At 71.2% G+C, this 461,373-nt stretch carries 375 protein-coding genes, 5 tRNA genes, 3 rRNA genes, 16 pseudogenes and 1 riboswitch (1 of these 400 cut by a window edge); of the genes and pseudogenes, 146 read left to right on the top strand and 253 right to left on the bottom strand.

The genetic code is table 11. From position 1 onward, the window contains the following. From ACWZEH_RS26865 to ACWZEH_RS26855, 3 genes are all read right to left on the bottom strand, one after another. A protein-coding gene (locus ACWZEH_RS26865) for a sugar O-acetyltransferase (RefSeq protein WP_456193656.1) crosses the window boundary here: on the bottom strand, window positions 1-316 show its 5' portion. It extends 266 nt beyond the left edge of the window; only the first 316 of its 582 coding nucleotides appear in the window; it begins with the start codon at window positions 314-316; its stop codon lies beyond the left edge, outside the window. Window positions 317-385: 69 nt separating this feature from the next. Further along, complete coding sequence (locus ACWZEH_RS26860; protein WP_456193655.1) at window positions 386-1,627, bottom strand: MFS transporter; 1,242 nt, start codon at window positions 1,625-1,627, stop codon at window positions 386-388. Between the two features lie 124 nt (window positions 1,628-1,751). After that, the gene (locus ACWZEH_RS26855; RefSeq protein WP_456193654.1) at window positions 1,752-3,308 is read right to left on the bottom strand and encodes a pectate lyase family protein; all 1,557 of its coding nucleotides are present in this window, start codon (window positions 3,306-3,308) and stop codon (window positions 1,752-1,754) included. 943 nt (window positions 3,309-4,251) lie between these two features. Here ACWZEH_RS26855 and modA point away from each other — a divergent pair. The 3 genes from modA to ACWZEH_RS26840 are packed head-to-tail and all read left to right on the top strand — an operon-like array spanning window position 4,252 to window position 7,066. Further along, a complete protein-coding gene (modA, locus tag ACWZEH_RS26850) occupies window positions 4,252-5,091 on the top strand; it encodes a molybdate ABC transporter substrate-binding protein (protein ID WP_456193653.1) in 840 nt (279 codons plus the stop codon). Next, window positions 5,091-5,963, top strand: a complete 873-nt coding sequence (modB, locus tag ACWZEH_RS26845) for a molybdate ABC transporter permease subunit (protein WP_456199844.1) — start codon at window positions 5,091-5,093, stop codon at window positions 5,961-5,963. The genes modA and modB overlap by 1 nt, the downstream gene beginning before the upstream one ends. Beyond that, window positions 5,960-7,066 carry an ABC transporter ATP-binding protein gene (locus tag ACWZEH_RS26840; RefSeq protein WP_456193652.1) on the top strand — a complete coding sequence of 369 codons (1,107 nt, stop codon included), beginning with the start codon at window positions 5,960-5,962 and terminating at the stop codon, window positions 7,064-7,066. The genes modB and ACWZEH_RS26840 overlap by 4 nt, the downstream gene beginning before the upstream one ends. Window positions 7,067-7,088: 22 nt before the next feature. On the opposite strand, the gene ACWZEH_RS26835 is transcribed toward ACWZEH_RS26840, so the two are convergent. Beyond that, on the bottom strand, window positions 7,089-8,090 hold the full coding sequence (locus ACWZEH_RS26835) for an AraC-like ligand-binding domain-containing protein (protein WP_456193651.1): 1,002 nt from the start codon (window positions 8,088-8,090) through the stop codon (window positions 7,089-7,091). Between the two features lie 375 nt (window positions 8,091-8,465). Between ACWZEH_RS26835 and ACWZEH_RS26830 the strand changes: the two genes are divergently transcribed. Beyond that, window positions 8,466-8,912: a peptidoglycan-binding domain-containing protein gene (locus ACWZEH_RS26830; protein ID WP_456193650.1), complete on the top strand. Its 447-nt coding sequence runs from the start codon at window positions 8,466-8,468 to the stop codon at window positions 8,910-8,912. A 152-nt stretch (window positions 8,913-9,064) separates the two neighbouring features. Here ACWZEH_RS26830 and ACWZEH_RS26825 read toward each other — a convergent pair whose 3' ends face one another. After that, entirely contained in the window at window positions 9,065-9,274 is a 210-nt protein-coding gene (locus ACWZEH_RS26825; RefSeq protein ID WP_456193649.1) for a DUF397 domain-containing protein, read from the bottom strand. After that, complete coding sequence (locus ACWZEH_RS26820) at window positions 9,256-10,098, bottom strand: helix-turn-helix domain-containing protein (RefSeq protein ID WP_456193648.1); 843 nt, start codon at window positions 10,096-10,098, stop codon at window positions 9,256-9,258. Before ACWZEH_RS26820 ends, ACWZEH_RS26825 begins: the two co-directional genes overlap by 19 nt. Window positions 10,099-10,360: 262 nt before the next feature. Here ACWZEH_RS26820 and ACWZEH_RS26815 point away from each other — a divergent pair, with 262 nt between their 5' ends. The 4 genes from ACWZEH_RS26815 to ACWZEH_RS26800 all read left to right on the top strand — a co-directional run bounded on the left by ACWZEH_RS26815 (window position 10,361) and on the right by ACWZEH_RS26800 (window position 12,432). Continuing rightward, window positions 10,361-10,609, top strand: a complete 249-nt coding sequence (locus tag ACWZEH_RS26815) for a hypothetical protein (protein WP_456193647.1) — start codon at window positions 10,361-10,363, stop codon at window positions 10,607-10,609. Continuing rightward, window positions 10,606-10,860: a hypothetical protein gene (locus ACWZEH_RS26810; RefSeq protein WP_456193646.1), complete on the top strand. Its 255-nt coding sequence runs from the start codon at window positions 10,606-10,608 to the stop codon at window positions 10,858-10,860. The genes ACWZEH_RS26815 and ACWZEH_RS26810 overlap by 4 nt, the downstream gene beginning before the upstream one ends. A 292-nt stretch (window positions 10,861-11,152) precedes the next feature. Then, window positions 11,153-11,827, top strand: a complete 675-nt coding sequence (locus ACWZEH_RS26805; protein WP_456193645.1) for a helix-turn-helix domain-containing protein — start codon at window positions 11,153-11,155, stop codon at window positions 11,825-11,827. A 143-nt stretch (window positions 11,828-11,970) separates the two neighbouring features. Beyond that, window positions 11,971-12,432: a hypothetical protein gene (locus tag ACWZEH_RS26800; protein ID WP_456193644.1), complete on the top strand. Its 462-nt coding sequence runs from the start codon at window positions 11,971-11,973 to the stop codon at window positions 12,430-12,432. 223 nt (window positions 12,433-12,655) lie between these two features. Here the strand turns inward: ACWZEH_RS26800 and ACWZEH_RS26795 are convergent. Beyond that, window positions 12,656-13,276: pseudogene (locus tag ACWZEH_RS26795) on the bottom strand (LacI family DNA-binding transcriptional regulator); the annotation flags it as partial. Between the two features lie 441 nt (window positions 13,277-13,717). Here ACWZEH_RS26795 and ACWZEH_RS26790 point away from each other — a divergent pair. The 4 genes from ACWZEH_RS26790 (at window position 13,718) to ACWZEH_RS26775 (ending at window position 17,635) form a co-directional block, all read left to right on the top strand. Next, window positions 13,718-14,584: an SDR family oxidoreductase gene (locus tag ACWZEH_RS26790; RefSeq protein WP_456193643.1), complete on the top strand. Its 867-nt coding sequence runs from the start codon at window positions 13,718-13,720 to the stop codon at window positions 14,582-14,584. 366 nt (window positions 14,585-14,950) lie between these two features. Then, window positions 14,951-16,600, top strand: a complete 1,650-nt coding sequence (locus tag ACWZEH_RS26785; RefSeq protein ID WP_456193642.1) for a phytoene desaturase family protein — start codon at window positions 14,951-14,953, stop codon at window positions 16,598-16,600. Between the two features lie 161 nt (window positions 16,601-16,761). Next, window positions 16,762-17,139, top strand: a complete 378-nt coding sequence (locus ACWZEH_RS26780) for a DUF1330 domain-containing protein (protein ID WP_456193641.1) — start codon at window positions 16,762-16,764, stop codon at window positions 17,137-17,139. Between the two features lie 331 nt (window positions 17,140-17,470). After that, window positions 17,471-17,635 carry a hypothetical protein gene (locus ACWZEH_RS26775; protein ID WP_456193640.1) on the top strand — a complete coding sequence of 55 codons (165 nt, stop codon included), beginning with the start codon at window positions 17,471-17,473 and terminating at the stop codon, window positions 17,633-17,635. Window positions 17,636-17,647: 12 nt separating this feature from the next. Here ACWZEH_RS26775 and ACWZEH_RS26770 read toward each other — a convergent pair whose 3' ends face one another. Both ACWZEH_RS26770 and ACWZEH_RS26765 read right to left on the bottom strand, forming a co-directional pair. Then, a complete protein-coding gene (locus ACWZEH_RS26770; protein ID WP_456193639.1) occupies window positions 17,648-18,823 on the bottom strand; it encodes a spore photoproduct lyase family protein in 1,176 nt (391 codons plus the stop codon). Between the two features lie 163 nt (window positions 18,824-18,986). After that, window positions 18,987-19,553 (bottom strand): TetR-like C-terminal domain-containing protein, encoded by a 567-nt coding sequence (locus ACWZEH_RS26765; RefSeq protein ID WP_456193638.1) that lies wholly within the window; start codon window positions 19,551-19,553, stop codon window positions 18,987-18,989. Here ACWZEH_RS26765 and ACWZEH_RS26760 point away from each other — a divergent pair. Further along, window positions 19,552-21,084 (top strand): FAD-dependent oxidoreductase, encoded by a 1,533-nt coding sequence (locus tag ACWZEH_RS26760; protein WP_456193637.1) that lies wholly within the window; start codon window positions 19,552-19,554, stop codon window positions 21,082-21,084. The two genes, ACWZEH_RS26765 and ACWZEH_RS26760, sit on opposite strands and share 2 nt — an antisense overlap. 398 nt (window positions 21,085-21,482) lie before the next feature. Here the strand turns inward: ACWZEH_RS26760 and ACWZEH_RS26755 are convergent, their stop codons facing one another. From ACWZEH_RS26755 to ACWZEH_RS26735, 5 genes are all read right to left on the bottom strand, one after another. Continuing rightward, window positions 21,483-23,765 (bottom strand): catalase, encoded by a 2,283-nt coding sequence (locus ACWZEH_RS26755; protein ID WP_456193636.1) that lies wholly within the window; start codon window positions 23,763-23,765, stop codon window positions 21,483-21,485. A gap of 645 nt (window positions 23,766-24,410) precedes the next feature. Further along, window positions 24,411-24,737, bottom strand: a complete 327-nt coding sequence (locus ACWZEH_RS26750) for an STAS domain-containing protein (RefSeq protein ID WP_456193635.1) — start codon at window positions 24,735-24,737, stop codon at window positions 24,411-24,413. Next, the gene (locus ACWZEH_RS26745; RefSeq protein WP_456193634.1) at window positions 24,734-25,831 is read right to left on the bottom strand and encodes a cobalamin B12-binding domain-containing protein; all 1,098 of its coding nucleotides are present in this window, start codon (window positions 25,829-25,831) and stop codon (window positions 24,734-24,736) included. The genes ACWZEH_RS26750 and ACWZEH_RS26745 overlap by 4 nt, the downstream gene beginning before the upstream one ends. Then, window positions 25,828-27,510 (bottom strand): SpoIIE family protein phosphatase, encoded by a 1,683-nt coding sequence (locus ACWZEH_RS26740; protein ID WP_456193633.1) that lies wholly within the window; start codon window positions 27,508-27,510, stop codon window positions 25,828-25,830. Before ACWZEH_RS26740 ends, ACWZEH_RS26745 begins: the two co-directional genes overlap by 4 nt. Window positions 27,511-27,827: 317 nt before the next feature. Then, window positions 27,828-29,036, bottom strand: a complete 1,209-nt coding sequence (locus ACWZEH_RS26735) for a PP2C family protein-serine/threonine phosphatase (RefSeq protein ID WP_456193632.1) — start codon at window positions 29,034-29,036, stop codon at window positions 27,828-27,830. 97 nt (window positions 29,037-29,133) lie between these two features. On the opposite strand from ACWZEH_RS26735, the gene ACWZEH_RS26730 reads away from it, so the two are divergent. After that, the gene (locus ACWZEH_RS26730; RefSeq protein ID WP_456193631.1) at window positions 29,134-29,622 is read left to right on the top strand and encodes a MarR family transcriptional regulator; all 489 of its coding nucleotides are present in this window, start codon (window positions 29,134-29,136) and stop codon (window positions 29,620-29,622) included. A gap of 300 nt (window positions 29,623-29,922) precedes the next feature. Here ACWZEH_RS26730 and ACWZEH_RS26725 read toward each other — a convergent pair whose 3' ends face one another. Next, the gene (locus ACWZEH_RS26725; RefSeq protein ID WP_456193630.1) at window positions 29,923-31,149 is read right to left on the bottom strand and encodes a phospholipase D-like domain-containing protein; all 1,227 of its coding nucleotides are present in this window, start codon (window positions 31,147-31,149) and stop codon (window positions 29,923-29,925) included. A 473-nt stretch (window positions 31,150-31,622) separates the two neighbouring features. Next, complete coding sequence (locus ACWZEH_RS26720) at window positions 31,623-32,171, bottom strand: cysteine hydrolase family protein (protein ID WP_456193629.1); 549 nt, start codon at window positions 32,169-32,171, stop codon at window positions 31,623-31,625. Between the two features lie 163 nt (window positions 32,172-32,334). On the opposite strand from ACWZEH_RS26720, the gene ACWZEH_RS26715 reads away from it, so the two are divergent. Further along, window positions 32,335-32,997 carry a TetR/AcrR family transcriptional regulator gene (locus ACWZEH_RS26715; protein ID WP_456193628.1) on the top strand — a complete coding sequence of 221 codons (663 nt, stop codon included), beginning with the start codon at window positions 32,335-32,337 and terminating at the stop codon, window positions 32,995-32,997. 497 nt (window positions 32,998-33,494) lie between these two features. Here the strand turns inward: ACWZEH_RS26715 and ACWZEH_RS26710 are convergent, their stop codons facing one another. Further along, window positions 33,495-34,907 carry an NAD(P)/FAD-dependent oxidoreductase gene (locus ACWZEH_RS26710; protein ID WP_456193627.1) on the bottom strand — a complete coding sequence of 471 codons (1,413 nt, stop codon included), beginning with the start codon at window positions 34,905-34,907 and terminating at the stop codon, window positions 33,495-33,497. A gap of 614 nt (window positions 34,908-35,521) precedes the next feature. On the opposite strand from ACWZEH_RS26710, the gene ACWZEH_RS26705 reads away from it, so the two are divergent. Next, complete coding sequence (locus ACWZEH_RS26705) at window positions 35,522-35,737, top strand: alpha/beta hydrolase (RefSeq protein ID WP_456193626.1); 216 nt, start codon at window positions 35,522-35,524, stop codon at window positions 35,735-35,737. Between the two features lie 92 nt (window positions 35,738-35,829). On the opposite strand, the gene ACWZEH_RS26700 is transcribed toward ACWZEH_RS26705, so the two are convergent. Further along, complete coding sequence (locus tag ACWZEH_RS26700) at window positions 35,830-37,293, bottom strand: caspase, EACC1-associated type (protein WP_456193625.1); 1,464 nt, start codon at window positions 37,291-37,293, stop codon at window positions 35,830-35,832. Between the two features lie 17 nt (window positions 37,294-37,310). Further along, the gene (locus ACWZEH_RS26695; RefSeq protein ID WP_456193624.1) at window positions 37,311-37,817 is read right to left on the bottom strand and encodes an effector-associated constant component EACC1; all 507 of its coding nucleotides are present in this window, start codon (window positions 37,815-37,817) and stop codon (window positions 37,311-37,313) included. 341 nt (window positions 37,818-38,158) lie between these two features. Between ACWZEH_RS26695 and ACWZEH_RS26690 the strand changes: the two genes are divergently transcribed. Beyond that, complete coding sequence (locus tag ACWZEH_RS26690) at window positions 38,159-39,001, top strand: MBL fold metallo-hydrolase (protein ID WP_456193623.1); 843 nt, start codon at window positions 38,159-38,161, stop codon at window positions 38,999-39,001. A 32-nt stretch (window positions 39,002-39,033) separates the two neighbouring features. Here ACWZEH_RS26690 and ACWZEH_RS26685 read toward each other — a convergent pair whose 3' ends face one another. The 6 genes from ACWZEH_RS26685 to ACWZEH_RS26660 all read right to left on the bottom strand — a co-directional run bounded on the left by ACWZEH_RS26685 (window position 39,034) and on the right by ACWZEH_RS26660 (window position 43,680). Beyond that, entirely contained in the window at window positions 39,034-39,534 is a 501-nt protein-coding gene (locus tag ACWZEH_RS26685) for a metallophosphoesterase family protein (RefSeq protein ID WP_456199842.1), read from the bottom strand. Between the two features lie 302 nt (window positions 39,535-39,836). Next, the gene (locus tag ACWZEH_RS26680) at window positions 39,837-40,190 is read right to left on the bottom strand and encodes an STAS domain-containing protein (protein WP_456193622.1); all 354 of its coding nucleotides are present in this window, start codon (window positions 40,188-40,190) and stop codon (window positions 39,837-39,839) included. Continuing rightward, complete coding sequence (locus ACWZEH_RS26675; protein WP_456193621.1) at window positions 40,187-41,467, bottom strand: SpoIIE family protein phosphatase; 1,281 nt, start codon at window positions 41,465-41,467, stop codon at window positions 40,187-40,189. Before ACWZEH_RS26675 ends, ACWZEH_RS26680 begins: the two co-directional genes overlap by 4 nt. Continuing rightward, window positions 41,464-42,267 (bottom strand): alpha/beta fold hydrolase, encoded by an 804-nt coding sequence (locus ACWZEH_RS26670; protein ID WP_456199840.1) that lies wholly within the window; start codon window positions 42,265-42,267, stop codon window positions 41,464-41,466. The genes ACWZEH_RS26675 and ACWZEH_RS26670 overlap by 4 nt, the downstream gene beginning before the upstream one ends. Window positions 42,268-42,598: 331 nt before the next feature. Next, the gene (locus tag ACWZEH_RS26665; protein WP_456193620.1) at window positions 42,599-42,802 is read right to left on the bottom strand and encodes a cold-shock protein; all 204 of its coding nucleotides are present in this window, start codon (window positions 42,800-42,802) and stop codon (window positions 42,599-42,601) included. Window positions 42,803-43,344: 542 nt separating this feature from the next. Further along, window positions 43,345-43,680, bottom strand: a complete 336-nt coding sequence (locus ACWZEH_RS26660) for a helix-turn-helix domain-containing protein (protein WP_456193619.1) — start codon at window positions 43,678-43,680, stop codon at window positions 43,345-43,347. Window positions 43,681-44,726: 1,046 nt separating this feature from the next. Between ACWZEH_RS26660 and ACWZEH_RS26655 the strand changes: the two genes are divergently transcribed. The 3 genes from ACWZEH_RS26655 (at window position 44,727) to ACWZEH_RS26645 (ending at window position 46,000) form a co-directional block, all read left to right on the top strand. Continuing rightward, window positions 44,727-44,936 carry a hypothetical protein gene (locus ACWZEH_RS26655; protein ID WP_456193618.1) on the top strand — a complete coding sequence of 70 codons (210 nt, stop codon included), beginning with the start codon at window positions 44,727-44,729 and terminating at the stop codon, window positions 44,934-44,936. 375 nt (window positions 44,937-45,311) lie between these two features. Beyond that, a complete protein-coding gene (locus ACWZEH_RS26650; protein ID WP_456193617.1) occupies window positions 45,312-45,704 on the top strand; it encodes a TraR/DksA family transcriptional regulator in 393 nt (130 codons plus the stop codon). A 140-nt stretch (window positions 45,705-45,844) separates the two neighbouring features. Continuing rightward, window positions 45,845-46,000 (top strand): hypothetical protein, encoded by a 156-nt coding sequence (locus ACWZEH_RS26645; protein ID WP_456193616.1) that lies wholly within the window; start codon window positions 45,845-45,847, stop codon window positions 45,998-46,000. Here ACWZEH_RS26645 and ACWZEH_RS26640 read toward each other — a convergent pair. Together ACWZEH_RS26640 and ACWZEH_RS26635 are read right to left on the bottom strand one after the other, a co-directional pair. Further along, on the bottom strand, window positions 45,988-46,164 hold the full coding sequence (locus tag ACWZEH_RS26640; RefSeq protein WP_456193615.1) for a hypothetical protein: 177 nt from the start codon (window positions 46,162-46,164) through the stop codon (window positions 45,988-45,990). The genes ACWZEH_RS26645 and ACWZEH_RS26640 overlap by 13 nt on opposite strands. A gap of 114 nt (window positions 46,165-46,278) precedes the next feature. Further along, a pseudogene (locus ACWZEH_RS26635) lies at window positions 46,279-47,229 on the bottom strand (alpha/beta hydrolase); the annotation flags it as partial. Between the two features lie 283 nt (window positions 47,230-47,512). On the opposite strand from ACWZEH_RS26635, the gene ACWZEH_RS26630 reads away from it, so the two are divergent. Together ACWZEH_RS26630 and ACWZEH_RS26625 are read left to right on the top strand one after the other, a co-directional pair. Next, on the top strand, window positions 47,513-48,136 hold the full coding sequence (locus ACWZEH_RS26630; protein WP_456193614.1) for a GyrI-like domain-containing protein: 624 nt from the start codon (window positions 47,513-47,515) through the stop codon (window positions 48,134-48,136). A gap of 440 nt (window positions 48,137-48,576) precedes the next feature. Next, the gene (locus ACWZEH_RS26625) at window positions 48,577-49,815 is read left to right on the top strand and encodes a PP2C family protein-serine/threonine phosphatase (RefSeq protein WP_456193613.1); all 1,239 of its coding nucleotides are present in this window, start codon (window positions 48,577-48,579) and stop codon (window positions 49,813-49,815) included. 604 nt (window positions 49,816-50,419) lie between these two features. On the opposite strand, the gene ACWZEH_RS26620 is transcribed toward ACWZEH_RS26625, so the two are convergent. Continuing rightward, on the bottom strand, window positions 50,420-50,710 hold the full coding sequence (locus tag ACWZEH_RS26620) for an Atu4866 domain-containing protein (protein ID WP_456193612.1): 291 nt from the start codon (window positions 50,708-50,710) through the stop codon (window positions 50,420-50,422). 339 nt (window positions 50,711-51,049) lie between these two features. On the opposite strand from ACWZEH_RS26620, the gene ACWZEH_RS26615 reads away from it, so the two are divergent. The 3 genes and pseudogenes from ACWZEH_RS26615 to ACWZEH_RS26605 all read left to right on the top strand — a co-directional run. Further along, entirely contained in the window at window positions 51,050-51,805 is a 756-nt protein-coding gene (locus ACWZEH_RS26615; RefSeq protein WP_456193611.1) for an Atu4866 domain-containing protein, read from the top strand. Window positions 51,806-51,990: 185 nt separating this feature from the next. Further along, complete coding sequence (locus ACWZEH_RS26610) at window positions 51,991-52,845, top strand: helix-turn-helix transcriptional regulator (protein WP_456193610.1); 855 nt, start codon at window positions 51,991-51,993, stop codon at window positions 52,843-52,845. A gap of 206 nt (window positions 52,846-53,051) precedes the next feature. Further along, window positions 53,052-53,333 (top strand): annotated as a pseudogene (locus ACWZEH_RS26605) (Atu4866 domain-containing protein); the annotation flags it as partial. A 242-nt stretch (window positions 53,334-53,575) separates the two neighbouring features. Here the strand turns inward: ACWZEH_RS26605 and ACWZEH_RS26600 are convergent. Continuing rightward, a complete protein-coding gene (locus ACWZEH_RS26600; protein WP_456193609.1) occupies window positions 53,576-53,854 on the bottom strand; it encodes a hypothetical protein in 279 nt (92 codons plus the stop codon). A 613-nt stretch (window positions 53,855-54,467) separates the two neighbouring features. On the opposite strand from ACWZEH_RS26600, the gene ACWZEH_RS26595 reads away from it, so the two are divergent. The 21 genes from ACWZEH_RS26595 (at window position 54,468) to ACWZEH_RS26495 (ending at window position 82,219) form a co-directional block, all read left to right on the top strand. Continuing rightward, the gene (locus tag ACWZEH_RS26595) at window positions 54,468-55,946 is read left to right on the top strand and encodes a sugar transferase (RefSeq protein ID WP_456193608.1); all 1,479 of its coding nucleotides are present in this window, start codon (window positions 54,468-54,470) and stop codon (window positions 55,944-55,946) included. A gap of 82 nt (window positions 55,947-56,028) precedes the next feature. Further along, a complete protein-coding gene (locus ACWZEH_RS26590) occupies window positions 56,029-57,345 on the top strand; it encodes a nucleotide sugar dehydrogenase (RefSeq protein ID WP_456193607.1) in 1,317 nt (438 codons plus the stop codon). Next, on the top strand, window positions 57,335-58,615 hold the full coding sequence (locus ACWZEH_RS26585) for a glycosyltransferase family 4 protein (RefSeq protein ID WP_456193606.1): 1,281 nt from the start codon (window positions 57,335-57,337) through the stop codon (window positions 58,613-58,615). The genes ACWZEH_RS26590 and ACWZEH_RS26585 overlap by 11 nt, the downstream gene beginning before the upstream one ends. Continuing rightward, window positions 58,612-59,979, top strand: coding sequence for a Wzz/FepE/Etk N-terminal domain-containing protein (locus tag ACWZEH_RS26580; RefSeq protein WP_456193605.1), 1,368 nt, complete (start codon window positions 58,612-58,614; stop codon window positions 59,977-59,979). Before ACWZEH_RS26585 ends, ACWZEH_RS26580 begins: the two co-directional genes overlap by 4 nt. Next, on the top strand, window positions 59,976-61,496 hold the full coding sequence (locus ACWZEH_RS26575; RefSeq protein WP_456193604.1) for a Wzz/FepE/Etk N-terminal domain-containing protein: 1,521 nt from the start codon (window positions 59,976-59,978) through the stop codon (window positions 61,494-61,496). Before ACWZEH_RS26580 ends, ACWZEH_RS26575 begins: the two co-directional genes overlap by 4 nt. A gap of 3 nt (window positions 61,497-61,499) precedes the next feature. Next, window positions 61,500-63,431, top strand: a complete 1,932-nt coding sequence (gene asnB / locus ACWZEH_RS26570; RefSeq protein WP_456193603.1) for an asparagine synthase (glutamine-hydrolyzing) — start codon at window positions 61,500-61,502, stop codon at window positions 63,429-63,431. An 18-nt stretch (window positions 63,432-63,449) separates the two neighbouring features. After that, window positions 63,450-65,633: a bi-domain-containing oxidoreductase gene (locus ACWZEH_RS26565; RefSeq protein WP_456193602.1), complete on the top strand. Its 2,184-nt coding sequence runs from the start codon at window positions 63,450-63,452 to the stop codon at window positions 65,631-65,633. Continuing rightward, window positions 65,630-67,798, top strand: coding sequence for a heparinase II/III family protein (locus ACWZEH_RS26560; RefSeq protein WP_456193601.1), 2,169 nt, complete (start codon window positions 65,630-65,632; stop codon window positions 67,796-67,798). The genes ACWZEH_RS26565 and ACWZEH_RS26560 overlap by 4 nt, the downstream gene beginning before the upstream one ends. Window positions 67,799-67,812: 14 nt before the next feature. Further along, on the top strand, window positions 67,813-69,333 hold the full coding sequence (locus tag ACWZEH_RS26555) for a right-handed parallel beta-helix repeat-containing protein (protein ID WP_456193600.1): 1,521 nt from the start codon (window positions 67,813-67,815) through the stop codon (window positions 69,331-69,333). Between the two features lies 1 nt (window position 69,334). After that, window positions 69,335-70,567, top strand: coding sequence for an O-antigen ligase domain-containing protein (locus ACWZEH_RS26550; RefSeq protein WP_456193599.1), 1,233 nt, complete (start codon window positions 69,335-69,337; stop codon window positions 70,565-70,567). 2 nt (window positions 70,568-70,569) lie between these two features. Then, window positions 70,570-71,841 (top strand): glycosyltransferase, encoded by a 1,272-nt coding sequence (locus tag ACWZEH_RS26545; RefSeq protein WP_456193598.1) that lies wholly within the window; start codon window positions 70,570-70,572, stop codon window positions 71,839-71,841. Beyond that, window positions 71,838-73,073: a class I SAM-dependent methyltransferase gene (locus ACWZEH_RS26540; protein WP_456193597.1), complete on the top strand. Its 1,236-nt coding sequence runs from the start codon at window positions 71,838-71,840 to the stop codon at window positions 73,071-73,073. Before ACWZEH_RS26545 ends, ACWZEH_RS26540 begins: the two co-directional genes overlap by 4 nt. Continuing rightward, window positions 73,070-73,870, top strand: a complete 801-nt coding sequence (locus ACWZEH_RS26535) for a sugar phosphate nucleotidyltransferase (protein WP_456193596.1) — start codon at window positions 73,070-73,072, stop codon at window positions 73,868-73,870. The genes ACWZEH_RS26540 and ACWZEH_RS26535 overlap by 4 nt, the downstream gene beginning before the upstream one ends. Continuing rightward, window positions 73,867-74,514, top strand: coding sequence for a PIG-L deacetylase family protein (locus ACWZEH_RS26530; protein WP_456193595.1), 648 nt, complete (start codon window positions 73,867-73,869; stop codon window positions 74,512-74,514). Before ACWZEH_RS26535 ends, ACWZEH_RS26530 begins: the two co-directional genes overlap by 4 nt. A gap of 3 nt (window positions 74,515-74,517) precedes the next feature. Beyond that, window positions 74,518-75,543, top strand: a complete 1,026-nt coding sequence (locus ACWZEH_RS26525) for an NAD-dependent epimerase/dehydratase family protein (protein WP_456193594.1) — start codon at window positions 74,518-74,520, stop codon at window positions 75,541-75,543. Further along, window positions 75,531-76,853, top strand: a complete 1,323-nt coding sequence (locus ACWZEH_RS26520; protein WP_456193593.1) for a DUF4910 domain-containing protein — start codon at window positions 75,531-75,533, stop codon at window positions 76,851-76,853. Before ACWZEH_RS26525 ends, ACWZEH_RS26520 begins: the two co-directional genes overlap by 13 nt. Window positions 76,854-76,858: 5 nt before the next feature. Then, the gene (locus ACWZEH_RS26515) at window positions 76,859-78,148 is read left to right on the top strand and encodes an MATE family efflux transporter (RefSeq protein WP_456199838.1); all 1,290 of its coding nucleotides are present in this window, start codon (window positions 76,859-76,861) and stop codon (window positions 78,146-78,148) included. Further along, window positions 78,145-79,092 (top strand): glycosyltransferase family 2 protein, encoded by a 948-nt coding sequence (locus ACWZEH_RS26510; protein ID WP_456193592.1) that lies wholly within the window; start codon window positions 78,145-78,147, stop codon window positions 79,090-79,092. The genes ACWZEH_RS26515 and ACWZEH_RS26510 overlap by 4 nt, the downstream gene beginning before the upstream one ends. Further along, complete coding sequence (locus tag ACWZEH_RS26505) at window positions 79,089-80,303, top strand: polysaccharide pyruvyl transferase family protein (RefSeq protein WP_456193591.1); 1,215 nt, start codon at window positions 79,089-79,091, stop codon at window positions 80,301-80,303. The genes ACWZEH_RS26510 and ACWZEH_RS26505 overlap by 4 nt, the downstream gene beginning before the upstream one ends. Further along, window positions 80,300-80,851, top strand: a complete 552-nt coding sequence (gene rfbC / locus ACWZEH_RS26500) for a dTDP-4-dehydrorhamnose 3,5-epimerase (protein WP_456193590.1) — start codon at window positions 80,300-80,302, stop codon at window positions 80,849-80,851. The genes ACWZEH_RS26505 and rfbC overlap by 4 nt, the downstream gene beginning before the upstream one ends. A gap of 3 nt (window positions 80,852-80,854) precedes the next feature. Beyond that, a complete protein-coding gene (locus ACWZEH_RS26495) occupies window positions 80,855-82,219 on the top strand; it encodes a glutamate-1-semialdehyde 2,1-aminomutase (RefSeq protein WP_456193589.1) in 1,365 nt (454 codons plus the stop codon). 14 nt (window positions 82,220-82,233) lie between these two features. Here the strand turns inward: ACWZEH_RS26495 and ACWZEH_RS26490 are convergent, their stop codons facing one another. Next, a complete protein-coding gene (locus tag ACWZEH_RS26490) occupies window positions 82,234-82,938 on the bottom strand; it encodes a phosphatase PAP2 family protein (RefSeq protein ID WP_456199837.1) in 705 nt (234 codons plus the stop codon). A 361-nt stretch (window positions 82,939-83,299) separates the two neighbouring features. Between ACWZEH_RS26490 and ACWZEH_RS26485 the strand changes: the two genes are divergently transcribed. Both ACWZEH_RS26485 and ACWZEH_RS26480 read left to right on the top strand, forming a co-directional pair. Beyond that, a complete protein-coding gene (locus ACWZEH_RS26485) occupies window positions 83,300-83,590 on the top strand; it encodes a Scr1 family TA system antitoxin-like transcriptional regulator (protein WP_456193588.1) in 291 nt (96 codons plus the stop codon). Further along, window positions 83,587-83,775, top strand: coding sequence for a DUF397 domain-containing protein (locus ACWZEH_RS26480; protein ID WP_456193587.1), 189 nt, complete (start codon window positions 83,587-83,589; stop codon window positions 83,773-83,775). Before ACWZEH_RS26485 ends, ACWZEH_RS26480 begins: the two co-directional genes overlap by 4 nt. A 290-nt stretch (window positions 83,776-84,065) precedes the next feature. Here the strand turns inward: ACWZEH_RS26480 and ACWZEH_RS26475 are convergent, their stop codons facing one another. From ACWZEH_RS26475 to ACWZEH_RS26465, 3 genes are all read right to left on the bottom strand, one after another. Next, window positions 84,066-85,490 carry a non-reducing end alpha-L-arabinofuranosidase family hydrolase gene (locus ACWZEH_RS26475; protein WP_456199835.1) on the bottom strand — a complete coding sequence of 475 codons (1,425 nt, stop codon included), beginning with the start codon at window positions 85,488-85,490 and terminating at the stop codon, window positions 84,066-84,068. Between the two features lie 2,240 nt (window positions 85,491-87,730). Beyond that, window positions 87,731-88,576, bottom strand: coding sequence for a triphosphoribosyl-dephospho-CoA synthase (locus tag ACWZEH_RS26470; protein WP_456193586.1), 846 nt, complete (start codon window positions 88,574-88,576; stop codon window positions 87,731-87,733). Window positions 88,577-88,584: 8 nt separating this feature from the next. Then, a complete protein-coding gene (locus ACWZEH_RS26465) occupies window positions 88,585-89,505 on the bottom strand; it encodes an intradiol ring-cleavage dioxygenase (RefSeq protein WP_456193585.1) in 921 nt (306 codons plus the stop codon). A 534-nt stretch (window positions 89,506-90,039) separates the two neighbouring features. Here ACWZEH_RS26465 and ACWZEH_RS26460 point away from each other — a divergent pair. Beyond that, window positions 90,040-90,465: pseudogene (locus ACWZEH_RS26460) on the top strand (DDE-type integrase/transposase/recombinase); the annotation flags it as partial. 193 nt (window positions 90,466-90,658) lie between these two features. On the opposite strand, the gene ACWZEH_RS26455 reads toward ACWZEH_RS26460, so the two are convergent. Continuing rightward, window positions 90,659-91,963, bottom strand: a complete 1,305-nt coding sequence (locus ACWZEH_RS26455; protein WP_456193584.1) for a YncE family protein — start codon at window positions 91,961-91,963, stop codon at window positions 90,659-90,661. Between the two features lie 515 nt (window positions 91,964-92,478). After that, window positions 92,479-92,713, bottom strand: a pseudogene (locus ACWZEH_RS26450) (ATP-binding protein); the annotation flags it as partial. Between the two features lie 30 nt (window positions 92,714-92,743). Between ACWZEH_RS26450 and ACWZEH_RS26445 the strand changes: the two are divergent. Beyond that, a complete protein-coding gene (locus tag ACWZEH_RS26445) occupies window positions 92,744-92,968 on the top strand; it encodes a hypothetical protein (protein ID WP_456200034.1) in 225 nt (74 codons plus the stop codon). On the opposite strand, the gene ACWZEH_RS26440 is transcribed toward ACWZEH_RS26445, so the two are convergent. From ACWZEH_RS26440 to ACWZEH_RS26430, 3 genes are all read right to left on the bottom strand, one after another. Next, entirely contained in the window at window positions 92,946-94,394 is a 1,449-nt protein-coding gene (locus ACWZEH_RS26440) for an amidase family protein (RefSeq protein WP_456193583.1), read from the bottom strand. The genes ACWZEH_RS26445 and ACWZEH_RS26440 overlap by 23 nt on opposite strands. After that, entirely contained in the window at window positions 94,391-94,909 is a 519-nt protein-coding gene (locus tag ACWZEH_RS26435; RefSeq protein WP_456193582.1) for a DUF6545 domain-containing protein, read from the bottom strand. Before ACWZEH_RS26435 ends, ACWZEH_RS26440 begins: the two co-directional genes overlap by 4 nt. Window positions 94,910-95,630: 721 nt before the next feature. Next, window positions 95,631-96,353 carry a glycoside hydrolase family 11 protein gene (locus ACWZEH_RS26430; RefSeq protein ID WP_456193581.1) on the bottom strand — a complete coding sequence of 241 codons (723 nt, stop codon included), beginning with the start codon at window positions 96,351-96,353 and terminating at the stop codon, window positions 95,631-95,633. 327 nt (window positions 96,354-96,680) lie between these two features. Between ACWZEH_RS26430 and ACWZEH_RS26425 the strand changes: the two genes are divergently transcribed. Beyond that, window positions 96,681-96,908: a hypothetical protein gene (locus ACWZEH_RS26425; RefSeq protein WP_456193580.1), complete on the top strand. Its 228-nt coding sequence runs from the start codon at window positions 96,681-96,683 to the stop codon at window positions 96,906-96,908. Window positions 96,909-99,082: 2,174 nt separating this feature from the next. Here ACWZEH_RS26425 and ACWZEH_RS26420 read toward each other — a convergent pair. From ACWZEH_RS26420 to ACWZEH_RS26410, 3 genes are all read right to left on the bottom strand, one after another. Beyond that, entirely contained in the window at window positions 99,083-101,566 is a 2,484-nt protein-coding gene (locus ACWZEH_RS26420; protein WP_456193579.1) for a heavy metal translocating P-type ATPase, read from the bottom strand. A gap of 242 nt (window positions 101,567-101,808) precedes the next feature. Continuing rightward, on the bottom strand, window positions 101,809-101,988 hold the full coding sequence (locus ACWZEH_RS26415) for a hypothetical protein (RefSeq protein WP_456193578.1): 180 nt from the start codon (window positions 101,986-101,988) through the stop codon (window positions 101,809-101,811). Between the two features lie 352 nt (window positions 101,989-102,340). Then, window positions 102,341-102,838: a YflT domain-containing protein gene (locus ACWZEH_RS26410; protein ID WP_456193577.1), complete on the bottom strand. Its 498-nt coding sequence runs from the start codon at window positions 102,836-102,838 to the stop codon at window positions 102,341-102,343. 450 nt (window positions 102,839-103,288) lie between these two features. Here ACWZEH_RS26410 and ACWZEH_RS26405 point away from each other — a divergent pair. Beyond that, window positions 103,289-103,399: pseudogene (locus tag ACWZEH_RS26405) on the top strand (PspA/IM30 family protein); the annotation flags it as partial. 121 nt (window positions 103,400-103,520) lie between these two features. Here ACWZEH_RS26405 and ACWZEH_RS26400 read toward each other — a convergent pair. The 3 genes and pseudogenes from ACWZEH_RS26400 to ACWZEH_RS26390 form a co-directional block, all read right to left on the bottom strand. Further along, window positions 103,521-103,859, bottom strand: a pseudogene (locus ACWZEH_RS26400) (AIPR family protein); the annotation flags it as partial. A gap of 20 nt (window positions 103,860-103,879) precedes the next feature. Continuing rightward, a pseudogene (locus tag ACWZEH_RS26395) lies at window positions 103,880-104,884 on the bottom strand (condensation domain-containing protein); the annotation flags it as partial. 269 nt (window positions 104,885-105,153) lie between these two features. Next, window positions 105,154-107,988 carry an AfsR/SARP family transcriptional regulator gene (locus tag ACWZEH_RS26390; protein ID WP_456193576.1) on the bottom strand — a complete coding sequence of 945 codons (2,835 nt, stop codon included), beginning with the start codon at window positions 107,986-107,988 and terminating at the stop codon, window positions 105,154-105,156. A 100-nt stretch (window positions 107,989-108,088) separates the two neighbouring features. On the opposite strand from ACWZEH_RS26390, the gene ACWZEH_RS26385 reads away from it, so the two are divergent. Then, on the top strand, window positions 108,089-109,645 hold the full coding sequence (locus ACWZEH_RS26385) for an MFS transporter (protein ID WP_456193575.1): 1,557 nt from the start codon (window positions 108,089-108,091) through the stop codon (window positions 109,643-109,645). Window positions 109,646-110,636: 991 nt separating this feature from the next. Here ACWZEH_RS26385 and ACWZEH_RS26380 read toward each other — a convergent pair. The 3 genes from ACWZEH_RS26380 to ACWZEH_RS26370 all read right to left on the bottom strand — a co-directional run bounded on the left by ACWZEH_RS26380 (window position 110,637) and on the right by ACWZEH_RS26370 (window position 112,992). Further along, the gene (locus tag ACWZEH_RS26380) at window positions 110,637-111,266 is read right to left on the bottom strand and encodes a TetR/AcrR family transcriptional regulator (RefSeq protein WP_456193574.1); all 630 of its coding nucleotides are present in this window, start codon (window positions 111,264-111,266) and stop codon (window positions 110,637-110,639) included. Between the two features lie 141 nt (window positions 111,267-111,407). Continuing rightward, on the bottom strand, window positions 111,408-112,799 hold the full coding sequence (locus ACWZEH_RS26375) for an amidase (RefSeq protein WP_456193573.1): 1,392 nt from the start codon (window positions 112,797-112,799) through the stop codon (window positions 111,408-111,410). Next, the gene (locus tag ACWZEH_RS26370) at window positions 112,786-112,992 is read right to left on the bottom strand and encodes a hypothetical protein (protein ID WP_249626581.1); all 207 of its coding nucleotides are present in this window, start codon (window positions 112,990-112,992) and stop codon (window positions 112,786-112,788) included. The genes ACWZEH_RS26375 and ACWZEH_RS26370 overlap by 14 nt, the downstream gene beginning before the upstream one ends. Window positions 112,993-113,140: 148 nt before the next feature. Here ACWZEH_RS26370 and ACWZEH_RS26365 point away from each other — a divergent pair, with 148 nt between their 5' ends. The 5 genes from ACWZEH_RS26365 to ACWZEH_RS26345 all read left to right on the top strand — a co-directional run bounded on the left by ACWZEH_RS26365 (window position 113,141) and on the right by ACWZEH_RS26345 (window position 118,846). Beyond that, a complete protein-coding gene (locus ACWZEH_RS26365) occupies window positions 113,141-114,466 on the top strand; it encodes an MFS transporter (RefSeq protein ID WP_456193572.1) in 1,326 nt (441 codons plus the stop codon). A gap of 11 nt (window positions 114,467-114,477) precedes the next feature. Next, on the top strand, window positions 114,478-115,413 hold the full coding sequence (locus tag ACWZEH_RS26360; RefSeq protein ID WP_456193571.1) for an MBL fold metallo-hydrolase: 936 nt from the start codon (window positions 114,478-114,480) through the stop codon (window positions 115,411-115,413). A 783-nt stretch (window positions 115,414-116,196) separates the two neighbouring features. After that, window positions 116,197-116,589 carry a hypothetical protein gene (locus ACWZEH_RS26355; protein ID WP_456193570.1) on the top strand — a complete coding sequence of 131 codons (393 nt, stop codon included), beginning with the start codon at window positions 116,197-116,199 and terminating at the stop codon, window positions 116,587-116,589. Between the two features lie 5 nt (window positions 116,590-116,594). Next, window positions 116,595-117,263, top strand: coding sequence for a nucleotidyl transferase AbiEii/AbiGii toxin family protein (locus ACWZEH_RS26350; protein ID WP_456193569.1), 669 nt, complete (start codon window positions 116,595-116,597; stop codon window positions 117,261-117,263). Between the two features lie 503 nt (window positions 117,264-117,766). Further along, window positions 117,767-118,846, top strand: a complete 1,080-nt coding sequence (locus ACWZEH_RS26345; protein ID WP_456193568.1) for a glycosyl hydrolase — start codon at window positions 117,767-117,769, stop codon at window positions 118,844-118,846. A 45-nt stretch (window positions 118,847-118,891) separates the two neighbouring features. Here the strand turns inward: ACWZEH_RS26345 and ACWZEH_RS26340 are convergent, their stop codons facing one another. The 6 genes from ACWZEH_RS26340 to ACWZEH_RS26315 all read right to left on the bottom strand — a co-directional run bounded on the left by ACWZEH_RS26340 (window position 118,892) and on the right by ACWZEH_RS26315 (window position 122,632). Further along, the gene (locus ACWZEH_RS26340; protein WP_456193567.1) at window positions 118,892-119,569 is read right to left on the bottom strand and encodes an alpha/beta fold hydrolase; all 678 of its coding nucleotides are present in this window, start codon (window positions 119,567-119,569) and stop codon (window positions 118,892-118,894) included. Further along, window positions 119,566-120,762 (bottom strand): mannose-6-phosphate isomerase, class I, encoded by a 1,197-nt coding sequence (gene manA / locus ACWZEH_RS26335; RefSeq protein ID WP_456193566.1) that lies wholly within the window; start codon window positions 120,760-120,762, stop codon window positions 119,566-119,568. Before manA ends, ACWZEH_RS26340 begins: the two co-directional genes overlap by 4 nt. 103 nt (window positions 120,763-120,865) lie before the next feature. Continuing rightward, window positions 120,866-121,303, bottom strand: a complete 438-nt coding sequence (locus ACWZEH_RS26330; protein ID WP_456199833.1) for a CIA30 family protein — start codon at window positions 121,301-121,303, stop codon at window positions 120,866-120,868. A gap of 38 nt (window positions 121,304-121,341) precedes the next feature. Next, entirely contained in the window at window positions 121,342-121,770 is a 429-nt protein-coding gene (locus ACWZEH_RS26325; RefSeq protein WP_456193565.1) for an Ig-like domain-containing domain, read from the bottom strand. A gap of 101 nt (window positions 121,771-121,871) precedes the next feature. Next, window positions 121,872-121,994: a PmrA gene (locus tag ACWZEH_RS26320; protein WP_456193564.1), complete on the bottom strand. Its 123-nt coding sequence runs from the start codon at window positions 121,992-121,994 to the stop codon at window positions 121,872-121,874. Window positions 121,995-122,023: 29 nt separating this feature from the next. Next, window positions 122,024-122,632, bottom strand: a complete 609-nt coding sequence (locus ACWZEH_RS26315; protein WP_456193563.1) for a CGNR zinc finger domain-containing protein — start codon at window positions 122,630-122,632, stop codon at window positions 122,024-122,026. A gap of 82 nt (window positions 122,633-122,714) precedes the next feature. Between ACWZEH_RS26315 and ACWZEH_RS26310 the strand changes: the two genes are divergently transcribed. Further along, the gene (locus tag ACWZEH_RS26310; RefSeq protein ID WP_456193562.1) at window positions 122,715-123,509 is read left to right on the top strand and encodes an MBL fold metallo-hydrolase; all 795 of its coding nucleotides are present in this window, start codon (window positions 122,715-122,717) and stop codon (window positions 123,507-123,509) included. 289 nt (window positions 123,510-123,798) lie between these two features. Beyond that, window positions 123,799-125,151, top strand: coding sequence for a flavin monoamine oxidase family protein (locus ACWZEH_RS26305; protein ID WP_456193561.1), 1,353 nt, complete (start codon window positions 123,799-123,801; stop codon window positions 125,149-125,151). A 332-nt stretch (window positions 125,152-125,483) separates the two neighbouring features. On the opposite strand, the pseudogene ACWZEH_RS26300 reads toward ACWZEH_RS26305, so the two are convergent. The 4 genes and pseudogenes from ACWZEH_RS26300 to ACWZEH_RS26285 all read right to left on the bottom strand — a co-directional run. After that, window positions 125,484-125,696: pseudogene (locus ACWZEH_RS26300) on the bottom strand (hypothetical protein); the annotation flags it as partial. 1 nt (window position 125,697) lies between these two features. Beyond that, window positions 125,698-126,606, bottom strand: a complete 909-nt coding sequence (locus tag ACWZEH_RS26295) for a helix-turn-helix domain-containing protein (RefSeq protein ID WP_384016950.1) — start codon at window positions 126,604-126,606, stop codon at window positions 125,698-125,700. 333 nt (window positions 126,607-126,939) lie between these two features. After that, window positions 126,940-127,545, bottom strand: a complete 606-nt coding sequence (locus ACWZEH_RS26290; RefSeq protein ID WP_456193560.1) for an MBL fold metallo-hydrolase — start codon at window positions 127,543-127,545, stop codon at window positions 126,940-126,942. Window positions 127,546-127,688: 143 nt separating this feature from the next. Further along, a complete protein-coding gene (locus ACWZEH_RS26285; protein WP_456193559.1) occupies window positions 127,689-128,306 on the bottom strand; it encodes an ABATE domain-containing protein in 618 nt (205 codons plus the stop codon). An 87-nt stretch (window positions 128,307-128,393) separates the two neighbouring features. Between ACWZEH_RS26285 and ACWZEH_RS26280 the strand changes: the two genes are divergently transcribed. The 5 genes from ACWZEH_RS26280 (at window position 128,394) to ACWZEH_RS26260 (ending at window position 133,185) form a co-directional block, all read left to right on the top strand. After that, a complete protein-coding gene (locus tag ACWZEH_RS26280) occupies window positions 128,394-129,170 on the top strand; it encodes an MBL fold metallo-hydrolase (RefSeq protein WP_456193558.1) in 777 nt (258 codons plus the stop codon). A 118-nt stretch (window positions 129,171-129,288) separates the two neighbouring features. Beyond that, the gene (locus ACWZEH_RS26275) at window positions 129,289-130,374 is read left to right on the top strand and encodes an LLM class flavin-dependent oxidoreductase (protein WP_456193557.1); all 1,086 of its coding nucleotides are present in this window, start codon (window positions 129,289-129,291) and stop codon (window positions 130,372-130,374) included. Between the two features lie 106 nt (window positions 130,375-130,480). Continuing rightward, window positions 130,481-131,029: an NADPH-dependent FMN reductase gene (gene ssuE, locus ACWZEH_RS26270; RefSeq protein ID WP_456193556.1), complete on the top strand. Its 549-nt coding sequence runs from the start codon at window positions 130,481-130,483 to the stop codon at window positions 131,027-131,029. Between the two features lie 80 nt (window positions 131,030-131,109). Further along, window positions 131,110-132,381: an MFS transporter gene (locus ACWZEH_RS26265; protein WP_456193555.1), complete on the top strand. Its 1,272-nt coding sequence runs from the start codon at window positions 131,110-131,112 to the stop codon at window positions 132,379-132,381. A gap of 363 nt (window positions 132,382-132,744) precedes the next feature. Then, window positions 132,745-133,185, top strand: coding sequence for an SPDY domain-containing protein (locus ACWZEH_RS26260; RefSeq protein WP_456193554.1), 441 nt, complete (start codon window positions 132,745-132,747; stop codon window positions 133,183-133,185). Between the two features lie 171 nt (window positions 133,186-133,356). Here the strand turns inward: ACWZEH_RS26260 and ACWZEH_RS26255 are convergent, their stop codons facing one another. Then, a complete protein-coding gene (locus ACWZEH_RS26255; protein ID WP_456193553.1) occupies window positions 133,357-134,247 on the bottom strand; it encodes a DUF5655 domain-containing protein in 891 nt (296 codons plus the stop codon). A gap of 700 nt (window positions 134,248-134,947) precedes the next feature. Between ACWZEH_RS26255 and ACWZEH_RS26250 the strand changes: the two genes are divergently transcribed. Further along, window positions 134,948-135,805 carry a tyrosine-type recombinase/integrase gene (locus ACWZEH_RS26250; protein WP_456193552.1) on the top strand — a complete coding sequence of 286 codons (858 nt, stop codon included), beginning with the start codon at window positions 134,948-134,950 and terminating at the stop codon, window positions 135,803-135,805. A 66-nt stretch (window positions 135,806-135,871) separates the two neighbouring features. On the opposite strand, the gene ACWZEH_RS26245 is transcribed toward ACWZEH_RS26250, so the two are convergent. After that, window positions 135,872-136,102: a GntR family transcriptional regulator gene (locus ACWZEH_RS26245; RefSeq protein ID WP_456193551.1), complete on the bottom strand. Its 231-nt coding sequence runs from the start codon at window positions 136,100-136,102 to the stop codon at window positions 135,872-135,874. A 146-nt stretch (window positions 136,103-136,248) separates the two neighbouring features. Between ACWZEH_RS26245 and ACWZEH_RS26240 the strand changes: the two genes are divergently transcribed. The 4 genes from ACWZEH_RS26240 to ACWZEH_RS26225 all read left to right on the top strand — a co-directional run bounded on the left by ACWZEH_RS26240 (window position 136,249) and on the right by ACWZEH_RS26225 (window position 138,962). After that, a complete protein-coding gene (locus tag ACWZEH_RS26240) occupies window positions 136,249-136,554 on the top strand; it encodes a hypothetical protein (RefSeq protein ID WP_456193550.1) in 306 nt (101 codons plus the stop codon). After that, complete coding sequence (locus tag ACWZEH_RS26235; protein WP_456193549.1) at window positions 136,551-136,904, top strand: hypothetical protein; 354 nt, start codon at window positions 136,551-136,553, stop codon at window positions 136,902-136,904. Before ACWZEH_RS26240 ends, ACWZEH_RS26235 begins: the two co-directional genes overlap by 4 nt. Window positions 136,905-137,096: 192 nt before the next feature. After that, window positions 137,097-137,330: a hypothetical protein gene (locus tag ACWZEH_RS26230; protein WP_456193548.1), complete on the top strand. Its 234-nt coding sequence runs from the start codon at window positions 137,097-137,099 to the stop codon at window positions 137,328-137,330. Between the two features lie 774 nt (window positions 137,331-138,104). After that, entirely contained in the window at window positions 138,105-138,962 is an 858-nt protein-coding gene (locus ACWZEH_RS26225) for a hypothetical protein (protein ID WP_456193547.1), read from the top strand. Window positions 138,963-139,764: 802 nt separating this feature from the next. Here ACWZEH_RS26225 and ACWZEH_RS26220 read toward each other — a convergent pair. The 3 genes from ACWZEH_RS26220 to ACWZEH_RS26210 all read right to left on the bottom strand — a co-directional run bounded on the left by ACWZEH_RS26220 (window position 139,765) and on the right by ACWZEH_RS26210 (window position 140,991). Beyond that, window positions 139,765-139,890 (bottom strand): hypothetical protein, encoded by a 126-nt coding sequence (locus ACWZEH_RS26220; protein ID WP_456193546.1) that lies wholly within the window; start codon window positions 139,888-139,890, stop codon window positions 139,765-139,767. 712 nt (window positions 139,891-140,602) lie between these two features. Continuing rightward, window positions 140,603-140,740, bottom strand: a complete 138-nt coding sequence (locus ACWZEH_RS26215) for a hypothetical protein (protein ID WP_456193545.1) — start codon at window positions 140,738-140,740, stop codon at window positions 140,603-140,605. Continuing rightward, on the bottom strand, window positions 140,740-140,991 hold the full coding sequence (locus ACWZEH_RS26210) for a hypothetical protein (protein WP_456193544.1): 252 nt from the start codon (window positions 140,989-140,991) through the stop codon (window positions 140,740-140,742). The genes ACWZEH_RS26215 and ACWZEH_RS26210 overlap by 1 nt, the downstream gene beginning before the upstream one ends. Window positions 140,992-141,409: 418 nt before the next feature. Here ACWZEH_RS26210 and ACWZEH_RS26205 point away from each other — a divergent pair, with 418 nt between their 5' ends. The 5 genes from ACWZEH_RS26205 (at window position 141,410) to ACWZEH_RS26185 (ending at window position 147,800) form a co-directional block, all read left to right on the top strand. Further along, window positions 141,410-141,823, top strand: a complete 414-nt coding sequence (locus ACWZEH_RS26205; RefSeq protein WP_456193543.1) for a hypothetical protein — start codon at window positions 141,410-141,412, stop codon at window positions 141,821-141,823. Between the two features lie 928 nt (window positions 141,824-142,751). Continuing rightward, window positions 142,752-144,704 carry a DUF3987 domain-containing protein gene (locus ACWZEH_RS26200; protein ID WP_456193542.1) on the top strand — a complete coding sequence of 651 codons (1,953 nt, stop codon included), beginning with the start codon at window positions 142,752-142,754 and terminating at the stop codon, window positions 144,702-144,704. Next, window positions 144,701-144,973: a hypothetical protein gene (locus ACWZEH_RS26195; protein WP_456193541.1), complete on the top strand. Its 273-nt coding sequence runs from the start codon at window positions 144,701-144,703 to the stop codon at window positions 144,971-144,973. Before ACWZEH_RS26200 ends, ACWZEH_RS26195 begins: the two co-directional genes overlap by 4 nt. A gap of 736 nt (window positions 144,974-145,709) precedes the next feature. Continuing rightward, the gene (locus tag ACWZEH_RS26190; RefSeq protein ID WP_456199831.1) at window positions 145,710-146,435 is read left to right on the top strand and encodes a DUF4145 domain-containing protein; all 726 of its coding nucleotides are present in this window, start codon (window positions 145,710-145,712) and stop codon (window positions 146,433-146,435) included. A 726-nt stretch (window positions 146,436-147,161) separates the two neighbouring features. After that, window positions 147,162-147,800 (top strand): hypothetical protein, encoded by a 639-nt coding sequence (locus ACWZEH_RS26185; RefSeq protein WP_456193540.1) that lies wholly within the window; start codon window positions 147,162-147,164, stop codon window positions 147,798-147,800. Window positions 147,801-147,809: 9 nt separating this feature from the next. Here the strand turns inward: ACWZEH_RS26185 and ACWZEH_RS26180 are convergent, their stop codons facing one another. Beyond that, complete coding sequence (locus ACWZEH_RS26180) at window positions 147,810-148,427, bottom strand: hypothetical protein (protein WP_456193539.1); 618 nt, start codon at window positions 148,425-148,427, stop codon at window positions 147,810-147,812. An 83-nt stretch (window positions 148,428-148,510) separates the two neighbouring features. On the opposite strand from ACWZEH_RS26180, the gene ACWZEH_RS26175 reads away from it, so the two are divergent. Further along, the gene (locus ACWZEH_RS26175) at window positions 148,511-149,641 is read left to right on the top strand and encodes a hypothetical protein (protein WP_456193538.1); all 1,131 of its coding nucleotides are present in this window, start codon (window positions 148,511-148,513) and stop codon (window positions 149,639-149,641) included. A 327-nt stretch (window positions 149,642-149,968) separates the two neighbouring features. Here the strand turns inward: ACWZEH_RS26175 and ACWZEH_RS26170 are convergent, their stop codons facing one another. Together ACWZEH_RS26170 and ACWZEH_RS26165 are read right to left on the bottom strand one after the other, a co-directional pair. Beyond that, on the bottom strand, window positions 149,969-151,297 hold the full coding sequence (locus tag ACWZEH_RS26170) for a class I SAM-dependent RNA methyltransferase (protein WP_456193537.1): 1,329 nt from the start codon (window positions 151,295-151,297) through the stop codon (window positions 149,969-149,971). Window positions 151,298-151,364: 67 nt separating this feature from the next. Continuing rightward, the gene (locus ACWZEH_RS26165) at window positions 151,365-153,410 is read right to left on the bottom strand and encodes an APC family permease (protein WP_456193536.1); all 2,046 of its coding nucleotides are present in this window, start codon (window positions 153,408-153,410) and stop codon (window positions 151,365-151,367) included. Between the two features lie 549 nt (window positions 153,411-153,959). Between ACWZEH_RS26165 and ACWZEH_RS26160 the strand changes: the two genes are divergently transcribed. Then, window positions 153,960-154,631, top strand: a complete 672-nt coding sequence (locus ACWZEH_RS26160) for a potassium channel family protein (RefSeq protein WP_456193535.1) — start codon at window positions 153,960-153,962, stop codon at window positions 154,629-154,631. Further along, the gene (locus tag ACWZEH_RS26155) at window positions 154,631-155,308 is read left to right on the top strand and encodes a potassium channel family protein (RefSeq protein ID WP_456193534.1); all 678 of its coding nucleotides are present in this window, start codon (window positions 154,631-154,633) and stop codon (window positions 155,306-155,308) included. The genes ACWZEH_RS26160 and ACWZEH_RS26155 overlap by 1 nt, the downstream gene beginning before the upstream one ends. Window positions 155,309-155,379: 71 nt before the next feature. Here the strand turns inward: ACWZEH_RS26155 and ACWZEH_RS26150 are convergent, their stop codons facing one another. The 7 genes from ACWZEH_RS26150 to ACWZEH_RS26120 form a co-directional block, all read right to left on the bottom strand. After that, the gene (locus ACWZEH_RS26150) at window positions 155,380-156,171 is read right to left on the bottom strand and encodes a DUF3159 domain-containing protein (protein WP_456193533.1); all 792 of its coding nucleotides are present in this window, start codon (window positions 156,169-156,171) and stop codon (window positions 155,380-155,382) included. Window positions 156,172-156,174: 3 nt separating this feature from the next. Next, entirely contained in the window at window positions 156,175-156,573 is a 399-nt protein-coding gene (locus ACWZEH_RS26145; RefSeq protein ID WP_266073760.1) for an OB-fold nucleic acid binding domain-containing protein, read from the bottom strand. A 108-nt stretch (window positions 156,574-156,681) separates the two neighbouring features. Then, window positions 156,682-157,371, bottom strand: a complete 690-nt coding sequence (locus ACWZEH_RS26140) for a response regulator (RefSeq protein WP_456193532.1) — start codon at window positions 157,369-157,371, stop codon at window positions 156,682-156,684. Continuing rightward, entirely contained in the window at window positions 157,368-160,013 is a 2,646-nt protein-coding gene (locus tag ACWZEH_RS26135; RefSeq protein ID WP_456193531.1) for a sensor histidine kinase, read from the bottom strand. Before ACWZEH_RS26135 ends, ACWZEH_RS26140 begins: the two co-directional genes overlap by 4 nt. Before the next feature lie 359 nt (window positions 160,014-160,372). Beyond that, window positions 160,373-161,134 carry a DUF3710 domain-containing protein gene (locus ACWZEH_RS26130; RefSeq protein WP_456193530.1) on the bottom strand — a complete coding sequence of 254 codons (762 nt, stop codon included), beginning with the start codon at window positions 161,132-161,134 and terminating at the stop codon, window positions 160,373-160,375. 1 nt (window position 161,135) lies between these two features. Further along, entirely contained in the window at window positions 161,136-161,696 is a 561-nt protein-coding gene (gene dut / locus ACWZEH_RS26125; RefSeq protein ID WP_456193529.1) for a dUTP diphosphatase, read from the bottom strand. Beyond that, entirely contained in the window at window positions 161,693-162,277 is a 585-nt protein-coding gene (locus ACWZEH_RS26120; protein ID WP_456193528.1) for a PaaI family thioesterase, read from the bottom strand. Before ACWZEH_RS26120 ends, dut begins: the two co-directional genes overlap by 4 nt. 112 nt (window positions 162,278-162,389) lie before the next feature. Here ACWZEH_RS26120 and ACWZEH_RS26115 point away from each other — a divergent pair, with 112 nt between their 5' ends. Beyond that, window positions 162,390-162,851: a DUF3093 domain-containing protein gene (locus ACWZEH_RS26115; RefSeq protein WP_456193527.1), complete on the top strand. Its 462-nt coding sequence runs from the start codon at window positions 162,390-162,392 to the stop codon at window positions 162,849-162,851. A 24-nt stretch (window positions 162,852-162,875) separates the two neighbouring features. Here the strand turns inward: ACWZEH_RS26115 and ACWZEH_RS26110 are convergent, their stop codons facing one another. The 4 genes from ACWZEH_RS26110 to ACWZEH_RS26095 all read right to left on the bottom strand — a co-directional run bounded on the left by ACWZEH_RS26110 (window position 162,876) and on the right by ACWZEH_RS26095 (window position 166,492). Continuing rightward, on the bottom strand, window positions 162,876-163,883 hold the full coding sequence (locus ACWZEH_RS26110) for a hypothetical protein (RefSeq protein WP_456193526.1): 1,008 nt from the start codon (window positions 163,881-163,883) through the stop codon (window positions 162,876-162,878). 13 nt (window positions 163,884-163,896) lie between these two features. Beyond that, window positions 163,897-164,193, bottom strand: a complete 297-nt coding sequence (locus ACWZEH_RS26105; RefSeq protein ID WP_003993510.1) for a DUF4193 domain-containing protein — start codon at window positions 164,191-164,193, stop codon at window positions 163,897-163,899. 393 nt (window positions 164,194-164,586) lie between these two features. Then, the gene (locus ACWZEH_RS26100; RefSeq protein WP_456193525.1) at window positions 164,587-165,834 is read right to left on the bottom strand and encodes a sensor histidine kinase; all 1,248 of its coding nucleotides are present in this window, start codon (window positions 165,832-165,834) and stop codon (window positions 164,587-164,589) included. Window positions 165,835-165,838: 4 nt separating this feature from the next. Further along, window positions 165,839-166,492, bottom strand: a complete 654-nt coding sequence (locus ACWZEH_RS26095; RefSeq protein WP_266726523.1) for a response regulator transcription factor — start codon at window positions 166,490-166,492, stop codon at window positions 165,839-165,841. A gap of 555 nt (window positions 166,493-167,047) precedes the next feature. On the opposite strand from ACWZEH_RS26095, the gene ACWZEH_RS26090 reads away from it, so the two are divergent. Then, complete coding sequence (locus tag ACWZEH_RS26090; RefSeq protein ID WP_257848142.1) at window positions 167,048-167,221, top strand: hypothetical protein; 174 nt, start codon at window positions 167,048-167,050, stop codon at window positions 167,219-167,221. Window positions 167,222-167,402: 181 nt separating this feature from the next. On the opposite strand, the gene ACWZEH_RS26085 is transcribed toward ACWZEH_RS26090, so the two are convergent. Then, complete coding sequence (locus ACWZEH_RS26085) at window positions 167,403-168,218, bottom strand: inositol monophosphatase family protein (protein WP_456199829.1); 816 nt, start codon at window positions 168,216-168,218, stop codon at window positions 167,403-167,405. A gap of 26 nt (window positions 168,219-168,244) precedes the next feature. After that, window positions 168,245-169,372: a ferrochelatase gene (locus ACWZEH_RS26080; RefSeq protein ID WP_456193524.1), complete on the bottom strand. Its 1,128-nt coding sequence runs from the start codon at window positions 169,370-169,372 to the stop codon at window positions 168,245-168,247. A gap of 145 nt (window positions 169,373-169,517) precedes the next feature. Here ACWZEH_RS26080 and ACWZEH_RS26075 point away from each other — a divergent pair, with 145 nt between their 5' ends. Together ACWZEH_RS26075 and ACWZEH_RS26070 are read left to right on the top strand one after the other, a co-directional pair. After that, the gene (locus ACWZEH_RS26075) at window positions 169,518-170,777 is read left to right on the top strand and encodes an MFS transporter (RefSeq protein ID WP_456193523.1); all 1,260 of its coding nucleotides are present in this window, start codon (window positions 169,518-169,520) and stop codon (window positions 170,775-170,777) included. After that, window positions 170,737-172,065 carry a D-arabinono-1,4-lactone oxidase gene (locus ACWZEH_RS26070; protein WP_456193522.1) on the top strand — a complete coding sequence of 443 codons (1,329 nt, stop codon included), beginning with the start codon at window positions 170,737-170,739 and terminating at the stop codon, window positions 172,063-172,065. Before ACWZEH_RS26075 ends, ACWZEH_RS26070 begins: the two co-directional genes overlap by 41 nt. Here ACWZEH_RS26070 and ACWZEH_RS26065 read toward each other — a convergent pair. Beyond that, on the bottom strand, window positions 171,989-172,861 hold the full coding sequence (locus tag ACWZEH_RS26065) for a hypothetical protein (protein WP_456193521.1): 873 nt from the start codon (window positions 172,859-172,861) through the stop codon (window positions 171,989-171,991). The genes ACWZEH_RS26070 and ACWZEH_RS26065 overlap by 77 nt on opposite strands. A 478-nt stretch (window positions 172,862-173,339) precedes the next feature. On the opposite strand from ACWZEH_RS26065, the gene sepH reads away from it, so the two are divergent. Further along, entirely contained in the window at window positions 173,340-174,392 is a 1,053-nt protein-coding gene (sepH, locus tag ACWZEH_RS26060; RefSeq protein ID WP_456193520.1) for a septation protein SepH, read from the top strand. A 94-nt stretch (window positions 174,393-174,486) separates the two neighbouring features. On the opposite strand, the gene ACWZEH_RS26055 is transcribed toward sepH, so the two are convergent. Next, the gene (locus ACWZEH_RS26055) at window positions 174,487-175,338 is read right to left on the bottom strand and encodes a sulfurtransferase (protein ID WP_456193519.1); all 852 of its coding nucleotides are present in this window, start codon (window positions 175,336-175,338) and stop codon (window positions 174,487-174,489) included. 330 nt (window positions 175,339-175,668) lie between these two features. Between ACWZEH_RS26055 and ACWZEH_RS26050 the strand changes: the two genes are divergently transcribed. Continuing rightward, on the top strand, window positions 175,669-176,475 hold the full coding sequence (locus ACWZEH_RS26050) for a VOC family protein (RefSeq protein WP_456193518.1): 807 nt from the start codon (window positions 175,669-175,671) through the stop codon (window positions 176,473-176,475). Window positions 176,476-176,666: 191 nt separating this feature from the next. Here ACWZEH_RS26050 and ACWZEH_RS26045 read toward each other — a convergent pair whose 3' ends face one another. The 3 genes from ACWZEH_RS26045 to ACWZEH_RS26035 all read right to left on the bottom strand — a co-directional run bounded on the left by ACWZEH_RS26045 (window position 176,667) and on the right by ACWZEH_RS26035 (window position 179,685). Continuing rightward, a complete protein-coding gene (locus ACWZEH_RS26045) occupies window positions 176,667-177,674 on the bottom strand; it encodes a recombinase family protein (RefSeq protein WP_456193517.1) in 1,008 nt (335 codons plus the stop codon). A gap of 179 nt (window positions 177,675-177,853) precedes the next feature. Then, window positions 177,854-178,756 carry a serine hydrolase gene (locus ACWZEH_RS26040; RefSeq protein ID WP_456193516.1) on the bottom strand — a complete coding sequence of 301 codons (903 nt, stop codon included), beginning with the start codon at window positions 178,754-178,756 and terminating at the stop codon, window positions 177,854-177,856. Next, on the bottom strand, window positions 178,753-179,685 hold the full coding sequence (locus tag ACWZEH_RS26035) for a LysR family transcriptional regulator (protein ID WP_456193515.1): 933 nt from the start codon (window positions 179,683-179,685) through the stop codon (window positions 178,753-178,755). The genes ACWZEH_RS26040 and ACWZEH_RS26035 overlap by 4 nt, the downstream gene beginning before the upstream one ends. Before the next feature lie 111 nt (window positions 179,686-179,796). Here ACWZEH_RS26035 and bla point away from each other — a divergent pair, with 111 nt between their 5' ends. Continuing rightward, window positions 179,797-180,723: a class A beta-lactamase gene (bla, locus tag ACWZEH_RS26030; protein WP_456193514.1), complete on the top strand. Its 927-nt coding sequence runs from the start codon at window positions 179,797-179,799 to the stop codon at window positions 180,721-180,723. A gap of 390 nt (window positions 180,724-181,113) precedes the next feature. On the opposite strand, the gene ACWZEH_RS26025 is transcribed toward bla, so the two are convergent. After that, window positions 181,114-181,326: an EF-hand domain-containing protein gene (locus ACWZEH_RS26025; protein ID WP_456193513.1), complete on the bottom strand. Its 213-nt coding sequence runs from the start codon at window positions 181,324-181,326 to the stop codon at window positions 181,114-181,116. A gap of 944 nt (window positions 181,327-182,270) precedes the next feature. On the opposite strand from ACWZEH_RS26025, the gene ACWZEH_RS26020 reads away from it, so the two are divergent. The 4 genes and pseudogenes from ACWZEH_RS26020 to ACWZEH_RS26005 all read left to right on the top strand — a co-directional run. Beyond that, window positions 182,271-183,110, top strand: a complete 840-nt coding sequence (locus ACWZEH_RS26020) for a CPBP family intramembrane glutamic endopeptidase (RefSeq protein WP_456193512.1) — start codon at window positions 182,271-182,273, stop codon at window positions 183,108-183,110. Next, a complete protein-coding gene (locus tag ACWZEH_RS26015; RefSeq protein WP_456193511.1) occupies window positions 183,107-184,285 on the top strand; it encodes a sensor histidine kinase in 1,179 nt (392 codons plus the stop codon). Before ACWZEH_RS26020 ends, ACWZEH_RS26015 begins: the two co-directional genes overlap by 4 nt. Further along, the gene (locus ACWZEH_RS26010) at window positions 184,282-184,941 is read left to right on the top strand and encodes a response regulator (RefSeq protein WP_456193510.1); all 660 of its coding nucleotides are present in this window, start codon (window positions 184,282-184,284) and stop codon (window positions 184,939-184,941) included. The genes ACWZEH_RS26015 and ACWZEH_RS26010 overlap by 4 nt, the downstream gene beginning before the upstream one ends. An 11-nt stretch (window positions 184,942-184,952) precedes the next feature. After that, window positions 184,953-185,176: pseudogene (locus tag ACWZEH_RS26005) on the top strand (hypothetical protein); the annotation flags it as partial. A gap of 102 nt (window positions 185,177-185,278) precedes the next feature. Here the strand turns inward: ACWZEH_RS26005 and ACWZEH_RS26000 are convergent. The 10 genes from ACWZEH_RS26000 to ACWZEH_RS25955 form a co-directional block, all read right to left on the bottom strand. Next, window positions 185,279-185,929 (bottom strand): thymidine kinase, encoded by a 651-nt coding sequence (locus ACWZEH_RS26000; protein WP_456193509.1) that lies wholly within the window; start codon window positions 185,927-185,929, stop codon window positions 185,279-185,281. A 55-nt stretch (window positions 185,930-185,984) separates the two neighbouring features. Next, a complete protein-coding gene (locus ACWZEH_RS25995) occupies window positions 185,985-187,196 on the bottom strand; it encodes an alkaline phosphatase family protein (protein WP_456193508.1) in 1,212 nt (403 codons plus the stop codon). After that, window positions 187,196-187,783, bottom strand: coding sequence for a DUF5998 family protein (locus ACWZEH_RS25990; RefSeq protein ID WP_456193507.1), 588 nt, complete (start codon window positions 187,781-187,783; stop codon window positions 187,196-187,198). The genes ACWZEH_RS25995 and ACWZEH_RS25990 overlap by 1 nt, the downstream gene beginning before the upstream one ends. A gap of 111 nt (window positions 187,784-187,894) precedes the next feature. Beyond that, entirely contained in the window at window positions 187,895-188,278 is a 384-nt protein-coding gene (mnhG, locus tag ACWZEH_RS25985) for a monovalent cation/H(+) antiporter subunit G (protein ID WP_384013670.1), read from the bottom strand. After that, complete coding sequence (locus tag ACWZEH_RS25980) at window positions 188,275-188,541, bottom strand: MrpF/PhaF family protein (RefSeq protein ID WP_384013667.1); 267 nt, start codon at window positions 188,539-188,541, stop codon at window positions 188,275-188,277. Before ACWZEH_RS25980 ends, mnhG begins: the two co-directional genes overlap by 4 nt. Continuing rightward, on the bottom strand, window positions 188,538-189,197 hold the full coding sequence (locus ACWZEH_RS25975; protein ID WP_384013663.1) for a Na+/H+ antiporter subunit E: 660 nt from the start codon (window positions 189,195-189,197) through the stop codon (window positions 188,538-188,540). The genes ACWZEH_RS25980 and ACWZEH_RS25975 overlap by 4 nt, the downstream gene beginning before the upstream one ends. Then, entirely contained in the window at window positions 189,194-190,753 is a 1,560-nt protein-coding gene (locus ACWZEH_RS25970; protein WP_384013660.1) for a Na+/H+ antiporter subunit D, read from the bottom strand. Before ACWZEH_RS25970 ends, ACWZEH_RS25975 begins: the two co-directional genes overlap by 4 nt. Continuing rightward, on the bottom strand, window positions 190,750-191,277 hold the full coding sequence (locus ACWZEH_RS25965) for a Na(+)/H(+) antiporter subunit C (RefSeq protein WP_384013657.1): 528 nt from the start codon (window positions 191,275-191,277) through the stop codon (window positions 190,750-190,752). Before ACWZEH_RS25965 ends, ACWZEH_RS25970 begins: the two co-directional genes overlap by 4 nt. Beyond that, the gene (locus ACWZEH_RS25960) at window positions 191,274-194,120 is read right to left on the bottom strand and encodes a Na+/H+ antiporter subunit A (RefSeq protein ID WP_456193506.1); all 2,847 of its coding nucleotides are present in this window, start codon (window positions 194,118-194,120) and stop codon (window positions 191,274-191,276) included. The genes ACWZEH_RS25965 and ACWZEH_RS25960 overlap by 4 nt, the downstream gene beginning before the upstream one ends. Before the next feature lie 392 nt (window positions 194,121-194,512). After that, on the bottom strand, window positions 194,513-197,554 hold the full coding sequence (locus ACWZEH_RS25955; protein ID WP_456193505.1) for a bifunctional acetate--CoA ligase family protein/GNAT family N-acetyltransferase: 3,042 nt from the start codon (window positions 197,552-197,554) through the stop codon (window positions 194,513-194,515). 176 nt (window positions 197,555-197,730) lie between these two features. Here ACWZEH_RS25955 and ACWZEH_RS25950 point away from each other — a divergent pair, with 176 nt between their 5' ends. Further along, on the top strand, window positions 197,731-198,012 hold the full coding sequence (locus ACWZEH_RS25950; RefSeq protein WP_456193504.1) for an HPr family phosphocarrier protein: 282 nt from the start codon (window positions 197,731-197,733) through the stop codon (window positions 198,010-198,012). 192 nt (window positions 198,013-198,204) lie between these two features. Here ACWZEH_RS25950 and ACWZEH_RS25945 read toward each other — a convergent pair whose 3' ends face one another. The 4 genes from ACWZEH_RS25945 to ACWZEH_RS25930 all read right to left on the bottom strand — a co-directional run bounded on the left by ACWZEH_RS25945 (window position 198,205) and on the right by ACWZEH_RS25930 (window position 203,130). Further along, window positions 198,205-198,909: a GntR family transcriptional regulator gene (locus tag ACWZEH_RS25945; RefSeq protein ID WP_456193503.1), complete on the bottom strand. Its 705-nt coding sequence runs from the start codon at window positions 198,907-198,909 to the stop codon at window positions 198,205-198,207. Window positions 198,910-199,165: 256 nt separating this feature from the next. Then, a complete protein-coding gene (locus ACWZEH_RS25940; protein WP_456193502.1) occupies window positions 199,166-199,939 on the bottom strand; it encodes a M23 family metallopeptidase in 774 nt (257 codons plus the stop codon). Between the two features lie 13 nt (window positions 199,940-199,952). Then, a riboswitch (cyclic di-AMP (ydaO/yuaA leader) is annotated at window positions 199,953-200,117 on the bottom strand. 233 nt (window positions 200,118-200,350) lie between these two features. Beyond that, window positions 200,351-201,739: a M16 family metallopeptidase gene (locus ACWZEH_RS25935; protein WP_456193501.1), complete on the bottom strand. Its 1,389-nt coding sequence runs from the start codon at window positions 201,737-201,739 to the stop codon at window positions 200,351-200,353. Beyond that, window positions 201,736-203,130 (bottom strand): M16 family metallopeptidase, encoded by a 1,395-nt coding sequence (locus ACWZEH_RS25930; RefSeq protein ID WP_456193500.1) that lies wholly within the window; start codon window positions 203,128-203,130, stop codon window positions 201,736-201,738. The genes ACWZEH_RS25935 and ACWZEH_RS25930 overlap by 4 nt, the downstream gene beginning before the upstream one ends. 393 nt (window positions 203,131-203,523) lie before the next feature. Here ACWZEH_RS25930 and ACWZEH_RS25925 point away from each other — a divergent pair, with 393 nt between their 5' ends. After that, window positions 203,524-205,980 carry a DNA gyrase/topoisomerase IV subunit A gene (locus tag ACWZEH_RS25925; protein WP_456193499.1) on the top strand — a complete coding sequence of 819 codons (2,457 nt, stop codon included), beginning with the start codon at window positions 203,524-203,526 and terminating at the stop codon, window positions 205,978-205,980. On the opposite strand, the gene ACWZEH_RS25920 is transcribed toward ACWZEH_RS25925, so the two are convergent. After that, window positions 205,977-207,101, bottom strand: coding sequence for a CobW family GTP-binding protein (locus tag ACWZEH_RS25920; RefSeq protein ID WP_456193498.1), 1,125 nt, complete (start codon window positions 207,099-207,101; stop codon window positions 205,977-205,979). The two genes, ACWZEH_RS25925 and ACWZEH_RS25920, sit on opposite strands and share 4 nt — an antisense overlap. 260 nt (window positions 207,102-207,361) lie before the next feature. Between ACWZEH_RS25920 and ACWZEH_RS25915 the strand changes: the two genes are divergently transcribed. The 3 genes from ACWZEH_RS25915 (at window position 207,362) to ACWZEH_RS25905 (ending at window position 210,828) form a co-directional block, all read left to right on the top strand. Beyond that, a complete protein-coding gene (locus tag ACWZEH_RS25915) occupies window positions 207,362-208,300 on the top strand; it encodes a sucrase ferredoxin (protein ID WP_456193497.1) in 939 nt (312 codons plus the stop codon). Between the two features lie 141 nt (window positions 208,301-208,441). Further along, complete coding sequence (locus ACWZEH_RS25910) at window positions 208,442-210,151, top strand: ATP-binding protein (RefSeq protein ID WP_456193496.1); 1,710 nt, start codon at window positions 208,442-208,444, stop codon at window positions 210,149-210,151. Then, complete coding sequence (locus ACWZEH_RS25905; RefSeq protein WP_456193495.1) at window positions 210,148-210,828, top strand: response regulator; 681 nt, start codon at window positions 210,148-210,150, stop codon at window positions 210,826-210,828. The genes ACWZEH_RS25910 and ACWZEH_RS25905 overlap by 4 nt, the downstream gene beginning before the upstream one ends. 51 nt (window positions 210,829-210,879) lie before the next feature. On the opposite strand, the gene ACWZEH_RS25900 is transcribed toward ACWZEH_RS25905, so the two are convergent. The 3 genes from ACWZEH_RS25900 to ACWZEH_RS25890 form a co-directional block, all read right to left on the bottom strand. Then, entirely contained in the window at window positions 210,880-212,472 is a 1,593-nt protein-coding gene (locus ACWZEH_RS25900; RefSeq protein ID WP_456193494.1) for a solute symporter family protein, read from the bottom strand. After that, window positions 212,469-213,101, bottom strand: coding sequence for a DUF485 domain-containing protein (locus tag ACWZEH_RS25895; protein WP_456193493.1), 633 nt, complete (start codon window positions 213,099-213,101; stop codon window positions 212,469-212,471). The genes ACWZEH_RS25900 and ACWZEH_RS25895 overlap by 4 nt, the downstream gene beginning before the upstream one ends. An 80-nt stretch (window positions 213,102-213,181) precedes the next feature. Then, window positions 213,182-215,305 carry a DNA gyrase/topoisomerase IV subunit B gene (locus ACWZEH_RS25890; protein WP_456193492.1) on the bottom strand — a complete coding sequence of 708 codons (2,124 nt, stop codon included), beginning with the start codon at window positions 215,303-215,305 and terminating at the stop codon, window positions 213,182-213,184. A gap of 443 nt (window positions 215,306-215,748) precedes the next feature. Between ACWZEH_RS25890 and ACWZEH_RS25885 the strand changes: the two genes are divergently transcribed. Then, complete coding sequence (locus ACWZEH_RS25885; RefSeq protein ID WP_257848114.1) at window positions 215,749-215,979, top strand: DUF7455 domain-containing protein; 231 nt, start codon at window positions 215,749-215,751, stop codon at window positions 215,977-215,979. 232 nt (window positions 215,980-216,211) lie between these two features. Here ACWZEH_RS25885 and ACWZEH_RS25880 read toward each other — a convergent pair whose 3' ends face one another. The 7 genes from ACWZEH_RS25880 to ACWZEH_RS25850 all read right to left on the bottom strand — a co-directional run bounded on the left by ACWZEH_RS25880 (window position 216,212) and on the right by ACWZEH_RS25850 (window position 227,421). Beyond that, window positions 216,212-217,084 carry a S1 family peptidase gene (locus tag ACWZEH_RS25880; protein WP_456193491.1) on the bottom strand — a complete coding sequence of 291 codons (873 nt, stop codon included), beginning with the start codon at window positions 217,082-217,084 and terminating at the stop codon, window positions 216,212-216,214. A 206-nt stretch (window positions 217,085-217,290) separates the two neighbouring features. After that, complete coding sequence (locus tag ACWZEH_RS25875) at window positions 217,291-218,820, bottom strand: RNA polymerase sigma factor (RefSeq protein WP_456193490.1); 1,530 nt, start codon at window positions 218,818-218,820, stop codon at window positions 217,291-217,293. 429 nt (window positions 218,821-219,249) lie between these two features. After that, a complete protein-coding gene (locus ACWZEH_RS25870; protein ID WP_456193489.1) occupies window positions 219,250-220,134 on the bottom strand; it encodes a FadR/GntR family transcriptional regulator in 885 nt (294 codons plus the stop codon). A 163-nt stretch (window positions 220,135-220,297) separates the two neighbouring features. Then, complete coding sequence (locus ACWZEH_RS25865) at window positions 220,298-222,187, bottom strand: ABC transporter ATP-binding protein (RefSeq protein WP_456193488.1); 1,890 nt, start codon at window positions 222,185-222,187, stop codon at window positions 220,298-220,300. Window positions 222,188-222,328: 141 nt separating this feature from the next. After that, complete coding sequence (locus ACWZEH_RS25860) at window positions 222,329-223,087, bottom strand: NUDIX hydrolase (protein WP_456193487.1); 759 nt, start codon at window positions 223,085-223,087, stop codon at window positions 222,329-222,331. Window positions 223,088-223,269: 182 nt separating this feature from the next. Further along, the gene (locus ACWZEH_RS25855; protein WP_456193486.1) at window positions 223,270-224,970 is read right to left on the bottom strand and encodes a DUF4192 domain-containing protein; all 1,701 of its coding nucleotides are present in this window, start codon (window positions 224,968-224,970) and stop codon (window positions 223,270-223,272) included. Between the two features lie 291 nt (window positions 224,971-225,261). Next, window positions 225,262-227,421, bottom strand: coding sequence for a RecQ family ATP-dependent DNA helicase (locus ACWZEH_RS25850; protein WP_456193485.1), 2,160 nt, complete (start codon window positions 227,419-227,421; stop codon window positions 225,262-225,264). Between the two features lie 359 nt (window positions 227,422-227,780). On the opposite strand from ACWZEH_RS25850, the gene ACWZEH_RS25845 reads away from it, so the two are divergent. Then, on the top strand, window positions 227,781-228,395 hold the full coding sequence (locus ACWZEH_RS25845; RefSeq protein ID WP_456193484.1) for a hypothetical protein: 615 nt from the start codon (window positions 227,781-227,783) through the stop codon (window positions 228,393-228,395). Window positions 228,396-228,499: 104 nt separating this feature from the next. Here ACWZEH_RS25845 and ACWZEH_RS25840 read toward each other — a convergent pair whose 3' ends face one another. The 3 genes from ACWZEH_RS25840 to ACWZEH_RS25830 all read right to left on the bottom strand — a co-directional run bounded on the left by ACWZEH_RS25840 (window position 228,500) and on the right by ACWZEH_RS25830 (window position 230,604). Continuing rightward, window positions 228,500-229,129 carry a hypothetical protein gene (locus tag ACWZEH_RS25840; RefSeq protein WP_456193483.1) on the bottom strand — a complete coding sequence of 210 codons (630 nt, stop codon included), beginning with the start codon at window positions 229,127-229,129 and terminating at the stop codon, window positions 228,500-228,502. Window positions 229,130-229,197: 68 nt separating this feature from the next. Next, the gene (locus tag ACWZEH_RS25835) at window positions 229,198-229,899 is read right to left on the bottom strand and encodes a ribonuclease HII (protein WP_456193482.1); all 702 of its coding nucleotides are present in this window, start codon (window positions 229,897-229,899) and stop codon (window positions 229,198-229,200) included. Between the two features lie 81 nt (window positions 229,900-229,980). Next, window positions 229,981-230,604, bottom strand: a complete 624-nt coding sequence (locus ACWZEH_RS25830; protein ID WP_456193481.1) for a TetR/AcrR family transcriptional regulator — start codon at window positions 230,602-230,604, stop codon at window positions 229,981-229,983. A gap of 187 nt (window positions 230,605-230,791) precedes the next feature. On the opposite strand from ACWZEH_RS25830, the gene ACWZEH_RS25825 reads away from it, so the two are divergent. Further along, window positions 230,792-232,339: an MFS transporter gene (locus tag ACWZEH_RS25825; RefSeq protein WP_456193480.1), complete on the top strand. Its 1,548-nt coding sequence runs from the start codon at window positions 230,792-230,794 to the stop codon at window positions 232,337-232,339. A 372-nt stretch (window positions 232,340-232,711) separates the two neighbouring features. Here the strand turns inward: ACWZEH_RS25825 and ACWZEH_RS25820 are convergent, their stop codons facing one another. From ACWZEH_RS25820 to ACWZEH_RS25810, 3 genes are all read right to left on the bottom strand, one after another. Beyond that, window positions 232,712-233,614 carry an ADP-ribosylglycohydrolase family protein gene (locus ACWZEH_RS25820; protein WP_456193479.1) on the bottom strand — a complete coding sequence of 301 codons (903 nt, stop codon included), beginning with the start codon at window positions 233,612-233,614 and terminating at the stop codon, window positions 232,712-232,714. A gap of 12 nt (window positions 233,615-233,626) precedes the next feature. Beyond that, window positions 233,627-234,286: a histidine phosphatase family protein gene (locus ACWZEH_RS25815; RefSeq protein WP_456193478.1), complete on the bottom strand. Its 660-nt coding sequence runs from the start codon at window positions 234,284-234,286 to the stop codon at window positions 233,627-233,629. Between the two features lie 106 nt (window positions 234,287-234,392). Then, window positions 234,393-234,998 (bottom strand): YdbC family protein, encoded by a 606-nt coding sequence (locus ACWZEH_RS25810; RefSeq protein ID WP_456193477.1) that lies wholly within the window; start codon window positions 234,996-234,998, stop codon window positions 234,393-234,395. A gap of 168 nt (window positions 234,999-235,166) precedes the next feature. Between ACWZEH_RS25810 and ACWZEH_RS25805 the strand changes: the two genes are divergently transcribed. Further along, window positions 235,167-235,700: a TerD family protein gene (locus ACWZEH_RS25805; RefSeq protein ID WP_456193476.1), complete on the top strand. Its 534-nt coding sequence runs from the start codon at window positions 235,167-235,169 to the stop codon at window positions 235,698-235,700. A gap of 152 nt (window positions 235,701-235,852) precedes the next feature. Here the strand turns inward: ACWZEH_RS25805 and ACWZEH_RS25800 are convergent, their stop codons facing one another. Both ACWZEH_RS25800 and nrdR read right to left on the bottom strand, forming a co-directional pair. Continuing rightward, window positions 235,853-238,753 (bottom strand): vitamin B12-dependent ribonucleotide reductase, encoded by a 2,901-nt coding sequence (locus ACWZEH_RS25800; protein WP_456193475.1) that lies wholly within the window; start codon window positions 238,751-238,753, stop codon window positions 235,853-235,855. A 154-nt stretch (window positions 238,754-238,907) separates the two neighbouring features. Then, window positions 238,908-239,465 (bottom strand): transcriptional regulator NrdR, encoded by a 558-nt coding sequence (nrdR, locus tag ACWZEH_RS25795; RefSeq protein ID WP_456193474.1) that lies wholly within the window; start codon window positions 239,463-239,465, stop codon window positions 238,908-238,910. A gap of 611 nt (window positions 239,466-240,076) precedes the next feature. On the opposite strand from nrdR, the gene lexA reads away from it, so the two are divergent. Then, entirely contained in the window at window positions 240,077-240,859 is a 783-nt protein-coding gene (gene lexA, locus ACWZEH_RS25790) for a transcriptional repressor LexA (protein ID WP_456193473.1), read from the top strand. Between the two features lie 265 nt (window positions 240,860-241,124). Here lexA and ACWZEH_RS25785 read toward each other — a convergent pair whose 3' ends face one another. Continuing rightward, complete coding sequence (locus tag ACWZEH_RS25785) at window positions 241,125-243,131, bottom strand: ATP-dependent DNA helicase (RefSeq protein WP_456193472.1); 2,007 nt, start codon at window positions 243,129-243,131, stop codon at window positions 241,125-241,127. A 363-nt stretch (window positions 243,132-243,494) separates the two neighbouring features. On the opposite strand from ACWZEH_RS25785, the gene ACWZEH_RS25780 reads away from it, so the two are divergent. Both ACWZEH_RS25780 and ACWZEH_RS25775 read left to right on the top strand, forming a co-directional pair. Next, a complete protein-coding gene (locus ACWZEH_RS25780) occupies window positions 243,495-244,715 on the top strand; it encodes a trypsin-like serine peptidase (RefSeq protein WP_456193471.1) in 1,221 nt (406 codons plus the stop codon). 67 nt (window positions 244,716-244,782) lie between these two features. Then, a complete protein-coding gene (locus ACWZEH_RS25775) occupies window positions 244,783-245,991 on the top strand; it encodes a trypsin-like serine peptidase (protein ID WP_456193470.1) in 1,209 nt (402 codons plus the stop codon). A gap of 121 nt (window positions 245,992-246,112) precedes the next feature. On the opposite strand, the gene hflX is transcribed toward ACWZEH_RS25775, so the two are convergent. The 6 genes from hflX to miaA all read right to left on the bottom strand — a co-directional run bounded on the left by hflX (window position 246,113) and on the right by miaA (window position 254,578). Further along, the gene (gene hflX, locus ACWZEH_RS25770; RefSeq protein WP_456193469.1) at window positions 246,113-247,609 is read right to left on the bottom strand and encodes a GTPase HflX; all 1,497 of its coding nucleotides are present in this window, start codon (window positions 247,607-247,609) and stop codon (window positions 246,113-246,115) included. A 146-nt stretch (window positions 247,610-247,755) separates the two neighbouring features. Then, window positions 247,756-249,405 (bottom strand): M1 family metallopeptidase, encoded by a 1,650-nt coding sequence (locus tag ACWZEH_RS25765; protein ID WP_456193468.1) that lies wholly within the window; start codon window positions 249,403-249,405, stop codon window positions 247,756-247,758. A gap of 141 nt (window positions 249,406-249,546) precedes the next feature. Continuing rightward, window positions 249,547-251,742: a RelA/SpoT family protein gene (locus ACWZEH_RS25760; RefSeq protein ID WP_456193467.1), complete on the bottom strand. Its 2,196-nt coding sequence runs from the start codon at window positions 251,740-251,742 to the stop codon at window positions 249,547-249,549. 298 nt (window positions 251,743-252,040) lie between these two features. Beyond that, the gene (gene dapF, locus ACWZEH_RS25755) at window positions 252,041-252,934 is read right to left on the bottom strand and encodes a diaminopimelate epimerase (RefSeq protein ID WP_456193466.1); all 894 of its coding nucleotides are present in this window, start codon (window positions 252,932-252,934) and stop codon (window positions 252,041-252,043) included. A 94-nt stretch (window positions 252,935-253,028) separates the two neighbouring features. After that, on the bottom strand, window positions 253,029-253,532 hold the full coding sequence (locus ACWZEH_RS25750; protein WP_456199828.1) for a hypothetical protein: 504 nt from the start codon (window positions 253,530-253,532) through the stop codon (window positions 253,029-253,031). Between the two features lie 107 nt (window positions 253,533-253,639). Beyond that, entirely contained in the window at window positions 253,640-254,578 is a 939-nt protein-coding gene (miaA, locus tag ACWZEH_RS25745) for a tRNA (adenosine(37)-N6)-dimethylallyltransferase MiaA (RefSeq protein WP_456193465.1), read from the bottom strand. A gap of 241 nt (window positions 254,579-254,819) precedes the next feature. Here miaA and ACWZEH_RS25740 point away from each other — a divergent pair, with 241 nt between their 5' ends. After that, entirely contained in the window at window positions 254,820-255,089 is a 270-nt protein-coding gene (locus ACWZEH_RS25740) for an antitoxin (RefSeq protein WP_456193464.1), read from the top strand. 121 nt (window positions 255,090-255,210) lie between these two features. Here ACWZEH_RS25740 and ACWZEH_RS25735 read toward each other — a convergent pair whose 3' ends face one another. From ACWZEH_RS25735 to ACWZEH_RS25725, 3 genes and pseudogenes are all read right to left on the bottom strand, one after another. Next, window positions 255,211-255,933 (bottom strand): class III extradiol dioxygenase subunit B-like domain-containing protein, encoded by a 723-nt coding sequence (locus ACWZEH_RS25735; protein ID WP_456193463.1) that lies wholly within the window; start codon window positions 255,931-255,933, stop codon window positions 255,211-255,213. A gap of 102 nt (window positions 255,934-256,035) precedes the next feature. Further along, window positions 256,036-257,553, bottom strand: coding sequence for a tRNA (N6-isopentenyl adenosine(37)-C2)-methylthiotransferase MiaB (miaB, locus tag ACWZEH_RS25730; protein WP_456193462.1), 1,518 nt, complete (start codon window positions 257,551-257,553; stop codon window positions 256,036-256,038). A gap of 101 nt (window positions 257,554-257,654) precedes the next feature. Then, window positions 257,655-258,072, bottom strand: a pseudogene (locus ACWZEH_RS25725) (pyrophosphohydrolase domain-containing protein). A gap of 85 nt (window positions 258,073-258,157) precedes the next feature. Here ACWZEH_RS25725 and ACWZEH_RS25720 point away from each other — a divergent pair. Continuing rightward, window positions 258,158-259,153 carry a TAXI family TRAP transporter solute-binding subunit gene (locus ACWZEH_RS25720; RefSeq protein WP_456193461.1) on the top strand — a complete coding sequence of 332 codons (996 nt, stop codon included), beginning with the start codon at window positions 258,158-258,160 and terminating at the stop codon, window positions 259,151-259,153. On the opposite strand, the gene ACWZEH_RS25715 is transcribed toward ACWZEH_RS25720, so the two are convergent. Both ACWZEH_RS25715 and ACWZEH_RS25710 read right to left on the bottom strand, forming a co-directional pair. Next, entirely contained in the window at window positions 259,132-260,565 is a 1,434-nt protein-coding gene (locus ACWZEH_RS25715; RefSeq protein ID WP_456193460.1) for a sensor histidine kinase, read from the bottom strand. The two genes, ACWZEH_RS25720 and ACWZEH_RS25715, sit on opposite strands and share 22 nt — an antisense overlap. A 15-nt stretch (window positions 260,566-260,580) precedes the next feature. Further along, the gene (locus tag ACWZEH_RS25710) at window positions 260,581-261,267 is read right to left on the bottom strand and encodes a response regulator transcription factor (RefSeq protein ID WP_456193459.1); all 687 of its coding nucleotides are present in this window, start codon (window positions 261,265-261,267) and stop codon (window positions 260,581-260,583) included. 285 nt (window positions 261,268-261,552) lie between these two features. Here ACWZEH_RS25710 and ACWZEH_RS25705 point away from each other — a divergent pair, with 285 nt between their 5' ends. From ACWZEH_RS25705 to ACWZEH_RS25680, 6 genes and pseudogenes are all read left to right on the top strand, one after another. Next, the gene (locus tag ACWZEH_RS25705; RefSeq protein WP_456193458.1) at window positions 261,553-262,329 is read left to right on the top strand and encodes an amino acid ABC transporter ATP-binding protein; all 777 of its coding nucleotides are present in this window, start codon (window positions 261,553-261,555) and stop codon (window positions 262,327-262,329) included. A gap of 108 nt (window positions 262,330-262,437) precedes the next feature. Further along, window positions 262,438-263,286, top strand: coding sequence for a glutamate ABC transporter substrate-binding protein (locus tag ACWZEH_RS25700; RefSeq protein ID WP_456193457.1), 849 nt, complete (start codon window positions 262,438-262,440; stop codon window positions 263,284-263,286). Window positions 263,287-263,405: 119 nt separating this feature from the next. Beyond that, window positions 263,406-264,083 (top strand): amino acid ABC transporter permease, encoded by a 678-nt coding sequence (locus tag ACWZEH_RS25695; RefSeq protein WP_456193456.1) that lies wholly within the window; start codon window positions 263,406-263,408, stop codon window positions 264,081-264,083. After that, entirely contained in the window at window positions 264,080-264,988 is a 909-nt protein-coding gene (locus ACWZEH_RS25690) for an amino acid ABC transporter permease (RefSeq protein WP_456193455.1), read from the top strand. The genes ACWZEH_RS25695 and ACWZEH_RS25690 overlap by 4 nt, the downstream gene beginning before the upstream one ends. 304 nt (window positions 264,989-265,292) lie before the next feature. Continuing rightward, window positions 265,293-266,975, top strand: a complete 1,683-nt coding sequence (locus ACWZEH_RS25685; protein ID WP_456193454.1) for an FAD-dependent monooxygenase — start codon at window positions 265,293-265,295, stop codon at window positions 266,973-266,975. Window positions 266,976-267,078: 103 nt separating this feature from the next. Continuing rightward, a pseudogene (locus ACWZEH_RS25680) lies at window positions 267,079-267,219 on the top strand (rhodanese-like domain-containing protein); the annotation flags it as partial. Window positions 267,220-267,238: 19 nt separating this feature from the next. Here ACWZEH_RS25680 and recX read toward each other — a convergent pair. From recX to ACWZEH_RS25645, 7 genes and pseudogenes are all read right to left on the bottom strand, one after another. Continuing rightward, complete coding sequence (gene recX / locus ACWZEH_RS25675; RefSeq protein ID WP_456193453.1) at window positions 267,239-268,096, bottom strand: recombination regulator RecX; 858 nt, start codon at window positions 268,094-268,096, stop codon at window positions 267,239-267,241. A 3-nt stretch (window positions 268,097-268,099) separates the two neighbouring features. Further along, window positions 268,100-269,233 carry a recombinase RecA gene (gene recA, locus ACWZEH_RS25670; protein ID WP_456193452.1) on the bottom strand — a complete coding sequence of 378 codons (1,134 nt, stop codon included), beginning with the start codon at window positions 269,231-269,233 and terminating at the stop codon, window positions 268,100-268,102. Window positions 269,234-269,524: 291 nt separating this feature from the next. After that, on the bottom strand, window positions 269,525-270,802 hold the full coding sequence (locus tag ACWZEH_RS25665; protein WP_456193451.1) for an AI-2E family transporter: 1,278 nt from the start codon (window positions 270,800-270,802) through the stop codon (window positions 269,525-269,527). Window positions 270,803-270,861: 59 nt separating this feature from the next. Further along, window positions 270,862-271,056: a DUF3046 domain-containing protein gene (locus tag ACWZEH_RS25660; RefSeq protein ID WP_456193450.1), complete on the bottom strand. Its 195-nt coding sequence runs from the start codon at window positions 271,054-271,056 to the stop codon at window positions 270,862-270,864. A 119-nt stretch (window positions 271,057-271,175) separates the two neighbouring features. Beyond that, window positions 271,176-271,484, bottom strand: coding sequence for an AzlD domain-containing protein (locus ACWZEH_RS25655; protein WP_456193449.1), 309 nt, complete (start codon window positions 271,482-271,484; stop codon window positions 271,176-271,178). Further along, a complete protein-coding gene (locus ACWZEH_RS25650) occupies window positions 271,481-272,275 on the bottom strand; it encodes an AzlC family ABC transporter permease (RefSeq protein WP_456193448.1) in 795 nt (264 codons plus the stop codon). Before ACWZEH_RS25650 ends, ACWZEH_RS25655 begins: the two co-directional genes overlap by 4 nt. A 113-nt stretch (window positions 272,276-272,388) precedes the next feature. Beyond that, window positions 272,389-273,141: pseudogene (locus tag ACWZEH_RS25645) on the bottom strand (AraC family transcriptional regulator); the annotation flags it as partial. A 119-nt stretch (window positions 273,142-273,260) separates the two neighbouring features. Between ACWZEH_RS25645 and ACWZEH_RS25640 the strand changes: the two are divergent. Together ACWZEH_RS25640 and ACWZEH_RS25635 are read left to right on the top strand one after the other, a co-directional pair. Beyond that, a complete protein-coding gene (locus ACWZEH_RS25640; protein ID WP_456193447.1) occupies window positions 273,261-278,219 on the top strand; it encodes an ATP-dependent helicase in 4,959 nt (1,652 codons plus the stop codon). A gap of 270 nt (window positions 278,220-278,489) precedes the next feature. Further along, the gene (locus ACWZEH_RS25635; RefSeq protein ID WP_456193446.1) at window positions 278,490-279,290 is read left to right on the top strand and encodes an Fpg/Nei family DNA glycosylase; all 801 of its coding nucleotides are present in this window, start codon (window positions 278,490-278,492) and stop codon (window positions 279,288-279,290) included. A 731-nt stretch (window positions 279,291-280,021) separates the two neighbouring features. On the opposite strand, the gene ACWZEH_RS25630 is transcribed toward ACWZEH_RS25635, so the two are convergent. The 9 genes from ACWZEH_RS25630 to ACWZEH_RS25590 form a co-directional block, all read right to left on the bottom strand. Beyond that, window positions 280,022-280,492 carry a Dps family protein gene (locus ACWZEH_RS25630; RefSeq protein WP_456193445.1) on the bottom strand — a complete coding sequence of 157 codons (471 nt, stop codon included), beginning with the start codon at window positions 280,490-280,492 and terminating at the stop codon, window positions 280,022-280,024. 200 nt (window positions 280,493-280,692) lie between these two features. Beyond that, window positions 280,693-281,073, bottom strand: coding sequence for a helix-turn-helix domain-containing protein (locus ACWZEH_RS25625; protein WP_042173101.1), 381 nt, complete (start codon window positions 281,071-281,073; stop codon window positions 280,693-280,695). Between the two features lie 109 nt (window positions 281,074-281,182). Continuing rightward, window positions 281,183-281,728: a CinA family protein gene (locus tag ACWZEH_RS25620; protein WP_456193444.1), complete on the bottom strand. Its 546-nt coding sequence runs from the start codon at window positions 281,726-281,728 to the stop codon at window positions 281,183-281,185. Continuing rightward, window positions 281,725-282,606, bottom strand: a complete 882-nt coding sequence (gene pgsA / locus ACWZEH_RS25615) for a CDP-diacylglycerol--glycerol-3-phosphate 3-phosphatidyltransferase (RefSeq protein WP_456193443.1) — start codon at window positions 282,604-282,606, stop codon at window positions 281,725-281,727. The genes ACWZEH_RS25620 and pgsA overlap by 4 nt, the downstream gene beginning before the upstream one ends. Next, the gene (rimO, locus tag ACWZEH_RS25610; RefSeq protein WP_456193442.1) at window positions 282,603-284,078 is read right to left on the bottom strand and encodes a 30S ribosomal protein S12 methylthiotransferase RimO; all 1,476 of its coding nucleotides are present in this window, start codon (window positions 284,076-284,078) and stop codon (window positions 282,603-282,605) included. The genes pgsA and rimO overlap by 4 nt, the downstream gene beginning before the upstream one ends. Before the next feature lie 99 nt (window positions 284,079-284,177). After that, window positions 284,178-285,032 (bottom strand): helix-turn-helix domain-containing protein, encoded by an 855-nt coding sequence (locus ACWZEH_RS25605; protein WP_456193441.1) that lies wholly within the window; start codon window positions 285,030-285,032, stop codon window positions 284,178-284,180. 252 nt (window positions 285,033-285,284) lie between these two features. Next, window positions 285,285-288,074, bottom strand: a complete 2,790-nt coding sequence (locus ACWZEH_RS25600) for a DNA translocase FtsK (RefSeq protein ID WP_456193440.1) — start codon at window positions 288,072-288,074, stop codon at window positions 285,285-285,287. A 307-nt stretch (window positions 288,075-288,381) separates the two neighbouring features. Next, window positions 288,382-289,059 carry a response regulator gene (locus ACWZEH_RS25595; RefSeq protein WP_456193439.1) on the bottom strand — a complete coding sequence of 226 codons (678 nt, stop codon included), beginning with the start codon at window positions 289,057-289,059 and terminating at the stop codon, window positions 288,382-288,384. A 334-nt stretch (window positions 289,060-289,393) separates the two neighbouring features. Next, window positions 289,394-294,880, bottom strand: coding sequence for a HAMP domain-containing protein (locus tag ACWZEH_RS25590; RefSeq protein WP_456193438.1), 5,487 nt, complete (start codon window positions 294,878-294,880; stop codon window positions 289,394-289,396). 420 nt (window positions 294,881-295,300) lie between these two features. Here ACWZEH_RS25590 and ACWZEH_RS25585 point away from each other — a divergent pair, with 420 nt between their 5' ends. After that, complete coding sequence (locus ACWZEH_RS25585) at window positions 295,301-298,051, top strand: SpoIIE family protein phosphatase (RefSeq protein WP_456193437.1); 2,751 nt, start codon at window positions 295,301-295,303, stop codon at window positions 298,049-298,051. A gap of 60 nt (window positions 298,052-298,111) precedes the next feature. On the opposite strand, the gene ACWZEH_RS25580 is transcribed toward ACWZEH_RS25585, so the two are convergent. From ACWZEH_RS25580 to ACWZEH_RS25540, 9 genes and pseudogenes are all read right to left on the bottom strand, one after another. Further along, window positions 298,112-298,184, bottom strand: a tRNA-Thr gene (locus ACWZEH_RS25580). 90 nt (window positions 298,185-298,274) lie between these two features. Beyond that, window positions 298,275-298,937 carry a DegT/DnrJ/EryC1/StrS family aminotransferase gene (locus tag ACWZEH_RS25575; protein WP_456199826.1) on the bottom strand — a complete coding sequence of 221 codons (663 nt, stop codon included), beginning with the start codon at window positions 298,935-298,937 and terminating at the stop codon, window positions 298,275-298,277. Between the two features lie 114 nt (window positions 298,938-299,051). Beyond that, window positions 299,052-299,168: ribosomal RNA gene (rrf, locus tag ACWZEH_RS25570) — 5S ribosomal RNA — on the bottom strand. Between the two features lie 99 nt (window positions 299,169-299,267). Continuing rightward, window positions 299,268-302,387, bottom strand: a 23S ribosomal RNA gene (locus ACWZEH_RS25565). Between the two features lie 318 nt (window positions 302,388-302,705). Continuing rightward, a 16S ribosomal RNA gene (locus tag ACWZEH_RS25560) occupies window positions 302,706-304,235 on the bottom strand. The 16S, 23S and 5S rRNA genes sit together here, the layout of an rRNA operon. A 529-nt stretch (window positions 304,236-304,764) precedes the next feature. Next, window positions 304,765-306,450 (bottom strand): ribonuclease J, encoded by a 1,686-nt coding sequence (locus ACWZEH_RS25555; RefSeq protein WP_456193436.1) that lies wholly within the window; start codon window positions 306,448-306,450, stop codon window positions 304,765-304,767. Between the two features lie 158 nt (window positions 306,451-306,608). Continuing rightward, window positions 306,609-307,508, bottom strand: a complete 900-nt coding sequence (dapA, locus tag ACWZEH_RS25550; protein ID WP_456193435.1) for a 4-hydroxy-tetrahydrodipicolinate synthase — start codon at window positions 307,506-307,508, stop codon at window positions 306,609-306,611. Window positions 307,509-307,726: 218 nt separating this feature from the next. Continuing rightward, window positions 307,727-308,830, bottom strand: coding sequence for an FAD-dependent thymidylate synthase (thyX, locus tag ACWZEH_RS25545; RefSeq protein WP_456199824.1), 1,104 nt, complete (start codon window positions 308,828-308,830; stop codon window positions 307,727-307,729). A 105-nt stretch (window positions 308,831-308,935) separates the two neighbouring features. Then, window positions 308,936-309,238, bottom strand: a pseudogene (locus ACWZEH_RS25540) (FAD-dependent thymidylate synthase); the annotation flags it as partial. A gap of 175 nt (window positions 309,239-309,413) precedes the next feature. Here ACWZEH_RS25540 and ACWZEH_RS25535 point away from each other — a divergent pair. Continuing rightward, window positions 309,414-309,653, top strand: a complete 240-nt coding sequence (locus ACWZEH_RS25535; protein WP_456193434.1) for a hypothetical protein — start codon at window positions 309,414-309,416, stop codon at window positions 309,651-309,653. A 136-nt stretch (window positions 309,654-309,789) separates the two neighbouring features. Continuing rightward, window positions 309,790-310,344, top strand: coding sequence for a hypothetical protein (locus ACWZEH_RS25530; protein ID WP_456193433.1), 555 nt, complete (start codon window positions 309,790-309,792; stop codon window positions 310,342-310,344). A gap of 98 nt (window positions 310,345-310,442) precedes the next feature. On the opposite strand, the gene ACWZEH_RS25525 is transcribed toward ACWZEH_RS25530, so the two are convergent. The 5 genes from ACWZEH_RS25525 to rpsO form a co-directional block, all read right to left on the bottom strand. Beyond that, entirely contained in the window at window positions 310,443-310,886 is a 444-nt protein-coding gene (locus tag ACWZEH_RS25525) for a tetratricopeptide repeat protein (protein WP_456193432.1), read from the bottom strand. A gap of 15 nt (window positions 310,887-310,901) precedes the next feature. Then, window positions 310,902-311,654, bottom strand: coding sequence for a 4-hydroxy-tetrahydrodipicolinate reductase (gene dapB, locus ACWZEH_RS25520; RefSeq protein ID WP_456193431.1), 753 nt, complete (start codon window positions 311,652-311,654; stop codon window positions 310,902-310,904). A 53-nt stretch (window positions 311,655-311,707) separates the two neighbouring features. Continuing rightward, a complete protein-coding gene (locus tag ACWZEH_RS25515; protein WP_456193430.1) occupies window positions 311,708-313,087 on the bottom strand; it encodes a M16 family metallopeptidase in 1,380 nt (459 codons plus the stop codon). Continuing rightward, a complete protein-coding gene (locus tag ACWZEH_RS25510) occupies window positions 313,084-315,297 on the bottom strand; it encodes a polyribonucleotide nucleotidyltransferase (protein ID WP_456193429.1) in 2,214 nt (737 codons plus the stop codon). Before ACWZEH_RS25510 ends, ACWZEH_RS25515 begins: the two co-directional genes overlap by 4 nt. A 366-nt stretch (window positions 315,298-315,663) precedes the next feature. Beyond that, window positions 315,664-315,951, bottom strand: a complete 288-nt coding sequence (gene rpsO / locus ACWZEH_RS25505; protein WP_042168273.1) for a 30S ribosomal protein S15 — start codon at window positions 315,949-315,951, stop codon at window positions 315,664-315,666. A gap of 277 nt (window positions 315,952-316,228) precedes the next feature. Between rpsO and ACWZEH_RS25500 the strand changes: the two genes are divergently transcribed. The 3 genes and pseudogenes from ACWZEH_RS25500 to ACWZEH_RS25490 all read left to right on the top strand — a co-directional run. After that, window positions 316,229-316,546 (top strand): DUF397 domain-containing protein, encoded by a 318-nt coding sequence (locus tag ACWZEH_RS25500; protein WP_456193428.1) that lies wholly within the window; start codon window positions 316,229-316,231, stop codon window positions 316,544-316,546. A 406-nt stretch (window positions 316,547-316,952) separates the two neighbouring features. Next, window positions 316,953-320,090 carry an SCO5717 family growth-regulating ATPase gene (locus ACWZEH_RS25495; RefSeq protein ID WP_456193427.1) on the top strand — a complete coding sequence of 1,046 codons (3,138 nt, stop codon included), beginning with the start codon at window positions 316,953-316,955 and terminating at the stop codon, window positions 320,088-320,090. 53 nt (window positions 320,091-320,143) lie between these two features. After that, window positions 320,144-320,497: pseudogene (locus ACWZEH_RS25490) on the top strand (IMP dehydrogenase); the annotation flags it as partial. Window positions 320,498-320,515: 18 nt separating this feature from the next. Here ACWZEH_RS25490 and ACWZEH_RS25485 read toward each other — a convergent pair. The 9 genes from ACWZEH_RS25485 to rimP all read right to left on the bottom strand — a co-directional run bounded on the left by ACWZEH_RS25485 (window position 320,516) and on the right by rimP (window position 332,536). Then, on the bottom strand, window positions 320,516-321,469 hold the full coding sequence (locus ACWZEH_RS25485) for a bifunctional riboflavin kinase/FAD synthetase (RefSeq protein ID WP_456193426.1): 954 nt from the start codon (window positions 321,467-321,469) through the stop codon (window positions 320,516-320,518). Window positions 321,470-321,610: 141 nt separating this feature from the next. Next, complete coding sequence (locus ACWZEH_RS25480) at window positions 321,611-325,183, bottom strand: serine protease (RefSeq protein ID WP_456193425.1); 3,573 nt, start codon at window positions 325,181-325,183, stop codon at window positions 321,611-321,613. A gap of 295 nt (window positions 325,184-325,478) precedes the next feature. Next, the gene (gene truB, locus ACWZEH_RS25475; protein ID WP_456193424.1) at window positions 325,479-326,384 is read right to left on the bottom strand and encodes a tRNA pseudouridine(55) synthase TruB; all 906 of its coding nucleotides are present in this window, start codon (window positions 326,382-326,384) and stop codon (window positions 325,479-325,481) included. Next, a complete protein-coding gene (gene rbfA / locus ACWZEH_RS25470) occupies window positions 326,381-326,848 on the bottom strand; it encodes a 30S ribosome-binding factor RbfA (protein WP_456193423.1) in 468 nt (155 codons plus the stop codon). The genes truB and rbfA overlap by 4 nt, the downstream gene beginning before the upstream one ends. Before the next feature lie 64 nt (window positions 326,849-326,912). Beyond that, window positions 326,913-327,206: a DUF503 domain-containing protein gene (locus ACWZEH_RS25465; RefSeq protein WP_456199822.1), complete on the bottom strand. Its 294-nt coding sequence runs from the start codon at window positions 327,204-327,206 to the stop codon at window positions 326,913-326,915. 192 nt (window positions 327,207-327,398) lie between these two features. After that, the gene (infB, locus tag ACWZEH_RS25460; protein ID WP_456193422.1) at window positions 327,399-330,464 is read right to left on the bottom strand and encodes a translation initiation factor IF-2; all 3,066 of its coding nucleotides are present in this window, start codon (window positions 330,462-330,464) and stop codon (window positions 327,399-327,401) included. Between the two features lie 150 nt (window positions 330,465-330,614). Beyond that, on the bottom strand, window positions 330,615-330,908 hold the full coding sequence (locus ACWZEH_RS25455; RefSeq protein ID WP_456193421.1) for a YlxR family protein: 294 nt from the start codon (window positions 330,906-330,908) through the stop codon (window positions 330,615-330,617). Window positions 330,909-331,010: 102 nt separating this feature from the next. Next, a complete protein-coding gene (gene nusA, locus ACWZEH_RS25450; protein ID WP_456193420.1) occupies window positions 331,011-331,997 on the bottom strand; it encodes a transcription termination factor NusA in 987 nt (328 codons plus the stop codon). A 2-nt stretch (window positions 331,998-331,999) separates the two neighbouring features. After that, window positions 332,000-332,536, bottom strand: coding sequence for a ribosome maturation factor RimP (rimP, locus tag ACWZEH_RS25445; protein WP_456193419.1), 537 nt, complete (start codon window positions 332,534-332,536; stop codon window positions 332,000-332,002). A 252-nt stretch (window positions 332,537-332,788) separates the two neighbouring features. Here rimP and ACWZEH_RS25440 point away from each other — a divergent pair, with 252 nt between their 5' ends. The 3 genes from ACWZEH_RS25440 to ACWZEH_RS25430 all read left to right on the top strand — a co-directional run bounded on the left by ACWZEH_RS25440 (window position 332,789) and on the right by ACWZEH_RS25430 (window position 334,804). After that, window positions 332,789-333,337 (top strand): hypothetical protein, encoded by a 549-nt coding sequence (locus ACWZEH_RS25440; protein ID WP_456193418.1) that lies wholly within the window; start codon window positions 332,789-332,791, stop codon window positions 333,335-333,337. A 3-nt stretch (window positions 333,338-333,340) separates the two neighbouring features. Beyond that, window positions 333,341-333,808, top strand: a complete 468-nt coding sequence (locus tag ACWZEH_RS25435) for a ferritin-like domain-containing protein (protein WP_456193417.1) — start codon at window positions 333,341-333,343, stop codon at window positions 333,806-333,808. 84 nt (window positions 333,809-333,892) lie between these two features. After that, the gene (locus tag ACWZEH_RS25430; protein ID WP_456193416.1) at window positions 333,893-334,804 is read left to right on the top strand and encodes an aminoglycoside phosphotransferase family protein; all 912 of its coding nucleotides are present in this window, start codon (window positions 333,893-333,895) and stop codon (window positions 334,802-334,804) included. A 346-nt stretch (window positions 334,805-335,150) separates the two neighbouring features. Here the strand turns inward: ACWZEH_RS25430 and ACWZEH_RS25425 are convergent, their stop codons facing one another. The 7 genes from ACWZEH_RS25425 to ACWZEH_RS25395 all read right to left on the bottom strand — a co-directional run bounded on the left by ACWZEH_RS25425 (window position 335,151) and on the right by ACWZEH_RS25395 (window position 344,529). After that, window positions 335,151-336,851: a proline--tRNA ligase gene (locus tag ACWZEH_RS25425; RefSeq protein WP_456193415.1), complete on the bottom strand. Its 1,701-nt coding sequence runs from the start codon at window positions 336,849-336,851 to the stop codon at window positions 335,151-335,153. Window positions 336,852-336,923: 72 nt separating this feature from the next. Next, the gene (locus ACWZEH_RS25420) at window positions 336,924-337,490 is read right to left on the bottom strand and encodes a GNAT family N-acetyltransferase (RefSeq protein ID WP_456193414.1); all 567 of its coding nucleotides are present in this window, start codon (window positions 337,488-337,490) and stop codon (window positions 336,924-336,926) included. Between the two features lie 42 nt (window positions 337,491-337,532). After that, window positions 337,533-338,381 carry a GNAT family N-acetyltransferase gene (locus ACWZEH_RS25415; RefSeq protein WP_456193413.1) on the bottom strand — a complete coding sequence of 283 codons (849 nt, stop codon included), beginning with the start codon at window positions 338,379-338,381 and terminating at the stop codon, window positions 337,533-337,535. Window positions 338,382-338,600: 219 nt separating this feature from the next. Next, a complete protein-coding gene (ispG, locus tag ACWZEH_RS25410) occupies window positions 338,601-339,758 on the bottom strand; it encodes a flavodoxin-dependent (E)-4-hydroxy-3-methylbut-2-enyl-diphosphate synthase (protein ID WP_456193412.1) in 1,158 nt (385 codons plus the stop codon). A 196-nt stretch (window positions 339,759-339,954) separates the two neighbouring features. Next, entirely contained in the window at window positions 339,955-341,247 is a 1,293-nt protein-coding gene (locus tag ACWZEH_RS25405) for a M50 family metallopeptidase (protein ID WP_456199821.1), read from the bottom strand. 8 nt (window positions 341,248-341,255) lie between these two features. Beyond that, window positions 341,256-342,518, bottom strand: a complete 1,263-nt coding sequence (dxr, locus tag ACWZEH_RS25400; protein ID WP_456193411.1) for a 1-deoxy-D-xylulose-5-phosphate reductoisomerase — start codon at window positions 342,516-342,518, stop codon at window positions 341,256-341,258. A 58-nt stretch (window positions 342,519-342,576) separates the two neighbouring features. Next, on the bottom strand, window positions 342,577-344,529 hold the full coding sequence (locus ACWZEH_RS25395; RefSeq protein ID WP_456193410.1) for an acyl-CoA dehydrogenase family protein: 1,953 nt from the start codon (window positions 344,527-344,529) through the stop codon (window positions 342,577-342,579). Between the two features lie 435 nt (window positions 344,530-344,964). Between ACWZEH_RS25395 and ACWZEH_RS25390 the strand changes: the two genes are divergently transcribed. Further along, on the top strand, window positions 344,965-346,023 hold the full coding sequence (locus ACWZEH_RS25390; protein ID WP_456193409.1) for a LacI family DNA-binding transcriptional regulator: 1,059 nt from the start codon (window positions 344,965-344,967) through the stop codon (window positions 346,021-346,023). A gap of 99 nt (window positions 346,024-346,122) precedes the next feature. On the opposite strand, the gene ACWZEH_RS25385 is transcribed toward ACWZEH_RS25390, so the two are convergent. The 6 genes from ACWZEH_RS25385 to ACWZEH_RS25360 all read right to left on the bottom strand — a co-directional run bounded on the left by ACWZEH_RS25385 (window position 346,123) and on the right by ACWZEH_RS25360 (window position 354,996). Then, entirely contained in the window at window positions 346,123-346,836 is a 714-nt protein-coding gene (locus ACWZEH_RS25385) for a glycoside hydrolase family 12 protein (protein WP_456193408.1), read from the bottom strand. Between the two features lie 37 nt (window positions 346,837-346,873). Beyond that, window positions 346,874-349,180, bottom strand: coding sequence for a glycosyl hydrolase family 95 catalytic domain-containing protein (locus ACWZEH_RS25380; protein ID WP_456193407.1), 2,307 nt, complete (start codon window positions 349,178-349,180; stop codon window positions 346,874-346,876). Window positions 349,181-349,188: 8 nt separating this feature from the next. Further along, complete coding sequence (locus tag ACWZEH_RS25375; protein WP_456193406.1) at window positions 349,189-351,156, bottom strand: beta-galactosidase; 1,968 nt, start codon at window positions 351,154-351,156, stop codon at window positions 349,189-349,191. 142 nt (window positions 351,157-351,298) lie between these two features. After that, window positions 351,299-352,237: a carbohydrate ABC transporter permease gene (locus ACWZEH_RS25370; protein WP_456193405.1), complete on the bottom strand. Its 939-nt coding sequence runs from the start codon at window positions 352,235-352,237 to the stop codon at window positions 351,299-351,301. Beyond that, on the bottom strand, window positions 352,234-353,277 hold the full coding sequence (locus tag ACWZEH_RS25365; RefSeq protein ID WP_456193404.1) for an ABC transporter permease: 1,044 nt from the start codon (window positions 353,275-353,277) through the stop codon (window positions 352,234-352,236). Before ACWZEH_RS25365 ends, ACWZEH_RS25370 begins: the two co-directional genes overlap by 4 nt. Window positions 353,278-353,304: 27 nt before the next feature. Then, on the bottom strand, window positions 353,305-354,996 hold the full coding sequence (locus ACWZEH_RS25360) for an extracellular solute-binding protein (RefSeq protein WP_456193403.1): 1,692 nt from the start codon (window positions 354,994-354,996) through the stop codon (window positions 353,305-353,307). 376 nt (window positions 354,997-355,372) lie between these two features. Here ACWZEH_RS25360 and ACWZEH_RS25355 point away from each other — a divergent pair, with 376 nt between their 5' ends. Beyond that, a complete protein-coding gene (locus ACWZEH_RS25355; protein WP_456193402.1) occupies window positions 355,373-358,357 on the top strand; it encodes a glycoside hydrolase family 3 C-terminal domain-containing protein in 2,985 nt (994 codons plus the stop codon). Window positions 358,358-358,460: 103 nt separating this feature from the next. On the opposite strand, the gene ACWZEH_RS25350 is transcribed toward ACWZEH_RS25355, so the two are convergent. The 3 genes from ACWZEH_RS25350 to ACWZEH_RS25340 all read right to left on the bottom strand — a co-directional run bounded on the left by ACWZEH_RS25350 (window position 358,461) and on the right by ACWZEH_RS25340 (window position 364,035). Then, window positions 358,461-359,906: an aldehyde dehydrogenase family protein gene (locus tag ACWZEH_RS25350; protein WP_456199819.1), complete on the bottom strand. Its 1,446-nt coding sequence runs from the start codon at window positions 359,904-359,906 to the stop codon at window positions 358,461-358,463. Between the two features lie 218 nt (window positions 359,907-360,124). Continuing rightward, complete coding sequence (locus tag ACWZEH_RS25345; protein ID WP_456193401.1) at window positions 360,125-361,738, bottom strand: PucR family transcriptional regulator; 1,614 nt, start codon at window positions 361,736-361,738, stop codon at window positions 360,125-360,127. A gap of 158 nt (window positions 361,739-361,896) precedes the next feature. Then, window positions 361,897-364,035 (bottom strand): ATP-binding protein, encoded by a 2,139-nt coding sequence (locus ACWZEH_RS25340; RefSeq protein ID WP_456193400.1) that lies wholly within the window; start codon window positions 364,033-364,035, stop codon window positions 361,897-361,899. A 391-nt stretch (window positions 364,036-364,426) separates the two neighbouring features. Here ACWZEH_RS25340 and gabT point away from each other — a divergent pair, with 391 nt between their 5' ends. Continuing rightward, window positions 364,427-365,761, top strand: coding sequence for a 4-aminobutyrate--2-oxoglutarate transaminase (gabT, locus tag ACWZEH_RS25335; RefSeq protein ID WP_456193399.1), 1,335 nt, complete (start codon window positions 364,427-364,429; stop codon window positions 365,759-365,761). 479 nt (window positions 365,762-366,240) lie between these two features. Further along, window positions 366,241-366,870, top strand: coding sequence for a phosphatase PAP2 family protein (locus ACWZEH_RS25330; RefSeq protein WP_456193398.1), 630 nt, complete (start codon window positions 366,241-366,243; stop codon window positions 366,868-366,870). Window positions 366,871-367,244: 374 nt separating this feature from the next. On the opposite strand, the gene ACWZEH_RS25325 is transcribed toward ACWZEH_RS25330, so the two are convergent. The 7 genes from ACWZEH_RS25325 to ACWZEH_RS25295 form a co-directional block, all read right to left on the bottom strand. Beyond that, window positions 367,245-367,700, bottom strand: coding sequence for a hypothetical protein (locus ACWZEH_RS25325; protein ID WP_456193397.1), 456 nt, complete (start codon window positions 367,698-367,700; stop codon window positions 367,245-367,247). A 216-nt stretch (window positions 367,701-367,916) separates the two neighbouring features. Continuing rightward, window positions 367,917-369,320 (bottom strand): NAD(P)/FAD-dependent oxidoreductase, encoded by a 1,404-nt coding sequence (locus tag ACWZEH_RS25320; protein ID WP_456193396.1) that lies wholly within the window; start codon window positions 369,318-369,320, stop codon window positions 367,917-367,919. 12 nt (window positions 369,321-369,332) lie between these two features. After that, entirely contained in the window at window positions 369,333-370,133 is an 801-nt protein-coding gene (locus ACWZEH_RS25315) for an ABC transporter permease (RefSeq protein ID WP_456193395.1), read from the bottom strand. Further along, on the bottom strand, window positions 370,134-371,075 hold the full coding sequence (locus tag ACWZEH_RS25310; RefSeq protein ID WP_456193394.1) for an ABC transporter permease: 942 nt from the start codon (window positions 371,073-371,075) through the stop codon (window positions 370,134-370,136). Continuing rightward, entirely contained in the window at window positions 371,075-372,259 is a 1,185-nt protein-coding gene (locus ACWZEH_RS25305) for an ABC transporter ATP-binding protein (RefSeq protein WP_456193393.1), read from the bottom strand. Before ACWZEH_RS25305 ends, ACWZEH_RS25310 begins: the two co-directional genes overlap by 1 nt. A gap of 4 nt (window positions 372,260-372,263) precedes the next feature. Further along, window positions 372,264-373,511 carry a polyamine ABC transporter substrate-binding protein gene (locus ACWZEH_RS25300; RefSeq protein ID WP_456193392.1) on the bottom strand — a complete coding sequence of 416 codons (1,248 nt, stop codon included), beginning with the start codon at window positions 373,509-373,511 and terminating at the stop codon, window positions 372,264-372,266. A gap of 48 nt (window positions 373,512-373,559) precedes the next feature. Further along, on the bottom strand, window positions 373,560-375,095 hold the full coding sequence (locus ACWZEH_RS25295) for a gamma-aminobutyraldehyde dehydrogenase (RefSeq protein ID WP_456193391.1): 1,536 nt from the start codon (window positions 375,093-375,095) through the stop codon (window positions 373,560-373,562). 203 nt (window positions 375,096-375,298) lie between these two features. Here ACWZEH_RS25295 and ACWZEH_RS25290 point away from each other — a divergent pair, with 203 nt between their 5' ends. Beyond that, complete coding sequence (locus tag ACWZEH_RS25290; protein ID WP_456199817.1) at window positions 375,299-375,925, top strand: NADAR family protein; 627 nt, start codon at window positions 375,299-375,301, stop codon at window positions 375,923-375,925. A 159-nt stretch (window positions 375,926-376,084) separates the two neighbouring features. On the opposite strand, the gene ACWZEH_RS25285 is transcribed toward ACWZEH_RS25290, so the two are convergent. Then, window positions 376,085-377,050 (bottom strand): DUF4190 domain-containing protein, encoded by a 966-nt coding sequence (locus ACWZEH_RS25285; protein WP_456200033.1) that lies wholly within the window; start codon window positions 377,048-377,050, stop codon window positions 376,085-376,087. A gap of 98 nt (window positions 377,051-377,148) precedes the next feature. Here ACWZEH_RS25285 and ACWZEH_RS25280 point away from each other — a divergent pair. Together ACWZEH_RS25280 and ACWZEH_RS25275 are read left to right on the top strand one after the other, a co-directional pair. After that, a pseudogene (locus tag ACWZEH_RS25280) lies at window positions 377,149-378,287 on the top strand (adenosine deaminase). A 59-nt stretch (window positions 378,288-378,346) separates the two neighbouring features. Further along, window positions 378,347-379,069, top strand: a complete 723-nt coding sequence (locus ACWZEH_RS25275) for a glycerophosphodiester phosphodiesterase (protein WP_456193390.1) — start codon at window positions 378,347-378,349, stop codon at window positions 379,067-379,069. Window positions 379,070-379,102: 33 nt separating this feature from the next. Here ACWZEH_RS25275 and ACWZEH_RS25270 read toward each other — a convergent pair whose 3' ends face one another. After that, window positions 379,103-379,591 (bottom strand): hypothetical protein, encoded by a 489-nt coding sequence (locus ACWZEH_RS25270; protein ID WP_456193389.1) that lies wholly within the window; start codon window positions 379,589-379,591, stop codon window positions 379,103-379,105. A gap of 621 nt (window positions 379,592-380,212) precedes the next feature. Further along, window positions 380,213-381,652, bottom strand: a complete 1,440-nt coding sequence (locus ACWZEH_RS25265; protein WP_456193388.1) for a gamma-aminobutyraldehyde dehydrogenase — start codon at window positions 381,650-381,652, stop codon at window positions 380,213-380,215. A 180-nt stretch (window positions 381,653-381,832) separates the two neighbouring features. Between ACWZEH_RS25265 and ACWZEH_RS25260 the strand changes: the two genes are divergently transcribed. From ACWZEH_RS25260 to ACWZEH_RS25235, 6 genes are all read left to right on the top strand, one after another. Further along, window positions 381,833-382,351 carry an Lrp/AsnC family transcriptional regulator gene (locus ACWZEH_RS25260; protein WP_456193387.1) on the top strand — a complete coding sequence of 173 codons (519 nt, stop codon included), beginning with the start codon at window positions 381,833-381,835 and terminating at the stop codon, window positions 382,349-382,351. Between the two features lie 2 nt (window positions 382,352-382,353). Beyond that, window positions 382,354-383,727 (top strand): aspartate aminotransferase family protein, encoded by a 1,374-nt coding sequence (locus tag ACWZEH_RS25255; protein ID WP_456193386.1) that lies wholly within the window; start codon window positions 382,354-382,356, stop codon window positions 383,725-383,727. Window positions 383,728-383,974: 247 nt separating this feature from the next. Beyond that, window positions 383,975-384,724 carry an ABC transporter ATP-binding protein gene (locus ACWZEH_RS25250; protein ID WP_456193385.1) on the top strand — a complete coding sequence of 250 codons (750 nt, stop codon included), beginning with the start codon at window positions 383,975-383,977 and terminating at the stop codon, window positions 384,722-384,724. Continuing rightward, entirely contained in the window at window positions 384,706-386,094 is a 1,389-nt protein-coding gene (locus ACWZEH_RS25245; protein ID WP_456193384.1) for a hypothetical protein, read from the top strand. The genes ACWZEH_RS25250 and ACWZEH_RS25245 overlap by 19 nt, the downstream gene beginning before the upstream one ends. A 147-nt stretch (window positions 386,095-386,241) precedes the next feature. Next, window positions 386,242-386,649 carry a VOC family protein gene (locus ACWZEH_RS25240; protein WP_456193383.1) on the top strand — a complete coding sequence of 136 codons (408 nt, stop codon included), beginning with the start codon at window positions 386,242-386,244 and terminating at the stop codon, window positions 386,647-386,649. 217 nt (window positions 386,650-386,866) lie between these two features. Continuing rightward, window positions 386,867-387,601 carry an LAETG motif-containing sortase-dependent surface protein gene (locus ACWZEH_RS25235; protein WP_456193382.1) on the top strand — a complete coding sequence of 245 codons (735 nt, stop codon included), beginning with the start codon at window positions 386,867-386,869 and terminating at the stop codon, window positions 387,599-387,601. Window positions 387,602-387,713: 112 nt separating this feature from the next. Here ACWZEH_RS25235 and ACWZEH_RS25230 read toward each other — a convergent pair whose 3' ends face one another. From ACWZEH_RS25230 to rpsB, 10 genes are all read right to left on the bottom strand, one after another. After that, window positions 387,714-388,514, bottom strand: coding sequence for a maleylpyruvate isomerase family mycothiol-dependent enzyme (locus ACWZEH_RS25230; protein ID WP_456193381.1), 801 nt, complete (start codon window positions 388,512-388,514; stop codon window positions 387,714-387,716). A gap of 24 nt (window positions 388,515-388,538) precedes the next feature. Next, window positions 388,539-389,558 carry an ABC transporter ATP-binding protein gene (locus tag ACWZEH_RS25225; RefSeq protein ID WP_456193380.1) on the bottom strand — a complete coding sequence of 340 codons (1,020 nt, stop codon included), beginning with the start codon at window positions 389,556-389,558 and terminating at the stop codon, window positions 388,539-388,541. Further along, complete coding sequence (locus tag ACWZEH_RS25220; protein WP_456193379.1) at window positions 389,559-391,262, bottom strand: ABC transporter permease; 1,704 nt, start codon at window positions 391,260-391,262, stop codon at window positions 389,559-389,561. Then, window positions 391,238-392,344 (bottom strand): thiamine ABC transporter substrate-binding protein, encoded by a 1,107-nt coding sequence (locus ACWZEH_RS25215; RefSeq protein ID WP_456193378.1) that lies wholly within the window; start codon window positions 392,342-392,344, stop codon window positions 391,238-391,240. Before ACWZEH_RS25215 ends, ACWZEH_RS25220 begins: the two co-directional genes overlap by 25 nt. A 236-nt stretch (window positions 392,345-392,580) precedes the next feature. Further along, window positions 392,581-393,711 (bottom strand): dual-specificity RNA methyltransferase RlmN, encoded by a 1,131-nt coding sequence (rlmN, locus tag ACWZEH_RS25210; RefSeq protein ID WP_456193377.1) that lies wholly within the window; start codon window positions 393,709-393,711, stop codon window positions 392,581-392,583. A gap of 278 nt (window positions 393,712-393,989) precedes the next feature. Continuing rightward, window positions 393,990-395,126 (bottom strand): phosphatidate cytidylyltransferase, encoded by a 1,137-nt coding sequence (locus tag ACWZEH_RS25205; RefSeq protein WP_456193376.1) that lies wholly within the window; start codon window positions 395,124-395,126, stop codon window positions 393,990-393,992. Then, window positions 395,126-395,683, bottom strand: a complete 558-nt coding sequence (gene frr, locus ACWZEH_RS25200; RefSeq protein WP_004924833.1) for a ribosome recycling factor — start codon at window positions 395,681-395,683, stop codon at window positions 395,126-395,128. Before frr ends, ACWZEH_RS25205 begins: the two co-directional genes overlap by 1 nt. A gap of 181 nt (window positions 395,684-395,864) precedes the next feature. Continuing rightward, entirely contained in the window at window positions 395,865-396,620 is a 756-nt protein-coding gene (gene pyrH, locus ACWZEH_RS25195) for a UMP kinase (protein ID WP_042168138.1), read from the bottom strand. A gap of 190 nt (window positions 396,621-396,810) precedes the next feature. After that, on the bottom strand, window positions 396,811-397,647 hold the full coding sequence (tsf, locus tag ACWZEH_RS25190; RefSeq protein WP_456193375.1) for a translation elongation factor Ts: 837 nt from the start codon (window positions 397,645-397,647) through the stop codon (window positions 396,811-396,813). A gap of 160 nt (window positions 397,648-397,807) precedes the next feature. Next, the gene (gene rpsB / locus ACWZEH_RS25185) at window positions 397,808-398,749 is read right to left on the bottom strand and encodes a 30S ribosomal protein S2 (RefSeq protein ID WP_456193374.1); all 942 of its coding nucleotides are present in this window, start codon (window positions 398,747-398,749) and stop codon (window positions 397,808-397,810) included. Between the two features lie 279 nt (window positions 398,750-399,028). Here rpsB and ACWZEH_RS25180 point away from each other — a divergent pair, with 279 nt between their 5' ends. Beyond that, window positions 399,029-399,697 (top strand): M23 family metallopeptidase, encoded by a 669-nt coding sequence (locus ACWZEH_RS25180; protein ID WP_456193373.1) that lies wholly within the window; start codon window positions 399,029-399,031, stop codon window positions 399,695-399,697. Window positions 399,698-399,888: 191 nt separating this feature from the next. Here the strand turns inward: ACWZEH_RS25180 and ACWZEH_RS25175 are convergent, their stop codons facing one another. From ACWZEH_RS25175 to ACWZEH_RS25095, 17 genes are all read right to left on the bottom strand, one after another. Then, window positions 399,889-400,446 (bottom strand): TetR/AcrR family transcriptional regulator, encoded by a 558-nt coding sequence (locus tag ACWZEH_RS25175; protein ID WP_456199815.1) that lies wholly within the window; start codon window positions 400,444-400,446, stop codon window positions 399,889-399,891. Window positions 400,447-400,564: 118 nt separating this feature from the next. Further along, the gene (whiG, locus tag ACWZEH_RS25170; protein ID WP_456193372.1) at window positions 400,565-401,407 is read right to left on the bottom strand and encodes an RNA polymerase sigma factor WhiG; all 843 of its coding nucleotides are present in this window, start codon (window positions 401,405-401,407) and stop codon (window positions 400,565-400,567) included. A gap of 335 nt (window positions 401,408-401,742) precedes the next feature. Next, window positions 401,743-402,906 carry a DNA-processing protein DprA gene (gene dprA / locus ACWZEH_RS25165; protein WP_456193371.1) on the bottom strand — a complete coding sequence of 388 codons (1,164 nt, stop codon included), beginning with the start codon at window positions 402,904-402,906 and terminating at the stop codon, window positions 401,743-401,745. Beyond that, complete coding sequence (locus ACWZEH_RS25160; RefSeq protein ID WP_456193370.1) at window positions 402,903-404,528, bottom strand: YifB family Mg chelatase-like AAA ATPase; 1,626 nt, start codon at window positions 404,526-404,528, stop codon at window positions 402,903-402,905. Before ACWZEH_RS25160 ends, dprA begins: the two co-directional genes overlap by 4 nt. Window position 404,529: 1 nt before the next feature. Next, window positions 404,530-404,934: a YraN family protein gene (locus ACWZEH_RS25155; RefSeq protein ID WP_456199813.1), complete on the bottom strand. Its 405-nt coding sequence runs from the start codon at window positions 404,932-404,934 to the stop codon at window positions 404,530-404,532. Between the two features lie 58 nt (window positions 404,935-404,992). Then, the gene (locus ACWZEH_RS25150; protein ID WP_003965949.1) at window positions 404,993-405,301 is read right to left on the bottom strand and encodes a DUF2469 domain-containing protein; all 309 of its coding nucleotides are present in this window, start codon (window positions 405,299-405,301) and stop codon (window positions 404,993-404,995) included. 117 nt (window positions 405,302-405,418) lie between these two features. Further along, a complete protein-coding gene (locus tag ACWZEH_RS25145) occupies window positions 405,419-405,967 on the bottom strand; it encodes an NUDIX hydrolase (protein ID WP_456193369.1) in 549 nt (182 codons plus the stop codon). Further along, a complete protein-coding gene (gene lepB, locus ACWZEH_RS25140; protein WP_456193368.1) occupies window positions 405,957-406,748 on the bottom strand; it encodes a signal peptidase I in 792 nt (263 codons plus the stop codon). Before lepB (ACWZEH_RS25140) ends, ACWZEH_RS25145 begins: the two co-directional genes overlap by 11 nt. Before the next feature lie 66 nt (window positions 406,749-406,814). Continuing rightward, window positions 406,815-407,807 carry a signal peptidase I gene (lepB, locus tag ACWZEH_RS25135; RefSeq protein ID WP_456193367.1) on the bottom strand — a complete coding sequence of 331 codons (993 nt, stop codon included), beginning with the start codon at window positions 407,805-407,807 and terminating at the stop codon, window positions 406,815-406,817. Then, a complete protein-coding gene (gene lepB / locus ACWZEH_RS25130; protein ID WP_456193366.1) occupies window positions 407,695-408,789 on the bottom strand; it encodes a signal peptidase I in 1,095 nt (364 codons plus the stop codon). The genes lepB (ACWZEH_RS25135) and lepB (ACWZEH_RS25130) overlap by 113 nt, the downstream gene beginning before the upstream one ends. Beyond that, entirely contained in the window at window positions 408,782-409,531 is a 750-nt protein-coding gene (gene lepB / locus ACWZEH_RS25125) for a signal peptidase I (protein WP_456193365.1), read from the bottom strand. The genes lepB (ACWZEH_RS25130) and lepB (ACWZEH_RS25125) overlap by 8 nt, the downstream gene beginning before the upstream one ends. A gap of 45 nt (window positions 409,532-409,576) precedes the next feature. Further along, window positions 409,577-409,927 carry a 50S ribosomal protein L19 gene (rplS, locus tag ACWZEH_RS25120; protein WP_042168098.1) on the bottom strand — a complete coding sequence of 117 codons (351 nt, stop codon included), beginning with the start codon at window positions 409,925-409,927 and terminating at the stop codon, window positions 409,577-409,579. Window positions 409,928-410,058: 131 nt separating this feature from the next. Beyond that, window positions 410,059-410,892 carry a tRNA (guanosine(37)-N1)-methyltransferase TrmD gene (gene trmD / locus ACWZEH_RS25115; RefSeq protein ID WP_456193364.1) on the bottom strand — a complete coding sequence of 278 codons (834 nt, stop codon included), beginning with the start codon at window positions 410,890-410,892 and terminating at the stop codon, window positions 410,059-410,061. Then, the gene (gene rimM / locus ACWZEH_RS25110) at window positions 410,892-411,449 is read right to left on the bottom strand and encodes a ribosome maturation factor RimM (protein WP_456193363.1); all 558 of its coding nucleotides are present in this window, start codon (window positions 411,447-411,449) and stop codon (window positions 410,892-410,894) included. The genes trmD and rimM overlap by 1 nt, the downstream gene beginning before the upstream one ends. Window positions 411,450-411,530: 81 nt before the next feature. Further along, window positions 411,531-411,770, bottom strand: coding sequence for an RNA-binding protein (locus tag ACWZEH_RS25105; RefSeq protein WP_042168092.1), 240 nt, complete (start codon window positions 411,768-411,770; stop codon window positions 411,531-411,533). Between the two features lie 2 nt (window positions 411,771-411,772). Next, the gene (rpsP, locus tag ACWZEH_RS25100) at window positions 411,773-412,201 is read right to left on the bottom strand and encodes a 30S ribosomal protein S16 (RefSeq protein ID WP_456193362.1); all 429 of its coding nucleotides are present in this window, start codon (window positions 412,199-412,201) and stop codon (window positions 411,773-411,775) included. Between the two features lie 298 nt (window positions 412,202-412,499). Then, window positions 412,500-413,102, bottom strand: a complete 603-nt coding sequence (locus tag ACWZEH_RS25095; RefSeq protein ID WP_456193361.1) for a hypothetical protein — start codon at window positions 413,100-413,102, stop codon at window positions 412,500-412,502. 606 nt (window positions 413,103-413,708) lie between these two features. Here ACWZEH_RS25095 and ACWZEH_RS25090 point away from each other — a divergent pair. Then, window positions 413,709-414,578 carry a methyltransferase gene (locus ACWZEH_RS25090; RefSeq protein ID WP_456193360.1) on the top strand — a complete coding sequence of 290 codons (870 nt, stop codon included), beginning with the start codon at window positions 413,709-413,711 and terminating at the stop codon, window positions 414,576-414,578. A gap of 106 nt (window positions 414,579-414,684) precedes the next feature. Here ACWZEH_RS25090 and ffh read toward each other — a convergent pair whose 3' ends face one another. From ffh to nsdA, 5 genes are all read right to left on the bottom strand, one after another. Next, window positions 414,685-416,235, bottom strand: coding sequence for a signal recognition particle protein (gene ffh / locus ACWZEH_RS25085; RefSeq protein ID WP_456193359.1), 1,551 nt, complete (start codon window positions 416,233-416,235; stop codon window positions 414,685-414,687). A gap of 220 nt (window positions 416,236-416,455) precedes the next feature. Continuing rightward, complete coding sequence (locus ACWZEH_RS25080) at window positions 416,456-418,927, bottom strand: [protein-PII] uridylyltransferase (RefSeq protein WP_456193358.1); 2,472 nt, start codon at window positions 418,925-418,927, stop codon at window positions 416,456-416,458. Window positions 418,928-418,955: 28 nt separating this feature from the next. Then, window positions 418,956-419,294: a P-II family nitrogen regulator gene (locus tag ACWZEH_RS25075; RefSeq protein WP_456193357.1), complete on the bottom strand. Its 339-nt coding sequence runs from the start codon at window positions 419,292-419,294 to the stop codon at window positions 418,956-418,958. Beyond that, complete coding sequence (locus ACWZEH_RS25070) at window positions 419,291-420,631, bottom strand: ammonium transporter (protein ID WP_456193356.1); 1,341 nt, start codon at window positions 420,629-420,631, stop codon at window positions 419,291-419,293. The genes ACWZEH_RS25075 and ACWZEH_RS25070 overlap by 4 nt, the downstream gene beginning before the upstream one ends. A 426-nt stretch (window positions 420,632-421,057) precedes the next feature. Further along, window positions 421,058-422,551: a transcriptional repressor NsdA gene (gene nsdA, locus ACWZEH_RS25065; protein ID WP_456193355.1), complete on the bottom strand. Its 1,494-nt coding sequence runs from the start codon at window positions 422,549-422,551 to the stop codon at window positions 421,058-421,060. Window positions 422,552-422,996: 445 nt separating this feature from the next. On the opposite strand from nsdA, the gene ACWZEH_RS25060 reads away from it, so the two are divergent. Next, a complete protein-coding gene (locus ACWZEH_RS25060) occupies window positions 422,997-423,680 on the top strand; it encodes a bifunctional DNA primase/polymerase (protein ID WP_456193354.1) in 684 nt (227 codons plus the stop codon). A gap of 79 nt (window positions 423,681-423,759) precedes the next feature. Here the strand turns inward: ACWZEH_RS25060 and ftsY are convergent, their stop codons facing one another. The 5 genes from ftsY to ACWZEH_RS25035 form a co-directional block, all read right to left on the bottom strand. Next, window positions 423,760-424,959 (bottom strand): signal recognition particle-docking protein FtsY, encoded by a 1,200-nt coding sequence (ftsY, locus tag ACWZEH_RS25055; RefSeq protein WP_456199812.1) that lies wholly within the window; start codon window positions 424,957-424,959, stop codon window positions 423,760-423,762. A 360-nt stretch (window positions 424,960-425,319) separates the two neighbouring features. Beyond that, window positions 425,320-426,738 carry a sugar porter family MFS transporter gene (locus ACWZEH_RS25050; protein WP_456193353.1) on the bottom strand — a complete coding sequence of 473 codons (1,419 nt, stop codon included), beginning with the start codon at window positions 426,736-426,738 and terminating at the stop codon, window positions 425,320-425,322. Window positions 426,739-426,964: 226 nt separating this feature from the next. Beyond that, window positions 426,965-430,639: a chromosome segregation protein SMC gene (gene smc / locus ACWZEH_RS25045; protein ID WP_456193352.1), complete on the bottom strand. Its 3,675-nt coding sequence runs from the start codon at window positions 430,637-430,639 to the stop codon at window positions 426,965-426,967. Window positions 430,640-430,892: 253 nt separating this feature from the next. Then, window positions 430,893-431,096, bottom strand: a complete 204-nt coding sequence (locus ACWZEH_RS25040) for a hypothetical protein (RefSeq protein ID WP_456193351.1) — start codon at window positions 431,094-431,096, stop codon at window positions 430,893-430,895. 379 nt (window positions 431,097-431,475) lie between these two features. Beyond that, window positions 431,476-431,757: an acylphosphatase gene (locus ACWZEH_RS25035; RefSeq protein WP_456193350.1), complete on the bottom strand. Its 282-nt coding sequence runs from the start codon at window positions 431,755-431,757 to the stop codon at window positions 431,476-431,478. Between the two features lie 165 nt (window positions 431,758-431,922). Here ACWZEH_RS25035 and ACWZEH_RS25030 point away from each other — a divergent pair, with 165 nt between their 5' ends. Further along, a complete protein-coding gene (locus tag ACWZEH_RS25030) occupies window positions 431,923-433,251 on the top strand; it encodes a CAP domain-containing protein (RefSeq protein ID WP_456193349.1) in 1,329 nt (442 codons plus the stop codon). A gap of 185 nt (window positions 433,252-433,436) precedes the next feature. Then, window positions 433,437-433,847, top strand: a complete 411-nt coding sequence (locus ACWZEH_RS25025) for a winged helix-turn-helix transcriptional regulator (protein WP_456193348.1) — start codon at window positions 433,437-433,439, stop codon at window positions 433,845-433,847. On the opposite strand, the gene mutM is transcribed toward ACWZEH_RS25025, so the two are convergent. The 8 genes from mutM to recG form a co-directional block, all read right to left on the bottom strand. After that, window positions 433,820-434,704 carry a bifunctional DNA-formamidopyrimidine glycosylase/DNA-(apurinic or apyrimidinic site) lyase gene (gene mutM, locus ACWZEH_RS25020; RefSeq protein ID WP_456193347.1) on the bottom strand — a complete coding sequence of 295 codons (885 nt, stop codon included), beginning with the start codon at window positions 434,702-434,704 and terminating at the stop codon, window positions 433,820-433,822. The genes ACWZEH_RS25025 and mutM overlap by 28 nt on opposite strands. A 168-nt stretch (window positions 434,705-434,872) precedes the next feature. Then, window positions 434,873-435,751, bottom strand: a complete 879-nt coding sequence (rnc, locus tag ACWZEH_RS25015) for a ribonuclease III (protein WP_456193346.1) — start codon at window positions 435,749-435,751, stop codon at window positions 434,873-434,875. Between the two features lie 7 nt (window positions 435,752-435,758). Next, on the bottom strand, window positions 435,759-435,932 hold the full coding sequence (gene rpmF, locus ACWZEH_RS25010; RefSeq protein ID WP_003951102.1) for a 50S ribosomal protein L32: 174 nt from the start codon (window positions 435,930-435,932) through the stop codon (window positions 435,759-435,761). Window positions 435,933-435,934: 2 nt separating this feature from the next. Continuing rightward, on the bottom strand, window positions 435,935-436,579 hold the full coding sequence (locus ACWZEH_RS25005) for a YceD family protein (protein WP_456193345.1): 645 nt from the start codon (window positions 436,577-436,579) through the stop codon (window positions 435,935-435,937). A gap of 203 nt (window positions 436,580-436,782) precedes the next feature. Next, entirely contained in the window at window positions 436,783-437,892 is a 1,110-nt protein-coding gene (locus ACWZEH_RS25000; protein WP_456193344.1) for a cell division initiation protein, read from the bottom strand. A gap of 177 nt (window positions 437,893-438,069) precedes the next feature. Then, window positions 438,070-438,549, bottom strand: coding sequence for a pantetheine-phosphate adenylyltransferase (gene coaD / locus ACWZEH_RS24995; RefSeq protein ID WP_456199810.1), 480 nt, complete (start codon window positions 438,547-438,549; stop codon window positions 438,070-438,072). 26 nt (window positions 438,550-438,575) lie between these two features. Then, window positions 438,576-439,163 (bottom strand): 16S rRNA (guanine(966)-N(2))-methyltransferase RsmD, encoded by a 588-nt coding sequence (rsmD, locus tag ACWZEH_RS24990; protein ID WP_456193343.1) that lies wholly within the window; start codon window positions 439,161-439,163, stop codon window positions 438,576-438,578. 90 nt (window positions 439,164-439,253) lie between these two features. Beyond that, window positions 439,254-441,503, bottom strand: coding sequence for an ATP-dependent DNA helicase RecG (recG, locus tag ACWZEH_RS24985; protein ID WP_456193342.1), 2,250 nt, complete (start codon window positions 441,501-441,503; stop codon window positions 439,254-439,256). Between the two features lie 191 nt (window positions 441,504-441,694). Here recG and ACWZEH_RS24980 point away from each other — a divergent pair, with 191 nt between their 5' ends. Together ACWZEH_RS24980 and ACWZEH_RS24975 are read left to right on the top strand one after the other, a co-directional pair. After that, entirely contained in the window at window positions 441,695-443,533 is a 1,839-nt protein-coding gene (locus ACWZEH_RS24980) for an HSP90 family protein (RefSeq protein WP_456199809.1), read from the top strand. Next, window positions 443,530-446,547, top strand: a complete 3,018-nt coding sequence (locus ACWZEH_RS24975; protein ID WP_456193340.1) for a tetratricopeptide repeat protein — start codon at window positions 443,530-443,532, stop codon at window positions 446,545-446,547. The genes ACWZEH_RS24980 and ACWZEH_RS24975 overlap by 4 nt, the downstream gene beginning before the upstream one ends. A gap of 494 nt (window positions 446,548-447,041) precedes the next feature. Here the strand turns inward: ACWZEH_RS24975 and ACWZEH_RS24970 are convergent, their stop codons facing one another. After that, entirely contained in the window at window positions 447,042-448,751 is a 1,710-nt protein-coding gene (locus ACWZEH_RS24970) for a DAK2 domain-containing protein (RefSeq protein WP_456199807.1), read from the bottom strand. 267 nt (window positions 448,752-449,018) lie between these two features. Between ACWZEH_RS24970 and rpmB the strand changes: the two genes are divergently transcribed. Then, window positions 449,019-449,204: a 50S ribosomal protein L28 gene (gene rpmB / locus ACWZEH_RS24965; protein ID WP_004924906.1), complete on the top strand. Its 186-nt coding sequence runs from the start codon at window positions 449,019-449,021 to the stop codon at window positions 449,202-449,204. 112 nt (window positions 449,205-449,316) lie between these two features. On the opposite strand, the gene thiD is transcribed toward rpmB, so the two are convergent. Next, a complete protein-coding gene (gene thiD, locus ACWZEH_RS24960; RefSeq protein WP_456193339.1) occupies window positions 449,317-450,198 on the bottom strand; it encodes a bifunctional hydroxymethylpyrimidine kinase/phosphomethylpyrimidine kinase in 882 nt (293 codons plus the stop codon). Further along, complete coding sequence (locus tag ACWZEH_RS24955) at window positions 450,195-451,160, bottom strand: thiamine-phosphate kinase (RefSeq protein WP_266074007.1); 966 nt, start codon at window positions 451,158-451,160, stop codon at window positions 450,195-450,197. The genes thiD and ACWZEH_RS24955 overlap by 4 nt, the downstream gene beginning before the upstream one ends. Window positions 451,161-451,378: 218 nt before the next feature. On the opposite strand from ACWZEH_RS24955, the gene ACWZEH_RS24950 reads away from it, so the two are divergent. After that, a complete protein-coding gene (locus ACWZEH_RS24950) occupies window positions 451,379-451,612 on the top strand; it encodes an Lrp/AsnC family transcriptional regulator (RefSeq protein ID WP_004983019.1) in 234 nt (77 codons plus the stop codon). 20 nt (window positions 451,613-451,632) lie between these two features. Continuing rightward, a complete protein-coding gene (locus tag ACWZEH_RS24945) occupies window positions 451,633-452,133 on the top strand; it encodes a DUF3515 domain-containing protein (protein WP_456193337.1) in 501 nt (166 codons plus the stop codon). A 211-nt stretch (window positions 452,134-452,344) separates the two neighbouring features. Here the strand turns inward: ACWZEH_RS24945 and ACWZEH_RS24940 are convergent, their stop codons facing one another. The 3 genes from ACWZEH_RS24940 to ACWZEH_RS24930 form a co-directional block, all read right to left on the bottom strand. Then, on the bottom strand, window positions 452,345-453,502 hold the full coding sequence (locus ACWZEH_RS24940; RefSeq protein WP_456193336.1) for a D-alanine--D-alanine ligase family protein: 1,158 nt from the start codon (window positions 453,500-453,502) through the stop codon (window positions 452,345-452,347). Window positions 453,503-453,629: 127 nt separating this feature from the next. Beyond that, window positions 453,630-454,640, bottom strand: coding sequence for an NAD(P)H-dependent glycerol-3-phosphate dehydrogenase (locus tag ACWZEH_RS24935; RefSeq protein WP_456193334.1), 1,011 nt, complete (start codon window positions 454,638-454,640; stop codon window positions 453,630-453,632). After that, window positions 454,637-455,500, bottom strand: a complete 864-nt coding sequence (locus ACWZEH_RS24930; protein ID WP_456193333.1) for a lysophospholipid acyltransferase family protein — start codon at window positions 455,498-455,500, stop codon at window positions 454,637-454,639. The genes ACWZEH_RS24935 and ACWZEH_RS24930 overlap by 4 nt, the downstream gene beginning before the upstream one ends. A gap of 159 nt (window positions 455,501-455,659) precedes the next feature. Between ACWZEH_RS24930 and cofC the strand changes: the two genes are divergently transcribed. Together cofC and ACWZEH_RS24920 are read left to right on the top strand one after the other, a co-directional pair. Next, on the top strand, window positions 455,660-456,298 hold the full coding sequence (gene cofC / locus ACWZEH_RS24925) for a 2-phospho-L-lactate guanylyltransferase (RefSeq protein WP_456193331.1): 639 nt from the start codon (window positions 455,660-455,662) through the stop codon (window positions 456,296-456,298). 9 nt (window positions 456,299-456,307) lie between these two features. Then, window positions 456,308-456,511, top strand: a complete 204-nt coding sequence (locus ACWZEH_RS24920; RefSeq protein WP_055572423.1) for a hypothetical protein — start codon at window positions 456,308-456,310, stop codon at window positions 456,509-456,511. Window positions 456,512-456,614: 103 nt separating this feature from the next. Here the strand turns inward: ACWZEH_RS24920 and ACWZEH_RS24915 are convergent, their stop codons facing one another. The 4 genes from ACWZEH_RS24915 to leuC form a co-directional block, all read right to left on the bottom strand. Beyond that, window positions 456,615-457,238 (bottom strand): HU family DNA-binding protein, encoded by a 624-nt coding sequence (locus ACWZEH_RS24915; protein ID WP_456193329.1) that lies wholly within the window; start codon window positions 457,236-457,238, stop codon window positions 456,615-456,617. Window positions 457,239-457,374: 136 nt separating this feature from the next. Beyond that, on the bottom strand, window positions 457,375-457,605 hold the full coding sequence (locus tag ACWZEH_RS24910; RefSeq protein WP_456193328.1) for an SCO5555 family protein: 231 nt from the start codon (window positions 457,603-457,605) through the stop codon (window positions 457,375-457,377). 275 nt (window positions 457,606-457,880) lie between these two features. Next, on the bottom strand, window positions 457,881-458,483 hold the full coding sequence (gene leuD, locus ACWZEH_RS24905) for a 3-isopropylmalate dehydratase small subunit (RefSeq protein WP_456193327.1): 603 nt from the start codon (window positions 458,481-458,483) through the stop codon (window positions 457,881-457,883). Window positions 458,484-458,485: 2 nt separating this feature from the next. Continuing rightward, window positions 458,486-459,916, bottom strand: coding sequence for a 3-isopropylmalate dehydratase large subunit (gene leuC / locus ACWZEH_RS24900; protein WP_456193326.1), 1,431 nt, complete (start codon window positions 459,914-459,916; stop codon window positions 458,486-458,488). Window positions 459,917-460,121: 205 nt separating this feature from the next. Here leuC and ndgR point away from each other — a divergent pair, with 205 nt between their 5' ends. Beyond that, window positions 460,122-460,835, top strand: a complete 714-nt coding sequence (ndgR, locus tag ACWZEH_RS24895; RefSeq protein ID WP_456193325.1) for an IclR family transcriptional regulator NdgR — start codon at window positions 460,122-460,124, stop codon at window positions 460,833-460,835. Window positions 460,836-460,962: 127 nt separating this feature from the next. Here the strand turns inward: ndgR and ACWZEH_RS24890 are convergent. The 4 genes from ACWZEH_RS24890 to ACWZEH_RS24875 all read right to left on the bottom strand — a co-directional run bounded on the left by ACWZEH_RS24890 (window position 460,963) and on the right by ACWZEH_RS24875 (window position 461,364). Further along, window positions 460,963-461,035 (bottom strand) — tRNA-Glu (locus ACWZEH_RS24890). Between the two features lie 28 nt (window positions 461,036-461,063). Continuing rightward, window positions 461,064-461,135, bottom strand: a tRNA-Gln gene (locus ACWZEH_RS24885). Window positions 461,136-461,157: 22 nt separating this feature from the next. Then, a tRNA-Glu gene (locus ACWZEH_RS24880) sits at window positions 461,158-461,230 on the bottom strand. A gap of 61 nt (window positions 461,231-461,291) precedes the next feature. Then, window positions 461,292-461,364: transfer RNA gene (locus tag ACWZEH_RS24875), tRNA-Glu, on the bottom strand. Window positions 461,365-461,373 lie beyond the last annotated feature (9 nt).

Raw genomic sequence — 461,373 nt, 5'->3', positions numbered from 1 at the left:
TGACGATGGCCGCGACGTCGAGCGCGGTCAGGTTGTAGTTGACGAAGGTGCGGGCCCCGATGGTGATGTTGCTGCCGTAGTCGACGTACAGGGGCGGGCGCACATGCACCTCCTCGCCGACGGCGCCGAGCAGTTCGGCGAGGACCGACTGCGCCGCGACGGCGTCCTCGACGAAGGCGGCCTGGAAGCGGGCGGCCAGGCGTACGGCCTCCTGCTGCCGGCGGGCGATCTCGGGGTCGTCGGCGATGTAGGGGTCGCCCGCCCGCATCCGTTCCAGGTTCGTACGGGGGTCCTGTGCGAAGTGGTCCGTCGCCATGGGGTGACGGTACACCTCGGAGCGTACGAACGTACACTCCGTGCACCCGGCCGATGCTGCGGCGCTCTTCTACCTTTCGCCGTCTGCCGGTCGGCGCTTCGGGGACCCCAGCACCCCGGCGAGGACGACCACGAGCGCGCCCGCGAGGGGCACCATCAGCAGGCCCAGGCGCAGGCCGGCCTCGTCGGCGACGAGGCCGACGACCGGCGGGGAGAGCAGGAAGCCGAGCCGCATCAGCCAGGAGACGATCGTCAGGCCCGATCCGGGCCTGAGGCCGGGCAGTTCGTCGGCCTCGTGCATCGCGGCGGGTACGAGGGTCGCCACGCCGAACCCGGCCGCGGCGAAGCCGAGGACGGTGCCGGGCACCGTGGGCACGGCCAGCGCCAGGCCCATGCCGGCCGCGGCGACGAAGCCTCCGGCGCGGGCGACGGCGCGCTGGCCGAACCGGTCGACGAGCCGGTCGCCGAGGACCCGGCCGATGAACTGGGCCCCGACCAGGGCGATGAAGCCGGACGCCGCCAGCGCCGCCGACGCGTTCAGCGAGTCCGAGAGGTAGAGAGCGGCCCAGGAGTTGCCCGCGTCCTCGACGAGGGTGCCGGCGGTGGCGATGAGGACGAGGGCGGCCAGTACGTACCGCGTGCGCGAGGCCGGGGCGGGGCGGCCTCCCCCGGTGCCCTCCTTCTCCCGGGAGTCTTCCCTCACCTCCGTCTCCTCGGCCGGCCCGGTGCCGGGCCCCGGCAGGCAGAACCGCAGGGCGACACAGGCGGCGACGCCGAGGACCAGGCCCGAGATCAGCAGGTGCGTCCCGAGCGGGAGACCGAGCGCGATGGCGCCGGCGGCCATGGCTCCGCCGGTGACGGCGCCGATGGACCAGACGGCGTGGAAGGAGTTGATGATGGAGCGCCCGTAGCGGCGCTGCACCCGCAGCCCGTGGGCGTTCTGCGCGACGTCGGTGAACGCGTCCATCGCGCCGGCCAGGAACAGCGCGATTGCGAACAGCACCACCGACTGCGCCAGTCCGGCGACGAGGATCCCGGCCGCGGTCAGCAGGGTGCTCGCCACCGCGGCCCGCGCCGAGCCCAGCCGGCGGACGACGACCCCCGCCCCCAGTCCGGCCACGACGGCCCCCGCCGGGAACGCGGCGACGGCCAGCCCGTAGGCGGCGTTGCCGATGCCGAGATCCGCCTTGATCTGCGGATAGCGCGGCAGCAGGTTCGCGAACAGGGCGCCGTTGGTGAAGAAGAGCACGGCAACGGCCGCACGGGCCTGCCGCTCGACCGGGCCCGGCCGGCGCAGTACGTCAGTGGTCATACGCCGGACCCTATCCGCAGAGCGTACGAACGTACACTCCTCTTTTCCGGCGGCACGGCCGACGCCCGGCTCCGGCCCCCCGGAAGGGAGCCGGAACCGGGCGCGTGAGGACTCCGGCGCGCTCCTAGCCGTTGTAGGTCTCGAACTCGGCGATCCGCGGGGTGCCGCTGGAGCCGGTGATCTCGAAGGTGACCTTGCGCAGCGAGGTCTGCGGGAAGGAGATGACACCCGCTCCGCTGCCGGAGGCCAGGACGGCTCCGGTGTCGTGGTTGAGGACCCTCCAGTTCCGGATGGCCCCCTCGGAGCCCGCCGCCTCCCGGATGTTGATCTTCGACACCGAGGTGGCGGACGACCACTTGACCGAGACGGAACCGGTCGAACCGCTCGGCGACCAGTAGCTGCCCGCGTTGCCGTCGATCACGTTGCCGTAGCTCGTCCCACTGGCCTTGCTGGAGCCGTCGGCACCGGCGCCGAGGCTGAGATTGGTCCCGGTGGGGGGATCGGTCGGGTCGGTGGGCGGGTCGGTGGGGTCGGTGGGCGGGTCGGTCGGGTCGGTCGGGCCCGGGTTCTGCGGGGTGCAGTTGCCGTTCGAGACCTGGTTGCCCTTGTTGGCGCCGGCCGTCCTGTTCACCACGTCCGGTACGCAGTTCGCGTTGTCGAGGCTGTGGGAGTAGGGGATGCCGACCGAGGTGTTGGACGTCGGGTTCGGACCGGCGGGCTGGTTGTCGCCGCTGCGGCTGGACCAGGTCACGTTGTCGAAGATGTTGCCGCTGACCTGCCAGTAGCCGGCCTCGCTGGTGTAGAAGGTGCCGAGGACGTCCTTGGAGTCCTCGAAGTAGTTGTTGTCCACCTTCGCGCGTGCTCCGGCCCGGGAGTTGATGCCGGACTCGTGCAGGTCGACGTAGTGGTTGTTGTAGATGTGCGAGATGCCGCCGCGCAGCAGCGGGGTACGGGAGTCGATGTTCTCGTACTTGTTGTGGTGGAAGGTGACGTAGCCGTTGGAGCGGTCGCTCTCGCTGGACCCGATGAGGCCCCCGCGGCCGGAGTTGCGCAGGATGCTGTACGAAAGGGTCACGTACTGGGTGTTGTTCTTCATGTCGAAGAGGCCGTCGTAGCCCTCCGACTCGCCGCCGGACGCCTCCAGCGTGGTGTGGTCGACCCAGACGTTGCGGACGCCGCTCTCCATGCCGATGGCGTCGCCGCCGTTGGAGGTGGGCGAGCCGGACTTCTTGACGTTCCGGACGGTCACGTTCTGGATGATGATGTTGCTGGACTCCCTGATGTGGATGCCCAGTTGGTCGAAGACGGCGCCGCTGCCGACACCGACGATCGAGACGTTGCTGATCTGCTTGAGCTCGATCACGCCGTCGGCGGTGTTGCAGCTGTTGCCCGACACCTTGCTGGTGTTGCCGTGGTTGATGGTCCCCTGGACCTCGATGATGATCGGGGTGCTGCTGCTGGCCCGGTTGCACAGGGCCGCGTGGATCGCGGTGCCCGTGGTGGCGCGCACCGTCTGCCCGCCGGCGCCGCCGGTGGTCCCGCCGTTCTGCGTGGCGTAGCCGGTGGCGCTGCCGGTCACGGCCGCCGACGCCGAGGACGTCGACACCACCAGCCCGGTCGCGGCCGCGAGGGCCGCCGTGGCCAGCGTCGCGCCGAGGCGCACTGCTGCTGATCTCTTCATCCGTGTCTCTCCCTGTTCGTCTGCACGTGCCGGGGGGCGGACTGCATGGATGGACCGGGGCGGCCGCGACGACCGGCTGTAATGGCATGGGCATGTCACATAGAGCACGGTCGGATCCGCCGGACACCTCTCCGGACGACTCCGGCCACACTCGGCCGTACTGTGATCACGCCCTGCCGGCGCCCTGGTCCTGCCCTGCTGCGGGTGCTGTTCTCCGAGGTGGTTCTTCGGCTCTTGCTCGGCTCTTGCTCGGCTTCGGTGCGACCGGACCGACCGCTGCCACGAGGGTCCGGCGGGCATGTCGGCCGGCGCCGGCCGCGGGATCACCGCGACCGTGCTCCCGCGCCGGACCTGTGGCGGCTCCTACGCGAAGTCACCGGCGAACGTGGCGACTTCACTCCACTGGTCCCGAACCGACAACCGGGGAAAGCGCTTTCTCACCGCGAGAATAGGGCGGTCCGGACCAGCCTGGCAAGGCTCTGGACGCCATGGGTGCGCTCTTTCGTATCTCATACACCAGACGCTGTTCATACTCATCCGAGGCCCGGGAGAACGGAGTTCGGAGGAAAACCCGTCCGGACCCCCATCCCGGGGCCCACCCCGGTTCCGAGCGGCGACGGTTCAGCACGCTGGAGTGACAGCACGCGCGGGCCGCCCTTCACGCAGCGCCGCAGCGGGCTCGATCAGGGCGAGGCCGACGACCGGACCGGCGATGCCGGCGGCGAGAGACCGACTCATGGACCACCACCTCCCGGATGAAGGCACCCAGGTAACAGACCAGGCAGATGCATATGCCAGCCTTCAGCTCCGTACGGATGGCCGGTGCAAGCCAGAAGAAGATTCTCGGCTCGCATCTGCGGCAGTATGATCGACGCACGCACGCACGGCCGCCCGATCGGTCCGCGAGAAGCAGTAGGCAGCAGTAGGCAGAGGGAGCAGCCCTGTGACGACCCGCCCCGCACACCGGACCCGTCCGTCCCGCTCGGGCCGCCGGACGCCGAGGACGCGGGCGGCCGGTGCCGTCGCGCTACTGGTTCTGGGGGCCTCGACCGCCTGTTCCCCGTCCTCCGACGACGGCTCCTCGTCGGGGCGCGGGGACACGCGCGTGTCGGGCACGGTGACCGTGTTCGCCGCCGCGTCCCTCACGGAGAGCTTCACGACGCTGGGCGAGCGGTTCGAGAAGGCGAACCCCGGTATCGAGGTCACGTTCAGCTTCGGCGGCAGCGACAGCCTCGCCGCCGGTATCACCGGCGGCGCCCCCGCCGACGTCTTCGCCTCCGCCAGCTCCGGGACGATGAAGATCGTCTCGGACGCGGGGGACGCCGCCGGCACCCCGGCCACCTTCGTCCGCAACCGGCTGGAGATCGCCACCCTGCCGGGCAACCCGGAGGGTGTTTCCTCGCTGAAGGACCTGACCGACGCGAAGCTGAAGGTCGTCCTGTGCGACAGGGAGGTGCCGTGCGGGGTCGCGGCGCGGACGGCACTGGACGCCGGCGGCCTGAAGCTCACCCCCGTGTCGTACGAGCAGGACGTCAAGAGCGCGTTGACGAAGGTCGCGCTGAAGGAGGCCGACGCCGCCCTCGTGTACAGGACCGACGTGCGCGCGGCGGGTGACAAGGTGGAGGGCGTGGACTTCCCCGAGGCCGCGGAGGCCGTCAACGACTACCCGATCACCCTGCTCGAGGACGCCCCGAACGCCGAGGCGGCCGAGGTGTTCGTCGCGTACGTGCGGTCCGACGAGGGTCAGCGGGTGCTGGCGGACGCCGGGTTCCTGACGTCGTGATCCCGGCGGACACCTCCGGCACGCGGGCCGGCACCCGTAAGGGCCTCCGGAAGAGCTCCGGTGGGCGGCGGCGCCGCGTGGGGGCGGTGGGCGGGCAGGGCGTACCACTGCCCCTGCTGCTGCCCGCGCTGCTCGCGCTGGCGTTCCTGCTCGTGCCGCTGCTCGCGCTGCTGGTCCGGGCCCCGTGGCAGAGCATGCCCGAGCAGCTGACCAGCCCCGCGGTGTGGCAGGCACTGCGGCTCTCCCTGGTGTGCGCCACCGCGGCGACGGCGGTGAGCCTGGTCCTCGGCGTACCGCTGGCCTGGCTGCTGGCCCGTACGGACTTCCCCGGCCGGGGCCTGGTCCGGGCGCTGGTGACGCTTCCGCTGGTGCTGCCGCCGGTGGTGGGCGGTGTCGCCCTGCTCATGGCGCTCGGCCGAGGCGGCATCGTCGGGCAGTGGCTGGACCAGTGGTTCGGCGTCAGCCTGCCGTTCACGACGGCCGGGGTGGTGGTCGCGGAGGCGTTCGTGGCGATGCCGTTCCTGGTCATCAGCGTCGAGGGCACGCTGCGGGCCGCCGACCGCCGGTACGAGGAGGCCGCGGCCACGCTGGGCGCGTCCCGCTTCACCGCGTTCCGGCGGGTCACGCTGCCGCTGATCGCGCCGGGCGTCGCGGCGGGCTCGGTGCTGGCCTGGGCGCGGGCGCTGGGCGAGTTCGGGGCGACGATCACCTTCGCCGGCAACTTTCCCGACCGGACCCAGACCATGCCCCTGGCCGTCTACCTCGCCCTGCAGAGCGACCCGGAGGCGGCCATCGCCCTCAGCCTGGTCCTGCTCGCCGTCTCGATCGCGGTGCTCGCCTGCCTGCGCGACCGCTGGCTGACCGCGTCATGACCGGCCCCGGGAAGCGCGAGCACCACGGCCCCGCCGGGGGCACCGCCGCACTCGGCAAGGGCCCCGACGGCCTCGACGCCCACCTCGTCGTCGACCACGGCGCCTTCCGCCTGGACATCGCGCTCACCGCCGCGCCGGGCGAGGTCGTCGCCCTGCTCGGCCCGAACGGCGCCGGCAAGAGCACGGCACTGCGCGCCCTGGCCGGCCTCACACCCCTCACCACCGGGCATCTCCGCCTGGACGGGAGGGAGCTGGACCGCCTGCCGCCCGAGTCCCGTCCCGTGGGCGTCGTCTTCCAGGACTACCTCCTCTTCCCCCACCTCACCGCCCTGGACAACGTGGCCTTCGGCCCCCGCTGCCAGGGCGCCACGAAGGCTCGGGCGCGGGCGACGGCCGCCGCCCTGCTGGACCGCATGGGCCTGGCGGACCACGCCGGCGACAGGCCCCGCCGCCTCTCCGGCGGCCAGGCCCAGCGCGTGGCCCTCGCCCGCGCCCTGGCCACCAGCCCCCGGCTGCTCCTCCTCGACGAGCCCCTCGCCGCCCTGGACGCCCGTACCCGCCTGGAGGTACGCGCCCAGCTCCGCCGCCATCTGGCCGCGTTCGAGGCCGTCGCCGTCCTGGTGACGCACGATCCGCTCGACGCGATGGTGCTGGCCGACCGCCTGGTGGTCGTGGAGCACGGCAGGGTCGTCCAGGAGGGGACGCCCCGGGACATCGCCCGTCACCCGCGCACCGACTACATCGCCCGGTTGGTCGGCCTGAACCTCTACACCGGCCGGGCCGAGGGCCACACCGTACGGCTGGACGGCGGCCCGGCGGTCACCACCACCGAGGACCTGACCGGCCAGGTCTTCGTCGCGTTCCCGCCCGGTGCCGTGACCCTCCACAGCGGCCGCCCCACCGGTTCCAGCGCGCGCAACCTGTGGCACTGCGAGGTGAGCGGAATGGAGACCCGCGGCGACCAGATCCGTGTGGACCTCACCGGCGAACTCCCCCTGGCCGCCGACCTCACCACGGTCGCCGCCGCCGAACTCGGCCTCCACCCGGGCGCGGACGTCTGGGCCACGGTCAAGGCGACCCAGACCCACGCCTACCCGGTCTGACCGGCGTCGGCGTCCGGGCCGGTCAGACCGAACGGCGGCGCCCTCTCTCGCCGGCTCGGTCAAAGGGGCGTGGGTGGTTCTGGTCGCGCCAGGTCCGGGGCGAGACGCCGTAGGCCTGTCTGAACACTTTGCTGAAGTGGGTCGCGTCCACGAAGCCCCAGCTCCGGCCCACTGCCGCGATGGTCCGCAGCCGGCCGTTCGGGCCGGCCAGCTCCCGTCTGCACTCGGCCAGGCGGTGCGAGCGGATCCAGTCGCCGAGGCTGATACCCGACCGGGCGAGCACCTTGTAGAGGTGACGGACCGAGACGCCGTGCACGGCGGCGATCCGCGCGGCCGAGAGGCCGGGATCGGCCAGGTGCGCCCGCATGTACTGGGTGATCCGCAGACTGAGCGTCGCCTCCAACGGCTCCCTGGCGAGGGTGGAGTCGCCGAGCTGGGAGGTCACGACGGCGCGGACGAGTTCGATGCTGGGCTCCACGACGGCGTCGGCGTGCGGGCCTCGGTGCATCTCCTCGTCGGCGGCCAGTCGGGAGAAGTACGTGAAGGCAAGACCGGCGAGGGGGTTGCCGGAGCCGAGGGGAACCGCGGCAACGTCTCGCAGCAACCGCTCGGGAAGCGAGAGGACCGCGCGGGGGAAACGGATGAAGTGGTGGCCGACTCCCTCCTCGAAAAGAAGCGTGTAGGGAGTGACTGTCTCGTAGAGAGCGAATTCTCCCGGTCTCAGCAGGCACTGACGGCCGTTCTGCACCACCAGGCTGGTGCCCGTCGTCTGAAGTCCGAGGAAGACCGCGGGTTCCTCGTCCCTCCGGGCCAGCCGCCGGGTTCGTTCGACGGTCACCGCGGTCGCCCGCGCCGAGCAGATCCTGATGGGCCCGACGGTGTTGAGCCCGATGCGAACCGAGAGGTCGTCGGCCGGAAGATGGTGATCGATGTCGACCGGCACGACGGATTCCCACACCGCGTTCCGGATTGTTTCCTCGCGTTCTTTCGGCGGCACGAACGCGGTGTCCAGGACCGGGCTCACAGGGCCGGCCTTCGTCCGCACCCGCCACGGAGCCGGACTGCCGACGCCTTCGTCCGTTTCCTCACAAGTCCCCCTCGGCAAGGACGGTTCCCGCGTCAGCATCGCAGCGTTCCGGCTCACCGCACAACGGTTTCGAGCGGCGTGGCGGAGGCCGTGCGGGGCCTCTGCCTGGCACAACACCGGTTCATGGGGGGGGCGCCACAGCGGGCTGCGAGCGCCGGACGCGGCCGTCGCCCGGCTCGGGTGCACCACTGACAAGGTTCCGTGCACGCATGGCAAAGTCCGAGCCCCACGAGCCTCCTAAGGTTTGCTGGCGGAAGCCGTCGCCCTGAGGGCGGCACCGAAATCACGAGAACCGACATCTGGAGTAGAAGAATGCTGAAGGTTCGAGGCAAGCGCTCCAAGTCCGCTGTCGCCACGGGTGTGTTCCTCGCCGGTCTCGTCAGCGGCGCCCTCGCCGGCGCTCCGTCCGCGACCGCAGCCGACTATCTCCCCTGCACCACCGGGAAATACCTGTACAACAAAGTGACGAACCCCACCTCCTACAAGTACGTCCCCTACGCCGGGACTTCCAACCACTGCTGGCTCAAGAGCGGAATGAGCAACACGGCAGTCCGTGCGCTTCAGAAGAACCTGAACAACTGCTACGGCAAGAACCTGGCGTTGGACGGCGTCTTCGGATCCCTCACCAAGTCGGCACTCGTCTCCGTCCAGAAGAAGGTGGGGGTGACCGCCGACGGCGAGTACGGCCCCAACACGCGGAACGCGATGGTGTGGGCGAACTACAGCATGGAAACCGGAGCGAAGATCAACTGCAACTGACCGGTGGATCAACAGCAAGCCGAGCGGTATCGCTTCAGCACCCCCCTCCACGGGGCGGCGAACGCGAGGCCCTGACGCCTTCCGCCGGAACCTGGACACGAACAGGCCGTGGCCTCCGCACGCACCACTCGCGGAGGCCACGGCCTGTCGGTTCAGCTGCCCAGTTGCCGCTCTCCGACGGCCGACACGAAGGAGGACCATCCACCGGCCCGGAACACCAGCACCGGGCCGTGCGGCACCTTGCTGTCCCGCACGGGGACGACGGCGGCGAAGTCGTCGGAAACCTCGACGCACTCGCCGCCATCGGAGTTGCTGTAAGAACTCTTACGCCAGCTCGCAATACTCAGGTCGACGCCTCGCACGGTACTTCCTCCAAGAAGGCCAGGACGAAACTCCGCGACTCGGCCGGGGCCAGCGCCAGGTCGCGCATCGCATCGTACGCACGCTGCAACCGCTCAACTGGCTCATCGGCTTCGATGAGTTCGCCACGGTGCGCGTTCTCCGTGTACGCAACGGTATGCCCACTCCGGAGCCGCAGGAACATCAGTGCGGTGCTGTCCAGGCCATGCATGCCGGCACTCAACGGCAGCACCTGCATCGTCACGTTCGGCCGCTCCGCCATGTCCGCCAGGTACTCCAACTGCTCTCGCCACTCGCCCACATCGCGCAACGGGGTGCGCAGCACCGCCTCCGACAGGATGGTCCGGAACGGAGGGGCCTTCTCGCCGTCCAGCAGTTCACGCCGTCCCATCCGGGCGTCGACCTGCTGGTCGAGTTCCCTGCCCCTGAGCCCACCCGCCGCCAGTACCTCCCGCGCGTAGCCCGGCGTCTGCAGCAGCCCCGGCAGCACGCTCACCGCGAAGTGCCACAGACTCACCGCCTCCGCCTCCAGGGCCATGTACCGGCGGTACCGCTCGCGGAACTGCGTGTGGTCCCCGGCTGCCAGTTCCCACAGGGCCAGGAGCAGGCCCGGGGTGCCGTAATGGGTGTCGAGGGCCTGGACGACCTCCGGGCTGCCGATCGTCTCGCCCTTCTCCATCTTGCCGAACAGGGACCAGTCCCAGCCCAGTCGTTCGCCGAGGGCCCGCAGGCTCGTCCCGCTCGCGGCCCTCAGCGTCCGCAGTTCCTCGGCGAAGCGCTGGCGGGGTTCCTGGCTGCGGCCGGTGATGGCGCGTCGTTGCGACATACCGCTCCCTCCGGGACGTGCTGGTGAACGATGTGGCCGTTCGGTCCGTGTGGACGGAGTGGAACCACCTCCGTGGACGGGGAACCACGGCCCCGTCCACGGTGTGGGCGCCCACACCTCGGCGCATCCTCGTAACGGCCGGACTACGCAGCGTAATCCATGCGGCGCAGTCGGGTCAGGAGATCGGCGAAACCTCACCGGTCACCGCACCGCAGGCACACGGCCCACCGCATACGGACCACCGCACACGGACGAGGAACCCATGCCCCGCACTTCCAAGACCCAGGAAGCCCTCGACGCCCGCGACACGCTCGCCGGCGCCCTCACACAGGCCGGAATCCAGCTCCCCGCGATGGACGTCCGTACCCCCTGGGCCGACGACCTCGCAGGCGGCGAGGCCCCGTACGCCCTGGTCCACCTCGGCGTGTGCTCGGCCCCGGTCGCCCTCGCACTCGCGGACGTGATCGCGAAGGGGGCTGCGGAGGGGATCACGAAGGGAGTCGCCGAGTGACGGAGAACGCCGACGTCGATGCCGATGTCACCCTCGACCGGCTCCCCGGCGCCGGCGCGGCCGTCCGCGACACCGCGCGTGGCCGCGTCGGACGGGTCATGGGACACGTCGGTCCGTACGTCCGGCTCCGCCCGCTCGCCGGGGGCCGCGAGTGGGACGCCGACCCCGCCCACCTCCACCGCCTCACCCCCTCCGAGTTGCTCAGCGCCCTGGTCGGCGAGGCGAACGCCCGCAGCAGGCGGCCCCGGTGACGGCGCTCCGCTCTCCCGCAGGACCCGTCGCAGACCGTCCTCGGCGGAGGCGCCCCGGGGCCGGGCCGCCGCGTACTCCTCGTCGCCCGGGGCCGCGCGCACCCGGCCTTCGGTGGTGACATGGGTGTCGTGGAAGGGGCGCAGGCCGGAGGTCTCCACATGTGTGCGGGACGACACGGCGGAATGGTTTCGCTCGGCACGGCGGTCCGGGGAACATGGCCGCGGACACCGAGGGCCGGGGCCGCGCCGTTGTCGGGGGACGCGACCGGGCCATGCCATCCGGGGGGATGCCATGAACACAGCCGTACACACACGAACGACGGGCAGGGGACGCGGGGTGCTGGAGGGGGCGTTCGCGCTGCTCGAAGCCCTGCGGCAGTACGGCGACGAGGCAGGAGTGACCGAACTGGCGGTCGCTTGCGGAGTGCCCAAGAGCACGGCCCACCGGCTGCTGGAGCAGTTGGTGGCCCTGGGGGCCGTGGAGCGCCGTGGCCTGCGCTACCGGCTGGGCGCGCAGCTCTACCGGCTCGGCCAGGCGTGGCAGCCGCACCCGGGGTTGCGCATGGCGGGGCGCCTGCCGCTGCACCGGCTGAGGGCCGCCACCGGAGGCAGTGTGGTGCTGGCGGTGATGCGCGAGGAACGGGCCCTGACGGTCTGTTCGGTGCCCGGCCGGGTGGAGCCACTCGTGCCGGTCCGTAACGGCGAGGCGTTCTCGCTGGACACGGCGTTGGGCAAGGCGCTGCGGGGCCCGGTGCGCAGCGGCGCCGTACTGGACCGGGAGGATGTGATGGCCGGGGTCTGCTGCGCCGCGCTGCCGGTGCGGGCCCCGGCGGGGGCCGTGGTGGGGGCGGTGGCCGCGATGGTCGAGGCCGGTCAGCGGCTGGAGATGGTGGCGGGCCGGGTCGCCGAAGCGGCCGCCGCCGTCACCCGTGCACTGGGCCGGTCCGGGATCGAGGTGCGTCCGTGAGGGCGTGTCCGGCCGCGTTCCGCTCAGCGGAACGCGCGTAGATACGAGGCGGTGGCGGCGGGCAGGGTGGACGCGTACCGGGGGACGGTACGGGCCTCGCAGGACGACGCGGGGCCACCCACTCATCCAAGGGGGAACCAACCATGCGTGGAATCGCTCGAGTGGCCACGGCCGCTCTGTTCTCACTGGGCAGCGTCGCCGGATTCGCCGGGACGGCCCAGGCCGAGCCGATCGACTACGTCCGCGTCGAACTGCTGGAGCTGACCTGTCACCAGCAGAGCGAGGGCGATCACGACGAGGCCTACCTGAAGATCACCGACGCCAACGGCAACGCCGTCAAGGTGTGGCCGGGAAGCCTCAAGTACCAGACGATGGGCCCGGGTTACGTCCGGTCGATGACCGACGGCAACGGCAAGGCGGCCCTCGTCCTCGGCAAGCAGCAGGCGCGCACCATGACGCTGTGGGACTACGACACGACGAGCGGCGACGACAAGCTGGGGTCGACGCTCGCGACGGGCAGTGAGGCGGGTGCCGAGATCCAGTACCGCTCGCTCGAGGGGTCCGGCGGCGTCTACACCATCGCCTACCGGGTCATCGACATCTGACGGTCTCGGCGCCCTCGCGTCGACGGCCCGCCGGGCGGGTGCTCCCCACCCGCCCGGCGACGAACCGAACGCCCCGTCGGCGCGATCACCGGATGGGGCGTGCCTCCGCCGGTCGGGGCACGGCACGCACGGAACGAAAAGGCTCGGCACCGCACATCCGGCTCCGTCGGCCGGATGTGCGGTGCCGAGCCCTACGGCGTAGCGCCGCCGCGGAGGAGCGCCCCTACGCCCGGGGCGGCGCCGTCGACCGGCGCGGCACCAGGGAGGGTGCCGCCACGGGCCGGAAGCGGACCTCACGGCCGGCGATCACGTCGAACAGCACCTGCGTGACCTCCGCCCCGAATCCGTGCACGTCGTGGCTCATCGCGGACAGGGTCGGATGCGTCAGACGGCACAACTGGGAGTCGTCCCAGGCCGGCAGCGACAGGTCGTCGGGCACCGGGACACCCATCTCCGCGGCCACGCCCGGCCCGGCGACGGCCGTGATGTCGTTGTGGTGGACGATCGCGGTGGGACGCTCGGGGGTCAGCAGCAGCGAACGGGGGGTCCGTGCGCCCTCCTCCCCCGAGAACCCCGTCTCGACGTGCCGGCCGCCGTCCAGGCCGAGTTCCGTGAGCGTCCGGTCGAACGCCTCCGCCCGGACGGCGCCGTGTCCGAGTCCGGCGGGCCCGCCCACCCGGGCGATGCGGCGGTGGCCGAGCGCGGCGAGACAGCGCACGGCCTCGGCCACGGCGGGGGCGTCGTCGGTCCTCACCGGCGGGAAGCCGCCGGTGAGGTCCGGGTGCCCGACGGCCACGGCGGGCGGACCGAGCTTCCGGAGCGGACCGATCCGCGGATCCCTGCGCCGGACCCGCCTGAAGGAACTGACGGCCCGCCGCGCCGCCCACACCCACGTCCTGGCCCACGCGGCCGGACCGGGCCGGGCCCCCTTCCACGCCTGGGCCTCCCTGTCCCCCGGCCGGACCCCGGTCACGGACACGACGGCGACGGACGCCGGTGTGGCCGCCTTCAGGCAACGCGGCACACGGGTGGTCCCGGCCGGTCCGGTGGAGGAGCACCCGCCCGGTGCCCGGCGCACATCCCCGGATCTGCCCTGGCCGGTTTCACCGGGCTCGAGGTTTCCCGAGATGCGGGGAGGGCCGGCGGCTGGCCTGATGGGTCTCATGAGAAGAGTCCGTGGACTGCCGCCGGCCGGCCGGGCGCACCGGACGGGCCTCGCGGGCACGCGTCCGTCGGCCGCGCCCCGGCTTTTCCTTCACGCGTCTCATCCACCGAGGAGAAACCCGTGACCGGCCGTCCGTACGTTCTCCGAGGCCGCGTCGCCGTGGTGACGGGCGCAGCACGGGGTATCGGCGCGGCGGTCGCCGGACGACTGGCCCGCAGAGGGGCGAAAGTCGCTCTGCTCGGCCTGGAAGCGGAGGGCCTCGCCCGGGTGGCCGGGTCCCTGCCGGCCGGCGCGCGTCACTGGGAGGTCGACGTCACCGACGACGACGCCATGGCGCGGGTCGCCGCAGAGGTCCGCGACCGGCTCGGCCCGCCGTCCGTCGTCGTCGCCAACGCGGGCCTCGCGGAAGGGGGCCCCTTCGTCGGGTCCGACCCCGCCACCTGGCGTCGTGTGGTCGAGGTCAACCTCGTCGGGAGTGCCGTCACGGCCCGCACCTTCCTGCCCGACCTGCTCGACAACCACGGGTACTACCTCCAGATCGCCTCCCTCGCGTCCATCGGCGCCGCTCCGATGATGAGCGCGTACTGCGCCTCCAAGGCGGGCGTGGAGTCCTTCGCGCACTCCCTGCGCGCCGAAGTGGCTCCCCGCAAAGTGGCCGTGGGCATCGCCTACCTGAACTGGATCGACACCGACATGATCCGCGACGCCGACGAGCATGCCGTCCTGCGCGAACTGCGGGCGCACATGCCCCGCCCGGCGCGCAAGGTCTACCCCGCCGCGGACGTGGCCGCTCTCCTGACCGCCTGCGTCGAGAGACGCTCGGCCACCGTGTACGTCCCCGCGTGGCTGCGCGGCGTCCAGGTGGTGCGGGCGGGACTGCCCGGTCTTGTCGGCCTCTGGTCCCGGCACACGGTGCTCGGCACCGAGTTCTCCGCCACCGGTCTCCTGGGGGCCGGCGGCCGGGCGAAGGGCGCCGGCGGTGCGTGACGCCCCCTCCGGCCCTCCGGCCTTCCGCCCCTCCCAGGGGGCGCCGAAGGCAGGCCGACGGGTTCCGGTCCTGCGCGCGCGCATCCGATGCCTTCCCCGCCGTGCCACAGCCTCCCACCCGGGTACCCGGTCCGACGGCAGGCGGCGGATCCCCCGGACGCCTGCCCGAGCGAAGGGCCAAAGGCGGACCTCGGCGGGCCGGCGCGCACGGCCGGACGTCGGGCCGAAGGGTCCGTGGCCGTACGGCACCGGCCGCCCGGACGCCCGCCGCGGGCGTTTGGGCGGTACTCGCCGACGGCCGGCCCCGGCCACAACCCCGCGGTACGTCCCACACCGGTGCGCCGCCGCGACGAACAGGAGGCAGCGATGCCGGACGCGGTGGTCATCGGAGCCGGGCCCAACGGTCTCGTCGCGGCGAATCTCCTCACCGACGCCGGATGGAACGTGGAGGTCCTGGAGGAGCAGCCGGAGCCCGGCGGCGCCGTCCGCAGCGACCGCGGCGTACACCCCGATTACGTCAGTGACGTGTTCAGCGCCTTCTATCCTCTCGCCGCCGCCTCCCCGGTTCTGGCGGACCTGCGGCTCCAGGAGGAGGGGCTGAGCTGGAGCAACGCCGCCCGTGTCCTGGCGCATCCCCTGCCGGACGGCCGGTGCGCGGTCCTGGAACGCCGGAGCGAGGAGACGGCCGCGGGTCTGGACGCGTTCGCCGCGGGCGACGGGGCGGCCTGGCTGGCCCTGTGCGAGACCTGGAACCGCATGGGCCCCGACCTTCTCGGCGCGCTCTTCACCCCCTTCCCGCCGGTCCGGTCCGCGGCGCGTCTCGCCGTGAGGCTCCGGGCCTCCGGTGGCCTGCGCCTGGCCAGGACCCTGCTGCTGCCCGCTCGGCGGCTGGGGGAGGAGGAGTTCCGCGGTGAGGCGGGCAGGCTGCTGATCGCGGGCAACGCGCTGCACGCGGACCTGGCACCCGAATCGGCGGTCAGCGGCGGCTTCGGCTGGCTGATGTCCATGCTCGGCCAGACCTACGGTTTCCCCGTCCCGGTCGGCGGGTCCAGTGCGCTCACGGCGTCCCTGGTCCGGCGGCTGGAGGGGCGCGGCGGCGTGGTCCGCTGCGGCGAGCGGGTGAGCGAGGTCGTGGTGCGGGGCGGCCGTGCCGTCGGCGTCCGCACGGCGGGGGGCGAGTCCGTACCGGCGTCCCGTGCCGTGCTCGCCGACGTCTCCGCGCCCGCGCTGTACGGCGGACTGGTCGACGCCCGGCACCTGCCCGGCCGGCTGCTGAGTGACCTCGTCCGGTTCCAGTGGGACTTCGCCACCTTCAAGGTCGACTGGGCACTCGGCGGGCCCGTGCCCTGGACCGCGCCGGAGGCCTCGACGGCGGGCACGGTCCATCTGGCCGACGGCGTCGACGGCCTCACCCGCTTCGCCGCGCAGATCGCGACCGGCCGCGTACCCGACCGTCCCTTCCTCCTCTTCGGGCAGATGACCACGGCCGACGGCACACGCTCCCCGGCCGGCACCGAATCGGCGTGGGCGTACACCCATGTGCCGCACCGGATCAGGGGCGACGCGGGCGAGGACGGCCTGACCGGTGCGTGGGACCGGCGGGAACAGGAGGCCATGGCCGACCGCGTGGAGAGCGAGGTCGAGCGCTGGGCGCCGGGATTCCGCTCCCGCATCAGGTCCCGCCGCCTTCTCCCGCCGCCCGCGCTCCAGGCCCTCGACGCGAACCTGCACGGCGGTGCGATCAACAACGGCACCACCGCGATGCACCAGCAGCTGGTGTTCCGCCCCACCCCCGGAACCGGCCGGCCGGAGACGCCGGTGAAAGGGCTCTACCTCGCCTCGGCGGCCGCTCACCCCGGCGGCGGCGTCCACGGGGCCCCCGGCGCCAACGCGGCCCGCGCCGCGCTGCGCGGCCGGACCCGGGCCGCCCTGCTCGGCCACGCACGCGGCGTCCTGGACCGACGGGGCAGGGAGGGCAGCCGCGGCGGGGGCGGCCCCGAACCCCGAAACCCCTGACACGCCGCCCTGCGCCCGTGTCACCGGCGAGGTCCACACGGAGCCCGGGAACTCATACCGACCAGGTGGTATGCATACCGGGTCATGACCCCTTAGCCTTCTGCTGTCCGTCCGGCACGCACCGGCCGCCCCTGCCCCTCCACGACGACGAGGAGACCTCCATGGCCGTCGATCCCTCCGGACCCGCGCTCGCGGAACTCCTCGCACAGGCCCCGGGCGAGCCCGTCGTGATGCTCAACCTGCTCCGGTTCGCCCCTGACGGCCGCGCACCGTACGAGGAGTACTCACGCCGGGCAGCCGAGTTCCTGAAGCGGTACGGGGGCGAACTGCTCTACGCCGGCGACGGTCGCACACCCCTGGTCGCCGAGCAGGGACAGGCGTGGGACGCCGTGCTGCTCGTCCGCTACCCCAGCAGGGAGGCGTTCAGCCGTATGGTCGCCGACCCCGAGTACCAGAAGATCACCGCCCTGCGGACCCGGGCCCTCACCGAGGCCGTACTGCAGCCGACCGTCCCGTGGACCGGCCGCCGCGGCGGCTGACCGCCCGATTCCACGATGTCGCCGTCCCGATGCCGCCGTCCGCGGCGGACGAAGCACACCGGTTCGGTGAGCACGGCGGCAGCGGACTTCGTGCGCGGGGCCGTTGAAGCAGGTTCCGGTGGTGCGGGAGAGGAACGCCATCGCATCGACGATTCGGTCTTCGAGTCGCCGCCGCCGCACTGTCGCTCGCTCCGCTCCTCGTCCGCCTGCACGTACCCGCGAAGGAAGTCCAAAGGCACCGGCTCGCCGATTGCATGGGCAGGGGCCATTTGGGGCCGGCCTTCCCGACGGGCCCGCGCTACGGCCCGCCCCGCAGGCCCTGCTCGACCGTGTGCGGTCGGCCGTCGACGCCCTCGCCACGTCGGGCGGGCGGGGGCCCCGGGGCGACGCCACCGCCGCACTCGGCCTCCGGCTGACGGAGGTCGCGGTCACCGACGGGGGGCTGCGGGCAGGTCCCACCGGCGGCAGGGCCGAGCCCACCCGTCCGGACCGCTGAACGGCCGCACGCTCAGAAGGCGTACCTGACGCGCAGCCACGGTGCGTGCGTGGCCAGCAGGTGCTGGATCCGGGTCAGTGCGTGCTGCTTGGTCTCCCGGGCGTAGCGGACGTTGAGGTCGCCGTTCTGCGAGCGCTTGGTCTCCTGGGCGGCCGGCTGCCACAGCACCTCCTCGGCGCGGGGGTGCCAGCCCAGGTTGACCTCGTGCAGCGACCGGTTGTGGGTGAGCAGGATGATCTCGGCCGCGGCCTGCTCCTTCACACGGGCGGGGAGGACGTCGTCGAGGTGGGTGAGCAGGTCGGCCCAGTCCCGCTGCCAGCCCGCGCGCAGGACGACGGGCGAGAGGTTGAAGTGGACCTCGTAGCCGGCGTCGAGGAAGTCGGCGGCTGCGGCGATCCGCTCGGCGATCGGGCTGGTACGGAGGTCCAGCAGCCGGGAGTCCTCGGCCGGCATGAGGGAGAAGCGCACCCGGGTACGCCCCCGGGGGTCGAGCGCGAGCAGGTCGGGATTGACGAACTTCGTCGCGAAGGAGGCCTTCGCCGTCGGCAGGCCGCGGAACGCGGCGATGAGATCTGCCGTGTTGTCGCAGATCAGGGCGTCGACGGAGCAGTCCCCGTTCTCGCCGATGTCGTAGACCCACGCCTGGGGGTCGCACTGGTTGGGTTCCGTCTTGGGGCCCTGGGCCCGTACGTGGCGCCGGACGTGCTCCACGATCGCCTCGATGTTGGTGAACAGGGTGATGGGGTTGGCGTAGCCCTTGCGGCGGGGGACGTAGCAGTAGGCGCAGGCCATCGCGCAGCCGTTGGAGGGCCCCGGGGCGATCCAGTCGGCCGACCTGCCGTTGGGCCGCGTCGCAAGTGTGTGCTTGACCCCGAGGACGAGCGTCTCGGTCTTGGTGCGGACCCACCGGGTGATGTTGCCGTCGTTGCCGTGGAGGGAGGGGATTCGCCAGTGGCCGGCGACCTCGGTCACCCGCACTCCCGGCAGCCGGGCCATGATCTGCTGGCCGCGCGGGGAGTCGAGGGCCGCCGGCTCGGCGTAGACCTCCCGTACGTCGAGCAGCCGACGTGCCTGCGGGCTGTCCCGGAACGCCTGGCGCGGGGCCTGCGCCGGCGTGGTGTCCGACCACCCGAAAAGCGCCTGCTGCTCCGGCTCTTCCGGGGCGGGTCCTGCCGCCGGCTGATCCACGTGCTGTTCCTTTCCGCGTGCGGTGACCACGGCCGGGCCGTGGCCGCCGCGGGGGCGCGTCGTCGCGGCGAGGAGTCCTGGGGCCTGTCCGTCCGACGCGGTGTGGTTCGGTGTGCGGCGCGACGCCGTCCTTCACGGATGGAAGCGCACGACCGTGTGGGCCTTATTCCGCACACGCCACGTTTGACGGCTTTTGCCGGGACCCTTCACCCCGCCGTGCCCGGGGACCGTCGCCCTGCCCGTCCGTGAAGTGCGCGAGCGTGGTGACGACCCGTTCGGCGATGTCCGGCGGCCACGGGAAGGAGGGGGCGACCGCTCGCTGGTGGGCCAGTCCGTGCAGGCCGAGCCACAGGGCGACCGCGTCGGCAAAGACGTCGGTGCTGGTCGCGCGGCCGGCGGCGACGCAGTCCTCGAGGGCTTCGGCGAACCGCCGCAGGCTCGCCCGGCCGGGCCCGACCATGTCCTCCTCGGTCACGGAACCTTCGTTCGGATCGGGCGTCCAGAGCCCTCCGAACATCGCGCGGTGGCGCCCGGCGCGGCCCGCGTGCACGCCGTGCGCCCAGCGCGTCGCTGCCGAGCCGGACGACGTTCCCTCCCGGCCGGCCGGGTGAACGACGCGGGCCGCGGGCGTGGAGGGTGACACCGGACCGGTGCTCGGTTCGGGGCCGCTCAGGGGAAGGATCGGCTCGCCACGCCTCCTTTCGGCCGCTGCGGGAACACGTTGGTCCATGACGACGCGATCTGAGCTACCCGGCATGGCCGAGTCGTACTGGATGGACACGGCGCCCGGCGCCCGGTGGCCGGCACTGGACACCGACGCGACCGCGGATGTCGCCGTGATCGGGGCGGGAATGGCAGGCCTGAGTACCGCCTGGGAACTGACCCGGGCCGGACGGAACGTGGTCGTGCTGGAGGCGGACCGCGTTGCCGCCGGGGTGACCGGCCATACGACGGCGAAGCTCACCGCGGCTCACTCGCTCGTGTACGAGCGGCTGCGCCGCACGCGCGGGCGGGAGGGCGCACGCCAGTACGCCCGCTCCCAGCAGGCAGCGGTGGAACGGGTCGCCTCGGTGGCGGCGGAACTGGGTGTCGACTGCGACCTCGAGCGGGCGTCGGCGCTGACCTTCACCACCGACCCGCGGGAACGTTCCTCGTTCGAGGCCGAGGCCGAGGCCGCCGCGGAAGCGGGGCTGGACGCCCGCCTCGTGACGGACACGGACCTGCCCTTCCCCGTGGCCGCAGCCGTGCGGGTGGCGGACCAGGCGCAGTTCCACCCGCGCAAGTACCTTCTGGCCCTCGCGGACGACATCACCGCACGAGGCGGTGTCATCCACGAGCGGACCCGGGTGACCGGCCTTTCCGAGGGCGGCCCGTGCAGGCTGACGACGGAGCGGGGCACGACCGTCACGGCCGAGGACGTCGTCGTCGCCACGCACTACCCGGTCTTCGACCGGGCGCTGCACTTCGCGCGCCTGTCACCGCACCGCGAACTGGTCGTCGCCGCACCCCTGTCCGCCTCCGAGGCGCCGAAGCACATGTACATCACGGACGACATGGGCAAGCGGTCCGTGCGTACCGCTCCGCTCGACGACGGCCGGCGGCTGCTCATCGTCACGGGCGAGAGTTTCACGCCCGGCACGGGGGACGGCCACGAGCGCTTCCTGCGGCTGGACGCCTGGATGCACGAGCACTTCGCGGTCGGCGACACGGCTTACCGGTGGGCCGCCCAGGACAACGACGTGAGCGACGGCGTGCCCCTGGTCGGCCCCTTCCATCCGGGCGCACGCCATGTGTACGTGGCGACCGGATTCGGCGGCTGGGGCATGAGCGGGGGCGCCATGGCCGGACAGCTGCTGGCGTCCACGCTCACCGGCGCGCAGCCCGAGTGGGCGGGGCTGTACGACCCGCGCCGTCTGTGGAGCACCGTCCGGGAGGGCGCGACCCTGCTGAAACAGCAGGCGGAGGTCGCCCGGCACTTCGTGGGTGACCGTCTGAAAACCACCCACGTCGACTCCGTCGCCGAGATCACCCCCGGTTCGGGTGCGATCGTCCGGGTCGCAGGGCGCCGCTGCGCCGTCTACCGCGACGAGGGCGGAGCCACCCACGCCGTGTCGGCGCGCTGCACACACCTCGGCTGCCTGGTCGCCTTCAACGAGGCGGAGACCTCCTGGGAGTGCCCCTGCCACGGTTCGCGGTTCGGCGTCGACGGCGAAGTGCTCCAGGGCCCGGCCGTGCGCCCACTGCCTCCACGCACGGTCTGAGCACGGTCCGAGCACGGTCACCGGCCCGGCGTCCGGGGTGCCGGTGACCGTCGCCCGGCGTGATGCGCGGGTGGGCCGGGCCCCGATCGCCCGCTCGGCGCCCGGCCGGTCGGCGTCCGCGTCCGCACCGACAGGCGGATGGTGCCGAGGGCGGCGCCGGCGGCATCGGGAACGGGCATCCCCGCGCCGGCACCGGTCCGCGGGTGGTCCACCACGGCCCGGTCGAGCGGTTCGCCGGGGAGGGCCGCGGGGATTCCCGCAGGCAGGGCGCGAGTATCCCGGCGCGGACCCGGCCGGGGCGGCGCGAGCCTCTCCAGAGCTCCCGCCACCCCTTCCACCGTGTTTCCAGGACGGGCTCAGCCGCGCGTGTCAGCGCCTGTCACCCACTGGCGCACCTGTCAGACGGCGGGGTTGAAGCGATCCCACGCACGGTGTCCCCCGAGAAGACCCGTCACGTCCTGAAGCACCGTGGACGCGTGCTCGCCGACCACCACGCCCGCCGAGCCCGCGGGCAGGCCGGCCGCCTCCAGAGCGCCGGCTCCTCCGCCCCAGGCCCCGAGAGCCTTGCCGTGGCGGTACGCCTCCGTGACCATCAGCAGCAGGCGGGGTTCCACGCCGGTGGCCGCCGCGGCGCCGTCGTCGGCCTTGGCGTCGCGGGCCCCGTAGGCGTCCGCGGCCGGAGCCGGTGCCCCGGCCAGCAGGATCGCGTCGAACTCGACGGACCGGGCGGTGGCGAACGTGCGCTGCACGGTGACCGGGTCGTCGCCCTCGGGGTCCAGCACGCCGCCCGCCGGTGCGACGACCAGGGGGACCATGCCGGCGTCGAGGACCTCACGGCGCACTTCGCGCACGCCGTCCAGGTCGCTCGCGCCGTCGGTGACGATGCCGACGACCCGGCCGTCGACCGGCCACTGCTCACCGATCTGGGACAGCGCGGGACTCGGCTCGACCGCCGCGGGCGGGACGGTCGCCTCGGGGGCCGGAAGGCCCAGCCCGGCGGCGACCTGCGCGCAGAGGTCCGCGTCGATGTTGGCGAGCACCTGCAGGGCCCGTTGCTTGACGGCCTTCTCCCAGCACTTGCCGAGCTCGAAGGTGTAGGCGGCCACGATGTGTTCGCGTTCCGTGGGGGACATGCTGACCCAGAACAGCCGGGCCTGGCTGAAGTGGTCGTCGAAGGAGGCCGGCGCGTCACGCACCTTGCGGGCGGCGGGGACCTCGGCGGGCACCTCGATGTAGGCCCCCGTGTCCGCGCCGGCGAGGAACGGGCAGCCGCCGTCGAGGGAGTTGGGCCGGTAGGGCGCCACGCCGCGGTGAACCGCGGTCTGGTGCATGCCGTCACGGAGCATGTCGTTGACGGGCGCGTGCGTACGGTTGATGGGCAGCTGCCCGAAGTTGGGCCCGCCCAGTCGGCTGATCTGGGTGTCGAGGTAGGAGAAGAGCCGCCCCTGCAGCAGCGGGTCGTCGGTGACGTCGATGCCGGGAACCAGGTGGCCGAGGTGGAAGGCGACCTGTTCGGTCTCGGCGAAGAAGTTCGACGGGTTGGCGTTGAGGGTCATCAGGCCGACCGGGCGGACCGGGGCGAGTTCCTCGGGCACGATCTTCGTCGGGTCCAGCAGGTCGATGCCGTGGAACATCTGGTCCCCGGTGTCCGGGAAGGTCTGCACACCCAGCTCCCACTCGGGGAAGGCGCCCGCCTCGATCGCGTCCGCCAGGTCACGGCGGTGGAAGTCCGGGTCCACGCCCGCGGTGATCTGTGCCTCCTCCCACACCAGCGAGTGCACACCCAGCTTCGGTTTCCAGTGGAACTTCACCAGCGTGGTGGCACCGTCTGCGTTGACCAGCCGGAAGGTGTGGACGCCGAAGCCCTCCATCATCCGGTAGGAACGCGGGATGCCGCGGTCCGACATGTTCCACAGCGTGTGGTGGGTCGCCTCCGTGTGGAGGGTGACGAAGTCCCAGAACGTGTCATGGGCGCTCTGCGCCTGCGGGATCTCCCGGTCCGGATGCGGCTTGCCGGCGTGGATCACGTCGGGGAACTTGATCGCGTCCTGGATGAAGAACACCGGGATGTTGTTTCCCACCAGGTCGAAGACGCCCTCGTCGGTGTAGAACTTCGTCGCGAAGCCGCGGGTGTCCCGCACCGTGTCGGCCGAGCCGCGGGAGCCCAGCACCGTGGAGAAGCGGACGAACACCGGCGTCTCGACGCCCTCGGCGAGGAAGGCGGCCTTGGTGATGCCCGCCGCGGCGCCATAGGCCCGGAACACACCGTGCGCGGCGGCTCCGCGGGCGTGCACCACCCGCTCGGGGATGCGTTCGTGGTCGAAGTGGGTGATCTTCTCCCGCAGGTGGTGGTCCTGGAGCAGCACCGGGCCACGGGGGCCGGCCTTGAGCGAGTGGTCGGTGTCGTGCAGACGTGCGCCCTGAGCGGTGGTGAGGTACGCGCCGCCCTGGGCGACCCGGCTCCGCGGGGCCCCGGTGGGCCGGCCGGTCGGACTGTAGGTGTCCGGCCCGCTCTGGTCGTGCTTGGGCGGGAGCGGTTCGCGCGCCTTTGTCGGCTCCTCGACCGGTGCGGCCTCAGGACCGGGGGCGCCGGGGACCCCGTGTTCCGGACGCACGGCCTCCTGGACCTTCGCCGCGACCTTCTTCGCGGTGGCGGACACCGGATTCTTCTTCTCGCTCACTGGGTTCCGATCCGTTGACGGGCAGTGCCGTGCGCAGGGCGATCAGCACTCGGGCAGAGGCGGACAACGACTGGCGAGGGGTACCCCTCGCCCCGGCGGCCGACACCTGTACTGCGCCATCCGGTACCGCGGTACGGCACTTCCACCGCGGGCTTCGGCTCTTCACCGCCGGAAACGTCCGCACGGCACCCACCGGGCCGCCGCGACGCACGCTCCGCACCCGGCGGCACCATCGCGCCAAGGGTGTGCGAGTCATCCGTGCCGGGGGTGACTTCGACGGGTGGCACCCGCGTCACGGGGAGATCGCCCGGGATGCTTCGGGCCGCGTCGGACCGGGCTGCGAGGAGGCGCGGGCGGAGTCGTCGCCGGCCCGCCCGGGTTCGGACACCGCTCGAGATCGTCAGCCGGCCCGGAACCGATGTCGTGCCTCGCGGACTCCGGCGGGTACGGACGGGGACGTGCCCTGCCCGCTTCTTCCCCCGATGTCCTTGCGGGACGGCCTTTTCGGATCCCTGTCCGGGGTCTTCGGGGCTCCCCGGTTCGGGCGGCTGTGTGATGGGGGCGGGCGGCGGGGTGTGGGGGCGGGGGGTGGGGTGATGCGGGACCGCCGGGGGACGCCTGCCCGGTCTGCCGGGGTGTGTGCGCCTATGGGAAGAGCTGCCGGACCCCGGTGGTGTCCAGGATGCGTTCCAGGAACGGGGGCGGGCCGTCCAGGTGCAGCCGTACGTCTCGCGCGGTGGTCCTGCGGTGGATCATCAGCAGGACGGAGATGCCCGTGGAGTCGCAGAACCGGAGTCCTGCGCAGTCGAGGTGCAGGTCCCGCAGGCCGGGGTGAGTGGTGAGGCACTGTTCGGCCTGCTCCACCAGGCCGTCGCTGGTGTCGTGGTCCAGGTCACCGGCGAGACGGAGGTGTGCGGTGCCCTGCCCGGCTTCGACGGTGAGGGTGAGGGGGCGGTGGGGCAGGGGGGTCATGCGGGAGCTCCGGGGTGGGTTCCGGCCGGTACGGGTGCGCCGTCCAAGGCGGAGCGCGCCCGGTCGAGCAGCCGGGTGGACCGGGGGAAGTCCCTGAGTTCGGTGGCCAGGATGTCCAGTGCGGGCTGCAGGGAGCGGGCGGGCACGTGGCGTGCGGCGAGGATGCCGGCGGTCCAGGTGATGAACGTGGTGAACACGTCGTCGTCATCGGTGTAGAGGGCCACGGTCAGGAACTCGACGATGTGCGCGACGTCCTCCGCGGTGCGCTCACGCTGTGCAGCGGTGTAGGCGGCCATCGCGGGAAAGCGGTCCTCCAGCCGCGTGAGGACTTCCTTGACCAGCTGTCCCTGCGAACGGGCGACCAACGTGTACTCCTGGTCGGCGAGGTGGGGCAGGTCGTCGATCCGCTGCCGCCCGGCGGCGAGACCGGAGGTGGGAATTTCGTCGGCGAGCTGCCGGGCCGCGGCGCGTGCGTCGGGGGCCCAGGCGTCGGCTCCGAGCAGACGGGCGAAGCGGCCGTCGGACCCGAAGGCCGCTCCGCCGACGAGGACGGGGACCCCGACGGCTTGGCAGGCGGTGATCGCCACGTGGGCGACGGGCAGCCGGGTGGGGATCGAGGAGGAGAGCGCGACCGCGTCCACGGCGTTGTTGTGGAGGTGGCCGACGAGATGGGGGGTGGGCACCTGGGCGCCCAGGAAGTCGACCTGCCAGCCACGCAGAGTGAGGACCTCGGCGAGGAGGCGGGCCGGCAGGACGTGCCATTCCTGGTCCACGCACGCCACGGTGACGCGGCCCAGAGCAGGCGGGGTGCGGGCGGCGGGGTGGTGGGCGAGGGCGGCGATGACGCGCTCGGTCATGGCGCTGGCGGCATGTTCCTGCGCGACGCTCAGACGGTTGGCCGCCCACTCGGTACCGACCTTCGCCTGCACCGGGGCGATGAGATCCAGCAGAACCGTCTCCGCGCCCACGCCGTCCTCCAGGGCGGCGAAGACGATCTCTGCGGCACGGTGTTCGTCGCGGCTGGTCACCGTCGTCCACAACCGGTCCCGAAGGGCCTGGAGGTCGTCGGTGCCGGAGGTGTCGCTCGCGTTCATGCGGTGTACCTGCCCCGGGTGCGGCCGTTCACCGCACTCAGGTGGGTCGTGTGCGGGGCGCTGATGACGATGACGGCCATGTCGTCGTGGCTGCCGTCACGCAGCCACTGCGAGGCGAGCATCTGGATCCGCTCGACGACGGCTTCCCCGGGCATGCCGGCGCACTCCGACAAGGCCTGTTTCAGGCGCTCTTCGCCGAACAGTTCGTCGCCGAGCGGTCCGCCGCGGGCCTCGGTGAACCCGTCGGTGTAGAGCAGACACGTCTCGCCCGGTTGCAGAACGGTCTCGACCGAGTGGGCCTCGATCGTCGGAAGGGCTCCGATCAGGGTGCCGCGAGTGGGAATCTCCTCGACGCTGCCGTCCGTACGGACCACCAGGGGGGCGGGGTGACCGGCCGAGGTGAGGCGCAGCCGTACCCGGTTCTCCGCACGCTGCACCGAGGCCATCACCAGGGTCGCGAAACGGGTGTGGTGAGAGGTCAGGAGTGCTCCGTTGAGAAGCCGCAGCATCCGCCCGTGGTCGTCCGCCATCGGCACCAGTGCCTGCAGGGTGTTGCGGATCTTGCCGGTCAGGACGGCCGCGTCCAGGCCCTTGCCGCACACGTCGCCCAGCACCACCAGCGACGCGTCGGCCTCGGTGCTGCCGGGGTGGACGTCGTAGAAGTCGCCGCCCACCCGCTCACTGGCCCCGGCGGGCCGGTAACCGCCGGCGATCTCCACCCCCTTGAGGCGCTGAAGCCGGGGAGGGAGCAGGTCACGCATCAGGGTCCGGGTTATGGCGCTCTGCTCGCTGTAGAGGCGGGAGGCGGACAGGGCGGCGCCGGCCCGGGCGGCGAACAGCCGGGCGAAGATCTCTTCGTCCTCGCTGAACCGCGCGTGGTCCGTGCTGCGCAGCAGGATCAAGGCGCCGGCGGACACGCCGTGACCGGGCAGGGGGGTCACGACGACCGACCGGATCGTCCCGTCGAAGCCTTGCGGGACAACCCAGTCGGGCAGTGCCGCGGGGTCGATCCAGCGTGAGGGGACGGGCGGGAAACCCTGCAGCGCCTCGCTGAGGCCCGGGAGCTGGGACGGATCAGCCGCGATTACGGTGCGGATGACTTCCCGGCCCGCGACGCCGTGTGCGACGGGCAGCCTGGTGCCGGACGACGGGGCGACGACGACCGCCGCGTCCGCGAGGAACTCGGCGGCCATCTGCGCGGTGGCGGCCATGCACCTGTCGGTGTTCAACGAGGCCAGCAGGACGTTGGACACCTCCGCGAGGAACCTGGCGCGTTCACGCTCGGTGGCGAGCGTCTCCTCGGCGAGCCGCCGGTCGGTGTCGTCGACCAGCCACCACACCACGTTCCCGTCCTGGCTCCAGGTGGGGTGCGCCTCGAAGCTGTGGGCCGCGATCCGCCCCGACACCGAGGACCGGTCCCCGGCCTCCTGGCGGTTTTGGGCAGGGTGTCGCCCGCGCACGACCGCTTCCAGGTGGGCCCGGGCGAGCCAGCCCGGGACCGCGTCGAGCATGCTCGCCCCGGGCACCACGCCTTCCAGGAGGAGGGTGGCCGCGGGGTTCGCCTCCACGACGGTGCCGACCTCGTCGGCGACGATCACGGGGTGGGGGGCCAGAGTCCACAGGCCGGACGCAGGGCTCTGCTGGGATCTCGAAACGGAGACTCCCTCGGTAGAGGCCATGAAGAGGGCCCGCCGGGGCGAACCACACCACCCTTCCCACTGGAGGAAAATACTTAGCCGACGGCAAGCATCACCCAGGCGCGTCCTGGATGGCAACCCACCCCCCGCGCGCATCACCTTCCGGGAAGGGGGTATCGCGCGCGCCTCTCACGGGACAGATCCGAAACCCCCCGCGGAAAGGTCACACGACCGTTGTCCGGGGCCGGCGGGGCCTGTCCGGCGCCCCGGGTCGGAGGCAGCCGCCGGCATCCTCCGCGCCGGGGCGGGGAAACCGGGGGCCGGCCCCCGTCTCTCCCGCACGACCCGCCGGGCAGGCTCTAGCGGTCCCGGTCCCGGTCCCGGTCCCGGTCCGTGGCGGGGCGGCCGTGCCAGTCCAGACACACCACCAGGGAGTCGTCCGCGGCCGGGCCGGAGCCGCGATGCCCGAACAGCTCCTGCAGCATCGCTCCGGGCACCTGCGAGGCGGGCAGCAGACGCGTGCTGGTGATGGATGCGGCCAGTGCGCGGAGGCTGTACTTCTCACCGCTCGGTGACAACGCGTCGTAGACGCCGTCGCTGATGAAGAGCAGGCGGTCCCCGGGCTCGACCTCGAAGTGCTGTGGAACGTAGGCGGTGTCCTCGAACATGCCCAAGGGCATCTGCGCCTCCAGTTCGATCGCCTCGACCGCCCCCTCGCGCACCCGCCACACACGCGGTGAACCGGCGTCGATGATCTCCACGTCCCCGGTCGGGAGGTGGAACCGCAGCAGCAGCGTCGACAGGTAGCGGCTTCCCTGGTACTGCCCGTAAACGGCCTGATCGGCCAGATATGCCTGATCGCTCAGGTCCAGGCCGGCACGGCGGGCATTGCGCAGGGCACTGATCGCCAGGCTGGTCAGCAGTGCGGCGTCGATCCCCTCGCCCATGCCGTTGCTGACGGTCACGTACAGGTCGTCGGCCGAGGCCGACCAGTCGAAGCTGTCGCCGAAGATGGCGTACGCGGGTTCCAGCTGGGCACCGAGGCTGTACTCGGGCCGGGTACAGGAGCCGCCGGGCAGCAGCTGCCACTGCATCTCGGCGGCCAGCGTCAGCCGTTCCGCCCGGCGCGCCTGCAGGAACAGATCGGTGTCCCGTCCCGCGACCACCATCTCGTGCGCCAGCGCGTCGGCGTACTCCTGGAGCTCCTCCGACACGTCCGCCGCCAGTCCGTCCTCGCCGGTCCGCAAAGTGACGCTCAGGACCCCCAGCCGGTCCCCCCGGACGCTGACCGGCAGGTGCACCGTCGCCATGGACGCCGCGTCGTCGTACACACAGTGCGGTTCCTGGGCACCGAACGCACGGCCCGCGGCACTCCCGTGCACCGACACCGGCGGGCGGGTGTGCGGCAGCACCCCGACGGGCTGCAGCCTGTTCATGGCATAGTCGGCCATCAGCAGCTCCACCGACCGGGCATGATGGCGGCGCCCGATCAGGGAGCGGATCACGTCGAAGATCTCGTGGGGCGCGGCCTCGCGCAGAGAGCGCTCGACCGCGCTGGGTCTGTCCACCGGTACCGGTCCTTCTTTCCTTCGCATATCTTCGTCTGTGCGACTGTCCACATCGACCAGCCGGCACGGCCGCGAACGGCCCACTCGGGAGTGTCACATGCGCGAGGCCCCCACATCCCTCCACCAGCACGACTCCCCCGCCGCGCCCGAAATCGGCCAGGTCCTGGAGCTCCTCGAAATCGCCTGGGAGCGTGGCCGCGGCATGCTCGGCACCGCGCCGCTCTCCGCCGCTCAGACCCGTGTGATGTTCATCATCGAACGCGAACCGGGTATCAATCCGAGCACGCTGGGCCGCCGCCTTTCCGCAGCCGCACCGTCCGTCACCCGCCTCTGCGACCGCCTCCAGGCCGCCGGGTTCCTCCGCCGGACCCCACGCCCCCAGGACCGTCGCGAATTGCAGCTGGAACTCACCGACACGGGCATCGCGCACCTGCACGGGATCAGGCAGCGCCGGGAACAAGCACTCCGTCAGGCCATGAGCCGCATGACTCCCGACGCCCAGCACGCCCTCGCCACCGGACTCGGCGCACTGTGCGACGCGGTCGGCGATCCCTTCCAGACCTTCGATCACCAGGAAACCGCCTGAGTCACACGCCTCATCCGTGGGGCCCGGGCCACCGGGCCATCAACTCGGCGGCCGTCGGACGCGTCCGTCACCGGGCGCGGTGAGCCGGGCGCGGTGAGCCGGGCGCGGGCAGGGGTTCACGGCGATGCGGCGGACCGCTTCCAGGGGCGGTGGTCCCGTATCCGGGCGGCGTGCGCGTCGAGGCCGCCCGGCCCGTCGGGCAGAGGGCTCCACCACCCGTGGCCCGCCGCGGACCACGGGCCTCTCCGGCCGCCGGAGGGCCGGGGCCGCCGGGGCGCCGGGTGAAGGGAATCGGTGTGCTCAGAGGTAGCGGCGGATCGGCACCACAGCCGCTTCCCGGGCCCGCTGGAGGAGGTCGCGGCGCTTCCACCGGCCGCGCTCGATCAGCACGCTCTTCTCCCGGTCCTCGTCGAAGTGCCCGTCCAGGGCAGCGGTGAACTCGGGGTCCATGACCGCGAGCATGACTTCCTCGTCGTGGGAGAGCGAGCGACGGTTGAAGTTGGTCGAGCCGACCAGCGAGGCGATCCGGTCGATGGTGACGACCTTGGCGTGCATCATCGTCGGCTGGTACTGGTAGATCTTCACTCCGCAGGCGGTGAGGTCCTCGTAGTAGCGCTGCCCGGCGAGCTGGCAGACCCGTTTGTCGGTGTGCGGGCCGGGCAGCAGGATCTCGACCTCCACCCCGCGCCGGGCGGCGGCGCAGAGCAGCTCGGTGAAGTAGGCGTCGGGGGCGAAGTAGGCGGTGGTGAGGCGGACGCGTTCCTCGGCGGATTCGAGGACGACGCGCATCAGGGTCTGCATGTCCTGCCAGCCGAAGGAGGCGGAGCCGCGCACGACCTGGACGACGGCGTCGCCCTGTGGGGCGCTGCCGACGAACCGGTCGCGGTCGTCGAAGAGATCGTCGTGGCACTCGGCCCAGTTCTGGGCGAAGGCGGCGGCGAGGCCGTCGACCGCGGGCCCGCGGACCTGCACGTGGGTGTCGCGCCACTCGTTCTCGTTGCGCGCGTCGCCGCACCACTCCTCGGCTATCCCGACGCCGCCGGTGAAGGCGGTCGCCTCGTCGACGACGAGGACCTTGCGGTGGCAGCGGTGGTTCTGCTTGAAGGGCGAGAGGTGGAGCGGCTGACGGAACCAGGCCACGTGGACCCCGGCCTCGTCCATGAGGTCCAGCTGGTCCTTCTCTATGGGCCGGCTGCCGAAGCCGTCGAGCATGAGCCGCACCCGCACTCCGGCGCGGGCGCGCTCGGCCAGCGCCTCGGCGAACTTGTGCGCGATGTCACCCCGCCAGTAGACGAAGGTCATCATGTCCACGGTGTGCTCGGCACCCCGGATGGCGTCGAGCATCGCGCCGAAGATCTCGTCGCCGTTGCGGAGCGGGACCAGCGCGTTGCCCTCGGTGGCCGCGATACCGATCAGCCGCTCCAGCCTGCGTCTCAACCGCAGTGAGCGTGCGTCGCGAGCTTCCGTGTCCAGATCCGCGCGGTCGTCCAGTTGCGTGTCTTCCGGTATTTCTGTGACGCCAGACATGTTCCACCTGTGTAGACAAAGGACGAGGGAGCGGCCGGGTTCGGTCGTTCCCATGCTCCGCAAGCCGGCGGCCGTGAAGTGGCCTGCCGCACTCCGGACCTGATCGGCCGCCGTCGGCCGCCGGACTCCGAGCAGGAAGCTTGTACCCCCGAAGCCCTCAGGGATTCCGCCACCCGGTTTCCCCGGTCCGGGACGGAGGCCGACGACCCACTGTGCCTGGTCTCCCCCGTTCGATCCACCTCCGGCGGCACGGATCGTGTCCGCGGTCCGGGAAGGCGGGGGGGCGGGCCTCCTCTCTGCCGCGCCGTCACGGGCCGAGGGCTCCCCCGGAGCCGTTCGGCCGCGAATGGCTCTGTTCACGAGAGACCGACAGTGTTTCCACGGGGATTCGGGAGGCACCGGGGCCCTGGGTGGGGTCCACGTGTTCATGGGCGCTCAGGACGCCCGGAACCGTCCGGTGTCCGCGGGAGTGATCAGGATTTTGCCCATCGGGCGACGGTCACGACGTCGGCCTGGTGCGGGAAGACCTTCTCCGTGAGAACGCGGTGCACCTCGGCATCGGAGTCCTGGCAGGCGTCGGACAGGACGGTGAGGCCGTAGTCCAGGTCGGCCGCCTGCCGCAGGGTCGACAACACCACTCCGCTGGTCGCGATGCCCGAAAGGACGAGGTGTTCGACACCGGCGGCCCGCAGCACCATGTCGAGATCACTGCCCGCGAAGGCGCTGACGCGCCGCTTGGTGACGATGACGTCCTGCGGGCGGGGCGCGACCGCCTCGTGGATCCGGTTGGCCTCCTGATCGGCGGGGCCTCCCGGACGGCCGGCGAGGCCGCCGAACATCTTGTTGCGCGGATGGACCTCGGGAGAGCCCGGACGGAAGCCGACCACGACATAGATCACCGGCATCCCCTTGGCCCGTGCGGCTTCGACGGCCTGCTGCAGACGGCCGATGCAGCCGGGGTCCGCGTAGCGCTCGACGATGACGTTCTGGACGTCCATGACCAGCAGGGCATGCTTGGGCACCGTGTTACTTCCTCTCCCGCACAATTAAGTCAACAGCCGATTACTTGGTACCGTACAGCTGCGGACAGCACTCATGTCAACAGTCGATTACATAGCGGGGCCGGCGTGACCGAACCCCTGGCAGCACCCCGGGAAGACCGGCCGCAGGGAAGGTGGAGGAGCGGTGCCGTCGTCCAAAGGCAGTGACAGGCTCTCCGGTGAGGCCGAAGGAGCGGCAACCCCGGAGGCACCGGTCGCCGGCAAGCGCCGACGGGACGCTTCGGCAACCCGGACGGCCCTGCTCGAGGCCGCCCGGAGCCGTTTCGGGCGCCTGGGCTACGAGCGCACCACACTGCGTGACATCGCAGCCGACGCCGGGGTCAACGGGGCACTCGTCAAGCGGTACTTCGGGTCGAAGGAAGGGTTGTTCAAGGCGGCGCTGGCTGCCTCCCCCCGGCTCCTCGACGAAGCCGGGGGCCTCCCCGGGGACCGCGCCGCGCTGCTCCGGGCACTCACCCTGCGGCTGACCGCTGAAGAGGGGGCCGCACCCGGCGACCACCCCGTGCTGTTGCTGCTGCGCTCCTCGGGCGAGGAGGAGATCGACGCTCTGCGCGCCGGGGCACTGGATGACATGGCCCGGCGCATCCTGCACGCGGCGGACGGTGAGCAGGCGGACGCGGAGGACCCACGGATCCTGTCGGCGCAACTCGTCGTCGCGCTCGGCATCGGCGTGGCGGTCCTTCGCTCCACGGTCGGACTCCAGCCGCTGAGCGACGCCACCCCGGACGCCCTGGGTCCTCCCCTGGGCAGGATTCTCGACGCTCTGCTTCCCCCCTCGGCACCATGAACGCGCCCCGGAACCAGACCCGTCAGGTGACGCTTCATGTCGGTGGCCGGATCCGGCGCTACGAGTTCGAGCCGGACGGTGACGTCACCCCGGTCCGCGAGAGCTGGGACCTGAGTGAAGAGCCGCTACGCGTACGCGTGGCACCGGGCCGTCGGGCGGCACGTGATGCGCGCATCGTATGCCGGACCGGATGACCGCCCTGGCCGAATCGACGTCCACGGGTCCCTGCACGGACGGCGTACCCATACCGTCTTGCCCGGGCCGATGCGGTCGCGTACACCCCACTCGACGGCGAACGCCTCGACGAGAACCAACCCACAGCTCCCGTCCTCGTCCGGGACTCGAAGGACGACGCCCAGAGGCGGCACCCGGCCGTCTCCTTCGACGCCTGATCGGCGTTCACGACGCCGGCAGCCGACTCGCGCGTCTGCATTCCCGGTGGGACAGAGTCCGTTGCTGTCCCACCGACGCGATCTGCCCGGTTCCCGCCATGACCGTCACCGCCGACCCGTGGAGCCCTGCAGAAGACCGATCTCCCGCGTGGTGAACGTCGGCTGCGGAAGTTGCGTCCGCAGAGGGCCGAAGACAGCCGCAGCAAGCATGCCGGGGCTCACCAGGGACGTGGGGGGCGCTTTCAGCGTGAGCACGTCCGTCATGGCCGTAGCCACGCGGAACGAACCGGTCGCGGTGTACGAGAGCCGGCTGACGTAACGCTGGAGGAGCCGGTCCCCCAGGCCGGCCTGCCTGCCTTGGGCGCCGGGGTAACGGATGTCCTGTCCGACTGCCAGGCTCCATGCCGGCTCCACGGGGCGTGCGATGGCCTTCTGCGCTCGGCGGGCAACACCACAGGTGAGGCCGCCGGATGCCAGTTGGGTGCGCAGTGCCAGAGCGCCCAGGGCCGCCACTGACATCCCATGCCCGTAGACGGGATTGAAGTGGGCCACGGAGTCTCCCAGAGCGACCAGCCCTTCCGGCCAGACGTCGAGGCGCTCGTAGTAGTGGCGGGTGTTCACCGTGCTGCGGGTGACGGTGACGTCGGTAAGAGGCTCGGCATGGCGCAGGAGATCCGCCACAACAGGGTGCCGCAGACCGCGCGCGTACGGGACGAAAGCATCGGCACTTCCTGTCGGGGCCGCTCCGCGCGGTCCGATCAGACTGACGTGCCAGCGGTCACCGTCGATGGGCAGGATGCCTCCGGTCCTGGCCGTTCGCAGGTCACGGGGGTCCGCTTGAATGCTGACGAATGGCCAGTCCTGTGTCGGGACAGGGGCGCGGTACATACGGCTGGCGTAGGTGAGCCCGGACTTGATGCGCTCCGTGGCGAGACCTTTGATCCTCAGGTCCTCGGCAAGCCACCGCGGTGTATTGGTTCCCTTTCCCGAAGCGTCGATGACCAGGTGTGCGGTCCGCTCCACCTCGCTGCCGTCGGCCTTGCGCACACGGACACCGGTGACCCCTTGCCGGTCGCCCAGGAGCGAGATGGCCTTGGCCTGCGGCAGAAGGGTGATACGCGGGTCGGCCAGGACGCGCCGACGAACTACCGAGTCGGTCAGATCACGGCTCGCTGCTATCAGGTAGTGCGTGTCGGACTTCCAGCGCCGGTACCAACCCTCGGGAGAGAGGAGGACCATGTTCGTCGTCATCGGAACGCGAACCGCCCCCTGGCCCATCAGTTCCCCGATCGTCCCGGGTAACAGCTCGTCGATCGCGTCGGCACCGCTGGTCAGGAGGACGTGAAAGTGCGCGGCCTGGGGCACGCCCACCCTCGGTTCCGGCCCCTCAGGGACTTCATGGGCTTCGAGGATTTCGACCTCGTCGACGCTGTCCCGGACGGCTGCCGCAGCGAGCATGCCGGCCAGACTGCCTCCGATGACGATGGCGCGGAGCTCCTGGGAGGGCGGTCGTCTCATGAATGGCTGCTTTCTTCGGATCTGCGGCGCTCGCGGAACTGCCGCACGGTGGATGAGGCCGGGGTTCGAGCTCGAGGTGCAAGATCATGGTGCCCCAAGCCAGGCGTGCGGTCATGACCTTCCGCGCATGCCTCGGTCCAGGAACCCGCCTGCAGAAGCCCTTGGGGGATCTCCGCGGTCGAATGCGCTGGGTCTGCCCCCTCACGTGCGCCGTCTGTTTTTTCCGGACCAAGAAGACGATCAGCGGTCGGCTCACGGCACTGCGCGGTCTGCGGGCTCGGCCGAGGCTGGGGGTGAGTCTCAAGACTCTCCACGGCTTGGCGGTGTGCCGGTTCCTGCAGTGGCGTCAGACCCGTCGGATCCACACCGCTCGGCCCCTGAGCGGGCCGCATCAGGTCCGGGGAAGACCCGGGGCCCGGGGGGGGCAACCCCACGATCCGTCGTGCAAGACCTCGGAAAGGACTTCATGCAACCGCTCTTCAGAGCGCTCACCGGAGTACTCGCCGGAGCCTCGGCACCGAGCGTGGAGGCGGTGGCCGGATGCATCGGTTGGCCGGACAAGGTGAACAGCCTGCGGGCACCGCCTGCGCCTCACCGAGGCACCCAAGATCCTCATGCTGCATTCGCTGCACGATCCGGCGAACAACTACGCGTGGGCGGCCAACGTGCACCGGCAGACGCGCAGAACGACCGTCCTGCTGCCGTACGAAGGCGCGGGACACAGCGTCTACGGACGCGGTGACTGCACACGCGACGCCGTGGACGACTACCTCACGGAGCGGAAACTCCCGAGCGCCGGGAGTCACTGTGCCCCCGCCGCGAAGAACTGATCGCAAAAGGACGGCACAGTCACTCCATGGGCCCACCCGGGTGAGGCCGGGCGGTAAAGCTGTGCCTGATGCTCCGCCCCGGCAGACTGGAATCAGTCGCAGGACGCGCGGTGGGTCAGGTGTGGGAACAACTGGTCCCACCGGTCCTCAGGGATGCTCGAGGGGTCGCTCAGGGCGTCGCCGTAGTAGTCGGCGCGCAGGGCCAGGACGAGACGCGGAGCGGGCGCCGGGTCCCCGGTGCCGCCCTCGTCCGTATCCGCTCCCGCACCCGCACCCGCGGTGAGGGCGGCGGCGAACCGCTCGCGTTCGGCCTCGTCCGAGCAGAGCGTGAAGTACTCCTCGAGCTGGTCGATGACGAGGAGACGCGGTGCCTGCCCTGCCCCGGCCCCCGTCGCCGCGGGCCGGCTGAAGCTCCCGCGTTCCAGATCCCGTACGACGTCGGAGGGGGCCCTGCCCACCGCTGCCGCCCACTCCTCGGCGAGCCTGCGGAAGGGCCGTTCACCCGGTGCGGACACCAGCCGTACGGGACCGAGCCCCGCCTGTTCCGCGGCCACGCCGAGCCCCGCCCGCAGGAGCGAGGACTTGCCGACCCCCGACGGCCCCACCAGGACCACCGGCTCACCGGGGCGTGCCTGTTCGACGCGGCGCAGCAGCTCCCGGGTCAGCTCCTCGCGGCCGAAGAAGAGACGGTGCTGCTCGGGGAGGAAGGGGAGGATTCCGGGGTAGGGGCAGGTGGCGTCCGGATCCGGGGCGTCGGCCGCCCGCTGTCCGGTGTGCGGGCCCGGCAGTGGCTCGTACCGCCGGTTGACGGTGAGGGTCAGCTCGCTCATGCGCGCGGTGCCCCCGCCGTACGGGCGGGCGGGGCTGCCCTGGAGACGCTGGTCGAGCAGCCGGTAGACGCCGCCCGGCGTCAGCCACTTCGGGCCGCCCGCGTCCCCCTCCCGCAGAAGGCTGAGCAGCCGGCCGCTGAAGAGCGTGTGTTCCGCGTCCGGCGGGGCGTACGCCAGGGCGTCGCGCATCGCCGATGCGAGCAGGTAGCTGCCGGTGGGCCGGGCACCGGCGAACGGGTCCGCGGCGGCCGGGCGGCCGGGCTCCCGCGCGTTCCCCGCGAAGCAGCAGTCGAGGATCACGACCGGGTCGGCGGCGGCGTCGCTCAGGTAGCGCTCGACCTCCGTGTAGGGAACGGAGTGCGCCAGGTCGGTCTGGGACTTGGTGCTCGCCGTCGCCAGGTAGAGCTGCCCGCCGGGTCCGCGCAGCCCGTGCCCGACGAAGTAGAGGAGGACGGTTCCGCGCTCGTACCGCTGCTCGGTGGGTTCGGCCCGGCCGATGGCCGCCGCCAGTGCCTCCAGGACGTCGCTCGGCGACGTCGGATCGGTGAGCAGCGTGACCCTCTCGCCCATGCCGCACACCGCGCTCAAGGTCTCGGCCACGTCCCGCGCCGACCGGAGGGCGGACGGCAGACCGGGCAGTTGCCGTCCCGGATGGGCGGCCGTCCCGACCACCAGCGCGTGGCAGCCGGCCGCTGCCAGATCAGCTCTCGCCGGTGGATCCTGCACGTCCCCCGCCGCCATGGTCAGCCCGCTTCTGCGGACGGGCCGACGCGACCGTCGTCCTCCGCGATGCCCCGTGCTCCCTGGGCGCTCTGTGCTCCCTGGGCTTCCTGCGTCTCCCCCGGCCTTTGCGTGCCCGGCGCCGCCTGTGGGTTCCGCTCCTGCTGAAGCGCTGCGGCGACCCGCTCGGCCAGCTCACCGGCGCCTTCGGCGGTCAGGCCGCGCACCTTCTCCGAGGACACCACGACCTGGGTACCGTCCGGCAGGCTGAGGGTGACGGTCTGATTGCCCCGGCGGCCCTGCAGCCACACCACGACGGCCGCCCCCAGGGCCGCCGTCGGACCGCCGGGAGCGAGCAGCAGGGAGATCAGCTCTCCCAGAGCGCCCATGGTTCCGCCCGGTGGCGCGGCGGGAACCTCCCGGCGGACGAGCACGCGCAGATCCGGGTCCTGGCGAAGCCACTGGTAGAGGTCCTCCGAAGCTCCGGCCGCGTCTCCGCCCCCGGCATCGACGGCCAGTGTCACTCTCATCTCTGCTGCCCTTCAGGTGCGACCTGGTGCGAGATTTCTCAACTGTCCGCTCAAACAAACTGGTTGGCAACGCGATAACGCGCCCCGGTGGTGACGGTCCCGAGCCGGACAGGGCAAAAGCCTCCCCCGCGAGCGTCCGCCGCGGATTTCCTTCCCCCCCCCGGCCCCCCCGCGCGGGCGGTTCGCAGGAGAGCCGCCCCGTGATGCGCGGGAACGTACGTACAGCGAACTGCCTGGCGGGGGTGCGCTCGGTGAAAGGGCGGATGCCGTACCCGCGGTTCACACTTGGCAGTAGGAAGAACCGCGGAGGTCAGCGCGGAACGGACACGGGAGGAGTCACGATGCTGTCGTCGGCCGACTCGGCGGTGCGCGTCCAGTTCATCGGCAACGCGACCCTGCTCGTACGGTACGCAACCCTGACCCTGCTCACCGACCCGAACTTCCTGCACCGCGGGCAGCACGCGCATCTGGGGTACGGACTGCTGACGAGGCGGCTGAAGGAGCCGGCCGTCGCCGTGGATCAGCTCCCCGCCGACCTCGACGCCGTCGTTCTCTCCCACCTGCACGGGGACCACTGGGACCGGGTGGCACGCAGGAACCTCGACCGGGCGCTGCCCGTCCTCACCACCCCGCACGCGGCGCGACTGCTCCGGACCCTTCAGGGTTTCCGCCACGCCAGGGGCCTGCGCGACTGGCAGCACCACACCCTTTCCAGGGAGGGCCACCAGGTCCGCCTGACCGCGATGCCCGGACGCCACGCCGTCGGACCGCTGCGCGGCCTCCTGCCGCCGGTCATGGGGAGCATGCTGGAATTCGGCCCGGTGGGCGGGCCGGTGCGCCTGCGCGTGTACGTGTCGGGAGACACGCTTCTCTTCGACGGAATGGAGGAGATCCACAGGCGCTACCCGGACACGGACCTCGCGGTTCTGCACCTGGGCGGCACTCGGCTGCCGGGGGGTTTCGTGGTCACCATGGACGGCGGGCAGGGAGCGGAACTCAGCCGGCGTCTCGGTCCGCGGTTCACACTTCCCGTGCACTATGACGACTACACGGTGATGAAGTCGCCGCTGAGCGCGTTCCTCGAGGAGATGGACCGCCGCGGCCTCGGTGAGCGGGTCGTCCACTGCGGCCGGGGCCGGGTGGCGACCATCACGCCGTACGGCCCGACGGTGAACGTCGCCTGACCGGCTGCGCCGCGCGGCGGGCGGATCGCCGGTCAGCGCCTCGGCAGTCGGTGCAGGGTGACCTCGCCCGGCACGCCGTCCGCCACGGCGAGCGTCATGTACGTGCAGTACGGCTGCCGCCTGCGGTCCGTCGGCGACCCCGGGTTCAGCAGGCGCGGGCCACCCGGCGCACTGGTGTCCCAGGGTATGTGGCTGTGGCCGAAGACCAGGACGTCCAGGTCGGGAAAGCGCTGGGCGCAACGGGCTTCCCGCCCCCGCGCCGGGCCCGTCTCGTGAACGACGCCGAACCGCAGGCCTCCCAGCTCCGCCCGGGCCACCTCGGGCAGCCGCTCGCGCAGTTCAGGGCCGTCGTTGTTGCCGAACACCCCGATCAGCCGCCGCGAGCGTGCCTCCAACAGGTCGAGTGTGGGGGTGTCGATCCAGTCCCCCGCGTGCATCACGACGTCGGCCCGCTCCGTCTCCTCCAACAGCTCGGGGGGCAGTCGCTCGGCGCGCGCCGGCACGTGCGTGTCGGAGACCAGCAGGAGCCGCACGGGTGACATCCTCGTCCTCCTCCGACGCGGCGCGGGAGCGCCTCCGGACCCAAGTGGCGGCTCGGTCGCCGTTTGCGCTCCCCGCCAGGGCGGCCCGCACCCTCATCGCTCGAGCGAGAGCGAGCGGCGAGCGCCCCCGCCGAGTACCCCGCACGACCGGGCGTGGAACCTCACCGGCCCGGTTCTGCTCCTGGCCTGCCTGGTGTCCGGTGCCCGGTGTCCGCGCCACCCTGCTCGACAGGCCGGATCGAGGGCTCGGGCATTACCGGGCACAGGCTCCGCAACCCCTCGGGTCCCGATGATCAGCAGGCCGTGGAGTTGCGGGTGGTGGCTGTCGATGCGTCGGGGTGGAGGGTGAAGACCCGGTCCAGGCCGGCGATGCGCAGGATCCGGGCGGTGTTGTCGGGGACTGCGGCCAAGGCCATGTCGCCGTTCTGTTCCGTAGCCAGGTTGCGTGCCACCAGCAGAGCGGTGATGCCGCTGGAGTCGCAGAACTCCAGACCGGCCAGATCCAGTACCAGCAGTTGCCCGGCAGCCAGGGTGAGGCGGTCCAGGACCTGACGGAGTTCGGGTGCCGTCATGTAGTCGAGGTCACCGGTGATCTCCAGTACGGGACCGGTGGCCGCGTCTCGGGCAGTGATCGTCAGCGGGCTCATGTCAGGTCTTCACTCGTGAGGGTGGGAGGCGGGGCGGGCACGCCGAGGGCGAGCAGCGCCGTGTCGTCGTCGAGTCCGTCGCCGAAGCCGTCGAGGAGCCCGGCCAGGGCGGTGATGAGGGCCTGGGGCCCCGTGGCGGGCTGTTCGGAGACGAAGGCGCGCAGGGCGTCCTCGCCGTAGAGCTCGTGCTTGGGCCCGGTGCGGGCTTCGGTCAGGCCGTCGGTGTAGAGCAGCAGGGTGTCTCCGGGGGACAGCCGGGTGCGGGCGGCTGTGAACTGTGCCTGGGGCAGGGCGCCGATGAGCATGCCGCCGGGGGTGGGGAGGCAGTGCGCGGTGCCGTCGGCACGCTGGATCAGTGCGGAGGGGTGGCCGCCGGAGGCCAGGTGCACGCCGACGTGGCCGCTGCCCGGGTCCAGGAGGCCGAAGACGGCGGTGCAGTACCGAGGGTCGCCGCTGGTGTACCGCTCGTGCAGCACGGTGTTCAGGGTGGTCAGTACGGTGACGGGGTCCGGGTCGTGCAGGGCGGCCGCCCGCAGTGTGTAGCGGACCAGCGAGGTGACCGCGGCCGCCTGGGGGCCTTTGCCGCACACGTCGCCGAGGAAGAACGCCCACCGGTCCGCACCGAGGGGGAACAGGTCGTAGAAATCCCCGCCGAGAAGGTCCGGAGAGGCGGTGTGGTAGTAGGAGCCGGCTTCCAGGCCCGGAACCGTGGGCAGCTCGGCGGGCAGCAGGCTCCGCTGCAGGACGGCGAGGGCTTCCTGAAGCCGTTCGCGGTCGACCTCGGCCTGTCGGCGCGCTTCTTCGGCCACCTGGCGTCCGCGCAGCAGCTCGATCTCGTAGGCACGGCGGTCGCGGGCGTCGAAGACGGTGGTGCGGACGAGCATCGGTCCGCCGTCGTCGCTGGTCTTCACCCTCGAGGTGACGAGCACCGGCATCCGTTGCCCGTCAGTGGTTTTGAGGTCCAGAGCGACGCCGCTGACCTCGCCGTTCATTTGCAGGAGCGGGGCGAAGTGCGTCTCGTGGTAGAGCTTGCCGCCCACGGTGAGCAGATCGCCGAACCGCATCCGGCCCACCACCTGCTGCCGCGAAAGACCCAGCCACTCCAGGAGGGTGGTGTTGATCTTCGCGATGGTGCCGTCCATCAGCGTTGACAGGTAGCCGCAGGGTGCCTGCTCGTACAGCTCCTCCGCGCTGTCCTCCAGCAGGACGGTGAAGGCCACGTTGGTGGCTTCCGTGTCGTGCTCCCCGTCCGGGCATTGACTGCCGCGGCCCATCATCCGGCCCCTTCCATGAATTCGGTGATCGCCGCCGCGGTGGCCTGTGGTGCGCTCAGTTGCGGACAGTGCCCCGTCGCCTCCAGCGTGACCAGGCGGCTGCCCGGGATCGCGTCGTTGACGTAGGCACCGACCTCGCGGGGTGCGATCGCGTCCTGCCTGCACTCCAGCACCAGCGTCGGCACCGTGACCGTCTTGAGGTCTTCGCGGCTGTCGGACAGGAACGTCGTGCGGGCGAAGACCCGGGCCATCTCCGGGTCGGTCGCGCAGAACGAGGTGGTCAGTTCCTGGCCGAGTTCGGGCCGGTCCGCGTTACCCATGATCACCGGGGCCATCGCCGCCGACCAGCCCAGATAGTTCGACTCCAGCGATTCCAACAGCTCGTCGATGTCGTCCGCGCTGAATCCGCCCCGGTACCCGTCCTCGTCGATGTAGCAGGGCGACGGAGCCACCATCACCAGGCGGGAGAACCGCTGGGGCGCCTTGGCCGCCGCGAGAACCCCGACCATGGCGCTGACCGAGTGCCCCACGAAGACCGCATCCCGCAGGTCCAGCTCCTCACAGACGTCCAGGACGTCCGAGGCGTAGCCCTCCAGCGAGTTGTAGCGCTGCTCGCTCCAGGCCGAAGGGTCCGAGCGGCCGGAGCCCACGTAGTCGAAGAGCACCAACCGGAAGTTCTCGGCCAGCATGGGAACCACCAGGCGCCACAAGTTCTGATCACAGCCGAAGCCGTGCGCCAGCAGGAGCACCGGTCCGTCCACCCGGCCGGTGACGGTGACGTTGTTCCTGCGGCGGATATCCATGCCCACCGGTTTCCCGTCACCGAAGGCGGGGTCGCCGGCCCGACTGCGGGAGGAGTGGTTGTCCGTGGATGCGGGGTTCATTCAGAACCTTCCCTGATACGGCCTGCATCAAGGAATTACCGCCGCACAAGAGAAGTGCGGGGATCACAAGAACGAGCCGAATGGAATGCGGAAACAAATCTGACGTGCAGTGGATCCGGTGCAGTGGATCCGGTACGGATACGGGCGGTGGCGGTCCCACGGGTGAGCCCGAGAGCCCGAGAGCGGGAAACGCCCGCAGCGGGGTGCCCGCACCCGGGAGGTGCGCCCCCGCTGCGAGTGCGCGTCGGCGTCAGGCGGGAACGATGTTCTCGGCCGTCGGGCCCTTCCGGCTCGGCGCGATGTCGAAGGTGACCTTCTGACCTTCGAGCAGTTCATAAAAGCCCTGGACGGTGATGTTCGAGAAGTGGGCGAACACGTCGGCGCCGCCACCGTCCTGCTCGATGAAACCGAAACCCTTTGCCGCGTTGAACCACTTCACGGTGCCAGACGTCATGTCATATCTCCTTTGGGGCAGTATGCGCACCGGGACCCGCAATATACGGATACCAGGCTGCCGCAATAACACCCCTCCCGGAATCACCGGAAATATAAAAGCGCTTCCAACGGCTGGAAATACCGTTCGAGGCGCTTGAATGGGGAACCAAGTCTGCAACTGATATCGACAGTAACACACCACGAAGGCCGGCGCGTATTACGTGATTCCATTCCGCCCACTGCGGTAAAAACACTCCCGGCACAGCGCCTTCAATCCTCACCTCGCGGTCGTAGCTATTGATCCACCCGGAGCGCAACGCTCCAAGAAGAGCGGCCACTGTGCACGAACACGTCAGCGGCGCCGCCGTCCTGCTCGATGAAACCCGAGCCCTGACTCCTGCGGCACAGCACAGTGAAGCGCGCCCACCGAAGGCGTGGGTGAAGGAGGACTTCCGACTCATGACTCATGACTCATGACTCATGACAGCTGACGCGGACACCGCCCGCGCGTCGTACCCCGACACGCGTGTGCAGGGTCCGCCGGAACCCGGACGCCCTGCCTCAGGACACGGGCGGATCGGACGGGGCGGCGGTCCGGCGGTGTTCGGCGTTGATGCGTTGGGCTTCTTCGAGCTGGTCTTCGAGGATGATGATGCGGCAGGCGGCCTCGATGGGGGTGCCCTGGTCTACGAGTTCCCGGGCGCGGGCGGCGATGCGCAGTTGGTAGCGGGAGTAGCGGCGGTGGCCTCCCGGAGAGCGGAGCGGGGTGATCAGGCGGGCCTCTCCGACGGCGCGGAGGAAGCCCTGGGTGGTGCCGAGTATTTCGGCGGCCCGGCCCATGGTGTAGGCGGGGTAGTCGTCGTCGTCGAGACGGCCGAACGAGTCGTTCGCTGTCATCGCACCTCTCTGTGGAACGCATGGAGGGGCCCTGGCGCCGTACTGGCACCAGGGCCCCGAAGGAACTGCTACACCATCTGCCGGCCCTGATACTGCACCGGCCCTCTGTTTCCGCAGACCCGGCCTGAACGCTGTCGGGGGTGCGGGGATCGCGGTTGCTCGACCGGAGACCACCTCACTATCGATGTCCTGCGGTACCCGGGCTCAAGCCATCTGCCCGGGCGATCCTGATGGCGCTGAAGTCCTCCGTTCTTCCCTCTGAACCGATCACTTGCCAAACGGGTACTGCGTACTGCTCGCACTGCTGATACTGCGAACCACTGGTGGCCCTGCACAGCGCCACCCTCCGGCAGCCAGCCCCGTCGCCCGTCCTGCGTCTGCTCTGGCTTGGAACCCCACTGCCGGACCTCCCGGTACGCGCGCCCGCGGCCGACGCCTTTACCGAGGAACCACTGACAACCGCACCGCTGGTACTGCGAACCGCACTTACGGAACTGCTACTGCGTGTACTGCGCTCCTGCTCACGGCGGCCCCTGATCACTGCGGGCCACCCGGTCCGGTCGTCAGTCCCGTCACCGTCCTGCGACAACCCTGGCTTCGGAACTCCACCACCGCACCGTCCTGCGAACTGCGTGTACCGCTACCCGGCGGTCCGTCTCTGCCGGGCCTTGCTCGATCTCGACTACGAGAGAAACCATAACCACATCACCACTCAATGTCTACTCCCGGCGCCACAGATTTTCGCGTGCCGGCCGGAGAGACAGTCGACCCCGACCACTGCCGGAGCGCGTGGCGGCCCCGCTGCCGAGTCGTAGGCCGCCTCCCAGCCGCGACGCCGGAAACGCGCAGGCGTCGGCGCCGGGCCTCGATGGTCTCGGGTTCGGTGGCGTCTCCGTCGTCCGGTGTCGCACGCCACCGGCCGCTACCGGGCGTCCGCGGATGGTTGACGCACGCTTTCCCGGGGGACCCGGGGGACTCGAAAGCCTGTGGCGGCGGCTTCCGGCTCCACGGCCACGGCCCACGAAAGCCGGAAAGAGGGTGATGTGATGAGCGAGACCACCCCCTCGCAGGCGGAGGGCGCTCCCGAGGAGGAAGAGCTCACCGAGCTGTACCGGACCACTCCCTCGCAGGCGGAGGGCGCTCCCGAGGAGGAAGAGCTCACGGAGCTGTACCGGACCACTCCTTCGCAGGCGGAGGGAGAACGAGACGAGGAGGACGAACAGACTTCGGCGGACGGCGGGGGCGAGCAGCCGTAGCGGGTACCGGCTGCCGAGGAGGCATCGGATGGACGACAACGCCGTCGGCACCACTTCCCGGCGGCCGGGCGATCCGCCTGCCGTCAGGTCACTGGACGGGTCTGCCGACGCCCCCTTCGGCCTGCACGGCGCCGACCACCTCACGGACGTTTCCCCGCCCGGTTCGTCCGCCAACGCCTTCGGCGTCGAACTTCGGGGCGTGATCGACCGGTCCGGTTGTGGGGCGTCCGCCGTCTGCACACCTCCTGCCAGGGCGACGTCCGGCCCATCAGCCGAGTCGACAGGAAGTACGTCATGCCGGAGGAACCTCGGCCCTCGGCCGAACCCGCCGAACCCGCCCCCCGAATGGATCAGGCACCCCGTGAAGAGCAGGTAATGTCCTCCGACCAGGCGCTGCGCGACCAGCAGAGACTGTACGACGGTCTCACCGCGAAGATCGAGACGCTCCGGCGGCGAAAAGACTCGGCCGAGAGGGAGATCGCGGCACTGTGGGCGGACTGCGATCTCGATGCGGTGGACCTCGGCTCGACCCGCGCGGCTGTCGCGGAAGCGCGTGTCCGCGCCGAGGAGACGCGCCGACAACTGGAGCGGGCCCTGGCCGCCCGGCACCGACTGGACGACGGCACCTTCGGCTTCTGCGTCTCCTGCGGCGCCTCCATCGACCGGGATCGGATGCTCGCCGTGCCCCACACCGAACTGTGCGTCTCGTGCCGACGTGACTACGAGGGTCACGGAGCCCCGGCACGGACGGCTCCACCCGAGAGGTGACCTCCGGCTCGGACGGCCCGGACACCGCTTCGGCCGCGCTCCGCCGGGACGCGTGGCGCCGTGCGGGCGTCGGCACGGGCTCCGCGGAGAACGGGGCCCGTGCCTGTCGGACGAACGACGAGACAAGAAAGGACAACGTCATGACCGTTCCCGAGGAGAACCGGCCGAAGACGGAGACGACCGACCAAGTGGTCGCCACTCCTGACGAGCCGAAGGACAAGCGCGACGACGAGAGCCGGAACATGAAAGAAGCCATGGAGGATGCCGGCATCACCCCCGAGGACTACGAGGAGTGAACCCGGTCCCGCCGGAGGAGCAGTTCGGCGGGCGGCCGGCCGGCTCGCACGGGCGGCGCCGTCGGCCGCCGCTCCTCCGGTGGCCGGCCGTCGCTCGCCCGTACGACCTCGGCCTCGCCGGACGGCGAAGAGATCAGCAGGCCGGCGAATACGTCGTAGATCATTTACGGGACAATGCCCGGGCGAAGTCCCGAGCCCGGCACGAGGGGCGGGGCCCTGCCAAGAGGTCCTCGCCCCATCCTCAGCGGGTCATGCGGCAATGAGCCGTGCGACCCGGCTCAGAAGCGGTCCGGGGCACGCTCCGGGAACGGAGACCCGGGGAGCGCGTCCCGCTTCTGGTTCTTCCGCGCCTCCGCGTTCGAGTCGGCCGTCGCCTCGCAGGTCACGTCCTTCGCCGGGAGCTTGCCGGTGAGCAGGTAGTCGGTGACCGTGCCGTCCGTGCACGCATTGCCGTTCGGGTAGACACCATGGCCCTCCCCACCGAGGACGGTGAGCATTCTCGAGCCCCTCAGGGCTGCGTGCGGGGCCCGGCCGCTGGGCAGCGGGGTCTGCGAGTCCCACTCGTTCTGGACGACCAGGGAGCCGACCTTGTTGTTCACCTCGGTTGCCGGTTCCACGGACCTGTCCCAGAACGCACAGGGCTTGATGCCGGACGTGAAGTCGCCGTGGAGCGGGTACCGGCCCCTGTCCTCGATGGCGTCCTGCCGGTAGCTCTCGGGGTCGCGGGACCACGCGGCCGAGTTGTCACCGCACACGACGGCCCCGAAGCTCGCCGTCCTGTTGTCGGACGGCACCTCGGCGGCGCCTGCTGTTTCGGTCCCCCCGAATCCGGCGAACGCCGCGAGCTTCCTCTCGGAGGCGGGCTCGCCGGCCGCGGCCTTCTTCAGCTCCACCATCCCCTCGGTGGCGTACTGCGGGCTGGAGACCGCCGCGCGCATACCGCTGCGGATGTCATCACCGGTGGCCGGCTGCCCCTCCACCTCGATGGGTTTCTCGTCGGCCTGCGCGACCAGGTTCCAGAAGGTCCGGTCGACCTCCTTCGGGGTGGCGCCCAGGCCGTACTTCTCCGAACGCGCGGCGGCCCACTCGGTCCACCGGTCGAACGCGGGCTCGGCGCCCTCCGCCCACCACTGGATCATCCCTCGCCAGGCACGCGCCGGATCGACCGCGCTGTCCAGCACGAACCGGTCGGCCCGGCCCGGGAAGAGCTGGGTGTAGACGGCGCCCAGGGGGTGTACGGGATGTGACGTCTCACCATGAGAACAAAAGCCGGTTCCGCAGACCGGTCTTCGGCGATGTGGTCGAATACCGACTCCGGGGAACGCGTGCGGACGCGCGGCTGGGATGCGGCCGTGGAGTCGCTCACCCCGCCCCTGCCGGCCGGGCGCGTCGCAAGCGTCGGCAGCGCGCGGCTTCCCCTACGACGGCGGCGTCGCGGCTGCCTCACGCCGGTGCCGTCGGCCGATCCCTCCGGACCCGGAACATGCCGAGCACGAAGGAGAGTACGTCCTCATGCAGAACTACGACGTCAAGAAGGAACGCCGGGAGATCTACTCGGCCAGGCGCGACCGGTTCGACATCGTCGATGTGCCGCGCATGAGCTTCCTGATGGCGGACGGCCATGGCAACCCCAACACCTCGGCCGACTACCGCGCGGTGGTCGAGGCTCTGTACACCACCGCCTACTCCGTGCGCGCGATCGCCAGGAAGACGCTGGACCGGACGCACACCGTCGGCCCGCTGGAAGGGCTGTGGTCCGCGGACGACCTCAGCGTCTTCAGGACCCGTGACCACGACGAGTGGGTCTGGACCCTCATGATCGTGCAACCGAGCTGGGTCACCTCCGCCATGGTCGACGCGGCGGTGGACGACGTCGGGCGGACGAAGGACCTCAGCGCCGGGCACCGCGTGCGGTTCGGCGACTACGCCGAGGGGCAGTGCGTACAGACCCTGCACGTGGGGCCGTACGACGAGGAGGCTCCGACCATCGCGCGGATGCACGACGAGTTCATGCCTGCCGAGAGGCTGGTCCCTCGCGGGCACCATCACGAGATCTACCTCTCCGACGCCCGCAGGACGGATCCGAGCCGGCTGCGGACCATCCTCCGCCAACCGGTCGGCCCGGCCCGCCCCTGACCGCGGGCACCCCCGCCGCCACCCTGCCGAGGGGGCACCGCGCGTGGACGGCGCCCGGCATGAGCCGTCCCGCATCACCCTGCGACGTCCGGGCGTCAGCGGGCACCCTGGAGCACGACACCGGCAGGCACCACGGTTCGCCTTCGGTGCCGCCGTGGCATGAACTCCGGTGGGGCCGGGTGACCGCGGGACCCGGGCGTCCCACACGGCGGCAGCGGCCCGTTCGGCGAGCGGCCGCCCGACAGACGCATCCGTTCAGGGGGGTCTGTGATGCAATGGCACCTGCCCGGCACCGGGCTTGGCTCCGGCCCTCGCGCACGGGGGACGGAGCCCTGGGCGCCAGCGAGGAGCGAGGAGTCGCCGTGACCGTACGCGGGCCTGACGGGGACAGTGAGCCGCCCACTGGTACTCCCGGGAACGGGGGTGGCCGGGCCGGGGCGATGACGTTGGCGGGGACGCTGGCGGCGGCGGAGACCGCGGCGCCCGTGGAGTCGCTCGACGTGGTCGCGCGCATGCTCAGGGAGCGCCTGGGGGCCGCGTCGGTGTCGTTTTTGATCGCCGACTTCACCGGCAGCTCGGTCGTACGGCTGGGGGCCGCGGGCAGTGTCGACACCGATGAGCCCGCCCGGCGCATCCCACTGCGGGGCACCCTGTACGACGACGTGATCCGCTCCCAGCGGCCGAGGGTGGCGGGCGGGGGTGCGGGTGCGCTGGTGCGGATCGTGGCCCCGGTGACCAACCGGGGGGACGCCATCGGGCTCCTCGAGCTGTTCCTTCCCGCGGTGCCGGACGCCGAGGTGATGCGGGAGATCGGCGAGACCGCGCACGCCCTGGCGTACATCGTCATCGCGAACCGGTCCTTCACCGACGTGTACCAGTGGGGCCGCCGCACCAGCCCGCTGAGCCTGGCCGCGGAGATCCAGCACCGGCTGCTCCCGGCGTCGCTGGCGTGCGAGGCCGCCCAGTTCGCGGTCGCCGGCGCGCTGGAGCCCGCCGACCACGTCGGGGGCGACACCTTCGACTACGTGATCGACCGGGACACCGTCCAGCTCTCCGTCACCGACGCCATGGGCCACGACGTCGACGCCGCGCTGCTGGCCACTCTTGCGGTGGGCGCCCTGCGCCGGGCCCGGCGGGCCGGGGGCGACCTCGCCGAACAGGCCCGCCAGGCCGACCAGGCCATGCGCGAGCACGGTAACAAGGGCTACGTCACCGGCCAGCTCCTGCGCATCAGCCTGCTCGACGGCACGACCGAGTTCGTCAACGCCGGGCACCCCTGGCCGCTGCGGATGCGCGACGGCCAGGTGCGGGAGATCACTCCGGAGATCGATATGCCGTTCGGCTTCGACGCCCCTCACACCTACCGGGTCCAGTCGCTGGACCTGCGGCCGGGCGACCGGCTGGTGATGCTGACCGACGGCATGCTGGAGCGCAACGCAGGCAGCCTCGACCTGTCCGACCTGATGGTGAGCACCCGCGATCTGCACCCCCGCGAGGCCGCCCGCACCCTCATCGCGGCCATCGTCGACGCCAACCAGGGCCACCTGCAGGACGACGCGACCGTCATGTGCCTGGACTGGCACGGCATCGACCACTCCCAGCGGGACGCCGACACCGGCGCCGACCTCGCCGACGCCTCCGCACCGTCACGGACGGGGCGGACCATCGCTGGCCACTGACTCGGGGGCTGCTCCGGCAGCCGGTTCCGGCTGCCCCCGAAGTGCGCCCGTGAGGATGACGGAGGGCACCGGCCTGGGGTGCCGGCGCGTAGCGGGCGGGGCCGAGGCGGCGGGCTCCTCAGTCGCACGTCCCGGCGTCGTATCGCGAGCAGCGCGATGGCCACCGCTGCGGTGGTCCACACGCCGTAGACGATCCACGCCTTGGCGATTGTCGGCGGGTACCTGCCAAGGTCGTGTGCCCGCTCCGGGTTCGTCACCAGTCGTTCCCGGGCACTGAGCGGCATGGCGTTGCCGGTTTCCCTGACCCAGCGGTAGCGCTCGCCCTGGAACAGCGCCGGAATCAGCAACAACAGGGCGATGACGGCGACGATGGAGCCTGCGGCGTGCCGGACGACCGCGCCCACCGCCACACCCACCAGCGCACACAGCGGTGCCGGCAGAGCGGCTGCGGCGACGGCGCGCGGTGCGCCGGGATCGCCGAGCGACAGGCCGCCGTACTCCCTCAGCAGCATTTGGGTGATGCCGAAGGAGGTGCCCGTCGTCGGGCGGCGGGCGTTCGCGAGCTCGGTGGTGGCGGCTCAGGTCACCTGCGGCTGGGGCCTGGTCATGGCCGGGCTCCCTTCCGGGCGCGCGGGTCCCCCTCGCGGTAGAGCACGAGGTGCTCGTGGAAGAGAACACCGTCGCGGACGTCGCCGGTGGCGGTGAAGCCGGTGTCGTCGACGTAGTCGAGGTGGTTTCCGGTGACGGTGTAGCGGCCGGTGTAGGCGCTCCGGCGGCTGCCCCGGGCCTCGTCGTAGCGGCCGTTCGGCAGCAGTTCCTGACGGATGAAGCCGTCCGCGGTCACCCACATCCCGACGTACGCGTGTGAATGGCGGGGCGAGTCGTTGCTGGTCATGGCTCTACCCTCGGCCCTGCCGCGGGAAGCGACCAGGCCGCCGTCCCCCCGGGTGAGGGCCTCCCGGGTGCCGCGCACCCACCGTCACGAGGGGGACGATCACCGTTCCGCCTCCTCATCGGGTCGTTCGGGCCGCTCCTCGCTCACCACCGTGCAGGGTGGCGCTCATCGTGGGTGCGGTGGACCTGGGGACATGGCGGCCTGGTCGTCATGACGGAACGCGCCGAAGCTGATGGCGCAGAAGCCGCCCGGCGCCATCCGGCGCCCGCTCGGCTCGTAGCAGCGCACTTCGCGCATCACCCACACCGAACAAACCCGAACCCACCCGAGGAACGAGCAATGAGCACCACCGACACGGACATCACGGGCTGGAACTCCAAGGCCCTCGACGAGATCCTCTCGAACGACGCGGGACGTCCCGTCCTGTTCACCAACGCCCGCATCCTGACGATGGACCCGCTGATCGGGACCATGACCGGTGCCGACATCCTGTTCGTCGGCTCCCTGATCGTGGCGGTCGGCCCGTCCCTGTTCACCGCGGCGGAGGACGACAACGCCATCGTCGTCGACGCCACGGGCACGACCATCGTCCCCGCCGTCGTGGACACCGTCGCGCTGGCCGGCGGCCGCGGCGAACGCTCGGAGCACGTCGCGACGCTGACCCCGGGCAACAGCAGCGACCTGCTGGTGGTGCCCGACGAGCTCGCCGCCGACGTGCCGGGCGCCCTGGCCACGCTCATCTCCCGGCCGGAGCAGGTCCGCGCACTGGTCGCGGCCGGCCGGCCCGTGCTGTGGGCCGGCAGCGACGCCCCCGGCCGGGCCACCGCCCCCGAAATGGGCATACCGGCCTCACCGGACCTGACCGGCAGCCCGCGGGTCGGCGTGTGGATCGACCAGGAGGACTTCCTGCACCAGGAGCTCACCGCCGACGGCCGCTACGACGAGACACGGGGCGGCCGCCCACACGCCTACCAGGGCCGGTACTGGATCGACGGCGACCGGATCGACTACCTGGACGACCTCGGTTTCTGGGCCGTGGGGTACTTCCGCGGTGACGAACTGCACCACGTCGGCTACATCATGCACCTGGGCTGATTCCCCGCGCCGCCCCGGAACCGTGTGCCGGGGCGCGTTCTGCACTCTCGCCGGCTCTCAGGGGTGTGAAGGCGGTGGGAGCACCGGCCATGTCCCCACCCTCGACGGGCGCGGGAGCGGACCGCGTCCGTCCTGGGGGCACTGGGACCAGGCTCCCAGCCGCCGGGAAGCCTAGCCTGACCGACATGACAACCTCGAGACTGGGCGACTACCTGCGGAGCCGGCGCGCGCAGGTCACGCCGCCCGACGTCGGTCTGCCCCAGGACGGGCGGCGACGCGTCCCCGGCCTGCGCCGTGAAGAAGTCGCGATGCTGGCCCGCATCAGCGTCGACTACTACCTGCGACTGGAGCAGGGCCGTGAGCGGCACCCGTCGACGCAGGTCCTGGACGCCCTGAGCGAGACGCTGCTGCTGGACGACGACGGCCGGCTGCACCTGTACCGGGTCGCGGGGATGACCCCGCTCCCGCGCCACGAGGGCAGCACCGAGCGTGCGGACCCCCAGCTGCTGACACTGGCCGAACTGTGGGACCGCACGCCGGGGTTGCTCCTGGGACGGGCCTACGACGTCCTGGCCGCGAACACGTTGGGGCGCGCGGTCTTCCCCCACCTGCGGCCCGGCGCGAACCTGCTGCTCGCGATGTTCCTCGACCCGTCGGTCCGCTCGTTCCACGCGGACTGGGACACGGCCGCGGCGAACGCGGTCGCGGGATTCCGCTTTCTGGAGGGCGCCCGGCCGAACGACCCGCGGATCCACGAGGTGCTGCGGACGGCCACGGAGAACAGCCGCGAGTTCGCCGACCTCTGGAAGAGGCGGGACGCACGGGGCAAGAGCGACGCCGCGAAGGTCCTGCTGCATCCCGACGTCGGCGAACTCACCCTGCGCATGCAGACCTTCGACGTACGCTCCGCCCCGGGGCAGCAGCTGATCGTCTACCACGCCCAGGAGGGCACCCGGACCGCGGAAGCGCTCCGCCTGCTCGGCTCGCTGGCGGCGACCCACCCCGAACCCCTGGACGACTCGCCGGGGCGGGTCACGTGAGAGCCCGCCTTCTCACCACCATGGCCGGCACCACATGCGTCGCCGTCCTCATCGGCGGAGGTCTTGCCGCGTGTGCCGCGGGACCGGACAGCGGGAGACTCCCGAGCCCTGACGACGCCGTACAGCGCAGCCAACAGCAGTCCCCGTCACCCGCGACGGCGACACCACCGCCCGCATCGGCACCGGCGACAAGCCCGGCCGGGGCCACGGACGCCTCGCCGCACCCGTACGTCGGGATGTGGGTGACGGCCGACGGGCACATCCGCCAGGAGCTGCTCGCAGACGGCCGCTACGACGAGGCCCGTGGAGACCGGGAGAGCGCCTACACGGGTTCCTACCGGGTCTCCGGGACCCGGATCGAGTACGTCGACGACACCGGGTTCAGCGCGGACGGGACTTTCGACGGAGACGTACTGCACCACGCGGGCCACGTCTTCCACCGCGAGGGCGGCAAGGCGCACCAACGGAACAGGGGGCAACGACAGTGACGGACAACGCCTCAGGGCAGAGGCGGCGCACATCCGTGTACCGCCCTCGCTCCAAAAGCACAGGTCGCAAAGCCCTTGACCGCACGACCTGTCGCGCATGGAGAAACAGGCCGGGAAACGACCCCGAAATGGAGAACAACAGGCCGGATTCCCTTTGCCTCGGGTTCCAAAATCGCCACGCACTCCACGTGCGAGGTCGTCGGGAAAATGCGCAACCGATCCCTGCGGGATAAACCCCGAGGTCAGGCCCTGCTTTCGGGTCTTCCGGCCAGGATCCACGAGTCGATGAGCGGCACATGGGCGTCGCACATTTCGATCGGGCTCCCCCCTCTTCCCTCCCCCAGCACTTCGAGCACCGGCTGTTCTCGGCCGCCATCCCCCATCAGCGCCTGGACCGACATCGCGGCATGCACCCGGACCCTGAGACGGTTGCGCTCGCCCTCGGACATGCCGCCGAACACCGACACGATCAGGTCGTGCACCTCGTTGTCCGGGCCGATCGTCCCGCCCGCCTCGGGCACCCACAGGGCACGCCGCGGTGCGCGAACAGCGGGAGGTCATCGCCGAACCGGGCACCGCAAAAGGCCCGCCGCAGCTCGCCGACCACTACCGCGCAGAACCCGCGCCTGGGGCCGGGCGGGCTGCCGGAGCACGCGGTGGCGTCAAAGCACCCGTAGGCGGTCGCCGATCGGTGGATCCGGCCCCAAGGCTTGAACACGAATCACACACGTCCCCTCTACATACTGGCCCCGATGGTCTAGATTGACCGTGCTTCAGCTGTTCGAACACGAGGCGACCAATAATGATCCATGGGTCAGGCGCTACGGAAAGCCAGCAGTCGCGCCCCCGGCGCCGGACGCGGGGGTGATCAGTTCCTGGAGCCCGGGAGGGGGCCTTGGGTGTGGGGAGCACCCGGGGTTTCGACGGTTTCCCGTGCACCTCGAGAGTCCGGCAGGACATGCGAGTCCGCTGCCGCCGGGGCGGGTTGTTCCCACAGCTCTGGAATAGCGGGGATGTCACGCGCGGGGGGCGGGGGCCTCCCGGGGGGAGGAACAGTACGGGGGGCGGGGGCCTCCCGGGGGGAGGAACAGTGTTGGGCGAACACGTCGAACCACTGGGGACCTGGGGGGTTCTGTGCGGCAAGGGGGATTAGTCAGCCCGTTTCCGTCGGCGCGCGGGCGTCTGGCGAACGGGACGATCAGCCGGCCCGCGATCGACTGGGAGCAGCGGTACCGCCGTACCGTGATCACCGCCGACACCGTGACCACCGCTTTCGTGGTGGCGGCGATCGGCAACTTCTTCGGGGTCAGGGACGCGGCCAACTGGCACGAGAAGTGGGGGATTCTCGCATTCGGCACCGAGCTGCTGGTGCTGGGGGCGCTCGCGGTGGGCCGGTCGTGGGCTCCGGCCGTGCTCGGCCAGGGCGCCGAGGAATTCCGCCGGCTCGGACGCTCACTGTTCGCGGCGACCGTCGTACTGGCGCTCGGCGGAATCGCCCTCACCTCGCGCAACATCAAGCTCTGGATCTTCGTCGCGATCCCCGCGATCGCGCTCATCACCATGACCGAGCGGTATCTGCTGCGCCTTCGGCTGCACAAACAGCGGAAGGAAGGACGGTGCCTGAGACCGGTGCTCGCCGCCGGGAGCCCGGCCACCGTGCGCGACCTGATCGCCCGGACCCGCAAGTTCCCGCACCTCGGCTGGCGGGTGGACGCGGTGTGCACGACGGACGGTCCCGGGCTCGTCGGTGACCAACTGGACGGAGTGCCGGTCGTCGGCCCACTGGCGGACGTCGCGGGCCACGTCCGCCGCGACGGCTACCGTGTCGTCGCCGTCACACCGGACCCGCACTGGTCACCGGACCGGCTGCAGCGGCTGGCCTGGAACCTCGAGGGCAGCGACGCCGAGATGGTCGTGGCCCCCGTACTGATGGAGGTGGCCGGCCCGCGGCTGCACATCGACGCGGTGCTCGGGATCCCGCTGCTGCGGGTCAGCATGCCGACCTTCACCGGGGGCCGCCGGGCGGTCAAAGGGGTCGTCGACCGGATGGGCGCGGCGATCCTGCTGATGCTGTTCGCGCCGCTGATGGTGTTCGTCGGGCTGCTCGTGGTGGTGGACAGCCGGGGCGGAGCGTTCTACCGCCAGCGCAGGGTCGGCAAGGACGGCCGGGAGTTCACCATTCTCAAGTTCCGCACCATGGTCGCCGGGGCCGACGGGGTACGTGCCGAGCTGGCCGACCGCAACGAGGGCGCCGGCCTGCTGTTCAAGCTCCGCCGGGACCCGCGGGTGACCCGGGTGGGAGCAGTGCTGCGCCGGTACTCGGTCGACGAGCTCCCGCAGCTTTTCAACGTGCTCACCGGATCGATGTCGCTCGTCGGTCCGCGGCCTCCGTTACCGGAGGAGTCCGCTGCGTACGGCCCGGACATCCGGCGGCGGCTGCTGGTCAAGCCCGGCCTCACCGGTCTGTGGCAGATCAGCGGACGCAGCGACCTTCCGTGGGAGGAGGCGGTCCGGCTGGACCTGCGGTACGTGGAGGACTGGTCGCTCGCCCTGGACACAGTGATCTTGTGGAAGACGCTGCGTGCGGTGCTCCACGGGCAGGGGGCCTACTGATGCGCGGGGGTCTGCAACTCAACGGTCCCGCCGACGTGCGGACCGCAGGCCCACAGGGCCTGCCTGGGGGGAGGAACGGGTCATGAGAGTCAGCGTTTTCGGGCTCGGCTACGTGGGCTGCGTGTCGGCCGCGTGCCTGGCCAGCATGGGTCACGAGGTCGTCGGGGTGGACGTGAACCAGGTGAAGGTCGACCTGGTCAACGACGGCAAGGCCCCGGTGGTCGAGGAGCGGATCGGCGAGCTCGTCGCCGAGGTCGTGCGGACCGGAGCGTTACGCGCCACCGGCGACGTCCGCGAGGCCGTCATGGGCAGCGAGGTGTCGCTGGTCTGCGTGGGCACGCCGTCGGAGCCCAACGGCAGTCTGTGCACCACGTACTTGGAACGGGTCACCGAGCAGATCGGCGCCGCCCTGGCCGAGCGGGGCGGGCGGCACACCGTCGTGTTCCGCAGCACCATGCTCCCGGGCACCTGCCTGAACCTGCTGGTACCGATCCTGGAGAAGTACGTCGGCGGCACGGCCGGGGTGGACATCGGGGTCGCGGTCAACCCGGAGTTCCTGCGCGAGGGCACGAGCGTGCGGGACTTCTTCGACCCGCCCAAGACCGTCATCGGCGAGCTCGACGCGGCAAGCGGCGACGCGGTGACGGCGCTGTACGACGGCTTGCCCGGCGAGGTGTTCCGGGTGCCGGTCCCGACGGCCGAGGCGATCAAGTACGCGGACAACGCGTTCCACGGCCTCAAGATCGGCTTCGCGAACGAGCTGGGCGCGGTGTGCCAGGCGCTCGGGGTGGACTCGCACCAGGTGATGGACGTGTTCCTGGCCGACCGCAAGCTGAACATCAGCCCCGCCTACCTGCGGCCCGGCTTCGCCTTCGGTGGCTCCTGCCTGCCCAAGGACCTGCGCAGCCTGGTCCACGCGGCGCGGCGGGCCGACGTCTCGGTGCCCATCCTCGCCCACGTGCTGCCCTCCAACTCCGACCATCTGCAGCGCGCGGTGGAGCTGGTCGAGCGCACCGGCAAGCGTCGGGTGGGCCTGTTCGGGCTGTCCTTCAAACCCGGCACCGACGACCTCCGCGAGAGCCCGCTCGTCGAGCTGGCGGAGAGGCTCTTCGGCAAGGGTTACGACCTGCGGATCCACGACGCCAACGTGAGCCTCTCCCGGCTGCTCGGCGCGAACCGCGAGTACATCGAGACCCGGCTGCCGCACCTCGCGCAACTGCTCGCGGATTCCGTCGACGAGGTGCTCGAGCACGCCGAGGTGTGTCTGGTCGGGACCAGGGATCCGGCCGTGCTGTCGGCGCTGCCCCATGGCGACGGCCCGGTGATCATCGACCTCATCCACCTTCCCGACGCCGAGGCGCGCCGGACCGAACCGGGGTACGTGGGCCTTGCTTGGTGACACATCGTTCGATGACACAGCCGGCGGCGACCGGCCGGACCGGCGCGCGCTGATCCTGGTGGAGAACCTGTCGGTGCCGTTCGACCGGCGGGTGTGGCAGGAGTGCACGACGCTGCGCGACGCGGGCTGGAAGGTGCACGTCATCTGTCCCCGGGGAAGCAAGCGGGACACGGAGCCGGAGGTGGAGATCGACGGGGTGCGGATCCACCGCTACCCGTTGCGCGCGGCCACCGGAGGGCCGGCCGGTTACCTGCGGGAGTACGGATCGGCGCTGTGGCACACGGTCCGGCTGGCCCGGAAGGTCGGCCCGGTCGACGTGGTCCACGCCTGCAACCCGCCCGACCTGCTGTTCCTGCCCGCACTGTGGCTGAAGCGGCGCGGAGCGCGGTTCGTCTTCGACCAGCACGACCTGGTGCCCGAGCTGTACCTCTCCCGGTTCGGCCGCGGCGAAGACCTGCTCTACCGCGCCGTGTGCGCGCTGGAACGGCTGACCTACCGGGCCGCGGACGTCGTGCTCGCCACGAACGAGAGCTACCGGGACGTCGCGGTGCGCCGTGGCGGCCGGCGGCCGGCGGACGTTTTCGTGGTGCGCAGCGCGCCCGACACCGACCGGTTCCACCCCGTACCGCCGGAGCCGGAGCTGAAGCGCGGCAAGCCTCATCTGCTGTGCTACCTCGGCGTCATGGGCCCGCAGGACGGCGTCGACTACGCCTTGCGGGCCCTCGCGAAGCTGCGCGACGAGTTCGGGCGGACCGACTGGCACGCGGTGTTCGTCGGCGACGGCGACACCTTCGACGCGATGGTGGAACTGTCCCGGGAGCTCGGGCTCTCGGAACAGGTGCAGTTCACCGGGCGCGTTCCGGACGCCGACCTGGTGCGCTACCTGTCCACCGCGGACGTGTGCCTCTCCCCCGACCCGCGCAATCCGCTCAACGACGTGTCGACCATGAACAAGGTCCTGGAGTACATGGTGATGGGCCGGCCGATCGTCTCGTTCGACCTCCGGGAGGCGCGGGTCTCCGCCGGTGACGCCGCCGTCTACGCACCCGCCGACGACGAGACCGAGTTCGCCGGGCTCGTCGCGCGGCTGCTGGACGAGCCGGAAACGCGGTCCCGGATGGGAAAGATCGGCCAGGAGCGGATCAACGGGCCGCTGTCCTGGCGCAATTCGCAGGCGTCGCTGCTCGCCGCCTACGCCGCCGCCTGCCGTGACCGCCCTTTGGTGCGGGCGGGCGGCCCTCACCGGGCAGGGAAGAGGCCGCGCCGTTGAGCGACGACACGATACGCCTGGTCACGATCGGGCGGCTGATCCGCCGGCGCCGGCGGCTGCTCACCGTCCTCACCGTGCTGGGCGCGCTCGTCGGCTACGGCACCTCCCTGGTGCTCCCCCCGCGCTACACGACGTCGGCGTCGGTCCTGCTTCCGGGGGCGTGGGAGGAGCGCGAACTGCTGACCCAGGTGGAGATCGCGGCCAGTTCGGCGGTGGTCGACCGCGCGGCCGCCGAGCTCGACTGGGAGGGGGTCGAAGGAAGCGACCTGCGGGACCGGGTGGCCGCCAGGGTCGCCGACGGGAACATCATCGAGGTCTCGGGCACCGCCGACACCCCCGAGCGCGCACAGCGGCTCGCGGACCGGATGGCCGAGCAGTTCGTCACCTTCGCCGCGCGGGTCGTCGGCGACACCACCGACCCCGAGGCGGCGGCACGGCCCGAGGAACTCCGGCAGCTCGTGCTGCGGACCAGCCGCCGCATCACCGAACTGGCCGACGCGGCCGACCCGGGGCAGACCGTGGAGAGCGTGCAGACCCGCACCGAGCTCGCGAAGCTGCGCACCGCACTGCAGGAGGCCGTCACCAAGCTGGACCAGGCCGACCCCGCCGCGGCCGGAGCCGGCATGGTCGTCATGGGGCCGGCGGCCCGGCCGGACGGCGAGGCACCGCCGACGAGGCCGCAACTCGTCGCCGCCGGGGCTCTGCTGTTCTTCCTCCTCGCGGTCGTCGGCCACCTCACCGCCGCCCGCACGAACCGCCGGCCGCGCACCGGACCGGAGATCGCCGCGGCGCTCCGCTCGACGCCGCTGGGGACCGTCGACGTACCCGGTGAACGGCCCGCGCACCGGCCCGGGGACCACGGCCCGCGGGCCCGGGTCAGCCGGCTGCTCGGCACCGGCACCCGGTGGGACGCACCCGTCCCGCGGGCGTCCGGCGACGAGGCCGGCCGGCAGCTCCGCTACCGGCGGGTGTGCGCCCGCCTCCGGGACCGGCTGCCCGCCCCCCGGCGGCTGCTGGTCGTGGTTCCCGACGGCGACGGGATCGCCCTCCGGGCCGCCGAGCGGCTCGCCGACGTGGCCGGAAACGATCCGCGGCTGCGGGTGGTGCAGGTACCGGTGCCCCGGCCGATGGTGCCGGAGCACGACGACGAGGCCGGCGCCCTCGTCGTGCTCGGCGCGGGTGACTGGACCTCGGAGGAGCTCGCCGGCCTCGCCGAGGCGTGCGCGGACGCGGGGCACGAGGTCGTCGGGGTCGTCCTCGCCGGCCCGGTGCCCGCCCCTCCGGCACGGACCGCCGGCCGTCCCCGGGACGCCGCGGTGCCGGCGCTCGCGGTGGGCGACAGCGCGACAGGGGGTTCGGCGTGACGACGCCTGCGACGCCGGGCTCACCGGCCTCCGCCCCGCTGCTGGACCTGCACGCGCTGGTGGTCGCGGTGCGCAGACGGCGCCGCCTCTGGTCCGCCCTGGCACTGCTGGGGCTGCTCGCCGGCGCGGCGGTGGCGGTCCTCCTGCCGCCGCCACCGACCGCGGTGACCAAGGTGCTGGTCGCCCACCAGCAGGACCAGCCGAACGACCCCGGGACGCTCATCCGCACCGACGCCGCCCTGCTGCACACCACGCGGATCGCCGGTGAGGCCCTGAAGTTCCTGGAGTCCCCGGAGAGACCGGAGGACTTCATGGAGGACTACGAGGGTCTCGGCCTGACCAACAACCTGCTGCAGATCACGGTGACCGGTGACAGCGACACGGAAGCGGTGGCCCGCGCCGGGGCACTGGCCGACGCGTTCGTCGCGGACCACGTGCGGCGGATACGGGAAACCGCGAACGCCGAGGCCAAGACCCTGCTCGAACAGCAGGACCGCATGCGGGAGGAACTCGACCGGGTCAACGAGGCGATCGGGGACGGACCGCCGCAGAGCGGGCCGCAGGATTCGGCGAACACGGAGTCGGTCTTCGCCCGCCGGGCCGAACTCACCTCCCGGATCACCGACTTCGGGCAGCGCGCCGCAGAGGCACGCGTCGGCACGCCCCGACTCGTCGCCGGCACCCAGATCGTGGACGCGCCGCGCGTGGTGCGGCACTCCCTGCCCGGGACGGCCGCCGCCAACGCCGCGATCGGGCTCGTCCTCGGGCTCGCCCTCGGGCTCGCGGTGGCCGCGGTCACCTCGGTGGTGGCGGACCGCCCCGTGCTTCGCCGGGACATCGCTGCGCACCTCGGCGCCTCGGTGATCGCCGAGCTGCCCCGCCGGACGGCCGCGCCGTGGCGGCGCCGCCGGACCCGGGCGGCACGCACACGGCTCACCACGTCCCTGACCCGCACCGTGCGCGGCTCCGCGGAACCGGTGTCACTGCTGGAACTGGGCTGTGCGCGCGGCGCGAGCGACATCGCCCTGGACCTCGCCCGCGCGCTGGCGGCGGAGGAGCCCGTGGTCGTCGTCGACGGTCTGCCGGGACCGCAGCTCTCGGGCCGCCGCCCGAAGCCCGGGGACCCGGCCGTGGTCGACGGCGAGCGGGCCACGGACGTGCCGCCCGGGGATCGCCGGCTCGGCGTCGGCTCGGTGGCGCCCGGCACGGCGTGGACCGACCTGCGGTATCTCGGCACCCGGACCGTGCTCGTCGTGCGGGCCGGGCACGGCAGCGCCGCGTGGCTGCACACCGTGGCGCGGCAGCTCGCTGAGCAGCGCGTCGCGGTGATCGGCGTGGTGCTGACCGACCCCGATCCGCGGGACCGGACCGACGGCACGCTGTGGGACGGACCGCACACCGCGCTGCGCGGCCGCAACGAGCGGCCGGCCCGGCACAACGGAGCGGACCGACCGCGGACGGAGCGGCTGCCGATGCCCGCCGCACGGGTTGCGGACAACGACCAGGAGGCACGGTAGGACATGTGTGGCATCGCAGGCACTTACCGATGGCCGGACGGGAAGGCCGTCACCGACCGGCTCACCGACACCCTCGCGCACCGCGGTCCGGACGGGGCCGGCCGGTACGGCCACTCCGTCGGTGACGGCGAAGTGCACCTCGGGCACCGGCGTCTTGCCGTCGTCGACCTGTCCGAGACCGGCGCCCAGCCGATGGTCTCGGGCGGCCTCGCCCTGACGTACAACGGCGAGCTGTACAACGCGCCCGAGCTGCGCGCCGAACTGGCGGCCGCCGGGGTGCGCTTCCGCGGCACCTCCGACACCGAGGTGGTGCTGGAGGCGTGGCGGCGCTGGGGCACGGACTGCCTTCCCCGGCTGCGCGGCATGTTCGCGTTCGGGATCTTCGACGAGCGGACCGGTGAGCTGGTGCTCGCCCGTGACCAGCTCGGCGTCAAGCCGCTGTTCCTGCTGCGGCGCGGCGAGGGTCTGGTGTTCGCCTCCGAACTCAAGGCGCTCGCCGCCGTGACCGGCGGCTCGCTGGAGGTGGACCACGCGGCGCTGGTGGCCTCGCTGCTGTACTACTGGGTGCCGGACTCGCGGTGCGCGTTCCGCGAGGCGGAGAAGCTGCCGCCGGGGAGCTGGCTGAGGTGCCGGCCCGACGGCCGGGTGGAGCGCGGCCGGTACTGGAACCTGAGGGACGTCGCCGCCGAAGCCCGGGAGCGGGCCCTGGCCGGTGAGCAGCCGGACATCGCCGCCGTCGTGGAGGAGTCGACCCGGCGTCACCTGCTCTCCGACGTCCCCGTGGCGACCTTCCTCTCCGGCGGTCTGGACTCCAGCTATCTGACCGCGCTCGCGGCCCGTGACCGGCCCGGGATCTCCGCGTACACGATCGGCTTCCGCGCCGAGGACGCCAGGTTCGAGGCGATGCCGGACGACCTGCGTTACGCCCGGCAGGTGGCCGAGCGGTTCGGTGTCGACCTGCGCGAGATCGAGATCGCCCCGGACGTACTCGACCTGCTGCCGCGGATGACGTACCACCTGGACGAGCCGATCGGCGATCCCGCCGCGATCAACACGTTCCTGATCTGCTCGGCCGCCCGGGAGGCCGGGGTGAAGGTGATGCTCTCGGGGATGGGCGCCGACGAGCTGTTCGCCGGGTACCGCAAGCACCTGGCCAACCTGCTCGCGCTGCGCTACCAGCGCGTCCCGCGGCCCCTGCGGCGCGGGGTGTCCGGCGCCGTGGACCGGCTGCCGGTGGCCACGGCGCGCCGGGGGTACCGGTCGGTGCGCTTCGCGAAGCGGTTCCTGTCCTTCGCCGACCTGCCGGAGGAGACCGCGTTCCGGCGCAGCTACACCCTGTACGACCGGCACGAGCTGCTCGCCCTGGTCGATCCGGACCTCGCCGGGACGGTCGACGACGTGCTGACCGAGCACGCGGACGTCTACGGGGACAACGGTCTCGACGATTTCGTCAACCGCATGTGCCTGGCCGACGCCCGCATGTTCCTGCCGGGCCTGAACCTCGCGTACACGGACCGCTCCAGCATGGCCGCCTCGACCGAGGTGCGGGTGCCGTACGTGGACGTCGAGGTGGTGAAGGCGGCGTTCGCCGTGCCCGGCCACCGCAAGATCGCCGGGCGGCAGGGGAAGGCCGTCCTCAAGGAGGCGGCCGCCTCCGTCCTGCCCCGGGAGATCGTCTACCGGCCCAAGGGCCTGTTCAGCGCCCCGCTGCGGGCCTGGATGAGCCGGGACCTGGCACCACTGGTGCGCGAGGTGGTCAACGACGGCGAGCTCGTCCGTTCCGGGTTGCTGCGCCGCGACGCGCTCCGGCGGCTCGTCGCCGAGGACGCCGCCGGACAGCAGGACTTCTCCAAGCATCTGTGGCACGTGCTGACCCTCGAGTACTGGTACCGCGGCGCGACCTCCGGGTCCGGCCAGAACCCTCCGACGGCGTAGAGAACAAGAGGACTTCGGGTGAAACAGGTCGTACAGAACTACAAGAGCGGCGAACTGGCCCTGCTCGACGTGCCGGTGCCGGGGTGCAAGCCGGGCGGGGTGCTGGTCCGCACCGCCTACTCGCTGATCTCCACCGGGACCGAGCTGATGAAGGTGTCCGAGGCCGGCATGTCGATGCTGGGCAAGGCCCGTTCCCGGCCGGACCAGGTGGCCAAGGTGGTGCAGAGCGTGGCCGTCAACGGGGTGCCCGCCACCTACCGCAAGGTGATGGGCAAGCTGGACTCCTGGACGCCGCTGGGCTATTCGCTGTGCGGGGTGGTGGAGCAGGTCGGCGCCGGGATCGACGACGTCAAGGTCGGCGACCTGGTGGCCTGCGCCGGGAACGAGCACGCGCTGCACGCCGAGCTGAACTGGGTGCCGAAGAACCTCTACGCACCGGTGCCGGACGGTCTCGCGCCGCAGCACGCGGCGTTCGGCACCGTCGGGTCGATCGCGCTGCAGGGAGTGCGCCGGGGCGAGTCGCAGCTCGGCGACGTGGCGCTGGTCATCGGCCTCGGGCTGATCGGCCAGTTGGTGGTGCAGCTGCTCGCCGCCTCGGGGGTCCGGGTCGTCGGGGCCGATCCCGACCCGGTGCGCTGCGAGCTCGCCGAGCGGCTGGGCGCGGCGGCCTGCGGCGACCCCGGCTCCCCGGCCGTGGAGCAGGCCGTCGCCGAACTCACCGGCGGCCTGGGCGTGGACCAGGTGTACCTGGCCGCCGGCGGCGACAGCAACCAGCCCGTCGAGCTGGCCGCCCGGCTCTCCCGGGACCGGGGCCGGGTGATCGACATCGGCAAGTGCCGCCTCGACCTGCCGTGGAACGCGTACTACGAGAAGGAGCTCGACGTCCGGTTCTCCCGCAGCTACGGCCCCGGGCGCTACGACCCGGAGTACGAACTGGAGGGCCGGGACTACCCGGTCGGCTACGTGCGCTGGACCGAGCGCCGCAACCTGGCGTGCTTCCTCGATCTCGCCGCCCGGGGCCGCGTCGACGTGGAGCCCCTGGTCTCCCACACGGCCGACTTCGACGACGCCGTCGAGACGTACCGGAGTCTGGAGGAAGGCGCTCTGAAGGCCGTGGCCGTGCTGTTCCGGTACCCCGGGCAGACGGTGGAGACGCGGGCCCCGGAGGTGACCGTGCCCTCGGTGCGACGTGGCGGCCCGGTGCCCGCCCCGGTCCGGGCCGCCGGGACGCCGGTGCGGCTGGCGTTCGTCGGCGCGGGCAACTACGCGACGTCGATGCTGCTGCCGCACCTGGCGGGGCGCGACGGTGTCGAGCTGTCCACGGTCGTCACTACGACGGCGCTGTCCGCGGCCAACGCGCAGCGGAAGTTCGGCTTCGCCGGGGCGAGCACCGATCTCGACGCCGTGCTCGGCGACCCGTCCGTCGACGCGGTGTTCGTGGTCACCCGGCACAGTTCGCACGCCGGCCTGGTCCAAAAGGCACTGCTGGCCGGCAAGGCGGTGTTCGTGGAGAAGCCGCTGGCGCTCACCGAGGACGAACTGGCGGGTGTGCTGGCGGCGGTGGAGGAGTCCGGCAACGACCGGCTCCAGGTGGGCTTCAACCGCCGGTTCGCGCCGCTGCTGCGGGAGGCCCAGGAACGCTTCGGTCCCCGCACCGGACCGGGGCACGTCCGCTGCCTGGTCAACGCGGGCCGCCTCGACCACGGCAGCTGGTACCTCCAGCAGGGCACAGAGGGCTCGCGGTTCGTGGGCGAGGGCGGACACTTCGTCGACACGGCGAGCCGGCTGCTCGGGGCCGACCCGGTCTCGGTGTACGCGCTCACCACGCCCGGCGGCGAGGACCTCCAGGTGGTGCTGCGCTACCCGGACGGGTCCACCGCCACCATCAGCTACGTCACCACCGGCCCGGCGGGCTTCCCCAAGGAGACCCTGGACCTGGTCGCGGACGGCCGTGCGCTGCGCCTCGACGACTTCGTCCGTGCCTCTGTCTACGACGGCCGCAAGCGGTGGGTCAGTTCGCGGCTGCCCAAGGCCCGGGACAAGGGCCAGTCCGCCCAACTGGCCGCGTTCGTCAAGGCGGTGCGGACCGGCGGGCCGATGCCGGTGCCGCTGGAGTCGCTGGTCGCCACCACGGCGGCGACCCTCGCCGTGCCGGCGGGCCTGGCCGCCGGCACGCCGGTGACGTTGGCGGGGGCGCGATGACGATGAGCGCGGGCTGGTACCTGCGGCGGCTGTCCCGGATGGGGCCGCGGGAGGTCGGCGGCCGGGTGGGCGACGCGGTGCGCAGGCGGCGGTGGCGGTCGGTGCGGCCGCCGGACTGCCCGGGCGTGACCGGCGCCCGGTTCACCGCCGTCCTGCCCGCCGGGACGATCGCCGCGGTGCCGCCGGACGCCGCGAAACGCCTCGTCGCCGGGGCGGACCGGCTGATGGCCGGGCACACGGAGTTCTTCGGGGTGGAGCGCGCCGACCTGGCCGACCCGGACTGGTGGTTCGACCCGAGGACCGGGCGCCGGGCTCCGGGGGGCTACGCCTTCGACGTGCCGTACCGGGACGAGGACGCGGTCGGCGACATCAAGCAGATCTGGGAGCCGTCCCGGCACCAGTACCTCACCGTGCTCGCCGCCGCCTACGCGGTCACCGGGGACGAGCGGTACGCCGAACGCGTCGCCGGGCACCTGCGGTCGTGGTGGGCGGCCAACCCGCCGCTGCGCGGGGTGCACTGGACCAGCGGCATCGAGCTGGGCATCCGGCTGCTGTCCTGGGTGTGGATCCGCCGGCTGCTCGACGGCTGGCCGGGCGCGGCCGGGCTGTTCGAGGACAACCCGGTGGCACGGAACCAGATCTGGCACCACCAGCGCTGGCTGGCCGCCTTTCCCAGCCGGGGGTCCTCGGCCAACAACCACGTCGTCGCCGAGGCGGCCGGGCAGTTCGCCGCGGCCTGCGCGTTCGGCTGGTTCCCCGACTCGGCGCGCCTGCGGGCCGACGCGCTGCGGTCGCTGGAGCGGAATCTGCGCGGCAACACCTTCGGCTCCGGCCTCAACCGCGAACTCGCCACCGAGTACCACGGACTGGTGCTGGAACTCGGCCTGGCCGCCGTCGCCGAGGCCGACGCCGCGGGCGTGCCGGTGCCCGCGACCGTACGACTGGTGCTGCTGCGGATGACGGACGCGCTCGCGGCCGTCGTGGACGACCGGCTGCGGCCTCCCCGCCAGGGGGACGCCGACGACGGGCACGGTCTGGTCGTGGACGGCGCGGGCACCGACCGCTGGGGCTCGCTGCTGGCCACCGGGGACGCCGTGTTCGGCCGGCTCCCGTGGTGGCCGGAGGTGACCGGCACGGATGTGCGCACCTCGCTGCTGGCCGCGTTCATCCGGCCCGGAGCCCGTCCGGTGCCTTCCGGCCGCGCTCCCGCGCCCGGCATCCACCCCGGCCGTACGACACTCGTGGACAGGTGGCTCCGCCCGGCGGCCCGCACCCGCCGAGCGGCCCCCCTGGACAGGTGGCTGCGCCGCGTGAGCGGCGACGCCGCCCGCCGGGGGCAGGCACCGGACCTCGCGGCGCCCACCCCTGGCGGGGGCGGCGGGAACCCTCCGGCAGGCTCCACCCCGGCCGCGCCCCGCCCGGCGAGCCGGCCGGACCACTTCGCCGACGCGGGGCTCACCGTCCTGCGCGGTCCGGAGGGGATCTGGTGCCGCTGCGACGGCGGCCCGCACGGGTTCCTCTCCATCGCCGCGCACGCCCACGCGGACGCGCTGTCCGTGGAGGTCCGGCACGAGGGGGTCGACGTGCTCGCCGACCCGGGGACCTACTGCTACCACGGGCAGCCCGAGTGGCGGCGGTACTTCCGGTCGACCCTCGGCCACAACACCCTGGAACTGGACGGCGCCGACCAGTCCGTCTCCGGCGGCCCGTTCCTGTGGACCCGGCACGCCCGCAGCCGCGTCCTGTCCGTGGACACCTCCGGCGAGGACGTGGCCCGCTGGTGCGCCGAACACGACGGGTACGGGACATCCGTGCACCGCCGCCGGGTGGAACTGACGTACGCCACGCGGGAGCTGAGGCTGGTCGACGAGGTGCGCGGCCCGCGCCGGGCCGTCCGGCTGGCGTTCCACCTCGGCCCCGCGATCACCGCGGACCTGGCGGGCGACCGGGCGGTGCTCACCTGGGCCCGGGACGGCGAGGACCGCTCCGCGGTGCTCGACCTGCCCGCGCGGCTGGACTGGCGGGCGCACCGCGGCGAGAGCGACCCGCCGCTGGGCTGGTACTCCCCCGGCTTCGGCCGCAGGGAACCCGCCACCACGCTGGTCGGCACCGGTCTCACCGACGGCACGGAGGGCTTCACCACCGTGCTCGGGTTCAAGGGCTGAGGGGAGGAGGGCAGTTGGGGAGCACGTGGCGACGCCGGGCGTTACCGGCGGCACCGCTGGCACTGGTCCTGCTGGCGGCGACCGGCTGTGACAGCACGCCGGACGCACGGCCGGAACCGACCGCCACGCCGTCCACCCCCGTGGCCCGGGTGTGCGCCGATCCCGAACCCGGGCCGGCCAAGGCGCCGGCGGGAGCGGTGACCGTCGACCCCGCGGTCACCGGTGACCTCGCCGCGAAGACCAGGAGCAGTCCCCCGAACACCACCTTCTGGCTCCGTCCGGGCACGCACCGGCTCGAGCCGGACCGCTACGCCCAGGTCGTCCCCAAGGAGGGCAACACCTACCTCGGCGCGCCGGGCGCGGTGCTCGACGGCCACAAGACCAACCAGTACGCGTTCGGCGGCACCGCCCGGGACGTCACCGTCCGCCACCTGACCGTGCAGGGCTTCGTCGCGCCGCACGACGAGGGCGTCGTCAACCACGACTCCGCCGACGGGTGGGTGATCGAGCACGCGACGATCCGGAACAACACCGGCGCCGGGCTGATGGCCGGCGCCCGCCAGCAAGTACGCGCCAACTGCCTGCGCGACAACGGCCAGTACGGCATGAACGCCTACCAGGCCGGCGACCGCATCACCGGCCTGGTGGTCGAGGGCAACGAGATCACCGGCAACAACACCGGCGACTGGGAGCGGAAGCGGCCGGGCTGCGGCTGCACCGGCGGCATCAAGTTCTGGGCCGTCGACGGCGCCGACGTGCGCGGCAACTGGGTGCACGACAACCGCGGAACCGGGCTGTGGGCGGACACCAACAACAACGACTTCCGCATCGAGGACAACGTGCTCGAGGCCAACGACGGTGCCGCGCTGATCTACGAGACCAGCTACAACGCTGTCATCCGGGGGAACACGATCCGGCGGAACAACTGGGTCGAGGGGCGCAGGTACGCCGACCGCGGCGACACCTTCCCGTTCGCGACCGTCTACGTGTCCGAGTCCGGCGGCGAACCACGGGTGCGGGCCCGCACGGACAGGATCGAGATCCACCGGAACGTACTGGAGGACAACTGGTCCGGGATCACCCTGTGGGAGAACGCCGACCGGTTCTGCAACAGCCCGGCCAACACCTCCTCGGGTGACTGCACGTTGCTGGTGAAGGACACCGCCCGCTGCGCGCAGCCGGCGATCGCCGCCGCACCCCTCCACTCCGACTGCCGGTGGAAGACCCAGCGGGTGGACATCCACGACAACCGCTTCCTGCTGGACAAGTCCGTCGTCGACTGCACGGACAAGTGCGACCGCATGGCGGTGCTGGCCAACTACGGCACCTACCCGGACTGGTCGCCGTACCAGGGCGAGCGGGTCGCCGAGGCGATCACCCACGGGCAGCACAACCGCTGGCACGACAACGTCTATGTCGGAGCGTGGAAGTTCGTCGCCCACGACCCGAGCCGGGTGCTGGACCGGGGGCAGTGGCAGGGCGCGCCGTACCGGCAGGACGCGGGCAGCACCTTCCGTACCCGGGACGGTGGTTGACATGGGTGCCGACCGCACGCCGAGGGCCGTCGGGACGGCCTGGGGGCTGCTGGTCCTCAACACGCTCGGCTCAGCCGGCGCGAAGACCGTCGTGCCGCTGCCCCGCTCCCTCATCCAGATGGTCACCATGGGCGCTCTGGTCGCCGCGTTCGCGCTGGCGCTCGCGGTCAATCTCCGGCTGCGCGTCCGGCCGAGCGCCTTCCTGTTCCTGCTCACCCTGCTGCTGGTGCCGAGCGTGCTCGCCAGCGCGAGCCTGGAGTCCGGGTTCGGCGCGCTGTTCCGCTGCGCCCGGCTGACTCTCTTCGTCGGCACGCTGTGGCTGCTCAGCCGCTGGTGGGACGGCGGCACGACCTTCGTGCGGTACCACATCCGGATGTACTTCCTGGTGCTGTGCTCGGTGGCCGCCGGGCTGGCCGTCTCTCCGGGGGCCGCCCTGCCCGACCTCTACGGCGGGCGGCTGGTCGGCGCGTTGTGGCCGCTCACCCCGCCGCAGATCGGACAGTACGCCGCGGTGATCACCGGGCTCACCGTGCTGCTCCTGCTGGGCCGCCGCACCGACCGGGGCAGCGCGGCCCTGGTCGTCGTGCCGGCCCTGGTCCTGCTCTCGCTGACCCACACCCGTACGGCCACGCTCGGACTGATCGCCGGGCTGGGAGTGGCCATCGGCTCGCTCGTCCTGACCAGCGCCGCCGCCCGCCGGTTCTTCACCTGGGCGGTGCTGTGCGCCGCCGTGGCCGCGGTGGGGTTCGGCTCCGCGCTGCAGGCGTGGTTCCTGCGCGGACAGAGCCAGGAGAACTTCACCAGCCTCACCGGCCGGGCCAAGGTGTGGGACGCCCTGCTGGCGGCACCCCGGACGACCTCGGAGTACCTGTTCGGCGCGGGTCTGGGCGACAAGTCGTTCGGCGGGCTGCCCATCGACAACAGCTGGCTGGCCGTCTACCACGAGCAGGGGATGACCGGGGTCACCCTGGTCGCGGCGATGATCGCCGTGCTGGGCGGTGTCGCGCTGCTGCGGCCGCCGTCGCTGTCGAGGGCCTGCGCGCTGTTCCTGATCAGCTACTGCGCCATCGCCTCGTACACCGAGGCCGGGCTGGGCGACGCCTCGCCTTATCTGCTGCATCTGACCGTGGCCGCCTCCCTGTTGGCGGCGCCCGCCGCGGCCCCTTCCCTCCCGGCGCCCGGGGCCCCCCGGCGGCGCGTTCCGCGGTGGGCCCAGAGATCGGAGGTGACCTGAGCATGCACGTCCTCGTGGTGCACAACCGCTACGCCTCGGCGCAGCCGAGCGGGGAGAACAAGGTCGTCGACCAGGAGACGGCGCTGCTGCGCGGGGCCGGCCACCGGGTCGGGCTGTTCGAGCGGCGCAGCGACGACATCGCCGGCCGGTCCCTGCCCGGCAAGGCCGCGCTGCCGCTGCTCGTGCCGTGGAACCCCGCGGTCCGCAGGGAACTCGCCGCGCGGCTGCGCCGCGAACGGCCGGACGTGGTGCACGTCCACAACGTCTTCCCGCTCCTGTCGCCGGCGGTGCTGGCCGCCTGCGCCGACGCCGGCGTGCCCGCCGTCGCCACGCTGCACAACTACACCCAGGTCTGCCCGCCCGGCACGCTGCAGCGGGACGGCCGGCCGTGCACCGAGTGCGTCGGAGCCTCGCCGCTGCCCGCCGTCCGGCACGGCTGCTACCGCGGCTCCCGGCTGGCCACGGTGCCGCTCGCGGTCAGCCTGTCGGTCAACCGGCGGCGGTGGTGGTCCGGCGTGGAGCGGTTCTTCTGCATCTCCGCGGCGCAGCGCGACGTCCTGGTGGAGGCCGGCATGCCGGCCGGACGGCTGGCGGTGAAGCACAACTTCGTGCCCGACCCGGAGGTCCGCCGGGCGGGTGACGGTGAGCATCTGCTCTTCCTCGGCCGCCTCGCGGAGGCCAAGGGCGTGCGGCTGCTGATGGCCGCGTGGGACGAGATCGCCACCGGCGGCGGCGCGGGCGTGCCGCTCGTGATCGCCGGGTCGGGGCCGCTGGAGCGGGAGGTGGCCGCCTGGGCGGCGGGCCGGGACGACGTGCGGTACGCCGGCCTGTACGACACGGCTCAGTGCCGCCAGGCCGTCGCGCGGTCGGTCGCCGTGGTGGCTCCCTCGACGTGGCTGGAGACCTTCGGCCTGGTGGTCGTGGAGGCGATGGCGGCAGGAGTACCGGCCGTCGCCGCCGGGCACGGCGCCTTCGCCGAACTCGTCGAGGACGGGAGGACGGGGCTGCTGCACCGGCCGGGCGACGCCGCCTCGCTCGCGTCCTGCCTGCGCCGCGTCACCGCGGAGACGGCCCGCAACCGGGAGATGGGGCAGGCGGCCCGGCGCCGTTACGAGCGGGACTTCAGCCCGGCCGTCGGGCTGGAGCGCCTGCTGGAGGGGTACCGCACCGCGGTCGCGGGGCGGTCGGGCGGCGGGGACGGCCCGCCGCCGGGGGACGGAAGCACTGGCTCGCGGCGGGGTCACCCGCGCGGGCGGGATGGGGGCAGTAGATGACACGATGCCGACTCTGCGGCTCGGGGGCGCTCGCGAGCGTCGTCGACCTGGGGGCGACTCCGCCGTGCGAGAGCTTTCTCGCCGCGGACCAACTGGACCGGCCGGAACCGGCGTACCCGCTGCATCTGCGGGTGTGCACGGACTGCTGGCTCGCGCAGATCCCTCCGCTGATCACTCCGGAGGAGACGTTCACGCAGTACGCGTACTTCTCCTCCTACTCGACCTCCTGGGTGGAGCACGCGCGCACGTTCGTCGCCGACGCGGCGGCCCGGCTGGGTCTCGGCGCGGACTCCTTCGTGGTCGAGGTCGCGAGCAACGACGGGTACCTGCTGAAGCACGTGGTGGACCGCCAGATCCGCTGCCTCGGCATCGAGCCGTCGGTGAACGTCGGCGCCACCGCGCGGGACGCGGGTGTGCCCACGCTCACGGCGTTCCTCGACCAGGCCACCGGCTCCGGCGTCCGCACCGAGCACGGCCCGGCGGACCTGGTCGTGGCCAACAACGTGTACGCGCACATACCCGACGTGGTCGGCTTCACCCGGGGGCTGCGCGCCCTGGTCGCCGACGACGGCTGGGTCTCCATCGAGGTGCAGCACCTGCTGACCCTGATCGAGGAGAACCAGTACGACACGATCTACCACGAGCACTTCCAGTACTACACGGTCGCGTCCGCGACCCGGGCGCTGGCGAGCGGCGGACTCACGCTGGTGGACGTGGAGTCGCTGCCGACGCACGGCGGTTCCGTCCGGCTGTGGGCGCGGCCGGACGGGGCGGCCGGGGAGCCGTCCCGGCGGGTGGCCGACATCCTGGACCGGGAGAAGGCCGCCGGGCTGCAGGAGCTCTCCGGGTACGCCGAGTTCGCCGCCCGGGTGGCCAAGGTGCGCCGGGACCTGCTGCGGTTCCTCATCGAGGCGGCCGAACGCGGCGAGACGGTCGCCGGCTACGGCGCGCCGGGCAAGGGCAACACCCTGCTCAACCACTGCGGCATCCGGCCCGACCTGCTGCCGTACACGGTCGACCGCAACCCCTACAAGCACGGCAGGTTCACCCCCGGCACCCGCATCCCGATCCTGCCGCCGGAGCGGATCGCCGCCGACCGGCCGGACTACGTCCTCGTGCTCCCGTGGAACCTGCGGGCCGAGCTGACCGAGCAGCTGTCCTTCGTGCACGAGTGGGGCGGACGGCTGGTCTTCCCCATACCGGAACTGAGCATTGTCGAGGTCGAGCGATGAAGGTCGTACTGTTCTGCGGCGGTTACGGGCTGCGGATGCGCAGCGGAACCTCCGACGACGTGCCCAAGCCGATGGCGATGGTCGGGCCGCGCCCGCTGATCTGGCACGTCATGCGCTACTACGCGTACTACGGGCACACGGAGTTCATCCTGTGCCTCGGCTACGGGGCGCACCACATCAAGGACTTCTTCCTCAACTACGAGGAGACGACGTCCAACGACTTCGTCCTGCGGGGCGGGCGGACCGAGTTGCTGTCCACCGACATCGCCGACTGGACGATCACGTTCGCGCAGACCGGCATCGAGTCGCCGATCGGGGAGCGGCTGCGCCGGGTGCGGCACCACCTGGACGGCGACGAGATGTTCCTCGCCAACTACGCCGACGTGCTCACCGACGCCCCGCTGCCGGAGATGATCGACCGGTTCGCGCGGCGCGACGCCGGCGCGTCGATGATGGTGGTGCCGCCGCAGTCCTCGTTCCACTGCGTGAACCTGGGCGAGGACGGCCTGGTGGGGGGCATCACCCCGGTGAGTGAACTGCCGCTGTGGGAGAACGGCGGCTACTTCGTCCTGCGCCGGGAGATCCTCGACCACATCCCCGAGGGCGGTGACCTGGTCGCCGACGGATGTGCGCAGCTGGCCAAGCAGGGGCGGCTGGTGGCCTACCGGCACCGCGGTTTCTGGAAGCCGACCGACACCGTGAAGGAGCGGGCCGCGCTCGACGAGGCCTACGCCCGGGGCGACCGCCCGTGGGCGGTGTGGGAACGGGACGGTGCGGGCGCCGGGGCGAGGGCGTGATCCGGCTCGGCGCCGGGCGCCTGGACCGGCTCGCCGCGGTGGGCGCGCACTGCGACGACATCGCCATCGGCGCCGGCGGCACGCTGCTGACGCTGTGCCTCGCCCGGCCCGGGATCCGCGTCGACGCGCTGGTGCTCTCCGGCGGCGGCGGCGAGCGGGAGCAGGAGGAGCGGGCCGCGCTCGCCGCCTTCTGCCCCGGTGCCGACCTGCGGCTGACCGTGCTCAAGCTGCCGGACGGCCGGATGCCGGCGCACTGGGAGGAGGCCAAGGCCGCGGTCGAGGAACTGCGCGCACGGACCGAACCGGATCTCGTGCTGGCCCCGCGCACCGAGGACGCGCACCAGGACCACCGCGGGCTGGCGCGGTTGATGACCACCGCGTTCCGGGACCACCTCGTGCTCGGCTACGAGATCGTCAAGTGGGACGGCGACCTCGGCCGGATGGCGGCGTACCAGCCGCTGTCGCCGAAGACCGCCGAGCGGAAGGTGCGGCTGCTGCAGGAGCACTACCCCTCGCAGCGGCACCGGCCCTGGTACGACCGGGAGGCCTTCCTGGGGCTGGCCCGGATCCGCGGCATCGAATGCCACGCCCGCTACGCCGAGGCGTTCGCCGTCACCAAACTCACTCTCGACCTGGGGGAATGAACCGTGCGTGTACTGCTGACCGGACACCAGGGCTACCTGGGCACCGTGATGGCCCCGGTCCTCACGGCCGCGGGCCACGAGGTCGTCGGTCTGGACGCCGGCCTGTTCGCCGACTGCGTCCTCGGCCCGGCGCCCACCGATCCGCCGGGGACACGGGTGGACCTGCGGGACATCACGGCCGAGCACGTGGCCGGGGTGGACGCCGTGATCCACCTGGCCGCGCTGTCCAACGACCCGCTGGGCTCGCTGGCACCGGAACTCACCTACGACATCAACCACCACGCGTCCGTGCGGCTCGCCGAACTGGCCCGCGACGCGGGGGTCCGGCGCTTCCTGTACGCGTCGACCTGCTCGGTCTACGGGGCCGCCGGCGGCGGCGACCTGGTGGGCGAGGACGCCCCGCTGCGCCCGGTGACACCGTACGCGGAGTCCAAGGTGCGGGTGGAGGACGACCTGCACGCGCTGGCCGACGGCGACTTCAGCCCGGTGTACATGCGCAACGCCACCGCGTTCGGGTACTCCCCCCGGCTGCGCGCCGACATCGTGCTGAACAACCTGGTGGGCCACGCGCTCCTGTCCGGGGAGGTGCTCGTGCTCTCCGACGGCACCCCCTGGCGCCCGCTGGTGCACGCCGCCGACATCGCACGGGCCTTCGCCGCCGCGCTGGTCGCGCCGCGGGAAGCGGTGCACGACCGGGCGTTCAACATCGGCAGCGAGGCCAACAACGTCACGGTCGCCGAGATCGCCGGGCAGGTCGCCGAGGCGGTGTCCGGCTCCAAGGTGGTGATCACCGGGGAGACCGGCGCCGATCCACGGTCGTACCGGGTGGACTTCTCCCGGTTCCGCGCCGCGGTGCCCGGCTTCGACTGCGAGTGGACGGTGAAGCGGGGCGCGCTCGAACTCGCCGACGCCTACCGGGAACACGGGCTGACCCGGGAGGACTTCGAGCGGCGCTTCACCCGCCTCGCCGTGCTGCGCGCGGCGTCCGACGCCGGCACCGTCGACGACACCCTGCGGTGGCGCCGATGACCGAGGCCGGCGAGGAGATGCACGCGCTGGTGGAGCGGTTGTACCCGCTGTGCCGGAGCATCACCGGCGACGGGGTGCGCGCCACCCTGGAGATCGTCGGCGAGTACGTTCCGCTCGAGGTGCACGAGGTGCCGACCGGGACGCAGGTGCTCGACTGGACGGTGCCGCAGGAGTGGAACATCCGGGACGCCTACATCGCCGACACCGCCGGCAACCGGGTCGTCGACTTCGCCGCGTCCAGCCTGCACGTGCTCGGCTACAGCGTGCCGGTGTCGGCGACCATGCCGCTGTCCGAGCTGCGCCCGCACCTGCACACCCTGCCGGACCACCCGTCCTGGGTGCCGTACCGCACCAGCTACTACGAGCCGACGTGGGGGTTCTGCCTGGCGCAGGAGACGCTGGACGCGCTGCCGGACGGCGAGTACGAGGTGCGGATCGACTCCACGCTCGCGGACGGCCACCTCACCTACGCCGAGCACGTGATCCCCGGACAGGTCCCCGACGAGGTGATCGTCTCCTGCCACGTCTGCCACCCGTCGCTGGCCAACGACAACCTGGCCGGCATCGCGGTGGCGGTCTTCCTGGCCCGGGCGCTGGCGGAGCAGAGTCCCTACTACACCTACCGGTTCGTCTTCGCCCCCGGCACCATCGGCGCGATCACCTGGCTGGCCCGCAACGCGGAGCGGGTGAATGGGGTATCCCCTGCTCGAGCGGAGCCGAGAGCTGGGGGAAGGGTCAGGCACGGGCTGGTGCTGGCCTGCGCCGGCGACCCGGGCGACCTGACGTACAAGCAGAGCAGGCGCGGCGACGCCGAGATCGACCGGGTGATGCGGCACGTGCTTCTCGCCTCCGACCGCCCGCACCAGGTCACCGAGTTCACTCCGTACGGCTACGACGAGCGGCAGTTCTGCTCGCCCGGGTTCGACCTCGGCGTGGGCTCGCTCAGCCGGACCCCGTACGCCGGCTACCCCGAGTACCACACCTCGGCGGACAACCCGGACTTCGTCTCCCCACAGGCGATGGCGGACACGCTCGCCGTCTGCCGCGAGGCGTTCGCCGTCCTTGACCGCAACCGGCGGTACGTCAACCTCAGCCCCTACGGCGAGCCGCAGCTGGGCCGGCGCGGGCTGTACGACTCGCTCGGGGGCCGCAGTGACGCGAAGCAGGCCCAGATGGCCATGCTCTGGGTGCTCAGCCTCTCCGACGGCGAGCACAGTCTGCTGGACGTCGCCGAGCGGTCCGGGCTGCCGTTCGACACCGTCGCGGTCGCGGCCGACGCCCTGCACGGTGCCGGGCTGCTCAAGGCATGACGCCGATGACCACCGAGGGGGAGAAGACCAGGCCGAGGGCGACGACCGCCAGGCGGGCCGTCGTCGGGCGGCTGTCCTGGGGACTGGCCGACCAGGCGGCCTCCAGCATGACCAACTTCGCGGTGGGCATCTACGTGGCCCGCTCGCTCGGGCTGACCGCGTTCGGCGTGTTCAGCCTCGCCTGGGTGACCTACGGCGTGGTGCTCAACGTCTCCCGCGGAGTGGCCACCGACCCGCTCATGGTGCGCTTCAGCGGCGTGTCGGACGCGTCCTGGCGCGGGGCGGCGGCCCGGTCGTCGGGTACCGCGCTCGGTGTCGGTGCCGCCCTCGGCGCGGCGTCCGTGGTGGCCGGTCTCGCTCTCGGCGGCCGTGTGGGGACCGCGTTCGCCTGCCTCGGCGTCGTACTGCCGGGGCTGCTGCTGCAGGACGCGTGGCGGTTCGCGTTCTTCGCCGCCGGCACCGGACGGAAGGCGTTCGTCAACGACGTCGTGTGGGGCGTCGCGCTCGCCCTGGCCATGGTGGCGGCGGCCCGCGTGGGCAGCGTGTCCGCCTTCGTGCTCGCCTGGGGCGGGTCCGCCGCGGTGGCCGCGGTGTACGGCTGCCTCCAGTCCGGCATCCGGCCCCGGCCGGCCAAAGCGCGCGAGTGGGTCCGCGAGCACCGCGACCTCGGCTACCGGTACCTGGTCGAGAACGTCGGCAACAGCGGCGCGAGCCAGCTGCGGGCGTACGGGCTCGGCGCGATCGTCGGGGTCGGCGCGGTGGGTGTGATCCGGGGGGCCGAGCTGCTGCTCGGCCCGTTCCTCGCGCTGCTGATGGGGCTTTCGCTGGTCACCGTCGCGGAGGCGGCGCGGGTGCTGCGGCGGGCCCCGCAGCAGCTCGGCAGGTTCTGCCTCCTGCTCGGCGGCGGGCAGGCCGTCGCCGCACTGCTCTGGGGCGGGGCCCTGCTGCTGGTGCCCGACCGGCTCGGCGAACTCGTGCTCGGCGGCGTCTGGAGTTCTGCCGCGGAGCTCATCGTGCCGGTCACGCTCGGCGTCGCGGGCGCGGGACTCGGCACCGGCGCGGCGGCCGGGCTGCGCGCGCTCGGCGCGGCCCGGCTCAGCCTGCGCAGCCAGCTGTTCGCCTCCGCCTGTTACGTCGTCGGCGGGCTCGGCGGGGCGGTCCTCGCCGGCACGGCCGGCTCCGCCTGGGGCGTCGCCGCCGCGACCGTCGGCGGCTCGGCCGTGTGGTGGCTGCACCTGCGGTCCGCCCTGCGCGAGCACCACCGAAACCCCATCCCCGAAGTGAGGACCTCATGACAGCCCAACCCAGGCTGAGCATCGGCCTGCCCGTCCACAACGGCGAGGAGTACCTCACCGAGGCGTTCGACGCGCTGCTCGGCCAGACCTACGAGGACTTCGAACTGGTCGTCTCCGACAACGCCTCGACGGACGGGACCCAGGACATCTGCCGCCGGTACGCGGCGAAGGACTCGCGCATCCGGTACATCCGGCTGCCCCGGAACATCGGCGCCGCGCCGAACCACAATCACGTGTTCACCGAGTGCCGGGGCGAGCTGTTCAAGTGGGCCTCGCACGACGACCTGTACGCCCGGGACCTGCTGCGGGCCTGCGTCGAGGCGCTGGACGAGCGGCCGGACGTGATCCTCGCGCACAGCGGCCAGGCGGTCATCGACAGCGAAGGCAAGGTGAAGGTCCCCTACGAGTACGGGCTCGCCACCGACTCGCCGCACGCGCCGGAACGCTTCCGCAGTCTGCTGTTCGAGCCCGGGGGCGACGACTTCTACGGCGTGATGCGGGCCGACGTGCTGCGCCGGGTGAAGCCGCACGACAGCTACCACCACGCGGACCGCACGTTCGTCGCCGAGATCACCCTGCACGGGCCCTTCCACCAGGTGCCGGAGCTGTTGTACTTCCGCCGCGACCACCCCACCCGGGCCGAGCGGGCGAACCCCTCCAAGCGGTCCCGGTGCGTCAACCTGGACCCGCGCCGCGCGGGCCCGCTGCACCCGACGCCCCGGCTGCTCGCCGAGTACGTGTGGGGCTTCGTCTCGGCGATCCGGCGGGCGCCGCTGTCCCCGGCCGACCGGCGCGCGTGCTACCGCCACCTGGCCGCGTGGATGACCTCCCGGGTCCGGCCGGGCTCCGGTGAGCGGGTGGAGGACCGCGCCCCGGTCGCCCCGGACCGGCTCACCGTCTCCGTCGACGCCCTCGTCGCCGGGCGGGAAGGGCGGCAGGCGTGAGGGCGGTGCGCGTCGGGCTGTTCGGCCTGCTCGGCTCCGGCAACCTCGGCAACGACGGGTCGCTGGAGGCCGTGCTCGGGTACCTGCGCGCCGCGCACCCGGAGGCGGTCGTGGACGCGCTGTGCGGCGGACCCGAGGTCGTGACGGCCCGGTACGGGATCCCCGCGACGCGGCTGCACTGGTACCGCGGGGAGTACCGGACCGCGTCGCGGGCGGGCGCGATCGCGGGGAAGGGGCTGGGCAAACTCGTCGACGCCGTCCGCACCGCCGCCTGGGTGCGCCGGCACGACGTGGTGATCGTGCCGGGCATGGGCGTCCTGGAGGCCACGCTGCCGCTGCGGCCGTGGGGTTTCCCGTACTCGCTGTTCCTGCTCTGCGCGAGCGGCAGGCTGCTCGGCACCAAGGTGGCGCTGGTCGGTGTCGGCGCCGCCCCGATCGCCAGCCGGCCGACCCGGGCCCTGGTGCGCCGGTCGGCGCGGCTTGCCGCCCACCGTTCGTACCGGGACACCCTGTCCCGTGACGCGATGCGGGCGATGGGCGTGGACACCACGCGCGACGAGGTCCATCCGGACCTCGCGTTCGCCCTGCCGGCACCACCGGCCGACGGGGGCCGGCAGCCGGGCCTGGTCTGCGTCGGCGTCATGGACTTCCACGGCGGCGACGACGACCGCGACCGGGCCGAGCAGATCCACCGGCGCTACCTCGACGGGACGACCCGGTTCGTGCGCACGCTGGCCGAGGAGGGCAGGCCGGTCCGGCTGCTCACCGGCGACGCGTGCGACGCGCCGGTGGTCGAGGCGATCCTCGGCGCGGTGGACTCACCGCTGGTCAGCGCCGCCGAGGCCACCTCGCTGGCGGACCTGATGAAGGAGACGGCGGCTGCCGACACCGTGGTGGCGACCCGGTACCACAACCTGGTCTGCGCGCTGAGGACCGGCACACCGACGCTGGCGCTCAGCTACGCCGCGAAGAGCGACGCGCTGATGGCCCGCATGGGCCTGGACGCGTACTGCCACCCGGCCCGCGAGATCGACGCCGACCGGCTGCTCGAACAGTTCCGGTCGCTGGAGAGACGGTCGGCGGAACTGCGGCGGACCCTGGCCGAGCAGAACCGGGCCGCCACCGAGCAACTCGACCGCCATCTCACCACGTTGACGGCGACCCTCTTCCCGGCGACCGACCACTCCCACGCCACGCAGGAGAGTTCATGAAAGCGACGGAAGTCCCGACGATCGCCGGCGCCCACCTGTTCGAGCCGACGCCGTACGCCGACGAACGCGGCTTCTTCTGCCGCACCTTCGACGCCGACGTGGTCCGCTCGGTGGGCCTCGACCCGGACGCCTTCGTCCAGGACAGCCTGTCCCGCTCGGTCCGGGGCGTCCTGCGCGGCCTGCACCTGCGCTCCGGCGCCGGCGAGGCGAAACTGGTGCGGTGCTCCTACGGGAGGATCTTCGACGTCGTCGTGGACCTGCGGCCGGACTCCCCCACCTACCTGGGCCGGGCCACCTTCGAGCTGTCCGGCGAGACGCAGGCGACCCTGTACGTACCGGCGGGGTGCGCGCACGGTTTCCAGGCGCTGACGGACACCGCCGACACCTCCTACCGGATCGACCGCCCGCACGATCCGGCCGAGGACGTGACGATCGCCTTCGACGACCCGGACCTCGCCATCGACTGGCCGCTGCCGGTCACCTCGATGTCCCGGCGGGACCGGGAGGCGCCGGGCCTCGCCGAGGTCCTGAAGCAGAGGGAGAGCTGAGGCGTGACCACCGAGGAATTCCGTCTGCCCCGCTCGCGGGAGGCGAACGAGCGGCTGCACGCCCTGATCCCCGGGGGCGCGCACACCTACGCCAAGGGTGACGACCAGTACCCCGAGGACCTGGCCCCGGTCATCAGCCACGGCCGCGGCGCCCACGTGTGGGACGTCGACGGCAACCGCTACGTCGAGTACGGCTCCGGTCTGCGGTCGGTCAGCCTCGGCCACGCCCACCCGCGCGTGCTCGAAGCGGTGCGACGCGAACTGGACCGCGGCGGCAACTTCGTCCGGCCCTCGCTCGTGGAGGCCGAGGCGGCGGAACGTTTCCTGGCCACCGTGCCGACCGCCGAGATGGTGAAGTTCGCGAAGAACGGTTCCGACGCCACCACCGCCGCGGTGCGCCTGGCCCGCGCCGCCACCGGCCGCCCGCGGGTGGCCGTCTGCGGCGACCATCCGTTCTTCTCCGTCGACGACTGGTTCATCGGCACCACGCCGATGTCCGCCGGTGTTCCGGCGGCGACGAACGAGCTCACCGTGGCGTTCCCCTACGGGGACCTGGCCGCCACGGAGAAGCTGCTCACCCGGTACCGGGACGAGGTCGCCTGCCTGATCCTCGAACCCGCCACCCACACCGGGCCTTCCCCAGGCTCTCAACTTCGTTCGAGCAGGGGAGACCCCACTCCCGGCTACCTCGCCGGCCTGCGCGCACTGGCCGACCGGCACGGCTGCGTCCTGGTCTTCGACGAGATGATCACCGGCTTCCGCTGGTCCGAGGCCGGCGCCCAGGGCCTGTACGGCGTCGTCCCCGACCTCTCCACGTTCGGCAAGGCGCTGGGCAACGGATTCGCCGTCTCCGCACTGGCCGGACGCCGCGAGCTGATGGAGCGGGGCGGGCTGCGCCACTCCGGCGACCGGGTGTTCCTGCTGTCCACCACGCACGGCGCGGAGACACACTCCCTGGCCGCCGCGATGGCCGTGCAGACCACCTACGTCGAGGAGGGCGTCACGGCTCGGCTGCACGCCCTCGGCGAGCGGCTGGCCGCCGGGGTCCGCGACGCCGCGGCATCCATGGGCGTCGGCGACCACGTCGTCGTCCGGGGCCGGGCCAGCAACCTGGTCTTCGCCACCCTCGACGAGAAGCGGCAGCCGTCGCAGGAGTACCGCACGCTGTTCCTGCGCCAACTCCTCGCGGGCGGGGTGCTGGCCCCGTCGTTCGTGGTGAGCAGCGCGCTGAGCGACGCCGACATCGATCACACCGTCGACGTGGTGGCCCAGGCGTGTGCGGTGTACCGGAAGGCGCTGGACGCCGGTGACCCGACCCCCTGGCTGGGCGGGCGCCCGGTGAAGCCGGTGTTCCGCCGCCTGGCGTGACGATGGACGTGACGTCAGCGAGGCTCCCGCCGACCGACGTCGGTCGTCCGGCCGGTCGTCCGGTCGACCGGACGGTCGGCGATCCGGTCGGCGATCCGGTCGACCAGCCACGCGGTCGCCGGTACCACCGCCAGCGCGGTGCACCAGCCGCCTAGGACGTCGGTCGGGTAGTGCGCGCCCAGGGCGACCTGCGCCCAGCCCATGGCGGCGCCGGCGACCAGCGCGGCGGCGAGCACGAGTGACGTGCCGGCCGTCCTGCCGAGGCCGGGCCGGCCGGCCGCGAGCAGCGCCACCACGAGGGCGAGCGCGGTGAGGAAGGCGGTGTGCCCGCTCGGGTAGGACAGGTGCCCGTCGTGGATGGTGCGTCCCACCAGGGGCTTGAGCAGCTTCGTCGTCCCCACGGCCAGGCCTGCGCCGGCCACGACGAGCACCGCCGCGCGGGGCCACCGAGCCAGCAGGCAGCCCGTCACGGTGACCCCGACCAGCGTCGCCGCTCCCACCGGCTCCCCCAGGAAGTCCGTGGCCAGAGCGACGTTCCGCAGCGACGGCCCCACACCCTTCACCACCGCCCAGATCCACGCGTCCACCGTGCCGGGCTCGCTGTCGTCGGCGTACAGGGCCCCGAGCACGCCGACCACCAGCGCGCCGAGGGCCGCCATCACCCCGAGCCACCCGCGCGGCGACGGGGGCAGCACCGCGGGCACCGGGCGACCGGTCATACGCCCGCCGCGGGTGAGCCGGGTCAGGTCTTCTTCCCACATCGGTCCATCATCGCCGCCGCGCCCGGCGGATGCCCCGCCCTGCGGACAACTCCCCCGCGACGGCCGCGTCAGCCGGGCAGAGCCGGTTCGGCGACGATTCCTGTCGGTTCACCCGAGGCGACCCGCGTACGCAGTGTCAGCGTACGCACACATTCCGTAGACGGTACGTGTCGCTACGCGTGCCGATGGACCCCGGTCAGAAGCGGTACGGCGTGGCAGGCGCGCGGGAGGTGGCCGACGCAACGGGAGCGCTGCGGAGGGCCGCGCCGCACCTGTCGCGGCAGGCGGGGCCGGCGAGCTGGTTTTGGCAGTGGGCGCGGTGGGAGACACAGGCGGTGACCCTCTGGAGCGGTCGTCGCAGTTCAACGTCGAGTTGCAGATCATGCCGCGCCATCAGCCGGACCACCCCGGGTTCGACGGGCCGTTGATGCTCCTGGAGTCCCCGGGCAGCAAGTGGTTCGGCTACGCGGAGGGACAGCGTGGCGGGATGCTGGTCGCGGACCCGAAGGAGGTCAGCATCATGCTCCAGCGGTATACGAAACTGCGTTCACAGGCTCTCACCTCCGAGGACTCCAGGAGCCTGCTGAAGCGACCGCGAGGAGCGCCATGAGCGGCATCGACGAACGGACTTGGTTCAAGAGCAGCTACAGCGGTTCCGACGGCGACGCCTGCGTCGAGGTGGCGCGGGGCACGCAGGCGATCCACGTCCGGGACTCCAAGGACCGGCGGAGCCCCGAACTCGCCCTCTCCCCCACCGCGTGGAACGACTTCGTCGGCTACGCCGCCCAGGGCTGACCTTCACGCCCCGCCCCGCCCCGCCCCGTACCGGATCCGTCCGGCGCGGGGCGCTGTCGTCCGCCTTCTCCAACCCGGCGAGCAAGGACACACTGATCGGGCAGGGCCCTCCACGTCCGCCTGTTGCACCCACCGGAAACAGGTCGCACCCGAGGAACCCCAGCCGCCGCACGGCTGGGGTTCCTCCAGGCGGTGAATGTCGGTCAGCAGGTGGAATCGCCCACGCCGTGAACCGCTCGCCCACACGCCTGCAGACCGCACCACATCACGGTCGGCGTGAATCGGGAAGGTCAGCGCCGCAGGGTGAGGACGCCCGGCCGCCACGGCAGTCGGTTGTAGTCGCCGCCCGCGTTGGGGTCCTTGCCCTGGTAGAGGAACTGCAGGTTGCAGGGGTCGATGGTCATGGTCTGGTCGGGGTTGTTGCGGACCAGGTCACCGTGGCTGATGTCGTTGGTCCAGGTGGCACCGCTGTTGGCCTTGCCCGCGAAGGGGTTGCTCTCACTGGCGGCCTGCGGGGTCCACGAGCCGTTCAGGCTGGAGGCCGTGAAGGAGCGGAAGTAGCGCCCGTTCGCGCCCATCGCCTCGACGATCATGAGGTACTGGTTCCGGCCCTGGACCTTGTAGACCTGTACGCCCTCGAACAGGTTGGCCTTCGTGTCGCTCATGATCGTCGTGTACGACGAGCCGAAGTTGCCCGGGAAGTTCCCGATCGGCATGCTCGCCCGGTAGATCCTGCCGTTGTCACCGGCGAAGAACAGGTACATGTTCTGGCCGTCGGCGATCAGGGTCTGGTCGATCGGGCCGGTGTCGGAGCCGGAGATGCTCCCGGTGAACAGCGGCTGCGGGGAGGACCAGCCGTTGGGGTTGGTGGGGTCGCTCGACGTGCGGTAGATGAAGGGCCACGCACCCCACTGGTACGCCAGCACCCAGATGTTCTTGGGCGCGAAGTAGAACAGCGTGGGCGCCACCGCGGCCTGGCTCATCCCGCTCTGGCCGGCCGACGCCATGTCCGACCAGTTCGTGAAGGGACTGAACATCATCGAGCCGTACGACGATCCCGAAAAGTTCGTCGCGTAGACCAGGTGCCTGCCGTTGTGCGTCACGGTGGTGAAGTCCTTCACCGCGGCCCACCCGTTCGCCGGCTGCGCCAGCACACCCGTCGACGACCACCGGTACGTCGACGGAAGAGAACACGTGCCGTCCGTCGGCGGCGTCCCGGGCAGGCCGGTCCACTTCTGGTTGCTGCCGCCGTTGCACGTCCACAGCTGCACCGCCGTGCCGTTGGCCGTACCGGCGCCCGTGGCCTCCAGGCACAGCCCGGACTGCACGCCGACGACCGTGCCGTCGGAGTTCACCCGCCACTGCTGGTTCGCACCGCCGGAACAGGCCCAGATCTGCACCCGGGTACCGGCCGTGGTGGCGTGGCCCGGAACATCCAGGCACTTGTTGCCGTACACGGTCAGCTGGTTGCCGTCCGTCAACGTCCACTGCTGGTTGGCCCCGTCCCAGCAGTCGTGGATCTGCAGGTACGTGCCGTCGGTCTGGCTGGCGCCCGGTACATCGAGACACCGGTTCGAGCCGACACCCCGCAAGGCGCCACTGGCAGCCGCCTGAGCCGGGGTGGCGACGAGCATCGCCGCCAGGGCGGCCAGGACCGCGACCGCGGCGGCGAACACCGCGGACGGATGCCTGCGGCTGAAACTTCCTCTGCGCATGGGGACTTCCCCAACCTTGAGTAAGCGGTTCCGGTTGGCCTCGTCAGAGGCCGTCCGGACTGTCGGTGTAGTGCGGTGTGCGGCGGCCCGTGAGCACCACGGCAGACCGCTTGTGACTTCCCGGTCCTTCGCGGCCTTCCGAAAGACCGGTGGCGCCCGGCGCCTTCGGGCCGCACGGGCGGCGCTCGGAGCAAGGGCTCGGACGGCGTCGGGCGAGCCCGTCGCGGTCCCGGGCGTCATCAGGACCGTCGCGGCCGGCGGGCCGAGGACCGGGGCTCGGCGACGTCCGAAGTGTTGGAGCGGGTTCATGCTTCTCCTCGTACGGCCGGGTGCGGTGGGAGGGGGGTGGCCGGGATCGGCCCGGTTCAGGGTGCGGACAGCTCGAACCGCGTGGCGCGGACCGAGCCGCCGAGCCCCCGGGTGGCGTGCGTGGTCGAAGGGGGCGAACCGGTATCCCGTGAAGAACCGCCAGTAGTCGCCCATGGAGAAGCCGGGTCCGAGTCGGGTGAACGTGACGCCGTCGGTGCTGCAGGAGAAAGTCCCCGGACGTGCCGCGCCGGGGCGGATGTCCGCGCTCGCGCGCTGCCGGACGCGGCTGCCCGGGACGGCCGCGCTCGCGAGCCCGTAGCCGGTGCCGGTGGTGTTCCGGTTGCTGTCCATGGTCAGCCCGCCGACCGTCACCACCCGTGTGGCGCCGCCCTCGCGCTCGACACCGATCCACGCGGAGGAGTCACGCGGCAGCGCGGGTCCGGCCCGGTCGCCGTCCCGCATCGCGGAGCGGTCGGGCCGGACCGTCGCGGTGCGCAGGGTCAGACCGTTGCCGGCCGACCACTTGGTGTTGTCCGGGTTGTGGTTCCACTCCCGTCTCGGGGCGAGGGTCGTGCCGTCGAAGGTGTCGACGCCGGTCATGGAGGTGGCCTGGCGGGGCGGCGGTGGCGCGGGCCCGCCCCCGGACGGGAGCGGCTGCGGCGCGGGAGGCTCCCGTCGGCGCCAGGACCGCGCCGGTGGCGAGGCCGGTGGCGGCCGCCGGCGCGCGACGACGGGAGAAGGATTGACGTGGCCATGACATACACATGTGCGGCACGCTCCTTGCGGCTCGGCGTTTCGGGTGGGCGTGACCCGGAGATGTCCTGCTGTGCGAGTGGAGCGACTCTGACGCGTTCGTGGTATCGAACAAAGGCCGAAGTGTCGAGCAATCTGAATGATAGGGAACCGATGAACGACGTCAATACCCCTCGCACGAGTCGCAAGCGACATCGAAACATTCGCAGGAATCCCTACACGAAACGGCGCAGGCCAAACCATCGAACGGCTGGACCGGACACCATCCGGCGCCGGACCGAGGTGACTTCGCGGACGGCATCGACACGGCCGGCCGCGTCTCCGGCATCCGTGACACTCCGATTTTCCGAACGGTGTCCGAAGTTTCGAGCCCTCTTCAGGTCATCCGGGCTGCTCCGCCTCCTCGCGAGCGCCCCGCTGACGGTCGCCTCGTCCGTGACCGCCTCCTCCCACTCCACCGCCACGGCCGCGCCGGGTAGCCCGGCGCTCGGCCCGCCGCCGGGGTGGAACAACCGGAACAGTTCATTCACGGCTCGCTGTCCGGCGCGGGGATGCCAAGAGCGTCCTCACCGTCTACACCGCCGAACCCGGTTCTCCCTCCGAAGAGGGCCTGCGCCTGCTCGCCTCGTGGGCCGCGACGCAGGAGACCTTCACTGGCCGCCCCCTGGACAGGCGACCTCACCCCCGCACCGTATCGGCGGTCCCGGAGGGACACGAAGCCCGGTTCAGGGGGCAAGGGGGGCGGAGGAGCGAGGAAGGCGGCACCGGCACCCGCCTGTTCCAGGTATTGCCCGAGGCGCCGGAGACAGGTGTCGAAGTCCTCGTCGGTCTTCCAGCTCTGTTGACGTGCTCCCTGGCCTGAAGTCCAGGGATTCCGGCCTGGGTCGGGTAAACGGTGCCGGAGGGCGTGAGCGCCAGGTTCAGCTGCAGGATCTCGGTCATGGCGTCGTCGCCGTCGCTCCGGGCCAGGATCCAGTTCTGCAGGTCGGTCCGCGGCTGGTCGCCGGATGCCTGGCCGGCCCGGGCGAGTGCCTCCATCAGCCCCGGAGCGGTTCACCCTGCGCCAAGGGGGAACCCCACTCGCCAGTCCGCTCAAGCCACACCGGCACCCCCTGGCGCTTGCCGACCGAACCCCTGGGCCACGGTCGTGGCGGGGGGGGGGCCGATACCCGACGGCCTCAGCCACGTGCGAAATGCCCGATGGCCTTGGGGCGCGATGCGAGAGAGTCCACGAACAGCGCCCCGGTCAGCAGCGCCGCGCTGCCGCGGGGGCTCAGGCCGAGTCGGGTCAGCTCGGTGTCCCAGGTGTCGAGCGCCGCGCGGCCGGCGGGCGTGGACGTGCCTCCCTCGTCCAGCACCCGGCGGGCACCGGCCTGTACCTCGCGCAGCCCCGAGGGGCCCGTGGTGTACAGCACCTCCGTGTCTTGCAGGGTGGTCATGATCGTCAGCAGGGCGTCGAGCCGCGCCTGAGGCTCCGCGGCCTCGCTCGCCCGCGCCGCGGTCAGCGCGGTGAGCGCCCGTCGCACGTGGGGGAACCCGGCCCGCGCCTCACCACGTGCGCCCGCCGCACCGTACGCCGCCGACACCGATGCGCCGTGTGACTGTCTCCGGGGCACGAACCGGTCGCGATGCGCGGCGATTTGTTGGGCGACGGCCGTCACCTCGGCCCCGCGTGCGTCCGGTCCGACGGCCGCACCGGCAACCAGCAGCCCGAGCACCCACATGGCACCCCGGTGCCCGCCGCCGGCCTGCTCGACACGATGCTCGGTCAAGCGCCCGATCGCCCCGAGTTCCGTACGGAGTTCGGGCGTCGCCGCCCCGATGCGGCGGGCGACAGCTGCCATGGCCGTGAGGCCGGGCGCGAGCGTCTTGGCGGACCAGCACAGCGCACGGTGGTCCCGGCCGGTGCTGTGCGCACGGCAGTCGCGTGGATCGGGCAGTCCGGGCTTGGGGGCAAGCTCCAGTTGCCGGATCAGTGCGGCCACTGCGGCCTGCGCCAACGCCTCGTCCTCACGGCTCTGCATGACGTGGCTCAGGAGGACGCGGACGGCGACGGCATGCCGCTCGGCGGGGTGCCGGTGGGTGCGCCGCTCGGCGGCGTGCCACCGCCTCCGCTGCCCGCGCCGGTGTTCTCCACATCGGGATCGATGCCGAGCGCAATGGTGCCCTTGTAGCCCTTCGCAGGGTCGCTCTTGTGCACCGCTTTGAGCGTCAGCAGGCCGCCGGCGGCGCCGCTTTGGTCGTACACCATGTCGTCGGCCAGGCGGGTGTAGGAGCCGGTGTGCTGGGAGTACGGATCCAGCGTGAAGATCTCCTCGGCGATGGCGTCATCGAAGAACAGCTGGCCGGTGTAGTTGACCTTTCCGCCCTCATAGGTCCCGTCCTGCTTCTGCCCGCCCGTGTGTACCTTCACATGAATGTGGCAGGTGCGCGGGGTGTACCAACCGGGGAAGACAGTCTCGAACTTGACGACTCCGTTGGCATTGGCGATCTGGTAACCCCGCAGATACGTCCTGTCGTTGGCGGTGGACCCGTCCTCGCTCTCGGCGGGGGCGGCGCCGCCGGGGTTGGCGGTGGTGTAACCGGAGTAGTAGCCCCAGGCGTCGCAGTGCCAGATCTCCACGGCCGCGCCGGCGACCGGATCGCAGGAGTCGGTGGTGTCCTGGACGGTGATGCGCAGCGTCAGCGGCACACCGTCCTTGCCCTCGGTGATGTCCTTGCGCACCAGGGCGCCGTCCAGGTAGTACGGCCCCTCCGTGACACTGGACATCAATACGCACTGCCCGCCCGAGGCGGAACTCGTCGCAGTGGAGCTCCTCGTGGCGGGCGCTTCCTCGTCGGCGAACGCCGCCTGGTAGCCGGCGACGGCGAGCCCGCCCGCGGCGACCGCGCCACCGGTCACCGCGAGCGCGCGACGCCGGGTCATCGAGGTGTCCTCGTGTTTACCAGTCATGGAAGGAAGCTAAGAGCCGTATCCGTCAGGGCTCTGTGCACGCACTGTGTACTGGATAAGAGGGGGACCCAACCGTGGTTCGTCCCGGACTCCACTCAGGCAGGGACGGGCGCGGCCGAAGCGGGTGCGGTCGACGGCCGGGCCCACCACCGGGTCGATGACCGCGTCCGCAGCGTGGAGGCCGGGCTTGGCGGGTGACCTCGTCCGCGGACATCCGGGCCATCCCCGGGCCAACGACCCCGACGGGCTCCACATGGCCACTATTCGCGCAGGTCAGCGACGTGTTGTCGCTGTACCACCAGCAGACGAAGAACCTGCTGAGTGCTCCGGAGGCGTAGATGACCGACATCACTCAGCGCCACGAACCGGCAACGTCCCACAGCACTCAGGGAGTCCGACCGGGCCACCTCGCCACCGCTAGGCGGCCCGGTCAGGCAGCCGGCTGTACGCGGCGGTGGCCGCGGATCTCGGTATCACCGCGGAATCGCTGCGGACGCGGGGCCGCAAGGGCGAAGCCCATGTCCTGCTTGCCCCGCCACGGTGATCGACGTCTACTGAAGGAAGGTCGTGGGCTGGTCGGTCACGGACCACACGCGCATCTCCCTGGTCACCGATGCGATCGAGACGGCCGTGGCCCGCCCGCGGCGACCGGGTTCCCAGCTTCGTATTCCACACCGACAGGGACGCAGTACAACGCGGCAGCCATCGCCGACGCCTGCCGCCGGCACAGCATGCGCCGCTGCACGGGCCCGCTCGGCTCGAGCTACGACAACGCCCTCGCCGAGTCGTTCTTCCTGGGCCTCAAGTGCTCACGGACGCCCCTGGCCCTGGGAGGCACAGACCCGGCTCGAGTTGTTCCGCCGGCTTTGGTACTGCAACCGACGCCGTCGCCACTCCGCGCTCGGCTCACACCAGCCGCGTTTCGAACAACAACTGATCACGACACGTACGCTGTCACTCCTCCGCACGAAACCCGGTGCCCACCCCCGGGAGCAACCTCAGCCCGCGGCGTGCTTCGCAGTCCGGGCTGGGAGTGAGGGGAGAAAGCGCACCCGCTCATACCGTTCATACCGTCGGATCCGGTGCGGCGGGGGTGAGACCGGATCCGACGGGTGCGGGCTGGAGCGGCGTGGGACTTGGGCTCCGAAGCGTCTCAGCCTGCGGTGGGGCCGGTCCAGTCCGTGGGGACGTGGCCGAGGCGGACCCGCTGGGGGTGGTCGCCGACGGGGATCGAGGTGACCTTCCTGCCGGTGGCGAAGTCGATCGCCGTCACCTGGTCGGTGCCGCTCTCGGACACCACGCAGTGCTTGCCGTCTCCGCTGACGGTGGCCCAGTACGGCTTGGAGGCGGTGACGAGCGGGCCCTCCTGAAGCGTCTCGCGGTTCACGACGGTGACGTAGTCGTCCATGGTCCCGGCGATGCAGAGCTTGTCGCCCCGGGGGCTCATGGACATGCCGTGGTGGCGGGAGTCGTTGACGTAGGTGGTGCGGTCGTCGCTGGTGTCCGGGTTCTTCGGCAGCGTCTTCACCCGGGTGATCTCGTCATGGTGCACGTCGTACTCGACGAAGCCGTTGAAGAAGGAGAGCTGGAAGTACATCTTCGACTCGTCGGGCGTGAAGGCTACGGGGCGCAGCGCGTCGGACAGGTCCTTGCGACCGAAGGCGTCGAGCCGCTCGCGCATGTCGATGATCTTCTTGACCTCGAAGGTCTTCGCGTCGGCGATGGTGATGCGGCGGTCGCCCTTGGTGAAGTCCTGCCAGGGCGCGTCCATGTCGGTGTTGACCTCGCCGATGGCCATGTTCCAGAGGTACTTGCCACCGTCGGTGTACACGTTCTCGTGCGGCTTGTCGCCCGTCTTGAAGCTGCCCGCCTCCTTGCCCGTCGCCATGTCCAGGACGTGCACGGTGTTGGAGGTGGAGGAGGAGACGGCGACCTGGGTGCCGTCGGGGGAGACCGCCATGTGGTCGGAGCGGAAACCGGACACCGGGAAGCGCCAGTTGATCTTTCCGCTCCCCACGTCGATGGAGACCACGTCGGCGAAACTCGGCCGGGAGGCGACGACGGACTTGCCGTCCTTCGTGGTGTACATGTCGTCGACGTACTGGTCGTGACCCTCGCCCGGGCCGAGCCGGATGCCGAGGAAGAAGGCGAGCTTGACGGGGTTGAGGTAGATCTCCCACAGGCGCTCCTTCTTGTCGGGGATCATGTTGATCCGGCCGATTTTGGCGTAGTCGCCACGGGAGTTGATGACGTCGGCGGTGCCCTCCCAGTTGTTGCCGACGAAGAACACCTCCTTGAGCTCCTCCGAGGCTGCTTCCCGTGCCTGCTTCGGGGGCTCGCTCGCACCGGCCGGGCCGGGGACGGTGGGCAGCGCGCCTGCGGTCAGTCCCGCGGCGACGAGGACGGCCGCGCCGAAGGGGCGCCGGCGGCGAGGACGACGGGTGGGGGAAAGCGTCATGGCGAACTCCAGAGGCAGGGATGGGCGGCGCGCCGTCAGACAGGCCCGCATCTGTTACTGGGGGTAACGTAGCCAGGAGAGGGGGACTTGAACAGAGTCCAATCGAGATTCCACGACGGGTGCGATCGGGCCTTCCCGACGGTTCACCACGGCGGGCTCGCCTGAGCCGCCCTGCGCACGATGGACGACCTCCGGTTGACGGTGCGGCATCCATCTCGTCCGCCCGCGCCGCAGCCGGCTCGGTCGGCGTCCCCCGGGGCGTCGGACCCGACGACAGGGCGGACGGTCGGCTTCGCGGCCCGGCCGGCGGACCCGGTCGGCACCGGTTCTCCAGCGGGGATCCCGCATGTCGTCAGCGGGATCAGGCAGTTCCGCGCGCAGGACCTCGCGTTCCTCGTCGCCGCCGCCGTCCTGGACCGGCCGCGCCTGACAACCCGCGGCGCGCCACTGCGGTGCGTGGGCACGCCCCTCCGCGCCGTTGAGTTCCCCGTTGTCAATCGCGACAGGGGTGGTGGCTACCCGACCCCGCAGAGAGTCGCCAGGTCGACCAGGAGCAGATCTTCACGGCCGGCCGCGGACTCGATCAGGTCCGGGTAGAACCCGTGCAGGGAGAACAGGGCCAGGGGCGATGACGTCGACCTCGTGCTTGGTGCGGGCCGCGGGGTCCGCCACTTCGGTGGTACCGACCGGACCGGGAAGGCCACCGGGAAGCAGGTTGTGGGCGTATCGGCGGGTGAAGATGCGGGTGAGCTTGTTCCGCTTTGACGGACACCGCCGGAGATGCTGCGCTTCGTCGGGCACCGTCACGCCGTACACATGGCCCCTGTCCTGGACGACGGTGTAGCGGTAGACACCCCGGAGGATCTGGCGCGCGCCGAGCGCCTCTTCAACCAGTACGGCGGAGCGGTCCTCACGCGTGGCACCGCAGGGCGGTCGCCTGCCGACGATGAAGGCGCCGTCACCTACAGCGGCGACGTAGAGGTCATCCGCACCGTGGTGCGATGACGCCCTCGGCCGTCCCTCCGAGCAGGGGTGCCAGGCGCTCGGCCAGCGCGAGCAGGGTCCGGTCCGCATAGGCCGGGCCTACGAGCTGCACACCGATCGGGAGGCCCTCGGCGCTGCGCGCAAAAGGCATGACCAGGCTGGGCAGACCGACGTGGCTGGTGAGGTTGGCCCAGCCGGTCTGGTCGAAGAAGCTCCGCTCGACGCCATCGACCATGAGGGAGCGGCTCCCGGCCGGGATCGCCGCGGTGGGAGCGGCGGGGGTGATGAGGACGTCGTACCGGCCGTCGGCGAAGAACAGGTGCCACGTCTGCCGGAGCCGGAGGCGCTCCTCGTTGGCGCGGAGCCAGACGCGGTGCGTCTGCGTTCGGTGGCGGAGGACGGCGGCCCGTGGGCTCGCGTCGTCCGTGTGCAGGTCACGGGCGGCGGCGAGTTCGGCCGCGCCGGCGTCGTCGTCGGTGGTGGCCGTCGTGGTGGCGTGGAGGAGCTGCTCGAAGAGGCGGAGGGAGTCGGCGAAGCCGACCGGCCCCGCGGTGCGGTGGACACTGGCGCCGGCGGATGCCAGTGTCCGTTCGAGGGCGGCGAGAGCGTCGGCGGTGTTGCGGTCGACGGGGCAGCTCGCGTCCTCGGCCCACACCGCGACGCGGAGCTGGCCGGTCGGGCGCTGCGCCGTGGGCAGCGTGACGCTCCAGGGGTTGTTCTCGTCGGGTGACGGTGTCGTCAGTGCGGCGAGGAGCAGGTCGAGGTCGCGGGGGTGGCGGGCCAGGGGGCCGGGGGTGACCATGTCGCTGCTGGTGATCCACCCCGGCGGTCGGGGGATGTGGCCGCGGGCCGGGACGAGTCCGTGCGTGGGGCGCAGGCCGTAGACGCCGCAGTAGTGGGCGGGGAGCCGCAGCGAGCCGGCGAGGTCGCTGCCGAGGTCGGCGGACGTCAGGTGGGCGGCGACTGCTGCGGCGGGGCCGCCGGAGGAGCCGCCGGTGGTGCGCTTGGGGTCGTGCGGGTTGAGCGTGGGGCCGAACAGGGCGTTGTCGGTGTGCAGGTCCTGGCAGCACGCAGGGGTGTTGGTCTTGCCCGTGATGACGGCACCTTGGTGGCGGAGCCGGGCGACCGCGTCGGCGTCGCGTGTTGGGACGTGGTCGGCGAGGTCTTCGGCGCCGCTGGTGGTGCGCAGGCCGGCCGTCTCGAAGCTGTCCTTGATCGTGAGGGGAAGGCCGTCGAGGATGCCGGTGCTCTCGCTGCGGGCGCGGCGTTCGTCGGCCGCGTGCGCGGCGGCTCGGGCCGCGCCGTCGTCTCGGGTGACGACGGCGTTGATCTGGCTGGCGTCTATCCGGGCGAGGTGCAGGTCGAGCAGTTCGCGGCTGGAGATCTCGCCGCGGTCCAGGGCCTGGAGCTGGACGTGGGCGGGCTGGTGGGTGAGGTCGTTCGTCATGCGGAGACTCGCTCAAGGTGGAGGGCTCGTGCGGGCTGGCGGGGCAGGTGGCGCGCGATGTCGAGGAGAGCGTCGATGTAGTCCATGGGCCTGGTGGTCCGGCGTTCGGAGTCGGCGAACTCGGTGAGCTGGCCGGGCGCCGGGCGGGCGCCGGCGGCCCGGGCGCCGATTCCGGCGAGGACCTGGTCGGCCGTGACGGCTGCGGACAGCTCCTGTCCGTGAAACCCTCGGGCCCGGTGACGGGCTTCGCCGGCCTCGCGGACGGAGGCGTCGAGGTACTGGCGGATCACGAACCGGCCGTCCCGGGTCTCGACGGCTCGGCGGTGGAACCGGATCGAGATGCGACGGAAGCGGCGCCGCTGGACCGGGTCGGCCCTGTCGATCGGCGGCTCGATCTCGGGCGCCTCGCCGTAGAAGGCCAGCCACAGGGGGCGCAGGCGGTTATTGGCGCCCCCGTGTGCCGCAGCCGTCAACTCGTCGTACGTCGCCTGGATGGCTTCCCTCAGAGCGATCACCGCGAGTGCCCCCGCCGTCAAGGATCAGAAGGGCAAACGCTAGACCACGTCGGCAGGTTGTTTTTGCTCGGACGCCGAAGGCCGGGGGAGCTTTGCCCTCCGCCCATGCCCTTACCCCTTCGCGAACCGTGGCGACTTGGATCGTGCGGGTGCCGTGCCGGGCCTGACCGCGCAGGGCGTCGCAGAGGCGGCCGAACCGCCTGCCGTGGACGTCGAGCGCGGAGTACCGGGACCGACGCCGGGACGGCCCTTGGAAGGTGCCGAGAGTGCCGTCTCCGTCAGCGTCACCACTGCTGCGGCCGTGGTGCATCCAGAGTTCCCGTGGAGGTGTCCCGGGCGACGAGGTCGGTGAATCCGTCACCGTCGATGTCCTCGGACGAGGCGATCCGCATCCGGGACCGGCTGCCGGTGCCAATGAGGTACTCGGACCGGAGCGTGTTGCCGAACCATCTGGGCAGGGACCTGAACCAGTCCGGGACCGGTGGAGGCCCTATGCGTCGACTCCGGCTGCCGGTTGAGGGCTGGTGTTGAGCGTAGTGGTCGGTCTCGTGCTCGTGGGGTGGGATGTCGCCGATCGCTGTGTGGAGGTGCTGGTTGTCGAACCGGTCGACCTCCCCCAGCCTTCGGCCAGGGGCGCCCCCCACCGCGGTGGCGAGTTCGCCACGGCTGCGGGATCCGCCACGGGGACGGAGCCCGCAGCCGGTTGTTCGCCGGACAGAGGTCAGCCGCTGACCGTGATGTTCGAGCTTCCGCTGCTCCGGTAGCCCTCGGTAGCCATGATCATGTAGTACCTGAACTGGCCCATGTTCATGCCCGCGCGTGCCCAGGCGTCGAAGTGGTTGCCGGTGGTGATGGTGCCGGAGCCGCTGGTGACCTTCGACTGCCGGACGCTCCAGTACTGGTCGAAGGTGCGGGTGCCCTCGACGGAGGGGGCGTTGTACCGCGTCGTCCTGTAGATGTCGTACGTGCCTCCGTCGCTGTGGACGGTGCCCCTGTACTCGCCGGTGGGCCGGTAGTTGCCCCAGTTGTCGACGATGTAGTACTCCACCAGCGGGTTCGACGTCCAGCCGTAGAGGCAGCCGTAGCCGTTGCCCGACGGGTTGAAGTAGCCGGTGTAGCGGACCGTCCTGCGCCCGCCGGTGTTCCAGCCCTTGCCGGCGACGAAGTTGCCGCAGTTGGTCCACCGGGTGCTGTAGCTGCCGCCGCCGTTGAGCGTCATGGAGACGGAGCCGCCGCCGTCGGTCCAGAACGAGTAGTACATGCCGTCGTAGCCGGTCTGGTTGGTGGTGATGGTGGCGGCGTGGGCGGTGCCGGGCAGCAGCAGTCCGGACGCGGTGGCGAGCGCGACGGTGCCGGCGCCGCCGAGGAAGCCTCGTCGGCTCAAGCCGCTGGAGGGAGCGGGGTTCTGCTGAATCTGGTCCTGCTGCGTGCCGTCCTGTCGCATGCGTCCTCCCGATGAAGGCTGGTGGGGGCAGGCGGCTTCTGCTGCCTGCGGCCTTGCATGGAACACGGCGGGGGTCACCCGTCGTCGTGCCGCAACGACCGACCGCCATCCCCGGCCACATGACGTGAGGGGAACGACGGTCTCCTGTCGTTCGGTGGCCACAGTTTTCGTAAAGCGCAATGACCCTGTCAACACTTTCGACGGTCTTTCGGAAACATTCCCTTAACCAGAAGAAGTCATGGCAAGTGCATCTTTGCTGTTCAGGCTACTTCTCACGTGAATCACCGTGCGGGATGGAATGAGACAGGGAAGGGATGCAACGCAAGGATGTGCGCAACGTTCGAAAGTTTCGAATGGGAGTGGGCACGACTGCGGCGGCCCCACCGGGAACGACTGAGCGCGAACGGCCCGACCCGGGTCACCGCATACGACGCGGCGAATTCCGCCACCGTCGTCTACGTCGAGGTGCGGTGCCGCGCGCGGACCCTCGAGTCCGTCAGCCTCGCCCTGACGGACGCCTCGGCTCTCTCGACCGCGGGGCTGCGACCGGGATGAGCGGGCACACCGCCCGTCGCCGGCTTCAGCGGATGGCAGGACGGTGCCATCACCTTCCGCTGCGACCTGGCCCACCCCCTCGCGGGGCTCTCGACGCGTGTTCCACCGCACGGTGGTCCCCCGCACCCATCTCGCGGCACGGGCAACGCGCCGGCCCGGAGGGAGGAGGTCCGCCCCGCCGTGTCCGTCAGCGGCTCCGACAACCTGCTCGTGGTGGTCCGGCTCCGCGGCCTGCACGCCGTCGACGCCTTCGAAGCACAGCTCGCGGAACGCTTCCCGCATCCGAAGGTCAGCGACGGCAGCGCCTTCGTCCACTCCCGCGAACGCTTGGACCGGCTTTCCGTCACCACCGGCCGCGTCACCGGACACGCCTCCCTTCTCCCTGTCGCAGGTCTGACCTCGTTTCACCGCGTCCGGGCAGCATCCCACCAGCCTTCGCCGCACCGCCGCCGGTCTCCGCGATGGTCGCTTCTGCGGAGGCCTGGTTGATGCCGGGGGCGATGTCGAGCACGTTGCGGCGCGGCAACGGCCACGGCAGGGCGGGCGGGCGGGCGAGGTTCCCCCGGGATGCGGGGAGTGGTGACATCACCAAGCCAGGATGCGGTCGACGGTGGAGGCCGGCGGTGGGTGGGACGGGTGATCAGGCGCCTCGTTTCGGCGAGGCCGAAGCGGACGAGCGGCGAGGCTTCTGTGCCGGAACGCCAGGACACCTGACGCCCCGGCAGAACGAGCGTCAGGTGGGCGTCAAGCCCACCCGCCCCGTCTTTGCGGACACCGGATACACAGCACGCGCCATTTCCCGCTCACTGATCGAAGGCACAGGTCAGCCCCGCGTTCCCGGCAAGCGGCACGCTTCATGTCTTTCGGATCGCGAAACAGGTCGAACACGCTCGGCCATCCTGGCCGATTCACAGGAAATAGCAGGTCAAAGGCCCTTTGTAATGGGCTCAAGAATCGCCACGCACTCCACATGATGCGTCATCGGAAACATGTCCGGATTCCCCAGATGGAGAAAGTCGCAGGTGAAAGGGCCTTTCCCCGGCACCGGAACGGCCTGCCCCGGGCCGGAGCGTCATATGAGCGTCACGGCCGCGTCCCTCTGACGCCGGCCTTCACCCCCGTCCCGGCCACTTCAGCCGCCCTCCGCGATCAACGTCCTCCCGAGCCGATCGCCGAGGCGGGTGGTCTGCCTACTGAACGCAACGCCGTCCCCATTTGATCACTTACGGTGAGAGCCCTTAGGGGTCCTCGCACTGTGAGCGCCCGATGAGGTCGCGTGGTCCGGTGCCGTGCGTCGCAAGGCGCCACAGAGCCCTCGTAGCGGAGCTACCAGGGCTTTTCGGCAACGCGGCGAGGTGCGGTGCCGGGCCGCGCGACCCGGGCGGGCATAGTGCAAGGACCCCTTACAGGGGTCGGCTCCTCTTCCATAGCCTGGCTCGACGTTCACTCCCCCCGTCGAGTGCAACCTGTGAATAGTCATCGTCCCGGATTGGGCCACCTCGTGGGGGGATGGCCATGTCCCACCGTTCCAAGGTGTCGGCCTGCGGAGTGTCGTCGAGTGCGAAGTCTGCCTGGGAGCTGTTCCACGAGCTCCCATCCGTCCTTCTGCATCTTCGAGATCACCAAACCGTCGGTGCCCCGAACCGTCTGCACGGCCTTGTACTCGTACTTGATCTCTTCGGCCATGCGGCTCCCCGCCCCCTGAAGCGAACTGGTCATACCAACTGGGCGCGAGCATGGATGACTCCGCGAGGAGCCCGACGGTACGAGCTGTCGGCTCATCACCGGCATTCGCAGCACGCTGAACGCGTGTAACGGGAGACCGGAGTCGACACGCACTACCGAGCGCACACCTCAGGCACCGAATTGATCACCGTTGATAACCTCACGAGCGGCGCAGGTGCTCGCCCAGCTCAATGGTCTGCTGATGCAGCTGGCGCGGCGTCGTACTCGGCCACGATCCGCAGCTTGTACTCGGGACTGAAGGTGCGGGGCGCCGGATCGGGCCCGGCGGGGTTGGTGCTGGTCATGAGGGGGTGGTTCTCCTGTCGTGCCCTCTCAGGCCCACCCGGCGAAGCGGGACGTCTCACCCAAGGCTGACAGAGAGGGTGCCGCCTCGGGGCCGTCCGAACGTCTTTATCCCATCGGGATGGTGGTGCTGGCGCCCCTGGAGGTCAGGCAGGACGGCGGCGGGCGTTCGGCCCGGCGCTCTCGCTGGTGGCGAGGGCGGCTGGGGCGCTGGGGGGTTGATCGGCGGGTGGCGGTTCGGCGCCGGGAAGGCGGAGGCGTTTGAGGGCGAGGGCGTTGACGGCGACGATGATGCTGGACCCGGACATGGAGATCGCGGCGATCTCCGGCCGCAGCACCAGGCCGATGGCGGGCTCGAAGACGCCGGCGGCAATCGGCAGGGCGACGGCGTTGTAGCCGATGGCCCAGCCGAGGTTCTGCCGCATCTTGCGCAGAGTGCCGCGGCCGATGCGCAGCGCCGAGGCAACATCCAGCGGGTCGGAGCGCATCAGGACGAGGTCGGCGGTCTCGATGGCCACGTCCGTGCCTGCCCCGATGGCGATGCCGAGGTCCGCCTGGGCGAGAGCCGGGGCGTCGTTCACGCCGTCGCCGACCATGGCCACCTTCCGGCCGTCCCGCTGCAGTTCGGCCACCTTGGCCGCCTTGTCACCGGGCAGGACCTCGGCGATGACGGTGTCGATGCCCAGACGGTCCGCGATCCGCTCGGCGGTCGCCTGGTTGTCGCCGGTGAGCATGACCACTTCGACGCCGAGGGCGTGCAGTTCGGCCACGGCGGCGGCCGAGGTCTCCCGGGGCGCGTCGGCGATGCCGATCAGGCCCGCTGCCTGTCCGTCAACGGTGGCGATGACGACGGTACGGCCGGTGGCGGCCAGCGCCTCGCGCTGGGCGGCCAGTCCGCCGAGGTCGACGCCTTCGCGCATCGCCAGTCTGCGGTTGCCGACCGCGACCCGGTGGCCGTCGACGACCGCGGTCGCACCGTGGCCGGGGACGTTCTCGAAGTGCCGCGCGCTCACTGCCGCCACGGCCCGGCTCTCGGCGTACCGGACGACGGCCTCGGCCAGCGGGTGCTCGGACTCGCGCTCCACTGCCGCGACCAGCCGCAGCAGTTCGCCCTGATCCGTACCGACGGCGGTGACCACATCGGTCACCTCCGGCTCGCCCTTGGTCAGGGTGCCGGTCTTGTCCATGACCACCGTCTGGATCCCGGCCGATGCCTCCAGGGCGATGGCGTTCTTGAAGAGCACACCGCGCCGGGCGCCCAGCCCGGTGCCGACCATGACGGCCGTGGGGGTGGCCAGGCCCAGGGCGTCCGGGCAGGTGATGACGACGACAGTGATGGCGAACAGCATCGCGGTGCCCAGCGAGCGGTCGGTGGCCAGCAGCCAGACCGCTAGCGTCGCGGCGCCGCCGATCAGGGCGACGAAGACCAGCCAGAACGCGGCCCGGTCGGCCAGCCGCTGGCCCGGGGCCTTGGAGTTCTGTGCTTCCTGGACGAGCTTGACGATCTGTGCCAGCGCGGTGTCGGAGCCGACCTTGGTGGCGCGCACGCGAAGCGTGCCGTTGGCATTGATGGTCGCGCCGACGACCTGCGAGCCGGGGGCTTTGTGGACCGGCAGGCTCTCCCCGGTGACCATCGACTCGTCGACCTCGCTCTCGCCCTCCTCCACGAGCCCGTCGACTGCGATCTTGGCTCCGGGCCGGACCAATAGCAGATCGCCGACCACGACCTCGGCGGTGGGTACCTCCACCGGCTCCCGGCCCCGCACGACCAGGGCCTTGGGCGGGGCCAGGTCAAGCAGGGTGCGGATGGCGTCGTTGGCGCCGCCGCGGGCGCGCATCTCGAACCAGTGGCCGAGCAGCACGAACGAGGCCAGCACCGTGGCCGCCTCGTAGAAGACGTCGCCGCCCCCGGTGAGCGTGATGATCAGCGAGTACAGCCAGCCGGAGCCGACGGCCACCGCGACCAGCACCATCATGTCCAGGGTGCGGGCACGCAAGGCCCGCACCGCGCCGCCGAAGAAGATCGAGCACGCGTAGAAGACCACCGGCAGGCTCAGCAGCAGCGCCCAGACATCCTGGCGCAGCCCGAAGGGCACCGGGGCGTCCAGACCGAAGACGTCCTCGCCGATCGGCGACCAGATGACGATGGGGATCGAGAACAGCAGCGCCACCAGGAAGCGGTTGCGCATGTCGGCCACCATCGCCGCCATCGACACGGCCCCGTGCCCACCATGCCCCATCAGCTCGTGCGGCGACGGCGTCCCCTCGGCCCCGGCGGGAGCCTCGACCGCCGCATGCTCGACGTGCTCGGCAGGCCCTGCGGGCGCGGTTGGAGCGGCCACCCGCGCGGCATCGCCCTCATGGGTCACATGACGGCCCTCTGCGGCTTCGACAGCAGGGTCCGGCTCGGCCATCGGATCACAAACATGGGACGGCACCGACTGGCCCGCGCAGTGGTAACCGCATTCCTCAACCCAGCGGCGCAGCTCGGCCAGCGACGTGCGCCGCGGATCGAAGATCACCGTCGCCGACTGCGCGACCGGGTTGACCTCGACCTGAAGTACGCCAGGCCGCCTGCCCAGCACAGCGGCGACGGTGCTCTGCTGGGACGCCCACGCCAGGCCGCGCACATCCAAAACCGCAGTACTGCGTTCCTTACCGGGACCCTCGCGGTGAGGCGCGTCATGATCGTGATGATCCGCATGATGAGGCACGGTCACCCCTCCTTCGACGGGTGAGACCGGGGCAGCCAGCGAGCGGTGCACCGGTTCTGAGAGCCTGCGGCCGATTGTCCCCCAGTCGCACGCCTGGGCAACAGCCGGAGCAGGGACGGAGCGGTAAGCGGGGCGAGGATCCAGGCCGCCTGGACGACCTACGCGGTCAGCACCAGGGAGCTTCCCAGAATGATGATTCCGGTGGCGGGCCCGGGATCCGACCGCAGCCCGTAGTACAGCCTGCCCGCGGCGAGGATCGCTGTGGCGGTGAGCGCCCAGAACCAGCGCCGTGCGCGCCGCACGGCAGTGGTGTACGCCACCAGGGTGAGGACCGCCAACGAGGAGGCGGGAAAGCCCCGACTCCGGTGAGCAACCGCATCCGGCATCAGGCCGCCGTCACGCCATCCTCTCTCCCGTCGACCCGCGCGTCGCCGACCTGGTCATGTTCGCCCGGTCCCCGGCCACCGACAACGCCGCCGCGCTGACCTGCTGCACCCGCATCCCGTCGGCCGGGGGTGACTGACCCGCGAGGACCTCCCAGGCCCACCACCCCCGCCCGGCCCTCGTCCCAGGCCGATCACTGACCCGTACCGGTTTGCGGTCGCTTCGGGGGCGTTGAAACCGGGCCTTCCTGGGTGCGCCTCGACCGGATCCCAAGATCATTGTCGGCGTTGATCGCCTGTGCGCTTCTCAATGCACCCCGTCTTCGCGGTCTTCGCGCCAGGCGAGTTTGATCAGCAGGTTCTTGGCATCCTCGGCGACTTCGGCGTCGGCGACCACGTCGTAGCGGGCGGCCACGATCTGGCTGCGGGAGGCGAAGTCGCGGTGGCCACCGCTGAGCGAGTGGCCGGCGAAGCCGAAGACCGCGCCGAACACGGCGCCATAGACCAGCCCGCTCAGCATAAGCACCAGGACGTGGTGGTTGCCTGCGGCGAACAGCGACAACAGCAGCCCGATCAGCAGACCGAACCAGGCGCCGCTGCCGGCGCCAGCCAGGGTGGCCCGGCCGCGGGTGAGGCGGCCGAGGACGGTCTCGACCATGCGCAGGTCGGTACCGATGATCGCGGTGTGTTCCACCGGGAATTTGTTGTCGGACAGAAAGTCGACCGCGCGCTGGGCACCGGTGTAGGTCGGGTACGAGCCGACGACCGGACGGTCGACCTCTGCGGTAGGCGGGTGCTGGGTCATCGAAGGACTCCCTTCGTCATAAGGCAGCCTGCGCCCGCGCCACGTCCAGTGCCAGCGGACACCGCAGTGGGTGAGCGCACGTGGGGCGGCCGAGCAGGGGCGAGGTCGAGGACGGCCGCGGAGCGCGGTCCCCACCAGCAGGCGGCTGGCCGCCGAGTGGGGGCCTCTGCTCAACAGTGCCGGTCGGCTTCGTCGGGCCTGTTCCTCGGGTGCGATCCGGCACAGGGTCCGACCGGCCCCAGGTGTGGGCTGCTGGTCCCTACCCCCGCCAGGTATCGCAGGGCGAGGATGGTACCCAGGCCGAGCGTGCGGTCCGAGCCTTCACCGGCCCGTGGGGAAGGGCTGGGTACGTCCGAGGTTGCAGCCCGGACCAGGCCGCCGGAGCCTAAAGGTGTCCGCCGGCATGGCGTGGCCTGGCTGATCGCTCACTCCCGTCGAGAGAAGGCCGCTATGAGCGGCATCGCTCACCGCATAGCCGCCCTGTTCCGGATCAAGGCGAACAAGGCCCTGGACAAGGCCGAGGACCCCCGCGAGGTCCTGGACTACTCCTATGCCCAGCAGCGAGCGCCACGGCCCCCTCCTCCATCGAGCAGCCCGCGGCAGGAGTGGGGACCAACTCGCCCCGCCTGAACACGTACTCCTTGTCGAGGCTGGCCCGAAAGTCGTCCCGGATACGTGCCTGCACCTCGTCGAGGGCGACGAAGTCCCGCGACCCGGTGTGGTGTTGGGTATTCGTTGCGGCACCGACGGACCGGGCGAAGCCCTCGGGTGCGTTCGCCAGGGAGATGAACCTCACCGGGACACTGGCCAGCACGACGTTCTCGGGATACTTCTGGTGCGCGTGGTAGACGGAGGCGATGGTCTGGGCGCCGTTGACGACCGTGGCACCTGTCAGCCGCAGTCGTACGGGAGCGCCTTCGACGGGGCGGGAGATGAATTCGGTCTCGATGGAGTCGCACAGCAGCGTGATGCCGTTGTTGAAGTACGAGAAGTTCTCCGGGGCGGTCCGCAGCGTCTCCATGATCCCGAGGTTGAGCGGAGTCATACCGAGGGGGTTCCGGATGTTCCGGTCGAACAGGCGGGCCCCGTGAGCCGGTCGATCTGTCGGCGGACCCGCTCGGCGAGTTCGACCAGCGGCAGGTCCTCCGCCACCGGGATGCGCACCGGCAGATTGTTGGCGAACTGGCCCACGATCGAGCGTTCGCCTTCGGTCCGGCGGTTGAGGAAGGGCACCCCGAACACGACCTCGCCGGCCTGGTGGATGCGCCCGAGGCACACCGCGAACGCGGAGAGCAGGTAGGGGAAGGGGGACGCGCCCGCGTCGAGGATGCGCCGCACCAGCTCCTCGCCGACCGGGAAGGAGTGCCGGCCGCGGCCGGGCCGGGCGGCGCCGGAACGTGTGAAGAGAGCGGGCTCCACGCCCGTCAGATATTCTCGGTAGAACGCGCGGTCATTCTCGCGGTCCGCGTCGCCGAAGACGGAGTCGCTTTTCCGGATGGAATCCCAGTATGAGGCGGATTCGGTCCGCCCTGCCGACTCGGCTGCTTTTTCACCGGCGGCCGGAACGTTTTTTCCGGACAGGCGCGAGCGGTAGTCGGAGAGAATCCGCAAGGTCAGCGCGTTCAGGGCCCAGGCGTCGGTCACGATGTGGTGCGAGGTCAGCACCAGGTGGACGGCCTCCGGCCCCTCGGTGACCACGGCGGCCCGGAACAGCGGGCCGCCCTCAAGGCCCAGCGGCCGGCCCAGCTCCTGCTCGCACCAGATCCGCACGGCCCCGGCGGGGTCCGGCCCGCCAGAGAGGTCGATGTGCTCGAAGGGCGGCGCCCCGGCGTCCGGCTCCTCCGTGATCCGCCGGACCCGGGGGACCCCTTCGTCGTCCTCGCCGAACCGCAGCCGGAAGGCGTCGTGCTCCCGCACCGCACGGGCCAGGCAGGCACCGAGCAGCTCCCGGTCCACGGCCCCCGCCAGCCGCTCGTGGACCAGTACGTTGAATTGGCGGTTTCCCGGTGTCCTTGCTTCGGCCGCCCAGATGTCGCGCTGGTAGCCGGTTAATCCGAGGTCCCCTGATTCAGCTGCTGTCCCCGCGGAAAGCCACTCCTTCGCCTGCCATTCGTACGCGAATAAATAACGGCTCGGATCAGGCTAGGGTGAAGGGGTTGGTGCGGCTACTGCGTAATCGAGTAGGGCGTATTCGAGTAGGGAGCACGAACGAATACGCCCGCGCTCCGGCGCACGCCGCCGGAGCGGGCCGGACCACCGGAGCGCGGGGCCCTCCCACCCGGAAGACGCGCCGGCCACGCCCCCGGCGGATTCGGTCACGCCCGGGCGACGAGGTCCAGTTCCGCCAGCGCGGCCGCGGCGTGCGTGGCGTGTTCCGAGGACTGGCTCTTGGCCAGGGCCCGGTTCAGATGGGACGTGGCGGCGTCCCGGTCGCCGCGGAGCCGTGCGGCGTGCCCGAGGCCGATCTCGGCACGGATCTCGCCCCGGTGGTAGGCGCGTTCGGCCGACACGGACAGCGCGCGCTCGTACAGCTCCGTCGCCCGCTCGGTGAAGCCGCTCGTCAGCGCGGCCCGGCCGAGGAAGGTCAGCGTCTCGACGACCTCGGTCCACAGGCCGAGCTCCTCGGCCATCAGGAGCCCCTCGCGGTGCAGCCGTTCGGTCCGTACGCGGTCGCCCTCGCGTTCGGCCGCGAGTGCCAGGGACCGGGTGGCCCGGAGCTGACCCCAGCGGTCGTCGACCTCGCGGAACAGCGCGGCGCCCAGCTCCGCCGACCCGTCCCGGTCCGGGGCGTGGCTCGCCAGCTCCACCAGCGCCGCGGCCTGGCCCCAGCGGTCCCGGGCGGCGCGGGCGCCGGCCAGGCTGGCCTCCACCAGCCGCCGCCCCTCGCGGTGGTGGCCGCGGCCGGTCAGCCCGGTGCCGACGAACCACTGGAGCCGGGCCTTCAGCACCGGGTCCTCGACCCCGGCGGTGGGGTCCTCGCCCGCCGGGCCGGGCACGGCGTCGGCCTGCGAGGTGCGCAGCTCGACACCGGCCAGCCAGACCCGTGCCGTCAGGCGCGCGGCCGGCTCGGCGCCGACGTCGGCCGTCAGCGCCGTCCGCAGCGACCTGCGGGCCTCGGGGAACCGTCCGCGCAGGAACCAGTACCAGGCAAGCGCGTTCACCAGCCGCACCGCGTACCCGGCGGGGTCCTGGGCGACCGCGAGGTCCAGTGCGCGGCGCAGATTGACGGTCTCCGCGTTGAGGCGCTCCAGGGAGCACCGCTGGTCCGGGCCGCGCAGCCGCTCGCTCTCCCGCTCGGCCGACTCGGTGCAGTACCGCACGAAGCGCGCGCGTACGGCGCTCTCCTCTTCCGCCTCCGCCAGCCGCTCGGCGCAGTAGGCGGCCACCGATTCGAGCAGCCGGAACCGGTCGCCCTCACGGACCACCAGCGAGCGGTCCACCAGCCGGGAGAGCAGGTCGGGGATCCGCTCGGCGGGCAGCTCCCCGTCGGCGCAGACCGCCTGGGCGGAGGGTATGACGCAGCCGTCGGCGTGCACGACCAGGCGGCGCAGCACGGTGCGCTCGTCCGGCGGCAGCAGCTGCCAGCTCCAGTCGAGCATGCCCCGCAGCGTCTGCTGGCGGTCCGGGAGCCCACGCACCCGTACGTCGGGCCGGGCGAACCGGTCGTCCAGCCGGGCGGCGAGCTCCTGCGGGCTCAGCGTCCGCAGCCGGGACGCGACGAGTTCGAGGGCGAGCGGAATCCCGTCGAGGCGGCGGCAGATGGTGGCGACGGCCTCCGCGTTGTCCGCGTCCAGGACGAAGCCGGGCGCCGCCGCGGCGGCTCGCTGCACGAACAGCTCGACGGCGCTGGACCGGGCGACCGCCCGCGGATCGGTGTGCTCCGGCAGGGCCAGCGGCGGCACCGGGTGCACCACCTCTCCGGGGAGGTCCAGGGCTTCCTGGCTGGTGAGCAGGAGATGGGCCGCCGGCACGGCCGACAGCAGGGACTTGGCGAGCACGGCCACCGGCTCGACGAGGTGCTCGCAGTTGTCCAGCAGGATCAGCAGCCGCTTGTCGGCCACCGCCTGGCACAGCCAGCCCACCAGGTCGTCCAGGTCCGGTTCGGTCGCAGCCGTGTCACACAGGCCCAGCGTCGTGATGACGCGTTCGGCGATGTCGTCCGGGTCGGACGCGGCGCCCAGGCCGGCCAGCTCGACCAGCCACACCCCGTCGGCGTACCGCCCGGCCGCGTCACCCGCCGCGGCGATCGCCAGCCGCGTCTTGCCCACCCCGCCGAGGCCGGTGAGGGTGACGAGACGGGTGCTCGCGCCGGGGTCCAGCCGGGACAGCACCTGTGCGGCCGCCTCGCGCCGGCCGATCAGCGGGGTCAGCGGAGCGGGCAGGTCGGTCCGGCACGACCGCGACCCGATCGCCGGTGTGGCCAGCTCCGGCTCCTGGCGCAGGATCGCCTCGTGCAGCGCGGCGGCATCCGGACCGGGCGAGGCGCCCAGCTCCTCGGCCAGCTCCCGGCGCAGTTCCTGGAAGCTCTGCAGCGCGTCGCCCTGCCGCCCGGAGCGGTACAGGGCGCGCATGTGGGCCATGCGCAGCCGCTCGCGCAGCGGGTACCGTGCCACCACTGCCCCCAGTTCCGCCGCGAGCGCCGTGTGCTCGCCCAGGGTCAGCCGGACCTCGGCGTGGTCCTCGACGACGGCCAGGCGCAGCTCCTCCAACCGTGCGATCTCACTGCGGGCGAACAGGGACTCGGCCACGTCCGCGTAGGCCGGGCCCCGCCACAGGGCGAGCGCGTCTGCGAACAGGTCCGCCTTCACCGCCGGCTCCCGGTGGGTGCGGGCGCGGTCGGCGAGCTCCTGGAACCTCAGTGCGTCGACCACGGCGTCCGCGAGCAGCAGCCGGTAGCCGGCGGGCTCACGGACCACCTGCTCCCGGCCCAGCACCCGCCGCAGCTGGGAGATCTTGGTCTGCAGGGTGTTGGCCGACCCGCCCGGCGGGTTGCTCGCCCACAGGTCCTCGATGAGGCGGTCCGCCGGCACCGGCCCGCCACCGTGGACGAGCAGGTTCGCCAGCAGGGCGCGCACCTTCGCTTCGGGGACCCTGACCAGCCGCCCCTCGGCGTCCCAGACGGCCAGCGGACCGAGCACCCCGTAACGCATGGCCGCAGTTTATCGCCGAACGACCCTCAGGAAACCGTGCGTGAGGGGCGGCACAGTGGCGATCGCATGTCGACGATCCGAGAAAAAGGCAGGGAGTGCCATGAGCACAACGACCACAGGCAGAGCGGGAGCCCGGGAGTGGGGAGGGCTGGCCGTCCTTTCGTTGCCCACCGTGCTGCTGGGCCTCGACGTCACCGTGCTGTACCTGACCCTTCCCTCACTGGCCGAGGATCTGCGCCCGTCCGGTACCCAAGAGCTGTGGATCATGGACGCCTACGGGTTCCTGATCGCCGGTTTCCTGCTCACCATGGGCACGCTGGGTGATCGGATCGGCCGCCGTCGGCTGCTGATGATCGGGGCGGCGGCCTTCGGGATCGTCTCGGTGCTGGCGGCCTACGCCACCAGCGCCGACATGCTCATCGCCGCGCGAGCGGCCCTCGGGGTCGCCGGTGCCACGCTGATGCCGTCCACGCTGGCGCTGATCAGCAATATGTTCACCAACCAGCGGCAGCGCTCCCTGGCGATCGGTGTCTGGGCCACAAGCTTCGCGCTCGGCATGGCGCTCGGCCCGGTGGTCGGCGGAGTGATGCTGAACCACTTCTGGTGGGGTTCGGTGTTCCTCCTGGCGGTGCCGGTCGCGATCGTGCTGCTGGTGGCCGCGCCGCTCCTGATCCCCGAGTACTCGGCGCCGCAGAGCGGTAGGTTCGACCTGATCAGCGTGGCGCTGTCGCTGTTGGCGATCCTGCCGGTGGTCTACGCGGTGAAGCGCTTCGCCAAGGACGGCTTCGATCTGCCGATGATCGCCGCCGCGGTGATCGGCGTGGTCTTCGCGGTGCTGTTCGTCCGCAGGCAGGGCAAGCTGGAGAGCCCGCTGCTGGATGTGCGCCTCTTCGCCAATCGGACCTTCAGCTCCGCGCTGAGCGTGCTGCTCATCGGTCTCGTCGGCGTCGGCGGCTCGATGCTGCTGATCACCCGGCAGCTCCAGTTCGTGGAGGGGCTGCCGCCGGTCGAGGCGGGGCTGTGGATGGGCCCGCCCGCCTTGCTGATGTTCCTGGCCGCGATCGGCTCGCCCCTGGTCGCGCGGCGGGTGCCGCCGGGCCTCGTGGTGGCGGCCACCCTGATGCTGTCCACGGTCGGATACGTCCTGCTCGCCCTGGTGGGTTCCTCGGGCGGCATCGCCCTGATGGTCGTCGGATTCGGCCTCGTCTACCTCGGGCTCGGGGCGATCGCGGCCCTGGGTACGGACCTGGTGGTCGGGGCGGCGCCGCCGGAGAAGGCGGGCTCGGCCTCGGCGATGTCGGAGACCGTGCAGGAACTGGGCCTCGCGCTGGGTGTGGCGATCCTGGGCAGCCTGGCGACCGCGATCTACCGCGGCCGGATTGACGACGAGATCCCCGCCGGCACGCCGGCGGACGTGGCCGACGCCGCGGGCGACAGCCTCGCCGGCGCCGTCTCCTCGGCCCAGCAGATGCCCGCCGGCTGGCTCGACCTCGCCAAGGAGGCCGCCACCTCCGGCATGAACACGGCGATGGTCGTGGCCGCGGCGTGCACGGTGGTCCTGTCGATCCTGTCCGCCGTCGTGCTGCGGCACATCGGAGCCATCAGCGACGAACCGGAGGCCGCGTCGGAGGCGGAGCCGGCGAAGTCGCGGGTCTGACCAGCCGCGGCCCGCCCCGTCGCCCCCGCTCGCGGGGGCGACGGGGCGGCGCGCGCACGGGCCTGCTCGGTTCCCTCCGCGACCACGTCCCGCGCCAACTGAATGTCGGGACAGTGCCGAGAACCTGCTCCCCGCCCTTACAAACGACGGCTGCACCCTGTCCGACCTGAGCCGCTTCGCCGTGGGCCCGCCGGAACCGTTCTCCCACGGCGCCTGGTTCCAGTCGCCGGCGGCGACGCTCTCCGGTGTCTGATCCGGCTGGGCCGTCGGGAGACGGGCGCTCCACAGCCGCAGGATGGCACGAACGTGGACAGCGCCCCAGGGCGCACGGGGCAGCGCGCCACACCGTCAGTGTCCGAGCAGGCGGCTGACCTTCCTGGGGTGCACTGAGGGTCATCCGGCGCCTCAGCTCCGGGGCCACAGTGTCGGGTGATTCCCGCTTGGGGTGCGTACGCAGTGCGGCAGGACCGACAAAGGCCGTCCGGGAGCGCTCCGGACGGGCCTGGACGACTGCATTTTCGGTGCGCTCATAGGCTCAACGGGTCATCAAAGCGGGCGTCACCTGAACGTCAAGAACGTTCGCAAGGCAGTCCCCGCGACAACCTTCGATACTGCTCTCGCTCCAAAAGCGCAGGTCACAGCGCCTCGGACCGACCGACCTGTTACACAGGGGAAACGGGTCGAGAAACGAACCTGATACATAAAGACGCAGGTCAGACGCCCTTCGCAACAGGCTCAAGAATGGCCACACACTCAACATGCGAAGTCATCGGAAAGATGTCCCGGCAGGATGGATCTCGCATAACACCAGGTCAGGGGACGTTTCCTGCTCCGCCGAAGGGCCCTTCGTGTGCACGGAGCGTCAAACGGGCGGCACGCCCAAGGGCCACGTCCTGGTCGGTCATTGCCGGGGATTTCAGGCCCCCTGCCAGTACAGCCAGCCGCCTGGCCTCCACGGCCCAGTGGCCGGACCGCCCGATGAGCGAAGTGGTCAGTTGTCGGGTTTCTTCTTCGAGTGCCAAGGGTCGGCGGCCTGGGTGGGGCGAGCGCCGGCCTCGATCTGCTGGGCGTACACGGCGTTCGTCACGAGCTCGCGCGCGTATGCGGCGTCCAGTCGGCCAGGGCGGAAGAGGATGCGGTACATGATCGGCGCCACGACACGGTCGATCAGCAGTTCCGTCTCGGGCACCGGCTCCCCCCGCTGCACCGCACGGGCCAACACGACGTCGATCTGCTCTGCGGCATACGCCGAACACCGACCGGCATTGGTTCCGTCGGGGTCGCCGAGCAGGGCGTCCCGGATGTAGGCGCGCCCGGGCGGCGAGGCCATCTCGTCGAGGAACTGTTCCGCCCACGCGTCGAGATCGGCCCGCAGGCTTCCGAGATCGGCCGGATCCGTTTCCGGGCGCAGTCGTTCGACGGCCACGTCGGACAGGAGTTCCTGCAGGTCGCCCCAACGACGGTAGATCGTGGAGGGGGTCACGCCCGCCCGAGTGGCCACCATCGGGACCGTGAGCGCGTCACGGCCCACCTCCCCTACGAGTTCACGTACCGCCGCATGGACGGACTCCTGTACGCGTGCGCTGCGCCCGCCGGGGCGGACCATGGGCTTGGGACTCATGCGATCCACCTTAATGCGATTTTGTTGCTCTAGGCGGTGGCCGGCGTCGGCGCCCCGCGGGGCTACGTGTCCGGGCGCCCGAGCACGGCGGACGCCCCTGCGGCGACGCGACCGCATGCCGGCTGGAACGTCCGCCTTCCCTCAGGCAGCGAGGGGAGCAAGCCGCCCCGCGCCGGCCACCGACTCCTCGTAGACCCGGCCCACACGGAGCACCGTCGCGTCGTGGAAGGGGCGCGCCATCAGCTGCATACCGATCGGCAGTCCGGCGCGGTCGTGACCGACCGGCAGGGTGAGGGCCGGGACGCCGGTGATGTTGGCTGGGGCACAGAGGCGGACGTAGCTGTCCGACACGGCCTCGGTCGTGCCATCGGCCCACTCGACGGCTTCCTGCCCCGCCTCGGCGGCGGTCATCGGCACCGTCGGCGCGGCGAGGACGTCGATTCCGTCGAACATGCGAGCCCAGGCGTCTCGCATCATGGTGCGGGCCCGCTGGGCGCGGAGGTAGTCGCCCGCAGAGGTGAGTTCGCCGGCCTCCAGCAGGATGCGAACGTCCGCCGCGTACAGGTCGGGGGTGGCCCGCAGCGACCGCTCGTGGTAGGCGGTGGCCTCGGGAACCATCAGCCCCCACTGAACGGCCCGGATGTAACGCGCCATCGGGATCTCGACGTCGACGAGCTCCGCCCCCAGCTCCACCAGCCGCTCGATCGCGCCGCGTACGGACTCCTCGACCTCGGGCGTGACCCGGTCGAAGTAGTGGTTCCGCGGTACGCCGACCTTCAGTCCTCGCAGGTCGCCTCCCGGGAAGCGGTCCAGCATCGGGCCGGACACGCTCGCCGGGTCGCGCGGGTCGTGGCCGGCGGTCGCCGACAGCACCAGCGCGACGTCCTGGACGGTGCGGGTGAGAGGGCCCACGTGGTCCAGGGACCAGGACAGCGAGGTCACGCCTGTGCGCGGGACCAGGCCGTAGGTCGGCTTGAGGCCCACCACGCCGTTCAGGGCCGCGGGGACCCGGATGGAACCGCCCGTGTCCGTGCCCATGGCGAACGTCGCCCCGCCGGCGGCGACAGCCACCGCCGAGCCGCCGCTCGACCCGCCCGCAACCCGGCTGTGGTCCCAGGCGTTGTTCGTCTGCGGAGTGGTCAGGCCGTAGGCGAACTCGTGCGTGTGCGTCTTGCCCAGGAGGACGGCCCCGGCGGCGCCGAGCCGTTCGGCCACCCGGCTGTCGCGTTCCGCCACGTGCCCTGCCCGGACGTGCGAGCTCGCCGTGGTGGGCATCCCCTCTGCGTCGATCAGATCCTTGAGCGCCATGGGGATCCCGTGCAGCGGCCCGCGCGGTCCGCTTCCGGAGATCTCCCGTTCGGCGCGGACCGCTGCGGCCAGGGCCTCGTCGGCGGCGACGGTGACGTAGGCGCCCAGCCGTCCTTCGACGGCGGCGATACGGGCGAGCACCGATTCGGTGAGTTCGACGGGGGACAGCTCCCGTGCGCGCACCGCACGGGAGGCTTCGGTCAGCGACAGCTCAAACGGTTGCATCGGCGTTCCCCTGTCCGGCTCGGTAGGAGGACGCGGGAGGGGTCTCGCCGAAATCGAGCTCGCGCAACGTGCTGATCACGGAGTGGATGTAGTTGGCCGTCATGGCCACTCCTTCGTGTCGGCCGTCCCCGAGGGGGAGCCCCGCCCGCAGCGCCCCTCGGGCTGCCTCTTGGGGGGTGAGTTCGCTGGTCATGGCTTCCTTCCGGATCTGTGCGGCGTGACGGGCCGGGGCTGGTACAGGACCTCCGACCACCACAAAAGCGAATCGTTTGCTTTAGTCGATCGTAGGACCTACGGTGGCTTAAAGCAAACCAATCGCTTTTAGTACGGGAAGGACCCTCATGCAGAGCGTCCCCGCGGGCCTCGCGCCTCCCCGCACCTCCCCATCCGGACGCCTGCCGTTCGCATTGCACGCCTCGATCCTGATCGCGCTGCTCGCCGCATCCAGCGCGCCGACCCCGCTGTACCCCCACTACCAGGCTCAGTGGCAGTTGTCGTCCCTCGACATCACCGTGGTCTTCAGCGCCTACGCCCTGGCGCTCCTGATCGCACTGCTGACGACCGGAACCCTTTCCGACCATGTCGGACGCCGCCCCGTGCTCCTGGGCGCGCTCGCGGTCCAGGTCGCCTCCATGGCACTGTTCGCGACGGCCGGCGGCCTGACCACCCTGATCGGCGCCCGCGTGCTGCAGGGCATCGCGACCGGCGCGGCGACCAGCGCAGCAGGTGCGGCTCTCCTCGACCTGGAAGACCCCGCCCGGCCGGGTCGCCCCGCTCTGGCCAACAGCATCGCGCCAATGACGGGCATGGCGGCCGGCGTCCTGGCAGCCACCCTCATGGTGCGCTTCGCCCCCGTTCCGACGATCACGGTGTACACGGCCCTGATCGCCGTGTTCGCCGCGCAGGCCATCGCCCTCGTCTCGACGCCCGAGACCGTCCGCCGCCGTCCCGGAGCACTGCGCTCGACGCGGCCCCACCTGGCGCTGCCGTCGGCGGCCGCCCACGCTCTCCTGCTCAACGGCGCCGGCGTCGTCGCCGTCTGGGCACTCGGCGGCTTCTACTCGTCCCTGGGACCGGGCTTCACACGGCTCATCTCCCCCGGCGGACCCGAATACGCCGGCGGCATGGTCTTCTTCACGCTGACGGCCGTCGCCGCCCCGACGGTGTACTTCACGCGCAGGATGCGTGCCGACGTCTCCGCTCTTCTCGGGAGCTGCGCGGTGATTCCGGCGGCCGTCCTGACCCTGGGTGCCCTCCATCTCGCCGGCCCCGTACTCCTCTTCGCCGGGGCGGCGCTGGCCGGGTTCGGCTTCGGAGCCGTCTCCCAGGGTGCGCTGCGCGCGGTCGTCGACTCGGTCCCGGCCCGGGAGAAGGGCGGCACGCTCGCCTCCTATTACGTACTCAGCTACCTGGCGATGAGTCTGCCCGCCATCGGCGCCGGCGCCCTCACCGCCGGCTTCGGGCTGCGTGCGGCAGCACTGGCCCATGCCGGCTGCGTGGCCGTACTGGCGACCGTCGCAGTCGCGACGCTGACCGCGCCGCTGCGCAGTCGGCGCCGGACACCGTCCCCGGACGCCCACTCCCGCCCGGCGACGAGCAACTACGCATCCGCCTCACCCGACACACCCGCTCCAGACATCTCCGTCCTCGCGACCCGTAACAGGTAAGGAAAGTCGCCGTGTTCACCTCATCGCAAACGACCAAGTCCATCACTCCCCCCGCCTCTTCCTGGACGGTGGGCAACCACACCGTACGACGCATCGACGAAGTGGTCCTGCCCGCCCGGACCGGTCCGTGGCTGCTGCCCGGGGCAACCACCGACCTCGTGAGCCGGACTCCCTGGCTGAGCCCCGAATTCGCCGACGAACAAGGCGTCCTGCGCCTGGCGAGTCACAGCTTCGCCGTCGAGGTGGACGGCATGCGGGTGCTGGTGGACACCGGCATCGGAAACGGGAAGCGGCGCGCCAACCCCGCCTGGCACAACCTGAACAGCGACTACGAAGCACGGCTACGGGCGGCGGGCTTCGCGCCGGAGAGCGTTGACGTCGTGGTCCTGACCCACCTCCACGCCGACCACGTGGGGTGGAACACGCGTGCCGAGGGCGACGCCTGGGTGCCCACCTTCCCGAACGCGCGCTATCTCACCTCACGCACCGAGTGGGACTACTGGGCGGGTGTCGACATGGAGGAGGCGCGTCGGCAGATGTTCCGGGACTCGGTCCATCCCGTCCGGGAAGCAGGTCTGTTCGACCTCATCGATGTCGCGGACGAGGGCACGGACGTCGCGCCGGGCATCCGTCTGCTGCCCACCCCCGGCCACACACCGGGGCAGGTAGCGGTGGAACTGAGCAGCCGTGGTGAGACCGCATTGGTCACCGGCGACAGCATCCACCACCCGGTCCAGATGGCGCATCCGGAGCTCTGCAGCTGTGTGGACGTCGCTCCCGAACTCGCGGCCAGGACCCGGAACCAGGTGCTCGGCTCACTGGCCGGTACGTCAACTCTCCTGCTTGGGAGCCACTTCCCGCCGCCGACCGCCGGACACGTGCTACGCGAGGACGGCGGGTTCCGACTGCTCCCGGCTCCCTCAGGGGTAACGCCCATCGGTGGCTGAAGCGGATCGGAGCACCCGGGACGTGCCGCGCACCGAGTCGCACCGAGTCCGTGCGGGTGACGTCCTGGGCGTCCGCGACCGGACGGCCCGGGAGCGGCTATGAGACTCCTCCGGCATGCGCTCCGTCGTCACCGATGGGGCCGGACGACGTCATGACCGATCACCGGCTTGCGCCCTTTGCGTAAGCCGGCTGTCGGCTGTCCCTCGTGGGCGACAGTCACGCCGACGCGTCGCGAACGAGGGCAACCTGCCGGCCCCACTCGCCCATCGCCGGCCGGGCAACGCGGCCCTGCTTCAGTCTCACGAATCGAGCGTCATTCGAGCGTCAACGATGATGAATGCACGTCGCCGAATCATTCGTACGACCCCCGCCACACCCTGCAACCGCAGGTCAGGCGAGTTTGAACAAGCAGTGAGTGCGCCCGACCCGCTGTACGGAGGAAAACAGGTCGAGCGACCCACCTGGGCCGCGCAACCGCAGGTCAGACGTCCTTTGCGGCCTTTTCAAGAATCACCACGCACTCCACGTGCGAGGTCATCGGGAAGATGTCGGCCTGAGTGAGTCCCGGAAAAGGCCAGGTCAGGCCCCATTTCTGGGCTCGCGGCCCCGCGTGCCGCCGCCCAGAGCGTCGAACGAGCGTCATGATCCACAGTCCATCCCTCCTCTTCAAGCGGAACGGGCTGCCACGACCAGCTCACCTGCACGGCCCGGCTCCCGCCAACTCCGGACGCAAGCTCGCACATCATGACCCGCACCGCTTCTCCGGCCGCCATAATGGATTCATGCCCTCCAGCTCACAGCACGCCGCACCCACGCCGAGCGACCCCTCGGGCGCGGTCGCCGAGGACCTCGCGCTGTACCGGGAGAAGTTCCGGCGGCGTCTGCCGGAGTCGCTGGACGAGTTGCACGGGCCGATGCACGGTGTCGTGGATCTGCCACTGCACATGGCTTGGTCGGGGATGACCTCGTACGACCTGGGCAAGCCTCGCCAGCGTATGGGCCTGTACCGGACCGTCCTGCACGAGGGCCTGCGCGACGACCTGCCCCACTACCTCAACCGGGACCTGCTCCTCCAGCTGTGGCCGGTGCTGCGCACTCTCGTCGGCCGCACCGTGCGTGCTGTATGGGAAGACGCCTTCCCCCAACTCGCCTCCCGCACCCGGGCAGCCGCGTGACGGACATGCCGGAGCTGCACACGCGGCTCCTGGCAGATGTGATCGCGCTCGGTTCCCCGTATCCACTGGTTCTCACGGGTGGATACGCCGTGCGGGCGCACCGCCTTGTGAACCGCCCCAGCCAGGACCTCGACGTCGCCACCGAGAACCCGGCGCCCATGGCCGACATCGCCGCCACGCTCCGCGCCGGCCTGGAAGCCCGCGGCTGGGAGGTGCAGGCGCTGGAGACTGCCCCGCTGTCCGCCCGCTTCACCGTGTTCGACCCGGCCACCGGGCAGGAATGCGAAGTCGGCATCCTCAAGGAGATCTTCTGGCGGCCTGTCGCCCAGAGCCTGTACGGGCCCGTCCTCGCGGAGGAGGACGTGATCGGGACCAAGGTCCGCGCCCTGGCCGACCGCGGAGCGCCCCGCGACCTGATCGACGTGTTCGCCGCCTCCCGCCGCTGGACCAACACCGAGCTCGAGGAGTTCGGCCGCCGACACGCCCGTGGCCGCTTCGAGCGCGAAGACCTGCAGTCGAACCTCACGGGCGCCGAGTGGACCGACGACGACGCCTTCACCGCCTATGGGCTCGACGACGCCACCATCACCGCTCTCCGCACCTGGGCCGTGGAATGGGCGGACGACCTCGCTGTTCGCCTCCTCGAAGAGGCCGATGATCCGGATATCGACTGAGCACGTCCGGATGCGATCACGATCGCGAGTAATCCGGGCAAGAGTCGAGAAACGTCGCGGTGGCGAACTTGGAGGGTCGCCGCTGCTACCGCGAGCACGGCAGTCGCCCTCGGGGAGGCGCGGACGGACCGCGAGCGGCTGTCGGTGACGCCGAGCAGGCCATCCTTGTGCCCGCCGACGCAGCGCAGATTCTCGTCGACGGGCGGTCTGCACCTCACGGTCCTCCGGAGGCAGGCCGTCCCCTGGGAGCGTTTCTCCGGTACGCCCCAGGCATCGAACAGAGGGTGAACCGCCGGAGCGCGCGCAACAGCGCCCGACACAAGGGCTCTGGCCGCGCGGAGATCGTCGGCGGCGGCCCGTCACGGCCGGACGTTCGAGAATGACCGACCGGCGAGCCGTGACATGAAACGCGCAAGGGGCATAAGGAGCCACCTTCTCGACGACGTTCAGGAAACGTTAAGTAAAACATCCCGCAGGATGGTTGCAGAAGGCGATCCACCCCATTGACGACTGCCTCCGCAGCGGCCACCTTGATGGCGAAGCGAATTCCGGTCGACCATGAAAGCTGGAACACCCATGAGAAGAACGAGGCACTGCGTCGCCTTCGTCACCACTGTCGCGGCTGTCGCCGCAGCAATCCTCGTCTGGCCTGCGACGGAATCCGCGCAGGCGTTTCCCCCACCCCCAAACAGACGGTGCTGAACTACCTTCGCTCCATTTCCGGGAACCATATCGTTTCCGGTCAGCACAACAAGGAGCCGGCTTCCGCGCCCGGGCAGTACACGCAGCAGGTCAAGGACGTGACCGGGCAGTACCCCGGCCTCTGGGGCGGTGACCTGATGTTCAACGCCACCGATGTGGCCAACCGCCAGCGGGTGGTCGACCAGGCGAAGACCGAGTGGGCGAACGGCTCGCTGGTCACCCTCACCTGGCACGTCTGCCCTCCGACCGGGGGCAGCTCCTGCGCGTTCGAAGGCGGTGTGAAGTCGAACATATCCAGCGCTCAGTTCTCGCAGATCATCACCGAGGGAAGCGCCCTGAACAACGCCTGGAAGCGGCGCCTCGACGAAGTCGTCCCCTACCTCCAGCAACTGAAGAACGCGGGTGTTCCGGTCCTCTTCCGGCCGCTGCACGAAATGAACGAATCGTGGAACTGGTGGGGAAACCGTCCCGGAGCGAACGGCAGCGCGCGCCTCTATCAGATCACCCGTGACTACCTCGCCGGGACGAAAGGGCTGGACAATCTGATCTGGGTGTGGAACGTGCAGGACAATCCGGCGGGCGGCTGGAGCAACTACTACCCGGGCAACCAGTACGTGGATGTCGTCTCGCTGGACGTCTGGTACAAGAATCACCCCAGTTCCGCCGACTACCAGCAGATGCGAAACATTGCGGGGACAAAGCCCATGGCCCTTGCGGAGATGGGCAAAGTGCCGAACGCCGCACTGCTCGACAGTCAGCCCGGGTGGGCGTGGTTCATGATGTGGTCGGAACAGCTGCGAGGGAACAACACGAACGCCGAGATCCAGGCGGCGTACTTCCACCCCCGTGTGCTGAACCAGGGTGAGGTCGTGCTGCCCTGACGCCCGGCGCGGGCGCCGCGCGGCTGAGTCTGCCGACGGTGCCGGTCAGAGCCAGCCGCGCAGCGCCCGGAGGAACCCGGCCGGATCGTCACGGTGGACGGTGTGCCCGGCACCGCCCACCGTGCGTACGTGCCAGCCGCGACGGCCCAGTGCCCTGGCTTGTGCCGGCGAGATCCGCTCGCTGGGACCGGCGAGCAGGATGAGCGAGGGGACAGCGGGGACGTCCGGCAGGCCGGGCAGGTACTGGAGCGCGGTGACGGACGCGGGGTCCCAGGTGGCGAGCGCCTGCCGCTCGGCGGTGATGTCATCGTCGTGCCAGCGGGGATGGGCGGCGCGCAGCTCCCGCCAGGTGGCGTGTTTGCCGGCGCGCAGGCCGTCCAGGTCCCGGCTCCGGGGCACCCAGGCGGGGTCGCAGTGGACGGCGCGGGCGCAGCGCAGTCGCGGTACGGCGAGCAGCAGCGCGGCCGAGCCCAGTGAGTGACCGATGGCGAGGTCGGGCGCCACGGGCAGGGTGTCGAGCAGGTCGGCGGCGAGTGCGGTGGGTGTGCAGACCGGGGCGGGCCCGCTGGCTCCGTGGCCGGGCAGGTCCACGGCGACGACCCGGTAACCGTGCTCGGCGATCGCCGGGGCGACGCGACTCCAGCCGCGCGAGTCCGACATGATGCCGTGCACCAGTACAGCCGTGCGAGGGCCGTCGCCCCAGACCCGGGTCGCGAGCCTCACGAGACACCGCCCAGGGGCACCCGAGCCCGGTAGAGCACCGCTCCCGCACCGGACACCGCACAGGGCCGGCCGGCCGGGACGAACGCGGCAGCACCCGCGGCAAGGGCCGGGCCCGCTTCCAGCAGCGCTTCGCCGGTGAGGCAGAGCAGCACCTGCGGTCCGGCGTCGGTCGGGCACACGGCCTCGGCGCCCACTTCGACGCGGGACAGAGCGAACTCCGTCACCAAAGAGGCATAGTGTGCCTCACCCCTCACCCCCGTCGGTGAGGCACGTATGACCGATGGTCGCGTCGCGGTCAGGTCGACGATCTCACTCAGGAGTCCGGTGTCGACGTGCTTGTCGGCCAGGCCGCAGCGGAGCACGTTGTCGGAGTTGGCCATGATCTCCACGCCTGTCCCCCGCAGATAGGCGTGCGGCACTCCCGCCGCCAGGTACAGGGCTTCCCCTGCGTCGAGAGTGACATGGTTGAGCAGCAGTGCCGCGAGCAGGCCGGGGTCGTCGGGGAAGTCGTCGGCCACGGTGGCGTACGCGGCGGCGGCCGAGCTCCACGGGCCGGGCGACGCGGCGAGCGCGGGCAGGGCGTCGGCGACGGCGCGCACCAGGCGTCGTGGCGCGGTCAGGGCCGCCTGGAGCGTGTACCCGAGGGAGTCCCGCTGCGGGCGGGAGCGCGGTGAAGCCGCCCACCGTTCGAGTCCGGGCGCGGAAAGGGCGTCGAGCAGATCGGCTGTACGGGCCGGCTCGCGGAAGCCGCAGAGTGCCTCGAAAGGTCCCAGCGCGCACAGCAGTTCCGGCTTGTGGTTGCGGTCCTTGAAGGTGCGGTGAGGGGCGTCGACCGGTATTCCGGCCGCGTCCTCGCGGCCGTGGCCGGCCCGTGCCTGCTCGCGCGTGGGATGTACCTGGACCGAGAGCGCCCGGGCGGCTGCCAGCAGTTTGAGCAGGAAGGGCAGGTGCGGCCCGTGGGCCGCGTGGCTCGCCTTCCCCAGTTCGCCGACGGGGCCGGCGGTGATCGCGGCCGCCAGATCCGGGGTTCCGGGCCTGCTTGTGAGCGGTGACGGGGCGGTGTGGTGCGCGCCGAACCACAACTCGGCCTGGGGTTCCCCGTTGGGCTGCTGTCCGAGCAGGGCGGGGATCGCGGTGCGTGACCCCCAGGAGTAGGCGCGTACGACGGGGGCCGGCTCGGCGATCGCGGTCATGGGTCTCCCCTTCAGGCGTGGAAAGGGCCGCCCTCGGCGACCGAGGGCGGCGGGCTCGTGCCGGGCAGGGCGCAGGGCAGCCGTGGCCGGCAGGACGGTGGGATCAGTCCGTGGCGGTGATCGAGTCGATCCAGGCCGTGCCGGCCTCGCCGTTGAAGTAGAAGGACATCTGTGTGACGTGGGTGAGGTCGAGCGGGCCCTTCGTCGCCCACGGCGGGTTGGTGAAGTCCGCGAGCGGGAGGGTGAGCATCGCGCCGTCGGTGTCGGTGAGCGGTACCGTCTTCTCCCAGTAGATGCCGGCGGCGACGAACTGGACCGTCAGGCTCTGGTCCTCGGTGCCGTCCGAGCGGGCCCACAGGCGCAGGTTCCGGGCGCCGCCCCGGTCCTGGGGGGTGGGCAGGGAACGGATGACCCCCGCGTAGCCGGGGGTGCCGGGGTCGTAGGCGGCGCGCAGGGCGCGGCCTACGCCGTCGGCGTGTTCGCCGTCGGGGGAGACGGTCACCGGGCCGCCGCCCGTGTTGCGGACGTAGGCCGCGGTCAGTGCCGCGCCGTCCGGGTAGTCCTCGAAGTCGTCGACGGTCAGGGCTCCGGTGGTGAAGCGGGTGGGGGCGCCGTCGGCGGTGCGGGTACCGGCGCCGTTCGCGGCGGTACCCGCAGGTGGTAGGTGGTGTTGGGCCGGAGGTTGAAGGGTGGAACGTAGCTGGTGCTCCGCAGCCCGGTGACGTCGATGACGGGGCCGGACAGGTCCGCTTTCGTCGAAAGGGTCACCGAGTAGTGCGCGGCGTTCTCGGAGGCCGTCCAGGTCAGCGGTGCGGTGACGGACACCCCGGTCGCGCCGTCCTCCGGGTTCTGCCGAAACGTACCGGGTGCCGTGGTCGCGGTGGACTCCGCCTCCTCGGCGAGGGTGACGCCGGTCAGCGGTGCCGGACGGGTCGAGGCGGCCCAGACCAGCCGAACGCCGACCGCCTCACGCGGGGGCTCGATGCGCAGCAGGGTCCTGGAGGCCATGGGGGACTGGGCCCTTGCGGTGCCGGATCCCGGGACCGACACCACCGCCTGACATAGGGGCCAACCGGAATACGCCGGAAGCGTGCCGTAGGCCGCCGTGATCAACCTCGACGGCGAGCGGCGGGGTCGCGCTGGGCCACGCCCAGGGCGGCCGCGTCGACGCCGGGGCGGGCGTACCGCCCCAGTGAGCGGACCGAGGCGTGGCAGGGGCTGGCCAGCAGCATCGGAGTACCCGGGTCTGCCGGGGCTCGCGTCAGGTCGTTCTGGGCTCGATGCGGCGGGCGTAGGCGCGGGCGGCGCGGGCGCGGTCGCCGCAGCGGGTGGAGCACCACTGGCGGCGGCCGTGCTTGAGCAGGAAGCGGTTGCAGGGCGGGGAGGCGCAGGCGGTCAGGCGGGTGGCGTCGGCGGAGGTGAGCAGGTCGGCGGCGTCGGCGGCGATGACGGCCAGGGCGTGCTCGACAATCGCGGTGGTGGGGTGGGGTGTGGCGCGGTAGGGGCCGGTCTTCCCGTCCCACAGCAGGAGGGATGCGGTGGGGACGCGGGTCATCGCGTCGTTGATCGCCGTGACGGCGGCGGGCAGGGCGGGCTGCCCGGCGACGCGGGAGGCCAGCAGCGACCTGACCTGTTCGCGCAACGAACGCAGCTGCGTCGCGCACACCTCCGCCAAGCCGGCGCCTTCCGGGGCGAGGTCGCGCCGCGCCAGCCACTGCTCGGCCTGCGCCGGGGTGCCCAGGAGGTCGGCCGTGTGCCCGCCGGGCAGTGCGACGGCGCTGTTGGCCAGGCCCAGGGCGGGGTGCTCCGCCTCACCGGGCGCCGACTGCAGGGCGGCTTCTTCCATCACGAACTCTTCCACACTCCTCATGGTACGGGTTGTATTCATCCGTGAGACATGCCTACAGTCGCATCACGGTTAACGCGCAATCTATCCGTGAGGAACTTTCTTCGTGTCTTCCCCGACCCTGCAGACCGCCCCGTTCCCCGTCCGCGTCTTCGGCGGACCAACTGCCCTCTTCGAGTACGGCGGCCTGCGTTTTCTCACCGACCCGACCTTCGACGGTCCGGGCGATCACCAGGCGCCGGGGGTCGTGCTGACCAAGACGGCGGCGGCGGACGGCAGCCCGGCCGATGTCGGCCGCGTCGACGTGGTCCTGCTCTCGCACGACGAGCACGCCGACAACCTCGACACCTCCGGCCGGGCCCTGCTCGCCGATGTTCCGCTGACGCTCACCACCCCCGGCGGCGGGGAGCGTCTCGGTCAGGCGGCCACCGGCCTCGCCGACTGGCAGTCCATCGAGCTCGAGCGCCACGACGGCGGACCCGGCACGGTCACCGTGACCGGCGTGCCCGCCATCCACGGCCCCGGCCCGCGCGAGGAGGTCGAACCGGTCGCCGGCCAGGTCGTCGGCTTCGTCCTGACCGGCCAGGGCCTGCCCACCATCTACCTCAGCGGCGACAACGCCTCCCTCGACGCGGTCAAGGAGATCGCCGAGCGCTTCGCCCCGGTGGACACCGCCCTCCTCTTCGCCGGCGCGCCCCGCTTCGCCGACGTGTTCGACGGCAGGCTGATCGTGCTGGACAGTGCCCAGGCCGCCCAGGCCGCGAAGATCCTCGACGCCGGCCGTGTGGTCCCCCTCCACTACGACGGCTGGGCCCACTTCACCGAGGGCCGCACAGAGCTGGCAGCCGCGTTCGCCTCCGCGGGCCTGGCCGACCGTCTCGACTGGAGCCGGCGCCCCTGAGCCGGGATGACAGAGACCTCCACGGCGCCCTGGCATGTTTCCCGCAGTCCGGCCTTCGGGAACAGTGAACAGCCATCAGTGCTCGGTGCGTGCTCGTGAACGCGCAGCGGGGTCCCGGCGTGACGCCGGGCCCGCTCGATCCCGCTGCCGGCAATCCGCTGTGCGGAAAGCCGGTCACTTTGTGCTGACTGGCGCAGCCCACCCGCACTGGTCCGCCGGGTGTCTGGTCCACCGCGCCTGCTGCGGACTGGTCCCCATTCACCGGACTGCCCCTTTGAAGGGATGCAAGATGCATGATGTCGACGTTGCCGTAGTGGGCGCTGGCCTGGCCGGCCTGAGCGCCGCGCGCGAACTGGTCGCCGCCGGCAAGTCCGTGACGGTACTGGAGGCGCGCGACCGGGTTGCCGGGCGCAACCTCGGTGGGGTCCTCAGCAACGGAGTGCCTGTGGAGATGGGAGGCCAGTGGGTAGGCCCGACACAGGACGTGCTGCTTGAGCTGATCGAGGAACTCGGCCTGCAGACCTTTCCCACCTTCGATGAGGGGGAGGCACTGACCGTCATCGACGGAGACATCGTCCGGTACGGAGACGAGAGCTTCTACGGCCTGCCCTCAGCATCGGCCACGGAGGTCGTCCGGCTGTGGGAACAGATGGAGACACTGGCGTCCAAGGTGACGACGGAGGCGCCGTGGGAGACCGAGGGCGCCGAGGATCCGGACCGGCAGACGCTGGACAGCTGGCTGGGCGCGAACACCCAGGACAGCATCGCGCAACGGTTCTTCCGGCACTTGGTACCGGCATTGTTCTCCGCGGAGTCCCCCGAACTCTCCTTGCTCCACTTCCTCTTCTACGTCAAGTCCGGCACCAGCCTGAAGACACTCGTGGCCATCGCCGGCGGCGCCCAGGAGAGCCGTGTGGTCGGCGGGACCCACCAGATCTCCGAGCGGATGGGCGCGGAGCTGGGCGACAGAGTGCGTCTTAACACCGTGGTCCGGACCATCCGCCAGGACCAGAACGGCGCGGTGGTCGAGTACGAGGGCGGTAGCGTCACATCCCAACAGGTAGTCGTCGCCGTCCCGCAGACCTTGGCCGGCCGGATCCGGTACATCCCCGGGTTGCCGGCACTGCGAGACGGGCTCACCCAGCAGATGCCCACAGGTTCGGTCATCAAGTTCCAGGTCGGGTACGACACGCCGTTCTGGCGCGAGGACGGACTGAGCGGATACGTGATGAGTCTCGACGACGAATTCAACCTCGTCATGGATAACAGCCCGGCCGACGCCTCCTGCGGAGTCCTCGTCGGTTTCCTCGAAGGAACCCACGCCCGCACCGCGAGCCTGCTGAGCTCCGAGGAACGCCGCGCCCTCGTAACCGGTGCACTCGTGAAGTACTTCGGCCCGAAGGCGGCTCACCCGTTCGATGTCCTCGAGCAGGACTGGAACGCCGAGGAGTTCACCCGCGGCTGCTACGGCGGTCGGCTGGGCGCCGGCGCCTGGACCCAGTACGGTGCCGCCCTCACCGCGCCGGTAGGCCGCATCCACTGGGCCGGGGCGGAAACCGCCACGATCTGGAACGGCTACATGGACGGCGCCGTCCGCTCCGGCCGCCGTGCCGCGGACGAGGTCCTCGCCGAGCTTTCCTGACCCCGACGTCCACCCCCGAGCCGCGCCGGGCGACACCACACTTCCCCCCAAGGACTGGACCCCGGCGCGAGCCGGGGTCCTCTGCCTGTCCGGATGCACCGACAACCGCGGTGCCGACGGCACCCAAGGCCGCTAATCCCCGTGGGTTCAGGAAAACCGGAGGTCCTTCAGCGCGAACCCACGGGCCCGCCGGTGTGCGTCAGGCCGATGCCTCCGTGGGTTCGGGTGAAACACGAGGATGCTGAGGAATCCGAAGGGTCTCGGCGGCGACGTCGGCCTGGATGTCGTCGGTAAGCACGACCGCCTGCTGAACTGCCGGCTGTGCACCCACGGTCGGCGTACCGGTCCGGGGTCGGGACAGCGCGTGCCGTGTCCGGGGTCGGGACGGCGCGTGCCGTGTCCGGGGCCCGCCTCCAGACCAACGCCGCCGTCCCCAGCCGGGTGGCGCCGTTGTCGAACAGCCGAGGCCCGTAGGCGATCAGCTCGTCCCGGTCGAGCGGCACCGCGAGGTCGGCGGCCTGCCCCGTGCCGAGGCCGAGCGCCAGATCAGTTCTGATCCGCGGTACGCAGGGCCCGCGCCAGCCACTCCAGCTCCTCGGTCGCGTCGGGCGACGAAGCCTGCCCGCGCACACGGGCGACGAGCCTGCGGTAACGCTCCGCTCCTGCCTCGATCCCGGCCTCCAGGCTGCGCAGCACGGCGGCCCGGTCAGCGTCACCGAACAGCTCGGACAGCACCTCGGCCGCTGCCACCTCCTCCGGAGCGACACCGCCTCTCCTGACCTCCGCGACGGTCTGCACGATCTGCCTGGCCCACCAGATGGAGGCCCCGGCGGGACGACTCTGTCCCGGTACGGGCGTGTTGAGCTCCATCCATGTGCGCAACCGGATGCGGAAACCGGGGTCACGCACCAGTTCGGCCAGTTCGATCCAGGCGTCGACCTGCTCAGGTGTGGGATCGTCCGGCAACTCGATGCTGTAGGTGCGCATGCGGTCGCGCAGGCGCGGGTCGTGGAGGCCGCCGAACACCTCATCCTTGAACTCGTCGACGATCTGCTTGCGTTCGGCGGCGGAAAGCCGCGCCAACCGGTTCATCAACGTTGTCTCCTCAACGGTCGAACCCCGTTTCGCCACGGTGGACAGGACGGCCCGGCTCACCTTGAGCGAGCGGATCTGCGCATCGAGCGCGGCCACATGCGCGTCGGCGACCTCGGCAACCGTGGTGCGGCCGCTCAGGACGCGGCACACGTCGTCGAGCCCGAGCCCCAGCTCCCGCAGCGTGCGGACCAGCTCGACGCGAGCCACGGACTCGGCGTCGTACAACCGGTAGCCGCCCGCCGAGCGGGCCACAGGCGGCACCGCCCCCTCGTCCGACCAGAAGCGCAGGGTCCGCACCGGAACTCCGGTGCGGCGCGCGAGCCGGCCGATGGTGAGCACGTCGGGGCGTTCGTCGTCCATGAACCAGATCCTCAACCCTCCGGCGGCTGGAGACTCAAGTGCCTCGGTGCGACATCCCGTGAGTTCTCCAGAGCTCTGCCGAGTTTTCTCACCGACGCCGGCGTCGGCAGCATGTGCCTCCTCGCCTTCGACCAGACTGCAGACTGATCAGATCGGACGAGAAAGCTTCGGGAATCCCGAAGTCACGTCACTGACCGGCAGATCATGCGAACGAGAAAGAAGCCCCAGGCCAGCGGCTCCGGGCCCTGGCAAGAACCACGGGAGCCCACGGGATGTCGCACAGTCCGATACCGAGTTGGGCTCTGTCGCGTCGGCGGGTTTTGGGTGCCGGGTTCAGATGGGGGTGTTCTCGTCGGGGACGAAGGGCTCGCCGTGGCCGGGGACGACCAGGGCGGGCTTGAGGGCGAGGATCTTGCGGCGGGAGGCGCGCAGGCCCTCGTGGTCGTCGGAGGTGGGGTCTTCGGCGGGGCCGTCAACGCTCCACCAGGCGTGGGTGAGGACGACGGTCCCTTCGGCGGTTTCCGCGACGGTGGAGATGTCCTGGGGGGTGTGGCCGGGCGTTTCGATCAGGCGGATCGAGGGGGAGAGCTGGTATCCGTCGGCGGGCCGGTCGTACCAGAGGTGGTTGTGGTAGGCGGCCCAGACGTCGTGGGCGCGCGCGTTGATGAAGAGAGCTGCGTTGAGGGTGTGGTCGGGGTGGTGGTGGCTGAAGACCACGTCAGTCACCTGCTCGGGGCTGATTCCGGCGTCGGCGAGCGGGTCGAGGATGAGTGTGCGGTCCTCGACCATGCCGGGGTCCACGACGACGATCATGTCGCCGTCGCGCAGGAGGCCGACGGTCGAGGCGACATGCCACGGCTTCTCGCGGCCGTCGCGGTCGGCATTGCGGGTGTCGAGGCTGTCGTAGCCGGTGGTCAGCAGGGTGAATGTGGCCGTCATGAGAGGTAATGGTCCTTCGTCGATCGTGGGGAATGGCCGGCATGGAGGGCGAGGTGTGCCGTCCGTGCCGGGGCTTGAGGGTGTGCGAAGCCGCGCCCCGGCGCGGGTTCGGTGAACCGGCGGCGGGGCGGGGGTGGCCGAACTCAGTCGGCGGTGGTCTGCGTGCGGCGGGCGTAGGCGCGCGCGGCGCGGGCTCGGTCGCCGCAACGGACCGAGCACCAGTGGCGACGCCCGGCACGCAATAGGTAGCGGTTGCAGGGGGTGGAGGGGCAGGCCGTCAGCCGTTCGGCGTCGGGCCCGGCGAGCAGGTCGGCGGCGTCGGCGGCGAGGATGCCCAGGGCCTGGTCGACGATCTGGTCGATGGGGTGCGGGGCGGTGCGGTGCATGCCGCGGATCGCATCCCAGCCGAGCGGGGAGGCGGTGGGGACCCGGGCGAGGGCGTCGTTGACGGCGGCCAGCGCGGTTGCAGGTGCGGGGTGGCCGCCGACCTGGGCGGCGAGCAGGGCTCGTACCTGTTCGCGCAGGGAGCGCAGGCGTGCCGCGCAGATCTCCTGCAGGCCCGCGTCCGCGGGGGCCAGGTCGTGGTCTACCAGCCACTGGTTGGCGCCGGAGGGCGTGCCCAACGAGTCGAGGAACTGGCCGCCCGGCAGGGCGATGGCGCTGTTGGCGAGGTCGAGCGCGGGGTAGTGCTCGGCGCCCGGTGACGGCGGCAATCCGGGGTCGGCAGTTTCGACAGTGGTGGGGGTATCGGTCTCACTCACCCGTCTCACGGTACAGCTTGCTTTCATCCGTGACAAACACCTATGGTCACGGATGTAAGCCAATCTATCCGTGAGGTGGTTCTCGTCATGACAGTAACCGGCGCGTCCAGCGAGCAGGTCCCCATCCGTGTCTTCGGCGGTCCGACCGCGCTCATCGAGTACGGCGGGCTGCGCTTCCTGACCGACCCGACCTTCGACGCCCCCGGCGCCTACCCGTCTGGGCTGGCCAAGACCGCGCCCGCCTCCGCCACACCCGCTGATCTGGGCCGGATCGACGTGGTGCTGCTGTCGCACGACGAGCACGACGACAACCTCGATGCCTCGGGCCGCACCCTGCTCGCCGGCATACCCCTGACCCTGACCACGCCCAGCGGCGCCGGCCGGCTGGGCGGCACCGCCCGGCCCCTGAAGGACTGGGAGTCCATCGACCTGGACCGCCCCGGCGGTGGCACGATCACCGTCACCGGCGTCCCGGCCCTGCACGGTCCCGGGGCACGCGAGGACCTCGAACCGGTCGTCGGCGAGGTCGTCGGATTTGTCCTGAGTGGTGATGGCCTGCCCACCGTCTACGTCAGCGGTGACAACGCCCAGCTCTCCCTCGTCCGTGAGATCGCCGAACGATTCGGCCCGGTGGACACCGCTGTGCTGTTCGCCGGCGCGGTCCGCACTCCCGTCCTGGACCGCGCGCTGCTCACACTCGACAGCGTTCAGGCCGCCGAGGCCGCCCGCATCCTGGGCGCCCGCCGCATCGTGCCCGTCCACTTCGACAGCTGGGCCCACTTCACCGAGGGCCGCGACGAGCTTGTCGCCGCCTTTGCCGCCGCCGCTCTCATCGACCGCGTCGACTTCGGCGTCCGCGGCTGAACCCACCTACGTCGCACGCGTACGCCGGACAGCCGGGCACCGGCCGACAGTATCTGCCACGACTGTCGGCCGGCGCCCCCGCGCGCCGCACACCTCGAAACCGAAGGACCGCACGACCATGACCGACCCCATCCGCGGCACCCGCCACGGCTCCGCCCCCGCCGCCCTGTCCGTACTGGACTCCGCCATGACCGGCACCGGCCAGAGCGCCGCAGAGTCACTGGCCGGCAGCATCGAACTCGCCCGGCTCGCCGACCGGCGCGGCTTCACCCGCTACTGGATGAACGAGCACCACGCCATGCCCGGCGTCTCCACCTCCAGCCCGCCCGTCCTGCTCTCCCGGCTCACCGCGGAGACCAGCAGACTGCGGCTCGGCGCGGGCGGAATCATGCTGCCCAACCATCCACCGCTGGTCGTCGCCGAACAGTTCGGCATGCTGAACGCCCTCGCCCCCGGCCGCATCGACCTGGGCCTGGGCCGTGCCCCAGGCACCGATCACACCACGGCCGCCGCCCTGCGCCGCGGCGCGAGCGACGCCGAGGACTTCCCCCAGCAGGTCGCCGAGCTGCTGCACTTCCTCGGCGACGACTTCCCCGCCGAGCACCCCTACGCGGAGCGCGTGTACGCCGTGCCGGGGCCCGCCCAGGACCGGCTCAACGGCGTCACCCCGACCACCGGCCGTCTGCCGGTGTGGCTGCTCGGCTCATCCGGCTACTCGGCGCAACTCGCCGCCCGGCTCGGCCTGCCCTTCGCCTTCGCCGCACACTTCAACCCGCGCGACGTCGTGACCGCCCTGCGCCTGTACCGCGAACGGTTCACTCCGTCCGGGACCCTGGCAGAGCCGTACGCGCTGGTCAGCTTCACCGTCGCGGCCTCCGACGACGAGCGTGAGGCCCGCCGCCAGGCCGGCACCCTCGCGCACGCCATGCTCCGCATGTTCCAGCGCAAGTCCTACCTGCTGCCATCCCCCGAGGAAGTGGACGCCTACCCCTACGACGCCTCAGAACGCCAGGCCGTCGACAGCTGGCTGACCCACGTCCCGCACGGCACCCCCGCACAGGTCACCGCCCACCTCAACCAGGTCCAGCGGGACTCCGGCGCCGACGAACTCATGATCGGCAGCGTCGGCCACTCCGTCCAGGCCCGGCTGCACTCCACCGAGCTGCTAGCCGACGCCTACGGCATGCCCGACAACCCGAACTGACGCGGGGGCGGGCGGCCATAACAACCCGGACCTGCGCGCCCATCGACACCGATCACCCTTCACCGCCAAGTCCCCCTGATTCTCCCGGAGATTTCGAGGAGTACCCGTGGCCACCGTCCTCGCCCTGTCCGGCAGCCCCTCCCGTGCATCCCGTACCGCCCTGCTGGCCGAGCACACCACTGCGGGCCTGCGGGCCAGCGGCCACCGGACCTACGTACTGGCCCTGCGCAACCTGCCAGCGGCACCGCTGCTCGCTGCGGACATCCATGACCCGTTCCTCGCCCGCGCCGTGAATCTGGTCGCCGAGGCCGACGCCCTCGTCGTGGCCACCCCCATCTACAAGGCCGCCTACTCCGGCCTGCTCAAAACCTTCCTCGACCTGCTGCCCCAGCACGCATTCGCCGGGAAACCGGTGCTGCCCCTGGCCACCGGCGGCAGCCCAGCCCACGTCCTGGCCCTCGACTACGCCCTGCGCCCGGTCCTCACCGCACTCGGCGCCCAGGTCTGTCAGGGCCGGTTCATCCTGGACCGGCACATCACGACCGCCCCGGACGGCGCGATGACCCTCGACCACGACGACGAGAGGCAACTGGCCCGCGTCGTCGACCAGTTCGACCTCGCTCTTCCGTCCCGCGCACACCTGACCGCCGCCTGACGACGACCGACAGCCCCGCCCGGTAGCCGCCACCCCGGTATTCCGGCGTCCCGGTATTTTCGAAAGAAAGTACGGACCACATGGCCCACCTGTCCCGCACTCCCATCCGCACTCCGCCCGCCGCCGCTCTCGCCCCCGCCATATCCGCGGTGCAGAAGCGCACCCTGACCGTGCTGCTCGTCTCCCAGGTCCTCAGTGGTCTCGGCCTCGCCGCAGGTGTCACCGTCGCCGGCCTGCTGGCCGGGCAGATGCTCCACAACACCTCACTGTCCGGACTGCCCATCGCTCTGCTCACCGCGGGCTCCGCCGGCGCCGCCGTCGTCATCGGACGCCTCTCCCAGCGCCTCGGCCGCCGCCCCGGACTGGCCGCCGGATACCTCACCGGCGCTCTCGGCGGTGCGGGAGTCGTCGTCGCGGCCGCGCTCGACAGCCCCGCGCTGCTGTTCGTCTCCCTGTTCCTGTACGGAGCCGGCACCACGTCCAACCTCCAGGCCCGGTACGCCGGAGCCGACCTCGCCGCACCCCACCAGCGCGCCCGCGCCACCTCCACCGTCATCGTCGCAACCACCGCCGGCGGCATCGCCGGACCACTGCTCGCCACCCCCGCCGGACACCTCGCGACCGCGCTCCACCTGCCCGAGCTGACCGGCCTGTTCCTCCTCTCCACGGTCGCGTTCACGCTGGCCGCACTCACCCTGCTCGTATGGCTGCGGCCCGACCCGCTGGTACTCGCCCGCACCCTGCCCGCGGCCTCGGACGAGGGCGCACCCGCAGACTCCTCGGCCCGGTCCGGCCCCGGTCTGCTCGTCGGCGTCGTGGTCCTCGTCCTCAGCCAGCTGGTCATGGTCGCCGTGATGACCATGACCCCCATCCACATGCACGCCCACGGCTTCACCACCGCCGCGTCCGGCCTGGTCATCGCCCTGCACACAGGTTCCATGTATCTGCCGTCGCCGCTGGCCGGCCGCCTCGTCGACCGATTCGGCGCCACTACGATGAGCGTGGTGACGGCCGGCACGCTGCTCACCGCGGGCGTAGTCGCCGCCCTCGCGCCCGGCCACTCCTTCACCCTGATCACCCTCGCCCTCGTCCTGCTCGGCATCGGCTGGAGCTTCGGCCTGGTCACCGGCACCGCGATCGTCACCAACAGCACGCCCCTGGCAACCCGGGCCAAGGTGCAGGGACTGGTCGACGTCGCCATCGCCATCGCGGGCGCCGTCGGCGGCCTGGCCTCCGGCATCGTCGTCGCCGCCACCAGCTACCCGATCCTCGCCGTCCTGTGCGGCGCCCTCGCCTTCGCGGCCGCACCTGCAGCCATCGTCGCAGCCCACAAGAGCTCCGCGCGCGCCTGACCGATGTAGTCGGGGCAAGACCAGAATCCGAGCGAAACGTGCCGCACACCAGCGGCCAGGTAAGCCACATGCACGAATCGGTGGCGAGGACCTCCGCGGACTCGAAGAGACGACGACACAATGGCGACCAGCGCCCCGTCTGCCGTGTGCCCTCGAGCACGGTCTACTTCAACACGCTGAACTTGACAGGGAACGCACCTGGTCGGATGACACGACCCACTCCATCCACGAATCCCAGACCCTGCGCATCGAGCACGTCCACGAAGCCCACCCCCGCGAGACCGCGTGGACCGTGGCCGCCTACGGGACCCCCGTCTCCGACCGCATGTGGGTCCTCACCGCGACCGGCGCCACCCCGCCCCGGTGCTGCAGGAACTGCTGGACCACCTCGCCGACGGCGACGGCTGGGACACGGCCATCGGCGCACCGGTGGACGAGAAAACCGTCACCACCGCCACGCAGCCCCTCTCCGACGCCGGCTGGAAGCACACCGTGGACGGGCGATGGATCCGGTGGACGTCCCCCACCGGGGACGCAGGCATCCAGTTCGACGCCTTCACCGCCCAGCACCCGAGCCAGAACCTCGCCACCTGGACCATCTGGGCCGGCCCAGCCCCCGACCATCCCGCCTGGACCCTCACCGCGTCCCCGAACACACCGAGTTCGCTGCTGGCCGACCTCTCCGAGACCCTCGCCCACAGCACCGGTACTCGCCACCCCCAGACCGCGAGCCACGAACGCAGGACGAACCTCGGCACCACCCCGCCCGCTACGCCGACGGTCGCGGCCGGCCGTTCACGCTGACCACCTGCACGGCAGAGCGGGGCAACATAGCGCGGGATCGCCGGTTAGCCAAACCGGCGATCCCACGCACCATTGATAGTCCACCGCCACGCCCTGCCCGCACGTCGAAAGGCACTACCCCGCGACCACAGACCAGCCGCGAAGCGCGCCCGTCAAGAGGCCGGCGAGCAATCACGCCGCCGCGTAGCTCGCCCGGAACAGATCCTGCGCCCGCTCCACGTCCCTCGGCGTACGCAGCTGCACCTCCAGATCACCCGTCCCGTGGTGACCGAGCCCGGCCACGTCCCGGGTGAAACCCGGAACGAGGTCGACGAGCTTCGGGGCGACCTTCAGATAGACCAGCAGCTTGCTCCGCTGCGGCGGACAGACACAGGCAAAGTTCCGCAGTCGCTGATATGCCCGGTACGTCTTGCGCTCAACGCGGTTCACACCGTCCCCGAGCCCGAGCAGCGCCTCGTCGACCGCGCTCGCCAGCTCCGCGACCGACGCGCCCCGGACGTCGGCTGCCGCCCGCACGACGGCCTGGCGGCGCGTCCGGCGTGCTACCTGCATGCCGCCGCTCACGGACGCCACGGTCTCAAGGCCGAACAGGTCGCTGCCGAAGAGTCGGTAGCGGACCAGGTCGATCGACCGCCGGTGCTCGCGTACGGCGTGCACGTCGTAGCGGGTGAAATCGCCGGCGATACAGATCAGGCGCGGGCCGCTCCACAGGACCTGGGACGCGGCCTTCGCCCCGAGCCGGTCGCGGACCAGGTGCTCGAACTCCGCCCGGTGGTCCATCAGCCACGAGAGGTAGAACAGGCCCTGGTTGATGACGCCGGCGTCGACGCCCCGCTTGTACTCGACGATGACCGGCGAACCGTTCTCATCCAGCCCCAGAGAGTCGGTGCGCCCGGCGTGGACCGGCCCGGTGCTGTACTCGCTCGCCAGGAACCGGACGCCCAGCAGCACCTCCATGTTCGCCTCGACCCGGCGCTGCACATCGGTCTCTACCTCAGCAAGACACGGCGCGACCTCGGTCACGCCGCTACTGGTCGTATGGAACAGCTTCAGGCCCGACACCTTCCCCTCCTCGGCTCACAGGGCACCAACGCCGAGAGAGGGAAGGATTGTTTCCACAACGGCCCTCAGCCGTGTGAAGATGGCGTGAGCGACGTCGCGTTCCCTCATGGGCCCACGCTGTCCCCCGGTCCGCCGGGCAGGGGCGGTTCCCCCATGTGTCCCCCAGCTGTGCTGAAGCACCGTCAGGTCGACGCGAAAGTCCAGCTCAGGGCGAGTGCGCACCACGATAGGCCGAGCGCCTTCTAAGCGCTTGGCCGCAGGTTCGAGTCCTGCCGGGGGCGCAAACGCTGTCTGAGCTGCGAAAACGTGGCTCAAGCGCCCCAGTCGGAGCGCTGTGACTCACCCGTCCGATAGTTGGGCAAGGTGAGTCGCCGACTCAACTTTGCCCAGCTCTCACGAGAGAGCCACAGGCATGACACGGAGCCCTCTGCGCACACAGCAGAGCACGAGCAAGAGCGCACGTCGTCTCACGTCCGTACGCAGCACACACGAGCGTGAGGACGCTGCCAGCACGCGCGCACACGTACTAAGCGACTACGCAACGCACCTGCGAGCCAGCAACAACAAGCGCGGTAGGCCCTACGCCGAGAAGACAGTCACTGCGTACACCAAGGCAGCGCGTACGCTCGACCGCTGGCTGAGCACATCTCCGCAGGTCAGCGCAGCACAGGCGGACACCAGCGCAACACAGAGGGCGGGTGTGGCACAGCCCGCTAGCTTCCTGGACTGCGACGCCCAGGCCCTGAACGTCTTCTTCCGCGCGCACTACGACGGCGGGAAGGGCGAACGACAGGGTGGGACTCACACCCTCCAGCGCAACTTGCGCCCCTTCTTTAAGTGGCTGGAAGCCGAGTACGACCACGCGAACCCGTACAACGACGCACGGCTCCAGCGCTACGCGCACCCGGAGGACGTACGTCCACAGACGCTCTCCGTCGAGTTCATCCGTGATCTGCTCCAGGTCACAGGCGGGGGCAATCCTCGGGTCCGCGCATTCGAGAAGGTGCGAGACCACGCCATCATCCGGGTACTGACGGAGGGTCTGAGGGCGGAAGAACTCCTGTCCCTGCGACTCGACCACTTGCACCTGGACCAAGGACTCATCGGCCCAGTGACCCCACTGAAGGAGGCGAGGGCCAGTGGTGAGGGCCGCATCATCCCGCTTCAACCTCGGACAGTCGTGGCGATCACGCGGTACCTGCGGGCGCGAGAGAGTCACCGCCGAGCCAACCCGAACTCACCCGACTACACCGAATGGCTCTGGCTCGGGACACGCAACCGAGACCGGCTCACGTACTCGGGCCTGTATCGGATGCTGAACCGTCGGGCCGCTGACGCTGGGTACGGCAACCCGGACAACCCTGAGTCCAAGAGCATCGTTCACCCGCACCAGTTCCGACACACGACCGTGGATGACCTGCTGTCCGCTGGCGTCTCCGAGGGCGACGTGATGACCATCGCAGGCTGGAAGGACCCGTCAATGCTCAGGCGGTACGCGGCGGACATGGCAGCGACCCGAGCAGTGAACGCCGTCAAGCGCATGGGAGACCGCTACTGACCAGCGGCTAAGCACAGGCCGGCGAGCACAGCAGAGGGCTGGTGTGGAACGTCCCACACCAGCCCGCTACTCGTCGGCCTTCACGAACGATCCTTGGCCAAGGATCGTGTAGAGCCGTCCCTCTTCTCGGAGGGCGACCACGGCTTTCTGCACCGTCGAGGGCGCCACGTCCAGCTCGGCCGCCAACTCGTTCACGGCAGGGAACCGCTCGCCCGGCTCGTACACCCCATTGTCGAGCCTGCTCCGTAGCTCAGTGGCTACCTGGGGCCAGACAGGTTTCCCACGGTCAAGATCCATGGTTCTCAGCGTCCGCGAATCTGCGAGATCACGCGACCGCGTATACCCGTATACGCGTATGCTCAGTGACGCAGAGCACAACGCAAGACCCCCGCGACCGTGCGACCGGTCCGGGGGCATGGCCCGCACTAGCAAGGAGTGCAGACGTGCGAACTCTACTGGCCCTGATCCTCTCGTGGCTCTTGCCGTCCAGCGGCAAGCGACGACGCCCCGCCGAGGGTTACACAGATCGTGTAACCCCTGACACGGCACCTACCCGGCGGCTGATCATCACGCGCGACGCGGTGGGTGTGGGACGTCCCGCCGCATTCATCGAGGTCGACGGGTTGCCGCTCGTACGGCCCTACCTCGTCGCCCACGAGCGAGAGCAGGAGCGACGACGACAGCGGGACAGGCGAACCGCGCTCACCCTCGCAACCCTCGGCATCGACTTCCACGGAGTGGCGGCATGACCCAGCCCGAGAGCACCCGGCCTCAGTCCCAGCCCGAGCCCGACAGCAGGCTCCTCCGCCTCTTGCCGTGGAGCGATGACGACGGCAAGACGGCTCTCCTGTCGACCGACGGTACCGAGACGTACCTGTCCCGTCTCGCCGACAGGGTCGAGGAGCAGCAGATCGAGACAGCCGCCATTGCCCTGAGTCTGACCAAGCCGATGGTTGAGGACGGCGCGAAGCTCACGGTGCCTGAACTCCGTTGGGCCGCACGGAGGCTCATCGAGAGCCTGTCCGAGCTCCTGGTCATCGCTGAGAGCAGGGGCCAGCGCATCCCGCCGTACGCCGAGCCCGACGACGCCGACAAGTAGGCGCCACCCCTAGACGAGAGCCCCGAACGCTCGCACTGCCCACGAGTGTTCGGGGCTCTCTTACGGCTCTGGCCACTCTGGCCAGCGCTTGATAACAGGTCGCCTAGGAATGCTGCCATTTCTCTCGGGACGGTTCCCGTACTCCGAAAGTGTCGACCTGTCAGAAACACGACGACCCAAGGGGAAACCGACATGACCGATGCTCCTACTCCTGTAACGCGCTTCGACCACTCCGGCTGTGAGCACGAGAAGACCAAGACCGCTCGGGCCAAGTGCAGGAAAGCCATGCGCGAGGCCGAGGGCACGCCGAAAGACCCGGCGAAGAAGACGACGGCAAAGCCCGCTGCTCCCGCCAAGAAGAGCCCGACCCGCGCGACGCCCGCGAAGAAGTCGCCGACCAAGCCGACGGGTGACGCGGCGGAGTAACGCACCACACCCAGCAGAGAGGGCCTTGACGCATTGTGCGTCAGGGCCCTTTCTCATGGACTCGCCGGCACGCACTGACCAGCCACGATTACTGTGCGCCGTACGCACAGAATCGATGTACGCGCGTCTGGCGAGACCGGTTGCTGAGCGCGTGTCTTCCTGTCGCTCGCTCTGTCGGGAGCCGAGAGGCGCTATACAGCGCTCCTAACGCTGAGATGCGCGCGAGAGTGTGAGTGCAGACGCGCGAGATGCCTAAGACCGTGTCCTACGTGGTGAGGCAGACGAGTCGCCTGCAGCAGCACAGGGCTGAGGAGCGGTCCAGGCGCCTCCGGGTACATCCGGGTCAGGCGTGCTGCCATCTGCATCAGGTTCGTGCCGAATGCGCTGGCGCCGTCGCCGGTTCATCGCGTTCCGAGCGTCGCTGTCGGTGGGATACGCGAGACTGTCGATGTGTTAATCGGTTACCTGATCGCGGTTGTCCCTTGGATGGCTGCTGTAGCGATCGTTCTACTCCACGTTCCTGGACCGGTTCAGCGCTGGTGGTCAGGGTGGTTGGACCGCTTCGAGCGACTACGCGCCGCCTCGGGGGTGCGTCGAGCTGCCCCGCTTCTGACGCAGCTACTGCTGCTGCCGCCTCGAATACAAGATCGTGTCGGCGGCCACGGATTGGCCCCTCAGTATGTCGTGCGGTGGTGGCACGCTCTGCCCCTGGCCACGCCAATTAAGACACTCCGGTTTGGCTTGCTGCTATTCGTCTTAGTGCACGTCGACGACATGGCCGACTGGGAGCATCTGCGGTTGAGCGCGGATCCGGGACCGCAGCCTGGCGTGGTGCAGGCACTGCTCAGCAGCATCGTGGCTGTGCCGATGTCGGTGCGCCTCTGGGACTTTTCCGCGATCAGCAGAGTCACGGAAGTTCTCTTCTGGGCCCTGATCTTGATCGCTGAAGTGCGGCTCCTCAAGCGCATGAACCTAACCAGCTATGGCAACGGAGCGACGCATGCCGTCTATGACCTGGAGGCCCTCGCCGGGTACCCGGACAAGAAAAGTGCGCGAATGGAGGACCGGCGCTGCTGGCCTGTCGTTGCACTGCTGACGGTCGCAGCCCAGTGCGCCACAGTTCTCCGTCGCTGGGAGGAAACCCAGCCGGACTGCCAGATCCCGAGAGTTTCCATGCAACCGGTTGAGCGCGCCATTTGGAGGGCCCATCGCACCCGCCGCGCCAGAGCCAGACGGCACAACGAGCGGCAGTTCAAGGCACATGCTGCACTGGTGGTGGGCGCGCTACGAAGGGCCGAAGCGCGGCAGGACTCCGAGCCAGGCCGTGCCCTTGAAGACCTCATCGTGATGCTGCTGAAAATCGCCGAACGCTACGCCGAGGGCCGTATCGACGACCTTCTCGACGCAGATCAACTCGCCGGCGTGACTCCGGCCGCACCGAGGGAGCGATTGCGGGTGGTCGTGGTGGGGGGCGTGGTCGTGCTGGTCATGGCTGGTGCGGCCGTCCTCGGATTGCCCGATGCTGCACTCGTCCCTTTGCTGCCGGTGGTGGTGCTACTCGTTGCGGTCGTCTTCAACCGCGGCCGGATCCCAACTGCGGGACAGCTCACCGATTTGATCATCCCTCGGTGAGGGCTGAGAGCCCATGTTGAAGCCCTACCCGCCTCACCGCATAGGACACCGTCTAAGCGGCGAGAGCCTCGCGGGCTGGTGTGGTACGTCTCCGTCTGTCGCACGCCCGGCAGCGTCTATAGCCCCGGTATATCCGCGTGTTCTCCTTGGTGTACTCATGACCCCAGACGCAGTGCGTTCGGCGGCTCCAGTAGCGCCCCTGGCGCCCAGCCTCGCGCATGTCCCGCATGTTGTCCTTCTGGTCCCCGACGTAGAGATGACGGGGATTGCAGCATGGCGGATTGTGGCAACGGTGCAGAACCAAGAGATCCCGCTCTAGCTCCTCGCCCAGGAGGAAACAGACGAGCCAGCGGTGAGCGCGGTAATGCTTGCGACCAATGGCGAGTTGTCCATACCCGCTCTCGAATAGAGCACCGTCCCACACCCAGCAGTGGTCGGGACCGGCCGACTTATCAAGGGACGCGAAGAACCAATGAAGGGTTTCCCAGTAGCCGTTCATAAAGCCACGCTATCCACGGTTCTGCGGCATTAGCCCGCGTCGGGCGCCCATATGCATTGTGACGCGGACACCAACATTCACTGGATGTCATGGAAAGAGCTCTCGGGATGAGGTGGTCTGAATATGAGGCCGTTGCAACGGAGTTCCGTGCGCGACTGGCCCGAGGCGAGTTCCCGGAGGCTGTCAGTGATTCGACAGTAACCGGCCCCCAACCTGTGCTTCCAGTCTCGGTGGGGGCCAGTGCCGTACTGAGGGGCCGCGTGCGGGCCGTCGGGTAGCGACCCGGCTGGCCCTAGAGGGCCATCAGCGTTGTGACAACCTCTCGTAGATCACCAGAAACGGGGCTACATAGCCGGACGCTTCGGTCGGCGACGCGTGGCCGCTCACGATCAGTGCTGCGCCTGCCAAAAGCGCGCTGACGTAGATCATGGCCGTTATCCACAAGGATGTTGTCTGAGGCTGGCTTTGAGGCTCTAACCCGTCCATACTGGGGGCTGCTCCTTCCCGTAGAGCGGTTGATGGAGTTGAGGGCCACCTGCCACCGGCTATGCGTAGGTGGCCACTCCTTCTTCACGGCAAGCAATGCGCGTTGCCGTTTCGGCAGAATGCCATGGCGCAGCGTGCGGGGTCAAGCTGATCTCCTTGAGTTCGAAGGCAAGTTAACCCATATTCCATTACGTTCGCCATGGGAATGGGATTCAGACCTTTGAATCGAAGGTGACTGTTGGCTAGCGGTCGTCGGCCCTGAGGGCGGAACGGGCTCCGGACCTTGTGACCGCAACTTCGTCGCCCCGGCCCCGAATCACTGCTAGGCCGCCGACTTCACCCACGTCACCACCTTCGCCGGCGCCGTCCACGTCGCCTTCGTCGTGGACACCTTCTCCCACCGCATCGTCGGCTGGTCCGCGGCCACCTAGAGCGAAACGCGGCTCGCCCTGGACGCCCTCGAGATGGCCCTCTGGCAGCGCAATCGGGGCCGCCATCAACATCGTCCCGAAGTAACCAACCGTCAGGAGCCCCGGAGAGTACGAGTCTCCGGGGTTCTTGGTGCATCGCTCAGACGCGCGTCTCGGTCGCTCTCTCGTCGACACGCACTCTCATGCACGACGCATGAGAGCCCGAGAGCAACGCTCAGAGCGTTCTAGGACGTGCTCTCGCTCTCGTCGCTCTGTGCGTCGTCGTTCACGACGCTCCGCAGGAGCTTTCGCCACCTTCGGCACTTGGAGCGCTCGGCCTTCGTCTTCTCGTGATCACAGTTCTCGTGGCTCTCGTGGGCCATCACTTCTCCCCCGCGCCGCCGTTGAGGATCTCGTGTTGCCGGTCCACCATCTCTTCCCACACTTCCAAGTGGACCGCGTAAGCGTCACAGGCCCGGATGTACCTCCTGACGTAGTCCTCCTCGATCTCTTCCCGCTCGTCCTGGCAGTCGGCGCACAGGCCCGTCATCTTCCACTCGACGATGTAGTTGGCCTCGTCGTCGGGGTCCGTGTGGTCGATGTCGCCCAGCATCTTGCCGTCCGCACCGAACACGGGCTTTCCACAACCACCAGGTGCAGACAGGCACCGGCCCTCGTTTAGGGCGTCCGCGATGAGTTCTTCCAAGCTGGCCATTTGACTCCCACCATTCCCGTTCGGTCGTGCATTTGCTGACGTCGAGAACGCTAGATCTCTGACACAACGCCTGAAAATGCCTGAGCGCGGGCGATGGCTTAGACATCACACTAAAGAGCTATCCAGCGGGTGAGCGTGGGATGAGCAACAAAGCCCGCCTATCGTGACCCACTTATGGGTCATTCTCGCGTGATTACTGGGCATAGCCGGACAAGATTGCATCCGGCGGTTACCCTCCGTGGCCCTGCGCACCATGGGTTCGATTCGTATGGCCTGTTCCACACCAGCCGAGACGGACTCGGCGGTTCGGGGCTTAGTCCCTGGTAGAGGAGGCGTGATGGCCAGGCTGATTGACACGGGATTCTGGGACCAACTCTGGACAGGCATAGAGACCTCTCCGGACGACTGGCCCACACTCGCCGAGAGCGACCAGTGGGACGAGTGGATGAAGGGCGGGACCTGGGTCGCAAAGAAAGGCGAGGACTTTACCGGCTCGGCGGAGGAGTTTGTCTATGGGACGCAGCGTCGGGCCATGGCTGCTGACCTGGGCTGGGATAATGTGTGGTGGCCTTCGGAGGTGATCTTCCGATTCCGCTATTTCCCGGCCGCGGAGAGGGACCTGACCTTCTCGAAGCCGCTTCCCGCTCATGATGAGGTGACTGGGGAATACCTGGGCTACTGGAGACTGCCGGACGGTACGCGGATTGAGTTGCCCGCCAATGTCTCACTCACGATGAACGACGCGACCTAAAGCTCTAGGCGCTCCTCCGTTCTCGCGTGTCGAGTTCATCGCGCGTGCTCTGCCGAGAGCCTAGAACATCGCTCACGCTCGTTTAGGAGCTATCGAGAGCGCACATGAGACGTACGCACGCACGTCGATTCACGAGAAAGCCCCGTACCGATTCACTGGTACGGGGCTTCTGTATGCGTGGCAGCGATTGCAAAGTCTAGGTAAAGAGCTTCTGCCGTATCGGCACATAGGAGCTTGCCGTAAAACGTCGCAGCGATCAGCATTGATCATGAAAGCCGAAATGATCGAAATGGGAGGCAACATGCCCGCCAAGATTTACCCCTGGGAAAAGTGGACGGATGGGCAAGTTCACACCATCTACCGGGGTACAGACTTCACTCAGGGCTGCCGCGAGATGACCAAGTCCATCAGGAAGCACGCCCACGACAACGGCATGAAGGCCAAGGCTATCGACCTAGGCGACTCCGTCCGCTTCCAGTTCTTCGAGGCCGCGAAGGCCGAGTAATCACCCGCCGCGAACCGAGGGAGGAAAGGAAACGATGAGCCATGAATACGCTTACGCGGCTCAAGGTATACCGCCGCCATCACTGCGAGCGGCGACACAGGACCTACGAGACATTCGCCCGGTGCGTGTGGAAGAACGCCATCTGGGTCCGGGCATTCGACCTGGGAACGCACCTGCCCTATGCGCTGGTGTCCGACTGTCGGAAGCCGTATCTGTACGGCGACCAGCGCACGGTAAGTCTCTGGGCCTCGCAGGAAAGCGCGGAGCGACAGAGGGAGTGGATCGACCGCACGGGATGCGGGGGAGGCTGCTACCGAGACCACGAGGTCATCAGGCTGGGAATGCAGCCATGAGAAAGGCCCGCTTTGTGGGGAAGCGGGCCAACTCAGATAACCGAACTGCCAGGAAAGAAAAGGTAACGGAATGAAGCATAACGACCTCTTTAAGGGATTGCAATTCCTGGTCATTTCCGGGAAGCGAAACTCTCAGGACAAGCTCCACATGCAGCCGCGAGGGATCATCGGCGCTTCGGCGCTGGCGACGCTCAAGCCCGAGAAGGAGCGGCCGGAGCTGCTGTTCGCTCCGTTCCCGATGACGGTCGACGATGCTATGCCGTCGATTGCCCGAGCTGGGGACGGCGGTTGTCTGGTCTGGACCGACGTGGACCACAGCCTCACCAGGGAACAGAAGGGGCTGGCCGAAGAGCTGGGCGCCTGGCTGCTGGCCTCGGGCACGCCGGGCCGCCGTCAGGTGTTCATCCGCCTGGACTCTGCCACACCAGCCCATCACGTCGAGGCGTTGAACCGTGCCCTGTGCGAGAAGCTGGACGGCGACACGTCGAAGATCTCCCGCGCGGCCATCATGCGCCTGGAGGGCGGCTTCAACACCAAGGGCGGTGAGCGCCGTCGTGCTCGCTTCGTGCACCAGTCAGAACGCGTCTGGAGCGCTCCTGAGCTAGCCCGGAAGCTCGGTACGGAGCTTCCCGACACAGACACGCGCGACACTGTCTCTGAGATGCCGACCGGGCCTCTCAAGCCCGAGGAGCCTGCCAAGCGCAACCGCCGCGCCGAGTGGGCACTGGACACAGCCAACAGTAAGTACGAGTCCGGCAACCAGACGAACCGTGACGGGGTGCTCTGGGGCCTCTACAAGGACCTGGCTCGCCCGGTGTCGCAGAAGGTCAAGGGCATCGCGGGAGCGGGCGTTACCGACGGGGGTCACCTCCTCTGGTACGCCCTCCGGTGCGAGGCGGCCAAGCACGATGCCAGCTGGGTTGCTGGGGACGTGAAGAGGTTCCTCCGGAGCAAGGAGTACGTGGTCTTCACGGAGGCGGCCGAAGCGGAGACGGCGGGTGTGGAAGAAGACGTACCACACCAGCCCGAGAGTGCCGGCGAGCCTGCGGCCGAGCCGGTGAAGGATGACGAGTTCTGGGAGTCGCGGCCGTACCTGACGCACATCCGCGACTTTGCCCGCTCGCGTCTGGTCTCGCCGTGGGCAGTGCTGGGCGTCGTGCTGGCTCGCGTGGCCACCTGGATCCCTCCGGCGGTGACGCTGCCGCCCATTGTCGGCACCAAGGCGAGCTTGAACCTGTTCATCGCCATCGCGGACGACTCGGGTCTCGGTAAGGGCACGTCCATCGGTACCGCGCGCGATTGCATCGAGAACCCGTACACCCTCCAGTCGATCAACCTCGGCTCGGGTGAGGGCATCGGCCATCAGTTCATGGAGCGGGTCGGCGGCGAACTCAACCAGCACACCGAGGCCGTGATGTTCATGGTCAACGAGATCGACAGCCTTACCGCCATGCAGGGGCGCAGCGCCAGCACGGTTACGCCGACACTGTGTTCCGCGTGGGTGGGTGAGCCGCTCGGGTTCGCGTACGTGGACAAGAACAAGCGTCTGCCGATGGCCGAGCACACGTACCGCCTCACGCTCGTGTGTGGTGTCCAGCCGAAGCGGGCGCGGTCGCTCATCGAGTCGGCGGGCTCGGGTCTGCCTCAGCGCTTCCTGTGGTTCCCTGCTCTGGATCTGGGTGCGCCGGAGCTCAGCGACGACGCGGTGGAACCTAAGCCGATGCGGTGGATGCTCCCTGGGGGTGACCTGGAGCGCGCTTTGGGTGCGGGCGGTTACTCGGTACCGGTCGCCGCCTCGATCCGCCGACAGATCCGCGAGGAGCGCAGCGACCGGATGCGCGGGCTCCTGCACGTGGATGAGCTGGACTCTCACCGGAACCTGTCGCGGTTGAAGGCGGCCACGGCTCTCGCGTTTCTCGACGTGCGCGCGGAGGTGAGCGAAGAGGACTGGGAGCTGTCGGGGGGCTCATGGCTGTCTCGGATGCGACCAGGGGCCATGTCGTTGACGCTCTCCACCGCTTGAAGGTCGATGAGGCGCGCGACCGGGGCAAGGTCAAGGGCGCCGAGCAGATCGCCGCGACGGAGGAAGTGCACAAGGTCAACGACGCGGAGGACTGGGCCTGGAGCAAGATCAAGGCTGAGGGCAACGTGCGGGAGGGCGAGTTGAAGCGGCGTTGTCCGTCGCGGTTCAAGGACTACTTGCCGGAAGCTCTGGCGAGGCTGGAGCGGGACAAGAAGGTCAAGCGCGAGCAGGGCAAGCGCAAGGACAGCGTGAGCTGGCTCAAGATCTAGCGCGTCCAGCAACTCGCAACGCAACACGCAACGTTCGTCAACACGCAACGTTGCGTGTTGCTGCGAGACGCAACGACGTAGGCGCAGGACCTATATATAAAAGGTGGTTTTTTAATTTATGTAGTTCTGGGCGTTTTCAGGTAGTTGCGATTTCGACTCGCAGCGTTGCGTGTTGCGTGTTGCGTGTTGAGCGAGGGAGCAACACGCAACGCGTGACGTGGCTGCACGAGCAGACAGACGAGAGGGGGGTGGTGTGGGAGATGTGACGTTGATCAGTGCCGAGACTGAGGCGGACGACGACAGAGCGTGCGTTCTCAGAGAAGCGCGTGGGGTAGATATCGGCACAAAGCGGTGGGTGATGGGTTGCGGACGTAACGAGGCTGCACAGGCGAGATCTGAGCCCCACCCGCCCTCAGCCCTGGCCAGCACCGCCCTCTTAGAAACCAACTGTTCGGTGACCGAACTGCCTGTCCACCACTCAGCCGAGTGGCCGGGAGTGCGCTGCTGCCTCTGTGTTCTGGCCGTTTGAGATCACGCCGGCGGCCCGCGGGTGAGTGTCTACGTAACGGGCAGGTCCACAAGCCTGCCCGATCCGCGGGCCAGCGTAAGAGGCCATGATCACTCGCGCCAAGGCAGCTCCAGCCCAAAGCCGCTACGCCGACCTGCGCTGGCCGTTACGCGCTCTCATAAAATCTGCCAACCTCTACGCCTGTTGGGCTACCGTCCTGGTGTGACGATGCAGATGGATAGCCTGAACGGCTTCAACCCGCTCGGTGCGTCGGTGTCGGCGAAGTGCCCGCACTGTGTTCACCAGACAACCCTTCAGGTGATGGCGCATGAAGACCTCATAGGCAGTGAGATCGAAACGTCTTCGGGTGAGCAGGCTGCTCGATTCTTGCTGAGGCTCGACTGTGACTGGTGCAAGAAGAGCAGTGCCTACATCCAGACCGCAAAGATCACGAAACCCATGTTCCCTGACGGCAGGGGGAGTGGCCGGAGCCTCCAGACACTTTCTGTCACGCAGATTTACCCAGAGCAAACGCCGCGACAGCTAGGCCCGGAGGCCCCCCTTGCTGTACGCGAGGTCTTCGCCGAGGCGACGCTTGCAGAAGCTGCAGGAGCCTTTCGGCTCGCGGGTATCGGCTACCGGGCCACTGTCGAGCAGATCGTCAAGGACAAGGCTGCCGCAGGGAAGAACCTTTACGAACGCATCACCAGCTTGACGGCGCTGGGGGTAACTCAGGACATCGTGGATGCCTTCCACGAGGCAAGATTCGTGGGCAACGACGCAGCGCACGATGCGTTGGCCTACTCGGCAGAAGAGATCGCAGACATCGCAGAGTTGGTTATCGAGGCCGTGGTCGTGCTGTACGTCCAGCCTGCTCAGCGAGCCAAGATGGCACAGCAGCGTGCTGCGCGCAGAGCAGCCGCGAAACAGGCCGCTACTCAAACTAATACGTGATTAGGTCTGAGCGATGGAGGTCGCTGAGAGCCGTTGCAGTACAGCAGCGAGGTGCAGCGACCTGACTGTCCTCACGGTCCCACCGACCAGCCCTGCGGGGACAGCGAGTGAGCGCGGGGACTCCATCACGTGTCGGGCCGTCTCCGGGCCGTGAAAGGGCGCGTTGCTGGACGAGGCCCTGGCCCGTGAACTGTTTCCCGCGGCGCGCGTCTCTCGTGGTCTGTGACTCTCCGGCCGGTTTGAGGGTGTCCGTACCGCCCCGTCAGAGCGCTAAGCACCTGTTCCAGGGTGTTTATGGTCAGGTGCTTACGCCTGTTTGGGTGAATTGACCCAGGCTGTGCCACCGCTCTAAGCTGCGCGTTTGTCACAGCACCTCGGGTCTGAAGTCGCAGCGCCTTCTAAGCGCTTGGCCGCAGGTTCGAGTCCTACAGGGTACCCAGAACATGGCTGGTCCCCTGTCAAGGCCATGAGCCCCGGCGGTCCATCGATAGGCGTCGCGAACGGGGAGTCTGCGCCTGATCGCCCCCCGTGCAGTCGGCGGCCCTTTCCGCGCCAACCCGTGACAGGTGCCGGGAAGTCGGTACGCGCTACCAGGCAGCACGCCGGGGTGGGAGGAACGACCATCATGGCCCGGTCGGAGCGGCCGGCGATTGACCGAGAGAGGGGAACTAGGCCCCGCCCGCCGCTCGACGCCGACTGCGCGGCACCGTAACGGACCTGCTGAGCGTGGCACCCGAGGCACCCGCCGACACGGCCGAACCCCTGCGCTGGCTGCTGGAGTCGGTCGGCGACGGAGTGACGCTGACCCAGGCCGGCTACCTGCCGCGCGCCCTGGTCATCGAGGCCGCCGAACGCTACGACTGGTATCTGCCCGGCATGGTGCCGCGCACCGAGTACGACGTCGTCCGCCTCGCCGAACTGCACGAACTCGCCCGTGCGGCGCGGCTGCTCGCCAAGCGGCACCGCAAGCTCGCCCTGACCGCCCGTGGCCGGCAGCACCTCGCCGACCCGGCCCTGTTGCAGGCCACCGCGGCCCACGCCTGGTTCGGCGACGGCGTCCGAGCCGAGCTCGCCGAAGCCGCCGCCGCAGCCCTGCTCGACGGGGAGCTCACGCTCGACGACCTCACCGCCGCCGTGCACACCCTGGCCGCCGAGGCGTTCACCCTCGCCGACGGCAGCGCCCCACGGCCCGACGACACCCGCCACTTCCTGTGGCAGTGGCTGCGCCCCGGCGAGGCCCTGGGCTTCCTGGCGTACCGCAACCGCCACCGCTCCACCCTCTTCCTCACCCCCACCGGCCGAGCCGCCGCCCTCACCGCGCTCCGAGCACGTGCCCACGCCCCGCGGACCGCGCCCCGGACGTGAACCCTCCGCTCAGGGGCGGGCGGGCAGGACGCAGCCGAGTTTCAGCAGCGCGGTGCGGAAGGCCGGGAGATCGTCGGGAGCCACCATGAGGTGCCTCGGACCGATCCGGGAGCACAACGCGCCCGCCCTGCGGCCCTTCGCGATCATCACGGCCTGTGCCTCGTCCACACACTCCAGCAGGTGGCACGTGCCCAGATCCCATACCTTTTCGGTGCGGGAGGCGGCGTCGGCCGGCAAAACCGTGACGGTCTGCGGCAGTTCCTCTCCCGCGCTGCTCCCCCCGGTCAGGAAGCGGTGCAGTTCCTTCAGGCCGCGGCCTGCGTGGAGGGCCTTCAGCAGGGAGGCGGTGGACAGCGTCCAGACATGGTCGGCGGACCGGGTCGCGAACGCGTCGAGCAGCAGCGCCTCGGCCGGGGCCAGGCCGTCGAGTGCCACGACGTCGAAGTTCTTCGGCAGGACCCCGACCGGGCTCTGCGCCCCGACAGCGGGTGCCGGACCTGGCCCGGTAAGCACCAGCGGCCAGGCGAAGGCCCTGACCGCCTCGCCTCCGTAGAAGTCACCACCGGTGAGGATCTCGCCCAGCGCTCGAATCGTGGCCGCGGAGGGGCGCTTCGTCTGTCGCTGCACCGCAGCCTGCCCGCGGCGGCCGGCTGCAGCACCGCTGCCGTTCCCCACCCGCACCCACCCGCGGCGGCGGTAGGGTCCGCCATGTGAGCGAGTACCAGTACTACGAGTTCCAGGCCCTCGACCGGCCGCTCAGCCGCGAGGAACAGGAACAGCTGCGGGCCATCTCCACCCGGGCCCGGATCACCGCGACCAGCTTCACCAACACCTACCACTGGGGTGACCTGAGCGGGAATCCGCGCCGTATGGTCGAGCGCTACTTCGACGCGCACCTGTACGTCACCAACTGGGGCACCCACCGTCTGATGCTCCGCCTGCCCAGGCAGACCCTGGCTCTGCCCACGGTGAAGCCGTACTGCCTCGACCACCACGTCGACGCCTGGACCACCCGCACCCACCTCCTGCTCGACCTCACCAGCGACGACGAAGGCGGCGACTGGGTCGAGGGCGCCGACGACTCCCTGGCCGCCCTCATCGGCGTCCGCGACGAACTCGCCACCGGCGACCTGCGCCCCCTCTACCTCGCCTGGCTCTCCGCGCTCGCCGCCTGGGAACTCGAGGACGACGACGAAGAGGAGTACCAGACCTGCCCGGAGCCGCCCGTCCCGACCGGGCTCGGCGAACTGACCGCCCCGCAGAGCGCGCTCGCAGACTTCCTGCGCGTGGACAACGACCTGCTGACAGTCGCGGCCCAGGCCAGTCCCGCCGCGCCCGAGAAACCGGCCAGGCCCACGAAGAAGGAACTCGCCCCGCTGATCGCCGCAATGTCCCAGAAGGAGAAGGACGCTCTGCTGCTGCGGCTCGCCCTCGGCCCGGAACCCGGGCTGCGCACCGAACTCCTGCACCGCCTGCACGGCGCCGACGCACCCACCACGGTCCCCGGGCGCTGCTCCGCCGCCCAACTCCTGGACGCCGCCCACACACGGCGCGCCGAACGCCAGAAGCGCGCCGAACACGAACGGACCACCGCCCGCGCCCAGCGCCTGACCGCCCTCGCGAGCGAGGCCGAATCAGCCTGGCAGAAGGTCGAGGCGCACATCGCCACCAAGAAGACCAGCGCCTACGACCAGGCCGTCACCCTCCTCGCGGAACTGCGCGACGCCTCCTCCCACACCGGGCACGACACGGACTTCCGCCAGCGGCTGACCCGCCTTCGCGAGGACAATCAACGCCGCCCCGGCCTCATCCACCGCCTCGACCGCCACGGCCTCCGATAGGCCCCCTCCCCCCTGGCACCGATCGGGCCGGGCTGCGCCCTCCTCACCTCAGGGAGACAGCGTGAGTGCCGGAACGCGCACGGCCCCATGGAGCGCCGGTCTCCACGGTCACCGCGTCGTGACTCCTCGCTGTCTCTTTCTGAGACAGTTGCCGCGTGGTTCGCAGCAGATTGTTCAGGCGCTTCTCCCCCTCACCCGAGCCCCTCACTCTGCAACCCAAAGCCACCTGACGCCCCATCAGAACGAGCGTCACGAGCGTCATTTCAGCGTCAAGATATCGCCCGTAACGCCCACACTGCACATAATGCGCACGCACAAAACCGCAGGTCAGGAGCCCTTCGCGACCGGCTCAAGGATCGCCACGCACTCCACATGGTGCGTCATCGGGAACAGGTCGAACGCCCGCAGCGTCCGTACCCGGTACCCCCCGTCCCTGAAGTACGCCAGGTCCCTCGCCAGGGCCGCCGGGTCGCAGGCGACGTACGCGATCCGTCGCGCGCCCAGGGACGACAGGTACTCCACCGTCTTGCGGCCGGCGCCCGCCCGCGGCGGGTCGAGGACGACGATGTCGGCCTCGGTGATGCCGGTGCGGGGCAGGAGGGAGTCGACCTTGCCCTGTTCGATGCGGACCCGGGGGAAGTCGGCGAGGTTGTGCCGGGCGTCCTCGACCGCGCGCTTGCCGGACTCGATGCCGAGGACCGCTCCCGCGTCGCCGACCCGGTCGGCGAGGGCGCCCGCGAACAGGCCGGCGCCGCAGTACAGGTCGAGGGCCATGTCGCCCTTGCGGGGCAGCAGGCCCTGCATGACCGCGGTGACCAGGGTGTCCGCCGACTTCGGGTGGACCTGCCAGAAGCCGCCGTTCGCGACCCGGTGGGTGCGGCCGTCGGCGCGTTCGCGGACGAAGGGGCGGCCGTGGACGCGGTGGACCTGGCCGTTGCGCTCGTCGATGCGCAGGACGGAGACCGGGCGGTCGAGTTCGACCAGCGGCAGGCGTGCGCCCGGCTTCGGGGTGAGGACGACCTGGCGGTCCTGGGAGCCCGTCGCGGCGATCGCCTCGACGGAGTCCATGCCGGTCCAGTCCCGCTTCTCGATGCCGAGTTCGCTGACGCCCTGAGCGGCGATCATGCAGTGGTCGATCGGCTCGACCTCGTGCGAGCGGTGCCGGCGCAGGCCCGCGCGGCCGTCGGCGGTCACCGCGTACTGCACGCGCGTGCGCCACTGCGGGACCTGGCCGGCGGGGAGCTTGTCGCCCTCGGCGGGCACGACCGTGCCGTCCCAGCCGGCCTCCTCGGGGGTGAGCCCGGCGAGCCGCTGGAGCTGCTCGGCGACGACCTCGCCCTTGAGCCGGCGCTGCGCTCCCGGCTTGGCGTGCTGCCAGTCGCAGCCGCCGCAGCGGCCGGGCCCGGCGTACGGGCAGGGGGCGTCGATGCGGTCCTTGGAGGCGTCCAGCACCGTGACCGCGTCCGCGCGCAGGAAGCGGGCACCCTCCTCGCCCTCGGTCACCCGGGCGACGACCCGCTCGCCGGGCAGCGTGTGCCGGACGAACAGCACCTGGCCCTCGGACGTACGGGCGATGCAGTGGCCGCCGTGGGCGACGGGGCCGACCTCGACCTCGTACTCCTCCCCCACCAGCGATTTCTTCGGTTCTGCCTGCATGGCGGGGTGACTCCACAACATCGGGGGCGTAGGTGCGGGCGGTGGCCCGCGACAACAGCCGTCCAGTCTACGTGTGCGGGGAGGAGTCCTTCGACCGCTCCGCCGGTCCGCGCCGCACCGATCCCGGTGCCGTCCAGTCCGCCCGCTTGCGGGCGCGCCGCTTGGCCACCTCGGAGGACTGCAGCTGGTACGGCACCGAGGTCACCATCACGCCCGGTGTGAACAGCAGCCGGCCCTTCAGCCGCAGCGCGCTCTGGTTGTGCAGGAGCTGCTCGTACCAGTGGCCGACCACGTACTCGGGGATGATCACGGACACCACGTCCCGCGGCGACTCCCTGCGCAGGTTCTTGACGTATTCGATGACCGGCCGTGTGACCTCGCGGTACGGGGAGTCCAGCACCTTCAGGGGCACCTCGATGCCGCGCCGCTCCCATTCCGCGTGCAGCGCCCGGGTCTCCGCCGCGTCGACGTTGACGCTGAGCGCCTCCAGAGTGTCCGAGCGCATCAGCTTGGCGTAGGCGAGGGCGCGCAGGGTGGGCCGGTGGATCCTGGAGATCAGGACGACCGAGTGGACGCGGGAGGGGCGCACCATGTCGGGGCTTGGGCCCTCGGGGGCGGCGATCTCGTCGGAGACGCGGTCGTAGTGCCCGCGGATGGCCGTCATCAGCGCGTAGAAGAAGCACATGCCGAGCAGGGCGACCCAGGCGCCGTGGGTGAACTTGGTGACGAGTACGACGACCAGCACCAGGCCGGTGAAGAAGGCGCCGAAGGCGTTGATGGCCCGGGAGCGGATCATGTGCCGGCGTGCGGCCCGCTGTTTCTCGGTGGTCAGCAGGCGGTTCCAGTGCCGGACCATGCCGATCTGGCTGACGGTGAAGGAGACGAAGACGCCGACGATGTAGAGCTGGATCAGGTGCGTGGTGCCGGCGCCGTAGACCCACACCAGCACGATGGCCGCGCCGGCGAGCAGCACGATCCCGTTGGAGAAGGCGAGCCGGTCGCCGCGGGTGTGCAGCTGGCGCGGGAGGTAGCGGTCCTGGGCCAGTATCGAGCCGAGCAGCGGGAAGCCGTTGTAGGCGGTGTTCGCGGCGAGGAAGAGCACCAGCGCGGTCGCGGCGGCCAGGGCGAGGAACAGCAGACTGCCCTCGCCGAACACGGCCTCGGCGACCTGCGAGATCACCGGGTGCTGCACGTAGTCGGGGCCGACCGGGACTCCGTCGTGGAACAGTTCCGTGGCCGGGTTCTCGGCCAGGCGGACGTCGGTGGCGGCGGCCAGCGCGATGATGCCGCAGAACATGGTGACGGCGAGCAGGCCCATCATCGCGAGCGTCGTCGCCGCGTTCCTGGACTTGGGCTTGCGGAAGGCCGGTACGCCGTTGGAGATCGCCTCGACGCCGGTGAGCGCGGCGCAGCCGGAGGAGAAGGCGCGCAGCAGGAGGAAGACCAGGGCGAAGCCGGCCAGGCCCTGGTGCTCGGGGTTGATCTCGTAGTCCGCCGTGGGTGCCCGCATGTCGTCGCCGAGCACCACCGAGCGGAACGTGCCCCACGCGATCATGGTGAAGACGCCGGCGACGAACACGTACGTCGGGATCGCGAAGAGGGTGCCCGACTCGCGTACGCCCCGCAGGTTCATCAGCGTCAGCAGCACGATCACGCCGATCGCGCAGGCCACCTTGTGCTCGACGACGAACGGGATCGCCGAGCCCAGGTTCTCGATGCCGGCGGAGATCGACACGGCCACGGTGAGGACGTAGTCGACGAGCAGGGCGCTCGCGACGGTCAGGCCCGCCCGGGGACCGAGGTTGGTCGTCGCCACCTCGTAGTCGCCGCCACCACTGGGGTAGGCGCGGACGTTCTGCCGGTAGGAGGCGACCACGGTGAACATCAGGACGACGACCGCGACCGCGATCCAGGGGCTGAAGTGGTACGCCGACAGACCCGCGACGGAGAGGACGAGCAGGACCTCCCCGGGCGCGTACGCCACGGACGACAGGGGGTCGGAGGCGAAGACGGGGAGTGCGACACGCTTGGGCAGAAGCGTCTCGCCCAGCCGGTCGCTGCGCAACGCGCGCCCGATGAGAATGCGTTTGGGCACGTCGGTCAGTTTGGACACAACAGTGGATCGTAGGCCGTGGCACAAGGAGCGACCCACCCACCACCCACTTCCATACGGCTTCCGTACGGCACTCCGTGCGGCACTCGGGTGCACCGTCGGGTTGCGGGGCCTGTGGCCTTCTGCTCTCCGGGTGAAAACGCGGGGTGGTGGCGTCGAGGGTTCCGCTGAGCGTATCGATTCCATGCCTATATGACTGGGCCCTTGTCCGTCGGCCCCGTCCGTCGCCGCTCCGTGGAGGTTCCCATGTACGCGCCCGCAGAACTGATCGGTGCCCTCGCCGCGCTGCTCGGCCTCGGGATCCTGGCCCTGGCGAGCGTGCGCAGCATCACCCGCCGCTGACCGGCTCCCGATACGGATACGTTGGTCCCGGGTACCCGGGACCGGGCCCCGGAGGGGGTCGGGAGCACGCCGTCCCGGCATGATGTTGCCCCGCGGTCCGCAATCGGGCCGCCGCGGGTTGCCCGGCGAGCCGAAAGAGAGACACGAGCACGATGGTCACGATGGTCATGAAGGTCGACGGGCCTGCAGGAAGCGCGGTGTGACGCGATGCATGTTGTGATCATGGGGTGCGGGCGGGTGGGTTCCGCCCTGGCCCAGACTCTGGAGGAGCAGGGGCACACGGTCGCCGTGATCGACCGGGACCCGACCTCCTTCCGCCGGCTGGGCTCCTCGTTCAGCGGCCGCCGGGTCACCGGGATCGGCTTCGACCAGGACACCCTGCGCGAGGCGGGCATCGAGGACGCGGGTGCCTTCGCCGCCGTCTCCAGCGGGGACAACTCCAACATCATCGCCGCGCGGGTGGCCCGCGAGATGTTCGGCATCGAGAACGTCGCCGCCCGTATCTACGACCCCCGCCGCGCGGAGGTCTACCAGCGCCTGGGCATCCCCACGGTGGCGACGGTCCGCTGGACGGCCGACCAGATGCTGCGCAGGCTGCTCCCCTCGGGCGCCGAGCCGCTGTGGCGCGATCCGACCGGCGGTGTGCAGCTCGCCGAGGTGCACACCTCACAGGCCTGGGTGGGGCACCGGATCAGCAGGCTGCAGGAGCAGACCGGCGTCCGCGTGGCCTTCGTCACCCGGCTCGGTGAGGCGATCCTGCCCAGCTCCCAGACGGTGTTGCAGGAAGGTGACCTGGTGCACGTGATGATGCGCACCGACGAGATCGACAAGGTCGAGGCGGTATTCGCCAAGGGTCCCGAAGACGAGGGCGGTCAGTGATGAGGGTCGCCATTGCCGGAGCCGGCGCGGTGGGCCGCTCGATCGCGGGCGAGCTGCTGGAGAACGGGCACGAGGTCCTGCTCATCGACAAGGCGCCGACCGCCATCTCGGTCGAGCGGGTTCCGCAGGCCGAGTGGCTGCTCGCCGACGCCTGCGAGATCACGTCCCTGGACGAGGCGGCGCTCCAGCGCTGCAACGTCGTCATCGCCGCGACCGGCGACGACAAGGTCAACCTGGTCGTCTCCCTGCTGGCCAAGACGGAGTACGGCGTTCCGCGCGTCGTCGCCCGGGTGAACAACCCCAAGAACGAGTGGTTGTTCAACGAGTCCTGGGGGGTGGACGTGGCAGTCTCCACCCCGCGCCTGATGTCGGCCCTGGTGGAGGAGGCGGTCAGCGTCGGTGACCTGGTCCGGCTGCTGCACTTCAGCCACGGGGACGCCAACCTGGTCGAGCTGACCCTGCCGGAGGAGTCGGCGCTGGCCGGCACGCAGGTCGGCGACGTCCAGTGGCCGCAGGACACCTCGCTGGTGACGATCATCCGCGGGACGCGCGTCCTCACTCCGACCCGGGAGGACTCGCTCGAGGCGGGCGACGAACTGCTCTTCGTGGCCGCCCAGGCCCGTGAGGAACAGTTGGAGGACCTGCTGTCGGTACGCAGGACCGACACCGCGCGCTAGGCACGCGGGAACGTGAGTGGGGGCGCCCGGAGATCTCCGGGCGCCCCCACTCACGTACGTGTCCACAGCGCTCAGGGGCGACGGTGCCGGCCCGTCGTCGTGTCGCCGTCCTCCGCGTGCTGCGCCTTCCCCTGTTCGCGCGCGGCCCTGCGCTCCTCCTCGGCGCGCTCCTCCTCGGCGCGCTCCTCCGCCTCCATCTCCGCGAACACGTCGATCGGCGGCGGCGCCTTCGCCAGGAACACCCAGGTCAGGTACACGGCGAGCAGGAACGGCGGGATCTTCAGCGCGACCAGGACCCAGCCCAACTGTGTCGTGTCCGCCCACCAGTACAGCGGGAACAGGATCGCGCTCTTGCCGAGCAGGATCAGACCCCAGGCCCAACTGGCCTTGGTGTAGGCCTTCTTGCGGCCCGGGTTGCGGGTGCGCCAGGAGAGGTTCTCCCGGAAGATCGGGCCCAGCATCAGACCGATCAGCGGGACACCGGCCATCGCGGTGATGATGTACGCCAGGGCCAGGCCGGTGGTGTAGAGCATGCCCGGCAGGTAGAAGTCCTTGGCGTTGCCGGTCATCATCGCGAAGACCACACCGAAACCGACGCCGAAGACGCCGCTGAAGGCGTGCTTGACGGTGTCCTTCCTCGCCAGCCGGACCACGACCATCGCCAGCGACACGGCGAGCGCCGCGATCGCCGCCATGTGCAGGTTCTTGTTGATCGTGTAGATGCTGACGAACAGGAGGCCGGGCAGCACCGTCTCGACCATGCCCCGCACCCCGCCGAACGCCTCGAACAGGGCGGCCTCGGTCACCGCCCTGGCGTCGTCGGCGGATGTGTCTTCGGTTGTCGGCTTGTCGAGTGACGTCACCGGCTACTCCCGTCCGAGGGGTCTCAGTTCGTATTTCGGGTTGAACAGCACCCTGTGGCCTCTGCTCAGGGAGATCCTGCCCGATGCGATCAGCCTGCGGCCCGGTTCGATCCCGACGATCGAGCGCCGGCCGAGCCACACCACGTCCAGCGCGGCGGAGCCGTCGAACAGTTCGGCCTCCAGGGCGGGGACTCCCGCACGCGGCCGCAGCGTGACCGTGCGCAAAGTACCAGTGACCGTCACTATCTGCCGGTCCTGGCAGTCACCTATTCGTGTACAGCCGGCGGTCTCGGCGTCCTCACGCAGCTCCTCGGACTCCAGGTCCTCCTGTGAGGAGGAGAGCCGGTCGAGCATGCGCCGGAACCGGCCCGTCGGTTTCTCCGAGCGAGGAACAGCACCCATACCTGAAGCGTACCGGGGTGCCCCCACGGTTACGTACCCGCTGCCCGCCCTGTCCGAACCGGCCCCGCCCGGGCCCGCGCACGCAGCGCGCACACCCCGGGCGGGCACTCACCGTTCGAAGCGGTAGCCCATGCCCGGCTCGGTGATGAAGTGCTTCGGGTGGGACGGGTCGGCCTCCAGCTTGCGGCGCAACTGGGCCATGTACACGCGCAGGTAGTTCGTCTCCGTCCCGTACGACGGCCCCCAGACCTCCCGGAGCAGCTGCTTCTGCGCCACCAGCCGGCCGCCGTTGCGTACGAGGACCTCCAGCAGGTGCCATTCGGTGGGGGTCAGCCGTACGTCCCTGCCGTCGCGGTGCACCTTCTTCGCGGCCAGGTCGACGGTGAACCCCTCGGTCTCCACCACCAGGCCGCCCTCGTCCTCGTTCTCGACGGAGGGCTCGGCGCGGCGCACGGCGGCCCGCAGCCTGGCCAGCAGCTCGTCCATGCCGAAGGGCTTGGTGACGTAGTCGTCGGCCCCCGCGTCGAGCGCCTGGACCTTCTCGTCGGAGGCGTGCCGGGCGGACAGCACCAGGATCGGCACCCGGGTCCAGCCGCGCAGTCCCCGGATCACCTCGACGCCGTCCATGTCGGGCAGTCCCAGGTCCAGGAGGACCACGTCGGGGTGGCGGGCGGCGGCCAGGCGCAGGGCTTCGGCGCCGTCGTGGGCGGAGTCGACCTCGTACGAACGGGCCTTGAGGTTGATCACGAGGGCGCGCACGATCGCCGGCTCGTCGTCGACCACCAGCACACGTGTCATGAGGAGTGCCTTTCCGGTTCTGCGGGGCCCACGGGCTCCGGTTCTGCTGGGCGGAGGGGCTCCGGGCTCGCGGGGGCCACGGGCTCCGCGCGTGTTGCCGTCGGGGCCCCCGTCGCGGCCGTTGCCGCCGTCTCCCCCGTCGCCGCGGGGGCCGCCGCGCGGAGGGTCAGTGTCATGGTGAGGCCGCCGCCGGGGGTGTCGTCGGCGTTCAGGGAGCCGCCCATGGCCTCGGTGAAGCCCCGTGCCACCGCCAGGCCCAGGCCCACTCCGGCCCCGCGCGGAGCGTCGCCGTAGCGCTGGAAGGGCTCGAAGATGCGGTCCTTCGCGTCGTCGGGGACGCCGGGACCCCGGTCGACCACCCGGACCTCGACCCGGCCGGCGAGCGCGCTGGCGGCCACCAGGACGGGGGTACCGGCGGGAGCGTACTTGACGGCGTTCTCGACCAGGTTGGCCATCGCCCGCTCCAGCAGCCCGGGGTCGACGGCGACCATGGGCAGGGTCTCCGGGACGTCCAGGGTGACGCTGCCCTCGGGCACCCCGCCGAGCGCCATGGGCGCCACCTCGTCCAGATCGACCTCGCGGATCAGCGGGGTGACCGTGCCGGTGTGCAGGCGGGACATGTCGAGCAGGTTGCCCACCAGGTGGTCCAGGCGGTCGGCGCCGCCCTCGATGCCCTCGAGCAGCTCGGCCCGGTCCTCGGGCGACCAGTCGACGTCCTCGGAGCGCAGCGAGGAGACCGCGGCCTTGATCCCGGCCAGCGGGGTACGCAGGTCGTGGCTGACGGCGGCCAGCAGGGCGGTGCGGATGCGGTTGCCCTCGGCGAGGGTGCGTGCCCGGTCGGCCTCGGCGCGCAGCCGGCGGCGGTCCAGGGCGACGGCGGCCTGGGCGGCGAAGGCGCCCAGTACCCGGCGGTCCTCGGCGGGCAGGACCCGGCCGGTCAGCGCGAGCGCCAGGTGGTCTCCGACCGGGACGTCCACGTCGGCGTCGTCGGGCCGTTCGACGGCCGGTCCGGTGCCGGCCCGTCCGGCACAGGTCCACGGTTCGACGTCGCCGGCACGTTCCAGCAGCGCCGCCGACTCCATGCCGAACGTCTCGCGGACCCGTTCCAGCAGTTCCTCGAGACCGGTCTCGCCGCGCAGCACGTTGCCGGCGAGGAACGACAGGATCTCCGACTCGGCGCGCAGCCGGGCCGCCTGATGGGTGCGGCGGGCGGCGAGGTCGACGACGGACGCCACCGCCGCGCCGACGGCGACGAAGATGGCGATGGCGATGATGTTCTTCGGGTCGGAGATCGTCCAGCGGTGCAGGGGCGGGGTGTAGAAGTAGTTCAGCAGCAGCGAGCCGGACGCCGCCGAGGCCAGGGCCGGCCGCAGCCCGCCGAGCAGCGCCGCGGCCACGGTCAGTGACAGGAACAGCAGCATGTCGTTGGCCAGGCCCGGGTCGAAGGCGTTGAGCAGCACGGCCAGCAGCGCGGGGCCCGCCACCCCGACCGCCCAGCCCCACACCACCCGCGGCCGTCCGAGCCGGGCGCCCCGGGCCACCGGCAGTCCACGCCCCTTGGCTATCGCCTCGTGGGTGACGATGTGCACGTCCAGGTCGGGACCGGAGTCCCGCGCGACGGTCGCGCCGACGCCGGGGCCGAAGACGTACTGCCACGTCTTGCGGCGCGAGGAGCCCAGCACGATCTGGGTGGCGTTCGCCGCGCGGGCGAAGGCGAGCAGGGCAGCCGGGACGTCGTCCCCCACCACATGGTGGAAGGTCCCGCCCAGGCTCTCCACGAGGGTCCGCTGCCCGGCCAGCTCGCCGGGCGAGGCGGCGGTGAGCCCGTCGCCTCGGGCGACGTAGACCGCGAGCACCTCGCCCCCGGCGCCCTTCTCGGCCAGCCGCGCGGCACGGCGGATCAGGGTGCGGCCCTCGGGGCCGCCGGTCAGGCCGACCATGATCCGTTCGCGTGAGCCCCAGATCGCCGAGACGTCGTGCTCGCTGCGGTACCGCTGGAGGTACTCGTCGACCCGGTCGGCCACCCACAGCAGCGCGAGTTCCCTGAGCGCGGTGAGGTTGCCGGGACGGAAGTAGTTCGAGAGGGCGGCGTCGACCTTGTCCGGCTGGTGGACGTTGCCGTGCGCCATGCGGCGGCGGAGCGCCTCGGGCGTCATGTCGACCAGCTCCGTCTGCTCGGCCCGCCGCACCACCTCGTCCGGTACGGTCTCCCGCTGCCGGACGCCGGTGATGGATTCCACCACGTCGCCGAGGGACTCCAGGTGCTGGATGTTGAGGGTCGACAGCACGTCGATCCCGGCGGCCAGCAGCTCCTCCACGTCCTGCCAGCGCTTCGCGTTGCGCGAGCCGGGCACGTTGGTGTGGGCGAGTTCGTCGACGAGAACCACCTGGGGGCGGCGGGCGAGGACGGCGTCGAGGTCCATCTCGGGGAGCACGGCGCCGCGGTGCTCCAGTTCCCGGCGCGGTATCTGTTCCAGGCCCTCCAGCAGCGCCCTGGTGCGCGGCCGGCCGTAGTGCTCGACGAAACCCACCACGCAGTCGGTGCCCCGCTCTACACGGCGCTGCGCCTCGGACAGCATCGCGTACGTCTTGCCGACGCCCGGTGCCGCGCCGAGGTGGATCCGAAGTCTGCCGCGTCCCATGCCCTCATTGTCTTCCGGTTTCCGGACAGCACGGCTGCCGCCGGTCGCCGGTCGCCGGTCGCCGGTTCACCGCTGTCCGCGCGGAGTCGACCCTACGTTCGTCCCGGGCGGCCGAAGGCGCCGGCCGGGGCGCGGAATCCGGCCTTGACGGAACTCTGACGGGACCGCGGCGGACTCCGGCCCGGATACCGGTCACGGCGCAGCCGGGACGGTGGTGCGGGGCGTTGCGGCCGGGCCCGCGCCGCAGCCGCTCACCGGCGTCGGTGCCGTACAGGGGTCGCCCCCGCCACGGCGACGGGGCCGCACCCCGTCGGGTGCGGCCCCGTCGCCGTGGCCGCGAAAGCGCTTGGAGGCCGGGCTCAGCGGACTTCGGTGATCTCCGGTCCGCGCGCCAGCTGTCCCATGCCGCCCGCGAAGCGGGAGCCCTCGGGCGCCTCCTCCTGCTGCACGCCCTCGGGGACCATCTGCGCGTCGTCCGGCAGCTTCAGGACGATCGGGTCGCGCGGTGCCATCGGGCCGTCCCCGCGTACGACGACCGTGTCCCGGAAGATCTGCTCCAGCAGCCCGGCGGCCTGCGGCTGCACCGCGCCCTGACCCGAGATGACCCCGCGCAGGAACCAGCGCGGGCCGTCCACGCCGACGAACCGGACGACCTGGAAACCGCCCGTGCCGTCCGGCAGCTGCACCGGCACCTGGGCCCGCAGTTCCCAGCCCAGCGGGCCCTCGACCTCGTCGATGATGCCGCCCTGCTGGGTGATGCCGGACGCGATCTCCTCGCGGACCTCGGTCCAGATGCCCTCACGCTTCGGGGCCGCGAAACCCTGCAGCTGGATGGCGCTGTCACGCAGGACGACGGTGGCCGCGACGATCGCGTCGCCCGCGACCTCGACCCGCAGTTCCATGCCGTCCACCCCGGGCACGAACAGACCGCCCAGGTCGACCCGGCCCTCGCCGGGCCGGCTCACCTCGGAGCTGTCCCAGGGCCCGTCGGGCCGGGGCGCCGGTTCGAGCCTCAGCCGCTCGCTCTCGCCGTCCGCCTCCGTGTCGACACCGTCGACGACCTGCTCGGCCTCGCCGGCCGCGTCCTCGGCGGCATCCCTCTTCTTGCGACGTCCGAACACGTCACTGTCCTTCCCGGTCGGATACGACCGAAGCGTATCGATTCCCACCCGCTGTGCCGCCGGCGGCGGCCTGAACGCTTGTGCCGCTCTTACCTTCCACCGTGGCATGGCCGCCGGTGGATCCGAAGCCCCCCTCGGCCCGTGCCGAGCGGGGCAGCTCCGCGACCGGCACGAAGCAAACCCGCTCGACCTGCTGGACGACCAGTTGGGCAATCCGGTCGAAGCGCTCGAACCGCACGGCCTCGCGCGGGTCGAGATTCACCACGATCACCTTGATCTCCCCACGGTACCCGGCATCAACCGTCCCCGGGGCATTCACCAGGGCGACGCCGCAGCGCGCGGCCAGTCCGGATCGCGGGTGCACGAATGCCGCGTACCCCTCGGGCAGGGCCACAGACACCCCGGTGGGCAGGACGGCCCGTTCCCCGGGCGCGAGCTCGCACGCCTCGGTGGTCCGCAGATCGGCACCCGCGTCACCGGGGTGCTCGTACGCCGGGAGCGGTACGTCCGGGTCGACGCGCCGGAGCAGTACCCGGAGTTCGGGGCGGCGGGCCCCGCTCACGGGTTGACCTCGAAGGCGCGGGCGCGACGGACCTGGTCCGGGTCGTCCATGGCCGCCTTGATCTCCTCCTCGCGGCCGTGGTCGACGAAGTGGTCGACCTTGACCTCGATGAACAGCGCGTCGGCCCGGACGGCGACCGGGCCGTCGGGGCCGCCGATGCGTCCGGTCGCGGTGCAGTAGATCTTCCGTCCGGCCACCGCGGTCACCTCCGCCCGGAGGTGGAGGACCGCGTCGACCGGCACGGGCCGGACGAAGTCGGTCTCGAGCCTGCCGGTCACGGCGATCGTGCGCAGCAGCCAGTTCAGCGAGCCGAGCGTCTCGTCCAGGGCGCTGGCGAGCACCCCGCCGTGCGCGAGGCCGGGGGCGCCCTGGTGGGCGGGGCGCACGGTGAAGGCGGCGGTGACGGACACGCCTTCGCCGGCCCGCGCCTCGATGTGCAGCCCGTGAGGCTGCTCGCCACCGCAGCCGAAGCACTGGCCGTAGTGCGCGCCGAGGATCTCACCGGGTGCGGGGGCGTCCGGGTGGCGCACCGGCGTCACAGCGTCGGCGGGGGGCTGAAGAGTTGAGGAAGTACCACTCACAGGCGCAGACCTTACCCGCCCGCCCGTCACCCACCACCGCCCTGCTCGACAGCGCTTCACGCCGACCGCCCTGACTGCGGCTCCGCCCCGGCACCGTGCCAAGCTTGGATCCATGCAGCTCTCCGTCCTCCCGTACGAAGAACGCCTGACAGCTCCTCGCTCCTGGTGGCTGGTCTCCTTGCTCGCGGGTGTCTCGATGGCGCTGATCGTGCTGCCGTTCGGCATCCTGCCGATGCTCGGCGGTCTGGCCGGCGGCACGGCGGCGGCCGCGGTCGTGGCCAGCGCGTACGGCTCGGTGCGGATCCGGGTCGTGGGCGGACTGCTGATCGCCGGTGAGGCGAAGATCCCGGTGACGGCCCTGGGCGACGTGGAGATCCTGGGCGCCGAGGAGGCTCTCGCCTGGCGTACCCACCGGGCCGACCCGCGCTGCTTCATGCTGCTGCGGGCCTACGTCCCGGGGGCGCTGCGGGTGAAGATCACCGATCCGGACGACCCGACGCCGTACGCCTTCCTGTCGACGCGTGAGCCGGAACGGCTGGCGGAGGCCCTGCTGGCGGCGAAGGCCGCCGCGTAGCGCGACGGAGAACACCCGGCGGGATCAGCCCCTCCCGGATCCGTCGCCGCCGTCCGGGTGGCCGTCGCCGCGGCCGGGCTCTCCGCGGAGGGCGCCCCCGCTCAGGCCGTCCATCTCCAGGGCGTCGGCCGGGGTTTCGAGGGCGGGGAGGGCGGGGAGCGCCTCCCAGGGGACCTGGATCCTGCGCAGGTCGGCCTGGATACGGGTGGCGAGCTTTCTGGTGTCCCGGCGGTTCATGGCCGCGCCGACGGCGGCTCCCACCAGGAAGGGCATCAGGTTCGGCAGGTTGCGGACCGTGCGCTTCATGATCCGCTGGCGCAGTTCGCGCTTCATGCGGCTGTTCATCGCCGCGCGTACGGTCGAGGGCCTGGCCGCCTCGATCCCGCGCTCCTGGGACCAGGAGTTCAGGTACACGGTGCTGCGCTGGGTGAGGTTGCCGGCCGGGCGTACGCCGTAGACCTCGTGCAGTTCGGCGATCAGCTTGAGCTCGATCGCCGCGACTCCGGTGACCTCGGCGGCCAGCTCCGCCGGCATCGCGGGCGGTACGGGCATCGCCGCAGCGGCGCCGACGCCGGCTCCCACCGTCGCCGTGGCCCTGGCCGCGCCCGCCACGAGTTTCTCCGCGAGCTCCTCGGGACCGAGCCCCGGGAACTGTCTGCGCAGCGCCTCCAGGTCCCGTACGGGCACCCGCGGGGCGAGTTCGATGATCCGGTCCGCGAGATACGTCAGGCCCGCACGCGTGCGTGCGCCGCCCTTCTGGGCGCCTTCCCTGGCCTTGTCACGGAAGGCGGCGGCGCGCCTGCGGGCCACCGGAGCGGTGGCGGTGGCCTCCACGGGTGCCGGGAGGTCACCGCGGTCGGCTGCGGGTTCGAGCGAGGCCGCCCCGGTATCGGCCTGACCTGGGTCGGTCGGGCCGGTATCGGTTGAGCCTCGCTCGTGGTCACGCGCGTCGCGCCGGGGGCCGTCCTGCGGCCCCGGGTCCGCTCCCCTCGAGAGGAAGCGGCGCTTCCGAGGAGGGGTCGAGCCAGTCACGGCCGACCCGCCCTCAGTCGCAGTCGCGGCAGATCGGCTGGCCGTTCTTCTCCCGGGCCAGCTGGCTGCGGTGGTGCACCAGGAAGCAGCTCATGCAGGTGAACTCGTCCTGCTGCTTCGGCAGGACCCGGACGGCCAGCTCCTCGTTCGAGAGGTCCGCGCCGGGCAGCTCGAGGCCTTCCGCGGCCTCGAACTCGTCGACATCCACGGCCGAGGCCGACTTGTCGTTGCGGCGGGCCTTCAGCTCTTCGAGACTGTCCGAGTCGACGTCGTCGTCGGTCTTGCGTGGAGTGTCGTAATCGGTTGCCATGGTCGCTCTCCCCCTCTGGGTGTATGCGGTCTCTTCAGCGCACGTAACGCGCGAGGGGCCGGACTTGTGCCCGACCCGAGGCGGAGATTTTGCCTCACATCAAGGTCTGTTACTCAATCGACACCCAACCGAACCCCTCACAGGTGATCGGCTTGGATGGCGATGGGGACCGTACACGGTCCGAACGCGGCACTTCAAAGCCGCCTCACCGTGTACTTCCCGTAATCGAAGCCCCTGAAAACCGGGACTTACCCGGCCTTTCGGAGGCCCCAAGATCACGGAGAGTCGATGGACCGAAAATCGCCCCTGTGATCGATCCCACACGGGGACGCCGGAGGGGTCCTCCGGAAATTCCGCCCAAAGCGAACACCTCGTCGTGTCGGCGACATGATGTCAGATCGGCAGGGTGACGCGCATCACGAGCCCGCCGCCCTCACGCGGCTGGGCATAGATGTGCCCGCCGTGCGCCCGCGCCACCGAGCGGACGATGGAGAGACCCAGGCCGACGCCCTTGTCGCTGCCCGTCCGCTCGGTGCGCAGCCGCCGGAAGGGCTCGAACAGGTTGTCGACCTCGTACGCGGGTACCACCGGGCCCGCGTTGGACACCACCAGGACCGCCTGTCCGTGCTCGACGTCGGTGGTGACCTCCACCCAGCCCTGCTCGGCCACGTTGTAGCGCACGGCGTTCTGGACCAGGTTCAGGGCGATCCGCTCCAGCAGGACGCCGTTGCCCCGGACGACCGCGGGTTTCCGGGCCCCGCGGATCTCCACGCCCTTGGCCTGCGCCTCGGCGTGCACCTGGTCGATGGCCTGGGAGGCCACCTCGGCGAGATCCACCGGCTTGCGCTCGACGATCTGGTTGTCGCTGCGGGCCAGGAGCAGCAGGCCCTCCACGAGCTGTTCGCTGCGCTCGTTGGTGGCCAGCAGCGTCTTGCCGAGCTGCTGGAGCTCCACCGGCGCGTTCGGGTCGGAGAGGTGCACCTCGAGCAGCGTGCGGTTGATCGCCAGCGGGGTGCGCAGTTCGTGCGAGGCGTTGCCCACGAAGCGCTGCTGGGCGGTGAAGGCCCGCTGCAGCCGCTCCAGCATGTCGTCGAAGGTGTCGGCCAGCTCCTTGAGCTCGTCGTCCGGGCCGTCCAGCTCGATCCGGCGGGACAGGTCGGAGCCCGCCACCGCGCGCGCGGTGCGGGTGATCCGGCCCAGCGGCGACAGGACGCGGCCGGCCATGGCGTACCCGAAGGCGAAGGCGATGACCGCGAGACCGAGCAGGGCGAGGAGCGAGCGGCTGAGCAGGTTGTCCAGGGCGTGCTGGCGCTGTTCGTTGAGGCAGGTGCTCAGCGCGCTGTTCAGCTCGTCGGCGGGCAGCTGCCCGCTGCGCAGCTGACAGGTGTCGCTGGACACCTGTCCTGACAGGATCCGGAAGGGCAGGTCGCTGCCCACGTTCAGCGCGTTCGCGGCGAGCAGGTAGATGATCGACAGCAGCAGGATCCCGGCGATCAGGAACATGCCGCCGTAGAGCAGGGTGAGCCGTATCCGGATGGTCGGGCGCAGCCAGGGGAACGGCGGTACGGGCCTGCGCGGGTCCCAGGTGGGCTTCGGGGGAGCCGGCGGGGTCGGTGGGGCGGGAGTGGGCGTGGTGGCCACGGAATCAGATCCGGTAGCCCGAGCCGGGCACGGTCACGATGACCGGCGGCTCGCCCAGTTTGCGGCGCAGCGTCATGACGGTCACCCGCACCACGTTGGTGAACGGGTCGGTGTTCTCGTCCCAGGCCTTCTCCAGGAGCTGCTCCGCGGAGACGACGGCGCCCTCGCTGCGCATGAGCACTTCCAGGACGGCGAACTCCTTGGGTGCGAGCTGGACCTCCTTGCCCTCGCGGAAGACCTCGCGGCGGTTGGGATCGAGTTTGATCCCGGCCCGCTCCAGCACCGGCGGCAGCGGCACGCTGGTACGCCGTCCCAGGGCGCGTACGCGCGCGATGAGCTCGCTGAACGCGAAGGGCTTGGGCAGATAGTCGTCGGCTCCGATCTCCAGACCCTCGACGCGGTCGCTGACGTCGCCGGAGGCCGTGAGCATCAGCACACGCGTGGGCATGCCGAGTTCGACGATCCTGCGGCACACGTCGTCGCCGTGCACGAGGGGGAGGTCGCGGTCGAGGACGACCACGTCGTAGTCGTTGACGCCGATGCGCTCGAGGGCGGCCGCGCCGTCGTACACGACGTCGACGGCCATGGCCTCCCGGCGCAGTCCGGTGGCCACCGCATCGGCGAGCAGTTGCTCGTCCTCGACGACGAGTACGCGCACGTCGCTTGTCCTTCCTACGTCCTGCCGGGCAGCGCTTCTCGGCGCACGCGCGCAGGGATCTGGTGGGTGTGTTGCCTCCATCCTGCCCTTTTCGGCCATAAGTCGGCTGTAAGCCGGGGGGGGCGGACGGGCGGCGGGAGGCACGGGGCCGGACAGCAGGCTACGGCGGGCGGACACCCGGGCAGGAAGCGGGCGGTGGCGTGCCGGCCGGCGCGGGCCGTCGGCGCGGACCCGGGTGACGGAGGGGGGCGCGGGGGTGGGAGACCGGGGAACGTCCCGGCGAACGGAACGGGAATACGAGATTTTCTCGTCCGGTTAGGTTTCCCCGGAAGGGAGCTTGGGGAGGACGGGTTTTACATCCCGCGATCACGCTCTGCTCGCACCGCGCCACCATGCGGTGTGCTTCAGTCCGTTTCCCGCAGAGCGGACTCGGATGTCCGAAGCCGTAGCCCCCCGGCCGAGCGGCAGCGGTCATCCATCGGAGGCGTGATCGTCCCTTCCCAACCGGCACACCCCCGTGCCATCGACCCACGACCCAGGACGAGGGGGCGCAGCATGGACGCTTTCACCGCAGGACTTCTGCAGCGCATAAGGACGACCGAGTCCGATCTGTCCCGGGCCCTCGACGAGGGCGACGACTTCCTCGTCGAGGTGGAGCAGGGCGAGCTCGACGACCTGCGCCGGCTCGCCGCCGAGCACGGTGTGGAGGTCGGCGTGTCCTGCGTCTGATCAGCCCGATGAGATGAACCGGCTCGACGCGAGCGGGCCCCGGCGAATCCAGCGCCGGGGCCCGCTTCGTCGTTCCCGGGGTTCCCGGGGTTCCCGGGCCCCTCGGAGTTCTCAGGACTCGCAGGAGTCGCAGGGGTCCAAGAGCCCTCGGGGATCTACCGGTTCGCCTCCCGGCCGTTCGTCAGTCGTGCCAGGCGCCGAAGTCCTCCAGCAGTCGCTGGAGGGGCTCGAAGACGCCCGGGGTGGCCGCGACCGCGAGATCCCACGAAGGGCGCTCACCCGGCCGTCCACCGGTCAGGGCGCCCGCCTCCCGGGCGATCAGGTCCCCCGCGGCCAGGTCCCAGGGGTGCAGTCCACGCTCGTAGTAGCCGTCGAGCCGCCCGCAGGCCAGGTCACAGAGGTCGACCGCGGCCGAGCCGCCGCGCCGGATGTCCCGCAGCAGCGGGATCAGCCGCTGCGCGACATCGGCCTGGTGGGCGCGGACCCCGGTGACGTAGTTGAAGCCGGTCGAGACCAGCGCCCGGTCCAGGGGCGGCGACGGGCGGCAGGTCAGCGTGCGCTCGCCCTCCCAGGCGCCGGTGGCCCGCGCCCCGCCGCCGCGGACCGCGTGGTACGTCTCACCCCGCACCGGGGCGGCGACCACCCCGACGACGGTCTCGCCGTCCTGCTCGGCGGCGATGGAGACGGCCCAGGTGGGCAGCCCGTACAGGTAGTTGACCGTGCCGTCGAGCGGGTCGATCACCCAGCGGACGCCGCTGGTCCCCTCGGTGGAGCCGCCCTCCTCGCCGAGGACGCCGTCGTCGGGCCGGTGCTCGGCGATCAGCCCGGTGATCAGCTTCTCCGCCGCGATGTCCATCTCGGTGACGACGTCGATCGGACTGGACTTGGTCGCGGCGACCTCGAGATCGGCCGGGCGGCCGTCCCGCAGCAGCTCACCCGCGCGGCGTGCCGCCTCGCGGGCCAGCTCCAGCAGTTCCGCGTGCAGGGGGTCGGTCACGGCAAGGGGGTCGGTCACGGTGCTCCTCAGGTGTAAGGGCTGTCGGCGCCCGCGGCGGCGGGGCGCGGGGCACGGGCCGGGCAGCAGCCCACCGGGCAGAGGTTGTGGCTCGCGCCGAGACCGCCCAGGGCGCAGGGGGTGACGTCCTGGCCGCGTTCGGTGGCGGCGCGCTCCGTGATCAGGTCGCGGATCGCGGCGGCGAACCGCGGGTCGGCGCCCACGGTCGCCGAGCGGCGCACCGGCAGTCCCAGCTCCCCGGCCTTGGCCGTGGCCTCCGTGTCGAGGTCGTAGATGACCTCCATGTGGTCGGAGACGAAGCCGATGGGGGCCATGACGACGGCCGGGACCCCGGCCGCGTGCCGCTCCTCGAGGTGGTCGCAGATGTCGGGCTCCAGCCAGGGGATGTGCGGGGCGCCGGAGCGGGACTGGTAGACGAGCTGCCAGGGGTGCTCCACGCCGGTGCGCTCCCGTACGGCGTCGCTGATCACCCGGGCGACGTCCAGGTGCTGGGCCACGTACGCGCCGCCGTCGCCGTGCTGCCCGACCGGTCCGGAGGTGTCGGCGGAGGCGATGGGGATCGAGTGGGTGCAGAAGGCGATGTGCGCGCCGTCGCGCACCTCCTCGGGCAGGTCGGCGAGCGAGCGGACGATCCCGTCGACCATGGGCTCCACGAAGCCGGGGTGGTTGAAGTAGTGCCGCAGCTTGTCGACCCGTGGCGGTTCGAGGCCCTCCGCCTCCAGCGTCGCCAGGGATTCGGCGAGGTTCTCGCGGTACTGGCGGCAGCCGGAGTAGGAGGCGTAGGCGCTGGTGGCGAAGACGAGGACGCGACGGCGGCCGTCCCGGACCATCTCGCGCAGGGTGTCGGTCAGGTACGGCGCCCAGTTGCGGTTGCCCCAGTACACCGGCAGACCGAGGCCGTGGTCGGCGAAGTCCTCGCGCAGGGCGTCCAGCAGGGCGCGGTTCTGTTCGTTGATGGGACTCACCCCGTCGAACAGGAAGTAGTGCTCCCCGACTTCCTTCAGGCGTTCCTTGGGGATGCCCCGCCCGCGCGTCACGTTCTCCAGGAACGGGACGACGTCGTCCGGGCCCTCGGGGCCGCCGAAGGAGAGCAGGAGCAGGGCGTCGTAGGGGGTGGGATCGAGCTCGTCAGGCATGCCTCGATCCTGCCATCCGCCACCGGCAGCCGGGCAACGGCGGGGGCCGACCGGGCCGCGCCCCTGCGGCAGGAGACATTAGGGTTACCTAACCCGTAAGCTGTATCGCCTGCGGTCGCGCCTTACTGAGACCTCCGGAGACCTCGTGCCCAGCCCCTATCTCGCCCTGTTCGCCGCCCCCGGCAGCAAGGCCTTCTCGGCCGCGGGGTTCATCGGCCGGATGCCGTTGTCCATGATGGGCATCGGCGTGGTCACGATGGTCTCCCAGCTGACCGGACGGTACGGGCTCGCCGGCGCCCTGTCGGCCACCATCGCCCTGGCCGCCGCGGTCGCGGGTCCCCAGGTCTCCCGCCTGGTGGACCAGTACGGGCAGCGGCGGGTCCTGCGCCCGGCGACGCTGCTCGCGCTGGCCGCGGCGGCGCTGCTGCTGTTCGCCGCGCACTACGGCTGGCCGGACTGGGTGCTCTTCGTCGCCTGCGCGGGCATCGGCTGTGTGCCGAGTCTCGGCGCGATGATCCGGGCCCGCTGGGCCGCCGTGTACCGCGGCACCCCGCACCTGCACACCGCGTACTCGTTCGAGTCCGTGGTGGACGAGATGTGCTTCATCTTCGGGCCGATCATCTCGATCGGGCTGTCCACGGCGTGGTTCCCCGAGGCCGGTCCGCTGCTCGCGGCCTGCTTCCTCGCGGTCGGCGTCTTCTGGCTGACGTCCCAGCACGCCACCGAGCCGGCCCCGCACCCGCGTGGGCGCCCGGGCGACGGCCGCAGGGGCGCGGGGGGCGGTACGGCGCTGGGTTCCCCGGGCCTGCGGGTCCTGGTGGCCACCTTCGCGGCGACGGGGGCGATCTTCGGCGGCGTGGACGTGGTCACCGTGGCGTTCGCGGAGGAACGCGGGCACAAGGCCGCCGCCAGTGTGGTGCTCGCGGTGTACGCGCTGGGCTCCTGCGTGGCGGGCCTCGCGTTCGGGCTGATGCGCTTCGCCGGGGCACCCGAGCGCCGCTGGCTGCTGGGCGTGTGTGCGATGGCCGTGAGTATGATCCCCCTCCTACTGGTCGGGAACCTGCCGTTTCTGGCCGTGGCGCTGTTCGTTGCGGGTCTGTCCATCGCTCCCACGATGATCACGACGATGTCCCTCATCGAAGAGCACGTACCACGCGCGCAGCTCACCGAAGGCATGACCTGGGTGAGCACCGGGCTCGCGGTCGGGGTCGCTCTGGGCTCCGCCGCGTCCGGCTGGGTGATCGACGCGGCAGGGGCGCGCGCCGGGTACGGGGTTCCGGCGGTGGCCGGAGCCGTCGCGGTCGCGGTCGGTTTCCTCGGGTACCGCCGGCTCAAGAGGCCGGCTCCGGGTCGGGGAGGCTCCGTTGGGCAGCACGGCGAGCACGAGGAACGGAACATGGCGTAACTGGGGAGGCACCGTCCTCGCCCACCCCGCGCGGGAGGTCGCGCCGGCCTCCGTCGACGAACTGGCGGCGGCCGTGCGCCGGGCCGCCGAGGACGGCCTCCCGGTGAAGGCGGTGGGCACCGGGCACTCCTTCACCTCCATCGCGGCGACCGACGGTGTGCAGATCCGCCCGCATCTGCTGACGGGCATCCGGGACATCGACCGCGCGGCCGGCACCGTCACGGTCGAGGCCGGCACCCCGCTCAGGCGGCTCAACGCGGCTCTCGCGCGGGAGGGGCTGTCGCTCACCAACATGGGGGACATCACGGAGCAGACCGTCTCCGGGGCCACCGGCACCGGCACCCACGGGACCGGCCGCGACTCGGCCTCCGTCGCCGCGCAGATCCGGGGCCTGGAGCTGGTCACCGCCGACGGCTCGGTACTCACCTGCTCCCAGGAGGGGACCGACGAGGAGCGTGCGGTCTTCGCCGCCGCCCGGATCGGTCTCGGCGCCCTCGGCATCGTCTCCGCGATCACCTTCGCCGTCGAGCCGATCTTCCTGCTCACGGCCCGCGAGGAGCCGATGCCCCTGGACCGCGTCCTCGCCGAATTCGACGAACTGCACGCCGAGAACGAGCACTTCGAGTTCTACTGGTTCCCGCACACCGGGAACACCAACACCAAACGGAACAACCGCAGCGCCGGACCGCGGCGGCCGGTGCATCCCGTCCGGGGCTGGTTCGACGACGAGTTCCTCTCCAACGGCGTCTTCCAGGCGGCGAACTGGGTCGGCCGCGCGGTGCCGGCGACCGTCCCCACCATCGCGCGGGTCTCCAGCAGGGCCCTGTCCGCGCGGACCTACACCGACATCCCGCACAAGGTGTTCACCTCCCCGCGCCGGGTGCGCTTCGTGGAGATGGAGTACGCGGTGCCGCGCGAGGCCCTGGTGGACACGCTGCGCGAACTGAAGACCATGGTCGACCGCTCCCCCCTGCGGGTCAGCTTCCCCGTCGAGGTCCGCACCGCCCCGGCCGACGACATCACCCTGTCCACGGCCTTTGGCCGCGACACCGCGTACGTCGCGGTCCACATGTTCCGGGGCACTCCCTTTCAGCGGTACTTCACGGCGGCGGAGCGCATCTTCACCGCCCATGAGGGACGGCCGCACTGGGGGAAGATCCACACCCGGGACGCCGGGTACTTCTCCCGGGTGTATCCGCGCTTCGCCGAGTTCACGGCACTGCGGGACCGTCTTGATCCGGAACGTCTGTTCCGAAACGACTATCTGCGGAGGGTCCTGGGGACGTAGCGGACGCGTCCGGCTCCGGGTTCGCGGTGTCGTCGGCGTCCCGGTCCCCGGTGTCGTCCGGGGCGCCCTCCGACGCGTCGCCGCCGTCCGGCGTGTCACCACCGGAGCCGGCGGCCGCTCCCCCGTCCTGCGGCGTCGCGGAGGGGGTGGGCGCCTGCCCGTCCCCTCCGGAGCCGCCGGACTCCCCGGACTCCCCGGACTCCTCCGAGGTGCCGGGGTCGTCCGCCGTCCCGGAGTCGCCGGAGGTGCCGGGGTCCTGCTCGCCCGAACCGCCGGAGCCGTCCGGGCCACCGGATCCTGACGTGTGCTCACCGGTGAACGCGTTGCCGACCGTGGTGTCCGGTGCGCCGCTGAGGCTCTGGCCCGAGGCGAGTTCGTAGGTGGTGATTCCGGCCATCGTGACGCCGAATACCAGCGCCGCCGCGACCACCGTCCATTTCCGGCCCCGCCGCACTCCCCCGGCCCGGACCCGGTACACGGTGCCCTCGGTGAACCCGCCGGGTGTCCGCGCGGGCCGCTCCCCGGCCGGCTGCCCCGGCGCCGCGGGCGCCACGCGCAACTGCTCGCCGGTGCGCGTGAAGAAGTGCTGGAAGACCGTTCCACCGCAGGTGGCGACGATGCTCATGACTCCGGCGCCGATGATCGTCCCGTAGACGCCGAACGACGAGGCGAGCTGGGCGCCGAGCACCGCGGCCACCGCGCTGCCCGCGACCTGCGGCACGCTCAGATCGATCCGGGCACGCCTCCCCTCCTCCGCGTCACCGTGCTCACCTACGACAATCGGCGTTTCACGCATTTCGGGACCTTGCCCTCCTTCCCCTGCATTCCCGCACACCAACGATCAACTGCACGACAAGTGGACGTCCGGACGAAACCATTAGTTCCGTTTCTGGTGATTGCGTGAAGTTCCCCACGCCAAGATCGGCACATCCGGGCAGTGACGGCCAAGTAGCACCCCTTGCGCGAAGTTGGACGGCGCGCCAATCCACGCACATGGCCCGAATGGAGTACTGTTGCGAGCCCTGGGTCCGGTCGCCCATCAGGGCGCTCGGGTCCCTTGCGGACCGCCGGGAGGGGGCCAGTTGCACAGGGTGACGCGGTTGGTCACTCAGCGTTGCGAATAGGTAACCGTGCCATAACGGCAGGTCCGGGCCCACGCCCGACACGCCGGGCAACTCGGCAAGGTTGTGGCAGGCTGCACCCGGGCAGGCCACACTCGACTAGCGGAAGCAGCGACGCACGTGACGTCGGCAGGCACCACCCGGGAGGTCCCCATGCCCGAACTGCGTGTCGTGGCCGTCTCGAATGACGGCACACGGCTGGTGCTGAAGGCTGCGGACAGCACGGAGTACACGCTTCCGATCGACGAACGCCTGCGCGCCGCGGTGCGCGGCGACCGTCCCCGCCTCGGCCAGATCGAGATCGAGGTGGAGAGCCATCTCCGCCCCCGCGACATCCAGGCGCGCATACGAGCCGGCGCGACCGCGGAAGAGGTCGCCCAGATGGCCGGCATCCCCGTGGACCGTGTCCGCCGTTTCGAAGGCCCCGTACTCGCCGAGCGCGCCTTCATGGCGGAGCGTGCCCGCAAGACCCCCGTCCGCCGGCCCGGTGAGAACTCCGGTCCGCCGCTGGGCGAGGCGGTGCAGGAGCGGCTGACGCTGCGCGGTGCGGAGAAGGACACCGTGCAGTGGGACTCCTGGCGCCGCGACGAGGGCACCTGGGAGGTGCTGCTGGTCTACCGGGTCGCGGGCGAACCGCACTCGGCGAGCTGGACGTACGACCCGCCCCGACGACTGGTCCAGGCCGTCGACGACGAGGCGCGCTCGCTGATCGGCGAGTCCGACGACCTCGCCGCTTCGCCCGAGCCCAGCTTCCCGTTCGTGCCGCGCATCGCCCGACTGCCCCGTGACCGCCCGCTGGACCGTCCGGGTGACCGTGAGCGGCAGAGCCTGCCGTCGGGTCAGGACTACGATTCTGAGGAGGAGTCGGCGCTCACCGCCGGCGGCGAGCGGGACTCGCTCACCAGCCTGCTGGAGGCGGTGCCGAGCTTCCGGGGTGACCTGGTGGTTCCCGAGCGGGCTCCCGAGCCCGCCGCGGAGGAGCCCGACGGCGAACCCGAGGCGGAGGAGCCGCCTGCTCCCGCGGCCTCGGCCGGTTCCGCCTACGCGGACGTCCTCATGCCCCGCGCCGTCACCAGTCACCGGGACCGTCTCGTCGGTTCCACGGACCGTCAGGCGGAGGCGGACGGAGTCCGTCCGGGCCGCCGCGCGGCGGTGCCGAGCTGGGACGAGATCGTGTTCGGGACCCGGCGCAAGAAACAGGAGTGACCCTGCGGGAGCGGCTGCCGAGGCAGACGTACCCGCCTGAGATGCCACGAAAGGGGCGCTCGTCATGCGCGAGCGCCCCTTTCACACTTCCGGTCTACCGAGGGTCAGGTCCCACCGCGACCGGCCGCTCCGGGTCCGACGACCACTCCGACCAGGAGCCGACGTACAGCTCCGCCGGGATGCCCGCCACCGCCAGCGCCAGTACCTCGTGCGCCCCCGAGACCCCCGAACCGCAGTACACGCCGACCCGCGTGTCCTTTGACGCGCCCAGCTCCCGGAACCGCGCGCCCAGTTCCCCGGCGGGCAGGAAGCGGCCGTCCGGGCCGACGTTCTCGGTGGTGGGCGCCGAGACCGCGCCCGGGATATGGCCGCCGACGGGGTCGATCGGCTCCACCTCGCCCCGGTAGCGTTCCCCCGCGCGGGCGTCGAGGAGCAGCCCGGACCGGGCCAGGGCCGCCGCGCCGTCGGCGTCGAGCAGCCCGGCCGGACCGGGTACGGGCACGAAGTCGCCCTCGGCCGGTGCGGGTTCCGTGGTCTCGAGCGGACCGTCCCAGGACGGCAACCCGCCGTCGAGGACCCGCACGTCCGGGTGACCCGTCCAGCGCAGCAGCCACCAGGCGCGGGCGGCGCCCCAGCCCATCCCGCCGTCGTACACGACCACCGGGGTGCCCGCCGACACGCCCGCCCGGCGCATCGCGGCGCCGAACTCCTCCGGATCGGGCAGCGGGTGGCGTCCCCGCCCGGCCGGCGGTGCGGCCAACTCCTTGTCCAGGTCGACGAATACGGCGCCGGGAAGGTGCCCGTCGCGGTATGCGGCCCGTCCGTCGAACGGCGGCTCACCGGCCGCCGCGGCCGTGCTCAACTGCCAGCGGACGTCGAGCAGTACCGGCGGGTCGCCGCCCGCCAGTCCGGCGGCGAGTTCGGATGCGGAGATGATGGCGTTCATGGCCACCATCCTGACGTACGGGGTGGCCGTCTCGTCCAGGTCCGGCTACTCTGCTCGGCCGGGCAGACCCGATCACGAGGCGTACGGGATCGGGCACATGCTGTACTACCGATCCACATCCGCCGGCAAGCGCGCCGAGAAGGACGGGGCCCCGTACATCGGGCATCCTCCGGAGACAGGAACCGCCGTACGGGGCGGTCCCAAAGCGCGCGACACCGTGGCCGATGCCTGTACCAGCACGGGGACGAATCCGCAGAGCGGACGCGGCACGACCCTCGCCGGGTCGAGAAGAGCACGGCCACCGCGAGGGTGGCCGAGAAGAGAGTGACGATGACCGACGCACGGGGGTCCGCCCGCCGAGACGGCGAAGCACCCGTTCGGCACGCACCCGGTACACCCTGCTGGGTAAGCCTCATGGTGCACGGGCCGGACAGGGCCCGGATGTTCTACGAAGCGCTGTTCGGCTGGGAGTTCCGGTCCGGTCCGCAGCAACTCGGCCCCTACGCGCGTGCGCTGCTCGACGGCTGCGAGGTGGCCGGCATCGGGCTGCTGCCGCCGGACGTGCGTCTGCCGGTGGCCTGGACGCCGTACTTCGCCTCGGTGGACGTGGACCGCACCGCCGAGGCGGTGCGGTGGCGCGGCGGCACCATCGGCGTCGGCCCGCTGGACGCCGGCGAGGACGGGCGGCTGGCGATCGGCTCCGACCCCTCGGGCGCCGTCTTCGGCATCTGGCAGGCGTCCGCGCGGCCGGGCGGCCGGGCGGTCACCGGGGTACCCGGCGCGCCCGCCTGGTACGAACTGACGACCCGGGAGACTGAGCGCGCGGCCAAGTTCTACGCGTCGGTGTTCGCCCACACCGCCCAGCCCGAGGTCTCCGCCGACATCGACCACATGACCCTGAGCGTGGACGGCCGGCCCGTGGCCGGGATCCACGGCGCGGGCAACGGCCCCCTGAGGGACCGGGGACCGCACTGGACGACGTACTTCACCGTGGCCGGCCTCGACGACGCGGTGGACCACGTCCTGCGCCTGGGCGGCCAGGTCCTCGAGCGGCCCCACGACGGCGCCCGGGGCCGCGTCGCGGCGGTGGCGGACCCGGAGGGGGCACGGTTCTCGCTGCTGCAGGGCCCACGGTGACCCACAGGCTTCCCATCAGCTCGAAGGCCGGCCTGCTCGTCACCGTCCCAGCGCGGTTCGGAGTCACACAGACGCGTGCCACGCTCAGTGTGCCGAGCTCGAGTGAACCGCAGGCCGGCCGGCCGGTTTTCGCACCAGTGGCGGGCCTGTTCTCCCGAAGCCTCGGCGAAGCGACAAGTAGCTCTCTGTAATCAGAGTGACGCTCCGTCAGGGATAGCGGGGCGGGGTCCGGGGACTTCGCCGACCTGGAGGGCGGCGAAGCCGGCGTGGGCCTGTTCGACGGCTTCGGGGTACGCCTCGCGCTTGGCGTGCTCGGCGAGCGCCCGGTAGATGTTCGCCACCGAGGGGTTCTGGCCCTTGCGTTTACCGGTGGGGATGATCAGGTCGGGCTGGATCTGCTCGACGGACTCGCCGCCCGCGCGGCGCCGCAGCACGGTGTGCAGCATGTCGTCGATGATGACCGGCGGCCGGCCGCCCTGCTTGCCCTTGTGGGCCGCGGTGTCGAGCCCTTCGGGCGTGGACTCGTGGATGTTCTCCCGCTCGGTCTCCGCCATCGCGGCGAAGAACGCGAACAGCAGCTTGCCCGGGCCGGTGGGGTCGTAGATGCCGGGCAGTGGGCCGGCGAGTATTTCCAGGACCAGGCCGCGGGCGGCGAGGTGGTCGGCGAGCGCGGTGAGTTCGGCGGCGTCGCGGCCGAGGCGCTTCGTCTCGTAGACGGTGAAGACGACGCGGCAGTGCGGGGCGTGCGCCTTGACCTCCCGCGCGGTCCGAAACGCCTCCTCGAACCGGGGGCGGACCCGTACGCGGGTGCTGATCTTCTCGCTGAAGATCTTGTCCCTCGGGATGCCGTGCTTGCTGGGCGCGTCGAGCTGGGAGTCGAGTTCCTGCCCGAGGACCGAGCAGCGGGCGTACCCGATGCGGATGTCCGCGCTCGGCAGGTCCGGGCCGATCGGCGCCGGCTGCGGGGTGCCCGGCCGCCACGGCCGGCCCGGACCGCGGCCGACCGGGGCCGGCACCCGCAACGCCTTCTTGGGCCGGGGCACCATGGTGAAGCGGCGGATGTGGTAGGCGGAGGTGACCGCGCCGCCGCGCGAGCGGCAAGGTGAGCCGGGCCGCGCGTCACACTTCGGACAGGCGTGCTGTCCGAAGCCGTCGGCGTCCGACCGGTCGGTTGGGGAAGGGGGCTGAGGGCCCGTCATGGGCCCGGATTTCCGCACAATGCAAGTCTCGGAAGGGGGTCTGCCCCGTTCTTGCGTGAGAGCGGGTTCTGCGAACGAATCCGGGACCGGCGGAGTCCGGCGGAGTCCGGCGGCCCGCTGCCGATCTTGCTCGCGCAAAGGAGCGTTTGTGGGAGCCGGCTTCGAGGTGGTGCTCGGGTTCAGAGTTGACGGAGGTGGTCGTGCAGCCTGCGGGCGGCTTGTGCCATGAGAATGTCGGCGCCTGGCTGGGTGCTGGCGGGAACAAGCGATTCCGTGAGCACGACGATGGCGAAGGCATGCCCGTCGGAGTGCTCGACGACTCCAATCTCATGGCGGAGGTTGAGGAGGGTGCCGGTCTTGGAGGACCAGCCGCTGGCGTCTGAGCTGAAGTCCGGAGCAAGCCTGTGGCGGAGCAGGTTGTGGGCCATGAGGTCCCGCACCCGTGCAGCGGCCTCGGGATGGATTGCCGATGGCGTCCACAGCGCTTGGAGCAGGGCGGCCCAGGCGCGTGCGCTGCCGGTGTTGGCGCGGGTGGTGTCGAGCTGGTGCACCTGGTGGCCGCGGCCGCTGGTGCCCGCTTCAATGGCGAGGGTGTGAGCAAGGTGCGCCTGGTCGGGAGTGAAGCGTTCCACCGGGGTCCGGGTGAGTTCGCGCATACCGTGCCGGATGGTGATGCCGTCCAGGCCCAGTTCATGCAGGATCTGGGCCACCTGGGCAGGTGGGGTGAGGTCGAAGAGTGCGTCGGCGGCGGTCCCGTCGCTCACGCTGGTGCTGAGGTAGAGCAGGTCGTCGATGGCGATCCGGGCAGGGTAGCGGAACCGGGTCAGACCGGTGGGGCCCGGCGTGGTGACGCGTCCGGGCTGGACGTCGATCGCCGTTGCTCCGTCGAGCTCTCCGCGTTGAATGCGCTCCGCCGTTGCCAGGGCGAGCGGAATCTTGACCAAGGAGGCGGAGGGCAGCTGGGCGTCGGGCTCGATGCCCAGCTCGGCTCCGCTGTGGAGGTCGCGGACCAGCAGGCGGCCGTGCAGGCCGCCTTCGAGAAGCTGTTGGCGGATGTCGTGCAGCAGCGCTTCGGTACTCATACTGCCGCCACTGCGTGAGGGGTGGTGGTCCGGGCGGCCGGGCCGAGGCAGCGGCTGATCGCGCTGCCCAGGCGTTCTCGGACATGTTGCGAATTGACGTCCATGGCGGCTGCGAGGCTGTATCCACGGCTGAGTGTGATCTCACCGATGGGCCTCCAGTCGAGGCCGAGCTCGTCGGCCTGCGCGGCGGAGCACAGCAGCAGGTCGGACGTGCGGAGCACTTCGGCTATGGCATTGGTCAGGTCGGCGGTGATGGCGAGCTGCACCGGCCGGAGCCCCAGTGCGTCGCGCAGCCGTGTGAGCGGATCGCGGATGTGCGGCACGTCGTCCTCGGGCTGGATCCAGACCTTGCGGACCGGATCCGGGCAGGCCCGCCCGGCCCGGAGAGTCGCCAGATAGACGCGACTGGCCCCGGCTGCCGCTGTGCCCGCGAGGCCGAGAGGAACGGACCACGTGGCTTCGTCCGCGGGCACCGTGATCAGGGCCGCGCGTACCTGCTGCGAGCGAAGAAGCTCCATGCGCTGCGCCGGCGTACCGGTATGAAGATCAAGGGTCACCGCCTGGTCCTGAGCGTCGGCGATCAGGCGGGCGAGAGAGCCTGTGGAGCAGGTGCCCGGGACGGCGAGCCGCCATGGCTTGCGCTTGGCTGTCTCTGCCTCGTGCAGCAGTGCGTCGGCTGCCTGCACGAGCCGCCTCGCCGCCGGGAGCATGTCCCGACCGAAGGAGCTGAGGGTAGCCCGGCGCGATGTCCGCTCAAACAGGCGCTCGCCGAAAAGCTCCTCCAAGGCGGCGATGCGCCGGCTCGCCACGGGCTGTGACATGCGTGCTGCGGCCGCTCCTGTGGTGAAGCTGCCACGCTCCATCACGCTGACAAACGCCCGACATGCTCCCACCAGGTCCATACCGATCACCCTATGCGGAAACAGCATGGGACTGGCTGTATGCGTATTGGACCGTATGGAACGCGGGGGAAGAACATGAGCCGGTACCCGAGCGGTGTCTTCTCAGCACCCTTTGACGGCTTATCCGGAGGTCTGACCATGCAGTCCACTCGTGCCCGGCGTGCCCTTCTCGGAGGGCTTGCTGTACTCGTCGCCCTTCCGCTTGCCGCATGCGGCAATGACAGCACTCAGGCGTCACCGGTCCCGGCTGCCGCCACAACGCAGGCGGATCCCGCTGCGAAGCAGGCCGTCGGCGATTTCAAGAAGCTGGAGCGCAAGTACGATGCGCGGCTTGGGGTCTATGCGGTCAACACGGGCGATGGGCGGGATGTGGCCTTCAACGCTGATGAGCGATTCGGGTACGCCTCCACCTTCAAGGCGTTCGCCGCCGCTGCCGTCCTGCGCAAGTACTCAATGAGCGGCATGGACAAGGTGATCAAGTACTCCCGGAGCGACCTGATCGACCACTCTCCGGTCACCGAGAAGCATGTCGACACCGGAATGACCCTACGCGACCTGTGTGACGCAGCCGTCCGCTACAGCGACAACACCGCAGCCAACCTCCTGTTCGACGCACTGGGCGGGCCGCAGGGCCTGGCCGCCGCTCTCGTGGAGGCAGGTGACACCACCACCAAAGTGGAACGCCGCGAGCCGGAACTGAACCAGTGGTCTCCCGGTGCCACACAGGACACCACCACGCCCCGCGCGTGGGCAGCAGACCTTCGGGCATTCGTTCTCGGGGACGCCCTGGGCAAGGACGAACGCGAACAGCTCACGCAGTGGCTGCGGACCAACACCACCGGAGACGAACTCATCAGGGCCGGAGTACCCAAGGGATGGGTTGTCGGGGACAAGACCGGCGGAGGCGGTGTCTACGCCGTCCGAAACGACATCGCCGTCGTGTGGCCCCCCAACGCCGCCCCCATCGTCATGGCGATCATGTCCAACCGAGGCGCCAAAGACGCCGACTACGACAACAAGCTGATTGCCGAAGCGGCATCCGTGGTCACCAGGACACTGTCGTAGCAGAACAACTGCACAGCACGCGGACAGTACACGGCAAACCCCCAACGACTCCGGCGTTCCCGCCAGGACTGCAAAACGTTCGGCCCTGTCTCACATTCAGTGTTAACGGTAAGTAGCTGTCATGGCTGGCAGTAACACTCCAAGGCCGTCGCCGGCCCCGTCGTCACGGTGACGCGGTGACGCGGTGACGCGGTGACGCGGTGACGCGGTGACGCGGTGACGCGGTGACGCGGTGACGCGGTGACGCGGTGACGCGGTGACGCGGTGACGCGTGGGCAGGGTTTGCCGGGTCGGACTTGTCGGAGCGGGGCGTCTGACGCTCACGTTCAGTGCCTGGTCAGGGACCCGGTCCGTCGCGGAGGTACACAAAGTCGGGCCCCCGCCCGGGGCTCACCTGTTCAGGTGCGCCCAGAACTCGTCGAAGGACAGGAGCTTGTCGCCGTCCAGGTCGCGGGACTTGATGACGGCCTCCGCCACCGGCTCGGTGACGTTCCAGTCCCCGCCCTGGGCCAGGGCGGTCTTGAACTCGGCAGCGGTGACGAACCCGTCCCCGTCCGCGTCGATCCGCTCGAACTGCCTGCGCGCTTCCTCGATCTCCGCCACCGGTCCGCCCCTTTGTTCCTCGTACTCCGTCGGACTCCCTGGGAGTCCTGATGACGCAGGTCAGACTATCCGCCCACGCGAGCCCTCGGTGCGGCGATCCCTCACACGGACTCCGCCTCGCGGGAGGCCGGGAACGCCGGTCAGGTGACCGGCAGGACGTCCGGGGCCGGGGCGGCCGCGTGGGCCGTCGCGCCGTCATGCGGCGGCGGTGGTGGCGGCGGCACAGGACCTCGTACCGACCTCGTCCGGGGGCTCGTGACATCACCGACGACCGCTTGCGCCTCCCACCACCATCACCCCGCCGGCCGTCCGGGCGTTGTGGTGGCGCGGGCGGCGCACCGGCACAGGGCCTCGACCGGCAGCCGGGGCCGTACGGCGAGGGCGCGCGACCGCCGTCCGCTGCCGCCGGCCTCCACCGGGCCGGGCCGGGTGCTCGCCCGCCCTGGCGTCCGGCCCGAGCCGTCCGGCGAGCGCCGTCCAAAAGGCGAGGGCGGTGTCGTCGGCGGCCGCGGCGTCGACGACGTCCAGGCCCGACCGCTCACATGTGCTTCGTTGAGCAGAGAGCAGATCCATGTACGGCACTACGCCCAGCCGGCGGAGAGGGATGCGCCGGCCCGGTGGCCCGGTGACCGTCGGCAGGGGACGACAGCACCTCGCGACACAGGACGCCGCCTCATGTCCTGTGCCCTTCCGGCCTACCGAGGGTCCGCCGGCAGGCGCTGGGCCGCCTGAGCACGAGTAGGCGGCCGGAAGGAGGCGAGGGCGTCGGCGAAGTCGACGGTCGGAGCAGGAGATCAGCGGGTCCGGCGGGGCGGCCCGGGGGCTTGTCCCCCGTGCGAGCTACAGCCAGGTGTCCACCGTGAGGTGACGATCTCCGGCCGCCGGATCCGTAGCGTTCGGTGCAGCCCGCGGCGCACAGGTCGCGGTCCGGCAGAGGGGTTCCCGTGAGGTTTGTCTGGCAGTTCTTGGCCGTCGTGGCGATGGCCGCCCTGGGCGGCACCGGCGTCAACGCGGTGCAGGAGAACGACTGGCTCACGCTCGTCCTCGGCATCACGGTCGCCGCACTGGCCGTGCTCGTGTACGGGTGGGTGGTGCGGCGAACCGAGCACCGGCCCGCCCTGGACGTGGCCCGGGAAGGCGCCGCGGCCCGGACCGGCTGGGGCGTCCTGATCGGCGGTGGGATGTTCGCGGCCGTCATCGTGAACCTCTTCGCCTCCGGGCACTACGACGTCCACGGCCTGGGCTCGGTGACCGGCGCGCTGGGGCTGCTCGGCTTCATGGCCGCCGCCGCGGCGACCGAGGAGGTGGTGTACCGCGGCGTGCTGTTCCGGATCGTCGAGGAGCACATCGGCACCTACACAGCCCTGGTGTCGACAGGACTCGTGTTCGGCCTCTCGCACCTGCTCAACGAACACGCGACCCTGTGGGGCGGCCTCGCCATCGCGATCGAGGCCGGCTTCATGCTCGCCGCCGTGTACGCCGCCACCCGCAGCCTCTGGCTGACGATCGGCGTGCACTTCGGCTGGAACTTCGCCGCGGCCGGCGTCTTCAGCACCGAGGTCTCCGGCAACGGCACCAACCAGGGGCTCCTGGACGCCTCGACGTCGGGCCCGGAGCTGCTCACCGGCGGTGACTTCGGGCCGGAGGGCAGTGTGTACTCGGTGGGCTTCGGGGCACTGCTGACCCTGGTGTTCCTGTGGCTGGCCCACCGGCGCGGGAACATCGTGCCCTTCGGTTCCCGGCGAGCCGCGGGCGTCGACTCCGCCGCTACACTGCCCCGGTGACCGATCGTCGGCGTGTCCCGCAGCTGTGGCACCGGCTCGATGTCACGGTCCGGGACCTCCCGCTCGGGATACTGCTCCTCGTGGCGTCGGCCGTTCCGGCGCTCCACGGCAACGGCACGGAGGTCGGCGGTCTGCCGGACCGTCCCGTCGACGTGCTGGCCGGTGTGGCGGCCGTCCTGCAGTGCCTTCCGCTCGCCGTGCGCCGGCGGTGGCCGCTCGTCTGCCTCACCCTGGTGTCGTGCGGTTTCGTCCTCGACCAGCTGTGCGGCTACCACCTCATGGCCGGCGCCGCGCTGCCCGTCGCGCTGCTGAGCGCCGGGTCGTATCTGGAGCGGTACCGGCGCGCCACCCCGGTCGCCTCCTCCGTGGCGTTCGCGGCCCTGTCGGTCGCGCTCCACCAGCGCGGGCCCGGCGCACCGGTGGCCGAGTTCGTGACGTTCTACCTGGCGCTGGCCCTCGCGTGGGGCGTCGGCGCGTGGATGCGCTCCGTCCGGGCCGCGGAGGCCGAACGCCGCAGCCGCGTGGCCGAGGACGCCCGTACCGCCGAGCGCACCCGGATCGCCCGCGAGCTCCACGACGTCGTGACCCACCATGTGACGGCGATGGTCGTGCAGTCCGAGGCGGCCCGGTACCTGACCGCCTCGCCCGACCGCCTCGACCAGGCCCTGGCCTCCGTCAGTGACACCGGCCGACGGGCCATCACCGACCTGCGGCACCTGCTCGACCTGCTCAACCCCGACCACGGCACCGGCCACGGCACCGGCCACGGCGGCGAGGACAGGACGCCACCCGTCGACCGGGTGCTCACGCTCGTCGAGCAGACGCGGCTGGCCGGGCAGCCGGTGGAGTTCGCCGAGGAGGGCACCCCGCCGGTCTCGACCGGCAGCGTCGACCTCGTGGCCTACCGGGTCGTGCAGGAGGCCCTGACGAACGCGCTCAAGTACGACCACGGCAGCCGGACCTCGGTCCTGGTGCGCCATGGTGAAAGGGAGATCACGGTGGAGGTCGGCACGGACGGCTCCGGTTCACGGGCCGGTTCCCCCGGCGGCAGCGGGCGGGGGCTGGAGGGCCTGCGCGAACGGGTCGACGTGCTGGGCGGCGAATTCAGCGCGGGCCACCGGGCCGGTGGCGGCTTCCTCGTCCGGGCGCGGATACCCGCGGGAAGCCCGGCATGAGCGCGCCCGTCCGGGTCCTGGTCTGCGACGACCAGATACTGATCCGCACCGGGCTGTCGACCATCATCGACGCGCAGCCCGACCTGGCGGTGGCGGGCGAGTGCGGGGACGGGCGGACCGCCGTGGAGCTGGCCGGCCGACTGCGCCCGGACGTCGTGGTGATGGACGTGCGCATGCCGGTCCTCGACGGCATCGAGGCCACCCGGCTGCTGGCCGGTGCCGGGGTCGAGCACCCCGTGAAGGTGCTCGTGGTGACCACGTTCAACCTGGACGAGTACGTCTACGAGGCGCTGCGGGCCGGAGCGAGCGGGTTCCTGCTCAAGGACGCGCCGCCGGACCGGCTGCTGCACGGAATCCGGACCGTGGCCACGGGCGCGGCGCTGCTGGACCCCGAGGTGACGCGTCGGCTCGTGGGCCGTTACGCCGCCCGTATCCGGCCCACCGGGGGCGGCGCGCAGGACATCCCGCTGACACCCCGCGAACTGGAGGTCCTCCGCCTCATCGCGGACGGACTGTCCAACGGCGAGATCGCCGCGGCGCTCTTCATCAGCCATGAGACCGTCAAGACCTTCGTGTCCCGCATCCTCACCAAGCTCGGCCTGCGCGACCGCGTCCAGGCCGTCGTCTACGCCTACCGGCACGGCCTGGTGACCTGACAGGTCGTCCCGTGCGGCCTGTCCGACAATCCGCCGACGCGGGAACTGTCGAGCGGCTGGTGCCGGGTGAGTCGGGGGAGTTGTTCCAGCGGGTGGTGCCGAAGGCGCCGGCCCGTCCGCCTCGTTCGGGCCGTCGGAAGCCACAGCCCACCGGCGGTTCACAAAGTGGCCGAGGGCCCGGGTGTGGGCCGGGCTCCACCGCCTGGTCCTCGACGGGCCCGGGCCGGTGGGCGACTCGTTCGACAACGCGCCGGCGGAGAACCCGTGGACGCCGGCCGAGACCGAGTGCATCCGCGGCCGGGTGTTCGCCACCAGGGCCGAGGCGAACCATGCCGCCTCAGTCGGAGGCCACCGGCAGGACGTCCGGCGAGAGCGCGCCGGCCCGGGCGGAACCGCTCGTCATACGGCGACGATGGTGCCGTCGGCACAGCACCTCGTAGCCGACCTCCGCGGCTGGGCGGTTCACGTCACCGACGACGACCTGCTCACCCTCCACCACCATCTCGCCACCCACGGTGCGGGCGTTGTGCGTGGCGCGAGCCCCGCACCAGCACATCGCCTCCACCTGGAGCGCCTCTATCCGGTCCGCCAGTTCGATCAGCCGCTGCGAGCCCGGGAAGAGCCTGGCCCGGAAGTCGGTCGTGATACCGAAGGCGAAAACGTCGAGGTCCAGGTCGTCCACGACCCGCGCCAACTGGTCGACCTGCTCCGACGCCAGGAACTGTGCCTCGTCCACGATCAGATAGTCGACCCTGTCGCCCTGCGACATACGACCCACGACATAGGCGTACAGATCCATCCCCGGCGCCGCCTCGACGGCATCCGTCACCAGACCGAGCCGCGAAGACAGCTTCCCCTCCCCCGCCCGGTCGTCGCGCGTGAAGATCACGCCCTGTAGACCCCTTGCCGACCGGTTGTAGATTCGCTGTAGGGCAAGTGTCGACTTCCCGCAGTCCATCGTTCCGGAGAAGAACACCAGCTCGGGCATGGGAGGTCGGGCACCTTTCGGCGGGGACGGGCGGTGAGGACGGGCCGGGTGGGCCTCAGGAGCGCACTTCGAGGAGGGGGACCAGTTGTTCGGCAGGGGTGAGGGAACCGTGGTTGCCGACCATCTCCGACTCCCTGGGTTCCCGCTCGGAGGCGATGATCAGGACGTCGTCCCGGGCGGCGGCGACCACGTCGCCGATCCGGTGGTACACGCGGTCCTCGATCCGGGGGCCGAACCAGCCCGCGTCGATCGCCTCGTCCCGCGAGGCCACCCAGAACTGCTCGCCGAGCACCTCGCGCCAGCAGGTCAGGACGTCCGTGGCCGCGCCCGGTACGGCGTAGACGTGGCGGGCGCGGCCCTCGCCGCCGAGCAGGGCGACTCCGGCGCTCAGCTCCCAGTCGTGGTCGAAGTCGATGCGGTGCTCCTCGTCGAAGGGCACGTCGACCATTCCGTGGTCGGCGGTGACGTAGAGCGCGCTGCGCGGCGGGAGTTGCTCGGCCAGCCGCTGGACCAGGCGGTCGACGTACATGAGCTGGCCGCGCCAGGTGTCGGAGTCGAGGCCGAAGCGGTGCCCGGCGCCGTCGACCTCGGCGTAGTACGTGTAGACCAGGGAGCGGTCGGCGGCGGCCAGTTGAACGGCCGCGAGGTCCATGCGCTCCTCGCCGGACAGCCGCCCGTGGAAGGTGCCGCCGCTGAGCGCGACCTTGGTCAGCGGGGTGTTCGCGAACGCGGGTGAGGACACCTGGGCGGTGTGCACCCCTGCCCGGTGGGCCAGTTGGAAGACGGTGGGGTGGGGCTGCCAGGTGTCGGGCCGGGTCCAGGGCTGCCAGCGCAGCTGGTTCATCAGCTCGCCGGTGTCCGGGTTGCGCACGGTGTAGCCCGGCAGGCCGTGCGCGCCGGGCGGCAGGCCGGTGCCGACGGAGGCCAGGGAGGTGGCGGTGGTCGCCGGGTAGCCCGTGGTGAGGGGACGCCCGGTGCCGCCGCGTGAGGCGGCCATCAGGGACGCCATGAACGGGGCTTCCTCCGGGTGCGCCTTCAGCTGCTCCCAGCCGAGACCGTCGATCAGGAACACGCAGTTCCGGTCGGCGGGGGTGAGCTCCGGGATCGCGGCGGTGGTGCCGGGGACGCCCATGCCCGCGGCGAGGGTGGGCAGCAGGTCGGCCAGCGAGCCGGTGCCGTACTCGGGCAGGGGGGCGGAGGCCGGGGCGAGGGGCTCCGGGTGGACGTCCCAGCCGGTGGTGTGCGGGGACGGGGGGGTGTGCGGCATCAGCGTGCGGAGTCCGCGGTCGCCTCGGAGAGGGCCTGCGCGAAGACGAGCGCCTGGCGCACCGTCTCCGGACCGTCCCCGGCCTCGCTGACCCGCAGGCTGAGGTCGTCGGCCGTCGAGCTGCCCGTGTAGCCGTGGTCGGCCTCGCAGTTGGGGTCGCCGCAGGCGGCCGGCTCCAGGTCGAGACGGGCTACCGCGCCCCAGCCGATGGTGAGCACGATCTCACGGGGCAGTGTGCCCGGCTTGTACGACTCCGGGTTGGCGACCACCCGGCTGACCACGATCGACGAGATCCGGCTGAGCTTGACCGACTCCGTGGACGTGGTGGCGTACGGGGTCGGGGAAGTGGTGTCGGCGGCCTGCTCGTCGGTGTGGCTGACGATGAAGCGGTTGTCTGTGAGGACGAGCACGGTCACATGGCGCCGTACCTCGTTCTGGTCGAACGTCGTCTCCTGGTGGACCAGGTACGACCGGACGGGCTCGCCGCCCACGGCGGCCTCCACCGCCTCGGCCACGAGGGCCGGGTAGTAGCCGCTGCGCTCGATCGCCGCCCGCAGCCCCTGGGTCGTCGTACTGGTCTTGGCCATGACGCCCATCCTACGGGGGAGCAGTGACTGCGAGGCACCGGTCGTGGCACTCCCCCGCGCGCGCCGGGCCGGGCCGGGCGGGAACGGTCCGGCCGGTGCGGCCGGCGGGACTCATTGGTCCGTGTCCTCGCGGGAGGGCTGTTCGCCCACCGGAGTGCCGTCCCGCGCGAGACGGTCGGCGAGTTCGTCCCGGAACAGCGCGCCGCGGTCGAGTGCCTGGACACGGTAGGCGGTGCGGCCGACGATCTGGCTGGTGATCGGCGCGGTGAACAGCTGGAACAGGACGACGAGCAGCAGCACCGGCGCGTAACGCAGGGGCATCTGCACGGCGGTTCCCACCAGGATGAGCATCAGGCCGAGCGTCTGGGCCTTGGCGGCCGCGTGCAGGCGGCTGACGACGTCCGGGAAGCGGATCAGGCCCACGGAGCCGAGCAGGCAGAAGGTCGCGCCGGCCAGGAGCAGGACGGCGGTGATCACGTCGGACACCGCGGTCATCGCAGGCCTGCCCGCTTCTCGATCAGGTGGGCGGCCGTCACCGATCCGGTGAAGGCCAGCAGGGTGAGGACGACGAGCACGGGCAGGGGCGTGGTGTCCTCGCGCAGGACCATGCCCACGGCGGCCCCGACGATGATCATCGTCAGGAGGGCGTCGAGCGCCACGATGCGGTTGAGCGCGCCCGGACCGCGCACGAGACGCAGCAGGGCGAGCAGGCCGGCCACTGACACCACGGCCAGGGTGGCGGTGTACACGACGGTCATGGGGTTCTGCCTCCTTGATCAGGGTGGTCGGGAGAGCCGGGGCGGTCGGACGGCCCTGGGCCGGCAGCCGGCCCGGGACCGTCGGCAGACCCGGGATCACCGGAAGGACCGGAGGTGTCGTCACCCGTCGCTCCGGTGCGTCGACCGTGGCCGACCGCCCGCGCCACTCTGTCCTCCACGTTCTGCACCGTCCTTCTGCGGCGGGCGAGGTCGCTCTCGTCGCGGACCGGGAGCGTGTGGACGTACAGCCGCCGCCGGCGCCGGTCGATCTCCACCACCAGGGTGCCGGGGGAGATCGTCGTGAGTTCGGCCACCGCGGTGATCAGGAGGTCGCTGTCGACGTGCAGCGGGACCTCGATGATCGCCGCGGACGTCTTCCCCCCGTGTCTCAGGATCTGCCAGGCGACGGTGACCCCGGACCCGACGAGATCCTTCAGCAGGTCGGCCAGCAGGCGCGCGATCGGCAGCGGCCGGGGCACGGCGTTCGGCAGGACCGGCGGCAGGGAGAAGGACCCGACGACGGTCACGGCGACGAGCAGACCTCCGAGGAGGACCAGCGGGCCGACGGAACCCCACAGCACGATCCACAGCAGCCACAGCCACCCGACCATGGGCAGGCGGCGCAGGACTCGGCGGGCGTACTTCCGGCGGGTCAACGGTCCTCCTCGGTCATGACGGCGGAGCGGTACTCCCGCGGGTCGAGCAGTTCGTGTGCGGCTCGTTCGCCGACGCGGGCGAGCGGGCCCGCGCAGACGGCGACCGCGACACTGGTGGCCACCATGACGACGGTGGCGGCGGTCATCAGCCCGGTCCCGCGCCGGACGGCGCGGCGCTCCGGGCGGAGGGCGGTGCCGGGGGCCGGCTTCCCCGGCGGTGGCGCGTCGCGGCGGTCCGGGTGCGGGTCCTGCCGCATGAAGGCCCTGGTCCAGACCCGGGTCATGGCGTAGAGCGTCAGCAGGCTGGTGAGCAGGGCGGTCGCGGCCAGGGCGTACGCCGCGGTGCCGCCCTGCCACGCACCGGCCCGCAGCAGGGTCAGCTTGGCCACGAACCCGGAGAACGGCGGGATCCCGGCCAGGCTCAGGGCGGGGAGGGCGAACAGCACGGCGACCAGCGGCCTCGGTGGCGGCCGCTGTGCCATGCGCCTCATGCCTGTTGTTCCCGCGTGGCGCACGGCGAGGGAGGCGGCGAGGAAGAGCGCCGCCTGGACGATGATGTGGTGCACGATGTAGAGGACCGTGCCGGTGAGTCCGAGCGTGTCGAACAGCGCGAGCCCGAACAGCATGAAGCCGATGTGGCTGACGAGGGTGAAGGACAGCAGCCGGTTGATGTCGTCCTGGGCCAGCGCGCCGAGGATGCCCACGATCATGGCGGCGATCGCCACACAGGCCAGCAGGGTCCACACGCTGGAGCGCGGGAAGAGCAGGGTCTGGGTACGCAGCAGGGCGTAGATGGCGACCTTGGTCAGCAGGGCGGCGAACACGGCGGTGATCGGCGCCGGTGCGGTGGGGTAGCTGTCGGGCAGCCAGAAGTGCAGGGGGACGATCGCCGCCTTGATGCCCAGGACAGCCAGGAGCAGCAGGGCGAGTGCGCCGCGCAGGCCGTCGGGGAGTTCGGCGAGCCGCGGGCCGAGCTGGGCCAGGGTGACCGTGCCGGCGGCCGCGTACACCAGGCCGACGAAGGTGAGGAACAGCAGGGAGGACGTCAGGCTGGTGATCATGTACGTCATACCGGCGCGGGTGCGGTTTCCGTCAGCGTCCAGGGTGATCAGGACGTAGGACGCGGCGAGCAGCACTTCGAAGGCCACGAAGAGGTTGAACAGGTCACCGGTGAGGAAGGCCAGACTCACTCCGGTGACGAGCATCAGGTAGGCGGGATGGAAGACCTCCGCCGAGCTCCGGCGTTTCTCCGCGGTGCCCTGGCCGATGGCGAAGAGCAGCACGGCCAGGGTCACCAGGAGCGACACGGCGAGCAGGAGCGCCGACAACCGGTCGGCGACGAGCGTGATGCCCAGCGGGGCCGGCCAGCCGCCGACGTGCACGGCCTGCGGCCCGCGGGTGTCGACGAGGACGAGCAGGGCGACGGCGTCCGCCAGTACGCAGGCCAGTACGAGGGTGCTCATGGGGCGGGTCACCCGGACGGGCAGTCCGAGCAGGGCCGTGGCGGCGCCCAGCGCCGGCAGCACCACGGGCAGGGCGAGCAGCAGTGCGGTCATCGGTGTTCCCCCGGAGCGGTGCCGTGGTCGCGGTGGTCCGACCAGCCGTCGTCGGCATCGTCGCCGTCGCCGGGGTCGTCGCCCTGCTCGTCGCCGTCGACAGGGTCGTCGGTGTCGGTTTCCTCGTCGGCGCCGGCGCGTCGCCGGGCGATGCGCCGGTCCTCCACGTCGTCACGCACCTCGTCGCTGCCGGACAGCCGCCATGAGCGGTAGGCGAGGACCATCAGGAACGCCGTGAGACCGAACGTGATCACGATCGACGTCAGCGCCATGGCCTGGGGCAGCGGATCGGCGGGCTCCGCCGGGTTCACCGGCTCCCCCTCCAGCACCGGGGGGCGGCCGGGGGTGCCGCCGGCGACCAGGAGCAGCAGGTTGGTGCCGTGGCCCAGGAGGATGAAGCCGAGAATGATCCGCATCAGGGACCGTTGCAGCATGAGGTGGAAGCCGATCGTGAACAGGCCGCCCACCACGAGGGCCATCGTCACGTCGAGCGTGTTCAGCGTGATGTCGCCCGCGCCGTTCATCGAGCGGATCCCTTCTCCTGCCGGTCCGCCGCCGCGCCGGCCACTTCGAGTGAGACACCCACCGCCGACAGGAGTTTGAGCACGACGCCGACCACGAGCAGATAGACGCCCACGTCGAGGAACACGCTGGTCGCCCACTTCACCTCGCCCAGCAGCGGCAGGTGCCACGTCACCAGGTCGCTGTCCAGCGGCGTACCGCCGAAGGCCAGCGGCACCAGCCCGACGACCGCCGCGGTCAACAGGCCCGTGCCCGCGACCGCGACCGGGCGCAGGCGTACGGCGGCGCCGAGGTCGGCCTGTCCGCCCACCAGGTACCGCAGAACGAACGCCAGTCCTGCCACCAGACCGCCGGCGAAACCTCCGCCGGGGCGGTAGTGCCCGGAGAACAGCAGGAACAGCGAAAGCACCAGGAGGGAGGGGAAGAGCAGCCGGGTGGCCACTTCCATCAGGACCGAGCGCTCGCCGCCGGGCCGTTCTCCCGCTCCCGGCAGCCAGGTCTGCCGGGGCTCGTCCCAGTGCGTCGTGGGGAACCGGGCCGGCGGCTCCTCGTCGGTCACCCGTACCGCGCCGCGGTCGCGGAACCGGACCAGACTGCCGACTCCGACCGCCGCCACCAGGAGGACCGAGATCTCGCCCAGCGTGTCCAGGGCCCGGAAGTCGACGATGATCGCGTTGACGACGTTGTAGGCACCCGTCTCCGACGCCCGGCGCAGGTACTCGGGTGAGATCGCCGGGGCCGTACGCGCGGCGGACGTCGCCAGCGCGAAGCAGGTGACGACGAGGCCGACCCCGACGGCCAGCGCGCCCCGCAGCACGCGCCCCGGGGCCGCCGTCCGGCCGGGATCGAACCGGGCCGGCATCCGGCGCAGCACCAGCACCACGACGACCAGCGTCAACGTCTCGACCAGGAACTGGGTGAGCGCCAGGTCCGGGGCGCCCCGCACCAGGAACAGGCCGGCCGCACCGTACCCGACGGCCCCGGTCAGCAGCAGGGCGGCGAGCCGGTGCCGGGCGGCCACCACCGCCGCGGCGGCCGTCAGTATCACCACGGCCAGGACGGGTTCGAGCGGATACCGCCACAGTGGCGGTGATCCCAGTGAGGGGCCCGCGGCCACGAGTGCCGTGCCGGGCACGGCGACGACCGTCGCGAGCAGTACGGTCAGGTAGACGGGCAGCGAGCCGACCTGGGTGTGCCGGGTCAGCGTCACGGACAGCCGGTCCACACCCTCGGTCGCACGGTCGTACGCGCGCTGCACGTCGGGCAGGCGCGGCAGGCGGCCCGCCGCGGCGCCGCGGCGTTGCACCGCGTGGATCAGCAGACCGGTGACGAGCGACAGCGCGGACAGACCGAGCACGGGCGTGAACCCGTGCCACAGGGACAGTTCGTACGGACCGTCGGCTCCCGGCGGATAGGCGTCGGCGTAGGCGGTGGCGAGGGCCCCCGTGCCGGTGTACGCCACACCCAGCACCAGGCCCGCCCCGGACAGGACGGCCACCGGTGCGACGAATCCGGGTTCTGGGCTCCGTACGGGGCGCGCCGCCCTCTCCGACGGCCGCCGCCCGCCGAAGGCGCCGTGCAGGAACCGTGCCGCGAACGCCACGGTCAACGCGGAGCCGCACACGAGCACCACCGTCAGCTGGTAGTGGTAGGCCAGTTCGGTGCCGTGCAGGAAGGCTTCCAGGGCGGCTTCCTTGCCCAGGAAACCGACGAGGGGCGGCAGACCCGCCATCGACGCGGTGGCCAGTGCCGTGACCCAGAACAGCACGGGCAGCCGGCGTCCCAGTCCCGACAGTTCCCGGATGTCGCGTGTGCCCGTGCTGTGGTCGACGACCCCGACGGACAGGAACAGCGCCGACTTGAACGCCGCGTGCGCCAGCAGCATCACCACCCCGGCCAGCGCCGCCGTCCGCGTTCCCGCGCCCAGCAGGGCGGTCAGCAGGCCGAGTTCACTGACGGTCCCGTAGGCGAGGAGCAGTTTCAGGTCGGTCTCGCGCAGTGCCCGCCACGCGGCCACCACCATCGTGGCGAGTCCCACGCCGAGCACCATCGGCCGCCACGGGGCCACGTCGGCCAGGGCGGGCGCCAGCCGGGCCACCAGGTAGACCCCGGCCTTGACCATCGCCGCCGCGTGCAGAAAGGCACTGACCGGTGTGGGGGCGGCCATCGCCGCGGGAAGCCAGCCGTGCAGCGGCATCTGCGCGGACTTGGCGAACGCGCCGACCAGGACGAGCACCACGGCGGCGGGGACCGCGCCGCCCCGCGGGGGGTCGGCGAGGATCGCGGAGACGCGGTACGTGCCGGCCGCCTGGCCCAGCACGATGAAACCGAGCAGCATCGCCAGGCCGCCGGCCGCGGTCACCAGCAGGGCCTGGCGGGCGGCGCGCCGCTGCTCCGCGCCCTCCCCGCGCCCCGCGATCAGCAGGAAGGAGGCGACCGTGGTCAGCTCCCAGAAGACGTACAGCACGAAGAGGTTGTCCGCCAGCACCAGTCCGGTCATCGCCCCGGCGAAGGCCAGCAGCAGGGCGGCCAGCCGGCCGGCGTCGCGCTCGACGTAGTACCGGCAGTACAGGAGCACCATGGCTCCGACACCGGCCACCACCCACAGCATCAGGAGCGACAGGGCGTCCAGGCGCAGGTCGATCGTCAGGCCGAGCGACGGGGCCCAGGACAGGGACTCCCGGTACGCGCCGCCGTCCAGCACGCGGCCCGCCCGCGTGCCCGCCCAGACCACGGCCGCCAGCGGCACCAGGGCGGCCACGATCCACATCGCACGGCCGAGCCGCCTCTCCCACCACGGCATCGACGCTGCGGCCACCGCATGGGCGGCCAGCAGGACCAGCACGTCAGCACCAACTCCTTCGCGGTGACGCGACCGCTGACACGCGGTCGGCCTCCACCCGATCCCCGGGGGCTATGCCCCGGTTCGTCAATAATTGGGCATTCAGTGCTCTGTGTAGCAGGGGTGAACCGTCCGGCGGGGCACCGCCGCGCCGCACCTCGCCGGCAAAGGGACGGGCGGAGACTTCGGCACCTCAGGACCGCTGCGGGCGATGTGCCGGGCGAGGGGGGAGCCGGTCCTGCCGGCGTCGATGGCCCCGAGATGCATGCCGTTCTCTCCGTCCTGTGCCCGCGGCAGGTGCCGCTGCCGGCCGGAAGCACGGGTAACCCGCCCGACGCGCCGTCAAACCCGCGGCGACCTGCCGAGTTGGGACGGTCGGAGGGCTCACGCCGCCCTCAGTACGCCGGGAGGGTCCGGGGGCCGAGGTCGTCGCGGGCGGGGGGCGGGGCCAGGCGTACGGAGGCACCGAGGACGCTCACCCCGCGGGTGGCGACGACGACCGGCTCGAGGCCGACCGCGACGACCTCGGGGTGGTCGTCGACCAGCCGCGACACCCTCAGCAGCAGTTCCTCGAGGGCGGGGGTGTCGACCGGGGTCGAGCCGCGCCAGCCGAACAGGAGGGGTGCGGTGCGGATCGACCTGACCAGGGAGGCCGCCTCCCGGTCGGTCACCGGGATCAGCCGGTGCGCCATGTCCCCGAGCAGCTGCGACGGGGGGCCGGCGAGCCCGAAGGAGAGCGCGGCTCCGGCGGCGGGGTCGATCACCGCGCGGACGATGGTGTCGACACCGCGCGGTGCCATCCGCTGCACGACGAGGCGCAGTTCCTCGGGCGTGCCGAGCTGCTGCGTCAGCTCGGCGTAGGCCCGGCGCAGTTGCTCCTCGTCCGCGATGTCCAGCCGTACGCCGCCCAGGTCGGCGCGGTGCCTGAGGTGCGGGGCGGTCACCTTGAGGGCGACGGGCCGGCCGAGGGCGCGGGCGGCCTCGACGGCGGCGTCGGCGGTGGGGGCGGGGAGGGCGCGGTGGACGTGGATGCCGTAGGCGCCGAGCAGGGCGCAGGTCTCCTCGGAGCCGAGGGTGAGGCTCTCCCCGCGCGTGAGCTGCGCGTCGATGAGGGCGGCGGCGCCCCGCTCGTCGATGTCCTCGTACGCGGGGACCTTGCCGGGGTCGGCGGCGTCCCGGCGCCACTGGGCGTAGGCGACGGAGTGGGCCAGGGCCCGGACCGCGCGTTCGGCGGCGGGGTAGGCGGGAATGAGGTGGGCGTCCTCGGGGAGGCTCCCGGGCGCGGGCACGGGCGTCGACGGGGTGGCCGGGCCGGGGCTCCCGGGGGCAGGCGGGCCGGCCGGGCTCTGTGGAGCGGCCGGCCCGGGTGCGGCAGCCGGCGTCGCGGGGGCGGCCGGTCCGGCGGCGGACGGTGCCCCGGGGGTGGCCGGGCGCTGATCGGCGGATGGTGCGGAGCCGGGGTCCTGCGCCCGGGGGCGGTCCTCGGTGGCCGGGGCGGGCCGCGGGGCCGTGCCGGCCGCCGCCGAGAGGGCCTCGGCCAGGCCGCCGAGTTCCACGTGGACCACCAGGACCGGCTTGGACGGGGTCGCGGCGGCGGCCGAGCGCAGCGCCCCGGCGAGTGCCGCGTCGTCGGTCGGCGGCTCCCCCAGTGCGGGGAGCGCGGTCACGACGACCGCGTCGCAGGTGTCGTCGGCGAGCGCCCGGGACAGCGCGGCGTGGAAGTCCGCCGCCGACGCCCCGGTGGTGAGGTCCAGCGGGGGGTGCGGGCGCAGCCCTTCGGCCAAGCAGGCGTCGTAGGTGAGCAGGCCCAGGGACTCGGAGTTGCCCAGGATCGCCACGCGGGGGCCGGAGGGCAGTGGCTGGCGGGCGAGCAGGAGGCCCGCGTCGACCAGTTCCGTGATGGTGTCCACCCGGATGACCCCGGCCTGCCGCAGCAGCGCGGAGACGGTCGCGTGGGGCAGTCGCGTCGCGCGCACGGCGTGCCCCCGGGGTCCGGAGCCGTGGCGGGCACCCTGGACCACGACCAGCGGCTTCGCGGCGGCGGTCCGGCGGGCGAGGCGGGTGAACTTGCGGGGGTTGCCGATGGATTCCAGGTACATCAGGACGACATCGGTGTCGGGGTCGTCGTACCAGTACTGCAGGACGTCGTTGCCGGAGACGTCGGCCCGGTTGCCGGAGGACACGAAGGTGGACACGCCCGTGACACCGGTGACGCCCCCGCCGCGCCGGTGCAGCCGCGACAGCAGGGCGATGCCGATGGCTCCGGACTGGGCGAACAGGCCGATGCGGCCGGGGCGCGGCATCTGCGGTGCGAGCGAGGCGTTCAGGCGTACGTCCGGGGAGGTGTTGATGACGCCGAACGCGTTCGGTCCGATGATCCGCATGCCGTACGAACGGGCCTGGCGGACGAGGGCGCGCTGGCGCTCGCGGCCGTCGGGGCCCGCGTCGGCGTACCCGGCGCTCACGACGACGAGCCCCTGCACCCCGTGTTCGCCGCATTCGGCGACGACCTCGGGGACGTGTTCGGCGGGCACCGCGACGACGGCGAGGTCGACCGGGCCGTCGATCTCCCGCACCGAGCGGTGGGCGGGCACCCCGGCGGCTCCGTCGAGTTCCTCCTGCTCCGGCGGCAGGGCCTTGTTCACGGCGTACAGGCGGCCGGTGTAGCCGGCGTCCCGGATGTTGCCGAGGAGGCCTCGGCCCACGCCGCCGGGCGTGCGGCCGGCGCCCACGACGGCGACCGAGCCCGGGGCAAGCAGCCGCTGCACCGAGCGGGCCTCGGCGCGCTGCTCGCGCGCCTGCTGCACGGCCAGGGAGCGGTCCGTGGGTTCGAGGCCGAACTCCAGGCGGACGACGCCGTCCTCGAAGCTGCGCTTCTGGGTGTACCCGGCGTCCGTGAACACCTTGATCATCTTGCTGTTGGCCGGCAGCACCTCGGCGGCGAACCGGCGGATGCCGCGCTCCCGCGCGACGGCGGCGATGTGCTCGAGCAGGGCGGAGGCGATGCCCCGGCCCTGGTGGGCGTCCTGCACGAGGAAGGCGACCTCGGCCTCGTCGGAGACAGCGGGGGCGGGTGCGGGGCGCCCTTCGGCAAGGGTGGTGGTGGGCGACGGGCGGGAGGAAGCGGGCGCCCCGTCGGGGCCGATCCGGTCGTAGCGTACGGTGGCGATGAACTCGCCGCCCACGGTGGCTGCGAGCCCCACCCGGTCCACGAAGTCGTGGTGCGTGAAGCGGTGCACGTCCTTGGCGGACAGGCGGGGGTAGGGCGCGAAGAAGCGGTAGTACTTCGACTCGTCCGACACCTGCTCGTAGAAGCTGACCAGGCGTTCGGCGTCGTCGACGGTGATGGGGCGGACCCGCGCGGTGCCGCCGTCGCGCAGCACCACGTCGGCCTCCCAGTGGGCGGGATACTCGTGCCGGTCCGACGAGGTCTGCATGGGCCCCAGAGTACGGCTCGCGTACGACAACGGCGCGAGGCAGTCTGTGGGGGCGCGCACCGGGCCGAGGCCGCGGTCCGGTGCCGCCGGGGAGCGGGAGCGAGTGCCCCTCCCCGGCTTGCTTCACGATATGGGAAACTGGTCTAGACAACCTGAACTTCGAAGGGCAGCAACACATGGCTGAGCGCCGCGTCAACGTCGGCTGGGCCGAGGGCCTCCATGCCCGCCCCGCCTCCATCTTCGTCCGATCCGCCACGGCCACAGGCGTCCCGGTGACGATCGCCAAGGCCGGCGGCAACCCCGTCAACGCGGCCTCCATGCTGGCCGTTCTGGGCCTGGGCGCCCAGGGGGGCGAGGAGATCGTCCTCGCCTCCGACGCCGAGGGGGCCGAAGCCGCCCTCGACCGGCTGGCGAAGCTGGTCTCCGAAGGGCTCGAGGAACTCCCCGAGACCGTGTGAGAAACCCGGCAGCGGACGGAGCCGCGTCACCCATTGCGGGCGACGCGGCTCCGCTGTTCTCCGGCGTCTCCGCTTTCCCTGCCCACCGGTTTTCCCGGGCGCCACTCCCCCGCGCACAATCCCGCGCTCACGAAAAACGGCAGGCGGATTTCACTTCCACCGAATTACCTTCTCTTGTATACGGTCTCCGTGTTAATGCCGGAGACTCGGCGTGTTTACGGGATGTTGCGAGTTCCTCACACGCTCGGGGCGGGCCGTCCGGCCGGCCCTCGCGGTGAAGCGCAGGCGGTGGGCGGCGGCGGCGCGCTCGGTGTGCAGCGTCGTGACCGCACGCGCACGCTCGCCGTCGCCGCGCACCACGGCGTCGACGATCGCGCCGTGCTCCGCCCAGCACTCCACCGGGTCCCTCGGCCCACGTACCTCGTACATCCAGCCGATCTTGTGCCGGAGCTGGATCAGCGTCGACGTCAGCGCCGGGCTGCCGGACGCCTGGGCGAGCGTCTCGTGGAACCAGCCGCCCAGTGAGCGCAGGTCGTCGCCGTTGCCCTGCCGGGCCCGCTCCTGGCCCAGCCGGACCAGGCCCCGCAGCACCTTCAGATGGGCCTCGGTGCGGCGCTGCGCGGCGCGCAGGGCACCGAGCGGCTCCAGCAGCAGCCGCATCTCCAGCAGGTCGGCGGCCTCCTGCTCGGTGGGTTCCGCGACGCACGCGCCCGCGTGCCGCCGGGTGACCACGAAGCCCTCGGCCTCCAGGGTGCGCAAAGCCTCCCGGACGGGGACGCGCGAGACACCGTAGCGGCGGGCGAGGAGTTCCTCGGTCAGCCGGCCGCCACGCTCGTAGACACCCGAGACGATGTCGTCCCGGATCGCCGTGCACACCGAGTGCGCCGGAATACGCATGACCGACCTCCGAATTAATCCCCGCATAACGTCAACGGGTGACACCTGTTCCGTGACTCTATTGCAACGCGCGGGAATTTCCGACGGTGGGCCGGGAATCATGTCTGTTTTTTGGACAACGGACAGCCGGAAACGCCGAAAGCCCCGACTCGGAGAGCCGAGCCGGGGCCGTACCGCAAAAAGCGGGCACCTGGGACGTCAGGGGATCACGCGGACGTCCCAGGTGCGCACGCCGGTCAGGGAGGCGTACCCCCGGTCAGACGTTCGCGCCGTGCGCGCGGAGGTACGCGACGGGGTCGATGTCGGAGCCGTACTCGATGGTGGTGCGGGCCTCGAAGTGCAGATGCGCGCCGGTGACGTTGCCGGTGGCGCCGGAGACACCGATCTGCTGGCCCGGGGTGACCTGCTGGCCCACCGAGACGCCGACGGACGACAGGTGGCCGTACTGGGTGTACGTGCCGTCGTGCATCTTGATCACGACCTGGTTGCCGTAGGCGCCGCCCCAGCCCGCCTCGACGACGGTGCCCATGCCGACCGAGAGCACGGGGGTGCCGCTCGCAGCGTGGAAGTCGACACCGGTGTGGGTGCCGGAGGACCAGACGGCGCCGCCGGACAGGTAGCCGGTCGAGACGTAGGAGCCCGCGATCGGGGACACGAAGGTGTTGAGGCGCTTGCGCTCGGCCTCACGCGCGGCGCGTTCCTCGGCCTCGCGGGCCTTGACGGCCTCCTCGGCCGCCTTCTCCCGGGCGGCCTCCTCGGCGGCTTCGCGTGCGGCGGCCTGGGCCGCCTCGCGTGCGGCCTCGTGCTGGGCGGAGGCCTGGGCGTCGACCCTGGCGGCGACCTCGTCGCCCATGGTGACCACGGGGGTCAGGCCGGTCTGCGCCGCGGCGGGTTCGGCGGCGAGCGCCGGAGCGGAGAGGGAGCCGATGACACCGGTGGTGGTGAGAGCCGCGACGCCCGCCGCCTTGGCGGTGCCGCGATGCACGCGGCTGGGACGACGGTGCTTCCCGGTGGCGCGGGTGAACGCCATGTACAGGGTGGTCCTTTCCTTCCTTCTCGCCTACCGGGTTAGCTGACGGGTTCGGAGCAGGAAGGTCTCCTACGGACCCCCTCGCGACACGCGCGGGCGTCCGATTCACCCCAGGGACTTCTGACGGGTCCCCGGCTCCCCTGGCTCGCGCCGTACGGGGACTCGGCGATGACTGTCCGGTGCCGCGGGTGCGGCGCACTGCCCGACGAACAGACCGCCTGACGCTAAACGGGACGTCTTCCCGTTCCCAAACGAATCCAGGATTTTGTAGCGCATCCCACAGGGCAGACAGGCACCTCCCGCACCAATTCGGACATAAAGGGGCCCTGGTGACGTTCTCGTCACCAGGGCCGCGCGCGTGTGCGTCCGGCGTGCGGCCGGACGGCCGCCGGCGGTGCGCCGACGGGTCGTCTACTCGGCGGAAACCACCGTGACTTCGCCGATGCCGAGCGCCTCGACGGGCTCCTTGATCTGCGCCGCGTCGCCGACCAGGACCGTCACGAGGCGGTCCACCGGGAAGGCGTTCACCACCGCCGCGGTCGCCTCCACGGTGCCGGTGGCGGCGAGCCGCCGGTACAGCTCGGCCTGGTAGTCGTCGGGCAGGTGCTGCTCCACCTGGTCGGCGAGAGTGCCGGCGACGGCCGCGGCGGTCTCGTACTTGAGCGGTGCCACGCCCACCAGGTTCTGCACGGCGACGTCGCGTTCGGCGTCGGTGAGGCCTTCCGCGGCGAGGGTGCGCAGCACCGTCCACAGGTCCCGCAGGGCGGGCCCGGTGTTCGGGGTGTCGACGGAACCGCTGATGGCGAGCAGCGACGCGCCGGTGCCGTCCGGGGCGGACCTGAGGACCTGGCCGAACGACCGCACACCGTAGGTGTAGCCCTTCTCCTCGCGCAGGACGCGGTCCAGGCGGGAGGTGAGGGTGCCGCCGAGGCAGTAGGTCCCGAGCACCTGCGCGGGCCACACGCGGTCGTGCCGGTCCGCGCCCACGCGGCCGATGAGCAGCTGCGTCTGTACGGCGCCGGGGCGGTCCACGATCACGACGCGGCCCGTGTCGTCGGCGGCGACCGGCGCGACGGGCCGCGGCTGGGCGGCCGATCCGGTCCAGGCTCCGAGGGTCTCGCCGAGCAGCTCGTCCAGGTCGGTGCCGGTGAGGTCGCCGACGACCACCGCGGTGGCGGTCGCGGGGCGGACGTGCGTGTCGTAGAAGGCGCGTACGGCCGCCGAGTCGATGCCGGCGACCGTCTCCTCGGTGCCCTGGCGCGGGCGGGACATGCGCGACGCCGCCGGGAACAGCTCCTTGGAGAGTTCCTTGGCGGCGCGGCGGGACGGGTTGGCCAGCTCGTGCGGGATCTCGTCGAGGCGGTTGCGGACGAGGCGCTCGATCTCGCTGTCGGCGAACGCGGGCGCCCTGAGGGCGTCGGCGAGCAGTCCGAGTCCCTTGGCGAGCCGGGAGGCCGGTACCTCGAGGCTCAGGCGGACACCGGGGTGGTCGGCGTAGGCGTCCAGGGTCGCGCCGCAGCGCTCCAGTTCGGCGGCGAACTCCTCGGCGGAGTGCTTGTCGGTGCCCTCGGAGAACGCCCGCGCGGTGATGGTGGCGACACCGTCGAGACCGGCGGGCTCGGCCTCCAGGGGCGCGTCGAGGAGCACCTCGACAGCGACGACCTGCTGGCCGGGGCGGTGGCAGCGCAGCACCGTCAGACCGTTGCCGAGGGTGGTGCGCTCGGGGGCCGGGAAGGCCCAGGGCCGGGCCTCGCCCGCCTGCGGCTGGGGGTGGAAGTCCATCGTGGCGAGCTCGGTCACTTCGCCGTCTCCTCGTTCTCGTCGGTGCCGGCGGCCGCGGCTTCTTCGGCTCCGGCGGCTGCGGCTTCTTCGGGCTCCCCGGCCTCGGGGGTGACGGGCTCGTAGACGAGCACCGCGCGGTTGTCGGGACGCAGGCGGGCCCCGGCGACCTCCCGCACGTCCTCGGCGGTCACGTCGAGGATGCGTCCGACGGCGGTGAGGGCGAGCTGCGGGTCGCCGAACAGGACGGCGTACCGGCACAGTTCGTCGGCCCGGCCGGCGACGGTGCTGAGCCGGTCGAGCCACTCACGCTCCAGCTGGGCCTGGGCGCGCTCCATCTCCTCGGCCGTGGGCCCCTGCTCGGCGAACCGGGCGAGCTCCTCGTCGATCGCGGCCTCGATGACGGGCACCTCCACGTCACCGGACGTCTTCACGTCCAGCCAGCCCAGGGAGGGCGCCCCGGCCAGCCTCAGCAGGCCGAACCCGGCCGCCACCGCCGTGCGGTCCCGTCGTACCAGCCGGTTGTAGAGCCTGGAGGACTCGCCGCCCCCGAGGATCGTGAGCGCCAGGTCCGCGGCGTCGCTCGCGCGGGTGCCGTCCTCGGGCAGCCGGTAGGCGGCCATCAGCGCACGCGCCGGGACCTCCTCCTCGACGAGCTCGCGCAGCTCCTCGCCGATGATCTCGGGCAGCGAGCCGTCGCGGGGCTCGGGCTTGCCGTCGTGGGAGGCGATGGAGCCGAAGTACTTCTCGATCCAGGCGAGCGTCTGCTCCGGGTCGATGTCACCGACGACGGAGAGCACGGCGTTGTTCGGCGCGTAATACGTGCGGAAGAAGGCGCGGGCGTCCTCCAGGGTGGCCGCGTCCAGGTCCGCCATCGAGCCGATGGGCGTGTGGTGGTACGGGTGGCCGGCCGGGTAGGAGAGAGCGGTCAGCTTCTCGAAGGCCGTGCCGTAGGGGACGTTGTCGTAGCGCTGGCGGCGCTCGTTCTTGACGACGTCCCGCTGGTTCTCCATGGACTCCTCGTCCAGGGCGGCCAGCAGGGAGCCCATGCGGTCGGCCTCGAGCCAGAGGGCGAGCTCCAGCTGGTGGGTCGGCATGGTCTCGAAGTAGTTGGTCCGCTCGAAGCTGGTGGTGCCGTTGAGCGAGCCTCCGGCACCCTGGACCAGCTCGAAGTGACCGTTGCCCTTCACCTGCCCCGAGCCCTGGAACATGAGGTGCTCGAAAAGGTGAGCCAGGCCGGTACGGCCCTTGACTTCGTGACGCGAACCGACGTCGTACCAGAGGCACACCGCCGCGACGGGGGTCAGGTGGTCCTCGGAGAGCACCACGCGCAGGCCGTTGGACAGCCGGTGCTCGGTCGCTGTCAGGCCGCCGGAGCCTGCCTGGGCGGTGGCCGTGTGACCCATGGGCATGTACGTCCCTTCGATCGCGGAGGCGGTCGTCGCATCCGCCGTTTGTGCCGGTCCTGCCACTGTATGCAAGCGTGCGGAGCACCGGTGAAGTTCCCGGACGGGACCGGATACGCCGAGAGCGAGAACCACGGGTACGGGTGGGACGACGCGGTACGCATGGGGGTCGTGGGGCGTACGGGATCGCAGGCGGCGCACGGGGCCGTGCGCCCGGCGCCGGTTCTCTCCCGCCACCCCGCTCGCGGCGCCGGAGGGAAGTGCGCGTACCCTGCCGGCACCCCGCCCCGGGCCCCCGACGGAGGCCGGCGGCGGGGGCATGGTCCCGGTTGTCGGTGCGGCGGTCCACAATGGTCCGCGTCAGATACCGTCCCACGCTTCAGCAAGGAGCCGGCAGCGATGGCCCGCCGCAGCACGAAGACCCCGCCGCCCGACGACTCGTACGAGGAGCGGATCCTCGACATCGACGTCGTCGACGAGATGCAGGGCTCCTTCCTCGAGTACGCGTACTCGGTCATCTACTCCCGCGCCCTGCCTGACGCGCGCGACGGCATGAAGCCGGTGCACCGCCGCATCGTCTACCAGATGAACGAGATGGGCCTGCGCCCCGACCGCGGCTACGTGAAGTGCGCGCGCGTGGTCGGCGAGGTGATGGGCAAGCTGCATCCCCATGGCGACGCGTCGATCTACGACGCCCTGGTGCGCATGGCACAGCCCTTCTCGATGCGGGTCCCCCTGGTCGACGGACACGGCAACTTCGGCTCCCTGGGCAATGACGACCCGCCGGCCGCCATGCGGTACACCGAGAGCCGGATGACCGAGGCCACGAGCCTGATGACCGAGTCCATCGACGAGGACACGGTCGACTTCGCGCCCAACTACGACGGCCAGGAGCAGGAGCCCACGACCCTGCCCGCCGCGTTCCCGAACCTCCTGGTGAACGGCGCGTCGGGCATCGCGGTCGGTATGGCCACCAACATGCCGCCGCACAACCTCCGCGAGGTGATCGCGGCCGCCCGCCACCTGATCCGGTATCCGAACGCGGACCTCGACGCCCTGATGAAGCACGTCCCCGGCCCCGACCTGCCCACCGGCGGCAGGATCGTCGGCCTCCCGGGCATCCGGGACGCGTACGAGAAGGGCCGCGGCACCTTCAAGATCCGCGCGACGGTCACCGTGGAGGAGGTGACGGCCCGCCGCAAGGGCCTGGTCATCACCGAGCTGCCGTTCACGGTGGGTCCGGAGAAGGTGATCGCCAAGATCAAGGACCTGGTCGGTTCGAAGAAGCTCCTGGGCATCGCCGACGTCAAGGACCTCACCGACCGCGCCCACGGTCTGCGTCTGGTCGTCGAGATCAAGAACGGCTTCGTGCCGGAGGCGGTCCTGGAGCAGCTGTACAAGCTGACGCCCATGGAGGAGTCCTTCGGCATCAACAACGTGGCCCTGGTGGACGGCCAGCCGCTCACCCTGGGCCTCAAGGAGCTGCTGGAGGTCTATCTCGACCACCGCTTCAACGTGGTCCGCCGCCGCTCGGAGTTCCGCCGCGGCAAGAGGCGCGACCGTCTGCACCTGGTCGAGGGCCTGCTCACGGCGCTGCTGGACATCGACGAGGTCATCCGCCTGATCCGCTCCAGCGACAACTCCGCGCAGGCGAAGCAGCGTCTGATGGAGCAGTTCTCGCTGAGCGGGATCCAGACCCAGTACATCCTGGACACCCCTCTGCGCCGCCTCACCCGGTTCGACCGCATCGAGCTGGAGGCGGAGCAGGAGCGGCTGAACGCGGAGATCGAGGAGCTGACCCGCATCCTGGAGTCGGACGCGGAGCTGCGCAAGCTGGTCTCGTCCGAACTGGCCGCGGTGGCGAAGAAGTTCGGCAACGACCGCCGCACGGTCCTGCTGGACGGGGCGGCCGCACCGGTCGCCGCCGTGCCGCTCCAGGTGGCGGACGACCCGTGCCGGGTGCTGCTGTCCGACACGGGCCTGCTCGCCCGTACGGCGGACGCGAAGCCGTTCCCGAAGGGTGCGCACGCCAAGCGGGTCAAGCACGACATGATCGTCTCGGCGGTGCCGGCCACCGCCCGTGGCGAGGTGGGCGTGGTCACCTCGACGGGGCGTCTGCTGCGGGTGAACGTCGTCGACCTCCCGCAGCTGCCGGAGTCGATGCCGACCCCGAACCTCTCGGGCGGGGCGCCGATCTCGGAGTTCGTCTCCCTGGAGGACGGCGAGCGGGTGATCTGCCTGACGACGCTCGACGAGTCGTCGCCGGGCCTCGCGCTCGGCACGGAACAGGGTGTCGTCAAGCGGGTGGTGCCCGACTACCCCTCCAACAAGGAGGAACTGGAGGTCATCACCCTCAAGGAGGGCGACCGGATCGTCGGTGCAGTCGAGCTGCGCACGGGCGAGGAGGACCTGGTCTTCGTCACCGACGACGCGCAACTCCTGCGCTACCAGGCCGCGCAGGTCCGTCCGCAAGGGCGCCCCGCCGGCGGCATGGCGGGCATCAAGCTCGCCGAGGGCGCGAAGGTCATCACCTTCACGGCGGTCGATCCGGGGGTGGACGCGGTGGTGTTCACGGTCGCCGGCTCGCGCGGCACGCTGGACGACTCCGTCCAGACGACGGCCAAGCTGACGCCGTTCGACCAGTTCCCGCGCAAGGGCCGGGCCACCGGCGGTGTGCGCTGCCAGCGGTTCCTCAGGGGCGAGGACTGCCTGTCCCTGGCCTGGGCCGGCCCCACCCCGGCCCGCGCCTCCCAGAAGAACGGGACACCGGTCGGCCTGCCGGAGCCCGACCCGCGCCGCGACGGTTCGGGAGAGTCCCTGCCGAAGACGGTGGCGGTGGTGGCGGGCCCGGTCTAACCCTGCGGGTCGTCCTGGTCCTGCGGGTCGTCCTGGTCCTGCGGGCCTTCCCGGCCCTGCGGGTCGTCGGGATCGCGTACGTACCGCAGCACGCCCCACATGCCCTGCTCGTCGGTGTGTGGGGCACCGGAGTCCCCGAGGGCGTCGCTGCCGCAGGCCTCCTCCAGCTCCTTGCGCAGGGCGGCGGTGTCGATGCCGGTCCCGATGAGCACCAGCTGCGTGAGCCGCTCCGTACCGGCCGGCCAGGGCTCCGGGTAGAACCGGAGGAACCGCCCGACGGCATGCACGGCGTACCGGTTCCCGGCGTCGTACGGCCCGAAGTCGACGTATCCCTTGATCCGGTAGAGCCCTTCCTGACGACTGTCGAGGAACCGGATCAGCCGCCGCGGATCGAGGGGCGTCGCGGAGGCGAAGGACAGGCTGTCGTACCGGGCGTGCAGATGCCCGGCGTGCTCGGCACCGGCGTCGTGCCGGTGCAGGTCGTCGAAGGAGAGTTGTCCGACACGCTCCTCACCGGGCCGGCGGTCGAAGAGGAACTCCGGATCGACGCGTCCGTGCGTGGCGGGAACGACGGCGGCGCGGTCGGCGAGCGACCGCACGGCGGCGAGCACGCCGTCCGCGTCCGCCGCCCGGTCGAGCTTGTTCACGACGATCAGATCGGCGAGGCCGAGGTGCCGGTCGATCTCGGGATGCCGTGCCCTCGTCTCCTCGAACTCGGCGGCGTCCACGACTTCGACGAGCCCGCCGTAGACGATCCGGGGGTGTTCGCTGGCGAGTACCATCCGCACGAGTTCCTGCGGCTCGGCGAGCCCGCTGGCCTCGATGACGATGACGTCGATCCCGGCGGACGGCCGCGCCAGCCTCTCGAGGTACACGTCGAGCTCGCTGCCGTCGACGGCACAGCACAGGCACCCGTTGCCGAGCGAGACGGTCGAGTCGCCGAGCGCTCCGGCCACGGCCATGGCGTCGATCTCGATGGCACCGAAGTCGTTGACGACGGCGCCGACACGGCTGCCGCCGCTGTGGTGGAGGAGGTGGTTGAGCAGGGTGGTCTTCCCGGATCCGAGAAATCCGGCCAGGACGACGACCGGAATCTGCCGACCACTGCTGCGTTCCACCACGCGACCCCTCTCACGCCTGCGCGTACCCCGGCCCGCGCCTCGGCGTGCGTCCGGGAATCGACTGGCCGGCCAGGATACGCGCGGCGGACCAACTCGTGGCGCCGGGCCGTGGCAGGCCCTTGAGCGACGACAGAACGGTCCGATCCGTCTCGTTTTCCGTCCCGCGGGAAGTCGAGGGAGGCCTCCTCGGCCGTTGCGGGAACGGGACGGCCCGTGCGCCGGAAAGCCGCCTCGGGGCAACTCAGGTTAGGCTCACCTCTGTGAGTACGTGCTCAACCGCCTCCCGCGAGCTCGACGAGCCCGTCGCGGGAACCGCGGCCACCGCGAGGACCTGGCTCCTGCTGGAACAGTCCGGGCCGTGGGGCCCCAAGGCGCTCACCTCGAGCCACCTCGACCCGGCCCTGGGCCGCGCCCTGGAGGCAGCCGCGTCGGGCACCGGGGTGCGTATCGCCCTGATCAGGCGCTCCGGACGGCACGCGGACCACAGGACGCCCACCACCCGCCAGGTGTACGTGGCCCACACCGTGCCCGGCAGCACCTGGCTGCACACTGCCACGACCACGGCCCCGGAGCGCCTGCTCGACCTCGACTTCGCCGCCCTCGGCAGGGGGCACAGCGGCACCTTCGCCACGGCGCTCGGCGGGCGGCCGCACGAGGGGACCCCGCTCGCCCTCGTCTGCACCAACGGCAGGCGCGACCGCTGCTGCGCACTCCTCGGCCGCCCCCTCGCTGCCGAGCTCGCCGCCTCCGGCGTCGAGGGCGTCTGGGAGGTCACCCACCTGGGCGGACACCGTTTCTCGCCCACGGTGCTCGTGCTGCCCCACGGCTACGCGTACGGCAGGGCCGAGGCGCATGCCGTCAAGGAGGTGCTGCACAGCGCGCAGGAGGGCCGGATCGTGGTGGAGGGGTGCCGCGGGAGCTCCGCCTGGGAGCGCCCCGGCCAGGCGGCCGAGCTGGCCGTACGTACCGAGGTGGGCGAGTACGCCGCCGGGACCCTGGCCGTCGTACGGACGGACGGCGCGGCCCCGCACTGGGAGGTGCTCGTCGCGCACGCCGACGGGCGCCGCTGGCGGGTGGAGGTGGCACAGGGATCGGCCCTGCCGCCCCGCGCGGAGAGCTGCGGTTCCGCACTGGGCTCGCCCGCGCGGATGGACGTGGTGGCGGTCCGCGAGGTGACCCTGGCGACGCTCGCGAGCTGACCCGCCGTGCGCGGTCCCTCGCGGAGACCGACCGGCACCTCCTCGCGCGTGCGGGCGCGCACGGGCTCCTCCCCGTGCGTGCGGGGCGATCCGCGCCACATGCCCGCGGCCCCCGGCGGCCGTCCACGTACCGTCATGGGTATGCGCACCACTCCCTTCGTCCGCCGCCTGCGCCTCGGTCTGCCTCGGCGGGTCTTCTCGCAGGTCCTGCTGATGCAGCTGGCGATCGCCGCGGGAGTCGCGGTGCTCGCGACCGGGCTGTTCCTCGCCCCGCTCGGCGAGCAGCTGGACGACCAGGCGATGCGCCGCGCGCTCGCCATCGCCCAGACCACCGCCCAGCAGCCACAGGTGGCACGCGACCTGCGCGGCACGTCCCCGGCACCGGACGGGCCGGTACAGCGGGAAGCGGAACGGATCCGGAAGGCCACCGGCGCCGAGTACGTGGTGGTGTTGGACCGGCGTGGCGTGCGCTGGTCGCACACCGACCCCCGCAGAATCGGCGACCCGGTCTCGACCGATCCCGGCGAGGCCCTGGCGGGGCACGAGGTCATGGAGATCGACGACGGCACCCTGGGACGCTCCGCACGCGGCAAGGTCCCGCTGCGCGACGCCGACGGCGGGATCATCGGTGCGGTCTCGGTCGGTATCGCCTACGACAGTGTCCGGGCCCGGCTGATCCACGCGATCCCGGGGCTCTTCGCGTACGCGGGCGGGGCGCTGGCCGTGGGCGCGCTCGCGGCCTGGCTGATCTCCCGGCGGGTGCAGCGGCAGACCCGGGACCTCGCCTTCTCCGACATCGCGGCGCTGCTCGCGGAGCGCGAGGCCATGCTGCACGGCATCCGGGAGGGCGTCGTCGCCCTCGACCGCAGCGGCCGCGTCCGCCTCCTGAACGACGAGGCCAGGCGTCTTCTGGACCTCGGTGACGAGGCTGTGGGCCGCTCCCCCGACGAGGCGCTCGGCGCGGGCCGGACGGCCGACGTGCTGGCCGGCCGGGTGACCGGCACCGACCTGCTCACCGTCCGCGGGCAGCGTGTCCTGCTCGCCAACCGCATGCCGACCGGCGACGGCGGAGCCGTGGCCACCCTCCGCGACCGTACGGAGGTGGACCGGCTGGGCCGGGAACTGGACTCCACGCGCGGGCTGATCGACGCGCTGCGCGCCCAGGACCACGAGCACGCCAACCGCATGCACACTCTTCTCGGGCTGCTGGAGCTCGAGATGTACGACGACGCCGTGGAGTTCGTCGGCGAGGTGGTCGGCGATCACCGGGCCACGGCGGAGCAGGTCACCGAGAAGATCCGGGACCCGCTGCTCGCCGCCCTGCTGGTGGGCAAGGCCACGGTCGCGGCCGAGCGGGGTGTCGCCCTGCGGATCTCGGACCGGACGCTGCTGCCGGACCGGCTGATCGACCCCGGAGGGCTCGTCACGGTCGTCGGGAACCTGGTGGACAACGCGCTCGACGCCGTCGCGGGCTCACCGCACGCGCGTGTGGAGGTCGAGCTGCGCGCCGAGGGACGGACGGCGGTGCTCGGCGTACGCGACACCGGACCTGGAATTCCTCCGGAGCACCGGGAGTCGGTCTTCACCGAGGGCTGGTCCACCAAGAGGCCGCCGGACCACCGCGAGCGGGGCATCGGGCTCTCCCTCGTCCGCAGACTCGCCGAACGCCAGGGCGGCACCGCGACCGTGGGCGAGGCGCGGGGCGGGGGTGCGGAGTTCACCGTCGTCCTGCCCGAGGCGCTGACCGGGCCGGGCCCGCAGCCCGCCCTCACCGGGGCCTTCGGCCCTGCGACCGGCCCCGCGAGGGTCTCCGCGTCCGTTCCGCAGATCACCGAGGAGGAGCCGTCATGATCGAGGTCCTGGTCGTGGACGACGACGTCCGGGTCGCGCGCGTCAACGCCGCCTACGTCGAGAAGGTGCCCGGCTTCCACGTCGCCGGCGAGGCACACAGCGCGGCCGAGGCGCTCGGCCTGCTGGAGACGCTGCCCAAGCTGGATCTGGTGCTCCTGGACCACTACCTGCCCGACCGGACGGGGCTCGCGGTCGTCCAGGAGATGCGTCGGCACGGACACCAGACCGACGTGATCATGGTGACGGCGGCGCGCGACGTGTCCACCGTGCAGGCTGCCATGCGGCAGGGCGCGCTGCAGTACCTGGTCAAGCCGTTCGCCTTCGCGGGCCTGCGCGCCAAGCTGGAGGCGTACGCCGGGCTGCGCCGCACTCTGGACGGCGGCGGCGAGGCGGAGCAGGCCGAGGTGGACCGTATCTTCGGCGCCCTGTCGGCGTCGGCGGAACCCAGCCTGCCCAAGGGGCACTCCCCCACCACCGCGGAACTGGTGCGCCAGTGCCTGATCAGTGCCGACGGCGCGCTGTCGGCCCAGGAGATCGCCGAACGCACGGGGGTGAGCCGTCAGACCGCCCAGCGCTATCTCAAGCTTCTGGAGCGGACCGGCCGGGCCGTGCTGACCCTCAAGTACGGCGACGCGGGCCGCCCGGAACACCGTTACGTGTGGGTGACCCGTACCTGAGCGTCGTCGCACGGCCCGGCACCACGCGGGTCCACGCCACACGTGCTCGCGTCACACCGCCCCCGCGCCCGTCAGCGACCGCACCTCGGCCTCCGCGTGCTTGGCCTCGTCCGGGGTCTCGGCCGAGGTCACCGTGCCGAGCCAACCGGAGAGGAAGCCGAGCGGGATGGAGACCAGGCCGGGGTTCTGGAGCGGGAAGAGGTGGAAGTCGACGCCGGGAAAAAGGGATTCCGGACTGCCGGAGACCACCGGGGACACCAGGACCAGTACCGTCGCCGGGATCAGCCCGCCGTAGACGGCCCACACGGCGCCCCTGGTGGTGAATCCGCGCCAGAACAGGGAGTAGAGCAGCACGGGCAGGTTGGCGGAGGCGGCCACGGCGAAGGCCAGCCCGACGAGGAAGGCGACGTTGAGATCTCGGGCCAGCAGGCCGAGCGCGATCGCCAGCACGCCGATGCCGAGCGCGGCCACCCGGGCCACGGTCACCTCGCTGCGCGGTTCCCTGTCGCGGCGCCGCAGGGACGCGTACAGGTCGTGGGCGACGGACGCCGACGAGGCGAGCGTGATCCCGGCGACGACGGCGAGGATCGTGGCGAAGGCTATCGCGGCGACGATCGCGAACAGCACCGTCCCGCCGGTGGAGCCGGCGCCGCCGCCGAGGTCGAGCGCCAGCAGCGGAACCGCCGTGTTCCCCGCCGCGTTGGACCCGCGTACGGCATCCGGTCCGACGATGGCCGCGGCACCGAAACCGAGCACGATCGTCATCAGGTAGAACCCGCCGATCAGCCCGATCGACCAGATGACCGAGCGTCGGGCCGCCCGCGCGGTCGGAACGGTGTAGAAGCGGGACAGGATGTGCGGCAGCCCGGCCGTGCCCAGCACCAGCGCGAGTCCCAGACTCATGAAGTCGAACCGGGAGGTCCAGTCCCCGCCGTAGGCGAGCCCGGGGGCCAGGAACGCCTCCCCGTGACCGCTGCGCTCGGCCGCCGTGAGCAGCAGCCGGTTGAAGTCGCCGTGGAACCGCAGCAGGACGAGGAAGGTCAGCGCGATGGTGCCGCCGAGCAGCAGGACCGCCTTGACGATCTGGATCCAGGTGGTGGCCCGCATCCCTCCCATCGACACGTAGATCACCATGAGCGCCCCGACGCCGACGACGGTCCAGGCCTGCGCCGCCTCGCTCCGGCCGCCGAGCAGCAGCGCGACCAGGCTGCCCGCGCCCACCATCTGCGCCACCAGGTACAGAACGGACACGGTGACCGACGACGTTCCCGCGGCGATGCGCACGGGCCGTTCCCTCATCCGGACCGCCACCACGTCGGCGAGGGTGAACCGGCCGCAGTTGCGCACCAGTTCCGCGACCAGGAGCAGCACCACGAGCCAGGCCACCAGGAAGCCCACCGAGTACAGCATCCCGTCGTAGCCGAAGAGGGCGATCAGCCCGGAGATGCCGAGGAAGGAAGCGGCGGACATGTAGTCGCCGGCGATGGCAAAACCATTCTCCATCGGTGAGAAGAGCCGTCCGCCGGCGTAGAACTCCTCGGCCGATCCCTGCCTCCTGCGGCTCGCCCAGGTGGTGATCCCCAGGGTGACCGCGACGAACGCGCTGAACAGCAGCAGCGCCAGGACCTGGTGATCGCCCGTCACGAGGAACCGCCTCGGCCGCGCGTCAACTCCTGCGTGTCCCAGCGCAGTTCCAGCGCGGCCCGGTCCCTGCGCAGCCGCGCGTGCCGCGCGTAGGCCCAGGTGAGCAGGAACGTGGTCAGGAACTGGCCCAGCCCGGCGAGCATCCCCACGTTCACGGCGCCGGCCACCGGTCGTGCCATCAGGTCCGGCGCGGTGGTGGCGGTCACGACGTACGCCACGTACCAGGCGCAGAAGGCGATGGCGGCCGGGACCACGAACCTCCGGTAGCGGCTGCGTACTTCCTGGAACGCGGCGCTGCGCTGGACCTGGAGGTACGCGTCGGCCGCCGCCACGGCGCCTTCCCGCCCGCGCGCGTCCGGCACGACCGCTGCCCGCGCCGACGCGGGCAGCGCCTGGACCGCCGTGGGTGCTCCGGTGCCGGCTCCCTCGCCCCAGCCCGAGGCGAGGGCGTCGTACCAGGGGTCGTCGTAACCCACGCCGCCGGACGGCCCGCCGTGGAGCGGGACATGACTGCCTTCGGACCGGCCGGCGGAGCGTCCCCCGGGAGGTACGGAGCGTCTTTCGGCACATCCGGCGGGACCCTCGGGACCGCCTCCGCCCGAGTGGGGGCGGTCATCTCTTCGGCGCATGCCCAAGGATGGACAGAACGGGAAGACCCCCGGCTCCTCTTCCCCTTCTGCTTCACCCCATCAGGTGACCGCCGGCCCCCCTACGCGTCGATGCGCGACCGGTCCAGTGTCGCCGCCGAGCTGGAGATGAACTCCTTGCGCGGGGCGACGTCGTTGCCCATGAGCAGATCGAAGACCTGCTCGGCGGCCTCCAGGTCGGTGAGGTTGATCCGGCGCAGGGTGCGGTGGCGCGGGTCCATGGTCGTCTCGGCCAGCTGGTCGGCGTCCATCTCACCGAGTCCCTTGTAGCGCTGGATCGATTCCTTGTAGCGGATGTTCCTGGCCTCGAAGTCCATCAGCTTGTCGCGCAGCTCACGGTCCGAGTACGTGTACACGTACCTGTCCTGGCCCCTCTTGGGCTGGACGAGCTCGACGCGGTGCAGCGGCGGCACCGCGGCGAACACCCGGCCGGACTCGACCATGGGCCGCATGTAACGGTGGAACAGCGTCAGGAGCAGGGTGCGGATGTGGGAACCGTCCACATCGGCGTCGGTCATCATGATGATCTTGCCGTAGCGCGCCGTGTCGATATCGAACGTCCGTCCGGATCCGGCTCCTATGACCTGGATGATCGCCCCGCACTCCGCGTTCTTCAGCATGTCCGTCACGGACGACTTCTGAACGTTGAGGATCTTGCCCCGGATCGGCAGCAGCGCCTGGAACTCGGAGTTCCGGGCGAGCTTCGCCGTGCCGAGGGCGGAGTCCCCCTCGACGATGAACAGCTCGCTGCGCTCGACGTCGTCGCTTCGGCAGTCGGCCAGCTTGGCCGGCAGCGTGGAGGACTCCAGGGCCGTCTTGCGGCGCTGGGCATCCTTGTGCTGACGGGCGGCGATGCGTGTACGGGCCGCGGCGACCGCCTTCTCCAGGACCACACGGGCCTGCTGGGCGTCGTCGCGCCTGGTGGAGGTCAGGAAGGCCTTGAGCTCCCGGGAGATCACGGTGTTCACGATGCGGCGGGCCGCCGAGGTACCGAGGACCTCCTTGGTCTGCCCCTCGAACTGCGGCTCGGCCAGGCGGACGGTGACGACCGCCGTGAGGCCCTCCAAGGTGTCGTCCTTGACGACGTCGTCCTCGGCCACGCGCAGCATCTTCTTCGTGCGCAGCACCTCGTTCACCGTCTTGGCGACGGCCTGCTCGAAGCCGGCGACATGGGTCCCCCCCTTGGGGGTGGCGATGATGTTGACGAACGACCGGAGGGTCGTGTCGTAGCCGGTCCCCCAGCGCATCGCGACGTCGACGCCGAGCTCCCGGGTCACCTCGGTGGGGGTCATCTGGCCGTGCTCGTCCAGGACCGGGACCGTCTCCTTGAAGGTGCCCTGCCCGGTGAAGCGGAGGGTGTCGCAGACGGCCTTGTCCGTGGCCAGGAACTCGCAGAACTCGCTGATGCCCCCGTCGAAGCGGAAGGACTCCTCGCCCTTGCTGCCGCCGTCGCCGAGCCCGAGCTCGTCGCGGACGACGATGGTCAGGCCCGGCACCAGGAACGCGGTCTGGCGGGCGCGCTGGTGCAGGGTCTCCAGGGCCAGCTTGGCGTCCTTGAGGAAGATCTGGCGGTCGGCCCAGTAGCGCACGCGCGTGCCGCTGCGGGTCTTCGGGATCTTCTTCGTCCTGCGCAGCCCGCTCCCGGCCTCGAACTTCGCGTCCGACCCCAGGGCGGCGAAGGCGCCGGGGACACCGCGGCGGAAGCTGATCGCGTGGGTGTGCCCGCCGCGGTCCACCTCGACGTCCAGCCGCGCGGAGAGCGCGTTGACCACGGACGCGCCGACGCCGTGCAGGCCGCCGGAGGCGGCGTACGAACCGCCGCCGAACTTGCCGCCGGCGTGCAGCTTGGTCATGACGACCTCGACACCCGAGAGGCCGGTCTTGGGCTCCACGTCGACCGGGATGCCCCGGCCGTTGTCCCGGACCTCCACCGATCCGTCGTCGTGGAGGATCACATCGATGTGGTCGCAGTGGCCCCCGAGGGCCTCGTCCACCGAGTTGTCGATGATCTCCCAGAGGCAGTGCATCAGACCGCGGCTGTCGGTGGACCCGATGTACATCCCGGGGCGCTTCCGCACGGCCTCGAGCCCCTCGAGGACGAGCAGGTGCCGCGCGGTGTAGTTGGACCCGTCCCGGTCTGCTCCTGCCAGCAACGCTGTGGACGGCACGGACGTCTCGGCGGTCACGCGGTTCGCTCCTCGCTGAATTTCAGATGGGGCCCTCATGGGTAAGGGCGCGTCACTTGTCACCGGTGAGAGGGTACCGAGGCCTGGTAGAGCCGTTGTCACGCCACCCTCGTCTGAAACCTAGACTAGTCGAGAGTCGTATACCTGTTCGATCCCTCGATGGAGTGAAGCACACATCACGTTCCCTTCCAGGCATGAACCATTTAGGCTCCGGGCACGTCCTCAACAACAACCGGCAACCCGGCCGGGAGGGCCGACCACCACCGATACCACGCGAATCCGTACGACACAGAGACACGCGATACGGCACATTCGCCGCCAACCGGCAGCACTCAGCCACTTCGGAAAGATTTTTTCGAAGAGAAGCCACGAGCGGGAACGTTTTGGGGCTGGTTGGATGTTGACCCTGGTACGACAGCTCGTCGAGCTAGAGAAGAGGCGACGTGACTACTGTTCTGACCCCCGCGAGCCCACTGACGGCCGCCGATCGCTGCGACCGCTGCGGCGCCCAGGCATACCTGCGCGTCGTCCTGCTGAGCGGCGGAGAACTGCTCTTCTGCGCCCATCACGGCCGCAAGTTCGAGCCGGAACTCAAGAAGATCGCCGCCGAGATACAGGACGAGAGCGAGCGGCTGACCTCCCCGTCGGCCCCTGCCATCGAGGAAGAGCGCTGACACGGTGACTCTCTGACACCTCGCGTACGACGACGAGCCAACCCGGCACAGGCCGGCGAGAGGGGCGGCTGCCTCCGCTGCGGAGACAGCCGCCCTTTTCTCGTGCGCCCGTTCCCGTGCTCCCGTTCTCGTTGCCCGGCGCGCTCCCGCTTCCACGAGGGCTCCAGGCCTAGAAAGCCGCGGAGGTGCCGGGGGAGACCCGGGAGGCCCTCTCAGGGCTCGTCAGGCACCTTCAGGCGCCGTCGGGCGCCTTTCCGGCCTGGCGGTCCCGAGATCCGTCGAGCGTCCGCATGACCTCGGACACACGCGTGTAGACCCCGGGAGAGTCCGCCCAGCCGCATCCGCTGCCCCAGGACACCAGACCGATCAGCCTCCCCTCGGCCACCAGCGGTCCGCCGCTGTCCCCCTGACAGGCGTCCGGTCCGCCGGCCTGCTCACCGGCGCACAGCATCGTCCCGGCGCGGTACGCGCCCTCCGCTCCGCCCGGGTACGCGGCCTCGCACACGGTGTCGCGCAGCACACGCACCCGTGCCGCGTGGAGGCTGCCGGCGTAGGTCCCGAAGCCCGTGGTGTCCCCCCAGCCGTAGACGGTCGCGGGGGTGTCGGCCCCGTATCCGGGATCGCCCGCACCGGCCATGCCGATCACCGAGCCGGAGGGCAGCGGTGCGGCCAGGGTGAGCACGGCGAAGTCGCCGGAGTTGCTGACCGGGTCGTAGCCCGGGTTCACCCAGGTCTCGTGTACCGCTATCTCCTCACCCTGTTCCGAGAGCAGGTCCGTACGGCCCGAGATCACCCTGAGGTCGGGCACCCGGTCCGGACGCGCCCCCAGGACCTCCTCGTCCATGCAGTGGGCCGCGGTGAGCACGGTGGTCCGGCCGACGGCCACACCCCCGCAGAACTGTCCCGCCCGGGTACCCCCGAACCGGTCACGGCTGGACAGTGCCACGGTCCACGGGCTCTGGGCCACGTCGACCGGGAAACCGCCGACGACGATGCGGTCCGCGACCGCCGGAGCCGCCGGAGCGGCCGCTGCCAGGGGTATCGCGGTCGCGGCGGCGGCGAGGACCAGGGGCCGGGTCAGGGTCCGGGCCAGGCGACGACACATGCGCTCTCCTCACACTGGGGCATCGGTTGGACACCCAGAGTGAGACACCCCGTCCCGCGCCGCACCCGCGGATCAGCACCCGGGTCCGTCCGGCGGACCACGCCGGACGGACCCAGGACCAAAGACCACGGGCCCGGCCCCGCGAACGGGACCGGGCCTGTGGTCGGCCTTGTGGGGCTGTCGTGCTCGCCGTAGTGCTCGCCGTCCTAGTCGAGGTAGTCGCGCAGGACCTGGGAGCGCGAGGGGTGGCGCAGCTTCGACATGGTCTTGGACTCGATCTGGCGGATCCGCTCGCGCGTGACGCCGTACACCTTGCCGATCTCGTCGAGGGTCTTCGGCTGACCGTCGGTGAGACCGAAGCGCATGGAGACGACGCCCGCCTCACGTTCGGACAGGGTGTCCAGGACGGAGTGCAGCTGCTCCTGCAGAAGCGTGAAGCTGACCGCGTCCGCCGGGACGACGGCCTCGGAGTCCTCGATGAGGTCACCGAACTCGCTGTCACCGTCCTCGCCCAGCGGGGTGTGCAGGGAGATGGGCTCGCGACCGTACTTCTGGACCTCGATGACCTTCTCCGGGGTCATGTCGAGTTCCTTGGCCAGCTCCTCCGGAGTGGGCTCGCGACCCAGGTCCTGGAGCATCTGGCGCTGCACCCGCGCGAGCTTGTTGATGACCTCGACCATGTGCACCGGGATGCGGATGGTGCGGGCCTGGTCGGCCATCGCGCGGGTGATCGCCTGACGGATCCACCAGGTGGCGTAGGTGGAGAACTTGTAGCCCTTGGTGTAGTCGAACTTCTCCACCGCGCGGATCAGACCGAGGTTGCCCTCCTGGATGAGGTCCAGGAAGAGCATGCCGCGGCCTGTGTAGCGCTTGGCCAGGGAGACCACCAGACGGAGGTTGGCCTCCAGGAGGTGGTTCTTGGCCCGGCGCCCGTCCTCGGCGATGATCTCCAGCTCGCGCTTGAGCTTCGGCGCCAGCTTGTCGGAGTTGGCCAGCTTGTCCTCGGCGAACAGGCCGGCTTCGATCCGCTTGGCGAGCTCGACCTCCTGCTCGGCGTTGAGCAGGGGCACCTTGCCGATCTGCTTGAGGTAGTCCTTGACCGGGTCGGCGGTGGCACCGGCGGCGGCGACCTGCTGGGCGGGCGCGTCGTCCTCGTCCTCGTCGGAGAGGACGAAGCCGGCGTTCTCCGTGCCCTCCGGCTCGTCCGTCGCCTTGACCTCCTCGACGGCCTCTTCGTCGGTCGCCTCGGCGTCGTCCTTCTTGGCCGCGGTCTTCTTGGCGGCCGTCTTCTTCACCGCCGTCTTCTTGGCGGTCGCCTTCTTCGCGGTGGTCTTCTTGGCAGCCGCCTTCTTGGCGGGCGCCTCCTCCTCGGCGATGGCGTCTGCGGCGGGCGCGGCCGACGTGGCGGTGGCACTGGCCTTCCGCGTGGTCGTCGCCTTCGCCGCGACCGTCTTGGTCGCCGTGCGCTTGGCGGGACTCTTCGCTGCGACGCTCTTTCGGGTGCGCTTGGGCTCCGCGGCACTGACCATCAGCGTCACACCCTCTTCCTCGAGGATCTGGTTGAGGCTGCGCAGTACGTTCTTCCACTGAGTGGCCGGAATCTGGTCAGCTTCGAAGGCCCGACGCACGTCATCGCCGGCGATCTGCCCCTCAGCCTTTCCCCGCTCGATGAGCGCCATGACAGAGACGGATTCGGCGATCTCCGGCGGGAGCGTACGGGATGTGCTGGCCGACACGAACAACCTCTCGGGACGTTGAAAAACGGCTTCCGGCCCCGTCCACGACGGACAGGAGCCGACCGCCGGCTTGGGGATGGGCCGACGATGCGGGCGGGGGCCGGGGAGATGCAACAGCGCCGTGAACGGCGTCCGTATTCCCTCCGCGACTGCCACCTCTTAGGTCATCGCGTTCTTTCCAGGAGCGTTACGCCCGATCCGCGTGGCCCGAGTCACACCCCATAAGTGTCCGAAATCGATCAGATCGGGACAAAAACGGTCACTCAGGGGTGACAGCGGCACCATGCCGAACCTTACGGCCCCTCCATCACTGTAGGACCCCGCGGGATCGAAGGTGATCGCACGGGGTCCCACAGCGGGCGGTTCACCGGCCGGACGGTGCCACAGGAGGGGGGTGGCAGGCCGGGCCGGGCCGCTCGCGGAAGGCGGTCAGCGCTCGCGCGGGGCGGGCACCACTCGCTCGACCTCGGGGTGGACCGTCAGCAACTGGCGCATGGCCGCCTCTGCCGCCGCGCCGTCACCGCCGGCGAGCGCGTCGACGATCCGACCGTGGTGCCCGAGCGACGCCTCGTTCGGCCGCTCACAGCCTGCGATCGGTCCGCCCGAGACCTGCAGCGCGGAGGACACGATCCCGGAGAGGTGCTCCAGCATGCGGTTGCCGGCGACCTGGATCAGCAGCGAATGGAACTCGGAGTCCGCGCGGGCGAAGGTCAGCGCGTCCCCCTGCCCCATGGCGTGGCCCATGATCTCCACCATGTCGGACAGGCGCTGCTGGACGTCCTCGCGCCCGTGCCCGGCGGCGAGCCGGGCGGCCAGCGGCTCGATCGTCCAGCGCAGCTCGCTGAGCTCACGGCGCTGGTCGTCGCGCTGCGGCCCGAAGGCCCGCCACTCGATGATGTCCTGGTCGAGAAGGTTCCAGTCGCTGACCGGGCGCACCCGCGTGCCGACATTGGGCCGGGCACTGACCAGGCCCTTGGCCTCCAGGACACGGAGCGACTCACGGACGACGGTGCGGGAGACCTCGAAGCGCTGGCCGATCTCCTCGGGAACCAGAGGGCGGTCGGCGCCCAGATCCCCCGAAACGATCATCTGACCGAGTTGCTGGACGAGTTGGCCGTGCAGCCCGCGGCCTCGGCTGCCCGCGCTGCGGCGCCCCGCACGGCCCAGCTCGGGATCGGTGTCCCAGACAGGGGCCCCGAGACGGCCACCGACGGGCGCGTCGGCGTAGGGGTAGCGGTCGAGTTCGCCCGGACCCGTGAGGCCGGAGTCTGCGGAGCGGGCGGTGGTCATCATGGTGTGCGCAAGGGTACTCACGCATCTTTTGTCGGCGTGGCTCCCAACTCCCTTGAGGAGTTTGGTGAAAAGCACACGAAAGGGTGATCGCTCACCCCGTCGCAATTGACGCCTTATCGGAAAGAAGCGGGCTCCCTCCGGGGAGTTGCAGGCATGCGGGGACGGATCGGGGCGCGCTCGGTCGTCATCGGACCCTGTTCCGCAAAAAGGCGAGCAGATACGCGCAGAGCAGCACCGTGAGGGACAACGCCAGTGCGCTGCCCACCGGTTGGGCGATCATCCGCAGCGCCCCCTCCAGATACCGCTCGCCCCCGAAGGGCCAGTGGAGCAGGGACACCTCACGCATCCGCAAAGGCACCCCGGCCTCGGTCCGTACCGACGGCCCCTCCACCAGCCTGTGTGTGAGGGGCACGATGAGGAGGGGTACGGCGAGGACCGCGGCGAGACCGGCGGCGGTGGACCGGAAGAGCCCCGCGGCCAGCACGCCCGCCCACGCGCACCCGATCACGAGTCCGAGCCAACTCGCTCCGAGCGACAGCCAGTCCGGCGGGACCTCGACGAGCTCCCGCCCGTAGACGAGGTAGAGCAGCTCGGCATCGCACCCGATCGTCAGGACGGCCAGCACGAGGGCGGAGGCCGAGGCGACGAGGAGTTTGGCGGTCAGCAGTCCCAGCCGCCGGGGCACGCCGCCCCGGTCCGCCGCCAGGGCGGGGTGGCGGAACTCGTCGCCGAAGGCCAGCGCCCCGAGCAGCCCCGCCCCGAGTGCAGCGGGCGGCAGGGGCAGCTCCCTCGGCCACGCGGCCAGCAGGCGCGGTTGCGGGGTGTGCCCGATCCGGGCCAGCAGTACGGCGGTGAGCGCGGACACCACGAGCACGGCCGCCCCGACGAGGAACCCGGTCCCGACGCCGGTGGCCCGGCGGATCTCGTAGCGCAACGGGCGGAGGGGACGGGGAGCGGGGCGGACGGAGATGGGAGGCGGCAGACCCGCCGTGGACCCGGACTCCAGCACCGGGGCCTCGCCTCCGGCGCGGAGGCCGGAGGGCCGAGGGCCGACGGGTGGAAAGTCGGCGGGCGCGGAGTCGGCGGAGCCACCGGGAGGTCCGGCGTCAGGAGCGGTGGCGGTGGACGACGACGCGGTGGACGACGTTTCAGCGTCCGGGGCGACCGGCTTCCCGACGTGGGACGAGGCACCCGCACCTGGCCCCATGTCCCCGATCTCGTCCGCGAGTTGGTGGACGACGATGCCGTGCCGGAAGGCGATTTCGCCGACGTCCGCGCAGGTACTGCCGTAGACGGAGATGCGGTTGCCGCCGTCCTCGGCCACCTCCACGGAACGCCGGGCGGTCCGGGCCTCCTTGGTGAGCAGCGCGGAGAGCCGGGCGGCGTACGGAGTGCGGACGGCGACGCGGGGACGCAGCCGGGTGCGCGAGAAGTCCGCGGCCGGCTGATCGGCCACGAGTCGGCCCTGATCGAGAGTGACCACCCGGTCCGCGGTGCGCGCCGCCTCCTTGGGGTCGGCCGTTGTGCTCAGAACGGTGCCTCCCTGGACCGCATAGGCCCGGAGCATGCCGTGCAGCCAACGGCTCTCACCGGCGGACAGTCCGCGCGCGGGTTCGTCGAGCACCAGGGTGTGCGGGTCCGCCAAGAGTGCGCAGGCGAGCCCGAGGCGCCGGTCCATGCCTCGCGAAAGGGCGCCGAGGCGTTCCTCCCGCAGGCTCACGAGCCCGACGGCTTCCAGGACTTCGTCCCCGCGACGCACCGGAACTCCCGCCGCGGCACACAGCATGCGGATGTGTCCGCGCACGGTGCGTGCGGGATGACCGGTCACCTCACCCAGCAGTACGCCGACTTCGCGGGCCGGATGGCCGATGCGGCGCAGTGGGCGGCCCCTGAAGTAGGTGATGCCACGGCCCGGTTGGAGTTCGAGCATGAGTCTGAGAGCCGTCGTCTTGCCCGCGCCCGGTGCCCCGAGCAGCATCGTGACGCGACCCGCGTGCGCGTCGAAGGACACGTCGTCGACAGCGGGCGGAAGCTCTTTGCGCGGATTGCTGGTCAGTCCGATGGCCTGGATCACTCGAAGCAAGATAGCGCGCCATATCGGGTTTTTCGGGCACCGCAAGGCCTGCAGACCACGGGGAATCCAGCCGCACGGGGCCCGTGTCCACGCCCCGTGCCCCGCCCGTTCCCGCCGCCCAGGCCGCTCGGTCCGGTGCGGTCACACCTCGGGGCGCAGCATCGGCGGATTGAGCAGGGTGGCTCCGCCGGCCCGGAAGAGCTGGGCGGGACGGCCGCCCTGCCGGGTGGTCGTGCCACCCGTCGGCACGAGGAAGCCCGGTGTGCCCGTCACCTTGCGGTGGAAGTTGCGCGGGTCCAAGGCCACACCCCACACGGCTTCGTAGACACGGCGCAGCTCGCCGACGGTGAACTCGGGCGGGCAGAAGGCCGTGGCCAGCGACGAGTACTCGATCTTGGAGCGGGCCCGCTCCACCCCGTCCGCCAGGATCTGCGCGTGGTCGAAGGCGAGCGGTGCCACCGGCTCGCCGTCCCTGCCGTAGCCCGCCTGTTGCAGCAGCTCCCCGACCTGGGCCCAGCGTGCGTTGCTGGCGTCGCCGCCCGCCCGGGGTGCGGGCAGGTCGGGGGCGAGGGCGAGGTGTGCGACGCTGACGACCCGCATCCGGGGGTCGCGCCCGGGATCGCCGTAGGTGGCGAGCTGTTCCAGATGCGCGCCGCCGGCCTGGGCGGGGACGGCGGGATCGTGCACGCACAGTCCGGTTTCCTCCGCCAGTTCACGTGCCGCCGCCTGCGCCAGGTCCTCGTCGGCCCGGACGAATCCGCCGGGAAGCGCCCAGCGTCCCTGGAACGGCGGCTCCCCCCTGCGTACCGACAGCGCGCACAGCGCGTGGCGGCGCACAGTCAGCACGACCAGGTCCACGGTGACGGCAAAGGGCGGAAAGGCTGACGGGTCGTAGGACATGCGGCGATCATAGTCGTCTGCCTGACGATAAACACTCCCTTCACCGACGGCGTCGACGGCCGATCGGCTCCGGTCCGGTCCGGTGCTGCTCCCGCCAAGGGCGGACGACGGTCGACTCACCTGCGGGACGGGATCCGGGGGAGCGCCCGCGCGCCGGCGCTCCCCCTTCGCCCAACCGGCGGTCACCTCCCCTCGCCCGGCCACTCCTCACCGGCACCGCCTTGGCTCCGGATCTGCATGCGTCCCCGCGAGGGTGCGGGGCGACGGCGTACAGCACCCGGCCCCTCGATGCCGGGACGTACACCGTCCGGACGCGCGCCACCCACCGCCGTACGGGGATACGGAATCCGTACATTCGGGCGACTGCCCTCCGTCCTCCCCCGACGCGGGGAACTGCCTCCGGCACCAGCACCGGAGACGCTCTCGCGGCGGCGCGAGCGCGCTCCCCGGCCCGGGGCGACCGCAGGCCCAAAGGATGTGGACTCCCCCGCCGCACCGGGCTTGCCGCCCCCTGGATCCTCACCGCCCGGGCCCTCGCCGTCCGCACCGGTGGGCGCCGGACCGTCGCCGTCCGCCCGCCCGTGGCCCTCGTGTTCCGAGCGCAGGCAGCGGCGGATCGATTCCGGGTCGAGGCCCTCGTTGCAGGCCTGGTGCAGAAGGCGGGCGAAGAGGTAGTCGGGATCGGCGCCCAGTGCCATGGCGAGCGCCTCCCTGGCCTCCAGTTCGTCGCCGATGGACCAGGCGACCCAGCCGGCGAGCGTCAGGGGGGCCGCAGCGTGTTCACCGTACGATCCGACGCAGCGGCGGGCCAGCGCCCGCCACAGGCGGAGGGCTGGACCTGCCTCCTCGCCCTCCATCCACTCCGCAGCCCGGTCCCGGGTCGTGCGGTCCTGCAGACCGAGGATCAGCGTGGCGGCCTCGTCGTGCCGGAGCGCTTCGTCGTCCCGCAGGTCCGCCGGAAGCGTGCCGGACACGGGCGGGGCGCAGGCCAGCCTGTCCATGACACGCTCGGCCAGTTCCAGCGTCTGCCGGGCGACCTCGTTCCGTCCCGCCGCGTCGAGGATCTTGGGGACCAGCGTCCGGTGGGCGGCGTCCAGGGCGGTTTCCTGTTCGAGGGCGGCGGCGTTCTCCCACGGGAGGAACCTCGCCCGCAGTTCGCGCAGCGTCCCCCGGACCTGAAGTCCGGCGTAGGCCGCGGCGGCGGCCAGCACCGAGGTGCCCGGCAGCCCCATGGGCGTCCCGGCCTCGGGACAGCACCCCTCGTCGTCACAGCAGTACGACCAGAAGCGGCCGCCCGAGAGGCACAGGGCCTCCACCACGGGGACGTCGAGGGCACCGCACTCCAGGCGCAGCGCGTGAGCGAGCGGACCCAGCCGCTCCTTGACCTGCTGTCCGGGCTCGCGGTCCCCCGGTTCCTGACAGAGGAAGACGACCATCTGCTCGGGCTTGGCACCCCGGCGCTCGCTGCCCGTGACCAGCCCTTGTGCCAGCTGACGGGCGGCGGCGGGCCAGTCGTCCCGGTTCGCGGGGATGCCGAGCCTGGCCCGGCCGCCGAACCTGCCCCGCCCGTCCTTGTCGTACAGGGCGACCAGGACGATGCTGTCCTCGGGGTGGTAGCCGAGCAGATAGGGCAGGGCGTCGGCGAGTTCGGCGGGGGTGCGCAGCGTGACCTGCTGTTCGCCGCCGTGGCTGCCGTAGGCGGTACAGGCGATGTCCGGCGCGCGCCCTGCGTGCGTACCCCCGTTCTCGTGGGTCTCCGCCCCCGGGGTCCCGGCGCCCTCGTCGTTGTCGTCGCGTCCCGGTGGGCCGGCGTGCTCGTCCCGCTCCCGACCGGTGATGCCACCGTTTTCGGGTGATCCGTTCTTTTCGTCGCTGTTCGTCATGGGAGGACGATCGCTCGGATCAGGAAATTCCGCTCGCCCTGTGGACAACTTCCTTCAGGGACACGTCACGCACCCCATGTGACCTGCACTTCCCATCTCGCCGTGGTCCGATTGCCACACCATCACGCGAGCGTCTCCGCCACAGAGGCGAGGGGTGACCGAACAGTTTCCCCGCACTCTCCGGATCGCCGCGGGCGCAAGGTACCGACGACGAACTCGAAGACGAACTCCTCGGCCGGCAGCCGCGCGAGAGTCCCGCGGGCCGGATTGGTCCGGCCCGGCGACAAACGCTCAGCCTGCCGCGGCGAGGACCAGAGGAAGGACTTGTGCGCCGCCCGCCCTGCGCAGCAGGCGGGCGGCGACCGCGAGGGTCCAGCCGGAGTCCGTGTAGTCGTCCACCAACAGGACAGGTCCCTGCGCGTGTGCCAGGACACCCGCCAGCTCCTCGGAGACGGCGAAGGCACCGGACAGCTTCTTCAGACGTTGGGCGGAGTTGCTGCGGCGTGCCGCGTGGGCGCCGTCCGGCGCGGTGTACGTCAGAGTGCCGAGGAGGGGCAGACGGCCGACGGTCGCGATGCCCCGGGCGAGGGAGCCGACCAGCTGCGGACGGGTGAGGGACGGCACGGCGACGACTCCCACCGGCCGGGCGGAGGCGTCCGGGCCGTCCGTCGCCCAGCCGCCCGGAGAACGTGCCCAGTCGGCGAGGACCTCCACCGCGGCCCGCAGGACGTCGTCGGGGACCGGCCCGTCGGGCGCGTTCTCGGCCAGCAGCGGGCGCAGCCGGTTGCCCCAGCCGATGTCCGAGAACCGGCCCAGGGCACGTCCGGTGGAGCACTGTTCTCCTGCCGGGATGCGTCCCTTGAGCTCGATGCCCAGGGCCGGCATCCCCGTCGGCCACATCCGGCGCGGTTCGACCTCCACCCCTGGACGGTCCAGCTCCTTCGCCGCCGCCGTCAGGGTCTCGGTCGAGACGGAGGGATCGGCCCAGGGCCCCACGCAGTTGTCGCACCGGCCGCACGGGACCGCTCCTTCGTCGTCCAGTTGCCGTCGCAGGAACTCCATCCGGCACCGGTCCGTGCTCACGTAGTCGCGCATGGCCTGCTGCTCTGCGGCCCGTTGCCGGGCGACCCAGGCGTACCGCTCGAAGTCGTAGACCCACGGTTCGCCGGTGGAGATCCAGCCGCCCTTGACCCGCTTGACCGCGCCGTCCACGTCGAGCACCTTGAGCATGGTCTCCAGGCGGGTGCGCCGGAGTTCGACCTGGGCCTCCAGGGCCGGCACAGACAGGGGGCGTCCGGCCTCGGCCAGGACCGAGAGGGTCTGCCGGACCTGCTCCTCGGGCGGGAAGGCGGTGTCGGCGAAGTAGCGCCAGATGGCCTCGTCCTCCTTGCCCGGCAGCAGCAGCACATCGGCATGGGCCACGCCCCGGCCCGCCCGGCCGACCTGCTGGTAGTAGGCGATCGGCGAGGACGGGGAGCCCAGGTGGAGCACGAAGCCCAGGTCCGGCTTGTCGAAGCCCATCCCCAGCGCCGAGGTCGCGACCAGCGCCTTGACCCGGTTGCCCAGCAGGTCGGCCTCGGCCTGCAGCCGGTCGGCGTTCTCCGTGCGCCCGGTGTACGAGGCCACCTGGAATCCACGCTGTCGCAGGTGGGCGGTGGCCTCCTCGGCCGCCGCGACGGTCAGCGTGTAGATGATCCCGGAGCCCGGCAGCTCGTCCAGGTGCTCGGCGAGCCAGGCCAGACGGTGCGCGGCGTCCGGCAGCCGGACCACGCCCAGCCGCAGGCTCTCCCGTTCCAGCGGGCCGCGCAGGACCAGGGCCTCGCCGGCGCCGGTTCCCAGTTGCTCGGCCACGTCCGCGGTGACGCGCGCGTTGGCGGTCGCGGTGGTGGCCAGCACCGGCACACCGGGGGCGAGGTCGGCGAGCATGGCCCGCAGCCGGCGGTAGTCGGGGCGGAAGTCATGTCCCCAGTCGGAGATGCAGTGCGCCTCGTCGACCACCAGCAGACCGGTCGTGGCCGCGAGCTTGGGCAGCACCTGGTCGCGGAAGTCCACGGAATTGAGGCGCTCCGGGCTGACAAGGAGAACGTCGGTCTCGCCGTGCTCGACCTCCTCGTAGATCGTGTCCCACTCCTCGGGGTTGGCCGAGTTGATGGTGCGCGCCCGGATGCCGGCCCGCGCCGCCGACTCGACCTGGTTGCGCATCAGTGCCAGCAGCGGCGAGACGATCACCGTGGGGCCGGAGCCACGCCGGCGCAGCAGAGCGGTGGCGACGAAGTAGACCGCCGACTTGCCCCAGCCGGTGCGCTGCACCACCAGGGCGCGCCGGCGTTCCTGCACCAGGGCCGCCACGGCCTGCCACTGGTCCTCCCGCAACCGCGCCGAGCCTTTGGGGTCGCCGACGAGCTCGGCGAGGATGGCGTCGGCTTCGGTGCGCAGCTCCAGGGTGTCCATGCCCCCATGCAACCCGATGGATACGACAGTCGGCCACTTCACCCCCGCGTCCGCCCCGTGGCGGCGCCCCGGCGTTCTCGAAACCGGCCGCTGGTCACCGGACCCGCACGTCACGTACGGACACGGCGGAACCGAGCGCCGCCTGTGTGCCCCGACGACACACAGGGCAAGGATATAAACTCCCAATCGTCTGATACCGGTCGGCTCGCACGATTGCTCGTTGCCGCATCCTGGTTCGACAGGAAGAATTGAGGTCCGCACCCGCACGGCTCGCCCGCCACCCAGGTTGGGCTCCGTTGCGTGCGCGCTCCCCTGAATCCGACCCCGCCCGTAGTCCGGGCGTAGCCGAAGGGAGGACCATGACCTTCGGATTCGCTCCGTCCTCGGCGGCATCGCTGTCCACACCCACCGCTTCCGCCACTCGTCTGCTCGAACCCGCGGAGTGGGCTGCCGCGGGAATCCCGCTGCTGCGCAACCCGCGTGAGGTCGTCAGCGGACTGCACGCCCGGCACCACCCGGGGCCGGCGACCGCGATCGTCGCCGTACTCGACCAGGACGAACGGGTGCGGGCGAGCGCTTCGTTCACCCGCCACCCCGCCCCGGCCGACGGCTGGATGTTCCGCAACGCGCTGCTGTCCCAACTGCGCCGGGTCATCCCGCACGACCTGCGGCGCCGTACACCGGTGCATACCGCTGTCCTGCTCTACTGCCGTGACGGCGACGCACGTTGGACGGAGGAGGACGGCGCGTGGATGTGGGGGCTGCGCGACGCCTGCACGCTGCACGGGCTGCGCTGCGGGGCGTACATCACACTGACCCGTGACGGCTGGCAGGTGCTCGGCGAGGACCGCGGCGGGCGTCGGCCCAGCACCGGCTCCGCGCCTGAACCGTTCGCCACGGCCGAGGCGCCGCCGCGCATACCGCGCACCGGCGGTGTCGCGTCCGACGTCCTGCGCCGCGCGGCAGCACGCTGAGGGCCCACCGGACGCCCGGGAGCCGGGGCTCCTTCGGCGCCGCTGCCCGCGCGGCGGAACGGCGGCCGCATGGCGCCCGTACGGACGGGCGCCATGACGTCACCTCAGACGCCGGCGCCCATCAACGAGTTGATCAGCTGCGGGTCACCGCAGACGATCAGCAGGGTGGTGGCCTTGGTGTGCGCCACGGCCAGGGCCGACGCGGTCACCGGCTCGGACCCCCCGTTGACGGCGACCACGACGACGGGGCGCGCTCCGGCACGGTCCGCGACAGCGGCGTCCGCGTAGAAGACGTCGTCGGCGGCAGCGTGCAGGGCCCAGTAGGAGGCCTCACCGAAGGACAGTTCGTGGGTGGCCCACGGGTGTGGCTCACCGGTGGTGATCACCAGCACGTCGCCCGGGGCGCGGCCCGAGTCCAGCAACAGGTCCACGGCTTCCTCGGCGGCGTCGAGCGCCCCCTGGACGGGTGCCGGGATCAACTGGATCTGGGCGCCGGCCGCAGCGGGAGCGGTCGGCTTCGAAGGGACGGGGTCGGCCGCCGCAGGGGCATCACGCGGCGTACGTTGCGCCGAAGGCGCGGGCCGGACCGGGCCGGGCCGACCGGAACGCGGCGGCGCCGCGGGGCGGGGACCGGGTACGGGGCGAGGGGTCGACGCGGTACGGCCGCTGGCCGGAGTGGCGCGGGGACCCTGGGCACTCTCGTGAATCTGAGGCTCCTCGGGAATGAGAGGCATGGGCTGATTTTTATCAAACATTGGTACGGCTCGCGCCATCGGGTGGCACATGAGTGCGAACGGAGTCGTCAGAGATCGAAGCCGAGCTGACCCTCGATCACCGGAACGCTTCCATCCGCCCAGCTGCGGACCTTCTTGAGATGCCGCCACTGGGGCAGCGCATCAAGATACGCCCACGACAGCCGGTGGTAGGGAGTGGGCCCCCGGACCTCCAGCGCGGCCCTGTGCACGGGTGACGGATACCCCGCGTTGTCCGCAAAACCGAAGTCTGCATGCTCGGCACCCAGTTCGGCCATCATTTTGTCGCGGTGCACCTTGGCGATCACCGAGGCCGCCGCGACCGCCACGCACGACTGGTCGCCCTTGATCACGGTGCGGACCCGCCAGGGCGCCCCGAGATAGTCGTGCTTGCCGTCGAGTATCACCGCGTCGGGACGCACCGGCAGCCCTTCGAGCGCGCGTACCGCCGCCAGCCGCAGCGCGGCCGTCATCCCCAGCCGGTCGATCTCCTCGTGGGACGCGTGGCCCAGCGCATACGACGTCACCCAGTCCCGCAACGTCCGGTCGAGTGTGTCCCGCCGCTTGACGGTGAGGAGCTTGGAGTCGGTGAGGCCCTCGGGAGGACGGCGCAGTCCGGTGACCGCCGCGCAGACGGTGACGGGGCCGGCCCAGGCGCCGCGCCCCACCTCGTCGACACCTGCGACGGTCTTCGCCCCGGTCGTGGCGCGGAGGGAGCGCTCGACAGTGTGAGTTGGTGGTTCGTACGGCATGGCGCCCTTAGCGTACGCCGCCCGGAACGGCCCGCGACACCCAGGTTCCCCGAGTGGTGGCGGGGTGCCGGCGACCTCGGGTCAGGGGCCTGCCGACCGCAGCAGCGGGACCATCAGCAGGTCGATCATCTCCTCCACGTCGACATCCGCCCATTCACTTCCGCACATTTTGGACCGGTACATCATCATCGCCGGGACGGCGTCGAAGACGTAGCCGTTCGCCGCATCGGCACGCACCTCTCCGCGCTCGATTCCTCGTTCGATCACCTCCCGGAGCATCGCGATGGTCGGCTCCACGACCCCTTCGAAGATCACGGCATGAAACCGCTCGACCTGCTTGGAATCGCATTCGTGAATGACCGAGCGCAGGGCGAGGCCCGGCCGGGAGAACATCGCGTCACGCGCTCGCAGGCACAGGGCCAGCAGGTCGTCGCGCACATTGCCCACGTCCGGCGCCGCGTCGAAGGGCGGCAGCCCGGCCCGCAGGGCATCCGCGACCAGGTCCTCCTTCGACGGCCAGCGGCGGTAGACGGCGGCCTTACCGGTCTGGGCACCCACGGCGACGCCCTCCATCGTCAGGCCGTTCCAGCCGACCGTACTGAGCTGCTCCAGAGCGGCATCGAGGATCGCACGTTCCAGCACGGCGCCGCGGCGACGGGAAGCGGCCGTCTGAGCCTGGGCGTCCGCCCAGCTCGAAGTAACCATCTGACTCTCTCCACACGAGGAGGGGAAGCGGGCATTTCGGGGACGGGGCGCGCGCCGCTCGGCACCTGCGGGGGACGTGCCGAGCGACCGCATATTCAATGAACGCTTGCGTTCACTGTCGAGGACTCCTAACGTGAGCACAACAGTGAACGCGAGCGTTCACTGACACACTCGTGGGGGATCCATAGTGACAACCTCTCCATCGGTCGAGGACCGGAAGCCAGGTGCGGCCCGCCGGGACGGGCACCCCGGCATCGCGCTCACCGTCATCGCGGCCTGCCAACTCATGGTGGTACTGGACGCGACGATTGTGAACATCGCGCTTCCGCACATTCAGAACGCTCTCAGTTTCAGCACCACCGACCTCACCTGGGTGGTCAGCGCCTACACCCTGACCTTCGGCGGCCTGCTGCTCCTCGGCGGCAGGGCCGGTGACATTCTCGGCCGCCGCCGCGTCTTCATGGCCGGCATCCTGCTGTTCACCCTCGCCTCGCTCCTGGGCGGGTTCGCCCAGGAGCCCTGGCAACTGCTCGCCGCGCGGGTGCTGCAGGGCGTGGGCGGTGCGATCGCCTCGCCCACCTCGCTGGCGCTGATCACCACCACCTTCCCCGAGGGCCCCGAGCGCAACCGGGCCTTCGGAGTCTTCGCCGCGGTCTCCGCGGGCGGTGGCGCCATCGGCCTGCTGGCGGGCGGCATGCTCACCGAGTGGCTCGACTGGCGGTGGGTGCTCTTCGTCAACGTGCCGATCGGCCTGCTGATCGCCGTGCTCGCACCGCTCTACATCAACGAGTCCGAGCGGCACACCGGCCGCTTCGACATACCGGGTGCGGTGACCTCGACGGCCGGCATGGCGTCCCTCGTCTACGGCTTCATACGGGCGGCGGAGGAGGGCTGGCGGGACAGCGTGACCATCGGTTCCTTCGTCGCCGCGGTCGTCCTGCTGGTGTCCTTCACCGTCATCGAGTCGCGGGCCAGGGAACCGATCACCCCGCTGCGGATGTTCGCCGACCGAAACCGCTCCGGCACGTACGTGATCATGCTCAGCCTGGCAGCCGCCATGTTCGGCATGTTCTTCTACATCGTTCTCTTCGTGCAGAACGTGCTCGGGTACACCCCGATCGAGGCCGGGCTCGCCTTCCTTCCGGTGACGGTCGTGATCGCGCTCGGGGCAGGGGTGTCCCAGCGGTTCCTGCCCGTGTTCGGCCCCAAGCCGTTCATGCTCGTCGGCTCGGCGCTCGCGGCGATCGGCCTGGCCTGGCAGGCACTGATCACCTCCGAGAGCTCCTATGTGGGCGGCATCCTCGGTCCCATGCTCGTCTTCGGCTTCGGGATGGGTCTGAACTTCGTGACACTGACCCTCACCGCGGTCTCCGGTGTGGCCCCGCACGAGGCCGGCGCGGCGTCCGGACTGCTCAACGCGACCCAGCAGGTGGGCGGATCGGTGGGACTGGCGCTCCTCACCACGGTGTTCGGCACGGCCGGCAGGAACGAGGCGGAGGAACAGCTTCCGTCGTTCCTCGCCGAAGCGACGCCGGAGCAGAAGGCGGAGTTCGCCCAGACCCACCAACTGCCCGAGCCCTGGGGGCACGAAGTACTCGCACAGGGCATCTCGACCGCCTTCATTCCGGCCGCCGCCATGGCCGTCCTCGCCCTGGTCACCGCCTGGTTGGTGATCCGGGTGCGCAAGAGCGACCTGGAGGCCCTCGCCGGCTCCGCCGGACCGGGCGTCGGCTGACGAGGGCCCGGCACGGGCGGGGCGGCCCGGCGCCCCGCCCGGGGCGGGCCCCAGCGGGCCCGGCCGGAGGGTGCCGAGCCGCCCCGCGGCTGCCAGGACGGTGATCACGGAACCGAGCAGTACGGTCAGCAGTGCGGTGAACTGCTCGTCCACGATCACCTCCGGCAGGACTCGGACCAGTACAGCCGTCGCCTCGTCCCGGGCCTCATGTCCCGCACGGCTGATGTCCCACACGGCTGATGTCCCGACAACGAGCGGCCGGTCACGGAGGGTTCCCATGACGTACGGAGAGTTCCGAAAGCTTGCGCGCCCGCGTCCGCGCCGCACACCTGACGGACCGGACCACTCCCCGCGCGGCCGGGCCCGCCGGAGCTACACCGGCATCCAGTTCGGGAGCGCCTCGACCCGCTCGGCCCACCCGGCGGGCGGCGTCCCGGCCTTTCCCGCCGCGATCACCCCGCCTACGATGGCGCAGGTCGTGTCGACGTCCCCGCCCACCTGGGCCGTGGTCCAGAAAGCCTCTTCGTAGTCGCCCAGGGCCCGGGCGGCCGACCACAGCGCGAAAGGCACGGTGTCGTGGGCCGTCGTCCGCCGTCCGGACCCCAGTACGGCCGCGACGGTGGCCGCGTCGCCGTAGTCGAACATGTCCCGGGCCCGGCGCAGTCCCGCACCGACCGCACTCTTCCCGGGCACCAGCGCGACGACCCCGTCGAGCAGTGCTTCGGGGCCGGGCGGCCCGTCGGGGGCCGCGGCGAGTGCGGCCGCCGCGGCGACGGCCATCGCACCGACCACGGCCTCGCGGTGCTGGTGGGTGGGGTAGGCCGAGATCTCCGCCTGGTGGACCGCCTGCTCCGGATCGTCCGCGTACCAGGCGCCCAGGGGCGCGATGCGCATCGCGGCGCCGTTGCCCCAGGAACCCCGGCCGTTGAAGAGGCCGGCGGCGAGCTCGCGCCAGTCACCGCCTTCGCGGACCAGCCGCAGCAGCCGGTTGACCGCGGGCCCGTAGCCACGGTCGAAGTCATGACGCCGGGCGAAGGACTGCGCGAGGGCGTCCTGGTCGATCCGCCGGTGGGCGGCGAGGACGGCCACGACCGAGCAGGCCATCTCCGTGTCGTCCGTCCACTGCCAGGAGCCCGGAGGCAGCTCACGGCGCATGAGCAGCGGATAGTTCACCGGGACGAAGAACTGCGAGCCCAGCGCGTCGCCCACGGACAGTCCGCGCAGGCTGGCAAGAGCGCGGTCGAGGCGCCCGGCGGTGGTGGAATCAGCGGTCATCGCCCTGCCACCCTATCCGGTGATCCCGTACGGTTCCGGCTGCCGCCACTGCTCGAAGGGCCGGTCGAGCGTGTACTTGCCGTCCTCCCCCAGGACGAGCACCCGCATCTCGGCGTTCCCGGGGTTGGACAGGGACTCGAACTCCGCCACGGTCCAGTGGAACCAGCGCATGCAGAACAGCCTCATGGCAAGACCGTGCGTCACGATGAGGACGTTCGGCGGGTGGTCGGGGGCCTCGAAACTGCGGAACAGGCTCTCCAGGAAGCCTCCGACCCGGTCGTAGACGTCAGCACCGGACTCGCCCTGGGCGAAGCGGTAGAAGAAGTGGCCGTAGGCGTCCCGGTACACCTTCTGCAGACGGACGTCCTTCTGGTCCTGCCAGTTGCCCCAGTCCTGCTCACGCAGTCTCGGCTCCTCACGCACACGTATGAGTTCCGGATCGAGGCCGAAGGCGCACAGCGTCTCGTGCGTGCGGCGGTAGGGGGACACGTACACGCTGACGTGTTCCCCGCCGAACAGGTCGTGCAGCCGTCTGCCGGTCTCCGCCGCCTGCCGTCGGCCCCGCTCGGTCAGGGCCAACGCGTGATCGGGTTCGCGTTCATAAACGGTGTCGTCAACATTGCCCGTTGATTCACCGTGCCGGACAAGGACGATGCGCCGTGGTCGTACCATACTGAAACCCTAGAACGGCTGACGGCGGACCGAGGACCCGTACGCGCCTCATACGGCACAGGTCACACACTTCCCTCGCTTCGGGACCGTTTTCCGCGCTGGGACGTCAGACCGTCCAGACCGGCTCCATGTCCACGATGTCCCCCGTGAGCGCCGCGATGTCGGCCTCCGTCTGCGCCCGCAGGGCGAGGCGTTCCACGCGCTCGGTGCGGTACTTGCCGTGCTCGGCCGCCGACCACCACATCGACAGCACCAGGAACTCATGGCCGGGGGCCTCGCCGAACAGTCCCCGGACCATGCCGGGCGAGCCTGCCATCGCCGGGTTCCAGACCTTCTCGTGCATCAGCGCGAAATGCTCCGCCCGCTCCTCGTGGACGCGGCACAGGGCCACTCTCAGCAGGTCGACGTCCGTGAAGCGCGGTTCGAAGCCGGTCTTCACGTCGAAGCGGTGGTCGAACAGCCTGACCCGGGCGTCCTTGAAGGTGCCCGACTGAGCCGAGGCGAGCCGGTCGTGGGACCGCGCCATGAAGGAGTCGTAGAAGGCGCGGCTCTCCCAGAAGGAGAAGATGTGCGCCACATCCTGTCGTCCCCGGCTCCAGCCCCCGCCCTGTCCACGAAATCCCGGCTCACCCAGAAGCCCCGCCCACTTCCGCTGCCCCCGTTCGAACCCGCGGCGGTCCACCACGGTGCAGCGAATCCACTTGACCAGCACCGCGCCATCGTAAGGCCGCGGGGCGCAGCCCCGGTCACCCTCGGCGGGACTGCTTCGCCGCACCCACCCGGTCCGGCATGACAGGATGGACAACCTGCCGGGTTTGTCCGGCAGTTGGACAGCAGCTCCTGAAGGGGCATGACGGCCCCAGGGGGAAGGGGAAGACTGGTGAACGGCGTCAACAAGGGCATCGGCAAGGTCGAGATCGCACTGAGGTGGGACCCGAGTCCCGCGGGACAGCCTGCCACCGACCTGGATCTCGTCGCCGCGCCCTACCCGGCAAGCGATCCGCACGGTGATCCCTCGTACGTGGTGCACTTCGACAGCCGCTCTCCCGACGGCACGATCACTCTCAGCCGGGACAGCCAGGACGGCAAGGGCTTCGGCTTCGACGAGGTCATGATGCTGGAGCTGGACCGGCTCGACGCGCGGTACGCGCGCGTGGTGGTCGGGGTCGTCATACAGCAGCATCAGGAGCAGCGCACCTTCGCCGGTGTGGGCCGCCCCGGTCTGCGCATCCGCGAGGGGTACACCGTCCTGGCCGAGGACGACTTCAGGGGTGTCCTGGGAGCCACGGCAGCCACGGTCGCCGAGTTCACCCGGGACAGCACCGGCGCCTGGGAGTTCCATTCCGGCGTCCAGGGCTTCCAGGGGGACCCCCTGGCCTTCACCCGCTCCATGGGAGCCACCCGCCGCCCGTGAACCAGGGCCCGGCCACCGCCGGGGCCCGGTTCGGCGGGAAACGGCAGCAGGAACGACGAGAGGGGCACCGGTCGAAGCCGGTGCCCCTCTCTCATTCCCTCAACCGGTCGCAGCGGGCGGGCACGCCCGGACGAACGGTGTCACGCCCTGTCTCAGCTGCAGCCGCTGGTCGAGCCGCAGCCCTCGCAGATGTAGCAGGAACCGGCGCGCTGCATCTTCGTCCCGCAGGAGAAGCAGAGCGGGGCGTCGGCCTGGATACCCAGCTGCATCTCGACCAGCTCGGCGCTGGTGTGGGCCTGCTGCGGGGCGGGCTTGGCCGCCTCGGCCTCGGCCTTCGGCGTGGAGACCGCCTTCAGCTCCTGGGCCGCCCGTGGCGCGGACTGGGCCAGGCCCTCGACGTCGACCTCGTCGTCGGTCGGCTCGTAGGAGCCGGTCTCGAGGTGACGCTGGCGCTCCTCGGCGGAGTGGATGCCGAGCGCGGAGCGCGTCTCGAAGGGCAGGAAGTCCAGCGCGAGGCGACGGAAGATGTAGTCGACGATGGACTGCGCCATCCGCACGTCCGGGTCGTCCGTCATACCGGCCGGCTCGAAGCGCATGTTGGTGAACTTCGAGACGTACGTCTCCAGCGGGACGCCGTACTGGAGGCCGACGGAGACCGCGATGGAGAAGGCGTCCATCATGCCCGCGAGGGTCGAGCCCTGCTTGGACATCTTCAGGAAGACCTCGCCGAGACCGTCGTCCGGGTAGGAGTTGGCGGTCATGTAGCCCTCGGCGCCGCCGACGGTGAAGGACGTGGTGATGCCGGGACGCCCCTTCGGCAGACGCTTGCGGACCGGACGGTACTCGACCACCTTCTCGACCGCGGCACGGATCGTGTCCTCGGTCCTCCCGGTGACCTCGGCCTTCTCCTTCTCCTTGGTCTTGGCGGAGAGGGGCTGGCCGACCTTGCAGTTGTCGCGGTAGATGGCGAGTGCCTTGACGCCCATCTTCCAGGCCTCGAAGTAGACCTCCTCGACGTCCTCCACGGTCGCCGACTCCGGCAGGTTGACCGTCTTGGAGAGGGCGCCCGAGATCCACGGCTGGATCGCGGCCATCATGCGGACGTGGCCCATCGCGGAGATGGAGCGCTCGCCCATGGCGCAGTCGAAGACCTCGTAGTGCTCGTGCTTGAGACCCGGGGCGTCGATCACATTGCCGTGCTCGGCGATGTGGGCGACGACCGCCTCGATCTGCTCCTCCTGGTAACCCAGGCGGCGCAGGGCCTGCGGAACGGTGCCGTTGACGATCTGCATCGAGCCGCCGCCGACCAGCTTCTTGAACTTGACCAGGGCGAGGTCGGGCTCGAGGCCGGTGGTGTCGCAGGACATCGCGAGACCGATGGTGCCGGTCGGGGCGATGACGGATGCCTGGGAGTTACGGAAACCGTTCTTCTCGCCGAGGCTCAGCACGTCCTGCCAGGCCTCGGTGGCGGCCGTCCAGATCGGCGTGTCCAGGTCGTCCACGCGGACGGCCTTGACGTTCTCGTCGGAGTGCTGCTTCATGACCCGCAGATGCGGCTGCGCGTTGCGGGCGTAGCCGTCGTACGGACCGACGATCGCGGCCAGTTCGGCGGAGCGCTTGTACGACGTGCCGGTCATCAGGGAGGTGATGGCGCCGGCCAGGGCGCGGCCGCCGTCGGAGTCGTAGGCGTGGCCGGTGGCCATCAGCAGGGCGCCGAGGTTGGCGTAGCCGATGCCGAGCTGCCGGAAGGCGCGGGTGTTCTCACCGATCTTCCGGGTCGGGAAGTCCGCGAAGCAGATGGAGATGTCCATCGCGGTGATGACCAGCTCGACGACCTTCGAGAAGCGCTCGACGTCGAAGGACTGGTGGCCCTTGCTGTCGTCCTCGAGGAACTTCATCAGGTTCAGCGACGCGAGGTTGCAGGACGTGTTGTCCAGGTGCATGTACTCGCTGCAGGGGTTCGAGCCGTTGATGCGGCCGGACTCCGGGCAGGTGTGCCAGTGGTTGATGGTGTCGTCGTACTGGATGCCCGGGTCGGCGCAGGCCCAGGCGGCCTCGGCCATCTTGCGGAAGAGCGCCCTGGCCTCGACCTCCTCGATGACCTCGCCGGTCATGCGGGACGTCAGACCGAACTTGCCGCCGTCCTGGACCGCCTTCATGAACGTGTCGTTTACGCGGACCGAGTTGTTGGCGTTCTGGTACTGGACGGACGTGATGTCGTCGCCGCCCAGGTCCATGTCGAAGCCCGCGTCGCGCAGGGCGCGGATCTTCTCCTCTTCCTTGACCTTGGTCTGGATGAAGTCCTCGATGTCGGGGTGGTCGACGTCGAGGATGACCATCTTGGCGGCCCGGCGGGTGGCACCGCCGGACTTGATGGTGCCGGCGGACGCGTCGGCGCCGCGCATGAAGGAGACCGGGCCGGAGGCGTTGCCGCCGGAGGACAGCAGCTCCTTGGAGGAGCGGATGCGGGAGAGGTTCAGACCTGCGCCGGAACCGCCCTTGAAGATCATGCCCTCTTCCTTGTACCAGTCGAGGATCGACTCCATGGAGTCGTCGACGGACAGGATGAAGCAGGCGGAGACCTGCTGCGGCTGGGGCGTGCCGACGTTGAACCAGACAGGGCTGTTGAAGCTGAAGATCTGGTGCAGGAGGGCGTAGGCCAGCTCGTGCTCGAAGATCTCGGCGTCGGCGGGGGAGGCGAAGTACTTGTGGTCCTCGCCGGCCTTCCGGTACGTCTTCACGATGCGGTCGATCAGCTGCTTGAGGCCGGTCTCGCGCTGCGGGGTGCCCACGGCACCGCGGAAGTACTTGCTGGTGACGATGTTGACCGCGTTCACCGACCAGAAGTCGGGGAACTCGACGCCGTACTGCTCGAAGTTGACCGAGCCGTCGCGCCAGTTGGTCATGACGACGTCACGACGCTCCCAGGCCACCTCGTCGTAGGGGTGGACTCCGGGAGAGGTGTGGATGCGTTCGACTCGCAGCCCCTTGCCGGCCTTGCTGCTGCCCTTGGCCCGGGAACTCCGTGTCGGACCGCTCGCCGTCTCTGTCATGCCGCCTCCCTGGTACGGGCGAAAACGCCCTGAAGTGCCCCGGTGTTCCCGTGGCACGGTATTTGTTCTGATGCTGCGGGCACCCACGCACGTCGCCCGCAACAGGTCTTCTCATCGCCTCGGCCCGGCCGCCCCCGGCCCCAGGGCCCGCCGGTCAGTCGGCGGACCGAGCGGGTCCCGGGACCTGGGCGGTCCCGCCGGTCCCGGCGCTGTCCTCCCGGCCCCCCGCGACAGCCCTCTCACGGTCTTCGCCGTCCGCGGTGGGGTGCTCCACCTGCCTGAGTTCCGTGATCGCGGCCTCGAAGTCCTCGAGCGACTCGAAGGCCCGGTAGACGGACGCGAACCGCAGATAGGCGACGAGGTCGAGTTCCTGCAACGGGCCGAGTATGGCCAGCCCCACGTCATGAGTGGTCAGCTCGGCGCTTCCGGTGGCCCGCACCGCTTCCTCGACGCGCTGGCCGAGCTGCGCGAGCGCGTCCTCGGTGACGGGACGCCCCTGGCACGCCTTTCGCACACCGTTGATGACCTTGGTGCGGCTGAACGGCTCGGTCACGCCCGACCGCTTGACCACCATGAGCGAGCACGTCTCCACGGTCGTGAAACGACGGGAGCAGTCGGGGCACTGGCGACGCCTGCGGATTGACGTGCCGTCATCGGTCGTACGACTGTCGACGACACGGCTGTCGGAGTGCCTGCAGAAGGGGCAGTGCATGAAATCCCAACCCTCCCTCGCAGCAGACTCCATGGCCCCACAGGGCCCGTTCGGCCCCGCGAAGCTGCTCCAGCATAAGCGATCTCCGAAGGCCTCAGAACCGCGGGACCACAACTTCTGGGTAGCTGTTGCAATCCAACCACTAGATGTGGTGATTGGCTCATTCATCCACCCCAGCACGCGTGTCGTTCGGCTCGGGGCGCGAGGCGCCCGGCAGACCCTCCTCACGGTGCGCTCACGCGGGGCCACGGTGCGGACTCGCCCGGCTCCGCGGGGCCCCGCGCGGAGCCCCGGAAAGGCCGCGTACGGGGAGATGTCGTGCCCGCCGGAGGGAGACCGTGTGCGACTCCCGAAGAGACCCGGGAAGAGCCGGGCCGCTCCCCGCATCACGCGGCACCCGATGACAGACTGAGCCCCGGCCGGAAGACCGCCGCCTCGGCGGCGAAGAGTACGACAATGAGGGCTTTTACCGGCGGAGGAATCGCAGCCAATACACCTCGGCGGGCGATCACAGAGGGCAATTCGCATTTTTTCACTCGAACGTGTGTTTGGCGCAACCTTTCGAAAGCTACTACCGTTGTCCTGCAGGGAGACCATCGAGAGGGGCCGACGTGACCACCACCGCAGACAGCGCCAGCATCACTGCCCAGGACCGCTCCCAGGGCCGGCTCGAGCCGGTGCATGCGATGAGCGAAGCCACGCAGCATCCTGAGGGACAGAAGCGCTCCTTGCCGGGCCGACCTCCCGGCATCCGGGCGGACAGCTCGGGACTCACCGACCGCCAGCGTCGGGTGATCGAAGTCATCAGGGACTCGGTGCAGCGCCGCGGGTACCCGCCGTCGATGCGCGAGATCGGCCAGGCGGTCGGCCTCTCCAGCACGTCCTCCGTGGCACACCAGCTGATGGCGCTGGAGCGCAAGGGATTCCTGCGTCGCGACCCGCACCGTCCCCGCGCGTACGAGGTGCGCGGCTCCGACCAGGCCACCTCCGCGCAGCCCACGGACACCGCGGGCAAGCCGGCCGCGTCGTACGTGCCGCTGGTCGGCCGTATCGCCGCCGGTGGTCCCATCCTCGCCGAGGAGTCGGTCGAGGACGTCTTCCCCCTCCCCCGTCAGCTCGTCGGTGACGGTGAGCTGTTCGTCCTGAAGGTCGTCGGCGACTCCATGATCGAGGCCGCGATCTGTGACGGCGACTGGGTCACGGTCCGGCGCCAGCCCGTCGCCGAGAACGGCGACATCGTCGCCGCGATGCTCGACGGTGAGGCCACGGTCAAGCGCTTCAGGCGCGAGGACGGCCATGTCTGGCTCCTCCCGCACAACGCGGCCTACGAGCCGATCCCCGGCGACGACGCGACCATTCTGGGCAAGGTGGTGGCTGTTCTGCGCCGCGTCTGAGTCCACCGCGGGGACCGGCCGGTCCGGCCCCGCCCCTGGTCCGGGCCCCGGAGCCCCTGCGCCGGCTCCGGGGCCCTGCGCTGTCCGGATGTGCCGGCCCTGTGCGGTCGGGGGCCTGCGGTGTCGGGGGCCTGCGGTGTCGGGGTCCTGCGGTGTCGGTTCACGGCCCGGCACGGCCCCCTCATGGCCCGTGCCGGGCCCCGCACCCCTTCCGTCCACGCCGGGGGCATGCCCCCGGCGGTCCCGGCCTCGGCCTGCTTGCCCTTCAGTCCGCCTGGCTCTCGGCCTGCCCGGCCGCCGCGTCGATCGCGGCCAGGGACTTCCTCACCTGGTTGCGGTCCGTGGTGAACCAGAAGTCGGGCAGCGAGGCCTTCAGATAGCTGCCGTAGCGCGCCGTCGCCAGTCGCTGGTCCAGGACCGCGACCACCCCTCGGTCACCCGTGGCCCGGACGAGACGACCGGCGCCCTGCGCCATGAGCAGCGCGGCGTGCGTGGCGGCGACCGCCATGAAGCCGTTCCCGCCCGCGTCCTCCACGGCCTTCTGGCGGGCGCTCATCAACGGGTCGTCCGGGCGCGGGAACGGGATCTTGTCCATGACGACCAGCTGGCAGCTGGGTCCGGGGACGTCGACGCCCTGCCAGAGCGACAGCGTGCCGAACAGGCAGGTCCTGGGGTCGGCGGCGAAGTTCTTGATCAGCTCGCCGAGGGTCTCCTCGCCCTGGAGGAGGATCGGGAACTCCGGAACGCGGGAACGCAGTTCCTCGGCTGCGAGCTGGGCGGCCCGCATCGAGGAGAACAGGCCCAGGGTGCGTCCGCCGGCGGCCTGGATCAGTTCGGTGAGCTCGTCGAGCATGTCCGCGCGGTCGCCGTCGCGGGCCGGGCGCGCCAGATGCTTGGCCACGTAGAGGATGCCCTGCCGGGGATAGTCGAACGGAGAGCCGACGTCGACGCCCTTCCACCGCGGAAGGTCGTCCCCCTCGGTGCCCTCGGGGCCCAGGCCCAGAGAGGCGCCCACGCCGTTGAAGTCGCCGCCGAGCTTCAGCGTCGCGGATGTCAGGACCACCGAGCGGTCGGAGAAGAGCTTCTCCCGCAGGAGGCCCGAGACCGACATGGGAGCGACACGCAGCGAGGCGCCGCTGTGTCGATACGAGCCTCCGGCGCGGGGCTCGTGGCGCTCGTACCAGACGACATCCCATTCGGAGCCGTTGGTGATGCGCTCCGCCACGTCGTGCACGCTCTCCACCGAGGCGAGCGCCTGCTTACGGACCGCGTCCTCGTCCTGGACGGACCTGTCACGGGTGCCCCCGATCGCGGAGATGACGGTCCGGCAGGCGTCACGCAACGCCATCAGCGCGTACCCGAGGTCCTCCGGAATCTCCTCCAGACGGCCCGGAAGGGCCAGCTCCATCAGACGTTCGAAGCCTTCGGCCGCGGTCTGCAGCTGGTCGGCCGACTTCTCGTCGGCCAGTTTCGCGGCACGGCGCACCGCACGGTTGACCTGGCCGGGGGTGAGCTCCCCGGTGGCGACTCCGGTGACCCGGGAGACCAGTTCGTGGGCCTCGTCGACGATCAGCACCTCGTGCTGCGGGAGGACCGGAGCACCCTCGATCGCGTCGATCGCCAGGAGGGCGTGGTTGGTGACGACGACGTCGGCGAGCTTGGCGCGCTCACGGGCCATCTCGGCGAAGCACTCGGCGCCGTAGGCACACTTCGTGGCGCCCAGGCACTCCCGCGACGACACCGACACCTGGGACCAGGCACGGTCGGAGACGCCCGGGGTGAGGTCGTCCCGGTCCCCGTTCTCCGTCTCGTCCGCCCAGTCGCGCAGGCGCAGCAGGTCCTGCCCCAGCTTGCTGGTGGGGGCGGCCGCCTCGAACTGGTCGAAGAGGCCCTCCTCCTCGTCCTGCGGTACGCCTTCGTGGAGCCGGTGCAGACACACGTAGTTGGAGCGGCCCTTGAGCATGGCGAACTCCGGGCGGCGGCGCAGCAGCGGATGCAGCGCCTCCACCGTGCGCGGAAGGTCGCGCTCGACGAGCTGGCGCTGCAGGGCCAGCGTGGCCGTCGCCACGACGACCCTTTCCCCCTGTGCGAGCGCGGGCACGAGATAGCCGAGCGACTTTCCGGTGCCGGTACCGGCCTGGACCAGCAGATGAGAGGCGTCGTCGACCGCCTCGGCGACGGCTTCGGCCATGGTCACCTGGCCGGGGCGCTCCGTGCCGCCGACGGCGGTGACGGCGGCGTGCAGGAGTTCGGGGAGTGAGGGCTTCGTCATAGCGCGACCACCCTACGGCCCTGCACCGACAATCGTGCGCCGACCGTGAGGGCGGTGGTCCGTGGACGCGCAGGTGAGCGCGGCACAAGGTGCGGACGAACGCGTTTCCGATCGGATGTGCGCCCTCGGGCGCAAGGCGCCGGCAGGGAGTCGGGAAGGCGTCGCATCGGCCGTTCTCCGGCGAATGTCCAGGCCGGAAGCTCGTAGCGAAACCGTTGCCGTTCCGGCGGTTGTCCACCACAGCGAACGCATAGTGTGTGGTGCCGTTCCCGGTGGTCGTGCGACGGGTCCGGACTCCGTTCGGGTCCGCGATGCGAGCACGGCCGAAGCACCAAGTTCGTCCACATCAGGGGGAGTCAGATCATGCGATCCATACGGCCGTCGTCCACCGGTCGCCGAGCGGGGAGGGCGCGCCGCGGAACCTCCCCCGTGCTGACCGCCGTCGCACTCGCCTCGGTGCTCGCGCTCACCGCGACCGCCTGCGGTTCGGGGGGCGACACGGCGGGCGGCGAGGCCTCCGCGACCGCCGCGGCCGGGGACGGCAAGATCCGGATCCCGAGCGACATCGCGGACCGGCTCAAGGAGCACGGGATCGATGTCGACAAGTGGCGGAACGGCGACTGGAAGAACTGGGACAAGGACGACTGGCTGCGCGAGGCCAACGACTACATCAACCCGATCATCGAGGACCTCTGGGACCCGGACCGCATGCGGGACGCCGAGCAGCCGGACCCGGAGGTCGACGAGAGCGACATCTCCGGTGACCAGGGCGTGACGGATCCGACGCCGGAGCCGGTGCAGGCGCAGGCCGTGCCGCCGTCGTACCACGACAACGCTCCCACGGCGGGCAAGGTGTTCTTCGACTCCCCCGAGGGCACGATGGTGTGCTCCGCGACCGTGGTGCAGGACCCCGCCAACCCGGGCAAGTCCAACATGGTGTGGACGGCCGGACACTGCGTGCACGCCGGCAAGAAGGGCGGCTGGTACCGCAACATCGCATTCGTTCCGTCGTACAACGACGCGGGCAGGCCGGCCGGCGAGCTCGAGGGCGCCGCCGAGGAGGAGGTCGCTCCGTACGGCGTCTGGTGGGGTGACTGGGCGCAGACCTCCGACCAGTGGATCGAGCAGGGCGGTGCGACCGGCGGTGACGGCGCCTCGTACGACTTCGCCGTCATTCATGTGACGCCGGAGAAGGGCGGTGACGGCAGGTCGTTGGAGGAGACGGTCGGTTCGGCGCTGCCGGTGGACTTCCGGGCTCCCGCCGCGCCCGACGTGAAGAGCGTGACCGCGACCGGTTACCCGGCCGGCGCGCCGTACGACGGCCAGACGCTGTTCAGCTGCGAGGACCAGCCGGGCCGGCTCTCGCTCAGTGCCTCCGACCCGACGATGTACCGCATCGGATGCAGTATGACCGCCGGTTCGTCCGGTGGCGGCTGGGTCGCGGAGGGCTCCGACGGCCGGCCGGCGCTGGTGTCCAACACCTCCATCGGCCCGGTGACTTCGGGCTGGCTGGCCGGCCCGCGGCTGGGCGACGAGGCCAAGGGCGTGTACGACGCGGTCAGCGACAAGTTCGCCGGCCGGTGACCCGGGGCCGCTCCGGCGACGGACAGCAGCAGGACGTTCGATCACAGCACCGGGGGGTCGCCGCACCATGCGTTCCACAGGTATGTCCGCTTCGCGCCGGCGCGGCCGTCGCAGAGCTCTCGCCGCCACCGGGCTCGTCGTCGCCCTGGCGCTCACCGCGACCGCGTGCGGTGGTTCCGACGACAGGGCCGACGCGAAGAAGTCCGGTTCCGGCACCTCGCAGGCCGCGGGCAGCGAGACCGACGGGGTCCGGGTCCCGGCCGACATCGCGGACCGGCTCGAGGAACACGGGATCGATGCCGACAGGTGGAGGGACGGCGGCTGGCGGGACTGGGACAAGGACGAGTGGCTCAGTGACGCCAAGGACTACGTCAACCCGGTGATCGAGGGTCTGTGGAAGCCGGAGCGGATGCGTTCCGCCGAGGAGGCCGACAAGACCCTCTCGGCCAAGGACGCGAGCGCGGCCCAGGGCGTCAGCGATCCGGAGCCGGCCCCGGTGGAGGCACAAGCCGAACAGACGCCCTACCACGAGAACGCGGCCCCGGTCGGCAAGGTCTTCTTCGACTCCCCCGAAGGCCCGAGCGTCTGCTCCGGCACGGTCGTCAAGGACGTGAACCACCCGGGCAGGTCCAACCTCGTCTGGACCGCCGGTCACTGCGTGCACGCCGGTGGCGACGGTGGCTGGTACCGCAACATCGTCTTCGTCCCCGCGTACAACGACCTCGGCAAGCCCGCGGTGGAGCTGGGCAACACGAATTCCTCGGAGATCGCCCCGTACGGCAACTGGTGGGCGGACTGGGCCTCGACCTCCACCGGCTGGATCGAGGGCGGAGCGCAGACCGGCGGCGCCGGGGCGCCGTACGACTACGCGCTCCTGCACGTGAAGCCGGAGCAGGGCGCCAAGTCCCTCGAGGAAACGGTCGGTACCGCCCTGGACGTGGACTTCTCGGCCCCGCCCGCGGCCGAGGCGGGCCGGACGGGTGCCTGGGGCTACCCGGCGGCGCCGCCCTACGACGGTCTGCAGATGTTCAAGTGCCTGGACACTCCGGGCCGGTTCTCCCTTGCCCCGGATCTGCCCACGATGCACCGCATCGGCTGCACCATGACCGGTGGTTCGTCCGGCGGCGGCTGGTTCCGGGTGGTGAACGGCGAGACCGTGCTGGTGTCGAACACGTCGATCGGCCCGACCGACAACACCTGGCTGGCGGGCCCGCATCTGGGCCGGGACGCCGAGGCGCTGTACCGGAACATGAGCAGGACCCATGGCGGCCAGTGATCATGACGGTATGTGATCGGAGCGGTCGGTGATCACGGCGGTCGGTGATCCGCACACGCCGACGGCCCGCCCCCTGTCACCAGCAGGGGGCGGGCCGTCGGCGTTGCCGTGGGCCGCGGACTCAGCCGGCGGCCGACGTGGGCAGGTACGGCGTGAACTCCGCCGCCAGTTCCTCGTGCACCCGCACCTTGAGCAGGGTGCCCTCCGCGGTGTGCTCCTCGGAGACCACCTCGCCCTCGTTGTGCGCGCGGGCCACCAGCTTGCCCTGGGTGTACGGCACGAGTGCCTCGATCTCCACGGCCGGCCGGGGCAGCTCGTTGTCGAGGAGGGCGAGCAGCTCGTCGATGCCCCGGCCGGTGCGGGCCGAGACCGCGATGGACCGCTTCTCCTCCCGCAGCAACCGCTGGAGCGTCAGCGGGTCGGCCGCGTCGGCCTTGTTGATCACGACGATCTCGGGTACGCCGGTGGCGCCGACGTCCCTGATCACCTCGCGCACGGCGGCCAGCTGCTCCTCCGGGACGGGATGCGAACCGTCCACCACGTGCAGGATCAGGTCGGCGTCGCCGACCTCCTCCATCGTGGAGCGGAACGCCTCGACCAGGTGGTGCGGCAGGTGCCGGACGAAGCCGACCGTGTCGGTCAGCGTGTAGAGCCGTCCGCCCGGTGTCTCGGCCCGGCGCACGGTCGGGTCGAGTGTCGCGAACAGGGCGTTCTCGACCAGCACGCCCGCGCCCGTCAGGCGGTTGAGCAGCGAGGACTTGCCGGCGTTGGTGTAGCCCGCGATGGCGACGGACGGCACCTTGTTGCGCCGGCGCTCCTGGCGCTTGATGTCGCGGCCGGTCTTCATCTCCGCGATCTCCCGGCGCATCTTCGCCATCTTTTCGCGGATCCGGCGCCGGTCGGTCTCGATCTTGGTCTCACCGGGACCACGGGTGGCGAGCCCGCCGCCCTTGCCGCCGCCCATCTGCCGGGACAGCGACTGACCCCAGCCGCGCAGCCTCGGCAGCATGTACTGCATCTGCGCGAGCGCGACCTGCGCCTTGCCCTCCCGGGACTTGGCGTGCTGGGCGAAGATGTCCAGGATCAGGGCCGTACGGTCGATGACCTTGACCTTGACGACGTCCTCGAGGTGGATCAGCTGGCCGGGGCTCAGTTCTCCGTCGCAGATGACCGTGTCGGCGCCCGTGTCGAGCACGATGTCACGCAGCTCCTCGGCCTTGCCGGAGCCGATGAAGGTCGCCGCGTCGGGCTTGTCGCGGCGCTGGGTCACGCCGTCGAGCACGAGGGCGCCCGCCGTCTCCGCCAGGGCGGCGAGCTCCGCGAGGGAGTTCTCCGCATCTTGCACGGTTCCCGACGTCCACACGCCGACGAGTACGACGCGCTCCAGGCGGAGCTGCCGGTACTCGACCTCGGTGACGTCCTCGAGCTCGGTGGAGAGGCCGGCGACGCGGCGCAGGGCCGCACGCTCGGAGCGGTCGAGCTGGTCGCCGTCCCGCTCTCCGTCGATCTCGAGGCTCCAGGCGACGTCCGCTTCCATCAGGGCATCGGCCCGGAGGCCCTCGGGGTAGGTCTGCGCGAGGCGCTTGGTGTCCTGGGAAGGGGAAGAAGAGGAGGTCATTGGGTCCTTACGTCGATACGTCGATGGGAATTCGCAGAGGATGACGGGTACGCCCGTCATCCTTCACAACGCACGGGCCCGTCGGGAGATTCCCGTGCCCCGCGCCGTGGCGTCCTGATGATGGTGGCACGGCACGGCACGTCTCGTCACCGTGTTTGTTCCCGGTTCACGCCTGTTCGACGCCCGGTCGGGGCGGAGCGTTCCGCGTGCTTGTGGGCCGCGGACTTCCAGTCCGGGTGGCCGGGCATCGGTGGGGTCTTCGCGTCGTGGAGCCAGGCGTCCAGGAATCCGGTCAGGTCCCGTCCCGCGGTGTCGGAGGCGAGCTTGACGAAGTCGGCGGTGGAGGCCGTGCCGTCCCGGTGCCGGGTCACCCAACGCCGTTCCAGGCGTTCGAACGCGGCGCGGCCGATCTCCTCGCGCAGGGCGTACAGCACGAGCGCGGCACCGTCGTAGACGATCGGCCGGAAGATGCTGGTCTTCCGGCCGGGCCGGGGGGCCTTGGGGGTGGCGGGCGGTCCGTCCTCCGCACGCCGGCGGTCGGAGGCCTCGTAGGCGGCCTTCATCCGGGTCTCGAGGGACCGGCCGGCCCGCTCCTGCGCGTACAGCGCCTCGTACCAGGTGGCGTGGCCCTCGTTGAGCCACAGGTCGGACCAGGTGCGGGGGCTGACGCTGTTGCCGAACCACTGGTGGGCCAGCTCGTGCACCATGATCGACTCGACGTACCACGCGGGGTGGGCCGGATCGGTGAAGAGGTCCCGCTCGAAGAGGGACAGCGTCTGTGTCTCGAGTGCGAAGCCGGTGGAGACGTCGGCCATGAGCAGACCGTACGTCTCGAAGGGGTAGCGGCCGACCCTGGCCTCCATCCAGGCGATCTGGGCGGGGGTCCTCGACAGCCACGGTTCGAGCTGTTCGCGGTGGGCCGTGGGGACGACGTCGCGCAGCGGCAGCCCGTGCGGGCCGGTGCGGCGCAGGACCGTGGAGCGGCCGATGGACACCTGGGCGAGTTCGGTGGCCATGGGGTGCCGGGTGCGGTATGTCCAGGTCGTCGTCGCCGCGCGGGTGCGGTCGACGTGGATCGGCAGACCGTTGGCGACGGCCGTGTGACCGTCGGGTGCGGTGATGCGGAAGGTGAAGAAGGCCTTGTCGGACGGGTGGTCGTTGCACGGGAAGACCAGGTGCGCGGCGTCGGCCTGGTTGGCCATGGCGAGGCCGTCCGCGGTGCGCACCCAGCCGCCGTCACGGCCCTCGGCGGCCACCGGATCGCTGGTGTGGCGCACGGCGATACGGGTCCGTTCGCCGGCGTCCAGTCCGCCGACGGGTGTGATCACGAGATCCTCACCGGCGGTGGTGAAGGTGGCGGGTGCTCCGTCGACCTCGACCGAGTGGACCGTGCCGTGGGCGAAGTCGAGGTTGATCCGTTCCAGGTCCGTGGTCGTCCGGGCGCGGACCGTGGTGGTGGCCTGGAGCGGTGTGTCGTTGGTGCCGGGGTAGCTGAGGGCGAGGTGGTACGACGTCACGTCGTACCCGGGGTTGCCCAGATACGGGAAGAGACGGTCGCCGATGCCCAGCGGCGTGGCGGGGGCGCTCGCGGCGAGGAGGCAGACGCAGACGGCCGACGCGAGCAGCGCCGCGGACGTCCGCCGGCGGCGGCCGCGGGGGACCGGCCTGCGGGCGGCCGGGACGGGGGCGGTCTGCCCCTCGACGGAAACGGCCTGACGGCCAAGGGCCGGGCCGTGCGGGGCGGGATGTTCAAAAGCGGGTTCCGGGGCAGCGGGACCGTGAGGGGTGAGGAGCATGGGCCCACGGCTATCAGCGCGCGCGTGCGTGGTTTCGGCGGCGCGCTCCCGGTCCACCCGATCGGGTGGACCGGTGGCCGAGCAGGCCGCCGACAGGGTGTCCGGCCGGGCGGCGCCCGCGGCGCCCGGCGCGGCCCGCGGTCAGGTGCCCTGGGTCTGCGGTTTGGCCCGGCTCACGTCGTACACGCCCGCCACCTTGCGCATCGCGCGCATGAGGGTGGGCAGGTGGGCGGCGTCCGGCAGCTGCACGGTGTAGGTGTGCCGCACCTGCTGGTGGGTCGGTGGCTCGACGGTCGCGGAGACGATCTCGGCGCCTTCCACCGCCATGGCCTCGGTGAGGTCGGCGAGCAGATGGGGGCGGACGAACGATTCGGCGACCAGGGTGACCCGGCACTCGGCGCCCTCCCCCCAGCGCACGCCGACCTCCGCGCGCCCCGCGCCCTTCATACCGGCCACGGCGGCGCACTCGACGCGGTGCACCGTGACCGCTCCCCCGCGCACGGCGAAGCCGGTCACCTCGTCGGGCGGCACGGGCGTACAGCAGCCGGCGAGCCGTACCGTCGCGCCGGGCCGGTCGGCCAGGACCTGGGCACTGCCGGGGGAACCGGGCGCCGCCTCGAGAGCGTGCCCCGCCGCGGGCTCGCCCGTGGCAGGGCGGAGAGCATGCTGTGCCGCCTCGGACCCGGCGCGGTCGTCCCCGGCCGGACCGGCGGGATCGGCGGGGTGAGCGGTCAGCCATCGCTGAATGGCGATCCGGGCGGCCGGGGTGTGGGCGTGCTCCAGCCATTCCCTGGAGGGCTCGGACGCGGGGTCCTGGCCCATCAGGAGCTGGACGGTGTCCCCGTCCCTCAGCACGGTGCTCAGCGTCGCCAGACGGCCGTTGACCCGGGCGCCGATGCACGCGTGCGCGTCCTCGCCGTACTGCGCGTACGCGGCGTCCACACAGGTCGCGCCCTCGGGCAGGCCGATCGTGCCGCCGTCGGGGCGGAACACGGTGATCTCGCGGTCCTGGGCGAGGTCCTCGCGCAGCGTGGACCAGAACGTGTCGGGGTCGGGCGCGCCGCGCTGCCACTCGAGGAGCCGGGAGAGCCAGCCGGGCCGGGTCGGGTCGACGCGTTCGCCGTCGCTCGTCGACTGTTCCTCGGCCGGGGCGGCGTAGGGGTTGCCGAGAGCGACGACACCGGCCTCGGCGACCTTGTGCATCTGGTGCGTGCGGATGAGGACTTCGACGACCTGGCCGTCGTCGCGCGCGACGGCGGTGTGCAGCGACTGGTACAGGTTGAACTTGGGTACGGCGATGAAGTCCTTGAACTCCGAGACGACGGGCGTCATGCAGGTGTGCAGCTCGCCCAGGACGCCGTAGCAGTCGGCGTCCTCGTTCACCAGCACCAGCACGCGGCCGAAGTCTGCACCGCGGAGCCGGCCGCGTTTGCGGGACACGCGGTGCACGGAGACGAAGTGACGGGGACGGATGAGGACCTCGGCGGCGAGGTCCGCCTCGCGCAGCACCTTGCGCACCTCGTCGGCGACCTCGGCGAGCGGGTCGTTCGCGCGGGAGGCGTTGCGGAGGATCAGCTCACGCGTGTGTTCGTTCTCCTCGGGACGCAGGATCGCGAAGACCAGGTCCTCGAGTTCCGTCTTGAGCGCCTGGACGCCGAGCCGTTCGGCGAGCGGGATGAGGACGTCCCGGGTCACCTTGGCGATGCGTTCCTGCTTCTCGGGGCGCATCACCCCGAGGGTGCGCATGTTGTGCAGCCGGTCGGCGAGTTTGATCGACATCACGCGGACGTCGTTTCCGGTGGCGACGAGCATCTTGCGGAAGGTCTCGGGCTCGGCCGCGGCACCGTAGTCGACCTTCTCCAGCTTGGTGACGCCGTCGACGAGGTAGCACACCTCCTCGCCGAACTGCTCGCGTACCTGCTCGAGCGTCACATCCGTGTCCTCGACGGTGTCGTGGAGCAGGGAGGCGGTCAAGGTGGTGGTCTCGGCACCGAGTTCGGCGAGGATGAGGGTCACGGCGAGCGGGTGGGTGATGTACGGCTCGCCGCTCTTGCGCATCTGTCCCCGGTGCGAGGACTCGGCCAGGAGGTAGGCGCGGCGCAGGGGATCCAGATCGGCGTCGGGATGGTGGGCGCGGTGGGCGTCGACGACATGGCCGATGGCGTCGGGAAGCCGGTCGCGGGAGGTGGGGCCGAGGAGGGCGGCGCGGCCCAGCCGGCGCAGGTCGAGCCGGGAGCGGGCCTTCCTGCGTGTCCCTGTGGGCGTGACATGACCTGAGGTCACGGACCCCGGTGTCACAGGACCTGGGGTCGCAGGTTTCGCGGCCTCCGCATTCAATGGGCACCTCCGGCTGCGTTGACCGGCGGACGTGTGCCCAGGGCGGACTCGGGCTGAGGAGACGGTGTTCGTCCCCCGTCCGGGCCGGTGCTTGATGCTACCGAGCCCAGCATGCGCGACCGACCGCCTCTCGCGGAGCGTGAAACGGATCACCCCATCGAGCGAAGACCGTCACAGCGGCGATTTCACGCCACGGGGTCGGCGGCGTGCCGTGCTCCCGAAGCCCGGCCGGGCCCCGCACCCCACCCATGCGGGCGGCCGGACCGCGCGGCTCTTGGATACCGAGCCGGTACAGGGTTCAGCGGGGCAGGTTCTCCAGCCACTCGCTCTCGATCACCCCCTCGGCGACGATCACCGCCGGCCCGGTCATCTCGATCTCCCCGTCGGGCCGTTCCGTGATCACCAGGGTGCCGCCGGGCACGTCCACCGTGTACGTCACCGGGGTTCCGGTGCTCCGCGGGTCGGCGCCGTCCCGGCGGGCCGCGGCCACGGCGGCCGCGCAGGCGCCCGTGCCGCACGAGCGGGTCTCGCCGGCGCCCCGCTCGTGGACGCGCAGCGCCACGTGTCGCGGGCCGCGGTCGACCACGAACTCGACGTTGACGCCGTCCGGATAGACCGAGGCCGGGCTGAACGGGGGCGCGGTGGACAGGTCGCCGGCGTGGTCGAGGTCGTCCACGAAGGCCACGGCGTGCGGGTTGCCCATGTTCACGTTCCGCGCGGGCCAGCCGCGCCCGCCGACGCTCACGGTGACACCGTCGTCGGGCAGCAGCGCCCGGCCCATGCCGACGGTGATGTCACCCGCGGCGGAGCCGCTGCCGGACGGGGTCTTGGCGATGTGCACCGCTTTCACGCCCCCGCGCGTGGCGACCGCGATGTCGCCCTCGGCCACATGTCCCGCACGCTGGAGGTAGCGCGCGAACACACGCACGCCGTTGCCGCACATCTCGGCGACCGAACCGTCGCCGTTGCGGTAGTCCATGAACCACTCGGCCTCGGCCGCCATGTGCCGCGCCTCGGGGTGTGCCGCGGACCGCACCACGTGCAGCAGTCCGTCACCACCGATGCCCGCGCGTCGGTCGCAGAGGGCCGCGACGGAGGCGGGGGGCAGGTCGACGGCGTTCTCGGGGTCCGGGACGATCACGAAGTCGTTCTCGGTGCCGTGTCCCTTGAGGAAGGCGATCCGCGTACTCATCTTTCGATCGTACGGGGTGACCGCGGCACCGCGTCCCGGCCACCGCTCTGCGCGGGGGTCCGCGTGAGAGGGGCCGGCGGAGGGGCGGCGGGCCTCAGCGGAGGCGGGCGACCCGCCAGACGGCCAGGGCCACCACCGCGGCGACCAGCACGGCGTAGGCGGCCACGACCCGCCAGTCGGGTCTGCGACCGGAGCTCCGGGCCGGCAGGCCGGGCCAGGTGTACCCCACCCTGCGGGCGGCCATCATGCCCCAGCCGGCCGCGCAGGAGCAGATCAGCAGGCCCAGCATGGCGATCACGGCGCCGCTGTCGCCGAAGTCGAAGGCGAGCGGGAACGCGAACATCAGGGAACCGACCGCGGCCAGGCCGACGATGGGCGCGAGCTGCCAGATGCGCAGCCGACGCTGCGGACGCAGCTCGACCTCGACCTCGTCGCCGCCCGCGAACATCTCGTCCGGCTCGGGACCGTCGTCGGTCACCTGACCCTGTGTCTCGTCCGGCCCGTCAGGGCTGAGACGGTCAGGGTCCTGCTCCGGTGCACCCCGCTCGGTGGTGAGGTGTTCGGTGCCGTGTGCGGTGTCGCGAGGGCCGGCCTCCATCGCCACGCGCCCTCCCAACTTGGACTTCACTGGTCGATCGAAGCTCGATGATGGCACGGCGCCGGAGGCCCGGATGACGGCCTGGGCGTCCCGATGCCATGACGTGATCAGGCTGTAACCGGTCGTTCGACCAGCGACAGCGCGAGCTGCGGAAGTTCCGTCAGGTCCGCCGCGGCCCCACTCAACCAATGCACGCGCGGGTCGCGCCTGAACCATGAATCCTGACGGCGCGCGAAGCGTTTGGTGGCACGGACGGTCTCGACCCGCGCGTCCTTTAGGGTGCACTCTCCGGTGAGCGCGGCGAGCACCTGCTGGTAGCCGAGCGCACGCGAGGCCGTACGCCCCTCGCGCAACCCCTGCGCCTCCAGTGCGCGCACTTCGTCCACGAGACCCGCGTCCCACATCCGGTCGACCCGGCCGGCGATCCTCTCGTCCAGCTCGGGGCGGGCCACGTCGACACCGATCTGGAGGGTGTCGTAAACCGAGTCGTGGCCGGGGAGGTTGGCCGTGAAGGGCAGGCCGGTGATCTCGATCACTTCGAGCGCCCGGACGATACGGCGGCCGTTGCTCGGCAGAATGGCCCGCGCGGCCTCGGGGTCGGCGGCGGCGAGGCGTGCGTGCAGCGCGCCGGATCCGCGCAGGGTGAGCTCGCCCTCCAGGCGTGACCGCACGTCGGGGTCGGTGCCCGGGAACTCGAGATGATCGACGGCTCCGCGGACGTAGAGGCCGGAGCCCCCGACCAGGACGGGCCAGCGTCCCGCGGCGAGCAGCGCGTCGATCCGCTCCCGGGCGAGGCGCTGGTACTCGGCGACGGACGCGGTGACGGTCACGTCCCAGATGTCCAGGAGGTGGTGGGGGACTCCCCCGCGCTCCTCGGGCGTCAGTTTGGCGGTGCCGATGTCCATTCCCCGGTAGAGCTGCATGGAGTCGGCGTTGACGACCTCACCACCGAGCTCTCGGGCCAGGAATACGCCCAGATCGGACTTTCCGGCTGCGGTGGGGCCGACGACGGCGATGACCCGGGGGGCGGGGGGTGCGCTGCTCACCGGTCCAGTCTCGCAAACCTCACGGCCGACCCTCCATCGAGTTGCGTGTCGCGCCGGACGGCGCCCCTCTCCCATGATCGGATTTCGGCCACCGGAGCACCACGCGGCAGGGCGGGACCGTATCCGCGCGGGTACCGTATGGAGTGGGTATGGGCGTTTTCGCATATGAGCTCACATGGATCCCGCACATACCCCGTATGGCACGAGTGCACATGAACCGCACCGCGAGGAAAGGTGGACCATGGGTCTCCTGGACAACATGAAGGCCAGGCTGGGGCCTGCCAAGGACAAGGTCTCGGACCTCGCGCAGCAGCACGAGGGCAGGATCCAGCACGGGCTGGACAAGGCCGCGAAGACCGCCGACGAGCGGACCAAGGGCAAGTACAGCGACAGGATCCAGAAGGGCACCGGCAAGGCCAAGGACGCCATGGACCGGCTCGCCCACAAGAACGACCCCGGCCCGGGCGCGGGTGACACCACTCCCCCGGCGGGGCCGCCGCCCGCTCACTGAGTGACGCACCGGCACACGGCCGGGAGCACCGACGGGCATCGGGCGTTCCCGGCCGACGGTCGTTCCGGACGGCCGTTCCAGGCCGCCCCGCGCAGGGTCCGGCATCCGGCGAAGCCGGCTGTCAGGACCAGGTGGCCACGATGTAGCCCACCCCGTACGGAGCGTCCTCGTACAGCAGTGTGCCCCGAAGGACGGGTTCCCCGGCTTCGGCCGCGCCCGCCAGGACCTGCCAGGGTGCCCGGCCGGACGCCTTGAGTACGTGTGCCAGGTCGCTGCCCAGCGCCCGTAGGGCCGCCGTGTCGGCCGCTCCCAGTGCCCGCGCGGCCTCCGCGTCGAAGGGCGCCGCCCGCTCGTCGAGGTAGCCCGGCGCCTTGAGCGTGCGGCAGGCGCTGCCGTCACCCATGACCAGCAGCGCGACCCGCTCCGCGCGGGTGGCGATGTCCCGTCCCTCGTCGAGGCACCGCTCGGCCGCGAGGGACTCCCCCACTCCGAGTCCTTCGACGGGTGCGCCCGCCCACCCTGTCCCCTCCAGCAACCAGGCGCCCACCGCGAGTGCGGCGGGCAGCTCACGGCCGGTCGCCGTGTCGCGGTCCGCTCCGAGCCGTACGCCGAGACCGGACCCGAAGCCGCGGAAGGACCCCGTGCTGCCCTCCGGGTAACGCTCGGCTTCCACGCCGTCCGGCGCCGGACCGACGACCACCAGGAGGTCGGGCCGGGCGGCGGCGAGCACACCGACCGCGTCCGAGCACGCGGCCCGCGCGGCGTCCAGCTCGGGGGCGGCGCCTGTGGCGACCTCGGGCACGAGCAGCGGCGGACAGGGACAGACTGCGGCGGCGACCATCATGATCGGCAGCGTAACCCTCGCGGGCCGCCCCGCCGCCACGTCCACCGCCGCAGCCTGCTCAGCCGGGACACCGCATGCCCGTGACTCGTCGGCAGGCCGGTCTCAGTCGCAGCCGCAGCCGCTCGCCACGGCGGGGAGCGGCTCGGGGGCGCCGATCTTCGGCAGGCCGAGCATCACGCCCGTGGGCTGCGCCGCCTTCTGCGCGTTGCGCCTCTCCCAGGCGTCGCCCGCGCGTGTGCGGCGCACGTCGGGGGCCGGGCCCTCGGCGAGGAGGTGGTGGGGCGCCGCGTACGTGATCTCGACGGTGACGACGTCGCCGGGACGGACGTCCTGCTCCGGCTTGGTGAAGTGCACCAGGCGGCTGTCCGGGGCACGGCCGGAGAGACGGTGGGTGGCGCCGTCCTTGCGACCCTCGCCCTCGGCGACCATCAGCTCCAGGGTGCGGCCGACCTGCTTCTTGTTCTCCTCCCAGGAGATCTCCTCCTGGAGGGCGACGAGCCGCTCGTAGCGCTCCTGGACGACCTTCTTGGGGATCTGGCCGTCCATGTCGGCGGCCGGGGTGCCCGGACGCTTGGAGTACTGGAAGGTGAAGGCCTGGGCGAAGCGGGCTTCGCGCACGACGTGCAGGGTCTGCTCGAAGTCCTCCTCGGTCTCGCCGGGGAAGCCCACGATGATGTCGGTGCTGATCGCCGCGTGCGGGATGGCGGCGCGGACCTTCTCGATGATGCCGAGGTAGCGCTCCTGCCGGTACGAGCGGCGCATCGCCTTGAGGACCGTGTCCGAGCCGGACTGGAGCGGCATGTGGAGCTGCGGCATCACGTTGGGCGTCTCGGCCATGGCGGCGATGACGTCGTCGGTGAAGTCGCGCGGGTGCGGGGAGGTGAAGCGGACGCGCTCCAGGCCCTCGACCTTCCCGCAGGCCCGCAGCAGCTTGCTGAACGCCTCCCGGTCACCGATGTCGGAGCCGTACGCGTTGACGTTCTGGCCGAGCAGGGTGATCTCCGAGACTCCCTCGGCGACCAGGGCCTCGATCTCGGCGAGGACGTCGCCGGGGCGCCGGTCCTTCTCCTTGCCGCGCAGCGCGGGGACGATGCAGAAGGTGCAGGTGTTGTTGCAGCCGACGGAGATGGACACCCAGGCCGCGTAGGCGCTCTCGCGGCGGGTCGGCAGCGTGGACGGGAAGGCCTCCAGGGACTCGGCGATCTCGACCTGCGCCTCCTCCCGGACGCGGGCGCGCTCCAGGAGGACAGGCAGCTTGCCGATGTTGTGCGTGCCGAAGACGACGTCCACCCAGGGGGCGCGCTTCACGATGGTGTCGCGGTCCTTCTGCGCGAGACAGCCGCCGACCGCGATCTGCATGCCGGGGCGCTGTGCCTTCCTGGGGGCGAGGTGGCCGAGGTTGCCGTAGAGCTTGTTGTCGGCGTTCTCGCGCACGGCGCAGGTGTTGAACACGACGACGTCGGCGTCGCCGTCGGCGTCCCCGGGGGCGCGGACGTAACCCGCGTCCTCCAGCAGCCCGGACAATCGCTCGGAGTCGTGGACGTTCATCTGGCACCCGTAGGTGCGTACTTCATAGGTGCGTGTACCGCCCACTGACTGGCTCCGGTCGATGCTGCTCATGCCCTACAGGGTAGGCGGTCGACACGACACCCCCGGGACTCCGCCCACGACCGGCCTCCGCCCGGGGCGCCGGCCAGGGGCTCCACTCGGCAGGGCTCCGCTCAGTCGGCCGCCCGGGACTCCGCACCCGCTCTCCACCCCTGCCGGCGCAGCACCCGGGACACGTCCGGTGCCTCGTGGTGCTCCCCTTGAGGACCCTGCCGTCGAAGCGGCGGGCGATCTCGCCGCCGGGGCCGCGCTTGCTCATGTCGGCGCGGTGGATCTCGGAGATCACCGCGTCGAGGTCGATGCCGTGAACGAGCGCCGTGCCGTAGGCGACGTGGGCGACGTCGGCGAGTTCGTGCACGAGCCGGTCGAGGGGCCGTGCACCGCCACCTCGGCGGCCTCGGCGGCCTCCTCGGCGAGCAGTTCACCGCGGTGGGCGGCGAGTTCCGGCGGGACCTCGGTCGGTGTCTCACGCTCGTCCAGCCCGAAGGCACGGTGGAACTCACGTACGAGGTCGGCGGGCGAAGCACTCATGACGGGACTCCAGAGCCTGCCGCGACCATCTCCGGCGCTCTCCCGGCCTGGTCAGAAGAGCGCACGGGCTGGCAGGATCGCACACATGTCCATCGCGCTGTCCCGTATCGGCAGGCGCCGGGTCCTGCGGGGCGCGGTCGCCGGCCTCGTGGCGCTCGGGCTGCTGCTGTGGTGGCTGACGCCCTGGAGCGAGGATCCGCCGCGCGGGTCGGTCACGCTGAGTACGGGAACGCACGCGGGGGTCTACCAGAAGTACGGGGAGCTTCTGCACACGTCGCTCGGCGCGCACATGCCCGACCTCGAGGTGCGGCTGAGGACGAGCGACGGTTCGCAGGAGAACGTGCGGCGGGTGGCGACCGGGCAGGCGGACTTCGCGATCGCCGCCGCCGACGCGGTGGAGACGTACAAGCTGGACGGCCGGCCGGGAGCCGGTGAACTGCGCGGGGTCGCCCGTCTCTACGACGACTACGTGCAGCTCGTGGTCCCGCCCGGCTCGGACGTCCGCTCCGTCGCCGACCTGCGGGGCAAGAGGGTCGCCATAGGGCCGCCCAAGTCGGGTGTGCGGCTCATCGCCAACCGGGTGCTCAGAGCGGCCGGCATCGACCCGGAGAAGGACATCAGACCCTCCGCGGACGGCATCGACTCGGGCCCCGGGCGGCTCGGGAAGGGACTCGACGCGTTCTTCTGGTCGGGCGGGCTGCCCACCGACGGCCTGCGTACGCTGTCCGAGGACGCAGGCCTCCGGTTCGTGCCGATCACGGCCGATCTGGTCGCCGAGCTGCACGAGCAGGGTGGCGCCACGCGCTACTACCGTGCCACCAACATGCCGGAGTCCGCCTACCCCGGCAGCCAGCACGGCTCGACCATCCCGACGATGGCCGTGTCCAATCTGCTGATCACACGGGCGGACATGGACCCACGGCTCACCGAGTGGCTGACCCGGATCGTGCTCAAGAGCCGGGACAACATCGGGGCACATGTGCACTCCGCCCAGCTCGTCGACGTACGCACCGCGATCTACACCGATCCGCTCCGGCTGCACGACGGCGCGCGCCGGTACTACCGGTCCGTCAAGCCCTGAACCGTCGTTCCACCCGTGGGGGCGCTCCTGGGCACCGTCACCGTCACTCTCAGCCCGTGCGGCTCGTTCCGGTCGTACGCGATCGAGCCGCCGCCCGCGGTGAGCAGGGCGCGGGAGATGGACAGTCCGAGGCCGGAGCCCTTGATGTTCTGGTGCCGGGAGCTGCGCCAGAAGCGGTCGCCGACGCGGGCCAGCTCCTCGTCGGTCAGACCGGGGCCCTGGTCGATGACGACGACGGTGGAGGTGCCCCCGTTGGAGGCGACGGCCACCTCGACGGTCCGGTCCTCGGGCGTGAACTTCACCGCGTTGTCGATGACCGCGTCCAGCGCGCTGGACAGGGCGACCGGGTCGGCCCATGCCGTGGTCGGCGGGCAGTCCCCGGTCAGCAGGACGCCCTTGGCCTCGGCGGTGGGCGACCACGCCGCCACGCGTTCGGCGGCCAGGGCGCCGATGTCGGTGATCTGGAGCTGGGCCTCGAGGTGCTCGGCCAGCGCCAGGTCGAGCAGGTCGTCCAGGACCTGTGCCAGACGCCTGCCCTCGGCCTGGACCGAGGCGATCTCCGCGTTGCCCTCGGGCAGCTCAAGGGCGAGGAGTTCGATGCGCAGCAGCAGCGCCGAGAGCGGGTTGCGCAGCTGGTGCGAGGCGTCGGCGACGAAGGCACGCTGCTGCTCCAGCACGCTTTCGACGTTGTCCGCCATCTCGTTGAACGACCGGGCGAGCCTCCTCAGCTCCGGCGGTCCGCCGGCCACCGCGACCCTGGACTTCAGCCGCCCGGTGGCGATGTCGTGGGTGGTGGCGTCCAGGACCCGTACGGGCTTGAGCACCCAGCCGGCCAGCCGCAGGGCCGCGCCGACGGCCAGCAGCATCGCGGCCGCCTCGCCCGCCGCGATGAACAGCCAGCCCCGCAGGATGCGGGACCGCATCTGCCCGGTGGGCGAGTCGGTGACGACGACGGCGACGACGTCGCCGTCCCGGATGACCGGCGAGGCCACCACGAGGCTGCGCCGCTCCCAGGGCCACACCTGCTCGGGATCGTGGCTGCGGCGGCTGAGCAGCGACTCCTGGAAGGCGTCGCGCACCTCCCCCGTGCCGGGCAGGTACCAGTCGTCCGGGGCGTGCGCCATCGGGACGTCGTTGCGGTGGAAGACGCCGGCCCGGATGCCGTACACCTCGTAGTAGCTGTGGAGCTCGCTGCTGAGGGCCTCCCGGCGCTCGTTGACGTCTCCGGTGGCGGGGGCGGCGGGTTCGGTGACGAACTGGGCGAGGGCCGCGAAGCGCGCGGTGTCGTCGATCCGGTCGACGATGACCTGCTGCTGCTGCGCGCCCGCCAGGCTGACCGCGAGCGGGACGCCGAGGGCGAGCAGGACGGCCGCCATCAGGACGATGAGCAGCGGCAGCAGACGTGTGTGCACCCGGTCAGGCCCGCCCTAGGCCGCGGGCTCGACGAGCCGGTAGCCGACCCCGCGCACGGTCTCGATCAGGGCCGGCATGCGCAGCTTGGAGCGCAGGGAGGCGACGTGCACCTCCAGAGTGCGCCCGGTTCCCTCCCAGCTGGTCCGCCACACCTCGCTGATGATCTGCTCGCGGCGGAAGACGACCCCGGGGCGCTGGGCGAGCAGGGCCAGCAGATCGAACTCCTTGCGGGTCAGCGGGACGACCGCACCGTTCACGCTGACCTGCCGGGTCGGCAGCTCGATGCGCACGGAGCCGATCCGCAGCTCCCCCTCGCCGCTGCCGGGGACGTCCTCCTGGACGGTGCGCCGGCTGACGGCGTGGATCCGGGCGAGCAGTTCGCCGGTGTCGTAGGGCTTGACCACGTAGTCGTCGGCGCCGAGGTTGAGGCCGTGGATGCGGGAGCGCACGTCGGCGCGGGCGGTGACCATGATCACCGGGGTGCCGGTGCGTTTGCGGATCTTGCCGCACACCTCGTAGCCGTCCTGGTCGGGCAGGCCCAGGTCGAGGAGGACGACACCGAAACGGTCGGGGTCGGGGACGAGCGCCTGGAGAGCCTCCTCGCCGTTGCGCGCATGGGTGACGTCGAAGCCGTGCCGCGCCAGGACGGCCGACAGGGCGGCGGCGACGTGGTTGTCGTCCTCGACGAGAAGCAGTCTCATCCGGTCCCCCTTCGGTTCATCGGCCGTACGATTCGAGTGTGTAGAAAAACGGGTGCACGCGCGTGCGCACCCTGCAGTGACGCCGATGAACGGGGGCGGCGTCAAGAGGGTTCCGGTTGCTCTTCGGTACCGTTACCCGGCCGGAATGAGCCCTGCTCACAAGTGCTACGACACGTGTCCTATTGCTACCGGATCGTGATGCTCAGATTCCCCTCAGATGTGATGACGCACGTCTGAAGGATTACTAATGTCCTCCCAAACCGAGGAGGACGGAGCCTGAGAGCGATGACCGAAGTATCGGTGGCCAAGGAAGATGTGGCCGCGACCGGCGATCTGGTCGTCCTGAAGAGCGTCAACAAGCATTTTGGCGCGTTGCACGTACTCCAGGACATCGACCTGACGATCGCCCGCGGCGAAGTCGTCGTCGTCATCGGGCCCTCCGGGTCCGGTAAGTCCACCCTGTGCCGCGCCATCAACCGGCTGGAGACGATCGACGACGGGTCGATCACGATCGACGACAAGCCCCTGCCGAACGAGGGCAAGGAGCTCGCCCGGTTGCGGGCCGACGTGGGGATGGTCTTCCAGTCCTTCAACCTCTTCGCGCACAAGACCGTGCTCGAGAACGTGACGCTGGGCCAGGTCAAGGTCCGCAAGAAGGACAAGAAGGCCGCCGAGGAGCGGGCCCGTGCCCTGCTCGACCGGGTCGGCGTGAGCTCGCAGGCCGACAAGTATCCCGCGCAGCTCTCCGGCGGCCAGCAGCAGCGCGTCGCCATCGCGCGGGCCCTGGCGATGGAGCCCAAGGTCATGCTCTTCGACGAGCCGACGTCGGCGCTCGACCCGGAGATGATCAACGAGGTCCTGGAGGTCATGCAGCAGCTCGCCCGCGACGGCATGACCATGATCGTCGTGACCCACGAGATGGGATTCGCCCGCTCGGCCGCCAACCGCGTGGTGTTCATGGCGGACGGCCGCATCGTCGAACAGGCGACGCCGGACCAGTTCTTCAGCAACCCGCGCAGCGACCGTGCCAAGGACTTCCTGTCGAAGATCCTGCACCACTGACGTCCTGCGCCCGGCGCTCGGACGACGTGCGTCACCGGATGGCCGGGGCCGCATCGCCCCACCCCTGAAACGGGCCGCATCACCTCACCAGTCAAAAGGATGTGCACCATGAAGCTCCGCAAGGTCACCGCCGCCTCGGCCGCCGTATTCGCCCTCGCCCTGACCGCCACCGCGTGCGGCGGCGAGGACAGCGGCGACAGCGGTTCGTCCTCCGCCTCCGGGGGCGGCGAAAAGATCAAGGTCGGCATCAAGTACGACCAGCCCGGTCTCGGCCTGAAGACGCCGGACGGCTCCTTCACCGGCTTCGACGTGGACGTGGCGACCTATGTCGCCAAGGAGCTCGGCTACGAGGCCGACCAGATCGAGTGGGTCGAGACCAAGAGCGCCGACCGCGAGAACGCCCTCGCGCGCGGGGACGTGAAGTTCATCGCGGCGACCTACTCCATCACAGACGAGCGCGAGGAGAAGGTCGACTTCGCCGGCCCGTACCTGCTGGCCCACCAGGACCTGCTGGTGAAGGCGGACTCGGACATCACCGACGCCACGGACCTGAACGACAAGAAGCTGTGTTCCGTGACCGGCTCGACCTCGGCACAGAACGTCAGCAAGGAGTTCGCCCCGAAGGCGCAGCTGAGGGAGTACGGCACCTACTCGGAGTGCATCGCCGGCCTGCAGAGCGGCGCCGTCGACGCGGTGACCACCGACGACTCGATCCTCGCCGGCTTCGCCTCGCAGGAGCAGTACAAGGGCCAGTTCAAGCTCGCCGGTCTGAACCTGAGCAACGAGAACTACGGCATCGGCGTCAAGAAGGGCGACACCGAGACCGTGAACAAGATCAACGACGCGCTGGAGAAGATGGTCGGCGACAAGGCCTGGGACGAGGCGGTCGAGGCGAACTTCGGTCCGGCCGAGTACAAGAACGAGCCGGCGCCGAAGATCGGCGACATCGTTCAGTAGGCCCCCTGGCCGTCCAGTAGTAACGCGGGGTTTCTGAGGCGCGCCGCCGTCCGTCGCGATCAGGACGGCGGCGCGCCGCGTCCGCCACGTACGCCACACACCCGGAAGCGCGGGAGATCGTGTTCGACTTCATTTCTGACTATGACGATCCAACCTTGTTGGGCGCCTTCTGGATGACGGTGCAGCTCACCGTGTTCTCGGGCGTCGGCGCCCTGGTCTGGGGCACCCTGCTCGCGGCGATGCGGGTCAGCCCCGTCCCGCTGATGCGAGGGTTCGGCACCGCCTACGTGAACATCGTCCGGAACATCCCCCTGACGGTCATCATCGTCTTCACCTCGCTCGGCCTCGCCGACATCTTCCGCATGACCATGGGCGCGCCCGAGGACTTCGACCTCCAGGCCTTCCGTCTCGCGGTGCTCGGTCTGGCCGCCTACACCGCGGCCTTCGTCTGTGAGGCACTGCGCTCCGGCATCAACACCGTGCCCGTCGGGCAGGCCGAGGCGGCCCGCGCCATCGGCCTGAACTTCTCGCAGGTCCTCGGCCTGATCGTGCTGCCGCAGGCGTTCCGCTCGGTCATCGGGCCGCTCGCGAACGTGCTGATCGCGCTGACCAAGAACACGACGGTGGCGGCCGCGATCGGTGTGGCGGAGGCCGCTCTGCTGATGAAGGAAATGATCGAGAACGAGGCGCAGACGCTGCTCATCGGCGCGGTCTTCGCCTTCGGATTCGTGGTACTGACCCTGCCCACCGGCCTGTTCCTCGGCTGGCTGAGCAAGCGACTGGCGGTGAAGCGGTGACCTCCGTTCTGTACGACGCCCCCGGCCCCCGGGCCAAGCGGCGCAATGTCATCTTCTCGGTCGTGTTCGTCGCCGTCCTGGCCCTCGTCCTGTGGTGGGTCTACCGGACGATGAACGACAAGGGCCAGCTGGAGTGGGCCCTGTGGAAGCCGTTCACCGAGTCCCCGGCCTGGACGACGTATCTGCTGCCCGGCCTGGGCAACACCCTCAAGGCCGCCGCGCTCGCCATGATCATCGCCCTTCCCCTGGGCGCGGTCCTCGGCATCGCCCGCCTCTCAGACCACCGCTGGGTACGGGTTCCCGCCGGCGTCGTGGTCGAGTTCTTCCGGGCCATCCCGGTGCTGCTGCTGATGCTGTTCGCCAACGAGGTCTACGTCCGCTCCACGGACATCTCCAGCGCCGACCGCCCGCTGTACGCGGTCGTCACCGGTCTGGTGCTCTACAACGCCTCGGTGCTCGCCGAGATCGTCCGGGCAGGCATCCTCTCTCTCCCCAAGGGTCAGTCCGAGGCGGGTTACGCCATCGGACTGCGCAAGGGCCAGACGATGAAGAACATCCTGCTGCCGCAGGCTGTCACCGCGATGCTGCCGGCCATCGTCAGCCAGCTCGTCGTCATCGTGAAGGACACCGCGCTGGGTGGCGTGCTGCTCGGCTTCACCGAGCTGCTGAACGCGCGCGGCACGCTCGCGGCCAACTACGCCAACGTCATCCCGAGCTTCATCGTCGTGGCGGTCATCTTCATCCTCCTGAACTTCCTCCTCACCTCCTTCGCCTCCTGGCTGGAGGCACGGCTGCGCCGCAGCAAGCGCGGCACGGGCGCGGTCCTCGGCGCCGACGACGTCGAGGACCTCAACGCGGCCGAGGTCGGGGGCACCCACAAGGCGGGCGGGGGCGGCATCGCCTGACGCACGCCCCGCCGTGCGCCTGCCGTACATCATGACTGTGGCCCGCCGTTGCCCGGCGGGCCACAGTCGTGTCGGGGGCCGGTCCGCGCCACCGGTGCGAACGAGCGGTACGGACCGGCCCCATGTGATGAGCAGTCAAGTGATGTGACGAGCCCCGCCCCACTTCATGATCGCCACCGGCCTTCGGTCACTTGACGCAAGCACCGGCAATAGGTTGCATACGTTCTGTGATCGTGCACCCTGCTCCATCTTCCTGTTCCTCCTCGTCCCTCCGGACGTCACTTCGAGCAGGGGGCGTCGCGCCGTGGACCCGGTGATCATCGTCGGAGCGGGGCCCGTGGGGCTCACGCTCGCCCTGGCGCTGGCGCGTCAGGAGGTGCCGTGCGTGGTCCTCGACGAGGGACCGGGCACGGACGAACCGCGTCCCGCGCGCTCCGTGGTGCTGCGCGAGGACACCACGGAACTCGTGGAACGACTGACCGGTGCGCCGCTCACCCACGCCGGTTCGCCCTGGGCCGGATGGCGGTCGATGCGGCGCAAGCAGGTGACACACGAGATCGCCTTCGACGACGCCGAGCCCGGACCTGTGCACATCGCCCAGCACGTCCTGACCGGCGCCCTGCGCGCGGCTCTCGCCGGCGAGCGGCTCGTCGAGGTCGTCGTGGACAGCCGTCTGGACTCCCTGGAACAGGAGCCCTCCGGCGTCACCGCGCACACCCGCGGCACCAGGGGCACCTGGTGGCGCGGCAGCTATCTGGTCGGCTGCGACGGCCCCCGCTCCACCGTGCGCAAGCTCCAGGACATCCGTTTCCCCGGCCGCACGGCGGTGGAACGTCACGCCGTGGCCGCGCTGCGTACGGAACTTCCCTGGCCCCAGGAAGCCTTGCTGCACCGGATGCCCTCGTGGCGCACCTCCGGTCCCTTCGCCGGGGAGATCAGCGCGCGCCCGCTGCCGGACGGCGTGTGGCGGCTGGACTGGCTGATGCCACCGGGCAAGGAACTGGTCACCCCCGAGCTGCTCCTCGCCCGGGTCCGCGAGACCCTGGCCGGCTGGGCCGAAGGCCCGACACCTCCGTACGAGCTGCTCGACACCGGGGTCCACACCGTCCACCACCGGCTCGCCCGGCGCTGGCGGTCCGGCCGTGTGTTCCTCGCCGGGGACGCCGCGCATCTGCTCGGCACCCTGGGCACGCACGGGCTCGACGAAGGGCTCCGCGACGCGGACAACCTCGCCTGGAAGCTGGCCCTGGCCTGGCACCACGGTCCGCACGAAGCGCTGCTGGACAGCTACCAGACGGAGCGGCGGGCGATCGTCGCCGCCCGGCTGCGCGCCGCCGACCAGGCGTTGCCGCTGGTACGGGGCGGCGGCGGCCTGCGTTCCTACATGCCCGGCGCCGCCCGCGGTCATGACACGCTCCTGGTGGAGGGGCATCTGGGGCAGGGGACGCTGGGCGCGCCGGGCGTGCACGCCGACTCGCCCCTGACGCCCCCGCTCCTCGAGGGCGAGGTCCCCGTGGACACGCCGGTCGGGGCGCCGGTCACCGATGTGCGGGTCACGGCGGAGGACGGCACCTTCGTCCGGCTGCGGGACCGGCTGGGGTGGGGGGCGCTGCTGGTGGTGCTGATCGCGCCGGGCACCGGGGTGTGGGAGCGCAGGCACTGGGTGTCCGCCGGGATCATGCCCCGGCTCGCGTCGGCGGTGGCGTCGCTCCCGCACCCGGCCGAGCTGCTGGTCGCGGAGAGCTATCCGGGGGCGGCGGCCCACACCGTGCTGCTGGTACGCCCCGACGGGCACCTGGTCACGGCGCTGGGCGGGGTCCGTCCCGAGTCCCTGTACACGGCGGCCGAGGCGGCGGTCGGCGGACCGGCTTCGGCGGAGGCGGGGACGGCGGCGGGAGCCACCGGGACGGACACCGGGTCAGAGGCGGAAGCAGGAGCCCGGACGGGAGCAGAGGCCAACGCCGGCACCGGCGCCGGGTCGCGCTGAGGTTTCGCCGCGCCGGGATCCGGCGCGGGGACCGAGTGGGAGTGCTGTCACGGATCGTGCGGCGCGGATGATCCGGCGTCGCATCGCGGCCCGCGTGTCCCGGCACGACCTGCGCGTCGTCGTGATCTGCGACGGGGGCTACGCCTCCAGCCTGGCCGCGGAGTTCCTGCACCGGCTGGGGCTCCACCGGGCCACCGACCTGATCGGCGGCTTCCATGCCTGGCGAGCGGCGGGGTTGCCGGTACGGACGTGGGCACGGGCTCTCAGTACCCGCCGTCCTCCAGGAATTCCGTGTCCTCGCCCTCCTCCTGCAACGCCTGCCGGACCACGCGCAGGGCGAGGCCCTCGGGGTAGCCCTTGCGGGCGAGCATGCCCGCGAGGCGGCGGATCCGCTTGTCGCGGTCGAGTCCGCGGGTGGAGCGCAGCTTGCGGGCGACGAGCTCGCGCGCGGTGGCCTCTTCCTGTTCGGAGTCGAGCTGGGAGACGGCCGAGTCGATCAGCGTGGAGTCGACGCCCTTGGTCCGCAGCTCCTGGGCGAGGGCGCGCCGTGCCAGGCCCCGGCCCCGGTGCCGGGACTCGACCCAGGCGTCCGCGAAAGCGCTGTCGTCGATCAGTCCGACCTCTTCGAACCGGGACAGCACCTCCTCTGCGGCCTCCTCCGGGATCTCCCGTTTACGCAGGGCGTCGGCGAGCTGTTTCCTGGTGCGCGGGGTTCCGGTGAGCAGGCGCAGACAGATCGCCCGCGCCCGCTCGACCGGGTCCCCCGCAGATTCATCCCGCTCGGCCCTCGGTGAGGAGGAGTCGTCCCCGTCCGCCGCGGCCGCCTCGCCGAAAGCCCGGCGGCGTCCGCGCCCACCGCGCGGCCCACCACGCGGCCCGCCGTCACGCGAGCCGCTCCCCCGTGAGCCCTCTGCGCGACGCGACCCGGCGCCGCCCCGGCGCCGGGTCCCACCCGCGTCCTCACCGGAGAGGTCGTCGAAGAAGCCGTCCTCCCCACCGCCGGCGTCCCCGTGTGCCTCGTCACCGCGCGCGGCCGGATCGTCGCCGCTCCCGGCGCCCGCCCCCCGTGGGGCGCCGGAAGCGGCGAACTCGTAGTCGGCCCAGTCGGTTCGTCTGGTCACGGGTCAGCTCTTGGCCGCGGCGGCCTTGGACTTGGTGGTCTTGGCCGCTGAAGCCGAGGCCAGAGCCGGAGTCGCGGCCGCCTCGGCCGGAGCGGCGGTGCCGGCGGCGTCCGCGCTCTTCTCCTCGGCCGGCTCCTCGGGCTGCACGCCGACGCCCAGCTTCTTCAGGATCTTCTTCTCGATCTCGTTGGCGAGGTCGGGGTTGTCCTTGAGGAAGTTGCGGGAGTTCTCCTTGCCCTGGCCGAGCTGGTCGCCCTCGTACGTGTACCAGGCGCCGGCCTTGCGGACGAAGCCGTGCTCCACTCCCATGTCGATCAGGCCGCCCTCGCGGCTGATGCCGTGGCCGTAGAGGATGTCGAACTCGGCCTGCTTGAAGGGCGGCGCCACCTTGTTCTTGACCACCTTGACACGGGTGCGGTTGCCGACCGCGTCCGTGCCGTCCTTCAGCGTCTCGATCCGGCGGATGTCCAGACGCACCGAGGCATAGAACTTCAGTGCCCGGCCACCGGTCGTGGTCTCCGGCGAACCGAACATCACGCCGATCTTCTCGCGGAGCTGGTTGATGAAGATCGCGGTGGTCTTGGACTGGTTGAGCGCGCTGGTGATCTTCCGCAGCGCCTGGCTCATCAGACGCGCCTGCAGACCCACGTGGCTGTCGCCCATCTCACCCTCGATCTCCGCGCGCGGCACGAGCGCCGCGACGGAGTCGATCACGATGAGGTCGAGGGCTCCGGAGCGGACCAGCATGTCCACGATCTCCAGCGCCTGCTCGCCGTTGTCCGGCTGGGACAGGATCAGGTTGTCGATGTCGACGCCGAGCTTCTGCGCGTACTCGGGGTCGAGAGCGTGCTCCGCGTCCACGAACGCGACCTGGCCGCCGGCCTTCTGCGCGTTCGCCACCGCGTGCAGGGTCAGGGTCGTCTTGCCCGAGGACTCGGGGCCGTAGACCTCGATGACGCGGCCGCGCGGCAGGCCGCCGACGCCGAGGGCCACGTCGAGCGCGGTCGACCCGGTCGGGATGACCTCGATGGGCTCCTTCGACCGGTCACCCATGCGCATGACCGCGCCCTTGCCGAATTGCCGTTCAATTTGTGCGAGTGCGGCGTCGAGCGCCTTCTCGCGGTCGGTTCCTGCCATGGGTTCCACCCGATTTGCTTGAGTCGATCGCTTCACGTCAATGACGCTAGCGCCTGCCACTGACAACGCGCCCCGACGCACCTCCAGCCTGTGGACAACCGGATCCCATTCCGGGCCCAACCGGATCAAATCGCCCACCTTCGGGCTTCACCGGCACACCCATAAGAATAGATGTTCGATTTTCGTGTCAAGCGCGCCACCCGGCACCCTCACGAGTCGTCAACTCTCCGGCAACGGCTCCGGCCGACGGTCCACACCGCCGGCCGGAGCCGCTCCCGGGGTCCGCGACGTTCAGGAGTCCTCGGCCCCCAGGCGCGCCGAGGCCGGTCGGCGGTCCCAGAGGTGCCGGGCGCGGACGAGGAGGGTCCGCCGCTCCGCGGAACCGCCCCCGCCGGGGGCCGCCCCGCGGTGGCCGTGCACGCGGGGGTCGTCGGTGACGTCGTAGCGCTTCACGTAGGCGCCCATGAACGCCTGGAGGGTGGCGACCGCGGGAATGGCGATCAGCGCGCCGACGGCGCCGAGCAGGGCCGTGCCCATGACGACCGAGCCGAAGGCGACCGCCGGGTGGATGTCGACGGTTTTCGAGGTCAGCTTGGGCTGCAGCACGTAGTTCTCGAACTGCTGGTAGATCACCACGAAGATCAGCAACCACAGCGCGTACCAGGGGTCGACCGCGAAGGCGATCAGCATGGGCAGGGCGCCCGCGAGGTACGTGCCGATGGTGGGGATGAACTGCGACACCAGGCCCACCCACACGGCGAGCACGGGCGCGTAGGGCACCTCGAGAATCTCCAGCAGCACGTAGTGGGCCGTACCGGAGACCAGTGCCATCAGCCCGCGCGAGTACAGGTAGCCGCCGGTCTTGTTCACGGCGATCTCCCACGCGCGCAGTACCTCGGCCTGCCGCGCGGGCGGCAGTACGGAGCAGATGGTGCGGCGCAGCCGCGGGCCGTCGGCGGCGAAGTAGAACGAGAACAGCCCGATGGTCAGCAGCTGGAAGAGGCCCCCGAGGACCTGCGTGGAGACGTCCAGGACACCGGTGGCGCTGTTCTGCACGTAGTTGCGCAGCCAGTCGGAGCGGAGCAGTCCCTCCTGGATGTCCACCCGCCGCAGCTCGGTGTGGAAGTGCGTGTTGATCCAGTTGATGACGGAGTCGAGGTACTCCGGGAAGTCCTCGACGATCTTTATGATCTGCCCCGCCAGCATGGATCCGAGCAGTGTGACGAAACCCGCCGCCGCGATCAGCACGCCCAGGAAGACCAGGAAGGTGCCCAGCCCCCGGCGCACCCCGCGCGCGGCCATCCAGCTCACCGCGGGTTCGACGGCGAGCGCCAGGAAGAACGCGATGAGAATGTTGATCAGCAGACCGGTGAGCTCGTGGAAGGCCCAGCTGCCCAGCTGGAACAGGGCGATCAGCGTGAGCGCGAGCACCATGGCGCGCGGCAGCCAGCGCGGCATGCGGGAGTCCGGCGTCAAAGCCGCGTCGCCCGCCGGAAGGCCGGGGGGCGGCGGCGTGCCTGGCGCGGAGGGGTGCTGGGCTGCCTGCCCGGTCTCTTCAGTGGGTGCCACGGGCCAAGTCTCGCCCACACCACCGGCAGCCGTCTGCTCTCCGGCGGTCTCTGTGACGATCAGCGCTTTTCCCGGGGGACCTCCATCACCGCGCAGACCACCTGCCAGACGTCCTTGGCTGCCCAGCCGGCCCCCAGCGCCTCGTGCACGGTGCGCCCGCCGAGTTCCGACATGACGTGATCGCTCGCGAAGGTGTCGGCGGAGCCCGTACCGAAGTGCTCCGCCATCCGCTCCCAGAAGACCGTCAACCGCATGCCCCCAGTATCCCGCCCTCGGGCCCGCCCGGTGACGGCCGTCGACGCGCTGCGCGCTCACCGCGTACGGCCGCGCGACCGTCCGCCGGCCCGGCACCGCCCGGCCATCCGGTGCCGTCTCACCCGCCGAGGGCCCGGACCCCCGCCGTCACCGCCACGGCCGCCCCGACGACGACCAGGAACGGAGCGCGCAGCACCAGCGCGACGGCGGCGGCCGCGAGCCCCACCGCCCGCGCATCCAGCACGGGCGTCCGGCCGTCGGCGAAGGTCTGCTGGGCGGTCAGGGCGGCGAGCAGGGCGACGGGCAGCAGCGCGGCGAGGCGCCGGACGAGCGGCCGTTCGAGGGCGCCGGCGGGCACCAGGAGTCCGGCCAGCTTGACGGCGTAGCAGCCGAGGGCGGTCACGCCGATCGCGATCCAGATGTTCAACGGTCCTCCTCCGGTACGTCACCGCGCGCCGGCGCGCCACCCTGCTCCGGTGCGTCACCGCGCGGTGTGCCGCTGCGGCGGCCCTGTGCCCACAGGACGGCCGGCGCCGCGAGCGCGGCCGCCAGGACCGGCACACCGGCGGGCAGGACCGGCAGCAGGCCGAGTCCCAGCAGGACGGCGAGCCCGGCGACCAGCCGCTCGGTGCCGCTCCGCAGCATCGGCGCGAGCAGGGCCAGGAAGACCGCGGGGCCGGCCGCGTCCAGGCCCCAGGCGTCGGTGTCCCCGATGGCCTCGGCGCCCAGCGCGCCGAGCAGGGTGGTGAGGTTCCACAGGACGTACAGGCTGAGCCCGGTGACCAGGAAGCCGATCCGGGCGCTGCGCCGGGTGGGCTGGGCGAGGGAGACCGCGGCCGTCTCGTCGATGACCCACTGGGCCGCGAACGGCCGCGCCGCGCGCGGGAGTGCCAGCAGCTGGGACAGGCGCAATCCGTAGAAGGCGTTCCGCACGCCCAGGAAGAACGCTCCGGCGGCGGCCGTGAACGGACTTCCCCCGGCCGCCAGCGCCCCCACCAGGGCGAACTGGGATGCGCCGGTGAACACCAGCAGGCTGAGCGCACAGGTCTGCAGCAGCGTGAGTCCGCTGCCGGCCGAGGTCACCCCGAAGGCGAATCCGGAGAGTCCGACGGCGATCCCGACCCCCAGGGCGTCCCGGACGACGGCGCCGTCCGGTTTCCCTCCCGGGGTGCCCCCGTCGCGTGCCTCCGCGAGTGCTGTCCGTTGTTCTGCTGCCACGCTCCGGACGGTACGTGGAGCGCGCTCCCCGCGTCTTGTACGTTCTTGCGCTCGCGCTGGTAGGCGCCCGGCGGAACCCCGACGATCCGGCCGAAGTGCCGGTTCAGGTGCGGCTGGTCGGTGAACCCGACGGCGACGGCGGCCTCCGACGGCGGCGTGCCCGCGTCGAGGAGCCGGCGCGCCCGCCGTACCCGTGCGTCGGTGAGCCAGGCGTGCGGCGGCATCCCATAGGTGTCGCGGAAGGCCCGCAGCAGTGCGAACGGGCTGGTGCCGAGCTCGTCGGCGAGTTGCTCCAGCGTCGGCGGCGCGGCCATCCGTTCCTCGAGCCGCACGCGCGCGCGTGCGGCGGTCCGGGCACCGGCCGTGCGCACCCGGCGCCGGGGCAGCGGGCCGCCGTTCAGCCGGAGCAGCCGGGTCACGGCCACCCTCAGCAGGGTGTCGGCGGCGAGCGCGTTGCCCTCGTCGGTGGCCCGCAGCACCTGGTGCACCAGGCGGACGGCGTACGGGTCGTCGAGCACCGGTGCCACGAACCCCGGGGTGCCGCGCAGGGTGGTGGTCTCGGCGGCGATGGCCGCGACCGCCTCGGGCGGCGGGTAGAGCGCGCCGTACCGCCATCCCTCGGGCACCCCCGCCCGTCCGGTGTGCGGGGTGTCCGGGTTCACCAGCGCGAGCGTTCCGGCGCCGGCGTACTGGTCGGCCCCGCCGTGGCGGAAGATCTCCACCCCGTCGGCGATGGCGGCGATGACGAAGTTCTCGTGGGTGTGCCGCACGAACGTCTTGCGGACGTAGCGGGCCCGGAGCAGGTCGACGCCGGGCAGCTCGGCGTACCGCCAGTGCCGCGCGCGCTCCGTGCCCGTCTCCGCCATGCGGCCATTGTCGCGCGCTCCGGACAGCGCTCCCTGCCGGATCCCGGGGCCACGCACGCCGGGGCCGGGCGTCCGCCCGGCTCAGCCCCGTTGTCAGTGCCCGGGTGCAGGATGGACGCATGGTCAGTACTCCGCACCCGGCTCTGGACGGCTTCTCCGCCGCGACCCGCGGCTGGTTCACGGGGGCGTTCTCCGCGCCCACCGCGGCCCAGGCGGGCGCGTGGCGTGCCCTCCGGGAGGGTTCGGACGTGCTGGTGGTCGCCCCCACCGGCTCCGGCAAGACGCTGGCCGCCTTCCTCGCGGCCCTGGACCAGCTGGCCGCCGCGCCTCCACCCGCGGACCACCACAAGCGCTGCCGCGTCCTGTACGTCTCCCCGCTCAAGGCCCTGGCCGTCGATGTCGAGCGCAATCTGCGCAGCCCGCTGACCGGCATCCGCCAGGAGTCCGTGCGCCTGGGGCTGCCCGAGCCCGAGGTGAAGGTCGGGATCCGCTCCGGCGACACCCCGCCCGCCGAGCGCCGGGCCCTGGCCACCCGCCCGCCGGACATCCTGATCACCACCCCCGAGTCCCTGTTCCTGATGCTGACGTCGGCCGCGCGCGACGCGCTGACGGGCATCGAGACGGTGATCCTGGACGAGGTGCACGCGGTCGCCGGTACCAAGCGCGGGGCACATCTGGGGCTGTCCCTGGAGCGGCTGGACGAACTGCTGCCCCGGCCGGCCCGCCGTATCGGCCTGTCGGCGACGGTCCGTCCGGTCGACGAGATCGCCCGTTTCCTGTCCCCGCGCGGCAAGGTGGAGATCGTCCAGCCGGATTCGGGCAAGGAGTTCGACCTGTCCGTCGTGGTCCCGGTCGAGGACCTGGGGGAGCTGGGCGGCTCTCCGGTCGCGGACGGCTCGGACGGGGCGGGGGGCGCGGAGCGCCCTTCGATCTGGCCGCACGTCGAGGAGCGGATCGCCGACCTGGTCCAGTCCCACCGTTCGACGATCGTGTTCGCGAACTCCCGCCGCCTCGCGGAGCGCCTGTGCAACCGGCTCAACGAGATCGCCCACGAGCGGGCCACCGGCGAGCCCCTGGACGAGCACCACTCCCCCGCCGAGCTGATGGGCGGCTCCGGAGCCGCCCGGGGCGCACCCGCCGTCATCGCCCGCGCGCACCACGGCTCGGTGTCCAAGGAGCAGCGCGCCCAGGTCGAGGAGGACCTCAAGGCGGGCCGGCTGCCCGCGGTGGTGGCCACCTCCAGCCTCGAGCTGGGTATCGACATGGGCGCGGTCGACCTGGTGATCCAGGTGGAGTCGCCGCCCTCCGTGGCCTCGGGGCTCCAGCGGGTCGGCCGCGCGGGGCATCAGGTGGGAGCGGTCTCCACGGGTGTGGTGTTCCCGAAGTACCGGGGCGACCTCGTGCAGGCCGCCGTGGTCACCGAGCGGATGCGGACGGGCTCCATCGAGTCGCTGCGCGTTCCCACGAACCCGCTGGACGTCCTGGCCCAGCAGATCGTCGCCATGACGGCCATGGACACCTGGCAGTTCGACGACCTGCTTGCGATGGTCCGCCGGGCCGCGCCCTTCGCCTCACTGCCCGAGTCGGCCTTCACGGCCGTACTGGACATGCTCGCCGGACGCTATCCCTCCGACGCGTTCGCGGAGCTGCGCCCGCGCGTGGTGTGGGACCGGGTCACGGGCGAGGTCACCGGCCGCCCGGGGGCACAACGGCTCGCCGTCACCTCCGGGGGCACCATCCCCGACCGGGGACTGTTCGGAGTGTTCCTCGCGGGCTCCGACCCCAAGAAGGGCGGCGGACGGGTCGGCGAGCTCGACGAGGAGATGGTCTACGAGTCCCGCGTCGGCGATGTGTTCACCCTCGGCACCAGTTCCTGGCGCATCGAGGACATCACACGCGACCGGGTGCTGGTTTCCCCGGCTCCGGGCGCGGCGGGCCGGCTCCCGTTCTGGAAGGGGGACCAGCTGGGCCGCCCGCTGGAACTGGGCCGCGCGGTGGGCGCCTTCCTGCGCGAGGTCGGCTCGCTGTCCCCGAAGGAGGCGCGTCCCCGGCTCCTCGCCGCCGGGCTCGACGCCTGGGCCGCGGACAATGTGCTGTCCTACCTCGACGAACAGCGCCAGGCCTGCGGCCACGTCCCGGACGACCGCACGATCGTCGTGGAGCGCTTCCGCGACGATCTCGGCGACTGGCGGGTCGTCGTGCACTCCCCGTTCGGCGCCCAGGTGCACGCCCCGTGGGCGCTCGCGCTCGGTGCGCGTCTCTCCGAGCGGTACGGCATGGACGCCCAGGTGATGCACGCCGACGACGGCATCGTGCTGCGCCTGCCGGACGCCGACCTGATGGGCCTGGACCTGCTCGACCAGGAACCGGTGCGCGCGGGCACCGAGTACGACACGGACCAGGCGCCCCTGGGAGCGGCGGACGTCCTCTTCGACAAGGGGGAGGTCGACCAGGTCGTCACCGACCAGGTGGGCGGCTCGGCGCTGTTCGCATCCCGCTTCCGCGAGTGCGCCGCCCGCGCGCTGCTACTGCCACGCCGCACCCCCGGCAAGCGCACCCCGCTGTGGCAGCAGCGTCAGCGCGCGTCCCAGCTGCTCCAGGTGGCGGGCGAGTTCGGCTCGTTCCCGATCGTCCTGGAGGCGGTCCGCGAATGTCTCCAGGACGTCTTCGACGTCCCCGGGCTCGTCGAGCTGATGGGCGACCTGGAGTCCCGCAAGGTGCGGGTCGTCGAGGTCACCACCCCCGAGCCGTCTCCTTTCGCCCGCTCGCTGCTGTTCGGGTACGTCGCCCAGTTCCTGTACGAGGGCGACTCCCCGCTCGCCGAGCGCCGCGCGGCGGCCCTGTCGCTGGACTCGCGGCTGCTGGCCGAACTGCTCGGCCGGGCGGAGCTGCGCGAGCTGCTCGACGCCGAGGTGCTGACCGAGCTGGAGCGTGAGCTGCAGTGGCTCACCGAGGACCGGCGGGTCAAGGACGCGGAGGGCGTGGCCGATCTGCTGCGCGTGCTCGGCCCGCTCACCGGGGCCGAGCTGGCGGAGCGGGGCGCCGAGTCGCGGTGGGCGGTGGACCTGGCCTCGGCACGCCGCGCGATCCGGGTCCGCGTCGCCGGAACCGAGCACTGGGCGGCGGTCGAGGACGCCGGGCGGCTGCGCGACGCGCTGGGCACGGCGCTGCCGGTCGGCGTGCCGGAAGCGTTCACCGAACCGGTCAAGGACCCGCTCGGCGACCTGCTCGCGCGGTATGCGCGCACCCACGGCCCGTTCACGTCGGCCACGGCCGCGGCCCGCTTCGGACTGGGCGTGGCGGTCACCGAGGGCGCCCTGCAGCGGCTCTCTGCGGCGGGCAGGATCGTCCAGGGCGAGTTCCACCCGGCCGGGATCGGCCAGGAGTGGTGCGACGCGGCCGTGCTGCGCCGGCTGCGCCGCCGTTCCCTGGCGGCCCTGCGGCACGAGCTGGAACCGGTGCCGCCGGCCGCGCTCGCCCAGTTCCTCCCCCAGTGGCAGCACATCGGCAAGGGGCACACGCTGCGCGGCGTCGACGGTCTGGTGCGGGCGATCGAGCAGTTGCAGGGTGCGGCCGTGCCCGCGTCCGCCCTGGAGAAGCTGGTCCTGCCCTCCCGGGTGACGCACTACGCCCCGGCGATGCTGGACGAGCTCACGGCCACCGGCGAGGTGATGTGGGCGGGTGCCGGTTCCCTCCCGGGCAAGGACGGCTGGGTCTCCCTCCACCTCGCGGACGCGGCCTCCCTGCTGCTGCCGCCACCGCACCCCCTGGAGACGACCGCCCTGCACCAGTCGGTCCTCGAGGCCCTCTCCGGCGGCTACGGGCTGTTCTTCCGCCAGATCGCCGACCAGGTCCGCGCCACCACCCACCCGGAGGCCACCGATCCCCAGCTGGCCGACGCCGTCTGGGACCTGGCCTGGTCCGGCCGGCTGACCAACGACACGCTCGCCCCCATGCGCTCGCTGCTGGGCTCGGGCCGCACCGCGGGCTCCACCGCCCACCGCGCGAAGCGCCCGGCCCCGCGCGGGCGGTACGGCTCGCTCGCGGCAGCCGCCCGCGGTGCCTCCCGTACCGGCCCTCCGACGGTGGCCGGTCGCTGGTCGCTGCTGCCGGACCGGGAGACCGATCCCACGGTCCGCGCCCACGCGCTGGCCCGCACCCTGCTCGACCGTCACGGCGTGGTCACCCGGGGCGCGGTCGCCGCGGAGGGCGTCGAAGGCGGTTTCTCCGCGGTCTACCGCGTGCTGTCGGCCTTCGAGGAGACCGGGCAGGCCCGTCGCGGCTATGTGGTGGAAGGGCTGGGGGCCGCCCAGTTCGCCATGGACGGCGCCGTGGACCGCCTCCGCGCGGCGGCCAATGCCCGCGAGCGGGGCGACACCCTGCCCGGGCCCGGCCCGGACGACCCGTTCGAGGGCGCCGCCCTCGGTGGTGGCACCGATCCCCTCGCTCTCCACGGTTTCGCTCCGCCCGTCGATTCCGCCGACGGCTCTTTCGGGTCCGTCCCCGGCCACGACGGCCCCCCGCACCTCCCGGACGGCGGCGACCGGGCGCCGTACCCGCGGTCGTCGCCGGGCGACTACGTCTCCCCGCGCGACCTCGCCGCGCAGGCTCCCGGGTCCTGGCAGCAAGGGGCACGCCGCCCGTCGTACGACCCGTTCGCGGGCCGGCGCACCGGCCCTGGACGCGCCCTGCGGGCCGTGGTCCTGGCCGCCGCCGACCCGGCGAACGCGTACGGCGCCGCCCTGGGCTGGCCCGAGCCCCCGACGGGCGCCGGACACAAGCCGGGGCGCAAGGCGGGCTCGCTGGTGGTCCTCGTGGACGGTGAGCTGACGCTCTACGTGGAGCGCGGCGGCAAGACGGTGCTCGCCTGGCCCGCCGACCCTGACGGCGAACCCGCCGACGACCCCCGTCTCCCTGCCGCGGCGGAGGCCCTGGCCGGAGCCGCCCGCGCAGGCTCCCTGGGCACGGTCACCGTGGAGCGGGTCAACGGCGACCCGGCCCTGACCTCCCCGCTCGGGGCGCTCCTGGAGGCCGCGGGCTTCGTCGCCACCCCCAGAGGTCTGCGCCTTCGCGCCTGACCCGGTCCTGCCGGCCGCCCACGGCCCCACTCCGGTCTGCTCGGTCTGTCCGGCGGATCATTCCGGGCGAACGGAGTGGGGCACGCACTCCCCGCGCTCGGGTCCACTCGAGCGGGAGGGGCCCGTGCCCGGACCGGGAGGGGTCTTCCTCGAGCCGGTCTCCTCCTCGCGGAGGAGGCCGAACCCGGCCCACCCCGGCCGGACAGCCCCTGCGGCCCACCCGGCCACGCGCTCCCCGGCCACCGCAGGACGACGTGCCACCCTTGACCCATGCCCGAAGGAGATACCGTCCTGCAGGCCGCGAAGCGGCTGCACAGCGCCCTCGCGGGCACGGTACTGACCCGCAGCGACCTCCGGGTGCCCCGGTTCGCCACGGCCGACCTCACCGGCCGCACCGTCCTGGACGTCACACCGCGAGGCAAGCACCTCCTCACCCGCGTCGAGGGCGGTCTGACCCTGCACTCGCACCTGCGGATGGACGGCTCCTGGCAGGTCTACGCGAACGGGCGGCGCTGGAGCGGCGGCCCCACCCATCAGATCCGCGCGATCCTGGGCAACGCCGACCGCACCGCCGTCGGCTACCGCCTGCCCGTCCTCGAACTCCTGCGCACCACGGACGAGGAGCGCGTGGTCGGCCACCTCGGCCCCGACCTCCTCGGCCCGGACTGGGACTCCGCCCTGGCACTGGCCAACCTGCTCCGCGACCCGGCCCGCCCGCTCGGCGAGGCCCTCCTCGACCAGCGCAACCTCGCCGGTATCGGCAACGTGTACAAGAGCGAGCTCTGCTTCCTGCTCGGCGTCACGCCCTGGCTCCCCCTCGGCGACCTGCCCGCCGAACGCACCGCGCAGCTGCCCAAACTCGCCAGGAAGCTGCTGGAGCACAACCGCGACCGCCCTGTCCGCAGTACCACGGGCCGCCGCGACCAGAACCTGTTCGTCTACGGCCGCGTGGCCCGCCCCTGCCTGCGCTGTCGCACCCTCATCCGCCGGGCCGACCAGGGCGACGGCTCCCGCGACCGCCCCACCTACTGGTGCCCCGTCTGCCAGCAGGGTCCGGCCCGCGGCTCCTGAACCGGCGACTCGACCCGGCAACCGACGCCCCATCAGGTTCCCTCGTGCGTTCCCCCCTGGCATCGGCGCCGTACAACCACCTCACCGCCCGCACCCCTTCCTCCCCGGTGCCACCGGCGCGGCGGCATCGGCCCCGACGCATCGGCCTTCACCACGGGCCGGATTCTCCGCCCGAAGGGAGGTGTGGCGCTGTCTTGGTGACATCCCCGGACGAAGTGGTTCCCGGCGAGGGGGCGGGCGGCGAGCCGTCTCCGGCCGCGATGCCCGCGGCCGAGGTGTCGTCTCCCGCTCTCCGGGTCCAGACCCGCCGCCAGCGCCCGTCCGCAAGGGCGCCTTCTGCCCGGCCCTTCGGCATGCAGTGCACCGGAAGCAGACTCAGTCCCCAGCCACCGGCCGCGAGTGCCGCCGTCGGCACTCCGGCGTCGGGCACGAGCAGCAGCCTCGTCACGGCCCACCACCACAGGGCCCCGAGCCCCAGCACAGCGCCTCGAGCACCCCAGCGAACCGCTCGCGCCCTCATCGCCTCCACCTCCGGCCGGAGGCTATGAGGCGGTTCATCCGGGCGACCAGGGCGCACCGACGGCACACGGACGCATCACGCCCCTCGTCGGTCGCCGCACCGGCGCTCCCACGCGTCCCTCGGACTCCGCGCGTTCCGCAAGCCTCGCGTGCCGCGCTCCCGCCCGGCCCGGCCCGGCCCACTGCCGCTCAGGGCAGCGCCCGGGGCCACGTCACCCGTTCTCGGCCTGGAACATCCAGTGCTGCTTCTCGAGATCCGCCGTCACCGCGATGAGGACGTCCTGGCTCACCGGGTCCGCCTCGCCGGTCGCGCCGACCCGTTCACGCATCCGCGCGATCACCGCGCCCAGCGCGTCCACCAGGGCACCCACCGCGGCCGTGTCGTCGACCCAGCCCTCGGGTGTCACCCCGATGCCGCTGCCGACGGCCACCGTCGCGGCGCGCCCGTCGGGTGAGACGCCCAGCGCCGCGGCGCGCTCCGCCACGGTGTCGGCGTGCGTCCGCGCGAGGGTCACCACCTCGTCGAGCTGCAGGTGCACGGAACGGAAGCGCTGCCCGACCACGTTCCAGTGAATCTGCTTCGACACCAGGCTGAGGTCCACCAGGTCGACAAGGGCTCCCTGGAGCGCCTCGGAAACGGTCTTCAGGTCCTCGTCGGACAATGGGCTCTTCACGACGTACATCCGCACCTCCGTGGCTGATCCCCCGCATGGTCCCTCGTTCCCTCAACCATGGCGGTCACGCCTCGGACCGGCAAACGCACACACGCGCGGAGAGCGGAAGAAGCTTGCCCCCGGAGCGCGGGCAAGCGAAAACCCCGGCGACGCCCCTCCGGATCTCCCGGAAGAGCCCCGACCGGGGCCTGTCACACTGTCACACCGCGTCAGGCGGCGACGACGTCCACCGCTTCGGCGGGCGCCTTGATGGTCACCCGTTCCGGTGGCACACCGGCCACCGAGACGGAACCCAGCATCGGGCGAACCGGCGTGGGTACGGGTTCGCTGGGGGTCGCTGCAGCCGACCGGGCCAGCTCGGCGAGGGCGAGTTCGTCGCTCACTTCCCGCATGAGCTCGGACATCCGTACGTCCAGCGCGTCGCAGATCGCGGAGAGCAGCTCGGAGGAAGCCTCCTTCTGCCCCCGCTCCACCTCGGAGAGATAGCCGAGTGAGACTCGGGCGGACGAGGAGACTTCGCGCAGAGTACGGCCCTGGCGCTGGCGCTGCCGACGCAGCACGTCACCCAGCAGGCGACGGAGCAGAATCATCGGTGGCTCCCTCCTCGGGCCGTGTATCGGGATCCTTCTCGCCCCACCGTACCGCCTTGCGCCGCGGCCGTGCGGGGAGCGATGTCGTGTTCACTCTGGGCTGTAAACATCAATACCCCCCGTTCCGTTCCGTATCCTGTGTCCGCTCATCCCCGGTCTGTTCGCCCGCAAGCTCCTCAAGAAGCAGTGCGAGTACGCTCCGTACACTCTCCATACGAATTTCCGCCCGGCCGCCGTTCAACCGCAGGCGCTCCACTTTTCCGCCACCGGCAGAACCCGAAGCCGGCTCCGACGGCCCGTCCACGGCCACGTAGACGGTCCCGACGGGCTGCCCGTCCTGGGGCTCAGGGCCGGCGACACCCGTGGTCGCGATTCCCCAGTCGGCACCCAGCGCCTTGCGGACACCGGCCGCCATCTCCGCCGCCACCTGCGGATCCACCGCTCCGCTCCGCGCCAGCAGGGTGGCGTCGACGCCGAGCAGTTCCCGCTTGAGTTCGGTGGCGTAGGCCGTGACCGAGCCCCGGAAGGCCCTGGACGCCCCGGGGACGGAGGTGATCTCCGCCGCCACCAGGCCGCCGGTCAGGGATTCCGCGACAGCAAGCGTCATGCCCTTCACCGTGAGTAGTCGCACCACTTCGGTGGCCGGAGACCTCACGACCGCGTCTCCTCCAACGCGGCCTTCCGCTCCATGATTCCCTGCCGACGCAGCACAATGGCCTGTCTCACGTAGTCGAGACCGGTCGCGACCGTGAGCACGACGGCCGCGGCCATCACCCAGAACCGCAGGGTCGCCAGCCATCCCGTCAGCGCCAGCACGTACATGCCGACGGCCACGCCCTGGGTGAGGGTCTTCAGCTTGCCGCCACGGCTCGCCGGGATCACGCCGTAGCGAATGACCAGAAAACGCAGGAGCGTGATGCCGAGTTCCCGGCCGAGGATGATTCCGGTGACCCACCAGGGGAGATCGCCCAGCACGGAGAGACAGATCAGCGCCGCTCCCATGATCGCCTTGTCGGCGATGGGGTCGGCGATCTTCCCGAAGTCGGTCACAAGGTTGTAGGTGCGCGCCAGATGACCGTCGAACAGATCGGTGATCATGGCGACGGCGAAGGCGGCCCAGGCGAACGAGCGCCAGGCGGGGTCGTATCCCCCGTCGGCCAGCATCAGTGCGACGAAGCCCGGGACGAGTACCAGCCGGAGCATGGTGAGCAGGTTGGCGATGTTCCAGACACTGGCCTGGTCGACGGCCGCCGCCGCGATCTTCCTGCCCCGCGCCGGGTGTCCGTCGTCGTCACGCCCGGCGCCGTCGTGCCCCGCGCCGCCCGGAACGTCGTGGGAATCACTGTTCGACGTGCCGCCCTTGACCGGGGCACTGTCCGCGGTACTGCCGGTGGCGCTTGCGGAGGCCGGGGTACGGGCCCAGGAGGCCTCACCGCCCGGAGTCCCGCCGGGCCTCGGACGACCGGCCGGACTCGCCGCCGCCCTCCTCGCGCCGGAGGAGCCTCCCGCCGCCGATGCCGGGACACCCGTCATCTGCCCGCCTCCTCGCTCAGCGCGGGCGAACCCTGGAACAGCGGCTCGGCCACCAGGTCGACACCTTCCGTGCCGACGACCTTCGCCTCGACCATACGACCCGGACGCAGACCCGTGCCGCTCGTGAGCAGCACCTGGCCGTCGGTCTCGGGGGCCTGGTGCGCCGCGCGGCCGTACACGCCCTCTTCCTCGCCGACGGATTCCACCAGCACGCGCACGGTCTCGCCGACCCGCTCCTCGGCGCGCTGCGAGACCAGCTCCTCTGCCATCCGGGAGACCCGGGCCAGCCGCTCGTCGACGACGTCCTGGTCCAGCTTGTGCTCGTATGTCGCCGCCTCGGTCCCCTCCTCGTCGGAGTAGCCGAAGACGCCGATGGCGTCCAGCCGCGCGTGGGTCAGGAACCGTTCGAGCTCGGCGAGGTCGGCCGCGGACTCGCCGGGGAAGCCGACGATGAAGTTGGAGCGCACGCCGGCCTCGGGCGCCTTGCTCCGGATGGTGTCGAGGAGCTCCAGGAAGCGGTCGGTGTCGCCGAAGCGGCGCATCGCGCGCAGCACGTCGGGCGCGGAGTGCTGGAAGGACAGGTCGAAGTACGGGACGACCCCGGGGGTGGAGGTCAGCACGTCGATCAGGCCGGGGCGCATCTCGGCGGGCTGGAGGTAGCTGACGCGGACCCGCTCGATGCCGTCGACCCCGGCGAGTTCGGGCAGCAGGGACTCCAGGAGACGGATGTCGCCGAGGTCCTTGCCGTAGGAGGTGTTGTTCTCGGAGACCAGCATGACCTCCTTCACGCCCTGCTCGGCCAGCCAGCGCGTCTCGCCCAGCACGTCGCTGGGACGGCGCGAGATGAAGGAACCGCGGAAGGAGGGGATGGCGCAGAAGGAGCAGCGCCGGTCACAGCCGGAGGCGAGCTTCACCGAGGCGACCGGGGTGCCCTCCAGCCGGCGCCGGAGGGGCGCGCGGGGTCCGGAGGCCGGGGCCAGGCCCTCGGGCAGGTCCACCGGGCCATGCCCCGGGAGCGCGACGGACGCGGCGGACTCCTGCCGCTCGGCGGGGCTGATCGGCAGCAGCTTGCGCCGGTCACGCGGGGTGTGGGAGGCGTGGATGCCGCCGTTCAGAATGGTCTGGAGGCGGTCCGAGATGTCGGTGTAGTCGTCGAAGCCGAGCACGCCGTCGGCCTCGGGAAGCGCCTCGGCGAGTTCCTTGCCGTACCGCTCGGCCATGCAGCCCACCGCCACCACGGCCTGCGTTCTCCCGTGGCCCTTGAGGTCGTTGGCCTCCAGGAGGGCGTCGACGGAGTCCTTCTTGGCGGCTTCGACGAAACCGCAGGTGTTCACGACGGCGACGTCCGCGTCCTCGGCATCCTCCACGAGCTGCCAGCCGTCCGCCTCCAAACGGCCTGCGAGCTCCTCCGAGTCCACCTCGTTACGGGCGCAGCCAAGGGTGACGAGTGCGACGGTGCGGCGATCAGGCATGGGCTCAAGACTACTTCGTTCCGTCGGCACCCCACGTCGACGGGGTTGGCCGGTCCCGGCCCGCCCCGTCGACGAAGCGCCCTTCCGGATACCGGACCGCTATCCGGCCTGCGGGTCGCCCTTGGTGTAGGTCAGACGCTCCACGGCGCCCGGCTGCCAGTCGTCCTCGATCTTCTTGCCGTTGACGAAGAGGTCGATCGCACCGGCGTCACCGAGCACCAGGTTGATCTTCGTGCCGTCCTCGAAGGTCTTGGAGTCGCCCTGCTTGAGCAGTCCGTCGAAGAGCAGCCGGCCGCTGTGGTCCTTGGCGGAGATCCAGCTGCGCCCGTCGGGGGCGCTCACCTTGACGACCACCTTGTCCTGCGGAGCGGCCGCGATGGCGCTGTCGGAGGGGTCCGGCTCGGGGGCGGCGGGCTTCTCGGACTTGGGGGTGGATGATTCGGACGCGCTCGCGGTGGCGGCACCGTCGGCGACGTTCTCCTCGTCGCCGTCGCCGCCGCCGTTGACCATCGTGAATCCGACGAAGCCGATGACGACGACGATCGCGGCGACCATGGCGGCGGTCCAGTTGGGACCGCGCCGCTCGGGACGGATGCGCTCCGCCTCGAAGAGAGGGGCGGCCGGGGTGGGCGCCGGACGGCCACCGTGCTCGGCGTCGTACCGGGCGATCAGCGGGGCGGGGTCGATGTGCACGGCCCGGGCCAGGGTCCGGATGTGGCCGCGAGCGTAGACGTCGCCGCCACAGGGCTCGAAGTCGTCCGCCTCGATGGCGTGCACGATGGCGATACGGACCCGGGTGGCGGTGGTGACGTCGTCGACGGTGAGGCCGGCGTCGATGCGCGCCTGCTTCAGCGCACGTCCGACGGAGGGACGGACTTCCTCGGAGACGTCGTCGGACACGTCGGGTACGTCGTCGAACGGACGCTCGTCTTCAGGAGAGTTGCCGATGGACACGGGGGCGCCTTTCGAGCGTGTAGCCACCTGTGCTGGAGGTTCAGTCTAGGGGGGTGACAGAAGGGTGGGGCAACCGGGCGACAGGACTCTGTACGCCATCGGAATGGCCCGGCACGCCGATGGCGGCACTGCTTTTCGTCGTTTCCCTCAACTTGACGTGCGACCGGGGGAAACGGTTGCGCGCTGATCCCTCACGGATGGGTCACGATCGGCCATCCGGGTGCACCGGAGCGACGGCCGTGTCCCGACTGCCTACCCCTCGGACTCCCCCCGGATCACGGCGAGCACGCCATCCAGCTCGTCAGCCTTCACAAGAACGTCGCGTGCCTTCGAACCCTCGCTCGGTCCGACGATGCTCCGGGACTCCATGAGGTCCATGAGCCGGCCCGCCTTCGCGAAGCCCACGCGCAGCTTGCGCTGGAGCATGGACGTCGACCCGAACTGGGTGGAGACGACCAGTTCGGCCGCCTGGCACAGCAGGTCGAGGTCGTCGCCGATGTCCTCGTCGATCTCCTTCTTCTGCTTGGTCCCGACGACGACGTCGTCCCGGAAGACGGGCGTCATCTGGTCCTTGCAGTGCTGGACGACGCCGGCGATCTCCTCCTCGGTCACGAACGCGCCCTGCATACGGGTCGGTTTGTTCGCCCCCATCGGCAGGAAGAGACCGTCCCCCTTGCCGATCAGCTTCTCGGCACCGGGCTGGTCGAGGATGACCCGGGAGTCCGCGAGGGACGAGGTGGCGAACGCGAGCCGGGACGGCACGTTCGCCTTGATCAGACCGGTGACGACGTCGACCGAGGGCCGCTGTGTGGCGAGCACCAGGTGGATGCCGGCCGCCCGCGCGAGCTGCGTGATCCGCACGATGGCGTCCTCGACGTCCCGCGGGGCGACCATCATCAGGTCGGCCAGCTCGTCGACGATGACCAACAGGTACGGGTACGGCTGGAGTTCGCGCTCACTGCCCTCGGGCGGCTTGGCCCTGCCCTCGCGCACCGCGCGGTTGAAGTCGTCGATGTGCCGGTAGCCGTAGGCGGCCAGGTCGTCGTAGCGGAGGTCCATCTCGCGGACGACCCACTGGAGGGCCTCGGCAGCCCGCTTGGGGTTGGTGATGATCGGCGTGATCAGGTGCGGGATGCCCTCGTACGCCGTCAGCTCCACGCGCTTGGGGTCGACCAGGATCATCCGGACGTCCTCCGGCGTCGCCCGCATCATGACCGACGTGATCAGGCAGTTGATGCAGGACGACTTGCCGGAGCCGGTGGCACCGGCGACCAGTATGTGCGGCATCTTCGCCAACGAGTGCATGACGTATCCGCCCTCGACGTCCTTGCCGAAGGCGACCAGCATCGGGTCGTCGTCCTCGGCGGACTCCGCGAGCCGCAGCACGTCTCCGAGATTGACCATCTCCCGGTCGGTGTTCGGGATCTCGATGCCGACGGCGGACTTGCCGGGGATGGGGCTGATGATGCGTACGTCGGGGCTGGCGACGGCGTACGCGATGTTCTTCGTCAGTGCGGTGATCCGCTCGACCTTCACGGCCGGACCCAGTTCCACCTCGTAGCGGGTGACCGTGGGCCCGCGCGTGAAGCCGGTGACGCGGGCGTCGACCTTGAACTCGGTGAAGACGGTGGTGAGCGAGGCGACGACGGCGTCGTTGGCGGCGCTGCGCGCCTTGCCGGGGCCACCGCGCGTGAGCAGGTCGAGGGCCGGCAGGGAGTAGGTGATGTCACCGGACAGCCGGAGCTGCTCCGCGCGCGAGGGGAGTTCGCGGGGCGCGGACGGGGTCTTGGTGAGGTCCGGGACACCGGACTCCGCCTGCTTCCGGTCCTGCTCGGCCGGTCCGCCCTGCTTCGGCGCGTTCTGCCTGACGCCCGGCCTCGGCCTCTCCTGCCGCGAGCTGTCCTGCTGGTCCTGCTGGGGGCGGGCGGCCGGCACCGGCGTCGGGGGGGTCGGCTCGCGGTCGCCCACGCGCACGCCCTGGGTCAGGTCGGCGACGACCGGTGAGGGCGGCATCCCGTGCAGGACGGCGCCGTCGAGCGAGGCGGCGGCCGCGGCGGCCACGTCCACGGCGTCCATCTGCCGGTTCGTGTCGGGCTGAGGCACCGCGGACCTGCGCGGCCGGCCACGGCGCCGGGACAGCCCCTCCCGCTCCGCGAGGTCGGGGTCGTACTCCTGGGGCTCCCGTCGGCGGCCCCGGCTGCTCGCGGGCAGCGCCTCGCGCCACTGCTCGTCGTAGCGCTCGTCGTCCTCGCCGAACTCCTCCGGCTCATGCTCGTGAACGAGTCCCAGCCTGGTACCGAGCAGCCGCAGTCGCTGCGGAACGGCGTTGACCGGAGTGGCCGTGACGACCAGCAGACCGAAGACGGTGAGCAGCACCAGCAGGGGCACGGCGAGCACATCGGTCATGGTGTACGACAGCGGCGTGGCCGCGCCCCAGCCGATGAGTCCTCCGGCGTCCCTTATGGCGTGCACGCCCTCGCTGCGGGCGGGCGAGCCGCAGGCGATGTGGATCTGGCCGAGCACACCGATGAGGAGCGCCGACAGACCGATCACGATGCGGCCGTTGGCCTCCGGTTTCTCCGGGTGCCGGATGAAGCGCATCGCGACGGCCGCGACCAGGATCGGCACCAGCAGGTCGAGCCGGCCGAACGCGCCGGTGACCAGGATCTCCACGAGGTCGCCGACGGGCCCCTCGAGATCGGCCCAGGTGCCCGCGGCGACGATGAATCCGATGCCGAGCAGGAGCAGCGCGAGACCGTCCTTGCGGTGGGCGGGGTCGAGGTTCCTGGCGCCCTGCCCCATGCCCCGGAAAACCGCCCCGACCGCGTGCGCCAGACCCAGCCACAGGGCGCGCACGAGCCGGTAGACGCCGCCGGTCGGGCTGGGAGCCGGTTTGGGCGCGGGCTTCCTCACCGCGGGCTTCCTGGCAGGAGCCTTCTTCGGGGGCGGCTTCTTGGCAGCGGCCCTCTTCGCCGGAGCCTTCGCGGAAGCAGCCGCCTTCTTCGCGGGTGGCTTCTTGGCTGCGGAGGAACGTGAGGCCATGGGGGTGAGGTTACCGGTGGAGACGCCAGTGGACACGCGTGCCGGCCGCTTCACCCGTTCGTGTCGCTTCCGCGGAGGCGCCGGACTGACACGGGAAGGGCCTGTCCGGCGGGTCGAGTCGGGGGTGACCGGCGGCATCCGTCCGGTTGGGCGGAGCGGGGGCGGGTGGTGACAACGCCGCTGGGGCAGCCCTGCTCGAGAAGCCTGAGAGGGCGGTGCCGGCCCTCACACCTTTGGCACGATCCACCGGACAGACCCCACGGTCCGGGACCGTGCCGGATGAGCCGTAAGGCCCGTACGCCGTCGGTCAGTTCTGCGACGGCATCGGCGACGCGCTGCCCGTGCCCGGTTCCAGCGCGTCCAGCGCCCGCCGCAACCCCGTGAGCTTGCGCTCCAGATGGGCCGCCGTGGCCACCGCGGCCGCGTCGGTGGATTCGTCGTTGAGCTGCTTGGACAGGGCCTCGGCCTGTTCCTCGACGGCCGCCAGCCGCGCGGAGAGTTCGGCGAGCAGGCCGGCGGACTCCTTCGGCTCCCCGGCGTCCTTCTCGTCGCCCTCCAACTGGAGCCGCAGCAAAGCCGCCTGTTCCCTCAGCTGACAGTTCTTCATGTACAGCTCGACGAAGACCGAGACCTTCGCGCGCAGCACCCACGGGTCGAACGGCTTGGAGATGTAGTCGACCGCACCCGCCGCGTACCCGCGGAACGTGTGGTGCGGGCCGTGGTTGATCGCGGTGAGAAAAATGATCGGGATGTCCCGCGTCCGTTCCCGCCGTTTGATGTGCGCCGCGGTCTCGAAGCCGTCCATCCCCGGCATCTGGACATCCAGCAGGATGACCGCGAAGTCGTCCGTGAGCAGCGCCTTGAGTGCTTCTTCCCCGGACGATGCCCGTACCAGCGTCTGATCGAGCGCCGAGAGGATCGCCTCCAGCGCCAGCAGATTCTCCGGCCGGTCATCGACCAGGAGGATCTTGGCCTTCTGCACCATGGCCCGCCCTCCTCGCCCCGGCTTGGGGCCTCCCCTGTCCGCAGGTCCTGGGTGGACACCGGCGGGTGCCGACCCAGGGGACGGCTCCCTTGCGCCGCCCGTCCTTGTGCCGGTCATCGTAGCCGCACCCCGCCCGTCGACACACCCTGTCACCGTGATGTCACTGTGCACGTAGCAGAAACGCGGAGTGAGACCAGAAGGTTCCCCGAATCCCGTACTTCTACACGACTTCGCGCACACCGGGTCAGCAACTCCGCATGAACGGCGAAGCTCCCCTCCACCATCGCACGGCCCGGGCCACCTTCCTCACGCCCCCTCCCTCGGGGCGCCACGGTCACACGCCCCGCATCCACTGCTGCATCACCGACAGCAGGTGATCGGGGTCGACCGGCTTCGTCACGTAGTCGGAGGCTCCCGACTCGATCGCCTTCTCCCGGTCCCCCTTCATCGCCTTCGCGGTGAGCGCGATGATCGGAAGCCCCGCGAACTGCGGCATCCGGCGGATCGCCGTCGTCGTCGCGTATCCGTCCATCTCGGGCATCATGATGTCCATCAGGACGACCGCCACGTCGTCGTGCTGCTCCAGCACCTCGATGCCCTCGCGGCCGTTCTCCGCGTACAGCACGGAAAGGCCGTGCTGTTCGAGGACGCTGGTCAGCGCGAACACATTGCGGATGTCGTCGTCGACGATGAGCACCTTCTGCCCGCCGAACCGGATACCTCGCTGCGACCGGGGCGCCTGATCCTGTTCCAGCTCCGTGCCCGGCGTCGTCGGCCACTGCTCCGGCTGCTGCCGCGCGGGCCGCTGCTCCAGTTCGGGCAGGGGCCTGCGGCGCCGCCGGAACAGCGCGGCAGGACCGTTCGGGGTCTCCCGGTAGGACGTCACCTCGGCCGGTGCCTCCACCCCCGCGCCGGAGGAACCGGCCGACGCGGCGGGGCCGCCCTCCAGGGCGGGCATGGACTGCTGGTAGCCGTGCGGCGGCAACTCGCTCGGTTGCAGCGGGAGATACAGCGTGAAGGTCGAGCCGCGGCCCGGCTCGCTCTGCGCGTGGATCTCACCGCCGAGCAGCTGGGCGATCTCCCGGGAGATGGACAGCCCGAGCCCCGTACCTCCGTACTTGCGGCTGGTCGTGCCGTCCGCCTGCTTGAACGCCTCGAAGATCACCCGCATCTTGCTGGCGGCGATCCCGATGCCCGTGTCGGACACCGAGAAAGCGATCAGGTCGGCGTCCGGGTCGGTCAGCGAACCGGCCTCCAGCAGTTGCTCCCTGATGGCCTGTGGGACGTCGTCACGAGCCGGTCGGATGACCAGCTCGACGGACCCGGAGTCGGTGAACTTCACCGCGTTGGACAGCAGGTTGCGCAGCACCTGCAGCAGTCGCTGCTCGTCGGTGTGCAGCGTGGCCTGAAGCTCCGGGGAGACCCGCACCGACAGGTCCAGGCCCTTCTCCGCGGTCAGTGGCCGGAAGGTGGCCTCCACATAGTCCACGAGCTGGACGAGCGCGATGCGCGTCGGGGAGACGTCCATCTTGCCCGCCTCGACCTTCGACAGGTCGAGGATGTCGTTGATCAGCTGCAGCAGGTCGGAGCCGGCGCCGTGGATGGTCTCGGCGAACTCGACCTGCTTCGGGGAGAGATTCCCGTCGGCGTTGTCGGCGAGGAGTTTGGCCAGGATCAGCAGCGAGTTGAGCGGGGTGCGCAGCTCGTGCGACATGTTGGCCAGGAACTCGCTCTTGTAGCGCATGGAGACCGCGAGCTGCTCGGCGCGCTCCTCCAGGACCTGCCGCGCCTCCTCGATCTCGGTGTTCTTCACCTCGATGTCGCGGTTCTGCTGGGCCAGCAGCTCGGCCTTTTCCTCCAGTTCGGCGTTGGACGCCTGGAGTGCCTTCTGCCGCTGCTCCAGCTCGGCCGAACGCTCCTGGAGTTGCTCGGTCAGCTCCTGTGACTGCGCCAGCAGCAGCTCCGTCTTGGTGTTCACCGAGATGGTGTTGACGCTCGTCGCGATCATCTCGGCGATCTGGTTGAGGAAGTCCTTCTGGATGTGCGTGAACGGAGTGAACGAGGCCAGCTCGATGACGCCCAGCACGGTCCCCTCGAACAGCACCGGAAGCACGATCACCTGTGCGGGCGGCGCCTCCCCGAGACCCGAGGAGATCTTCAGGTAGCCGCTGGGCGCGTTCTCCACCAGGATCGTGCGCTTCTCCATGGCGGCCGTCCCGATGAGCCCCTCACCGGGACGGAACGACGTCGGCATCGAGCCCAGCGAGTAGCCGTACGAACCGAGCATGCGCAGCTCGTACTGGTCGTCGTCGGCGACATTCACGTCCTCCCCGTCGGCCAGGGGCATCGAGAGGAAGAACGCGCCGTGCTGCGCGGAGACCACGGGCGTCAGCTCGCTCATGATCAGCGAGGCCACGTCCTCCAGGTCCCGACGGCCCTGCATCAGCGCGGAGATACGGGCCAGATTGCCCTTCAGCCAGTCCTGCTCCTTGTTGGCGATCGTGGTGTCGCGCAGGTTGGCGATCATCTTGTTGACGTAGTCCTGCAGTTCCTGGATCTCTCCGGACGCGTCCACGTCGATCTTCAGGTTCAGATCGCCGCGTGCCACCGCGGTCGCCACGCCCGCGATGGCACGCACCTGCCGGGTCAGGTTCCCCGCCATCTCGTTCACGGACTCGGTCAGGTCCCGCCAGGTGCCGTCGACGTCACGCACTCGGGCCTGTCCGCCGAGCTGGCCCTCCGTACCCACCTCGCGGGCCACGCGCGTGACCTCCTCGGCGAACGACGACAGCTGGTCGACCATCGTGTTGATGGTGGTCTTCAGCTCGAGGATCTCCCCGCGCGCGTCGATGTCGATCTTCTTCGTCAGGTCACCCTTGGCGATGGCCGTCGTCACCATGGCGATGTTGCGCACCTGACCGGTCAGGTTGGACGCCATCCGGTTCACGGACTCGGTGAGGTCCTTCCACGTACCGGCCACGCCCGGTACGTGCGCCTGACCGCCGAGGATGCCGTCCGTACCCACCTCACGGGCCACCTTGGTGACCTGCTCGGCGAACGAACTCAGTGTCTTCACCATGATGTTGATGGTGTCGGCGAGCTGCGCCAACTCGCCGCGCGCCTCGATGGTGACCTGCCGGGTGAGGTCGCCGCTGGCGACCGCGGCGGACACCTGGGAGATGTTGCGCACCTGCGTGGTCAGGTTCTTGGCCATCAGGTTGACGTTGTCACTCAGGTCCTTCCAGATGCCCGTGACCCCGGGCACGTGCGCCTGGCCGCCCAGGATGCCCTCGGTGCCCACCTCGCGGGCCACCCGGGTCACCTGCTCGGCGAACGACGACAGCTGGTCCACCATCGTGTTGACCGTGGTGACGAGTTCGAGGATCTCGCCCTTGGCGTCGACGGTGATCTTCTTCGACAGATCGCCCTTCGCGACCGCGGTGGTGACCTCGGCGATGTTGCGCACCTGGAGGGTCAGGTTGTTCGCCATGCCGTTCACCGACTGGGTGAGGTCCTTCCAGGTGCCGGAGACACCCTGCACCTCGGCCTGACCGCCGAGAATGCCCTCCGTGCCCACCTCGCGGGCCACCCGCGTGACCTCCTCGGCGAACGACGACAGCTGGTCCACCATCGTGTTCAGCGTGTTCTTCAGCTCGAGGATCTCCCCGCGCGCGTCCACGGTGATCTTCTGCGACAGGTCGCCCCGGGCCACCGCCGTCGCCACCTGGGCGATGTTGCGCACCTGCGCGGTGAGGTTGCCGGCCATCCCGTTGACCGAGTCGGTGAGGTCGCGCCACACACCGGCGACGCCGGGCACCTGCGCCTGGCCCCCGAGCCGGCCCTCCGTACCCACCTCACGGGCCACCCGCGTGACCTGGTCGGCGAAGCTCGACAGCTGGTCCACCATCGTGTTGATCGTGTTCTTCAGCTCGAGGATCTCCCCGCGCGCGTCCACGTCGATCTTCTGCGACAGGTCGCCCCGGGCGACCGCCGTCGTCACCTGGGCGATGTTCCTCACCTGACCGGTCAGGTTGGACGCCATCGAGTTGACGGAGTCGGTGAGCTCCTTCCAGGTGCCCGACACTCCGTCCACCCGGGCCTGACCGCCCAGCCGTCCCTCCGTGCCCACGTCCCGGGCCATGCGTGTGACCTGGTCGGCGAAGCTCGACAGCTGGTCCACCATCGTGTTGACGGTGTTCTTCAGCTGGAGCATCTCGCCGGACACGTCGACGGTGACCTTCTGCGACAGGTCGCCGTTGGCCACCGCCGTCGTCACCTGGGCGATGTTCCTCACCTGACCGGTGAGGTTGCGGAACGCGGTGTTGACGGAGTCGGTGAGGTCCTTCCACGTACCGGCGGCACCCGGCACCTGCGCCTGGCCGCCCAGCTCACCCTCGACCCCGATCTCGCGCGCTACGCGGGTGACCTCGGCGCCGAAGGCGGACAGCTGGTCGACCATCGTGTTGACGGTGTTCTTCAGCTCCAGCATCTCGCCGGCCACGTCCACGGTGACCTTCTGCGACAGGTCGCCGTTGGCCACCGCCGTCGTCACCGCGGCGATGTCCCGCACCTGCGTCGTCAGGTTCCGGAACACCGTGTTGACGGAGTCCGTCAGGTCCTTCCAGGTACCGGCGGCTCCCGGCACGTTCGCCTGACCGCCCAGTTGTCCCTCGGCCCCGACCTCGTTGGCGACCCGGGTGACCTCGTCCGCGAAGATCTTCAGTGTCTCGGTCATCTGGTTGATCGTCTCGGCGAGCTGAGCGACCTCGCCCCGCGCCGGAACGGTCACCTTCCGTGACAGGTCGCCGTTGGCGACCGCGGTCGTCACCTCCGCGATCCCGCGCACCTGGGCCGTCAGGTTCCCGGCCATGGTGTTGACGGAGTCGGTGAGCTCCTTCCACACGCCGTCCACACCGGACACCTGCGCCTGTCCGCCCAGCGCACCCTCGGTGCCCACCTCGCGTGCGACGCGGGTGACCTCGGAGGAGAACGCCGAGAGCTGGTCCACCATCGTGTTGACGGTGTTCTTCAGCTCCAGCATCTCGCCTTCGACATGCACGGTGACCTTGCGGGACAGATCGCCCCGGGCGACCGCCGTCGTCACCAGCGCGATGTCGCGCACCTGCGCCGTCAGCCGTTCCGCCATGGTGTTGACCGAGTCCGTGAGGTCCTTCCACGAACCGGACATGCCCCGTACCCTGGCCTGACCGCCCAGTTTGCCCTCGGTACCGACCTCGCTGGCCACCCGCGTGACCTCGTCGGTGAAGGTCGACAACTGGTCGACCAGATTGTTGACGGTGCGCCCGACCTTCAGGAACTCGCCGCGCAGCGGCTGTCCCTGGCCGTCGCCCCCGCCCAGCTGCGCCCGCAGCTCCATCCGCGGCGACAGATCGCCGTCGGCCACCGCCGACAGCACCCGGCTGACCTCGGAGACGGGCCGTACCAGATCGTCCACCAGCGCGTTCGAATTGTCGATCGCGGCGGACCAGGAGCCCTCACAGGCCCCCGCCTCCAGGCGCTCGGTGAGTTTCCCCTCGCGCCCCACCATGCGCCGCACCCGCGCCAGCTCGCCCGTCAGATGGAGATTGCGGTCGGCCACCTCGTTGAAGACCGCCGCGATCTCCGCCATCACGCCGTCGCCGGACACCGTGAGCCGTTTGCGGAAGTTGCCGTCCCGCATCGCCACCAGGGCGACCATGAGGCGGTTCAGGGCCGCGGTGTCCACCGCGGTGGTCCCGCCCCGGGACCTGCCCTGCCTACTAGGGGACTGTCCGCCTTTCGCGCGCGTGTTCGTGCCCCGCGTCGCTGCGCCAGACTCCACTGTGTCCCTCCCGCAGGGGTCGACCGTTACTGCTGTGCTCGGGTACCACCGCACGGGCGTACCTGTGACTGCTGACTGCTTGTGCTCGCTCTGCTTACTCGTGCATATGCGTGTACTACTGCGATACCTGCCCTGCCTACCAGGGCGCTACCCGGGCCGCCGCCCGTCCGTCCGGGCCTTCGCGACAGCCTGCCTGCCCAGTGTTTCACCCCACCGGACCGGGCCATAACAGTTCGGCAGCTTCGCACACCGTCCGCACAGCCACCGGCCGTCGGACACCTCCCGACGGAAACACAGCAGACCGGCATCCGCTCGGACCGCGAAGGTAAGTAACCTTGCATCCGGCTGTCCAGCCACACCGGTCCGTCCGGTCTGGGCGGTGGCACGGAGACGAGCGGGCATCGGAGGGCGGCCGCACACATGACCACCGGACTGATCCCGGGGGAACAGCCCCCGGACCCTCGGCCGACGAGCGGTCTGCCGCACCAGCGGCGCGAGCCGGTCGGCCATGGAACCATGCCCGTCGAGAACCGGTCGAGGAGTTCTGTGATCACCGCGCGTGCGGCCGCCAGCTTCGAGCCCGTCGGGCGCTCGGTCGCGAGTGCCCGCTCCTTCGTCCGCGACACCCTCCAGGGATGGGGGTTCGCCGACATCGTCGACGACGCCGTGGTCCTCACCAGTGAGCTCGTGACCAACGCCGTGATCCACACCAGCACCTGGGCCGACCTGCTGTGCCTGCGCTGCGACGACGGCGTACGAATCGAGGTGACCGACCGGTATCCGGAACGTGAGGTCCCGCTCCGGGGCCCGGCCGCCGACATGGGCGGCCCCGACCGCGAGGGCGGACGCGGCCTCCAGCTCTGCGCGGCCCTGGCCGGCCGATGGGGCGTCGAGTACACCCCTGCCCACAAGACCGTCTGGTTCCAACTCGACGTCCCCGACCGCCCGGTGGGCGCGCGCTCGGCCGGACCGGCGCTGCCGTCCGAACTCCTCCCGATCGCCGACACCCGGGTCCGCGTCGCCGTTGTGCAGATCGACCGCATCGGCGCGATCTCTTCCTGGAACGAGGACGCGGAGGAACTCTTCGGCTACACGGCCGACCAGGTCGTCGGCAAGCCCCTCACCGATCTCGCGGCCTGGCCGCACACCCCCGGCACCGGCACCGGCATCGCGGAGGCGCTCCAGCTCTCCCGCTGGGAAGGCAGCTACGGCATAAGGGACACCACCGGCCGGGTGATCCCCGTCTACGCCTCGCACCTGCGCGTCCGCGACACGGACGGCGATCCGTCAACCGTGTGCCTCCTCGTCAGGGACCACGAACGGGCGGTACTGCAGACCCCGTCGCGCGTCCCCTCCGACTCGGGCGCCTCCTCCGAGAGCCAGAACATCGACCCCTTCGAGGTGTTCATCGGCTCGCCCGCCCCGGACGACCTCGACGGCCTCCTCCAGCGCACGGTGGAACGCGCCCGCGACATGCTCGACGGCGACTCCGCCTTCCTGCTCCTCGCCACCGACGACGAGACGGAACTCGAGGTACGTGCTTCCACCGGCCTGCCCTCTGCCCGTCAGCGCTTCGCCCGCGTTCCGGTGGAAGCCGGCTCCGGCCGTTACGGCTCCGCCCGTATGCCGGCCGTCCACGAGGACCTCGCCGCCCTGCCCGGCGCGGTCCCGCTCCTCAACGGCACCGGCATGCGCTCGGTCGTCACCGTCCCACTGAAGGTCGAGGGCCGTCTGACGGGCTCCCTCGGCGTCGCCGCGGAGGGAGCGGGCCGGTACTCCAACGAGGAGGCGCTACGCCTCCAGTTCGCCGCCGACCGCATCGCCCTGGCCGTCGAGTCGGCCCGTCTGGGAGAGCTGGAGCGACTGCGCCGGGGTTCGCTGAGCTTCCTCGTCGAGGCGTCCGACCTGCTGGCCGGCACCCTGGACCGCGACCAGACCCTGGCCCTCATGGCCCAGATGACCGTTCCCACCCTGGCCACCTGGTGCGCCGTCTACACGATCGCCGACCAGGCCTCCGAGCCGTACCTCTCCTACGTGCTGCACGAGGACGAGGATCTCATCGACGGCATCAAGTCCCTGCTCTCGAAGATCGCCCCGCCCGATCCGGTCCCCACCCCCGGCGCCCGCGTCTGGTCGACGCCCGGCGAGGTGGCCCATCAGGCGGCCCTGCGCACGTCCATGCGCAGTCTGGGGCTGAGCGGCAGCCCGGACACCCGGGTCACTCCCGGCATCGGCCCCAACCTCACCACGGCCTCCGCGGTCGGCGGCGAGACGGTGGTCCTCCCGCTGGTCGCCCGTAACCGCGTCATCGGCATGCTGACGCTCGGCAAGCCGACCGACGAACACTTCCGCCAGGAGATCCTCGAACTCGCCGAGGACCTCTCCCGCAGGGCCGCCCTCGCCCTGGACAACGCCCGCCTCTACTCCGAGCGCACGGCCATCAGCCAGTCCCTCCAGCGCAGTCTCCTACCCCCCGAGCTGCCGACGATCGAGGGCGTCGAGGTGGAGGTCATCTACCGCGCGGCCGGCGAGGGCAACGAGGTCGGCGGCGACTTCTACGATCTCTTCCCGATCAGCGACGGCGCCTACGGCTTCGCCATCGGCGACGTCTGCGGTACGGGCCCGAACGCCGCGGCCGTCACCGGCCTCGCCCGGCACGCGCTCCGGCTGCTCGCCCGTGAGGGCCTCAGTGGCCCTGCGGTCCTCGAGCGCCTGAACTCCGCCATCCTCGACGAGGGCGCCCGCAGCCGCTTCCTCACCCTGCTCTACGGCGAACTGCGCCCTCAGGAGGACGGCAGCGCGGAGCTGAAGGTGGTGTGCGCCGGCCACCCGTTGCCACTGCGCCTGCGCCAGAACGGCACCGTCGAACCGGCCGCCGACCCGCAGCCCCTCCTGGGCGTCCTGGAAGACCTGGAACTGTACGAACAGACGGTCACGCTCGATCCGGGCGATGTCCTGCTGTGCGTCACCGATGGTGTCACCGAGCGCCGTGAAGGCCCGCGCATGCTGGGCGACGACGGACTCGCCGACGTTCTGACGACCTGCACGGGCCTGACCGCCGGCGCGGTCGCCGCCCGCATCATGCGCGCGGTGGAACGCTTCGCCTCCGACGCCCCTTCCGACGACATGGCGATCCTCACCATGCGCCTCCCGGAGCTCCACCAGAACTGAGCTGGATCGGATCAGGACATGAGAAAGGCCCCGCCCGGGAGGGCGGGGCCTTTCTGTCGGAGCCCCCAAACGGAATCGAACCGTTGACCTTCTCCTTACCATGGAGACGCTCTACCGACTGAGCTATAGGGGCCTGTTGCTTTTCGCGGTCTCCCGCCCGGCAACGGAATAGATCATACCCTGAGCAGCCCCGTGCTCCCAACCACCGGTCCGCGACCGCGGTTCAGACAGCCGGCTGCAGCAGTCCGCCCAGCGCATTGCACGCCGACGCCACGCGCTGCATGTCCCGCTTGGTCAACGAGGCGTCCACGGGCAGAGCGAGCGTCACGTCGGCGGCCCGTTCGGTCTCGGGCAGAGACACGCACCGCCGGAACCCCGGCAACCGGTGCACAGGCGTCTTCACCGGCACCCTGCACTCGACTCCCTTGGCCCGCACGGCTCGTGCGAAGGCGTCCCGGTCAGGTCGTCCATTGCCGGGCACCCGCACGACGTACTGCTGATAGGTGTGCCCGTCGCCTCCGTCGGGCGTCCCCACACCCCGCAGCTTCGCGTCGAGGTAGGCGGCCCGCTCCCTGCGCCGGGCGACCTCTTCGTACGGAGCTTCGGACTCCCCGTGCTCCAGCACCAGCAGACCGTGCCGTTGTCCGAGCGCGTGCAACCGCGCCATGTCGGCGTGCCTGCCGAAACGGTGCACGGCGACAACGGCCGCCGTGCGCGAGGTGATGGCCGCTTCCACAGCGGCCGGCGCGAGGCAGTAGGTCACCGGATCTATCTCGGCGAACACCGGCAACGCGCCCGCGAGAGTGACGGCCTCGGCAACTTCCACGTTCCCGAAGGCGGACACGACCACCTCGTCACCGATTCCGACACCAGCGGCCCTGAGCAGTGCAGCAGTACCCATGGGATGGATGCTCGTCGCGCAACGTGAACTTCAAGTGACGCAGAACGAAAAAGGGTTGGACCCCGAACCGAAGTTCGGGGTCCAACCCTGTCAAAGATTGTTCGGCGGCGTCCTACTCTCCCACAGGGTCCCCCCTGCAGTACCATCGGCGCGGTAAGGCTTAGCTTCCGGGTTCGGAATGTAACCGGGCGTTTCCCCTACGCTATGACCACCGAAACACTATGAAACAATCAATCCAACCGCACCACACACCGTCCGGGGACGGGTGCGGGGTTGTTCGTGGTTTCAGAACCAACACAGTGGACGCGAGCAACTGAGGACAAGCCCTCGGCCTATTAGTACCGGTCAACTCCACACGTTGCCGTGCTTCCATATCCGGCCTATCAACCCAGTCGTCTACTGGGAGCCTTACCCTCTTATAGAGGTGGGAGTCCTCATCTCGAAGCAGGCTTCCCGCTTAGATGCTTTCAGCGGTTATCCCTCCCGAACGTAGCCAACCAGCCATGCCCTTGGCAGGACAACTGGCACACCAGAGGTTCGTCCGTCCCGGTCCTCTCGTACTAGGGACAGCCCTTCTCAAGACTCCTACGCGCACAGCGGATAGGGACCGAACTGTCTCACGACGTTCTAAACCCAGCTCGCGTACCGCTTTAATGGGCGAACAGCCCAACCCTTGGGACCGACTCCAGCCCCAGGATGCGACGAGCCGACATCGAGGTGCCAAACCATCCCGTCGATATGGACTCTTGGGGAAGATCAGCCTGTTATCCCCGGGGTACCTTTTATCCGTTGAGCGACGGCGCTTCCACAAGCCACCGCCGGATCACTAGTCCCGACTTTCGTCCCTGCTCGACCCGTCGGTCTCACAGTCAAGCTCCCTTGTGCACTTACACTCAACACCTGATTACCAACCAGGCTGAGGGAACCTTTGGGCGCCTCCGTTACTCTTTAGGAGGCAACCGCCCCAGTTAAACTACCCATCAGACACTGTCCCTGATCCGGATCACGGACCCAGGTTAGACATCCAGCACGACCAGACTGGTATTTCAACGACGACTCCACCACCACTGGCGTGGCAGCTTCAAAGTCTCCCAGCTATCCTACACAAGCCGAACCGAACACCAATATCAAACTGTAGTAAAGGTCCCGGGGTCTTTCCGTCCTGCTGCGCGAAACGAGCATCTTTACTCGTAGTGCAATTTCACCGGGCCTATGGTTGAGACAGTCGAGAAGTCGTTACGCCATTCGTGCAGGTCGGAACTTACCCGACAAGGAATTTCGCTACCTTAGGATGGTTATAGTTACCACCGCCGTTTACTGGCGCTTAAGTTCTCAGCTTCGCCACCCCGAAGAGTGACTAACCGGTCCCCTTAACGTTCCAGCACCGGGCAGGCGTCAGTCCGTATACATCGCCTTACGGCTTCGCACGGACCTGTGTTTTTAGTAAACAGTCGCTTCTCGCTGGTCTCTGCGGCCACACCCAGCTCAGAGGGAAAACCCCATCACCGGACATGGCCCCCCTTCTCCCGAAGTTACGGGGGCATTTTGCCGAGTTCCTTAACCATAGTTCACCCGAACGCCTCGGTATTCTCTACCTGACCACCTGAGTCGGTTTAGGGTACGGGCCGCCATGAAACTCGCTAGAGGCTTTTCTCGACAGCATAGGATCATCCACTTCACCACAATCGGCTCGGCATCAGGTCTCACCCACATGCCATCCGGATTTACCTGGATGACGGGCTACACCCTTACCCCGGGACAACCACCGCCCGGGCTGGACTACCTTCCTGCGTCACCCCATCACTCACCTACTAACCGCTTGGGCCGGCGGCTCCACCACTTTCCATTCCCCGAAGGGTCCGGAACGGCTTCACGGCCTTAGCATCACGATGCTCGATGTTTGACGCTTCACAGCGGGTACCGGAATATCAACCGGTTATCCATCGACTACGCCTGTCGGCCTCGCCTTAGGTCCCGACTTACCCTGGGCAGATCAGCTTGACCCAGGAACCCTTAGTCAATCGGCGCACACGTTTCTCACGTGTGTATCGCTACTCATGCCTGCATTCTCACTCGTGAACCGTCCACAACTCGCTTCCGCGGCTGCTTCACCCGGCACACGACGCTCCCCTACCCATCCATACGGGCGTTGGCCCTGTTGTATGAATGACACGACTTCGGCGGTACGCTTGAGCCCCGCTACATTGTCGGCGCGGAATCACTAGACCAGTGAGCTATTACGCACTCTTTCAAGGGTGGCTGCTTCTAAGCCAACCTCCTGGTTGTCTGTGCGACTCCACATCCTTTCCCACTTAGCGTACGCTTGGGGGCCTTAGTCGATGCTCTGGGCTGTTTCCCTCTCGACCATGGAGCTTATCCCCCACAGTCTCACTGCCGCGCTCTCACTTACCGGCATTCGGAGTTTGGCTAAGGTCAGTAACCCGGTAGGGCCCATCGCCTATCCAGTGCTCTACCTCCGGCAAGAAACACACGACGCTGCACCTAAATGCATTTCGGGGAGAACCAGCTATCACGGAGTTTGATTGGCCTTTCACCCCTAACCACAGGTCATCCCCCAGGTTTTCAACCCTGGTGGGTTCGGTCCTCCACGAAGTCTTACCTCCGCTTCAACCTGCCCATGGCTAGATCACTCCGCTTCGGGTCTTGAGCATGCTACTGAAACGCCCTGTTCGGACTCGCTTTCGCTACGGCTTCCCCACTCGGGTTAACCTCGCAACACACCGCAAACTCGCAGGCTCATTCTTCAAAAGGCACGCAGTCACGACGCAAGGACAAGTCCTTGCGCGACGCTCCCACGGCTTGTAGGCACACGGTTTCAGGTACTATTTCACTCCGCTCCCGCGGTACTTTTCACCATTCCCTCACGGTACTATCCGCTATCGGTCACCAGGGAATATTTAGGCTTAGCGGGTGGTCCCGCCAGATTCACACGGGATTTCTCGGGCCCCGTGCTACTTGGGTGTCTCTCAAACGAGCCGCTGATGTTTCGACTACGGGGGTCTTACCCTCTACGCCGGACCTTTCGCATGTCCTTCGCCTACATCAACGGTTTCTGACTCGTCCCACGGCCGGCAGACCGTGAAAGAGAGATCCCACAACCCCGCATGCGCAACCCCTGCCGGGTCTCACACACATACGGTTTGGCCTCATCCGGTTTCGCTCGCCACTACTCCCGGAATCACGGTTGTTTTCTCTTCCTGCGGGTACTGAGATGTTTCACTTCCCCGCGTTCCCTCCACATACCCTATGTGTTCAGGTATGGGTGACAGCCCATGACGACTGCCGGGTTTCCCCATTCGGACACCCCCGGATCAAAGCCTGGTTGACGACTCCCCGGGGCCTATCGTGGCCTCCCACGTCCTTCATCGGTTCCTGGTGCCAAGGCATCCACCGTGCGCCCTTAAAAACTTGGCCACAGATGCTCGCGTCCACTGTGCAGTTCTCAAACAACGACCAACCACCCATCACCCCCGGCAACAACCGGAGTTCACTGGGGTCGGCATCCCGAAGACAGACCTTACGGCCGTGCCCTCAGACACCCAACAGCGTGCCCGGCACTCCCCGCCGCCTCCCCCGACGTTCCACACCCGTGCGGGCAGTACTGGAAGAAGAAGACGATCAAGAGTGCCGAATAATCAACGTTCCACCCATGAGCAACCAGCATCGGACATGCGCCGATGTACTGGCCCCTGGACCACCAGGCAAGCCTGGCAGCCTAGAAGTGCTCCTTAGAAAGGAGGTGATCCAGCCGCACCTTCCGGTACGGCTACCTTGTTACGACTTCGTCCCAATCGCCAGTCCCACCTTCGACAGCTCCCTCCCCACAAGGGGGTTGGGCCACCGGCTTCGGGTGTTACCGACTTTCGTGACGTGACGGGCGGTGTGTACAAGGCCCGGGAACGTATTCACCGCAGCAATGCTGATCTGCGATTACTAGCAACTCCGACTTCATGGGGTCGAGTTGCAGACCCCAATCCGAACTGAGACCGGCTTTTTGAGATTCGCTCCACCTCACGGTATCGCAGCTCATTGTACCGGCCATTGTAGCACGTGTGCAGCCCAAGACATAAGGGGCATGATGACTTGACGTCGTCCCCACCTTCCTCCGAGTTGACCCCGGCGGTCTCCCGTGAGTCCCCAACACCCCCGAAGGGGCTTGCTGGCAACACGGGACAAGGGTTGCGCTCGTTGCGGGACTTAACCCAACATCTCACGACACGAGCTGACGACAGCCATGCACCACCTGTACACCGACCACAAGGGGGGCACTATCTCTAATGCTTTCCGGTGTATGTCAAGCCTTGGTAAGGTTCTTCGCGTTGCGTCGAATTAAGCCACATGCTCCGCTGCTTGTGCGGGCCCCCGTCAATTCCTTTGAGTTTTAGCCTTGCGGCCGTACTCCCCAGGCGGGGAACTTAATGCGTTAGCTGCGGCACCGACGACGTGGAATGTCGCCAACACCTAGTTCCCACCGTTTACGGCGTGGACTACCAGGGTATCTAATCCTGTTCGCTCCCCACGCTTTCGCTCCTCAGCGTCAGTAATGGCCCAGAGATCCGCCTTCGCCACCGGTGTTCCTCCTGATATCTGCGCATTTCACCGCTACACCAGGAATTCCGATCTCCCCTACCACACTCTAGCCTGCCCGTATCGACTGCAGACCCGGGGTTAAGCCCCGGGCTTTCACAATCGACGCGACAAGCCGCCTACGAGCTCTTTACGCCCAATAATTCCGGACAACGCTCGCGCCCTACGTATTACCGCGGCTGCTGGCACGTAGTTAGCCGGCGCTTCTTCTGCAGGTACCGTCACTTTCGCTTCTTCCCTGCTGAAAGAGGTTTACAACCCGAAGGCCGTCATCCCTCACGCGGCGTCGCTGCATCAGGCTTTCGCCCATTGTGCAATATTCCCCACTGCTGCCTCCCGTAGGAGTCTGGGCCGTGTCTCAGTCCCAGTGTGGCCGGTCGCCCTCTCAGGCCGGCTACCCGTCGTCGCCTTGGTGAGCCATTACCTCACCAACAAGCTGATAGGCCGCGGGCTCATCCCTCACCGCCGGAGCTTTTAACCCCCACCCATGCGAGTGGAAGTGTTATCCGGTATTAGACCCCGTTTCCAGGGCTTGTCCCAGAGTGAAGGGCAGATTGCCCACGTGTTACTCACCCGTTCGCCACTAATCCCCACCGAAGTGGTTCATCGTTCGACTTGCATGTGTTAAGCACGCCGCCAGCGTTCGTCCTGAGCCAGGATCAAACTCTCCGTGAATGCTTTCCCGGCTGCGTCCGATTAAGGACTGCGGGTCGACACATCACGAGAGCGGAACGGTCGGGCGGAATAGGCCCGGCCGTTCACAGCGTCCTCGCTGTGTTTTCCTTCAAAGGAACCTCGTCCCGGCCGAACGGCCGGAGACGGGGTATCAACATATCTGGCGTTGATTTTTGGCACGCTGTTGAGTTCTCAAGGAACGGACGCTTCCTTTGTACTCACCCTCTCGGGCTTTCCTCCGGGCGCTTCCCTTCGGTATTTCGTGTCCCCGACTCTACCAGATCTTTCCGATCCGATTTCCTCGGGGTTTCGCCTTCCGGGTTCCCGCTTCCGCGTTTCCCTTTCCGGCGGCTCCGACTTTATCAGATATTCTGAGTCGGATTTCCCGCCCCTCCGGGGACTGGATCCGATGCTCGAAGCAGTCGGGTTCCCGGTCGGGGAGAGCTGTAAACGTACTGGAGCGGGGCGCCCCGATGCAAATCGAGGTGCCCCGCTCCCAGTTCTGCTGTACGGACTGCCCTACGGGTCGTCAGACCTCCACGACCACAGGCAGGATCATCGGCCGACGCCGGTAGGTGTCGGAGACCCATTTGCCCAGTGTGCGGCGAACGAGCTGCTGCATCTGGTGCGGTTCGACGACGCCGTCCTGGGCGGATCGCTCCAGGACCTCCGTGATCTTCGGCAGCACGGCGCTGAAGGCCGAGTCCTCGATCCCGGAGCCGCGCGCCTGGATGTGCGGGCCACCGGTGATCTTTCCGGTGGACGAGTCGAGCACCACGAAGACCGAGATGATGCCCTCGTCGCCGAGGATCCTGCGGTCCTTCAGGGCCGGCTCGCGGACATCACCGACGGAGAGGCCGTCGACGTAGACGTACCCGGCCTGGACCTTGCCGGCGATCTTCGCCCTGCCGTCGATCAGGTCGACGACGACTCCGTCCTCGGCGATGACGATGCGGTCGTGCGGGACACCGGTCAGCGCGCCCAGCTCGGCGTTGGCCCGGAGATGGCGCCATTCGCCGTGCACCGGCATCAGGTTCCGCGGGCGGCAGATGTTGTAGAAGTACAGCAGTTCACCGGCGGAGGCGTGGCCCGAGACGTGCACCTTGGCGTTGCCCTTGTGGACGACGTTGGCTCCCCAGCGGGTCAGGCCGTTGATGACGCGGTAGACCGCGTTCTCGTTGCCGGGGATGAGCGACGACGCCAGGATCACCGTGTCGCCCTGGACGATGCGGATCTGGTGGTCGCGGTTGGCCATCCGGGACAGGGCGGCCATGGGTTCGCCCTGTGAGCCCGTGCACACCAGGACCACTTCGCTGTCCGGCAGGTCGTCCAGTGTCTTCACGTCGACGACGAGGCCCGGCGGAACCTTGAGATAGCCGAGATCGCGGGCGATGCCCATGTTGCGGACCATGGAGCGGCCGACGAAGGCGACCCGGCGGCCGTACTCGTGCGCCGCGTCCAGGATCTGCTGGATGCGGTGGACGTGGCTGGCGAAGCTCGCCACGATGATCCGCTTGCGGGCGCCGGCGAAGACCTGGCGCAGGGCGTTGGAGATGTCGCGCTCGGGCGGGACGAAGCCCGGGACCTCGGCGTTCGTCGAGTCGGACAGGAGGAGGTCGATGCCTTCCTCGCTGAGCCGGGCGAACGCGTGGAGATCGGTGAGGCGGTTGTCCAGGGGGAGCTGGTCCATTTTGAAGTCGCCGGTGTGGACCGCCATGCCCGCGGGCGTGCGGATGGCCACGGCGAGAGCGTCGGGGATCGAGTGGTTGACCGCGACGAACTCGCAGTCGAACGGTCCGATGCGCTCGCGGTGCCCCTCCGCCACCTCCAGGGTGTACGGACGGATGCGGTGCTCCTGGAGCTTCGCCTCGATGAGGGCGAGGGTCAGCTTGGAGCCGATCAGCGGGATGTCCGGCTTCTCGCGGAGCAGGAAGGGGACGCCGCCGATGTGGTCCTCGTGGCCATGGGTGAGGACGATGCCCTCGATGTCGTCGAGGCGGTTCCGGATGGACGAGAAGTCCGGAAGGATCAGGTCGATCCCGGGCTGCTCCTCCTCGGGGAAGAGCACACCGCAGTCGACGACGAGCAGGCGGCCTCCGTGCTCGAAGACCGTCATGTTGCGGCCGATCTCGCCGAGACCGCCGAGTGGGGTGACGCGCAGGCCGTTCGCGGGGAGCGGCGGCGGCGGGCCGAGTTCAGGGTGCGGATGGCTCAAAAGACTCTCCTCACCACGCACGCCACGTCCCGGTGGGGCACGTGGCGAGCGTGACGTTCGTGCAGAAGCAGTTGTCGTGGTGGTGCGCGGGGACCGGTGGCCCGCCGCTTATTCAGTTGTGGAGTCAGGTTGCGCGAGCGGTCGCGCGAAGTCTGTTGTCAGAGCTGTACCCCGCCGGCGGCAAGGTCGATCTTGAGCTGCTCGATCTCTTCCGGCGTGCACGCGGCCATGGGGGCGCGCAGGGGGCCGGCGGGCAGGCCCTGCAGGGCGAGCGCCGCCTTGGCTGTCATCACGCCCTGGGTACGGAACATACCCGTGTAGACGGGAAGCAGCTTCTGGTGGATCTCGGTGGCCTTCTGGACGTCCCCCGAGGTGTACGCCTCGATCAGGGCACACAGCTCGGGCGTGACGAGGTGGCCGACGACCGAGACGAAGCCGACGGCGCCCACGGAGAGCAGCGGCAGGTTCAGCATGTCGTCACCGGAGTACCAGGCGAGGCGCGAGCGGGCGATGGCCCAGCTGGCGCGGCCGAGGTCGCCCTTGGCGTCCTTGTTGGCGACGATCCGCGGGTGCTCGGCCAGACGGACGAGCGTCTCCGTGTTGATCGGGACACCGCTGCGGCCGGGAATGTCGTAGAGCATGACCGGCAGCCCGGTGGTGTCGGCGATGGCCGTGAAGTGCTGGTACAGGCCTTCCTGCGGAGGCTTGTTGTAGTACGGGGTGACGATCAGCAGGCCGTGTGCGCCGGTGCGCTCCGCGGTGCGGGCCAGTTCGATGCTGTGACGGGTGTCGTTGGTGCCGACCCCGGCCACCACGTGCGCGCGGTCTCCGACCGCCTCCAGGACCGCCCGTACGAGGTCCGCTTTCTCCGCGTTGCTGGTGGTGGGGGACTCACCGGTGGTGCCGTTGATGATCAGGCCGTCGTTGCCTGCGTCCACCAGGTGGGTGGCGAGCCGCTGGGCGCCGTCGAGGTCGAGTGCGCCGTCCGCCGTGAAAGGCGTGACCATGGCGGTGAGGACCCTCCCGAAGGGGGTCTGCGGAGTGGAGGTCGGAGCCATGGGTTACACGCTACTCGCTGCTCGGGGCGGGGTCTGCCCTCGGGGGAGGCGACAAGTGGGGGCAAAAGGGGGGCCCGGCACTGCCTGCTCGGGGGTTCAGGCAGTGCCGGGCCCGTTTGATCAGGCTAGATGAACTAGTGGAAATATCGCAATCCGGACACCTCGGAGGGCCGACCGTACGTGTGTGCCCGGCCGGGGTTCAGGCCCCGTACCTGGGGCTACGGGGCCACGCGTCCGTTGGCGTTGAAGGCGGCGTGGGTGAGCGGCATGAGCCGGGCCCATTCGGCCTCCATCTTTTCGCCGACCATCTCGATCTCCCGCTGCGGGAAGGACGGGACCTTCGCCAGTTCGTGCTGGGTGCGCAGGCCGAGGAAGTGCATCAGCGAGCGGGCGTTGCACGTGGCGTACATCGAGGAGAAGAGGCCGACCGGGAGGGTGGCGCGGGCGACCTCGCGGGCGATGCCTGCCGCCAGCATCTCCTGGTACGCGGCGTACGACTGCCGGTAGGACTCCTCCATGGCGTCGGTGACAGCCTTGTACTGCTCGGGGGTGCCGTCGACGAACTCGTACTTGCCGGGGCGGCCCTGCTGGACCAGCTTGCGGTCCTCGCCGGGGACGTAGAAGACCGGCTGGAGCTCGCGATAGCGCCCGGACTCCTCGTTGTACGAATTGTGTACGACAAAGCCGTCCGCGATGAAGTTGTGGTGCGGCGGCGGCATGGAGATGTCGTAGGTCATCTCCTCCCCGTCAGCGTCGACGGAGACGACGCCCTCCCAGCGCACACCGTTCTGGAGGGCGCGGCGGCGCACTCCGATCGGCACGCCCTCGCCGCTGGTCTTCCGCTGGTGACACGACTTGCAGGCCGGTCGCAGGTTCGAGACGTCGAGCGACTTGGTCAGGTCGGCGTCCACGGGGACGACGTGGTCCAGCTCCAGGTCCTTCGCCTCAAACTTCTCCTCGCAGAGGTAGCAGAGGTCCATGGGCGCGATGAGATCGGCTCGCTGCTCGGTGGTCCAGATCTGGATCCCCTCGCGCAGGCGCTTCGGGATTCCGGCCCGCTCGCCGACCCCCACCCGGCCGAGCCGCCCGACCCGGTCGCCGACGCGCAGGTCGCCGGCGCGGACCCAGCCTTCCGGCGTCCATACACGGTGGTCCGCGGTGCAACGCAGAACCTTGCCGTGGGTTGTCGAGACCTTGATGATCGGCTTCACGCCGGACTCGAAGACGTCGACCATGCGCGCCTTCTCCGCCAGCCCGGTCTCCAGGTCGATGGTGTCGGCCAGGAGGTTCTGACAGGACTTCAGTCTGCGCGTGCGCCCCATCGAGTCGGGCACACCGATCTTCCAGTCCCGGTGGATGTCCGCGATGCGCTTGGTCTTGCCGTTCTTGCTGGTGCCGACGCGGATCCTGGCGTCGCCCGGCAGGCACCAGCCGACCCGGTGACGCATGAACTCGCGGAACACGAAGATCGGGGCACTGACGAGGAACGTCAGGGAGTTGTGCTCGAACGGGCTGCCGTGCCGGTCCCGCATCAGGTAGTTGATCAGTCCCTTGGACCGCTCCGGGTCCTTCTCCAGTTCCCCGATGGACTGCTCGCCCAGCGTCGAGACGCGGGCGGCGAACAGGACATCGGAGTCCGAGGCACTGGACTTCACCAGTTCGACGGTGACGTCACTCCGCAAGGTGACGTCATCGGGCGTTGACGGCTGGGGATCGTCGGCGGAGGTCAAGAGGGTCCTTCCGGTCACACGGCTGCAGTTCGACGACCACTCTACGGGGCACCCGTCACAGCGGGAGGAGGGCCGTGCGGGACGGATTTTCCCTGTCTGGGCACCTTCTGCCGATGTCGCTCGTTTGTGTCGGTGAGAGTGATTCGTTCGAGGTCCGAGGGGAGAAGCACCACTGATGTTCGGTCGACGGGAACCCGTGCCGTTCGCCTTCCTTGCCCATACCGAGAGGTTCCGCAGCAATGTCACGCCCCCGCCTCGCGAGCGGGCTTCCGCCGGTGAGCTGGCGGGGCGCTGGCTGCTGGGGGTCTGCGTCGTCGCCGGGCTGGTGGGTTCCCTCGTGATCGGGATGCCCGCCTTGTCCACGGACCAGTCGGCCACGGGGACCGGGCAGTCAGAGGCGTCCGACAAACACTGACCGGACACGGACGGGCGTCGAACCGCACGGAGGGCGCAGGGGCGGCTCCAACCGGACCCCCAGGGTGGTGAGGGTCACCACAGATCGGTAGCCTCACCGGGCACTGCCCACGCATGGATCGAGTGAGGACCCAGCCGTGCCCCTGCCCTTCCTGACGGCCGATCGCGCCTTCGAGACGGCTGACGATGTCGCGCTGCCGTACGACGACCGTGACCGCTGGCGGCGCCCGTACCGGCCGGGTCCGTGGCGGGTGGGGGCGGCGGCGATACTGCTGCTGCTCGCCTCGTTCGTACTGTTCTCGGCGGTGATCATCGCGGTCACGGCATCACTGTCGTCGGCCGGTGTGGTCTTCGGGATCGCACTGGTCGGCATCGTCGCCGCCCTGCGGTCGCTGCGCATGGGCACGTGGGTGAGTGCCCACGGGCTGCGGCAGGTGGGCCCGTTGACCACCCGTACGACGCCGTGGGACCAGGTCGTCGCGGTACGCACGGTGCAGCAGCCGGTGCGCTGGCTGGGGCTGCCGCGGACGGTGCAGGGGCAGGCGCTGCTGCTCGTCCGGCGGGGACGGTCGGCGGAGACCCTGCCGCCGCTGCTGACCTCGCACAACGCCGACTTCCTGGGGCGCGGAGCGGCCTTCGACCGGGCGGCCGACTCGGTGGAGGTCTGGTCCGACGAGTACCGGCGGGAGTGAGCGGGACCGAACCGCCGCACACACGGACGAGCCGGGGCCCGGCCCGCACACGCGGGCCGGGCCCCGGCTCGTTCTTGCCCTGCCGCGGTCGCCCCGCGTCAGGGGGCCGTCCTGCGCAGGGCGATCGCGCGTTGCATCGCCTTGCGTGCGCGCGGGGTGTCCCGGGCGTCGTGGTAGGCGACGGCGAGCCGGAACCAGCTGCGCCAGTCGTCGGGGGCGTCCTCCGTCTCGGCCTTGCGCCGGGCGAAGACCTCGTCGGCCGAGTCGCGGTCGACACGGCCGCTGGGCAGGCGTCTGAGCTCGTCCACGGGCAGTCCGCCCTGGGCGTCGAGCTCGGCGGCGAGCCGGTTGGCGTTGCGGACGAACTCGGTGTTCTTCCACAGGAACCACACGCCGATGACCGGCAGGATGAGCACCGCCACGCCGAAAACGACGGTGAGGGGCGTTCCGGCCTGGACGAGGAGCACACCGCGGCTGCCGACCAGGACGAAGTAGACGACAAGGACGGCTGCCGTGATGGCGTAGGAGATCTTCGCGCGCATGAGGTCGGCTCGGGCTCAGTTCAGGTCGAGGAAGTGTTCCAGGCCGAAGGTCAGGCCGGGAGTGGTCACCACGCGGCGGGCGCCGAGCAGGATGCCCGGCATGAAGCTGCTGTGGTGCAGGGAGTCGTGGCGGACGGTGAGGGTCTCGCCCTCGGCGCCGAGCAGGACCTCCTGGTGGGCCAGCAGGCCGCGCAACCGGACGGCGTGCACCGGGACGCCGTCCACGTCGGCGCCGCGGGCACCGTCCAGGGCGGTGACCGTGGCGTCCGGGGCGGGGGCGCTGCCGGCCTTGCGGCGGGCCTCGGCGATGAGCTGGGCGGTGCGGGTGGCGGTGCCGCTTGGGGCGTCCACCTTGTTGGGGTGGTGCAGTTCCACGACCTCGACGGACTCGAAGTACGGGGCGGCGATCTGCGCGAACTTCATGGTCAGCACGGCGCCGATGGAGAAGTTCGGTGCGATGAGCACACCCGTCTCCGGCGACTGGTCGAGCAGGCCCGTCAGCTGCGCGAGGCGGTCGTCGGTCCAGCCGGTGGTACCGACGACCGCGTGGATTCCGTGGCGTACGCAGAAGTCGAGGTTGCCCATGACCGAGGCGGGGGTGGTGAGCTCGACGGCGACCTGGGCGCCGGCCTCGGCGAGGGTCTCCAGCCGGTCGCCCCGGCCGAGCGCGGCCACCAGTTCCATGTCGTCGGCGGCCTCGACGGCCCGTACCGCCTCGGAGCCGATGCGGCCCTTTGCTCCGAGGACCGCCACACGCAGCTTGCTCATCTTCCTTGCTTCCTTACCGGAGAGGTCGAAACCGTGGGATCTGGGCCGGCCGGTCAGGCGACCGTGTCGTGCAGCCGGGCCGCCTGCTTGTCCTTGAGCGGGCCGATGACCGACAGCGAGGGCCGCTGTCCCAGGACGTCACGGGCGACCGCGCGGACATCGTCCATGGTGACCGAGGCTATCCGGGCCAGCATGTCGTCGACCGACATCTGCTCGCCCCAGCACAGTTCGCTCTTGCCGATACGGTTCATCAGCGCGCCGGTGTCCTCCAGGCCGAGGACGGTGGAGCCCTGGAGCTGGCCGATGGCGCGCCGTATCTCGTCCTCGGGCAGGCCGTGCTCGGCGACCTGGTCGAGTTCGTCGCGGCAGATCTTCAGTACGTCGTGCACCTGGGACGGCCTGCATCCGGCGTACACGCCGAAGAGGCCGCAGTCGGCGAAGCCGGAGGTGTACGAGTAGACGCTGTAGGCCAGGCCGCGCTTCTCCCGGACCTCCTGGAACAGACGGGAGGACATGCCACCGCCGAGGGCGGTGTTGAGCACGCCGAGGGCCCACCGGCGCTCGTCGGTGCGGGACAGGCCGGGCATCCCGAGGAGGATGTGCGCCTGCTCGGTCCTCCGGTCGACCACCTCGACGCGGCCCGCGGTGCGCAGGGTGCGCCGTCCGCCGCGCGGGGCGATCGGCTGGGCGTCCGGGTCCTTGAGGGCGCCGGCTGCCTCGAAGGCGGCCTGGACCTGGCGTACGACGACGTCGTGGTCGATGTTGCCGGCGCATGCGACCACGAGGTGGGTCGGGTCGTAGTGCTTCTTGTAGAAGCGGCGGATGCGGTCGGCGGTGAGGGCGTTGACCGTGTCGACCGTTCCGAGGACGGGACGGCCCAGCGGGTTGTCGCCGAACATGGTGTGCGCGAACAGGTCGTGGACACCGTCGCCCGGGTCGTCCTCGGTCATCGCGATCTCCTCGAGGATCGCGCCGCGCTCGACGTCGACGTCCTCCTCGAGGATGCGGGAGCCGGTCAGCATGTCGCAGACCACGTCGATGGCGAGCGGCAGGTCGGTGTCGAGCACCCGTGCGTAGTAGCACGTGTACTCCTTGGCCGTGAACGCGTTCATCTCGCCGCCGACGGCGTCGATGGCGGCGGAGATGTCCAGGGCTGACCTGCGGTGCGTGCCCTTGAAGAGCAGGTGCTCCAGATAGTGGGTGGCGCCGTTCAGCGCGGGCGTCTCGTCGCGGGAGCCGACGTGCGCCCAGATACCGAAGGTCGCCGAGCGGACCGAGGGCAGGGTCTCGGTGACGACGCGCAGGCCCCCGGGGAGGGTGGTCCTGCGGACGGCACCGATGCCGTTCTCGCCCTGGATGAGGCTTTGGGTACGGGCGACGGCCCGCGCCTTGGGAGAGGTGCGGGCCGTCGCCTTGGAGCCGTGGGACGTCACTGGTCGGTGTCGGCCTTCTTGTCGTCGTCCTCGCCCTCGATCACGGGGACGAGGGAGAGCTTGCCGCGGGAGTCGATCTCGGCGATCTCGACCTGGACCTTGGCGCCCACGCCGAGCACGTCCTCGACGTTCTCCACGCGCTTGCCACCGGCGAGCTTGCGGATCTGCGAGATGTGCAGCAGTCCGTCCTTGCCGGGCATCAGGGAGACGAACGCACCGAAGGTGGTCGTCTTCACGACGGTGCCCAGGTAGCGCTCGCCGACCTCCGGCATGGTCGGGTTGGCGATGCTGTTGATCGTGGCGCGGGCGGCCTCGGCCTGCGAGCCCTGGGCGGCACCGATGTAGATGGTGCCGTCGTCCTCGATCGTGATGTCGGCGCCGGTGTCCTCCTGGATCTGGTTGATCATCTTGCCCTTGGGGCCGATGACCTCACCGATCTTGTCGACGGGGATCTTCACGGTGATGATCCGCGGCGCGTTCGGGGACATCTCGTCCGGGGTGTCGATCGCTTCCATCATCACGTCGAGGATGTGGAGGCGGGCGTCACGGGCCTGCTTGAGGGCGGCGGCCAGGACGGAGGCGGGGATGCCGTCCAGCTTGGTGTCGAGCTGGAGGGCGGTCACGAACTCCTTGGTGCCGGCGACCTTGAAGTCCATGTCACCGAAGGCGTCCTCCGCACCGAGGATGTCGGTGAGGGCGACGTAGTGCGTCTCGCCGTTGATCTCCTGGGAGATCAGGCCCATGGCGATACCGGCGACGGGGGCCTTGAGCGGCACACCGGCGTTCAGCAGCGACATGGTGGAGGCGCAGACCGAGCCCATGGACGTCGAGCCGTTGGAGCCGAGGGCCTCGGACACCTGACGGATCGCGTAGGGGAACTCCTCGCGGGTCGGGAGCACCGGCACGATGGCGCGCTCGGCGAGGGCACCGTGGCCGATCTCGCGGCGCTTGGGGGAGCCCACGCGGCCGGTCTCGCCGACGGAGTACGGCGGGAAGTTGTAGTTGTGCATGTAGCGCTTGCGGGTCACCGGGGAGAGGGTGTCCAGCTGCTGCTCCATGCGGAGCATGTTGAGGGTGGTGACGCCCAGGATCTGGGTCTCGCCACGCTCGAACAGCGCGGAGCCGTGCACCCGCGGGATGGCCTCGACCTCGGCGGCCAGGGTGCGGATGTCGGTGACACCGCGGCCGTCGATGCGCTTCTTCTCCTTGATGACGCGCTCACGGACCAGGGACTTGGTCAGCGAGCGGTACGCGGCGGAGATCTCCTTCTCGCGGCCCTCGAACTCCGGCAGGAGCTTCTCGGCGGCGAGCTGCTTGACGCGGTCGAGCTCGGCCTCGCGCTCCTGCTTGCCCGCGATGGTGAGCGCCTGGGAGAGCTCGGGGCGGACGGCGCCGGTCAGCGCCTCCATGATGTCGTCCTGGTAGTCCAGGAAGACCGGGAACTCGCCGGTCGGCTTGGCGGCCTTCGCGGCGAGGTCGGCCTGGGCCTTGCAGAGGACCTTGATGAAGGGCTTCGCGGCCTCGAGACCGGCGGCGACGACCTCCTCCGTGGGGGCCTCGGCACCGCCCTCGACGAGCTTGACGGTCTGGTCGGTGGCCTCGGCCTCGACCATCATGATCGCGACGTCGCCGTCCTCCAGGACGCGGCCCGCGACGACCATGTCGAAGACGGCGTCCTCGAGCTCGGTGTGGGTCGGGAACGCGACCCACTGGCCGCTGATCAGCGCGACGCGGACGCCGCCGATCGGGCCGGAGAAGGGCAGACCGGCCAGCTGCGTGGACGCGGAGGCGGCGTTGATCGCCACGACGTCGTACAGGTGGTCGGGGTTGAGCGCCATGATCGTGGCGACGACCTGGATCTCGTTGCGCAGGCCCTTCTTGAAGGACGGGCGCAGCGGGCGGTCGATGAGGCGGCAGGTGAGGATCGCGTCCTCGGAGGGCCGGCCCTCCCGGCGGAAGAAGGAGCCGGGGATCTTGCCGGCCGCGTACATCCGCTCCTCGACGTCCACCGTGAGGGGGAAGAAGTCGAGCTGGTCCTTGGGGTTCTTCGAGGCCGAGGTGGCCGACAGCACCATGGTGTCGTCGTCCAGGTAGGCCACGGCGGAACCGGCGGCCTGCCGGGCGAGGCGGCCCGTCTCGAAGCGGATGGTGCGGGTACCGAAGGAGCCGTTGTCGATGACGGCTTCGGCGTAGTGGGTCTCGTTCTCCACCAGTGGGTTCTCCGTTACTTGTCGTCTTTTGTCCCGCCTCGCCCGTGTGGCGGGGGGACGGGGTGGAGAAGCGCGCCGTCTGGTGCGGGCCGGTCTTCGATCGAAGCTCCCGGGTTCATTCGCCCGGGGGCCACTACCGAGGACCGGCGGCGGCGAGGTGCGCTTCCCTCGTACGTCGGGACGTCCGGGGGACGTCGGGGTGGTGCCGGTGACGGCCGCGACCTGGTGCGGTACCGGTCGTCACAGCGAATCGGTGTTCTTGTTCCCGTGTTGTGCTACCACATTACAAAGACGTGGTGACACTCCGCACGTACAGCAAAGGGAGCGGCCCCCTTTCCTCAGGGGAACCGCTCCCGTCACGGCGTCTTACTTGGCGCCCGCCGCACCACGGCGGATGCCCAGGCGGTCGACCAGCGCACGGAAGCGCTGGATGTCCTTCTTGGCGAGGTACTGCAGCAGCCGGCGGCGCTGACCGACCAGGATGAGCAGACCACGACGGGAGTGGTGGTCGTGCTTGTGGGTCTTGAGGTGCTCCGTCAGGTCGGAGATCCGACGGGACAGGAGAGCGACCTGGACCTCGGGGGAGCCGGTGTCACCTTCCTTGGTCCGGAAGTCGGCGATGATCTGGTTCTTCGTAGCGGCGTCGAGCGACACGCGTACTCCTCATGGTCTGTGACTGGCCACCGAGCGCCCCCGGTCTTCTCCTCGGGGGATCTTCCATGACTCGGAAGGCGGGATCCGCAGGGCGCGGCCTTCGGAGCGGGACCCCGAGGGTGCGTACGCATACGGCCGTCGTCCAGGGTACCAGTCGGCGGCGGGCCCCTTTACCACGGTCCGTGGAACCGCCCAGGTGGGGCGCGGGGTGCCACTAATGTGAGCGCTCGTACCAGTCCATCGGACCAGTCATATGTCGGGAAGGGGTCGCTGCGACATGGCGGAGACGGCTGAGGAGATCAAGGCACGCAAGGAGCGGGAGAAGAACGAGCTCTACGCCCTCGACATCTCCGGCGTCGAGTGGCACAGCGCGCCGGGCACCGAGGAGCACGAGGAGCGGGTCGAGATCGCCTACCTGCCCGACGGCGCGGTGGCCATGCGGTCGTCCCTCGACCCGGACACGGTTCTGCGGTACACGGAGGCGGAGTGGCACGCGTTCGTGCTCGGCGCACGGGACGGCGAGTTCGACCTGGAACCGGCGCCGGGGGCCGGCGGAGCGGGCACCGGCGGGACGGTGGCCGAGGCCGCCGAGTAGTCCAAGGCGCCTGGCAGCCCGAGCGGTTCGGGCCCGGGCCGGTGCTCCGGGCCGGTGCTCCGGGCCGGTGCTCCGGGCCGGTCCGGATGAGGTGACCGCCCATGATTCTTCTTTCATGGGCGGTTTCTTTCGTTTGTGCAGCGAATGTGTACGCCCCTTGACAGCGACGGGTGTTGTGGGTGGCACTGACTGAGGGTGGGCAGGGCTGACCGGGCGGGGCTGCCGGTGATTAGGCTGGTACCCGACGCGACGCCAGAACCAGCGAACCGGGTACCGGCGTCCCAGGCCCGGGGGAGGCCGGTTCGGACGATGTCGTCCTCATACAGGGCCAGTTCGGACCACTGCAGGTGGTTGCCCCCAGCACGGCACGACGGCACAAGGGTGCTCGACCAGACCAGGAGGAACTGTGGGCAGCGATCGGGACGGGATCCGCGGGGGCTGGGCAACACCCGGCGATGACCAGCCCGATGCGGAGTCCGCCGTCGAGGCGACGGGCGAGTTCACCATCGACTACGCGCCGCCGGCCTGGTACACGCAGAACGCTTCGGGGAGTTCGGAGCCGGGGTCGAGGTCGGGACAGGCAGGGCCGGGGGCCGATGCCTCGTCCTCCTCTTCCCCGAGGCCCGTTCCGCCGTTGCCCGGGTTGACTCCGCCGCCGCACGCGGTCGGCGCTTCGGGGCCTTCGTCCCTTCCTCCGGCACCGGCACCGGGAGCGCCCTTCACCCCGCCCGCGCCCGCTCCCGCGCCGGGTGCTCCTTTTGCTCCGCCGGCTCCCGCGCCGGGAGCGCCTTTCACACCACCCGCTCCGCCGTCCGGGGGGCCGGGTGCCGTCCCGCGGCTTCCGGTGGACAGCGGGTTCGAGCCGACGCCGGGGCCGTCGTCGGCGCCCACGCCGGATCCGGGCCCGGTTTCGCCTGCGGCTCTGCCGGAACCTCCGGTCGGCGGGTCCGACCGGGACTCCGGCAGCGGTGACCTCGAGAGCGGTGCCACCATCCGCTTCTCCGCCGCCGCGCTGAAGCAGGAGATCCAGGACCGTGAGGCCGGAGCCGAAGCCGCCGTCGGGCCCGCCGGGTCCCAGGCGGACGCGGAGCCGGATACGTGGCAGGACCCCGCCGATGACCAGGAACCGACCAACAACGGCGGGCGCACCAAAGACACGGGCGAGCCAAAGGGCGACGTCGAGAACGACGGCACCGACATCGCCGAGCCGTCCGTGGAGTTCGCTGACGGCGAAGAGCGCGACGAGAGCGACGAGCACAAGTCGGGGGCGGAGGCGAAGTCCGAGAAGCCCGAGACGGAGACCACGGCCGAGGCGGACGCGCCCGCACTCGAGGACGCGGTGCCCCCGACGACCGTTCCGGCGGTTGCCGAACCCGAGGACGCGAAGCCGGTGGACGACGAACCGGTGGACGAACCGGCAGGTTCCGCGTCCGGCGCCCTCGGCGGGCCCGAGGACTCCGTGCCTGCCGCGTCCGGCACCTCGGCCTCGGAGGTCTGGACTCCCCCGGCACCGCCGGTCGTGCCTCCCCCGTCGTACCCCGCCGCGCCGGCGCCGGCGAGCCAGTGGCCGGCGCAGTCGCCGCAGGTTCCCGCAGCGCCCCCGGCACCGGTCGTCCCGGCGCCGGCGCAGCCGGCGGACGTGGACGCGGGCGTGTCCGCCCAGCAGCCGCAGCCTCCGTTCCAGCCGCAGCCGCCGCAGCCCGCGCCCGCCGCCTGGAACACACCGGGCGGACCGACACCGCCGCACCAGGCACCCGCCCCGTCCGCACAACAGCCGCACCAGGCACCCGCCCCGTCCGCACAACAGCCGCAGCAGCCTCCGTTCCAGCCGCAGCCGCCGGTGCAGCAAGCCGCTCCGCCTGCCGGATACGGCTTCCCCCAGCCGGGCGCTCCCCTCCCCGGCCCCCAGGCCGGTTACGGCTTCCCGCCCGCCGGCCCCGCTCCTGCCTCCCCGGCCCTCCCGGCCCAGCCGGGCGGTTACGGCTTTCCACAGCAGCCAGTGCCCCCGCAGGCCCAGCCCCAGCAACCCGGTGTGCCCCCGCAGGCCCAGCCCCAGCAACCCGGTGTGCCCCCGCAGGCCCAGCCCCAGCAACCGCAGGCCGCCCAGCAGGGGTTCCCCCTCCAGCAGCCCCATGCTCCGCAGCCCCAGCAGGCCGGCCGGCCGCCGCAGCCGCCCGTCGATCCGCGTGCCGGGGCCGCCTGGCCGCAGCCCATCCAGCACGACCAGCGGCAGCCGACCAACCCCGGTGCCGCACCGCTCGGTTACACCGCGGCCGTGGAACTCTCGTCGGACCGGCTGCTCAACAGCCGCAAGCAGAAGGCCAAGAGCAGCCGTTCCGCGGCGGGCGGGTCGCGGTTCAAGCTGGGCGGCAAGAAGGAGGAGGCCGAGCGGCAGCGGAAGCTGGAGCTGATCCGTACTCCGGTGCTGTCCTGCTACCGGATCGCCGTGATCAGTCTCAAGGGCGGCGTGGGCAAGACGACCACGACCACCGCGCTCGGGGCCACCCTCGCCAGTGAGCGGCAGGACAAGATCCTCGCGATCGACGCCAACCCCGACGCCGGTACGCTCGGCCGCCGGGTGCGGCGGGAGACCGGGGCCACCATCCGTGACCTGGTGCAGGCGATCCCGCACCTCCACTCGTACATGGACATCCGGCGGTTCACCTCGCAGGCGCCCTCCGGTCTGGAGATCATCGCCAACGACGTGGACCCCGCCGTCTCGACGACGTTCAACGACGAGGACTACCGGCGGGCGATCGACGTCCTGGGCAAGCAGTACCCGATCATCCTCACGGACTCCGGTACGGGTCTGCTCTACAGCGCCATGCGCGGGGTGCTGGATCTGGCCGATCAGCTCATCATCATCTCGACGCCGTCCGTGGACGGTGCGAGCAGCGCCAGTACGACGTTGGACTGGCTGTCGGCCCATGGATACGCGGATCTCGTGTCGCGGTCACTCACGGTCATCTCGGGTGTGCGCGAGACCGGCAAGATGATCAAGGTCGACGACATCGTCTCGCACTTCCAGACGCGGTGCCGCGGCGTGATCGTCGTACCGTTCGACGAGCATCTGGCCGCCGGTGCGGAGGTCGACCTGGACATGATGCGGCCGAAGGTGCGGGAGTCGTACTTCCACCTCGCGTCGATGGTTGCCGAGGACTTCGTCCGGCACCAGCAGTCGCACGGCCTGTGGACCTCCGACGGCAACCCGCCGCCGGTCGCCGCCCCGCCGCTGCCGGGCCAGTACGCCCCGGGTCAGCCCTACGCCGGCCAGCAGGCCCCGCACCCTCACCAGCCGCCGCACCACCCCCAGCAGCCGCAGCCCGGCCTGCCGTACGCCCCGCCCCCGGGACAGCCTTACCCGCAGCCGGGTCACGGTCAGCCTCCGGCACAGCCCGGCCAGGGATATCCGCAGGCCGCTCCGGGCCGGCCGTACCCCCAGCCGCCCGGTTACGGCTATCCGCAGCCGGACGGGACGGACCAGCACGCTCAGCCCGGCGGCGGGCAGACTCCGCCTGCGCAAGCACCGCCTCCGCAGCAGTAACTGCCCCGCATGCCGGCCGACCGGCCCCTTTCGAGGGGCCGGTCCTGTTGTCGGCCCGCTTCTACGGTGCGACCGGCATCGTCGAAGAGCGCGGCGACGCCGGTGTGGCGAAGACCAAGGAACTCACGGGCGGGCTCGGGGCGCACTCGGTGGTCGAGGCCGTCGGACCCACGGGTCCACGATGCAGGCGATCGGCGCCCGCCCGGCCGGGCGGGCGCCTGGGCTTCGCCGGCATCCGCGTGGAGGGCGGCCCCGCCCCGGTGCGCCGGTTCCTGCCCGAGCTGATCCAGCTCATCCGGGACCGCAGGATCAACCCCGGCAAGGTCTTCGACCTCACCCTCCCCCTGGGCCAGGCAGCAGAGGCTTACAAGGCCATGGACGAGCGGCGCACCACCAAGGTGCTCCTCACCCTCTGCCGCGCCTGTCTACGGCCTCTCGGCCGCTGCCACCAGTTCCTTGCAGCGCCTGACGTCCGCGGCCATCTGTTCCATCAGCGCCTCGAGCGAGTCGAACTTCGCCTGGCCGCGGACGAAGACGAGGAAGTCGACGGCCACGTGGAGACCGTAGAGTTCCAGGCCGACGCGGTCGATGGCGTACGCCTCGACCGTGCGCTCGGTGCCGTCGAACTGGGGGTTGGTGCCGACGGAGATCGCCGCCGGCATGGCCTCGCCCTGGGCGTGCAGCCAGCCCGCGTAGACGCCGTCGGCCGGGATCGCGGTGTGCGGGAGCGTCTCGACGTTGGCCGTGGGGAAGCCCAGTTCGCGACCGCGCCGGGCGCCGCTGACGACCACGCCCTCCACCCGGTGCGGACGGCCCAGGATCTCGGCGGCGCCCTCGACCTCGCCCTCGGCGATCAGGCGGCGGGTGAGCGTGGAGGAGAACGGCTCGCCGTCGCCCGCCTCACCGCTGACGTACAGATCCACCACCTCGACCTCGAAGTCGTAGACCTTGCCCTGTTCGGCGAGGAAGTCCACGGTGCCCGCGGCCCGGTGGCCGAAGCGGAAGTTGGGACCCTCGACGACCGCCCTGGCGTGCAGCTTGTCGACCAGGACCTTCCCCACGAACTCGGCCGGCGACAGCTTCGAGAACTCCGTGGTGAAGGGGAGGATCAGGACCGCGTCCACTCCCAGTTCGGCCATGAGTTCGGCGCGGCGGTGGTGCGGGGCGATCAGCGGCGGGTGGCTGCCGGGGCGGACCACCTCGCTGGGGTGCGGGTCGAAGGTGACGACGACCGCGGGGGCGTCCAGCTCGCGGGCGCGGTCCACGGCATGCCTGATGATCAGCTGGTGCCCACGGTGGACTCCATCGTAGGAACCGATGGTGACGACGCTGCGCCCCCAGTCCTGGGGGATGTCCTCCAAGCCACGCCAGCGCTGCACTGCCTGCTCCTTGTCGAAACCTCGTCGGGCCGAATCCGTGGACTTCTCCTGCGCAGGTCTAAGGGTGCCATGCCGACCGCAGTCGGCTCGCATCGGTATCGGCGCTCCGGCACTGTGACGCCGTGCACTCCCCGTCGCGGCTCAGGCGGGGACGCCCACTCCCGCCCGGGTCTCGATCACCCGCCGGGTGCCGGGGCCGACCACGCCCGCCCATTCCTGGGGCGCGTCCGCCAGCCAGTGGGCCAGGACGGCGGCGAAGCCCGGGACGTGCCGCCCCAGGTCGGCCAGGACGTGGTCGAAGCGGGCTGCGCCGTCGGGGGTGCGGACGAGGAGCAGGCCGGTGTGGTGGACGAGCTCGCGCGCGGGGTCGCCGGTGTGGCGGGGGCCGTCGGCATGGCGGGCGGCGGCGCCCAGCACCGCCGCCAGTACGCCGGGGTCGTCGTCGCGGGTGAGGAGCGGGTCCAGCAGTGCGCGGCGCAGGGGGCGCGAGGCGGGGGTGCCGGGCTCGGCGAGAGCACCGGCGAGAGCGGCCCGCAGCGGTTGCGGACCGGCGTCCAGCAGGCCGGTGAGCAGGGGCAGGAGTACGTCGCGGTCGGCCGGCTCCTGGTCCAGGCGCCGGTCCGCGTACGCGGCCAGCTGCCCCGCGAGGTCCGGCCGCCGCTCCACCGCCGCACCCACCAGTGCGGCGACACGGAGGGACAGGCCGGGCGTGTCGGCGTCGGCGTCGGCGTGCACATGGGCGGTCGCACAGGCATCCGCTTCGGTGGAAACGGGCGCATCGGCGGGAGTGTCCGGTGTTCCGCCCGCCTGCGTCCGGGCGAGCCTCGCGCGGAAGGCGTCGAGGACGGCCTCCGGATGGGTGGCGAGGGCGCCGGCCAGCGCGCTCGGCGGAACGTACGGGTCACCGGCCGCGAAGTGCTCAAGGGCCCGCGCGAGGTGACGGTTCCCGGTGCTCGGGTCCTGGACGAGCAGGGCGAGGGCGCCGCCGTCGAGCGTGCGGTCCCCGGTGCGTACGAGCAGGGCGAGGGCCGCGTACCGCAGCAGGGTGCGGTCGGCCTCGTCGCGGGCGTGCGGTGCGGCCAGCAGCCCGTACGTCACCGCTGCCTCGCGGCGGGCGGGGCGCTCGTCGCGGGCCCAGCGGTCGACGGCCCGGCACACCACCGAGGGGGTCTCCTCGGCGAGCGCACCGAGCAGTTGTCCGGCCCGCCGGTGCGGGCTGTCGGCGAGCGCCTCGGTCAGGGCGTCCGGGGCGCGGTGCCGATGGGTGTGCAGCAGTGCTTGTGCCGCCGTCGCGGCCGTCGCGTGCGGGGTGGCGGGCAGCGGCCGTTCGTCCCCGAACCACCGGACGAGGTGCGGGAGTACGGCGACGGGGTCGGCGCTGAACAGACGGGAGGCCGCGTCCAGGAAGCGGGGGCCGGTCTCGTGCGGGGGCCCGTCGGCGTGGACGAGACCGCGCAGCAGCTCGAAGCCGGTCTCCAGGGACAGGGGAAGAGCGGTCCAGAAGGCCGGGCCCAGCTCGCCGGGCACCGGCCGGCGCTGCTGCCGCCAGGCCACGATCCGGTCGGCCAGCAGCCGCAGCACCCCTGTGTAGGGAGTGGCGTCGGGCACGCGCGCGAGGGTCTCGGTCAGCAGCCGGACGGCCCACCAGGAGCCGGTGCCGGCGTCGAGGGCGTGCACCAGGCCGGCGAGCCGGGAGGCGAGGGGGCCGGTGCCGTGCTGCCGGGCGAGCAGCAGCATGGCCTGCACGACGGGGCCGACGCGGTGGTGCGGAACGGGCACGCTGTCGGGGTCGGGGGCGAGGCCGGGGTCACCGTGGACCAGGGCGCGCAGGGCTCCGTCCAGGTCCAGGTGGGTGCCCTGGAGCCAGTCGGCGAGTTCCTCATGGGCGAAGCGGTAGCCGGTCCCGGCCGGGACGAGGAGGCCCTCGGCGAGTACGGCGGAGGCCCAGCCGGTGCCGCCGCCCAGAGCGGCCGGGGCGGGCCCCCAGGGGAACACCGCCTCGAACGCCGCCCGGTCCAGTTCGCCCTGCCCGGGGCCGAGGCTGCGACGGGCGGCCGCGTGCACCTGCCCGGAGACCCTGGCGGCCAGCCGGCGTACTGCGGTGCCGCGCAGCCCGCTCCCGGCGGCGAGGCGTACGGCCACGCGCAGGCACATCAGGTCCAGGTGGGCGGAGAGGACGTCGTGGCGGTCCGCGCGGGCGTCCGGCGCGTCCGGGGCGTCGGCGAGGGCGGCCCTGACCTCGGCGAGCAGCCGGAGCGTCAGCGGGTGCCGGGTGTCGGCCGGGGAGCCCTCCGGGATGCCGTAGCGGGCCCGTGCCTCGATGGCCTCGTCGGCGGTCAGGTCGCCGAGCCGCACGCACGCGGGAAGACCCTCGGCGGTGGGCCCGCCCGGGGACTCGCCCCGGTGCCGGTGCAGCAGCTCCGCCGGGAGGAGCGCGCCCGCGCTCTCCCAGTACTCCGCGCGGCACCCCACCACCAGGCGCGCCCCGGTCCGCCCCAGCCACCGTGCCGTCCCGTCGGTCCACTGGGCGAGGCGGCCGGCCAGGACGGGCGGCATCTCCTCGGGGCCGTCGAGGAGGAGCAGCAGAGGACGGCCGGCGCCGCGGGCCAGGTCGGCGAGGCGCGCCGGGCCGGTGTCGCCGAGACTTTCGGGCCCGGCCGGGAACGGGGTGCGGGACGCGGCGACGATGCGGGCGGCCCGGTCGAGCGCCCGCCGGGCCGCGTCGGCGACGGAGAGGTCGTCCTCCCGCAGATCGGCGCCGCGCAGCCACAGCGTGGGGCCGCCGGCGCGGTGACGGCGTGCGGCGAGTGCCGCGAGCTCCGTCGTACGGCCGCTGCCGGGCGGTCCGACCAGGCCGAGGACCGCGGCCGGACCGTGCTCGAACGCGGTGAACTCGGCGGTGGTGGCCGTCCGTTCCACCGGAACGACGTCTCCGGGGCCGAGGGCGCCCGACGGGCCGTCCTGCCCGACCGAGGTGGCCGTGAGTTCCAGCACGCCGGCGAGGTTGAGGTCGGTGCCGTACGCCGGGACCGTCGCCGCGTTCTCGGCGAGCAGCGCGGCGAGGGGGCCCGGGGCGGGGCGGAGCGGCACGGCGAAGCCGCCGTCACGGCCGCCTGCGCGGAGCGCGGTGCCGAGGACGCCGAGTACGGCGCCGGTGGCGGCGTCGAGCACCGGGCCGCCGGCCGCTCCGCCACCGGTGCGCAGCGCGTCGCGGCCGGTGGTGCCGATGGCGAGCTCCAGCGCGTCGTCGAGGGTGTGGCGGCGCCCGGTGGCGGTGTACGTCACGGTGGTCGCGCCGAGTACGCGTGCCTCGCGCCAGCAACCGGCGGCGATCCGCACGTAGGTGCCGCTGTCGACGCGGTCCCGCGCGGTGACGGGCAGCGGGTCGACGCCGAGCCCTTCGGCATGCAGGAGCGCGAGGCCGAGCCCGGGCAGCGGGATGACGGCGTCGGCACCCACGACGCGGCGGCGGTCGCCGGGGGCGTGCAGGACGAGGCCGGAAAGGCCGTCGACTGCCTCGTGGCTGGTGATCAGCGTGCCGCGGTGGTCGGCGGGGAAGGCGAGACCGCGCGGGCGGCCGGCGAGGTCCTGAACACGGACGAGGACATCGGCGGGCGGCGGCTCCCGCCGCGCCGGAGGGGTCTCCCCCGGGCCCCGGCCGGCCGGGTCGTGGAGCGGGCCCCGCTCGTGACGGGACGGATCGCGCGACGTCATCGTCGAACCTTCATGCCGTGCCTTCGTGCCGTGCTGTCGACTGCCTCGGCCTCGACAGTAGGGCCGGATGATCAGCAGAACAGCGCCCTCGGCAAACGCGCCCCCTTCCACTCCCTCGTTCACTCCGAGCGCCTGCACTTACGGGTGAACGGGAAGCCCCAAGTGGACACTCTGGAGGTGGGGGAACCGAGGGGGGACCGTGGAGCGGCGGCATGCGATCCCCGTGACGCCGCTCCACGGGCGGACCCGGCGGCGCCGGACGGCCGGGCCGTCCGGCGCCCCTCGACCCCGCCCGTCAGCCGAAGACCGCCAGGCTCTTGGCCTTGCCCCGGTGTTCCTCGACGAGGGCGAGGAAGGTGCCCTCGGGGTCGAAGACGGCGACCGGGCCGGCGCCCGCGTACTCCTCGGGCATCTCCAGGCGCACGCCGTTGGTGAGCAGCCGGGCACGCCGGACGTCGACGTCCCAGCGGGGGAAGGCCGCCGTGGCGGCCTCGGCGATCGGCAGCACGGTCAGTTCCTGCTGGAGCTGGTCGAGGGTGCGGGCCGTGTCCAGTCCGTACGGGCCTACGCGGGTCCTGCGCAGCACCGTGAGGTGACCGCCGACGCCCAGGTCCGCGCCCAGGTCGCGGGCGAGGGCGCGGATGTACGTACCGGAGGAGCAGACGACGGAGACGACCAGGTCGAGCACCGGCGTACCGTCCTCCGCGACGGCCGGGCGGACGTCGTGGACGGTGAACGAGGAGACGGTGACCGGCCGGGCCGGGATGTCGAACTCCTCGCCCTCACGGGCCCGCTTGTAGGAACGCACGCCGTCGATCTTGATGGCGCTGACCTTGGACGGCACCTGCATGATGGCGCCGGTCAGCTTGGCCACTCCGGCGTCGACGTCCTCCCGGGTGACCTTGGAGGCGTCCGTGGACGAGGTGATCCCGCCCTCGGCATCGTCCGTGAGGGTGTCCTGCCCGAGCCGGATGGTGCCCAGGTACTCCTTCTCGGTCAGCGCGAGGTGACCGAGGAGCTTGGTGGCCCGCTCGATGCCGAGGACGAGGACGCCCGTCGCCATCGGGTCGAGGGTTCCGGCGTGGCCGACGCGGCGGGTCCGGGCGATGCCGCGCATCTTGGCGACCACGTCGTGCGAAGTGAAGCCCGACGGCTTGTCGACGATGACAAGGCCGTCGGGCGTGGTGTGCTTCTGGGTCATCCGGCGGTGTCGTCCGTCTCGTCGTCCTCGGGGTTCTCGGGGTCCTCGGGCTTGCGGTACGGGTCGGCCCCGCCCGCGTACGTGGCGCCCGCGGACGCCTCCCGTACCTTGGCGTCGGACTGGCGCGCCTTGTCGAGGAGGTCCTCGATGTTGCGCGCGGTGTCCGGGAGCGCGTCCATGACGAACTCCAGGGTCGGCGTGAACTTCACGCCCGCCGCCCGGCCCACCTCGGAGCGCAGGACGCCCTTGGCGCTCTCCAGGCCCGCCGCGGCGGCATCGCGCTCCTCGTCGTCCCCGTACACCGTGTAGAAGACGGTCGCCTCCCGCAGGTCACCCGTGACCCGGGTGTCCGTGATGGTGACGTGCGTGCCGAGCCGCGGGTCCTTGATCCCGCGCTGCAGCTTCTGGGCCACCACCTCCCGGATGAGGTCCGCCAGCCTTTTCGCCCGCGCGTTGTCGGCCACTGGTCCGTCTCCCGTTCTTTCCTGTCCGCGTTGTCAAAGCCCCGCGTTCCCGGGGCTGGATTCGTCAGTCGTCCTCGCCGTGGAAGCGCCGCCTGACGGACAGCAGCTCCACCTCGGGGCGCCCGGCGACCAGCCGCTCGCACCGGTCCAGTACGTCGGTCAGGTGCGCCGCGTCGCCGGACACCACCGCCAGGCCGATGACGGCCCTGCGGTGAAGATCCATGTGATCCACCTCGGCCGCGCTCACCGCGTACTTCCGCTGGAGCTCGGCGACGATCGGGCGGACGACGGAGCGCTTCTCCTTCAGCGACCTGACGTCGCCGAGGAGGAGGTCGAAGGACAGCGTCCCCACATACATGTACAACCGGTTCACCCGCCGGTACGGGATCGATGCCCCCGCCGTCCGTTGTGGGCGGGGACATCAGAACCGTACATCGAAGGGGCGTGCCGATCGACGGATATTACGCTCCGCCGACCGGTCCGCCGGCCCCGGACGCACGAGCCGGCCGGCGGGACAGGGGTCCCGCCGGCCGGCACACACCGTGGGGTGTTACGCCCGCGGCTTCTCGCGCATCTCGTAGGTCGCGATGACGTCGTCGACCTTGATGTCGTTGAAGTTTCCGAGGTTGATACCGCCCTCGAAGCCTTCCCGGATCTCGGTGACGTCGTCCTTGAAGCGGCGCAGACCGACGATGTTGAGGCTCTCCGCGATGACCTTGCCGTCGCGGAGGAGGCGCGCCTTGGTGTTGCGCTTGACCTCGCCGGAGCGGATGAGAACACCCGCGATGTTGCCCAGCTTGGACGAGCGGAAGACCTCGCGGATCTCCGCCGTGCCGAGCTCGACCTCTTCGTACTCCGGCTTGAGCATGCCCTTGAGGGCCGCCTCGATCTCCTCGATCGCCTGGTAGATGACCGAGTAGTACCGGACATCCACGCCTTCGCGCTCGGCCATCTGCTGTGCCCGCCCGGCGGCGCGCACGTTGAAGCCGATCACGATGGCGTCCGAGCCCATCGCCAGGTCGATGTCGGACTCCGTGACCGCACCGACGCCGCGGTGCAGGACGCGGATGTCGACCTCTTCGCCGACGTCCAGCTGGAGCAGCGAGGACTCGAGGGCCTCGACCGATCCGGACGCGTCACCCTTGATGATCAGGTTCAGCTGCTGGATCTCGCCGGCCTTGAGCACCTTGTCCAGGTCCTCCAGCGACACGCGGCGCGTGCGCTTGGCGAACGCGGCGTTGCGCTCACGGGCGGCACGCTTCTCGGCGATCTGACGGGCCGTACGGTCCTCGTCGACGACGATGAAGTTGTCGCCCGCACCCGGGACGTTGGTCAGGCCCAGGACCTGGACCGGCGTCGACGGGCCGGCCTCGGCGACGTTGTTGCCGTTGTCGTCGAGCATGGCGCGCACGCGGCCGTAGGCGTCGCCCACCACCATCGTGTCGCCGACCCGCAGGGTGCCTCGCTGCACGAGGACGGTCGCCACGGCACCGCGGCCGCGGTCGAGCCGGGACTCGATCGAGATGCCCTGCGCGTCCTGCGTCGGGTTGGCCCGCAGGTCGAGCGAGGCGTCGGCGGTGAGGACGACGGCCTCCAGGAGGCTGTCGATGTGCAGACCCTGCTTGGCGGAGATGTCGACGAACATGGTGTCGCCGCCGTACTCCTCGGCCACCAGACCGAATTCGGTCAGCTGACCGCGCACCTTGGTCGGGTCGGCACCCTCGACGTCGATCTTGTTGACCGCGACGACGATCGGGACCTCGGCCGCCTTGGCGTGGTTGAGCGCCTCGATGGTCTGCGGCATGACGCCGTCGTTGGCCGCGACGACCAGGATCGCGATGTCGGTCGACCGCGCACCACGGGCACGCATGGCGGTGAACGCCTCGTGACCCGGGGTGTCGATGAAGGTGATCCTGCGCTCTTCCTCGTTGACCTCGGTCGCGACCTGGTAGGCACCGATGTGCTGGGTGATGCCGCCGGCCTCGCCCGCGATGACGTTCGTCTTGCGGATGGCGTCGAGGAGGCGGGTCTTGCCGTGGTCGACGTGACCCATGACGGTGACGACCGGCGGACGGACCACCAGGTCCTCCTCGCCGCCCTCGTCCTCGCCGAACTCCAGGTCGAAGGACTCGAGCAGCTCACGGTCCTCCTCCTCCGGGCTGACGATCTGAACCGTGTAGTTCATCTCGCCGGCAAGGAGGTGGAGCGTCTCGTCGGAGACGGACTGGGTCGCGGTGACCATCTCGCCGAGGTTCATCATGACCGCGACGAGCGACGCCGGGTTGGCGTTGATCTTCTCCGCGAAGTCGGTGAGCGAGGCACCGCGCGACAGGCGAATGCTCTCGCCGTTGCCGCGAGGCAGCATCACGCCGCCGACCGACGGGGCCTGCATGGCCTCGTACTCCTGGCGCCTCTGCCGCTTCGACTTGCGGCCACGACGGGCCGGGCCGCCGGGACGGCCGAAGGCGCCCTGCGTGCCACCACGGCCACCGGGACCGCCGGGACGGCCACCGAAACCGGGACGGCCACCGCCGCCACCGAAGCCGCCGCCACCGGGACGACCGGCGAAACCGCCGCCGCCACCGGGACGACCGCCGCCACCCGGGCCGGCCGGGCGACCGGCGAAGCCGCCGCCACCGGGACGACCGCCGCCGGGACGACCGGCACCGGCCGGACCACGGCCACCGCCGGGACCGCCACCGGGACGGGGACCGGCAGCCGGACGCTGCGGCATCATACCGGGGTTGGGACGCGGACCGCCGGGGCCGCCGCCACCGGGACGGGGACCGCCACCCTGCGGACGGGGCATCGAGCCCGGGGAGGGACGCTGCCCGCCCGGAGCCTGCGGACGCGGACCGCCGCCGCTCTGGCCGCCGGGGGCCTGGGGACGGGGGCCGCCGCCGGGGGCACCGGGACCGCCGGGACGCGCGCCCTGCGGGCGGGGCGACTGCGGGCGGGCCATACCGGTGGAACCACCGGAGGTGAAGGGATTGTTACCCGGACGCGGGCCGGCCGGGCGTCCACCCGGACGCTGACCGCCGCCACCGGGACGCTGGCCCTGACCGGCCGGACGGCCGCCCTGACCACCCTGGCCGCCCTGGCTGCCCTGACCACCCTGGCCGGCGGGACGACCGCCGGGCTTGGGGGCACCGGGACGCGCGCCGGGCTTCGGTCCGGCCGGAGCCGGAGACGGGGCCTGAGCGGCGGCCGGCGGGGCCTGGAACTCCGGGGCCGCCGGAGCCGGACGCGGCGCGGGGCGCGGGCCCGGGGTCGGGCGCGAGCCGGCGGGGGTCACCGGAGCGGGCTCCGACGGGGCCGCGGGCTGCTGGGCCGCGGCGGGCTTGGGTGCGGCCGGCGGCCGCGGTGCTGCCGGACGTGCCTGCGCCGGGGACGGCGCGGGCCTGGGCGCGGCCTTCCTGGGCGCGCCGGGCTTGGCACCGGACTTGCCGTTGCCCCCGCCCTGCTGGAACGCGTCGGTCAGCTTGCGTACTACGGGCGCTTCGATCGTCGAAGACGCCGAACGGACGAATTCACCGAGCTCCTGGAGCTTGGCCATGACGACCTTGCTCTCGACACCGAACTCCTTGGCGAGTTCGTAGACCCGGACCTTAGCCACTTCGCTCCTCTGAGGTCCGGGTTGCGTCCGGACCGTCGCTAGTTCATGGGCGTACTCATCGCGTACTCATCGAGTGCTCATCGCAATCTCGACCTGCTTTCGACTCGCGAGGTACCAGACCGCACGGGGGGTTCCGCACGGCATGTCTTCCTACGGGTTGCTGTCGCAACCCTGTGCCTGCTCGACGTAGTGGCGCAACGCCTTTACGTCGAGCGGTCCCGGGACGCGGAGCGCCCGCGGAAACGCCTTTCGGCGTACCGCCTGGTCGAGACAGACCGGGGCGGGGTGTACGTACGCGCCCCGACCGGGCAGCGTACCGCGTGGATCGGGGACACACACATCCTCGATCGCCACGATCCGCAGCAGTTCGTTCTTGACCGCTCGCTCCCGGCAGCCCACGCAGGTGCGCTCTGGGCGCGCGCGGGTAGGTGTCCGGCCAGACACTCCTAAGTCTACCTCCCCGGACCGACCTCACCCCCATGGGGCAAGCATCGAACACGTGCCGCGCGTGAGACTGTCGTGATCTCAGCCAACGGCGGCTTGGATCTATTCCCCGGACTGCTCCGTGTCCGGCCGGATGTCGATCCGCCAGCCGGTCAGGCGGGCGGCCAGGCGGGCGTTCTGCCCCTCCTTGCCGATCGCCAGGGACAACTGGTAGTCCGGCACGGTCACCCGGGCGGACCGGGCCGCCAGGTCCACGACCTCCACCTTGGTGACGCGGGCCGGGGAGAGCGCGTTGGCCACCATCTCGGCCGGGTCGTCCGACCAGTCGACGATGTCGATCTTCTCGCCGTTCAGCTCGCCCATCACGTTGCGTACGCGGCCGCCCATGGGGCCGATGCACGCGCCCTTGGCGTTCAGCCCGGACCGGGTGGAGTGGACGGCGATCTTCGTACGGTGGCCGGCCTCGCGGGCGATGGCGGCGATCTCCACCGAGCCGTCGGCGATCTCCGGCACCTCCAGGGCGAAGAGTTTCTTCACCAGATTGGGATGTGTGCGCGAGAGGGTGACGGACGGGCCACGCACGCCCTTCGCCACCCGGACGACGTAGCTGCGCAGCCGCAGCCCGTGCGTGTAGGTCTCACCGGGCACCTGCTCCTGCACCGGCAGGATGGCCTCCAGCTTGCCGATGTCGACCAGGACGTTCTTCGGGTCGCGGCCCTGCTGGACCACACCGGTGACGATGTCGCCCTCACGGCCGGCGTACTCGCCCAGCGTCGCGTCGTCCTCGGCGTCGCGCAGGCGCTGCAGGATGACCTGCTTGGCCGTGGTGGCGGCGATGCGGCCGAAGTCGGACGGGGTGTCGTCGAACTCCCGGGCCTCCTGGCCCTCGTCGAGGTCCTGGGGGTCCTCCTTCGCCCACACCGTCACATGTCCGGTCTCCCGGTCGAGTTTCACACGCGCGTGGCGGCGGCTTCCCTCGGTGCGGTGGTAGGCGATGAGGAGGGCCGATTCGATTGCCTCGACCAGCAGGTCGAAGGAGATCTCCTTCTCCCGTACCAAGAGCCGAAGGGCACTCATGTCGATGTCCACGGTTACGCCTCCTCTTCCGTCTCGTCGTTGGTGTCGTGCGCGTCGTGCGCGGCGGGCTTGTCGTCCTTGCGGTTGAACTCGACCTGGACGCGCGCCCTGCCGATCTCCTCGAAGGCGAGCCGGCGCGCGGTGGGCTTGCGGCCCTTGACGCCGGGCACCTCGAGGTCGAGGCCTTCGTCGTCGGTCCGCAGGATCCGGGCGGTCAGTTCGTCGCCCGTCGTCAGCCGGAAGCCCACCAGGCGGCCCGTGGCACGCACGTAGTGCCGGTGCTCGGTGAGGGGACGCTCGGCGCCCGGGGTGCCGACCTCGAGGGTGTACTCTCCGCTGCCCATCGCGTCGGTCTCGTCGAGCTTCGCCGAGAGCGCGCGGCTCACATCGGCGATCCGGTCCAGATCCGCGCCGGTGTCCGAGTCCACGACCACGCGCAGCACCCTCTTGCGGCCGACCGCGTCCACGGCGATCTCCTCGAGATCGAGGCCCTGCGAGCTGACGAGCGGTTCCAGAAGTTCTCGGAGCCTCTCGCTCTGGGTGCTGCTCATCCGGGTGACTCCTCGGCCGCGTGTGCTGTTGTGGTGTGGGGCGCGTGTCTGGTCAAAGGGTATCCGGTCGCGGGGGGTGATGCCGTCCACCCGGTCACGGAGGGTGCCGCTGAGCGCCGTCGGGGAGATGCACGGGTACCGTGATCACGGGACCGGTCCCTGCCGTCGCCCGGCAGACGGGAGTACGGCGGCAGCGCCTGTGGGTCCCACTTCCGTCGCCACGTTCCGTACGAGCCCCCGAGGACGTCTGCCGTGCCGTTCCCCCACGCTCCGCGCGCCCGTACGGGACCGCGCAGAAGGAGCCTGCTCGCCGTCGCCCCGGCGGCCCTGTTCGCGGCGGGCTGTTCCGCCGCCGAGGATCCCGGCCCCACCGCCGGTAGCCGTCCCCCGGCCGGCGAGCGGGCACGCGTGCGTGCGGCGCGCGACAGCAGGGAGCTGGCCGAGCGGTACGACGCCGTGATCGCGGCGCACGCCGGGCTCGCCCGGCGGCTGGGGCCGCTGCGCGAGGACGCCGTGCGGCACGCGAAGGCCTTCGAGAGTTTCGAGACCGCGGCGGGTACGGCGTCGGCCCCGCCCGAGTCGTCGGTGCCCACGGGGGCGGGGCCGTCCGCCTCGTCACCGGTACCGGCGCCGGTACCCGCGAAGGAGAAGGACGCCCTCGCCGGGCTCGCCGCCGCCGAGCGGGAGATCGCCGACCGGCGCCTGGAGGCGTTGCTGGACGCGCCGGCCGAGCTGGCCAGGCTGCTGGCGTCGGTGGCGGCGGCCGGGGCCGCGCACGTGTTCCTGCTGACGGAGGGCTGACGGGTGAGCGAGGCCGAGGACCGGGAACTGCGGGCGCTGCAGGGCGCCCTGGCTGCGGAGCACGCGGCGGTGTACGGCTACGGGGTCGTCGGCGGGCTGATCGCCGACGATCGGCGTACGGACGCGCGCGCGGCGTACGACGCGCACCGCGCGCGCCGGGACGCGCTGGTCCGCGAGGTGAAGGACACCGGCGCCGACCCCGTGGCGGCGGCCGCGGGGTACGCGCTGCCGTTCCAGGTGCCGGACTCGCCCGCGGCCGTGCGGCTCGCGACGGAGCTGGAGAACCGGGTGGCAGGGGTGTACGCGGACCTGGTGCGCGCGAGCGGGGGCGAGCGGCGCCGTGCGGCGGCCGAGGCGCTGCGGGAGACCGCGGTGCGGGCGGTGCGCTGGGGCGGGGAGAGCGTAGCCTTCCCTGGGCTCGCCGAGCGGGCCGACCCGTCCTCGGGGGCTCCCTCGGCTCCGGCGGTGTGACATGACCGCACGCGAGGGCGTGCGGGAGCGGACGGCGGCAGGTGCCGCGCGCAGCACGAAGGGTACGAAGGGAACGACTCGCGCATGGTCTTCGAACCGCCGCAGCGTCTGGTGAGGGCACTGGGTGAGACGGCTCCCGACGGCGGTGGGGACTGGCTGGAGAAGCTGCCCGGGGCGGCGCGCGAGGCCGTCGCACTGCGCGGGCTGACCGTGGAACGGGTGCAGGTGCCGGGGGGACGCAGCAGTCTGGTGGTGCTGGTGCGGACCACCGACGACCTGCCCGCCGTGCTGAAGCTGGCCCCGGCGCGGGCCCGGCCGAAGAGCGAGCGGGCCGCGCTGGCCCATTGGAACGGCCTGGGTGCCGTCCGGTTGCTGGAGCCCTTCGCCGCGGACGGGGCGCTGCTGCTGGAGCGGCTGCATCCGGATGTCTCGGTGCGGTCCCTGCCGGAGGCGAAGGCGCTGCTCGAGGCCGCCGGGACGCTGCGGCGGCTGTGGGTGGAGCCGCCCGCCGGGGACACCGCTCACGTCTTCGAGACGGTGGCCGAGCGGACCGGCCGGCAGGCCGGGGCCATGCGGGCGGGCGCCACCGGCGACCCGGAGGTGGCGCCGCTGGTCTCGGCGGCGCTGACGGCCCGCGAGGAACTGCTGGCCGGGCCGCCCGAGCACCGGTTGCTGCACGGCACCTTCCGGCAGAGCAAGGTGCTCTCCGCCGAGCGGATGCCGTGGCTGGCGGTGGGCCCGGACCCGGTGGTCGGGGAGCGCGCCTTCGACCTGGCCCGGCTGGTCCGCGACCGGGTGGAGGACCTGGTCGCCCAGCCGTCCGGCGCGGCGACGACCCGCCGCCGGGTGAAGCGCCTGGCGGAGTCCCTGGAGATCGACCAGGAGCGTCTGCGCGGCTGGACCCTGTTCCGCGCGGTGGAGTCCGGTGTACGCGCCCGGCGCGTCGGCCGCGACCGGGACGCGGAGCTGCTCCTGGAGTTCGCGAGCTGGCTCTGACAGCGCGCGGGGCCGCCGGGAGCCCGCTCGGGGAACGTCTCGTACGGGCTCCGGTCCCGTTCACGGTGCTGGTGTTCCTCCCGTCCGCCGGGACGGGACCACGCGGTGAGCCACGGCGTACGGTCCGGCCCCCGGCGGCACTCACGACGCGGAATCCTCCCGGAGTACGCAGACCGGCTCCGGCCCCGTTCACGGTGAGGGCGTGGCCACGGAACGAGCCGGGGCCTCGCCCACGATGAGTGCCTCGCGTTCGCCGGTGCGACGGCGGCCGGGCCGCGGGTGCCGACCGGGATCGCCGGAGCCCGCGCGAAGGACGGTTCCGCGCGGGCTCCTGGTGGTGGGGTGGTCAGGCCGTGAGGCGGGTGATCGCCTCGGCCACCGTGAGTTCCTCGCGTTCGCCGGTGCGGCGGTCCTTCAGTTCGAGGATGCCCTCGGCGGAGCGGCGGCCGGCGACCAGGATCTGCGGGACGCCGATCAGCTCGGAGTCGGTGAACTTCACGCCCGGTGAGACACCCGCGCGGTCGTCGACCAGGACGCGGACGCCGGCGGCGGCGAGCCGGCCGGAGACGTCGAGGGCGAGCTCGGTCTGCAGGGCCTTGCCGGCGGCGACCACGTGGACGTCGGCCGGGGCGACCTCCTTGGACCAGCACAGGCCCTTGTCGTCGGCGGTCTGTTCGGCCAGGGCCGCCACCGCGCGGGAGACGCCGATGCCGTAGGAGCCCATGGTGACGCGGACGGGCTTGCCCTGCGGGCCGAGGACGTCGAGCTTGAGGGCGTCGGCGTACTTGCGGCCCAGCTGGAAGATGTGGCCGATCTCGATGGCGCGGTCGAGCCGGAGCCCGGTGCCGCACCGGGGGCAGGGGTCGCCCTCGTCGACCACCACGACGTCCACGTACGCGTCGACCTCGAAGTCACGGCCGGCGACCACGTTCTTGGCGTGGGTGTCGGCCTTGTTGGCCCCGGTGATCCAGGCGGTGCCGGGTGCCACCCGCGGGTCGGCGATGTAGCGGACCTTCTCCAGGCCCTGCGGACCGACGTAGCCACGCACCAGGTCGGGGCGGCCGACGAAGTCCTCGGCGGTGACCAGTTCGACGGCGGCCGGCGCGAAGTGCGCCTCGACCTTGCCCAGGTCGACCTCCCGGTCGCCGGGGACGCCCACGGCGACGATCTCGCCGTCGACCTTGACCAGCAGGTTCTTCAGCGTGGCCGAGGCGGGGACGCCGAGCGAGGCGGCGAGGGTCTCGATGGTGGGGGTGCCGGGCGTCGGGATCTCCTCGGCGGCCGGTACGGCGGAACCGTCGACGGGCTTCAGCTCGTAGGAGATCGCCTCGGTGTTCGCGGCGAAGTCGCAGTTCGGGCAGTCCGCGAAGGTGTCCTCGCCGGCCTCGGCGGGGGCGAGGAACTCCTCGGACTTGGAGCCGCCCATGGCGCCGGCGGTGGCGGCGCAGATGCGGTAGTCGAGGCCGAGGCGCTCGAAGATCCGCTGATACGCCTGGCGGTGCAGACCGTACGACTGCCCCAGGCCCTCGTCGTCGAGGTCGAAGGAGTAGGAGTCCTTCATCAGGAACTCGCGGCCGCGCAGGATGCCCGCGCGGGGGCGGGCCTCGTCACGGTACTTGCTCTGGATCTGGTAGAGGGTCACCGGCAGGTCCTTGTAGGAGGACGCCTGGTCCTTCACCAGGAGGGTGAAGATCTCCTCGTGGGTGGGGCCGAGGAGGTAGTCGCCGCCCCTGCGGTCCTGGAGGCGGAACAGCTCGGGGCCGTACTCCTCCCAGCGGCCGGTCTCCTCGTAGGGCTCACGCGGCAGGATGGCGGGGAGCAGCACTTCCTGGGCTCCGATGGCGTCCATCTCCTCGCGGACGACGCGTTCGACGTTGGCGAGGACCTTCTTGCCGAGGGGCAGCCAGCTCCAGATGCCGGCGGCGGTCCGGCGTACGTAGCCGGCTCGGACGAGCAGCTTGTGGCTGAGGACCTCGGCGTCCGCCGGGTCGTCGCGCAGCGTCTTCGCCATCAACTGGGACATGCGCTGGACCGGTGCGTTCGCCATGATTCTCGTACTCCTGCTGCGTCTGGGTGATGACAGGAGGTTAGCCGGGCGGGACCGGGCGGCGGAAATCCGTTATCGGCGAAGGAGTGGCAAGGGGGCGCCCATCACGGCGTACGGCTTGGGCGCGCTGGGGAAGTGGACTCGGCGGGCGAGGTCGTCGTAGCCGAGGGAGCGGTACAGGCGGCGGGCGGGGCTCTCGATGTCGATGGCGGAGAGGATCGAACGGGGTTCCTCGGCGCCGTCGGTGATCGTGGTGATCAGGGAGCGGCCGATGCCGTGCTTCTGGTAACGCGGGTGGACGTGGAGTTCGGTGATGACGAAGGAGCCGTCGAGCCAGTCGTCGTGGTCCCGGGCGCGCAGATGGGGCTCGACGACCGTGGACCACCAGTGGGCGCGGTCGTTGGGCATGCCGTAGACGAAGCCGACGAGACGACCGTTGACGGTGGCTCCGAAGGCTCTGGCGCCCGGCAGGGTCATGTGGCGCAGCACGATCTGCCGGCGGACGGCCACCTCGTCGGGGCCGAGGCCGAACGCCTTCGCCTGGACCGCCAGTGCCTCGTCGACGTGGGCGGTGAGGTCGAGGGGGCCGATCACGACGTCGTCGGGGTGGGGGTGCCCGTGACCGGGAAAGCGCAGCATGCCGGGGAGACTACAGGGGGCGGTGGGAGACTGTGGGGTCGGTCAGAACAGGATGCTCATGAACTCGCCGACCTCCCGGAACCCCACCCGCCGGTAGGTCCGGCGCGCGGCGGTGTTGAAGTCGTTGACGTAGAGGCTCGCCACGGGGGCGACGTCCGCGAGGGCGTAGCGGAGTACGGCCGCCATGCCGGGGGCGGCGACCCCCTTGCCCCGGTGTCCGGGTGCCACCCATACGCCCTGGATCTGGCAGGTGCGGTCGGTGGCGGCACCGATCTCGGCCTTGAAGACGACCCTGCCGTCGGCGTCGAAGCGGGCGAAGGAGCGTCCGGCACCGACGAGTTCGGCGACCCGGGCCTGGTAGAGCAGGCCGCCGTCACCGGCCAGCGGGGAGATCCCGACCTCCTCGGTGAACATCGCCACGCAGGCCGGCATGATTTTTTCCATCTCGTCCTTGCGGACGCGGCGGACGTAGGGGTCCGGGGCGATGTCGTCGGGCAGGCGGTCGGTGACCATCAGGGGCTGGTGGGCGCGGACCTCGCGGGCGGGGCCCCACTGGGGTTCGAGGAGCCGCCACAGTGCGGCGGTGGGCGTCGCGGGGCCGACGACGGAGGAGCAGCGGCGGCCGGCCCGGCGGGCGCGGTCGGCGAAGGCTCGGACGGCCCGGGGGGTGGCGCAGATGGGGACCAGGTTGGCGCCCGCGTAGCACAGGGAGGTGAGCATGCCACCCTCGTACCAGCCCCACATCTCGCCACCGAGGCGCCACGGGTCCAGGCCGGCGACCTGCACCCGGGATGCCACGAAGGCGTTCGTCACGGGCTCGCGGTCGAGGATGGCGAGGGCGGCGTCCAGGTCGCTCGGTTCGAGGACCCGGGAGGTGGTCTGCGTCAACACGTGCGGGGGCCTCACACACTTGGGTCTGCTGGTTTCCGCACTGTACCCGCCGCATTTGTGTGCTGCCGACTCGCGGGAGAGAAACGGTCCTGCCCGGGGTTTCCCGGGCAGGAAGCGCCAAGGGGCCGGTCGGCCCGGGCGGGCGGACCGGCCTGGCGGGCCTGGGGCGAGGCGGCCCGACGGGTGGCGGGCCGACGGGTGGCGGGCTGACGGACTTCGTCAGCCGGCGACCGAGATCCGGGGTTCGCCGGAGGTCACGCCGTCGGCCTCCATCTGTTCGGCGATCTTCATGGCTTCCTCGATGAGGGTCTCCACGATCTTCGACTCCGGGACGGTCTTGATGACCTCGCCCTTCACGAAGATCTGCCCCTTGCCGTTGCCCGAGGCCACACCCAGGTCGGCCTCGCGGGCCTCCCCCGGACCGTTGACCACACAGCCCATCACCGCCACCCGCAGCGGAACCTCCATGCCCTCCAGACCGGCCGTGACCTCGTCCGCGAGCTTGTACACGTCGACCTGGGCACGCCCGCAGGACGGACACGAGACGATCTCCAGGCCGCGCTGCTTCAGGTTCAGCGACTCCAGGATCTGCAGGCCCACCTTGACCTCCTCCGCCGGCGGCGCCGACAGCGAGACCCTGATCGTGTCCCCGATGCCCTGGGACAGCAGCGCCCCGAAGGCCACCGCCGACTTGATCGTGCCCTGGAAGGCCGGGCCCGCCTCGGTGACCCCCAGGTGCAGCGGGTAGTCGCACTGCGCGGCGAGCTGCCGGTAGGCCTCCACCATCACGACCGGGTCGTTGTGCTTGACCGAGATCTTGATGTCCCTGAAACCGTGCTCCTCGAACAGCGAGGCCTCCCACAGCGCCGACTCCGCCAGCGCCTCCGGCGTCGCCCTGCCGTACTTCTGCAGCAGCCGCCGGTCCAGCGATCCCGCGTTCACCCCGATCCGGATCGGCGTGCCGTGGTCCTTGGCCGCCTTCGCGATCTCCCTGACCTTGTCGTCGAACTGCTTGATGTTGCCCGGGTTGACCCGCACCGCCGCACAGCCCGCCTCGATCGCCGCGAACACGTACTTCGGCTGGAAGTGGATGTCGGCGATCACCGGGATCTGCGACTTGCGCGCGATCGTCGCCAGCGCGTCCGCGTCGTCCTGCGTCGGACACGCCACCCGCACGATCTGGCACCCCGACGCCGTCAGCTCCGCGATCTGCTGCAACGTCGCCCCGATGTCCGACGTGCGCGTCGTCGTCATCGACTGCACCGACACCGGCGCGTCCCCGCCCACCGCCACCGACCCGACCTGGATCTGCCGGCTCTTGCGTCGCGGGGCGAGCGTGGTCGGAACGGACGGCATGCCGAGAGAAATCGCAGTCATCTGCTGTGCAACCCCAAGTCGTGGATCAAGGTCCGGCTCCCGGTGAGCAGCGGGCTCCGGGCTCCGAGATTACGGCACCGCCATCGGCCCCGGCACATCCCGGCCGTAAACCCACCCAAAGGACGATGGCCCGGAACGAAACGGTTCCAGGCCATCGTGAACGGCAGGTGTCCGGCGGATGCGTTCCGGACGGGCCCTACGAGATCCGTATCGGGTTCACCACGTCCGCGACGAGGACGAGGAGGGTGAAGCAGACGAAGATCCCGGCCACCACGTAGGCCACCGGCATCAGTTTCGCCACGTCGAACGGGCCCGGGTCGGGACGGCGCAGCACCCTGGCGAGGTTGCGGCGCAGCGACTCCCACAGGGCGCCCGCGATGTGCCCGCCGTCGAGGGGCAGCAGCGGGAGCATGTTGAACAGGAACAGGGAGAGGTTGAAGCCCGCGAGCAGCATCACGAACATGGCCATCTGCTGCGAGGCCGGGATGTCGAGCGTGGCGATCTCGCCGCCGACCCGGGCCGCTCCGACGACGCCCATCGGGGAGTCCTGCTCGCGCGGGCCGTCGCCGAAGGCGGCGTCCCACAGGGCGGGCACCTTGGACGGCAGGGCGACGAGGGAGTCGACCGCGTCACCGACCCGGTCGGTCATCCAGACCACGGAGTCGCCGAAGTCCTGCTTGACGACACCGGTGGCCGCGCTGAAGCCGAGGAAGCCGGCCTTGACGTACTCGCCCTCGACGTAGAGCCCGTTGGAGTCCTTCTTGGCGACCAGGTTGGTGGCGATCTCCGCCTGGAGGGTGACCTCCTGGCCGTCGCGGTCGACGACGATCGGCACGGCCCTGCCGGCGCTGTCGCGGATGAGGTCGGAGAGCGTGCCCCAGTCCTCGGTCCTGACGCCGTCGAACGCGACGATCCTGTCGCCCGCCTCCATGCCGGCCGCGGCGGCCGGGGACCGGGGGTCGGACTTCTCGCACTCGTCGCGGTTCTCGCTCTGCGAGATGACGCAGGGGGAGACCGAGCTGACGGTGGTGGTCTGCTGCTGGATGCCGAAGCCCATCAGCACGGTGAGGAACAGCACGACCGCGAGGATCAGGTTCATGAAGGGGCCCGCGAACATCACGACGACCCGTTTCCAGGGCTTGCGTGTGTAGAACAGGCGCTTCTCGTCGCCGGGCCGCAGTTCCTCGAAGGCGGCGGAGCGCGCGTCCTCGATCATGCCGCGCCACGGCGAGGTGGAGCGGGCCTCCAGGCGTCCGTCCGCGCCGGGCGGGAACATGCCGATCATGCGGATGTAGCCGCCGAACGGGATCGCCTTGACGCCGTACTCGGTCTCGCCCCTGTGCCGGGACCAGAGGGTCGGGCCGAAGCCGACCATGTACTGGGGCACCCGGATGCCGAACATCTTGGCCGTGGACAGGTGTCCCAGCTCGTGCCAGGCGATCGAGAACAGCAGGCCGACCGCGAAGACCACTATGCCGAGGATGAACATCAGGGTCGTCATGCACGCGCCTCCGCGCTCGCCGTACGGGCTGTCAGTTCCCGGGCCCTCGCTCGCGCCCAGGTCTCCGCTTCGAGGACGTCCGGCACCGTCAAAGAGGTTCCCGGTCGGGGGGTTCCGTGCTCCTCGACCACCCGGGTGACCGTGTCCATGATCCCGTTGAACGGCAGCACGCCGGCGCGGAACGCCTCCACGCACTCCTCGTTCGCCGCATTGAACACCGCCGGGGCGGTTCCCGCGAGCCCGCCGACGTGCCGGGCGAGGTTCACCGAGGGGAAGGCCTCGTTGTCGAGGGGGTGGAACTCCCAGGTGGACGCCTTGCTCCAGTCGAAGACCGGGGCGGCGTCGGGGACCCTCTCGGGCCAGCCGAGGCCGATGGCGATGGGCCCGCGCATGTCGGGGGGCGTCGCCTGGGCCAGTGTCGATCCGTCCGTGAACTCAACCATCGAGTGGACATACGACTGCGGGTGGACGACGACCTCAATGCGGTCGAAGGGAATGTCGTACAGCAGGTGCGCCTCGATGACTTCGAGGCCCTTGTTGACGAGGGTCGCGGAGTTGATGGTGATCACCGGGCCCATGGCCCAGGTGGGGTGGGCGAGGGCGTCCTCGACGGTGACGTCCGCCAGTTCGTCCCTGGTACGGCCGCGGAAGGGGCCGCCGGAGGCGGTGACGACGAGCTTTCGGACATCCGCGCGGGTTCCGGCGGCCAGCGCCTGGAACAGCGCGGCGTGCTCGGAGTCGACCGGGATGATCTGGCCGGGCTCGGCCAGCGCCTTGACCAGCGGGCCGCCGACGATCAGCGACTCCTTGTTGGCGAGCGCGAGGGTGCGGCCCGCCTCCAGGGCGGCGAGGGTGGGGGCCAGCCCGATGGAGCCGGTGATGCCGTTGAGGACGGTGTGGCAGTCGGAGGCGGCGAGCCGCGTGGCCGCGTCCGCTCCGGCCAGGATCTCGGGCAGCGGCTCCCCCGCGCCGTACCACGCGCTCAGGGCTTCGCGCAGCGCGCCGACAACGTCCTCGCGGGCGACGGCGACCGTGCGCACCCGCAGCCGGTGGGCCTGCTCGGCGAGGAGCGCGACGCGGCCGCCGTTGGCGGACAGGCCGGTGACGCGGAAGCGGTCGGGGTTGCGCAGTACGAGATCGATGGCCTGGGTGCCGATCGACCCGGTGGAGCCGAGGATCACCACGTCCTTGGGGCCGTCCCCCGCCACGGGGTCGTACACCAGGTGCGGGTCGGCGAGCGGAGCTGGAGCGTCGGTCATGGGCACCATTGTGTCCGGTCGTGGGCGCTGCCGGGGCCCCGCCCCGGCAGCCCGCGCGTCAGCGGATCGGCCGGTGCCTGTTCTCGTGGGTGCTCGGGCCGGGCGCGGCGTCCGCGATCCAGGGGCCGTCGCCCGAGGGATCGACGACGCCCTGCTCCAGCCACATGTAGGTGCCGGAGAGCACACCCTTGACGACCTTGCGGTCGATGTCGTCGGTGTTGGTCCACAGCCGGTCGAAGAACTCCTCGACGCGGATGCGGGACTGGCGGCAGAAGGCGTCGGCGAGCTGGTAGGCCTCGCGGCCGTTCTCGCCGCGGGTGCGCAGGAGTTCGGCGCGGACGCAGGCGGCGCTCATCGCGAACAGTTCGGCGCCGATGTCGACGATCCGGCCCAGGAAGCCCTGCTTGGTCTCCATCCGGCCCTGCCAGCGGGACATGGCGTAGAAGGTGGAGCGGGCGAGTCTGCGGGAGGTGCGCTCGACGTACCGCAGGTGCGGGGAGAGGTCGACCCCGTGCTTGAACTCTCCGTAGGTGCCGGGGAGCTGTCCGGGACCCGCGACGAGCCTGGGCAGCCACTTCGCGTAGAAGACACCCGCGTTCGCCCCCGCCCTCGCCTTGTCGCCCAGGGTCTTCTCGGGGTCGATGAGGTCGCCGGCGACGGACAGGTGGGCGTCGACGGCCTCCCGCGCGATCAGCAGGTGCATGATCTCGGTGGAGCCCTCGAAGATGCGGTTGATGCGCAGGTCGCGCAGGATCTGCTCGGCGGGGACCGCCCGCTCGCCGCGCTCCCGGAGGGAGTCGGCCGTCTCGAAGCCGCGTCCGCCGCGGATCTGGACCAGTTCGTCGGCCATCAGCCAGGCCATCTCCGAGCCGTACAGCTTGGCGAGGGCGGCCTCGATGCGGATGTCGTTGCGGTTCTCGTCGGCCATCTGGGAGGACAGGTCGAGTACGGCCTCCAGGGCGAAGGTGGTCGCCGCGATGAACGCGATCTTCGAACCGACCGCCTCGTGCAGGGCCACCGGTTTGCCCCACTGTTCGCGGGCCGCCGACCATTCGCGGGCGATCTTCAGGCACCACTTTCCGGCGCCGACGCACATCGCGGGCAGGGACAGCCGTCCGGTGTTCAGTGTGGTGAGCGCGATCTTCAGGCCCTGCCCCTCCTCGCCGATGCGGTGGGCGGCGGGGACCCGGACGCGGTGGAAGCGGGTGACGCCGTTCTCCAGGCCGCGCAGGCCCATGAAGGCGTTGCGGTTCTCGACGGTGACGCCCTCGGAGTCCGCTTCCACGACGAACGCGGTGATGCCGCCCCGGTGGCCCTCGGACTTCGGCACACGGGCCATGACGACGAGGAGGTCGGCGACCACACCGTTGGTCGTCCACAGCTTCACGCCGTCGAGGACGTAGGACCCCCCCTCGTCCGGGACGGCGGTGGTCGCGAGCCGTGCCGGGTCGGAGCCGACGTCGGGCTCGGTGAGCAGGAAGGCCGAGATGTCGGTGCGGGCGCAGCGCGGCAGGAAGGTGTCCTTCTGTTCCTGGCTGCCGAACATCTTCAGCGGCTGCGGGACGCCGATCGACTGGTGGGCGGAGAGCAGGGCGCCGATCGCGGGGCTGGCGGAGCCGACGAGGGCCAGGGCCTTGTTGTAGTAGACCTGCGTCAGGCCGAGGCCGCCGTACTTGGTGTCGATCTTCATGCCGAAGGCGCCGAGCTCCTTGAGGCCGGTGACCACCTCGTCGGGGATGCGCGCCTCGCGGTCGATCAGGGCGCCGTCGATCCGGGTCTCACAGAAGTCGCGGAGTTTGGCGAGGAACTCCTCGCCGCGTTCGGCGTCCTCGTGGGCCGGGAGGGGGTGGGGGTGGACGAGGTCGAGCCGGAAGCGGCCGAGGAACAGTTCCCTGGCGAAGCTGGGCTTGCGCCAGTCCTGTTCCCGGGCGGCCTCGGCGACCTGGCGGGCCTCGCGTTCGGTGACGGTGGGTCGGGACGGAGGCCGGGGTGTCCCGGGTGTTGCGGACATGAGGCTCACCTCGCCGCGTATCGGAAGGTCGGAGGGTGTGCGGACTGCGTGACGGCTCGGCACCGGCCCCCGGTATCGTTTTGCGCGATCTCGGGGATTACGTCACCGACTGCCGTTACCCGTACGTATCTACCCGATTCGCAGCCGCCCCGCCACCCTTCGTGCACCCGTTCGGCCGACCCGCCGTGACCTTCCGGCCGGGCCCTCCCGGGGTCACGGCGGCGCGCTCGTGGCAACCTGGGGACACGGAGCCCGGTTCGCATCCGGTCCGCGAAGTCCCGGACACGGGACCGCAGTCCAGCCGTCGAAGCGCTTCGACAGTCGTATGGACACGCACCCGTGCTGGTATTAGGGTCGAGTAACCGATCGGGCCACCTCGCCCGTCTCATCGTCCTGGCGCACTGTCGAAGCGCTTCACAACAATTGGAGAGCTGGATGGTCACCCTCGCCGAGGTCGCCCAGCACGCCGGAGTCTCGGCGAGCACGGTGAGTTATGTCCTCAGCGGCAAGCGGTCCATCTCCGCGAACACCCGGCAGCGGGTCGAGGAGAGCATCCAGAAGCTCGGGTACCACCCGAACGCGGGGGCCCGCGCCCTGGCCAGCAGCAGGTCCAACGTCATCGCGCTGATGGTCCCGCTGCGGACGGACATGTACGTACCCGTGATGATGGAGATCGCCATCGCCGTGGCCACCACGGCCCGCACCCACGGGTACGACGTCCTGCTGCTCACCGGCGAGGAGGGTCCCGATGCGGTGCGCCGCGTCGCGGGCAGCGGACTCGCCGACGGGATGATCCTGATGGACGTCGAACTCGAGGACGAGCGGCTGCCGCTTCTGCGCGGCGGGGACACCCCGGGCACCCCCGGTGGAGCACGGCCCGCCGTACGGGCGGACCAGCCGGCGGTGCTGATCGGACTGCCCGCCGACGCCTCCGGACTGACCTGCGTCGATCTCGACTTCCGGGCCACCGGCGCGCTCTGTGTGGAGCATCTGGCGAAGCTGGGGCACCGCGACATCGCCGTCATCGGCGAGGCCCCCGCGGTGTACGAACGGCACACCGGCTTCGCCGAGCGCACCCTGGACGGACTGCGCTCCGAGGCAAGGGAGCTGGGTGTACGCCTGCTGCACCGGCCGTGTGAGGGCGGGTACGACGCGATGGCCGTGACGCTCGCCCGGATCCTCGACGAGCGTCCGGGCACCACCGGGTTCGTCGTGCAGAACGAGTCGGCGGTGGAACCGCTGCTCGCCCTGCTGCGGCAGCAGGGGCGGGCCGTGCCGGAGGACGTCTCGGTGGTCGCGGTCTGCCCCGAACAGGTCGCCGTCCAGGCGTCGGTGCGACTGACGTCGGTCGCCATCCCCGCGCAGGAGATGGGCCGGTACGCCGTGGAGCACCTGGTCGCCAAGCTCGACGGCCGGGGTGAGGACGAGGTCGTGCTGATCGCGCCCGAGCTGACGGTCCGGGCGAGCTCGGGCCCGGCACCCGCCCGCGCGTGACCCGCGCGCCTCCGCCGCCGGGCAGGGGCACTCCCACCGCCTCGTTCCCGCTCCTCCGCCCGGTGGCCGGCCCGGCCGCCCGCCGGGCGGAGGCAGGGGTCAACTGCTGCTGACGGTGAGGTTGTCGGTGCGGAAGTCCAGACCACCGGACGACGAGGTGATCTCGTAGCCGAACTGCACGTCGCCGATGGTCTCGTTGCCCATCCAGCCCTTGGTGTCCTTGATCCAGTCGAGGATCGGCAGGATGTCGACGGTCCCGGAGTTCGAGTCGGACGTACGCAGGAACGAGAAGACCTGGTTGGCGCCGTTGTCGCCCTTGTGGACGTTCCAGGTGTGGCCGCCGAGGCTCACCGTGCCCTGCGGGCTGCCGAGCGGGCCGACGGCACCGTGGTGGTTGACCCAGAGCATGATCTCGTAGTCGTGGTCCGTGTCCCAGATGTCGTACGACGTGTTGTACGCGCCCGCGGACGGGACGGTCACGTTGTAGCTGCTGGTGAGCGAACCGAGCGAGTCGATGGACTTGTTGACCACCTTCTTGGCGTTCGGATACGACTTGATGCCGCCGGTGTTCGGGTGGTTGGCCCACGCGCCCCAGTTGGTGCCGGAGTTGGCCCAGACGCACTGGCTGCCGGCGCCGGAGCCCCAGATGTTGTTGTAGAGGATGTAGCCGTTCAGGGTGGTGTTGCCCCACTGGTCGCAGGAGCTCCAGATCGCGGCGTGGGCGGGGGCGGAGGCCGTGCCCACGGTGATGCCGAGCGCGAGGGCGGGCGCCGCCAGGACCCTGCCGATCCTGCTCGTGATGCCTGGTGCCATGAAATGTCCTTCCATGGGTGGGGGGATTGCGCCGGTGTCACCGCGCCTTCAGGGTGAGGACGCGGTCTTCGTGGGCGACGAGGTCGAGCGGCTCGACGCCTTCGGAAGTCCTCAGTTCGATGCGGACGGTGCGGGTGGGGCGCAGGACCGCGGTGGCGCCGTCCGGGGCCCAGGTGAGGTCGAGAGCGGCGCCGAAGCGGGTCCGTACGCCGTGCAGCGCCCCGCGCGGGTACTCGGCGGGCGGGGCGGGCAGCAGGACCAGCCGGCCGGGGGTGGACTGCACGAGCGCCTCGATCAGCACGGCCGGGAGGGTGTGGGCGGCATCGGCGTTGTAGACGTCGCGGTGGGGGTAGTGCGCGCTCATCAGGGAGGCGTGGAAGAAGTCGCCGTCGAGGACCCGGCCGAGGGCGCCCGCGACCCGTTCGGCGTCGCGGAGGCGGGCGGCGATCAGGGCGTGGTGCAGATGACCGTGCGCGGAGTCGTTCTCGGGGCCGCGCAGTTCGAGGGCGCGGTGGGCGGCGGCCGCCAGGTCCGGGGTGTCGTACGGGGTGATCTCGTGCAGCGGCCAGACGGCGTAGAGGTGGCTGAGGTGGCGGTGGTCGTAGGAGTCCTCGAGGCCGGGCCGGGCCCATTCGGCGAGGGCGCCGTCGGCGTTGACCCGGTGCGGCGGGAGCCGGTCGGCGAGGGCCCGCCAGCGGTCGGCGTGCTCGGGGTGGCGGTCGGCGGCGGTGCTCAGCGCGTGCCGGGCGGCGGAGAGGTCCATGGCCGCGTTCACGGTGCCCCAGCCGGCGTTCGCGGGGCGGTTCTCCGGCGAGTAGGAGGGGACGACGACAAGGCGGCCCTCCTCGTCGGTGCGAGTGAGGAAGTCCTCGTAGAACAGGGCGACCTCGGCGAGGGCGGCGGTGGTGCGGGAATCGTGCTCGCCGCGGGTGTCGTCGTGGTCGACGAGCGGCCCGAGGAGCCAGTCGGCGCCCGCTGTCCACAGGTGCAGCGGGTACTCGCGGTTGAAGTGGTAGCTGTGCCCGGACTCGCCGTCGGAGTGGGCGGGCGCGACCACCCCCCGGGCGCCGAAGACCTCGCGGGCGTTGTCCCGCCAGTCGGGGAGCTGGCGCTGGACGAGTGACGCCAGCGCCTCGGTGACCTCGGGGAGGGCCGCCGCCGCGGCGGAGGCGGTCTGGAGGTTGAGGTTGGCGTCGTTGGTGAAGGCGCCGGACCAGGCGGTGTCCCAGTCGCCGGTCCACAGGCCGGTGAGGCGGGGCGGGAAGAGACCGCCGGAGGACAGCAGGTGGTAGCGGCCGGCCGCGAAGAGGCGCTCGAGCAGGGCCGCGCTGCGCGGCCGGACCAGCAGTTCCGATCCCGGCAGGGCGCGTTCGGCCGGGTCGGCGGCCAGGTCGAGGGTGACGCGGTCGTAGGCGGTGCGGTGGAGGGACAGATGGCGGGCGAGGAGGGCGTCGTACGCCTCGGCGGGGGAGCCGGGCCCTGCCGGCACGCCATCGCTCTCGCGGCCGCCCTCGTCGCCGCCGCGGCCGTCCGTGAGCAGGGCACGGAGTGCGCGGCCCTCGCCGGCCACGTCCGTCTCCCCGGTGTGCCGGCGTACCCGGGTGAGCAGGAGTACGGACCGCGCGCCCGTGACCCGCACGCCCGGCAGGGCGAGTGTCGTCGTGCCGCCGGTGACGGCGACCAGGGTGACGCCGGTGTACGCGAGGTCGCTGCCCGGGTAGCGGGCGCGCAGGCTCAGCAGGGCGCCCTCGGCGGTGAGGACGGCGCCGTGTCCGACACCGAGCGTGGCCGGGGCGCCGGCGAGCCGGTGGTCCAGACGGATGTCGAGGGTGAGGTCCTGCCCGGTGACGTACTGGACGATCACGTCGTCGGCGCGGGAGACGAAGACGCGGCCGGTCCGGTCGGCGCGGGTGGCCTCCGCCACGCCGGTACGGAAGTCGACGGCGCGGCGGTGGAACTGCGGGGCGCCGGTCTCGTCCCGGGCGCCGTCGGGCCGGCGCAGGCGTATCCGGAAGGCCGGGTGGAAGGGCCGGACCCACTGGAGCGGGCGGCCGTCGGTGAAGGTCTCGGCGGCGTCCGTGTTCCCGGCGAGCAACCGGTCCTGGAGGGCGGGCAGCTCCCCGGCCAGCCGGGGCGGCAGCCGGTCCTCGTCGGCGCCGACCGGACGGACCAGGGTGTGGTGGGTGACGACGACCCGTTCGTCGTCCGGGTCACCGGACGCAAGGGTGCCGTGATGGCCGTTGCCGCTCAGGAACGCGTCCTCCCAGCGGGCGGCGGGCCTCGGTTCCCAGGTCCCGTGAACGGGTTCGGTGTGGTTCGCGGGCTCGTTCACAGGCGCGTTCATGGGCACGTTCATGGGCGGAGCACCGCCGCGCCGTGGCGGCCGAGGGCGACCCGGTCGGTGACGTCGGTGCCGGTGAGCAGGTCGTGGTGGGCGCCCGGCAGGTCGACGGCGACCGGTCCGCGGCCGTGGTTGAGCAGGAACAGCAGGTCCCCCCGGCGTACCGCCTCCACCTGGTCGGGGAGCCCGTCGAGCACCGGCCGTACGCCCGCGCCGGCGGCGATCCGGGTGAGCAGGTCGCGCAGCGCCCCGGGTTCCGGGAGCGTCGAGACGTACCAGGCGCGGCCCTTGCGCAGGACGGCGGGCAGGCCGTCGAGTTCGCCGCCCTTGTAGGGGGTCGTCGCGTCGGCGGTGCCGTCGGCCTCCAGCTCCTCGGACCACAGGGTGCCGTGGAAGCCCTCGCAGGCGACGGTCTCCCCCGCGTCCAGCGGCCACCACTCGTGCAGGGTGCGGATGCCGAAGAGGTCCCGCAGCCGGGCGTCCATGCCGCCGGGCCGCACCCGGTCGTCCTCGTCGGCGACGCCGGTCAGGAAGCCGCAGACCAGGGTGCCGCCACCGCGTACGTAGGCGAGGAGGTTGTCGACGGCCGCGTCCGTGAGCAGGTAGAGCTGCGGGACGACGACCAGCGGGTAGGCGGACAGGTCGTGTTCGGGGTGGGCGAAGTCGGTGGTGAGATGGGCCTGCCACAGGGCGCGGTGCCAGGCGCGCAGCATGCCGGGGTGGTCGACCTCGTGGGACGGCCGGGCGTCCTGGTCGCCGGCCCACCAGGAGTGCCAGTCGTGCAGTACGGCGACGCGGGCGGTGCTGTGCGCGCCGGTGACGTACGGGGCGATCCGCGCCAGGTCGCCGCCGAGCTGCCTGACCTCCTGGTACGTACGGCCCTGCTCGCCGGCGTGGCTCACCATCCCGGAGTGGAACTTCTCCGCGCCCTGCCGGGACTGGCGCCACTGGAAGTAGCAGACGGCGTCCGCGCCGCGTGCCACGGCCTGCAGGGACCACAGGCGGTTGAGGCCGCGGGGCTTGGGGTGGTTCACGCCGCGCCAGTTGACCGGTCCGGCCGCCTGCTCCATGAGCATCCAGGGGCCGCGCGCCTGGGAGCGCGTCATGTCCTGGATCAGGGCGCCCTCCTGGGCACCGAAGGGGTCGCGCGGGTCGGGGTAGAGGTCGACGGAGACGACGTCCTCCTCCTCCGCCCAGCGCCAGGCGTCCTGCCCCGCCCACAGCGGCATGAAGTTGGTGGTGACCGGGAGGTGCGGGGTGTGCCGGCGGACGATGTCGCGTTCGGCGGTGTAGCACTCCAGGAGCATGTCGGAGGTGAACCGTTTGAAGTCCAGCACCTGGGTGGGGTTCTTCAGGTAGTGCGGGTGGCGGGGTGGCATGACCTCGGCCCAGTCGCCGTAGCCCTGGCTCCAGAAGGCGGTGCCCCAGGCGGTGTTGAGGGCGTCGAGGGTGCCGTGGCGGTCGCGCAGCCAGTCGCGGAAGCGGGCGGCTGCCTCGTCCCCCCAGTCGTAGGTGCAGTACTCGTTGTTGATGTGCCACATGGTGAGGGCCGGATGGCCGGCGTAGCGGGCGGCCAGGTCCTCGGTGACGGCGGCGGCGTAACGGCGGTAGGTGGCGCTGGAGTGGGAGAAGTGCTGCCTGCCGCCCCACCACTCGGTGCGGCCCTCCTCGTCGCGGGGCAGGGTGTCCGGGTGCAGGTGCCCCATCCAGGGCGGCGGCGAGGCGGTCGGGGTGGCGAGGACGACGCCGATGCCGGCCTCGTGCATCAGGTCCATGATCCGGTCCAGCCAGCCGAAGTCCCGCTCCCCCGGGCGGGGTTCGAGCTTCGCCCATGAGAAGACGCCCAGCGTCACGGAGTTGACGCCGGCCTGCCGCATCAGGCGGACGTCCTCGTGCCAGGTCTCCTCGGGCCACTGCTCGGGGTTGTAGTCACCGCCGTAGAGGATGCGCCCGCGGGTGACGTCGCTCAGTCCGGGCATCAGGCACGCCCCCGGCGGGTGGGGAACGTACGGGATGTGCGGGACGCGTGCATGACCTGGCCTACCTCGTTCGGCGGATGGTGGGAAGTGGGGTGGGAGGACCGGCGGGGGGCCGCGGCGGATCGCCGGGGCTCCTCTCCCGTCAGCCCTTCACGGCGCCCGTGAGCATGCCCTTCTTGAAGTGCTTCTGGACGAAGGGGGACAGCACGGCGACGGGGAGCAGAGCCATGACCATGACGGCCATCTGGACGGCCAGCCCCGACAGTTCACCGGTCTTGATGGCCTGGCCGAGGCCGACGGGGGCCTCCTGTTTCTGGACGAGCTGGATCATGACGTTCTGCAGGGGCAGCATGTTCTGGTCGTTGAGGTACAGCGAGGCGTTGAACCAGGCGCTCCAGTAGCCGACGGCGTAGAAGAGCGTGATGACCGCGATCACCGCACGGGACAGCGGCATCACGATCTGCCACAGGATGCGGAAGTCGCCCGCCCCGTCGATGCGGGCGCTGTCGGTGAGTTCCTGCGAGATGTTCATGAAGAAGCCGCGCAGGACCAGGATGTTGAAGACGCTGATGGCGCTGGGGAGGATCAGCGCGAGGTAGCTGTCGGTCAGGCCGAGGGTCTGCACCAGCAGGTACGTCGGGATGAGGCCGGCGCTGAAGAACATGGTCGCCAGCAGCGTCATCAGGACCCAGCGGTGCCCCAGCGAGTCGGTACGCGACAGACCGTAGGCGCAGAGCACGGACACGGTCATCGAGAACACGGTGCCGACCAGCGTGACGCCGATGCTGACCAGGGCGGCCCTGGTGACCTGGCCGCCGCTGAGCAGTTCCTGGTAGGCGATGAAGGTGATGTCCTTGGGCACCATCACCAGGCCGCCGGCCTCGTCGATGGCCCTGCGGGTGGACAGGCTGGTGACGATCACGATCCACAGCGGGAAGACGACCGCCAGGCAGGCGAGGGCCAGGACGATGCCCTTGCCCGCGAGCCCGGCCCTGGTGGGCGCCTCCTCCCACACCGGGCGGGGCGGGGCGGCCCAGCCCCGGACCTTGTGCGTCGTGGGTTCGTCGGTCACGGCGGTCACTTCTTGTACACCCCCTGCTCGCCCATGAGATGGGCCACCTTGTTCGCGGCGAGGACCAGTCCGAGACTGACCACGCCCTTGATGAGGCCGGCGGCGGCCGCGTAGCCGAAGTCCTGGTTGCGCACGCCGTTCCACCACACGAAGGTGTCGAGGACCTCAGACGCCCCCGGTCCGACGGCGTCGCGTTGCAGCAGGATCTGTTCGAAGCCGACGGTGAGCGCGTCGCCCACCCGCAGGACGAGCAGCAGCGCGATCACGGGCCGCAGCGCGGGCAGGGTGACGTGCCACATCCGGCGCCAGCGTCCGGCGCCGTCCATGGCGGCGGCCTCGTACAGGTCGGGGCTGACCGAGGCCAGGGCGGCGAGGAAGACGATGATCCCCCACCCGGCGTCCTTCCACACGCTCTGCGCGGTGAGCAGGAACATGAAGGTGTCGGGGTTGGTCATGACCCCCAGGCCGTCGTGGCCGTTCTCGCGCAGGAGCTGCGAGAAGATTCCCGCACCGCCGAACATCTGCTGGAAGACGGCGACGACCAGCACCCAGGAGAAGAAGTGCGGCAGGTACAGGATGGCCTGCGCGACCGCCCGCACCCGGGGCCTGACCACGCTGTTGATGAGCAGCGCGAGCAGGATCGGGATCGGGAAGAACAGCACGAGCTGGAGGAAGAAGAGCACCAGGGTGTTCTTCAGGGCGTTCCAGAACGCCGAGTCCTCGAGGATCCGCTGGAAGTTCTCCAGCCCCACCATCGGACTGTTCAGCATCGAGACGACGCCGTTGTCGCTGATGTAGGGGTCGTAGTCCTGGAAGGCGACGACGTTGCCGAGGATCGGCAGGTAGTTGAAGACCAGGACCAGTGCCACGGCGGGCAGGGTCATCAGCAGCAGGACGCGGTCGCGTCGGTATCTGAGCCGCAGGCTCAGTTTGCCGCGCTTTGTCCGGCGCGGTGCGTCCGGGGGGCCGGCGGCGCCGGGGGACGCCGCCGGCTTCTCGACCGGCTTCGTGGCCTCGGCCTTGCTCCGAGGCACCGTGCTGTGCGACACGGCGGTTCTCCTTGCCTCGGTCCCGGGTCAGCCGGCCGCCGAACCGTTCTCGTCGAGGATCTTCTGGTACCAGTCGCGCAGTTCGTTCCCGCCCTTGCTCTTCCAGTCGGAGACGGCCTGCTGTACGTCACCGATCTTCTTGCGGCCCCGGATGACGTCGTCCTCCAGCTGCTCGAAGTCGTTGGAGAGGTTGGTGTAGCGGGTGGGCTCGGTGATCTGCATGCCGTAGAAGGCCGACTTCCTGGTGAACGCGCCCATCCGCTGCTGCCATTCGACCTGGCCCTTGGCGACCTCGGGGAAGTCGGGGTGGGCGATGGTCGCGGCGGGGCTGGCGACCATCACGTAGGCGTTCATCACATCGATGTTGCCCTGGTCGTTCTTGGTGGGCACACCGTCCTTGACGGTGTAGTGGGTGCCCTCCACGCCGTAGTTGGTGAGCATGTACTCCTTGGTGCCGTACGGCGCGGCGGTGACGTTGGCGACGGCCAGCACGTCACGGATCACGGCCTGGGACGCCTTCTTGTTGACGAAGGCGAAGATGCCGGCCGGGTTCTTGGCCCACAGGGTGGGGTCGCCGCCGTCGTGACCGAAGATGTCCATGCCCCAGATCTTGAAATCCGGGTTCTGGGTGGCCTGTTCGGCGGTGCGGCTCCACCACTGCGAGGAGTCCTGGTTGTAGATCAGGAACTCGCCGGCGGCGAACTTGGGCCCGGGGTCGCTGGCGTTGCTCTTGCCCAGCTCGGCGTCGGGGTGCACGACACCGGCGGCGAACAGCTTGCGCGTCCACTCCAGGGCCTCGAGGTACTCGTCGGTCTCGATGCGGTAGAGCAGCTTGCCGTCGACCTGGTTCCAGCCGAGCGACTTCTCCTCGCCGGAGAGCACGCCGAAGGCGTTGAAGGCGGTCCACTTCATGTCCAGGCAGGCCCAGCGCTTGGCCTTGGCGTTGGTGGCGTCCTTGGCCAGTGCCATGAAGTCGTCGCAGGAGCGGGGGACCTCGTACCCCTCCTCCTCGAAGATGTCCTGGCGGTAGAGCGGCACGATGCCGGTGACGTACGAGGAGGGCATGGGCAGGCCGCGCAGCTTGCCGCCGAAGATGGACCGCTGCCAGGCGTCGGTGGGGATCGCCGCGAGGTTCGGGTAGTCCTTCACCGCGTCGCCGGAGAGGTACGGGCCGAGGTCGGCGAACTTGCCGATGATGGCGCTGGGGATCTTGCCCGTCATGTTCCAGCCGGGCACGACGACCACGTCGGGCACGTCGCTGGAGGCGAGGACCGCGCCGAGCTTCTGGTCGTAGGTGTTGCCGTCCTGGTTCTGCCAGACCACGTCGACGCCGATGAGGTCGTTCATCGCCGTGTAGTAGGCGTTGCCGCCCTTGGGCGGGGAGCCCCAGAACGGCGACATGACGGTGATCTTGCTGCCCTTGCCGAGCTTCTCGGGCACCGACGTCTTCAGGCCCGCGAGGTCGAGCTTGCTGGTGAAGCCGACCGCCGAACCGTTCTTGCTGGGGATGTCGGGGGTGACCACGTTGCTGGCCACGTACGTCGGCAGCAGCTTCTTGGCGTCCTTGCCCGAGGTGGTGCCCTCCCGCGAACCTCCGTCGGACCCGCCGCACGCGGCGAGCAACGGCATTCCCCCCGCCACCGCTGCGGTGGCGACCGCCGTGGAGGCGAGGAAGCTTCTCCGGCTGGGACCGGAGGAGGTGGAGGCGTTCGGCGTCATTGCGTCAACCCTTCATGGCACACCAGGACACCCGGCGGTGGCCGTCGGCTGCGGTGTCTTCACTGGTACTGGCTGAGCCGAAGCGGTCGTTCTCAGGGAACGTGCCGGGGAGGCGGCCCCGCAGTCGAAGCGCTTCGATGTTGCTGCGAGGTTAAGTGAACACCCAGGGGCGCACAAGAGTTGCTTACAAGATTCCTCCGAGGTGTGCCGAGGAACTGTGCGATCACCATGCGCGCGCACTCCTCACGGAATGTCCGTGAGATTGCCCGCGGTGTCCGATCCGTCGCACTCATGTCCTTGACACCCACCCCTGCTCGGAATGAGCATCGAAGCGCTTCGAAAGCGCCTCGCCGCTCCACCGCAAGGGGATGTCCACGTGACCGCACCAACGCCGCCCACGCCGCCTTTCCGCGATCCGCACCTGCCGTTCGCGAAGCGCATCGACGACCTTCTGTCGCGGCTCACCCTCGAGGAGAAGATCGGAGCTCTGCACCAGTTCACGCCCGCTGTCGAACGGCTCGGCATCGCCGCCTTCCGCACCGGCCAGGAGGCGCTGCACGGCGTGGCCTGGATGGGTCCGGCGACGGTGTTCCCTCAGGCCGTCGGGCTGGGGGCGACCTGGAACCCCGAGCTGGTGCGCCGGGTCGGCGAGGCGGTGTCCCGGGAGACCCGTTCGATGCGCGCCCGGGACGAGCGGGTCGGCCTCAACGTGTGGGCGCCGACCGTCAATCTGCTGCGCCATCCCCTGTGGGGCCGCAACGAGGAGGGCTACTCGGAGGACCCCCGGCTCACCTCGGCGATCGCCACCGCCTACACCCGCGGTCTGCGCGGTGATCATCCGGTGTACTGGCGCACGGCCCCGGTGCTCAAGCACTGGCTCGCGCACAACAACGAGACGGCCCGGGACACCGCCTCCAGCTCGGTCCGCCCGCGCGTGCTGCACGAGTACGATCTGCGCGCCTTCCGCGACGCCGTCGAGGCGGGCGCGGTGGCCGGGGTGATGCCCGCGTACAACCTGGTCAACGGCCGCCCGAACCATGTCTCGCCGTATCTGCGCGAGCAGTTGCGCACCTGGACGGAGGAGGAGCTGCTGGTCTGCTCGGACGCCGGCGCACCGTCCAACCTGGTCGATTCCGAGCACTACTTCGACACCCACGAGGAGGCCGTCGCGGCCTCGCTGCGGGCCGGGGTGGACAGTTTCACGGACCACGGCACGGACAGCTCGGTCATCGTGGGGCGCCTCGAAGCGGCCCTGCGGCAGGGTCTGCTGACGGAGGCCGAGATCGACGGCGCCGTCCGCCGGCAGCTCTCGGTGCGCTTTTGGCTCGGCGAGTTCGACCCGGGTGAGGACCCGTACGGGAACAGCGGGAACGGCGGGAACGACGGTGTCCCGCGGGCAGAGGGGAGCGCCGACGAGCACGCCTTCGACACCCCGGAGCACCGGGCGCTGGCGCAGGAGGCCGCCGAGCAGGCGGTCGTCCTGCTGAAGAACGACGGTCTGCTGCCCCTGGCCCCGGCCCCCGCCCGTGTCGCCGTGGTCGGCCTGCTCGCCGACGAGTGCAAACTCGACTGGTACAGCGGCACCCTCATCCACCGCTCCACTCCCCTGGAGGGGCTCTACGAGCGGTTCGGTGCCGAGCGGGTGGAGTTCACGGAGGGCGTGGACCGCGTCCTGCTGAGGACCTCCGCCGGCGCCTTCCTGCACGTCCCGCCCGCGCCCGACAGCCCCGACGAGGTGCGTGGCGCCGAGGGCGCGCTGGACCCGGCGCTGCTCGCGGGCCGGACCGACCTGGCCCCGCTCACCGCCGGGCCGAAGGGCACCGAATTCGCCCTGGTCGACTGGGGTGGGGGCGTGCTGACCCTGCGTGCCCCGGACGGCCGGTATCTGTCGGTCGCCGAGGACGGCTACCTCCGCGCCTCCGCCGACCAGCCGGGTGGCTGGGTCGTGCAGGAGACGTTCCGGCTGGAACCGCACGGCGGCGGTCACCTCCTCAGGCACGTGGGAACAGGACGCCATGTGCAGGTCGCCGCCGACGGTGTGAAGGTTGCCGCGGAGCACACCGAGCACGCCGAGAACGCCGAGAACCCGGAAGAGGTCACCACCGGGGAGAGCCCCGCCGCCGCGTCGGCCCCCGAGGTCTTCGAGCTGATCGTCACCGAGAACGGCGAGGAGGCGGTGGCGCGGGCCGCGGCGCAGGCCGACGTGGTCGTGGTGGTGGCCGGCAACGACCCGCACATCAACGGCCGGGAGACCGAGGACCGGACGACGCTCCGGCTGCCCGCCCAGCAGGAGCTGCTGCTGCGCGCGGCCCGCGCCGCCAACCCGAACACCGTGCTGGCGCTGGTCTCCGCCTACCCGTACGCGGTCGATCCGACGGACCTGCCGGCGGTGCTCTGGACCGCGCACGGCGGGCAGGCCGCGGGCACCGCACTGGCCCGGGTGCTCGCCGGTGACGTCTCCCCCGCCGGCCGGCTTCCGCAGACCTGGTACGCCGACGACGCCGATCTGCCCGGCCTGCTGGACTACGACGTGATCGGCTCCCGTCAGACCTACCTGTACTTCGGGGGCACTCCGCTGTTCCCCTTCGGGCACGGTCTGTCGTACGCGGCTTTCGCCTACGGCGAGTTGACGGCTCGCGTCGAGGAGCGGACGGTGCGGGTGTCGTTCACGGTCACCAACACCGGTGCCGTCCCGGCCGACGAGGTGGCCCAGCTCTACACGCGGGCCGTGGACCCGTCGGTGCCGCGTCCGCTGCGCGAGCTGGTGGCTCACCGGCGGCTGACCCTCACGCCCGGCGAGACGGCCGAGGTCGTCTTCGAACTCCCCCTGTCCGCCTTCGCGTTCTGGGACGTGGCGGTGGGCCGGTGGCGGGTGGAGCCGGGCCGGTACGAGCTGCTGGCCGGCGCGTCCAGCATGGACGTCCGGCAGTGGACCACCGTCACCCTCGACGGCGAGCCCTCCGTCCCCCGCGCGGTTCTCGAACACGGCCTGGACGCGGCCGGCTTCGACGAGCAGAGCGGTACCGAGATCGTCGACCGGACCAGGGAGTCGGGCGACGCGGTGACGCCGGCGGCCGGGCAGGAGGGTGAACTCGTCTTTTGGCGCTGCGACTTCGGAGAGGGGGCTACGGAGGTGACCGTCGAGGTGTCCGGCGGGGGCAGCGTCGAGGTCTCCCTCGACGACGGCCCCGTGCTCGCCACGCTGTCCCCGTCGGCCCCGTCGCCGGGCCCGTACGACTACGTCACCCTCGAGGCGCCCCTCGCTCGCGCCGAGGCCCCCGGGGCCACCGCCGGCGTGCACGAGGTGCGCCTGAGGCTGCGCGGCGCGCTGCGGCTCGCCCGGGTCGGCTTCTTTGGCTGAGAGGCACGAAGAGGTGGCCGCCGGCGCCGAAAGGAAGGGGCCCGGCACCGGAAGGCATCGGTGCCGGGCCCCTTCCGGCGGCGTCAGGAACCCGCCGTCCGCCTCAGAGGGCGAGGCCGGTCAGGACCATCACCCGCTCGTAGGTGTAGTCGTCCATCGCGAACCTCACGCCCTCGCGGCCCACACCGGACTGCTTGGCACCGCCGTACGGCATCTGGTCGGCGCGGTAGGAGGGCACGTCGCCGATGACGACCCCGCCGACCTCCAGGGCTCGGTGGGCCCGGAAGGCGGCCTGGAGGTCGTGGGTGAACACCCCTGCCTGGAGGCCGTACTTGGAGTCGTTGACTGCGGTGAAGGCCGCTTCCTCGCCGTCCACCTTCGTCACCGTCAGGACGGGACCGAAGACCTCCTCGCGGGCGATCGTCACCCCGGCCGGTACGTCGGCGAGCACGGTCGGCGCGTAGGAGGCGCCGTCGCGCTTGCCCCCGGTGAGGACGGCGGCGCCGGCCTCGACGGCCTCCTGGACCCATGCCTCGACCCGCTCGGCGGCGTCCCGGCTGACCAGCGGGCCGACGTCGGTCGCGTCGTCGGCCGGGTCGCCGGTGACCTGGGTCTCCACGGCGGCGACGATGCGCGGCAGCAGCCTGTCGTACACGGAGGCGTCCGCGATGACCCGCTGCACGGAGATGCAGGACTGGCCGCCCTGGTAGTTGGAGAAGGTGGCGATGCGCTGCGCGGCGCGGTCCAGGTCCTCGTCACTCGCCCAGTCGGCGAGGACGACGGCCGCGCCGTTGCCGCCGAGCTCCAGGGTGCAGTGCTTGCGCGGCACCGAGTCCATGATCGCGTAGCCGACCTTCTCGGAGCCGGTGAAGGAGATCACCGGCAGCCGCTCGTCCTGCACCAGGGCGGGCATGCGGTCGTTCGGGACCGGGAGGATGCTCCAGGAGCCGGCCGGCAGCTCGGTCTCGGCGAGCAGTTCGCCGATGAGCAGCCCGGACAGCGGGGTCGCCGGAGCGGGCTTGAGGACGATGGGGACGCCGGCGGCGATGGCCGGGGCGATCTTGTGGGCGCACAGGTTCAGCGGGAAGTTGAACGGCGCGATGCCCAGGACGACGCCCTTGGGGAACCGCCGCGTGAGGGCGAGCCGTCCCTGGCCGCCGGGGTCGGTGTCGAGCCGCTGGCCCTCGCCGCCGTTGAACCGGCGTGCCTCCTCGGCGGCGAACCGGAACACGGACACGGCCCGGCCGACCTCGCCGCGCGCCCACTTGACCGGCTTGCCGTTCTCGGCGGAGATCAGCCGGGCGATGTCCTCGGCGCGCTCGGCGAGCCGTCGGCCGACGTGGTCGAGAGCGGCCGCGCGGACATGGGCGGGGGTGGCCGCGAACTCGTCCCGTACGGCGTACGCGGCGGCCACGGCCTCCTCGACCTGGGCGTCGGTGGGCTCGCTCACCGTGCCGACGACCCGACCGTCCCACGGAGAGGTGACGTCGAAGGCGGCCTCGCCGGTGGCCTGTCGGCCCGCGAGCCAGAAGGGGTGGGTGGCCGCCATGTCTTTCTGGGGCATGAGTGATCCGGCCCTTCCGCGTTGGGGGTGTACGTGGCCTGTTGCGTCCACCGTAGGGGCGCGCCGGCGACGTGACGCTTGTCCGAGTCGTAGCAGTCGCTTCCCGGTGCGCGCCGCTTTGGCAGATCGGCCGGCGGTCGGCGGTCGGCGGTCGGCAGGAAAGCAGGAAGGCAGGAAGGCAGTCCGTCGCGCCGTCGCGGCCGTCAGTCGGACGACGTCGCCTTCAGCGCCAGCCACAGCTCCATGCGGACGTCCGGGTCGTCCAGGGAGCGGCCGAGGATCTCCTCGACGCGGCGCATGCGGTAGCGGAGGGTGTGGCGGTGCACACCTAGGTCGGCGGCCGCGGCGTCCCACTGCCCGTGCCGGGAGAGCCAGGCGCGCAGGGAGGCGACGAGGTCACCGCGCCCGGTCGCGTCGTGTTCGTTCAGGGGCCGCAGCAGTCCGTCGGCGAAGGCGCGGACCGCGTCGTCCGCGAGCAGCGGCACCACGGACCCGGCGGCCATCTGCTCGTGCTCCACCAGCACCCGCCCCCGCCTCCTGGCCACCGACAGCGCCTGTCCGGCCTGCTTGTAGGCGGCGGAGGCGGCGATGGGACCGACCGGTGCGGACAGGCCCACGACCAGTTCGTCCTCGCCGACGCCCGCGAAGGGCTCGTGGGCGCCCCCGGCACCGCGCGCGGCCTCCAGGGCGGCCGCGTGGTCGCGGCACGCAGCCACGGCCGCGCCGCCGTCGGCGGCCAGCACCACCAGTCGCTCTCCCTCCGGCACGACCAGGACCGCCTCGCCGGAGCGGGCGGCGGCGGACTCCACGGCTTCCGCGAGCGCGCCGAGGGCGTCGCCGTTCGGGTCGCCCTGGGCGCGGGCGGCGGGCGCCGTGCCCGTCTCGGCCACGACGACCCTGAAGGGCGCGTCCAGGAGACCGCCGTACAGGTGTCCGGCCACCGCGCGGGCGTGGTCCGGCTCCCCGGCGAGCAGCATGCGCAGGACGGCGGCCCCGATCCGCTGCTCGGCGGCGTGCAGGGAGCGGGAGCGCTCCGTGGTCAGGGTGAGCAGCGCGATGGCGGAGTGGACGGCGTACCGCTCGGCGGTGCCGAGCGTGGCGGCCGTCCCGACGGCGAGCGCGGCACGGGGGCGCCGGCCGGTGCCGAGGGAGTGCAGTTCGACCCGGTCGTCGTCCTCCGGTCCGGCGACGACCGACGAGGCGGGCGCCGACCGCTCCCGCAGCCGCCGTACGTCGGCTATGAGCCGTGCGGCGCGCCGGCCCGCCCAGTCCGGTGCCGTGGCGACGACGGCGCCCGAGGCGTCGTACAGCGCGGCCCATCCGTCGATCTGGGTGGCGAGCGCGGCCAGCAGGCCCTCGGGGCCGCCGGTCAGCCCTTGCCGGGTCAGCTCCCGCTGGGCCGCGAACCCCGCGGTCACCGCGCGGTACTGGTCGGCTGCGACGGCGGCGGAGACTGCCTTGCTGATCGCGAGGAAGGGAGTACGGCGCGGCACCTCGAGGAGCGGCAGACCCTCCTGCCGCGCGGCGTCGACCAGTGCCTCGGGGATGTCCTCGTAGTGGACGCCGACGGCGAACCCGAGGCCGACGACCCCCGCGTCCACCAGCCGCTTCACATAGCGGCGCATCGCCTCCGCGTCCTGCGCGTCCAGCTTGAGCGCGGTGATGAGCAGCAGCTCACCGCCCTCCATGTACGGCACGGGGTCGGCCAGCTCACTGGCGTGCGCCCAGCGGACCGGTACGTCGAGGCCGTCCTCGCCCGCGCGCACGGTCAGCTTGAGCGCGGAGTGGTGGGCGAGCGAAGCGAGCGTCAGGGGCATGGCGCCTTCAGATCGGCTACGGGAACGGTCGGTCGGGTATCCGGGTCGGTGAGCGGTCTGACGTTTTGGCCGTCGCGTATGAACGACCCTTGTCAATTCTGCCTCAACGTATGCACACCGCGTCACCACATGTGCCCCGCTCGCTCCCGGTGGGCTTCTCAGCCCCGCAGGTCGACCAGCAGCGGCGGCGCGTGCTCGCCCCGGACGTCGGTCAGGGACAGCACCGCGTGCCCGGCCGGCATCGCGTGCGCGAGTTCGGACGCGGACCACCGCTCCCGCTCGACCTGCCGTACGGTGACCGCCCGCGCGGTGGGCGCCTTGCCGGTGATGGCCCGCCGCACGGCGTGCCAGGCCTTGCCCGCCGGGCTCTCCGCGATGATCTGCCGGTCGGTGACGTCCCGTGCCTCGGTCCACTCCTTGCCCCAGACCTCGGCGAAGTCCTGCCCGTCCCACGGGGTGAGCCCGGCCAGCGCCATCCTGCATCCGACGGTTCCGAGCAGGGGACCGCGCAGCGGCCGCGCCACGTCGTCCAGGGTGCGCAGGGTGAGCACGGCTCCGGCGTTCGCCGACCGCAGCCGCTGGATGCCGCGTACGGCCTCGGGGGTGATGACACCGGTCGCGTCGTCCAGCACCAGGCAGGCGAACAGGGACCGGTCCTCGCGCTCCGTCACGCTCGCCGTGAACTGGGCGAGGACGAGCCGCGCCAGTACCCGCGAGGCGTCGGCGTGGCCCCGCGCGGGCAGGTCGACGCGGACCCGTACGGGATGGTCCAGCGCCTTGAGGGTGAACGGCCGGGACTGCCCGGAGGTGTCGAAGCCCCTGCTTTTGAAGAACGTCGCGAAGGCCGGCCGGTCGAGCAGCGCCACCCGGTCGGCGAGCACCCCGCCGACGTCGCCGGGGTGCGCCATCTGCCTTTCCCGCGCGTCGAGTTCGCGCAGCAGCGACTGCTGCCCCGTCTCCGTCAGGCCCCGGCGCAGCTCGGCCAGCGGGCCGGGCGAGCCGTCGAGCAGGCCGCGCAGCTCGGGGACGGAGGGGAAACGGCCGTGCACCGCGTGGAAGGGGCCGAGCAGTTGGGCGAGGACGGTGGTGGCGCGCCGGCTGTCGTTGCCGGGGTGCGGGTCGGCCAGGTCGCCGACCAGCGCCTCGGCGAGGACCGCGGCGGCCTCGTCGGGGTCGGTGGTCCCGCCGTACAGGTCGAGGTCGTACACGGAGTCGGGGTTGCCGATCCGCACCACGACGTCGTACGCGTCGGCCGGACCGGCTGCCACGCCGGCGGCACCGACGACGACCACGGCGGCGCGTCCGGCGAGCGCGTGCAGGCACAGCGACTCGGCGATCGGCCGGACGACGGCACTGGTCTTGCCGGAGCCGGCCGGTCCGACCGCGACCAGGGAGGTACCGAGCAGCTCGGGGCCGAGGGCGAGGCCGGTGCCCCGGTAGGCGTACGGGTTGCGGGCGTCGTCGGCGGTGGTGCCGAGCCGTACCTGACCGGTGACCAGGTCGTGCCGGGCCTGCCGGGCGGGCAGGTCGCGGGCGCCGGAGGGGTGAGGGCAGGCGGCGGCACCGTGGCCGAGCACGGCGCCGGTGAAGGCGGCGAGGGGGTTCCGGCCGCTGCGTACCCCCTGCCAGGCACGGCTGATCCGGGCGTGGTCGACGTCCCGCATCAGCCCGGCGCGCGCGTCGGCGGCGAGCCGGTCCGCCGCGTCGGCGGCGCCGGCGGCACGCAGCGCGGGCCAGGTGGCGGGGTCGTCCTCGGGGGTCGACTGCGGCTCCTTCGGCTCGGGGCGTCGCAGTCGGGGTGCCCCGAAACGGCGCCAGACCTCTCCCCAGCGGCCCAGCCTCCCCACCCCGATCATGATCGCGAACACGACGAGCAGGGTGTAGCCGTCCCAGACGATGAGGTTGACGATCTGGTCGTCGCTGGTGCGCCACGAATCCGGAGTGAACAGCTCCAGGGGAAGAAGCCACCAGCCGCCCAGGTAGCCGTTCGCCAGCAGTGACCAGATCAACCACCCCACGAGCAGGGCGATGAGTGCTCCGCTGAGCAGTTCCCGGGTCGCGATCTGTACCGGTTCCTCCATCGGCCGGGGCCGGTGTCCGAACCGCCATACGCCGGGCAGCGCCTCGGGGCGGGGGGTGCGCAGCCAGGTCAGGAACGCCGACCCGTCCGGCAGGGGCGGCATGTCCGGTGCCCTGACCGGCCTCGGGGGCGCCGAGGGCACCTCCGGTGGCCCGGCAGGGCGCGGCACCGGGTTCGCGTGCGTACCCCGCGTGTCCTGCGTCCCGTCGCTGTCCATCGCCCTTGCCCCCTGAGCTGCCGCGCCGTTCACCATCAGCGAGCCAATCTAACGCCCCCGCAGGGCGAGTTCACCGTTCACCCGGCCGGTCCGGGCCACGAGGGCGCTTCGTACGGTGCCGAGCGTGCCCCGGATCCCGCGCGGTTCCCGTCCGGCTCCGCGCGGCGCATGCCCGCCGGGTCCCGGGCCGCCGTCACCTCCACCGCCCCCTCCGCCTCCCTCTCTCCCGCCCTCCGTCGCCCTCTCTCCACCCTCCGTCCCCCCGCTATGTCCACACCGGACAACCCGGCCCCCCGGACAACGCCCACATGGAGCATGCCCAGCCTCTCTTCCCCGCCCTAGCCTGCGAGAAAGGAAGACACGTGTCCGTTTCACCCCCCAGGAGCCCCTCATGACCGCACTTCCGCAGGAGCGCCGCGTCGTCACCGCCATCCCGGGCCCGAAGTCGCGGGAACTGCAGGCCCGCCGTACCGCCGCGGTCGCACAGGGCGTGGGCTCCGTGCTGCCCGTGTTCGCCGCGCGTGCGGACGGCGGGATCATCGAGGACGTCGACGGCAACCGGCTGATCGACTTCGGCTCGGGCATCGCGGTGACCTCGGTCGGCGCCTCCGCCGAGGCCGTCGTACGCCGTGCCACCGCCCAGCTCGCCGACTTCACGCACACCTGTTTCATGGTCACGCCGTACGAGGGGTACGTGGCCGTGGCCGAGGCGCTCGCCGAACTGACCCCGGGCGACCACGCCAAGAAGTCGGCCCTCTTCAACAGCGGCGCCGAGGCCGTCGAGAACGCCGTCAAGATCGCGCGGGCCCACACCAAGCGGCAGGCGGTCGTGGTGTTCGACCACGGCTACCACGGCCGCACCAACCTCACCATGGCACTCACCGCGAAGAACATGCCCTACAAGCACGGCTTCGGCCCGTTCGCGCCCGAGGTGTACCGCGTCCCCGTCGCCTACGGCTACCGCTGGCCGACCGGCGCCGACAACGCCGGCCCCGAGGCCGCCGCCCAGGCCATCGACCAGATCTCCAAGCAGGTCGGCGCCGGGAACGTGGCCGCGATCGTCATCGAACCGGTGCTCGGCGAGGGCGGCTTCATCGAGCCGGCGAAGGGCTTCCTGCCCGCGATCGGCAAGTTCGCCTCGGACAACGGCATCGTGTTCGTCGCCGACGAGATCCAGTCCGGATTCTGCCGCACCGGCCAGTGGTTCGCCTGCGAGGACGAGGGCATCGTCCCGGACCTGATCACCACCGCCAAGGGAATCGCCGGCGGGCTCCCGCTCTCCGCCGTGACCGGACGCGCCGAGATCATGGACGCGGCCCACTCCGGCGGTCTCGGCGGCACCTACGGCGGCAACCCGGTGGCCTGCGCGGGCGCGCTCGGCGCCATCGAGACGATGAAGGAGCTGGACCTCAACGGGAAGGCCAAGGCGATCGAGGCGGTCATGAGGACCCGGCTGACCGCGATGGCCGAGAAGTTCGACGTCATCGGCGACATCCGCGGCCGCGGCGCCATGATGGCCATCGAGCTCGTCAAGGACCGCACGACCAAGGAGCCGAACGCGGAGACGACGGCCGCGCTGGCCAAGGCCTGCCAGCAGGAGGGTCTGCTGGTCCTGACCTGTGGCACCTACGGCAACGTGCTGCGCTTCCTGCCGCCGCTGGTCATCGGCGAGGACCTGCTGCACGAGGGCCTGGACATCCTCGAGCAGGCGTTCGCACGCGTCTGAACAGGCATTCGTGCACATCTGAGCCGCCGACGAAGCGGGTGAGCCGCTCCGGCATCCACCACCGGGGCGTGAGTGGCGGAGCGTGTGAAGAACGTGTGCGGGGTGGATGACAGGATCCGGTTGGCCCTGTCGCGGGTCCACCCCCTGCCGTAGGTTCTACCGGGACAAGAGAGACACCCGCCCACAGGTGACTGTGAGCGGTACGGGCCGAGGCCTTCCCCAGCTTCGACCTGGTCGTGCCCTCGCGCACACAACCGGAGCCCCCAGGTTCCGGGTCTCCTCACGATCGGACGGCCGCTCGCCCCAAACCCCCCGGGGCGCGCGGTGTTCCGGTCCGGACGGCTGTCCACGCGTCACGCGCGGCAGGCCGTTCCCCGAAGGGCCAGTGCTCACCCCCCCTTGCACTGGCCCTTCGGCATGCCCCGCACCGCACTCCCGCTGCGAACGGCCGTGAGCCCGCACATGCGACGCTGTGCACCATGCTGCTGTTCGGACCTCCCGTTCTCCTCTTCGCCCTGATCACCTGGCAGGTCGTCACCGACGGCCCCCTGGTGGACCTGGACGAACGGCTGAGCAGGGCGCTCGTCGAGCCGGACACGGCCTCCGAAGTGCTCGCCGACCTCGGCAACACCGAGGTGGCCGTGCCCCTCCTCGCGGCCGCCCTGGTGTACGTCGCGTGGCGGGGGCGTGTCGTGGGCCGGGACCGCTGGTGGCTGCCGCCCGCCGCCGGAGCGGTGGCGATGTCTCTGGTGCCGGTGCTCGTCGTGCCCCTGAAGGAGTGGACCGACCGACCCGGCACCCCGGCCGTGCCCCCGGCCGTCGGCTACTACCCGTCCGGCCACACCGCCACCGCCGTCGTGGCGTACGGTGCGGCGGTCCTGCTCCTCCTCCCGCTGCTGCGCTCGCCGGCGGTCCGCCGCGCGTTCCTGCTGCTCTGTGCCGCTCTGGTCGCCGGTGCCTCCTACGGGCTGGTGCGCCGGGGCTACCACTGGCCGCTGGACGTGGCGGCCGGTTGGTGTCTGGGGGCGGTCCTGCTGATCTGCCTGTGGCTGTCGGCCGGAGCAGCCGTCCGGGCCGCTGACCGGCAGCCGGCCGCTCGGCCGGAGTAGCGGTCGAAGGGCCGCTGGACCTCTCCTTCGGCCTGTCGGGTCCGGGCCGCCGTACGTCGCACGGGCCGCGCCACAGGTTCTGCCTGCGGGCGTCCTCGCGGGCTCTCGCCCTTTTGACGAGGTCCGCGTTGACGAGGTCCGCGTTGACGAGGTCCGCGTCGGCCGCACGGGCGGCCGACGAGATACCGGACGCGGCGAGAGCCACGTCGACGAGCACGGCGAGAAACCCGCACGGCCCGAACGGTCTGCGGCGATCCACGACCGCTCCCGGCTGGGGGGGAACAGCGGGGGGCGGGCGAGGGCCGGAGCGCCTTCAGCCGGTCCAGGCCGAACAGGTGGTCGGGACCTCCGCCACCGATCCGTCCTGTCGTCCGCTACGCCTTCCCCCGCTCGGCGAGCCCCGCCGCAGCCTCGTGCATGGCCAGTTCGAGCAGGACCGGATCGGTGAGCGTGCCCGACCCGTCCGGTGGGAACAGCCAGCGCGTCCCGCCGGCCGACGAGCGGCCCGGATGCGGCACCACGATCCAGGTGCCGTTCCCCGACGTACGGACACCGGTGCCGACCCAGCGGGCCGCGGTGCCCGGCGGCACGAGGAATCCCATCCGCGCGTCACCGAAGTCGACCAGCACCGGACCGGGCCGGTCGAGGACGCGGGCGAGCACGTCGAGCGTGGGGTGGCCGAGCGCGCACGGCAGGATCAGCACGTCCCACGCCTTGCCGGCCGGCAGCAGCACCACCCCGTGCGGGTCGCGCTCCCACTCCCGGCGGCACGTCTCGGGATCGGGCGCGACGGAGGAGAGCCACTCGACCGCCGACTTCGTCCCTGTCATCACAAACGCCTGCCTCTCTGTCGTGGACGCGGGAAGAAAGCGTCACGAGGGGGAGAGGAGGCTTTCCGCCGGGCATTACGCGGGTTCCGGCACCTCTCTGGAGTGAAACGGATCACACCCGGCGGAATTCGGTCCCCACTGCCGAGAACCGGCCGCGGTCGCCGGGACCCGGATTCCGGTTGCCGGTTGCCGGTTGCCGGTTGCCGGGGATCGTTCTCAGCTGTCGAAGCCCAGTCCCATCCTGTCCATCGTCCGCAGCCACAGGTTCCGGTGTCCGTCGTGCGTGTCGGCGTGCGCCAGCGACCACTTGGTGAGCGCGATGCCGGTCCAGGCGAAGGGCTCGGGCGGGAACGGCAGCGGCTTCCTGCGCACCATCTCCAGTTCCGTGCGCTCGGTGCGCTCCCCCGACAGCAGGTCCAGCATCACCTCGGCGCCGAAGCGGGTGGCGCCGACGCCGAGCCCCGTGAAGCCGGCCGCGTAGGCGGCCCTGCCCCGGTGGGCGGTGCCGTAGAACGCCGAGAAGCGGGAGCAGGTGTCGATCGCGCCGCCCCATGCGTGGGTGAAGCGGACGCCCTCCAGCTGCGGGAAGCAGGTGAAGAAGTGCTCGGCGAGCCTCGCGTAGGTCTCCGGCCGGTCGTCGTACTCGGCGCGCACCCGCCCGCCGTACGGGTAGACCGCGTCGTAACCGCCCCACAGGATGCGGTGGTCGGCGGTCAGCCGGAAGTAGTGGAACCGGTTGGCGCTGTCGCCGAGTCCCTGCCGGTTGCGCCAGCCGACGGACGCCAGCCGGGCGGCGGTGAGCGGCTCGGTCATCAGGGCGTAGTCGTAGACCGGAACGGTGTAGGCGCGGGCCCGTTTGACCAGGCTGGGGAAGACGTTGGTGCCGAGGGCGGCGGTGCGGGCGCGGATCTGCCCGTAGGGGGTGCGCACGGCCAGTCCGGCGCCGTGGGAGCGCAGGGTGAGGGCGGGGGTGTGCTCGTACACGCGGACGCCGAGGCCGAGGCAGGCCCGCTTGAGCCCCCAGGCGAGTTTCGCCGGGTGGAGCATGGCCACGCCCCTGCGGTCCCAGAGGCCGGCCAGGAAGGTGGGCGAGTCGACCTGGGCGCGGACCTCGTCCGTGTCCAGGAACTCCACCCCCTCCGCGAGGCCCCGGCGGTCGATTTCCCGGTACCGGTCGCGCAGTTCGCGTGCCTGGTGGGGCGCGGTGGCGACGTCGAGCTCGCCGGTGCGTTCGAAGTCGCAGTCGATGGCGTGGCGGGCGACCGTCTCCTCGATGGCGTCGAGATTGCGGGCGCCCAGCCGCTCCAGTTCGTGGATCTCGTCCGGCCAGCGGGTCAGGCCGTTGGACAGACCGTGGGTGAGGGAGGCGGCACAGAATCCGCCGTTGCGGCCCGAGGCCGCCCAGCCCACCTCGCGTCCCTCCACCAGGACGACGTCCCGCCCCGGGTCGCGTTCCTTGGCGATCAGCGCCGTCCACAGTCCGCTGTATCCGCCGCCCACCACCAGCAGGTCGCAGCTCTCGGCGCCGGTGAGGGCGGGCCGGGGTTCCGGCCGGCCGGGGTCGTCCAGCCAGTACGCGGACGGACGGGCGTCGGCGAGGGATTTCGTCCAACGGCTCATGGTCCCGGCCCCCTACGCCTTCTGCCGCTTGCGGCGGTTGCCGACGGCCATGGAGACCAGCACCAGCAGCACGGCGAGGACGAACATGGCCGTACCGACGACGTTGATCTGTACCGGGGTTCCGCGCTGCGCGGAACCCCAGACGAACATCGGGAAGGTGACGGTGGACCCCGAGTTGAAGTTGGTGATGATGAAGTCGTCGAAGGACAGGGCGAAGGCGAGGAGCGCGCCCGCCGCGATGCCGGGGGCGGCGATCGGCAGGGTGACCCGCAGGAACGTCTGGACCGGGCCGGCGTACAGGTCCTGGGCGGCCTGCTCGAGGCGCGGGTCCATCGACATCACGCGCGCCTTGACGGCGACCACGACGAAGCTGAGGCAGAACATGACGTGGGCGATGAGGATCGTCCAGAAGCCGAGCTGGACACCCATGTTGAGGAACAGGGTCAGCAGCGACGCCGCCATGACCACCTCGGGCATCGCCATCGGCAGGAAGACCAGCGAGTTCACGGTGGAACGGGCACGGAAGCGGTAGCGGACGAGCGCGAAGGCGATCATGGCGCCGAGCACGGTGGCGCCGAGGGTCGCCCACAGGGCGATCCGGAGGCTGAGCGACAGCGAGCCGCACAGGCCGGAGACCCCGCACGGGTCCTTCCAGGCGTCGGTGGAGAACTCCTGCCACTCGTAGTTGAAGCGACCCTTGGGCTTGTTGAGGGAGAACACGGCCACCACCACGACCGGCAGCAGCAGATACGCGAGCGTCAGCAGTCCCGCGATGACGACGAGACGGCGCCTGAGCCAGTTGACGAAGGCCATTTACACCAGATCCTCCGTGCCGGACTTGCGGATGTAGAACGTGACGGCGAAGAGGATCGCGGCCATCAGGATGAAGGAGAGCGCCGCGGCCGTCGGGTAGTCCAGGATGCGCAGGAACTGCGTCTGGATCACGTTGCCGATCATGCGGGTGTCGGTGGAGCCGAGCAGGTCCGCGTTGATGTAGTCGCCGGTGGCCGGGATGAAGGTCAGCAGCGTGCCGGAGACGACGCCGGGCATCGACAGCGGGAGCGTGACCCTGCGGAAGGTGGTCGAGGGCTTGGCGTACAGGTCGTTCGCCGCCTCGTGCAGCCGGGGGTCGATGCGCTCGAGGGAGGTGTAGAGCGGCAGGACCATGAACGGCAGGAAGTTGTACGTCAGACCGCAGACGACGGCGAGCGGTGTGGCCAGCACCCGGTCGCCGGCGGTCCAGCCGAGCCAGGAGGTGACGTCCAGGACGTGCAGCGTGTTCAGGATCTCGACCACGGGGCCGCTGTCGGCGAGGATCGTCTTCCAGGCGAGGGTACGGATCAGGAAGCTCGCGAAGAACGGCGCGATCACCAGGACCATGATCAGGTTCCGCCAGCGTCCCGCCCGAAAGGCGATCAGATACGCCAGCGGGTAGCCGAGCACCAGGCACAGCACGGTCGCGGAGGCCGCGTAGAGCACCGAGCGGACGAACTGCGGCCAGTACTCGGACAGCGCGTCCCAGTAGGTGGCGAAGTGCCAGGTGACCTCGTAGCCCTCCTCCAGGGAGCCCGTCTGGACGGAGGTGGAGGCCTGGTAGACCACCGGCAGCGCGAAGAAGACGAACAGCCACAGCAGACCGGGCAGCAGAAGCAGGTACGGCGTCCGGCGGCCCCGCTTGCGCGGCGGTCTCGCCTGCGGGGCCGGCACCAGGGGCGGCGATGACCGGGGCGGCGGTGACTGGGCGACGGTGGCCATCAGGCGGCCTCCTCCTCGACGGTCCGAGCACCGGCGGAGCCCGCTGTCCCCGCGAGCAGGGACTGGGCGGCGTCGAGACCGAAGGTGTGCGCCGGGTTCCAGTGCAGGACGACCTCGGCGCCGGGCACCAGCCGGTCGTCGCGGTCGATGTTCTGGACGTAGACCTCGAACGCGGTGCAGACCGGGCTGTCGACGACGAACTGGGTGGAGACGCCGAGGTAGCTGGAGTCGGAGATCCGGCCGGTGATCCGGTTGCGGCCCCCGGGTATGCGTCCGGCGTCGTCGGCGTGGACGAGGGAGATCTTCTCAGGGCGCACCCCGAGCAGCACCTTGCCGCCGGCCGCCGTGGGGCCGCTGTTGCGTGCCGCGGGGAGGACGAGCTTGCCGTCGCCCGCCTTCAGCACGATGTCGTCGCCCGACCTGGTGTCGACGTCGGCCTCGATGAAGTTGGACGTGCCGAGGAAGTCGGCGACGAACGTGGTGCGCGGGTTCTCGTACAGCTCGGTGGGCGTGCCGAGCTGCTCGACGCGGCCGGCGTTCATCACGGCGACCGTGTCGGCCATGGTCATGGCCTCCTCCTGGTCGTGCGTGACATGCACGAAGGTGATGCCGACCTCGGTCTGGATGCGTTTGAGCTCCAGCTGCATCCTGCGGCGCAGTTTCAGGTCGAGGGCGCCGAGCGGCTCGTCGAGCAGCAGCACCTTCGGATGGTTGATCAGGGCGCGGGCCACGGCGACGCGCTGCTGCTGGCCGCCGGAGAGCTGGTGCGGCTTCCTGCGGGCCTGCTCGCCGAGCTGGACGAGCTCCAGCATCTCCCCGACCTGCTTCTTCACGCTCTTGATGCCGCGCCGGCGCAGACCGAAGGCGACGTTCTCGAAGATGTCGAGGTGCGGGAAGAGGGCGTAGGACTGGAAGACGGTGTTCACCGGCCGCTTGTACGGCGGGAGCGCGGTGACGTCCTGGTCGCCGAGGTGGACGGCACCGGCGGTGGGTTCCTCCAGGCCGGCGATCATTCTGAGGGTGGTGGTCTTGCCGCAGCCGGACGCGCCGAGCAGGGCGAAGAAGGAGCCCTCGGGCACGGTCAGGTCGAGGGGGTGGACGGCGGTGAACGCGCCGTAGGTCTTGCTCAGGCCGGTGAGGCGGACGTCCCCGCCGTGGGCGGCCGTGTCGTTGGTCGTCTTCATCTCGTCACGCCCCCGTGAGCTTCGCGAACTTCGTTTCGAATGCCGTCTCTTCCTCGGTGCTCAGGGAGCGGAAGGCACGGGACTTGGCCTGCATGGCCTGGTCGGGGAGGATCAGCGGGTTGTTCGCCGCGTCCTCGTCGATCTTCGCGAGCTCGTCCCGCACGCCTTCGACCGGACAGACGAAGTTGATGTAGGCGGCGAGTTCGGCGGCCGGCCGCGGCTCGAAGTAGTAGTCGATGAGCCGCTCGGCGTTGGTCTTGTGCCGGGCCCTGTTCGGGATCATCAGGTTGTCGCTGGACGTCATGTAGCCGCTGTCCGGGACCAGGAAGTCGATGTCCGGGTTGTCCGCCTTCAGCTGGACGACGTCCCCGGCCCAGGCCACGCAGGCCGCGAAGTCGCCCTTGTTGAGGTCGGAGGTGTAGTCGTTGCCGGTGAAGCGGCGGACCTGCCCCTTGTCGACGGCCTTCTGGAGCCGGGCGATCCCCGCGTCGTAGTCGTCGGCGGTGAACTTCCCCGGGTCCTTGTCCATGTCGAGCAGGGTCAGCCCCATGGTGTCGCGCATCTCGGTGAGGAGGCCGACGCGCCCCTTGAGCCTCGGGTTGTCCAGCAGGTCGGAGAGGGTCTTCACCTCGACGCCGTCGAGCGCCTTCTTGTTGTAGGCGATGACGGCGGCGATGCCCTGCCAGGGGTAGGAGTAGGCGCGGCCCGGGTCCCAGTCGGGGCTGCGGAACTGCGGCGACAGGTTGGCGTAGGCGTGCGGCAGGTTGGACGGGTCCAGTTTCTGCACCCAGCCCAGGCGTATCAGGCGGGCGGCCAGCCAGTCGGTGAGGACGATGATGTCGCGGCCCGTGTCCTGGCCGGCGGCGAGCTGCGGCTTGATCTTGCCGAAGAACTCGGTGTTGTCGTTGATGTCCTCGGTGTACGCGACCTCGATGCCGGTCCGTTCGGTGAACGCGTCCAGCGTGGGGTGCCGGCGCCCGCCGTCGTCGACGTCCATGTACTCGGTCCAGTTGGAGAAGGCGACACGTTTCTCCTTCTTCGAGTGGTCCTCGGCCGGTACGCCGCCCCGGGTGTTGCCCGCCGGAGGGATGCCGCAGGCACTCAGCGCCCCTATTCCGCCGGCCGCGAGCGCACCGCCCGCGGAGGCGCGCAGCAGGGACCTGCGCGACAGGGCCGCCCCGCCGCCTCGGAAGCCGCGCCGCACGGCGGCCACCCGGGCCGGGGAGAGGCGGTCGGGCTCGTACTGCTCCATACGCGTGGTGCCTTTCGGGAGAGGGGCCGCGGGTCGGACGGCCGGCTGCTATCGGTCCCCGAAGATCGTGCGGTGCCAGTCCTTGCGGACCACCGCGGTGTTGTCGAACATGACGTGCTTGAGCTGGGTGTACTCCTCGAACGAGTACGCGGACATGTCCTTGCCGAAGCCGGACGCCCGGTAGCCGCCGTGCGGCATCTCGCTGATGATCGGGATGTGGTCGTTGATCCACACGCATCCGGCCCTGATCTCGCGCGTGGCACGGCCGGTGCGGTACACGTCCCGGCTCCAGGCCGAGGCGGCGAGTCCGTACGGCGTGTCGTTGGCGAGCGCGATGCCCTCGTCGTCGGTGTCGAAGGGCAGGACCACCAGCACCGGTCCGAAGATCTCGGCCTGCACCGCCTCGCTGTCCTGCGGGGCGTCCGCGATCAGCGTGGGCCGGTAGTAGGCGCCGGCTGCGAGTTCCCCGCCCGGGGCCTCGCCGCCGGTCACGACGCGCGCGTAGGCGCGCGCCCGGTCGACGAAGCCGGCCACCCTCTCGCGCTGCGCGTGCGAGACCAGCGGGCCGAGGTCGGTCCCGGCGGCGAAGGGGTCGCCGAGCCGCACGGTCTCCATCAGTGCGGCGGTGCGTTCCACGAACTCCTCGTAGAGGGACCGCTGCACATACGCGCGTGTGGCGGCCGTGCAGTCCTGGCCGGTGTTGATGAGCGCGCCCGCGACCGCGCCGTTGACGGCGGCGCCGAGGTCGGCGTCGTCGAAGACCACGAAGGGCGCCTTGCCGCCGAGTTCGAGGTGGACGCGCTTGACGGTGGCGGTGGCGACGGCGGCGACCCGCTTGCCCACGGCGGTGGAGCCGGTGAAGGAGGTCATGGCCACGTCGGGATGGCCGACGAGGTGCTCGCCCGCCTCCTGACCGGTGCCGGTGACGATGTTGATCACGCCGTCCGGGATGCCTGCGTCGGTGGCCGCCCGGGCGAAGAGGAGCGAGGTCAGTGGGGTGATCTCGGCGGGCTTGAGGACGATCGTGTTGCCCGCGGCGATCGCCGGGAGGATCTTCCACGCGGCCATCTGGAGGGGGTAGTTCCAGGGCGCGACGGAGCCGACCACCCCGATGGGCTCGCGGCGCACGTAGGAGGTGTGGTCGCCGGAGTACTCACCGGCCGACTGACCCGTCAGGTGCCGGGCGGCGCCTGCGAAGAAGGCGATGTTGTCGATGCTCCCGGGGACGTCGAACTCCCGGCTCAGTTTCAGGGGCTTGCCGCACTGCAGGGACTCGGCGCGGGCGAAGTCCTCGGCACGCTCGGCGACCACGGCGGCGAACCGGTGCATCGCGTCGGACCGCTCGCCCGGGGTGGCACCGGCCCACGCCCCGAACGCCTCCCGCGCGGCGGCGACGGCCGCGTCCACGTCGTCGGTGCCGGCGAGGTCGTAGGTGCACACGTCCTCGCCGGTGGCCGGGTCGACGACCGTGTGCGTACGGCCCGAGGTGCCCCTCGCCAGGCGGCCCGCGACGAACTGCGCCCCGTCGGCGAACCGTTCCCGGGCCGGGAACCGTTCCGGGGTGGCCTTGCCCGGGTGCTGCATGTCGCTCTCCTCCGTTTTCACCGAGGGGGTGGCGTGGCGCCGGCTCGATTTGAGTGCCGATCCTGGCAGAGGTATGCGATGCCAACAAGTGATTCCGTTGTTTCCATTTGGTTAAGCAACGAAATCTGTCGACAGGGCTTCTGGGCACCACGGAAAAGGCAGGCTGGTTGTCGGTGCCGCCTGCGAAACTCGCGCGCATGGGGATGAACACGGAGACGGGAACGGCGGGGGACGGGGCTGTGCCCGGGACTGCGGTGGGAGCGGGGGCGACCGGTTCCCGTGAGGCCCTGATCGAGGCACTGGCGGCCGGGAAGCGGGTCAAGTACCTGCACTTCTGGGGGCACCGGCCGCTGCCCGACGGCCGGATCGGGGCGGGCTGCCTGAGCCAGTGGTGGCCGTCGCCGTTCACGGTGGACGGCGTGACCTACGCGACCGCCGAGCACTGGATGATGGCGGCCAAGGCCCGGATATTCGCCGACCCGGAGGCGGAACGGAGGATCCTGGCCGCGCAGCACCCCGCCGACGCGAAGAAGGAGGGCCGGCTCGTCCGGGACTTCGACGAGGCGACCTGGCGGCGCGAGCGGTTCCGCGTCGTCGTCGAGGGCAGCACGCACAAGTTCGCGGCCCACGCGGACCTGCGCGCCTTCCTGCTGAACACGGGCGCCCGCGTCCTGGTCGAGGCGAGCCCCAGGGACCGCGTCTGGGGCATCGGCCTCCCGGCCGGCGACGAGAGGGCCTCGGATCCCGCCCGGTGGCGCGGCCCGAACCTCCTGGGCTTCGCCCTCATGCGGGCCCGCGCGCATCTCCGGGAGAACAACGGGGCAGGGTGACCCGTGCCGCGGCACGGGTCACCCTGGTGCTCCCTGGTGCACTCCGGTTCGGTCGGTGCCGTCCGGACGGCCCGGTGGCCACCACCCCGTCCGGGCCAGGGCCCGAACGGCGCGTCAGGGCACCGTGGGGCGAGGTTCCCCGACGCGGGGCCGGAGCGCTCAGAGCAGGGCGACGAGGAGGCCGAAGCCGCCGCCCAGCACGATGCCGGCCCCGCCGCAGATGAGGCCTGCCAGGGCGTGGCCCGGGTTCGTGGCCTCGCCGCGGGCCGCCTTGCCCCGGCCGAGGGCACTGAAGATCACGGCCAGGACGCCGAGCGCGACGGCCAGCGGCCAGAGGCAGAAGACGCAGGCCGAGATGATCCCGAGCACGAGTCCTGTGACGCCCATGCCGTTGGCCGGCTGCAAAGGCATGCCGGTCCAGCCGTGGTGACCCTGGTCGGGCATGCCGCCGTAGGCGGGAGCACCGGCGTGGCCGGGCGGCTGTGCGGCCGGGTGGGCGTATCCGCCCTGGTGCCCGCTCCCGTGGCCGCCCGGGTAGCCGTACGGCACCTGGCCGGGACCGCCGGGGGCGATGGGCGGCGGCGGGACCGGCTCGGCGGCCGGGGGCGCGAAGGGGTTGGAGGCCGTGGCTCCAAAACCGGCGGGCGCGGGCGGCGCGGGAGCGGACGGGGTGGAAGGGCCCGAGGGACCGGCGGGGCCCGCCCAGGGCTGGGCGGGCGGCGTGGCCGAAGGTGCGGCCGGGGCACTCGCCGCGGGGAAGGACGTGACCGTCCGCTGGTTGTGCACGGAAGGCGTCGAGGGAGCGGACGGGGTGCCGGAGGCCGGGGGCGCGCCGGCCGCGCCGGGTGTCCCCGGGGCAAAAGCCGGAGGGTCGAACTCCGGGAGCGCGAACGGGTCGGTGGCTTCGGCGGAGCCCGACGGACCGGACGCGCCGCGGCCGCCGAGGTCCAGCCGGGTCAGCTCGGGCGGCGACACTTCCCGTGGCGGACTCTGGGGCGGCTGGGCCTGCGCGGCCCCGCTGTCGGCGGGTGCCGCCCAGACGTCGTCATGAGCGTGCGGGTCCCGGGGCGGAGTGCCGCCCGCCGGGTTCCCCCGCGCTTCCGGCGCCTGCGCGTCGTCGGACATGCGCTGGACCCCCTCCGTCGAACGTCCCGTCATGGTACGGCCCGACGCCGCCCCGTGCGCGCCCGGCCTACGATGACTCCCGATCCACCGATCAGCCGATCACCCGCGTCCCGCCACAGCCGCACCCCGGCCGGGGACGCCGTTTTTGGGAGGGACCATGACCGAACGCCTCGCCGCGTCCGCCGAGGCGGCGGGCAGCGGCCCGCACGACTTCATCGCCGGACTGCCCAAGGCCGAACTGCACGTGCACCACATCGGTTCCGCCTCCCCCCGCATCGTCTCGGAGCTGGCCGCCCGCCATCCCGACTCCAGGGTCCCCGTCGATCCCGAGGCGCTCGCGGACTACTTCACCTTCACGGACTTCGCCCACTTCATCGACGTGTACCTGTCCGTCGTCGACCTGGTCCGCACGCCGGAGGACGTCCGGCTGCTCACCTACGAGGTGGCGCGTGAGCTGGCCCGGCAGCAGGTGCGGTACGCCGAGCTGACGATCACCCCGTTCTCGTCGACCCGTCGCGGGATCGACGCGCGGGCGTTCATGGAGGCGATAGAGGACGCCCGCAAGGCGGCCGAGTCGGAGTTCGGGACCGTGCTGCGCTGGTGCTTCGACATCCCCGGCGAGGCCGGCCTGGAGTCCGCCGAGGAGACCACGCGGCTCGCCACCGACGACCGGCTGCGCCCGGAGGGCCTGGTCTCCTTCGGTCTGGGCGGACCCGAGATCGGGGTGCCCCGGCCGCAGTTCAAGCCGTACTTCGACCGGGCCATCGCCGCGGGCCTGCGCTCGGTACCGCACGCCGGTGAGACCACCGGCCCCGGGACGGTGTGGGACGCCCTGGTCGACCTGCGCGCGGAGCGGATCGGGCACGGCACCAGCGCCGTACAGGACCCCGAACTGCTCGCGCATCTCGCCGAGCGGCGCATCGCGCTGGAGGTGTGCCCCACCTCCAACATCGCCACCCGCGCGGTCGCCAGCCTCGACGAGCACCCGATCGGGGAGTTCGTCCGCGCCGGTGTGCTGGTCACCGTCAACTCCGACGACCCGCCGATGTTCGGCACCGACCTGAACACCGAGTACGCGATCGCCGCACGGCTGCTGGGCCTCGACGAACGGGGCCTGGCGGCACTGGCGAAGAACGCGGTGGAGGCCTCGTTCCTGGACGAGCCGGGCAAGACACGGCTGGCCGCCGAGATCGACGCGTACACCACGTCCTGGCTCGCCTCCCGACCGCTGCGGTGAAACCGTTCTCCGCCGCCGTGGACCAGCCGCCCCATGAGCCGAGCCCGCGAAGGACCGCCATGCACCACGTGACCGCCGTGGCCCACCGCGGCGACCCGTACCACGTCCGCGAGAACACGCTCGCCTCGCTGCGTTCCGCGCTCCACAAGGGGGCGGACGCGGTCGAGTTCGACGTACGCCTCACCCGGGACGGCGTACCGGTCCTGCTGCACGACGAGACGCTGAAGCGGCTCTGGGAGCACGACCGCCCGCTGCGGTCGCTGTCCTGGGAAGAGGTGCGCGGCCTGACCGGCGGCGGTGTGCCCACGCTGCCGGACGCGCTGTCGGCGACCGAGGGCGCCAGGGTCATGCTGGACCTGCCGGGCGATCCCGGCCCCCGGGTGGTGCGCCGGATCGTGGACGCCGTACGGGAGCACGGCGCCCGGGAGCGCGTCTGCTACTGCGCGGGCGCCGCCCCGATGCTCGCCGTGCGCGCGGCGGACCCGTCGGCCGAGATCGCCCTCACCGTCACGTCGTCGGCACCGCCGCGCGCCGGCGTCCTGGAGGCGGTCCGGCCGCGTTGGCTGAACTACCGCTTCGGCCTGGTCGACCGGGCCCTCGCCGACCGGGTCCACGCGGACGGCTGCCTGCTCTCCGTGTGGACCCCGGACACCCGCCGCTCCATGCGCCGCCTGCTGGCGCTGGGCGCCGACTCGATCACCACCAACCGCATCGACGTCCTGTGCGCGCTGCGCGGGCCCGCGCAGGGCGCGAGCGCCGGGTCCCCGTCACCGCGGCGGTAGCCGACCGGCGAGGGGGCCCGGTCCCGGTACGGCTCAGATGCCCATGGAGGCCATCTCGATCGCCGAGCGGTAATTGGCCGCAGTCGTCACCACACAGGCGCGGTAGGTGCGGTTGTCCTTCACGGCCAGGAAGTAGTCGCGCAGGTTCTTCCAGTAATTGACGAGGTAGCCGAGCCCCGGGACGAAGCCCGGCGGGCGCGGCACGAGGGAGAACGCCTCACTGCATCGGAGGATCTCCCCGGTGGCCGTGGACAGCACGTCGGCCACCTCGGCGTTCATGTTCCATCCGGCGGCCAGCTGAGGGGTCCAGATCGCGCCGGCCACTTCCCTGAGCTGCTGCTGCTCCTCGGGAGTCGGATCGCTCAGCGCGCTCGCCGCCACCGGGGCCGGCGCGGTGGCCGACGGTCCCCCGGCCGCGATCGCCACCGGCCCCGCGACCGTCACAGCGACCAGTGCCGCCGTCACCACGCCGCAGGCCCTCAGCCCTCGCCGTCTCGCCCTGCTGTGACCCACTGCCGTCATCGGTCGTCCCCTCCCGTCGTCCTGCCCCGGCCGGTCCCGCCGGGGACGGCCCGACCGTGTCATGAGCGGGACAACCCGGTCAACGGCGACAACGCGCCACCTTCCGCGGCCCGTGGCCGGTGGACTCCGGCCGCACCAAAGGGCCGGTACCGCCCGATGGAACGGCCCCCCACCGTCCCTCGGGCACCAGACACTCCACCGTCGCGACCACGCCCGTCGGCCCGGTGACCACGCCGGCCGGGACGGCCACCGCCATCACCCCCATCGCAGTGCCGAATTCACGGTGGTCGACGGTCCCGGCCTGCTGCCGCGTCCCCTCCGGCCCTTCCGGAACCGCTCGCGCGCCTCGGGCACATTGCGCCGCGGCCGGTCCGGCCGGATCTCCGGCGCCTTTGGGTCGCGCACCGCCCGGACCGCGAACAGCCCGTGCGTGACGGGCCCGTCCACGGGCCCGCCCCTCGGCGAGTCGCCCTTCCCGCCGCACCACCCCTCACGAGAAGGTTCCCCGCACCCTCAAGGGGCGCGGGGAACTGCGGGACCGGCTGCGGACGGCCCGCGGCCTCCGGAGGACCGGGCCCCTCGTCGCGCTCAGGACCTCGTCCGGCCGGCCCGGCAAAGCGGTTACGCGTCCAGCGACGTCATCACGTGCTTGATGCGCGTGTAGTCGTCGAACCCGTAGGCGGACAGGTCCTTGCCGTAACCGGACTTCTTGAAGCCGCCGTGCGGCATCTCCGCGACCAGCGGGATGTGGGTGTTGATCCACACGCAGCCGAAGTCGAGCTTCTTGGACATGCGCATCGCGCGGGAGTGGTCCCTGGTCCACACCGAGGAGGCCAGCGCGTACTCGACGCCGTTGGCGTACGCGACGGCCTGGTCCTCGTCGGTGAAGGTCTGGACGGTGATGACCGGGCCGAAGACCTCCTTCTGGACGATCTCGTCGTCCTGCTTCAGGCCCGAGACGACGGTCGGCGCGAAGAAGTAGCCCTTGTCGCCGACGCGCTGCCCGCCGGCCTCCACGCGCGCGTGCGCGGGCAGCCGGTCGAGGAAGCCCTGGACCTGGGCCAGCTGACCGGCGCTGTTGAGCGGGCCGAAGAGGACGTCCTCGTCGTCGGGGGCGCCCGTCTTCGTGTCGGCGGCGGCCTTGGCGAGCGCGGTGACGAACTCGTCGTGGATCGACTCGTGGACGAGGACGCGTGTGGCCGCCGTGCAGTCCTGGCCCGCGTTGAAGAAGCCGGCGACGGAGATGTCCTCGACGGCCTTGGCGATGTCGGTGTCCTCGAAGACGACGACCGGCGCCTTGCCGCCCAGCTCCAGGTGGACGCGCTTGAGGTCCTTGGACGCGGACTCGGCGACCTGCATGCCGGCCCGCACCGAACCGGTGATGGACGCCATCGCCGGGGTCTCGTGCTCGACCATCGTGCGGCCGGTGTCCCGGTCGCCGCAGACGACGTTGAAGACGCCCGTGGGCAGGACCGAGCCGAGGATCTCGGCGAGCAGGACGGTGGAGGCCGGGGTGGTGTCCGAGGGCTTGAGGACGACCGTGTTGCCCGCCGCGATCGCCGGGGCGAACTTCCACACGGCCATCATCATCGGGTAGTTCCAGGGGGCGACCTGGGCGCAGACGCCGACCGGCTCACGGCGCACGATGGAGGTCAGGCCCTCCATGTACTCACCGGCCGAGCGGCCCTCCAGCATCCGCGCCGCGCCCGCGAAGAAGCGGATCTGGTCGACCATCGGCGGGATCTCCTCGGTGCGGGTCAGCCCGATGGGCTTGCCCGTGTTCTCCACCTCGGCCGCGACGAGTTCCTCGGCGCGCTCCTCGATGGCGTCCGCCACCTTCAGCAGGGCCTTCTGCCGCTCGGCCGGCGTGGTGTCGCGCCAGCCGGGGAAGGCCTCGGCGGCGGCCGCCATCGCGGCGTCCACATCCGCCTGTCCGGACAGCGGCGCGGTCGCGTACGCCTCGCCGGTCACGGGGTTGACCACCTCGGTGGTCCGTCCGTCGGCGGCGTCACGGAACGCACCGCCGATGTAGTTGCGCAGACGTCGCAGCTCGGTGCTCACTGCAGGTCCTCCCGGTGTTCCTCGTGGGTGTCGGAGGTGTCCAACCTCTGAGACACCACCCTAGACGGACCTCTGACGCATTCAACACCCCCACCCGCCCCGAGTCTGCGAAATCCGCAGACATTAACCCTTGCGACAACGGATTTCATCGAATGCGCCTTGCGAAACAACCGAGACGTCGTGCACAGTGACCATGTGGCCAGTCGAAGCGCAGAACCCAGGGACTCCCGCGAGTCCAGGAACGGCGGCGGTCCCCACCTGGACGCCGTCTCCCTCGCCATCATCGAGCAGCTCCAGGAGGACGGCCGCAGGCCCTACGCCGCCATCGGCAAGGCCGTCGGCCTCTCGGAGGCGGCCGTGCGCCAGCGCGTCCAGAAGCTGCTCGACCAGGGCGTGATGCAGATCGTCGCCGTCACGGACCCGCTCACGGTGGGCTTCCGCCGGCAGGCGATGGTCGGCGTCGGCGTCGAGGGGGACGTGGAGTCCGTGGCGGACGCGCTGAGCGCCATGGACGAGTGCGAGTACGTGGTGATGACCGCGGGCTCCTTCGACCTCATGGTCGAGATCGTCTGCGAGGACGACGACCACCTTCTCGAGGTCATCAACAAGCGCATCCGGGCCGTGCCCGGTGTGCGCGCCACCGAGAGTTTCGTCTACCTCAAGCTCAAGAAGCAGACCTACATGTGGGGAACCCGATAATCGTGAGCACCGACAGCCCCAAGGACCTCAGCCGGACCGCGTACGACCACCTGTGGATGCACTTCACCCGCATGTCCTCGTACGAGAACTCCCCCGTGCCCACCATCGTCCGCGGCGAGGGCACCCACATCTACGACGACAGGGGCAAGCGGTACCTCGACGGTCTCGCCGGGCTGTTCGTCGTCCAGGCGGGGCACGGCAGGGTCGAGCTCGCCGAGGCCGCCTTCAAGCAGGCGCAGGAGCTGTCGTTCTTCCCGGTGTGGTCCTACGCCCACCCCAGGGCCGTCGAGCTGGCGGAGCGGCTCGCCCACGAGGCGCCGGGCGACCTGAACAAGGTCTTCTTCACGACCGGCGGCGGCGAGGCGGTGGAGACCGCCTGGAAGCTCGCCAAGCAGTACTTCAAGCTGACCGGCAAGCCGACCAAGTACAAGGTCATCTCCCGTGCGGTGGCCTATCACGGCACCCCGCAGGGTGCCCTGTCGATCACCGGCCTGCCGGCCCTGAAGGCCCCGTTCGAGCCCTTGGTGCCGGGTGCCCACAAGGTGCCGAACACCAACATCTACCGCGCCCCGATCCACGGCGACGACCCGGAGGCGTTCGGCCGCTGGGCCGCCGACCAGATCGAGCAGCAGATCCTCTTCGAGGGCCCGGACACGGTCGCCGCGGTCTTCCTGGAGCCGGTGCAGAACGCGGGCGGCTGCTTCCCGCCGCCGCCCGGCTACTTCCAGCGGGTCCGCGAGATCTGCGACCAGTACGACGTGCTGCTCGTCTCCGACGAGGTCATCTGCGCCTTCGGCCGCCTGGGCACGACGTTCGCGTGCGACAAGTTCGGCTACGTCCCGGACATGATCACCTGTGCCAAGGGCATGACGTCCGGCTACTCCCCCATCGGCGCGTGCATCGTCTCCGACCGCCTCGCCGAGCCGTTCTACAAGGGCGACAACACCTTCCTGCACGGCTACACCTTCGGCGGCCACCCCGTCTCGGCCGCGGTGGGCGTCGCCAACCTCGACCTCTTCGAGCGCGAGGGGCTCAACCAGCACGTGCTGGACCACGAGGGGGCCTTCCGCGCGACGCTCGAGAAGCTGCACGACCTGCCGATCGTCGGCGACGTCCGCGGCAACGGCTTCTTCTACGGCATCGAACTGGTCAAGGACAAGCACACCAAGGAGTCCTTCGACGACGACGAGACCGAGCGGGTCCTGTACGGCTTCCTGTCCAAGAAGCTGTACGAGAACGGCCTGTACTGCCGTGCCGACGACCGCGGCGACCCGGTGGTCCAGCTCGCCCCGCCGCTGATCTCCGACCAGGAGACCTTCGACGAGATCGAGCAGATCCTGCGCGCCACCCTCTCGGAGGCATGGACGAAGCTGTGACCCGGCACCGCGGTCCTCACGGTCCTCAGCCGTGATCTCCCGCTGTGATCTTCGGTTGGGATGATCGCATACGGCCCCGGCGCCGCCCGTTCGAGTGAGAAACGGCGGTCCGGGGCCGCGTGCTGTCCGGCGTCCCGCCGTGCGCTGCCTAGCGTGCCCAGTGACCGATCGGCTCTGCTTTCGTTCCCCCGCATGGGGGATTCACGAATCTCGCACGGCATTTCTGATCCGAACCGAGGTGTACGCCATGGTGGCCCCACCGGACAACGACGTGCTCTGGGCACGCGCCCTGCACTTCCGGCACGACGACGGCTCGCCCGGGCTGAGCGGGGTCTCGCTCGGCGTCGGGGAGGGCGAGATCCTCGCCGTCGGCGGCCCGCGCGGCAGCGGCAAGACGACCCTGCTGCGATGCCTGTCCGGACTGGCCTCCGTGGCGGACGGCGAGGTCTGGTACAACAGCGTGCCCGTGCACACCATGCGCCCGGCCGCCCGTGAGCGGCTGCGCCGGGAGCGCTTCGGCTGGATCGACCCGGCGCCGGTCCTCGTCCCCGAACTGAACGTCTGGGAGAACACCGCTCTTCCCCTGATGCTGCGCGGCACCGCTCGCCGCCGGGCCAGGGCGACGGCCCTGGAGTGGCTGGAGCGCCTCGACATCGGTGACAAGGCCCGCAAGCGGCCGGCGGAGCTGGTGCACGCGGAGCGGCAGCGGGTCTGCATCGCCCGCGCCCTCGCCCCGGCTCCCTCGGTGCTGTTCGCCGACGAGCCGACCGCCCCGCTGCACCGCGCCGACCGGCGGCACGTCCTGCGCACACTGACCACGGCGGCCCGTTCACACGGCATCACGGTGCTCCTCGCCACCGCCGACGCGGAGACCGCGGCCCTCGCCGACCGCACGGTCTCACTGCTCGACGGGCGCCGGGTGCGCACCGTACATCTGCCTCCGGTCTCCGGGACCGCCGAGACGGAGGGCCGGGCGGCGTGCTCGCTCTCCGTCTGACCCGAGGTGCCCGTCCGGCCGTCCAGCTGCGCCGTCTCCTGGTCGCGGCGGCCTCGGCGGGTACGGGCTTTCTGCTGCTGTGCGCCCTCGGTCACGCGATCGGCCACCCCGGCGCGCCGTCCGTCTCGCTGCTCCGGCTGGCCTGGTGCGCGGCCCCGCTGGCGGCCACGGTGTACTTCGCGGTCGCGGTGGCCCGCACCGACCCGGGGACCCGGCCCCGGTCCGGACTCTCGGCGCTCGGCCTCGGTCCCGCACGGCTGATGGCGATCTCCGCGACGACCACGGCCCTGGCCTGCACGCTGGGGTCGATGACCGCCCTGTTCGTCTTCCTCCACCTGCGCGGCGACCTCACCGGCATGCCCTTCGACGGCGCCGGCACCGACTTCCTGGCCGCCGGTCGGCCGCTGCCGCTTCCGGCGGCCCTGACGCTGCTGGCGCTGGTGCCGGTGAGTGCCTCGGTGGCGGTGGCGACGGCGCTGCGTCCGCGCGAGCGGGCGGCGGGCCCGTCCCGTACGGAGCGGACGGTGTACGGCCGCTTCGGCGCGTACCGTGCCACCACGGCGCGGGAGACGTTCGGCGCGTACGGACGCTTCGGCGCACACCTGGAGCCGGCGGCCCACGGCCGCAGACCGGCCACCTCCCAGCAGGCGGCGCCGGAGCAGGCACAGGCACAGGCACAGCAGGATCGGGTGCGGGTGGATCTTCCGGGGAAGGATTCCGGGCGGTCGCAGGGCGCGTACGGCGGCCCCGCGTCGGCCGCCGCGGCCCCGTCGCCCGGCGCCGGCACGGCACCGTCCGGTCTGCCCTGGGGCATCGCGGTGCTGGCCGTGGGGCTGGCCGTGGAGGCCTACGCGAGCCGCACCGGCACCGGCACCGCGCCCGGCGACCGGCCCGGCGCACTGGCCGGTCTGGTACTGGCCGCCGTCGGCCTCGCGCTGGCCGGTCCCGGTCTCACCCATCTGTGCGGCCGGCTGCTGCAGTCGGTCCGCCCGGGTGCCCTGCGGCTGCTGGCCGGACGGGTCCTCATGACGGAGGCCACCAGGATCGGCCGCCCGCTGGGTGTGGTCTGCGCCGTGCTGTCGGGCGCGTACGCCATGGGCTCGCTGTACTACGACGACGGCCTGTCGCCCGGCCCGCTCACCCTGCTCGGGGTACTGCTGGTGACCGGCTGCACCGTGGCGACACTGCTGACGGCGGCCGTCGAGGCCAAGCAGGCGCACGCCGGTACCACGGCCGCGCTGCTGCGCCTGGGGGCTCCCACCTCGACACCACGTCGGGCCGCGGCTCTCAGGGCCGGCGCGCTCCTCGCCCTGTTCGGACCGCTGACCGTGATCGTGGCCGAGCTGTCGACCCTGCCCCTGGCCCTCTGAGACCGCGCACCACACGCCACCAGAGCCCTGAGGAAAACCTCCGCGGGGCGATGAGTTCCGTACCCGCCCCCGGTCTACCCCTCGAACGGCACGGCACCGCTCGGGACCGGGACGGGGCCGGCGGACCCCCACGGGAGAGGCAGCATCATGACGCAGCAGATGATCTTCGTGAACCTGGCCACCAACGACCTCGAGGCCTCGAAGAAGTTCTTCACGGCGCTCGGCTACGAGATCAACGAACAGTTCAGCGACGAGAACACCGTCTCCGTCGTGATCGGCGAGACCATCGTCGCGATGCTGCACACCAAGCAGCGCTACGCGGAGTTCACGAAGAAGGAGATCGCCGACCCCACGAAGACCAGCGAGGTGCTGCTGGCCCTGAGTTCCGAGAGCCGCGCGAAGGTCGACGAGCTGGTCGAGAGGGCCCTCGCGGCAGGCGGGTCGGTCAGCCGCGAGACCCAGGACGAGGGCTTCATGTACGGCCGCGCCTTCGACGACCTGGACGGCCACACCTGGGAGGTCGTGTGGATGGACCCGTCCGCGCTGGAGGGCTGAGAGAAGACCTGCGGCCGGGGCGGGGGCCCACCGGGAAGGCTCCCAAGGTGTTGAAACGCCTTGGGAGTTAACGAATCAGTAAAACGATGGCCTGCTATCGGCATATGCGTTGACACTACTTATGCGGCGCTTATAGACCTGGGAGCCTCATGGGAGTACTGATACTTCATCAGCACTCCTCCCACCCCCCGCATTTGCGTATCCCGTAAGGACAAACGTGACAGTTCTGTCCGTATCACGCCGTACGGCCTCGCGCCGTAACGTCGCGCGCACCGTACGCGCCCTCGGTGTCGTCTCCGCGTCGGCCGCACTGACCATCGGCCTCGCCGGCAGCGCGGCCGCGTGCAACATCAACGAGTTCTCGGCCGAGGCGAAGTGTGTCGGTGACAAGGGCGTCATCACCGTCACCGACGTCGACCCGGCGGGCGTTCCCGCGACCGTCACCGTGTTCCTGGAGAACAACGGTGCCGACGAGAAGAAGATCGGCGAGCAGGTCGTCAAGGGTTCCCGCGAGGGTGTGACCATCACCTTCGAGGAGGACTGGCAGCCAGGCGCCGAGTACCGCATCCACGTCAAGGCCGAGCCCTACGTGGACGAGGACATCAAGCCGAACCTGACCACCCCGGCCACGGCCTGCAAGGAGGAGGAGGAGGAGGAGCCCCCGGCTCCGTCGGAGCCCGCTCCGGCGCCGTCGGACTCCGCCTCGACCCCGCCCGAGGACGAGGACGAGCCAGGTACCCCGGCTCCGTCGGAGTCGGAGCCCGAGACCACCGCCCCGGCGGACACCTCGGACAACGCTCCGTCGCCCGCCGTCGGTGAGTCGAACCTCGCCGAAACCGGCGCCGACTCCAACACCGGCCTGATCGCCGGTATCGCGGCGGCCCTGGTCGCCGTCGGTGGCGGTGCGGTCTTCTTCGGCATGCGCCGTCGCGGGGCGAACAGCGACAGCTGACGCCCCGAAGACATGACGTGACGGCCCGTCCCCGGTGGGGGCGGGCCGTCACTGTGCGCGGGGCCCTCGTCTCTCCCGGTGGTTCACCTCGCCCGAACCTCGCCCGCTTCCGTCACCCGAACGTCGCCCGTGCCAGCCAGAACTCCAGCAGCTCCCGGTCGCCGAGCACCTCCACCTCCGGTGCGTCGAGCGGCAGCCGGCGGTAGAAGGCGAGGAGCACGGAGGTGAGCGGGCCGCGGAGGGCGACGGTGGCCTTCTCGTGGCCGCGGTGCCAGGAGACACCGTCCTCGGTGAGCTCGATGCACCATTCGGCGTTCGTCTCCGGGCCGGTGTCGGTGGCGTGCAGATGGATGCTCCTTTGGTGCGGACCGCGCAGTTCGCGCGCCGGGTCCTCCGGCAGCGTCCGCTGCGCCCACCGCACGATCTCCAGCCACTCGTCGATCGCGTCGGCGGCGGCATCGGGCGCGACCTCGTAGGGCAGCCCGGCGGCCAGGGTGGCGTCCGCACGGTGGACGGTCATCTCGTGCGTCATGCGGCGGGCCCAGAACCCGGCGTTGCAGATCTCCGCCCAGCTCCACACCTCGGCGTCCGGCCCGGCCTCCCGCAGCGCCTCGACGAGCAGGTCTCCGGACTCGGCCAGCCACCCGTCCAGCGCGGCGGGTTCGCCCCGCACACCGGGCCCGTCGAATCCCGGCACCCGCTCCTCGGGAATCTCCTCCCCGGCCCGGGTGCGCACCATCAGCGCCGCCCAGCGCAGGGAGCCGCCGGTATGCCGGACAAGCTGTTCCAGCGACCACTCCGGGGTGGTGGGCACCCTGCTGTCCAGATCGGCCCCCGAGGTCACCACGGACCGCAACCGGCCTACCTGGTCGGCGATTTCGTCACAGTAGCGATCATGCGTGAGTGGTGTCATGCTCCTCACCCTAGGCAGGACCCCTTACCCGAGCACCACGATTTCGTCCGCGTCGAACTCCACCCCGACCTCGTCCCCGACCTCCGGTGCCGTCCTCAGCGCACAGGCCGCCTCGAGAACGGGCGCGTCCTTCGGCTGGAGGCGGACGGCGACATGGGTGCCGCGGAAGGTGCGCGCGGCCACGGTGCAGCGCAGACCCGCCCCGTCCGGGACCAGACGGACGCCGGCGGGCCGGACCAGCAGGGTGCGGGTGCCCTGCGGGGCGTCTGCCTGCACCGGGACCTTGCCCCAGGGCGTCACCGCGACGTCCGCGGCGATCGTCGCCTCTGCCACGTTCTCGAAGCCGAGGAAGCGGGCCACGAACGCGTCGGCCGGGCGCTGCCACACCTCGAGTGGTGTACCGGACTGGGCGATCCGCCCGTCCCGCATCACCACGACCCGGTCGGCCAGGGCGAACGCCTCGCCCTGGTCGTGCGTCACGGCGAGCACGGTGGTGCCCAGCCGGCCGAACAGCTCCCGGAGTTCGACGACGAGGCGTTCCCTCAGCGACCGGTCGAGCTGGCCGAGCGGCTCGTCGAGCATCAGCAGCCGCGGGCTGGGCGCCAGCGCGCGGGCGAGGGCCACGCGCTGCTGCTCGCCGCCGGACAGGGCCGCCACCGCCCGCCCGGCCGCCCCGGGCAGTCCGACGAGGTCCAGCAACTCCTTTACTCCGTCGGCCTGTTCGCTGCGGGACGCACCGCGCATCCGCAGCCCGAAGGCCACGTTGCCGCCCACGTCCCGCTGCGGGAACAGCTGGTGGTCCTGGAACATCAGTCCGACCTCGCGCCGGTGTGCGGGCACGCCCGCCTGATCGCGCCCGGCGAGCGAGATCCGCCCCGCGTCGAGGGGCTGCAGCCCGGCCACCGCCCGCAGCAGCGTGGACTTGCCGCTGCCGCTCGGCCCGAGCACGCAGACGATCTCGTGCTCGGCGACCTGGAGATCCACGGCGTCCAGCACCGCCCGCCCGCCGAAGCGGACGGTGACATCCTCGAGACCCAACAGCATCTAGAACTCCCCGGACCGGTCGGTCCGCAGCCGCTCGAGGAGCAGCAGCGCCACCGCGCACACGATCATCAGAATCGTCGACAGAGCCATCGCCTGCCCGTAGTTGAGTTCCCCCGGCCGGCCCAGCAGTCGTGCCACGGCCACCGGAAGCGTCGGGTTGTCCGGCCGCGCGATGAACACCGTCGCCCCGAACTCCCCCAGCGACACCGCGAAGGCGAACCCGGCCGCGACGAGTACGGCCCGCCGCACCATCGGCAGGTCCACCTCCCGCCACACCCGCCACGGTGACGCCCCGAGCACCGCCGCCGCCTCCCGCAGCCGCACGTCCACGGCCCGCAGCACGGGCAGCATGGTCCGCACGACGAAGGGGACACCGACCAGCGCCTGTGCGAGCGGCACCAGGATCCAGGAGGAACGCAGGTCCAGCGGCGGCTCGTCGAGGGCGATCAGGAACCCGAAGCCGACGGTCACCGCGGACACTCCGAGCGGCAGCATCAGCAGGGCGTCGAAGCCCCGCACCAGGCGTCCCGCGTCCCGCCGGGTGAGCGCGACGGACGCCAGGGTGCCGACCGCGACGGCGATGACGGTGGCCAGGGCCGCGTACCGCAGGGAGTTGCCGACCGCCGCGATCGGCGCGACCAGGAACACACCCCCGTCGTCGCGGGTCAGCGCCCGGTAGTGGCCGAGGCCGGCGTCGCCGAAGGACCGTTCCACCAGCACGGCGAGCGGCAGGAGCAGCAGCACGGCGACGGTGGCGACGACCCCTGCGAGCAGCGCCCACTGCCCGGCGCCGTGCGGCCGGCGCGCGGTCCGGGAGGCGTCCACCAGCCGCAGCGCGGCCTCCCGCCGCCGTACGGTCCAGGCGTGCAGGGCGAGGATCGCGCCCACCGCGGCGAACTGGATCATGGTCAGAACGGCGGCGGTGGACAGGTCGAAGATCTCCGACGTCTGCCGGTAGATCTCCACCTCGAGGGTGGCGAAGGTGGGTCCGCCGAGGATCTGCACCACACCGAACGAGGTGAAGGTGAACAGGAAGACCATCAGCGCGGCGGCGGCCACGGCCGGGGCCAGCGCGGGCAGCGTGACGGTCCGCCAGGCCGTGAGCCGGGAGGCGCCGAGCATCCGCGCGGCCTCCTCCTGCCGCGGGTCGAGCTGCCCCCACAGCCCGCCGACGGTCCGTACGACGACGGCGTAGTTGAAGAAGACGTGCGCGAGCAGGATCGCCCACACGGTGGTGTCCAGCCGCAGACCCCACAGCTCGTCGAGAAGCCCTCCGCGCCCCACGAGCGCCATGAACGCCGTACCGACGACGACCGTCGGCAGCACGAACGGGACGGTGGCCACGGCCCGCAGCAGCTGCTTGCCGGGGAAGTCGAAGCGGGCGAAGACGTACGCGCCGGGCAGGGCGATCAGGAGGGTGAGAGCGGTGGAGACCAGCGCCTGCCAGGTGGTGAACCACAGCACCTGCCGGACGTCGGACTGCGCCAGCACCTCCCCGATCCGCCCGAGCTGCCAGATCCCGTCGGCCTTCAGGCCGCGCGCGACGATCGCGGCGACGGGGTAGGCGAAGAAGACGGCGAAGAACGCGACGGGCACTGCCATCAGGCCGAGCCGCGCCGCGGTCCCGCGCCGCCCCGCCGCGGACCGGCTCGCTTCGGCCCTGCCCACTTCGGCCCTGCTCACTTCAGTACGAGCGAGGTCCACGACTTGATCCACTGGTCGCGGTGGTCGGCGATCTTCGCCGGGTCCATGGTCTCGGGGTTCTCGGCCTGCGGTCCGAACTTCGCGAACTCCTCGGGCACCTGGGCGGCCTCCCGCACCGGGTAGACGAACATGTTGAGCGGCATGTCGTCCTGGAACGGCTTGCTGACCAGGAAGTCGAGCAACGCCTTGCCGCCCTCGGGGTTTCGCGCGTTGCTCAGCAGCCCCGCGTACTCCACCTGGCGGAAGCAGGTGCCGTCGGCGACACCGGTGGGCGCGGTCTTCGGCCTCGGGTCGGCGTAGATCACCTCGGCGGGCGGCGAGGAGGCGTAGGACACCACCAGCGGCCGGTCTCCCCCCGCCTGCTTGCCTCCGGCCGAGCCGGAGAACTCCTCGTTGTAGGCCTGCTCCCAGCCGTCGACCACCTTCACGCCGTTGTCCTTGAGCTTCTTCCAGTAGTCCTGCCAGTTCTCGTCGCCGTACCTGGCGGCGGTGCCGAGGACGAAGCCGAGGCCGGGCGAGGAGGTGGAGGCGTTCGACGTGACGAGCAGGTCCTTGTACTCGGGCTCGGTCAGGTCGTCGAAGCTCCGCGGCGGGTCCAGGTCGCGCTTTTCGAACCACGCCTTGTCGTAGTTGACACAGACGTCACCGGTGTCGACGGGTGTGACCCGGTGCTCGTCCTCGTCGGCCCGGTACTCGGGAAGGACGGCGTCGGAGTCCCTCACCTCGTACGGCTGGAACAGTTCGTTGTCGAGGGCTCGGGACAGCAGGGTGTTGTCGACGCCGAAGAAGACGTCGCCCTGGGGGTTGTCCTTGGTCAGGATCGCCTTGTTGACGGCCTGTCCGGCGTCGCCGTCCTTCAGCACCCTCAGCCGGTAGCCGGTCTCCTTCTCGAAGGCGGCGACGACCTCCTCGGACGCGGCCCACGAGTCGTGGCTGACGAGCGTGACGGTCTTCGAACCGCCGCCGCCGCTTTGGCCGTCGCCGCCGGAGCCGTCCGACCCGTCGGACGAAGAACCGCAGGCGGACAGCGTGACCAGACCCAGCCCGACGGCCAGGCTCGTGACCTTCTTGGTGATGTTCACCGGTATTTCCTCCTGGGGGTGACCAGGAAGAGACGCGGCCCTGCCCGGGACCCCCGCAGGTGTCCCGGGCAGGGCGCAACAGCTCGAGTGATGACCGATCTCCCTACCCAGAATGACCTGGGCGAGGTTCGGAGGGTCTGCGGCCGGTGCCGCACTCTCAGCGCTGTGGCGCTCCCCTGTCGGAATATGAACGTGTGATGGCCCGGTATGCAGTTGTCGTTCCTGTGCCGGTCAGGTTACCGCTCGCTCGCGGCGAGCTGACCGCAGGCCCCGTCGATCTCCTGTCCACGGGTGTCCCGGATCGTCACCGGCACACCGTGCGAGGCGATCGCGTCCATGAACGCCTTCTCGTCCTCGGGCCGCGAGGCGGTCCATTTGGAGCCGGGCGTCGGGTTGAGCGGGATGAGGTTGACGTGCACGGGCCTGCCCTTCAGCAGCCGCCCGAGCCGGTCACCGCGCCACGCCTGGTCGTTGATGTCCCGGATCAGCGCGTACTCGATGGACAGCCGCCGCCCGGACCTGGCCGCGTACTCGAACCCGGAGTCCAGGACCTCGCGCACGTTCCACCGCGTGTTCACGGGGACGAGGGTGTCGCGCAGTTCGTCGTCGGGCGCGTGCAGGGAGATGGCGAGGCGGCACTTGAAGCCCTCGTCGGAGAACCGGTTGATCGCCGGCACGAGTCCGACCGTCGACACGGTGATCCCGCGCTGGGACAGCCCGAGACCGTCCGGCTCGGGGTCGGTCAGGCGGCGAATGGCGCCGACGACCCGGTTGTAGTTGGCGAGCGGCTCGCCCATCCCCATGAAGACGATGTTGCTCAGCCGCGCCGGCCCACCGGGGACCTCCCCGTCCCGCAGCGACCGCATCCCGTCCACGATCTGGTGCACGATCTCCGCGGTGGACAGGTTCCGGTCGAGACCGGCCTGCCCGGTCGCGCAGAACGGGCAGTTCATGCCGCAGCCCGCCTGCGAGCTGATGCACATCGTCACCCTGTCCGGGTAGCGCATGAGCACCGACTCGACGAGCGTCCCGTCGAACAGCTTCCACAGCGTCTTGCGGGTGGTGCCCTGGTCGGTGGACAGGTGCCGGACCACCGACATCAGCTCCGGAAGCAGCACCTCCTGCAGCTTGGACCGGGAACCGGCGGGAATGTCGGTCCACTGCTCAGGATCGTGCGCGTACCGCGCGAAGTAGTGCTGCGAGAGCTGCTTCGCCCGGAACGGCTTCTCACCGGCCGCTGCGACCGCCTCCTTGCGCTCGGCGGGCGTGAGGTCGGCAAGGTGCCGCGGCGGCTTCTTCGCTCCGCGGGGGGCGACGAAGGCGAGCTCACCGGGAGCAGGACGGGCCACGGTCGGGCAACTCCTCATGACGACGGGTCCTACGGCACCCGCATCGGCGGGGAGGGCTCAGGTCTCCTGGCTCCGGCATGGCCGTACCGTCGGGACATCCCCGCAACGGCGGGGATGTGCGAAAAGGGCCCGCAGCCAGTGCCGCAGGCCCTTCCAGCGTACCTGATGGCTGTCAACCCGAGCCGACGAAGATCACCAACAGCAACCACACCACCGGCGCCGTGGGCAACAGCGAGTCCAGCCGGTCCATACCGTACCCATCTGCGGCTACCGCCGCGCGGCACCGTGCCCCTCCCTCACCCCGACCCGACGAACACCACCAACAGCAACCACACCACCGGCGCCGTGGGCAACAGCGAGTCCAGCCGGTCCATGATGCCGCCGTGACCCGGCAGCAGTGTGCCCATGTCCTTGATGCCGAGGTCCCGCTTGATCATGGATTCACCCAGGTCACCGAGGGTGGCGCTGACCGAGACAGCCAGGCCGAGCAGCAGCCCCTGCCACCAGGTGCCGTCGTCGATCAGGAACTGCATGCACAGTGCGCCCGCCGCCATGGCGAACCCGACCGCGCCCAGCAGGCCCTCGCGGGTCTTGCCGGGGCTGATGCGCGGGGCGAGCTTGTGCGTGCCGAAACGCCAGCCGACGGCGTACGCACCGGTGTCGGCGACGACCGTGATCACTATGAACGTCAGCACCCGCCAGGGTCCGTCGTCCGCGGCCAGCATCATCGACACGAAGGTCGCCAGGAACGGCACGTAGAACGCGGCGAAGACCCCCGCCGTGACATCCCTGAGGTAGTTCTCGGGCGGCTGGGCCATCCGCCAGACCAGCACCGCCAGCGCGGTGAGCGCCACGGCCATCCAGGCGCCGTCGCTGCCCCAGACGTACCCGGAGACGATCATGGCCGCCCCGCCGACAGCGAGCGGCACGAACGGTGCCTCGATGCCCTTGCGCTCCTCGAGCCGCTTCGTCAGCTCCCGCAGTCCCACCACTATGGCCACGGCGACAACGCCGACGAAGACGGCCTTCACGATGAACAGCGAGACGGCGACCAGCGCACAGAGCCCGACGCCGACGCCTATCGCGGCACCCAGATCACGCCCCGCGGTCTTCTTCCGCGGTGGGGGCACCGGCTGCGGGGCGTCGGACATGGACTCCGGATTCTGCGGATGGTGCGGCATCTCCCCGGGGTGGGGACGCGCCCGCGTCGTCTCGTCTCGGAACAGGGGGCCGCTCAGCCGAGCAGCCCCCTGTTCCACGTCCTGGTCACCGCCGTGTTCAGGTGCGCCGGGCACGATGGGCATGGGGCGAGTCTGCTGCGCGTAGTGCGCATCGTACGGGGGGCCCGCCGGGACGGCTTCCTGGACGGGCCCCCGGTCGGGCGGCCCCCAGTACCCGGCCTGTGGCGGCGCCTCCCAGGAGGAGTCGTTCATCAGACCTCGAGGAGTTCCGCTTCCTTGTGCTTCAGGAGCTCGTCCACCTGGGCGACGTACTTCGCGGTGGTGTCGTCGAGCTCCTTCTCCGCACGGCGTCCCTCGTCCTCGCCGACCTCGCCATCCTTGATCATCTTGTCGATGGCGTCCTTGGCCTTGCGGCGCACGGAACGGATGGAGACCTTGGCGTCCTCGGCCTTGGCCTTGGCCACCTTGATGTAGTCGCGGCGGCGCTCCTCGGTCAGTTCGGGGAACACCACGCGGATGATGTTGCCGTCGTTGCTCGGGTTGACTCCCAGGTCGGAGTCCCGGATGGCCTGCTCGATGTTGCGCAGCGCGCTCTTGTCGAACGGCGTCACCACGGCCATGCGCGGCTCGGGCACGGAGAACGAGGCCAGCTGGTTGATCGGCGTCGGCGCACCGTAGTAGTCGGCCACGATCTTGTTGAACATCGCCGGGTGCGCACGGCCGGTGCGGATCGCGGCGAAGTCCTCCTTGGCGACCACGACGGCCTTCTCCATCTTCTCCTCGGCTTCGAGGAGGGTCTCTTCGATCACCACTTGCTCCTGCGTGTCTTGAGTAGGCCCGGCCGCGGTTCCCTGTCGGGGCAACGACCGGCTGCGTCGCGTCTTGTTCCTGCACGGTTCCCGACCGGTGGGACATTGTCCATCCCCCGGCCCGGTCCGCCCCGTCCGTCCCCCGGGGGTGTCGCCCCTCGGACGGGTGCTTGTGGTCCGGTCACTTCCGGTCCATCGGGTCACCCACCAACGTGCCGATCTTCTCACCCTTGACGGCGCGCGCGATATTGCCCTCCGCCAGCAGTTCGAAGACGACGATGGGGAGCTTGTTGTCGCGGCACAGGGTGACGGCCGTGGCGTCGGCGACCTTCAGATCACGCGTGATGACCTCGCCGTATCCGAGGTGGTCGAACTTCACCGCGTCGGGGTTGGTCTTCGGGTCGGAGTCGTAGACCCCGTCCACACCGTTCTTGCCCATCAGCAGTGCCTCGGCGTCGATCTCCAGGGCGCGCTGGGCGGCGGTGGTGTCGGTGGAGAAGTACGGCATGCCCATGCCGGCGCCGAAGATGACCACGCGGCCCTTCTCCAGGTGCCGCACGGCCCGCAGAGGAATGTAGGGCTCGGCGACCTGGCCCATGGTGATGGCGGTCTGGACCCTGCAGTCCACGCCCACCTTCTCCAGGAAGTCCTGGAGCGCGAGGCAGTTCATCACGGTGCCGAGCATGCCCATGTAGTCCGAACGGGCCCGGTCCATGCCGCGCTGCTGGAGTTCCGCGCCTCGGAAGAAGTTGCCGCCGCCGATGACGATGGCGATCTGCGCGCCGTCACGGACGACCGCCGCGATCTCGCGTGCGATGGCGTGCACCACGTCGGGGTCGACGCCCAGGCCCCCACCGCCGGAGAAGGCCTCTCCGGACAGCTTCAGCAGAAACCGTCCGTGCACGGTGCCGTCGTCGCTCTTCTCAGCCTTGGTCATCGCGGATCCCGCCTCTTTCACCTGTTGCACATACGAAGGAGGCCACTGCCGGTGGGGTGTACGACGCATCCCATGCGGCAATGGCCTCCTCGTCAGATCTGCTGTCGTCCGGCACGCGCGCGTGCGTGACGGCGTGTCCGAACGACTGCTGACGACCCTATAGGGGTCGCGCGCCCGTCGCGGTACGGACTCAGATGCCGACCTTGATGCGCGTGAAGCGCTTCAGGGTGACACCGGCCTCGTCGAGAACCTTCTGAACGGACTTCTTGTTGTCCAGCGCGTAGGGCTGGCCCAGCAGCGTGGCGTCCTTGAAGAAGCCGTTGAGGCGGCCCTCGACGATCTTCGGCAGGGCGGCCTCGGGCTTGCCCTCCGCGCGGGTGGTCTCCTCGGCGACGCGGCGCTCGGTCTCGACGACCTCGGCCGGCACGTCCTCCTTGGAGAGGTACTTCGGCGCGAAGGCGGCGATGTGCTGGGCGACGCCCTTGGCGACCTCGGCGTTGGGCTTGTCGAGTTCGACGAGAACACCGATCTGCGGGGGCAGGTCGGGCATCGTGCGGTGCATGTACGCCGTCACGTAGCCGTCGGTGAACTGGGCGAAGCGGTCCAGGACGATCTTCTCGCCCAGGTTGGCGTTGGCCTCGTCGACGTACGCCTGGACGGTCTTGCCGGCCTCGATCTCGGAGGCGAGGAGCGCCTCGATGTCGGCCGGGGAGGACTTGGTGACGTGCTCGGCGATGGCGGTGGCCACGGCCTGGAACTTCTCGCCCTTGGCGACGAAGTCCGTCTCGCACTTCAGCTCGACGAGGACGCCGGAGGAGTTGTCGTCGGCGATGATCGAGACCACGGCGCCGTTCTCGGCGGAGCGGCCCTCGCGCTTGGCGACGCCCTTCTGGCCCTTGATACGGAGCGCCTCGACGGCCTTCTCGACGTTGCCCTCGGCCTCGTCCAGCGCCTTCTTGCAGTCCATCATGCCGGCGCCGGTGAGCTCCCGGAGCTTCTTGACGTCGGCGGCGGTGTAGTTCGCCATGAGTCTGTGAGTCTTCCTCGAAGTCTGGAGAATCGGAGATCTGCGGGGTCTTCGGTCCTCAGTGAGCTGGAGGACCGTGACACACCGCGCACCTACGGGTGAACGGCGGGAGCGGACTTCATGTCACCCGCTCCCGCCGTCATCAGCCCGGACGGGCAGGTCAGGCCTGGTCGGCCTCGGGGGCCGGAGCGGCGTCGGCCTCGGGGGCCTCCTCCGCCGGCTTCTCGGCCTCGGCGGCCGGGGCCTCGGCCGCGGGGGCCTCCGCCTCGGGGGCCTCGGCGGGCTTCTCGGCCTCGGCCTCGGCGGCGGCCGGGGCCTCGTCGGCCTTCTTCTCACCCTCGAGCAGGTCGCGCTCCCACTCGGCGAGGGGCTCGCTCGCGGCCTTCTCGCCCTTGCCCTCGGTGGCGACACCGGAGCGGGAGATGAGGCCCTCGGCGACCGCGTCGGCGATCACGCGGGTGAGCAGGGTGACGGAGCGGATCGCGTCGTCGTTGCCCGGGATCTTGTAGTCGACCTCGTCGGGGTCGCAGTTGGTGTCGAGGATGGCGACGACCGGGATGTTGAGCTTCCGGGCCTCACCGACCGCGATGTGCTCCTTCTTGGTGTCCACGATCCAGACGGCGCTGGGCACCTTCTGCATCTCGCGGATACCGCCGAGGGTCTTCTCCAGCTTGGCCTTCTCGCGGGAGAGGACCAGCAGCTCCTTCTTGGTGAGGCCGGAGGCGGCCACGTCCTCGAAGTCGATCTGCTCGAGCTCCTTGAGGCGCTGCAGACGCTTGTAGACGGTCGAGAAGTTGGTGAGCATGCCGCCCAGCCAGCGCTGGTTGACGTACGGCATGCCGACGCGGGTGGCCTGCTCCGCGATGGCCTCCTGCGCCTGCTTCTTCGTACCGACGAACATGACCGTGCCGCCGTGGGCGACGGTCTCCTTGACGAACTCGTAGGCGCGGTCGATGTACGACAGCGACTGGAGCAGGTCGATGATGTAGATGCCGTTGCGCTCCGTGAAGATGAAGCGCTTCATCTTCGGGTTCCAACGACGGGTCTGGTGACCGAAGTGGACGCCGCTCTCCAGCAGCTCCCGCATCGTGACGACGGCCATGGCCGTATCTCCTTGATTTTCTCGGTTGTGCCGCGGAAGCCGGCGGCTCCCGCGCCTGACGCCCACGACGCGCCGTTGCCACGAAGGACCGAGGGGCGCTGACACCGGGAGCGGTCGTGACCGGTCCTGATGTCGGGGCGTGCGAAGTCGACCCGGTGACCCGGGACGCCACCAGAATTGTACGGGACCCGCGGGGCACCGGGTGACGCCGTTGTCCACAACCTGGTGACGGTCCACAGGTCCGGGCCGTGATCACGGATTCCGTGGAGGCTTTCCCGCATGCGAGTGAGCCGATTCGTGAGCCAGTCCGTGCGGCGGTCCGTGTGCCGGTCCGTGTGCCGGTTTCCGAGGGCGTGGGCGCGTCTGGCCGTCCTGCTGGTCCTGACGCCGGCGGTCCTGTCGTCCCCGCCGCCGTCATCGCTGCCGCCGAAGCTCGCGGCTTCGGCCCGGGAGACCGCTCGGGCCGATGCCGGGGTGCCGGCCGTCGGACGGGTGTGGCCCGTGGGGGTACGGCCCCGGGTGCTGCGGGGCTGGGAACCGCCGGAGACTCCATACGGGCGCGGGCACCGGGGAGTGGACCTGGCGGCGGCGCCGGGCGCGCCGGTGCGGGCGGTCGCAGCGGGCCGGGTCTCCTTCGCCGGCCGGGTGGCCGGACGGGGTGTCGTCTCGGTGGAGCTGTCGGGTACGGGGACACCGCCACTGCGTACGACCTACGAGCCGGTCCGCCCGTCGGTGGAGAAGGGGGCCGAGGTGGCACCGGGCGAGGTGGTCGGGGCGGTGGCGGCGACGGACCCGGCGAGGAGCCCGCACTGCACGGCTCCCTGCCTGCACTGGGGCCTGCTCAGAGCGGACGTCTACCTCGACCCGCTCGCCCTGCTCCCGCCCTGGCTCCTGCGCACCGGCCCGCCGAGACTCCTCCCGGTCCTCGGCCTGCCGGTGCCGGAGTGAGCGGCAGGGCGCGGGAGGGCGGGGCAGGCTGGGCCGGGCTGGGCGACGGGGGTTCACGCCACCCCGTGAATGCGCCGGGAACAGCCGGGAACAGCCGGGACCTGCGCGGCGGGACGGCAGCCGTCACGCGCCGGAGCACCGGACGTCCGGCGTCGAAGTGTCCGGGCTCCGGGGGCCGGGGCTCCGGGTCGTCAGGGCTGGATGCCGCGCAGGGTCATGGCGACCGCGGCTTCCGTGATCGTCTCCGGGTGTTCGGCGGCGCCGAGTTCGATGCGGCGCACCGCCGCGTCGACCACGCCCTGGAGCAGCATCGCGGCGAGCCGGGGCTGGTCGTGGCCCAGTTCGCCCAGGGCCTCGACGATCATCGCGATGAGGCCGCCGTGGGCCGCGCGGATCTTCTCCCGGGCGCCCGCGTCGAGTTCGCTCGCGGAGATCGCCACCACGGCCCGGTGACGCCGGTCCCCGACCAGTTCCAGCTGCTTGCGGACGTACGCCTCGATCCTGGCCTCGGCGCCGTCGGCCGCGGCCATGGCCGTCTCCACCTCGGTCGCCCAGACCGGGAAGTCGACCTCGCACAGCTCCTCGACGACGGCCGCCCGGGACCGGAAGTACTCGTACACGGAGGAGCGCGCCAGGCCCGTGCGCTCGGCGAGGGCGGGGAAGGTCAGCGCCTCCGTACCTCCCTCGGACAGCAGGGAGCGTGCCGCGTCCAGCAGGGCGGCGCGTTGCATCGACCGGTGCTCGGCCACGGAGGCCGCTCGAATCCTTGGCACGCCACCACTTTACGGACGCACCGCGCGGGGCGGGAGTCCCTCGGCCGAAACCGCAGGCCGGACGGGCCTACCCGGCGGAGGGCCGGCGGCCGGCTCAGCCCCGGAAGCCCGCCAGCTTCGCCCTGAGCTGGAGAACGGACTTGGTGTGGATCTGGCTGACCCTGCTCTCGGTGACCCCCAGCACATGGCCGATCTCGGCCAGGGTGAGCCCTTCGTAGTAGTAGAGCGTGACCACGGTCTTCTCCCGCTCCGGGAGTGTGTTGATCGCCCGGGCCAGGAACCGTCGCAGCTCCCGGTCCTCGGCCACTTCCACCGGGTTGTCGGCGGTGGTGTCCTCCAGCGTGTCCATCAGGCTGAGCCGGTCGCCGCCGTCCCCCCCGGCATGCAGCAGCTCCTCCAGGGCGACGACGTTGGCGAGCGACAGCTGGCTGAAAACCGCGTGCAGTTCGTCCACGGCGATGCCCATCTCGCCGGCGACCTCGCTCTCCGTCGGCGTACGCCTGAGCCGCGCCTCCAGCGTCGCGTACGCCCGCTCGACATTGCGCGCCTTCTGCCGCACCGAGCGCGGAATCCAGTCCAGGGCCCGCAGTTCGTCGATCATCGCGCCCCTGATGCGGGTGATCGCGTAGGTCTCGAACTTGATCTCCCGGTCGACGTCGAACTTCTCGATCGCGTCGATCAGCCCGAACACTCCGGAGGAGACGAAGTCCGCCTGGTCGACATTGGGCGGCAGCCCCACGCTGACCCGGCCGGCGACATACTTCACCAGCGGCGAGTAGTGCAGGATCAGCTGCTCCCGCAGCCGCTCGTCGCCCGTCGCCTTGTACGACCGCCACAGCTCGTCGAGTGTCGAGGGAGCGGGCGGCCGCACGCTGCCACCGTCACGGGCGGCTGGGGGGATCGCCGCCCGGTCGGACCCGGAGGTGTGCTGGGGCATTCGTCGCCTTGTGCCGTTCTGCAGTGGACTGGTGCTGCCTGGGTGAGCTGTCTGTCTGATGCCGAGCCGCCTGCCTGTGCTGCCTGCCCGTATCGCCTGCGGTCGTCGTCCGCGGGGCTTCCCTCCATGCCGTCGTTCCGTGCGGGGACGCTTGTGAGCGTAGCGTGACTGCGGGGTCGCGGTGTGCGAAGAAGTGAGGTCGGGGCGGGTGCGAGCGTGTCCCGCACGCCACCCCGCCGGGTGATTCCCGTAGCTCTGAGTGATCACCCGGGTGCCCCAACTGGCTTGTTTTCCAAGGGGTGTAGCCGTTCCCCCGGACGGCCGAACACCCTCCGTCAGAGAACGCCGGAACCGTTGTCGAGCGGAATCACCGCCTGGCGTGTCAACTTCCAGCCGTCACCGTGCCGTTCGACGTACCCGAGTGCGCGCAGTTCGTACAGTCTCGCGATCGCGTCGTCCCGGGTGGTCCGTGCGTCGCGCGCGATCCCGTCGGCGAGGGCCGACCCGTGCGCGGGCAGCGCGTCGAGGACCTGGTGGGCGGCGGGTTCCAGCAGGTCCCGGGGCAGTACCGGCCCGCGCCGTTCGGGGGCCAGTTCGCCCATGTCCCCGACCAGTTCGACGATCTCCGCGGCATCGGTGACCAGTACCGCGCCCTGCCGCAGCAGTTCGTGCACCCCGGCCGAGCGCCCACTGGTGGCCGGCCCCGGTACTCCCATGGTGTGACGTCCGAGGCGCCCGGCCGCCCTGGCGGTCACCAGGGAGCCGCTGCGGTGCGCGGCCTCGACGACCACGGTGCCCCGGGTGAGCGCGGCGATGACCCGGTTGCGCAGGATGAACCTGCTCGGAGTCGGGTGATCGCCGGGCGGCAGCTCTCCGATGACCAGTCCTTGTTCCGCGATCCTGGTGATCAGCCCGGTGTGTCCGCGCGGGTAGGGCCGGTCGACGCCGCAGGCGAGTACGGCGACGGTGGCGCCGGCCGAGCCGAGCGCGCCGCGGTGTGCGGCGCCGTCGACCCCGTAGGCACCGCCGGAGACCACGACCCAGCCGCGCTCGGCGAGCTCGGCGGCGAGGGTGGCGGCCATGTGGGCGCCGTACTCGGTGCAGGCGCGGGCGCCGACGACGGCGACCGAGCGCAGCGCCCACATCCGCAGGTCGGCGGGGCCGCGTACCCACAGCCCGAGAGGCCGGCCGTCCCCCAGGTCGTCGAGCTGCCGGGGCCATTCGGCCGTCCCGGGGTACACGAACCGCACCCCGGCGTTCCGCGCGACGGCGAGGTCCCGGCCCGGGTCGGTCTGCTCGGCCCGCGCCAGCAGTCCTGCCCAGCGACGGCCACTCGCCCCCGTCAACGGCTCGGCCCTCGCCCGCAGCCGCGTCACCACCTCCCGCGCACCCAGCTCCCGCACCCACCGCCCGCCGGTCTCGTCGCCGGGTTCGAGGACCCGCGTGAGAAAGACCCGGGCGAGGAGTTCGCGGTCCGCGGGCCCGGCGGCGCCGCTCATGCCAGCGCCCCGATCGTCATGGGCACCCCGCGCGGGACGCCGGTACGCAGGTGCAGCGCGAGGGCGACGTCCCTGGCGTCGGGCCGGTCGCGGCCGACCAGGTCGGCTACCGTCCACGCGACCCGCAGCACCCGGTCGAGTCCGCGCGCGCTGAGCACACCGCGCTCCAGGCACCGCTCGGCGTCCTCCATCGCGCCGGGGGCCGCGTGCCAACGGTTGCGCAGGTCCCGTCCGGGGATGTCGCTGTTGGTGCGCCACGGGGTGCCCGCGAACCGCCTCGCGGCGCGTTCCCGGGCCGCGCGCACCCGGTCGGCGACCGTGGCGGTGGACTCGCCGCGGGCTCCGTCGGCGGTCAGTTCGGCGCGGGTGACCCGCTCGGCCTCGACCCGCAGGTCGACCCGGTCCAGCAGCGGGCCGGACAGCCGGGCCTGGTAGCGGCGGATCGACGAGGGCGGGCACTCGCACAGGCTGTCCTTCGGTGAGAAGCGGCCGCAGGGACAGGGGTTGGCGGCGAGCACCATGAGGAACCTCGCCGGGAAGCGCACGACGCCCGAGCTGCGCGCGATGACGACGTGCCCGGCCTCCAGCGGCTGGCGCAGGGCATCCAGGGCATGGCTTCCGAATTCCGGCGTTTCATCCAGGAAAAGTACGCCTCGGTGTGCGAGCGACACGGCTCCGGGACGGGCGATGCCGGGGCCGCCGCCGACGAGCGCCTGCATGGTGGCCGAGTGGTGCGGGGCGCAATAGGGGGCGGTGTCGATCAGGGGCTTGTCCGGGGGCAGCAGGCCGGCCACCGAGTGCACGGCGGTGACCTCCAGGGACGCCTGCCGGTCGAGCGGCGGCAGGAGCGAGGGCAGCCGTTCCGCAAGCATGGTCTTGCCCGCGCCGGGCGGTCCCTCGAGGAACAGGTGGTGGCCGCCGGCCGCCGCCACCTCCACCCCGGTCCGGGCCGGGAGCTGGCCGACGACGTCCGCGAGGTCGTGGCCGGTGTCGCAGTGGGCCGCGCCGGCGCTGTGCATACCGGTGGCCGCGCCGGTACCGGGTACCCGCAGTCCGGCCAGGAGCGGGTCGGGCCGCCCCCGGCCGCCTGGTTCCTCCTCGGGCACCGGCTCGTCGGTGAGCAGGGCGATCAGCTGGCGCAGGCTGCGGACACCCAGGACGGAGACGCCCGGCACCAGCGCGGCCTCGGCGGCGGCACACTCGGGCACCACGACCTGTTCGTATCCGGCGTCGGCCGCCGCGACGACCGCGGGCAGCGTGCCCCGGACGGGCCGCACCCTGCCGTCCAGGCCCAGCTCGCCGATCATCACGAGATCGGCGAGCACCCGCGGGTCGATCCGCTCGGCGGCGCCCAGGACGGCGCTGGCGACGGCCAGGTCGAAGCCGCTGCCGGCCTTCGGCACCGATGCCGGGCTGAGCCCCACGGTGAGTTTCCTCTGGGGCCATTCCTCCCCGGAGTTGACGACCGCGGCCCTGACCCGGTCGCGGCTCTCCGTCAGGCTCTTGTCCGGCAGCCCCACCAGCGTGAACGCCGACACTCCCGGTTCGAGGTCGGCCTGGACCTCCACGACCACGCCCTCGACGCCGACCAGCGCCACCGAGCACGTACGGGCGAACCCCACCTCAGGCCACCCCCCGGACATGCTCGACCCGGGGCGCGCCACGCTCCGGCAGCAGGACGCCGACCAGGTCGATGCGGACGCCGCCGGGCGGTGCTCCCCCGTGCTCCTGGAGCCAGCGTTGCGCCAGGCCCCGCAGACGGGCCGCCTTGGCGGGGGTGACCGCCTCCATGGGGTGCTGGAAGGACCCGGCCCTGCGGGTCTTGACCTCGCAGACGACGAGGGCGTCGCCGTCCCTGGCCACGATGTCGATCTCGCCGGTCCTGCCGCAACGCCAGTTGCGCTCCAGGACCGTCATTCCGGCCTGCGCCAGCCGCCGTGCGGCCAGCGCCTCGCCGTACCTGCCGAGTGCGCTGCGTGCCTGCTGTCGTGGGTTCATGTCGGCACCACCTCCGGCGCCCACCGTCACCCGGCCGGCCATCCGAAGTGGATCTTGGTGGACAACCCGGCGGTTGTGGAGACCTCCGTCACCCGCCCGGGAGCTCCAGGTCGCTCTTGTTGAGCTCCTCGATGTTCACGTCCTTGAATGTCAGGACACGTACCTGCTTCACGAACCTGGCCGGCCGGTACATGTCCCAGACCCAGGCATCCGCCATGGACACCTCGAAGAACACCTCGCCCTGAACCGAGTGCACCTGCATCTCGTAGTCGTTGGTCAGATAGAAGCGGCGCTCGGTCTCGATCACGTATTTGAACAGACCGACGACGTCGCGGTACTCCCGGTAGAGCTTCAGCTCCATCTCGGTCTCGTACTTCTCGAGGTCCTCGGCGCTCATGGCATGTTCCCCTTTACCTGTGCGATCCCACCATTGTGCGCCAGTCCCGGGGGCCCCCGTCCCCGAACCGGCCCGACCCGCCGGACGGGCCCCCGGGGCCCGCACCCAGGTCCTGTCCTAGACGGTCTCGGTGGCCAGGGTGAGGGGCCCGGCCGGGGGACCCTCGTCGAGCAGGGTGCGCAGCAGCTCGGCGAGTCTCGTCGGGTACACCGTCTCACGGGCCCGAGCCAGTTCCGGACACGTCCACCAGCGTGCTCCGGTGACGCTGCGCCGCTCGAGCTCGGTCAGCGCCCTGGCCCCGGTGACCCTTCCGGTGGTGCGAGCGAGGTAGTACCACTCGTCCTGGTCCCAGCGGCGGCCCGCGAACGGGAAGGAGCACGTCCGCCGCCACAGCACGGGCCCGAGCTCCACCTCCGTGATGCCGGTCTCCTCGGCGAGCTCCCGCAGCGCCGCCTGTTCACGGCTCTCGTCGCCCTCCACCCCGCCGCCCGGCGTGAACCACCAGTCGTCGGCGGGGTCGTCCGGCTCATGCCCGTGCAGCAGCAGGATGCGGTCCCTCGGGTCGAGCAGGACGACACGGGCGACCCTGCGCAGCCCGCCCCCGTCTTCGACCTCGCCCTCGCCCTCGTAGGAGCCCCCGGCGGCGTGGGCCGTCTCAGCGGACACCGTTCGCCTCCGTTCCCGCGTCCGCACGAGGGGCCCGGGAGGCGCCGGCCAGCGCGGCGAGCGGGCCGTACGCGGCCCCGCCGAGAATGAGCACGGCACCGCCGACGACCAGGGCGAGGGCCGTCGGCAGCGGCCCCGGTGAGGAGAGTTCGCCGAGCTTCTCGAAGCCGGTCGGAGCCTGCAGCATGCCGTCCATCGGCCAGACCACCGCGTCGACCCGGGCCTCGACCGCCTCGCGGGAGACGGTGCCGTTCGCGGTGTCGGTGAGATGGGAGGTCGAGTCCAGGGAACCGCTGCGCTCGTCACCGAGCAGGAACAGGCGGCCCTTCGGCACGGTCACCTCCGGGAAGGCGTTGAGTCCGGCCGCCTCGTCCGCGGAGAGGTACGGCTCGTCGATCTCCGTGCCGTTGACCCTCAGCCTGCCGTCCTGCCCGGTGGAGACGGTGTCCCCGCCGACGGCGACCACCCGTTTGACGACCGGTACGTCCGCCCAGCTCTCGTCCTTGAAGACCACGACGTCGCCGCGGCGGACGTCACCGCCGTCGACGCGCTGGGCCAGTACCCGGTCCCCGGCACCGATCGTCGGCGCCATCGAGGGGGTGGGCACGGTGTACGGCAGGTACACCAGCGCTCCCCAGACGAACCCGCCGAGGAACAGCACCAGACCCAGCGCCACGGCCAGTGAGGACAGTCGCTCCCCGGTCCGGCTTCCCGCCGGGCTCCGGCCCGCACCGCCGCTGCCGCCGCGAGAAGCCGTACGTGTCGCGCTCTGCCCAGTCATGGGCGGCACCCTACCCGGCAGTACCGGAGCGGGTCAGCCCCTCCTTCGGGCGGCCGCCCGCAGCGCTCAGGCCTTGGGCCCGTTCTCGCGGCGGCGGTCCCACCCGCGCCGCCACAGCACCAGCGGCACCGCGCCCACGAGCGCGAGCCCCTGGGGCGCCACCGTCAGCGCCGCGGATGCCGATGCCTGCGTGTCCAGCGCCGGCTGGTCGAAGGTGTCCGGGACCTCGAGCATGTCCCAGCGGCCGACCGGCCAGGCGATGACGACGGCACGGCCGACGACCTCACTCACCGGAACCATGCCGTCGTTCTTGTCGGCCCGGTTGTAGCGCGAGTCCCGGGAGTTCTGCCGGTGGTCGCCCATGACCCAGATCCTGCCGTCGGGAACCTCGACCTTGAACTGGCCGCCCTGGTCGTCCTGGCTGCACGGGGTGTTGCCCGGGTAGACGTAGTCCGCCTCGTTCAGGGCGACGCCGTTGACCGTCAGCGGGCCGGTTCCCTTGCACTCGACGACGTCGCCGCCGACCCCGACGACCCGCTTGATCAGGTCCTTCTCCTCAGCGGACGGCATCAGGCCGATCCAGCTGAGGAACGTCTGCAACACGTTGGGTTCGGGCGTGGGCTCGCCCGCCAGCCAGTTGTCCGGGTCGTGGAAGACCACGACCTCGCCGCGCTCGGGCTCGGAGCCGAACCAGGGGGTGAGCTTGTCGACCAGGACGCGGTCCCCCTGTTGAAGGGTGTTCTGCATCGAGTCCGACGGAATGGAGAACGCCTGCAGCAGGAACGTCTTGATCAGCAGCGCCAGAACCAGGGCGATACCGACCAGGATGGGCAGCTCCTTCCAGAAGGAGCGTGGCTTCTTCTGTTCGCGGGGCGGCTCGTCCGGCCCCCGGCCACCGCGCTCCGACCGGTCTTCCGCCACTCTTTCCTCTCCTGCCGCCGGGGAGTCACTCCCGGAGGTCGCGGCGCCGCTCCCGACCGGGACGTAGGGTCCCGCGGGGCGCCCGCGGTGCTCCTCGCCGTCGGCTCCGGACCGTGCGCCAACCGCCACATCCCCCACGCCAGCTCCTCACTCTGTGCCGCCGCCTGCCCCATACGCGGCGCAGGCCCACCACTCCCATAACGAGCGGGAGTTCCGCAGGGCTCGGGAGCTGGATCATTCCGTTCGAATCATCCGGGGCAACCCTATGCGACAGCTGGGCGGCAGCGGTCGACCCGGGCGTCGAGTCCGACACGGAGGCGTAGGTCGTCGGTTCGTCCAGCGTGTTCCAGTGACCGAACGGCCAGGCGATGACCACGGCCCGTCCCACCACCTGTTCCTCGGAGACGGTGCCGCCGTAGTCGGTGTCCTGGTGAGCCCGGGAGTCGGCGGAGTTGGACCGGTGGTCGCCCATCACCCACAGCCGCCCCTGGGGCACGGTGACGTCGAACGGCGTGGTGGACGGGGCGTTCCCGGGGAAGAGGTAGTCACTCTCCTCCAGAGGCACGCCGTTGACGGTGACCCGCCCCTGTGTGTCACAGCACTGGACCTGGTCACCGCCGACCCCCACGACCCGCTTGATGAGGTCCTTCTCGTTCTCCGAGGGCAGCAGGCCGATGAAGGTGAGTCCGGTCTTGACCTGCTTGATGCCGACCGGGTCCTCCTCCTGGGGGGTGGGCTGCTCGTCCTGCAGCCAGCCGCCGGGGTCCTTGAAGACGACGACGTCCCCGCGCTGCGGCTTGGAGCCGAACCACGGGGTCAGCTTGTCCACCAGGACACGGTCGCCGACCTGGATGGTCTGCTCCATGGAGCCGGACGGGATGACGAAGGCCTGGACGAGGAACGTCTTCAGCACCAGCGCTATCAGGAGGGCGACTCCGATGAGCAGCGGTACCTCCTTGACCGCGCCCTGCCGGCGGCGCCGTTTGACCTTCCGCTGGAGCTTGCGCCGGTCGGCCCGGCTGCGGCCGCTCGCCGCGCTCACCGCGCGGCGGGCGCCGGTGGGCAGCAGGTTGTCCGCGGCGCTCGCCGGGACGCCGCGGGGTTTGCCGCGGTTACCCATGGGCCCCCTCCCCCGGGTGCTCCGCGTCCGCCTGCGCCGTCGGCTCCGGGGCCGGCACGCGCGCGTAGGCATCGGGGCGGTGCAACCGGGTGGCGCGGCCGAAGGGCTGGACGATCCAGTCGGCGCGGCCGATCACCCTGCTCACCGGGATCATGCCGCCACCGGGCGAACCGAGACGGTCACGGGAGTCGCTGGAGGCCCCGCGGTGGTCCCCGAGGACGAACAGGCGTCCCTCGGGAACGACGAGGTCGAAGGGCACCGTGGAGGCGCTCTCGCCGGGGAACAGGAATCCCGACTCGTCGACCGACCGGCCGTTCACCCGGATCCTCCCCTCCTTGTCGCAGCAGACCACGTGGTCCCCACCCACCCCGGCAACGCGCTTGATGTAGTCGGCGTCCCCGAAATACCCGGTGCCGTCGAACACAACCACGTCGCCGCGCCGCGGTCCGGCACCGAAACGGTATGCCAACTTGAGTACGAGAACGCGGTCTCCGGCCCTCAACGAGGGTTCCATCGATCCGCTGGGGATCTGGAACGGCCGGGCCACGAAGGTGCCCAGCGCCGGCAGGAGCAGCACGAGGAGCAGGGCCGCGGTGATCCGCCCCCCGGGAAGCCGTCCCAGGAGGTGCCCTGCCAACGAGGAACGCGACCGCCCCTCCGGGCCCGGGGCCCCCGAGGTGTCCTCGGGTCCGGCCGGGTGGGAGGAGCGGTCGCGCTCCGTCGGCTGTGCTTCGGTGTCCATCGAGGCCAGATGTTATCCGGCCCCGCGCTCACCTCGGAAAAGCGCTCAGTTCTCGCGCTTCTCCTTGATCTTCGCGGCCTTGCCGCGCAGCTCACGCAGGTAGTACAGCTTGGCGCGGCGGACGTCGCCCCTGGTGACGAGCTCGATCTTCTCGACGATCGGGGTGTGCACCGGGAAGGTGCGCTCGACGCCGACGGAGAAGGAGACCTTGCGGACCGTGAAGGTCTCGCGCACGCCGGCACCCTGGCGGCGGATCACGACGCCCTTGAACTGCTGCACACGGGAGCGGCTGCCCTCGATGACGCGCACGTGGACGTTGACGGTGTCGCCGGGGCGGAAGCCCGGGACGTCGTCGCGCAGCGACGCGGAGTCGACGGAGTCGAGCAGGTGAGACATTTCGTCTGCTTTCTTCGCTGATGCCGCAGGTCATCAGCGGCGATAGAAGTTCGGATCGGGGTGTGCGGTTCGAAGCGGGCGTCATGTCCCCCTGCGGCAGGGGCGCACGCCGGACGACGCACAACAGCGGCCTATTGTTCCACGCCGCCGGTCCTGCGCCAAAATCTGCCGTACGGCTCCCCTGCCGGGTCCGGCTCCCAGCCCAGGATGGAGAGCATCTCCCGGTCCTTCTTGTCGAAGGCCTCGGGCCCGCAGCGCTCGATGAGGTCGGGCCGGTTGGCCGTGGTGCGCCTCAGGGCCTCGTCGCGCCGCCAGCGGGCGATCTTCCCGTGGTGGCCGCTGAGCAGCACCTCGGGGACTCCCCGGCCGCGCCAGACCGGTGGCTTGGTGAGGACGGGGCCTTCCAGGAGGCCTGCCATGGCGCCCGGGGCGAAGGAGTCGTCCCGGTGGGACTCGGCGTTGCCCAGGACACCGGGCAGCAGCCGGGCCACTGCCTCGGTGACGACGAGGACGGCCGCCTCGCCGCCGGCCAGGACGTAGTCGCCGATGGAGACCTCGTACACCGGCATGCGGGTCGCGTACTCGTCGACGACGCGCCGGTCGATTCCCTCGTAGCGGGCCGGTGTGAAGATCAGCCAGGGGCGCTCGGAGAGGCGGACGGCGAGTTCCTGGGTGAAGGGGCGGCCGCTGGGGGTGGGGACGATCAGGGCGGGCGCGTGCGCGCCGGTCTCGTAACCGTCCGCCAGGATCTCGTCGAGAGCCCCGCCCCACGGCTCGGTCTTCATGACCATGCCGGGGCCGCCGCCGTACGGGGTGTCGTCGACGGTGTTGTGCCGGTCACGGGTCCAGGAACGGAGGTCGTGCACCTGGACGTCCAGCTGTCCACGCGCGCGCGCCTTGCCGACGAGGGAGACGTTCAGCGGTTCGAGGTACTCGGGGAAGATGGTGACGACGTCGAGCCGCATCACGCCTCGTCCCGCGAGGAGGCGCTGTGTCCGTCAGCGACTTCGTCCCGGTCGTCGATGAGACCCGGCGGCGGGTCGATGACCGCGCGCTGTTCCTCGAGGTCGATCCCGGTGACGATCTGCTCCACGAACGGCACGAGCACCTCGCTGCCGTCGGGCCGCTCCACCACGAAGAGGTCCTGCGTCGGCAGATGGGAGATCTCGGTGATCCGGCCCACCGGCTGCCCGTCCCGGGTGACGACGTCGAGGTCGATCAGCTGGTGGTCGTAGTACTCGTCCTCGTCCTCGGGCCGCTCGTCCGGATCGACCTCGGCGATGAGGAGGGTGTTGCGCAGCGCTTCGGCGCCGGTGCGGTCACGGACGCCCTCGAAGCGCAGCAGGAGCCGGCCGCTGTGCACCCGGCCGGTCTCGATGGTGAGCGGTCCGGCGGAGGCCGGATCGGTGGCCAGGACTGCACCGGGTCCGAGCCTCAGTTCCGGCTCGTCGGTGCGGACCTCCACGGTGACCTCGCCCTTGACGCCGTGGGCACGGCCGATGCGAGCGACTACCAACTGCACTGTGCTTGTTCTCCTGTCGTACGACGACGGGCCGGGGACGGCCCTGAGGCCCTCCCCGGCCCGAGCCGGTTGCGCTGAGCGTCAGCGGACGTGGTCCACGTCGACGAGGTCGACCCGGACACCGCGGCCGCCGATGGCGCCCACGACGGTGCGCAGAGCGCGTGCGGTGCGGCCGTTGCGGCCGATCACCTTGCCGAGGTCGTCCGGGTGGACCCGGACCTCGAGCACACGCCCGCGGCGCAGGTCGCGCGAGGCGACCTGCACATCGTCAGGATGGTCGACGATGCCCTTCACGAGGTGCTCGAGAGCGTCCTCGAGCATGCTCAGGCCTCGGTCGACGCAGACGAAGAGGACTCGGCCGGGGCCTCGTCCTTCTTCTCAGCCTTCTTCTTCTGAGTGATGGCCTCACCCTTGCCCTCGTCCTCGCCGCCGAGCGCCTCGAACGACGGGCGGGCGGACTGCTCGGCCTGCTGCAGCAGCGGAGCCGGGGCGGGCTCGCCCTTGAACTTCTGCCAGTCGCCGGTCTTCTTCAGAATGGCGAGCACGGGCTCGGTCGGCTGGGCGCCGACACCGAGCCAGTACGCCACACGCTCAGCGTCGACCTCCATCACCGACGGGTTGTACGTCGGGTGGTACTTGCCGATCTCCTCGATGGCCCGGCCGTCACGGCGGGTACGGGAGTCGGCGACGACGATGCGGTAGTGAGGCGAACGGATCTTGCCCAGACGCTTCAGCTTGATCTTGACTGCCACGGGAGTGGGTTCTCCTGGATTTTGACGTGGTTGGGCACGGCGAGACGGCCGCGTGGGGTTGCGGTACCCGAGTGCCCGATGGACGCGTCAGCCGGAGGAGAGAGGGTTCCTGTGCGACTGTCGAGTACAGCTAGCCATTGTGCCACACCCCGCGGGGCACCCGGGACCGTGGGGGCACCGCGGGCCGTCGCACCGGGGCACACCTCGCCGGCACCCGGCGCGACTGCCGTGCATGCGCGCGTGGACGACATCCACGCGTCTGACGTGCGTCCGACACCCACGAGATGCCGGGTCACCGTCAGCTCGCGGCCGCTGCCACCCCCTCGGGGATCCGGAACGGCTTGCCGCAGCCGCCGCAGACGATGGGGGCCTGCGCCAGGACCGACGGGACGACGCGCACATTGCGGCCGCAGTCGCAGACGGCTTTGACGCGCACACCACCGCCGGACGAGCCGTGCCGTGCCGCCGGACCACGGAAGCTGCGGGCGGTGTCGCCCGCGGTCGCGGCGGAGTGCGCCTTCAGGGCTCGCTGGAGGCGCTCGGTCGTCGGACGGTAGCGGCGCTTCGCCTCCGGCGTGAGGGAGACCAGCGAGAAGCCGCTGCTGGGATGCGGCTCGTCGGGGTGGTCCAGGCCCAGTTCCTCTGCGATCGCGAGGAATCTGCGGTTGTGGTAGCGACCCGCGCGGGAAGTGTCGCGTACGCCGCGTGCGGCGGCGACGCCGTGGACCGCCTCGTGCAGCAGTCGCTCGAAGGAGAGCTCGTGACCGCACGCGGACGACGACTCCCCGATCAGGGACTCGGGCGCGGCAAGATCGGGCAGCTCGGGGTGGTGCCGCTGAATGTCGGCCCACGCCTGCGCCAGTTCTGCGGCGAGTACAGGTGGTGTCTGTGTCGTGCTCACGTAATGACAACGAGCCTGGGTGCCCCTGTGTTCCGATTCCGGGGCATCCCAAATAATTTGCCCTTACCCGTCAGTATGCGCTCATGCGCCCCGACGAGGGCGGGTGCGCTGATCTGCGGAGAAGCCTCGCAGCTCACCTCAAGGTGGTGCGTAGGCTGACGTATACGATCCCCCGGTCCGGCGCGTACACAGCGTCCGTGCGCCGGTGCTCCCGTGGCCCACGAATGCGCAAGGGGCGTTTCGGCCGCCCTCGCGACAGAGCGGTCCCGCACCGGCCCGGTTCCCCGGGCGAGTGCCACGGTCGCGACGTTACCTCCTTTGCCGGCGGCGTCCGACACCGGCCCGCCTCCACCGTCACCGCCTGCTCCGACCCTGTCCGCGATCACCGGTTTGCGGACCTTGGCCGGAACCATCCGGTCTCCCCCGGATTACCGGAATGTGAATTCTTGCCACTGGCACGAGCGACTCCCAAGCCGCCGCCCCGTTCCACTGGACGCCGGGGCGAGGGCGGAGTTTCCTGGCATGACGGGGGTACTAAGAGCGCGCCGCGCGGGGGCGAGGCGATCGGGCGGCGCGGGAACTCTCGGCTGATTGGGGCGCTCACCTATGACACCTACGCTCGTGCGGCAGCACCTTCCTCGCACAGGGCACGGCCCGCGCGTGGACCGGCGGGCACGCGCGCGTGACTGGTCCGAGATACAGGAGAGGATGCTCGTACCGCTCTACGAGGCCGTCTACGAGCGATTGGACGTGGGCTTTGGGACACGGCTGCTCGGCCTCGGCTGCGGTTCGGGGCTCGCCCTGCTGATGGCGGCCTCCCGGGGCGCCGCGGTCACCGGCGTCGACACCTCGCCGGACCGGCTGACCCTCGCACGCGAGCGGCTGCTGCCCGCAGGGCGGGACGCGCGCACGCGCGCGGACGCCCGGATCGTGGACGGCTCACCCGAGGACACGGCCGGCACGGACACAGCGGACGGGGACGGCCCCGCGTACACCGTGGTGACCGCCTTCGAACCGATCGGACACCTGGCGGGCGACGCGGAGGGGCTGAGCGAACAGCTCGCCGAGGCGGTCCCGCTCGCCGGTCGCGGAGCGGCCGTGGTGCTCGCCGGCTGGGGCCCGCCGGAGCGCTGCGCCACGGCGTCCGTGCTCAGGGTGGCCACCCGGCTGGCGGAGCCGCTGCGAGGTACGGGCACCTGGCGCCCCGCGCACCGCGACGACCTGGAGGACGTCGCCCGGCGGGCGGGTCTCAGGCCGGACGGCTCGGGGCGGGTGGCCTGCCCCTTCGGATACGCCGACGTGGACAGCGCCGTACGGGGCCTGCTGTCGACGGGGCTGTTCGACCCGGCGGTCACGGCGACGGACCAGGTACAGGTGGACAAGGAACTCGCCGAGGCACTGCATCCGTACGAGCGGCAGGACAGGACCGTGTGGATGCCGAACGTCTTCCGGTACCTGATCGCCCGCACACCCTGACCCCGCGGCTCCCACGGCTCCGCCCGCCCGAGGCCGATACGGGACGGGGGCGCCCCGGCAAGGGGTGCCCCCGTGACACAGCCGGGCGAACGGCCCGAACCGTTCGTCAGCCCATGAACTTCTTGAACTCGTCCGGCAGTTCGAAGTCCTTGCCGCCCTGCTGCGGCAGCCCGAAGGCGTTGCCCCCCTCGGCCGCGGCGGCGCGGCGCTGGGCCTCCTCTTCCTCCTGCTGCTTGCGCTTCATCGGGTTGCCGGAGCGCTGCTTGCCCTTGGCCTGCTTCTGCTTCTTCTTCGTCCGGCCGGGACCGCCGCCCATGCCCGGCATCCCGGGCATCCCCGGCATGCCACCGCCCTGGGCCATGCGGGACATCATCTTGCGGGCCTCGAAAAACCGCTCCACAAGGGACTTCACGGCGCTGACCTCGACGCCGGAGCCCTTGGCGATACGGGCGCGGCGGGAGCCGTTGATGATCGACGCGTCCTGACGCTCGGCCGGGGTCATCGACTTGATGATCGCGGCCGTGCGGTCGACGTCCCGCTCGTCGAGGTTGTTGATCTGGTCCTTGATCTGCCCCATGCCGGGCAGCATGCCGAGCAGCTTGGAGATGCTGCCCATCTTCCTGACCTGCTCCATCTGGGCCAGGAAGTCGTCCAGGGTGAAGTCCTGGCCCTTCTTCGACGCCAGCTTGGAGGCCATTTTCTCGGCCTCGTCCTGGCTGAACGTCTTCTCCGCCTGCTCGATCAGGGTGAGCAGGTCACCCATGTCGAGGATGCGGGAGGCCATCCGGTCGGGGTGGAAGGCGTCGAACTCGTCGAGCTTCTCACCGTTCGACGCGAACATGATCGGCTTGCCGGTCACCGAGGCGATCGACAGGGCCGCACCACCGCGGGCGTCACCGTCGAGCTTGGAGAGCACCACGCCGTCGAAGCCGACGCCGTCGCGGAAGGCCTCGGCGGTGTTGACGGCGTCCTGGCCGATCATCGCGTCGACGACGAACAGGATTTCATCAGGATGGACGACGTCCCTGATGTCCGCGGCCTGCTGCATCATCTCCTGGTCGATACCCAGGCGGCCGGCGGTGTCCACGATGACGATGTCGTGGACCTTGGACTTGGCGAACTCGATCGAGTCCTTGGCGACCTTCACCGGGTCGCCCACGCCGTTGCCCGGCTCGGGCGCGTAGACGGCGACACCGGCGCGCTCGGCGACGACGCTGAGCTGGTTGACGGCGTTGGGACGCTGGAGGTCGCAGGCGACCAGGAGCGGTGAGTGGCCCTGTGCCTTGAGCCAGTGGCCGAGCTTGCCCGCGAGGGTGGTCTTACCGGCACCCTGCAGACCGGCGAGCATGATCACGGTCGGCGGCTGCTTGGCGAACCGCAGACGACGGGTCTCGCCGCCGAGAATGGCGGTCAGTTCGTCATTGACGATCTTGACGAACTGTTGTGCGGGGTTGAGGGCCTTGGAGACCTCGGCGCCGAGCGCCCGCTCCTTGACGCTCTTGATGAACGCCCGGACGACCGGCAGGGCCACGTCCGCCTCGAGGAGGGCGATACGGATGTCGCGCGCCGTGGCGTCGATGTCCGCTTCGCTCAGCCGGCCTTTTCCGCGGAGGTTTTTGAAGGTCAGGCTGAGGCGGTCGGAGAGAGTATCGAACACGGCGGCGTCGGTCCTCGGAGTCGGGGGCGGAGCTGGGCTGCCCTCCAGGGTATCCGGCCCGGCAGGCAAATCGCCCCCGCCCGCTGCAGTCAGTGGACGGGGACGGACCCTCGCGTCGACGGGGAGGGGCTGGACACCCTCTCCGAACGGTTGCCGGTCGCCGGATCACCCCCGCGTCAGCGGGGAGCACATCCGGTAAACACATGACATGACCGAAAGGTCACGCCCGCAAAACCTCCTCCAGTTTCCCCGCGAGCGCCTCCGCCTCTCCACCCGGCAAAGGCACACCCAGCGCTTGCGTCACGTAGAAGGCGTCGACCGCGTTCGCGCCCAGCGTGCTCGCATGCGCGCTCCGCACCCGCACCCCCGCGTCCTCCAGTGCCCGCCCGATCCGGAACAGCAGCCCCGGTGCGTCCTGCGCGCGGACCTCGATCACCGTGGCCAGACGGGACGCGGCCGGGGCGACCGTCACCCGGGCCGGGGGTGGGACCACCCCCCGGCGGCGCGGGTAGGCGGCGTCGCGTTCGGCGAGGCGGCCGGCGATGTTCAGGGTGCCGTCCAGGGCCCGGACGAGGTCGGCGCGCAGGCGGGCGGCCTGGGGCAGCGAGCCGTACTCGGCGGCGACCCGCCAGTCGAGCAGCAGGACGGAGCCCTCGACGCCCTCCGGCAGGTCGAGGGTGCGCAGTTCGGCGGTGCGGACGGTCAGGCGGTGCAGGGCCAGCACCCCGGCGACCGCGGGGAGCACGCCCGCCTGGTCGGGTACCGCGATCAGCAGCTCCACGCCGAGGGGTTCCGGCTCGCCCGCCCGCTCCGGTCCGGCCGGTGTCTCCGTCTGCGGCCCGGCCGGCGGTTCGGCCTGGGCGCGCAGGGACAGCACCGGGCCGCCGGTGGCGATCGCCTCGAGGGCGAGCCGTTCCTGCTCGGCGGTGGGCGCGGTGGCCCCGGGTTCTTCCGGCGGGTCCCCGGCGAGGAGCGCCGAGACGCGTTTGACCAGGTCGGCGACGAGTGAGGCGCGCCAGGACGACCAGGCCGCCGGTCCGGTGGCCAGCGCGTCCGCCTCGGTCAGGGCGTGCAGCAGTTCCAGGGTGCCCTGGGTGCCGACCGCGTCGGCGACCGCGCGCACCGTGGCCGGGTCGTCGAGGTCGCGGCGGGTGGCCGTCTCGACGAGCAGCAGGTGGTGGCGTACGAGAGTGGCGAGGACGCCCGCGTCGGCGCGGTCGAAGCCGATCCGCGCGGCCATGTCCGAGGCGATGGTCTCGCCGGCCACGGAGTGGTCGCCGGGCCAGCCCTTGCCGATGTCGTGCAGCAGCGCGGCGACCAGGAGCAGGTCGGGGCGGTGCACGCGCCGGGTGAAGGCGGAGGCGCGGACCGCCGTCTCAATGAGGTGCCGGTCGACGGTCCACAGGTGCACGGCGTTGCGCTGCGGGCGGCAGCGGACCCGCTCCCAGTCCGGCAGCAGCCGTGTGATCAGGCCTTCCGCCTCCAGTGCTTCCCAGACGTCGACGGTGGGGCGGCCGGAGCCGAGCAGGGTCACCAGTTGTTCGCGGGCCTCGGCGGGCCAGGGGGTGGGCAGCGGACGCACCGTGGCGGCGAGGCGCCGGACGGCGTGGAGCGACAGCGGGAGTCCCGCCTGCGCTGCGGCGGCCGCGGCGCGCAGGGGGAGCACGGGGTCGCGTTCGGGGCGGGCTGCGCGGGCGAGGACCGCCTCGCCGTCCTGCTCGACGACGCCCTCGGCGAGCGGCGAGCGCTCGGCGTTCTGCTTTCCGCCGCCGAGTATGGCGCGCAGCCGCGGTCGCACGGCCCGGGAGCGCAGTACCCGGCCGACTTCGCGCCAGGTGACGTCACCGGCGTACGCGATGCCCCGGGCGTCCTCGTACACCTGGCGCAGCAGGGTGTCGGCGTCGAGCAGGCCGAGTTCGGCGGCGACCTGGTCCTGTTCCTGGAGGGCGAGCCGGTCGGTGGCACGGCCGGTCGTCAGGTGCAGCGCGTCCCGTACGTCGAGGAGCCGGCGGCGGGCGTCGGCGAGGCCTTCCCGCGGGGCGTCGGCGAGCCAGGAGGCGGCGACGGCACGGAGGACGGTGGCGTCGCGCAGCCCGCCGCGGGCCTCCTTGAGGTCGGGTTCCAGGAGGTACTGCAGCTCGCCGTGGCGTTCGGCGCGTTCGGCGCAGAGTTCCTGGAGTTCGGGTAGGCGTTTGGGTGCCTGGTTGCGCCAGTCGGCCAGGAGGGTGGTGCGCAGAGCGGCGGTGAGGCCGAGGTCTCCGGCGATGTGCCGGGCGTCCAGGAGGCCCAGCTGGACCTTGAGGTCCTCGCCGGCGGTGCGGCGGGCCTCGGCCGGGGTGCGTACGGAGTGGTCGAGGGCGATGCCGAGGTCCCAGACGGGGTACCAGAGCCGGTCGGCGAGGGCGGCGACGGCCTTGGGGTCGCTGCCGTCGTGCAGCAGGAGCAGGTCGAGGTCGCTGCGCGGGGACAGTTCGCCGCGCCCGTAGCCGCCGACCGCGATCAGGGAGGCACCGCGCAACCGTTCGGTCCCCGCGGTGAACAGTGCGGTGAGCCAGTCGTCCGTGAGCCGGGCGAGGGCGGCACGGCGCGGCGGCCCGGACCGCGTCCCCTCGGTGAGGAGGCGCAGCCGGGCCGCCGCGTAGCCGCTGGGTCCCGAGTCCTGTGTCTCGTTGTGTGTGTCGGTGCTCGTCACCCGGCGACTCCTGTTCCGTCGGTCTTCCTCAGAGCGCTTCCGGGCCGCGCTCGCCGGTCCGGACCCTTACGGCCGTGTCGACCGGGATCGACCAGACCTTGCCGTCACCGATCTTGCCGGTGCGGGCCGCCTTGACGACGACGTCGATGAGCTGTTCGGCGTCGTCGTCCTCGGCCAGCACCTCGATGCGGATCTTGGGGACCAGGTCGACGGTGTACTCGGCACCGCGGTAGACCTCGGTGTGGCCGCGCTGGCGGCCGTAGCCGCTGGCCTCGGTGACCGTCAGGCCGTGTACCCCGAAGGCCTGCAGGGCCTCCTTGATCTCGTCGAGCCGGTGCGGCTTGACGACGGCGGTGATGAGCTTCATGCGTCCACCTTCTTGCTCTCGGCCCGGGCTGCGGGCGGGGTGGCGGTGCTGCGGCCGGCGCCGCCGCCGGCACCGCTGTAGTCGTACGCGGTCTCGGCGTGCTCGACCTGGTCGATGCCGGCCACCTCGTCGTCCTCGGAGACTCGCATACCCATCGTCTTGTCGAGGAGGAGGGCGAGGACCGCGGAGACGACCAGGGAGTAGGCGAGGACACCGAAGACACCGGCGCACTGCTTCCAGAACTGGTCGAGGCCGCCGCCGTAGAAGAGGCCCTCGACCTCGGACTGGCCCTTGCCGCTGGCGAAGAAGCCGACGAGGAGGGAGCCGAGGATGCCGCCGACGAGGTGGACGCCGACGACGTCCAGGGAGTCGTCGTAGCCGAACTTGTACTTCAGACCGACGGCCATGGCGCACAGCACACCGGCGATGGCGCCGACGGCGATCGCGCCGAGCGGGGTGACCGCTCCGCCGGCCGGGGTGATGGCGACGAGGCCCGAGACCGCGCCGGAGGCGGCACCGAGCGTGGTGAAGGCACCGTGGCGGATCTTCTCGTAGGCGAGCCAGCCGAGTACTGCGGCGGCGGTGGCGACCTGGGTGTTGACGAACATCAGCGCGCCGACGCCGTCGTCGTTGCCGAGCCAGGAACCGGCGTTGAAGCCGAACCAGCCGAACCACAGCAGCGCGGCGCCGAGCATGACCAGCGGCAGGCTGTGCGGGCGCATCGGGTCCTTCTTGAAGCCGACCCGCTTGCCGATCACCAGGATGACACCGAGTGCGGCGGCACCCGCGTTGATGTGGACGGCCGTACCGCCGGCGAAGTCGATGACGCCCAGCTCGAAGGCCCAGCCCCCGGAGCCCCAGACCCAGTGCGCGACCGGGAAGTAGACGATGGTGGCCCACAGGGCGACGAACAGCGCCCACGCGGTGAACTTCACGCGGTCCGCGAGCGCGCCGCTGATCAGGGCGGGCGTGAGGACGGCGAACATCAGCTGGAAGACCAGGAAAACGAAGACGGGGATGGTGTAACCGTCCCAGAGTTCGGTCAGGCCGATGTCGCTGAGGCCGACCCAGTCGGAGTTCCAGCCGACGAGACCGGCGGAGTCGGTGCCGAACGCCATGGAGAAGCCGTACAGCACCCACAGGACGGTGACGATTCCCAGGCTGATGAAGCTCATCATCAGCATGTTCAGGGTGCTCTTGACCCGGACCATGCCTCCGTAGAAGAAGGCCAGGCCTGGCGTCATGAGCATCACCAGAGCGGAACAGATGAGCATGAACCCTGTGTTGGCGGCAGAGAGCGTGGGCGCTTCTGCGGCAAGGGTGATGGCTGGTGCCATCGGCGTCTCCTCGTCGTTGGTACGGCCCCGTGCGGGCGAAGCCTGAGCGGGTTGTGAGGGGCGGGCCGGTTCTGCGCCAAGAGATTCGCGCAGCGCCGTTTCGGTGGAGGCCCCTCGCTGTTTCGCCGCCGTGACGAAGGCACCCGGCGTGTTACGCGTCGATGAACTGCCGGATGCGGTGAGCGCCGATCGTTATCGTGGCGCAATCTTCGCCACAGGACACCGCAACCATCAATCGAGGAACCACGACGGCGAGCACCACATCCGCGAGAGCGGCGCCGGCACAGGTCCTGGGCGCAAAAAACAGAACCGGCCGCGGCGGGCCTTCCGATGACCTGGCACGGGGGAGCCGAGTCGGGCAGTTCGGGAGGGCCGGCCGCGGCCGGGGCTCTGGGTTTTCCCGGGGATCTGCGGGATTCCCGGGTGTCAGACCGCTTCGGCGGTCTCCGGCAGTTCGATGGCGAGCCGCTCGGTGAGGTCGACGACCTCGGCCCGGTCACCGAAGTCGCGGACGGCCGTGGCGACCGTCTTTCGGATACGAGTGTTGACGCGCTCGGAGCGGACCTTCTTGGCCGCCTTGATGGCGTCGGTGGCGAGAACCGCGCCCTGCTCGGGCTCGCGCTGGAGCAGGTGGACGGTGGCCATGCCGATCAGGTTGAGGGCGTACGACCGCTGGTGCCGGTCGGCCTCCGCGGCGAACAGTTCGACGGCCCGTTGCATCAGCGGCTCGGCGAGCGAGGCGTACGTGGGGCTGCGGCCCGCCACGTAGGCGAGGTCGCGGAAGGAGTGGGAGTTCTCGCCGTACAGCTCGGCCTCGGAGAAGAAGCGGATCCAGTCGGGGTCCGGCTCGTCCCACTCGTCGGCCTCGGCGAAGGTGTCCTCGGCCATCCTGACCGCGCGCTTGCACCGGCCGGGCTGGCCCATGTTGGCGAAGGCGCGGGCCTCCATCGCATACAGCATCGACTGGGTGCGGGGGCTCGCGCAGTCACGACTGCCGTACTGCGCGAGATGGATGAGCTCCAGGGCGTCCTCGGGCCGGCCGAGGTGGATCATCTGACGGCTCAGATTCGACAGGATGTACGAGCCGAGCGGCCGGTCCCCGGCCTCCTTCGCCGCGTGCAGGGCGAGGACGTGGTACTTCTGCGCGGTGGGCTGCAGCCCGACGTCGTACGACATCCAGCCGGCCAGTTCGGCGAGCTCGGCGGCGACCTTGAACAGGCGCCGCCGGACCGGGTCGGGCTGGGATTCCTGGAGCAGGTCCGTCACCTCGTGGAGCTGCCCGACGACCGCCTTGCGGCGCAGGCCGCCGCCGCACTGGGCGTCCCACTGCCGGAACATCACGGTGGTGGTCTCCAGCAGGTCCAGCTCCGGCTGGGACAGCCGGCCGCGCGCGCGGCCGGCGGAGACCGGCTCGGGCTCCGGGCGGGACTGCGCCGCGGACGGCGAGGGGACGAGCCAGCGCTGCATGGGCTCGATCAGGGACGGGCCCGCGGAGAGGGCCAGCGAACTCCCGAGGAAACCGCGCCGCGCGAGCATCAGGTCGCTGCGCGAGAACTCGCTGAGCAGGGCCACGGTCTGCGGGCCGGTCCAGGGCAGGTCGACGCCGGTGACGGAGGGCGAGGACCGGGCGGTGCGCAGGCCCAGGTCCTCCACGGACACGACGACGCCGAAACGCTCGGAGAACAGCTCGGAGAGGATCCGGGGGATGGGCTCGCGCGGATTCTCGCCGTCCAGCCAGCGGCGCACGCGCGAGGTGTCGGTGGAGATGTGGTTGGCGCCCAGCCGGCGGGCTCCGCGGTTGACCTGGCGGGCGAGCTCGCCCTTGGACCAGCCGCTGCGGACGAACCATGAGGCGAGCAGCTCGTTCGGACGCTTCTGACTGCTCGCAGCGTTCGTCCCGCCACCGCCGTTGCCGCTCACTGGAACGCCCCCATCCCTGAAAACCACTTGCCGCTGAGTGCGCCAAGCCCTATCAGAATGCCGGTCGTCGGGACCGCCGTCCGGCGGTTCCCACCCTTCGAACGGTATGCCGAGTTGCCTCCGGCATACCCATGAGCGCATGCGCCCCGAGAAGCCGTGCACACAACGTAGCCCCACGATCACGCGTCCAGCCATGGCGAACCCGGAATCGCCACCATTCGCCACCCCATCGAATGAACTCACGGTGGCCGGCTCGCGCTTCACTTGACATGCGACAGCCAAAAGTGGTGCGGCGGTGCACTCGAGGGCGCGCTGCATCGCGCACACCACCCCGGGCGCTTCCGAGCGCCGACTGAGCAGGGCCGCACCGGGAAGTCGAGATACAGGGAGTCACGAGTCGCGCCCGTTGCGTAACCGACGGTGCGTCGGACCCGTTGGAGGGGGCATGGGCTTCACGATCGGTATCAGCCGGGGTATCCGTGACATCCGGTCCGGCTCGCGCCGCCGGGGTCGCGGGTCCAAAGGCACCGCCGTGGCGGAGTACACCGGGCTGTGGGGCTGGGACGTGGTGCCGGGCGCCCGTGCCGCCGCCGGTGCCTGCTCCTGCGGCCGGGCGGGGTGCCGGGCACCGGGCGCGCATCCGCTGGATTTCGCGCCGGAGATCCCCGCCGGGGCCCCGCCGGACGACGTGTCGGAGATCTGGGCCGAGTACCCGGGCGCCGCGATGATGCTGCCGGTCGGGCGGGCGTTCGACGTGATCGAGGTGGCGGAACCCGCCGGGTGCCGCGCCCTGGCCCGGCTCGAGCGCATGGGCCTGCCCGTCGGCCCCGTCGCCGCCACCCCGGACAGCAGGGCCCAGTTCTTCGTCGCCCCCGGCGCCGCCACCGCGCTGCCCGAGCTGCTCTACCGCATGGGCTGGGACGACCCGGCCGCCCTCGACCTGCGCGGCCTCGGGCCCGGTACGCACATCACGGCGCCGTCGTCCGACCGGGGCGGCCTCGGCCCGGTGCGCTGGCTGCGCTCCCCCGCCCTCGACTCGGCACTCCGGCCGCCGGAGGCCCGCCTGATGCTGGGCACGCTGGCCTACGTGGTGCACCGGTCGCAGGCGTGGGCCAACGTGCCTGCATGACGAAGCGCCCGTTCCCGGGTTCCGGAAGCGGGCGCTTCTTCGCGTTTCCATGACGGCCCGCTCCGGCCGCCCCGGGGTCTCACTCCCCGATCAGCGCGTCCACGAACGCGTCCGGCTCGAACGGCGCCAGGTCGTCCGCGCCCTCGCCGAGACCGATCAGCTTGACCGGAACGCCCAGTTCGCGCTGGACGGCGACCACGATGCCGCCCTTGGCCGTACCGTCGAGCTTGGTGAGCACGATGCCGGTGATGTCGACGACCTCGGCGAAGACCCGGGCCTGGACCAGGCCGTTCTGGCCGGTGGTGGCGTCGAGCACGAGCAGCACCTCGTCCAGCGGGGCGTGCTTCTCCACGACCCGCTTGACCTTGCCGAGCTCGTCCATGAGGCCGGTCTTGGTGTGCAGCCGGCCGGCGGTGTCGATGAGCACGACGTCCGCGGCCATCTCCTTGCCCTCCTTGACCGCGTCGAACGCGACGGAGGCAGGGTCGCCGGCCTCCGGGCCGCGCACGGTGTGGGCGCCGACCCGCTCGCCCCAGGTCTCGAGCTGGTCGGCGGCGGCGGCGCGGAAGGTGTCGGCGGCGCCGAGGACGACGGTGTTGCCGTCGGCGACCAGGACCCGGGCGAGCTTGCCGGTGGTGGTGGTCTTGCCGGTGCCGTTGACCCCGACGACCATCACGATGCCCGGACCGCCGGTCTCGTTCTCGGTGTGCACGGTGCGGTCCATGCCGGGGTCGACCAGGGCGATCAGTTCCTCGCGGAGCAGTCCGCGCAGCTCGGCGGGGGTGCGCGTGCCGAGCACCTTCACGCGCTCACGCAGCCGCTCGACCAGTTCCAGGGTGGGCTGTACGCCGACGTCGGCGGTGAGCAGTGTGTCCTCGACCTCCTCCCAGGTGTCCTCGTCGAGGTGCTCGCGGGACAGCAGGGTGAGCAGGCCTTTGCCGAGCGCGTTCTGCGAACGGGAGAGACGGGCACGCAGCCGGATGAGCCGGCCTGCGGTGGGCTCCGGGATCTCGATCGCGGGCGCCTCGGCGGGCGGCTCCTCGACGATGACCGGGGCGGAGCCGTCCGGAAGATCAACCTCCTCTACGGTGCGCCGCGGTTCCTCCCGCGGCGTCTCGGCCTCGTCGCCGACGTGCGGCTCGGCCGGTGGGGCGGTGATGTCGGGGGCGGCGGGTGGCGGCGGGGGCAGCTGCTTCTTGCGGCGGCTGCCGACGATGAGCCCGCCGAGCGCGCCGACCACTACCACGGCGATGACTACAGCAAGGATGACGATGTCCATAACAGCCCCAGTATCAGCCATGGGCACCCCTGCCGTGCCGATGGCGGCCCGTGCGACGCGCCCCGTTCCGTCGGGCGCCCGCGGCCCGATGATCTGACGCCGCGCCGGTCGCGGTCCGTCCTCCACAGCCCGCCCGGCGCACAGCGGAGAAGACGAGGTCACGCCCGCCGAGGTCGTACGTCTCCCTCCGGAACGAGGTGCCGGAGGCGGCACGGCACACCGCCGCCCCGGTCCGGACGGGGTCCGGACCGGGGCGGCGGGTGTACGAGGAGAGGGGCAGCGGGGACTTGAACCCTTCTCCTCGGTCCGGGGGCGGGCCGGCCCGAGGGGGACCCGCCGGCATCGGCCCTGCGGCCGCGGTCAGCCCATTTCCTCCAGGGCCTTGCCCTTCGTCTCCTTGACGAACTTGAGGACGAACGGGATGGAGAGCGCGGCGAACAGGGTGTAGATCACGTAGGTCACCGACAGGTTCCAGTCGGCCAGTGACGGGAAGCTCGCGGTGATGGCCCAGTTGGCGATCCACTGCGCGGCGGCGGCCACGCCCAGGGCGGCGGCGCGGATCCGGTTGGGGAACATCTCGCCGAGCATGACCCAGACGACCACACCCCACGACAGGGCGAAGAAGAGGACGAACACGTGGGCGGCGACCAGTGCGACCCAGCCCTGGGTGGCGGGGAGCTTGCCGTCGACGAGGTCGAACGAGAACGCCCAGGCCTCCAGGGCGAGGCCGATCACCATGCCGACGGAGCCGATGATGGCGAGCGGCCTGCGGCCGATGCGGTCGACGAAGATCATCGCGATGACGGTGCCGACGATGTTGATGATCGACGTGGTGAAGGAGTAGAGGAACGAGTCCGTCGGGTCGACGCCGACCGACTGCCACAGCGTCGAGGAGTAGTAGAACGCGACGTTGATGCCGACGAACTGCTGGAAGACCGAGAGGCCGATACCGACCCAGACGATGGGCTTGAAGAAGAAGCTGCCGCCGAGCAGGTCCTTGAAGCGGGACTTCTCCTCGCTGTGCATCGCCGACTCGATCTCGGTGACGCGCGCGTCCAGGTCGACCTCCCGGCCCTCGACCTCTTCGAGGATCTTCCGGGCGCGCTCGTGCTTGCCGACGGAGATCAGGTAGCGCGGGGACTCGGGGATGGCGAAGGAGAGCAGTCCGTAGAGGACGGCCGGGACGACCATGACGCCGAGCATGAGCTGCCAGGCCTCCAGGCCCAGCAGTTCGCCGCGCTGGTCTCCGCCGGCCGCGTTCAGGATGCCCCAGTTGACCAGCTGCGACACTGCGATGCCGATGACGATCGCGGCCTGCTGGAAGGAGCCGAGCCGACCGCGGTAGGCGGGCGGGGCGACCTCGGCGATGTAGGCCGGGCCGATGACGGAGGCCATGCCGATGGCTATGCCGCCGACGACCCGCCAGAAGGCGAGGTCGTAGAGGGAGAAGGGGACGGCGGAGCCGACGGCGCTGACGGTGAACAGGACCGCGGCGATCTGCATGCACCGGATGCGGCCGATGCGGTCGGCCACACGGCCGGCGGTGGCGGCACCGATGGCGCAGCCGATCAGCGCGATCGCGATGACCTGGGCGAGAGCGGCCGAACCGACGTCGTAGCGGTCGCGGATGGCCTCGACGGCGCCGTTGATCACGGAACTGTCGTAGCCGAAGAGGAAACCGCCCATGGCGGCCGACGCCGCGATGAAGACGACGTGCCCGAGATGATCGGGGTGAGCCGTACCGGCTCCTGACTTCTGTGCCTGCACTGAGCTGGTCACGTGTAACTCCTCGGGCCACCGGCAGCATCGCCGGGTGGGGGGTTCAGCCCTTCGAGGTCCACCTGAAGGTACCTGAAGGTAAATGCGACGCCGACGAGACTATGCCTTCAAGTTCCGAAGTCAAGAGGAGGGATGAGTGGGGAATCAGACAGAGATTTCACGCAATGCCCGCACACGTACGGCAGGATTGAGTTCAAAATGTGAAGTCAACGGGTTCAAGAGGCGGTCAGGATGCCTGGCGGAGGCGCTGGCTGATGACCTTGGACACACCGTCGCCCTGCATGGAGACGCCGTAGAGCGCGTCGGCGACCTCCATGGTGCGCTTCTGGTGCGTGATCACGATCAGCTGCGAGGCCTCCTGCAGCTCCTGCATGAGCCGGATGAGCCGCTGGAGGTTGGTGTCGTCGAGCGCGGCCTCGACCTCGTCCATGACGTAGAACGGGCTCGGCCGCGCCTTGAAGATCGACACCAGCAGCGCCACCGCGGTCAGCGACCGTTCCCCGCCCGAGAGCAGTGACAGCCGCTTGACCTTCTTGCCCGGCGGACGCGCCTCGACGTCCACGCCCGTGGTGAGCATGTTGTCGGGGTCGGTCAGCACCAGCCGCCCCTCGCCGCCGGGGAACAGCCGCGAGAAGACTCCCTCGAACTCCCTGGCGGTGTCCCGGTAGGCCTCGCTGAAGACCTGCTCGACGCGTTCGTCGACCTCCTTGACGACCTGGAGCAGATCCGCGCGGGTCTTCTTCAGGTCCTCCAGCTGCTCGCCGAGGAACTGGTGGCGTTCCTCCAGCGCGGCGAACTCCTCCAGGGCGAGCGGGTTCACCTTGCCGAGCTGCTGGTAGGCCCGCTCGGCGGCCTTCAGCCGCTTCTCCTGCTCGGCACGGACGAAGGGGCGGGTGGCCCCGTCCCGCGGCTGCCGTCCCTCTGCGGGGCCGCCACCCAAGACGTCGGAGCCACCGGGCTGCCCGTCGCCCAAACCGCCCGGACCGCCCGCGTCGGGGGACTGTCCACCCGGCCCGGCCTCGGCGGGCGCTGCCGCCGGTACCGGCTGGTGCGGGCCGTACTCGGCCACGAGGTGGGCGGGTTCGACACCCAGCTCCTCCAGGGCCTTGGTCTCCAGCTGTTCCATCCGCAGCCGCTTCTCGGCGCCGAGCACTTCACCCCGGTGCACCGAGTCCGTCAGCTTGTCGAGGTCGGCCTTCAGGTCGCGCCCCTCGGTCCGCGCGCGGGCGAGCCCCTGCTCGCTGCGGGCCTTCGCCGCCTCGGCGGCGGTGCGCTCCTCGTCGGCACGCGCGAGGGACACCTCGACGTGCGCGAGCAGGTGCCGGGCACCGGCGGCGACGGACCCGGCGACGGCAGCCTCGTGCCGCAGCCGGGCCCGCCGCTGCTCGGCACGCGCGCGTGCCTCGCGTTCCGTACGGGCGGCACGGTCCAGGGAGTCGGCCCGCCCTGCGAGCCCCTTGACGCGCTCCTCGTGCGTGCGCACCTGGAGGCGGGCCTCCATCTCGGTCTGGCGGGCGTTGGCCCCGTCTGCGGCGAGCCGGTCGCGCACGGAGGTGTCGGGCTCCTCGTCGAACGGCATCTCCTCGGCGACGGCGAGCCGTTCGGCGAGTTCCTCCACGTCGTCGAGCGCCTTGTCGAGGGCCTCCTGCGACCGGTCCGCCGCGGCGGCGGACCGCTCCGCCTCCCCGGCGGCCCCACGGGCCTGCCCGGCGAGCCGGCCGAGCTGCTGGGCCACGGAGGACTTCTCCCGCTCGGCCGCCCGGCGCCGCTCCCCCAGTTCCTCGACGAGGGCGGCGCACCGCCCGCGTTCCCCGGTCGCCGTGTGCTGGGCCCGGGCCAGCTCCTCGCACCGCACGGCGAGCTCCTCCAGCTCGGCGGCGGCCTCGTCCACGGAGGCCTGCACCTCCAGCAGGCTCGGAGCGCCCGCCGAGCCGCCGTGCGCGAAGTGCGCGCCCAGCAGGTCGCCCTCGGCGGTCACGGCGGTCAGCTCGGGCCGCTCGCACACCAGTTCCTCGGCGTCCTCCAGGGTGCCGACGACGACGATCCCGCGCAGCAGCCGGCGTACGGCGGGCAGCAGTTCGGCGGGCCCGCGCACCAGATCGGCGGCGTACCGCGGTCCGTCGGACACGCCGGTGAGCGGCTCGGGCGGGCCGTCGGGTACGCCGGTACGCACCGCGTTCGGGCCGGTGGCGAGGAGCAGGGCGGCACGGCCCGCGTCCTGTGCGCGCAGCAGGCGGATCGCCTCGGCGGCGGCGGAGGGGCCGGCCACGGCGAGGGCGTCGGCGGCGGCTCCGAAGGCGGCGGCGAGGGCGGTCTCGTGGCCCGGGGCGACGGTGAGCAGTTCGGCGGCGGGGCCGAGCAGTCCGGTCGGCCTGTCCTGGGCCGCGAGCAGCGCACCGGTGCCGTCCTTGCGGCGCAGACCCAGGGCCAGGGCCTCGTGACGGGCCCGGGTCGCGGCGCGCTCGCGTTCGGCGGCGGTGGCCGCCTCGCGGGCGGCGGTGAGGGCGGTGTCGGCCTCGGCGAGCCGTTGCCTGGCCGCGTCGTGCTGTCCGGCGAGGTCCGCGTCGCCGGCGTCGAGGCCGTCGACCTCGGCCCGCAGGGTCTCGTACTCCTCCTGGGCGGCGGCGGCCCGTTCCCGGGCCTCGTCCCGGGCGGCCGCCAGGCGCTCGATCTCGGCCTGGGCCGCCGCGGCGCGCGAGCGGGCGGCGCCCACCTTTCCGGTGAGGCGGGCGAGTTCCTCGCGCCGGTCGGCGATGGTGCGGGCGGCGTCCTTCAGGCGCCGTTCCTCCTGGGCGAGGTCGCGTTCCAGCTCGGCGCGGTGGGCGACCGTGTCCTCCAGGGCGCGTTCGGCGGCTTCGAGGGCGGCCTCCAGCTCGGCCTCCTGTTCGCGGACCCGGGCGGCCTCGCGTTCCAGGTCCTCGGGGTCACGTCCGCGGCGCTCCTCCGGGGGCGCGGAGGTGGCGCTCTTCACGCGCGCGTCGGCGAGCGAGACGGTGCCGCGCACCCGCTCGGCGAGCTGGGAGAGCTCGTACCAGGTCTGCTGGGCGTTCCGCAGGCTCGGGGTGAGGCGCCGGACCTCGTCCTCGAGGACCGCCTCGCGTTGGAGGGCCTTGCGCAGTTCCTGCTCGGCGGTGTCCTTGCGCTCCTTGAGGGCGGCCTCGTCGGCGATCTCCGCCGTGAGGGCCTCGCGCAGGTGTACGAGGTCGTCGGCGAGGAGGCGCAGGCGGACATCGCGCAGGTCGGCCTGGATGACGGCGGCCCGCCGGGCGACCGCCGCCTGGCGGCCCAGGGGTTTGAGCTGGCGCCGCAGTTCGTCGGTGAGGTCCTGCACGCGGGCGAGGTTGGCCCGCATCGCGTCCAGCTTGCGCAGCGCCTTCTCCTTGCGCTTGCGGTGCTTGAGGACGCCCGCGGCCTCCTCGATGAAGGCGCGGCGGCCCGTCGGGTCGGCGTGCAGGACGGAGTCCAGCTGGCCCTGGCCGACGATGACGTGCATCTCACGGCCGATGCCGGAGTCGGAGAGCAGTTCCTGGATGTCGAGGAGGCGGCAGGTGTCGCCGTTGATCTGGTACTCGCTGCCGCCGTTGCGGAACATGATCCGCGTGATGGTGACCTCGGCGTACTCGATGGGCAGGACCCCGTCGGAGTTGTCGATGGTCAGGGACACCTCCGCCCGGCCGAGCGGCGGACGGCCGGTGGTGCCGGCGAAGATGACGTCCTCCATCTTGCCGCCGCGCAGCGACTTGGCGCCCTGCTCGCCCATGACCCAGCTGAGCGCGTCCACGACGTTGGACTTGCCCGAGCCGTTCGGTCCGACGACGCACGTGATCCCCGGTTCGAACCGGAGCGTGGTCGCCGAGGCGAACGACTTGAAGCCGCGGAGGGTCAGGGCCTTGAGGTGCACGCCGCCGGACTCTACCTGCCCGGGATGTCCCCCTCCATGAACCGGCGGTTTCACGGATGAACACGCAGGGCACATCAAACGTTAAAGACGGTGAAAGGATGCGCGGGGCAAGGATCCCGGGGATCCGGCCGGCACGGGGGTGCGGAGGAAAGAAAGAAGGGACGCCGGAGCGTCCCTTGCACTTCTGACAGCGTGGCGGTGGTGACGGGCGAACCGACCGACCACTGCGTGCCGTGGTGGAGCGGTGCAGTGATCAGGTCAGCGCAGGCTCCGCCTGCCGTGCGTCAACGCTCTCCATGATCCTGTCGTGAGAAGCGGCAGCCGCGAGCTCGTCGTTCTCCGCCTGGATCCGTACGAGTTCGGATTCCAGGTCCTGGACGCGCTGCTGGAGCCGTCGCATCTCGGCGAGGAGTCGCGGGTCGGAGCCGCCGACGTAACCGAGAAGCGCCTTTGCCATGATGAATGGTCCTCCACAATGCGTGACCGACCTGTGCGGTGTGGGTCGTGAGGGATGAGCACCCGCGATGCCTGGCAGACCTGCAGTTGTGCTGCCGTTCAGCCATGCCAAACAGCTAAGGTGCGCGGGGACTTTCAGCGTCTCACCAAAAAGTTTGACGGTCAACACGATCACACGCCGTATCGGCCGATGACCCGGCGCACACGGCCACCGGACGGCCTCGCGGCGCTTTTGGCGGGCCCTCTCGGCGTGGCGGCCGTCGGTGCCGGGGAGCCTCCCACGGCACCCCGGGCCTTGGCAATCACCAGGACTTTTCCGCGCCGGGATGCCGGCCGCGGCGGCCGGCCGGCACCCCGGGGGGCCTTCTGGCGGGGAGGGCTCAGCGGATGGCGAAGCCGTCGTATCCGCCGCGAGGTGTGTCCCAGATCTCGGTGACGCCGTCCACGCGCCCGGGCGTGTCGCCATTCTGGAGCCAGTCGAGCAGTCCGTCACAGTGCTCGCGGGAACCCTCCGCGACCACCTGGACGCGCCCGTCCGCCAGATTGAGAGCAAAGCCACTCACGCCGCCGATCTCCAGCGCCTTGGCCCGCGTGAACCAGCGGAAACCCACACCTTGGACACGCCCCCGCACCCAGGCGACCAGTCGCACATCCTCGCTCATGACTGCAACCTAACCGGACAATGTCACTCGGGACACTCCCTCCCCTGGCGGCATGCGGTACCGTCCCGATCGAATGAATCTCATATGAAACTCACTCAATGGTGTGAGTTTTGTGTTGAACGCGAGGACGAGTCGACCGACCGCCAGGACGAGGAAGGCCAGAACATGGGACGCCACCGACGCTCCGCCGCCGGCCGCGCCGCCACGGGCCGCGCCACCACGGGGGTCACTCAGCACGACGACCTGCACGGCGGAGGCCACGGCTCGCTGGGTGCTCACGCCGAAGACGCTCCGACCATGGGCATCGCCCCTTATCTGAACCCGGAGGCGTACGCCGAGACGGCTGCGAGGAGCGAGGCCTACCTCTTCGCGACGGAGAACGCTCCCGAAGACGGCTACTCGGGGGACTTCACGCAGGGTGGCTTCTTTGGAGGCGCCCACCGGGAGAACCACCAGGGGTACGGCCACCGGGACGACCGCTTCTCCGCGGGCCCGGACCGCTTCGGGTCCGCCGACACGGCCGTGTTCGCGAGTGACGGCCTTTGGCGCGGGGACCTTCCGCAGAGCGGCTCCCCGGACGACGGCTTCACGCCCGGCGAGAGCGACCGGCACGCGGGGGGACGGCGTCGGAAGAAGAAGGCCGCGACCCCGGTCCGCACCGGCCTGCTCGGGGTGTCCGCCGCGGTGGCCCTCGGCACGGTCGCGGTGGCCACGGGTGTGGTGCCCGGCCTCGAGAACTACAAGTTGGGCGGCGACCGCACCCCCGGCGACAGCGTGGAGGCCGCGGGCACCCCGACCAACACGCCCGGCGAACTGGGTGGCACCTCGGGCAGCCTCGAGAGCCCGAGCCGCGACGCCGGCGAACCCGCGAGCCGCGACTCCGACCGCGCCGCCTCCCCCGCGCCCTCGGCGTCGGACTCCTCGGACCCTTCGGACGAGAAGGATACGAAGACTCCGGAGAAGAAGGCCCCCGCCGAAGCCGAAGCTGCGGAGGAGAGGGAGAAGCCTTCGACGACACCGGGCGAGGAGGTGTCCGAGAAGACGACGGCTCCGGAGCGCAGGACCTCTCCGCAGCCGGAGAAGGAGGCGCCCGGCAGCCCGGTGGCCGTCTCCGAGGAGGCCGCCGTCGGAGCCCAGGTGCTCCGGCTGGTCAACCAGGAGCGGGCCAAGGTGGGCTGCAGCCCGGTGGCCGCGAACAGTGCGCTGACCGGTCTGGCCACGGCGTTCAGCAAGGACATGGCCGACCGCGGCTTCTTCGACCACACCGACCCCGACGGCGACACACCGTGGGACCGGGCGTCGGCGGCCGGGATATCCGACCTCGGCGGCGAGAACATCGCCCGCGGCCAGGCCACCGCCGCGGCCGTCATGGAAGCCTGGATGAACAGCCCCGGCCACAAGGCGAACATCCTGAACTGCGACTTCAAGACACTGGGCGTGGGCGTGCACTTCGGCTCCGGCGGCCCGTGGTGGACCCAGAACTTCGGCTACTAGAGGTTCACCCACCAGTCCACCCACCAGAGGGCCGCAGCAGTACGCGCACGGAATCCGGACGGCGGCCCGGGATGTTCCCGGGCCGCCGTCCGGGTTCCCTCGCACTTCTTCACACGGCCTTCCCGGCGCTGTCGTGTGGTGAGTGCGACCTGCTGGTAAGCGCTGCACCGAAGTACGCTGAAGACATGACCACCACGCGGCCGCACCCGGAGGACCCGGCGGCGCAGCGGCTCCCCTACGACGTGTTCGCCAAGGGGTGCCCGTCGCGCGGCACACTGGAGCATGTGACGGGGCGCTGGGGCGCGTTGACGCTCGGGGCGCTGTGCGGGGGATCGCTGCGCTTCAACGAGTTGCGCCGCCGTGTGGACGGCGTGAGCGAGAAGATGCTCTCCCAGACGCTGCACGCGCTGGAGCGCGACGGCCTGGTGCACCGCGAGGCCCAGCCGACCAATCCGCCCCGGGTGGACTACGAACTCACCCCGCTGGGCCATGAGGCGGCACGGCGGGTGCTGTCCCTCATCCATTTCCTGGAGGGCAGGATGGACGACGTGCTCCAGGCCCGCGAGCGCTACGACGAGAGGCGCGGAGCCCGCTGACACTTCGGGCAGAAGTGGCTGGACCGGTTCATCCAGGGCCGTCGGCGCATCGGCGTACCGCAGCGGCGGCAGGGCAGGCCCTCCCGGCCGTAGGCGTCCAGGGAGCGGTCGAAGTAGCCCGATTCCCCGTTGACGTTGACGTACAGGCTGTCGAAGCTGGTGCCGCCCACCGCGAGGGCGGCGTTCATCACGTCCCGGACGTGGTCCAGGAGGAGCTGGGAGCGCGGGCGGGTGAAGGTCTGCGTGGGGTGCTCGTAGTGGATGCGGGCCCGCCACAGCGCCTCGTCCGCGTAGATGTTGCCCACTCCGCTGATCAGGGACTGGTCGAGCAGGGCCCGCTTGATCGTGGTGCGCTTGCGGCGCAGCGCCCGGTGGAAGGCCTCGTCGTCGAAGAGCGGGTCGAGCGGGTCGCGGGCGATGTGCGCGATGACGTCGGGCAGCCCGTCGGGGGTGTTGTCGTGCAGCGAGAGCCCGCCGAAGGTGCGCTGGTCGACGAAGCGGAGCTCGGTGTCGCCCGCCGCGGCAGCGGCTGACGTCCACGTGTCGGTGAAGCGGACGCGGACACGCAGGTGCTTCTCGTCGGCGGCGGTGTGCGGCTGGACCAGCAGCTGGCCGCTCATTCCGAGGTGGGCCAGGACCGACTGGTCCGCGTCCTCGAAGGGCAGCCACAGGTACTTGCCGCGGCGGCTGGGAACGCCGAGGCGGTGGCCCTTCAGCCGGTTCGCGAAGTCGTCGGCGCCGGCGAGGTGGCGGCGCACCGCGCGCGGGTGCAGCACCTCGGCCCCGGCGACGGTCCGGTGGGCGACCCACCGCTCCAGTCCGCGCCGTACGACCTCGACCTCGGGCAGCTCGGGCATGGTTCCTTTTCCCCTCCGGGGACCGGTCCCCACGACCGCGACCCGAGTGCCCGTCCCCTCCCGGGGCGGGCGCTCGGGTCGCGCTCTGCGTGTGTCGCGGGCACCCCGACGCTCGCGGGTGCCGCGTGATCCGCGGACATGTGCGCGGGTGCGCGTACGTACGGATCGTCAGGCGGAGGCCGACGACGTGTCGGCGGCAGGCTCGGCGATCGTCTCCGCACCTGTCCCCGCGCTCGCCTCCACGGCCGGGCCGGCTGCTTCGACGACGGCAGCCGCTTCGGCGCGTTCGTCCGCCGCGGCCCGGATGGACCGCCAGGCGGACTCGGCGGCCTGCTGCTCCGCCTCCTTCTTGCTGCGGCCGGTGCCGGTGCCGTACGAGACGCCTCCGACGCGGGCGGCAGCAGTGAAGGTCTTCTCGTGGTCGGGGCCGGTCTCCGTGACCAGGTACTCGGGCACGCCGAGTCCTTCGGTCGCGGTGAGCTCCTGGAGACTGGTCTTCCAGTCCAGGCCGGCACCGAGGTTGGAGGACTTCTCGATCAACGGGTCGAACAGGCGGTGCACCAGCTCCGCCGCCGAGTCGAGTCCCTGGTCGAGATAGACCGCGCCGATCACCGCTTCGAGGGTGTCGGCGAGGATGGACGCCTTGTCCCGGCCACCTGTGCCCTCTTCACCGCGACCGAGCCGGATGAAGGAACCGAGGTCGAGCCCGCGGCCCACCTCCGCCAGCGCACGCGAGTTGACCACCGCGGCCCGCAGCTTGGCCAGCTGGCCTTCGGGCAGGTCGGGGTGGGTGCGGTACAGCGTGTCCGTGACGACGAGGCCGAGCACGGAGTCCCCGAGGAACTCCAGCCGCTCGTTCGTCGGCAGACCGCCGTTCTCGTACGCGTAGGAACGGTGGGTCAGCGCACGCACCAGAAGGGCGGACTCGAGCCGGTAGCCGAGCCGCCCTTCCAGAAGCGTGTGGGACGAGGCCTGGTTGTTGTCCGCCGATTCGCTCCCGCTCACACGGGGCGACTGCTTCTTGGGCGTGGACACAGTGCCTCTCACCAGCCGCTCAGACCTCGAGGACCTGGCGCTTGTTGTAGGTGCCGCAAGACGGGCACGCGATGTGCTGCTGCTTGGGCTCGTGGCAGCGCTCGCACGCAACCAGGGTGGGGACCGCAGCCTTCCACTGCGACCGGCGGTGGCGCGTGTTGCTGCGCGACATCTTCCGCTTCGGAACAGCCACGGCTACTTCTCCTGCTTCTCGTCGACGCCCGGTTCGGCGCCGCTCATCTCGTCCTTCTCGCCATCTTCGAGTGAACCGGCGAGTCCCTGCAGTGCCGCCCAACGGATGTCGACGGCGTCGTGGTGGTGGTCCGGGTCGTCCGCGAGCCGGGCTCCGCATTCGGAGCACAGGCCGGGGCAGTCGTCCTGGCACACCGGCTGCATCGGCAGTGCGAGCACCACCGCATCGCGCAGCACGGTCTCGAGGTCGAACATGCCGTCCTCGAGGAAAAGCCTGTCCTCGTCGTCCTCGGCGTCGTCGCCCGGTTCCGCCTTCACGCGGCCCCGGTCGTCGGCGTCAGGGTACGAGAACATCTCCTGGTACTCCGCGACGAGCTCCTGCTCGAGCGGCTCCAGACACCTTACGCACTCCCCCTCGGCCGTCGCACGGGCGGTGCCGGTGACGAGCACACCTTCCATGACCGACTCGAGCCGGAGTTCGAGTTCCACCGGGGCGCCTTCCGGCACTCCGATGACTCCCTGGATCCCGAGGTCCCCGGGCGCCTCGATCGAGCGGGTCAGGCGCTGCTGCGCGCCCGGCCTCCGTCCCAGCTCGTGCGTGTCGAACACGAGGGGATTGCGGTGGTCGAGACGGGCGTTCAGAGCCATTCCTGCTTTCGATCTTCGAACTCGGGGATACGCTGCCCCCTTGTGTCCCGGGCAGCGTGGATCGCGGACGTCTACGAAGTCAGCGCAGCGCACACACGACCGATGAGCCAGGATACTGGACCTTCGGCTCTCGTCCCAATCCGGGCCGGTGACAGCCGTGGGAGCGGGTGCCGGGCGGCGCCGGCCGGACCGTGGCCGGGCGGTCAGCCGTTGCCGCGGCCCTGTTCGTAGGCCCGCAGCTGCTCGGCGCTGATCATGCTGGTGTCGAAGAGACTGGTCTCGTCGAGGGCGGCCGGGTTCTGCTGCTGCGGGGCGTAGTCCTGCCGGCCCTGGCCGGGGTCGTAGGCCGGCTGCTGCGGCGTCCCGTAACCCTGGTAGGCGGCGTACGGGTCGGCCTGCTGCGGATAGCCGTACGGGTCCTGCTCCCCGCCGTACTGCTGCTGGTAGCCGCCGTACGGATCGGGCTGCTGGTTCTGCTGCTCGTAGCCGTACGCCTGTTGCTGCTGGGCGTAGTCCTGCTGCGCGGCCGGCGGAGCCTGCCGGGGCTGGTCGGGCACGGCCTGCCGGGGCCGGGCGGGCCGCCGGGCCGGGGCGTCCGCCATGGCCACGAGGTCGGCGAGGTAGTCGGCGTCGCTGGAGTGCTGGACCGTCGTCATGTCCTCGGAGAGGGCGCCCAGGTCGTCGCTGGCGATCCGGCCGTGCAGGGTCTGGCGGCCCCGGCCGACCGCCTCCAGGGTCTTGGCGAGGACCGCCTCGAAGGCGCCGAGCTTGACGTCGACGTATTCGTCGGCACTGCGGCGCAGGGTCTCCGGGTCGTGGCTGCGCTCGGGGGCGTCCTCGTCCTCGTAGCCCTGCTCGTCGAGCCCGGGGCCGGTGCCGAGCAGCTTCTCGCGGCCACGGCCGACGGAGCCGAGGGTCTTGGTGAGGACGACCTCGAAGTTGGCGAGCTTGGAGTCGACGTAGTCGTCGGCCTCCGCACGGACCTCTTCGGCCTCCCGGCGGGCCTCGGTGAGAATCCGGTCGGCCTCGGACTGGGAGCGGCGGGCGACCTCGGTGCCGGAGACCAGGGAGCCGCGCTCGGCGTGCGCGCCCTCGATGATCCGCTCGGCCTCCTGGCGGGCCTGCTCGACCATCTGCTCACGGCCGCCGATGAGTTCCTGGGCCTGGGCGAGGGAGTCGGGCAGCGCCGCGCGCACCTCTTCGAGCATCGAGAGCAGTTCGGCGCGATTGACCACGCACGAGGCCGACATGGGCATCGACCGGGCCCCGGAGACCAGGTCGACGATCTCGTCCAGCTTCTTCTGCACGTCCACCGTGTGCTCGCCACTCTCTACAGCTGTGTTGGAGACGGACGCAACGACTGTACGACCCTGAGGCGGGTGGGGAACACCGCCCGGCGAATTACCCGGAGGCCGGCCCGCTCCCCGGGACCCGGGCCCGCCCGGTACCGTCGCGCGACCGGATTGCGCGCGGGCGGCACTCAGGCGCTCTCAGTCCTTGCGGAGGCGCTCGGAGAGGGCGGAGAGGACCTCCGGGGGCACCAGGTGGGAGACGTCGCCGCCCCAGGTGGCGACCTCCTTGACCAAGGAGGACGACAGGAAGCTGTAGGTGGGGTTGGTGGGGATGAAGAGGGTCTCCACACCCGAGAGGCCGTTGTTCATCTGGGCCATCTGCAGCTCGTAGTCGAAGTCGCTGACCGCGCGCAGGCCCTTGACGATCGCGGGGATGTCGCGCTGCTTGCAGAAGTCGACGAGCAGGCCGTGGAAGGCCTCGACCCGGACGTTCCCGTACTCGGCGGTGACCCGGCCGATCAGGTCGATCCGCTCCTCGACCTCGAAGAGGCCCTTCTTGGACTGGTTGATCATCACCGCGACGTAGACCTCGTCGTAGAGACTCGAGGCTCGGGCGATGATGTCGAGATGTCCGTTGGTGATCGGGTCGAACGACCCGGGGCAGACGGCGCGGCGCACTGGTGATCCCTCGCTCTCCGGTCCGGTCATCGTGCGTCTTCGCACGGAGCGGCGGCGCGACCGTACCAAAACGTTCCCTCGCCGTAACGACGGGAGCGGAGCGCTTCGAAGCCGGGCGGCCACGCGAACTCCCCGCCTCTGGTGCTGCGCTCCACGGTGACGAGGGCCTCGTCGGCGAGCCAGCCCCCGGTACGGAGTGTGAGCAGGATCTCGCGGAGATCGTCGTCGGAGACGGCGTACGGGGGGTCGAGGAAGACGACGTCGTACGGCTCGGCCGGCGGGGGCGTGCGGATGACCTGTTCCGCCTTGCCCGGTCTGACCTCGGCGCCGGGCAGTCCGAGTGCCTTGACGTTGTCCCGGACGGTGCGCACGGCCCGGGCGTCGGACTCGACGAGGAGGGAGTGTCCCGCTCCCCGGGACAGGGCCTCCAGGCCGACGGCACCGGAACCGGCGTACAGGTCGAGGACGCGCTCGCCGTGCAGCGGACCGCCGAGGAGGGCCTGCCAGGTGGAGAACAGGCCTTCGCGCGCCCGGTCGGAGGTGGGGCGGGTGCCGTTGCCCGGCGGTACGCCCAGGCGGCGTCCGCCGGCCCGGCCGGCGATCACGCGGGTCATGTCCTCGTCCTTGTCGTCGGTCGTCGGTCGTCGGTCGTCCTTGGTTCTGCCGGTGCCGACCGGTGTCCGGAGGCCGGCCGGCCCAGTCTGTCAGCCCTTTTCCAGGTACTGCTCCCTCTCGTCGTCCAGCAGGGCCGCGAGCGCGGTACGCAGTCCCGGCAGGCTCGCCAGCTCGGGGTCGGTGGCGACGACCGCGGTGGCCTCCTCACGGGCCTCGGCGATGATCTCCTCGTCGTCGATGACGGCGAGCATGCGCAGGCTGGAGCGGGTGCCCGACTGGGCCTGGCCCAGGACGTCGCCCTCGCGGCGCTGTTCGAGGTCGAGGCGGGAGAGCTCGAAGCCGTCGAGGGTGCCGGCGACCGCGCCGAGCCGCTGCCGGGCCGGGCTCGCCTCGGGCATCTCGGTGACGAGCAGGCACAGGCCTGGGGCCGAGCCTCGGCCGACCCGGCCGCGCAGCTGGTGGAGCTGGGAGACCCCGAAGCGGTCCGCGTCCGTGATCACCATGACGGTGGCGTTGGGGACGTTGACACCGACCTCGATGACGGTGGTGGCGACCAGGACATCGGTCTCGCCGGCGGCGAACCGGCGCATGACGGCGTCCTTGTCGTCCGGCTGCATCCTGCCGTGCAGGACCTCCACGCGCAGGCCGCTCAGCGGGCCCTTCGCCAGGTGGTCGGCGACGTCGAGGACGGCGAGCGGCGGACGCTTCTCGGCGTCGTCCCCGGGAGACCCGGGCTTCTTCTTCCCGGCCTTCCCCGGGTCGTCCTCCTCGTCCCCGATGCGCGGGCAGACCACGTACGCCTGGTGGCCGTTGCCGACCTCCTCGCGGACCCGTTCCCAGGCGCGGGCCAGGAAGTGGGGTTTGTCGGCGGCCGGGACGACATGGCTGGCGATGGGTGAGCGGCCTGCCGGGAGCTGGTCGAGGACGGAGGTCTCCAGGTCGCCGAAGACCGTCATCGCGACGGTGCGCGGGATGGGCGTGGCGGTCATGACGAGCAGGTGCGGGGGCTGTTTGCCCTTGCCGCGCAGGGCGTCGCGCTGTTCGACGCCGAACCGGTGCTGCTCGTCGACGACGACCAGGCCCAGGTCGTGGAACTGGACCTTGTCCTCGATCAGCGCGTGCGTGCCGATGACGAGGCCGGCCTCGCCGGTGACCAGGTCGAGCAGGGCCTGACGGCGGGCGGCCGCGCCCATGGAGCCGGTGAGCAGCACGACTTTGGTGGCGTTCTCCGCCCCGCCCAGCATGCCGCCCTCGGCCAGCTCGCCCATCATCTCGGTGACCGAGCGGTGGTGCTGCTGGGCGAGCACCTCGGTGGGCGCCAGCATGGCCGCCTGTCCCCCGGCGTCGACGACGGCGAGCATGGCGCGCAGGGCGACCAGGGTCTTTCCGCTGCCGACCTCGCCCTGGAGCAGCCGGTGCATCGGGTGTTCGGTGCCGAGGTCGTCGAAGATCTCCTCTGAGACCTTCCGCTGGCCGTCGGTGAGCGTGAAGGGGAGCCGGTCGTCGAAGGCGGCGAGCAGGCCGTCGGGCCGCGGCCTGCGGGCGACGGCGGGGAGCAGGCCGTCGGCGTGGCGGCGTCGGGCGAGGGCGACCTGGAGGACGAAGGCCTCGTCCCATTTGAGGCGGGCGCGGGCGTCCTCGATGTCGGCCCTGGTGTGCGGGCGGTGGATCTTGAGCAGGGCCTCGGGGAGCGGGACCAGACCTCTTCCCTCGCGCAGTGGTCCGGGGAGGGGGTCCACGGCGTCCTGAGCGCGGGGAAGGACGGTCTGGAGCGCCTTGCCGATCTTCCAGGACTCCAGTTTGGCGGTGGCGGGGTAGATCGGGATGAGTGAGCCGGCCCAGGTCTCGACGCTCTCCTCCGGGTCTCCCCGCAGCAGCTCGTACGCGGGATGGGCGAGTTGGAGGCGGCGGTTGAAGACGGAGACCTTGCCGGCGAACATCGCGCGGGTGCCCGGCAGGAGTTCCTTGTGCGGCTTGTGGACACCGTGTCCGAAGAAGACCAGTTGGAGCCTGCCGCTGCCGTCCGTGATGGTGACCTCGAGGCGCTGGCCCTTGCCGCGCGGGGCCTTGGCGGAGGCGAAGGTGTGCAGCCGCGCGTCGGCGACCTGGGCGACCACGGTGACGTGCTCGTCCATGGGGAGGTCGGCGAGATGGGTGAGCTGGCCGCGCTCCTCGTATCTGCGGGGGTAGTGGTGGAGGAGGTCGCCGACCGTGTGCAGGCCGAGGTGCTCGGCCATCACCTTCGCGGTGGGCGGACCGAGCACCGACTTCAGCGGCTGTTGCAGTGGTTCTCGCGACGGTTCTTGCAGCGGTTCTTGCAGTGCGGGCACGGGATCCATTGCACACCACCGCACTGACAAAGCGGGAACACCTGTGCCTCGACGCCTTCCAACAGATCGGGAATTCCCTGGTCAGCGGAGTCTTCCGGGCTCTAGGATGACGCGCCAACGCCCCGGCCATCCCCGCGGTCACCGCCTCACCGGGACCGCCCGACCCCGCGCCGTCAAGAGCCCCCACCGGCGCCGTGACGATGGACTCCCAGATCTCTCAGCCATCCGGCTCACCTCAGCCGCCCCATACGTTCCAGGTCGACCTCCGCGGCCTGGTGGACCTGCTCTCCCACCACCTCTACTCCAGTCCCAAGGTCTATCTGCGCGAGCTGCTGCAGAACGCGGTGGACGCCATCACCGCCCGCCGCGCCGAGGACCCGGACGCCCCGGCACACGTGCGGCTGTCCGTGGAGGCGGGCGGGCTGCGGGTGGAGGACACCGGCGTCGGCCTCACAGAGGCGGACGTGCACAACCTGCTCGCCACCATCGGGCGCAGCTCCAAGCGCGCCGAGGGACTGCAGGAGGCCCGCTCCGACTTCCTCGGGCAGTTCGGCATCGGGCTGCTCGCCTGCTTCGTGGTGGCCGAGCGGATCCGCGTCGTCAGCCGCAGTGCGCGGATCCCGGAGGCGCCGCCCGTGGAGTGGACCGCGCGCGACGACGGTTCGTACACCGTGCGGACGCTGCCCGACGAGGCGCGGCCCGAGCCGGGCACCACCGTGCACCTGGTGGCGCGGACCGGGTCCGCCGAGTGGCTGGCCGAGGAGCGGGTGCTCTCGCTGGCCCGGGACTTCGGCTCGCTGCTGCCGTACGACGTACGGGTGGGCGAGGAGGCGGTCACCGAGCTGCCCGCGCCCTGGGACCGCGCGTACCCGGGCCCCGCCGCCCGCAGGGTGGCGCTGGCCCGGCACTGTCACGACCTGTTCGGATTCACCCCGCTGGACTCCGTCGACCTGGACGTGCCGCTGGCCGGGGTGCGCGGAGTGGCGTACGTGCTGCCGTCGGCGGTCAGCCCGGCCCGGCGCGCGGGGCACCGCGTGCACCTGAAGGGCATGCTGCTGACCGAGCGGGCCGAACAGCTGCTGCCCGACTGGGCGTTCTTCGTGCGCTGCGTCCTGGACACGGACAGCCTGCGGCCCACGGCCTCGCGCGAGTCGCTGTACGAGGACGAGACGCTCGCCGGGGTCCGCGAGGCGCTGGGCGAACGGATCCGCGGCTGGCTGACCGGGCTGGCCGCCGGTGACCCGGAGCGCCTTGCGGCGTTCCTGTCGGTGCACCACCTGGGTGTGAAGGCGCTCGCACGGCACGACCGGGAGATGCTGCGCACGATGCTGCCCTGGCTGCCGTTCGAGACGACGGACGGGCGGCTGTCCCTGGAGGAGTTCGCGCAGCGGCACCCGGTGGTGCACTTCACCCGCACGGTCGAGGAGTACCGGCAGGTCGCGCCGATCGCGTCCGCGCAGGGCATCGGCGTGGTCAACGGCGGTTACACGTACGACAGCGAGCTGGTCGAGGCGCTGCCGGCGGTGCGGCCGGGCACCGTGGTCGCCGAGCTGGACGCGGACACGGTCACCGCCCACCTGGACGCGGTGGACCCGGCCGGGGAACTGGCCCTGTCGGGCTTCCTGGCCGCCGCGCGGGCCAGGCTGGATCCACTGGGCTGCGACGTGGTCCTGCGCGCGTTCCACCCGCTGTCGGTGCCCGCGCTGCACCTGGACGACCGGGAGTCCCGGCACGAACAGGCGCGTGCCGAGGCGGAGTCGGGGGCCGACGACCTGTGGGCGGGCATTCTCGGCTCGCTGCGAGGCAGCGCCCCGCGGGCGCGTCTGGTGCTCAACCATCTCAACCCGCTGGTGCGGCGCATCGGTTCGCTGGGCGATACCGAACTCATCGGCACCGCCGTCGAGTCCCTGTACGGGCAGGCGCTGCTCATGGCGCAGCGGCAGCTGCGGCCGGCCGACTCCGCGCTGCTCAACCGCGCGTTCCTCGGCCTGCTGGAGTGGGCCACCCACGACGACTCCACGGGGGGCTCCGGCCGATGAGCTCGATCACCGATTTCGATTCCCTGCGCCGTGCGATGGGCGAGAACTCCGAGCAGCCGGAGGGACCGGCCCGCAACGCGCGTGCGGAGCACCTGCTGCTCGAGGCCGAGAAGCTGGACATCCCGCTCGCCGTGATCGAGGCGCTCGGGCACCAGCTGAAGGTCTACAACTACAGCTCGGAGAAGGGGAAGATGTTCGTCCCCTTCGCGCGGCTGCTGCGCATGTGGGACGAACGCCCCGAGGACTTCGACGCGTACGAGACGCATTCGCTGCACTGGGTCTTCAAGTGGATGTCGGCCGGCATGCTCGACCAGCCGCACATCCCGCTCACCGCGATCGAGAAGTGGCTCGGCGAGATGGAGCACCGCTACCGACTGGCCGGCCATTCCGAACGAGCGGTGCGCAGCGCCGAGTTCAGCGTGGCCGCACACGTGGGGGACATGCCGCGGGCCGAGCGGGCGTACGCCGCGTGGCTGGCCGCCGACCGGGACACCATGGCCGACTGTCATGCGTGCGAGCTGCACGGGCAGGGCTGGTGGCAGGCGCACAACGGGCGGGACGCGGAGGCTCTCGGGCTGTGGCGGCCGGTCCTGGAGGGCGAGTTCACCTGCGCCCACGAACCGCACACGGTCCTGGCGTCCTCCCTGCTGTCGCTGCTGCGGCTGGGCCGCGTGGACGAGGCGCGCGCCCACCATCTGCGCGGTTTCCGGCTGGTCCGGCCCATGGAGAGCATGCGCGGCGCGTACGCGGACCATGTGGAGTTCTGTGCGCTGAGCGGCAACGAGGCGCGCGCCCTCGAACTGCTCGCGGAGCGGCCCGCCTACTTCACCGACGAGGGGCATCCGCGCAGCAAGCTGGAGTTCCTGAGCGTGGTGACGCTGCTCATGGACCGGCTGACGGAGCTCGGCCTGGGCGGCAGCCAGGTCGCCGGGCCGGCCGGGCGGACCTGGACCGCCGCGGAACTGGCCCCGCACGCGCGGGCCCGGGCGCTGGCTCTGGCGGCCCGTTTCGACGAGCGCAACGGCACGGAGTACGTCAGCGAGCGGGCCCGCGCGCGGATGGCGCGCCGCCCGCTGGTGGACCGGCTGCCGCTCGGCGTACGGCCGGGCACGTCCCCGGTACGGCCGTACGAGCGCCCGGTACGGCCGGTGACGCCGGGCGCCGAGACGTCGGCGGCAGCCGGCACGGAGTCCTTTGGCGACTCCGCACTGCCCGCCCTGTCCGCGCTGCTTGTCGAGGCGCGGCGGATGTCGGACACCCTGCGGCCGCACGCCGTGGAGGCGTGGGCGGCGGTGGCGCGCGCCGCGCAGGAGGCCGAGGCGGCGGGGAACGACGTCACCCTGGAGCCCCGTGACCGTGCGGAGATCGCCGACCACGAGGCGATGGCCCTCGGCCCCGGGGCCACCGGTCTCTTCGAGCGGGCCGCCGAGCTGTACGCGCAGGCGGGCGACCCCGGGGAGGCCCTGGCGGCACGCGCGCGTGCGGCGTACGTCCATGCGCTGGCGGGTCGGGTGGACGAGGCGCTGGCGGCGGTGGCCGGACCGCACGAGGAGATCCTCGCGTTGTACGCCGCCGGCGGTACGGGCCTGCGGCAGACGGCGTCGGTACTGATGGCGCGGGCGCGGATCCTGACCCGGCGGGTGCACGCCGCCGGTGAGGACCGTGAGGACGCCGTCCTGGAGGAGGCCGTGACCGCCGTACGCGCGGTGTCGGCGTTCGTGGAGGGGCACACCGGCGAGGACGTACGGCTCGCCGCGCGGGCCGCCGAGGCGCAGGCGTTGCTCGGCGAGCTGGCGGGGCGCTCCGGGGACGTGGAGAGTGCCGCGGAGCTGTCCGGGCGGGCCGCCGAGGCGTTCGTCGCGGCGGGGCTGCCGTGGTTCGCGGTGGAGTACGAGGCCCGGCTGGCGCAGCTCGCCCACCATCTCGGTGACGTCGACGGCGCCGAACGGGCGCTGCGGGCGGCTCTGGAGCACGGCGGGCCGTATCTGGAGCCGGCCGGGCGGGCGCAGCTGTATCTGCAGCTCGCCGAGGTGACCGGCGGGCTGGGGCGGGTGGCTCAGGCCGCGGACCACGCCCTGGAGGCGGCGCACTGGGCCGACGAGGCGGGCGAGGGGGCGACGCTGGGCGCCTGGGCGCGGCATCAGCTCGGCGGTTTCCTGCTGCGGCTCGGACGGTGGGCCGAGGCGGCCGAGGTGCTGGAGTCCGTCCTGCCCGACGTGACGGCCGATACGCACGGGGACGGGGCGGTCGTCCAGACGCTGTGGTGGCTCGGGGACTGCCTCGGTGAGCTGGGCGAGCACCGGTCCGCCGCCGAGCGGCGGTTGCAGGCCGCCGAGATCGCCCGGCACTGGCCGGAGCAGCAGGACCACGCGACGCTGGCCCATCTGGCCGCGGCCAGCCTGGAGCGGGCGGGCCTGTCCGAGGAGGCGGAGCGGGCCTTCGACCGTGCGGGCGAGCTGTGGCGCGCGGTCGGCGACGTCCCCGGCCTGGTGCGCTCGTTGCGCGCCCGCGCGTGGCTCCTGCTGGGTGCGGAGGCCGGCCCCGACGGGGCACGCGCGCTGATGGCGGAGGCGGTCGAGGAGTGCGGGGCTGCGGTGGCCGCGGCCCCGGACGACGAGACCCGCGTGCAGCTCACCGCCGAGCTCGGCCACACCCACCGGCAGTTCGCGGACCTGCTGGTGCGGACGGCGGGCGGCGGGACCGCTGACGACGACGGGAAGGCCCTGCTCGAGGAGGCGGTGGCCGCGCTGGACCGGGCGATCGCCGCGTTCGCCCCGCTGGGCCCGGACACCCTTGAGGACCGTTCCCGGGCCGAACTGGCCGCGGCCCGGCTGGAGGCCGACCTGGGCCGTCCCGCCGCCGCGACGGCACGCGCGCGTGCCGTCCTGACCGCCCACGGGAACGCCCCCGAGGAGGACGAGGCGGCCCGGACCCTGCGCGCCCAGGCGGAACACCTGGTGAACACCGTCACGGGGAAAGAGGCGGCGGAGGAGCGGGGCACGGCGGAGAGCTGAGCCCACCGCACAACGACCGCGCGGGCCCGACCGCCCCTGAAACCCCTCCGCACGCGGCCGGGCCCACCGCCGGCCCGGGGCGGGGCGGGGCGGTCCGGTGCGGGACGGGGCAGCGACGGCGACGCCCGACTGTCTCCCGCCACGTCGTCCGGCCGGTCGGGCCGGCGGAACACCCCGACCGCGGCCCGGTCGCACCGTCCCCGGCGTCCCGTCCCGGTGTCGCGGAGCCGCGCGGCGACGTCCGCCGGGCGCTCCCCCGGCGGACGTGCCCGCCGGACCCGGACCGGAGGCGACGGGTCGTGGCCGGGTGCACCACGGCGGATCCGGTGACCGGGACGTCCGGGAACCGGACTGAACAGGACTGCCGTGGCAGCGGTCTCCCGCGCGTACCCGGCCCGGCAACCGCAGGCGTCTGCCGCGGGCGTCTGCCGCCGGCGGCCGGGGCGCGGAGCCGGCGAGGACACGGCTCCGGCCGCCCGCTGAGGGACCCGTCCTCACTCCACCCCGATGAGAAGCAGGGCACCCTGTCTGCCGCCCTGGTAGAGGACCGTGTCGACGGCCAGGTAACCCTCGCGGACGTGGGTCTCCAGGTGGGTGGCGACGGTGTACGGGGTCTCGTCGCCGAGGACCAGGGTGACCATCTCGCCGCCGGCGGCGAGCATGCGGTCCAGGACGGCGGCGGCGGTGGCGGTGACGTCGTCGCCGATCACGGCCACGTCGCCGTCGACGAGGCCGAGGACGTCACCGGCCTGGCAGATGCCCGCCATGGTCCAGGACTGCCGTTCGGCGACGGTGATCTCGGCGTACCGGGTCGCGCCCGCCGCCGAGGTCATCGCCACCACGTCCTCGTCGAAGCGGCGCTCCGGCTCGTGCACCGCGAGCGCCGCGATGCCCTGGACCGCGGAACGGGTGGGGATGAGGGCCACCCTGAGCCCGTCGGCGCGGGCCTGTTCGGCCGCCGCGGCGGCGGTGTGGCGCAGCTCGGCGTCGTTGGGCAGCAGCACCACCTCGTGCGCGTGGGCCCGACGCACGGCGTCGACCAGCTCGCCGCTCGCGGGCGGCTCCCCGGGGCGGGCCAGCACCGTGGTCGCCCCGGCCTCGGTGTACAGGCCGGCCAGCCCTTCGCCGGGCACCACGGCCACCACGGCCCGCGCGACGCGCTCCACGGGCGGACGGCCGGCACCGGGGGCGTGGGCGTCACCGGCGCCGAAGTGCGTGATCCGGATACGGTGCGGGCGCCCTGCCTCCACCCCCGCCTCCACGGCGGCTCCGGCGTCGTCGACGTGGACGTGGACGTTCCACAGTCCGTCGCCGCCGACCACGACGAGTGAGTCCCCGAGGCCGTCGAGCCGCTGCCGCAACCGCTCCACGGCCGCGTCCTCGGCCTCCAGGAGGTAGATCACCTCGAAGGCGGGCCCGGTGGCCGTCACCTCCGCCGCTCCCCCGCCGTCGGCGCACCCGGCAGGAGACGTGGTTCCGGCGTTCTCGTCGTGCCCCGCCCGCGCGTGCGTTCCGGTCCCGCTCCCGTACGTCCCGGGCCCGGTCCCTCTCGGCGTCTCTCCCGTGAACGTCTCCACCAGGGCCGCCAGCACCGCCACCAGCCCCCTGCCTCCCGCGTCCACCACACCAGCGCGCCGGAGCACCGCCAGCTGGCCCGGGGTCGCGGCGAGGGCCGTGCGGGCGCCGTCGTAGGCCGCCCGCGCCACCTGCCCGCAGTCGCCCTCCGCACCGCCGGCCGCGTCCGCGGCGGCCGTGGCGACGGTGAGCACGGTGCCTTCGACGGGACGGGCCACGGCCCGGCGCGCGGAGTCGGCCGCGGTCCGCAGGGCGCGCCCCAGCCCCTGGCCGTCGGCGTGGGCCGCCTCCCCGGCCAGCACCTGTGCCATTCCGCGCAGCAGCTGCGCCAGGATCGTCCCGGAGTTGCCGCGGGCGCCGATCAGTGCCCCGTGCGCCATCGCGCGGGCCGCGTCCGCCAGCGTGGGTCCCTCGGGCCCGTCCGCCTCGTACCCCGCGAACACCGCCTCGACGGCCGTGGCCGCGGACTCGACCGTCAGATAGAGATTCGTCCCGGTGTCGCCGTCCGCCACGGGGTAGACGTTGATCGCGTCGATCTCCTCACGCGCGCGCCCCAGGGCGTCGAGCGCGAGTCCGCACCAGGCACGCACCGCGAGAGCATCGAAGAATGTCTGCGGCACCTGCGCCACCTGCGCCTCCTTGAGCTGCTGGACGTGGCACGCAGCGTAGACCTCGGGGGGCGGGTCGGCGGAAGCGGGCCGGGCGGGCCCCTGAGCTGCCATGCCGGTTTCGTTCTCCTGGTTCACCCGTTGTATGCTGCTCCGGTTGCCCGATCCGAATCGGGCCTCTCCCTGGCAGAGCCACTCAGATTCCCAAGAGCTCCTCGAGTTCCGACGTTCCTGATCCCGGCATGCCGGGATCAACCGTAAGTGCATCTGAAGTCTTTGGAGTGACCCGTGGCTGCCAACTGCGACGTCTGTGGCAAGGGGCCGGGCTTCGGCAACAACATCTCGCACTCGCACCGCCGTACGCCCCGTCGCTGGAACCCGAACATCCAGCGTGTGCGTACCGTGGTGGGCGGGACGCCGAAGCGCGTGAACGCTTGCACCTCGTGCATCAAGGCCGGCAAGGTCTCGCGCTGACGCTCTCGCTGAGCGCGCGGCCACAGCTGGTTCACCGCACTGAGCCGGTCCACCCTGGGTGGACCGGCTTCTTGCCATGCCCGTGCCGGCTTTCCCGGCCCTGAGTCGGGCCTCAGCACCCGTCGGGCGCAGGGCCGGTCCCGGATCCGACGCCGGCCCTGCGCCCGAGCGCCCATCCGTGGTCCACCGGCCCGATCCCGGCGCCCAGCCCGAACCCGGCCGCGATCGCCCCCGTGACGTACTCCTTGGCGGCCGTCACCGCCTCCGGCACCGACTGTCCCTTGGCCAGCTGCGCGGCGATCGCCGAGGCGAGGGTGCAGCCCGTGCCGTGGGTGTGCCGGTTGTCGTACCTCGGGGCGCGCAGCCAGTGCTCCTGTGAACCGTCCGTGAGGAGGTCGACGGCGTCGCCCGGGTCCCCGGCGAGATGGCCGCCCTTGATCACGACCCACCGCGGCCCGAACGCCAGCACCGCTTCCGCGGCCCGGCGGAAGTCCCGTTCCGACTGCGCCCGGACACCGGTGAGCTGGGTCACTTCGTCCAGGTTCGGCGTGGCCACGGTCGCGACCGGCAGCAGCTTCGTGCGCACGGAGTCGAGCGCGGAGGACGCCAGCAGCGCGTCCCCGTGCTTGGAGACCCCCACGGGGTCGACGACCACCGGCACCCGGCTCCCGGCGAGCAGGCCGGCCACCGCCTCGACGAGTTCGGCGGAGGCGAGCATGCCGGTCTTGACGGCCTGGACCCCGATGTCGTCGACGACACTGCGGTACTGGGCCCGTACCGCCTCCACCGGCAGCGGCCAGGCACCCTGCACGCCGAGGGAGTTCTGCGCGGTGACCGCGGTGATCACGCTCATGCCGTGGGTGCCCAGCGCGAGCATCGTCTTCAGGTCGGCCTGGATCCCCGCTCCCCCGCCGGAGTCCGAGCCGGCGACCGTCAGCACCCGCGGCGGCGCGGCCCCGGCGCCTCGGACCCCCTCCACGTTCCCCGCGCTCATGACTCGATGTCCGCGAAGTGGTCCCAGCCGCCCTGAGCGGTCCAGGGTGCCCCGTCGACCGTCACCTGGGGCAGCGCCGAGGGGTTGAGGACCTCGCCTATCACCTTCCAGCGGGCGGGCAGTTTCACGTCCGGCGGGAAGGTGGCCACGATCGCGTGGTCCTCGCCCCCGGTCAGCACCCACTGCATGGGGTCGACGCCGACGGCCTGCCCGATGTCGTTCATCTGGGAGGGGATGTCGACCGCCCCGGAGCGGATGTCGATGCGGACCTTGCTGGCCTCGGCGATGTGCCCGAGGTCGGCGATCAGTCCGTCGCTCACGTCGCACATCGCGGTCGCGCCCAGCCCGGCCGCCGCGGGGCCCGCGTGGTAGGGCGGTTCGGGCCGGCGGTGCGCCTCGACGAAGGCGCGCGGCGAGCGGAAACCGCGCGAGAGCACCGCGAACCCGGCCGCGGACCAGCCGAGCCAGCCGGTCACCGCGACGAGGTCGCCGGGCTGCGCGCCGCCCCGGGTCACCGGCTCCTGGTTGCGCAGGTCACCGAGCGCGGTGATCGCGACCATGATCGTGTCGCCGCGCACCACGTCTCCGCCGACCACCGCGGCGCCCGCCACCTGGCACTCGTCGCGCAGGCCGTCCATCAGCTCGGAGGGCCAGGTCACCGGCAGTTCGGCCGGGACGACCAGCGCGAGCAGCAGCGCGGTCGGCACGGCGCCCATGGCGGCGATGTCCGCGAGGTTCTGCGCGGCGGCCTTGCGGCCGACGTCGTAGGCGGTGGACCAGTCGCGGCGGAAGTGCCTGCCCTCGAGCAGGACGTCACTGCTGGCCACGACCCTGCGGTCGGGTGCGGCGACCACGGCGGCGTCGTCGCCCGGGCCGATCCGGACCGCCGGGGTGGTGGTGAGGCGGGAGGTGAGCTCCCTGATGAGCCCGAACTCCCCGAGCTCACCAACCGTGCCCTTCATGTCCCCAGCTCCCCTTCTGTCCCGGTCCGTTCCCGGTTCTGTTCCCGGTCGCGAGTCGTGTCTGCCCTCGCTACGGTCGAAGTGACCGTCGCCTTGTGTCCAGTCCGTACCCCGGCGCGCCGGACCCGGTTGTCGCAGGTCTCCCCGCGACGAGCGGTGACGCGATACCGTGGCGTTCCTTTTCCCCACATGATCCTCGTGGCCGCCCTGGAGGTTCCGTGGTACAGGCGTACATCCTGATCCAGACGGAGGTCGGCAAGGCGTCGACCGTCGCCGACCTGATCGGCAAGATCCCTGGAGTCGTCCAGGCCGAGGACGTGACCGGACCCTATGACGTCATCGTGCGCGCCCAAGCCGACACCGTCGACGACCTGGGTCGCATGGTGGTCGCGAAGGTGCAGCAGGTGGACGGCATCACCCGTACCCTGACCTGCCCGGTCGTCCATCTGTAGCCCCCGTCTACCCTGTGGCGGTGAGCTCCTTCCGTCACCGCCACGCCGTCCTTCCCGCTCTCGCCCTGCTGATCACCGCCGCGGGTTGCTCCTCAGCAGACGACAGCGCGTCGGCGGCGGTTCCCGGCCCGGACGCGAAGGTCACCAAGCTGTGCCAGAACCTGGACGAGGTCCTGCCGGCGAAGGTGGACGGCGAGAATCGCGACGATCCCGAACCCGCGTCCGCGCTGACCGCGGGCTGGGGCGGCGAGGCGATCATACTGCGGTGCGGTGTCGGTCAACCGCCGAAGATGGCGGATCCCAAAGTGGCGGGCGGCAACGACCCGGAGGCGATGGCGGGCGGCGTCGACGGCGTCAACTGGCTCATGGAGCAGCAGGACGACGGGACACACCGCTTCACGACCGCGAGCCGTGAGGCCTATGTCGAGGTCAGGGTGACCGACGGACGCGACAGCACGGGCGTACTGATCGATCTCGCCCCCGCCCTCAAGGAGGCGATCCCCGAAGGGATCGCCTCCTAGTGCCGCGGCAGGCAACGTCTGCCCGTCAAGGAGCGGCGTCCGGTGCGTGCTCCCGGCGTGCCGGGCGCACACCCTCGTACTGGACGTACTTGGGCTTGTGTCCGGTGCGGCGAGAGTGCGTGCCGGGCGTCGCGACGGGGCGGACGTTGCCTGTTGCGGCACTGGCACCCGGTCTCCCGGCCCCGGCCGCACGGCCTTTTGGCCGTGCGCCTCAGCGCAGTCCGGTCCGCCGGCGCAGCGCCGCCTGCACCAGCCGGTCCACCAGCTCGGGGTACTCGATGCCGGTGGCCTCCCACATCTTCGGGTACATCGAGATGGGCGTGAAGCCGGGCATCGTGTTGATCTCGTTGATGACGAACCTGCCGTCCTCGGTGAGGAAGAAGTCCGCGCGCACCAGCCCTTCGCAGCCCGCCGCCTCGAACGCCTCCACCGCCAGCCGGCGTACCTCGGCGGTCTCCTCGCCGGTCAGCGGTGCGGGCACCACGCCGGGCGTGGAGTCGATGTACTTGGCCTCGAAGTCGTAGTAGGCGTGTGCGTCGGGCGGGGGGATCTCGGCGGGCACCGAGGCACGCGGGCCGTCCTCGAACTCCAGCACCCCGCATTCGATCTCGCGGCCGCGCAGGGTGGCCTCCACCAGGATCTTCGGGTCGTGCCGCTGGGCCTCGGTGATCGCCTCGTCCAGACCGGCGAGGCCGTCGACCTTGGTGATGCCGATCGAGGAGCCCGCCCGCGCGGGCTTCACGAACAGCGGCCAGCCGTGTTCACCGGCGAAGTCGACGATCCTCCTGCGGGCGGCGGACTCGTCGTTCTCCCACTCGCGGGGCCGGATCACCACGTACGGGCCGACCTCGAGCCCGAAGGAGGTGAACACCCGCTTCATGTACTCCTTGTCCTGCCCGACGGCGGAGGCCAGCACCCCGGAGCCCACGTAGGGGACGCCGGAGAGCTCCAGGAGTCCCTGCAGGGTGCCGTCCTCACCGTAGGGGCCGTGCAGCACGGGGAAGACGACGTCGACCTCACCGAGCGCCTTCGGTACCGAGCCGGGCTCGCTGTAGACGACTTCCCGGTTCGAGGGGTCGAGGGGGAGCACCACCGCGCCCTCGGCCGCGTCGGTGAGCTGGTCCACGCTGGGCTGGCGCCGGTCGACGATGGCCATGCGGTCCGGCTCGTCGGCGGTGAGTGCCCAGCGGCCGTCCCGGGTGATACCGATCGGCAGGACGTCGTACTTCGTCCGGTCGATGGCCTTGAGGACGGCGCCGGCGGTGACCACGGAGATCCCGTGTTCGGAGCTGCGCCCGCCGAACACAACGGCCACACGCGGCTTGCGAGGCGGCTGCTCGGGGCTCTGGGGGAGGTTCTGGGTGCTCATATGGCGATGAGAGTACCCGGTGGCCGTATCCCTGATACAGCGCCCACGGTGCGGCAGACGGAGGGCTGTCGCGCAAGGCGGTGCCGAGGGCGCTCCCCCGTTGCTCCCCCGGTTGCTCCGTCGTCGCTCAGTGTCGTTCCGGCTTGGCGCTGCGCGACATCAGCTCCTTGAGGGCGACCACCGGGGGCTTGCCCTCGTGCACGATGCCGACGACCGTCTCGGTGAGCGGCATGTCGACGCCGTGCCGGCGGGCGAGATCCAGCACCGACTCGCAGGACTTGACGCCCTCGGCGGTCTGTCTGGTGACCGCGACGGTCTCCTGAAGGGTCATGCCCTTGCCGAGGTTGGTGCCGAAGGTGTGGTTGCGCGACAGGGGTGAGGAGCAGGTGGCCACCAGGTCGCCGAGGCCCGCGAGTCCGGCGAAGGTCAGCGGGTCCGCGCCGAGTGCGACCCCGAGCCGGGTGGTCTCGGCGAGCCCGCGGGTGATGAGCGAGCCCTTGGCGTTGTCACCGAGCCCCATGCCGTCCGCGATGCCGACGGCCAGCCCGATCACGTTCTTCACGGCGCCGCCCAGTTCGCAGCCGACGACGTCGGTGTTGGTGTACGGGCGGAAGTACGGCGTGTGGCAGGCGGCCTGGAGCCGCTGGGCGACGGTCGCGTCGGTGCAGGCGACGACGGCGGCGGCCGGCATCCGGGCGGCGATCTCCCGGGCGAGGTTGGGGCCGGTGACCACCGCGATCCGGTCGGCGCCGACCCCGGCGACGTCCTCGATCACCTCACTCATCCGCATGGCGGAGCCGAGTTCGACGCCTTTCATCAACGACACCAGGACCGTGTCCGGGGCGAGCAGCGGCTTCCATCCGGCGAGGTTGTCGCGCAGCGTCTGGGAGGGGATCGCGAGGACGGTGAAGTCGGCGTCGCGCGCGGCCTCGGCGGCGTCCGTGGTGGCCCGCAGGTTCGCCGGGAGTTCGACTCCGGGCAGGTAGTCGGGGTTGGTGCGGGTGGAGTTGACCGCGTCGACGAGTCCGGGGCGCCGCGCCCACAGCACCACGTCGCATCCGGCGTCGGCGAGCACCATGCCGAAGGCCGTCCCCCACGATCCGGTGCCGAAGACGGCCGCCTTGACCGGCTTGCTCACGTGTTCAGCCCCTCTTCCCACGCGGCGGCACGTTCCCCGGGCCACCGCTGTTCGTTCTGCCGTTCCTGGTGCCGGTGTTCCGCCGGTCCGTGCCCGGACGGACCGGCGTGGCCCGTGCGCCGGGTCTGGGCCCGGGTCCTGCGGCGCTGCTCGACGCGTTCACGCTGCGGATCGTAGGGCTCCTCGGGGGCCTTCTCGCCGCGGATCTCCTCCAGCTGGCGGGTCACCGCGGCCATGATGGCCTCGGTCGCCTCCTTGAGCAGCTCGGGGGTCATCTCCCGGCCGTAGAAACGGTCCAGGTCGACCGGCGGGCCGGCCAGCACGCGGTGCGTCTTGCGCGGGAAGAGGTGGGGCCTGGAGCCGTACGGCGGCAGTATCTCGTTGGCGCCCCACTGCGCGACCGGGACGACGGGGCACCTGGTCTGCAGGGCGACCCGCGCGGCACCGGTCTTGCCGGTCATGGGCCAGCCGTCCGGGTCGCGGGTGAGGGTGCCCTCGGGATAGAAGGCGACGCACTCTCCGCGCTCCACGGCGTCGATCGCGGCCCGGAAGGCGCTGAGCGCGTCCGTGCTCTCGCGATAGACGGGGATCTGCCCGGTGCCGCGCATCATGGCACCGACGAATCCCTTGCTGAAAAGACCGCTCTTCGCCAGGAATCGCGGGACACGACCGGTGTTGTACTGAAAGTGCCCATAGGCGACGGGGTCTATGTGCGAATTGTGATTTACCGCAGTGATAAATCCACCTTGGGCCGGAATGTTCTCCATTCCGCGCCAGTCCCGCTTGAGCAGAACCACCAACGGAGGTTTGCAGATCACCGCGGCGAAGCGGTACGCGAAGCCGATTCTGCGGCGCGGCACAGGAACACCTTTCCTCTAAGTCCTGGGCCCGAGGGCCGGGCGGGCCGCACAAGTGTCGCCCCGGGCCGCCGGTCTGTCGAGAACACCGTACGCCCCGGCACCCCTGCCTCCGGGTGCCGCGGGGGACAATGACGACGACAAGAGAGGGATGTAACACGCGTGCAGTGGACCCTGGTGGTACCCCTGAAACCGCTGGCCGAGGCCAAGAGCAGGCTCTCCGACACCGCGGACGACGCCCTGCGTCCGGGGCTCGCGCTCGCCTTCGCACAGGACACGGTGGCGGCCGCCCTGGCATGCCGCGCGGTGCGGGACGTGGTGGTTGTCACGGACGACGCCCTGGCCGGGCGCGAACTTGCCGCGCTGGGTGCGGGCATCGTCACCGACGAGCCGGGCAGCGGCCTGAACGCGGCCCTCGCCCACGCGGCCACCACCGTGCGGACCGTGCGGCACGCGGGTCCCGTGGCGGCCCTCAACGCCGACCTCCCGGCGCTGCGCCCGGTCGAACTGGCGCGCGTGCTGGAGGATGCGGCCGCGTTCCCGCGCGCGTTCCTTCCCGATACCGCGGGCGTCGGCACGACGCTGCTCGCAGCGGCGGCGACGGAGGAACTGCGGCCGTCCTTCGGCCCCGGTTCCCGGGCCCGGCACCGCGCGTGGGGAGCCGTCGAACTGCGCCTCGACGCGGTGGATTCCGTACGGCAGGACGTGGACACGGGGGACGATCTCCGGGCGGCGCTGGCGCTGGGGGTGGGACCCCGCACGGCGGCCGCCGCCGCGCGGCTGCTGATCGCGGAGCAGTAGGCTGCGGGCATGCAGGCGACCGCGTACACCTACGACCCCGAGAGCCGAAGCGGCCAGGTGCTGCTGGACGACGGCACGCCGGTGCCCTTCGACGCGCCGGCGTTCGACGCGGGAGGCCTGAGGCTGCTGCGTCCGGGACAGCGCGTGCGCATCGAGACCCGGGGCGAGGGCGAGGCCCGGCGGATCACCCTGGTGACGCTCCAGACGTTCTGACCACCGCCCACGTCCGGGCGACGTTTCGGGTGTGCGCCGGCACACCGCGGGCCGGACTCCGTGACGGAGTCCGGCCCGGCGCGTGAATACCGTTTCGCCGCCGCTACTTCTTGCGTGCGGTGGTCTTCTTGGCGGTGGTCTTGCGTGCGGTCGACTTCTTGGCGGGCGCCTTCGTGGCCGTCGCCTTCTTCGCCGGGGACTTCTTGGCGGTCGTCTTCTTCGCGGCGGAGGTCTTGGCGGTCGCCGCGGACGCGCCGGCGGTCTTCTTGCCGGTCGTCTTCTTCGCGGTGGTCTTCTTCGCGGCGGCCGTCTTCCCCGCGGCCCGCTTCGCCGTCGCCTTCTTGGCGGCGCTCTTCTTCGCGGCGGCCTTCTTCACCGTCGCGGAAGCCCCGCCGGACAGGCTGCCCTTGGGCGCCTTCTTGACGGCGACCTCACCACCGCGCGGCAGCTTCTTCGAGCCGCTCACCAGGTCCTTGAAACCCTGGCCCGCACGGAAACGCGGCACCGACGTCTTCTTGACCCGAACCCGCTCGCCGGTCTGGGGGTTACGGGCGTAGCGGGCCGGGCGGTCGACCTTCTCGAACGAACCGAAGCCGGTGACCGAGACCCGGTCACCCGCGACCACAGCACGGACGACGGCGTCCAGGACCGCGTCGACGGCATCGGCGGCCTGCTGCCGGCCGCCCATCTTGTCGGCAATCGCTTCTACGAGCTGCGCCTTGTTCACGTCTTCCCCTTCGGAGACATCGCCCGAACGAATCCGTTCAAGCGTTTTCGCACGTTAGGCAGATATATACCGCAAATCAAACACGAAACGGGCTTATCACCCTTGTGCCGCAACGAGCTCGGCCGTCTCGAGCGGTTCAGCGTTCCTCTTCGGGAAATCGACCCTCGTCGAGGTCCTCGATGAACCGCTCCAGCCGCTTTGCCGCAGAGGCGAGATCGTGCTTGGCCGCGGCCGTAATGACCAGCAGCTTCCGGGCCAGCGCCATCCGTACGCCCTCCGGTACTTGCAGTGCGCGCACTCTTGCATGCGCTTCTTTGAGCCGGACCGCGACCGCCGCGTAGAGCTCGAGTTGGCCGTCGCGTTCCATGCACAGATTGTGCCATCTGGGGCGAGTTGTCGCCTGCGCAGGGGGCAACTGCCACCTCGGACGGCGGTCCGAGCACATTCCGAGGTCACACGCACGTGACACGTGTACCCCGGCAACCACCTTCATAACGTGGGAAGTTGCCAGGCCTCAAGAGGGCGCGCAGGTCCGAACGGGTGCAGACACGGCCGTACCCCCGATCGGACCGATCGGGGGTACGGAAGGGGGTGGGCGTGGCTGAAAGTCGACCTGCCGCCCGGGCTGCGCGCCGCGGAGCGTCAGCCGCCCTGCGCCGTGAGCGTCCGCGGCTTGAACGACGGACGCCTCGCCTCGTACGTGGCGATGTCCGCCTCGTTCTGGAGGGTGATGGAGATGTCGTCGAGCCCGTTCAGCAGCCGCCAACGGGAGTTCTCGTCGAGCTCGAAGGCTGCGGTGATCCCCTCGGCGCGCACCTCGCGGGCCTCGAGGTCGACGGTGATCTCGGCCGCGGGGTCCCGCTCGGTGAGCTCCCAGAGCGCGTCCACGATCTTCTGCTCGATGACGACGGTGAGCAGGCCGTTCTTCAGCGAGTTGCCGCGGAAGATGTCGGCGAAGCGGGAGGAGATCACGGTCTTGAAGCCGTAGTTCTGCAGTGCCCAGACGGCGTGCTCACGGGAGGAGCCGGTGCCGAAGTCGGGGCCGGCGACCAGGACCGTGGCCCCCTCGCGCTCGGGACGGTTGAGCACGAACTCCGGATCCTTGCGCCAGGCCTCGAACAACCCGTCCTCGAACCCGTCCCGCGTCACCTTCTTGAGCCAGTGGGCGGGGATGATCTGGTCGGTGTCGACGTTGCTGCGGCGCAGCGGGACGGCCCGGCCGGTGTGCGTGGTGAATGCTTCCATGGCTATCGGACTCCAGCGGGCGTACGGGTGTCGGCGGCGAGGTCGGCCGGGGAGGCCAGGTGGCCGAGGACCGCGGTGGCGGCGGCGACCTGCGGGGACACCAGATGGGTACGGCCCCCCTTGCCCTGCCGGCCCTCGAAGTTGCGGTTGGAGGTGGACGCGCAGCGCTCACCGGGGGCGAGCTGGTCGGGGTTCATGCCCAGGCACATGGAACAGCCCGCGTGCCGCCATTCGGCGCCGGCCTCCTTGAAGACCACGTCCAGTCCCTCGGAGACGGCCTGCAGACCGACCCGCGCGGAGCCCGGGACGACCAGCATCCGTACCCCGTCGGCGACTTTGCGGCCCTTGACGATGTCCGCGGCGACGCGCAGGTCCTCGATCCGCCCGTTGGTGCAGGACCCTACGAAGACGGTGTCGACGCTGATGGAACCCAGGGGCTGACCGGCCTCCAACCCCATGTACTCCAGAGCCTTTTCGGCGGCCAGTCGCTCCGAGGCGTCTTCGTACGAAGCGGGGTCGGGGACCGCCGCCGACAGCGGCGCGCCCTGGCCCGGGTTGGTGCCCCAGGTGACGAACGGGGACAGCCGGGAGGCGTCGATGACGACCTCGGCGTCGAACTCTGCGTCGTCGTCGGTGCGCAGTGTCTTCCAGTAGGCGACGGCCGCGTCCCAGTCCTCGCCCTGCGGGGCGTGCGGGCGGCCCTCGAGGTAGGCGAACGTCGTCTCGTCGGGGGCGATCATGCCCGCGCGGGCGCCGGCCTCGATCGACATGTTGCAGATGGTCATGCGGGCCTCCATCGAGAGCTTCTCGATGGCCTCGCCGCGGTACTCCAGGATGTAGCCCTGTCCGCCGCCGGTGCCGATGCGCGCGATGACCGCGAGGATCAGGTCCTTGGCCGTGACGCCGTCGGGCAGTTCGCCGTCGACGGTGATCGCCATGGTCTTCGGGCGGGCCATCGGCAGCGTCTGGGTGGCGAGGACGTGCTCGACCTGGGAGGTTCCGATACCGAAGGCCAGTCCGCCGAACGCGCCGTGCGTCGAGGTGTGCGAGTCTCCGCAGACCACGGTCATGCCGGGCTGGGTCAGGCCCAGCTGGGGACCGACGACGTGCACGACGCCCTGCTCGACGTCGCCCAGCGAGTGCAGCCGGACGCCGAACTCGGCGCAGTTCGCCCGCAGCGTCTCCAGCTGGACCCTGGAGACCGGGTCGGCGATGGGCTTGTCGATGTCGAGGGTCGGCGTGTTGTGGTCCTCGGTCGCGATGGTGAGGTCGAGACGGCGCACCGTGCGGCCGCCCTTGCGGAGGCCGTCGAAGGCCTGGGGGCTGGTCACCTCGTGCAGCAGGTGCAGATCGATGAAGAGGAGGTCGGGCTCGCCCTCGGCGCGCCGGACGACATGGTCGTCCCAGACCTTCTCCGCGAGTGTCCTACCCATCGCTTTCCCTCCGGCCGGCCAAAGGTGCGCCGGCCCAACTAGAGATTCCGTGAGGAGGCGGCACCCCCACCCCTGATTCCGGGGCGTCGCCGCCCGGCCCGGTGATTCACGGGCCGTGGTGTTGATGAACTGTGTACGTCCAGAGTGGCGCGTCCCACGGAAAATTGAACTTGCGTTTCACAGAGTGAGACGCGAGTATCGTTTCATGGACAACAGTAGCGGCGTCGGCGTTCTGGACAAGGCAGCCCTTGTCCTGAGCGCTCTGGAGTCCGGTCCGGCCACCCTCGCGGGGTTGGTCGGTGCCACCGGACTGGCACGACCCACGGCCCACCGCCTGGCCGTGGCCCTGGAACACCACCGGCTGGTGGCGCGCGACATGCAGGGCAGGTTCATTCTCGGCCCGCGCATGGCCGAGCTGGCCGCGGCGGCCGGCGAAGACCGGCTGCTCGCCACGGCGGGCCCCGTACTCACGCACCTGCGCGATGTCACCGGCGAGAGCGCCCAGCTCTACCGCCGCCAGGGCGACATGCGTATCTGCGTCGCCGCGGCGGAGCGCCTGTCCGGTCTGCGGGACACGGTCCCGGTGGGCTCCACGCTCACGATGAAGGCCGGCTCCTCCGCGCAGATCCTGATGGCCTGGGAGGAGCCGGAACGCCTGCACCGCGGCCTGCAGGGCGCCCGTTTCACGGCGACGGCCCTGTCGGGTGTCCGGCGCCGCGGCTGGGCGCAGTCGATCGGGGAGCGCGAGCCCGGCGTGGCCTCGGTCTCCGCACCGGTGCGCGGCCCGTCCAACCGCGTGGTGGCCGCCGTCTCCGTGTCGGGGCCCATCGAGCGCCTGAGCCGCCACCCGGGCCGGATGCACGCCCAGGCCGTCATCGACTCCGCGACCCGCCTCTCCGAGGCACTGCGCCGCACCTGACCCCGCCCGCCTTCCGGGAGAAGGGCCCGCCTCAACGCCGCGGCAGGCCCTTCTCCGGATCCGGGGCATGGACGGACGTACGGACATGAGGAAAGCCCCCCACCGAAGTGGAGGGCTTTCCTCTCTGTACCCCCGACCGGATTCGAACCGGCGCTACCGCCTTGAGAGGGCGGCGTGCTAGGCCGCTACACAACGGGGGCGTGGACACTGCGTTTCCGCAGGTCCGAGCTGGTCTACCTGGACTCGAACCAAGACTAACTGAACCAGAATCAGTCGTGCTGCCAATTACACCATAGACCAATGATGGTTTAGACCAGTTCAGTACCCCCGACCGGATTCGAACCGGCGCTACCGCCTTGAGAGGGCGGCGTGCTAGGCCGCTACACAACGGGGGCCCTAGCGATCCTGCATCGTGAGCAGTGGGAGCTACCCTGCTGCCCTCGCGGGAAGGATCTGTACCCCCGACCGGATTCGAACCGGCGCTACTGCCTTGAGAGGGCAGCGTGCTAGGCCGCTACACAACGGGGGCTCGCGGATG

This window comes from Streptomyces yamdrokensis, assembly GCF_053890455.1.
This window is presented reverse-complemented; position numbering and strand designations above follow the sequence as displayed.

Excerpts from the sequence above, each read along its gene's own strand:
- ACWZEH_RS26760 (WP_456193637.1), top strand. The coding sequence starts at position 19,552 with ATGACGACGCGATCTGAGCTACCCGGCATGGCCGAGTCGTACTGGATG.
- ACWZEH_RS25700 (WP_456193457.1), top strand. The coding sequence starts at position 262,438 with ATGAAGCTCCGCAAGGTCACCGCCGCCTCGGCCGCCGTATTCGCCCTC.
- ACWZEH_RS25710 (WP_456193459.1), bottom strand. The coding sequence starts at position 261,267 with ATGAGACTGCTTCTCGTCGAGGACGACAACCACGTCGCCGCCGCCCTG.
- ACWZEH_RS26080 (WP_456193524.1), bottom strand. The coding sequence starts at position 169,372 with ATGCCTGACGAGCTCGATCCCACCCCCTACGACGCCCTGCTCCTGCTC.
- ACWZEH_RS25855 (WP_456193486.1), bottom strand. The coding sequence starts at position 224,970 with ATGACGAACAGCGACGAAAAGAACGGATCACCCGAAAACGGTGGCATC.
- ACWZEH_RS25060 (WP_456193354.1), top strand. The coding sequence starts at position 422,997 with ATGGGCTTCACGATCGGTATCAGCCGGGGTATCCGTGACATCCGGTCC.
- ACWZEH_RS26610 (WP_456193610.1), top strand. The coding sequence starts at position 51,991 with ATGACAACCTCGAGACTGGGCGACTACCTGCGGAGCCGGCGCGCGCAG.
- recA (WP_456193452.1), bottom strand. The coding sequence starts at position 269,233 with ATGGCAGGAACCGACCGCGAGAAGGCGCTCGACGCCGCACTCGCACAA.
- ACWZEH_RS26370 (WP_249626581.1), bottom strand. The coding sequence starts at position 112,992 with ATGACCAGCGAACTCACCCCCCAAGAGGCAGCCCGAGGGGCGCTGCGG.
- rimO (WP_456193442.1), bottom strand. The coding sequence starts at position 284,078 with ATGCCTGATCGCCGCACCGTCGCACTCGTCACCCTTGGCTGCGCCCGT.
- ACWZEH_RS24975 (WP_456193340.1), top strand. The coding sequence starts at position 443,530 with ATGAGCTCGATCACCGATTTCGATTCCCTGCGCCGTGCGATGGGCGAG.
- tsf (WP_456193375.1), bottom strand. The coding sequence starts at position 397,647 with ATGGCGAACTACACCGCCGCCGACGTCAAGAAGCTCCGGGAGCTCACC.
- ACWZEH_RS26820 (WP_456193648.1), bottom strand. The coding sequence starts at position 10,098 with ATGTCGCAACGACGCGCCATCACCGGCCGCAGCCAGGAACCCCGCCAG.
- mutM (WP_456193347.1), bottom strand. The coding sequence starts at position 434,704 with ATGCCCGAGCTGCCCGAGGTCGAGGTCGTACGGCGCGGACTGGAGCGG.
- ACWZEH_RS25860 (WP_456193487.1), bottom strand. The coding sequence starts at position 223,087 with ATGTCCTACGACCCGTCAGCCTTTCCGCCCTTTGCCGTCACCGTGGAC.
- leuD (WP_456193327.1), bottom strand. The coding sequence starts at position 458,483 with ATGGAAGCATTCACCACGCACACCGGCCGGGCCGTCCCGCTGCGCCGC.
- ACWZEH_RS25735 (WP_456193463.1), bottom strand. The coding sequence starts at position 255,933 with ATGATGGTCGCCGCCGCAGTCTGTCCCTGTCCGCCGCTGCTCGTGCCC.
- ACWZEH_RS25350 (WP_456199819.1), bottom strand. The coding sequence starts at position 359,906 with ATGGCGGCCACCCACCCCTTCTGGCTCGCGGGCCGACAGGCCACCGGC.
- ACWZEH_RS26615 (WP_456193611.1), top strand. The coding sequence starts at position 51,050 with ATGAGCACCACCGACACGGACATCACGGGCTGGAACTCCAAGGCCCTC.
- dxr (WP_456193411.1), bottom strand. The coding sequence starts at position 342,518 with ATGACCGACGCTCCAGCTCCGCTCGCCGACCCGCACCTGGTGTACGAC.
- ACWZEH_RS25595 (WP_456193439.1), bottom strand. The coding sequence starts at position 289,059 with ATGGTGCAGAAGGCCAAGATCCTCCTGGTCGATGACCGGCCGGAGAAT.
- ACWZEH_RS26090 (WP_257848142.1), top strand. The coding sequence starts at position 167,048 with ATGGACGCTTTCACCGCAGGACTTCTGCAGCGCATAAGGACGACCGAG.
- ACWZEH_RS25390 (WP_456193409.1), top strand. The coding sequence starts at position 344,965 with ATGGTCACCCTCGCCGAGGTCGCCCAGCACGCCGGAGTCTCGGCGAGC.
- ACWZEH_RS25980 (WP_384013667.1), bottom strand. The coding sequence starts at position 188,541 with ATGACCGTCGTGTACACCGCCACCCTGGCCGTGGTGTCAGTGGCCGGC.
- ACWZEH_RS26440 (WP_456193583.1), bottom strand. The coding sequence starts at position 94,394 with ATGACGAACGACCTCACCCACCAGCCCGCCCACGTCCAGCTCCAGGCC.
- ACWZEH_RS26675 (WP_456193621.1), bottom strand. The coding sequence starts at position 41,467 with ATGATGGGCCGCGGCAGTCAATGCCCGGACGGGGAGCACGACACGGAA.
- ACWZEH_RS26135 (WP_456193531.1), bottom strand. The coding sequence starts at position 160,013 with ATGGGACGCGGCAGACTTCGGATCCACCTCGGCGCGGCACCGGGCGTC.
- ACWZEH_RS26625 (WP_456193613.1), top strand. The coding sequence starts at position 48,577 with ATGACGTTGGCGGGGACGCTGGCGGCGGCGGAGACCGCGGCGCCCGTG.
- ACWZEH_RS26200 (WP_456193542.1), top strand. The coding sequence starts at position 142,752 with ATGAAGCATAACGACCTCTTTAAGGGATTGCAATTCCTGGTCATTTCC.
- ACWZEH_RS25750 (WP_456199828.1), bottom strand. The coding sequence starts at position 253,532 with ATGGAGGCCGGCCCTCGCGACACCGCACACGGCACCGAACACCTCACC.
- rimP (WP_456193419.1), bottom strand. The coding sequence starts at position 332,536 with ATGAGCAGCACCCAGAGCGAGAGGCTCCGAGAACTTCTGGAACCGCTC.
- ACWZEH_RS25990 (WP_456193507.1), bottom strand. The coding sequence starts at position 187,783 with ATGGCCAAGACCAGTACGACGACCCAGGGGCTGCGGGCGGCGATCGAG.
- ACWZEH_RS26115 (WP_456193527.1), top strand. The coding sequence starts at position 162,390 with ATGCAGCTCTCCGTCCTCCCGTACGAAGAACGCCTGACAGCTCCTCGC.
- ACWZEH_RS26855 (WP_456193654.1), bottom strand. The coding sequence starts at position 3,308 with ATGAAGAGATCAGCAGCAGTGCGCCTCGGCGCGACGCTGGCCACGGCG.
- lepB (WP_456193366.1), bottom strand. The coding sequence starts at position 408,789 with ATGGGTAACCGCGGCAAACCCCGCGGCGTCCCGGCGAGCGCCGCGGAC.
- ACWZEH_RS26295 (WP_384016950.1), bottom strand. The coding sequence starts at position 126,606 with ATGGACGACGAACGCCCCGACGTGCTCACCATCGGCCGGCTCGCGCGC.
- ACWZEH_RS26590 (WP_456193607.1), top strand. The coding sequence starts at position 56,029 with ATGAGAGTCAGCGTTTTCGGGCTCGGCTACGTGGGCTGCGTGTCGGCC.
- ACWZEH_RS25295 (WP_456193391.1), bottom strand. The coding sequence starts at position 375,095 with ATGCAGCACCCGGGCAAGGCCACCCCGGAACGGTTCCCGGCCCGGGAA.
- ACWZEH_RS25815 (WP_456193478.1), bottom strand. The coding sequence starts at position 234,286 with ATGGTACGACCACGGCGCATCGTCCTTGTCCGGCACGGTGAATCAACG.
- ACWZEH_RS26410 (WP_456193577.1), bottom strand. The coding sequence starts at position 102,838 with ATGACCCAGCACCCGCCTACCGCAGAGGTCGACCGTCCGGTCGTCGGC.
- ACWZEH_RS25820 (WP_456193479.1), bottom strand. The coding sequence starts at position 233,614 with ATGACCGCTGATTCCACCACCGCCGGGCGCCTCGACCGCGCTCTTGCC.
- ACWZEH_RS26745 (WP_456193634.1), bottom strand. The coding sequence starts at position 25,831 with ATGAACGCGAGCGACACCTCCGGCACCGACGACCTCCAGGCCCTTCGG.
- ACWZEH_RS26730 (WP_456193631.1), top strand. The coding sequence starts at position 29,134 with ATGCGCGAGGCCCCCACATCCCTCCACCAGCACGACTCCCCCGCCGCG.
- ACWZEH_RS26470 (WP_456193586.1), bottom strand. The coding sequence starts at position 88,576 with ATGCAGAGCCGTGAGGACGAGGCGTTGGCGCAGGCCGCAGTGGCCGCA.
- ACWZEH_RS25630 (WP_456193445.1), bottom strand. The coding sequence starts at position 280,492 with ATGTACGTCGTGAAGAGCCCATTGTCCGACGAGGACCTGAAGACCGTT.
- truB (WP_456193424.1), bottom strand. The coding sequence starts at position 326,384 with ATGACCCAGAAGCACACCACGCCCGACGGCCTTGTCATCGTCGACAAG.
- ACWZEH_RS25230 (WP_456193381.1), bottom strand. The coding sequence starts at position 388,514 with ATGACACCACTCACGCATGATCGCTACTGTGACGAAATCGCCGACCAG.
- rplS (WP_042168098.1), bottom strand. The coding sequence starts at position 409,927 with ATGTCTCACCTGCTCGACTCCGTCGACTCCGCGTCGCTGCGCGACGAC.
- ACWZEH_RS26350 (WP_456193569.1), top strand. The coding sequence starts at position 116,595 with ATGCCGGAGCTGCACACGCGGCTCCTGGCAGATGTGATCGCGCTCGGT.
- ACWZEH_RS26785 (WP_456193642.1), top strand. The coding sequence starts at position 14,951 with ATGCCGGACGCGGTGGTCATCGGAGCCGGGCCCAACGGTCTCGTCGCG.
- ACWZEH_RS26445 (WP_456200034.1), top strand. The coding sequence starts at position 92,744 with ATGCTGCGCTTCGTCGGGCACCGTCACGCCGTACACATGGCCCCTGTC.
- ACWZEH_RS25340 (WP_456193400.1), bottom strand. The coding sequence starts at position 364,035 with ATGGACAGCGACGGGACGCAGGACACGCGGGGTACGCACGCGAACCCG.
- ACWZEH_RS26710 (WP_456193627.1), bottom strand. The coding sequence starts at position 34,907 with ATGAGACGACCGCCCTCCCAGGAGCTCCGCGCCATCGTCATCGGAGGC.
- ACWZEH_RS25965 (WP_384013657.1), bottom strand. The coding sequence starts at position 191,277 with ATGAACGGCGCGGGCGACATCACGCTGAACACGCTCGACGTGACGATG.
- ACWZEH_RS26045 (WP_456193517.1), bottom strand. The coding sequence starts at position 177,674 with ATGACGGGCCCTCAGCCCCCTTCCCCAACCGACCGGTCGGACGCCGAC.
- ACWZEH_RS25880 (WP_456193491.1), bottom strand. The coding sequence starts at position 217,084 with ATGTGTCGTCGCCTGGCCCGGACCCTGACCCGGCCCCTGGTCCTCGCC.
- ACWZEH_RS25425 (WP_456193415.1), bottom strand. The coding sequence starts at position 336,851 with ATGGCGAACGCACCGGTCCAGCGCATGTCCCAGTTGATGGCGAAGACG.
- ACWZEH_RS25395 (WP_456193410.1), bottom strand. The coding sequence starts at position 344,529 with ATGTCCGCAACACCCGGGACACCCCGGCCTCCGTCCCGACCCACCGTC.
- ACWZEH_RS26695 (WP_456193624.1), bottom strand. The coding sequence starts at position 37,817 with ATGAGAGTGACACTGGCCGTCGATGCCGGGGGCGGAGACGCGGCCGGA.
- ACWZEH_RS25830 (WP_456193481.1), bottom strand. The coding sequence starts at position 230,604 with ATGGTTACTTCGAGCTGGGCGGACGCCCAGGCTCAGACGGCCGCTTCC.
- ACWZEH_RS25640 (WP_456193447.1), top strand. The coding sequence starts at position 273,261 with ATGGTCAGTACTCCGCACCCGGCTCTGGACGGCTTCTCCGCCGCGACC.
- ACWZEH_RS25205 (WP_456193376.1), bottom strand. The coding sequence starts at position 395,126 with ATGAACGACTCCTCCTGGGAGGCGCCGCCACAGGCCGGGTACTGGGGG.
- ispG (WP_456193412.1), bottom strand. The coding sequence starts at position 339,758 with ATGACTGCGATTTCTCTCGGCATGCCGTCCGTTCCGACCACGCTCGCC.
- thiD (WP_456193339.1), bottom strand. The coding sequence starts at position 450,198 with ATGAGCGCGGGGAACGTGGAGGGGGTCCGAGGCGCCGGGGCCGCGCCG.
- ACWZEH_RS26220 (WP_456193546.1), bottom strand. The coding sequence starts at position 139,890 with ATGATCTACGTCAGCGCGCTTTTGGCAGGCGCAGCACTGATCGTGAGC.
- leuC (WP_456193326.1), bottom strand. The coding sequence starts at position 459,916 with ATGGGTAGGACACTCGCGGAGAAGGTCTGGGACGACCATGTCGTCCGG.
- ACWZEH_RS25995 (WP_456193508.1), bottom strand. The coding sequence starts at position 187,196 with ATGCCGCACACCCCCCCGTCCCCGCACACCACCGGCTGGGACGTCCAC.
- ACWZEH_RS25800 (WP_456193475.1), bottom strand. The coding sequence starts at position 238,753 with ATGACAGAGACGGCGAGCGGTCCGACACGGAGTTCCCGGGCCAAGGGC.
- rfbC (WP_456193590.1), top strand. The coding sequence starts at position 80,300 with ATGAAAGCGACGGAAGTCCCGACGATCGCCGGCGCCCACCTGTTCGAG.
- rsmD (WP_456193343.1), bottom strand. The coding sequence starts at position 439,163 with ATGACCCGCGTGATCGCCGGCCGGGCCGGCGGACGCCGCCTGGGCGTA.
- hflX (WP_456193469.1), bottom strand. The coding sequence starts at position 247,609 with ATGACCTCCTCTTCTTCCCCTTCCCAGGACACCAAGCGCCTCGCGCAG.
- ACWZEH_RS25420 (WP_456193414.1), bottom strand. The coding sequence starts at position 337,490 with ATGCTGCGCTTTCCCGGTCACGGGCACCCCCACCCCGACGACGTCGTG.
- ACWZEH_RS26010 (WP_456193510.1), top strand. The coding sequence starts at position 184,282 with ATGAGCGCGCCCGTCCGGGTCCTGGTCTGCGACGACCAGATACTGATC.
- pyrH (WP_042168138.1), bottom strand. The coding sequence starts at position 396,620 with ATGACCAAGGCTGAGAAGAGCGACGACGGCACCGTGCACGGACGGTTT.
- ACWZEH_RS26480 (WP_456193587.1), top strand. The coding sequence starts at position 83,587 with ATGAGCGGCATCGACGAACGGACTTGGTTCAAGAGCAGCTACAGCGGT.
- ACWZEH_RS26245 (WP_456193551.1), bottom strand. The coding sequence starts at position 136,102 with ATGGATCTTGACCGTGGGAAACCTGTCTGGCCCCAGGTAGCCACTGAG.
- ACWZEH_RS25955 (WP_456193505.1), bottom strand. The coding sequence starts at position 197,554 with ATGCAGACCTCGTCGGACCGGCACGAGTATCCCGCCCACTGGGAGGCC.
- ACWZEH_RS26490 (WP_456199837.1), bottom strand. The coding sequence starts at position 82,938 with ATGACCGGTCGCCCGGTGCCCGCGGTGCTGCCCCCGTCGCCGCGCGGG.
- ACWZEH_RS25465 (WP_456199822.1), bottom strand. The coding sequence starts at position 327,206 with ATGTATGTGGGGACGCTGTCCTTCGACCTCCTCCTCGGCGACGTCAGG.
- ACWZEH_RS25405 (WP_456199821.1), bottom strand. The coding sequence starts at position 341,247 with ATGTTCATCCTCGGCATAGTGGTCTTCGCGGTCGGCCTGCTGTTCTCG.
- ACWZEH_RS25845 (WP_456193484.1), top strand. The coding sequence starts at position 227,781 with ATGACCTTCGGATTCGCTCCGTCCTCGGCGGCATCGCTGTCCACACCC.
- ACWZEH_RS25035 (WP_456193350.1), bottom strand. The coding sequence starts at position 431,757 with ATGAGCGAGGATGTGCGACTGGTCGCCTGGGTGCGGGGGCGTGTCCAA.
- ACWZEH_RS26540 (WP_456193597.1), top strand. The coding sequence starts at position 71,838 with ATGACACGATGCCGACTCTGCGGCTCGGGGGCGCTCGCGAGCGTCGTC.
- ACWZEH_RS26680 (WP_456193622.1), bottom strand. The coding sequence starts at position 40,190 with ATGAGCCCGCTGACGATCACTGCCCGAGACGCGGCCACCGGTCCCGTA.
- ACWZEH_RS26515 (WP_456199838.1), top strand. The coding sequence starts at position 76,859 with ATGACCACCGAGGGGGAGAAGACCAGGCCGAGGGCGACGACCGCCAGG.
- ACWZEH_RS25180 (WP_456193373.1), top strand. The coding sequence starts at position 399,029 with ATGCGAGTGAGCCGATTCGTGAGCCAGTCCGTGCGGCGGTCCGTGTGC.
- ACWZEH_RS25385 (WP_456193408.1), bottom strand. The coding sequence starts at position 346,836 with ATGGCACCAGGCATCACGAGCAGGATCGGCAGGGTCCTGGCGGCGCCC.
- dapA (WP_456193435.1), bottom strand. The coding sequence starts at position 307,508 with ATGGCTCCGACCTCCACTCCGCAGACCCCCTTCGGGAGGGTCCTCACC.
- ACWZEH_RS25895 (WP_456193493.1), bottom strand. The coding sequence starts at position 213,101 with ATGCGCCGAAGAGATGACCGCCCCCACTCGGGCGGAGGCGGTCCCGAG.
- ACWZEH_RS26265 (WP_456193555.1), top strand. The coding sequence starts at position 131,110 with ATGGCCCACCTGTCCCGCACTCCCATCCGCACTCCGCCCGCCGCCGCT.
- ACWZEH_RS26380 (WP_456193574.1), bottom strand. The coding sequence starts at position 111,266 with ATGAGTCCCAAGCCCATGGTCCGCCCCGGCGGGCGCAGCGCACGCGTA.
- thyX (WP_456199824.1), bottom strand. The coding sequence starts at position 308,830 with ATGGGGCGCACGCGCAGACTGAAGTCCTGTCAGAACCTCCTGGCCGAC.
- ACWZEH_RS25275 (WP_456193390.1), top strand. The coding sequence starts at position 378,347 with ATGCACCACGTGACCGCCGTGGCCCACCGCGGCGACCCGTACCACGTC.
- ACWZEH_RS26815 (WP_456193647.1), top strand. The coding sequence starts at position 10,361 with ATGCCCCGCACTTCCAAGACCCAGGAAGCCCTCGACGCCCGCGACACG.
- ACWZEH_RS26305 (WP_456193561.1), top strand. The coding sequence starts at position 123,799 with ATGCATGATGTCGACGTTGCCGTAGTGGGCGCTGGCCTGGCCGGCCTG.
- ACWZEH_RS26550 (WP_456193599.1), top strand. The coding sequence starts at position 69,335 with ATGGGTGCCGACCGCACGCCGAGGGCCGTCGGGACGGCCTGGGGGCTG.
- ACWZEH_RS25660 (WP_456193450.1), bottom strand. The coding sequence starts at position 271,056 with ATGCGGTTGACGGTCTTCTGGGAGCGGATGGCGGAGCACTTCGGTACG.
- ACWZEH_RS26425 (WP_456193580.1), top strand. The coding sequence starts at position 96,681 with ATGTGCGCAACGTTCGAAAGTTTCGAATGGGAGTGGGCACGACTGCGG.
- ACWZEH_RS26560 (WP_456193601.1), top strand. The coding sequence starts at position 65,630 with ATGACGATGAGCGCGGGCTGGTACCTGCGGCGGCTGTCCCGGATGGGG.
- ACWZEH_RS25325 (WP_456193397.1), bottom strand. The coding sequence starts at position 367,700 with ATGACAGGGACGAAGTCGGCGGTCGAGTGGCTCTCCTCCGTCGCGCCC.
- ACWZEH_RS26510 (WP_456193592.1), top strand. The coding sequence starts at position 78,145 with ATGACAGCCCAACCCAGGCTGAGCATCGGCCTGCCCGTCCACAACGGC.
- ACWZEH_RS25625 (WP_042173101.1), bottom strand. The coding sequence starts at position 281,073 with ATGATTCTGCTCCGTCGCCTGCTGGGTGACGTGCTGCGTCGGCAGCGC.
- ACWZEH_RS25635 (WP_456193446.1), top strand. The coding sequence starts at position 278,490 with ATGCCCGAAGGAGATACCGTCCTGCAGGCCGCGAAGCGGCTGCACAGC.
- ACWZEH_RS25030 (WP_456193349.1), top strand. The coding sequence starts at position 431,923 with ATGGGACGCCACCGACGCTCCGCCGCCGGCCGCGCCGCCACGGGCCGC.
- gabT (WP_456193399.1), top strand. The coding sequence starts at position 364,427 with ATGACCGCACTTCCGCAGGAGCGCCGCGTCGTCACCGCCATCCCGGGC.
- ACWZEH_RS25720 (WP_456193461.1), top strand. The coding sequence starts at position 258,158 with ATGTCCATCGCGCTGTCCCGTATCGGCAGGCGCCGGGTCCTGCGGGGC.
- ACWZEH_RS25925 (WP_456193499.1), top strand. The coding sequence starts at position 203,524 with ATGGCCCGCCGCAGCACGAAGACCCCGCCGCCCGACGACTCGTACGAG.
- ACWZEH_RS25380 (WP_456193407.1), bottom strand. The coding sequence starts at position 349,180 with ATGAACGCGCCTGTGAACGAGCCCGCGAACCACACCGAACCCGTTCAC.
- bla (WP_456193514.1), top strand. The coding sequence starts at position 179,797 with ATGCAGTCCACTCGTGCCCGGCGTGCCCTTCTCGGAGGGCTTGCTGTA.
- mnhG (WP_384013670.1), bottom strand. The coding sequence starts at position 188,278 with ATGACCGCGGTGTCCGACGTGATCACCGCCGTCCTGCTCCTGGCCGGC.
- ACWZEH_RS25705 (WP_456193458.1), top strand. The coding sequence starts at position 261,553 with ATGACCGAAGTATCGGTGGCCAAGGAAGATGTGGCCGCGACCGGCGAT.
- ACWZEH_RS25525 (WP_456193432.1), bottom strand. The coding sequence starts at position 310,886 with ATGCGCGCGAAGATCTCCTACGCCATCACGGCAGCCGTCCTTGTCGTC.
- ACWZEH_RS26315 (WP_456193563.1), bottom strand. The coding sequence starts at position 122,632 with ATGAGGAGTGTGGAAGAGTTCGTGATGGAAGAAGCCGCCCTGCAGTCG.
- ACWZEH_RS25345 (WP_456193401.1), bottom strand. The coding sequence starts at position 361,738 with ATGCCCCTGACGCTCGCTTCGCTCGCCCACCACTCCGCGCTCAAGCTG.
- ACWZEH_RS25250 (WP_456193385.1), top strand. The coding sequence starts at position 383,975 with ATGGTGGCCCCACCGGACAACGACGTGCTCTGGGCACGCGCCCTGCAC.
- ACWZEH_RS25785 (WP_456193472.1), bottom strand. The coding sequence starts at position 243,131 with ATGACGAAGCCCTCACTCCCCGAACTCCTGCACGCCGCCGTCACCGCC.
- ACWZEH_RS25585 (WP_456193437.1), top strand. The coding sequence starts at position 295,301 with ATGACCACCGGACTGATCCCGGGGGAACAGCCCCCGGACCCTCGGCCG.
- ACWZEH_RS25025 (WP_456193348.1), top strand. The coding sequence starts at position 433,437 with ATGACCACCACGCGGCCGCACCCGGAGGACCCGGCGGCGCAGCGGCTC.
- ACWZEH_RS25105 (WP_042168092.1), bottom strand. The coding sequence starts at position 411,770 with ATGCTCGAGGACGCTCTCGAGCACCTCGTGAAGGGCATCGTCGACCAT.
- ACWZEH_RS25270 (WP_456193389.1), bottom strand. The coding sequence starts at position 379,591 with ATGACGGCAGTGGGTCACAGCAGGGCGAGACGGCGAGGGCTGAGGGCC.
- ACWZEH_RS25480 (WP_456193425.1), bottom strand. The coding sequence starts at position 325,183 with ATGACGTCGCGCGATCCGTCCCGTCACGAGCGGGGCCCGCTCCACGAC.
- ACWZEH_RS25320 (WP_456193396.1), bottom strand. The coding sequence starts at position 369,320 with ATGAGCCGTTGGACGAAATCCCTCGCCGACGCCCGTCCGTCCGCGTAC.
- ACWZEH_RS25290 (WP_456199817.1), top strand. The coding sequence starts at position 375,299 with ATGAACACGGAGACGGGAACGGCGGGGGACGGGGCTGTGCCCGGGACT.
- ACWZEH_RS26840 (WP_456193652.1), top strand. The coding sequence starts at position 5,960 with ATGACCGGCCCCGGGAAGCGCGAGCACCACGGCCCCGCCGGGGGCACC.
- ACWZEH_RS26645 (WP_456193616.1), top strand. The coding sequence starts at position 45,845 with ATGACCGTTCCCGAGGAGAACCGGCCGAAGACGGAGACGACCGACCAA.
- ACWZEH_RS26630 (WP_456193614.1), top strand. The coding sequence starts at position 47,513 with ATGCAGAACTACGACGTCAAGAAGGAACGCCGGGAGATCTACTCGGCC.
- whiG (WP_456193372.1), bottom strand. The coding sequence starts at position 401,407 with ATGCCCCAGCACACCTCCGGGTCCGACCGGGCGGCGATCCCCCCAGCC.
- ACWZEH_RS25835 (WP_456193482.1), bottom strand. The coding sequence starts at position 229,899 with ATGCCGTACGAACCACCAACTCACACTGTCGAGCGCTCCCTCCGCGCC.
- ACWZEH_RS25285 (WP_456200033.1), bottom strand. The coding sequence starts at position 377,050 with ATGTCCGACGACGCGCAGGCGCCGGAAGCGCGGGGGAACCCGGCGGGC.
- ACWZEH_RS25780 (WP_456193471.1), top strand. The coding sequence starts at position 243,495 with ATGCGATCCATACGGCCGTCGTCCACCGGTCGCCGAGCGGGGAGGGCG.
- ACWZEH_RS26430 (WP_456193581.1), bottom strand. The coding sequence starts at position 96,353 with ATGCGACAGGACGGCACGCAGCAGGACCAGATTCAGCAGAACCCCGCT.
- ACWZEH_RS26105 (WP_003993510.1), bottom strand. The coding sequence starts at position 164,193 with ATGGCAACCGATTACGACACTCCACGCAAGACCGACGACGACGTCGAC.
- ACWZEH_RS25040 (WP_456193351.1), bottom strand. The coding sequence starts at position 431,096 with ATGGCAAAGGCGCTTCTCGGTTACGTCGGCGGCTCCGACCCGCGACTC.
- ACWZEH_RS26475 (WP_456199835.1), bottom strand. The coding sequence starts at position 85,490 with ATGCGCAGAGGAAGTTTCAGCCGCAGGCATCCGTCCGCGGTGTTCGCC.
- ACWZEH_RS26170 (WP_456193537.1), bottom strand. The coding sequence starts at position 151,297 with ATGCAGGCAGAACCGAAGAAATCGCTGGTGGGGGAGGAGTACGAGGTC.
- miaB (WP_456193462.1), bottom strand. The coding sequence starts at position 257,553 with ATGAGCAGCATCGACCGGAGCCAGTCAGTGGGCGGTACACGCACCTAT.
- ACWZEH_RS25500 (WP_456193428.1), top strand. The coding sequence starts at position 316,229 with ATGGCGGAGACGGCTGAGGAGATCAAGGCACGCAAGGAGCGGGAGAAG.
- ACWZEH_RS25740 (WP_456193464.1), top strand. The coding sequence starts at position 254,820 with ATGGGTCTCCTGGACAACATGAAGGCCAGGCTGGGGCCTGCCAAGGAC.
- lepB (WP_456193365.1), bottom strand. The coding sequence starts at position 409,531 with ATGGACACCGAAGCACAGCCGACGGAGCGCGACCGCTCCTCCCACCCG.
- ACWZEH_RS25950 (WP_456193504.1), top strand. The coding sequence starts at position 197,731 with ATGGCTGAGCGCCGCGTCAACGTCGGCTGGGCCGAGGGCCTCCATGCC.
- ACWZEH_RS26805 (WP_456193645.1), top strand. The coding sequence starts at position 11,153 with ATGAACACAGCCGTACACACACGAACGACGGGCAGGGGACGCGGGGTG.
- ACWZEH_RS25940 (WP_456193502.1), bottom strand. The coding sequence starts at position 199,939 with ATGGCGTTCACCCGCGCCACCGGGAAGCACCGTCGTCCCAGCCGCGTG.
- ACWZEH_RS26740 (WP_456193633.1), bottom strand. The coding sequence starts at position 27,510 with ATGGCCTCTACCGAGGGAGTCTCCGTTTCGAGATCCCAGCAGAGCCCT.
- ACWZEH_RS26050 (WP_456193518.1), top strand. The coding sequence starts at position 175,669 with ATGACCGACGCACGGGGGTCCGCCCGCCGAGACGGCGAAGCACCCGTT.
- ACWZEH_RS26160 (WP_456193535.1), top strand. The coding sequence starts at position 153,960 with ATGCATGTTGTGATCATGGGGTGCGGGCGGGTGGGTTCCGCCCTGGCC.
- ACWZEH_RS26860 (WP_456193655.1), bottom strand. The coding sequence starts at position 1,627 with ATGACCACTGACGTACTGCGCCGGCCGGGCCCGGTCGAGCGGCAGGCC.
- ACWZEH_RS25765 (WP_456193468.1), bottom strand. The coding sequence starts at position 249,405 with ATGCTCCTCACCCCTCACGGTCCCGCTGCCCCGGAACCCGCTTTTGAA.
- ACWZEH_RS26055 (WP_456193519.1), bottom strand. The coding sequence starts at position 175,338 with ATGAACGCCATCATCTCCGCATCCGAACTCGCCGCCGGACTGGCGGGC.
- ACWZEH_RS26320 (WP_456193564.1), bottom strand. The coding sequence starts at position 121,994 with ATGCTGCTGGCCAGCCCCTGCCACGCCTCGGTCCGCTCACTGGGGCGG.
- ACWZEH_RS25375 (WP_456193406.1), bottom strand. The coding sequence starts at position 351,156 with ATGCCCGGACTGAGCGACGTCACCCGCGGGCGCATCCTCTACGGCGGT.
- ACWZEH_RS26665 (WP_456193620.1), bottom strand. The coding sequence starts at position 42,802 with ATGACGTCTGGCACCGTGAAGTGGTTCAACGCGGCAAAGGGTTTCGGT.
- ACWZEH_RS24910 (WP_456193328.1), bottom strand. The coding sequence starts at position 457,605 with ATGGAACGCGACGGCCAACTCGAGCTCTACGCGGCGGTCGCGGTCCGG.
- ACWZEH_RS25240 (WP_456193383.1), top strand. The coding sequence starts at position 386,242 with ATGACGCAGCAGATGATCTTCGTGAACCTGGCCACCAACGACCTCGAG.
- ACWZEH_RS26780 (WP_456193641.1), top strand. The coding sequence starts at position 16,762 with ATGGCCGTCGATCCCTCCGGACCCGCGCTCGCGGAACTCCTCGCACAG.
- ACWZEH_RS26275 (WP_456193557.1), top strand. The coding sequence starts at position 129,289 with ATGACCGACCCCATCCGCGGCACCCGCCACGGCTCCGCCCCCGCCGCC.
- trmD (WP_456193364.1), bottom strand. The coding sequence starts at position 410,892 with ATGCGGCTCGACGTCGTCACCATCTTCCCCGAGTACCTCGAACCGCTG.
- ACWZEH_RS26225 (WP_456193547.1), top strand. The coding sequence starts at position 138,105 with ATGGCCGACTGGGAGCATCTGCGGTTGAGCGCGGATCCGGGACCGCAG.
- ACWZEH_RS26065 (WP_456193521.1), bottom strand. The coding sequence starts at position 172,861 with ATGCGTGAAACGCCGATTGTCGTAGGTGAGCACGGTGACGCGGAGGAG.
- ACWZEH_RS25850 (WP_456193485.1), bottom strand. The coding sequence starts at position 227,421 with ATGGACACCCTGGAGCTGCGCACCGAAGCCGACGCCATCCTCGCCGAG.
- ACWZEH_RS26660 (WP_456193619.1), bottom strand. The coding sequence starts at position 43,680 with ATGACAGCGAACGACTCGTTCGGCCGTCTCGACGACGACGACTACCCC.
- ACWZEH_RS26205 (WP_456193543.1), top strand. The coding sequence starts at position 141,410 with ATGGCCAGGCTGATTGACACGGGATTCTGGGACCAACTCTGGACAGGC.
- manA (WP_456193566.1), bottom strand. The coding sequence starts at position 120,762 with ATGACCGCGATCGCCGAGCCGGCCCCCGTCGTACGCGCCTACTCCTGG.
- ACWZEH_RS26640 (WP_456193615.1), bottom strand. The coding sequence starts at position 46,164 with ATGATCTACGACGTATTCGCCGGCCTGCTGATCTCTTCGCCGTCCGGC.
- lepB (WP_456193368.1), bottom strand. The coding sequence starts at position 406,748 with ATGACTGGGCAGAGCGCGACACGTACGGCTTCTCGCGGCGGCAGCGGC.
- ACWZEH_RS26155 (WP_456193534.1), top strand. The coding sequence starts at position 154,631 with ATGAGGGTCGCCATTGCCGGAGCCGGCGCGGTGGGCCGCTCGATCGCG.
- ACWZEH_RS25310 (WP_456193394.1), bottom strand. The coding sequence starts at position 371,075 with ATGGCCACCGTCGCCCAGTCACCGCCGCCCCGGTCATCGCCGCCCCTG.
- dapB (WP_456193431.1), bottom strand. The coding sequence starts at position 311,654 with ATGAGCAAGCTGCGTGTGGCGGTCCTCGGAGCAAAGGGCCGCATCGGC.
- ACWZEH_RS25090 (WP_456193360.1), top strand. The coding sequence starts at position 413,709 with ATGACACCTACGCTCGTGCGGCAGCACCTTCCTCGCACAGGGCACGGC.
- ACWZEH_RS26355 (WP_456193570.1), top strand. The coding sequence starts at position 116,197 with ATGCCCTCCAGCTCACAGCACGCCGCACCCACGCCGAGCGACCCCTCG.
- ACWZEH_RS26145 (WP_266073760.1), bottom strand. The coding sequence starts at position 156,573 with ATGGGTGCTGTTCCTCGCTCGGAGAAACCGACGGGCCGGTTCCGGCGC.
- ACWZEH_RS25535 (WP_456193434.1), top strand. The coding sequence starts at position 309,414 with ATGTTCGGTCGACGGGAACCCGTGCCGTTCGCCTTCCTTGCCCATACC.
- ACWZEH_RS26765 (WP_456193638.1), bottom strand. The coding sequence starts at position 19,553 with ATGGACCAACGTGTTCCCGCAGCGGCCGAAAGGAGGCGTGGCGAGCCG.
- rpsB (WP_456193374.1), bottom strand. The coding sequence starts at position 398,749 with ATGGCCGTCGTCACGATGCGGGAGCTGCTGGAGAGCGGCGTCCACTTC.
- ACWZEH_RS25070 (WP_456193356.1), bottom strand. The coding sequence starts at position 420,631 with ATGGCACCAGCCATCACCCTTGCCGCAGAAGCGCCCACGCTCTCTGCC.
- ACWZEH_RS26620 (WP_456193612.1), bottom strand. The coding sequence starts at position 50,710 with ATGACCAGCAACGACTCGCCCCGCCATTCACACGCGTACGTCGGGATG.
- ACWZEH_RS26750 (WP_456193635.1), bottom strand. The coding sequence starts at position 24,737 with ATGACCCCCCTGCCCCACCGCCCCCTCACCCTCACCGTCGAAGCCGGG.
- ACWZEH_RS26725 (WP_456193630.1), bottom strand. The coding sequence starts at position 31,149 with ATGTCTGGCGTCACAGAAATACCGGAAGACACGCAACTGGACGACCGC.
- ACWZEH_RS25360 (WP_456193403.1), bottom strand. The coding sequence starts at position 354,996 with ATGACGCCGAACGCCTCCACCTCCTCCGGTCCCAGCCGGAGAAGCTTC.
- ACWZEH_RS26290 (WP_456193560.1), bottom strand. The coding sequence starts at position 127,545 with ATGACGGCCACATTCACCCTGCTGACCACCGGCTACGACAGCCTCGAC.
- ACWZEH_RS25300 (WP_456193392.1), bottom strand. The coding sequence starts at position 373,511 with ATGGAGCAGTACGAGCCCGACCGCCTCTCCCCGGCCCGGGTGGCCGCC.
- ACWZEH_RS26280 (WP_456193558.1), top strand. The coding sequence starts at position 128,394 with ATGACAGTAACCGGCGCGTCCAGCGAGCAGGTCCCCATCCGTGTCTTC.
- ACWZEH_RS24955 (WP_266074007.1), bottom strand. The coding sequence starts at position 451,160 with ATGAAGGGCACGGTTGGTGAGCTCGGGGAGTTCGGGCTCATCAGGGAG.
- ACWZEH_RS26545 (WP_456193598.1), top strand. The coding sequence starts at position 70,570 with ATGCACGTCCTCGTGGTGCACAACCGCTACGCCTCGGCGCAGCCGAGC.
- ACWZEH_RS26535 (WP_456193596.1), top strand. The coding sequence starts at position 73,070 with ATGAAGGTCGTACTGTTCTGCGGCGGTTACGGGCTGCGGATGCGCAGC.
- ACWZEH_RS25840 (WP_456193483.1), bottom strand. The coding sequence starts at position 229,129 with ATGCCTCTCATTCCCGAGGAGCCTCAGATTCACGAGAGTGCCCAGGGT.
- ACWZEH_RS24940 (WP_456193336.1), bottom strand. The coding sequence starts at position 453,502 with ATGAGCACCCAGAACCTCCCCCAGAGCCCCGAGCAGCCGCCTCGCAAG.
- ACWZEH_RS26325 (WP_456193565.1), bottom strand. The coding sequence starts at position 121,770 with ATGGCCTCCAGGACCCTGCTGCGCATCGAGCCCCCGCGTGAGGCGGTC.
- ACWZEH_RS25150 (WP_003965949.1), bottom strand. The coding sequence starts at position 405,301 with ATGAGCGCCGAGGACCTCGAGAAGTACGAGACCGAGATGGAGCTGAAG.
- ACWZEH_RS26655 (WP_456193618.1), top strand. The coding sequence starts at position 44,727 with ATGAGCGAGACCACCCCCTCGCAGGCGGAGGGCGCTCCCGAGGAGGAA.
- ACWZEH_RS26230 (WP_456193548.1), top strand. The coding sequence starts at position 137,097 with ATGACCGATGCTCCTACTCCTGTAACGCGCTTCGACCACTCCGGCTGT.
- ACWZEH_RS25225 (WP_456193380.1), bottom strand. The coding sequence starts at position 389,558 with ATGCTGTTGGGTCTCGAGGATGTCACCGTCCGCTTCGGCGGGCGGGCG.
- ftsY (WP_456199812.1), bottom strand. The coding sequence starts at position 424,959 with ATGGACATCGTCATCCTTGCTGTAGTCATCGCCGTGGTAGTGGTCGGC.
- ACWZEH_RS26190 (WP_456199831.1), top strand. The coding sequence starts at position 145,710 with ATGCAGATGGATAGCCTGAACGGCTTCAACCCGCTCGGTGCGTCGGTG.
- ACWZEH_RS26000 (WP_456193509.1), bottom strand. The coding sequence starts at position 185,929 with ATGCCCGAGCTGGTGTTCTTCTCCGGAACGATGGACTGCGGGAAGTCG.
- ACWZEH_RS26690 (WP_456193623.1), top strand. The coding sequence starts at position 38,159 with ATGCTGTCGTCGGCCGACTCGGCGGTGCGCGTCCAGTTCATCGGCAAC.
- recG (WP_456193342.1), bottom strand. The coding sequence starts at position 441,503 with ATGGATCCCGTGCCCGCACTGCAAGAACCGCTGCAAGAACCGTCGCGA.
- ACWZEH_RS25970 (WP_384013660.1), bottom strand. The coding sequence starts at position 190,753 with ATGACCGCACTGCTGCTCGCCCTGCCCGTGGTGCTGCCGGCGCTGGGC.
- dprA (WP_456193371.1), bottom strand. The coding sequence starts at position 402,906 with ATGAGCGGCGCCGCCGGGCCCGCGGACCGCGAACTCCTCGCCCGGGTC.
- ACWZEH_RS25305 (WP_456193393.1), bottom strand. The coding sequence starts at position 372,259 with ATGAAGACGACCAACGACACGGCCGCCCACGGCGGGGACGTCCGCCTC.
- ACWZEH_RS25905 (WP_456193495.1), top strand. The coding sequence starts at position 210,148 with ATGATCGAGGTCCTGGTCGTGGACGACGACGTCCGGGTCGCGCGCGTC.
- rlmN (WP_456193377.1), bottom strand. The coding sequence starts at position 393,711 with ATGAGGAGTTGCCCGACCGTGGCCCGTCCTGCTCCCGGTGAGCTCGCC.
- ACWZEH_RS26705 (WP_456193626.1), top strand. The coding sequence starts at position 35,522 with ATGCTGCATTCGCTGCACGATCCGGCGAACAACTACGCGTGGGCGGCC.
- ACWZEH_RS25005 (WP_456193345.1), bottom strand. The coding sequence starts at position 436,579 with ATGGCTCTGAACGCCCGTCTCGACCACCGCAATCCCCTCGTGTTCGAC.
- ACWZEH_RS26385 (WP_456193575.1), top strand. The coding sequence starts at position 108,089 with ATGAGCACAACGACCACAGGCAGAGCGGGAGCCCGGGAGTGGGGAGGG.
- ACWZEH_RS26040 (WP_456193516.1), bottom strand. The coding sequence starts at position 178,756 with ATGAGTACCGAAGCGCTGCTGCACGACATCCGCCAACAGCTTCTCGAA.
- ACWZEH_RS26455 (WP_456193584.1), bottom strand. The coding sequence starts at position 91,963 with ATGACGCTTTCCCCCACCCGTCGTCCTCGCCGCCGGCGCCCCTTCGGC.
- sepH (WP_456193520.1), top strand. The coding sequence starts at position 173,340 with ATGCCCGAACTGCGTGTCGTGGCCGTCTCGAATGACGGCACACGGCTG.
- ACWZEH_RS25075 (WP_456193357.1), bottom strand. The coding sequence starts at position 419,294 with ATGAAGCTCATCACCGCCGTCGTCAAGCCGCACCGGCTCGACGAGATC.
- ACWZEH_RS26375 (WP_456193573.1), bottom strand. The coding sequence starts at position 112,799 with ATGCAACCGTTTGAGCTGTCGCTGACCGAAGCCTCCCGTGCGGTGCGC.
- ACWZEH_RS25330 (WP_456193398.1), top strand. The coding sequence starts at position 366,241 with ATGCTGCTGTTCGGACCTCCCGTTCTCCTCTTCGCCCTGATCACCTGG.
- ACWZEH_RS26650 (WP_456193617.1), top strand. The coding sequence starts at position 45,312 with ATGTCCTCCGACCAGGCGCTGCGCGACCAGCAGAGACTGTACGACGGT.
- ACWZEH_RS24920 (WP_055572423.1), top strand. The coding sequence starts at position 456,308 with ATGCAGGCGACCGCGTACACCTACGACCCCGAGAGCCGAAGCGGCCAG.
- ACWZEH_RS25945 (WP_456193503.1), bottom strand. The coding sequence starts at position 198,909 with ATGCGTATTCCGGCGCACTCGGTGTGCACGGCGATCCGGGACGACATC.
- ACWZEH_RS26235 (WP_456193549.1), top strand. The coding sequence starts at position 136,551 with ATGACCCAGCCCGAGAGCACCCGGCCTCAGTCCCAGCCCGAGCCCGAC.
- ACWZEH_RS25910 (WP_456193496.1), top strand. The coding sequence starts at position 208,442 with ATGCGCACCACTCCCTTCGTCCGCCGCCTGCGCCTCGGTCTGCCTCGG.
- ACWZEH_RS26465 (WP_456193585.1), bottom strand. The coding sequence starts at position 89,505 with ATGACTGGTAAACACGAGGACACCTCGATGACCCGGCGTCGCGCGCTC.
- nrdR (WP_456193474.1), bottom strand. The coding sequence starts at position 239,465 with ATGCACTGCCCCTTCTGCAGGCACTCCGACAGCCGTGTCGTCGACAGT.
- asnB (WP_456193603.1), top strand. The coding sequence starts at position 61,500 with ATGTGTGGCATCGCAGGCACTTACCGATGGCCGGACGGGAAGGCCGTC.
- ACWZEH_RS26800 (WP_456193644.1), top strand. The coding sequence starts at position 11,971 with ATGCGTGGAATCGCTCGAGTGGCCACGGCCGCTCTGTTCTCACTGGGC.
- ACWZEH_RS25775 (WP_456193470.1), top strand. The coding sequence starts at position 244,783 with ATGCGTTCCACAGGTATGTCCGCTTCGCGCCGGCGCGGCCGTCGCAGA.
- ACWZEH_RS25930 (WP_456193500.1), bottom strand. The coding sequence starts at position 203,130 with ATGCCCATGGGTCACACGGCCACCGCCCAGGCAGGCTCCGGCGGCCTG.
- ACWZEH_RS26140 (WP_456193532.1), bottom strand. The coding sequence starts at position 157,371 with ATGACACGTGTGCTGGTGGTCGACGACGAGCCGGCGATCGTGCGCGCC.
- ACWZEH_RS26830 (WP_456193650.1), top strand. The coding sequence starts at position 8,466 with ATGCTGAAGGTTCGAGGCAAGCGCTCCAAGTCCGCTGTCGCCACGGGT.
- ACWZEH_RS25430 (WP_456193416.1), top strand. The coding sequence starts at position 333,893 with ATGGTCTTCGAACCGCCGCAGCGTCTGGTGAGGGCACTGGGTGAGACG.
- ndgR (WP_456193325.1), top strand. The coding sequence starts at position 460,122 with ATGGACAACAGTAGCGGCGTCGGCGTTCTGGACAAGGCAGCCCTTGTC.
- ACWZEH_RS26670 (WP_456199840.1), bottom strand. The coding sequence starts at position 42,267 with ATGGATATCCGCCGCAGGAACAACGTCACCGTCACCGGCCGGGTGGAC.
- pgsA (WP_456193443.1), bottom strand. The coding sequence starts at position 282,606 with ATGACGGGTGTCCCGGCATCGGCGGCGGGAGGCTCCTCCGGCGCGAGG.
- ACWZEH_RS25315 (WP_456193395.1), bottom strand. The coding sequence starts at position 370,133 with ATGGCCTTCGTCAACTGGCTCAGGCGCCGTCTCGTCGTCATCGCGGGA.
- ACWZEH_RS25600 (WP_456193440.1), bottom strand. The coding sequence starts at position 288,074 with ATGGCCTCACGTTCCTCCGCAGCCAAGAAGCCACCCGCGAAGAAGGCG.
- ACWZEH_RS26215 (WP_456193545.1), bottom strand. The coding sequence starts at position 140,740 with ATGGCCCACGAGAGCCACGAGAACTGTGATCACGAGAAGACGAAGGCC.
- ACWZEH_RS26390 (WP_456193576.1), bottom strand. The coding sequence starts at position 107,988 with ATGCGTTACGGGGTGCTCGGTCCGCTGGCCGTCTGGGACGCCGAGGGG.
- ACWZEH_RS24980 (WP_456199809.1), top strand. The coding sequence starts at position 441,695 with ATGGACTCCCAGATCTCTCAGCCATCCGGCTCACCTCAGCCGCCCCAT.
- ACWZEH_RS26035 (WP_456193515.1), bottom strand. The coding sequence starts at position 179,685 with ATGCTGTTTCCGCATAGGGTGATCGGTATGGACCTGGTGGGAGCATGT.
- dapF (WP_456193466.1), bottom strand. The coding sequence starts at position 252,934 with ATGAGTACGCGGATCGCCTTCCTCAAGGGACACGGCACCGAGAACGAC.
- ACWZEH_RS26365 (WP_456193572.1), top strand. The coding sequence starts at position 113,141 with ATGCAGAGCGTCCCCGCGGGCCTCGCGCCTCCCCGCACCTCCCCATCC.